The 461373-nt window shown below is 71.2% G+C and carries 395 protein-coding genes, 7 tRNA genes and 8 pseudogenes (2 of these 410 cut by a window edge); 146 read left to right on the top strand and 264 right to left on the bottom strand.

Features of this window, described 5'->3' with window-relative positions:
• The 12 genes and pseudogenes from ACQVFL_RS07070 to ACQVFL_RS07015 all read right to left on the bottom strand — a co-directional run.
• A protein-coding gene (locus ACQVFL_RS07070) for a ribonuclease HII (protein WP_396691718.1) crosses the window boundary here: on the bottom strand, positions 1-546 show its 5' portion. The gene continues 267 nt to the left of window position 1, outside the view; 546 of the gene's 813 nt are visible here — the first part of the coding sequence; it begins with the start codon at positions 544-546; its stop codon lies off the left edge, out of view.
• Entirely contained in the window at positions 540-1028 is a 489-nt protein-coding gene (locus ACQVFL_RS07065; RefSeq protein WP_396691719.1) for an NUDIX hydrolase, read from the bottom strand. The genes ACQVFL_RS07070 and ACQVFL_RS07065 overlap by 7 nt, the downstream gene beginning before the upstream one ends.
• Before the next feature lie 61 nt (positions 1029-1089).
• Positions 1090-1725 carry a signal peptidase I gene (gene lepB, locus ACQVFL_RS07060; RefSeq protein ID WP_396691720.1) on the bottom strand — a complete coding sequence of 212 codons (636 nt, stop codon included), beginning with the start codon at positions 1723-1725 and terminating at the stop codon, positions 1090-1092.
• A 9-nt stretch (positions 1726-1734) separates the two neighbouring features.
• A pseudogene (gene lepB, locus ACQVFL_RS07055) lies at positions 1735-2606 on the bottom strand (signal peptidase I).
• Positions 2607-2789: 183 nt separating this feature from the next.
• Positions 2790-3146, bottom strand: coding sequence for a 50S ribosomal protein L19 (gene rplS, locus ACQVFL_RS07050; RefSeq protein WP_117226724.1), 357 nt, complete (start codon positions 3144-3146; stop codon positions 2790-2792).
• 144 nt (positions 3147-3290) lie between these two features.
• Positions 3291-4064, bottom strand: a complete 774-nt coding sequence (gene trmD, locus ACQVFL_RS07045) for a tRNA (guanosine(37)-N1)-methyltransferase TrmD (RefSeq protein WP_431728985.1) — start codon at positions 4062-4064, stop codon at positions 3291-3293.
• Positions 4065-4080: 16 nt separating this feature from the next.
• Complete coding sequence (rimM, locus tag ACQVFL_RS07040; RefSeq protein ID WP_396691905.1) at positions 4081-4644, bottom strand: ribosome maturation factor RimM; 564 nt, start codon at positions 4642-4644, stop codon at positions 4081-4083.
• A 2-nt stretch (positions 4645-4646) separates the two neighbouring features.
• On the bottom strand, positions 4647-4880 hold the full coding sequence (locus ACQVFL_RS07035) for an RNA-binding protein (protein ID WP_117226727.1): 234 nt from the start codon (positions 4878-4880) through the stop codon (positions 4647-4649).
• 1 nt (position 4881) lies between these two features.
• Positions 4882-5331, bottom strand: coding sequence for a 30S ribosomal protein S16 (gene rpsP, locus ACQVFL_RS07030; protein ID WP_396691722.1), 450 nt, complete (start codon positions 5329-5331; stop codon positions 4882-4884).
• Between the two features lie 255 nt (positions 5332-5586).
• Positions 5587-6234 (bottom strand): DUF402 domain-containing protein, encoded by a 648-nt coding sequence (locus ACQVFL_RS07025; protein ID WP_396691723.1) that lies wholly within the window; start codon positions 6232-6234, stop codon positions 5587-5589.
• A gap of 16 nt (positions 6235-6250) precedes the next feature.
• Positions 6251-7657, bottom strand: coding sequence for a proline--tRNA ligase (gene proS / locus ACQVFL_RS07020; protein ID WP_431728984.1), 1407 nt, complete (start codon positions 7655-7657; stop codon positions 6251-6253).
• Positions 7658-7813: 156 nt separating this feature from the next.
• On the bottom strand, positions 7814-8893 hold the full coding sequence (locus ACQVFL_RS07015; RefSeq protein WP_396691727.1) for an amidohydrolase family protein: 1080 nt from the start codon (positions 8891-8893) through the stop codon (positions 7814-7816).
• A gap of 178 nt (positions 8894-9071) precedes the next feature.
• Between ACQVFL_RS07015 and ACQVFL_RS07010 the strand changes: the two genes are divergently transcribed.
• From ACQVFL_RS07010 to ACQVFL_RS06995, 4 genes are all read left to right on the top strand, one after another.
• On the top strand, positions 9072-9398 hold the full coding sequence (locus ACQVFL_RS07010) for a hypothetical protein (protein ID WP_396691728.1): 327 nt from the start codon (positions 9072-9074) through the stop codon (positions 9396-9398).
• Positions 9399-9461: 63 nt separating this feature from the next.
• The gene (locus ACQVFL_RS07005; RefSeq protein WP_431728983.1) at positions 9462-11570 is read left to right on the top strand and encodes an NB-ARC domain-containing protein; all 2109 of its coding nucleotides are present in this window, start codon (positions 9462-9464) and stop codon (positions 11568-11570) included.
• A complete protein-coding gene (locus tag ACQVFL_RS07000; RefSeq protein ID WP_431728982.1) occupies positions 11567-13348 on the top strand; it encodes a hypothetical protein in 1782 nt (593 codons plus the stop codon). Before ACQVFL_RS07005 ends, ACQVFL_RS07000 begins: the two co-directional genes overlap by 4 nt.
• Positions 13338-14696, top strand: a complete 1359-nt coding sequence (locus ACQVFL_RS06995; RefSeq protein ID WP_431728981.1) for a hypothetical protein — start codon at positions 13338-13340, stop codon at positions 14694-14696. The genes ACQVFL_RS07000 and ACQVFL_RS06995 overlap by 11 nt, the downstream gene beginning before the upstream one ends.
• Here the strand turns inward: ACQVFL_RS06995 and ffh are convergent.
• The 6 genes from ffh to ftsY form a co-directional block, all read right to left on the bottom strand.
• A complete protein-coding gene (gene ffh / locus ACQVFL_RS06990) occupies positions 14665-16209 on the bottom strand; it encodes a signal recognition particle protein (RefSeq protein WP_396691732.1) in 1545 nt (514 codons plus the stop codon). The two genes, ACQVFL_RS06995 and ffh, sit on opposite strands and share 32 nt — an antisense overlap.
• Positions 16210-16371: 162 nt before the next feature.
• Positions 16372-18792: a [protein-PII] uridylyltransferase gene (locus ACQVFL_RS06985; RefSeq protein WP_431728980.1), complete on the bottom strand. Its 2421-nt coding sequence runs from the start codon at positions 18790-18792 to the stop codon at positions 16372-16374.
• A gap of 10 nt (positions 18793-18802) precedes the next feature.
• The gene (locus ACQVFL_RS06980) at positions 18803-19141 is read right to left on the bottom strand and encodes a P-II family nitrogen regulator (RefSeq protein WP_176092961.1); all 339 of its coding nucleotides are present in this window, start codon (positions 19139-19141) and stop codon (positions 18803-18805) included.
• A gap of 25 nt (positions 19142-19166) precedes the next feature.
• On the bottom strand, positions 19167-20528 hold the full coding sequence (locus ACQVFL_RS06975; protein ID WP_396691734.1) for an ammonium transporter: 1362 nt from the start codon (positions 20526-20528) through the stop codon (positions 19167-19169).
• 180 nt (positions 20529-20708) lie between these two features.
• A complete protein-coding gene (locus ACQVFL_RS06970) occupies positions 20709-21572 on the bottom strand; it encodes an aminoglycoside phosphotransferase family protein (RefSeq protein WP_176092960.1) in 864 nt (287 codons plus the stop codon).
• A 6-nt stretch (positions 21573-21578) separates the two neighbouring features.
• Positions 21579-22766 carry a signal recognition particle-docking protein FtsY gene (gene ftsY / locus ACQVFL_RS06965; RefSeq protein WP_396691735.1) on the bottom strand — a complete coding sequence of 396 codons (1188 nt, stop codon included), beginning with the start codon at positions 22764-22766 and terminating at the stop codon, positions 21579-21581.
• A 150-nt stretch (positions 22767-22916) separates the two neighbouring features.
• On the opposite strand from ftsY, the gene ACQVFL_RS06960 reads away from it, so the two are divergent.
• The gene (locus ACQVFL_RS06960; RefSeq protein ID WP_396691736.1) at positions 22917-24623 is read left to right on the top strand and encodes an alkaline phosphatase D family protein; all 1707 of its coding nucleotides are present in this window, start codon (positions 22917-22919) and stop codon (positions 24621-24623) included.
• Positions 24624-24738: 115 nt separating this feature from the next.
• Here the strand turns inward: ACQVFL_RS06960 and ACQVFL_RS06955 are convergent, their stop codons facing one another.
• The 3 genes from ACQVFL_RS06955 to ACQVFL_RS06945 all read right to left on the bottom strand — a co-directional run bounded on the left by ACQVFL_RS06955 (position 24739) and on the right by ACQVFL_RS06945 (position 29371).
• Positions 24739-25359: an HAD family hydrolase gene (locus ACQVFL_RS06955; RefSeq protein WP_431728979.1), complete on the bottom strand. Its 621-nt coding sequence runs from the start codon at positions 25357-25359 to the stop codon at positions 24739-24741.
• Positions 25359-28973, bottom strand: a complete 3615-nt coding sequence (gene smc / locus ACQVFL_RS06950; RefSeq protein WP_431728978.1) for a chromosome segregation protein SMC — start codon at positions 28971-28973, stop codon at positions 25359-25361. Before smc ends, ACQVFL_RS06955 begins: the two co-directional genes overlap by 1 nt.
• A gap of 203 nt (positions 28974-29176) precedes the next feature.
• On the bottom strand, positions 29177-29371 hold the full coding sequence (locus tag ACQVFL_RS06945; RefSeq protein WP_092373577.1) for a hypothetical protein: 195 nt from the start codon (positions 29369-29371) through the stop codon (positions 29177-29179).
• A 370-nt stretch (positions 29372-29741) separates the two neighbouring features.
• On the opposite strand from ACQVFL_RS06945, the gene ACQVFL_RS06940 reads away from it, so the two are divergent.
• Together ACQVFL_RS06940 and ACQVFL_RS06935 are read left to right on the top strand one after the other, a co-directional pair.
• Positions 29742-31172, top strand: a complete 1431-nt coding sequence (locus ACQVFL_RS06940) for a CAP domain-containing protein (RefSeq protein ID WP_431728977.1) — start codon at positions 29742-29744, stop codon at positions 31170-31172.
• Between the two features lie 173 nt (positions 31173-31345).
• Positions 31346-32179: an endo alpha-1,4 polygalactosaminidase gene (locus ACQVFL_RS06935; RefSeq protein ID WP_431728976.1), complete on the top strand. Its 834-nt coding sequence runs from the start codon at positions 31346-31348 to the stop codon at positions 32177-32179.
• Positions 32180-32221: 42 nt separating this feature from the next.
• On the opposite strand, the gene mutM is transcribed toward ACQVFL_RS06935, so the two are convergent.
• The 8 genes from mutM to rsmD form a co-directional block, all read right to left on the bottom strand.
• Entirely contained in the window at positions 32222-33079 is an 858-nt protein-coding gene (mutM, locus tag ACQVFL_RS06930) for a bifunctional DNA-formamidopyrimidine glycosylase/DNA-(apurinic or apyrimidinic site) lyase (protein ID WP_396691742.1), read from the bottom strand.
• On the bottom strand, positions 33072-33893 hold the full coding sequence (gene rnc / locus ACQVFL_RS06925; RefSeq protein ID WP_396691743.1) for a ribonuclease III: 822 nt from the start codon (positions 33891-33893) through the stop codon (positions 33072-33074). Before rnc ends, mutM begins: the two co-directional genes overlap by 8 nt.
• Positions 33890-34843 (bottom strand): phosphate acyltransferase PlsX, encoded by a 954-nt coding sequence (locus ACQVFL_RS06920; protein WP_396691906.1) that lies wholly within the window; start codon positions 34841-34843, stop codon positions 33890-33892. The genes rnc and ACQVFL_RS06920 overlap by 4 nt, the downstream gene beginning before the upstream one ends.
• A gap of 129 nt (positions 34844-34972) precedes the next feature.
• Positions 34973-35146 carry a 50S ribosomal protein L32 gene (rpmF, locus tag ACQVFL_RS06915; protein ID WP_091435485.1) on the bottom strand — a complete coding sequence of 58 codons (174 nt, stop codon included), beginning with the start codon at positions 35144-35146 and terminating at the stop codon, positions 34973-34975.
• A gap of 5 nt (positions 35147-35151) precedes the next feature.
• Positions 35152-35715 (bottom strand): YceD family protein, encoded by a 564-nt coding sequence (locus tag ACQVFL_RS06910; RefSeq protein ID WP_396691744.1) that lies wholly within the window; start codon positions 35713-35715, stop codon positions 35152-35154.
• Between the two features lie 200 nt (positions 35716-35915).
• Complete coding sequence (locus ACQVFL_RS06905) at positions 35916-36413, bottom strand: hypothetical protein (protein WP_131054984.1); 498 nt, start codon at positions 36411-36413, stop codon at positions 35916-35918.
• Between the two features lie 202 nt (positions 36414-36615).
• Positions 36616-37098 carry a pantetheine-phosphate adenylyltransferase gene (coaD, locus tag ACQVFL_RS06900; protein WP_396691745.1) on the bottom strand — a complete coding sequence of 161 codons (483 nt, stop codon included), beginning with the start codon at positions 37096-37098 and terminating at the stop codon, positions 36616-36618.
• Positions 37095-37658 carry a 16S rRNA (guanine(966)-N(2))-methyltransferase RsmD gene (rsmD, locus tag ACQVFL_RS06895; RefSeq protein WP_396691746.1) on the bottom strand — a complete coding sequence of 188 codons (564 nt, stop codon included), beginning with the start codon at positions 37656-37658 and terminating at the stop codon, positions 37095-37097. The genes coaD and rsmD overlap by 4 nt, the downstream gene beginning before the upstream one ends.
• Before the next feature lie 339 nt (positions 37659-37997).
• Between rsmD and ACQVFL_RS06890 the strand changes: the two genes are divergently transcribed.
• Positions 37998-39500 carry a cell wall anchor protein gene (locus ACQVFL_RS06890; RefSeq protein WP_396691747.1) on the top strand — a complete coding sequence of 501 codons (1503 nt, stop codon included), beginning with the start codon at positions 37998-38000 and terminating at the stop codon, positions 39498-39500.
• Positions 39501-39747: 247 nt separating this feature from the next.
• Here ACQVFL_RS06890 and recG read toward each other — a convergent pair whose 3' ends face one another.
• Positions 39748-41958: an ATP-dependent DNA helicase RecG gene (gene recG / locus ACQVFL_RS06885; protein ID WP_431728975.1), complete on the bottom strand. Its 2211-nt coding sequence runs from the start codon at positions 41956-41958 to the stop codon at positions 39748-39750.
• The gene (locus ACQVFL_RS06880; RefSeq protein WP_431729783.1) at positions 41955-43661 is read right to left on the bottom strand and encodes a DAK2 domain-containing protein; all 1707 of its coding nucleotides are present in this window, start codon (positions 43659-43661) and stop codon (positions 41955-41957) included. The genes recG and ACQVFL_RS06880 overlap by 4 nt, the downstream gene beginning before the upstream one ends.
• A 296-nt stretch (positions 43662-43957) precedes the next feature.
• On the opposite strand from ACQVFL_RS06880, the gene rpmB reads away from it, so the two are divergent.
• Positions 43958-44149: a 50S ribosomal protein L28 gene (gene rpmB / locus ACQVFL_RS06875; RefSeq protein WP_093401721.1), complete on the top strand. Its 192-nt coding sequence runs from the start codon at positions 43958-43960 to the stop codon at positions 44147-44149.
• 152 nt (positions 44150-44301) lie between these two features.
• Here the strand turns inward: rpmB and ACQVFL_RS06870 are convergent, their stop codons facing one another.
• Both ACQVFL_RS06870 and ACQVFL_RS06865 read right to left on the bottom strand, forming a co-directional pair.
• Positions 44302-44769 (bottom strand): GNAT family N-acetyltransferase, encoded by a 468-nt coding sequence (locus ACQVFL_RS06870; protein WP_431728974.1) that lies wholly within the window; start codon positions 44767-44769, stop codon positions 44302-44304.
• A gap of 41 nt (positions 44770-44810) precedes the next feature.
• Positions 44811-45749 carry a thiamine-phosphate kinase gene (locus ACQVFL_RS06865; protein WP_396691751.1) on the bottom strand — a complete coding sequence of 313 codons (939 nt, stop codon included), beginning with the start codon at positions 45747-45749 and terminating at the stop codon, positions 44811-44813.
• A 166-nt stretch (positions 45750-45915) separates the two neighbouring features.
• Here ACQVFL_RS06865 and ACQVFL_RS06860 point away from each other — a divergent pair, with 166 nt between their 5' ends.
• Both ACQVFL_RS06860 and ACQVFL_RS06855 read left to right on the top strand, forming a co-directional pair.
• Positions 45916-46149, top strand: coding sequence for an Lrp/AsnC ligand binding domain-containing protein (locus ACQVFL_RS06860; protein ID WP_088646044.1), 234 nt, complete (start codon positions 45916-45918; stop codon positions 46147-46149).
• Positions 46150-46770 carry a DUF3515 domain-containing protein gene (locus ACQVFL_RS06855; RefSeq protein ID WP_431728973.1) on the top strand — a complete coding sequence of 207 codons (621 nt, stop codon included), beginning with the start codon at positions 46150-46152 and terminating at the stop codon, positions 46768-46770.
• A 56-nt stretch (positions 46771-46826) separates the two neighbouring features.
• Here ACQVFL_RS06855 and ACQVFL_RS06850 read toward each other — a convergent pair whose 3' ends face one another.
• Complete coding sequence (locus tag ACQVFL_RS06850) at positions 46827-47933, bottom strand: D-alanine--D-alanine ligase family protein (RefSeq protein ID WP_396691753.1); 1107 nt, start codon at positions 47931-47933, stop codon at positions 46827-46829.
• A gap of 145 nt (positions 47934-48078) precedes the next feature.
• Complete coding sequence (locus ACQVFL_RS06845) at positions 48079-48315, bottom strand: hypothetical protein (RefSeq protein ID WP_350693618.1); 237 nt, start codon at positions 48313-48315, stop codon at positions 48079-48081.
• Positions 48316-48590: 275 nt separating this feature from the next.
• Between ACQVFL_RS06845 and ACQVFL_RS06840 the strand changes: the two genes are divergently transcribed.
• From ACQVFL_RS06840 to ACQVFL_RS06830, 3 genes are all read left to right on the top strand, one after another.
• The gene (locus ACQVFL_RS06840; protein ID WP_396691754.1) at positions 48591-49436 is read left to right on the top strand and encodes a helix-turn-helix domain-containing protein; all 846 of its coding nucleotides are present in this window, start codon (positions 48591-48593) and stop codon (positions 49434-49436) included.
• Between the two features lie 4 nt (positions 49437-49440).
• A complete protein-coding gene (locus tag ACQVFL_RS06835; RefSeq protein ID WP_396691755.1) occupies positions 49441-49641 on the top strand; it encodes a DUF397 domain-containing protein in 201 nt (66 codons plus the stop codon).
• A gap of 162 nt (positions 49642-49803) precedes the next feature.
• Complete coding sequence (locus ACQVFL_RS06830) at positions 49804-50379, top strand: hypothetical protein (protein ID WP_431728972.1); 576 nt, start codon at positions 49804-49806, stop codon at positions 50377-50379.
• 36 nt (positions 50380-50415) lie between these two features.
• On the opposite strand, the gene ACQVFL_RS06825 is transcribed toward ACQVFL_RS06830, so the two are convergent.
• From ACQVFL_RS06825 to ACQVFL_RS06805, 5 genes are read right to left on the bottom strand one after another with little or no spacing between them, the layout of a single operon-like run.
• On the bottom strand, positions 50416-51468 hold the full coding sequence (locus ACQVFL_RS06825) for an ROK family protein (protein ID WP_396691757.1): 1053 nt from the start codon (positions 51466-51468) through the stop codon (positions 50416-50418).
• 38 nt (positions 51469-51506) lie between these two features.
• Positions 51507-52358, bottom strand: a complete 852-nt coding sequence (locus ACQVFL_RS06820) for a putative protein N(5)-glutamine methyltransferase (protein ID WP_396691758.1) — start codon at positions 52356-52358, stop codon at positions 51507-51509.
• Positions 52358-53515, bottom strand: coding sequence for a cystathionine gamma-lyase (locus ACQVFL_RS06815; RefSeq protein ID WP_431728971.1), 1158 nt, complete (start codon positions 53513-53515; stop codon positions 52358-52360). The genes ACQVFL_RS06820 and ACQVFL_RS06815 overlap by 1 nt, the downstream gene beginning before the upstream one ends.
• 5 nt (positions 53516-53520) lie before the next feature.
• A complete protein-coding gene (locus ACQVFL_RS06810; protein ID WP_396691760.1) occupies positions 53521-54519 on the bottom strand; it encodes an NAD(P)H-dependent glycerol-3-phosphate dehydrogenase in 999 nt (332 codons plus the stop codon).
• A gap of 46 nt (positions 54520-54565) precedes the next feature.
• Positions 54566-55297: a lysophospholipid acyltransferase family protein gene (locus ACQVFL_RS06805; RefSeq protein WP_396691761.1), complete on the bottom strand. Its 732-nt coding sequence runs from the start codon at positions 55295-55297 to the stop codon at positions 54566-54568.
• Between the two features lie 147 nt (positions 55298-55444).
• Between ACQVFL_RS06805 and cofC the strand changes: the two genes are divergently transcribed.
• From cofC to ACQVFL_RS06785, 4 genes are read left to right on the top strand one after another with little or no spacing between them, the layout of a single operon-like run.
• Complete coding sequence (gene cofC, locus ACQVFL_RS06800) at positions 55445-56056, top strand: 2-phospho-L-lactate guanylyltransferase (protein ID WP_396691907.1); 612 nt, start codon at positions 55445-55447, stop codon at positions 56054-56056.
• Between the two features lie 28 nt (positions 56057-56084).
• Positions 56085-56282 (top strand): cold-shock protein, encoded by a 198-nt coding sequence (locus ACQVFL_RS06795; RefSeq protein ID WP_396691762.1) that lies wholly within the window; start codon positions 56085-56087, stop codon positions 56280-56282.
• A 55-nt stretch (positions 56283-56337) separates the two neighbouring features.
• The gene (locus tag ACQVFL_RS06790; protein WP_396691763.1) at positions 56338-58629 is read left to right on the top strand and encodes an RNA degradosome polyphosphate kinase; all 2292 of its coding nucleotides are present in this window, start codon (positions 56338-56340) and stop codon (positions 58627-58629) included.
• Positions 58630-58682: 53 nt separating this feature from the next.
• Positions 58683-59561: an NUDIX hydrolase gene (locus ACQVFL_RS06785; protein WP_431728970.1), complete on the top strand. Its 879-nt coding sequence runs from the start codon at positions 58683-58685 to the stop codon at positions 59559-59561.
• Positions 59562-59573: 12 nt separating this feature from the next.
• On the opposite strand, the gene ACQVFL_RS06780 is transcribed toward ACQVFL_RS06785, so the two are convergent.
• The 4 genes from ACQVFL_RS06780 to leuC all read right to left on the bottom strand — a co-directional run bounded on the left by ACQVFL_RS06780 (position 59574) and on the right by leuC (position 64566).
• Entirely contained in the window at positions 59574-61523 is a 1950-nt protein-coding gene (locus ACQVFL_RS06780; protein WP_431728969.1) for an endonuclease/exonuclease/phosphatase family protein, read from the bottom strand.
• Between the two features lie 148 nt (positions 61524-61671).
• Positions 61672-62343, bottom strand: coding sequence for an HU family DNA-binding protein (locus ACQVFL_RS06775; RefSeq protein WP_431728968.1), 672 nt, complete (start codon positions 62341-62343; stop codon positions 61672-61674).
• A 173-nt stretch (positions 62344-62516) separates the two neighbouring features.
• Positions 62517-63104 (bottom strand): 3-isopropylmalate dehydratase small subunit, encoded by a 588-nt coding sequence (leuD, locus tag ACQVFL_RS06770; RefSeq protein WP_350693599.1) that lies wholly within the window; start codon positions 63102-63104, stop codon positions 62517-62519.
• A gap of 16 nt (positions 63105-63120) precedes the next feature.
• A complete protein-coding gene (gene leuC / locus ACQVFL_RS06765; protein WP_431728967.1) occupies positions 63121-64566 on the bottom strand; it encodes a 3-isopropylmalate dehydratase large subunit in 1446 nt (481 codons plus the stop codon).
• Between the two features lie 49 nt (positions 64567-64615).
• On the opposite strand from leuC, the gene ACQVFL_RS06760 reads away from it, so the two are divergent.
• The gene (locus ACQVFL_RS06760) at positions 64616-65302 is read left to right on the top strand and encodes an IclR family transcriptional regulator (protein WP_091671614.1); all 687 of its coding nucleotides are present in this window, start codon (positions 64616-64618) and stop codon (positions 65300-65302) included.
• Between the two features lie 152 nt (positions 65303-65454).
• Here ACQVFL_RS06760 and ACQVFL_RS06755 read toward each other — a convergent pair.
• The 4 genes from ACQVFL_RS06755 to ACQVFL_RS06740 all read right to left on the bottom strand — a co-directional run bounded on the left by ACQVFL_RS06755 (position 65455) and on the right by ACQVFL_RS06740 (position 67059).
• Positions 65455-65530: transfer RNA gene (locus ACQVFL_RS06755), tRNA-Glu, on the bottom strand.
• A gap of 348 nt (positions 65531-65878) precedes the next feature.
• Positions 65879-65951 (bottom strand) — tRNA-Glu (locus ACQVFL_RS06750).
• 136 nt (positions 65952-66087) lie between these two features.
• Positions 66088-66159, bottom strand: a tRNA-Gln gene (locus ACQVFL_RS06745).
• Positions 66160-66255: 96 nt separating this feature from the next.
• Positions 66256-67059 (bottom strand): fumarylacetoacetate hydrolase family protein, encoded by an 804-nt coding sequence (locus ACQVFL_RS06740; protein WP_396691768.1) that lies wholly within the window; start codon positions 67057-67059, stop codon positions 66256-66258.
• A 237-nt stretch (positions 67060-67296) separates the two neighbouring features.
• On the opposite strand from ACQVFL_RS06740, the gene ACQVFL_RS06735 reads away from it, so the two are divergent.
• Positions 67297-68580, top strand: a complete 1284-nt coding sequence (locus ACQVFL_RS06735; RefSeq protein WP_396691769.1) for a hypothetical protein — start codon at positions 67297-67299, stop codon at positions 68578-68580.
• Between the two features lie 33 nt (positions 68581-68613).
• The gene (locus ACQVFL_RS06730; RefSeq protein WP_431728966.1) at positions 68614-69480 is read left to right on the top strand and encodes a 3-methyladenine DNA glycosylase; all 867 of its coding nucleotides are present in this window, start codon (positions 68614-68616) and stop codon (positions 69478-69480) included.
• Between the two features lie 85 nt (positions 69481-69565).
• Here ACQVFL_RS06730 and arfB read toward each other — a convergent pair whose 3' ends face one another.
• From arfB to ACQVFL_RS06695, 7 genes are all read right to left on the bottom strand, one after another.
• Positions 69566-69991 (bottom strand): alternative ribosome rescue aminoacyl-tRNA hydrolase ArfB, encoded by a 426-nt coding sequence (gene arfB, locus ACQVFL_RS06725; protein WP_396691771.1) that lies wholly within the window; start codon positions 69989-69991, stop codon positions 69566-69568.
• Between the two features lie 24 nt (positions 69992-70015).
• On the bottom strand, positions 70016-70294 hold the full coding sequence (locus tag ACQVFL_RS06720; RefSeq protein ID WP_396691772.1) for a hypothetical protein: 279 nt from the start codon (positions 70292-70294) through the stop codon (positions 70016-70018).
• Between the two features lie 110 nt (positions 70295-70404).
• Positions 70405-71259, bottom strand: coding sequence for a S1C family serine protease (locus ACQVFL_RS06715; protein WP_431728965.1), 855 nt, complete (start codon positions 71257-71259; stop codon positions 70405-70407).
• A gap of 57 nt (positions 71260-71316) precedes the next feature.
• Positions 71317-72276, bottom strand: a complete 960-nt coding sequence (locus ACQVFL_RS06710) for a VWA domain-containing protein (protein ID WP_396691774.1) — start codon at positions 72274-72276, stop codon at positions 71317-71319.
• Positions 72273-73289: a DUF58 domain-containing protein gene (locus ACQVFL_RS06705; protein ID WP_396691775.1), complete on the bottom strand. Its 1017-nt coding sequence runs from the start codon at positions 73287-73289 to the stop codon at positions 72273-72275. Before ACQVFL_RS06705 ends, ACQVFL_RS06710 begins: the two co-directional genes overlap by 4 nt.
• The gene (locus tag ACQVFL_RS06700; protein WP_396691776.1) at positions 73289-74341 is read right to left on the bottom strand and encodes an AAA family ATPase; all 1053 of its coding nucleotides are present in this window, start codon (positions 74339-74341) and stop codon (positions 73289-73291) included. Before ACQVFL_RS06700 ends, ACQVFL_RS06705 begins: the two co-directional genes overlap by 1 nt.
• A gap of 185 nt (positions 74342-74526) precedes the next feature.
• Positions 74527-75021, bottom strand: coding sequence for a hypothetical protein (locus ACQVFL_RS06695; RefSeq protein ID WP_431728964.1), 495 nt, complete (start codon positions 75019-75021; stop codon positions 74527-74529).
• A 382-nt stretch (positions 75022-75403) separates the two neighbouring features.
• On the opposite strand from ACQVFL_RS06695, the gene ACQVFL_RS06690 reads away from it, so the two are divergent.
• Complete coding sequence (locus ACQVFL_RS06690) at positions 75404-76399, top strand: endonuclease/exonuclease/phosphatase family protein (protein WP_431728963.1); 996 nt, start codon at positions 75404-75406, stop codon at positions 76397-76399.
• Between the two features lie 69 nt (positions 76400-76468).
• Here the strand turns inward: ACQVFL_RS06690 and cimA are convergent, their stop codons facing one another.
• Positions 76469-78052 (bottom strand): citramalate synthase, encoded by a 1584-nt coding sequence (gene cimA / locus ACQVFL_RS06685; RefSeq protein ID WP_431728962.1) that lies wholly within the window; start codon positions 78050-78052, stop codon positions 76469-76471.
• A gap of 309 nt (positions 78053-78361) precedes the next feature.
• Between cimA and ACQVFL_RS06680 the strand changes: the two genes are divergently transcribed.
• Together ACQVFL_RS06680 and ACQVFL_RS06675 are read left to right on the top strand one after the other, a co-directional pair.
• The gene (locus ACQVFL_RS06680) at positions 78362-78874 is read left to right on the top strand and encodes a PRC-barrel domain containing protein (protein WP_431728961.1); all 513 of its coding nucleotides are present in this window, start codon (positions 78362-78364) and stop codon (positions 78872-78874) included.
• Positions 78875-78915: 41 nt separating this feature from the next.
• Positions 78916-79683, top strand: coding sequence for a tyrosine-protein phosphatase (locus tag ACQVFL_RS06675; RefSeq protein WP_396691908.1), 768 nt, complete (start codon positions 78916-78918; stop codon positions 79681-79683).
• Positions 79684-79812: 129 nt separating this feature from the next.
• Here the strand turns inward: ACQVFL_RS06675 and ACQVFL_RS06670 are convergent, their stop codons facing one another.
• Positions 79813-80910 carry a branched-chain amino acid aminotransferase gene (locus tag ACQVFL_RS06670; RefSeq protein ID WP_396691781.1) on the bottom strand — a complete coding sequence of 366 codons (1098 nt, stop codon included), beginning with the start codon at positions 80908-80910 and terminating at the stop codon, positions 79813-79815.
• A 242-nt stretch (positions 80911-81152) separates the two neighbouring features.
• Entirely contained in the window at positions 81153-82184 is a 1032-nt protein-coding gene (locus ACQVFL_RS06665; protein WP_431728960.1) for a 3-isopropylmalate dehydrogenase, read from the bottom strand.
• Between the two features lie 234 nt (positions 82185-82418).
• Between ACQVFL_RS06665 and ACQVFL_RS06660 the strand changes: the two genes are divergently transcribed.
• Positions 82419-83264: an FAD:protein FMN transferase gene (locus tag ACQVFL_RS06660; RefSeq protein WP_396691909.1), complete on the top strand. Its 846-nt coding sequence runs from the start codon at positions 82419-82421 to the stop codon at positions 83262-83264.
• 351 nt (positions 83265-83615) lie between these two features.
• Positions 83616-83975, top strand: coding sequence for a hypothetical protein (locus tag ACQVFL_RS06655; RefSeq protein ID WP_396691783.1), 360 nt, complete (start codon positions 83616-83618; stop codon positions 83973-83975).
• A gap of 103 nt (positions 83976-84078) precedes the next feature.
• Here the strand turns inward: ACQVFL_RS06655 and serA are convergent, their stop codons facing one another.
• The 5 genes from serA to ACQVFL_RS06630 all read right to left on the bottom strand — a co-directional run bounded on the left by serA (position 84079) and on the right by ACQVFL_RS06630 (position 92125).
• The gene (gene serA, locus ACQVFL_RS06650) at positions 84079-85677 is read right to left on the bottom strand and encodes a phosphoglycerate dehydrogenase (RefSeq protein ID WP_396691784.1); all 1599 of its coding nucleotides are present in this window, start codon (positions 85675-85677) and stop codon (positions 84079-84081) included.
• A gap of 294 nt (positions 85678-85971) precedes the next feature.
• Entirely contained in the window at positions 85972-86985 is a 1014-nt protein-coding gene (gene ilvC, locus ACQVFL_RS06645; protein WP_396691785.1) for a ketol-acid reductoisomerase, read from the bottom strand.
• 119 nt (positions 86986-87104) lie between these two features.
• Positions 87105-87620 carry an acetolactate synthase small subunit gene (ilvN, locus tag ACQVFL_RS06640; RefSeq protein WP_396691786.1) on the bottom strand — a complete coding sequence of 172 codons (516 nt, stop codon included), beginning with the start codon at positions 87618-87620 and terminating at the stop codon, positions 87105-87107.
• 46 nt (positions 87621-87666) lie between these two features.
• Positions 87667-89532, bottom strand: coding sequence for an acetolactate synthase large subunit (locus tag ACQVFL_RS06635; RefSeq protein ID WP_396691787.1), 1866 nt, complete (start codon positions 89530-89532; stop codon positions 87667-87669).
• A 232-nt stretch (positions 89533-89764) separates the two neighbouring features.
• Entirely contained in the window at positions 89765-92125 is a 2361-nt protein-coding gene (locus tag ACQVFL_RS06630; RefSeq protein WP_396691788.1) for a putative bifunctional diguanylate cyclase/phosphodiesterase, read from the bottom strand.
• Positions 92126-92235: 110 nt separating this feature from the next.
• On the opposite strand from ACQVFL_RS06630, the gene ilvD reads away from it, so the two are divergent.
• Complete coding sequence (gene ilvD, locus ACQVFL_RS06625; RefSeq protein WP_396691789.1) at positions 92236-94083, top strand: dihydroxy-acid dehydratase; 1848 nt, start codon at positions 92236-92238, stop codon at positions 94081-94083.
• Here the strand turns inward: ilvD and ACQVFL_RS06620 are convergent.
• From ACQVFL_RS06620 to ACQVFL_RS06600, 5 genes are all read right to left on the bottom strand, one after another.
• Positions 94062-95774, bottom strand: coding sequence for a SulP family inorganic anion transporter (locus ACQVFL_RS06620; protein WP_431728959.1), 1713 nt, complete (start codon positions 95772-95774; stop codon positions 94062-94064). The two genes, ilvD and ACQVFL_RS06620, sit on opposite strands and share 22 nt — an antisense overlap.
• Positions 95771-96109 (bottom strand): ArsR/SmtB family transcription factor, encoded by a 339-nt coding sequence (locus tag ACQVFL_RS06615; protein ID WP_396691791.1) that lies wholly within the window; start codon positions 96107-96109, stop codon positions 95771-95773. Before ACQVFL_RS06615 ends, ACQVFL_RS06620 begins: the two co-directional genes overlap by 4 nt.
• Positions 96110-96200: 91 nt before the next feature.
• Positions 96201-96620, bottom strand: a complete 420-nt coding sequence (locus ACQVFL_RS06610) for a VOC family protein (RefSeq protein WP_396691792.1) — start codon at positions 96618-96620, stop codon at positions 96201-96203.
• Positions 96621-96655: 35 nt separating this feature from the next.
• Positions 96656-97060 (bottom strand): helix-turn-helix domain-containing protein, encoded by a 405-nt coding sequence (locus ACQVFL_RS06605; RefSeq protein WP_431728958.1) that lies wholly within the window; start codon positions 97058-97060, stop codon positions 96656-96658.
• Between the two features lie 207 nt (positions 97061-97267).
• Positions 97268-99745, bottom strand: a complete 2478-nt coding sequence (locus tag ACQVFL_RS06600) for a glycoside hydrolase family 2 protein (protein WP_431728957.1) — start codon at positions 99743-99745, stop codon at positions 97268-97270.
• A gap of 325 nt (positions 99746-100070) precedes the next feature.
• On the opposite strand from ACQVFL_RS06600, the gene ACQVFL_RS06595 reads away from it, so the two are divergent.
• A complete protein-coding gene (locus ACQVFL_RS06595) occupies positions 100071-101093 on the top strand; it encodes a LacI family DNA-binding transcriptional regulator (protein ID WP_396691795.1) in 1023 nt (340 codons plus the stop codon).
• A 22-nt stretch (positions 101094-101115) separates the two neighbouring features.
• On the opposite strand, the gene ACQVFL_RS06590 is transcribed toward ACQVFL_RS06595, so the two are convergent.
• Positions 101116-103371, bottom strand: coding sequence for an EAL domain-containing protein (locus tag ACQVFL_RS06590; protein WP_396691796.1), 2256 nt, complete (start codon positions 103369-103371; stop codon positions 101116-101118).
• A gap of 197 nt (positions 103372-103568) precedes the next feature.
• On the opposite strand from ACQVFL_RS06590, the gene ACQVFL_RS06585 reads away from it, so the two are divergent.
• On the top strand, positions 103569-103946 hold the full coding sequence (locus tag ACQVFL_RS06585) for a PH domain-containing protein (protein WP_396691797.1): 378 nt from the start codon (positions 103569-103571) through the stop codon (positions 103944-103946).
• On the opposite strand, the gene ACQVFL_RS06580 is transcribed toward ACQVFL_RS06585, so the two are convergent.
• The gene (locus tag ACQVFL_RS06580) at positions 103940-104866 is read right to left on the bottom strand and encodes a 2-hydroxyacid dehydrogenase (RefSeq protein ID WP_431728956.1); all 927 of its coding nucleotides are present in this window, start codon (positions 104864-104866) and stop codon (positions 103940-103942) included. The two genes, ACQVFL_RS06585 and ACQVFL_RS06580, sit on opposite strands and share 7 nt — an antisense overlap.
• 94 nt (positions 104867-104960) lie before the next feature.
• On the opposite strand from ACQVFL_RS06580, the gene ACQVFL_RS06575 reads away from it, so the two are divergent.
• Positions 104961-106124 carry a PQQ-dependent sugar dehydrogenase gene (locus ACQVFL_RS06575; protein WP_431728955.1) on the top strand — a complete coding sequence of 388 codons (1164 nt, stop codon included), beginning with the start codon at positions 104961-104963 and terminating at the stop codon, positions 106122-106124.
• A 66-nt stretch (positions 106125-106190) separates the two neighbouring features.
• The gene (locus tag ACQVFL_RS06570) at positions 106191-107783 is read left to right on the top strand and encodes a metallophosphoesterase family protein (protein ID WP_431728954.1); all 1593 of its coding nucleotides are present in this window, start codon (positions 106191-106193) and stop codon (positions 107781-107783) included.
• A 606-nt stretch (positions 107784-108389) separates the two neighbouring features.
• Here ACQVFL_RS06570 and ACQVFL_RS06565 read toward each other — a convergent pair.
• The 12 genes from ACQVFL_RS06565 to ACQVFL_RS06510 all read right to left on the bottom strand — a co-directional run bounded on the left by ACQVFL_RS06565 (position 108390) and on the right by ACQVFL_RS06510 (position 125530).
• Positions 108390-110747, bottom strand: a complete 2358-nt coding sequence (locus tag ACQVFL_RS06565; RefSeq protein WP_431728953.1) for a transketolase-like TK C-terminal-containing protein — start codon at positions 110745-110747, stop codon at positions 108390-108392.
• Between the two features lie 128 nt (positions 110748-110875).
• A complete protein-coding gene (gene gatB, locus ACQVFL_RS06560; RefSeq protein WP_431728952.1) occupies positions 110876-112369 on the bottom strand; it encodes an Asp-tRNA(Asn)/Glu-tRNA(Gln) amidotransferase subunit GatB in 1494 nt (497 codons plus the stop codon).
• A gap of 97 nt (positions 112370-112466) precedes the next feature.
• Entirely contained in the window at positions 112467-113642 is a 1176-nt protein-coding gene (locus ACQVFL_RS06555; RefSeq protein ID WP_396691805.1) for a putative Ig domain-containing protein, read from the bottom strand.
• Positions 113643-113807: 165 nt separating this feature from the next.
• Positions 113808-115283 (bottom strand): Asp-tRNA(Asn)/Glu-tRNA(Gln) amidotransferase subunit GatA, encoded by a 1476-nt coding sequence (gatA, locus tag ACQVFL_RS06550; RefSeq protein WP_396691806.1) that lies wholly within the window; start codon positions 115281-115283, stop codon positions 113808-113810.
• 73 nt (positions 115284-115356) lie between these two features.
• On the bottom strand, positions 115357-115662 hold the full coding sequence (gene gatC, locus ACQVFL_RS06545) for an Asp-tRNA(Asn)/Glu-tRNA(Gln) amidotransferase subunit GatC (protein WP_088995614.1): 306 nt from the start codon (positions 115660-115662) through the stop codon (positions 115357-115359).
• A gap of 186 nt (positions 115663-115848) precedes the next feature.
• Entirely contained in the window at positions 115849-118311 is a 2463-nt protein-coding gene (locus ACQVFL_RS06540) for a putative bifunctional diguanylate cyclase/phosphodiesterase (RefSeq protein ID WP_431728951.1), read from the bottom strand.
• Positions 118312-118469: 158 nt separating this feature from the next.
• Entirely contained in the window at positions 118470-120605 is a 2136-nt protein-coding gene (gene ligA / locus ACQVFL_RS06535; protein ID WP_431728950.1) for an NAD-dependent DNA ligase LigA, read from the bottom strand.
• A 105-nt stretch (positions 120606-120710) separates the two neighbouring features.
• Entirely contained in the window at positions 120711-121715 is a 1005-nt protein-coding gene (locus tag ACQVFL_RS06530) for an ADP-ribosylglycohydrolase family protein (protein ID WP_396691809.1), read from the bottom strand.
• A 39-nt stretch (positions 121716-121754) separates the two neighbouring features.
• Positions 121755-122126: a VOC family protein gene (locus ACQVFL_RS06525; protein WP_396691810.1), complete on the bottom strand. Its 372-nt coding sequence runs from the start codon at positions 122124-122126 to the stop codon at positions 121755-121757.
• 36 nt (positions 122127-122162) lie between these two features.
• Positions 122163-123164 (bottom strand): methionine synthase, encoded by a 1002-nt coding sequence (locus ACQVFL_RS06520; RefSeq protein ID WP_431728949.1) that lies wholly within the window; start codon positions 123162-123164, stop codon positions 122163-122165.
• 16 nt (positions 123165-123180) lie between these two features.
• Entirely contained in the window at positions 123181-124254 is a 1074-nt protein-coding gene (gene mnmA / locus ACQVFL_RS06515) for a tRNA 2-thiouridine(34) synthase MnmA (RefSeq protein WP_396691812.1), read from the bottom strand.
• Between the two features lie 100 nt (positions 124255-124354).
• The gene (locus ACQVFL_RS06510) at positions 124355-125530 is read right to left on the bottom strand and encodes a cysteine desulfurase family protein (protein ID WP_396691813.1); all 1176 of its coding nucleotides are present in this window, start codon (positions 125528-125530) and stop codon (positions 124355-124357) included.
• Between the two features lie 336 nt (positions 125531-125866).
• On the opposite strand from ACQVFL_RS06510, the gene ACQVFL_RS06505 reads away from it, so the two are divergent.
• Positions 125867-126127, top strand: coding sequence for an anti-sigma factor (locus ACQVFL_RS06505; RefSeq protein ID WP_431728948.1), 261 nt, complete (start codon positions 125867-125869; stop codon positions 126125-126127).
• 101 nt (positions 126128-126228) lie between these two features.
• On the opposite strand, the gene ACQVFL_RS06500 is transcribed toward ACQVFL_RS06505, so the two are convergent.
• The 4 genes from ACQVFL_RS06500 to ACQVFL_RS06485 all read right to left on the bottom strand — a co-directional run bounded on the left by ACQVFL_RS06500 (position 126229) and on the right by ACQVFL_RS06485 (position 129379).
• Complete coding sequence (locus tag ACQVFL_RS06500; RefSeq protein WP_431728947.1) at positions 126229-127188, bottom strand: electron transfer flavoprotein subunit alpha/FixB family protein; 960 nt, start codon at positions 127186-127188, stop codon at positions 126229-126231.
• Between the two features lie 12 nt (positions 127189-127200).
• Positions 127201-127980, bottom strand: coding sequence for an electron transfer flavoprotein subunit beta/FixA family protein (locus ACQVFL_RS06495; protein WP_396691816.1), 780 nt, complete (start codon positions 127978-127980; stop codon positions 127201-127203).
• A gap of 191 nt (positions 127981-128171) precedes the next feature.
• The gene (locus ACQVFL_RS06490; RefSeq protein ID WP_396691817.1) at positions 128172-128585 is read right to left on the bottom strand and encodes a hypothetical protein; all 414 of its coding nucleotides are present in this window, start codon (positions 128583-128585) and stop codon (positions 128172-128174) included.
• Positions 128582-129379, bottom strand: coding sequence for a GNAT family N-acetyltransferase (locus ACQVFL_RS06485; protein WP_431728946.1), 798 nt, complete (start codon positions 129377-129379; stop codon positions 128582-128584). The genes ACQVFL_RS06490 and ACQVFL_RS06485 overlap by 4 nt, the downstream gene beginning before the upstream one ends.
• Before the next feature lie 40 nt (positions 129380-129419).
• Here ACQVFL_RS06485 and ACQVFL_RS06480 point away from each other — a divergent pair, with 40 nt between their 5' ends.
• The 3 genes from ACQVFL_RS06480 to ACQVFL_RS06470 are packed head-to-tail and all read left to right on the top strand — an operon-like array spanning position 129420 to position 130555.
• The gene (locus tag ACQVFL_RS06480; RefSeq protein ID WP_396691819.1) at positions 129420-129809 is read left to right on the top strand and encodes a YidH family protein; all 390 of its coding nucleotides are present in this window, start codon (positions 129420-129422) and stop codon (positions 129807-129809) included.
• Positions 129806-130108 carry a DUF202 domain-containing protein gene (locus ACQVFL_RS06475; RefSeq protein ID WP_396691820.1) on the top strand — a complete coding sequence of 101 codons (303 nt, stop codon included), beginning with the start codon at positions 129806-129808 and terminating at the stop codon, positions 130106-130108. The genes ACQVFL_RS06480 and ACQVFL_RS06475 overlap by 4 nt, the downstream gene beginning before the upstream one ends.
• A gap of 30 nt (positions 130109-130138) precedes the next feature.
• A complete protein-coding gene (locus tag ACQVFL_RS06470; protein WP_396691821.1) occupies positions 130139-130555 on the top strand; it encodes a PLD nuclease N-terminal domain-containing protein in 417 nt (138 codons plus the stop codon).
• A gap of 22 nt (positions 130556-130577) precedes the next feature.
• On the opposite strand, the gene ACQVFL_RS06465 is transcribed toward ACQVFL_RS06470, so the two are convergent.
• Together ACQVFL_RS06465 and ACQVFL_RS06460 are read right to left on the bottom strand one after the other, a co-directional pair.
• Positions 130578-132200 (bottom strand): acetolactate synthase, encoded by a 1623-nt coding sequence (locus tag ACQVFL_RS06465; protein WP_396691822.1) that lies wholly within the window; start codon positions 132198-132200, stop codon positions 130578-130580.
• Between the two features lie 68 nt (positions 132201-132268).
• Complete coding sequence (locus ACQVFL_RS06460; RefSeq protein WP_431728945.1) at positions 132269-133042, bottom strand: enoyl-CoA hydratase/isomerase family protein; 774 nt, start codon at positions 133040-133042, stop codon at positions 132269-132271.
• 100 nt (positions 133043-133142) lie between these two features.
• Here ACQVFL_RS06460 and ACQVFL_RS06455 point away from each other — a divergent pair, with 100 nt between their 5' ends.
• The 3 genes from ACQVFL_RS06455 to ACQVFL_RS06445 all read left to right on the top strand — a co-directional run bounded on the left by ACQVFL_RS06455 (position 133143) and on the right by ACQVFL_RS06445 (position 135004).
• A complete protein-coding gene (locus ACQVFL_RS06455; RefSeq protein WP_396691824.1) occupies positions 133143-133622 on the top strand; it encodes a DUF6232 family protein in 480 nt (159 codons plus the stop codon).
• A gap of 77 nt (positions 133623-133699) precedes the next feature.
• Positions 133700-134182: a DUF6232 family protein gene (locus ACQVFL_RS06450; RefSeq protein ID WP_396691825.1), complete on the top strand. Its 483-nt coding sequence runs from the start codon at positions 133700-133702 to the stop codon at positions 134180-134182.
• Positions 134183-134227: 45 nt separating this feature from the next.
• Positions 134228-135004 (top strand): hypothetical protein, encoded by a 777-nt coding sequence (locus tag ACQVFL_RS06445; protein WP_431728944.1) that lies wholly within the window; start codon positions 134228-134230, stop codon positions 135002-135004.
• A 17-nt stretch (positions 135005-135021) separates the two neighbouring features.
• Here ACQVFL_RS06445 and ACQVFL_RS06440 read toward each other — a convergent pair whose 3' ends face one another.
• Positions 135022-135477, bottom strand: coding sequence for a rhodanese-like domain-containing protein (locus ACQVFL_RS06440; protein ID WP_396691827.1), 456 nt, complete (start codon positions 135475-135477; stop codon positions 135022-135024).
• 71 nt (positions 135478-135548) lie between these two features.
• On the opposite strand from ACQVFL_RS06440, the gene ACQVFL_RS06435 reads away from it, so the two are divergent.
• On the top strand, positions 135549-136589 hold the full coding sequence (locus ACQVFL_RS06435) for a helix-turn-helix domain-containing protein (protein ID WP_431728943.1): 1041 nt from the start codon (positions 135549-135551) through the stop codon (positions 136587-136589).
• Here the strand turns inward: ACQVFL_RS06435 and ACQVFL_RS06430 are convergent.
• Together ACQVFL_RS06430 and ACQVFL_RS06425 are read right to left on the bottom strand one after the other, a co-directional pair.
• Complete coding sequence (locus tag ACQVFL_RS06430; protein ID WP_396691910.1) at positions 136571-137470, bottom strand: ribokinase; 900 nt, start codon at positions 137468-137470, stop codon at positions 136571-136573. The genes ACQVFL_RS06435 and ACQVFL_RS06430 overlap by 19 nt on opposite strands.
• A gap of 90 nt (positions 137471-137560) precedes the next feature.
• Entirely contained in the window at positions 137561-138403 is an 843-nt protein-coding gene (locus ACQVFL_RS06425; RefSeq protein ID WP_396691831.1) for an ABC transporter ATP-binding protein, read from the bottom strand.
• Positions 138404-138534: 131 nt separating this feature from the next.
• On the opposite strand from ACQVFL_RS06425, the gene ACQVFL_RS06420 reads away from it, so the two are divergent.
• Positions 138535-138678, top strand: a complete 144-nt coding sequence (locus ACQVFL_RS06420; RefSeq protein ID WP_396691832.1) for a hypothetical protein — start codon at positions 138535-138537, stop codon at positions 138676-138678.
• A 112-nt stretch (positions 138679-138790) separates the two neighbouring features.
• On the opposite strand, the gene ACQVFL_RS06415 is transcribed toward ACQVFL_RS06420, so the two are convergent.
• Positions 138791-139966, bottom strand: coding sequence for an ROK family transcriptional regulator (locus ACQVFL_RS06415; protein WP_431728942.1), 1176 nt, complete (start codon positions 139964-139966; stop codon positions 138791-138793).
• Between the two features lie 163 nt (positions 139967-140129).
• On the opposite strand from ACQVFL_RS06415, the gene ACQVFL_RS06410 reads away from it, so the two are divergent.
• Positions 140130-141602 carry a glycoside hydrolase family 3 protein gene (locus ACQVFL_RS06410; protein ID WP_431728941.1) on the top strand — a complete coding sequence of 491 codons (1473 nt, stop codon included), beginning with the start codon at positions 140130-140132 and terminating at the stop codon, positions 141600-141602.
• A 205-nt stretch (positions 141603-141807) separates the two neighbouring features.
• On the opposite strand, the gene ACQVFL_RS06405 is transcribed toward ACQVFL_RS06410, so the two are convergent.
• Positions 141808-142467, bottom strand: a complete 660-nt coding sequence (locus ACQVFL_RS06405) for a GNAT family N-acetyltransferase (protein ID WP_431729782.1) — start codon at positions 142465-142467, stop codon at positions 141808-141810.
• 213 nt (positions 142468-142680) lie between these two features.
• Complete coding sequence (locus tag ACQVFL_RS06400; RefSeq protein WP_431728940.1) at positions 142681-142803, bottom strand: hypothetical protein; 123 nt, start codon at positions 142801-142803, stop codon at positions 142681-142683.
• Between the two features lie 122 nt (positions 142804-142925).
• On the opposite strand from ACQVFL_RS06400, the gene ACQVFL_RS06395 reads away from it, so the two are divergent.
• A complete protein-coding gene (locus ACQVFL_RS06395; RefSeq protein ID WP_396691837.1) occupies positions 142926-143444 on the top strand; it encodes a hypothetical protein in 519 nt (172 codons plus the stop codon).
• A 4-nt stretch (positions 143445-143448) separates the two neighbouring features.
• On the opposite strand, the gene ACQVFL_RS06390 is transcribed toward ACQVFL_RS06395, so the two are convergent.
• Positions 143449-144174: a Clp protease N-terminal domain-containing protein gene (locus tag ACQVFL_RS06390; protein ID WP_396691838.1), complete on the bottom strand. Its 726-nt coding sequence runs from the start codon at positions 144172-144174 to the stop codon at positions 143449-143451.
• Between the two features lie 190 nt (positions 144175-144364).
• Between ACQVFL_RS06390 and ACQVFL_RS06385 the strand changes: the two genes are divergently transcribed.
• From ACQVFL_RS06385 to ACQVFL_RS06375, 3 genes are all read left to right on the top strand, one after another.
• On the top strand, positions 144365-145612 hold the full coding sequence (locus ACQVFL_RS06385; RefSeq protein ID WP_396691839.1) for a family 16 glycosylhydrolase: 1248 nt from the start codon (positions 144365-144367) through the stop codon (positions 145610-145612).
• A 121-nt stretch (positions 145613-145733) separates the two neighbouring features.
• Positions 145734-146480, top strand: coding sequence for a hypothetical protein (locus ACQVFL_RS06380; protein ID WP_396691840.1), 747 nt, complete (start codon positions 145734-145736; stop codon positions 146478-146480).
• A 133-nt stretch (positions 146481-146613) separates the two neighbouring features.
• Positions 146614-147441, top strand: coding sequence for a DUF72 domain-containing protein (locus tag ACQVFL_RS06375; protein WP_431729781.1), 828 nt, complete (start codon positions 146614-146616; stop codon positions 147439-147441).
• A 21-nt stretch (positions 147442-147462) separates the two neighbouring features.
• Here ACQVFL_RS06375 and ACQVFL_RS06370 read toward each other — a convergent pair whose 3' ends face one another.
• Entirely contained in the window at positions 147463-147978 is a 516-nt protein-coding gene (locus ACQVFL_RS06370) for a DNA mismatch repair protein MutL (protein WP_431729780.1), read from the bottom strand.
• A gap of 108 nt (positions 147979-148086) precedes the next feature.
• Between ACQVFL_RS06370 and ACQVFL_RS06365 the strand changes: the two genes are divergently transcribed.
• The 4 genes from ACQVFL_RS06365 (at position 148087) to ACQVFL_RS06350 (ending at position 151576) form a co-directional block, all read left to right on the top strand.
• Entirely contained in the window at positions 148087-148773 is a 687-nt protein-coding gene (locus ACQVFL_RS06365; RefSeq protein ID WP_396691841.1) for a response regulator transcription factor, read from the top strand.
• On the top strand, positions 148770-150080 hold the full coding sequence (locus ACQVFL_RS06360) for a sensor histidine kinase (RefSeq protein WP_431728939.1): 1311 nt from the start codon (positions 148770-148772) through the stop codon (positions 150078-150080). Before ACQVFL_RS06365 ends, ACQVFL_RS06360 begins: the two co-directional genes overlap by 4 nt.
• An 87-nt stretch (positions 150081-150167) precedes the next feature.
• Positions 150168-150986, top strand: coding sequence for a lytic polysaccharide monooxygenase (locus tag ACQVFL_RS06355; protein WP_431728938.1), 819 nt, complete (start codon positions 150168-150170; stop codon positions 150984-150986).
• Positions 150971-151576 carry a DUF305 domain-containing protein gene (locus ACQVFL_RS06350; protein ID WP_431728937.1) on the top strand — a complete coding sequence of 202 codons (606 nt, stop codon included), beginning with the start codon at positions 150971-150973 and terminating at the stop codon, positions 151574-151576. The genes ACQVFL_RS06355 and ACQVFL_RS06350 overlap by 16 nt, the downstream gene beginning before the upstream one ends.
• Positions 151577-151658: 82 nt before the next feature.
• Here ACQVFL_RS06350 and ACQVFL_RS06345 read toward each other — a convergent pair whose 3' ends face one another.
• From ACQVFL_RS06345 to ACQVFL_RS06330, 4 genes and pseudogenes are all read right to left on the bottom strand, one after another.
• Entirely contained in the window at positions 151659-152006 is a 348-nt protein-coding gene (locus ACQVFL_RS06345; RefSeq protein WP_396691845.1) for a beta/gamma crystallin domain-containing protein, read from the bottom strand.
• Between the two features lie 255 nt (positions 152007-152261).
• Positions 152262-152576, bottom strand: a pseudogene (locus ACQVFL_RS06340) (hypothetical protein); the annotation flags it as partial.
• A 177-nt stretch (positions 152577-152753) separates the two neighbouring features.
• Positions 152754-154373: a sigma-70 family RNA polymerase sigma factor gene (locus ACQVFL_RS06335; RefSeq protein ID WP_431728936.1), complete on the bottom strand. Its 1620-nt coding sequence runs from the start codon at positions 154371-154373 to the stop codon at positions 152754-152756.
• A gap of 112 nt (positions 154374-154485) precedes the next feature.
• The gene (locus ACQVFL_RS06330; RefSeq protein WP_431728935.1) at positions 154486-155421 is read right to left on the bottom strand and encodes an oxidoreductase; all 936 of its coding nucleotides are present in this window, start codon (positions 155419-155421) and stop codon (positions 154486-154488) included.
• 116 nt (positions 155422-155537) lie between these two features.
• Here ACQVFL_RS06330 and ACQVFL_RS06325 point away from each other — a divergent pair, with 116 nt between their 5' ends.
• Positions 155538-156086: an SMI1/KNR4 family protein gene (locus tag ACQVFL_RS06325; protein ID WP_431728934.1), complete on the top strand. Its 549-nt coding sequence runs from the start codon at positions 155538-155540 to the stop codon at positions 156084-156086.
• Between the two features lie 83 nt (positions 156087-156169).
• Here the strand turns inward: ACQVFL_RS06325 and ACQVFL_RS06320 are convergent, their stop codons facing one another.
• Complete coding sequence (locus ACQVFL_RS06320; protein ID WP_431728933.1) at positions 156170-157123, bottom strand: aldo/keto reductase; 954 nt, start codon at positions 157121-157123, stop codon at positions 156170-156172.
• Positions 157124-157251: 128 nt separating this feature from the next.
• Positions 157252-157815 carry a TetR/AcrR family transcriptional regulator gene (locus ACQVFL_RS06315; RefSeq protein ID WP_431728932.1) on the bottom strand — a complete coding sequence of 188 codons (564 nt, stop codon included), beginning with the start codon at positions 157813-157815 and terminating at the stop codon, positions 157252-157254.
• Between the two features lie 81 nt (positions 157816-157896).
• On the opposite strand from ACQVFL_RS06315, the gene ACQVFL_RS06310 reads away from it, so the two are divergent.
• Positions 157897-160284 (top strand): MMPL family transporter, encoded by a 2388-nt coding sequence (locus ACQVFL_RS06310; protein WP_431728931.1) that lies wholly within the window; start codon positions 157897-157899, stop codon positions 160282-160284.
• On the opposite strand, the gene ACQVFL_RS06305 is transcribed toward ACQVFL_RS06310, so the two are convergent.
• From ACQVFL_RS06305 to amcA (ACQVFL_RS06285), 5 genes and pseudogenes are all read right to left on the bottom strand, one after another.
• Positions 160250-160585: a hypothetical protein gene (locus ACQVFL_RS06305; RefSeq protein WP_431728930.1), complete on the bottom strand. Its 336-nt coding sequence runs from the start codon at positions 160583-160585 to the stop codon at positions 160250-160252. The genes ACQVFL_RS06310 and ACQVFL_RS06305 overlap by 35 nt on opposite strands.
• A gap of 68 nt (positions 160586-160653) precedes the next feature.
• A complete protein-coding gene (amcA, locus tag ACQVFL_RS06300) occupies positions 160654-161016 on the bottom strand; it encodes a multiple cyclophane-containing RiPP AmcA (RefSeq protein WP_431728929.1) in 363 nt (120 codons plus the stop codon).
• A gap of 117 nt (positions 161017-161133) precedes the next feature.
• Positions 161134-161490: a hypothetical protein gene (locus ACQVFL_RS06295; protein ID WP_431728928.1), complete on the bottom strand. Its 357-nt coding sequence runs from the start codon at positions 161488-161490 to the stop codon at positions 161134-161136.
• Between the two features lie 53 nt (positions 161491-161543).
• Positions 161544-161870: pseudogene (locus ACQVFL_RS06290) on the bottom strand (hypothetical protein); the annotation flags it as partial.
• Complete coding sequence (amcA, locus tag ACQVFL_RS06285; RefSeq protein ID WP_431728927.1) at positions 161867-162034, bottom strand: multiple cyclophane-containing RiPP AmcA; 168 nt, start codon at positions 162032-162034, stop codon at positions 161867-161869. The pseudogene ACQVFL_RS06290 and the gene amcA (ACQVFL_RS06285), both read right to left, overlap by 4 nt.
• 370 nt (positions 162035-162404) lie before the next feature.
• Here amcA (ACQVFL_RS06285) and ACQVFL_RS06280 point away from each other — a divergent pair, with 370 nt between their 5' ends.
• Positions 162405-163631, top strand: a complete 1227-nt coding sequence (locus tag ACQVFL_RS06280) for a helix-turn-helix domain-containing protein (RefSeq protein WP_350693427.1) — start codon at positions 162405-162407, stop codon at positions 163629-163631.
• A 6-nt stretch (positions 163632-163637) separates the two neighbouring features.
• Here ACQVFL_RS06280 and ACQVFL_RS06275 read toward each other — a convergent pair whose 3' ends face one another.
• The 3 genes from ACQVFL_RS06275 to ACQVFL_RS06265 all read right to left on the bottom strand — a co-directional run bounded on the left by ACQVFL_RS06275 (position 163638) and on the right by ACQVFL_RS06265 (position 166147).
• The gene (locus tag ACQVFL_RS06275; RefSeq protein ID WP_431728926.1) at positions 163638-164312 is read right to left on the bottom strand and encodes a YdcF family protein; all 675 of its coding nucleotides are present in this window, start codon (positions 164310-164312) and stop codon (positions 163638-163640) included.
• 22 nt (positions 164313-164334) lie between these two features.
• Complete coding sequence (locus ACQVFL_RS06270; protein ID WP_431728925.1) at positions 164335-164541, bottom strand: hypothetical protein; 207 nt, start codon at positions 164539-164541, stop codon at positions 164335-164337.
• 562 nt (positions 164542-165103) lie between these two features.
• Positions 165104-166147 carry a hypothetical protein gene (locus tag ACQVFL_RS06265; protein ID WP_431728924.1) on the bottom strand — a complete coding sequence of 348 codons (1044 nt, stop codon included), beginning with the start codon at positions 166145-166147 and terminating at the stop codon, positions 165104-165106.
• 785 nt (positions 166148-166932) lie between these two features.
• Here ACQVFL_RS06265 and ACQVFL_RS06260 point away from each other — a divergent pair.
• The 7 genes from ACQVFL_RS06260 (at position 166933) to ACQVFL_RS06230 (ending at position 174735) form a co-directional block, all read left to right on the top strand.
• The gene (locus ACQVFL_RS06260; RefSeq protein WP_431728923.1) at positions 166933-167418 is read left to right on the top strand and encodes a hypothetical protein; all 486 of its coding nucleotides are present in this window, start codon (positions 166933-166935) and stop codon (positions 167416-167418) included.
• 132 nt (positions 167419-167550) lie between these two features.
• Positions 167551-167751 (top strand): hypothetical protein, encoded by a 201-nt coding sequence (locus ACQVFL_RS06255; protein WP_431728922.1) that lies wholly within the window; start codon positions 167551-167553, stop codon positions 167749-167751.
• A complete protein-coding gene (locus tag ACQVFL_RS06250; RefSeq protein ID WP_431728921.1) occupies positions 167748-168320 on the top strand; it encodes a DUF429 domain-containing protein in 573 nt (190 codons plus the stop codon). Before ACQVFL_RS06255 ends, ACQVFL_RS06250 begins: the two co-directional genes overlap by 4 nt.
• Entirely contained in the window at positions 168317-169552 is a 1236-nt protein-coding gene (locus ACQVFL_RS06245) for a DUF6361 family protein (RefSeq protein WP_431728920.1), read from the top strand. Before ACQVFL_RS06250 ends, ACQVFL_RS06245 begins: the two co-directional genes overlap by 4 nt.
• Positions 169539-171290, top strand: coding sequence for a phospholipase D family protein (locus tag ACQVFL_RS06240; RefSeq protein WP_431728919.1), 1752 nt, complete (start codon positions 169539-169541; stop codon positions 171288-171290). Before ACQVFL_RS06245 ends, ACQVFL_RS06240 begins: the two co-directional genes overlap by 14 nt.
• Positions 171287-174382, top strand: coding sequence for a helicase C-terminal domain-containing protein (locus ACQVFL_RS06235; protein WP_431728918.1), 3096 nt, complete (start codon positions 171287-171289; stop codon positions 174380-174382). The genes ACQVFL_RS06240 and ACQVFL_RS06235 overlap by 4 nt, the downstream gene beginning before the upstream one ends.
• Positions 174379-174735 (top strand): DUF7669 domain-containing protein, encoded by a 357-nt coding sequence (locus tag ACQVFL_RS06230; RefSeq protein WP_431728917.1) that lies wholly within the window; start codon positions 174379-174381, stop codon positions 174733-174735. Before ACQVFL_RS06235 ends, ACQVFL_RS06230 begins: the two co-directional genes overlap by 4 nt.
• A gap of 343 nt (positions 174736-175078) precedes the next feature.
• Here ACQVFL_RS06230 and ACQVFL_RS06225 read toward each other — a convergent pair whose 3' ends face one another.
• The 9 genes and pseudogenes from ACQVFL_RS06225 to ACQVFL_RS06185 form a co-directional block, all read right to left on the bottom strand.
• The gene (locus ACQVFL_RS06225; protein WP_431729779.1) at positions 175079-176098 is read right to left on the bottom strand and encodes a ComEC/Rec2 family competence protein; all 1020 of its coding nucleotides are present in this window, start codon (positions 176096-176098) and stop codon (positions 175079-175081) included.
• Positions 176099-176136: 38 nt separating this feature from the next.
• A complete protein-coding gene (locus ACQVFL_RS06220) occupies positions 176137-176838 on the bottom strand; it encodes a hypothetical protein (RefSeq protein ID WP_431728916.1) in 702 nt (233 codons plus the stop codon).
• Positions 176839-176882: 44 nt separating this feature from the next.
• Positions 176883-178979, bottom strand: coding sequence for a sensor histidine kinase (locus tag ACQVFL_RS06215; RefSeq protein ID WP_431728915.1), 2097 nt, complete (start codon positions 178977-178979; stop codon positions 176883-176885).
• Between the two features lie 514 nt (positions 178980-179493).
• On the bottom strand, positions 179494-180438 hold the full coding sequence (locus ACQVFL_RS06210) for a BsuBI/PstI family type II restriction endonuclease (protein WP_431728914.1): 945 nt from the start codon (positions 180436-180438) through the stop codon (positions 179494-179496).
• A gap of 321 nt (positions 180439-180759) precedes the next feature.
• Positions 180760-181767, bottom strand: coding sequence for a BsuBI/PstI family type II restriction endonuclease (locus tag ACQVFL_RS06205; protein WP_431728913.1), 1008 nt, complete (start codon positions 181765-181767; stop codon positions 180760-180762).
• 15 nt (positions 181768-181782) lie between these two features.
• Positions 181783-183279: an Eco57I restriction-modification methylase domain-containing protein gene (locus ACQVFL_RS06200; RefSeq protein WP_431728912.1), complete on the bottom strand. Its 1497-nt coding sequence runs from the start codon at positions 183277-183279 to the stop codon at positions 181783-181785.
• Positions 183280-183826: 547 nt separating this feature from the next.
• Positions 183827-185298: pseudogene (locus ACQVFL_RS06195) on the bottom strand (tyrosine-type recombinase/integrase).
• Between the two features lie 312 nt (positions 185299-185610).
• Entirely contained in the window at positions 185611-186504 is an 894-nt protein-coding gene (locus ACQVFL_RS06190; RefSeq protein ID WP_431728911.1) for a DUF2637 domain-containing protein, read from the bottom strand.
• Positions 186505-186882: 378 nt separating this feature from the next.
• A complete protein-coding gene (locus tag ACQVFL_RS06185; protein ID WP_431728910.1) occupies positions 186883-187770 on the bottom strand; it encodes a replication-relaxation family protein in 888 nt (295 codons plus the stop codon).
• 1122 nt (positions 187771-188892) lie between these two features.
• Between ACQVFL_RS06185 and ACQVFL_RS06180 the strand changes: the two genes are divergently transcribed.
• Together ACQVFL_RS06180 and ACQVFL_RS06175 are read left to right on the top strand one after the other, a co-directional pair.
• Complete coding sequence (locus ACQVFL_RS06180; protein ID WP_431728909.1) at positions 188893-189549, top strand: HAD family hydrolase; 657 nt, start codon at positions 188893-188895, stop codon at positions 189547-189549.
• Between the two features lie 454 nt (positions 189550-190003).
• Positions 190004-190450: an NUDIX domain-containing protein gene (locus ACQVFL_RS06175; protein ID WP_431729778.1), complete on the top strand. Its 447-nt coding sequence runs from the start codon at positions 190004-190006 to the stop codon at positions 190448-190450.
• Here ACQVFL_RS06175 and ACQVFL_RS06170 read toward each other — a convergent pair.
• The 4 genes from ACQVFL_RS06170 to ACQVFL_RS06155 all read right to left on the bottom strand — a co-directional run bounded on the left by ACQVFL_RS06170 (position 190437) and on the right by ACQVFL_RS06155 (position 194281).
• Entirely contained in the window at positions 190437-191510 is a 1074-nt protein-coding gene (locus ACQVFL_RS06170; protein ID WP_431728908.1) for an SDR family NAD(P)-dependent oxidoreductase, read from the bottom strand. The genes ACQVFL_RS06175 and ACQVFL_RS06170 overlap by 14 nt on opposite strands.
• Positions 191507-192250, bottom strand: coding sequence for a hypothetical protein (locus ACQVFL_RS06165; protein ID WP_431728907.1), 744 nt, complete (start codon positions 192248-192250; stop codon positions 191507-191509). The genes ACQVFL_RS06170 and ACQVFL_RS06165 overlap by 4 nt, the downstream gene beginning before the upstream one ends.
• Positions 192250-193239, bottom strand: coding sequence for a biotin synthase BioB (locus ACQVFL_RS06160; protein ID WP_431728906.1), 990 nt, complete (start codon positions 193237-193239; stop codon positions 192250-192252). The genes ACQVFL_RS06165 and ACQVFL_RS06160 overlap by 1 nt, the downstream gene beginning before the upstream one ends.
• Positions 193240-193417: 178 nt before the next feature.
• Positions 193418-194281, bottom strand: coding sequence for a helix-turn-helix domain-containing protein (locus ACQVFL_RS06155; protein WP_431728905.1), 864 nt, complete (start codon positions 194279-194281; stop codon positions 193418-193420).
• Between the two features lie 752 nt (positions 194282-195033).
• Between ACQVFL_RS06155 and ACQVFL_RS06150 the strand changes: the two are divergent.
• The 4 genes and pseudogenes from ACQVFL_RS06150 to ACQVFL_RS06135 all read left to right on the top strand — a co-directional run.
• Positions 195034-195219, top strand: a pseudogene (locus ACQVFL_RS06150) (helix-turn-helix domain-containing protein); the annotation flags it as partial.
• Positions 195220-195341: 122 nt separating this feature from the next.
• Positions 195342-196124 carry a transposase family protein gene (locus tag ACQVFL_RS06145; RefSeq protein WP_431727345.1) on the top strand — a complete coding sequence of 261 codons (783 nt, stop codon included), beginning with the start codon at positions 195342-195344 and terminating at the stop codon, positions 196122-196124.
• Between the two features lie 55 nt (positions 196125-196179).
• The gene (locus ACQVFL_RS06140; protein WP_431728904.1) at positions 196180-196812 is read left to right on the top strand and encodes a DUF5753 domain-containing protein; all 633 of its coding nucleotides are present in this window, start codon (positions 196180-196182) and stop codon (positions 196810-196812) included.
• An 18-nt stretch (positions 196813-196830) separates the two neighbouring features.
• Entirely contained in the window at positions 196831-197037 is a 207-nt protein-coding gene (locus ACQVFL_RS06135; protein ID WP_431728903.1) for a DUF397 domain-containing protein, read from the top strand.
• 608 nt (positions 197038-197645) lie between these two features.
• Here the strand turns inward: ACQVFL_RS06135 and ACQVFL_RS06130 are convergent.
• The 4 genes from ACQVFL_RS06130 to ACQVFL_RS06115 all read right to left on the bottom strand — a co-directional run bounded on the left by ACQVFL_RS06130 (position 197646) and on the right by ACQVFL_RS06115 (position 203446).
• A complete protein-coding gene (locus ACQVFL_RS06130) occupies positions 197646-198428 on the bottom strand; it encodes a transposase family protein (RefSeq protein ID WP_431728902.1) in 783 nt (260 codons plus the stop codon).
• A 183-nt stretch (positions 198429-198611) separates the two neighbouring features.
• Complete coding sequence (locus ACQVFL_RS06125) at positions 198612-199310, bottom strand: DCL family protein (RefSeq protein WP_431728901.1); 699 nt, start codon at positions 199308-199310, stop codon at positions 198612-198614.
• 724 nt (positions 199311-200034) lie between these two features.
• Positions 200035-202035, bottom strand: a complete 2001-nt coding sequence (locus ACQVFL_RS06120; protein ID WP_431728900.1) for an exonuclease domain-containing protein — start codon at positions 202033-202035, stop codon at positions 200035-200037.
• A gap of 1 nt (position 202036) precedes the next feature.
• Positions 202037-203446 (bottom strand): DUF4041 domain-containing protein, encoded by a 1410-nt coding sequence (locus ACQVFL_RS06115; protein ID WP_431728899.1) that lies wholly within the window; start codon positions 203444-203446, stop codon positions 202037-202039.
• Positions 203447-203732: 286 nt separating this feature from the next.
• Between ACQVFL_RS06115 and ACQVFL_RS06110 the strand changes: the two are divergent.
• A pseudogene (locus tag ACQVFL_RS06110) lies at positions 203733-203858 on the top strand (IS110 family transposase); the annotation flags it as partial.
• Positions 203859-203969: 111 nt separating this feature from the next.
• Here the strand turns inward: ACQVFL_RS06110 and ACQVFL_RS06105 are convergent.
• The 10 genes from ACQVFL_RS06105 to ACQVFL_RS06060 form a co-directional block, all read right to left on the bottom strand.
• The gene (locus ACQVFL_RS06105; RefSeq protein ID WP_431728898.1) at positions 203970-204590 is read right to left on the bottom strand and encodes a transposase; all 621 of its coding nucleotides are present in this window, start codon (positions 204588-204590) and stop codon (positions 203970-203972) included.
• Positions 204554-204706 carry a winged helix-turn-helix domain-containing protein gene (locus tag ACQVFL_RS06100; RefSeq protein WP_431728897.1) on the bottom strand — a complete coding sequence of 51 codons (153 nt, stop codon included), beginning with the start codon at positions 204704-204706 and terminating at the stop codon, positions 204554-204556. Before ACQVFL_RS06100 ends, ACQVFL_RS06105 begins: the two co-directional genes overlap by 37 nt.
• A gap of 8 nt (positions 204707-204714) precedes the next feature.
• Complete coding sequence (locus tag ACQVFL_RS06095; RefSeq protein WP_431728896.1) at positions 204715-205020, bottom strand: helix-turn-helix domain-containing protein; 306 nt, start codon at positions 205018-205020, stop codon at positions 204715-204717.
• Between the two features lie 84 nt (positions 205021-205104).
• On the bottom strand, positions 205105-206250 hold the full coding sequence (locus ACQVFL_RS06090; RefSeq protein ID WP_431728895.1) for a TIGR02679 domain-containing protein: 1146 nt from the start codon (positions 206248-206250) through the stop codon (positions 205105-205107).
• Positions 206247-210566 (bottom strand): TIGR02680 family protein, encoded by a 4320-nt coding sequence (locus tag ACQVFL_RS06085; RefSeq protein ID WP_431728894.1) that lies wholly within the window; start codon positions 210564-210566, stop codon positions 206247-206249. The genes ACQVFL_RS06090 and ACQVFL_RS06085 overlap by 4 nt, the downstream gene beginning before the upstream one ends.
• Complete coding sequence (locus ACQVFL_RS06080; protein ID WP_431728893.1) at positions 210566-211756, bottom strand: TIGR02678 family protein; 1191 nt, start codon at positions 211754-211756, stop codon at positions 210566-210568. The genes ACQVFL_RS06085 and ACQVFL_RS06080 overlap by 1 nt, the downstream gene beginning before the upstream one ends.
• The gene (locus ACQVFL_RS06075; RefSeq protein ID WP_431728892.1) at positions 211753-213309 is read right to left on the bottom strand and encodes a DUF2397 domain-containing protein; all 1557 of its coding nucleotides are present in this window, start codon (positions 213307-213309) and stop codon (positions 211753-211755) included. Before ACQVFL_RS06075 ends, ACQVFL_RS06080 begins: the two co-directional genes overlap by 4 nt.
• Before the next feature lie 198 nt (positions 213310-213507).
• Positions 213508-213756 (bottom strand): DUF559 domain-containing protein, encoded by a 249-nt coding sequence (locus ACQVFL_RS06070; RefSeq protein ID WP_431728891.1) that lies wholly within the window; start codon positions 213754-213756, stop codon positions 213508-213510.
• Complete coding sequence (locus tag ACQVFL_RS06065) at positions 213729-214457, bottom strand: hypothetical protein (RefSeq protein ID WP_431728890.1); 729 nt, start codon at positions 214455-214457, stop codon at positions 213729-213731. The genes ACQVFL_RS06070 and ACQVFL_RS06065 overlap by 28 nt, the downstream gene beginning before the upstream one ends.
• 90 nt (positions 214458-214547) lie before the next feature.
• Positions 214548-216908, bottom strand: a complete 2361-nt coding sequence (locus tag ACQVFL_RS06060; RefSeq protein WP_431728889.1) for an AAA family ATPase — start codon at positions 216906-216908, stop codon at positions 214548-214550.
• An 813-nt stretch (positions 216909-217721) separates the two neighbouring features.
• Between ACQVFL_RS06060 and ACQVFL_RS06055 the strand changes: the two genes are divergently transcribed.
• The 3 genes from ACQVFL_RS06055 to ACQVFL_RS06045 all read left to right on the top strand — a co-directional run bounded on the left by ACQVFL_RS06055 (position 217722) and on the right by ACQVFL_RS06045 (position 219639).
• Entirely contained in the window at positions 217722-218180 is a 459-nt protein-coding gene (locus ACQVFL_RS06055) for a hypothetical protein (protein WP_431728888.1), read from the top strand.
• 243 nt (positions 218181-218423) lie between these two features.
• Entirely contained in the window at positions 218424-219059 is a 636-nt protein-coding gene (locus ACQVFL_RS06050) for a hypothetical protein (protein WP_431728887.1), read from the top strand.
• Complete coding sequence (locus ACQVFL_RS06045; protein WP_431728886.1) at positions 219052-219639, top strand: hypothetical protein; 588 nt, start codon at positions 219052-219054, stop codon at positions 219637-219639. Before ACQVFL_RS06050 ends, ACQVFL_RS06045 begins: the two co-directional genes overlap by 8 nt.
• Before the next feature lie 183 nt (positions 219640-219822).
• Here ACQVFL_RS06045 and ACQVFL_RS06040 read toward each other — a convergent pair whose 3' ends face one another.
• From ACQVFL_RS06040 to ACQVFL_RS06025, 4 genes are all read right to left on the bottom strand, one after another.
• Complete coding sequence (locus ACQVFL_RS06040; RefSeq protein WP_431728885.1) at positions 219823-221292, bottom strand: tyrosine-type recombinase/integrase; 1470 nt, start codon at positions 221290-221292, stop codon at positions 219823-219825.
• A complete protein-coding gene (locus ACQVFL_RS06035) occupies positions 221289-221687 on the bottom strand; it encodes a hypothetical protein (protein ID WP_431728884.1) in 399 nt (132 codons plus the stop codon). The genes ACQVFL_RS06040 and ACQVFL_RS06035 overlap by 4 nt, the downstream gene beginning before the upstream one ends.
• Complete coding sequence (locus ACQVFL_RS06030; protein ID WP_431728883.1) at positions 221684-222607, bottom strand: DUF2637 domain-containing protein; 924 nt, start codon at positions 222605-222607, stop codon at positions 221684-221686. Before ACQVFL_RS06030 ends, ACQVFL_RS06035 begins: the two co-directional genes overlap by 4 nt.
• A gap of 360 nt (positions 222608-222967) precedes the next feature.
• Positions 222968-223855 carry a replication-relaxation family protein gene (locus ACQVFL_RS06025; RefSeq protein ID WP_431728882.1) on the bottom strand — a complete coding sequence of 296 codons (888 nt, stop codon included), beginning with the start codon at positions 223853-223855 and terminating at the stop codon, positions 222968-222970.
• 1563 nt (positions 223856-225418) lie between these two features.
• On the opposite strand from ACQVFL_RS06025, the gene ACQVFL_RS06020 reads away from it, so the two are divergent.
• The gene (locus tag ACQVFL_RS06020) at positions 225419-226126 is read left to right on the top strand and encodes a hypothetical protein (RefSeq protein ID WP_431728881.1); all 708 of its coding nucleotides are present in this window, start codon (positions 225419-225421) and stop codon (positions 226124-226126) included.
• Between the two features lie 97 nt (positions 226127-226223).
• On the opposite strand, the gene ACQVFL_RS06015 is transcribed toward ACQVFL_RS06020, so the two are convergent.
• The 5 genes from ACQVFL_RS06015 to amcA (ACQVFL_RS05995) all read right to left on the bottom strand — a co-directional run bounded on the left by ACQVFL_RS06015 (position 226224) and on the right by amcA (ACQVFL_RS05995) (position 229664).
• Positions 226224-227111, bottom strand: a complete 888-nt coding sequence (locus tag ACQVFL_RS06015) for a DUF5677 domain-containing protein (RefSeq protein WP_431728880.1) — start codon at positions 227109-227111, stop codon at positions 226224-226226.
• A 243-nt stretch (positions 227112-227354) separates the two neighbouring features.
• Positions 227355-227948, bottom strand: a complete 594-nt coding sequence (locus ACQVFL_RS06010; protein WP_431728879.1) for a helix-turn-helix domain-containing protein — start codon at positions 227946-227948, stop codon at positions 227355-227357.
• Between the two features lie 83 nt (positions 227949-228031).
• Positions 228032-228589 (bottom strand): hypothetical protein, encoded by a 558-nt coding sequence (locus ACQVFL_RS06005; protein ID WP_431728878.1) that lies wholly within the window; start codon positions 228587-228589, stop codon positions 228032-228034.
• A gap of 151 nt (positions 228590-228740) precedes the next feature.
• On the bottom strand, positions 228741-229403 hold the full coding sequence (locus ACQVFL_RS06000) for a pentapeptide repeat-containing protein (RefSeq protein ID WP_431728877.1): 663 nt from the start codon (positions 229401-229403) through the stop codon (positions 228741-228743).
• A 75-nt stretch (positions 229404-229478) separates the two neighbouring features.
• Positions 229479-229664, bottom strand: coding sequence for a multiple cyclophane-containing RiPP AmcA (gene amcA, locus ACQVFL_RS05995; RefSeq protein WP_431728876.1), 186 nt, complete (start codon positions 229662-229664; stop codon positions 229479-229481).
• A 215-nt stretch (positions 229665-229879) separates the two neighbouring features.
• On the opposite strand from amcA (ACQVFL_RS05995), the gene ACQVFL_RS05990 reads away from it, so the two are divergent.
• Positions 229880-230377 carry an NUDIX domain-containing protein gene (locus ACQVFL_RS05990; protein ID WP_398694530.1) on the top strand — a complete coding sequence of 166 codons (498 nt, stop codon included), beginning with the start codon at positions 229880-229882 and terminating at the stop codon, positions 230375-230377.
• On the opposite strand, the gene ACQVFL_RS05985 is transcribed toward ACQVFL_RS05990, so the two are convergent.
• Positions 230341-231405: a Gfo/Idh/MocA family protein gene (locus ACQVFL_RS05985; protein WP_431728875.1), complete on the bottom strand. Its 1065-nt coding sequence runs from the start codon at positions 231403-231405 to the stop codon at positions 230341-230343. The genes ACQVFL_RS05990 and ACQVFL_RS05985 overlap by 37 nt on opposite strands.
• Positions 231402-232394, bottom strand: a complete 993-nt coding sequence (locus ACQVFL_RS05980) for a DegT/DnrJ/EryC1/StrS family aminotransferase (RefSeq protein ID WP_431729777.1) — start codon at positions 232392-232394, stop codon at positions 231402-231404. Before ACQVFL_RS05980 ends, ACQVFL_RS05985 begins: the two co-directional genes overlap by 4 nt.
• Here ACQVFL_RS05980 and ACQVFL_RS05975 point away from each other — a divergent pair.
• On the top strand, positions 232314-232544 hold the full coding sequence (locus ACQVFL_RS05975) for a hypothetical protein (protein WP_431729934.1): 231 nt from the start codon (positions 232314-232316) through the stop codon (positions 232542-232544). The genes ACQVFL_RS05980 and ACQVFL_RS05975 overlap by 81 nt on opposite strands.
• Here ACQVFL_RS05975 and murA read toward each other — a convergent pair.
• The 9 genes from murA to ACQVFL_RS05930 all read right to left on the bottom strand — a co-directional run bounded on the left by murA (position 232525) and on the right by ACQVFL_RS05930 (position 240254).
• Positions 232525-233796 (bottom strand): UDP-N-acetylglucosamine 1-carboxyvinyltransferase, encoded by a 1272-nt coding sequence (gene murA / locus ACQVFL_RS05970; protein ID WP_431728874.1) that lies wholly within the window; start codon positions 233794-233796, stop codon positions 232525-232527. The genes ACQVFL_RS05975 and murA overlap by 20 nt on opposite strands.
• Before the next feature lie 73 nt (positions 233797-233869).
• Positions 233870-234487, bottom strand: coding sequence for a DapH/DapD/GlmU-related protein (locus tag ACQVFL_RS05965; protein WP_431728873.1), 618 nt, complete (start codon positions 234485-234487; stop codon positions 233870-233872).
• A complete protein-coding gene (locus ACQVFL_RS05960; RefSeq protein ID WP_431728872.1) occupies positions 234484-234735 on the bottom strand; it encodes an acyl carrier protein in 252 nt (83 codons plus the stop codon). Before ACQVFL_RS05960 ends, ACQVFL_RS05965 begins: the two co-directional genes overlap by 4 nt.
• Positions 234732-236144: an NAD(P)/FAD-dependent oxidoreductase gene (locus tag ACQVFL_RS05955; protein WP_431728871.1), complete on the bottom strand. Its 1413-nt coding sequence runs from the start codon at positions 236142-236144 to the stop codon at positions 234732-234734. The genes ACQVFL_RS05960 and ACQVFL_RS05955 overlap by 4 nt, the downstream gene beginning before the upstream one ends.
• Position 236145: 1 nt before the next feature.
• Positions 236146-237009, bottom strand: coding sequence for a 50S ribosomal protein L11 methyltransferase (locus ACQVFL_RS05950; RefSeq protein ID WP_431728870.1), 864 nt, complete (start codon positions 237007-237009; stop codon positions 236146-236148).
• Positions 237006-237275, bottom strand: a complete 270-nt coding sequence (locus tag ACQVFL_RS05945) for a hypothetical protein (protein ID WP_431729776.1) — start codon at positions 237273-237275, stop codon at positions 237006-237008. The genes ACQVFL_RS05950 and ACQVFL_RS05945 overlap by 4 nt, the downstream gene beginning before the upstream one ends.
• A 116-nt stretch (positions 237276-237391) precedes the next feature.
• Positions 237392-237547, bottom strand: a complete 156-nt coding sequence (gene amcA / locus ACQVFL_RS05940; RefSeq protein ID WP_431729775.1) for a multiple cyclophane-containing RiPP AmcA — start codon at positions 237545-237547, stop codon at positions 237392-237394.
• Positions 237548-238000: 453 nt separating this feature from the next.
• Positions 238001-238885, bottom strand: coding sequence for a phosphotransferase (locus ACQVFL_RS05935; RefSeq protein ID WP_431728869.1), 885 nt, complete (start codon positions 238883-238885; stop codon positions 238001-238003).
• A gap of 7 nt (positions 238886-238892) precedes the next feature.
• Entirely contained in the window at positions 238893-240254 is a 1362-nt protein-coding gene (locus tag ACQVFL_RS05930; RefSeq protein ID WP_431729774.1) for a hypothetical protein, read from the bottom strand.
• Positions 240255-240482: 228 nt separating this feature from the next.
• Between ACQVFL_RS05930 and ACQVFL_RS05925 the strand changes: the two genes are divergently transcribed.
• Positions 240483-241022: a topology modulation protein gene (locus ACQVFL_RS05925; RefSeq protein ID WP_357934418.1), complete on the top strand. Its 540-nt coding sequence runs from the start codon at positions 240483-240485 to the stop codon at positions 241020-241022.
• A 128-nt stretch (positions 241023-241150) separates the two neighbouring features.
• Here the strand turns inward: ACQVFL_RS05925 and ACQVFL_RS05920 are convergent.
• A tRNA-Lys gene (locus ACQVFL_RS05920) sits at positions 241151-241226 on the bottom strand.
• 186 nt (positions 241227-241412) lie between these two features.
• Here ACQVFL_RS05920 and ACQVFL_RS05915 point away from each other — a divergent pair.
• Together ACQVFL_RS05915 and ACQVFL_RS05910 are read left to right on the top strand one after the other, a co-directional pair.
• Positions 241413-242657, top strand: a complete 1245-nt coding sequence (locus ACQVFL_RS05915) for an Ig-like domain-containing protein (RefSeq protein ID WP_431728868.1) — start codon at positions 241413-241415, stop codon at positions 242655-242657.
• 125 nt (positions 242658-242782) lie between these two features.
• Complete coding sequence (locus ACQVFL_RS05910; protein WP_396699669.1) at positions 242783-244057, top strand: L,D-transpeptidase; 1275 nt, start codon at positions 242783-242785, stop codon at positions 244055-244057.
• 133 nt (positions 244058-244190) lie between these two features.
• Here the strand turns inward: ACQVFL_RS05910 and ACQVFL_RS05905 are convergent.
• A tRNA-His gene (locus ACQVFL_RS05905) sits at positions 244191-244263 on the bottom strand.
• Positions 244264-244356: 93 nt separating this feature from the next.
• Positions 244357-244953: an oligoribonuclease gene (gene orn / locus ACQVFL_RS05900; RefSeq protein WP_396699671.1), complete on the bottom strand. Its 597-nt coding sequence runs from the start codon at positions 244951-244953 to the stop codon at positions 244357-244359.
• A 67-nt stretch (positions 244954-245020) separates the two neighbouring features.
• Here orn and ACQVFL_RS05895 point away from each other — a divergent pair, with 67 nt between their 5' ends.
• The gene (locus tag ACQVFL_RS05895; protein ID WP_431728867.1) at positions 245021-246316 is read left to right on the top strand and encodes a glycosyltransferase family 87 protein; all 1296 of its coding nucleotides are present in this window, start codon (positions 245021-245023) and stop codon (positions 246314-246316) included.
• Positions 246317-246455: 139 nt separating this feature from the next.
• Here ACQVFL_RS05895 and ACQVFL_RS05890 read toward each other — a convergent pair.
• From ACQVFL_RS05890 to ACQVFL_RS05880, 3 genes and pseudogenes are all read right to left on the bottom strand, one after another.
• Positions 246456-246824: pseudogene (locus tag ACQVFL_RS05890) on the bottom strand (hypothetical protein); the annotation flags it as partial.
• Between the two features lie 667 nt (positions 246825-247491).
• Complete coding sequence (locus ACQVFL_RS05885; protein ID WP_431728866.1) at positions 247492-248247, bottom strand: YcnI family copper-binding membrane protein; 756 nt, start codon at positions 248245-248247, stop codon at positions 247492-247494.
• Positions 248248-248262: 15 nt separating this feature from the next.
• Positions 248263-249927: a copper resistance CopC/CopD family protein gene (locus tag ACQVFL_RS05880; protein ID WP_396699677.1), complete on the bottom strand. Its 1665-nt coding sequence runs from the start codon at positions 249925-249927 to the stop codon at positions 248263-248265.
• Between the two features lie 204 nt (positions 249928-250131).
• Between ACQVFL_RS05880 and ACQVFL_RS05875 the strand changes: the two genes are divergently transcribed.
• The 4 genes and pseudogenes from ACQVFL_RS05875 (at position 250132) to ACQVFL_RS05860 (ending at position 253086) form a co-directional block, all read left to right on the top strand.
• Positions 250132-250725 carry a sigma-70 family RNA polymerase sigma factor gene (locus ACQVFL_RS05875; RefSeq protein ID WP_431728865.1) on the top strand — a complete coding sequence of 198 codons (594 nt, stop codon included), beginning with the start codon at positions 250132-250134 and terminating at the stop codon, positions 250723-250725.
• Positions 250722-251235, top strand: a pseudogene (locus tag ACQVFL_RS05870) (MauE/DoxX family redox-associated membrane protein). The gene ACQVFL_RS05875 and the pseudogene ACQVFL_RS05870 overlap by 4 nt, the downstream one beginning before the upstream one ends.
• Positions 251228-251944 (top strand): DsbA family protein, encoded by a 717-nt coding sequence (locus tag ACQVFL_RS05865; protein ID WP_431728864.1) that lies wholly within the window; start codon positions 251228-251230, stop codon positions 251942-251944. Before ACQVFL_RS05870 ends, ACQVFL_RS05865 begins: the two are co-directional and overlap by 8 nt.
• Positions 251941-253086: a hypothetical protein gene (locus ACQVFL_RS05860; RefSeq protein WP_431728863.1), complete on the top strand. Its 1146-nt coding sequence runs from the start codon at positions 251941-251943 to the stop codon at positions 253084-253086. The genes ACQVFL_RS05865 and ACQVFL_RS05860 overlap by 4 nt, the downstream gene beginning before the upstream one ends.
• Here the strand turns inward: ACQVFL_RS05860 and ACQVFL_RS05855 are convergent.
• The 4 genes from ACQVFL_RS05855 to ACQVFL_RS05840 are packed head-to-tail and all read right to left on the bottom strand — an operon-like array spanning position 253076 to position 255715.
• Positions 253076-253846 (bottom strand): energy-coupling factor ABC transporter ATP-binding protein, encoded by a 771-nt coding sequence (locus ACQVFL_RS05855; RefSeq protein ID WP_431728862.1) that lies wholly within the window; start codon positions 253844-253846, stop codon positions 253076-253078. The two genes, ACQVFL_RS05860 and ACQVFL_RS05855, sit on opposite strands and share 11 nt — an antisense overlap.
• Positions 253843-254607, bottom strand: a complete 765-nt coding sequence (gene cbiQ / locus ACQVFL_RS05850; protein ID WP_431728861.1) for a cobalt ECF transporter T component CbiQ — start codon at positions 254605-254607, stop codon at positions 253843-253845. The genes ACQVFL_RS05855 and cbiQ overlap by 4 nt, the downstream gene beginning before the upstream one ends.
• An 8-nt stretch (positions 254608-254615) precedes the next feature.
• Complete coding sequence (locus ACQVFL_RS05845; RefSeq protein WP_431728860.1) at positions 254616-255002, bottom strand: PDGLE domain-containing protein; 387 nt, start codon at positions 255000-255002, stop codon at positions 254616-254618.
• A complete protein-coding gene (locus ACQVFL_RS05840) occupies positions 254999-255715 on the bottom strand; it encodes an energy-coupling factor ABC transporter permease (protein ID WP_396699690.1) in 717 nt (238 codons plus the stop codon). Before ACQVFL_RS05840 ends, ACQVFL_RS05845 begins: the two co-directional genes overlap by 4 nt.
• Before the next feature lie 146 nt (positions 255716-255861).
• On the opposite strand from ACQVFL_RS05840, the gene bcp reads away from it, so the two are divergent.
• From bcp to ACQVFL_RS05825, 3 genes are all read left to right on the top strand, one after another.
• Positions 255862-256338, top strand: coding sequence for a thioredoxin-dependent thiol peroxidase (gene bcp / locus ACQVFL_RS05835; RefSeq protein ID WP_431728859.1), 477 nt, complete (start codon positions 255862-255864; stop codon positions 256336-256338).
• Positions 256339-256402: 64 nt separating this feature from the next.
• Positions 256403-256485: transfer RNA gene (locus tag ACQVFL_RS05830), tRNA-Leu, on the top strand.
• A 67-nt stretch (positions 256486-256552) separates the two neighbouring features.
• Complete coding sequence (locus ACQVFL_RS05825; protein WP_431728858.1) at positions 256553-257089, top strand: N-acetyltransferase family protein; 537 nt, start codon at positions 256553-256555, stop codon at positions 257087-257089.
• A 15-nt stretch (positions 257090-257104) separates the two neighbouring features.
• Here ACQVFL_RS05825 and ACQVFL_RS05820 read toward each other — a convergent pair whose 3' ends face one another.
• From ACQVFL_RS05820 to ACQVFL_RS05810, 3 genes are all read right to left on the bottom strand, one after another.
• Positions 257105-258112, bottom strand: a complete 1008-nt coding sequence (locus ACQVFL_RS05820) for an expansin EXLX1 family cellulose-binding protein (protein WP_431728857.1) — start codon at positions 258110-258112, stop codon at positions 257105-257107.
• 66 nt (positions 258113-258178) lie between these two features.
• Positions 258179-259021, bottom strand: coding sequence for an MOSC domain-containing protein (locus ACQVFL_RS05815; protein ID WP_431728856.1), 843 nt, complete (start codon positions 259019-259021; stop codon positions 258179-258181).
• 4 nt (positions 259022-259025) lie between these two features.
• The gene (locus ACQVFL_RS05810) at positions 259026-259859 is read right to left on the bottom strand and encodes an O-methyltransferase (RefSeq protein WP_396699699.1); all 834 of its coding nucleotides are present in this window, start codon (positions 259857-259859) and stop codon (positions 259026-259028) included.
• 114 nt (positions 259860-259973) lie between these two features.
• Between ACQVFL_RS05810 and ACQVFL_RS05805 the strand changes: the two genes are divergently transcribed.
• Entirely contained in the window at positions 259974-261041 is a 1068-nt protein-coding gene (locus ACQVFL_RS05805; RefSeq protein ID WP_396699701.1) for an LCP family protein, read from the top strand.
• Between the two features lie 48 nt (positions 261042-261089).
• Here the strand turns inward: ACQVFL_RS05805 and ACQVFL_RS05800 are convergent, their stop codons facing one another.
• Together ACQVFL_RS05800 and ACQVFL_RS05795 are read right to left on the bottom strand one after the other, a co-directional pair.
• Entirely contained in the window at positions 261090-262547 is a 1458-nt protein-coding gene (locus tag ACQVFL_RS05800) for a sugar transferase (protein ID WP_431729773.1), read from the bottom strand.
• Between the two features lie 180 nt (positions 262548-262727).
• The gene (locus tag ACQVFL_RS05795; RefSeq protein WP_431728855.1) at positions 262728-262904 is read right to left on the bottom strand and encodes a hypothetical protein; all 177 of its coding nucleotides are present in this window, start codon (positions 262902-262904) and stop codon (positions 262728-262730) included.
• Between the two features lie 78 nt (positions 262905-262982).
• Between ACQVFL_RS05795 and ACQVFL_RS05790 the strand changes: the two genes are divergently transcribed.
• From ACQVFL_RS05790 to ACQVFL_RS05765, 6 genes are all read left to right on the top strand, one after another.
• Complete coding sequence (locus ACQVFL_RS05790; protein WP_431728854.1) at positions 262983-264524, top strand: sugar transferase; 1542 nt, start codon at positions 262983-262985, stop codon at positions 264522-264524.
• A 144-nt stretch (positions 264525-264668) separates the two neighbouring features.
• On the top strand, positions 264669-265622 hold the full coding sequence (locus tag ACQVFL_RS05785; RefSeq protein ID WP_396697799.1) for a glycosyltransferase: 954 nt from the start codon (positions 264669-264671) through the stop codon (positions 265620-265622).
• Positions 265622-266686 (top strand): glycosyltransferase, encoded by a 1065-nt coding sequence (locus ACQVFL_RS05780; protein ID WP_396697802.1) that lies wholly within the window; start codon positions 265622-265624, stop codon positions 266684-266686. Before ACQVFL_RS05785 ends, ACQVFL_RS05780 begins: the two co-directional genes overlap by 1 nt.
• Positions 266683-268038, top strand: a complete 1356-nt coding sequence (locus tag ACQVFL_RS05775; protein WP_396697804.1) for a lipopolysaccharide biosynthesis protein — start codon at positions 266683-266685, stop codon at positions 268036-268038. The genes ACQVFL_RS05780 and ACQVFL_RS05775 overlap by 4 nt, the downstream gene beginning before the upstream one ends.
• Position 268039: 1 nt before the next feature.
• Positions 268040-269386, top strand: a complete 1347-nt coding sequence (locus ACQVFL_RS05770; RefSeq protein WP_431728853.1) for an O-antigen ligase family protein — start codon at positions 268040-268042, stop codon at positions 269384-269386.
• Positions 269387-269455: 69 nt separating this feature from the next.
• On the top strand, positions 269456-271570 hold the full coding sequence (locus tag ACQVFL_RS05765) for an acyltransferase family protein (RefSeq protein WP_431728852.1): 2115 nt from the start codon (positions 269456-269458) through the stop codon (positions 271568-271570).
• A 10-nt stretch (positions 271571-271580) separates the two neighbouring features.
• Here the strand turns inward: ACQVFL_RS05765 and ACQVFL_RS05760 are convergent, their stop codons facing one another.
• Positions 271581-273449, bottom strand: coding sequence for a S1 family peptidase (locus ACQVFL_RS05760; protein WP_396697809.1), 1869 nt, complete (start codon positions 273447-273449; stop codon positions 271581-271583).
• 164 nt (positions 273450-273613) lie between these two features.
• On the opposite strand from ACQVFL_RS05760, the gene ACQVFL_RS05755 reads away from it, so the two are divergent.
• From ACQVFL_RS05755 to hutH, 6 genes are read left to right on the top strand one after another with little or no spacing between them, the layout of a single operon-like run.
• Entirely contained in the window at positions 273614-274462 is an 849-nt protein-coding gene (locus ACQVFL_RS05755; RefSeq protein ID WP_396697811.1) for a MurR/RpiR family transcriptional regulator, read from the top strand.
• 14 nt (positions 274463-274476) lie between these two features.
• The gene (gene hutU, locus ACQVFL_RS05750; RefSeq protein WP_396697813.1) at positions 274477-276144 is read left to right on the top strand and encodes a urocanate hydratase; all 1668 of its coding nucleotides are present in this window, start codon (positions 274477-274479) and stop codon (positions 276142-276144) included.
• Between the two features lie 11 nt (positions 276145-276155).
• Entirely contained in the window at positions 276156-277403 is a 1248-nt protein-coding gene (locus ACQVFL_RS05745) for an allantoate amidohydrolase (protein ID WP_431728851.1), read from the top strand.
• Positions 277400-278764: a formimidoylglutamate deiminase gene (locus ACQVFL_RS05740; RefSeq protein WP_396697817.1), complete on the top strand. Its 1365-nt coding sequence runs from the start codon at positions 277400-277402 to the stop codon at positions 278762-278764. The genes ACQVFL_RS05745 and ACQVFL_RS05740 overlap by 4 nt, the downstream gene beginning before the upstream one ends.
• A complete protein-coding gene (gene hutI, locus ACQVFL_RS05735; protein ID WP_431728850.1) occupies positions 278754-279953 on the top strand; it encodes an imidazolonepropionase in 1200 nt (399 codons plus the stop codon). Before ACQVFL_RS05740 ends, hutI begins: the two co-directional genes overlap by 11 nt.
• Positions 279950-281485, top strand: a complete 1536-nt coding sequence (hutH, locus tag ACQVFL_RS05730; protein WP_396697821.1) for a histidine ammonia-lyase — start codon at positions 279950-279952, stop codon at positions 281483-281485. Before hutI ends, hutH begins: the two co-directional genes overlap by 4 nt.
• 36 nt (positions 281486-281521) lie before the next feature.
• Here the strand turns inward: hutH and rdgB are convergent, their stop codons facing one another.
• The 10 genes from rdgB to ACQVFL_RS05680 form a co-directional block, all read right to left on the bottom strand.
• Positions 281522-282139, bottom strand: a complete 618-nt coding sequence (gene rdgB / locus ACQVFL_RS05725; protein WP_396697823.1) for an RdgB/HAM1 family non-canonical purine NTP pyrophosphatase — start codon at positions 282137-282139, stop codon at positions 281522-281524.
• A gap of 66 nt (positions 282140-282205) precedes the next feature.
• On the bottom strand, positions 282206-282931 hold the full coding sequence (gene rph / locus ACQVFL_RS05720) for a ribonuclease PH (protein ID WP_396697825.1): 726 nt from the start codon (positions 282929-282931) through the stop codon (positions 282206-282208).
• A 55-nt stretch (positions 282932-282986) separates the two neighbouring features.
• On the bottom strand, positions 282987-283448 hold the full coding sequence (locus ACQVFL_RS05715) for a hypothetical protein (RefSeq protein ID WP_431728849.1): 462 nt from the start codon (positions 283446-283448) through the stop codon (positions 282987-282989).
• Between the two features lie 54 nt (positions 283449-283502).
• The gene (locus tag ACQVFL_RS05710) at positions 283503-284249 is read right to left on the bottom strand and encodes an MBL fold metallo-hydrolase (RefSeq protein WP_396697829.1); all 747 of its coding nucleotides are present in this window, start codon (positions 284247-284249) and stop codon (positions 283503-283505) included.
• A 260-nt stretch (positions 284250-284509) separates the two neighbouring features.
• On the bottom strand, positions 284510-285475 hold the full coding sequence (locus tag ACQVFL_RS05705) for a PLP-dependent cysteine synthase family protein (protein WP_396697831.1): 966 nt from the start codon (positions 285473-285475) through the stop codon (positions 284510-284512).
• Between the two features lie 10 nt (positions 285476-285485).
• A complete protein-coding gene (locus tag ACQVFL_RS05700) occupies positions 285486-285890 on the bottom strand; it encodes a MoaD/ThiS family protein (protein WP_396697833.1) in 405 nt (134 codons plus the stop codon).
• 62 nt (positions 285891-285952) lie between these two features.
• Positions 285953-286441 carry a M67 family metallopeptidase gene (locus ACQVFL_RS05695; RefSeq protein ID WP_309223777.1) on the bottom strand — a complete coding sequence of 163 codons (489 nt, stop codon included), beginning with the start codon at positions 286439-286441 and terminating at the stop codon, positions 285953-285955.
• Positions 286442-286495: 54 nt separating this feature from the next.
• Positions 286496-286996 (bottom strand): DUF2017 domain-containing protein, encoded by a 501-nt coding sequence (locus ACQVFL_RS05690; protein WP_396698037.1) that lies wholly within the window; start codon positions 286994-286996, stop codon positions 286496-286498.
• Positions 286997-286998: 2 nt separating this feature from the next.
• The gene (gene clpS / locus ACQVFL_RS05685) at positions 286999-287289 is read right to left on the bottom strand and encodes an ATP-dependent Clp protease adapter ClpS (RefSeq protein ID WP_396697835.1); all 291 of its coding nucleotides are present in this window, start codon (positions 287287-287289) and stop codon (positions 286999-287001) included.
• 157 nt (positions 287290-287446) lie between these two features.
• On the bottom strand, positions 287447-288943 hold the full coding sequence (locus ACQVFL_RS05680; protein WP_396697837.1) for a hypothetical protein: 1497 nt from the start codon (positions 288941-288943) through the stop codon (positions 287447-287449).
• A 200-nt stretch (positions 288944-289143) separates the two neighbouring features.
• On the opposite strand from ACQVFL_RS05680, the gene ACQVFL_RS05675 reads away from it, so the two are divergent.
• From ACQVFL_RS05675 to ACQVFL_RS05665, 3 genes are read left to right on the top strand one after another with little or no spacing between them, the layout of a single operon-like run.
• On the top strand, positions 289144-291825 hold the full coding sequence (locus ACQVFL_RS05675; protein WP_431728848.1) for a LuxR C-terminal-related transcriptional regulator: 2682 nt from the start codon (positions 289144-289146) through the stop codon (positions 291823-291825).
• Between the two features lie 16 nt (positions 291826-291841).
• Positions 291842-293128, top strand: a complete 1287-nt coding sequence (locus ACQVFL_RS05670; protein WP_396697841.1) for a nicotinate phosphoribosyltransferase — start codon at positions 291842-291844, stop codon at positions 293126-293128.
• A gap of 33 nt (positions 293129-293161) precedes the next feature.
• Positions 293162-293743: an isochorismatase family protein gene (locus tag ACQVFL_RS05665; RefSeq protein WP_431728847.1), complete on the top strand. Its 582-nt coding sequence runs from the start codon at positions 293162-293164 to the stop codon at positions 293741-293743.
• Positions 293744-293985: 242 nt separating this feature from the next.
• On the opposite strand, the gene ctaD is transcribed toward ACQVFL_RS05665, so the two are convergent.
• Together ctaD and ACQVFL_RS05655 are read right to left on the bottom strand one after the other, a co-directional pair.
• Positions 293986-295743 (bottom strand): aa3-type cytochrome oxidase subunit I, encoded by a 1758-nt coding sequence (gene ctaD, locus ACQVFL_RS05660; protein ID WP_396697845.1) that lies wholly within the window; start codon positions 295741-295743, stop codon positions 293986-293988.
• Between the two features lie 117 nt (positions 295744-295860).
• The gene (locus tag ACQVFL_RS05655; RefSeq protein WP_396697847.1) at positions 295861-296967 is read right to left on the bottom strand and encodes an FAD-dependent monooxygenase; all 1107 of its coding nucleotides are present in this window, start codon (positions 296965-296967) and stop codon (positions 295861-295863) included.
• A gap of 361 nt (positions 296968-297328) precedes the next feature.
• Here ACQVFL_RS05655 and ACQVFL_RS05650 point away from each other — a divergent pair, with 361 nt between their 5' ends.
• On the top strand, positions 297329-298450 hold the full coding sequence (locus ACQVFL_RS05650; RefSeq protein WP_431728846.1) for a GH12 family glycosyl hydrolase domain-containing protein: 1122 nt from the start codon (positions 297329-297331) through the stop codon (positions 298448-298450).
• Between the two features lie 2061 nt (positions 298451-300511).
• Here the strand turns inward: ACQVFL_RS05650 and ACQVFL_RS05645 are convergent.
• The 3 genes from ACQVFL_RS05645 to ACQVFL_RS05635 form a co-directional block, all read right to left on the bottom strand.
• A complete protein-coding gene (locus ACQVFL_RS05645; protein ID WP_431728845.1) occupies positions 300512-300814 on the bottom strand; it encodes a hypothetical protein in 303 nt (100 codons plus the stop codon).
• Positions 300814-307668: a polymorphic toxin-type HINT domain-containing protein gene (locus ACQVFL_RS05640; protein ID WP_431728844.1), complete on the bottom strand. Its 6855-nt coding sequence runs from the start codon at positions 307666-307668 to the stop codon at positions 300814-300816. The genes ACQVFL_RS05645 and ACQVFL_RS05640 overlap by 1 nt, the downstream gene beginning before the upstream one ends.
• A gap of 237 nt (positions 307669-307905) precedes the next feature.
• Positions 307906-311484: a LamG domain-containing protein gene (locus tag ACQVFL_RS05635; RefSeq protein ID WP_431729772.1), complete on the bottom strand. Its 3579-nt coding sequence runs from the start codon at positions 311482-311484 to the stop codon at positions 307906-307908.
• A 537-nt stretch (positions 311485-312021) separates the two neighbouring features.
• Between ACQVFL_RS05635 and ACQVFL_RS05630 the strand changes: the two genes are divergently transcribed.
• Positions 312022-312558, top strand: coding sequence for a GNAT family N-acetyltransferase (locus tag ACQVFL_RS05630; RefSeq protein ID WP_431728843.1), 537 nt, complete (start codon positions 312022-312024; stop codon positions 312556-312558).
• Positions 312559-312664: 106 nt separating this feature from the next.
• Here ACQVFL_RS05630 and ACQVFL_RS05625 read toward each other — a convergent pair whose 3' ends face one another.
• Positions 312665-313453, bottom strand: coding sequence for an aldo/keto reductase (locus ACQVFL_RS05625; RefSeq protein ID WP_396697857.1), 789 nt, complete (start codon positions 313451-313453; stop codon positions 312665-312667).
• Between the two features lie 78 nt (positions 313454-313531).
• Here ACQVFL_RS05625 and ACQVFL_RS05620 point away from each other — a divergent pair, with 78 nt between their 5' ends.
• Both ACQVFL_RS05620 and ACQVFL_RS05615 read left to right on the top strand, forming a co-directional pair.
• Positions 313532-314575 carry a DNA polymerase ligase N-terminal domain-containing protein gene (locus tag ACQVFL_RS05620; RefSeq protein WP_396697859.1) on the top strand — a complete coding sequence of 348 codons (1044 nt, stop codon included), beginning with the start codon at positions 313532-313534 and terminating at the stop codon, positions 314573-314575.
• A 10-nt stretch (positions 314576-314585) separates the two neighbouring features.
• A complete protein-coding gene (locus ACQVFL_RS05615) occupies positions 314586-315779 on the top strand; it encodes a threonine synthase (RefSeq protein WP_431728842.1) in 1194 nt (397 codons plus the stop codon).
• 13 nt (positions 315780-315792) lie between these two features.
• Here ACQVFL_RS05615 and ACQVFL_RS05610 read toward each other — a convergent pair whose 3' ends face one another.
• From ACQVFL_RS05610 to ACQVFL_RS05595, 4 genes are all read right to left on the bottom strand, one after another.
• Entirely contained in the window at positions 315793-317589 is a 1797-nt protein-coding gene (locus ACQVFL_RS05610; RefSeq protein WP_431728841.1) for a glycoside hydrolase family 15 protein, read from the bottom strand.
• Positions 317590-317656: 67 nt separating this feature from the next.
• Complete coding sequence (locus tag ACQVFL_RS05605) at positions 317657-318049, bottom strand: cupin domain-containing protein (RefSeq protein WP_396697867.1); 393 nt, start codon at positions 318047-318049, stop codon at positions 317657-317659.
• Positions 318050-318333: 284 nt separating this feature from the next.
• Positions 318334-318741: a hypothetical protein gene (locus tag ACQVFL_RS05600; protein ID WP_396697868.1), complete on the bottom strand. Its 408-nt coding sequence runs from the start codon at positions 318739-318741 to the stop codon at positions 318334-318336.
• Positions 318742-318951: 210 nt separating this feature from the next.
• Positions 318952-319440, bottom strand: a complete 489-nt coding sequence (locus ACQVFL_RS05595) for a septum formation initiator (RefSeq protein WP_431728840.1) — start codon at positions 319438-319440, stop codon at positions 318952-318954.
• A gap of 103 nt (positions 319441-319543) precedes the next feature.
• Here ACQVFL_RS05595 and ACQVFL_RS05590 point away from each other — a divergent pair, with 103 nt between their 5' ends.
• The 4 genes from ACQVFL_RS05590 (at position 319544) to ACQVFL_RS05575 (ending at position 323403) form a co-directional block, all read left to right on the top strand.
• Entirely contained in the window at positions 319544-320239 is a 696-nt protein-coding gene (locus ACQVFL_RS05590; protein ID WP_396697872.1) for a response regulator transcription factor, read from the top strand.
• Entirely contained in the window at positions 320236-321507 is a 1272-nt protein-coding gene (locus tag ACQVFL_RS05585; protein ID WP_431728839.1) for a sensor histidine kinase, read from the top strand. Before ACQVFL_RS05590 ends, ACQVFL_RS05585 begins: the two co-directional genes overlap by 4 nt.
• 91 nt (positions 321508-321598) lie before the next feature.
• A complete protein-coding gene (locus tag ACQVFL_RS05580; RefSeq protein WP_431728838.1) occupies positions 321599-322150 on the top strand; it encodes a PepSY domain-containing protein in 552 nt (183 codons plus the stop codon).
• A 179-nt stretch (positions 322151-322329) separates the two neighbouring features.
• Positions 322330-323403 (top strand): beta family protein, encoded by a 1074-nt coding sequence (locus ACQVFL_RS05575; protein WP_396698039.1) that lies wholly within the window; start codon positions 322330-322332, stop codon positions 323401-323403.
• An 8-nt stretch (positions 323404-323411) separates the two neighbouring features.
• Here ACQVFL_RS05575 and ACQVFL_RS05570 read toward each other — a convergent pair whose 3' ends face one another.
• The 5 genes from ACQVFL_RS05570 to ACQVFL_RS05550 form a co-directional block, all read right to left on the bottom strand.
• The gene (locus ACQVFL_RS05570; RefSeq protein WP_396697879.1) at positions 323412-323693 is read right to left on the bottom strand and encodes an adhesin; all 282 of its coding nucleotides are present in this window, start codon (positions 323691-323693) and stop codon (positions 323412-323414) included.
• 327 nt (positions 323694-324020) lie between these two features.
• Complete coding sequence (locus tag ACQVFL_RS05565) at positions 324021-324350, bottom strand: hypothetical protein (RefSeq protein ID WP_396697881.1); 330 nt, start codon at positions 324348-324350, stop codon at positions 324021-324023.
• A 104-nt stretch (positions 324351-324454) separates the two neighbouring features.
• Entirely contained in the window at positions 324455-324892 is a 438-nt protein-coding gene (locus ACQVFL_RS05560) for a nitroreductase family deazaflavin-dependent oxidoreductase (RefSeq protein ID WP_396697883.1), read from the bottom strand.
• 62 nt (positions 324893-324954) lie between these two features.
• Positions 324955-325905, bottom strand: coding sequence for a hypothetical protein (locus ACQVFL_RS05555; protein WP_431728837.1), 951 nt, complete (start codon positions 325903-325905; stop codon positions 324955-324957).
• Positions 325906-326036: 131 nt separating this feature from the next.
• The gene (locus ACQVFL_RS05550; RefSeq protein ID WP_396697887.1) at positions 326037-326633 is read right to left on the bottom strand and encodes a pentapeptide repeat-containing protein; all 597 of its coding nucleotides are present in this window, start codon (positions 326631-326633) and stop codon (positions 326037-326039) included.
• A 74-nt stretch (positions 326634-326707) separates the two neighbouring features.
• Between ACQVFL_RS05550 and ACQVFL_RS05545 the strand changes: the two genes are divergently transcribed.
• The 3 genes from ACQVFL_RS05545 to ACQVFL_RS05535 all read left to right on the top strand — a co-directional run bounded on the left by ACQVFL_RS05545 (position 326708) and on the right by ACQVFL_RS05535 (position 330198).
• Positions 326708-327940 carry a serine hydrolase domain-containing protein gene (locus ACQVFL_RS05545; RefSeq protein WP_396697889.1) on the top strand — a complete coding sequence of 411 codons (1233 nt, stop codon included), beginning with the start codon at positions 326708-326710 and terminating at the stop codon, positions 327938-327940.
• Between the two features lie 74 nt (positions 327941-328014).
• Positions 328015-328656, top strand: coding sequence for an NAD(P)-dependent oxidoreductase (locus ACQVFL_RS05540; RefSeq protein WP_396697891.1), 642 nt, complete (start codon positions 328015-328017; stop codon positions 328654-328656).
• A gap of 180 nt (positions 328657-328836) precedes the next feature.
• Positions 328837-330198 carry a M28 family peptidase gene (locus ACQVFL_RS05535; RefSeq protein WP_431728836.1) on the top strand — a complete coding sequence of 454 codons (1362 nt, stop codon included), beginning with the start codon at positions 328837-328839 and terminating at the stop codon, positions 330196-330198.
• A 55-nt stretch (positions 330199-330253) separates the two neighbouring features.
• Here ACQVFL_RS05535 and ACQVFL_RS05530 read toward each other — a convergent pair whose 3' ends face one another.
• Together ACQVFL_RS05530 and ACQVFL_RS05525 are read right to left on the bottom strand one after the other, a co-directional pair.
• Entirely contained in the window at positions 330254-330718 is a 465-nt protein-coding gene (locus tag ACQVFL_RS05530; RefSeq protein ID WP_396697895.1) for a PPOX class F420-dependent oxidoreductase, read from the bottom strand.
• 19 nt (positions 330719-330737) lie between these two features.
• Positions 330738-331367 carry a DUF6642 family protein gene (locus tag ACQVFL_RS05525; RefSeq protein WP_431728835.1) on the bottom strand — a complete coding sequence of 210 codons (630 nt, stop codon included), beginning with the start codon at positions 331365-331367 and terminating at the stop codon, positions 330738-330740.
• A gap of 303 nt (positions 331368-331670) precedes the next feature.
• Between ACQVFL_RS05525 and ACQVFL_RS05520 the strand changes: the two genes are divergently transcribed.
• Complete coding sequence (locus ACQVFL_RS05520) at positions 331671-332459, top strand: D-Ala-D-Ala carboxypeptidase family metallohydrolase (protein WP_396697899.1); 789 nt, start codon at positions 331671-331673, stop codon at positions 332457-332459.
• A gap of 76 nt (positions 332460-332535) precedes the next feature.
• Here ACQVFL_RS05520 and ACQVFL_RS05515 read toward each other — a convergent pair whose 3' ends face one another.
• The 3 genes from ACQVFL_RS05515 to ACQVFL_RS05505 all read right to left on the bottom strand — a co-directional run bounded on the left by ACQVFL_RS05515 (position 332536) and on the right by ACQVFL_RS05505 (position 335124).
• Positions 332536-333066 (bottom strand): hypothetical protein, encoded by a 531-nt coding sequence (locus ACQVFL_RS05515; RefSeq protein WP_396697901.1) that lies wholly within the window; start codon positions 333064-333066, stop codon positions 332536-332538.
• Between the two features lie 127 nt (positions 333067-333193).
• Positions 333194-333889, bottom strand: coding sequence for a response regulator (locus tag ACQVFL_RS05510; protein ID WP_396697903.1), 696 nt, complete (start codon positions 333887-333889; stop codon positions 333194-333196).
• On the bottom strand, positions 333886-335124 hold the full coding sequence (locus ACQVFL_RS05505; RefSeq protein WP_396697905.1) for a sensor histidine kinase: 1239 nt from the start codon (positions 335122-335124) through the stop codon (positions 333886-333888). The genes ACQVFL_RS05510 and ACQVFL_RS05505 overlap by 4 nt, the downstream gene beginning before the upstream one ends.
• Positions 335125-335257: 133 nt before the next feature.
• On the opposite strand from ACQVFL_RS05505, the gene ACQVFL_RS05500 reads away from it, so the two are divergent.
• Genes ACQVFL_RS05500 through ACQVFL_RS05490 form a run of 3 tightly spaced genes read left to right on the top strand, consistent with a single transcriptional unit; the run spans position 335258 to position 337673 of the window.
• The gene (locus tag ACQVFL_RS05500; protein ID WP_396697907.1) at positions 335258-336187 is read left to right on the top strand and encodes an ABC transporter ATP-binding protein; all 930 of its coding nucleotides are present in this window, start codon (positions 335258-335260) and stop codon (positions 336185-336187) included.
• Positions 336184-336975, top strand: coding sequence for an ABC transporter permease (locus tag ACQVFL_RS05495; protein WP_396697909.1), 792 nt, complete (start codon positions 336184-336186; stop codon positions 336973-336975). Before ACQVFL_RS05500 ends, ACQVFL_RS05495 begins: the two co-directional genes overlap by 4 nt.
• Positions 336972-337673 carry a YqeB family protein gene (locus ACQVFL_RS05490; protein WP_396697911.1) on the top strand — a complete coding sequence of 234 codons (702 nt, stop codon included), beginning with the start codon at positions 336972-336974 and terminating at the stop codon, positions 337671-337673. The genes ACQVFL_RS05495 and ACQVFL_RS05490 overlap by 4 nt, the downstream gene beginning before the upstream one ends.
• 45 nt (positions 337674-337718) lie before the next feature.
• Here ACQVFL_RS05490 and ACQVFL_RS05485 read toward each other — a convergent pair whose 3' ends face one another.
• The 8 genes from ACQVFL_RS05485 to ACQVFL_RS05450 all read right to left on the bottom strand — a co-directional run bounded on the left by ACQVFL_RS05485 (position 337719) and on the right by ACQVFL_RS05450 (position 345570).
• Entirely contained in the window at positions 337719-339353 is a 1635-nt protein-coding gene (locus tag ACQVFL_RS05485; RefSeq protein WP_431728834.1) for a M28 family metallopeptidase, read from the bottom strand.
• A gap of 124 nt (positions 339354-339477) precedes the next feature.
• Entirely contained in the window at positions 339478-340164 is a 687-nt protein-coding gene (locus ACQVFL_RS05480; protein ID WP_396697915.1) for a 4Fe-4S single cluster domain-containing protein, read from the bottom strand.
• Positions 340157-341134 carry a helix-hairpin-helix domain-containing protein gene (locus tag ACQVFL_RS05475; protein WP_431728833.1) on the bottom strand — a complete coding sequence of 326 codons (978 nt, stop codon included), beginning with the start codon at positions 341132-341134 and terminating at the stop codon, positions 340157-340159. Before ACQVFL_RS05475 ends, ACQVFL_RS05480 begins: the two co-directional genes overlap by 8 nt.
• Complete coding sequence (locus tag ACQVFL_RS05470) at positions 341118-341333, bottom strand: DUF2997 domain-containing protein (RefSeq protein WP_131054253.1); 216 nt, start codon at positions 341331-341333, stop codon at positions 341118-341120. The genes ACQVFL_RS05475 and ACQVFL_RS05470 overlap by 17 nt, the downstream gene beginning before the upstream one ends.
• Positions 341330-341785, bottom strand: coding sequence for a hypothetical protein (locus ACQVFL_RS05465; protein ID WP_431728832.1), 456 nt, complete (start codon positions 341783-341785; stop codon positions 341330-341332). Before ACQVFL_RS05465 ends, ACQVFL_RS05470 begins: the two co-directional genes overlap by 4 nt.
• A gap of 28 nt (positions 341786-341813) precedes the next feature.
• Positions 341814-343442, bottom strand: coding sequence for an AAA family ATPase (locus ACQVFL_RS05460; RefSeq protein ID WP_431728831.1), 1629 nt, complete (start codon positions 343440-343442; stop codon positions 341814-341816).
• A gap of 107 nt (positions 343443-343549) precedes the next feature.
• A complete protein-coding gene (locus ACQVFL_RS05455; RefSeq protein WP_431728830.1) occupies positions 343550-345022 on the bottom strand; it encodes a serine hydrolase domain-containing protein in 1473 nt (490 codons plus the stop codon).
• A gap of 44 nt (positions 345023-345066) precedes the next feature.
• The gene (locus tag ACQVFL_RS05450; RefSeq protein WP_396697924.1) at positions 345067-345570 is read right to left on the bottom strand and encodes an ArsR/SmtB family transcription factor; all 504 of its coding nucleotides are present in this window, start codon (positions 345568-345570) and stop codon (positions 345067-345069) included.
• 111 nt (positions 345571-345681) lie between these two features.
• Here ACQVFL_RS05450 and ACQVFL_RS05445 point away from each other — a divergent pair, with 111 nt between their 5' ends.
• From ACQVFL_RS05445 to ACQVFL_RS05425, 5 genes are all read left to right on the top strand, one after another.
• Entirely contained in the window at positions 345682-346602 is a 921-nt protein-coding gene (locus ACQVFL_RS05445) for a ParA family protein (RefSeq protein ID WP_396697926.1), read from the top strand.
• Positions 346599-346835: a Rho termination factor N-terminal domain-containing protein gene (locus ACQVFL_RS05440; protein WP_396697928.1), complete on the top strand. Its 237-nt coding sequence runs from the start codon at positions 346599-346601 to the stop codon at positions 346833-346835. Before ACQVFL_RS05445 ends, ACQVFL_RS05440 begins: the two co-directional genes overlap by 4 nt.
• 50 nt (positions 346836-346885) lie before the next feature.
• Positions 346886-347737 carry an aldo/keto reductase gene (locus tag ACQVFL_RS05435; RefSeq protein ID WP_396697929.1) on the top strand — a complete coding sequence of 284 codons (852 nt, stop codon included), beginning with the start codon at positions 346886-346888 and terminating at the stop codon, positions 347735-347737.
• Between the two features lie 150 nt (positions 347738-347887).
• A complete protein-coding gene (locus ACQVFL_RS05430; protein ID WP_396697931.1) occupies positions 347888-348901 on the top strand; it encodes an ATP-binding cassette domain-containing protein in 1014 nt (337 codons plus the stop codon).
• Complete coding sequence (locus ACQVFL_RS05425; RefSeq protein WP_431728829.1) at positions 348898-349755, top strand: ABC transporter permease; 858 nt, start codon at positions 348898-348900, stop codon at positions 349753-349755. Before ACQVFL_RS05430 ends, ACQVFL_RS05425 begins: the two co-directional genes overlap by 4 nt.
• 69 nt (positions 349756-349824) lie before the next feature.
• On the opposite strand, the gene ACQVFL_RS05420 is transcribed toward ACQVFL_RS05425, so the two are convergent.
• From ACQVFL_RS05420 to ACQVFL_RS05410, 3 genes are all read right to left on the bottom strand, one after another.
• Positions 349825-353076: an ATP-binding protein gene (locus ACQVFL_RS05420; RefSeq protein ID WP_431728828.1), complete on the bottom strand. Its 3252-nt coding sequence runs from the start codon at positions 353074-353076 to the stop codon at positions 349825-349827.
• A gap of 88 nt (positions 353077-353164) precedes the next feature.
• Positions 353165-354499, bottom strand: coding sequence for an AAA domain-containing protein (locus tag ACQVFL_RS05415; protein ID WP_396697937.1), 1335 nt, complete (start codon positions 354497-354499; stop codon positions 353165-353167).
• 194 nt (positions 354500-354693) lie between these two features.
• Positions 354694-356304 carry a DHA2 family efflux MFS transporter permease subunit gene (locus ACQVFL_RS05410; RefSeq protein ID WP_431728827.1) on the bottom strand — a complete coding sequence of 537 codons (1611 nt, stop codon included), beginning with the start codon at positions 356302-356304 and terminating at the stop codon, positions 354694-354696.
• A 280-nt stretch (positions 356305-356584) separates the two neighbouring features.
• On the opposite strand from ACQVFL_RS05410, the gene ACQVFL_RS05405 reads away from it, so the two are divergent.
• Positions 356585-356935 carry a PadR family transcriptional regulator gene (locus tag ACQVFL_RS05405; RefSeq protein ID WP_396697941.1) on the top strand — a complete coding sequence of 117 codons (351 nt, stop codon included), beginning with the start codon at positions 356585-356587 and terminating at the stop codon, positions 356933-356935.
• Entirely contained in the window at positions 356932-357951 is a 1020-nt protein-coding gene (locus tag ACQVFL_RS05400; protein ID WP_431728826.1) for a hypothetical protein, read from the top strand. The genes ACQVFL_RS05405 and ACQVFL_RS05400 overlap by 4 nt, the downstream gene beginning before the upstream one ends.
• Positions 357952-357996: 45 nt before the next feature.
• Here the strand turns inward: ACQVFL_RS05400 and ACQVFL_RS05395 are convergent, their stop codons facing one another.
• Positions 357997-358365: a globin gene (locus tag ACQVFL_RS05395; RefSeq protein ID WP_396697945.1), complete on the bottom strand. Its 369-nt coding sequence runs from the start codon at positions 358363-358365 to the stop codon at positions 357997-357999.
• Positions 358366-358795: 430 nt separating this feature from the next.
• Between ACQVFL_RS05395 and ACQVFL_RS05390 the strand changes: the two genes are divergently transcribed.
• The 4 genes from ACQVFL_RS05390 (at position 358796) to ACQVFL_RS05375 (ending at position 363213) form a co-directional block, all read left to right on the top strand.
• Entirely contained in the window at positions 358796-359293 is a 498-nt protein-coding gene (locus ACQVFL_RS05390; protein WP_431728825.1) for a macro domain-containing protein, read from the top strand.
• Positions 359290-362358, top strand: coding sequence for a DUF3427 domain-containing protein (locus tag ACQVFL_RS05385; protein WP_431728824.1), 3069 nt, complete (start codon positions 359290-359292; stop codon positions 362356-362358). Before ACQVFL_RS05390 ends, ACQVFL_RS05385 begins: the two co-directional genes overlap by 4 nt.
• 173 nt (positions 362359-362531) lie before the next feature.
• Entirely contained in the window at positions 362532-362723 is a 192-nt protein-coding gene (locus ACQVFL_RS05380) for a helix-turn-helix transcriptional regulator (RefSeq protein ID WP_431728823.1), read from the top strand.
• A complete protein-coding gene (locus ACQVFL_RS05375; protein WP_431728822.1) occupies positions 362713-363213 on the top strand; it encodes a hypothetical protein in 501 nt (166 codons plus the stop codon). The genes ACQVFL_RS05380 and ACQVFL_RS05375 overlap by 11 nt, the downstream gene beginning before the upstream one ends.
• Here ACQVFL_RS05375 and yidD read toward each other — a convergent pair.
• Positions 363197-363595 (bottom strand): membrane protein insertion efficiency factor YidD, encoded by a 399-nt coding sequence (yidD, locus tag ACQVFL_RS05370; protein ID WP_396697951.1) that lies wholly within the window; start codon positions 363593-363595, stop codon positions 363197-363199. The two genes, ACQVFL_RS05375 and yidD, sit on opposite strands and share 17 nt — an antisense overlap.
• Before the next feature lie 205 nt (positions 363596-363800).
• On the opposite strand from yidD, the gene ACQVFL_RS05365 reads away from it, so the two are divergent.
• Positions 363801-366008 (top strand): choice-of-anchor J domain-containing protein, encoded by a 2208-nt coding sequence (locus ACQVFL_RS05365; RefSeq protein ID WP_431728821.1) that lies wholly within the window; start codon positions 363801-363803, stop codon positions 366006-366008.
• A 110-nt stretch (positions 366009-366118) separates the two neighbouring features.
• Positions 366119-366556: a VOC family protein gene (locus ACQVFL_RS05360; RefSeq protein WP_431728820.1), complete on the top strand. Its 438-nt coding sequence runs from the start codon at positions 366119-366121 to the stop codon at positions 366554-366556.
• A 24-nt stretch (positions 366557-366580) separates the two neighbouring features.
• On the opposite strand, the gene ACQVFL_RS05355 is transcribed toward ACQVFL_RS05360, so the two are convergent.
• Complete coding sequence (locus tag ACQVFL_RS05355) at positions 366581-367810, bottom strand: multidrug effflux MFS transporter (RefSeq protein WP_396697957.1); 1230 nt, start codon at positions 367808-367810, stop codon at positions 366581-366583.
• A 79-nt stretch (positions 367811-367889) separates the two neighbouring features.
• Here ACQVFL_RS05355 and ACQVFL_RS05350 point away from each other — a divergent pair, with 79 nt between their 5' ends.
• A complete protein-coding gene (locus tag ACQVFL_RS05350) occupies positions 367890-368333 on the top strand; it encodes a MarR family winged helix-turn-helix transcriptional regulator (RefSeq protein WP_396697959.1) in 444 nt (147 codons plus the stop codon).
• A 59-nt stretch (positions 368334-368392) separates the two neighbouring features.
• On the opposite strand, the gene ACQVFL_RS05345 is transcribed toward ACQVFL_RS05350, so the two are convergent.
• Positions 368393-369499 (bottom strand): hypothetical protein, encoded by a 1107-nt coding sequence (locus tag ACQVFL_RS05345; RefSeq protein ID WP_431728819.1) that lies wholly within the window; start codon positions 369497-369499, stop codon positions 368393-368395.
• 280 nt (positions 369500-369779) lie between these two features.
• On the opposite strand from ACQVFL_RS05345, the gene ACQVFL_RS05340 reads away from it, so the two are divergent.
• The gene (locus tag ACQVFL_RS05340) at positions 369780-370007 is read left to right on the top strand and encodes a hypothetical protein (RefSeq protein WP_396697963.1); all 228 of its coding nucleotides are present in this window, start codon (positions 369780-369782) and stop codon (positions 370005-370007) included.
• Here ACQVFL_RS05340 and ACQVFL_RS05335 read toward each other — a convergent pair.
• From ACQVFL_RS05335 to ACQVFL_RS05315, 5 genes are all read right to left on the bottom strand, one after another.
• Positions 369985-370269, bottom strand: coding sequence for a putative quinol monooxygenase (locus ACQVFL_RS05335; protein ID WP_396697965.1), 285 nt, complete (start codon positions 370267-370269; stop codon positions 369985-369987). The two genes, ACQVFL_RS05340 and ACQVFL_RS05335, sit on opposite strands and share 23 nt — an antisense overlap.
• A gap of 88 nt (positions 370270-370357) precedes the next feature.
• Entirely contained in the window at positions 370358-371116 is a 759-nt protein-coding gene (locus ACQVFL_RS05330; protein ID WP_431728818.1) for a MerR family transcriptional regulator, read from the bottom strand.
• Between the two features lie 74 nt (positions 371117-371190).
• On the bottom strand, positions 371191-373479 hold the full coding sequence (locus tag ACQVFL_RS05325) for a putative bifunctional diguanylate cyclase/phosphodiesterase (RefSeq protein ID WP_396697969.1): 2289 nt from the start codon (positions 373477-373479) through the stop codon (positions 371191-371193).
• 234 nt (positions 373480-373713) lie between these two features.
• The gene (locus ACQVFL_RS05320; protein ID WP_431728817.1) at positions 373714-375210 is read right to left on the bottom strand and encodes a hypothetical protein; all 1497 of its coding nucleotides are present in this window, start codon (positions 375208-375210) and stop codon (positions 373714-373716) included.
• 40 nt (positions 375211-375250) lie between these two features.
• Positions 375251-376348, bottom strand: a complete 1098-nt coding sequence (locus tag ACQVFL_RS05315; protein WP_431728816.1) for a hypothetical protein — start codon at positions 376346-376348, stop codon at positions 375251-375253.
• Between the two features lie 267 nt (positions 376349-376615).
• On the opposite strand from ACQVFL_RS05315, the gene ACQVFL_RS05310 reads away from it, so the two are divergent.
• From ACQVFL_RS05310 to fxsT, 4 genes are all read left to right on the top strand, one after another.
• The gene (locus ACQVFL_RS05310; protein ID WP_396697975.1) at positions 376616-376897 is read left to right on the top strand and encodes a hypothetical protein; all 282 of its coding nucleotides are present in this window, start codon (positions 376616-376618) and stop codon (positions 376895-376897) included.
• Positions 376898-377047: 150 nt separating this feature from the next.
• The gene (locus ACQVFL_RS05305; RefSeq protein WP_396697977.1) at positions 377048-378547 is read left to right on the top strand and encodes an effector-associated domain 2-containing protein; all 1500 of its coding nucleotides are present in this window, start codon (positions 377048-377050) and stop codon (positions 378545-378547) included.
• Entirely contained in the window at positions 378544-379602 is a 1059-nt protein-coding gene (locus ACQVFL_RS05300) for a MoxR family ATPase (protein ID WP_396697979.1), read from the top strand. Before ACQVFL_RS05305 ends, ACQVFL_RS05300 begins: the two co-directional genes overlap by 4 nt.
• Positions 379599-383651, top strand: coding sequence for an FxSxx-COOH system tetratricopeptide repeat protein (gene fxsT, locus ACQVFL_RS05295; RefSeq protein WP_431728815.1), 4053 nt, complete (start codon positions 379599-379601; stop codon positions 383649-383651). The genes ACQVFL_RS05300 and fxsT overlap by 4 nt, the downstream gene beginning before the upstream one ends.
• A gap of 84 nt (positions 383652-383735) precedes the next feature.
• Here the strand turns inward: fxsT and ACQVFL_RS05290 are convergent, their stop codons facing one another.
• Complete coding sequence (locus tag ACQVFL_RS05290; RefSeq protein ID WP_431728814.1) at positions 383736-385589, bottom strand: HEXXH motif domain-containing protein; 1854 nt, start codon at positions 385587-385589, stop codon at positions 383736-383738.
• A 26-nt stretch (positions 385590-385615) separates the two neighbouring features.
• Positions 385616-385795 carry a hypothetical protein gene (locus ACQVFL_RS05285; RefSeq protein WP_117228938.1) on the bottom strand — a complete coding sequence of 60 codons (180 nt, stop codon included), beginning with the start codon at positions 385793-385795 and terminating at the stop codon, positions 385616-385618.
• A gap of 305 nt (positions 385796-386100) precedes the next feature.
• Here ACQVFL_RS05285 and ACQVFL_RS05280 point away from each other — a divergent pair, with 305 nt between their 5' ends.
• Positions 386101-387246 carry an alpha/beta fold hydrolase gene (locus ACQVFL_RS05280; RefSeq protein ID WP_431728813.1) on the top strand — a complete coding sequence of 382 codons (1146 nt, stop codon included), beginning with the start codon at positions 386101-386103 and terminating at the stop codon, positions 387244-387246.
• 35 nt (positions 387247-387281) lie between these two features.
• Here the strand turns inward: ACQVFL_RS05280 and ACQVFL_RS05275 are convergent, their stop codons facing one another.
• The 4 genes from ACQVFL_RS05275 to ACQVFL_RS05260 form a co-directional block, all read right to left on the bottom strand.
• A complete protein-coding gene (locus ACQVFL_RS05275; protein WP_396697987.1) occupies positions 387282-388133 on the bottom strand; it encodes an SRPBCC domain-containing protein in 852 nt (283 codons plus the stop codon).
• A complete protein-coding gene (locus ACQVFL_RS05270; protein ID WP_431728812.1) occupies positions 388126-388683 on the bottom strand; it encodes a helix-turn-helix domain-containing protein in 558 nt (185 codons plus the stop codon). Before ACQVFL_RS05270 ends, ACQVFL_RS05275 begins: the two co-directional genes overlap by 8 nt.
• Before the next feature lie 101 nt (positions 388684-388784).
• Complete coding sequence (locus ACQVFL_RS05265) at positions 388785-390128, bottom strand: class I SAM-dependent methyltransferase (RefSeq protein ID WP_396697990.1); 1344 nt, start codon at positions 390126-390128, stop codon at positions 388785-388787.
• A gap of 230 nt (positions 390129-390358) precedes the next feature.
• Positions 390359-391741 (bottom strand): FAD-binding oxidoreductase, encoded by a 1383-nt coding sequence (locus tag ACQVFL_RS05260; protein ID WP_431728811.1) that lies wholly within the window; start codon positions 391739-391741, stop codon positions 390359-390361.
• Between the two features lie 101 nt (positions 391742-391842).
• Between ACQVFL_RS05260 and ACQVFL_RS05255 the strand changes: the two genes are divergently transcribed.
• A complete protein-coding gene (locus tag ACQVFL_RS05255; RefSeq protein WP_431728810.1) occupies positions 391843-392541 on the top strand; it encodes an RICIN domain-containing protein in 699 nt (232 codons plus the stop codon).
• 7 nt (positions 392542-392548) lie between these two features.
• On the opposite strand, the gene ACQVFL_RS05250 is transcribed toward ACQVFL_RS05255, so the two are convergent.
• A complete protein-coding gene (locus tag ACQVFL_RS05250; RefSeq protein WP_431728809.1) occupies positions 392549-393850 on the bottom strand; it encodes an MFS transporter in 1302 nt (433 codons plus the stop codon).
• Between the two features lie 53 nt (positions 393851-393903).
• Here ACQVFL_RS05250 and ACQVFL_RS05245 point away from each other — a divergent pair, with 53 nt between their 5' ends.
• Entirely contained in the window at positions 393904-394896 is a 993-nt protein-coding gene (locus ACQVFL_RS05245) for a GlxA family transcriptional regulator (protein ID WP_396697998.1), read from the top strand.
• Between the two features lie 47 nt (positions 394897-394943).
• Here ACQVFL_RS05245 and ACQVFL_RS05240 read toward each other — a convergent pair whose 3' ends face one another.
• From ACQVFL_RS05240 to ACQVFL_RS05225, 4 genes are read right to left on the bottom strand one after another with little or no spacing between them, the layout of a single operon-like run.
• The gene (locus ACQVFL_RS05240) at positions 394944-395405 is read right to left on the bottom strand and encodes a hypothetical protein (protein ID WP_396698000.1); all 462 of its coding nucleotides are present in this window, start codon (positions 395403-395405) and stop codon (positions 394944-394946) included.
• A 10-nt stretch (positions 395406-395415) separates the two neighbouring features.
• Positions 395416-397368: a vWA domain-containing protein gene (locus ACQVFL_RS05235; protein WP_431728808.1), complete on the bottom strand. Its 1953-nt coding sequence runs from the start codon at positions 397366-397368 to the stop codon at positions 395416-395418.
• A gap of 2 nt (positions 397369-397370) precedes the next feature.
• Positions 397371-398888, bottom strand: a complete 1518-nt coding sequence (locus ACQVFL_RS05230) for a magnesium chelatase (RefSeq protein WP_431728807.1) — start codon at positions 398886-398888, stop codon at positions 397371-397373.
• A gap of 21 nt (positions 398889-398909) precedes the next feature.
• Positions 398910-399512 carry a TetR/AcrR family transcriptional regulator gene (locus tag ACQVFL_RS05225; protein ID WP_431728806.1) on the bottom strand — a complete coding sequence of 201 codons (603 nt, stop codon included), beginning with the start codon at positions 399510-399512 and terminating at the stop codon, positions 398910-398912.
• A gap of 83 nt (positions 399513-399595) precedes the next feature.
• On the opposite strand from ACQVFL_RS05225, the gene ACQVFL_RS05220 reads away from it, so the two are divergent.
• Complete coding sequence (locus ACQVFL_RS05220; RefSeq protein WP_431728805.1) at positions 399596-400051, top strand: GNAT family N-acetyltransferase; 456 nt, start codon at positions 399596-399598, stop codon at positions 400049-400051.
• Between the two features lie 43 nt (positions 400052-400094).
• Here ACQVFL_RS05220 and ACQVFL_RS05215 read toward each other — a convergent pair whose 3' ends face one another.
• The 6 genes from ACQVFL_RS05215 to ACQVFL_RS05190 all read right to left on the bottom strand — a co-directional run bounded on the left by ACQVFL_RS05215 (position 400095) and on the right by ACQVFL_RS05190 (position 406810).
• Positions 400095-401063 carry an aldo/keto reductase gene (locus tag ACQVFL_RS05215; protein ID WP_396698008.1) on the bottom strand — a complete coding sequence of 323 codons (969 nt, stop codon included), beginning with the start codon at positions 401061-401063 and terminating at the stop codon, positions 400095-400097.
• Positions 401064-401130: 67 nt separating this feature from the next.
• Complete coding sequence (locus ACQVFL_RS05210) at positions 401131-402042, bottom strand: lytic polysaccharide monooxygenase auxiliary activity family 9 protein (RefSeq protein WP_431728804.1); 912 nt, start codon at positions 402040-402042, stop codon at positions 401131-401133.
• A gap of 92 nt (positions 402043-402134) precedes the next feature.
• Positions 402135-403448 carry an aspartate aminotransferase family protein gene (locus ACQVFL_RS05205; protein WP_396698012.1) on the bottom strand — a complete coding sequence of 438 codons (1314 nt, stop codon included), beginning with the start codon at positions 403446-403448 and terminating at the stop codon, positions 402135-402137.
• 2 nt (positions 403449-403450) lie between these two features.
• A complete protein-coding gene (locus ACQVFL_RS05200; protein WP_396698014.1) occupies positions 403451-404416 on the bottom strand; it encodes an alpha-ketoacid dehydrogenase subunit beta in 966 nt (321 codons plus the stop codon).
• Positions 404413-405360 (bottom strand): thiamine pyrophosphate-dependent dehydrogenase E1 component subunit alpha, encoded by a 948-nt coding sequence (locus tag ACQVFL_RS05195; protein ID WP_396698016.1) that lies wholly within the window; start codon positions 405358-405360, stop codon positions 404413-404415. The genes ACQVFL_RS05200 and ACQVFL_RS05195 overlap by 4 nt, the downstream gene beginning before the upstream one ends.
• Before the next feature lie 91 nt (positions 405361-405451).
• Complete coding sequence (locus tag ACQVFL_RS05190) at positions 405452-406810, bottom strand: MFS transporter (RefSeq protein ID WP_431728803.1); 1359 nt, start codon at positions 406808-406810, stop codon at positions 405452-405454.
• A gap of 242 nt (positions 406811-407052) precedes the next feature.
• Here ACQVFL_RS05190 and ACQVFL_RS05185 point away from each other — a divergent pair, with 242 nt between their 5' ends.
• From ACQVFL_RS05185 to ACQVFL_RS05175, 3 genes are all read left to right on the top strand, one after another.
• Positions 407053-407823: a ferritin-like domain-containing protein gene (locus ACQVFL_RS05185; protein ID WP_431728802.1), complete on the top strand. Its 771-nt coding sequence runs from the start codon at positions 407053-407055 to the stop codon at positions 407821-407823.
• A 181-nt stretch (positions 407824-408004) separates the two neighbouring features.
• Positions 408005-409834 (top strand): RiPP maturation radical SAM C-methyltransferase, encoded by a 1830-nt coding sequence (locus ACQVFL_RS05180; RefSeq protein ID WP_396698020.1) that lies wholly within the window; start codon positions 408005-408007, stop codon positions 409832-409834.
• A 5-nt stretch (positions 409835-409839) separates the two neighbouring features.
• The gene (locus tag ACQVFL_RS05175) at positions 409840-410403 is read left to right on the top strand and encodes a DUF5825 family protein (RefSeq protein WP_396698022.1); all 564 of its coding nucleotides are present in this window, start codon (positions 409840-409842) and stop codon (positions 410401-410403) included.
• Here ACQVFL_RS05175 and ACQVFL_RS05170 read toward each other — a convergent pair whose 3' ends face one another.
• Positions 410404-411018, bottom strand: coding sequence for a helix-turn-helix transcriptional regulator (locus ACQVFL_RS05170; RefSeq protein ID WP_396698024.1), 615 nt, complete (start codon positions 411016-411018; stop codon positions 410404-410406).
• A gap of 581 nt (positions 411019-411599) precedes the next feature.
• Positions 411600-411740: a hypothetical protein gene (locus ACQVFL_RS05165; RefSeq protein WP_396698028.1), complete on the bottom strand. Its 141-nt coding sequence runs from the start codon at positions 411738-411740 to the stop codon at positions 411600-411602.
• 235 nt (positions 411741-411975) lie between these two features.
• Between ACQVFL_RS05165 and ACQVFL_RS05160 the strand changes: the two genes are divergently transcribed.
• Positions 411976-412956, top strand: coding sequence for a LuxR C-terminal-related transcriptional regulator (locus ACQVFL_RS05160; protein WP_396698030.1), 981 nt, complete (start codon positions 411976-411978; stop codon positions 412954-412956).
• 64 nt (positions 412957-413020) lie between these two features.
• Here ACQVFL_RS05160 and ACQVFL_RS05155 read toward each other — a convergent pair whose 3' ends face one another.
• From ACQVFL_RS05155 to ACQVFL_RS05080, 16 genes are all read right to left on the bottom strand, one after another.
• Complete coding sequence (locus ACQVFL_RS05155; RefSeq protein WP_396698032.1) at positions 413021-413449, bottom strand: hypothetical protein; 429 nt, start codon at positions 413447-413449, stop codon at positions 413021-413023.
• A 224-nt stretch (positions 413450-413673) separates the two neighbouring features.
• Positions 413674-414480, bottom strand: a complete 807-nt coding sequence (locus tag ACQVFL_RS05150; RefSeq protein ID WP_396698033.1) for an SDR family NAD(P)-dependent oxidoreductase — start codon at positions 414478-414480, stop codon at positions 413674-413676.
• 68 nt (positions 414481-414548) lie between these two features.
• Positions 414549-415568 (bottom strand): guanitoxin biosynthesis L-enduracididine beta-hydroxylase GntD, encoded by a 1020-nt coding sequence (gntD, locus tag ACQVFL_RS05145; protein ID WP_396696250.1) that lies wholly within the window; start codon positions 415566-415568, stop codon positions 414549-414551.
• Positions 415565-415792, bottom strand: a complete 228-nt coding sequence (locus ACQVFL_RS05140; protein WP_350698966.1) for an MbtH family protein — start codon at positions 415790-415792, stop codon at positions 415565-415567. The genes gntD and ACQVFL_RS05140 overlap by 4 nt, the downstream gene beginning before the upstream one ends.
• Before the next feature lies 1 nt (position 415793).
• Complete coding sequence (locus tag ACQVFL_RS05135; protein ID WP_396696247.1) at positions 415794-416834, bottom strand: class I SAM-dependent methyltransferase; 1041 nt, start codon at positions 416832-416834, stop codon at positions 415794-415796.
• Positions 416835-416845: 11 nt separating this feature from the next.
• The gene (locus ACQVFL_RS05130; RefSeq protein ID WP_431728801.1) at positions 416846-417592 is read right to left on the bottom strand and encodes a HalD/BesD family halogenase; all 747 of its coding nucleotides are present in this window, start codon (positions 417590-417592) and stop codon (positions 416846-416848) included.
• Positions 417593-417716: 124 nt separating this feature from the next.
• Positions 417717-418535, bottom strand: a complete 819-nt coding sequence (locus ACQVFL_RS05125) for an alpha/beta fold hydrolase (RefSeq protein ID WP_396696243.1) — start codon at positions 418533-418535, stop codon at positions 417717-417719.
• A gap of 24 nt (positions 418536-418559) precedes the next feature.
• Positions 418560-420500 (bottom strand): RiPP maturation radical SAM C-methyltransferase, encoded by a 1941-nt coding sequence (locus ACQVFL_RS05120; RefSeq protein ID WP_431728800.1) that lies wholly within the window; start codon positions 420498-420500, stop codon positions 418560-418562.
• Positions 420488-421030, bottom strand: coding sequence for a flavin reductase family protein (locus ACQVFL_RS05115; RefSeq protein ID WP_396696239.1), 543 nt, complete (start codon positions 421028-421030; stop codon positions 420488-420490). The genes ACQVFL_RS05120 and ACQVFL_RS05115 overlap by 13 nt, the downstream gene beginning before the upstream one ends.
• Positions 421030-422586: a tryptophan halogenase family protein gene (locus ACQVFL_RS05110; protein WP_431728799.1), complete on the bottom strand. Its 1557-nt coding sequence runs from the start codon at positions 422584-422586 to the stop codon at positions 421030-421032. Before ACQVFL_RS05110 ends, ACQVFL_RS05115 begins: the two co-directional genes overlap by 1 nt.
• Entirely contained in the window at positions 422583-422801 is a 219-nt protein-coding gene (locus ACQVFL_RS05105) for an MbtH family protein (RefSeq protein WP_431728798.1), read from the bottom strand. Before ACQVFL_RS05105 ends, ACQVFL_RS05110 begins: the two co-directional genes overlap by 4 nt.
• 12 nt (positions 422802-422813) lie before the next feature.
• Entirely contained in the window at positions 422814-433223 is a 10410-nt protein-coding gene (locus ACQVFL_RS05100) for an amino acid adenylation domain-containing protein (RefSeq protein WP_431728797.1), read from the bottom strand.
• A 35-nt stretch (positions 433224-433258) separates the two neighbouring features.
• Positions 433259-439879, bottom strand: a complete 6621-nt coding sequence (locus ACQVFL_RS05095; RefSeq protein ID WP_431728796.1) for an amino acid adenylation domain-containing protein — start codon at positions 439877-439879, stop codon at positions 433259-433261.
• On the bottom strand, positions 439866-444077 hold the full coding sequence (locus ACQVFL_RS05090) for an amino acid adenylation domain-containing protein (RefSeq protein WP_431728795.1): 4212 nt from the start codon (positions 444075-444077) through the stop codon (positions 439866-439868). Before ACQVFL_RS05090 ends, ACQVFL_RS05095 begins: the two co-directional genes overlap by 14 nt.
• Positions 444074-445855: a carbamoyltransferase family protein gene (locus ACQVFL_RS05085; RefSeq protein WP_431728794.1), complete on the bottom strand. Its 1782-nt coding sequence runs from the start codon at positions 445853-445855 to the stop codon at positions 444074-444076. Before ACQVFL_RS05085 ends, ACQVFL_RS05090 begins: the two co-directional genes overlap by 4 nt.
• The gene (locus ACQVFL_RS05080; protein ID WP_431728793.1) at positions 445852-447825 is read right to left on the bottom strand and encodes an amino acid adenylation domain-containing protein; all 1974 of its coding nucleotides are present in this window, start codon (positions 447823-447825) and stop codon (positions 445852-445854) included. The genes ACQVFL_RS05085 and ACQVFL_RS05080 overlap by 4 nt, the downstream gene beginning before the upstream one ends.
• A gap of 420 nt (positions 447826-448245) precedes the next feature.
• On the opposite strand from ACQVFL_RS05080, the gene ACQVFL_RS05075 reads away from it, so the two are divergent.
• The 4 genes from ACQVFL_RS05075 to ACQVFL_RS05060 all read left to right on the top strand — a co-directional run bounded on the left by ACQVFL_RS05075 (position 448246) and on the right by ACQVFL_RS05060 (position 452619).
• Positions 448246-449541, top strand: a complete 1296-nt coding sequence (locus ACQVFL_RS05075; RefSeq protein WP_431728792.1) for an MFS transporter — start codon at positions 448246-448248, stop codon at positions 449539-449541.
• A gap of 74 nt (positions 449542-449615) precedes the next feature.
• Positions 449616-450887 carry a cation:proton antiporter gene (locus tag ACQVFL_RS05070; protein ID WP_431728791.1) on the top strand — a complete coding sequence of 424 codons (1272 nt, stop codon included), beginning with the start codon at positions 449616-449618 and terminating at the stop codon, positions 450885-450887.
• Between the two features lie 167 nt (positions 450888-451054).
• A complete protein-coding gene (locus ACQVFL_RS05065; protein ID WP_431728790.1) occupies positions 451055-452089 on the top strand; it encodes a trypsin-like serine peptidase in 1035 nt (344 codons plus the stop codon).
• A gap of 131 nt (positions 452090-452220) precedes the next feature.
• On the top strand, positions 452221-452619 hold the full coding sequence (locus ACQVFL_RS05060) for a carboxypeptidase-like regulatory domain-containing protein (protein ID WP_431728789.1): 399 nt from the start codon (positions 452221-452223) through the stop codon (positions 452617-452619).
• A 30-nt stretch (positions 452620-452649) separates the two neighbouring features.
• Here the strand turns inward: ACQVFL_RS05060 and ACQVFL_RS05055 are convergent, their stop codons facing one another.
• From ACQVFL_RS05055 to ACQVFL_RS05035, 5 genes are all read right to left on the bottom strand, one after another.
• Positions 452650-454671: a sigma-70 family RNA polymerase sigma factor gene (locus tag ACQVFL_RS05055; RefSeq protein ID WP_431728788.1), complete on the bottom strand. Its 2022-nt coding sequence runs from the start codon at positions 454669-454671 to the stop codon at positions 452650-452652.
• Positions 454672-454843: 172 nt separating this feature from the next.
• The gene (gene xylB / locus ACQVFL_RS05050; RefSeq protein ID WP_431728787.1) at positions 454844-456241 is read right to left on the bottom strand and encodes a xylulokinase; all 1398 of its coding nucleotides are present in this window, start codon (positions 456239-456241) and stop codon (positions 454844-454846) included.
• Between the two features lie 195 nt (positions 456242-456436).
• A complete protein-coding gene (locus ACQVFL_RS05045) occupies positions 456437-457672 on the bottom strand; it encodes an RCC1 domain-containing protein (RefSeq protein WP_431728786.1) in 1236 nt (411 codons plus the stop codon).
• Between the two features lie 441 nt (positions 457673-458113).
• Positions 458114-458186: transfer RNA gene (locus tag ACQVFL_RS05040), tRNA-Ala, on the bottom strand.
• Positions 458187-458288: 102 nt separating this feature from the next.
• Entirely contained in the window at positions 458289-458879 is a 591-nt protein-coding gene (locus ACQVFL_RS05035; protein WP_131053527.1) for a YqgE/AlgH family protein, read from the bottom strand.
• A 271-nt stretch (positions 458880-459150) separates the two neighbouring features.
• Between ACQVFL_RS05035 and mdlC the strand changes: the two genes are divergently transcribed.
• The gene (gene mdlC, locus ACQVFL_RS05030) at positions 459151-460746 is read left to right on the top strand and encodes a benzoylformate decarboxylase (RefSeq protein ID WP_431728785.1); all 1596 of its coding nucleotides are present in this window, start codon (positions 459151-459153) and stop codon (positions 460744-460746) included.
• Between the two features lie 73 nt (positions 460747-460819).
• On the opposite strand, the gene ACQVFL_RS05025 is transcribed toward mdlC, so the two are convergent.
• Positions 460820-461373 carry the 3' portion of a hypothetical protein gene (locus tag ACQVFL_RS05025; RefSeq protein ID WP_431728784.1) on the bottom strand. The gene runs 415 nt beyond the window's last position, so only the last 554 of its 969 coding nucleotides appear in the window; its start codon lies off the right edge, out of view; it ends in the stop codon at positions 460820-460822.

Here is a 461373-nt window from a genome sequence, read left to right as displayed (position 1 = left end):
GTGTTCGGCGAAGCCGTAGCCGGGATGCACCGCGTCCAACTCCACCATGATCCGGTCCCGGGTGACCTTGGCCAGCACGCTCGCCGCCGCCACGCAGGCGGCCACCCGGTCGCCCTTCCACACCGCCAGGCCCGGCACGCCCAGACCGTCCACGCCGAACCCGTCGGTCAGCACGTACTCCGGGCGCACCGTCAGTGAGGCGAGCGCCCGCCGCATCGCGGCCAGGTTGCACACGTGCAGCCCCCGGGCGTCGACCTCCTCGGCCGGTACGACCACCACCGCGTACGCCAGGGCACGCGCGACGACCTCGTCGTACACCCGATCCCGGCTGGCCGGGGTGAGCAGCTTGGAGTCGGCCAACCCGTCGATCTCGCCGCGCCGCCCCTCGGGCAGGATCGCGGCGGCGGCCACCAGCGGCCCGGCGCAGGCGCCCCGACCGGCCTCGTCGGCACCGGCGACGTGTCGGAAGCCCCGTCGTTGCAGGGCGCGCTCCAGCGCGTAGAGACCGGCGTCGCGGCGCACCACGGTGCGGGGCGGGGTCAGCATGCCGCACCCGAGGTCCGGGCCGGGCCGTCGGCGAGCACCCGGGCCAGCACCTGCGGCAGGTCCTGCGGGTAGTACCGCTCGTCGGTGCCGGCCAGCTCCGCCGCCGACCACCAGCGATGGCCGTCCACGCTGCCTCGCTCGACCTCGTTGAAGCCCGCGGTGTCGACCTCGTGCGCCGCCACCCGGACGACGAAGAACCGCTGCTCCTGCCGATACCACACCCCGTCGAAGGTGAACTCGATCAGGTCGGCGTGGACGGGCTCGCCCATCTCGGTCACGGACAGCCGCAACCCGGTCTCCTCGGCCAACTCACGGGCGGCGCCCTCGGCGTAGGTCTCCCCGGGGTCGAGGCCACCACCGGCGGTGAACCACCAGCGGCCGTGCTCCGGTCGGGCCGGGTCGGCACCACGGAAGAGCAGCAACCTGCCCGCCGCGTCGACCAGGAGCACGCGGGCGGCGCGCCTCGGGGTGTAGACCGTCACCGCACCAGACTGCCAGACCCGGCCGACAACTCCCACGCCACCCGTTGCCGGGCGGCCGGGATCAGGGTTGCGGGATCGACTCGAACTGCTCGGGCACGGTCAGCAGGGTGGCCCGGTCGACCGGCCAGAAGATCGTGAAGGCCCGGCCCACCACGTCCTGCTCGGGAATGGTGGCCGTGTCGATGTTCTGCCCGGACTGTTGGTAGTGCTCCAGCGAGTCGCCGGAGGCGGAGCGGTGGTCACCCATCACCCAGAGTCGGCCCGGCGGCACCTGCACGTCGAACTCCTGGTCCGCCGGCTTGTCGCGCCGCCCGTCGAAGGAGAAGATGTACGGCTCGTCCAGCGGCGTACCGTTGATCACCAGCCGGTCCTGGTCGTCGCAGCAGACGATCCGGTCGCCGCCGACGCCGATCACGCGCTTGATGAAGTCCTCTCCCGCCGGGTTGCCGCTCCACTCGACCGGAGCCTTGAAGACGATCACCTCGCCGCGGTGCGGGGACCGGAAGTTGTACACCAGCTTGTTGACCAGCACCCGATCGTCGATCTTGAGCGTATTCTCCATCGACGGCGAGGGGATGAAGAAGGTCTGCAGTACGAAGGCACGTACCAGTACCGCGACCACGATCGCCACCCCCAGAAGGATGGGCAGTTCCTTCCAGAACGAGTGGCGCGACTTGTCGGTCTGCTCGTCAATCACGGAAGGAGCCTACGTTGCCGGGTCGAGGACCACCGTCCGGAACGCGCGAGAACGGTCAGCGTGGCCGCGATGGGGAGGATCAGGACGACGTCCCCCACGGGTGTGGGCCGGACCGGCGGCGCGGCACCGCCGGCCCCGGCGGGCGGGGCGACACCGGCGAACGTCTCCGGGATCGGCAGCGAGTGCCAGCGGTTCGACGGCCAGACCACCGCGAACGCCCGGCCCACCACGTTGTCGATCGGCACCGGGCCCTGGCAGCGCGCGTCCTGCGAGACCAGTCGATGGTCACCCAGCACGAAGATCTGCCCCGGCGGTACGACGATCTCCTCGAACCGCCGGGAGCGGCACTCCTCCGGGTTCGGCGGCAACTCCAGCGGCGAGTCCCGCAGCACGTACGCCGACTCGTCCAGCGGGGTGCCGTTGACGAGCACCCGGCCCTCGTCGTCGCAGCAGCTCACCCGGTCGCCGGGCAGCCCGATGACGCGCTTGATGAAGTCCTTCTCGCCGGGCCGGCCGAGGCCGACCAGATCACCGATGGTGCGGCCCAGCTTGTCGGCGAAACCGGTGGGCGGCTGTGTGTCGACCTGCGGCACCCACTGTTCGGTGCCACGGAAGACGACCACCTCGCCGCGTTCCGGGTCGCGCATGGTGTAGACGACCTTGTTGACCAGCACCCGGTCGTTGACCAGCAGCGTGTCCTCCATCGACCCGGAGGGGATGAAGAACGCCTGGAGCAGGAAGGTGCGGATCAGCACCGCGAGGCAGAACGCGACGACGAGCAGCAGCGGCAGCTCCTGCCAGAGCGGCATCTGCGGTCTGGTGCGCCGGGTGCGGCGTCGCCACGGATCGACCGCGCCGCTGTCGTCAAGCGCCTGTACCACGCCCACTCCCCGGTCCGCAGAAACGACTACCGCCCGGAAGTCTCGTCGAGACCTCCCGGGCGGCAGTGGCGTCCATCCGCCTGTCCGGCGGATCACCGCTTGGCTGCGCCCGTACCGACCAGGGTAGTGCGGTCTGGCCGGTACGGCATACGCGCAGCTCGGGCGGCGTGGCGTAGCGCGATGTCAGCTCGGCTGCTTCTCGCGCAGCTCCTTGATCTTGGCCTTCTTGCCCCGCAGCTCCCGCAGGTAGTAGAGCTTGGCGCGGCGCACGTCACCACGGACCACGACCTCGATCCGGTCGATCGCCGGGCTGTTGATCGGGTAGGTCCGCTCGACACCCACACCGAAGCTGAGCTTGCGGACGGTGAACGTCTCGCGCAGCCCGTCGCCCTGGCGGCGGATGACGACGCCCTGGAAGATCTGGACCCGGGACCGGTTGCCCTCGACGACCCGCGCATGCACCTTGACGGTGTCACCGGCACGGAAGTCGGGCAGGTCGGTGCGCTTCGACTGGGCGTCAAGGGCGTCCAGGATGTTCATCGTGGTGTCCTCGTGAGGCTCACGGCGCACCGTCACTCGGCGCGCGGATGGGTGATACTGATCCCCGGGTGGTGGCCGGCCGGAACCGACCCCGGTCGGGGATCCTCGCAGCCGTCCACGGCGTGGGCGACTGCGGCAACCCCCCTACTTTGCCACATCCGCCCCGGGCACCTGAAATCCGGCCCGGTCCAGCGCCGCGACGTCCCGCTTGTCGAGGCTGCCCGGGTCGATCGCGGCGAGCATGTCGGGACGACGCCGACCGGTCCGGGCCAGCGCCTGGTCCCGACGCCAACGGGCGATCCGGCCGTGGTCACCGGAGCGCAGGACCGCCGGCACCTCCAGATCGCGCCAGGTCGCCGGCTTGGTGTACATCGGCGCTTCCAGCAGCCCGTGCGCGTGCGACTCGTCGTCGAGCGAGCCGGCGTTGCCGAGTACGCCGGGCAGCAGGCGGGTCACCGCCTCCAGGATCACCAACACCGCGACCTCACCACCGAAGAGCACGTAGTCGCCGAGGCTGACCTCGGTGACCGGCATCCGGGTCGCGGCGTGGTCGAGCACCCGCTGATCGATGCCCTCGTACCGGCCGCAGGCGAACAGCAGGCGCGGCTCGGCGGCCAGCTCGTGCGCCAGCGCCTGGGTGAACGGCACCCCGGCCGGGGACGGCACCAGCAGGCGGGGCGCGGGCAGCTCCGGCGGGGCCAGCGCGTCCAGCGCGTCGCCCCACGGCTCGGGCCGCATCACCATGCCGGGACCACCGCCGTACGGGGTGTCGTCGACGGTGCGGTGCACGTCGTGCGTCCAGGTCCGCAGGTCGTGTACGGCCAGCCGCAGCGTGCCGTTGGTCCGGGCCCGGCCGACCAGTGACAGGTCCAGCGGGGCGAAGTACTCCGGGAAGATCGACACGATGTCGACGCGCATCAGGGTGCTCCCGGGTCTACAGGTCGAGCAGGCCGCCGGGCGGGTCGACCACCACACGACCACCGGCGAGATCGACCTCGGGGACGATCTCCTTGACGAACGGGATCAGCGCGGTACGCCCCTCGGGACGACGCAGCACCAGCAGGTCGGAGGCGGGAGCGTGGTCGATCCGCGCCACCTCGCCGAGGCGCTCGCCGTCCGGTGTGACCACGGCCAGGCCCACGAGCTGGTGATCGAGGAACTCCTCCGGGTCCTCCGGCGGGGCGACCCCGGCGCTGTCCACTCCGACCAGGGTGCCGCGCAACGCCTCCGCGACGTCGCGGTCCAGCACTCCCTCGAAGGCGACCAGCATCCGCCCCTGGTGCCAGCGGGCCGACTCCACGGTCAGCTCGTCGGGCACCTCGAACGGCACCCCGGGACCGGCGGGGGCCGCGCCTCGACCGTTCGCGGCGTTCGCCCCCGCCATGGTGGTCAACACCATGCCGGGGGCGAACCGCGTCTCGGGCTCGTCCGTCCGCACCTCCACGGTGACCTCACCACGGATGCCGTGCGGCTTGCCGATCCTGCCGACGATGAGCAGCATCAGTACGAGTCGACGATGTCGACGCGCACGCCGCGCCCACCGATGGAGCCGATCACCTGGCGCAGCGCCTTGGCGGTCCGGCCGGACCGCCCGATCACGGTGCCCAGGTCCTCGGGGTGCACGCGGACCTCGAGCCGCTTGCCCCGACGGGAGTCGACCATCCGGACGCGTACGTCCTCGGGGTGGTCGACGATGCCCTTGACCAGGTGCTCCAACGCCGGCCGCAGCGCCATGTCAGGCCTGCTCGCCGGACTCGGCGGCGGCCGGCTCCTCGGCCTTCGGGGCCTCGGCCTCGGCGGCCTTGGCGGCCTTCTTCGCCGGCTTGGCCGGCGTCTCGGCCAGACCGGCGGCGGCCTTCGCCTCGGCCTCGTACGCCGCCTTGCGGTCGGCCCGCTCGGGGGCGACCTTCAGCGGCGGCGGGGCCGGCAGGCCCTTGTACTTCTGCCAGTCACCGGTCAGCTCCAGCAGGCGCTGCACCGCCTCGCTCGGCTGGGCGCCGACGGACAGCCAGTACTGGACCCGCTCCGACTTGACCTCGATCACCGAAGGGTCTTCCTTCGGCTGGTAGATCCCGACGAACTCGATCGCCCGGCCGTCGCGCTTGGTGCGCGAGTCGGCGACGACGATGCGGTACTGCGGGTTGCGGATCTTGCCCATCCGCAGGAGCCGGATCTTTACGGCCACGGTTGTTTCGCTCCTGTTGCGATATCACCGGCCCGGTATGGGCGGTGTGCATGGGTGAACGCCGACCGGCACAGTGGGGTTGGGCCGGAGACCGCTCGGGTGGACTGGCGACGCGCCCGGGTTAGAGGGCGCCGGACACGCGCCGGATACCAGCCAGCCATTCTGCCAGATCGGTCCCGGATCCCTCACACCGGACCTGCCCTGCGACACCGACCGACATCCGAAGGTGACCCGGATCACACCCGACCGGCGGGGTCAGCGGGCCGGTGGGCGGTCCCAGCCGGGCGGCAACTCCGGCGGGACGGTCCACTCTGCCGGCGGGAGGAAGTCGCACCAGGTGCCGTCGAACGGGAACCCGCCCGCCTCTGCGGTCCGGACGGCCCGCTTGCCCTCGGCCCGGACCGCCGCCTCGTCCGACACCCAGTAGTGCTCCGGGAAGGCGAGCCGCTCGGTGAACTCGTCCTCGTCCTTCCACTCCCAGCTCAGGTCGGGACGCACCACCACGTCGAGATCCTGGTCCACGATGTCGACGCCGGCCAGGTCGCCGTCGTCCCAGCGGACCCCGTGTTCCTCCAGGTTGACGTACCAGTGGGCGAAGCACCCCTGCGCGTCCTGGAACCACCAGACCGAGTGGGCGGCGCCCGTCGGCAGGAACTTCAGCAGCGGCGGTCCCACCCACCGGCCGGTCGCCATCCGGTACGTCGAGACGACCCACTCGGCGAACGGGACGCCCCGCATGCCCACGCCGGCCTCGGTCACCTCGCTGGCCACCGCCGTGTCCCGGGCCAGCCAGAGGAGCAGGCCCCGGTCGTCGTCGCTGACCACGCGCATCGGGCGCACCCATCCGATCCGGCCCCGCCGGACGTTGCGGTGCACGATCAGGCGGCCCGGTTGGAATCTCACCGTCGCGACCGGCGCCTCAGTACGCGCGAGCCAGGATGGCGACCAGGTCGGGCTCGTCCTCGGTGTCCGGCACCGAGCCGTCGGCGCGGACCAGGCAGCGGACCGTGACACCCTGCCCGTTGGCCTTCGCCTCGCCCTCGACCCCGACCGCCGACCACGGCACCCGGGCCCAGCCGGTGCCCGCCGCCTCCAGCGCCTCGTCCAGGGTCGCCACCTCGACCGTGCGGGACTGACGGAAGGCCAGCGCCTGGTCGTGCAGGGACTGCTGGTCGGCCTCCAGGGCGGCGAGGACCGCACCGACCACGTCGGCCACCGGCGTGGGCGCCTTCGACCCGTCGGTCCGCCGCACCACGACCGCGTTGCCGGCGGCCAGGTCACGGGGACCGACCTCGACGCGTACCGGATAGCCGCGCAGCTCGGCGTCGACGGCCCGGCGGCCGAACGGGGTGTCGGTGCGGTCGTCGAGGGTGACCCGGACACCGGCGTCCCGCAGCGCGTCGCGGAGCTTGGTCGCCGCCGCGCCGACGCCGTCGCCGTCCTTGACCACCATCACGTACGCCTGCACCGGCGCCAGCTTCGGCGGCACCCGCAGCCCGTTGTCGTCGCCGTGGCACATGATCAGGCCGCCGAGCATCCGGGTGGAGGTGCCCCAGGAGGTGGTCCAGGCGTGTTCCCGGCCGCCCTCGGCGGAGGAGTAGCTGATGTCGAACGCCTTGGCGAAGTTCTGTCCCAGCTCGTGACTGGTGCCGAGCTGGAGCGCCTTGCCGTCGCCCATCATGCCTTCGCAGGTGTACGTGGCGGTCGCCCCGGCGAAGCGCTCACGGGCCGTCTTGAGCCCGACCACCACCGGGATGCCGAGCACGTTGACCATCAGGTCCTCGTACGCCTCGTGCAGGATCTGCCGGGCGTACGCGCGGGCGTCGGCGCGGGTGGCGTGCGCGGTGTGCCCCTCCTGCCACAGGAACTCGCTGGTACGCAGGAAGACCCGGGGCCGCAGTTCCCAGCGGACCACGTTGGCCCACTGGTTGAGCAGCAGCGGCAGGTCCCGGTACGAGTCGATCCACTTGGCCATGAACTCGCCGATCACCGTCTCGCTGGTGGGGCGCACCACGACCGGCTCGGCCAACTGCTTGCCGCCACCGTGGGTGACCACCGCCAGCTCCGGCGAGAAGCCCTCGACGTGCTCGGCCTCGCGCTTGAGGTAGCTCTCCGGGATGAACAGCGGGAAGTACGCGTTCTCCGCCCCGGCCGCCTTGATCCGGTCGTCCATCTCGGCCTGCATCCGCTCCCAGATGGCATAGCCGGCCGGTCGGATCACCATGGTCCCCCGCACCGGCCCGTTGTCGGCCAGCTTCGCCTTCGCGATGAGGTCCTGGTACCAGCGGGGAAAGTCCTCCGCCCGGGGAGTCAGCACACGCGCCATGACCGCACATCCTATGCGCCCCACCCGTCCCCTCCCCCGCTCCCACCCCACCCTCCCGAGTTGATCAAGAGGTTCGGGTCGCCGTCAGGCGCGGAACCCGACCCGAACTCCTTGATCGACCGCGAACTCGACCGCGACCGGGCGGGGTGGGGTGGGTCAGCGGAGGGGGTGGCCGCGGAGGATCAGGCGGGTGGGGGTACGCAGGGCGTTCAGGTCGCGGCGGGGGTCGTCGGGATAGACGGAGAGGTCGGCCAGGCCGCCCTCGACGAGGCCGGGGAAGCCCAGCCAGGCACGGGCACCCCAGGAGGCGGCGGCGAGCACGTCCGTACGGGACATGCCGGCCTGCTCGTGCAGCAGCAACATCTCCTCGACGGCGAGCCCGTGGTCGATCCCGCCGCCCGCGTCGGTGCCCACGTAGATCGGCACCCCCGCCTCGTAGGCGGCGCGCACCACCTGCGGGAAGCGGTCACGCAGGGCGAGCATGTGGTCGGCGTACCCGGGGAACTTGGGTCGGGCCTGGTCGGCGATGCCGCCGAAGGTCCGAATGTTGATCATCGTGGGGATCAGCGCGGTCCCCTGCCGGGCCATCAGGTCGATCAGGTCGAGGCTCAGCCCGGTGCCGTGCTCCACCGAGTCCACCCCGGCCCGCACCATGATCTCCACCGCGGACTCGCTGAAGGTGTGCACGGCGGCGCGGGCCCCGGCGGCGTGCGCGGCGGCCACCGCGGCGGTCATCGTCTCCGCGTCCCAGGCCGGGGCCAGGTCACCGACGCCCCGGTCGATCCAGTCGCCGACCAGCTTGACCCAGCCGTTGCCGGCGGCGGCCTGCGCGGTCACGGCGGCGGTGACCTCGGCCGCGTCGACCTCCAACCCGATGTCGCGCAGGTAGCGCCTGGGCGGCGCGACGTGCCGGCCCGCGCGGGCCAGGCGCGGCAGGTCGGGCTCGTCCTCCAGCTCCGGGTACGGGAACGGCGAACCGGCGTCCCGGATCGCGAGGACACCGGCGTCCCGGTCGGTACGGGCCAACGCGCGGGCGTGGTCGAGCGAGGCGATCGGCGTGCCGCCCCGGGCGATGCCGATGTGGCAGTGCGCGTCGACCAGACCGGGCAGCACGAAGCCGCCGTCGACGACCGTCTCGGCGCCGGGCACCGGTTCGAAGGTGACCCGGTCGCCGACCAACCACAGGTCGCGGACCTCGTCGTCGGGCAGGAGCACACCACGCACGTGCAGAGCCATGTGACAGTCCTACCCGATCACCACCTCCTCGCGGCCGTCAGGGCAGGTGGAGAGCCCGCAGAATTGTTTCTTCCGAGCGATGATCGGCACGAAAGAGGCTTTCTCGCGGTCACGTCGATCGGTAATCTTTGCCTCGCCGCACACGGGTGGGCCGTTCTTAGACGGTAGGAGTCGCGAAATGATCGAGGCCATCGTTTCCGCCGCACTACTCAAGATCGCAGAAGGGTCCGGGGCCGCGGTCGTCGACGCCATTCGGCAACGATTCCTGCGCAGAAACGAGCCGGACGAGGTCGTCGGGGCGCTGGAGCGGACCGCGGACCGGATCCCGTCCGCTGAGGACACCGCGCGACTGGTCGAGGTGCTCTCGGCGTACGCGGCCGAGGATCCCCGTCTCCTGGAGGCGCTCCGGCAGGTGTCGGTGTCGGGCGGGGCGGTCAACTCGGTCACCTCCAGCACGGTGGGCAAGCTCATCCAGGCCCAGCACGTCGGCGACGTCACCATGTGACCGGCGGACCCGATCGGAAGCTCCGATCTCCGCCAGGAATCCGTTGCCGGAAAGGGCGAAGACATGGTCCCCGCTGACGAGAACACACCACGCAACGTCGCCCGGGAACTCACTGCCAACCAGGTGCTCCAGGTGGGTACGTCCGGGGCGATCTACGTCCAGCAATCACGCTCGACGATGTGGTCGGCGGAAATTCCACGCATGCTTCCCGGTGGGATCGGAAGAATCGTCGGCCGGCACCATCTCCTCCAGGCGATGGACGAGGCGATGGGCGAACCGGGGTCACGCTCCTGCATGCTCTGGGGACTGGCCGGCTCGGGAAAGACCACGCTCGCCCTGGCCTGGGCGAGTTCGCGCATCGACAACTATCCCGACGGTCAGTTCTTCGTCGACATGCGGGCGTACTCCGGCACCCCCCGGATGGAGGCCCGCGACGCGGTACGCACCTTCCTGGCCACGCTCGGGATCACCCGGGGCGACCTGCCGGACAACGAGGACGAGTGGGGCAACGTGTTCCGGTCCGCCACCGCCGGCCGGCGCTGCCTCGTCATCGTCGACAACGTGGGCTCCTACGACCAGGTGCGCGACCTGGTCCCCGGGTACGGGTCGGGACTGGTGGTCACCAGCCGCCGCGCCATCCCGGAGATGAGCGTCCGGCACGAGGCCCGGGTGCTCAAGCTTCCGCTGCTGACCACGGAGGAGGGGGTGGAACTCCTCGCCGAGCGGGTCGGGTTCGTCCGGGTCGAGCAGGGCGACCGCAGCGCCCGCCGCATCGTCGAACTCCTGGAGGGACACCCGTTGGCGCTCGCCATCGTCTCGGCCAAGCTCGCCATCCACAGCAGTTGGACCGTACGCGACGCGATGCTGGGCATCGAGTCGGACCGCAACCCGCTGCGCTTCCTCGACGGGGCCGGGCTCGGCATCGAGGTGGGACGGGTGATCTCCTGGTCGGTCGAGGACCTGGACACACCGGCCCGGCGCGTCCTCTACGTCGCGTCGATGCTGCCGAGCACCGAGTGCTCGCTGTCGGTGCTCTCGTTGATCCTCGACCTGCCCCGGCGCGACTGCGACCGCCTGCTCCAGTCCCTCTGTCTGGCCTCCCTGGTCGACGAGATCGGCATCGGGCGCTACCGGATGCACGACATCATCAAGGCGTACCTGACCGAGACGCGCTCCCGGGTGATGAGCGACGAGGAACAGCAGGCGTACGCACGCCGGATCCGCGTCGTCCACCTGGCGCTCAGCTACGCCGCCGACCGGGCCATCGACCCGAACCGGCATCCGTCGCCGGTGGACCGGGAGACGGCCGACCTGGCCGACGCCGCCCGCTTCGACGTCACCGAGGCGCTGGCCTGGTTCGAGTCGCTGACACCGTCGCTGACCTTCCTCGTCGAGGAGGCGACGGCCGCCGGGGACTTCACGTTCGTCACCCGGTTCGCCCGCTCGGTGAACACGTTCCTGTACTGGCGACAGGACGTGACCAGGACACTCGCCGTCCAGGAGGCGGCGGTCGCCGCGTCGGTCGCCGGGGACCCGGCGATGGAGGCGTTCTCCCGGCGGGCTCTGGGCCGGGCCCTGGCCGACGTCGGGCGGCTGGCGGACGCGAAGGCGGAGTTGCGGGCCTCGATGGCGCTCGACGCCGCCCAGCACGACGACAGCGGGGTGGCCTCCGCCCAGCACGCCATGGCCGAACTCGCGCTGCGCTCCGGCGAGTACGTCGAGGCGCTGCGGTGGGGTCTGCGTGCGGCCCGGGAGTCGCGCCGGACGGGCAAGCCGGTACGCGAGGCGCGCGGCCTGTACGACGCCGCCCGCGCGCTCACCGAGACGGGTCACCACTGGTGGGCGCACGCCCTCGGGCTGCGCAGCCTGTCGATCTGCGAGGACGCGCAGAACGCCTACGGCCGGGCCCTGGCGCTGCGCCTGCTCGGGGACGTGGGCCTGCGCTCCGGCGACCTGGAGCAGGCCTGCACCTGGCTGGAGCGGGCATGGCGGGTGGAGGACTCGCTCGGCAACGTGCGGTCGGTGCGGACGATCCTGGCGCAGTTGGCGCACGCCTACGCCGAGCTCGGTGACGAGAGCGCCGGTGACGAGGTCAGACGGGCCCTGGCCCGCCTGGAGCGCCATCCCGACCTGACCCGGTCGACGCTCACGGTCGGGACGACCACGCCGTGAGCACCAGGTACGCGCCGCTCGTGTCGGCCGCCGAGTTGGCGCGCCCGCAGGCGTACCGCCAGTTGCGCCGGCCGGAGGTCGCCGAGGACTTCCGGCGCGCCGTCGAGGCGCTCGTCGGGCAGGCGTGTCGAGGCGAGGCGGACGGCGTGCGGCTGGCCGAGGCGTTCGTCGCCATGAGCCGCGACCTCGCCGGTGAGGGCGCGCTCAGCTTCGCCGGTCTGCTGTCCGCGTCCCGCTTCGCGGCGGCCCGCACCGCGTACGACGCGGAGATGAGCACCAGCGGCAGCCGGGGCACGCTGCACAACTATCTGAACGCGAGCCACTCGCGGCGGCTGCTCGACGATCCGCACTTCCGGGAGACGTTCGCCCACCCGCTGCTGGTCGCGCTCGTCGCCCACGCCCTCGGTGGACCGGTGAAGATCGTGGACCTGCGGGCCAAGGACACGCAGCCGCTCGACGTGGTCGCCCGGGACAACACCCTGCACATCGACAACAACCCGTTCATGGACGAGTTCAAGGTGATCGTGACCTGGACGCTGGGCACGGATCGCGGGCCCGCCGGGCAGGGGCTCACCTATCTGCCCCGGACCAACCGGCTCTTCCGGCAGTGTTCCGTCGACGCGGACGGTGCGGCGTCGAGTGACGAGGACAGTTGCATCTTCCCGTCCCGGGCCCGGGTCGACGAGGCGCTGGCCGCCCAGGCCCGGTTCTTCGACGACCGGCAGCCGCGCGTCGTCCACCTGGAGAACCTGACCGCGCCCTGTCACACGATCTTCGCCGCGAGCCGGGTGGTCCATCACCGCTACCGGACCTCGACCGGCGCGCCGCGCAGCGCGATCATGGCGTCCTTCCACCGGGTCGACGACGGGACCGACCAACTCGGCGTACCGGACCTGACCGGCTCGGAACTCGACCGGTTCCTGCTGGCGGGACCGGCCGGGTCGAGCTTCCTGGAGGTCCTCCGGGGCGAGGTCACCCGCATCGTGGCCGCTCTGCGCCTGTCGCTCACCCGCCCCGGCCTGGTGGTCGACACCGACCGTCGGCTGCTGACGGGTGAGGCCCTCCGCACCTGGTACGCCCGCCAGAGTGCGGGAGTCACGCTGAACCGGCTCCGCGAGGCCGACCTGGCCGGCGACGGCGCCGTGTCCGCCGACGAGCGCCTGGTGCGGCGGATGCGGTACGACCTCCAGGGCCCATTGAACATGCCGTTGTACGCGGACATGAGCGAGGAGATCCGCAAGCGCGCCCGGATCGTCATCCGGGAGATGGCACCGGAGCAGATCCACGACTGCCTGACGCGGTTGCGGGCCGACTGTGTCCGGCAGGGCGCACCCGCACCCGAGGACGACGACGCGGTGACGGAGCTGTGCCGCTGTCTCGGCGTCCTCGAAGCGGCCATGCCGCAGGCCGCGCCGTCCGGGCGCGTACACCCGGCCTGGGGGCCGACCGACGGGCGCCGGGTGGCCGACTCGCTGCACCGCTTCGTGCTGGACCTCGAACGCACCGCGCGACGGGTCGACGACCCGGACTCGCTGGTCACCGCTGCCGCGTTCGGCGCGCTCGGCGCCGCACTCGCCGCTGACCTGCTCGTGCTCGACGACGGCGCGCGTCAGGTCACGGCACGGCTGTACGCGCGGTATGCCGCTCTGGTCGCGCCGGAGTTCCTACGGGACGCCGACACAGCCGGACCGGCGGACCGGAACGCCGATGCGGCCAGGTCGGCGGATCGCGACACCGATGCGGCCGGACCGACGGATCGCGACACCGATGCGACCTGACCGGCGGCGACTCGACGGCTACCTGCGGCACGTCAACGAGGAGATGCAGACCGCCAAACTGGCCTCCGAGGTGTGGCTGCGCAGCGCTCCCGGTCATCTGGTCGCCGAGAACGACCGGTTCGTCCGGTCGCTCGTCCGCAGTGCCCTGCCGCGCGGCGGTCCGGGTCCGGATGCTCTCGGCCCGCTCCTGGACGACCCGGCGGCACTCCGGTCGTACTACTGGCAGCGGGTGACCCGGGCCAAGCCGATGGCGGTGCACTTCGGAGCGGCCGACCACGACGAGCTGGACGACTACTTCACCGTGTCCGCCGAGCGCAGCACCTTCGCCGCGATGGCGCGGGCCCGCGCCACGATCGCCCCCGACTCCCCCGCCGGTCACCTGCTCCGCGGCATCGACCGCCGGACCGAGCCGGGAACGTCGCCGGCCGAGTCGTGTCGGCAGGTGCTGCACCTGCTCTCGACGCACTGGCGGGATCTCGTCGGACAGTGCCGGGGCGGGCCGGACGGCGTATGCCCCGGGGTCGGCACCGTCCTGGCGGCGTTCGACGAGGCCCTCGCCTCCGGCCGCCTCAGGTCCCGTGGGCCGCGGTCCGGGCCCGACGCACCGCCCCCTGCCGACGCCCGAAGCGGCGACACCGACGCCCGCCGTCGCGACAGCGGCGTCCGACCGACCGACACCGACGCACGAACCAGCGACAGCGACGGCCGACCGACCCACGGCGATGCCCGCCTCACCGAGGCCGAGGTCGGGGAGCTGGCACGCCTCTACCTGCTCGGTCGGCTCTGCTTCTCCGACGAGGAGCTGCGCCTGGCACAGCGGCTGGCCCGCCGGCCCCGCCTCCAGTACGCGCTGCTCGCCACACATCTGCGGCTGGTGGCCGACGCGTCGGCGACGGCGGCCCGGCTGGTGGCCGCCTGGGGCACCACGCGTGTCCTGTTGCCCTTCACCGAGGCGTACGTCAACCGGACCGGCTACCGGTCCCCGGTGATCGACCTGTCGCCCAATCCGAAGCTCGTCACCGTGCTGTGCCACAACGTGCTGCCCGCCGTGGCGGGCGAACTCATCCACCGGGGGGCCGACGAGGACGCCCTCGACTCCGACGTGCTGGCCGCCGGCGTCGAGGCGGCGATCCGGCGCGGCGTGTTCAGCATCACGGTCGGCCTGTTCCACCGGACCGGTCCCCCGGACGCCGTACGGCTGTCCGGCTTCAGCCGGCGCGTCTGTCCCGCCGCCACACCGTTCGCGCGGCACTGCACGCAGTGGCTGCCGTCCTACTTCGACCGGTGGCCGGGCTCCCCGGCCCGGCCCGGTCGACCTAGGGCTTGTCCCGCTTACCCAGCTTGTTGAAGTCGATCTTCGGCAGCTTGAAGCCCGGCGGCAGGCCCTGGCCGGCGGCCAGGTCGTCCGGGCTCATCCCCGGCGGGAGCTGCGGCATGCCGCCCGGGAAACCACCCGGCATCCCGGCACCGCTGCGCGGCCGGTTGCCGCCCTTGGTGCCCTTGCGCTTGTTCTTCGGGCTCTTGGTCGCCTTGCGTCGGCCACCGCCGGGCAGGCCCATCATGCCGCCCATCTGCTTCATCATCTTCTGCGCGTCGGTGAAGCGGTTGAGCAACTGGTTGACGTCCATCACGGTGACGCCGGAGCCGTTGGCGATCCGGGCCCGCCGCGAGCCGTTGATGATCTTCGGGTTGGTGCGCTCGGCCGGGGTCATCGACCGGATGATCGCGGTGATCCGGTCGAAGTGCTTGTCGTCCAGCTCGGCGAGCTGGTCCTTGACCTGCCCCATGCCCGGCATCATGGCCAGCACGTTGGCGATCGGTCCCATCCGGCGCACCGCGATGAGCTGGTCGAGGAAGTCCTCCAGGGTGAACTGCTCGCCGCCCATCAGCTTGGCGGTCATCTTCTCCTTCTGATCGGTGTCGAAGGCCGCCTCGGCCTGCTCGATCAGAGTGAGGACGTCGCCCATGCCGAGGATCCGGCTGGCCATCCGGTCGGGGTGGAAGACGTCGAAGTCCTCCAGCTTCTCGCCGGTGGAGGCGAAAAGGATCGGCTGCCCGGTCACCTCGCGGACCGACAGCGCGGCACCACCACGGGCGTCGCCGTCGAGCTTGGACAGCACCACGCCGGTGATGCCGACGCCGTCCCGGAACGCCTCGGCGGTCCGCACCGCGTCCTGACCGACCATCGCGTCGATGACGAAGATGACCTCGTCCGGCTCGACCGCGTCCCGGATGTCCGCGGCCTGCTGCATCATCTCCGCGTCGATACCGAGGCGACCGGCGGTGTCGACGATGACCACGTCCCGGGCCGACCGCCGGGCGTGCTCGATGGAGGCCTTCGCCACCTGCACCGGGTCACCGACGCCGTTGCCGGGCTCCGGGGCGTACACCTCGACGCCCGCCCGGCCGCCGAGCACCTGGAGCTGCCCGACGGCGTTGGGGCGCTGGAGGTCGGCGGCGACCAGCAGCGGCTGGTGGCCCTGGGTCCGCAGCCAGCGGGCCAGCTTGCCGGCGAGGGTGGTCTTGCCGGAGCCCTGGAGACCGGCGAGCATGATCACCGTCGGCGGCTGCTTGGCGAACTGGAGCCGACGCCCCTCGCCGCCGAGGACCGCGACCAACTCCTCGTTGACGATCTTGATGATCTGCTGCGCCGGGTTGAGCGCCTGGGAGACCTCCGCCCCCCGTGCCCGCTCCTTGACGTTCGCGATGAAGCCCTTGACCACCGGCAGGGCGACGTCGGCCTCCAGCATCGCGAGACGGATCTCGCGCGCGGTCGCATCGATGTCGGCGTCGGTGAGGCGTCCCTTGCCGCGGAGCTTGGTGAAGATCCCGGAGAGGCGGTCACTCAAGGTGTCAAACACACGAACATCCCGTTTGTCAGTGTTCCGGCGAGCACGAGTGGGGCCGAATGAGCGCTCCGACCACCGCTAGCGTATCCGGCCACCGGTACCCCCGCTCCACGCCGCCTTGGATGTAAGGAGGGGACCCCTCCTATACACGAGGCGTTAGTAGGGTGCCCTTCCTTACACCGCGGCGAGCACGGCGCGTTCCAGGCGGTCGCGCTCGGCGTCGGAGGGCCACGAGCCGACGAGATAGAAGACGTCCACCACGTCCCCGCCCAGGGTGGCGATCCGGGCCGCCCGGACCTGCGCACCGGCCGCGTCCAGCGCGGTGGTCACCCGGTAGAGCAGGCCCGCCGCGTCGGCGGCGCGCAACTCCAGCAGCACGGCGTCGGTGGCGGCCTCCCGGTGCCAGACCACCCGGGGCTCGGCCCCGGTGCCCCGCCCGGCCCGGCCGCGCAGACGCTGTGTCACCGACACGTCGCCGCCGACCGCCCGGCGCAGGTCCGCGGTGAGCGCGACCGGATCCGGCGCCAACCCGTACCGCGGCTGCACCCGACACTCCACCAACGCCCGGCCGTCCACCGTCGACGCGTCGGCGGCGAGCACCTCCAGCCGGTGCAGCGCCAGGCAACCGGCCACCGTCGCGAGCAGGCCCCGCCGGTCCGCCGCGGCCACCGCCACCCGGTCCCCGGTCAGGTGTACGACCGGCAGCGGCCCCACCACCAGCGCCGGATCGGGTGCCGGGGGTTGCGGCACGGTGCCGGTGTCGAGCGTGGTCCGGACCCGGGCCACCAACTCGGCGACCAGCCGCCCCTTCCAGTCCGACCAGGCACCCGGTCCGGTGGCGGCGGCGTCCGCCCGCACCAGCGCGTACAGCAGGTCGAGGGTGGTCACGTCGCCGACCGCCTCGGCCACCCGGGAGATGGTCACCGGGTCGGCGAGGTCCCGCCGGGTGGCCACCTCGGGCAGCACCAGGTGCAGCCGGACGAGCGTGCCGATCAGTGCCGCCTCCGCCTCGGGCAGGCCGATCCGGGTGGCCATCGCCCGGGCGATCGGCGCGCCCACGGTCGAGTGGTCTGCGAAGGTGCCGGCGGGCTCGTGCCTGCCGGGCCGCCCGGCGGCACCTTCGCCTGGCAGGCCCTTGCCGATGTCGTGCAGGAACGCACCGAGCAGCAGCAGGTCCGGCCGGTCCACGTCGCGGGTGTGCCGGCTGGCCTCGTACGCGGTCTGCACCAGATGCCGGTCCAGGGTGAAGCGGTGCACCGGGTTGTGCTGGGGCAGGCTGCGCAGCCGGGTCCACTCCGGCAGCCAGCCCTCGGTCAGCCCGTACCGGTCGCAGGTCTCCCAGGCCGCGAGCAGGCCCGCGCCCGCGCCCAGCAGCGTGGTCAGCGCGGCGCGTGCCTCGACCGGCCACGGCGTCGGCAGCGGCGGGCAGTACGCGGCCAGCCACTCACAGGTGGCCCGGGCGATCGGCAGCCCGGTGACCGCCGCCGCGGCGGCCACCCGCAGCGAGAGGCTGGCGTCGGGGCGGGCACCGATGGCGGTGCGGGCCAACACCAGTTCCCCGTCGTGCTCGACCACGTCCCGGGCGACCGGCCGACGGAGCGGGCGACCGTCGGCACCTCGACGGCGACCGGAACGCAGCCGGTCGGCGGCGCGGAACGCGTCGTCGAGAGCATGGCTGACGGTGCGCGCGTCGCCGGCCACCCGGCGCAACAGGGCGTCGCCGTCACCCTCCTCGGCCTGCGCCCGCCGGTCCGGCCCGGGATCGGGCCGATCCGGGTGCGCCGCACCGTCGGCCCCAGTCGGGCGCGACTCGCTCTCGGCCGGCGCCGGCCGGAGCCCGAGCAGCGCGGCCACCCCGGCGCGTTCCTGGGCGAGCAGCCGGTCGACCCGACGACCGAGCTGCTGGTGCAGGGCGTCGCGGGTGTCCAGCAGGCGCAGGTGCGCGGCGTGGATGGCGGGCCGCAGCGCGTCGGTGATGCCGGCGAGCGCGATGGCCTTGAGGATGCCGACGTCGCGCAGGCCGCCGGCCGCCTCCTTGAGGTCGCCTTCGAGCAGGAACGCCAGCTCGCCGTGGGCCTGCCAGCGGGTCGCCGCGCTCTGGCGCAGCGGCGCCAGTTGGCGTACGGCGGTGCGGCGCCAGTGGTCGACGGCGCTGCTGACCAGCGTGTCGGCGAGTTCCGGGTCACCGGCGACCAGACGGGCGTCGAGCAGGCCCAGGGCCACCTTCACGTCGTCCTGGGCGACCGACAGCGCCTCGGCCACGGTGCGTACCGAGTGGTCCAACCGCAGCCCGGCGTCCCAGATCGGGTACCAGAGCGAGGCGGCGAGTTCGTCGACGCCGGGGACCCCGGCGTGCACCAGCACCAGGTCGAGGTCGCCGTACGGGGCGCACTGCCGTCGCCCCAGCCCGCCGACCGCGAGCAGCGCGACGCCCGGCCGGTCCGGCAGCAGCCGGGCCAGCCAGGCGTCGTACGCGTCGGCCCGGGCCCGGCGCGCGGCGGCGCCGATCCCGGCCGGTACGCCGACGACCTCGTCGACCGGGAGTGCCGTTGTGCCGTCGGTTCCCACGGCTGCCCTCCCGGTCGACGAGGTCATCGATGATGTTCTACAGGGCGTCGAGGCCGCGCTCGCCGGTGCGGACCCGGACGACCTCCTCGACACCGGTCACCCAGACCTTGCCGTCACCGATCTTGCCCGTCCGGGCGGCACCGACCACGGCGTCGACGATCTTGTCCACGTCGATCTCGTCGGTCAGCACCTCGACCCGGATCTTGGGCAGGAACTCGACCGTGTACTCGGCACCCCGGTAGACCTCGGTGTGGCCCTTCTGCCGTCCGTAGCCCTGGACCTCGCTCACGGTCAACCCGGCCACGCCCAGCGTGTGCAGGGCCTCCTTGACGGCGTCCAACTGGTGCGGCTTGATGACCGCGGTCACCAGCTTCATGTCCAACCCCTCCATTCCGAGAACGTTAGCCGGCGACCTTTTCGCTTACCGCTTCGGTGGGCTCACTCTTCGGCTTCGCCGAGGGGGTGAGGCCCGCGGCGGCGAACGCGCCGCCACCACCGGTGGAGCTGAACTCGTACGCGCTCTCCGCGTGCTCGGCGTTGTCGATGCCCTCGACCTCGGCCTCGGGGCTGAGCCGGAAGCCGATGGTCTTCTCGATCGCGAAGCCGATGATGTACGCCACCACGAACGAGTACGCCAGCACCGCGACCACACCGATCGCCTGCAGGCCGAGCAGCTTGATGCCGCCGCCGTAGAGCAGACCGTCGTTGCCCTCGCCGGCCAGCACCTCGATGGCCAGGAAGCCGATGAGCAGCGAGCCGATGATGCCGCCGACCATGTGCACGGCCACCACGTCGAGCGAGTCGTCGTACTTGAGCTTGTACTTCAGACCCACGGCGAGCGCGCAGACCGCACCGGCGATGAGGCCGAGGGCGATCGCGCCCAGCGGCTCCAGGAACGCGCAGGCGGGGGTGATGCCGACCAGGCCGGCGATCGCACCGGAGGCCGCGCCGAGCGTGGTCGGCTTGCCGTCGCGGAGCCACTCCACCACGATCCAGCCGAGCACCGCCGCGGCGGTGGCGACCTGCGTGTTGATCAGCGAGACGGCGGCGGCGCCGTCGGCGGCACCCGCCGAGCCGGCGTTGAAGCCGAACCAGCCGAACCAGAGCAGCGCCGCACCGAGCAGCACCATCGGCAGGTTGTGCGGCTTGAACTTGTCCTTGGGCCAGCCGACCCGTCGGCCGAGCACGAGTGCCAGCGCCAGGGCCGCGGCACCGGCGTTGATGTGCACCGCGGTGCCACCGGCGAAGTCGAGTACGCCCAGCTCGCCGATCCAACCGCCGCCCCACACCCAGTGCGCGACCGGGAAGTAGACCAGGGTGGCCCACAGGCCGGCGAAGAGCAGCCACGGGCCGAACTTGGCCCGGTCGGCGATCGCGCCGCTGATCAGGGCGACGGTGATCACCGCGAACATCAACTGGAAACCGGCGAACAGAAGGTCGGGAATGCCGCCCTCGGTGCCGCTCTCCAACATCCCGCGAAGACCCACGTAGGAGAGATCACCGGTGATCCCGCCAATGTCGTCGCCGAATGCGATGCTGTAGCCGTAGAACACCCACAACAGGCTGACCAGGCCGATCGCTCCGAAGCTCATCATCATCATGTTGAGCACGGACTTGGATCGCGTCATGCCGCCGTAGAACAGCGCCAGGCCGGGCGTCATGAGCAACACCAGCGCGGCAGAAGTCAAAATCCAGGCGGTGGCACCAGAATCTAGCTCCGGCACGCTGCCTCCTCTCGGGTTGTATTCCCTCCCTCCCGGCATCGCGCAGCATCGCCCGTACGCCGGTTGCGCGGAAGCCTGATTGTCGGCTGTTTCGCCCAGGGTCCCCGAGTGGTTTCCGAACCGTGACGGCTTGTTTCGTACGTGTGAAGAACGTCGGACGCCTCGGTGACACGGCGGGTGGCGGATCGGCCGTCCGGCGTACCCCGTTCCCCCGATGGATCAGCGCAGGGCGTACTCGAGGGCGTGCCGTTCGTAGTCGAGCAGCCGCAGGTCCCGCATCGGCCGACGGAGGTGGCCCTTGTGCACGATCCGTACGAAGGCGGGCTCCCCGGCGGCGGCCATCCGGCGGATGCCCTCCACGTGGTCCACGATCCGCTTGCGGATGGTCCGGATCAGCCGGTGCCGGTCCCGTGGGATCAACCCGTACGCGTCGGCGAACAGCCGCAGCCGACGCGGCCGGTCCGGGTGCTTCCAGCCGAGCGTGATCGAGTCCCGGTCCGAGAAGATCGGCACCCAGGTCCAGGCCGCGTACGCCACGTCGTAGATCCGCGCGCCGGGCGAGGCGAGGTCGAAGTCGATCAGCCCGAGGGTGCCGTCCGGCCGCCAGATCACGTTGTGCGGGGCGGCGTCGTGGTGGCAGATGACCTCGGTGTCCGGTGGCGGCGGGCCGAACGAGCGCCACACCGCCTGCGGGGGCGGGGCGAAGCCGTACTGCGCGTCGTGGAACATCCGCAACATGGTGGCGACGGTGACCAGTGCCTCGTCGGTGACCCAGTGCGGGGCCAGCGGGTACTCCCCGCACTCCCCCTCCAGGTACGACAGCACCTCACGGTTGCGCTCGTCCATGCCGAGGGCGCGGGGCGCGCCGGTGAACCCGACGTACTCCAGGTGACGCAGCAGGGCGTGCACCGCCGGTGTCCACGGGCCGGCGTTGCGCCGGACCGTGTCGCCCACCCGCACCACGGTGCTCACGTTCCCGCCGTGCAGCGGGATCTCCTGCGAAGTCACGTACGGTCTCCCGAGGCGCTGCGACGGGTGGCTCGGGTCGCGCCAGCCCGCGTACGCGCGATCGTCTCTGGTCACCCGAGGTTACGCGGTCGGACCGGAGGATTCGGCACCCAGCAACGCGTCGACGAACTGCGCCGGGTCGAACGGCGCCAGGTCGTCCGGCCCCTCGCCGAGCCCGACGAGCTTGACCGGGATGCCGAGCTTGCGCTGTACCGCGATCACGATGCCGCCCTTGGCGGTGCCGTCGAGCTTGGTGAGCACGACGCCGGTGACGTTGACCACCTCGGTGAAGACGCGGGCCTGCTCCAGACCGTTCTGGCCGGTGGTGGCGTCGAGCACCAGCAGTGTCTCGTCGATCGGGCCGTGCTTCTCCACCACCCGCTTGACCTTGCCCAGCTCGTCCATCAGGCCGACCTTGTTCTGCAGGCGGCCGGCGGTGTCCACGAGCACGGTGTCCACGCCGGTGTCGATGCCGCGCTTGACGGCGTCGAAGGCGACGCTGGCCGGGTCGGCCCCCTCCGGGCCGCGCACGGTCTCCGCGCCGACCCGGCCGGCCCAGGTCTCCAACTGGTCGGCGGCGGCGGCCCGGAACGTGTCGGCCGCGCCGAGCAGCACGGTACGCCCGTCGGCGATCAGCACCCGGGCGATCTTGCCGCAGGTGGTGGTCTTGCCGGCGCCGTTCACGCCGACCACCAGCAGCACCGCCGGCACGCCGTCGGCGGGCGTGGTGTGCAGGGCGCGGTCCAGCGCCGGGTCGAGCGCGTTGACCAGCTCGGTGGCGAGCAGGGTACGCAGCTCGGCGACCGACCGGGTGCCCAGCACCCGGGTCCGCTCCCGCAGCCGGTCGACGATCTCCCGGGTGGCGTCGACACCCACGTCGGCGGTGATCAGGCTGTCCTCGATCTCCTCCCAGACGTCCTCGTCCAGCCGGTCACGGCTGAGCAGGCCGAGCAGGCCCTTACCGAAGACGTTCTGTGAGCGCGACAGCCGGGAACGCAGCCGGACCAACCGCCCGGCGGTCGGCTCGGGCACCTCGACGGTCGGGGCCGGTGCCTCGACGACCGGTGGCTCCACCAGGACGCCGGTGGACAGATCCGACTCCGGGGCCTCGACCGGTGGTCCGGCCAGGTCCTCCTCGGCCCGGGTGTCGACCTCCGTACGCGGCAGCGGCGGCTCCGGCCGTCGGCGCAGCCGCGGCACGACCAGCCCGACTCCGGCGAGGATCAGCACGCCGAGCAGGGCGAGTGCGACGAGGAGGTAATCCATCATGCCGAAATCCTGTCAGATGCCCGCGACGGCGTCTCATCCACCGCTCCCCCGGTCGTCCGCTCCCGCAGCGGTAGGCTCGCCCAGCCAGCAATGCCACGGCCGCCGGCGGGGTAAGAAGAAGAGGTTTCCCCCTCACCTCGGAGGTTCGCCATGCCCACCGCCCGACTGCTCATCGGTCCGCTTCTCCGGCGGGTCGTCGGCACCCGGGCCACCGTGTGGGTCGAGACCACGGCCCCCGCGACGGTCACCGTCCGCACGCCGGGCGGGGCCTCCGGCACGGCCGCCACCTTCTCCGCGTACGAGCACCACTACGCGCTGGTGGTCGTGGAGGGGCTCACCCCGGACAGCGCCACCACCTACGAGGTGCTGATCGACGACGAGGTCGCCTGGCCGCCGCCGGAGGGCCGCTTCCCGCCCAGCGTGATCCGCACCCGCGCGGAGGACGACCGGGACCAGCCGGTACGGCTGCTCTTCGGGTCCTGCCGGGAGACCACCCAGCACGCGACCACCCGCAAGCTCCCGCCGGACGCGCTGGACGCGTACACCCGGCGGGTGCTGGCCGACCCGGACCCGGCGGCGCTGCCCGACCTGGTGGTGCTCCTCGGCGACCAGGTCTACGCCGACGAGACCTCGCCCACCATGAAACGGTTGCTGCGGCGTCGGCGGCGTCGGCCCAAGGACGCCCCCAGCGACCAGGTGGTCAGCTTCGACGAGTACACCAAGCTCTATCTGGAATCGTGGAGCGACCCGGAGATCCGCTGGCTGTTCTCCACCGTGCCGAGCGTGATGATCTTCGACGACCACGAGGTGATCGACGACTGGAACACCTCGGCGTCCTGGCGGGCGGACATGCGCGAGCAGCCCTGGTGGGCCGAGCGGATCGCCAGCGGACTGGCGTCGTACTGGGTCTACCAGCACCTGGGCAACCTGTCCCCGGACGAGATCGACGCCGATCCGGTCTACGCCAAGGTCCGCGCGTCCGAGGACGCCACCGAGGTGCTGCGCGAGTTCGGCGCGCGGGTCGACACCGAGGCCGACCTGTCGCACGACACCGAGCGCTGGAGCGCCGTGCAGTACCAGTGGAGCTACGCGCTCGACCTGGGCCGGACCCGGCTGGTGATGCTGGACAGCCGGTGCAGCCGGGTGCTGGTGCCCGGGCGCCGGACGATGCTGCCGGCCGCCGAGTGGGCCTGGTTCGTCGACCAGGCCCACGGCAGCTACGACCACCTGGTCGTCGGCACCTCGCTGCCGTGGCTGCTGCCGCCCGGCATCCACCACGTCGAGGCGTGGAACGAGAAGCTCGCCGACTCGTCCCGCCCGTGGGTCGCCGGGCTGGCCGAGAAGCTGCGCCGCGCCCTCGACCTAGAGCACTGGGGCGCGTTCCGGCGGTCCTTCGAGGGTCTCGCCGAGTTGTTCGCCCGCCTCGGCAGCGGCGCATCGGGCGGGCCCGACGACCGCAAGGGTGCCGGACCCGCGTACCCGGCTCCGGCCTCGATCAGCGTGCTCTCCGGCGACGTGCACCACTCGTACGTGGCCCGGGTCCGGTTCGCCGACCCGGACGTCCGCACGCCCGTACACCAGCTCACCTGCTCGCCGATCCACAACCAGGTGCCGGCCGGGATGCGCCCGGTGATGCGGATGGGCTGGGCGCGTGGTCCGGCCGGAGCGGCCCGCGCCCTGGCCCGTACGGCCGGGGTGCGCCGGTCCTTCGTGAAGTGGCGCAAGTTGGCCGGGCCGTACTTCGGCAACGCGGTGTCGACGTTGACCAACGCCGGTCGCGGGTCGGAGGTGGTGATCGAGGGCACCACCAGCGACGGCACCCTGCGCGAGGTGGCCCGGCAGCGGCTCACCCCCTGAAAGGAAGGGCCCCTGCCAACGCCTGCGGTAGCGGAAGGGCCCCTCCCAACACGTCACGACGCGGCGGCGTGCACGGCGGGCGACCGGGCGCCGGGCACCCGGCCGCAGGGCCCACTCAGGTGTCCAGCGCCGCCCGCAGGTAGCGCAGGTCCTCGGGGCCGCTCCACCGGTGCGCGGACAGGCCCGCCACCCGGGCGCCGCTGATCGCCCGGTCCTCGTCGTCGACGAAGAGCACCCGGCCCGGCGCGGTCTCCAGGGCCTCGCAGGCGGCCTGGAAATACTCGCGGGCCGGCTTGTGCACCCCCACCACCGAGGAGTTGACCACCACGTCCAGCTCGTCGGTCAGCCCCAACGTCGCCAGGTCGTCGTCGAGCAGGTCGGTGGCGTTGGTGGCGAGCCCGACCCGGATGCCCCGGCCCCGCACCTCGCGGACGAAGTCGAGCACCACCGGGTCCACCTCGCCCCGGTAGCGCTGCCACTGCTCCACGGCGGCCCGGGCCCGCTGCGGTCCGCCCGCCGAGTCGGCCAGCGCGCCGGCCACACTCGACACCCACTCGGCGTGGCTGACCCGGCCGGTCAGCACCGGTTGCAGCCCCTCCCAGTGCATGGCGATCTCACCGAGCACCCCCTCGGAGAGGCCGTACTCCCGCTCCACCCCGGCGGCCACCGCCGGATCGAAGCGCCGCAGTACGCCGTCGAAGTCCAGCAGGAGCGCCGTCGCGCGTTCCCGAGCCACTACCCGTTCTCCTCGCCGCGGCCATGCCGCTCGTCGTCGGTGTCGGCCCGGTTGAGCCGTTGACTGATCACCTGGGTGACCCCGCCACGCATTGTCACGCCGTACAGCGCGTCGGCGATCTCCATGGTCCGTTTCTGGTGCGTGATGACGATGAGCTGACTCTTCTCCCGCAACTGGGCCATCAGCGTGATCAGCCGACCCAGGTTGACGTCGTCGAGCGCCGCCTCGACCTCGTCCATGATGTAGAACGGGCTGGGCCGGGCGCGGAAGATCGCCACCAGCATCGCCACCGCGGTCAGCGACCGCTCGCCGCCGGAGAGCAGCGAGAGTCGCTTGATCTTCTTACCGGGTGGCCGGGCCTCGACCTCGACACCGGTGGTCAGCATGTCGTCCGGCTCGGTGAGGATCAGCCGGCCCTCGCCACCGGGGAACAGCACCTCGAAGACCTGCTCGAACTCGCGCGCGGTGTCGGCGAAGGCGCTGGCGAAGACCTCCAGGATGCGGTCGTCCACGTCCTTGACCACGGTGAGCAGGTCACGGCGGGTCGCCTTGAGGTCCTCCAACTGCTCGGAGAGGAACTTGTACCGCTCCTCCAGCGCGGCGAACTCCTCCAGCGCGAGCGGGTTGACCTTGCCGAGCAGGGTCAGTTCCCGTTCCGCCTTGGCGGCCCGCTTCTCCTGCGCCGGTCGCTCGTACCGCACCGGCTCGGGCACCGGCAGGCCGTCCCGTTCGGCGGCGGCCACCTCGGCCTCGGTCGGCGGCACCGGCTGCTCCGGCCCGTACTCGGCGATGAGGGTCTCCACGGTCAGGCCGAAGTCCTCGGCCGCCTTGGCCTCCAACTGCTCGATGCGCAGCCGCTGCTCGGCCCGCGCCACCTCGTCCCGGTGCACCTGGCTGGTCAGCCGCTCCAGTTCACCACCGAGCCGTTTCGCGGCGGCCCGCACCTCCTGTAGCTCCGCCTCGCGGGTGGCCCGTTCCCGCGCCACCGCGTCGCGGTGCTCCTCGGCCCGCGCGATGCTGCTGGTCAGCCGGGTCAGGGCCGCCCGGGCGCCGCCGGCCACCGCCCGGGCGATACCCGCACCCCGGGTACGCGCCGCCCGCCGCGCCGCCGCCCGCTCCCGCGCGGCCCGCTCGGCGGCGGCCTGCCGACGCAGCGAGTCGGCCCGCCCGGCGATCGAGGCCACCCGCTCCTCGGCGGTACGCACCGCGAGCCGGACCTCCATCTCGTTCTGCCGGGCCTGCGGGACCATCGCGGCGAGCTGGTCGCGTTCCTCGGTGGACGGTTCGGCGTCGATCGGGGTCGCCTCGGCCAGCCGCAGCCGCTCCTCCAACTCGGCCAGCGCGGTCAGGTCCCGTTCCCGGGCCGCCTCGGCACGTGACCGGGACTCGCCGAGCCGGTCGGTCTCCGCCTTCGCCGACCGGGCGGCGGCGCCGAGTTCGGCCAGACGTCGGGCGGCGGCGTTGCGGTGGCTCTCCGCCTCCCGCTTGGCGGCGGCGGCGTGCTGCACCACCTCCTTGGCGGCGGCGACCTCGGCTCGCGCCTGCACGAGTTGTTCACGCAGGTCGGCACTGCTCCGTTCGGCGGTGAGCCGGTTGGCCCGGGCCTCCTCGACCGCCGCCTGCACCTCGATGTAGCTGGGCGCCTTCGCCGAGCCGCCGGCCGCCGCGTACGCCCCGACGACGTCACCCTCCCGGGTGACCGCACGCAGCTCGGGGTTGACGGTGACCACCTCGGCCGCGGCGGCGAGGTCGTCGACCAGCACCACGTCGCGCAGCGCCCGGTGCACCGCCGGACGGATCTGTGCGTCGCAGTCCACCAGGTCGGGGGCCCAGTGGGCGCGGTCGGGCAGTTTGGGGCGCAACGTGTCGGCCGCACCGGACATCCCCGGCCCGGCGGGGCTGCCGACGAGCAGGCCGGCGCGCCCGGCGTCGGAGATCTTCAACAGGCGCATCGCCTCGACGGCCTCGTCGACCCCGCTGACCGCGACCGCGTCGGCGAGCCCGCCGAGCGCTGCGGCCAGCGCCGCCTCGTGGCCGGGGGCGACCGTGAGCAGGCCGGCGAGGCTGCCCAGCAGCCCGGGCACCTGGTCGGCGCGGGCCAGCAGCGCGCCGGCGCCGTCCTTGCGGCGCAGCCCCAGGGCGAGCGCCTCCTCCCGCGCCTTCCAGGTGGCGGCGTCCTTCTCGGCCGCCCGTTCGGCGTCGGCGAGCGACCGTACGGTGGCCTGTGCCTGCTCCTGGGCACCGACCGCCTCGGCGTGCCGGGTGTCCAGGTCGGCGTTGTCGCGGTCCGCCTCGGTGGACTGCTCGGCGACCGCGTCCAGGTCGGCCTGGGCACGCTCGGCGCGGGTCAGCGCGTCGGTGTGTGCGGCGGCGAGCCGTTCGATCTCCTCACCGGCGCTGGTGGTCCGGGCCCGGGCCGAGTTCACCTGCCCGGTGAGCCGGGCCAGCCCCTCCCGCCGATCGGCGATCGCCTTGGCCGCGGCGACCAGTTCCCGCTCCGCCGCAGCGAGTTGCCGCTCCAGCTCCTGGCGGTGCTCGACCGCCTCGGCGAGCCGGATCTGGTCGTCGGTGAGCGCGGCGCGCAGGTCCTCCTCCTGCTCGCGGATCCGCTCGGACTCGGCCTCCAACTGTTCCGGGTCGCGGCCGGGACGTTCGTCGTCCGGGGTCGCGCTGAGGTGTCGCAGCCGCTCCAGCGCGAGTTGCTCGATCGAGCGGAACCGCTCCTGGAGGGCGGAGAGCCTGTACCAGGTGTCCTGTGCGGCGGCCAGCAGCGGCGCGTCGGAGGCCAGCGCCTCCTCCAACTCGCCGAGGCGGGACTGCACCTCGGCGTGCTCCGCCTCCACCTGCTCGCGGCGGTGGCGCAGCGCCGTCTCGTCGGCGATCTCCTTGTCCAACGTGGTGCGCAGGGTGGCCAGGTCGTCGGCGAGCAGCCGCAGTCGCGCGTCCCGCAGGTTGGCCTGGATCACGGCGGCCCGCCGGGCCACCTCGGCCTGCCGCCCGAGCGGTTTGAGCTGGCGGCGCAGCTCGGCGGTGAGGTCGGTCAGCCGGTTCAGGTTGGTCTGCATCGCGTCGAGCTTGCGCAGCGCCTTCTCCTTGCGCTTGCGGTGCTTGAGGACGCCGGCCGCCTCCTCGATGAACGCCCGCCGGTCCTCCGGCTTGGCGTGCAGCATGCCGTCGAGCCGACCCTGGCCGACGATGATGTGCATCTCCCGGCCGATGCCGGAGTCGGAGAGCAGTTCCTGGATGTCGAGCAACCGGCAGGAGTCGCCGTTGATCTCGTACTCGCTCTCGCCGGAGCGGAACATCCGGCGGGTGATGGAGACCTCGGTGTACTCGATCGGCAGGGCACCGTCGGTGTTGTCGATGGTCAGCGTCACCTCGGCCCGGCCGAGCGGGGCCCGACCGGCGGTGCCGGCGAAGATGACGTCCTCCATCTTGCCGCCCCGCAGGGCCTTCGCGCCCTGCTCGCCGAGCACCCAGGCGATGGCGTCGACGACGTTGGACTTGCCGGAGCCGTTGGGGCCCACCACACAGGTGATCCCGGGCTCCAGCTTGAGCGTCGTCGCGGAGGCGAAGGATTTGAAGCCCTTCACCGTCAGGCTCTTGAGATGCACGTCCCGATCCTCGTCCGGTGGCCGCCGTACCGTCGCCCGGCTGCGCGGACCCTGGTAAACCCGCAGGGTAACCCGGCACCGGGTGGCCCACCCCACGCGACCCGCCTGCCGGCGTCCGGGGCCGGGCAGAGATGCGCGCCGGCACACATCGTGTCGGCGCGCTGCTGTGCGGTGGTGCTATTCGGTTGTGGCGACCAGGTGGGTCAGGTCAGTGCCGGCTCGGCCAGACGGAGCAGATCGTCCGCCTCCGCCGCCGCCGCCGCGAGCCGATCGTTCTCGGCACGCAGTCGGGTGACCTCGAACTCCAGTGACTGAACCCTGGAACGCAGTCGGGTGACCTCGTCGAGCAGACGCCGGTCGGGCGCCGCACCTACGTGGCCATAGAGGGCCTTCGCCATTTTGACTCCTTGATATGCGCTGCCGGAGAGGCCGGCCAACGCGCGCCCTGGTGTACGCGACTACCACTCCCACGAGATCTGGGCATGGCCGGGCGCGACTGGCGACACCTACATATTGAGCCGGGAGCCCCTGATTCGTCAAGTTCTCGCAGGCCGTAGATCATCTCTACGTCGGCCCGACCGATCACCGGCGGCTGCCACCAGGCGCGGACACGCTCTGTCCGGACGCCTCGACTCTACGCTCCGGTCCGGTGGATTACCTCACCCGGATGTACAGGGTCCTCTTAACTCTTCCTTAGCCGGATTGCTGCCCCCAGGGGCGACACGTAGCGTCACGACGGCCCGTACCCGACCCGTGGAGGCGACAGGCGTGCACGGCTGGAACGACTCGCGCGAGCCGGAGGCCCACCCTCGGCGGCCGGAAGCCCCGACCGAGGATCCGGCCTGGTTGACCGACCGGCCCGCACCGAGGTCTGCCTACCTGTTCGGTGACGAACCGGGAGGTTCGGCCGACCGGTGGTACGACGACCAGCCGACCGAGCAGTGGCGACCGGACGCCGCGCACTCCCTGCGGCGGGAGGAGACCGACTGGCGGGCCGGCCAGCACCAGGCCGTCGAGCCGGCGGCCGGGTACCACGACCCGACCGGCCGTGGCTGGACGCCGGACGGGCCCGGCGGGCAGAACATCCCCGGGTGGCCCGCACCGGCCGACCCCGAGCGGCCGGCCCGGCACGCCGCACCGGAGACCGATCACCACGGTGCCGACTGGGACACGCAGGTCCGGGGGTACGACGTCCCGGCCGGGCCCACCTCGGGCTACCCGACCGGCCCGGCCCCGGACCGCTACGACGGGTACGCCCCGACCGCCGGCCACGGCCGGTACGACACGGCCGGTGACCGGTACGACATGACCGTCGAGGGCGAGCACGGCCCGTACGCCGGCACCGGCGACCACGGCCGGTACGGCCTGCCGACGGAGCAGCGGGGCACCGCCGACCAGCCGCACGAACCGGCCGGCCCGGACGATCGCGGGGAGCGCCGCCGACTGCGGCGGCCCCTGGTGCTCGGCGGCGCCGCCGCGGCGGCCACCCTCGTGGTGAGCATCGGCGTCGCGGCCCTCGCGCTGCCCGGCGACGACGACACGACCGACCGCACCGCCGCCGACATCCCCGCCGCCACCGCACCGGCCGTGGCGGACGACCCGGTGGACCCGGTGCTGGACCCGAGCGACTCCCCGAGCCCCAGCCCGAGCCCGAGCGTCTCGCCGAGCAGCGCGTCACCGTCGCCGTCACCGAGCCGGGCCAGCAGCAGCCCCACCCCGGCGGCGTCACGGACCACCGCGCCCTCGCGGCAGAACACCGAGCGTCAGGGCAGCCAGAACCGGGCCAGTACGCCCAGCACCTCCCCCTCGGCGGGCACCGACTCGCAGGCGGCGGAGGTGGTACGGCTGGTCAACGTCGAGCGGGCCGAGGCCGGCTGCGGCGCGCTCAGCATCGACGACAAGCTGATGACCGCCGCCCAGCGGCACAGCCAGGACCAGGCCGACACCCGGAACATGTCGCACACCGGCAGTGACGGCAGCAACCCCGGAGACCGGATCGACCGCGTCGGCTACACCTGGCGGACCTACGGCGAGAACGTGGCGTGGAACCAGCGCACCCCGGCTGCGGTGATGGACGCCTGGATGAACAGCGACGGTCACCGGGCGAACATCCTCAACTGCGCCTTCACCGAGATCGGCGTCGGGGTGGCCGACGGCAACGGGCTGTACTGGACGCAGGTCTTCGCCGCGCCGCGCTGACCCGCGCCGCGCTGACCCGCGCCGCGCTGACCTACCCCGCGCTGACCCGACCCGCCGGTCCCGGCCGGACTGCGAGTCCTGATCGGGTCTGTCCTCGTTTGACCGGGTGAGGTACGCCGTCGCGTACCTCACCCGGGCGGTGTGACGCCGCCCCGCGAGGTGCGGAGACGGCGATGCGGATCGGGGCGGGCCGGACGCGGTGGGTACGCCGGTTGCTACCGGCCGGCCTGGCGCTCACGGTGCTCGCCGCCCCGGCCGCCTGCCGGCCTCCGCGCCCCCCGCCCGGCGCGCCCACGAGCTGGCCGGTGGCCTCGGCGCGCCACTGGCAGTGGCAGTGGCAACTGCGCGGCGAACTGGATGCGGAGGTCCCGGCGAACGTGTTCGTGCTCGATCCGGTCCGCACCACCTCGGCGCAGACCGCCGCGTTACGCGCCCGCGACAGCCGGCTGGTCTGCCAGGTGCACGTCGGGTCGGTGCACCCCGTCGATCCGGACGCCAGCCGCTACCCGGCCGAGGTACGCGGCACCACCTCCACCGGCACCGACCGCACCTGGCTGGACGTACGCCGGTGGGACGTGCTGCGTCCGGTGCTGGCCGACCGGTTCCGGCTGTGCCGTGGCAAGGGCTTCGGCGCGGTGCTGCTGGCCGACGCCGACGGGTACGCCCAGCGCTCCGGGTTCCCGCTGGACTTCGACCACCAGCTCCGGTTCAACCGTCAGGTGGCGGCGCTGGCCCGTACCCTCGACCTCTCCCCCGGCCTGCTCGGTGCCCTGCCGCAGGTCGCCGCGCTGGCACCCGAGCTCGACTTCGCAGTCGATGAGGAGTGCGTACGGCTGGCGCGGTGTGAGAAGCTGCTGCCCCTCGTCGACGCCGGCAAGCCGGTGTTCCACGTCGAGTACACCGGCGACACCGCGGACTTCTGCGTCACCAGCGTCGGCTACGGATTCGCCTCCATCCGCAAGAACCGCACCCTGGACGCCTGGCGACTGCCCTGCCCCGCGCCCTGACCCCGGCACCCTGAACCGACAACCCGTGCGGCTCCCCGACGGTCAGCCGCGCAGCGAGCCCCGGGGGCGCGGCTGACAGCGGGGGCAACTGTACGAGGAGCGGTTCATGAACGCCTCCCGCCGGATCGGCGCACCGCACCGGTGACAGGGCTGCCCCTCCCGGCCGTACGCGTTCAACGACCGGTCGAAGTAGCCGCTCTCGCCGTTGACGTTGACGTAGAGCGCGTCGAAGCTGGTGCCACCTGCGGTGATCGCCTCGGCGAGCACGTCCCGGACGTGGCCGAGCAGCCGCCGGGCGGCCGGTCCGGTGAGAGCGTCGGTGGGCCGGGCGCCGTGCAGGCCCGCCCGCCACAACGCCTCGTCGGCGTAGATGTTGCCCACACCGGAGATCAGCGTCTGGTCCAGCAGCGCGCGCTTCACCTCGGTACGCCGTCGCCGCAGCGCGGCCACGAACTCGTCGTCGGAGAACTCCGGGTCCATCGGATCCCGGGCGATGTGCGCTATCTCGGTCGGCAGGGCGGCACCGCCCTCGCTCACCGACAGACCGCCGAACGTCCGCTGGTCGACGAAGCGCAACTCCGGGCCGTCGTCGGTGAACCGGAACCGCACCCGCAGGTGCGCCTCGTCGGCGGTGCCCGCCGGTTGCAGCAGCAACTGCCCGGACATCCCGAGGTGCCCGATCACGGCGTCGCCGCTGTCCAGCGGGAGCCACAGGTACTTGCCCCGCCGCCGGACGTCGAGCACGGTCCGACCGGCCAGCACGTCGGCGAAGTGGACGCCGCCCGGCTGGTGCCGGCGGACCGCCCGGGGATGCCGTACCTCGACCACGTCGATCCGGCGGCCGATGACCCAGCGGGCCAGGCCCTGCCGGACCGTCTCCACCTCGGGCAGCTCAGGCACGGTGCGCCTGGACCTCGCCGACGGTCTCGGTCCGCCCGTCGACGGTCACCGCGTCCGGCTCGCCGGCCGGGTCGGTGGCCTCGTCCGGGCTCGACTCCGCCTCGGCGTCGGCGGTCAACATCCGCCAGGCGGACTCGGCCGCCCGTTGCTCGGCCTCCTTCTTGCTGCGCCCGTCGGCGCCGCCGTACCGGTTCCCGGCGACCACCACCCAGGCGGTGAAGGTCTTGAGGTGGTCCGGGCCGGTGCCCTCGATACGGTATTCCGGGACCCCGAGCCCGAGGGCTGCGGTCAACTCCTGGAGGCTGGTCTTCCAGTCCAGCGCGGCCCCCCGGCCGGCCGACTCGGCCATCAGCGGGTCGAACAGCCGGTGGATCACGATCGCGGCGGTGTCCAGGCCGTACTGGAGGTAGATCGCCCCGAGCAGCGCCTCCAGGGTGTCGGCGAGGATGCTCGCCTTGTCCCGACCGCCGGTGGTCTCCTCGCCCTTGCCCAGCAGCAGGTACGGGCCGAGGCCGTCCGGGCCCAGACCACGGGCCACCTCGGCGAGGGCGCGCATGTTCACCACGCTGGCCCGCAACTTGGCCAACTGCCCCTCGGGCAGGTCCGGATGGTTGTGGAACAGCGCAGTGGTGATCACCACGCCGAGCACCGAGTCGCCGAGGAACTCCAGCCGCTCGTTGGTGGGCAGACCACCGTTCTCGTACGCGTAGGAGCGGTGGGTGAGTGCGCGCTCCAGCAGGTCCGGGTCCAGCGTCACGCCGAAGGCGGCTTCCAGGTGGCCGACGGAGGGCCTCCGCCGCTTGTCGTTGCTCATGATGTGCGTACCTCGGTGTCGGTGGTGCGGTCGGTGCGGTGGCCGGCGAGCAGCGCGGCGACCCGGTCGGTGGCGTCGCGACGCCAGAGGTGGGCGGCCAGGGCGATGCCGGAGGAGATGTCGTCGGGGCGGGCGGCACCGTGGCAGACGACCACCGTCCCACCCACGCCGAGCAGGGCGGCCGCCCGGGGCGCACCCCCGCCGGGCGGCGGTCCACCAGCCATGGCGTACGCGCCCTCGATGGCTTTGAGCAGCACGTTACCGGTGAACCCGTCGGTGACCACCACATCGGCACGCGTGCCGACGCAGACGTCGTACCCCTCGACCATGCCGACGTAGCGGGCGTCGGCGGGCAGGGTCACGGTGCTGAGCACGGGATCGGTGAGCCGGCGGGCCCGGTCGCCCTTGCCCGCCTCGGTGCCCACCGAGAGCAGACCCACCCGGGGTGCGACGACGCCGTGGGCGGCACCGGCGTAGGCGGCGCCGAGCACGGCGTGCCGGACCAGCGTGGCCGGGCTGGGTTCCAGCGAACCGCCGACGTCGAGCAGCACCACCGGTCCGGAGACGGCGGGCAGGACGGCGGCGAGCGCCGGACGGCGGACCTCGGGCCACCGGCCCAGGCCCAGTGCGGCGGCGGCGACGGTCGCGCCGGTGGACCCGGCGGAGACCAGCGCGTCGGCCTGGCCGGCGCGCACGGCCGCGACGGCCGCCCGGACGGTGGAGTCGGTCCGCGCGGTGACCAGTTCGTCGGCCATGTCGACAGCGGTCCGCGCGGGCCGGACGGTGACCCGGGCGCGTTCGGCCGGGTCGAGGGCATGGATCAGCACGCCGGCCACCTCGGTCGGGCCGACGAGCAGCAGATGCAGGTGAGGGTCGGCGCGCACCGCCCGCAGAGCGCCGTCCACCACGACGGCGGGAGCGTCGTCCCCGCCGAGGAGGTCAACGGCGATCCGTGCGGTGCCCGGCTCCGTCGCGACGCCGGCCGGCGCGAGCCGGCCGGCGTCGGCGGGAGTACCGGGCGATCGCCGGGGTGTGCGCGTCGCCCGACCCGTGGTCGGAGACGTCACTCGGCGTCCAGGTCAGACCTCGAGGACCTGGCGGCCGTTGTAGGTGCCGCAGACGGAGCAGGCGGCGTGCGGCAGCTTCGCGGACTTGCACTGCGGGCAGGCCACGGTCGCGACCGCCGCGGCCTTCCAGTTCGCCCGGCGGGACCGGGTGTTGCTGCGCGACATCTTGCGCTTGGGGACGGCCACGGTTCTTACTCCTCTGTACGGGTCAGTTGCGACAGGCCCGCCCAACGCGGGTCGATCTGCTGGTGGCTGTGATCGGCCGGCAGATCGTCCAGGTGCACCCCACAGTCGGGGCACAGGCCCGGGCAGTCCTGGCGGCAGAGCGGGTTGGTCGGCAGCGCGAGCACCACCGCGTCCCGCACCGCCGGTTCCAGGTCGATCAGATCTCCCTGCATCCGGCCGACCTCGTCATCCTCGGTGGTGACGTCCGTGGTGCTGTTCTCGTACGCGTACAGCTCCTGGATCGTCACCGACACCGAGTCGTTGATCTCGCGCAGGCAGCGCCCGCACTCGCCCCGGACCGGACCGCTGACGGTCCCCGAGACGAGCACGCCCTCGGACACCGACTCCGTCCGCAGATCGAGGTCGAGGTCCGCGCCCTCCGGCACGCCGATCAACTCCACGCCGAGGTCCGCCGGTGCCGGGACCACCCGTTTGACGGTACGCAACGCACCAGGCCGGCGCGGTAGCTCCCTCGTGTCGAGGACCAGCGGCGACCTGGGGTCGAGTGAAATGGGTGAATTCTTGGGCATAGTCAGACTCCGGCCGGTGAGAGGCCGACAAACGAGGTTACCTGCACCGGCGGCCCACCGTCGAACCGGGGCCGGCCTGGGCTACCCCGGCGTCGGCGGGATGCCATCGGCGGCACCGGCCGGGACGGGCTGGCCGCCGGGCCGCGTCAGCGACAGGCTCGGCGGCGGTACGCCCGCACCGGCGGGTACCGACCGTGGGGTCAGAAGGGCAGTGGGCGCTCCGCCTCGTCACCGCCGAAGGTGCCGATCTCGCGCAGCGCGTGCATCTTGTCCCGGCCGCGTTCGATGGAGGCCAGCGCCCGGGTGAGGAACTGCTCGAAGTTGGCCAGGGCGGTGTCGACGTAGTCGTCGACCTCCTCGCGCAGGCGCTGCGCCTCGGCACGCGCCTCGGCGATGATCCGGGCACCCTCGTGCTCGGCGGAGACCGTGATCTCGTTCACCGAGACCAGGCGGGCGTGTTCCGCCTCACCCTCGCTGATGATCCGGTCCGCCTCCCGCTTGCCCGCCTCCATGATCTTGTCCCGCTCCTCCAGCAGGGCAGCGGCGCGACGCAGGTCGGCGGGCAGCTCGGCACGCAGCTCGTCCAGGGCCGCGATCATCTCGCCCCGATCGACCATGCAGTTGTTGCGCGACATGGGCACGGAGCGCGCCTGCTCCACCATGGCGATCATTTCGTCGATGCGGTCGAGCGGGTCCACCGGTACCTCACTCCTGTCGTTCGTCGGGCCGACCTACATCATGCGGGCTGCGGCCAAGTTCCCGCTTCATCCAATGATGTCGTCCCGGCACCCGCACGACACCCCACCCCCTCTCCCGGCGCGTCGCGCGCGACCCCGTCCGGCACCCGTGTCCCGGGTGGCGCGCGACGCCGAGGGCCGCCGGGTTCTCGGCGGGTACGCGTCAGGTCGGCGGGGTCAGGCGGGCCTTCAACGCCTCACGGACCAGGTCGGGGACGTGCGGGCTGACGTCGCCGCCCCACTTGGCCACGTCCTTGACCAGGCTGGAGGAGAGGAAGGAGTAGAGCGGGTTGGTCGGCATGAACAACGTCTCGACCCCGGCGAGGCCGATGTTCATCTGGGCCATCTGCAACTCGTAGTCGAAGTCGCTGACCGCCCGGATGCCCTTGATCAACACCGTCGCCCGCTGGGTCCGGCAGAAGTCCACCAGCAGCCCGCGGAACGACTCCACGCGCACGTTGTCGTAGGAGGCGGTCACCTCGCGGAGCATCTCGATCCGCTCCTCGACAGTGAACACGCCCGTTTTCGACTGGTTGATGAGCACACCGACGATCACCTCGTCGAACAGCCGGCTGGCCCGACCGATGATGTCGAGGTGACCGTTGGTGACCGGGTCGAACGAGCCGGGACACACCGCACGTCTCATGATCGGCGACCGTACCAAAGGGTGGTCTCGCCGTACCGGCGACTGCGCAGGCCAGTGACGCCCTCCACCCACTCGACCGGGTTGCCGCGACTGGAGCGCTCGACCACCAGCAGGGCGTCCGGCGCGAGCCAGCCGCCGTCGACCAGACCGGCGAGCATCGCGGTGACGCCGTCGTCCGGCAGCGCGTACGGCGGGTCGGCGAAGACCACGTCGTACGGGTCGCCCTCCGGCCCGCCGGCCAGCACGGTGGCGACCTTACCGGCGACCAGTCGCGCCGCGGGCCCGGCCCGCAGCACCGCGATGTTCTCCCGGATCACCCGCGCGGCACGCGCGTCCGACTCGACCAGCAACACGTGGGCGGCACCCCGGGACAGCGCCTCCAGGCCGACCGCGCCGGAACCGGCGTACAGGTCGGCGAAGCGCACCCCGTCCAGGTCGACCTCCGCCTGCACCGCGCTGAACAGCGCCTCCCGTACCCGGTCCGAGGTCGGCCGGGTGCCGGCACCCGGCGGCGCGGCGATCCGCCGGCCACCGAGGCTCCCGGCCACGATCCGGGTCACCCTTCGCTCCTGCTCATGCCCCTGACGCTACGCGAGGACGCGATGACCGTGGCGACGAGTACGCGGCTCTGGACACCCGTCGACCGTCCGATCCGGACGCGAACAGCCCTCGATCCATCACCCGCCGTATATCAATGATCTCGCATTCATAACATCATCCTTAGCCCCCGCTGAGGACTGTCCCGTTCCACACGATCTCGCTAGGGTCTGCCCCGGTGCCGGCCACATATCATCGCCGGCCATCGACACGGGTGGCACCTTCCTCCGGCGCGGCAGCCTCCGCCGGCGCCGTCCGTCCACCTGTGCCGACCCCGACGCTTCTTCACCCCGGGAGTACGCGTGATCCGACCCAAGCTGTCGCTCCGGCGACCGCTGGCTGTCCTGGCAGCCGCCCTCATCGGCATGACCGGAGCAGCGGCTGTGGCCACCCCGGCCGCCGCCCACCACACCACCATCACCGCCACCGCCGTCTGCGACCAGCTCAGTGGCGAGCGGGTGATCACGTGGAAGGTGGTCAACAGCGAGCGCAGGACCGCCGCCACCATCAAGAAGGTGACGGCCTCCCCCTCGACGAAGGTCCAGGTGCTCGTGCCGGGCGCCGAGGCCGTCGACCTGCAGGGCGTGGCGATCCCACGAGGCGGCTTCGTCGAGGCCGTGCAGCGGGTGCCGGGCGACACCGCGACCGCCGAGCTCGTCGTCGAGGGCCGCTGGGACAACCGGCGGGAGCAGACCAACAAGGGCAGCATCAACCTGGCCGCCGACGCTGCGTGCGCCCCCGCGCCCAAGTGCGTCGCCGCCAGCGACGCCAAGTACAGCCACACGTTCGACGGCCCCAAGGGCACCGCGACCGTGAAGCTGGAGGGCGACCTGCCGCTCTGCGGTGACGCGAAGCAGTACTTCACGCTGGTGTCGTACTTCGCGCCGCGCCCGCAGTTCGCCACCCCGCAGTACGTCTACGGCACGCCGGCCAGCGACTTCCTCGGCGGCACCCAGACCGAGATCGAACTGAACGTCGGTGTCCCGGAGTGCCACACCCAGGTCGACCTGATCTGGGGCGGCCTGGACGAGGTCATCGACCCGCTGGTCGAGAACGGCAAGCGCTACGGCAACAAGAAGCTCGGCGAGAAGGGTGCCCCCGGCAACCGCTCGTCCGGCCCGCCCGGCTGGTACAACGGCGGCAACAAGAACTGCACCACCCCGGCCTCCACCTTCGCCTCGTCCTGCGACGGCACGGTGACCGTCTCGCTGAGCAACGACGGTTCGCTCTCCCGCTACGCCGTCGAGTTCGAGGTACGCGGCGAGAACGGCTGGTCCAAGAAGGTCACCGTCGAGCCGGGCAAGGCCGACAACGAGACCGTGGTGCCCGCCGAGAACGCCGGCAAGATCGAGGTCCTCGTCGACGGTGCGGTCATCGAGGGCGGCACCTACACGTGGCAGCGCCCCGAGGACTGCCCGCTGCCGACCGTCACCACCGACGCCGACTGCGAGACCTTCGCGCTGACCGCCTCGAACCCGGAGGGTGGCGTGCCGGTCAAGGTGGAGTTCACCTACGGCGACAAGACCGAGACCCGGACCGTCGCGCCGGGCACCTCGGAGAAGGTCACCTTCAAGGCCGGTGACGAGGAGACCGCGCTGGTCGTCCTGCCCGAACTCGACCTGGAGCTCGAGGTCGTCTACGCCCCCGAGGACTGCGGCGGTGGCGGTGGCGGCGAGGAGCCCCCGGGCCTGCCGGTGACCGGTGCGGCGGCCGGCGGCATCGCCGCGGGCGCGATCGCCCTGCTGGCGGTCGGCGCGGTGCTGTTCGTGATGGCCCGGCGGCGTCGGATCCACTTCACCGCCTGAGCCGAGTCTGAGGGGCCCCTCCCGCGACTGAGGCGGGACCCCGACGAGGTGTGAGTCCCGAGGGCGCGTCGACCACCCGGTCGGCGCGCCCTCGGCGTAGGCGCCCCTGCCCGGTCCCGGCACACGTCGCGGCCCGGTGATGGTGCTCGATCCAGGATCGAGTGCTTTCCAGCCGCGCCGAGGCCACTCGATCCCTGATCGAGCGTGATCAGCGCAGGCGTGTGGCGCGGGCGTGCAGCGCGGGAGTTCAGCCCTTTTCGAGGTACTCGGCGCGGTCCTCGTCGACCAGGGCGGCGACCGACGCGGCCAGGGCCGGGTGCCGGGCCAGGTCGGGGTCCTCCTCGACCATCTCGATCGCCTCCGTCCGCGCGTCCCGGATCAGGTCCGCGTCACGCAGCAGCGACAACAGCCGCAGGTGCGAACGGCGGCCGGACTGCGTCGCGCCCAGCACATCGCCCTCCCGCCGCTGCTCCAGGTCGAGTTCCGCGAGCTTGAAACCGTCCGTGGTCGAGGCGACCGCGTCCAACCGCTCCCGGGCGCTGCTGCCCTCGGTCGCCTCGCTGACCAGCAGGCAGAGCCCGGGTGCGCTGCCCCGGCCCACCCGTCCCCGGAGCTGGTGCAACTGGGAGACGCCGAACCGGTCGGCGTCCAGCACCACCATCATCGTCGCGTTGGGCACGTTCACCCCGACCTCGACCACGGTCGTGGCCACCAGGACGTCCAGCTCCCCGGCGGCGAAGGACCGCATCACCGCGTCCTTCTCGTCGGCGGGCAGTCGACCGTGCAGGACGCCGATGCGTACCCCGTGCAGTGGTCCCTCGGCCAGCAGCGGGGCGACCTCGGTCACCGCCAGCGGCGGACGGCGGCCGTTGTCGTCCAGCTCCGGCGGCTCCTCCTCGCCGCCGGACTTCGCGTCCGCCTCCCCGATCCGCGGACACACCACGTACGCCTGATGCCCCTTGCCGACCTCCTCGCGCAGTCGACGCCAGGCCCGGTCGAGGAAGGCGGGCTTCTCGGCGGCCGGCACCACGTGCGAGGCGATCGGCGAGCGGCCCTGCGGAAGCTGGGACAGCGTGGAGATCTCCAGGTCGCCGTAGACCGTCATGGCCACCGTCCGAGGGATCGGCGTGGCGGTCATCACCAGCACGTGCGGCGGTTGGTCGGCCTTGGCCCGCAGCGCGTCCCGCTGCTCGACGCCGAACCGGTGCTGCTCGTCGACCACCACCAGGCCCAGGTCGGCGAAGTCGACACCCTCGTAGAGCAGGGCGTGGGTGCCGAGCACGATGCCCGCCGCCCCGCTGGCGACCTCGGCCAGCGCCCGCCGTCGCGCCGCCGCGCCCAGCGAGCCGGTGACCAGTTCCACCCGGGTGGCGTGCTCGGCGGCACCGAGCTGACCCGCCTGCGCCAGCGGGCCGAGCAGGTCGAGCATGCCCCGGTGGTGCTGGGCGGCGAGCACCTCCGTCGGGGCCAGCAGCGCGGCCTGTCCACCGGCGTCCACCACCTGGAGCATGGCCCGCAGCGCCACCACCGTCTTGCCGGAACCGACCTCGCCCTGCAACAGGCGGTGCATCGGGTGGTTCGTCGCCAGGTCGGCCGCGATCTCCACGCCGACGTCGCGCTGACCACCGGTGAGGTCGTACGGCAGCCGGGCGTCGAACGCGTCGAGCAGCCCGCCCTGCCGCGCCGGGCGGGACCGGGCCGGCCAGGCGGCGGCCTGCTGCTTGCGGCGTACCAGGGTCAACTGCACGGCGAACGCCTCGTCCCACTTCAACCGGCGTCGGGCCCGGTACAGGTCGTCGCGGCTGGACGGCCGGTGGATCTCCCGCAGGGCGGTGCCGAGGCCGATCAGGTTGCGGGTGGCCCGCACGGTGGCGGGCAGCGGGTCCTCCGGCGGCTCGACCGTGTCCAGCACCACCCGTACGCAGCGGGCGATCACCCAGGTCGGTACGGCGGCAGCCGCCGGGTAGACCGGGATCAGCGCACCGGCGAACTCCTCCACCTGCTCGTTGGCCGCGGCCTCCCCGTCGGTCTGGTCGCCGAGCAGCACGTACTCCGGTCCGTTGAGCTGCCGCTTGCCACGGAACTCGGTGACCTTGCCGGCGAACATGCCCCACCGCCCCGGGCGCAGCTCCCGTTCCCGCCACGCCTGGTTGCCGAAGAAGGTGAGGGTGAGCGTGCCGCCGGAACCGTCGCCGACAATCACCTCCAGCAGGTTGCCCCGGCGCTGGCGCATCGGACGGACCGCGGTGCGCTGCACCTGGGCCAGCACGGTGACCTGCTCGCCGACGTCGAGCGCGCGGATGTCGGTGTGCTCGCCGCGCTCGTCGTACCGGCGCGGGAAGTGGTAGAGCAGGTCCCCGGCGGTGTGCAGGTCGAGGTGACCGGCGAGCGCCTTGGCGGTCCGGTCACCGACGAGCTTCTTGAGCGGCGTGTCCACGGTGGACGCGTCCGAGGTCATTCGACACCTACCAACAGGGGAAAACGCGGCTGTCCGCCCGGATACGTGTGCACCTCCACGAAGGGCCACCGGCCGACGATGTGCGTACGCACCGCCTCGGCCAGCCCGTCCGGCGCGTCCGCGCCGACGAGCAGGGTGACCAGTTCGCCGCCGCCGCCGAGCATCCGGTCGACCAGGGCGACGCTGGTCTCCACCAGATCGGTGCCGATCAGGTGGACCTCTCCCTCGACCAGGGCGAGTACGTCACCGGCCCGGCACGGACCGGCGACGGTGAGCGCGTCCCGTCCGGCCCGGCACACCTCCGCGTGCCGGCAGGCCCCGGCGGCCTCGGCCATCGCGATCACGTCGTCCTCGAAGCGACGGGCCGGGTCACGGACGGCGAGCGCGGCGAGCGCCTGCACCGGCGACCGGGTGGGCACCACGCTGACCTTCACGCCCGACCGGTGCGCCCGGACGGCGACCTGGTTCGCCACCGCCTGCGCGTTCGGGTCGTTGGGCAGCACCACGACCCGCGCCGCCCCGGTCGCCCGGACCGCGTCGAGCAGTTCGCCGGTCGACGGGTTGCCGGGCACCACCACCGCCCCCTCCCCGGCCAGCAGCTCGGCGATGCCCGGTCCGGCGGCCACCACCACGGCACCCCGACCGTCCGGCGCCGGGCCCGGCGCGGCTGCCCGGACCGCGTCGTGCGCCGAGACCGGTTCGGCGGCCAGGGTCGCGCCGGGCACCGGAGTCGCGCCGGGCGCCGGGGTGTGGTCGAGGGCTGCGGCGGCGGCGGAGGCCGGGGTCGCCTCGGGGGCCCGTTGGTCGGCGAAGCGGGTCACCGAGATCTGATATGGGCGACCGGCCACCACGCCCGCCTCGATCGCCGCCCCGATGTCGTCGACGTGCACGTGCACCTGCCAGGTGCCACCGGTCGGGCTGCCGTCCCCCACCACCACCAGCGAGTCGCCGAGCGCGGCCAACTCGGCGCGCATCCGGCGGACCGCCTCGGGCTCGGCGTCGAGGAGGAACTGCACCTCGTAGGCGTACCCGGTGGACGTGCTCTCCCCTGCGGCGACCGACGGCACCGGCCGGGCGGTCGGCGTGCCCGCCACCGGGCGCTCCCCGGTGACCACCTCGACCAACGCGTCCAACAGCAGGCAGAGCCCCCGCCCACCGGCGTCGACCACTCCGGCGCGGGCCAGCGCCGGCAGTTGCTCGGGCGTACGCGCCAGGGCCGTCGCCGCGCCGGACGCGGCGGCCCGCGTCACCCGGGGCAGCTCGCCGTCGGCGGCCCGCTCGGCCGCGTCGGCGGCGGCGGACGCCACGGTCAGCAGGGTGCCCTCCGCCGGCCGGGCCACCGCCGCGTACGCCGCGTCGCTCGCCGCGCGCAGGGCGACGGCCAGTTCCCGGCCGCGCACCTCGGGGACGGGGCCCAGCGCGTCGGCGAGGCCGCGCAGGATCTGCGACAGGATCACGCCGGAGTTCCCCCGGGCCCCGAGCAGGGCGCCCCGGGCCAGCAACCGCAGGGCGTGCCCGTGCGCGGTCGAGGTGCCGTCCGCACCGGTGTCGAGGTCCATCGTCAGGGCCTGCTGGGCCGAGGTGAGGGTGAGCACCAGGTTGGTGCCGGTGTCACCGTCGGGCACCGGATAGACGTTCAGGTCGTCGATCTCCCGCTGGTGCCGCTTGAGCGTGGCCAGCCCGCTGGCACACCAGCGGCGCACGGCGGCGGCATCGAGGGTGTCCAGCACGGTGGAAGCCTACTGGCGTAGGCTGACAGTCGCCGGGCGTGTCACGTCGCGGTCGGGATCTCCGTGCCGACCCACCCGCACCGTCGGGCCGCCGCCCTGCGGGCGAGTCTGCCGGATCCCGGCCGGCCGCTCCCGACGCCGTCGAGGGCGGCCGACGGTGCCCGCCGGGGGCGATTGGGCAGCCCGATCAACCATCGGGTACCCTGGCCAGGTTGCCCGGGCAGCACCTGCCGGCGACCTCATGAACGTTTCAAACCCAGGAGTATCCCGTGGCTAGCGTGTGCGACGTCTGTGGCAAGGGACCGGGCTTCGGCCACAACGTGTCCCACTCGCACCGGCGGACCAACCGCCGCTGGAACCCGAACATCCAGTCGGTGCGTACCCCCGCCGGTGGCGGCACGACCAAGAAGCTGAAGGTCTGCACGTCCTGCATCAAGGCGGGCAAGGTCGCCCGCGCCTGACGCGGGATCACACTGTCGTTCGATGCCGGTGGGCCGATGGCCCACCGGCATCGTCGTGTCCGCGCCCGGAAGACGCGCGTCGCACGGTGTAAGGAAGGGTCCCCTGCTATACACCAGGCGTTAGCAGGGGACCCTTCCTTACAAAGCAACCGTCAGAGTGTGCGGCCGAACGACAGGCAGCCGGGCGCGTCGGCGTAGAACCCGAAGTTGGGAATCCGCTCGTAGCCGGCACCGGTGTACATCGCGATCGCCTCGGGCTGCCGGTCGCCGCACTCCAGGATGAGCCGCTTGCGGCCGTGCTCGCGGGCCGAGCGCTCGATGGCCGCGAGCACGGTCCGGGCCACCCCTCGACCACGGGCCTGCGGCGCGGTGTACATCCGCTTCAACTCGGCGGTGTCGCCCTGGTCGCCGTGGCTGCGCCAGCCGCCGCAGCCGACCGGCTGCCCGTCCAGGTGAGCGACCAGGAACGCCCCGGCCGGAGAGACGAACTCGGCGGGGTCGACCGGGGTCTCGTCGCCGCTGCCGCCGTACCGGGCGCCCAGGTCGGCCAGTGCGGCGGTGATCAACCGCTGCGCGACCGGGGAGTCGAAGGGCACCACGTGGATCTCGATCTGCTGCACAGGTAAAGGGTACGACCCCTCCTGCCCCTTACCGGGCGGGGTCACCGGAAGTGATCCCAGCCGCCCGGACCGTCGAACGGCCGCCCGTCCACGGTCACCCCGGAACCCTCCCCCACCAGGCCGACCACCCGCCACTCGGCGGGCAGCGCCGTGGTCGGCGGGAAGGTCGCCACCAGGGCGTGGTCGTCACCACCGGCCAGCAACCAGGCGTACGGGTCGACGCCGAGCGCCTGGGCGGCGTCCCGCATCTGCGGCGGCACCTCGAAGGCGTCCCGGGTGAGGTCGACACTCACCCCGCTGGCCCTCGCCACGTGCCCGAGGTCGGCGAGCAACCCGTCCGAGACGTCGATCATCGCGGTGGCGCCGAGCCGGGCGGCCTGCGGTCCGGCCGGATAGGGCACCTCCGGCCGCCGGTACGCCTCGACGAGCAGCCGGGGCGTCCGGAACCCTCGGGAGAGCACGGTGAACCCGGCCGCCGCGTACCCGGTGCGGCCGGCCAGGGCGACGACGTCCCCGGACCGCGCGCCGCCCCGGGTCACCGGGGCACGGCCGCCCAGGTCGCCGAGGGCGGTGACCGCGATGGTCAGGGTGGGGCTGGCCGACATGTCCCCGCCCACCACGCTGGCGCCGACCTCGGCCGCCTCGGCACCGAGCCCGTCGGCGAGCTGCTCGACCCAGCCGGTGTCCGCGTCGGCGGGTACGCAGAGCGCCACCAGCAGCGCGGTAGGGTCGGCGCCCATCGCCACCACATCCGCGAGGTTCGCCGCCGCCGCCCGGCGCCCGATGTCGTACGCGCCGGACCAGTCCCGGCGGAAGTGCCGCCCCTCCACCAGGACGTCCGTGGAGGCGACCACCCGGGCGTCGGGCGCGGCGACCACCGCCGCGTCGTCACCGGGGCCGAGCAGCACCGTGTCGCCGTACGACAGGCGGGAGGTCACCCGGTCGATCAGTCCGAACTCGCCGACACCCGCCACGCTCACGCCACTGCTCCGTCACGCCCCGTGCCGACACGGGACGTCGTCGCGTGGAGCCGCTCCGCTCGCTCGCTCACTGCTTCTCCTTGGCCACCGATAGGGATCACCCCTGGTCCGTAAGGTACTTTCTCCCTTCGGGCCGCTTGACGGCGGCGACGGAGGGAGGTCGAGCGTGGTACAGGCGTACATCCTCATCCAGACAGAGGTCGGTCGGGCACGTGACGTGGCCGGTCTCATCGCGGATCTCGCCGGTGTGGTCCGGGTCGACGCCGTCACCGGGCCGTACGACGTGGTCGTGCTCACCGAGGCCAACACCGTCGATGAGCTGGGCAAGCTCATCGTCAGCAATGTGCAGATGGTGCCGGGCATCACCCGCACCCTGACCTGTTCGGTGGTGCGACTGTAAGTGGACGAGACCACCGAGAAGGCGGCCGACGGCGACCGCGCCGAGGACGCGGAGAAGCCCGACCGGACCACCCGCTCCGCCGCGCTGATCGCCACCGCCGTGGCGCTGCCGGTGGCGTTGCTGGTGGGCGCGGTCGCCTGGGCCAACCTGCCGTCGAGTGAGCCGACCGCCGCGCCCACGGCGTCGCCGAGCACGGCCGATCCCCGGTCCACCGCCCCGGTCGAGATGGCCGCCCCGGAGCTGGCCGAACGACCGACCGTGGTGTGTCGTGCCCTGCTCTCACAGTTGCCGGACACCGTCCGTGACCTGCCGCAGCGGCCGGTATCGGCCGGTCCCGAGCAGAACGCCGCGTACGGCGACCCGGCGCTGACGGTGGCCTGCGGCGCCGACCGGCCCGCCCTGGCCCGCGACGCGCACCTCTACCTGGTCAACTCGGTCTGCTGGTATGCGGTGGAGGGCCCGGACGCGACGGAGCTGACCACGGTCGACCGGGAGACGGAGGTGACCCTGCGGGTGCCGCACTTCTACGGCGAGGCGTTGCAGTGGGCCGCCCCGATCTCCGAGACCGTCGTCGAGTCGATCCCGTCGGCCGACACGAAGCCCACCGGCTGCACCGCCTGACCCACCCGTCGGCGGCGGGCCGCCGACGGGGGCGGGCCCCGCCTCGCCGGTGGGACTCAGTACTGCCCGGGTCCCCGGGTGAGCGCGGTGCGGATCAGCCGGTCGACCAGCTTCGGGTACTCCAGGCCGGCCGCCGCCCACATCCGGGGGAACATCGACGTCGGCGTGAAGCCGGGCATCGTGTTGATCTCGTTGAGGTAGACGTCCAGTTCCGGGGTGACGAAGAAGTCGGCCCGGGCCAGTCCGGCGCAGTCCAGCGCGTCGAAGGCCCGGACGGCGTAGTCGCGCACCTCTCGGGTGACCCGGTCGGGCAGGTCGGCGGGGAGGTCGTACTCGCAGGCGGACTCCGCGTCGATGTACTTGGCCTCGAAGTCGTAGAACTCGTAGTCACCGACCACCCGCACCTCGGCGAGCACGGACGCCTCCGGCGTCCCGCCGGCCTCGCCCTCCAGCACGCCGCATTCGATCTCCCGACCGACGATGGCGCCCTCGACCAGCACCTTGTTGTCGATCTCGCGAGCGAAGGCGATCGCCGCCTCCAGGTCGGCCCAGTCGCTGACCTTGCTGACGCCGAACGACGATCCGGCCCGGGAGGGCTTGACGAAGACCGGCAGACCGAGCCGCTCCTTGTCCGCCTCGCTGAGCGTCATCCCGCTGCGCAGCACCGCGTACGGGACGACCGGGATGCCCTCGGCGGCGCAGAGCTTCTTGGTGAACTCCTTGTCCATGGCGGCGGCCGAGGCGAACACCTTCGCCCCGACGTACGGGATGCCGGCCATCTCCAGCATGCCCTGGATGGTGCCGTCCTCGCCGTAGGAGCCGTGCAGCACCGGGAAGACCACGTCCACATCGGCCAGCGCGCGGGTCCCCTCGGCCGGGTCGAGCACCAGCAGGCCGCTGCCGGTCGGGTCGGCGCGCAGCACGACGTCCACACCGGACGCGGCGGTGATCTCCGGCAGCCGACGCGCGGTGATCGCCATCTGGGCGGGGTCGCCGTTGGTCAGCACCCACTGCCCGGCCCGGGTGATGCCCACCGGCACCACCTCGAACTCGTCGGGGTCCAGCGCGGCGAGCACGCTCCCGGCGCTGACACAGGAGATGCCGTGTTCCGGACTGCGGCCGCCGAAGACGATCGCCACGCGGGTCTTGCCTGGGGTGGTCACTGCGGTCACCTTTCCGGGACGCACTGCTGGCGCTCTCCCGGATGACCTTACTGTGGGTGGCGGCGACGGGTGACCGATACCCGACGGGAACGCGGGATGGCCGCATTCGGTCAACGCATCATATACGGTGCGTTACCGGGCCAGGTCAACCGACCAGTTCCCGCTCGCCGAACGCGTGCCGCCGACCGATGGCGATCACCTTGACCCGCTGACGACCCGCGCGCACCATGCCCAGGGCCATGAACGCGCCGGCGATCCGGTCCGCCGCCTCCCGGCTGCTCGCCCCGACGACCTGACGTCGGCGCTCCGGGGCGACCCGCTCGTTGCGTCCGTCCATCTCGTACGGACGGACGTCGGTCAGGACTACCAGGAAACGTGTCATCGCCGGCCGCCGAGGCGCTCGGCGCACACCCGCTGACCAGTTCGCACGTCGATTCCCTTCCGGTGGCCGACAACTGGCGCGGCACGCGGCGGTCGGGTACGGGGGAATAACCCGACCGCCGCGCGCCCCATCCCCTCCGGTCGCTCACCACCACCGTCGCCACGACAACCGGCGGTGAGGACGCACTAACAGACTGACAGGTCCATGGGCGTGAATGCAACTCTCACCGACGTTCTCTCATGTACAGAGTCCCAAATACGTGCGACCATCAATGCATGGCACCGAAGACCGCTCGCGCTCGCCGGTTGGGCCTCGCGCTGCGCCACCACCGGGAAGCCGCCGGCCTCACGTTGGAGGCCGCGGCCGACGAGATCAACAGCACCCGGAGCACGCTCTCCCGCTACGAGAACGCGCAGACACTGGTCAGCCCCGCCACCGTGCGGGCGCTGCTCACCCTCTACGGCGTCAAGGCCGAGGACGTCGCCGCCGCGGTCGCGCTGGCCAAGGACGCGCGCAAGCCGGGCTGGTGGGTCTCGTACTCGTACCTGCTCGACCGGCGCACCATCGACTTCATCGCGTTGGAGGCCGAGGCCACCGGCATCGCCAACTTCGAGCCGTCGGTGATGCCGGGTCTGTTGCAGACCGCCGACTACATCCGCGCGGTGATGCGGGGCGGACCGCACACGCTCAGCGACAACGACGTCGAGGAGCGGGTCCACCTGCGGCTCGACCGGCAACAGCGGGTCTTCGAGCAGGATCCGCCGATCTTCGACGCGATTCTCGACGAGGCGGCGCTGCTACGCCCGGTCGGCGACGAGTCGGCCATGCAGGGGCAGCTCAACCATCTGCTCAAGATGAGCGATCTGCCGAACATCACGGTGCAGGTGATCCCACTGGTCGCCGGCTACCACCGGGGCACCCGAGGGTCGTTGCACATCCTCGAGTTCGCCGACCCGGAGGACCCGATCATCGCCTCGGTGGAGACCGTCGCCGGCCAGATGATCCTGGATCGGCCCGGTGACCTGCGCACCTGCACCAAGATCATGGAACACCTGCGGACCGTCGCGCTCAGCCCGGCGGACAGCCGCGACCTACTCCTGAAGACCCTGAAGGGACGGTAAGAGGATGACACCGACGACCAACACCGTGGTGGCCGTGGCCGGGTGGCGCAAGAGCAGCCACAGCGGCGACGAGGGAGCCTGCGTGGAGGTGGCGGTCGTGCCCGGGACGGTGGCCGTACGCGACTCCAAGGACCCGGACGGCCCGCTGCTGCACTTCCCGCCGACCGCCTGGACCGCCTTCGCCCAGTCGCCCCCGACCCGCTGAACCGGGTCCGCACCCCCTGAGCCGTACCACCACACCCAGGACCGCTGACCGGGCCGGTAAGGGCACCGCCGGCCCGGTCAGCCCCGGCTCGGATGCCCACGTCCTTCCCCGCCGGTGCTACCTTCACGGCCGACGTTGCCGCCCAGCAGCCAGGGGGTCCGTGTGGAGAGAAAGTACGGCGTCCTGATCGCCGTCGTCGTGGCGACGGCCAGTCTCGCCATCGTCGGTTCCCTCGTCGGTTACCACCTGGCCGATCCACGGTCGCCCTCGGTCGAGGCCGGGTCGGACCAGAGCCCGCAGAACGCGACGGACCGCAGCGGCACCCCGGCCCGGGACGCCGAGGACACCCCGCCGGACACCGACCGGCAGACGTACCGGCTGGACCGGCAGATCTACCAGGAGTCGTCGTTTCGCCTCACGCTGACCGGTGCCGAGATCTCCGACGGCACGATGCGGCTCACCTTCCGCTACCGCAACGACTCGCTGCTGCCGTGGCCGTTGACCTGCCCGAGCCGTGAAGACGACTTGAGCTCCTCGGCGTTGACGCTCGCCGACGGCCGCACCGTACGCCCCACCGACACCTGGTGTGCCGCGGAACGGGCCGGCGAGAACATCATCGTCGCACCGGGACAGTCGACCGACACGTGGGGCGTCTTCCCGGTCTCCCCCGCCCCCACCGAGCCTTTCTCGCTGAGCTGGTACGACTTCCCGGTCCTCGAAGGCGTCCGACTGGGCTGACCGCCGGCCGGGCTCTCGCCGACCAGCGGAGACGGGTCAGTCGCCGACCAGCGGCAGCGGTGCCGGCAGGTCCCGGGCCGCCTCCAGCGCGGCGAGCGCGACCCCCCGCGCACCGGCCATGTCCCGCTCCGGCACCAGCGCGAACGTGGCCAGTGCGGCCTGCTCCGCGCGGAGCGCGGTGTGCTCGCGTACCGCCGTGAGGAACCAGTCGCGGAACTCCGGAGCCGTCTCCACCACGCCACCACCGATGAAGTACGCGTGCGGATCGGTGAAGTTCGCCGCGATGGTGAACAGCGCGCCGAGCGCCCGCGCCTGCTGCGCGAAGATCTCCCGGGCCAGTTCGTCACCGCGTTCGCCGTACCCGCGTACCAGCTTGGCCGCCCGCGCCGGTGGCTCGTCGGCCAGCGGGTGCCCCGGGAAGCGCGTCAGCCAGTACGGCAACAGGTTGCGCCCGATCGCGGTCAGCGAGGCCACGCTCTCCACGTCACCGGCGAAACCACAGGCGCAGGTCGGCACCGGCTGCTCCGGTCCCAACACAGCGGTCAACGGGATCTGCACGTGCCCCAGCTCACCGGCCATCCCCGCCGCGCCGGACACCACCCGGCCGTTCTCCACCACGCCGCCGCCCAACCCGGTGCCGACGATCGCCGACACCGACGACCGTCGCATCGCGTCGGCACCGAAGTGCACGTGGTGGGCGTAGAGCGCGGCGGCGTTGCCGTCGTTGTGATAGACCACCGGCAGCCCGAGCCGCCGCGCCAACGCGCCGCGCACGTCGTACCCGCGCCAGGCCGGCTGGGAGAAGTTCGTCGACCCCTTCGACGAGATCACCCCGGTGGCGCTGGCCGGTCCCGGCGTGTCCAGCCCGACCGCCCGGACCGACTCGCGGGGCACCCCGGTCCGGTTCAGCACACCGTCGAAGGCCCGCGCCATCGCCGCCACCGCCGCCTCCGGCCCGGCCTGCACCTCGCTGGGCGTCTCCACCAACTCGTCCACCAGGAACCGCCCGTCGAGGGTCAGGACCGTGGTGTTGTTGCTCGTACCCCCGTTGTCGATCCCGACGACCACCGGCACCGCTGCGCCATCCACCCGAAACCCGCCTCCCGCCGTCCGAACCTGACGCGAGGTTAGTTCTCGGTCCGCCGGCCCGCCATGCCCACCGGGCCGTTCCCGCCCCGGTGCCCGGCACAGACCGGTCGGCAGGCGGTCATCGCGGTGGCCCCCAGATCGTCGTCACGGACCACCTCCGGCACCAGCCCCGCCCCGGTCAGCACCGCCCACAGCTCGTCCACCTGGTCCTCGCCCACCTCCACCACCAGGTGCCCACCGGGTGCGAGCCATCGCGAGGCGGAGGTGGCGACCCGGCGCAGCACCGCCAGGCCGTCCGTGCCGCCGTCCAGCGCCACCGGCGCCTCGTACCGACGGGACTCGGGCGGCAGCAACGGCAGCGCGGCCGTCGGCACGTACGGGGCGTTCGCCACCACCAGGTCCAGGGCACCTCGGCAGGCGGCCGGCAACGGCGCGAACAGGTCACCGCAGAGCACCGGCACCGCCAGGTCGGCCAGGTTCCGTCGGGCGCAGGCCACCGCCGCCGGATCCAGGTCGACCGCGGCCACCAGTCGGGGTGCGGCGAGCCGACCGGCCAACACCCGGGTCACCGCGCCGGAACCACAGCACAGCTCCACCACGGCCGCGCCCGGTCCGGTCACCGCCACGGCGGCCGAGACCAGCAGCGCGGTACGCGACCGGGGCACGAATACCCCCGGTCGTACGTCGATCCGCTGGCCGCAGAACTCCGCCCAGCCGAGCACGTACTCCAACGGTTCACCGGCGACCCGCCGGTCGACCAGCCCGGCCAGCGTCTCCGGGCCGTCGGCGCCCTCCACCAGCAGCCGGCTCTCGTCCTCGGCCCAGACACAACCCGCCTCCCGTAGCCGGCGCACCAGGGCATCGCGCTCGGCCGGGGAGACGGGCCCCATCAGGCTGCCGCGTCCAACGCGGCCGTCACGTCGGCGACCAGGTCGACGGTGTCCTCCACCCCGCAGGAGAGCCGGACGAAGCCGGGCGCGGTGTCGTCGCCCCACTGCGCCCGCCGGTCGGCGGTGGTGTGCAGGCCCCCGAACGAGGTCGCCGCCCCGACCAGCCGGGCCGCGTCGAGGAACCGGGCGACCCGGTCGGCGTCGGCCAGGTCGAAGGAGAGCACGCCCGGCATCCGTCGTAGTTGCCGCGACGCCACCGGGTACGCCGGATCGTCCGGCAGCCCCGGCCAGCGCACCCCCGACACGTCAGGCCGGGCCACGAGCAGCCCGGCCAGCGCCTGGGCGTTGGCCGTCTGCCGGGCCAGCCGCAGGTCGAGAGTGGCCAGCGACCGGTGGGCCAGCCAGGCGTCGAACGCCCCCGGCACCGCCCCGGTGACCGTCCGCCAGGCGGTGGCCTGCTCCAGCAGCGGTGCGGAGCGGGTGGCGAGGTAGCCGAGCAGCAGATCGGAGTGCCCGGTCAACGCCTTGGTGCCGGAGGCCACCACCAGGTCCGCGCCGAGGTCCAGCGGACGCTGACCGAGCGGCGTGGCGGTGGTGTTGTCCACCGCCAGCAGGGCGCCGGCCGCGTGCACCCGCTCGGCCAGGGCGGGCAGGTCCACCACGTCGAGCCCCGGGTTGGCCGGCGTCTCCACCAGCACCAGGCGTACCCCGGTGAAGTCCGGGTAGGGCCCGGCGGTCGGCGCGAACACCACCCGGACCCCGTTGCCGGCCAGCGTGTCGGTGGCGAAGGCGCGCACCGGGAAGTAGCCGTCGGCGGGCAGCACCACGGTGTCTCCGGCGCGCAGCACCGCGAGCAGCAGGCCGGTGATCGCCGCCTGGCCGCTGGCGAAGACCCGGCAGCCACCGCCCTCCAGTTCGCCGATCGCCGTCTCCAGCAGCCGGCGGGTCGGGTTGTCGGGCCGCCCGTAGCCGTTCGGCGCCGCCGCCGGTCCCTGCCGGGGATCCAGGTGGTACGGCGCGGCGAAGACCGGCCCGGGCAGGAAGGGCGCGCCGGGCGTCGGCTCGGGCAGTCCCGCGTGTACGCACCGGGTGCCGTCACCGGCCGACCCGAACGTCCCGGCGTACTCCTCGGGGGACAACGAACGCGTCTCGTCCACGCGACTCACTCCGGCTTGGTGGTGCGGCTCATCAGCGCCCGGACCGCGCGCCGCGGGTCGACGCCCTCGTGGCAGACCAGCTCGACCTGTTCGGTGATCGGCATCTCCACGCCGTGCGCACGGGCCAGGTCCCGGATCGCCAGCGCGCTCTTCACACCCTCGGCGGTCTGCCGGGTCGCCACCCGCGCCTCCTCCAGCGTCGCACCCCGACCCAGGTGCTCGCCGAAGGTGCGGTTGCGGGCCGACGGGGACGAGCAGGAGGCGACCAGGTCACCCATGCCAGCCAGGCCGGCGAAGGTGAGCGGGTCGGCACCGAGGGCCACCCCGAGCCGGGCCGTCTCGGCCAGTCCCCGGGTGACCAGCATCGCCCGGGTGTTGTGACCGAACCCCATGGCGGTGGCGATGCCGTACGCCAGCGCGATCACGTTCTTCACCGCCCCGCCCAGCTCACAGCCGACCACGTCGTCGTTGGTGTACGGCCGGAAGTACGGCGTGGTGATCGAGTGCTGCACCTGGGCGGCGCGGTCGGCGTCGGTGCCGGCGACCACGGTGGCGGCCGGCTGCTCGGCCGCGATCTCCGGGGCCAGGTTGGGCCCGGAGACCACCACCACGCGGTCCGCCGCCACCCCGGCGGTCTCCACGATGACCTCGCTCATCCGCTTGGTGGTGCCGAGCTCGATGCCCTTCATCAGCGAGACCAGGGTGGCGTCGGGGTGCAGGTGACCGACCCATTCGGCCAGGTTGCCGCGCAGCGTCTGCGACGGCACCGCCAGCACCACCATCTCGGCGCCCTCGATCGCCTCGGCGGCGTCACCGGTGCCGGTGACCCGCTGCGGCAGCACCATCCCGGGCAGGTACTCCGGATTGCACCGCTCGTCCCGCAGGACGTCGGCGATGGACTGCCGCCGCGCCCAGATCGTGACGTCCCGCCCGGCGTCACCGAGGATCTTGGCGAACGCCGTGCCCCACGACCCGGCCCCCAGCACCGCCACATGCCCGCTCATGCCGGCACTCCGCTCCGCTGCGTGCCGCCACGAGGCAGACGCTCGCTCATGACGTCGCCTCGGGGCGGTCGGTGTTGGCACGGGAGGCGCGCTGCCACAGCGGCGGAGGTGTGCCGCCCCGGATCTCGGCGAGCAGGTCCCGCACCCGCAGCATGATCACGTCGGTCATCTCCTCCAGCACCGCCCGGCTCGGCGCGGCCCCGGCCCAGCGGCTCAGGTCGACCGGTGGCCCGGCCACCACGGTCACCGGGATGCGGGGACGCGGGTTGAGCCGGGCCCGGCGCGGATCGAATATCTGCTCGGGCCCCCACATCGCCACCGGCACGACCGGGGCACCGGTGGTCAGCGCCAACCGGGCCGCGCCGGTCTTGCCCTTCATCGGCCACAGGTCCGGCTCCCGGCTGGTCGTACCCTCCGGGTAGATGATCACCGCCGCGCCCTCGTTCAGCGCCTTGACCAGGGCTTCCAGCGACTTGGCCGCGTCGACCGAGCCACGCTCCACCGGGATCTGGCGGCACCGGTGCAGGATCCAGCCGACCACCGGGACCTTGAAGACGCTCGCCTTGCCGAGGAACTGCGGCCACCGGCCGGCGTCGTAGACGAAGTGCGCCGACACCAGCGGATCGGCGTGCGAGATGTGGTTCGCCACGATGATCACCGGACCGTCCTGCGGCAGGTGCTCCATGCCCCGCCAGGTACGCCGGGTCCAGACGGTCATCACCGGCTTGACCAGCACCACGGCGAACCTCCGCCAGAACCCCAGCCTGCGCCGACCCACCGTGCCTCCTCGTGCCCACCCCGACCCGCCCACCGGAGAGATCCGGTGACGCCCGCAGCCGAAATCATGCCTGTTCGCCCCTGGTACGGCCAGTGAGGGTACCGCCGCCGGGCTGGCAGGATGACGGGTGTGAGTCAGCCCTGGAGCATGGTGGTGCCGGTCAAACGCCTGGTCGCCGCCAAGTCGCGGCTGCGTGGTGGGCTGCCCGGCGTACCCCACGAGGAGTTGGCGCTGGCGCTCGTCGCCGACACCCTCGACGCGGTGCGGGCCTGTCCCGACGTGGTCGAGGTGCTCGTGGTCACCGACGACGCCCGGGTCCGGGCCGAGGCGCTCGCGACCGGGGCGCGGGTGCTGGCGGACGTCGCGGACGCGGGGCTCAACGGCGCGTTCCGGCAGGGCGCGGCGCAGGTGTCCGGCCCGGTGGCCGGGATCACCGCCGACCTTCCGGCGCTGCGCCCGGCCGAACTGGCGGCGGCGCTGCGCGCGGCACGGGACGCTCCACCGGGCGTCCGCTGCTTCGTGGCCGACGCGCCGGGCACCGGCACCGTAATGCTGGCCGCGCCGGCCGGCGTACCCCTCGGGCCGTGTTTCGGGCCCGGCTCGGCCGTGGCCCACGCGGCGAGCGGTGCCCGACCGCTGGCCGGCGACTGGCCCAGCCTGCGGCGGGACGTGGACACCCCGGACGACCTGGCCGCCGCCGCCGCGCTCGGGCTCGGTCCGCGCACCGCGCGGCTGGCCGCCGACTGCCTCACCGGCTGAGCGCCCCCACCGGTGTACGGTGCTGGGCATGCAGGGCACGGTGGCGACCTTCGACGCGGCGACCCGCAGCGGACTGCTGCTGCTCGACGACGGCACGGAGCTGGCCTTCCCGGCCCGCGCCTTCGACGCCTCCGGACTGCGGCTGCTCCGACTCGGCCAGCGGGTCCGCGTCGAGACCGACCCCGCCGGGGACGTGATCCGCGTGACCCTGCCGACGATGTCCTGACGCAACCCAGCGGAAGTTCATTTTGCGTTAACCCGGATCGGGTGATTATGAGCAGGTGAGCACCCCTCGCGAAGGCAACGCCAGTCCCGCCGGCATCGACGATTACACCAGCCGCGACGCAGGTCGCTCCCGGGGATCCGACGGGCGCTTCCGCCGTACCCGGCGCCCGACCGACCCGGCTGGCACCGACCCGGCCGACGCCTCCACCGGGCTGGAGGAGGTTCTCGACCCGGTGTCCGAACCGGGCGAGACGGCCCCGTCCGGCCACGAGCCGCCGGCCCGGCCGCTGCCGGACGACCGGTTCCTCAACCGGGAGCTGTCCTGGCTCGACTTCAACGCCCGGGTCCTGGCGCTGGCCGAGGATCCGCGCACCCCGCTGCTGGAGCGGGCGAAGTTCCTGGCCATCTTCGCCAGCAACCTCGACGAGTTCTACATGGTGCGGGTGGCCGGGCTCAAACGCCGACTCTCCGCCGGCCTGCCGGTCCGCGGCGGCGACGGGATGCCGCTGCGTACCCAGTTGGCGCTCGTCGCCGAGAAGGCCGCCACCCTGGTCACCCGGCACGCCACCTGCTTCGTCGACGACGTGCTGCCCAAGCTGGCCGACGAGGACATCCGGATCCTGCGCTGGTCCGACCTGGGCGACACCGAGCGGGACCGGCTGCGCGCCTACTTCCGGGAGCAGATCTTCCCGGTGCTCACCCCGCTCGCGGTCGACCCGGCCCACCCGTTCCCGTACATCTCCGGCCGGTCGCTGAACCTGGCCGTGTCGGTCCGCGACCCGGACGGCGGGCCCGAGTTGTTCGCCCGGGTGAAGGTGCCCAACAACGTGCCCCGGTTCGTCCGCGTCGACCGGGACCGGCCCGGCGTGCGGATGGTGCCGGTGGAGGACGTCATCTCGGTGCACCTCGGCCAACTCTTCTCCGGCATGCAGGTGGTGGAGTGCCACCTGTTCCGGGTCACCCGCAACGCCGAGGTGGAGGTGGACGAGGACCGCGACGAGGACCTGCTCCAGGCGCTGGAACGGGAACTGGCCCGGCGCCGCTTCGGCCCGCCGGTCCGGCTGGAGGTGGCCGCCTCCATCTCCGACCACATGCTGGAGCTGCTCGTCCGGGAACTCGACATGGACGCCCAGGACGTGCTGCGGGTCCGGGGGCTGCTCGACCTCTCCGCGCTGTGGCAGTTGTACGGCGAGGCCGACCGGCCCGACCTGAAGGACCCGCCGTTCGTGCCGGCCACCCATCCCCGGCTCGCCGAGGGCGAGGTGCCGCGCAGCGTCTTCGCCACCCTGCGCGACGGCGACGTACTGGTGCACCACCCGTACCACTCCTTCGCCACCAGCGTGCAGCGCTTCGTGGAGCAGGCCGCCGCCGATCCGCAGGTGCTGGCCATCAAGCAGACGCTCTACCGCACCAGCGGCGACTCGCCGATCGTGGACGCGCTGGTCGACGCCGCCGAAGCGGGCAAGCAGGTGGTGGTGCTGGTCGAGTTGAAGGCGCGGTTCGACGAGGTGGCCAACATCGGCTGGGCCCGCACCCTGGAGCGGGCCGGCTGTCACGTGGTCTACGGCCTGGTCGGCCTCAAGACGCACTGCAAGACCGCGCTGGTGGTACGCCAGGAGGGCAACCAGATCCGCCGCTACTGCCACATCGGCACCGGCAACTACCACCCCAAGACGGCCCGGCTCTACGAGGACTTCGGCATGCTCACCGCCGACCCGGAGATCGGGGCCGACCTGACCGACCTGTTCAACGTGCTGACCGGCTACAGCCGGCAGACCGCGTACCGGCGGCTGCTGGTGGCGCCGCAGGGCATCCGTAGCGGCCTGATCGAACGCATCGAGCGGGAGATCGCCCACGTCCGGCTGGGCATGCCGGGACTCGTGCAGTTCAAGGTGAACGCGCTGGTCGACGAGGAGATCACCGACGCGTTGTACCGGGCCTCCCAGGCCGGCGTCCACGTCGACCTCATCATCCGGGGCATGTGCACGTTGCGGCCCGGCGTTCCGGGGCTGTCGGAGAACATCCGGGTCCGCTCGGTCCTCGGCCGGTTCCTGGAGCACTCCCGGGTCTTCCGGTTCGGCAACAACGGCGACGCCGAGTTCTGGATCGGCTCCGCCGACCTGATGCACCGCAACCTGGACCGGCGGGTCGAGGCACTGGTGCAGGTCAGCGACCCGGTGGCGCGGGCCGAGCTGGACCAGGTGCTCGGTGCCGCGATGAGCCCCGACATCGACGCGTTCGAGTTGGCCGCCGACGGGAGCTGGACCCGGCGTACCGACACGACCGACACTCCCCCGGCCCACCTCCAGGGGATGCTGCTGCGTCGGGTCGGTGGCACCGCCGGGTGAGCGGCACCGGAATAGGCTGAGCGGATGATCGAGGAGGAACGGCGACGGACCGGATGACCGACGTGATCGAGATCCGGGCGGCCGGCGGCGTGGTGTGGCGGCCCGGACCCCACGACGACGTCCAGGTCTGTCTGGTGCACCGCCCCCGGTACGGCGACTGGACGCTGCCCAAGGGCAAGTTGGAGCCGGGCGAGCATCCGTTGGAGGCGGCCGTACGGGAGGTCGCCGAGGAGGCGGACGTACGGGCCGCGCCCGAGGTGCGCCTGCCCTCGGTGCGGTACCGCAGCGAGGGCAGCCTCAAGGAGGTCGACTACTGGTCGATGCGGGCGATGGGCACCGGTGGCTTCCAGCCCGGCACCGAGGTCGACGCGGTGCGGTGGCTCGACGTGGACGACGCGGTGGCGCTGGCCAGCTACCCGCACGACGCGGAGGTGCTGGCCGCGTTCGCCGCCCTGCCCCGGGTCACCGCCACCATGGTGCTGGTCCGGCACGGCCACGCCGGTAAGCGATTGACCTGGTCCGGCCCGGACACCGCCCGGCCGCTCGACGACCGTGGCTGGTCGCAGGCGCGGGCGGTGGCGCCGCTGATCGCGCTGACCTGGCCGAGCCGACTGCTGTCGGCGTCACCGCGCCGCTGCGTACAGACCCTGGACCCGGCGGCCGAGACGCTGGACCTGCCGATCGAGATCAGCGGCGACCTGGACGAGCCCCTCGCCGGTCAGCAGCCCGACGAACGGGTGCTCGCCGCGGCGGCGCGGATGGCCGCGCTGGCCGCCTCCGGCGCGCGTACGGCGGTGTGCAGCCAGGGCAAGGTGATCCCGGGCGCGCTGGAACGTCTCGCCGGGCAGAACGGCGACTACGCCACCGACAAGGGCACCGGTTGGCTGCTCGCCTTCAGCGGCGACCGCCTCGTCGCCGCCGATCGGCTCTGACCCGCTGCGCCGTCAGCCCGCACCGCCGGGCAGGGTGAGGGTGACCGCGACCGGCAGGTGGTCACTGGCGGTGCCGGGTGTCGCGACGGCGTCCGAGGCGACCAGGTCGGGTGAGACGAAGACGTGGTCGATCTGCGCGCGCGGATCGTCGGCCGGGCTGGTCGGCACCGGACGGGCGGCGGCGAACGCGTCGACCAGACCGGCGTCGGTGAGCGCGGTGAAGGCCGGGTCGCCCGGCTCGGTGTTGAAGTCACCGGCGACCACCAACGGCAGGCCGTCGGCGTACCCGGTGGCGAACTCGGCGACGGCCCGGGCCTGCACCACCGGATCCGCGCCGGGCGGCGGTTGCAGGTGTGTGCTCACCACGGCCAGGCGTACGCCCTCGCTGAAGTCCACCGTGACGCCGAGCGCCTGCGCGCCGGTGGGTGCGCCCACGGCGGGCAGCGCCCGGGTCCGGGCCCGGTCCACCGGCCACCGGCTGAGCACCGCGTCGCCCCAGAGCGTGTCGGCGGCCGGCGCGAAGACGTAGGGCAGGCCCAGCCGGTCGGAGAAGAGATGCAGGGTGTCGTGGCCGCCGTTGAGCAGCCAGCCCCGGTCCACCTCGCTGAGCACCACCACGTCGGCTTCCCGGACCGCCCGCTCCAGGGCGGGCAGGTCGAACCGACCGTCCATGCCGAAGCCCATCCGGATGTTGTAGGCCACCACCCGGATCTGTTCCGGCGGGCCCGGCCGGTTGGTCGCCACCGGCCACGGCTCGTGCACCACGGCGGCGGCGAAGGCGGTCAGCGCGGCGAGCACGGCGATCGGCACCCTGGGCAGCCGGGCGAACGTGGTGGGCTCCCCGGCGGCCGGAGCAGCCGCTGGAGCGCCGAGATCCCCGGTGGCCGGTGCGGTGACCGGACCGGGCCGAAGACGGCCCTCCAGCGCGATCAGGCCGGTCAGCGCGGCCACCAGGGCCGGTAGCCACCCGTTGGGATAACCGAGGTCGTAGGCGGCGTAGTAGAGCACCGAGACGACCGCGAAGACGAGCATGCCGCCCACCGCCGCGTATCCCCGCCGGGTCGCGGACCGCGCCGACGGACCGGCGACGCCGTCGGCCAGCGCCAGGCAGCCGCCGAGACCGGTCGCGCTGAGCAGCACGGCGACGGTGAGCAGCGACGGCGGGCCGTACCCGAACAGCAGCGCTCCGACCAGCAGCAGAACCGGCCACACCAGCCGGGCACGTGGCCGGGACGGAGTCAGGGCGGCGAGCAGAAACACCGCCAACGCCACACCGAGCGGCGCGAACGCGAACAGCGGTGTCGAGGCGGTGCCCGGCGCACCGAACCAGTAGGACGTCGCGGTGCCCACCACCGCCGGCGACAGCGCCACCATGCCGGCCAGTACCGACGCCGGTCCGACGAGCAACCACGCCCGGCCGTCCGGCACCGGCCCGGCCACGGCGGAACGACGGGCGAGCTGGATCTCACCGGCGAGCAGCGCCACCACCATCACACCGCTGGCCGCCCAGGCCGCCCAACTCCCCCGCCAGGCAAGGTCGTACGTGCCGACCAGCACGTGCCCGAGCGCCGCGGCGGCCAGTCCGAGCGCCAGTCCGGGTACGGCACGCGCGCCCCGGGTCGCGGTCGCGGCGAGCCACACCAGACCGGCGAGCAGACCGACACCGGCGAGCCAGAGCTGCACGGCGCCGCCGGGGCCGGCGGTCAGGGCGAGCCGGGCGACGCCCAGCAGTGCCACGGCGACCACGCCGACGACGTGGCTGCCGACCAGCCGGACGAGCGGCGGCGCGGCGAGCGCCAACACGAACCAGCCGAGGGCGAACGCCCCGAGCAGCTCGGCCGGGGTCGACGCGGCCTGCCCGAAGATGGTGATGACCGACGGTAGGAAGACCCGCAGCACGTCGGTCAGGACGACGAGACCGAGGGCCAGGGTGGCGGTACCGAGATGGCGCTGACGCAGCACGATTCCTCTTTCGCCGAGAGGTGGTCCGGCGATTCTGGGCGTCGTGCCCCGCCCCGTCAACGTCCGCCGGATCCGGGCCTGGGGGCGGACCGGACGGACATGGCGAGGGCGCCCGCCGTGCGGCGGACGCCCTCGTCGTACGACCGGCTCAGCGCCGGGTCGCGCTCTTCCTGGCCGGCGCCTTCTTCGCCGGTGCCTTCTTGGCCGTCGCGGTCTTCTTGGCCGCGGTGGCCTTGGACGCCGTGGCGGTCTTCTTCGCCGGGGCGACCTTCTTCGTGGCGGTCGTCTTCTTGGCCGCGGCGGTGGTCTTGGTCGCCTTGGCCGCGGTCGTCTTCTTCGCCGCCGCCGTGGTCTTCGTGGCGGTCGTCTTCTTGGCCGCGGTGGCCTTCGCCGTGGTCGTCTTCTTGGCGGCGGTCGCCTTGGCACCCGTCGCCTTCGCCCCGGTCGCCTTCGCACCGGTCGCCTTCGCACCGGTCGCCTTCGCACCGGTGGTCTTGGCGGTGGCCGCGGCGGTCTTCTTCGCCGCCGCCGTGGCCTTCGGCACCTTGCCGTTGGCCACCATCTCCTTGAACCCGGCGCCCGGACGGAAGGTCGGCACCGAGGTCTTCTTGACCTTCACCGCCTCCCCGGTACGCGGGTTGCGGGCTGTTCGCGCGCCCCGTACGCGCTTCTCGAACGCTCCGAATCCGGTGATCGCCACCTTCTCGCCCTTGGTGACCGCCGCCTGGACCTCAGCGAGGACCGCGTCGAGCGCGGCCGTCGCCGTTTTCCGGTCCCCCAGGCGAACGGCGAGCGCCTCGATGAGCTCGGCCTTGTTCACTACTTCCTCCTGATTGTGCAACTGACTCGACGCGAGCCATTCTGCGCGCACGGTATGCCCTGTGCTGCCCGGACACAAACATTCGGTGGAAAAAAGCCCTTGTGTCGTAACGGATTCGCCCCCACCGGTGGCACCGGTGGGGGCGAAATCGGCGACGGAGCCGGGTGAACGGGCTAGGCGACGCGGGGCAGGAAGGGCGACCGGGTGCCCTCGAAGGCACTGATCTGCGCCTCGTGGCGAAGGGTGAGTCCAATGTCGTCCAAGCCCTCCATCAGCCGCCAGCGGCTGAAGTCGTCGAGGGGGAACGACCACGTGGAACCGCCCGCCTGGACCTGCCGGGCGGTGAGGTCGACGGTGATCGCGGCCTTCGGGTCGGACTCGACCAGGGCCCAGATCTCCTCGACGGCTTTCAATTCCAGCTCGACCGGGAGCAGACCCTCCTTGAGGGCGTTGCCGCGGAAGATGTCACCGAAGCGCGGCGAGATCACCGCCTGGAAGCCGAAGTCGCGCAAGGCCCACACGGCGTGCTCCCGCGACGACCCGGTACCGAACTCCGGACCGGCCACCAGAATCGAGGCACCCGAATATGATTCATCGTTGAGTACGAATCCCGGGTCCTCCCGCCACGCGCTGAACAACCCGTCGGCGAATCCGGTACGGGTCACCCGCTTGAGGTACACGGCCGGGATGATCTGATCCGTGTCCACGTCGGACCGACGCAGCGGCACGGCGGTGCCGGTGTGCACGGTGAACTTGTCCATCTGTCGCAGCCCTTCTCTACAGGTCGGCGGGGGCGGCCAGCCGACCGGCCACGGCGGTGGCGGCGGCGACGGGCGGGCTCACCAGGTGGGTACGCCCACCCCGGCCCTGCCGGCCCTCGAAGTTCCGGTTGGAGGTGGAGGCGGAACGCTGCCCCGGGGAGAGCGTGTCGGGGTTCATGCCCAGGCACATCGAGCAGCCGGCGAAGCGCCACTCGGCACCCGCGTCGGTGAAGACCTTGTCCAGCCCCTCGGACTCGGCGGCCTCACGTACGGCGGCGGAGCCCGGCACCACCAGCATGCGTACGCCGTCGGCGACCTGGTGGCCGCGCAGCACGTCGGCGGCGGCCCGCAGGTCCTCCAGCCGGCCGTTGGTGCAGGAGCCGACGAAGACCACGTCCACCGAGAGGTCCCGCAACGGCATACCGGGCCGCAGGTCCATGTACTCCAGGGCCCGACGGGCGGCGGCCCGCTCGGGCTCGGTGCCGAAGTCGTCCGGGTCCGGCACCGTCGCGCCGAGCGGAGCGCCCTGGCCCGGGTTGGTGCCCCAGGTCACGAACGGCGTGATCTCGGCCGCGTCCAGCGTCACCTCGGAGTCGAACGTCGCGCCCTCGTCGGTGGGCAGCGTCCGCCAGTACGCGACCGCGGCGTCCCAGTCCGCGCCGGCCGGCGCGTTCGGCCGCCCCTTGAGGTACGCGAAGGTGGTCTCGTCCGGCGCGATCATGCCGGCCTTGGCGCCCCACTCGATGGACATGTTGGCGATGGTCATCCGGCCCTCCATGGAGAGCGCCCGGATCGCCTCGCCCCGGTACTCCACGATGTGCCCGCGCCCGCCGCCGGTGCCCACCTTCGTGATGAGCGCGAGGACCAGGTCCTTGGCGGTGACGCCGGGCCCGAGCCGGCCGGTGACGGTGACCGCCATCGTCTTGGGCCGCGCCTGCGGCAACGTCTGGGTGGCCAGGACGTGTTCGACCTCACTGGTGCCGATGCCGAAGGCCAGCGCACCGAACGCGCCGTGGGTGGCGGTGTGCGAGTCGCCGCAGACGATCGTCATGCCGGGCTGGGTGAGCCCGAGCTGCGGCCCGATGACGTGCACGATGCCCTGGTTCTCGTCGCCCAGTGGGTGCAGCTTCACGCCGAACTCGGCGCAGTTGCGGCGCAGCGTCTCGATCTGCGTACGCGAGGTGGGGTCGGCGATGGTGAGCAGGTCACCACGCCGCTGCCGGAACGAGGGATCGGCGTACCCGGTCGGGGTGTTGTGATCCTCGGTCGCGAGCGTGAGGTCGGTACGGCGCACCTGGCGACCGGCGAGCCGCAGCCCGTCGAAGGCCTGCGGGCTGGTCACCTCGTGCAGCAGGTGCAGGTCGATGAAGAGCAGATCGGGCTCACCATCGGCGGACCGGACGACGTGCGCGTCCCAGACCTTCTCGGCCAGGGTCCTCGGCTCAGGAGTGACTCCCACCATCTGGACATCCTAAATTCTGGGAGGTAAATTTCGGCTTGTGGGACACAGTATGAGCGGTGTCGGCGTTCTCGACAAGGCGGTGGTCATCCTGGCCGCCTGTGTCGACGGCGCCAGCCTGGCCGAACTCGTTGAACGCACCAAGCTGCCCCGAGCCACCGCGCACCGGCTGGCACAGGCACTGGAGATCCACCGGATGCTGGTCCGGGACACCCAGGGCCGCTGGCGTCCCGGTCCACGTCTGGGCGAGCTGGCGAACGCCGCTCCGGACGTGCTGCTGACCGCCGCCGAGCCACTGCTGGCCGCCCTGCGCGACGCCACCGGTGAGAGCGCGCAGCTCTATCTGCGCCGGGCCGACGAACGGATCTGCGTGGCCGCCGCGGAACGCGCCAGCGGTCTGCGGGACACCGTCCCGGTGGGCTCGGTGCTGCCGATGACGGCCGGTTCGGCGGCGCAGATCCTGCTCGCCTGGGAGCCGCCCGAGGCGGTGATGCCGTTGCTGCCCCGGTCCAAGTTCACCGGCCGCACCCTCGCCGAGGTACGCCGCCGGGGCTGGGCGCAGAGCGTCGCCGAACGGGAGGCGGGCGTGGCGAGCGTCTCGGCGCCGATCCGCGACCGCACCGGCCGGGTCATCGCCTCGATCAGCATCTCCGGCCCCATCGAACGCCTCGGCCGCCGCCCCGGCGAACGCCACGCGATGGCGGTCGTCCGCGCCGGCCAACGCCTCTCCGGCCTCTAACCCCCACCCCACGACGATCGCGGTTGATCAAGGAGTTCTGGTCACCGACAAGACCCGATCGGGACGCGAACTTCTTGGTCAACTCACCGGGGCGGTGGGGGGGGTGGGATGGGTGAAGCCCGCCTCGCGAAGGGCGAGACGGGCTTCGGGTGTGGTAGCCCCGACCGGATTCGAACCGGCGCTACCGCCTTGAGAGGGCGGCGTCCTGGGCCGCTAGACGACGGGGCCAAGACTTTCCTGGTTCACCGCCCCTGCGGGCGGTGCGGCAGTAGTCTAGCGGCGTCCTCCGCAGTGCCGGAATCTGGGGTGGGACGAAGTCGTCGGGCCAGGCCGGGGCAGGTTTTCACCCGATCGGGTGAAGATCTGTCGCCGTCGACGCCCCGGGGGTCGGCACGGCGGCACCGGAGAGTCGGGCGCACCGGGCGGCGAGGCTGCCGACGAGGCCCGCCCCACCGGCGGCCAGCAGGCCAGTGCCAGCGCCCGTCGGCGACGCATCCCGGGAGCGCGGGCATCGACTGTCGGGACAGAGCGAAACGGCCCGACCCGCTGAGCGGGACGAGCCGTCACCTGAATCTGTAGCCCCGACCGGATTCGAACCGGCGCTACCGCCTTGAGAGGGCGGCGTCCTGGGCCGCTAGACGACGGGGCCAGAACACATTGCGACACCACCTCGCGGTGGTGCCGCCACACTCTAACAGAACCCGAGGCCGAGCCCCCTCGCGGAAGCATCGGCGCTGAACTCCACCAGAATCCAGCGACCTCGATTCTTGCGAATCGCGGCTGCGCTGGGGTACCAGGACTCGAACCTAGACTAACTGAACCAGAATCAGTCGGGCTGCCAATTACCCCATACCCCATCGGCCCCTTGCGGCGCCGGGAACAAACTCTACCCTCCCGGCACCGACAGGCCAAATCGACTTCCCCAAACCGCCCTTGAGCTGCACAAACGGCGATCAGGTCGCGGACACGACAGGGTTCGCCAACTCGCCGATCCCCTCGATCCGGACGGCCACCGTATCCCCCTCGATGAGCGGACTAACCCCCGCCGGGGTGCCGGTCAGGACGATGTCGCCGGGCAGCAGCGTCATCACGTGTGAGACGTACGACACCAGGGCCGGCACGTCGAAGACCATGTCCCGGGTACGGCCGAGCTGACGGACCTCCATCTCCTCCGGGTCGCGTCCCACCTCGCAGCGGATCTCCAGGTCGGTGACGTCGAGATCGGTGGTGATCCACGGGCCGATCGGGCAGAACGAGTCGAACCCCTTGGCCCGGGTCCACTGGCTGTCGGACCGCTGGAGGTCCCGCGCGGTGACGTCGTTTGCGCAGGTGTAGCCGAAGATCGCCCGTTCGGCGGCGGCCCGGTCGGCCCGACGGGCGCCCGGGGCGCCGATCACCACGGCCAGCTCCGCCTCGTGCTCGACCTGCTTGCTGAACTCGGGCAGCCGGATCGCGTCCCGGGGGCCGATGACGGAGGTGGAGGGCTTGAGGAAGAGCAGCGGCTCCTTCGGGACCTCGTTGCCGTGTTCGGCGGCGTGCTCGGCGTAGTTGCGGCCGACACAGACCACCTTGCTGGGCAGGATCGGTGAGAGCAGGCGGACGTCGGACAGCGCCCACCGGACACCGCTGAACGTGATCTGGCCGAACGGGTGTCCGGTGATCTCGGCGACGGTCAGCCCCTGCGGACCCGCCTCCGGTTCCCCCTCGACGACACCGAACGACATTCCCTTGGCATGAGCGAAACGAGCGATACGCACCAGCTCAATCTAGTCCGGTCGCAGACCGGCCCCGCCAGCGCAATCTGGTCCGGTCCCGGAGCGGACCGCCCGAGCCGATCCCGTCCGGTCCACGGACCGGCCCGTCCGGACCGACCCCGCCCGGGCGGTTCGGGCGGGGCAGCTTACCCGCGACGGTCGGTGTCGGGGTGGGAATCGTCGCTTCGTACCCGCACGACGTGCGCGCGCGCCTAGCGTCGGCTCCGGAGGTTCGTTCGTATGCCTGCATCGACACGACACCACAGCAAGCTCGCGGCGATCGTGCACTGCGTCGGTCTACTCACGGCGCTGCCGGTCCTGCCGGTGGCGACCGCCCCGGACGCTCCGGCGCCCGGACGGCCGTACGCGGCAGCCGCCACGCCCGAGCCCACCATGCCGTCGGCCCCGCCGGCGGTGCCCACACCGACCCGGGTCGCCTCACCGGCGGCCAAACCCGAGGTCAGCGTGGCGGTGAGACCGCAGAACACCGCCGCGCCCGGGTACCGCATCGAGGTCCGCAACCGGGGCGACTCGCCGGTCTCCACGACGGTACGCCAGGAGCTGCCGCAGGGCGCCACGGCGACGACGATCAGCGGCGGCGGCCGGGAGGTACGCCCCGACGGGTCGGCGGCGACCGAGGTGACCTGGCGTCTGAGCCTGCCGCCGCACAGCACCCGGACACTGGACACCACGCTGGCCACCACCTCCACGCAAGCCCCGCTGACCACGCCCGCCTGCGCCTTCGGCAGCGACGACCAGCAGCCGTACGACTGCGCGTCGGCCACCTGGACGTCGCCGGACGCACCGGCGGCCGGCGCGACGGAGTCGGGCTGGCGGCATCAGGCCCCTGCGCTGCTGGCCGGCGCGGTCGCGGTGCTGGTGCTCGGCGTCATCGGCTTCATCACCTGGCGTCGGCGTGAGCGGCCGGTCGCCGCCGCGCTGGCGTCGGACGGACCGGGGACGGTCTATCCGCGCCCGGCCACCCCACGGCCCCCGACCCGTCGCCGTACGCCACCGGTCTGGCTGGTGGTGCCGGTGGCCGCCACGGTGCTCATCGTCACGATCGGCGTGGCGGCGTGGACCGCCACCCGGCGGGTCGCCGCGATCGACACCGACAGCCAGCCGACCAGCGGCGCTTGGAAGGGCACCGGGATCAGTGGTGGGCTGGGCGTGCCGCTGCGCGAGGACGCGTTCGAGTTCACCGTCTACCGGATGGCCTGTGAGCCGGGCCGGGGCGCCCGCCAGTGCCAGGCGACCGTGGGGGTGCGCAACCTCACGCCGGAACACCAGAGCTGGCACGGCAAGTTGCAGCGGGCGTACCTGGCGGACGGCAACTGGGTCACCACCGACGAGCAGGCCACCCGGCGGGCCAACCGGGGGCGGGACGTCTTCGCCGAGCCGGTGGCGGCGGGCAGCCGGACGGTGCTGCCGCTGGTCTTCACGGTCGACGACGCGAAGGCGTTGCGACACCTGGAGCTGCGTAGCGGCGTCTTCTCCGCCGGCGTACGGGTGGACGTGCCCTGACCGGCGCGCGGGCGGCGGTCGTACCCTGGGACGATGACCGCCGCCCTCGCTCCCGTCGTGCTCGACGCGGCCGACTGGCAGGCCCGTCGCCGCGCCCACGAGGAACGGGTGGACGGCTGGCTGACCGGGCACCTGGAGCGACGCCGTCGGGGTGAGAAGCATCCGGTGGAGGACTTCCTCTTCACCTACTACTCGTGTCGACCGGCGCAGTTGCGCCGGTGGCAGCCGGGCGCGGGGGTGCTGTTGCGCGGGGCGGACCCGGCCGACTTCGGCCCGGACCACCGGGAGGTCGACGGCGCGCTCACCCTCGATGTCCAGGCCGTCCTGGCGCGTCGTGCCGAGTCGGTGCGCTGGATCGCCGCCCTGCTGACAGCGACCGCGGGACGCCCCGCCCACCTGGGTTGTTTCGGGATGCACGAGTGGGCGATGGTCTACCGGCAGACCCAGGAGGAGGTCCGGCACCGCGCCTGGCCGCTGCGGCTGAGCCCGGAACGCACCGCCGAGGTCGTCGAGGAGCGGGGTGTACGGTGCAGCCACTTCGACGCGTACCGGTTCTTCACCGCGCCGGCCCGTCCGCTCAACGTGCTCCGGCCGACCCGCGACACGCAGCACGAGCACGAGCAGCCGGGCTGCCTGCACGCCAACATGGACCTCTACAAGTGGGCGTACAAGCTCTCCCCGCTCGTGCCGTCGGAACTGGTCGCCGACGCGTTCGCGCTGGCCCGGGACATCCGCACGCTGGACATGCGGGCCTCGCCGTACGATCTGGCGGCGCTCGGCTACCCGCCGGTGCGGGTGGAGACGCCGGAGGGGCGGGCCGCGTACGCCGGGGCGCAGCGGGAGTTCGCCGAGCGGGCCGGGGTTCTCCGCGACCGGCTGCTGGCGGCGATCCCTGCCTGACGCTCCACTACGGACAGTCATCTCGCGGCCGGAAGCACCGTGCCACCCGCTCGCCGTCAACTCGTCCCGTGATGCGCGGGCCGCGTCACTCGCCGTCCACCCGGCGGTCGCGTTTGCGCTGCGAGCGGCGCTTCTTCTCGGCGAGCCGACGCTCCTTGGCGGCCCGCGACGGGCGGGTCGGCCGGCGCGGCGGGGGCGGCGGCGCGACCGCCTCGCGCAGCAGTGCGGCGAGCCGCTCCCGGGCCGCCTCGCGGTTGGCGAGCTGCGCCCGGTGCTCGCTGGCGGCGACGGTCAGCACGCCGTCGACCAGCCGGCCGGCGAGCCGCTCCAGTGCCCGCGCCCGCAACGACTCCGGCAGGCTGGGCGACCCGGCCAGGTCGAAACTCAGCTCGACCCGCGAGTCGGTGGTGTTGACCCCCTGACCGCCGGGCCCGGACGACCGGGAGAACCGCTCCCGCAGCTCGGCTGCGGGGACACTCCACCGGTCGGTCACCCGCAGTCCGTCGTCCACGCACCGAGGCTAACGCGTCGGGCGTCACTTCGGAGCGCTGCTCGGATTCGGCTCCGGCCGGTTCGACTCGTCGCCGCCGACCGCCGCGTACGCGACCGCACCGACCAGCAGCAGGGCGATCACGCCGACCTTCGTGGTGACCACCTTGATCAGCAGCCAGGCGGCGCGACGCGCGCCGGGCACGGTCTTCTTCGCCGCCTGGTAGTCGTTCCAGCCGCGCCGGGCCCGCGCGTACGACGACCCGACACCACTTCCGATGATGAGGCCCACCAGCAGGAGGACCGCGATGAGAGGACGCTCCACCCACGCCAGTATCCATACTCAGCGTAATATTTCCATTCTCCGATCACCGACCGCCAGAAATCCGACAGACCACGCATCCATTCGTAATTGGACAGTAGCCCTGAGTGACATCAGCCGCCCTTGCCGATGATCGTGTCGGCGGTCTGCTGCACCTGCTCGATCGGGATGGCGAACCCGATGCCGATCGAGCCGTTGCCGTCGATGGTGGCGATCGCGGTGTTCACCCCGACCACCTCACCCCGGGCGTTGACCAACGGGCCCCCGGAGTTGCCCGGGTTGATCGAGGCGTCGGTCTGCACCGCCCGGTGCCGGTTGTCGCCGAGCCGCACCTGGCGGTCCAGCGCGCTGACGATCCCCGCGGTGACCGTGCCCGGCAACCCCAGCGGCGAACCGACCGCCAGCACCGGCTCGCCCACCCGGGTCGATCCCGGCTTGGCCAACGGCAACGCCGTCAGCCCGGCGGACGACGGCACCCGGAGCACGGCGAGATCACTGCCCGGTTCCCGCCCCACCACCTCCGCCGCGAGCCGACGGCCGTCCGGCAGCTCGACGGTCACCTCGCCGCGCCCCTTGGCCAGGATGTGGTCGTTGGTGATGATGTGCTGCTCGGAGTCGACGGCGAACCCGGAGCCGGTCGCCGAGGCGCCGCCGGAGCCGCCCACCAGCACCGACACGACGCCGGGCACGGTCTTCTCGGCCGCGGTGACCAGCTCGGCCGGCACCGGCGCGGCGGAGGCCGCAGCCGGACCCGACACACCGTCACGACCGGCCACCCAGCCACCGGCCAACGCCCCCGACCCGGTGGACAGCGTGACCACCGCCAGCCCCGCCAGCAGCCGACGGCGCCAACTCCACTCCGCCCCGCCCCCACTCGGCCCGTCCGGCCCACCCCGCCCGTCCGGGCCGAGGTCCGGCGAGACGAACCACGGTCCGCGTGGCTCACCGAGTCCGGTCTGCACTGCCATTCGTACGCTCCTCACGTGTGGCGGCCGGGGTCGGTCCGGTCGGGTCGCCGGGTCGGGTCAGGGCAGGCGGGAGAACCACCGCATCGAGCCGTACGCCGCACCCATCGCGAACACCAGTCCGAGCCCGATGAACCGGGACGAGACGTCCTGCCGTACCTTGCGCCAGCCCACCGAGCTGCCGATGTCGTCGTAGACGGCCCGTAGCTCGTCGCTCGTCGCGGCCTCGTGGAAGACGCCCCCGGTCTGCTCGGCGACGGCCTGCAACGTCTCCCCGTCCACCGGCACCTGGATCGGTCGGCCGCCCCGGTCCACGAAGCCGCTCAGCGTGCCGAACGAGATCGTGTGCACCGGCACCTCGACCGCGACGGCGTCGGCGGCGGCCTCCATCGGGTCCATGCCCGAGGTGTTCGCGCCGTCGGAGAGCAGGATGATCCGGGCCGGTGGCGGCTGGGTGGCGGCGGCCTCGTCCAACGCCTTCACCGCCCCCAGCGAGGTGCTGATCGCCTCGCCGATCGCGGTGCCCTGCACGCCGGTCACCCCTTCGGCGAGACGCTCGATGCCGTCGTGCAGGGACTCTCGGTCGGTGCTCGGCGGCACCAGCACCGCCGCGCTGCCGGCGAAGGCCACCAACCCGACGTTGAACTCGTCCGGCAGGCCGTCGACGAACCGGCGGGCGGCGCTCTTGGCCGCGGTGAGCCGGTCCGGTTCCACGTCACCGGCGAGCATCGAGGTGGACACGTCCACCGCCACCATCACGGTGGCCCGCTCCCGGGGCACCCGCACCTCGGCCGTGGGGCGGGCGAAACCCACCACCAGCAGGGCCAGCATGGCCAGGAAGAGGCCCGCCGGCAGGTGCCGACGCCAGGTCGGGCGCTTCGGCGCGACCCGGTCGAGCAGCCGCAGGTTCGTGAAGCGGACCGCGTACCGGCTGCGTCGCCGTTGCGCCACCAGGTAGGCGAGCGCCAGGGCCAGCACGCCGAGCAGGAGCCAGAGCCGGAGCGGTGACTGCCAGATCATGCCGCACCTCGCCGGTTCGGTCCGGCACCGGCGGCGGCCAGCCGACGTTGCGCGTGGACGTGCCGCACGATGTCGGCCGCCCAGTCCCGGTCGGTGCGCAGGCTCAGGTGGGTCGCACCGGATCGGCGTACCGCGTCGCGGACCTGCTCGCGCTGGGCGGCGGCGGCGGTCGCGTACCGCTCGCGCAGCCGTCGGTCGCCGGTCCACACCTCGCGCCGCTCGCCGGTCTCCGGGTCGGCCAGGGTGATCAGGCCGACGTCCGGCAGCTCCAGCTCGCGCGGGTCGGTGATCTCCACCGCCAGCACCTGGTGCCGCACGGCCAGTTGACGCAGCGGGCGTTCCCAGGTGGCCGGCAGCCGGGGATCGTCGGGCAGGCCGTCGAGGAAGTCGGAGACCACCACCACCAGGCCACGCCGGTGGGCCACCCGGTGCACCCCCGCCACCGCGTCGGACAGGTCGGCCGCGCCCGGCGACAGCCCACCCGGCCCGTCGTGGCCGCCCACCCGGGGCTCGGCCAGCAGCCCGCGCAACAGCCCGAGCAGATGGGTACGCCCACCGCGCGGCGGCAGCCGACGCAGCCCGGAGGTGGTGAGCACCTGGGCGCCGAGCCGGTTGCCCGGGCCGGTGGTGAGGAACCCGACGGTGGCGACCGCAGCGACCGCCAGTTCCCGTTTGTCCAGCGCGGCGGTGCCGTACTCCATGCTGGGAGTGGCGTCCACCAGCAGCCAGGTGGTCAGTTCCCGGTCGGCGTCCACCTGCCGGACGTGCGGCACGGTGGTCCGGGCGGTCACCGACCAGTCCATCCGGCGTACCTCGTCCTCGCCGGGCCGGTACTCCCGGCTGCCGGCGGGTTCGCTTCCCGGGCCGGGCAGCAGGCCCCGGTGCTCGCCGTGCAGCATCCCGTCGAGACGGCGGGTGACGGTCAGCTCCAGCCGACGCAGCCGCTGGTCGGGAGTCAGGTCGGCGAGCACCGGATCAGCCGGTACGGGCACCGGCGCGGACCGGCGGGCCATCAGGCGGCGGCCAGGTCGGGGGTGTACTCGGGCTGGCCGGTGGCCGCCACCCGGGGCAGCGGGACCACCTCGATCAGGCGACGTACGACCGCCTCGGCGGTCACCCCGTCGGCGACCGCGTCGAAGGAGAGCACCAGCCGGTGCGAGAGCACGTCGCCCGCGAGTTCCCGGACGTCCTCGGGCAGCACGTACTCCCGGCCGCGCAGGAGCGCCTGGGCCCGCGCGGCGGCGACCAGGCCGAGCGTGGCGCGCGGGCTGGCGCCGTACGCCAGCAGCGGGGCGATCTCCGGCAGCCCGAACCGGATCGGGTCCCGGGTGGCGAGGATGAGCCGGACCACGTACTCGGCGATGGCGTGGTGCACGAAGACCTGCGCCGCCTGCCGCTGGTAGGCGCGCAACCGGTCCGGGTCGAGCACCGGGTGCGCCCGGGGGCGGTCGGCGCTCATCCGGTAGAGGATGGCCAGTTCGTCGGCACCGTCCGGGTAGTCGACCAGGATCTTCATCAGGAAGCGGTCACGCTGCGCCTCCGGGAGCTGGTAGACCCCCTCCGACTCGATCGGGTTCTGGGTGGCCAGCACGAGGAACGGCTCCGGCACCCGGTAGCTGCGTCCGCCGATCGACACCTGGCGCTCGGCCATCGCCTCCAGCAGCGCGGACTGCACCTTGGCCGGGGCCCGGTTGATCTCGTCCGCGAGGACCAGGTTGGCCATGATCGGCCCGAGTTCGACGTCGAAGCTCTCCTTCGACGCCCGGTAGATGCGGGTGCCGACGATGTCCGAGGGGACGAGGTCGGGGGTGAACTGGATCCGGGAGAAGCTGCCGCCGACGACCGTGGCGAGGGTCTGTGCGGCGAGGGTCTTGGCCACTCCCGGGACGCCCTCCAGGAGGCAGTGCCCGTCGGCGACCAGCGCGATGAGCAGGCGCTCGACGAGCCGGTCCTGCCCGACGATCACGCGTTTGACCTCGAAGAGCGTCTGGTCCAGCTCGGCAGCGCTCGCGTCCGGATCGACCGGGGTGGGCAGGCTGGCCATGGTGTCCGAGATGTCCGTCACGGTGCTTGCTTCCCGAACGGCGCCTCGGACAAACGTCGGAATTACCGGACGTAGTAGCACCAGACCAGCCCAGCGCTACCGCTACCACGTGGACCATCCCGGACCACCCGAAAGGGGTCGGTCGGCACACAACGGCACCGGCCCCCACCCGTCCGTTCGGGTGGGGGCCGGTGATCGGGCCACGCTCAGTGGTGCACGATCAGGAAGAACGGCAGGTCGACGGCGACACCGGCGGAGTTGCGCGTCTGGATGAACACCCCGTTCGGGGTGAGCAGCCGGGGTGCCACCGAGACCTCCCCGGCGGGCGGGATGCAGCAGGAGCCCGCTTGGCCGATCGTCGCCACGTAGATGCCCGTGGTGACGCTGCTGCCGAACTGCACCTCGTACTGGCCGACGCCGTACTTGATCACGACCCCGTCGCCGCGGGCCTTGGTGCCGTTGGCGTTGACCGCCGTCGCGTACCCGGAGGCGCTGGCGGCGGCGACCTCGCCCTTGGACAGCAGGGCCCGGGCGCTGTTCATCGAGGCGGTGGTGACCGCCGGCTGCTGCGCGGCGGCACGGGCGGTGGGCTGGTTGCCCGCCACGGTGGGCTTCGCCGCGGCGATACCACCGCCGGCGAGGGCCAGTGCCAGGGCCGCGATCGACACCGCGGCCGCTTTCCGTCGGAAAAATCTGGTCATGACAGGTCTCCCTTGGTGACCGTGGGGATACGCCGACCCGCGACACGCGGGGCGGATGTTGCCTATTTCCAAGTCGGGCCGCAATGGCTTCCGAAGGCCGGACGCGCCATTTTTTTCGATCCCGCAAACGGCTGCACTCGATGACCCACATGCACTCTGAGCTGGGAATATCTCCCCGATCGCAACCACCCGACCAGCAGGAACGTAACACCGGAAAATACTGCCGGTCAATAACCCTTCACCCTTTTCGGCGATGTCGGATCATCGCCACGAAATGTGAGAGACGCATTCACGAATCGGGCGTGAGAATTGTTCGGCGGGTCGCGTACGCACCGGATCTCGACCGACCGCCGATCGGCGGGCGACGGCTACCCTGCCTGCTGTGACGATCACTTTCGGCCGGTCTGCGGCGCTGTCCGGGCGTACCGTGCTCTGCTGGCTCGCCGTCGCCCCCGGGGCCGGATGGGCGGTGGTCCGGCTGGCCGGCCTGGACCGGGGACCGCTGGTGCAGATGCTGGCCTTCACGCCGTACGCGCTGCTCGGCAGCCTGATCCCGCTGGTGCTCGCGGTCGCGCTGCGGCGCCGCTGGCCGGCGGCGGTCGCGGCGGTGACCACGGTGGCGCTGCTCGCGGCGGTCGTCCCCCGCGCGCTGCCCGCGCCGCAGCCGACAGTCGACGGGCCGGAGCTCCGCGTACTCACCGCCAACCTGCTGGCCGGTGCCGCCGACCCACGGGCGGTGGTCGCGCTGGTCCGCGACGCGCGGGTGGACGTGCTGGTGGTGCAGGAGTTCACGCCGCAGGCCCGGACCGAAATGGATCGGCTGGGCCTGACCGACCTGCTCCCCCACCGGCAGCTCAACCCGATGGACGGCACCCCGGGATCCGGGCTCTACGCCCGTCACCCGATCGGCGACGGCGGGGTCCGGCAGCTCCGTGGCGGATGGAGCTTCACGCAGGCGTACGCGACGGTGGCGGTGCCCGGGGCGCCGACCGTCCGCGTCGAGTCGGTCCACCCGGCGGCCCCGTACGCGGTGGACCAGGTGCCCGGCTGGCGCGCTGACCTGGCGGCCCAACCGGCGGCCACCCCGGACGGACCGCTGGGCATCCTCGCCGGTGACTTCAACGCCACCCTCGACCACGGTCCGCTGCGTGCCCTGCTGCGCACCGGGTACGTCGACGCCGCCGCCTCGGTGGGCGCCGGACTCACCGGCACCTGGGGACCGTACGACGGCGACCCCATCCCCCCGGTCGTGATCGACCACGTGCTGGTCGACCGCCGGATCGCGGTACGCGCCGTGGAGGTGCACCCGCTACCCGGCAGCGACCACCGGATGGTCCTCGCCGACCTGCGCCTGCCCTCCGCACCGCACCGGATGTGAGGTAAGGAAGGGACCCCCTTAGTGCTCCAGGCGTTAGTAGGGGTCCCTTCCTTACCTCCGCGCCCGGTGCTATACGCGGGCCCGGTCGAGGCCGTACGTCAGCGCGTCGACCAGGGCGTGCCAGCTCGCCTCGACCACGTTCGGGTGCACGCCGACGGTCATCCAGCCGCCGCCCCGGCCGTCGGCGGTCTCCACCAGCACCCGGGTGACCGCGCCGGTGCCGTGGCTGCCCTCCAGGATGCGGACCTTGTAGTCGGCCAGCTCGAAGTTACGCAACTCCGGGTAGTGCCGCCCGAGGCCGACGCGCAGCGCCTCGTCGAGCGCGTTGACCGGGCCGTTGCCCTCGGCGGTGGCGATCACCCGCTCGCCGCGTACCCGGATCTTGACGGTCGCCTCGGAGACCACCGCGCCGTCCTCGCGGTGCTCGACCAGCACCCGGTACGACTCCAGCGCGAACGGCCGGGCCGGGGCCGCGTCCGGCAGTTCGGAGCGGACCAGCAACTCGAACGAGGCGTCGGCGGCCTCGAAGGACCAGCCACCGGCCTCCAGTTCCTTGACCCGGTTGGTGACCCGGGACAGCGTCTCCGGATGGCCGGCCAGATCCAGCCCCAGCTCACGACTCTTGAGCTCGATGCTGGCCCGGCCGGCCATCTCGGTGACCAGGATCCGCATGTCGTTGCCCACCACCGCGGGTTCGACGTGGTTGTAGAGCAGCGGATCCACCTTGATCGCACTCGCGTGCAGCCCCGCCTTGTGGGCGAAGGCGGCGGCCCCGGCGTACGCCTGGTGGGTGTCGGGGGCGATGTTGGCGATCTCGGCGATGGCGTGGGAGACCCGCACCATCTGCTCCAGGCAGCCCTCCGGTAGGACCGGCAGCCCGAGCTTGAGTTGGAGGTTCGCCGCGACGGCGAAGATGTCGGCGTTGCCCGGCCGCTCGCCGTACCCGTTGGCGGTGCCCTGCACGTGCCGGACGCCCGCCTCGACGGCGGCGATGGTGTTGGCCACCGCGCAGCCGGTGTCGTTCTGCGCGTGCATTCCGAGCACCTCGGGCGCGACACCGATCCGGTCGGTGAGGTCGGAGATGGCCGCGGTGACCCAGGAGGGCAGCATCCCGCCGTTGGTGTCGCAGAGCACGAACCGCTCCGCGCCGGCCGCCAGCGCCGTCTCCACCACCGACGCGGTGTACGCCGGGTCGTGGCGGTAGCCGTCGTAGAAGTGCTCGCCGTCGACGAAGACCCGCCGTCCCTCGGCGACCAGGTGCGTCACCGTGTCGTGGATCATCGCCAGGTTCTCCTTGGCGGTGGTCCGCAGCGCCCGCTCGACGTGCCGCAGGTCGGCCTTGGCGACCAGGGCGATCGCCGGGGTCTGCGCGTCGAGCAGGCCACGCACCTGCGGGTCGTCGGCGGCGACCGCCCCGGCCCGGCGGGTGGCTCCGAAGGCGACCAGCACCGCGTGTTTGAGATCGAGTTCGGTACGCGCCCGGCGGAAGAACTCGGTGTCCTTCGGCACCGCACCCGGCCACCCGCCCTCGATGAAGCCGACGCCGAACTCGTCGAGCAGCCGGGCCACCGCGAGCTTGTCGACCACCGAGTAGCTGACCCCCTCGCGCTGGGCACCGTCGCGCAGGGTCGTGTCGTAGACCTGGAACGTCATGGGGAGGATCCCTTCGTACAGGCACCGGCCGACGCAACAAAAAGACCCCCCGCGGATGCGGGAGGTCTGCGCGCTCGGCAGAGGGAAAGCCGGCGCGCTAGTTGCCAATAATGAGGGCGGTGCTGGTCACGGTGGGTACTCTGCCACTCTCGGACAGCCTGTGGGAGGGACAATCCACATACCGGGACGGGACATCGAGGTGGATTCCCCGCAGCGGGTGTAGAAGACGTCGCGCCGGGTACGTGTCTCCGGGACAGCGAACCCCTTCCTCCGAGGACGACTGGTCACAGTCGGGGCAGGAGAGATCCCATGGACAGGCTCAACCCGGACAGCACGCACGCCACGCCCGACCCGGGGCTGCACGGCACCCAGTCCGACCCGACGCTGCGCGCGGTGTCGAGCGAGGACGTCACCATCCAGGGCGACCAGGGCACGGTGCCCGGCGGTGCCCCCGCCGGCGCCTTCGACCCGTGGACCTACCGGGACGAGGCCGGAGTGGCCGGCGCCAACATGGTCGGCTACAAGGTCGAGGCCACCGACGGGTCGATCGGCAAGATCGACAGCAACAGCGCCGAGATCAACGCGAGCTACCTGGTGGTCGACACCGGGCCGTGGATCTTCGGCAAGAAGGTCATGCTGCCCGCCGGCACCGTCAACCACGTCGACCACGACGAGCAGAAGGTCTACGTCGACCGCGAGAAGGACCAGATCAAGGCCGCTCCCGAGTACGACGAGACGGCCACCGACCCGGCGTACCGGGACAAGCTCGGCGGCTACTACAACGACACGTACGCGGCCACTCCGCCCGGTCCGCTGCGCTGACGACTGCCCCGCGTGGGCGTACGGCCTGACGGCCGGTGGGCATCCGCCCGCCGGCCGTCTACCGTGACAGGGTGGACGCCATCGAGGTCAACCGCAGGATCCCGTTCACCACGACGTTCAACTTCCGGGACGTCGGCGGCTACCGGGGACACGACGGCCGCACCGTACGCACCGGCCGGCTCTACCGCTCCGACTCGCTGCACCGCATCGACGACGGCGACCGGGAGGCCTTCGCGGCGCTCGGTGTCCGCACCGTCATCGACCTGCGTCGACCGCACGAGGTCGAGCGGGACGGCCGGGTCCCCGACTTCGACGGGCTGACCTACCGCAACATCCACCCCGAGCACGCGGAGTGGGCCGGGCTGTACGAGTCCCACACCGACCTGGCCCGCTACCTCGCCGACCGGTACGCCGACCTGGCCCGGACCGGCACGGCCGGGGTGGCCGAGGCGATCGGCCTGATCGCGGACGCCGCCAACAGCCCGGTGGTGGTGCACTGCGTGGCCGGCAAGGACCGCACCGGCATCGTCTGCGGGCTGACCCTCGCCGTGCTCGGCGTCGACGACGAGGAGATCGCGTCGGACTACGCGCTGAGCACCGAGGCATCGCAACGGTTCGGCGAGTGGATCGCCGCCACCCTGCCGGACGCCGCGCCACTGCCGGCACCGTTCCTGTCCTCGCCGGCCGAGGCGATGCTGCTGTTCCTCAGCGAGATCCGGGCGGGTCACGGCTCGGTCGAGGACTACCTGCGGCACGCCGGGGTCACCGACGAACAGCTCGCCGCCCTGCGCACCCACCTGCTCGCCTGAGCGAGCGCACCCCGACGCCGCCGCCGCGCCCGTGGCGCTGCGGTATTCGGATGTAAGAAAGGGTCCCCTGCTATGCCGTAGGCGTTAGCAGGGGACCCTTCCTTGCATCTCAGAGCATCTCAGTGCGCCTCAGAGCACGCGGTGGACCCAACCGGCCGGGTCGACGCCCTTGCCGCGCTGGATGTCGACGAGCTGCTGACGCAGGCCCATGGTCACCGTGCCGGGCTCACCGCCGCCGACGGCGAACTCCCCGTCGGGGAACCGCACCACGCCGATCGGCGTGATCACCGCCGCCGTACCGCAGGCGAAGACCTCGCGCAGTCGACCGCTGGCGGCGTCGGCCCGCCACTCGTCGAAGGTCACCGGACGCTCCTCGACCCGGTGTCCGGCCGCCTCGGCGAGCATGATCACCGACTCCCGGGTGATGCCGGGCAGGATGGTGCCGGTCAGCGGCGGGGTGGCCACCGAGCCGTCGTCGTAGACGAAGAAGACGTTCATGCCGCCGAGTTCGTCGACGTACTTGCGCTCCACCGCGTCCAGGAAGACCACCTGGTCGCAGCCGTGCTCGATGGCCTGCGCCTGGGCGGCCAGCGAGGCGGCGTAGTTGCCGCCGCACTTGGCTGCGCCGGTGCCACCGGGACCGGCCCGGGTGTAGTCGGGCGAGACCCAGACCGTCACCGGCTTGACCCCGCCGGAGAAGTACGCCCCCACCGGCGAGGCGATCACCGAGTAGAGGTACTCGTTGGCTGGCCGGACACCGAGGAAGACCTCGCTGGCGAACATGAACGGCCGCAGGTAGAGGCTGCCGTCCTCGCCCTCCGGAATCCACTCGCGGTCGATCTCGATCAGCCGGTGCAACGAGTCGACGAAGGTCTCCTCGGGCAGCGTCGGCATCGCCATCCGGGTCGCCGAGACGTTGAACCGGGCCGCGTTGGCGTACGGGCGGAACATCGTCACCCCGCCGTCCGCGGCGCGGTACGCCTTCATCCCCTCGAAGATCTCCTGCGCGTAGTGCAGCACGGCGCTGGCCGGATCCATCGGGATCGGTGCCCGCGCCTCGACGCGGGCGTCGTACCAGCCCTTGCCCTCGGCGTAGCGGACAGTGATCATGTGGTCGGTGAACACCCGACCGAATCCGGGGTTGGCCAGCAGCGCGGCCCGATCGGCGGCGGATACCGGCGCGGGATTCGGACGGATCTCGAAGTCGAGCTTGTCACCACCGCTCATTGCGCTGACCTCCCTGGGGGACGACGACATGCGCCGACCGCATGCCGGAAAACTTTTGTGCCAGAAACTTACCCCGAACGGTCGTTCAGCGGGTAGGTCGACCGACGGATAGCAAGCCGACAACCGGTACGGAGCCCACAGAACGCGCTGATCGACGCGGGGCCGGGCCGAGGTCCGGGAATTCGCCCGGCGCGCACCTCGAACGCCTCGTCACCGGGATCACCGGGGACGCAGCGGCAACCTCAGGCGGCTACCTGGGCGGCGATCCGGTCGCCTACCTCGGCCGTACGCGGGGTTACGTCCGGGCCCCGGGCGGCCAGTTCCGCGCTGACCGCGGCGGTGATCCGGGCGGCGGCGTCGGCATGCCCGAGCTGGTCGAGCAGCAGGGCGCCGGAGAGCACGGCGGCGACCGGGTCGGCCACGCCACGGCCGGCGATGTCCGGCGCGGAGCCGTGCACCGGCTCGAACATCGACGGGTACGTCCCGTCCGGGTTGATGCTGCCGCTGGCGGCCAGGCCGATGCCGCCGGTGACCGCGGCGGCGATGTCGGTGAGGATGTCACCGAAGAGGTTGTCGGTGACCACCACGTCGTACCGCTGCGGCTGGGTGACCAGGAACATCGCGGCGGCGTCGACGTGCTGGTACTCGGTGGTGACGTCCGGGTGCTCGGCGGCCACCGCCTCGAAGGTGCGGGCCCACAACGATCCGGCGTGGGTGAGCACGTTGGTCTTGTGCACCAGCGTCACCTTGCGCCGCTCGCGCCGACGGGCGCGGGCGAAGGCGTCCCGGACCACCCGCTCCACCCCGTGCCGCGTGTTCAGGCTCTCCTCGGTGGCGATCTCCGCCGGGGTGCCCCGGTGCAGCGCGCCACCGGCACCGGCGTAGAGACCCTCGGTGCCCTCACGGACGACCACCAGGTCCACCTCGCCGGACTTGACGGTGGCCAGCGGGCTGGCCACGCCCGGCCACAGGCGCGACGGGCGGAGGTTGACGTACTGGTCGAAGGCGAAACGCAGCTTGAGCAACAGGCCCCGCTCCAGCACGCCGGGCGGGACGGTCGGGTCGCCGACCGCGCCGAGCAGGATCGCGTCGTGCTCGGCCAGCTCGGCCAGCACCGAGTCGGGCAGCACCTCGCCGGTGCGGTGGTAACGTGCCGCGCCGAGGTCGTACTCGGTCGCCTCGACGCCGGGCAGCACCGCGTCGATGACCTTGCGGGCCTCCGCGACCACCTCGGGTCCGATCCCGTCCCCGGCCACCACCGCGATCCGTGCCACCGTCAGCTCCTTCGCTCGTATCGGGTCGACCGTACGCTGCCGTCCCGCCTCCCGGTACGACTGTTCCACTTTTCGGGAAATCTCCGATCCTCGGGATATCTCCGACGCACAGCACCTTCCCAGGAGGCATTCATGGGGCGGTCATGTCCGCTGCCTACGGTGATCTCCAACGGGCCACCGGGTCCGGACGGTCGGCGTAACGGCGCGGCGGACGTCGAGGAGGGGGCGGACACGATGTGGACCGACGAGCAGCCAAGGACCCGCTGGATCGACCCGTCGGTCTTCCGCTACCGCCGGCCCGACCTGCGGCTGGGCACCCGCGACCCCAAGCCGGACCGCACCGGCACGGTGGCCGGTGACCGGATCGCCGTCACGCACACCGTCCGCACCTCGACCGCGGAGTACCGCCTGCTGCTGAACGCCCCCGAGTGGCTCGGCCGCCGAGGCGTCGGCGAAGCGCTGCGGGACGCCGTCGCCGAGCTACGCGCCATCGACCTGACCTACAGCCCGCACCGACCGGAGAGCCTGGTGTCCCGGCTGCGTCGGGGCGAGATCAGCGCCGAGTCGTACCCGCCGCTGGCGGAGCTGGTCGACCGGTGCGCCGCCATGCGGGCCGCCACGGACGGCTGGTTCGACGCGTGGGCGGTGCCCGGCGGATTCGACCCGGGCGGCCTGCTCGGCGGATGGGCGGTCGAGCGGGCGGCAGCCCGCCTGCGCGCCGCCGGCATCCACGACTACGCCGTGCTCGCCGGAGCCGACCTGGTGGTACGCGGCAACGCCGCGCACGGCGGGCCGTGGCGGATCGCGGTGCACCACCCGACCGACCGGCGCCGGGCACCGCTGGTGCTGGAGATGACGGCGGGCGCGATCGGCACCTCGGGGGTGACCGGAAGGCAGGGGCACGTGGTGGATCCGCACACCGGCGAGCCGGCCGACGAACTGGTCGCCGCCACGGTGGTCGGCCCGGACCTCTCGGTGGCCGACGCGTACGCCACCGCCCTGTACGCCGCCGGGTCGGCCGGACTCGCCTGGTTCCGCGCCGATTCGGACTACCACGCGTTGTCCGCCACCCGGCGCTGAGCGGCCGGGCAGGCCCCACATCGGCCCGGGGCGGGAGCGTCGAGTGTGGGCGACAGCAGCGATCGGCCTCCACGGCCGCGGCAACGACCGTGGAGGCCGGTCGGCGACGAATGCGCATGGCTCACGCAATCGAGGGGTGCGGGCCGGTCGGCCGGACGTCGACCTCGCCACCCGAAGACGGGCCGCTGCCACGAACTCGGCCGGTAACCGCCCCCGTACGCTATCGAATTGACGTGATTCGCGGCAAGGGCTCCACAGGGGAGCATCTGGAATGGTTCCAGCGGCACGCTGAACGCATTTGCAACCGGGCCGTTTTCGACAAGGTGCACATCGGATGGCACGCTGTCCGCCGTGAGTTTCGATCTGAGCGTGTGGGCCCTGCCGGACGGGGCGACGCCCGAGGACGTACGAGCGGCGGTGCAGCAGTGCCGGAACGGCCGGCACGGCGAACGCCAACCGGACCCACGGGTGGTGGCCTTCTACCGGGCGATCACCGCCAGCTACCCCGACCGGCCGAACGGCCGACCGACGCCCTGGGCGGCGATGCCGCTGCACGCGGCGGCCGACCACGTGGAGATGAACCTGGATCCGGGCTGCCCCGACCAGGTCCTGCTGGACATCGAGCGGCTGGCCGGCGAATACCGGCTGATGCTGTTCGACGCACAGGACGGCTCGGTCTACCCGCCGCCGGCCGTCCGGCTGCCCGGCTGACCGCGCCGCCCGGCCGCGCACCGACACCCGTCGGTCCCTTCGGGTGACGGTGACACGACGAGGGGCCCGGCCGACGGCCGGGCCCCTGTCGGTCGTGTGTGGACTACTCGTCGCGCAGGTCCGCCGCGCTGGCCGCGGTCGCGCCGATCGAGTCGGCGGCCGAGGTGAGCAGCTCGGCACCGAGCGCCTGGTCGACGGTGAGGGTCATCAGCGTCTCGCCGCCCGCCTCCCGACGGGCCACCTGCATCGCGGCGATGTTGATGCCGGCCTCGCCGAGCAGGGTGCCGACGGTGCCGACCACGCCCGGACGGTCGGCGTACCGGAGGAACAGCAGGATGCCCTCCGCACCGATCTCCACGTCGAAGCCGTCCACCTCGGTCAGCTTGATGACGTCCCGGGTGCCGGCGTGGGTCACCGTGCCGGAGACGCTCACCGTACGGCCGTCGGGCAGCGCGCCGCGGACGGTGACCAGGACCGGGTGCTCGACGGTTTCGGTCTGGGTGGTCAGCGACACCTCCACACCGCGCTGGGCGGCCAGGTGCGGCGCGTTGACGTAGGTGACCTGCTCCTCCACCACCGAGCTGAACAGACCCTTGGTGGCGGCGAGCTTGAGCACGGTGACGTCGTGGTCGACGATCTCGCCGCGCACCTCGACGGTGACGCTGGCGGCGATCCCCCCGGCGACCGCGGTGAAGGCCCGGCCGAGCTTCTCGGCCAGTGGCAGCAGCGGGCGTACGTCCTCGGCGACCACGCCGCCGGCCTGCACGTTGACCGCGTCCGGCACGAACTCGCCCTGCAGGGCCAGCTTGACGCTCTTGGCCACGGCCAGACCGGCCTTGTCCTGCGCCTCGGCGGTGGAGGCGCCCAGGTGCGGGGTGGCCACCACGTTGTCGAAGGCGAACAACGGCGAGGAGGTGCACGGCTCCTTCGCGTACACGTCCACCCCGGCGCCCGCGACCCGGCCCTCGGCCAGCGCGTCGGCCAGCGCCTGCTCGTCGACCAGGCCGCCCCGGGCGGCGTTGACGATCCGCACGCCCGGCTTGACGATGGACAGCTCCTTCTCACCGATCAGGCCCACGGTCTCCGGGGTCTTCGGCAGGTGGATGGAGATGAAGTCGCTCTCCCGCAGCAACTCCTCCAGCCCGACCAGACGTACGCCGAGCTGCGCGGCGCGAGCCGGCTGGATGTACGGGTCGTACGCGATCAGGCGGGTGCCGAAGGCGGCGATGCGCTGCGCGAACAGCACGCCGATGCGGCCCAGGCCGACGACGCCGACGGTCTTGCCCTGCATCTCCACGCCGGTGTACTTGGACCGCTTCCACTCCCCCGCCTTGAGCGCGGCGCTGGCGCTGGCGGTGTTCCGGGCGACCGCGAGCAGCAGCGCGACGGCCTGCTCGGCGGCGGAGACGATGTTGGAGGTGGGGGCGTTGACGACCATGACACCCCGCGCGGTGGCGGCGGGCACCTCGACGTTGTCCAGACCCACCCCGGCCCGGGCCACGACCTTGAGTCGCCCAGCGGCGGCGATCGCCTCGGCGTCGATCTGGGTGGCACTGCGGACGATCACGGCGTGGGCCTCGGAGAGCGCCGAGAGCAGGGCCGGGCGGTCGGTGCCGTCGACGTGCCGGACGTCGAAGTCGTGGGCGAGCACCTCGATGGCGGCGGGGGCGAGTTCTTCGGCGATCAGTACGACAGGAGTCATTGGTCCTCGTAGATGTCGTCAGAGCGGTCGGCCGGTGCGGGGACGCTTCGCTGCGCCCGGCGCGGGCGGGGCCATGGCCGTCAGGTGCCGCCTGGAGCACCTACCCGCGATCGTAGGGGGCGGGTAGGCCGGCGTGCCCCGGACTACGGGGTGAGTGCCCTCACAAACCGGACGTGACGTGCGTGTTAACGATCGTTAGCCACCTCGGTGAACAGCACGGCACCCGATCCCGACGTCGGGGAGAACGTCGGGACCGGGTGCCGTCGGTGAGAGTGCTCTCAGGTGGCCGAGATCTCAGGCCGTCTCGGTGATCGGCCGGTCGACCCAGCTCATCATGCCGCGCAGCTTGGCGCCGGTCTCCTCGATCGGGTGCGCCGCGCCCTCCGCCTGCCACTTGCCGAAGTTGGGGCGGCCGGCCTCGTCCTCGGCGACCCACTCGCGGGCGAACTCGCCGTTCTGGATCTCACCGAGGATCTTGCGCATCTCCTCCTTGACCCGGCCGTCGATGACCCGCGGGCCCCGGGACAGGTCGCCGTACTCGGCGGTGTCGGAGACGCTGTACCGCATCCGGGCGATACCGCCCTCGTACATCAGGTCGACGATGAGCTTCAGCTCGTGCAGGCACTCGAAGTAGGCCACCTCGGGGGCGTACCCGGCCTCGGTGAGCACCTCGAAACCGGTCTGCACCAGCGCCGCGGCACCGCCGCAGAGCACCGCCTGCTCACCGAAGAGGTCGGTCTCGGTCTCCTCCTTGAAGGAGGTCTTGATCGCGCCCGCCCGGGTGCCACCGATGCCCTTGGCGTACGACAGGGCCAGCGCGAGCGCGCTGCCGCTGGCGTCCTGCTCGACGGCGACCAGGCAGGGCACGCCCTTGCCGTCGGCGTACTGCCGGCGGACCAGGTGACCGGGGCCCTTCGGGGCGACCATCGCCACGTCCACCTCGGCCGGCGGCGTGATCAGGCCGTACCGGATGTTGAAGCCGTGCCCGAAGAACAGCGCCTTGCCGGCGCTGAGGTTCGGCGCGATCGACTCGGCGTAGATGTGCCGCTGCGCGGTGTCCGGCGCCAGCACCATGATCACGTCGGCCTCGGCAGCCGCCTCGGCCGGGGTGAGGACCCGCAGGCCCTGCTCCTCCGCCTTGGCCCGGCTCTTCGAGCCCTCCTTCAGACCGACCACCACGTCGACACCCGAGTCGCGCAGCGACAACGCGTGGGCGTGGCCCTGGCTGCCGTACCCGATCACGGCGACCTTCTTCGACTGGATCAGGCCCAGGTCGGCGTCGTCGTCGTAGTACACCTCAACGCTCATGACTTCCCTTTCGTACGGCGGCCGCAGTGGCCCGTCGTGGCTTCGTGGTTGCCGCGGCCGGAGGAGCCGGGCCGGCGGTTAGGTTCGGAGGGCCCGCGCGACGGGCCGACGGTCTCGGGTCAGGCGGCCCGCAGCGCGGGGCCGGCGGTGATGGCGCGCGAGCCGCGGCCGATCGCCACCAGACCCGACTGCACCATCTCCTTGATCCCGAAGGGTTCGAGGTCGCGCAGCAGCGCGTCGAGTTTGTCCGGCGTGCCGGTGGCCTCGACGGTGAGCGTGTCGGAGGCCACGTCGACCACCCGGGCCCGGAACAGGTTGACCGTCTCCAGGACCTGGGCGCGGGCGCTGCGGTCGGCGCGCACCTTCACCAGCAGCAGCTCGCGCGCCACCGACGTCGACGGGTCCAACTCGACGATCTTGAGCACGTTGACCAGCTTGTTGAGCTGCTTGGTGACCTGCTCCAGCGGGGACGACTCGGCGTTGACCACGATGGTGATCCGGGAGACGTCCGGGTTCTCGGTCTCACCGACGGCGAGACTGTCGATGTTGAACCCCCGCCGGGAGAACAGCCCGGAGACCCGGGCGAGCACGCCCGGCTTGTTCTCCACCAACACGGAGAGCGTGTGCATGGTCATGCCACGACCTCGCTGCGCTCGATGATTCGTTGGCTTCGCTCACTCATCAGATGTCATCCTCGTCGAAGGTCGGGCGGACGCCACGGGCGAACATGATCTCGTCGTTGCTGGTGCCGGCAGGGACCATCGGCCACACCATGGCGTCCTTGCCGACCACGAAGTCGATCACCACGGGCGCGTCGTTGATGGCCATCGCGGCCTCGATGGTCTTGTCGACGTCCTCGGCGTTCTCGCAGCGCAGCCCGATGCAGCCGAGCGCCTCGGCGAGCTTGACGAAGTCCGGGATGCGGTGCTTGTGGGTGCCGAGGTCGGTGTTGGAGTAGCGCTCGCCGTAGAACAGCGTCTGCCACTGGCGGACCATGCCGAGGTTGCCGTTGTTGATCACGGCGATCTTGACCGGGATGCCCTCCAGGGCGCAGGTGGCCAACTCCTGGTTGGTCATCTGGAAGCAGCCGTCGCCGTCGATCGCCCAGACCACCGTGTCCGGCATGCCGACCTTGGCTCCCATCGCCGCCGGCACCGCGTACCCCATGGTGCCGAGGCCGCCGGAGTTCAGCCAGGTCTGCGGCTTCTCGTACGAGATGAACTGGGATGCCCACATCTGGTGCTGGCCCACCCCGGCGACGTAGATCGCGTCCGGCCCGACGATCTCGCCCAGCCGCTTGATCACGTACTGCGGGGAGAGGGTGCCGTCGCCGGGCTCCTCGTAGCCCAGCGGGTACCGCTCACGCAGGTCGTCGAGCTGCGCCCACCAGTCGGTGATGTCGGTGCCACGGCCCGCCGCGCGCTCGGCGTTGACCGCCGCCAGCAGCTCGTCGATGACGTGCCGGGCGTCGCCGACGATCGGCACGTCCGCGTGCCGGTTCTTGCCGATCTCGGCCGGGTCGATGTCGGCGTGCACGACGGCGGCGTCCGGGGCGAACGAGTCCAGCTTGCCGGTGACCCGGTCGTCGAACCGGGCGCCCAGCGCCACGATCAGGTCGGCCTTCTGCAGGCCGTAGACCGCGGCGACGGTGCCGTGCATGCCGGGCATGCCGAGGTGCTGCCGGTGCGAGTCGGGGAAGGCGCCCAGCGCCATCAGCGTGGTGATCACCGGGATGCCGGTCAGCTCGGCCAGCTTGCGCAACCCCTCGGTGGCGCCGGCCTTGAGCACACCGCCGCCGACGTAGAGCACCGGGCGGCGGGCGTTGCTCATCAGCCGGGCCGCCTCCCGGATCTGCTTGCCGTGCGGGTGCAGGGTGGGCCGGTAGCCGGGCAGGTCCAGGGTGGGCGGCCAGGCGAAGGTGGTCGGCGCCTGGAGCACGTCCTTGGGGATGTCCACCAGCACCGGGCCGGGACGTCCGGTCGAGGCCAGGTGGAACGCCTCGGCCAGCACCCGGGGGATCTCGGTGGCGTTCTGCACCAGGAAGTTGTGCTTGGTCACCGGCAGCGTGATGCCCTGGATGTCCGCCTCCTGGAAGGCGTCCGTACCGATCGAGGGCCGCGCCACCTGACCGGTGATCGCCACCAGCGGCACCGAGTCCATGTACGCGTCGGCGATCGGGGTGACCAGGTTCGTCGCGCCCGGCCCGGAGGTGGCGATGCACACCCCGACCCGGCCGGTGGCCTGTGCGTAACCGGTCGCCGCGTGCCCGGCCCCCTGCTCGTGCCGGACCAGGATGTGCCGGACGGTCGAGTCGTAGAGCGGGTCGTACGCCGGAAGGATCGCGCCACCCGGGATGCCGAAGACGACGTCGACGCCGAGCGCCTCAAGGGAACGCACCAGCGAACCGGCACCCGAGACCTGGGCCTGGGCCTGGGTGGGGCGTACCGCCGGAGTGGGGGTGGCGGCGCGGGCGGCGTCGGTGGTCTCGGCGGCGCTACGGGCCCGCCGGGCGGAATGGGCGAGGGTCTCTGGCGTGGGTCTCGTCATGGCGGTTTGCCTTCGGCTGGAGTGGGTGGGGCTGCTCACGGGTGGACGCGGCGATCCGGCGGCGTCCGATGGGTTCGACGGCAAGAAAAAAGCCCACGTGCCAGATGCACGGGGCCAGCGCACTCTCGGTCAGGAGAGTGCGCTCAGGTAAGTACTCGCAGCGACCGGTTCGACGACATGGGCCAAGCCTGACGCATCTCACGCGATGAGTCAACTGATCCCACATATTGGTTCACGGATCTCGGCGCGTCCTGTCCGGCACGCCGCTCGCACCCGGCCCGACGTGCTCGGACGCTCCCTCGGGTGCGCGCGGAAGGGGTGCCGGGAAGGGGCGCGCGGGCGTCCCGTCCACCGGTACCGGACGGGCCGGACGGGCACCCGGCGACGTCGCCGCCTCCAGCATCGCCTCCAGGTGCTCGGCCGGTACGCCCCAGCCGAACAGCGCGCCCTGACCGAACCGGCAGCCGGCGGCGACCACCGCGGCCAGTTCCGTGGGGTTGGTCACGCCCTCGGCGATGACCTCCAGCCCGAGCTGGTGGCCCAACCGCATCACGATGTCGACCATCGGCGCGAAGGCCGGGCCGTCGCGCCCCACCGGCCGGACCGGCTCGTGCTCGGCGACCAGGCTGTGGTCGATCTTGAGGATGTCGATCGGGAGGCGACGCAACTGCCCCAGGGAGGAGTAGCCGGCGCCGAAGTCGTCCAGCGCGATCCGCACGCCGGTCAGGCGCAGCGCGGTCAGCCGTCGGATCAGCTCGTCCAGGTCGGTGGCGACCGCGTGTTCGGTGACCTCCAGCACCAGCCGCTGCGGCGGTACGCGGTGCGCGCGCAGCGCCTCGGTGACCTGCCCCACGTACTCGGCGGCGTGCAGCTCGCGCGGCGACACGTTGACCGACACCCAGACGTCGTGCCCCTCGGCCAGCCAGCGGGACAACTGGTAGCACGCCTGGTGCAGCACCCACGCGCCGAGCTTGGCGATCATCCCGCACTCCTCGGCGAGCGGGATGAACTCGTCCGGCCGGACGTTGCCCAGCTCCGGGTGCCGCCAGCGCAGCAGCGCCTCGGCACCGACCGGACGCACCGACGGCAACGAGGCCACCGGCTGGAAGACCAGTCGCAGCTCGTCGCGCTCGATCGCGCCGCGCAGCTCGTGCTCCAGCGTCCTCCGGCGACGCAGCAACCGGTCGTACGCGCCGTCGTAGCGCTCGATGCGGTTCTTGCCGCGCTGCTTGGCGTAGCGCAGGGCCGCGTCCGCGTGCCGCAGCAGCAGCTCGACGTCGGGTTCCTCGGCCCAGCCGGCCAGACCGATGCTGACCGAGAGGAAGACCGGCCCCTCGGACTGCTCGTAGGCGCCGCCGAGCACCCTGAGCAGCCGTTCGGCCACCACTCCCGCCTCGGCCGGGCCGCCGTGCACGAGCACCGCGAACTCGTCCCCGCCGAGCCGGGCGGCGAGGTCACCGGGGCGCAGGTTGCCGCGCAGCCGCCGGCCCACCTCGGCCAGGACCGCGTCACCGACGTCGTGACCGCGCATGTCGTTGACGTTCTTGAAGCCGTCCAGGTCGAGCCCGAGCAGGACGCAGGGCACCCGGGCCTCGGCGGACCGGTGCAGCGCCTGCGACAGGCCCCGCCGGTTGGCCAGCCCGGTGAGCGCGTCGGTGTGCGCGAGCTGGCGGAAGTGCGCCTCCCGCTCGGCGAGCCGCCGGGCGTAGGCCCGCACGTCGTGCAGGGTGAGGTACTGCCGGGCGACCAGGGCGAAGCCCTCGATGCTGCCGGCGACGATGGCCGAGCCGTCGAACCGGCCGTCCTGTAGGAGGTGGTACATCGCCGAGGCGGCCATCGCGACCATCGGCACCACGGCGTACTCGCTGTCGCGGCGGATCACGTCGACGGCGACCTGGTCGGGCGGGTCGATCCGACGTACCGCCAGGGCGGCGGCGAGCAGACCCAGGGCGAGCACCGCCGCACCGGTGAAGGTCACGCCCGGCCCGCCCTGGCAGAGCCCGGCCGCGATGGCCAGCCCGCCACCGGTGGCCACGGTGATCCCGCCGCCGAGCACCGCGAGGTGACTTCGGGGCGGCGGGGCGCGGAAGACCATGATCGCGGCCAACCCGGTGCTCAACGCCGCGCTGGCCGACGCGACCAGGATCGCCGGGCAGGACGTCGGGGTGGCCGCGCCGAGTAGTCGGGTCGGCTCGGAGAGCAGCACCCATCCCACGAACCAGAGCGCGGCGCCGACGATCACCCCGTCCAGGGCTAGCCGGGCGGCGGAACTCAGCGAGCCGGCGACCCCCGGCATCCGGAGCAGACCGGCGCCGAAGAGCAGACTGCTCGCCGCCGTGCCGAACGCGACCAGCGTGGCCCAGCCGGTGCGCTCCGCCTGCTCGTGTGCCCAGTGCCCGCCCACGGTGAGGGCCTCGGTCACCCCGAGCAGCAGGGTCAGCAGTGCGATCACGCCGCCCGCGGCCAGCAACGCGTACGCCGGACGGTGCGGGGCGGAGCGGCGGCGTACCGCCAGGGCGAACAGCACACCGGCCGTGAGGGCGACCAGCGCGCTCGACACCGCGACACCGATCATGGCCGGGGGTGTGTGCACCTCGTCAACTCTGCCGGATCGGCTTCCGCCGTGGGGATCGGGTGTGCATCTGTTGGGACACGGTCCGTGTGCCTGTCCGACACCGGGTTCGCGGTGCAAGACTGGTACGCATGCCTGAGCTGCGGTCGAAGACCTCCACGCACGGTCGGACGATGGCCGGCGCCCGGGCCCTGTGGCGGGCCACCGGGATGACCGACGACGATTTCGGCAAGCCGATCGTCGCCATCGCGAACAGTTTCACCCAGTTCGTGCCGGGCCACGTCCATCTCAAGGACCTCGGCGGGCTGGTCGCCGAGGCGGTGGCCGAGGCCGGCGGGGTGGGCCGGGAGTTCAACACGATCGCGGTCGACGACGGCATCGCCATGGGTCACGCCGGCATGCTCTACTCCCTGCCCAGCCGGGAGTTGATCGCCGACGCGGTGGAGTACATGGTCAACGCGCACTGCGCGGACGTCCTGGTCTGCATCTCCAACTGCGACAAGATCACCCCGGGCATGCTGCTGGCCGCACTGCGGCTGAACATCCCGACGGTCTTCGTCTCCGGCGGCCCGATGGAGGCCGGCAAGACGGTGGCGATCGAGGGCGTCGTCCACTCCAAGATCGACCTGATCGACGCGATGGTCGCCTCCTCCAACGAGGCCGTCACCGACGACCAGCTCGACGCCATCGAGCGCTCCGCCTGCCCGACCTGCGGCTCCTGCTCCGGCATGTTCACCGCGAACTCGATGAACTGCCTGACCGAGGCGATCGGGCTGGCGTTGCCGGGCAACGGCTCCACGCTCGCCACCCACGCCGCACGCCGGTCGCTCTTCGTCGAGGCCGGCCGCACCGCCGTGGAGATCGCCAAGCGGTGGTACGACCACGACGACGCCTCGGTGCTGCCGCGGGTCGTCGCCTCCCGGGCGGCGTTCGAGAACGCCGTCGCGCTGGACGTGGCGATGGGCGGCTCGACGAACACGATCCTGCACCTGCTGGCCGCCGCCCGCGAGGCCGAGCTGGACTTCACCGTCGCCGACATCGACGCGATCTCCCGTCGCGTGCCCTGCCTGGCCAAGGTCGCCCCGAACTCGCCGCAGTACCACATGGAGGACGTGCACCGGGCCGGTGGCATCCCGGCCATCCTGGGCGAACTCGACCGGGCCGGGCTGTTGCACCGGGACGTGCACGCGGTGCACTCCCCCTCGCTCGACCAGTGGCTGGCCGACTGGGACGTGCGCGGCGGCTCGGCCACCCCGGAGGCGATCGAGCTGTTCCACGCCGCGCCCGGTGGTGTGCGGACCACCGAGCCGTTCTCCACCACCAACCGCTGGTCGAGCCTGGACACCGACGCCGCGAACGGCTGCATCCACGACCGGGAGCACGCGTACTCCGCCGACGGCGGGCTGGCCATCCTGCACGGCAACCTCGCGCCGGACGGCTGCGTGGTGAAGACCGCCGGGGTGCCCGAGGAGTGCCTGACCTTCCGTGGTCCGGCGAAGGTCTACGAGTCGCAGGACGACGCGGTGACCGCCATCCTGGCCAAGGAGATCGTCGCCGGGGACGTCGTGGTGATCCGCTACGAGGGCCCCAAGGGCGGCCCGGGCATGCAGGAGATGCTCTACCCCACCTCGTTCCTCAAGGGGCGGGGGCTGGGTCGGGCCTGCGCGCTGCTCACCGACGGCCGGTTCTCCGGCGGCACCTCCGGGCTCTCCATCGGGCACGTCTCCCCCGAGGCCGCCTCCGGCGGGCTGATCGCGCTGGTGGAGCCCGGCGACGAGATCGTCATCGACATCCCGAACCGGTCGATCGACCTGAACGTGCCGGCCGACGTGCTGGAGGCCCGCCGGATCGCCCAGGAGAAGCGGGACCGCCCGTACACCCCGGTCGACCGGGAGCGTCCGGTCTCCGCCGCCCTGCGCGCGTACGCCTCGATGGCCACCTCGGCCAGCGACGGCGCCTACCGCCGCGTCCCGGAGTGACTGACCGGCACGAGGGTGCGGGCGTGGGCGATGGCGGCCGGTGTGTCCGGGAAGACGAGGCCGTCGCCGCGTAGTCGGGCGGCCACGCCGAGGGTGTCCAACACCTGGTCGTGACCGGGCACGATGCCGGATAGCAGCACCGTGATGCCCCGCCCCTCAAGCCGTTGGATCGCATCGCCGAGAACGTGCGCGCCGGTGGCGTCGATGGTGGAGACCCGTGACATCCGCAGGATGACCACTCGGACGTCGGCGACGTCGGAGAGGCGGAGCAGGAAGGTGTGCGCGGCGGCGAAGAAGAGCGGCCCGTCGAGCCGGTAGGCCACGATGTGCTCCGCGAGCAGTTCCTGTTCCTCGGCGGTGTGCTCACCGGGGTCGAGTGGGACCTGTTCCAGCCGGGCGCTGCGGGCGACCGCGCGCAGCGCCACGACGACGGCCACGCCGACGCCGACGGCCACGGCGGTGACCAGATCCCAGACGACGGTGACGACGAAGGTGAGCACCAGCACCAGGGCGTCGCCCCGGGTGGCGCGGGCCAGCGCCCACAGCGATGCGGCCTCGACCATCCGCACGGTGGTGGCCAGCAGCACACCGGCCAGGGCGGCGAGGGGGATGCGGCCGACCAGCGGCGCGGCGACCAGCACGATCAGGGCGAGGGCCACCGCGTGGGTGAGCGCGGCCAGCTTGGAGACCGCACCCGCGCGTACGTTGACGGCGGTACGCGCGATCGCCGCGGTGGCCGGAATGCCGCCGAACAGCGGGGCGGCCAGGTTCGCCAGGCCCTGCCCGAACAGTTCCCGATCCGGGTCGTGCCGCTGGCCGACCGTCATCCCGTCGGCGACGGTGGCCGACAGCAGGCTCTCCAGCGCGGCCAACGCCGCCACCGCCAGCGCGGCGGGCAGCAGGACGCCGACCGCGCCGAGGTCGAGGAAGTCCAGTGACGGCGCCGGCAGCCCCTGCGGCAGCGCGCCGATCCGGAGCAGGTCGACCGGAGCGAGTTCGGCGAGCAGCGTGGCGGCGGCCACCGCGACGAGCGAGAACGGCAGACCGGGCCGCCACCTCGCGCCGATCAGCATCACCGCGGCGACGCCGAGGGCCACCGCGAGGGTGGCCGGCCGAGGCGCCACGACGAAACGGGTGACCGCGTCGGCGGCCACCGCCCAGACCCGCTCACCGTGGACGTCGGTGACCCCGAGTGCGGCGGGGACCTGTTGCAGGGCGATGACCACGGCGATACCCGCGGTGAAGCCCTCGATCACCGGCACCGGCAGGTACCGGACGAACCGGCCGAGGCGGGCGAGAGCCAGGGCGAGCAGGATCAGCCCGGCCAGCGCACCGACCATGAGCACACCGGTGGCCCCGTACTGCTGCACGATCGGCACCAGCACCACCGTCATCGCGCCGGTCGGGCCGGACACCTGGAGGTTCGACCCACCGAAGACGGCCGCCACCGCACCGGCGACCACCGCGGTCACCAGGCCGGCCTCCGCGCCGAGCCCCGAGGTGACGCCGAAGGCGAGAGCCAACGGCAACGCGACCACGGCCACGGTGAGCCCTGCGACGAGGTCCCGGCGGGGCGCGCGACGGACCGCAGACCAGTCCGCCCGTCCGGGCAGCAGCTCGACGAGGCGACGCCCGCCGGCCGCCACGACCGAACGGATCGCGGCAGCCGGCGCGGCCGAAGGGCTACTCATCCCGCCGGTCCGCCGGCACGCAGTTCGTCGAGGAGCGCGTCCCGGTCGGTGAGGACCGCGCCGAGGATCCGGCGTCCGGCAGCCAGCAGGTCGGCGACGTCGGGCGTACTGAGCGCGTACATCACCAGGGCGCCGTCGCGGTGCGAGGTGACCATCCCGGCCCTGCGCAGCACGGCGAGCTGCTGGGAGAGGTTCGACGCCTCGACGTCGATGGCGGAGAGCAGGTCACGTACCGGCTTGGGACCGTCCTGGAGCAGTTCCAGGACCCGGATGCGGACGGGGTGCCCGAGGGTGCGGAACAGTTCGGCCTTCGCCTGGTACAGCGGCACGGACATGCCTCAGCCTCCTCCACGCCCCGTCGGCGCACTGAAGACTTTAGCACTTGAAGAGTTCTTCAAATAGACATGGGTGCTCCCGGCCCGCGCCTCACCCCTGGTCGAACATCTGCCCGATGCGGATCTTGTTGCCGAACGGGTCACGGATGCCGAAGTCGATCCCGTACGGCCGTTCCATCGGCTCGTCGGTGATGTCGACGCCCTTGCCGACGAGTTCCTCGTACGTCTTGTGGGCGTCGTCCGTCGTCATGAACAGGAAGCCGCCGGCCGCCCCCTTGGTGAGCAGTTCGCGGACCTGCTCGGCGGTGGCCGGGTCGAGACTCGGCGGGCCGGGCTTCTCCAGCAGGACCTCGCGCTGGCGGTCACCGGGGACGTTCACCGTGAGCCACCGCATGAAGCCCAGATCCTGGTCGGTGTGCACCTCCAGGCCGAGCTTGCCCACGTAGAAGTCGAGCGCCTCATCCTGGTCGAGGACATAGACCTGGGAGCGGCTGATTGCGTTCATCGTCATGCCCGGAACGCTAGTGCAACGCTCTGACCTGCTGCTTATCCAAAACTGCTCGGCCTCGTCCACGCCTTGGTGAAGCAGTCCGGCACCGGCGCGGTCGGTGCGGTGCGCCGCTTGCGGTAGTCGGTGGGCGACTCGCCGACGATCTGCCGGAAGGTACGACTGAACGTCCCGAGACTGCCGAACCCGACCGCGTGGCACACCTCGGTCACGTCCTGCGCGGTGTGCAGGAGGAGGTACATGGCCCGCTCCACCCGACGCCGTTGCAGGTAACGGTGCGGTGTCTCACCGAAGGTCGCCCGGAAGGTGCGGATGAAGTGCGCCTCGGAGACGTACGCGATCCTCGCCAGCGCCGGGATGTCCAGCGGCTGCGCGTACGCGCGGTCCATCGCGTCCCGGGCGCGCAGCATCGCCCGGTTCGTCTGCTCGACCGCCCTGCTCATCTGCTTCCCGTCTCCACTCGACACGATGTCACGGCAGGTCATCGCCGTCCACGTCATCGTTCGACGGCGAGCGCGTCATGGTCACCGAGGTTCGTCTCGCCATGCCGGGCGGACGTTAGAGATCATGGACAGTTTCCGTGGGATGGCGACGGTGCCGGATGCGTGCGCGGCACGTGTTAGAAGGGGACCCCTGCTCTACCGGAGGCGTTAACAAGGGCCCCTTCCTTCCAGGTCGTTCACGCAGCGGAGCACCGGGCGGCGGGTGAGGGCGGTCGCGTCCAGGGGGGCCGACGACCGCACCACGAACGTCGTCGACTCGCCGGGCAGCAGCGTCACCAGGGCCTCATCGACCTCGGCGGACGGGTCGAGCCGGTCGGGATAGATGGTCAGGTCGCGCAGGAGGGTGCGGGCGGTGACGCGTACCCGCTGGGTGCCGTCGACCTCTTCCACCACGGCGTCGAAGGACGCGGTCGGCCAGCGGATGTCGCGGTCCTCGGCGAAGAACCACAGCGCCCGGTCGGTGCCGGCGTCCGCGACGAGCAGTTCCTCCCGAACCTCGTCCGGCCGGGTCAGCTCCGCCGACAACGGCACGGTCACCGTCGCGTACGCGGGAACCTCCAGCTCCAGGGTGGTCTTGGCGTGCGGCTCGCCGGCCAGGGTGAGCCGGGTGACGGTGGTCGACGCGCGCCACGGTCGGTCGCCGTCGTTGACCGCGACCAGGGCCAGGCCACCGTCGCGGGGCTGGACGGTGAGCAGGCGGTCGGCGTAGGCCCGGCGCAAGGCGTACCAGAGGGGCTTGCGGCGACCGTCGCCGTCGACGGCGGCCCACGAGGTGACCGGCCAGCAGTCGTTGAGCTGCCAGACGATGGTGCCCATGCAGTAGCCCCGGTGGGAGCGGAAGTGCTCGACCCCGAGCTGGATGGCGCGGGCCTGGTTGAGCTGGGTCAGGTAGTGCCAGTCGTCGAAGTCGCGCGGCGCGGGCAGGTGGGCGTCCAGTCCTCGGCGGAGCTTGAGGTCGCCGTCGGTGGCCTTCTGATGGTGCGCCATGCCGGGTGAGTCGTGGGCCAGCGGCTCGTCGGACAGGGCCCGCCGCAGCGTGGCGTACGCGGGTGGGGCCTGGTAGCCGAACTCGGCGACGAACCGGGGCAGGTGCTCGCGGTACTTCGTGTAGTCGTCGGTGTTCCAGACGTCCCAGATGTGCGTGGTGCCGTACGCCGGGTCGTTGGGGTGGACGTCCTCGCGGCCGGAGTACGGGCTGCCGGGCCAGTACGGACGGGTCGGGTCCAGCTCGGCGACGATCCGGGGCAGCAGGTCCAGGTAGTAGCCGTGTCCCCAGGTGCGTCCGGCGAGCGGCTGCTGCCAGTCCCAGTCGTGCCAGCCCCAGATGTTCTCGTTGTTGCCGGTCCACAGCACCAGCGAGGGGTGCCCGGCCAGTCGGGTCACCTGTTCGGCGGCCTCGGCGGCCACCTCGGTGCGCAACGGTTCCTCCTCCGGGTATGCCGCGCAGGCGAAGAGGAAGTCCTGCTGCACCAGCAGGCCCCGCTCGTCGGCCAGGTCGTAGAAGTCGTCGGACTCGTACCGGCCGCCGCCCCAGACCCGCAGCAGGTTGACGTTGGCCGCCTCGGCCTGGTCGAAGCGGTGTGCCAGACGGTCCCGGCTGACCCGGTGGGGGAAGACGTCGTCGGGGATCCAGTTCACCCCGCGCACGAAGATCGGCAGGTCGTTGACGTGCAGCGTGAAGGGGGCGCCCTGCGTGTCGGGGGTGGTGTCCAGGCGTACCGAGCGGAAGCCGACGCGCCGGTGCCAGTCATCGAGGGTCGCACCGCCCGGCCCGCGCAACGTCACCGTCAGGTCGTAGCGGGGTTGACCGCCGTGGCCGCGCGGCCACCACAGCTCCGGCTCGTCGACGCTGACGGTCAGCACCGCCGACCGCTCCCCCGCCGGGATCGTCGCCTCGGTCGTCACACCGGCCACCTCGGCGTGCACGGTGACCGGCACGTCGGTGGCGCGTTCGACCTCGACGTGCAGCTCCACCCGGCCGGTACCGTCCTCGACGGTGACCAGCGGACGTACCCGCGCCAGCCGGGCGGTGGACCAGCCGTGCAGGCCGATCTCCTGCCAGATGCCGGCGGTGACCAGGGTCGGGCCCCAGTCCCAGCCGAAGTTGCAGGCCATCTTGCGGATGAACTGGAACGGCTCCGGGTACGCGTTGGGCCGGTCGCCGAGCCGGTCGCGCTGCGCCTCGGCGTACCGGTAGGCGGAGTCGAAGCGGACCACCAGGTTGTTGTCCTCCCCGCGCAGCAGCGAGGTCAGGTCGAAGCGGTACGCGCGGTGCATGTTCTCGGTGCGGCCGACCTCGACGCCGTTGAGCGTGATCGTGGCGACCGTGTCCAGCCCCGCGCAGACCAGGTCGAGCCGCTGGTGGTCGCCGTCGGGCCGGTCGAAGGTGGTCTCGTACACCCAGTCGGTACGACCGATCCAGGCCAGCGCGGTCTCGTTGTCGTCCAGGTACGGGTCGGGGATCAGCTCCGCCGCCAGCAGGTCGGTGTGCACGCAGCCGGGGACGGTGGCCGTCACCACCCGGCCGTCGACCTCCGGCGGCACCTGCGGGCCGGGCAGCGGACGCAGGGTCCAGCCGTCGTGCAACGGCAGGCGCTCCGGCCGGTTTCCCCGTACGTCGCTCAAGACTTCACCGCGCCTTCCATGTCGCCCCAGAAGTTGATCGTCAGGGTGATCTCACTGCTGGAGCTGCCGATGGTGCTGCGTCCGCCTGAACCGGATAAGCCAGGCCACCGTAAGGGCGCACCCTTACGGTGTCAACGGCCCGTTACGGACAGCGTCTTCCGGTGATCCGCCCGTCGACTGGATCGAACGAGTGACCGCGCCGGCGGGCCGAACGCGCCGCTGTCGGACCGACACCGGGACAGCAGCGGCCGACCGGTAGCGTTGGTGCCCGACGCCCGCGCCCCCGCCCGGCGGGCAGTCAGAGCGACCAGGAGGAAGTACGCCGGTGAAGCGGCCCACCATCGCGGACGTCGCCCGCCGGGCGGGGGTCTCCAAGGGCGCGGTGTCGTACGCGCTCAACGGGCAGCCGGGAGTCTCCGAGGCGACCCGGCAACGCATCCTCGCCATCGCCGCCGAGATCGGCTTCAGCCCGAGCAGCGCCGCCCGGGCACTGTCCGGCGCGACCGCCCGCGCGATCGGGCTGATCCTGGCCCGACCGGCGCAGACGCTCGGCATCGAGCCGTTCTTCATGGAGCTGATCAGCGGCGTCGAGGTGGAACTCTCCGCCCGCTCGTACGCGCTGACCCTCCAGGTGGTGGCCGACCAGGACGCCGAGATCGCGGTCTACCGGCGGTGGTGGGGCGAACGGCGGGTCGACGGCGTGCTCGTCTGCGACCTGCGCACCGACGACCGACGGGTGCCGGTGCTGGAGGAGTTGCGCCTGCCCGCCGTGGTGATCGGCGGCCCCACGGGCACCGGCAGGCTGACCAGCGTCTGGTCCGACGACGCGGCGGCGCTGGTGGAGACCGTGGAGTACCTGTACGCGTTGGGACACCGGCGGATCGCCCGGGTCGGCGGCCTGCCCGACCTGCTGCACACGGCGACCCGCACCCGGGCGTTCGGTGAGGTCTGCCAGCGCCTGGGGCTGGCCGAGGCGGTGACGGTCTCCTCCGACTACACCGGGGAGGAGGGCGCCCGGGCCACCCGCCGGCTGCTCAGCTCCCGGGTCCGGCCGACCGCGGTGATCTACGACAACGACGTGATGGCGATCGCCGGGCTCTCGGTGGCCCAGGAGATGGGGCTCACCGTCCCGGCCGAGCTGTCCATCGTGGCCTGGGACGACTCGCCACTGTGCCGGCTGGTGCACCCGCCGCTGACCGCGCTCGGCCGGGACATCCCCGCGTACGGCGCGCACGCCGCCCGACACCTGCTCCAGGCGATCGAGGGCGCGGCGGCGGTGGTCGTCGAGGACGAGACCGCGCACCTGACCCCGCGCGGCAGCACCGGCCCACCCCCGTCCCGCACATGAACCGGTTAAGCAACATCCATCGTCAACGCGACGTGGACGGGAACTCCTCGAAGTACGCCTCCACCCGTTCCGCAGTCGCCGGGCGGGCGAGCTCGAAGCCCTGGCCGTAGCGGCACCCGGCCCGCTGCGCCCCGTCGACCTGGTGGGCGGACTCCAGTCCCTCCGCGACCACCTCCAGCCCGAGCCGGTCGGCGACGGTGACCACCACATCCAGCAGCGGCCCGGCCTGGTCCCCGCTCGGGACCACCAGCTCCGGACCGACCTTGAGCAGGTCGATCGGGAGCCGCCGCAGTTGGGCCAGGGAGGCGTGCGCGGCCCGGAAGTCGTCCAGGGCGGTCCGGATGCCCATCGACCGCAGGCCGGCCAACCGGGCCACCACCGTCGACAGCTCGGCACCCACCCGGGGGTCGGACACCTCGACCACGAGCTGGTCCGGCCCCACCCCGTACGCGTCCAGCACCGCCGCCGTGCGGGGCACGAAGTCCGGCGAGGTCAGCTCCCGGGTGGTGACGTTGATCGACATCCAGAGCCGCCGACCGCCGCCGGACCAGTGCGCCAACTGCCGGCAGGCCCGGTCCAGCACCCAGACGCCCAGCTCGCCGACGATGTCGAGGTCCTCGGCGACCGGCAGTAACTCCGCCGGGAACACGGTGCCCAGCACCGGGCTGCGCCACCGCAGCAGCGCCTCGGTGCCGACCGGCGAGCGGTCCGCCAGATCGACCACCGGCTGGTAGACGAGGTCCAGCTCACCCCGGGCGACCGCGCCCGGCAACTCCCGTTCCAGGTCCAGCCGGCGGACCAGTTGCTCCTCCAGGTAGGCGTCGTACCACTCGACCCGCTCCCGACCGAGTTGGGCGGCCCGCCGCCGGGCCAGATCCGCCTGCCGCAGCATGTCCTCACCACGGCCGGGGGTGAGTTCGGCCAGCCCGACGCTCGGTCGCACCCGCAGCACCGCACCGGCCACCTCGTACGGGCGGCGCAGCTCGGCGATCAGGCGGCTGCCCAGCGCGTAGGCCAACAACGGCCCGGCGGCGGTGACCACCGCCAGTCCGCTGCCGGCCAGGTCGAACACCTCGTCGTCGGCGGTCACCACGGTCCGTGCCCGGCGGACCGCCTCGGCCGCCACGTCGTCGCGCAGCGCCACTGCGGGCAACTCGCTCAGGTGCAGGTCCACCACCAGCAGAGCACCGTGATCCGGCCAGTTCGCCAGCGCCCGCAGCAGACCGGCCCGGCCGTCCGGCCCCCGGCTCTCGGCGGTCACCGGCTCCGGTGCGGGCGGGGCCGGCTCCGGCGACGCCGGAAGGTTCTGCGCGCTGCGGACCAGTTCCCGTGCCACCAGCGGCGGCACCGCGGCGACCGCGAGCAGCACCGCCGTGTTGTCCAGCAGGAGACCGGCCTGCAACTGGTGGACCACGGCGAGCACGACGGCCGTGGCCGGGACCACCACCACCGGCCAGGCCCGGGCCGTGCGATTCTCCGGTTCGGCTCCCGCCCGCACCACCTGCCGCATGCCGGCCGCGACGAGCAGGGCCCCGGCCACCAGCGGGCCGACCGCCAACAGCGCCACCCGGCCGGCACCCGCCGGCAGCACCGTCAACAGCACCAGCGCGAACAGCACGGCCGACGCACCGGCCCGGCAACGATTGACACCACCCGCACGCTGGGCACCGGCCAGCACGAGCAGCACGTCGACCGCCAGCACGCCCGACGCCACCGACGCGACCAGCCGCACCGACGGTGCCGTGCCGGCGTAGGGCAACAGCAGCCAGGCGACGAGCACCAGCCAGACGCCGGGCGCGGCGGCGTCCAGCACCCGCAGCAGCCGGACCCGCCACGGAGGTCGCGGCGGCCGGGGCAGGCTCCACAGGCCGCTGACGAACAGGACGGTGGTGCCGAGGAGTCCGACCGTCGCGGCGGTCGGCCGCTGCCCCACGGAGACCAGCGGCAGGACCGCGGCGGTCAGACCGGCGGCCACCACGGCACCGTGCAGCAGGGCGGCGGCGCGACGGGGCCGGGCCGCACGACGACGGGCCAGCCTGCCGCCGTCGCTGGGCCCGGACGACACGTCGGTGCCGGTGGCGAGCCGGGACAGGCGGACGCCCGCCAGCGTGGACCCGGCCGCACCGGCGAGCGCCACCACCGCCAGGGCCGGCACCGCACCGGCCGCGCCGGCCACGACCAGCAGCACGACCGACGCGAGTACGCAGGACTCCGGCAGGAACGGTGAGCGGACGCCGGCACGGAACACGGCGGCTCGGAACACAGACGCGACGGGCACGACGGTCGCCTTCGTGAGGGGGCACTGGGGCGGTGCGGCGGTGCGTGGGCGGCGACAGGTGAGGTCCACCGCCCAACATCGATGAACGAGTCAGTTCAACGCGAGTGACGGCCAGTCGACAGTGAGTCCGGTCACGTGCCCCGCCGGCGGGGACGACCCGCTGCGGGCGGCGTCCGGCCTGGTGCGATCATCGGGACATGGCTCGCTCCGACACCACCCGGTTCCGGCACAACCAGGCCATCCTGGTGGCCGCGATCGTCGCCACCATCGGTGCCCTGCCGCTGGCCGGCGCCCGTTCCTACCTGCTGCCGGTGCTGCTGGTGCCGCTGGCGGTGGCGGTCTGGGCGTGGCGGGCCGGCACCGACGCCGACCTCGCCGGGCTGCGCCTGCGCGCGCTGGCCGGGCAGCGTCGGATCCCCTGGGACCAGGTGGCCGAGCTGGGTGCCGATCCTCAGGGCCGGGCGGTCGCCCGGCTCGACGACGGTGAGCAGCTCCTGCTGCCGGCCGTCCGCCGGGAGGACCTGCCCCGGCTGGTGGCCGCCGCCGGCCGGGGTGCGCCGGAGACGGCTCAGTAGCCGTCGACCACCACGTTCTCCGGCCGCTCACCGGCGGCGAATCGACGGATCTGCGCGCCGACCAGCCGGTAGGCCCGGGGCAGCAGTCCACGTACCGAGCCGGCCACGTGCGGGGTGATCAGCACGTTGGGCAGCCCCCACAGCGGGTGGTCGGCGGGCAGCGGCTCCGGGTCGGTGACGTCCAGCGCGGCGGAGATCCGACCGGTGGACAGCTCGGCGAGCAGGGCGTCGGTGCGAGCCACCGGCCCTCGCGCGGCGTTCACCAGCAGCGCGCCGTCCGGCATCGCGGCCAGGAACTTCTCGTCGACCAGGCCCCGGGTCCGATCGGTCAGCGGGACCAGCAGCACCACCACGTCGGCGTGCGGCAGCAGCTCGGGCAGCTCGTCGACGCCGTGCACCCCCTGCTCCGCGCGGGCCGTCCGGGTGACCAGCGTGAACTCCACCTCGAAGGGCGCGAGCCGGTCCCGTACGGCGGTGCCGATCGACCCGGCACCGACGATCAGGACCCGCTTGCCGGCCAGCTCGTCGGTGGGCGCCACCTCGTCGTACGCCCACCGCCGCTCGGCCTGGGCGCGGATCATCTCCGGGAAGGCCCGCAGTCGGGACAGGATCGCCGAGACCACCCACTCGGCGGTGGACGGGTCGTGCACACCCCGGGCGTCGCAGAGCATCACGCCGTCCGGCACCCGGCCGGCCCAGGCGTCCGCACCGGCCGAGAGCAGTTGCACCACGGCCAGGTCCGGCAGCTCGTGCGCGAACGGGACGGTCTCCCGGGTGGCGAGGAAGGGCGGCACCCAGAACCGGACACCCGCCACCGACGAGGGCGGTCTCGCCGGGTCCTCCATCGTCTCGACGGTGATCTGCGGCGGCAGCTCACCGAGCAGGGCGTGACCGGACTCGTGCGGGATCCATACCTTCACGCCAGCCGACGATAGACCCGTCGTCCGTACCGCCACCGGGGCGGGGGTCCGCCGACCTCCACGCCGACAGACACAGCGGGCTAGGCTCGGGCGGGTGAGCGCTCCCCCGTACTCTCCGGCCCGTCGGGTCCGCGGGTTCCTCGCGGCCTCCTGCACCGCGCTGCTGCTCGCGGCCTCCGGGTGCAGTCTCGGCGAACCGGAACCGGACCCGGCCGGCGAGCCGCCGAACCTGCCGACCCCGTCGGCCAGCGCCGCGGGCGGCGGCCAGGAGGTGGTCGCCACCGTGCTGGCCCAGGGCCTGCGGGTGCCGTGGGGCATCGCCTTCCTGCCCGACGGCGGGGCCCTGGTCACCGAGCGCGACAGCGGCCGGATCGTCCAGGTCGGCCCGGAGTCGAGCCCGGACGGGCTGAGGATCACCGAGCGGCAGACCGTCGACGACGTGGTCGCCTCCGGCGAGGGCGGCCTGCTGGGCATCGCCGTGTCGCCTCAGTTCGCGCAGGACAACACGGTCTTCGTCTACTACACCGCCGATCGGGACAACCGGATCGCCCGGATGCGGCTGGGCGAGAAGCCCACCCCGATCCTCACCGGCATCCCCAAGGCCGGGGTCCACAACGGGGGCGGCCTGGCCTTCGGCCCAGACGGGCAGCTCTACGCCAGCACCGGCGACGCCGGGGACACCGACCAGTCGCAGGACGTCAAGAAGCTCGGCGGCAAGATCCTGCGGATCACCACCGAGGGCGAGCCCGCCCCGGGCAACCCCTTCCCGAACTCCCCGGTCTGGTCCCTCGGCCACCGCAACGTGCAGGGCATCTCCTGGGTCGGCGACCGGATGTACGCGGTGGAGTTCGGCCAGAACACCTGGGACGAGATCAACCAGGTGACCAAGGGCAAGAACTACGGCTGGCCCGAGGTCGAGGGACGCGGCGGCGACAAGGAGTACGTCGACCCGATCGTGCAGTGGTCCACCGACGAGGCGTCCTGCTCCGGCCTGGCCGCCGGTGAGCGGCTGCTGGCCACCGCCTGCCTGCGCGGGCAGCGCCTCTGGCTGGTCGAGCTGACCGACACCGGCACCGTGCTCGGGCAGCCGCAGGCGCTGCTGACCGAAGAGTACGGGCGGCTACGGGCGATCGCCGCCGCGCCGGACGGCTCGTTCTGGGTGGGCACCTCGAACCACGACGGACGCGGCCGACCCGCACCCGAGGATGATCGCTTGTTGCGGCTTGTTTTCGCAGGTGGCGGCGCCGGGCGAAGCTGAGGCATTCTCGACACGCAGCACCTCGGGTTTGCCAAGATCCTCAGGCGGGCAGGTCAGAATCTCAGCATGGACGATCACGAGAACGAGAAGCCGCACCGCGATCGGGACGGGGACGACCCGACCGGTCGCCCGCGTCGCTTCGTCTCGCCACGGCGCGCCGCCGCCGGTTCGCCCCGCGCCGGGCGGCGCGGTGGGCTGCGCCGGTTGGGTGCCGGCCTGGCGCTGCTGGTCGTCACACTGACCGGGGTACTGCTCGGGGTCCTCGCCGGAGGGCACGTCAACACCGACATCGGCCCGTTCCAGGCCCGGCTGTCCGTTTCGCCGGCGGTCAACGGCAGCACCACCGTCGACATCCCACCGCTGGGCGCGCTGCTGCTGGACAGCCACGACGGGCCGACCCGGCTGACCGTGGAACTGGGCGCGTTGGACCAGGGCCGCACCGAGGCCCTGATCGACGACCCGGCAAGCATCAACCGGGCCACCCAGTCGGCCGTAGACGACGTCCAGGAGGGCGTACTGCGGCTCGGGCTGCGGACCGTCGGCGCGACCGTGCTGGCCACGCTGGTGCTGGCGCTGCTGGCGTTCCGGGACACCCGGCGGGCCGCCTGGGCGGGCGCGCTGGCACTGGCGATCAGCGCCGGCAGCCTGGGCACCGCCGCCGCCACCGTCCGGCCGCAGGCGATCGAGGAGCCCACGTACGAGGGGCTGCTGGTCAACGCCCCGGCGATCGTCGGTGACGTCCGCAAGATCGCCAACGACTACGGCCGGTACGCCGAACAGCTCCAGCGGCTCATCGGCAACGTCACCCAGCTCTACACCACCGTGTCGGCCCTGCCGGTGTACGAGCCGGAGCCCGGCACCACGCGGGTGCTGCACATCTCCGACATGCACCTCAACCCGGCCGCCTGGCAGCTCATCCGCACGGTGACCGAGCAGTTCGGCATCGACGTGGTGATCGACACCGGCGACATCACCGACTGGGGCAGCGAGCCGGAGGCCTCCTACGTCGGCTCGATCAGCCTGCTGGAGAAGCCCTACGTCTACATCCGCGGCAACCACGACTCGCCCCGGACCGCCGCGGCGGTGGCCCGGCAGCCGAACGCGATCGTGCTGGACAACACCACCGCGACGGTCGCCGGGCTGACCATCGCCGGCATCGGCGACCCGCGATTCACCCCGGACAAGAGCACCTCACCGGCGAGCGGTGGGCTCAACCAGCCCACCGCCGACGAGCTGATCGCCACCGGGGACAAGCTCGCCGCCACCATCCGCAGCTCCCCCCGACCGGTGAACATCGCGCTGGTGCACGACCCGGCCTCGGCCGGTCCGCTCTCCGGCACCTGCCCGCTGGTGCTCGCCGGGCACACCCACGACCGGCGGGTGAACACGCTGCCCGAGGTGCCGGGCGAGCAGCCGACGACGCTGATGGTGCAGGGCTCCACCGGCGGCGCCGGGCTGCGGGGACTGGAGGGCGAGGAGCCGACCCCGCTGGCGATGACCGTCCTCTACTTCGACCAGGACAAGCAACTCCAGGCGTACGACGACATCACCGTCGGCGGCACCGGCCAGGCGCAGGTGAACCTGGAGCGCACCGTGGTGCAGCCGCCGACGCCGCTGCTGACCCCGCCGATCACCCCCACCCCGACACCGACCCGCTGACGACTACCGCCGGAGAAAGCCCCCCGGCACGCTGAGGCAGGGACCCGGCTCGGGCGCGGGGCTCGATGGTGTCGTCCTCGGCTGCTGTCGAGCTGATCCGCGCATGCTGTCGCGGTTCTCGAACGGTCCGAGAAGCTTCTCTCGGCAGCGGCGGTGAAGAGGGACCGACCCGGCCGGTCGCTGACCGTCGTGAGCGACCTGTCCACGGCGACCCTGCGCGATCCGTCGCGAGGCGACCCGCCGACGGCGGCCTCTGCGATCCGTCGTAGGGCAACCTGTTCACGGCGGGCCTGCGCGATCCGCCGTGAGCGACCTGCCGACACAGCCTGCGCGATCCGTCGACGCTGTCAGCTCGAAAGGGCCCGAACCCCATACCGCGACCTACGCACGCACGCCTACCCCAGCCCGACATGGAGCGACAGATACAGGCACCGACCGGGCTCCGAACCGGCGACACGAGTCCGATTCCCGTCACTCGCTCCAGCGACCCGGGCGCAGGCCCAGGCCCAGGCCCAGGCTCAGGCTCAGGCCAGGCTCAGGCCCAGGGGCCAGCGCCAGCGCCAGCTCTGGCACCGGCACCGGCACCGGCACCGGCACCGGCCCAGCTCAGCGCAGGGCGAGCGCGGCCAGGGCGGCGTTGACGATGCTGCCCGGCAGCAGGTCGTGCAGCTCGTACAGCTCGGCGACGCTGCCGGACTGGCCGAACTCGTCCACGCCGAGCGGCACCGCCGGCGCACCGACCGCCGACCCGAGCCACGCCATCGCGTGCGAGGCGGCGTCGTGCACGCTGACCACCGGCACCCGGTCGGCGAAGGCGGACCGGAGCGCGCCCGGCACGCTGGGCACGGTGGCGGTGCGTACGCCCTGCCGCAGGGTGCGCTGCCACGCGCGGTAGAGGCGGTCCAGGCTGGTCACGTCCACCACGTGCGCGGCGACGCCCTCGTCGGCCAACTCGGCTGCGGCGGCGAGCACCTCGGGCAGCACCGCGCCCGAGGCGGCCAGTTGCACCGTCGGCGCGTCGGCCAGGTGCGGGTACGCCTGGTGGGCGTCGACCAGCCGGTACGCCCCGGCCAGCACCTGTCGGCGCAGCACCGCGTCACCGAGCCGGGCCCGGGCCGCCTCGAACGGCGCCTGGTCCAGCGGGCGGGTGCTGAGCCGGAAGTAGTACGCCCCGTCCTCGGTCGGCGCGGCGGTCGGCACCGGCTGCGGGGCACCCGCGATGTGCCCGAGCGCGTCGCAGAGCAGCCAGTCCAGGCCGACCGCGTACGCGGGCTCGACGAAGGTCACGCCGGGCAGCTCCAGCCCCACGCTGGCGGTGATGGTCGACTGGTGCGCGCCGCCCTCCGGGGCGAGCGTGATGCCGGACGGGGTGCCGGCGACCACGAACCGGGAACCGGAGTACGTGCCGTACAGGAACGCGTCCAGCCCGCGCAGCACGAACGGGTCGTAGACGGTGCCCACCGGCAGCAACGGCTGGCCGGACAGGTCCCAGGCGAGCCCGAGCTGGCCGAGCAGCAGGAACAGGTTCATCTCGGAGATGCCCAGCTCGATGTGCTGCCCCTCGGGGCTCTCCGTCCAGCGCAGCATCGACTCCGACGCCCAGGAGCGCTGGGCGGTCGGGGCGAACACCCCGGTCCGGTTGATGAACCCGGCCAGGTTGGTCGAGGTGGCCACGTCCGGCGCGGTGGTGACCAGGTACTTCCCCACCTGCTGATCACGGGCCAGGTCGACCAGCACCCGACCGAAGACCTCCTGGGTGGAGATCGGCTTGTTGGCGCGTACGTTCGTGGCCTGCGGGACGGTGACCCCGAGCGCACGCTCGCGGGGCGCGCGGGACAGCGCCTCCCGACGCTGCCCGGCCCGGATGCCGGCCGGGGACGCCGGGTCGAGGCGGTCCCACTCGGTGTCCCGGGTCAGGCCGTGCCCGGCCCGCAACGCGTCGACCTGCTCACCGGAGAGCAACGCCGAGTGGTTGCGCGGATTGCCGGCGATCGGCAGACCCCACCCCTTGACCGTGTACGCGAACACCACGCTCGGCCGGTCGGTCACCGCGTCGCACTGGGCGTACGCGTCGAGCAGCGCCGCCAGGTCGTGCCCGCCCAGGTCGGTGACGAGCGGGCCCAGGTCCTCGTCGGTGATGTCGGCGATGAACGCGGCGATGCCCTCGGGCGCGCCGTCCAGGAACTGCTCGCGCAGCGTCGGCCCGGTCAATCCGAACAGCGACTGGTACTGCTCGTTCGGCATCGCGTCGATCCAGTCGCGCAAACCCGCGCCGCCCGGCCGCTGGTACGCCTCGGCGAGCCGGCGACCGTACTTGACCTCGACCACGTGCCACCCGGCCGCCTCGAACTGGCCCCGCCACTGGTCGATGCGGACGCCGGGGACGACCCGGTCCAGCGACTGCCGGTTGAAGTCGACCACCCACATGACGTTGCCGAGACCGGTGGTGGCCGGGTCGGCGACCGCCTCCCAGATGTTGCCCTCGTCCAGTTCCGCGTCACCGATCAGCGCCACGAACCGGGAGTGCGGGCGCGCCCCGAAGTGCGCGTCGACGTACCGCCGGGTCACCGCCGCGAACAGCGGCGCGGCGGCGCCCAGGCCCACCGAGCCGGTGGAGAAGTCCACACCGTCCGGGTCCTTCGTCCGCGACGGGTACGACTGGAGTCCGCCCCGGGCGCGCAACGTGGTCAGGTACGACCGGTCCAGGTTGCCGAGCAGGTACTGGATGGCGTGGAACACCGGCGAGGCGTGCGGCTTGACCGCGACCCGGTCCTCGGCGTCGAGGTGCGCGAACCACAACGCGGTCATCGCGGTGACCAGGGAGGCGCTGGACGCCTGGTGCCCGCCGACCTTCACCCCGTCCCCGGTGCTGCGGTCGTGGTTGGCCGCGTCCACGATCCGGGTGGCGAGCCAGAGCACCCGGCGCTGGATGTCGTCGAGGACGTCGATGTCGTGCTGGTTCACGGTGCGCTCCAGGGGTCCGGCGCGTCGTCGTTGACGCCCGGTCGGGGGACGGGGGGGGTGGTGGTGCGGATGCAAGGAAGGGACCCTTCCTATACACCAGACGGTAAGAAGGGTCCCTTCCTTACACCTCAGGCGCCGAGGCGCTCCAGGATCAGCTCGCGGACGGTCTTGGCGTCGGCCTGCCCGCGCGTGGTCTTCATGACCGCGCCGACCAGCGCACCGGCCGCGGCGACCTTGCCGCTGCGTACCTTGTCGGCGACGTCGGGGTTGGCGGCGATCGCCTCGTCCACCGCGGCGGTCAGCGCACCGGTGTCGGAGACGACCTCCAGGTTCCGGTTGGTCATGATCTCGGTGGGCGAACCCTCGCCCGCGACCACGCCCTCCAGCACCGTCCGGGCCAGCTTGTCGTTGAGCTTGCCGGCGTCGACCAGACCCTGGAGTTCGGCGACCTGGGCCGGGGTGGCACCCACGTCGGCCAGCTCCACGCCGGTCTCGTTGGCCCGCCGGGACAGCTCGCCCAGCCACCACTTGCGGGCGGCGGCCGGGGTGGCACCGGCGGCGATGGTGGCCTCGATCAGCTCCACCGCACCGGCGTTGAGCACCGACTGCATGTCCGCCTCGGAGAGTCCCCACGCCTCCTGGAGCCGACGCCGGTGCAGCCGGGGCAGCTCCGGCAGCGCCGCCTTCAGCTCGGCCACCCAGGCGGTGTCCGGCGCGAGCGGCACCAGGTCCGGCTCGGGGAAGTAGCGGTAGTCGGTGGCGGTCTCCTTGGACCGGCCGGGGGTGGTGTCGCCGGTGTCCTCGTGGAAGTGCCGGGTCTCCTGGGTGATCCGTCCGCCCGCGTCCAGCACCGACGCCTGCCGCAGCATCTCCGAACGCACCGCCCGCTCGACCGAGCGCAGCGAGTTGACGTTCTTGGTCTCGGTGCGGGTGCCCCACTCCTCGCCGGGCAGGTTCAGCGACGTGTTCACGTCACACCGCAGCGAGCCCTCCTCCATCCGCACGTCGGAGACGCCGAGCGAGCGGAGCACGTCGCGCAGCTCGGTGACGTACGCCCGGGCGATCTCGGGGGCGAGCGCGCCGGTGCCGGGGATCGGCTTGGTCACGATCTCCACCAGCGGGATGCCGGCCCGGTTGTAGTCGACGAGCGACTCCGTCGCGCCGTGGATCCGGCCGGTGGCGCCACCGACGTGCAGCGTCTTGCCGGTGTCCTCCTCCAGGTGCACCCGCTCGATGCCGATCCGTACCGTCTCGCCGTTCACCTCGACGTCCAGGTAGCCGTCCACACAGAGCGGTTCGTCGTACTGGCTGATCTGGAAGTTCTTCGGCATGTCGGGGTAGAAGTAGTTCTTCCGGGCGAACCGGCACCACTGCGCGATGGAGCAGTTCAACGCCAGGCCGATCCGGATGGTCGCCTCGATGGCCGCCTTGTTGGCCACCGGCAGCGAGCCGGGCAGGCCCAGGCAGACCGGGCAGACCCGGGTGTTCGGCTCGCCGCCGAAGTCGGTCGGGCAACCGCAGAACATCTTCGTGTTCGTGCCCAGCTCGACGTGGGTCTCCAGGCCGATCACCGGCTCGAATCGCGCGACGACCTCGTCGTACGCGGGCAGCGTCGTGGTCATGAGAACTCCAGCTTTCGGGCGGTGGCCGGCCCGCGCCGGCATCCGGACACAACGCCGCCCAGCCTAGCCGCTCCGCCCGCCTGGCCTCGGTCGGGCGTCACCCCGCGGTGAACCCCTGCCGACGGCGGTACGCCACCACCAGCAGGATGCCGCCGATGCTGAACGCCACGACACCGAGGAGCATCAGCACCAGGGCCGAGTTCTCCCCGGTGACCGGCAGCCAGGCCCCGGTCGTCCGGGACGGCGACGGCGCGGCGGCGGTCGGCGTCGGGCTCTGCGACGGCGTGGTCGGGTACGCGGTCGGCTGTTCGGTGGGGGTCGGCGAGACCGACGGGGTGGCCGTCGGGTCCGGGTAGACGACCAGCGACACCTCCTCGGTGTCACTGGTGGCGGTGCCGGTGGCACGAACGGTGAAGTCGAAGGTGCCGGCGACGGTCGGGGTGCCGCCGAGCACGCCGTCCGCGTCGAGCACGAGCCCGTCCGGCAGCGCCCCGGCGGCCAGCCCGAACCGGATGTCGGAGTCACCCTCGGCGGTGAACCGGAACGAGTACGCCTGCCCGGCCGTGCCGCGCGGCGGCGCGGCCGAGGTGACCACGGCGGCCGGCGTGGCGATCACCAGCGTGACGTCCTGCTGCCCCTGGAAGCCGTTCGCGTCGGTCACCAGCAACGCGAAGCGGTAACGCCCGGCCTGACTCGGGGAACCCGCGAGGACACCGGCCGAGGAGAGCGACAGGCCCGGCGGCAGCGCACCCGACCCCAGCGCGACGGTGTGCCCGGCGGTGCCGCCGGACGCGGTGAACCGGTGCGTCGGATAGACCTGCCCGACGTACCAGGGCGACACCGGCTCCGGCGACGTCACGGTGACGACCGGCTGCACCACGACCACGGTCACCTGGTGGTCGGCGAACTCCCCGCTCGGCGATCCGGTGGCCCGGACGGTGAAGGCGAAGCGGGCGGCCACGGTGGGCGTACCGGTCAGGGTGCCGGACGAGGAGAGCGCCAGACCGGGCGGGATCGCACCGGCGACCAGCGCGAACCGGATCTCGTCGTCACCGGTGGCGGTGAAGGTGTGACCCGGGTACGGCTCGTGGGCGGTCACCCCGGACGGCGGCGGGTCGGAGGTGACGGAGATGGTGACGACCGCCGGATCCACGATCACCGGATCCGCGATCACCGGATCGACGGCGGCAGGTGCTGCGACGACGGGCGCGGCGCTGCCGAACAGCAGCATCGTGAGCACCGAGACAATCGTGATCGGCCGCAGCGTCTTCATCGCAGTTCCAGTCGGCTAGAAGCCCATGCTTGCGTTTCACCAGCGGCTCGGACTCTATCCAACCCGCGCACGTCACCATGCGTTATGAGTCCGAACGGTGACCTCGTGTCACCGGACGGGCCGGGCGACGCGCGGCGGGGCGGTGCGGAACCGCCCCGCACGGCGTCACAACGTCGGCGGCGTGAGAGTGCCGACCGCGCTCTCCAGCGCGGCGGCCACCCGGTACATCCGGTCGTCGGCCATCGTCGGGGCCATCACCTGCAACCCGACCGGCAACCCGTCGGAGAGGCCGCACGGCACCGAGATGCCGGGACCGCCGTACAGGTTGGTCGGGATGGTGAAGAGGTCGGCCAGGTACATCTGGTACGGGTCGGAGGTGCGCGCGCCCAGCGGGAACGCCACGAACGGCGTGGTCGGCGAGATCAGCGCGTCGACCCGCTCGAACGCGGCGGTGAAGTCGCGGGTGATCAGCGTACGGACCTTCTGCGCCTGCCCGTAGTACGCGTCGTAGTAACCCGACGACAGCGCGTACGTGCCGAGCATGATCCGCCGCTTGACCTCGGGGCCGAAGCCGGTCTCCCGGGTCAGCGACATGACCTCCTCCAGCGACCGGTTGCCGTCGTCGCCGATGCGCAGACCGAACCGCACGCCGTCGAAGCGGGCCAGGTTGGAGGAGCACTCACTCGGGGCGATCAGGTAGTAGGCCGGCAGCGCGTACGCGAAGTTCGGGCAGGACACCTCGACGATCTCCGCGCCCAGCTTGGTCAGCGCGTCGACGGCCTCGTTGAAGGCGGCCATCACACCCGGCTCGGCGCCCTCGCCGACGAACTCGGAGACGATGCCGAGGCGTACCCCGGTCAGGTCACCGGTCGCACCGAGCTTCGCGGCGGCCACCACGTCCGGCACCGGGGCCGGGATGGAGGTGGAGTCACGCGGGTCGTGGCCGCCGATCGCCTCGTGCAGCAGCGCGGCGTCGAGCACCGTACGCGCGCACGGGCCGGGCGTGTCCAGCGAGGAGGAGAACGCCACCAGGCCGTACCGGGAGGTGCCGCCGTAGGTCGGCTTCGCGCCGACGGTGCCGGTGACCGCGCCCGGCTGGCGGATCGAGCCGCCGGTGTCCGAGCCGATCGCCAGCGGCGCCTCGTACGCGGCCAGTGCCGCCGCGCTGCCGCCGCCGGAGCCGCCCGGGATACGCCCGGTGTCCCACGGGTTGCGGGTCGGCCCGTACGCCGAGTACTCCGTGGAGGAGCCCATCGCGAACTCGTCCATGTTGGTCTTGCCGAGCATCACCGTGCCGGCGGCACGCAGCCGCTCGACGATCGTCGAGTCGTACGGCGGGCGCCAGCCCTCCAGGATCTTCGAACCGACCGTGGTCGGCACGCCCCGGGTGGTCAGCACGTCCTTGACCGCGACCGGCACACCGGCCAGCGGACCCAGTTCCGCTCCGGCGGCCCGCCGGGCGTCCACCTCGCGGGCGGCGGCGAGCGCACCCTCGGTGTCGACGTGCAGGAAGGCGTGCACCCGGTCGTCGACGGCGGCGATCCGGTCCAGGTGCGCCTGGGTCACCTCGACCGCCGAGGTCTCACCGGAGGCGACCAGCCCGGCGATCTCGGTGGCGGTGAGTCTGGTCAGGTCGCTCATGACGCCACTCCGCTCGGCTGCGTAGTGTCATGAGGCACCACGCTGAGTTGATTGTTCGCTCGCTGAAGCTCGCTCACGATGCCACATCCTCGTCCAGGATCCGCGGAACGCGGAACCGCTGCTCCTCGGCGTCGGGCGCGCCGGACAGCGCCTCCTCGGGGGTCAGGCACGGCGTCACGACGTCCTCGCGGAGCACGTTGGTCAACGGCACCGAGTGCGAGGTCGGCGGGATGTCCGCGGCGGCGACCTCGCCCACCTGGGCGACCGCCTGGAGGATCACGTCGAGCTGGCCGGCGAAGGTGTCCAGCTCCTCCTCCGTCACGGCGAGCCGCGACAGTCGCGCCAGGTGCGCGACCTCCTCGCGGGAGATGGCGGCCATCGGTGCCCCCTTCGTGGCTGTCCTGCGTCTGCGTACGCCCACCGCGCGGCGTGCGACGCGACGCGCGGTGACCGGAGCGAGTCTATTGTTCCGCGCCCGGCCCGCCGCCCCCGGCTCCCCGGGGCGTCCGGACCGGGGAGCCGGGTACGCGCGGGGCGGGCGACGCGCGGCGGTCCCGCCCTGCGGTCACCGGGGGCTGCGGCGGGGTACGTCCGGCTCCTCGTGGCCACCGATCGGGCGCACCGGCCGGTACCGACCCAGCCAGGCGACCAGTTCCTCGGCCGGCATCGGCCGGGCGTAGAACCAGCCCTGCGCGGCGTCACACCCGGCCGCGTGCAGCATCCGCCAGGTCTTCTCGTCCTCCACGCCCTCGGCCACCACCCGCAGCCCGAGCGCCTTGCCCAGTTCGATCGTGGACCGGACGATCGCGGCGTCGTCGGAGTCCTCGGTCATCCCGAGGACGAAGGACCGGTCGACCTTCACCTCCGACAGCGGCAGCCGACGCAGGTGTTGCAGCGACGAGTAGCCGGTGCCGAAGTCGTCCAGCGCGATGCCGACCCCGATCCGGTGCAACCGGGTGATGGTGGTCAGCACCCGGCGGGGGTCGGCCATCAGCGCGCCCTCGGTGATCTCCAGTTGCAGCCGTTCCGGCGGCACGCCGTAGCGGGTCAACCGGTCGGCGATCTGGTCGGCGATCTCGCCGGTGTGCAGGTCCCGCACGCTGACGTTGAGCGCCGCCCGCAGGCCCAGACCGGCGGCCGACCACTTGGCCAACTGCTCGACCACGTCGTCCACCACCCGGCGGGTGAGCAGGCGCATCACGGCGCTCTGCTCGGCGACCCGGATCAGCTCCTCCGGGTCGACCATGCCCCGGCGGGGGTGCCGCCACCGCAGCAGCGCCTCGACCCCGACCACCTCGCCGGTGGCGATGGCGATCTGCGGCTGGTAGTACATGGTGATCTCGCCCGCGTCCCCGGCCGGATCGCCGCCGGACACCGCACCGGCGGCGGACGGGCCCTCGTCACCCGGCCGGTGCGCGCCGACCGGGCCGGACCAGGGCTCACCGGGGACCGCCGCCGGGTCGGCGGGCCGGACGGAACGGCGCAGGATCGGGTCGGCACCGGTGACGATCCGGGCGATCAGCTCGTCGTCGGACGCGACCACGGGAGGCCGGTGACGACGACGGAACCAGCGGCCAGCGCCGCGCTGCCGCACCACCGGGGTCGCGGTCAACGCGGCCCCGTCCCCGCCCCGCACCACCGGCGCGTCTCCCGACCCGCCGCCCGGTGCGTCGCCCGACCCGTGACCCGACCCGTCAGGCCCGGCGGGCCGGCCCGCCGTGCCCGCGTCCAGCACCCGGCGCAGGTCGGCCAGCAGGCCCAGCCGCTCGGCCGAGTTGTGATCGGACTCGGCGGTGTAGACGGCGACCGTGTCGTTGCGGTGCTTGGCGTCGTACATCGCCACGTCGGCGTGGCGCATCAGGGTGGCGAAGTCCTCGCCGTGCTCCGGGTACAGCGCGATGCCGATGGAGCCGCCGACGTCCAGCGGCAGCCCGTCCAGCGCCACCGGCTCGGCGAGGACCCGCACCACCTGGTCGGCCAGGGCGCGGGCCTGGGTGACGTCGTCCACCCCGGTCATCACGATGGCGAACTCGTCGCCGCCGAGGCGGACCACCAGGTCCGGCGCCGGCACCAGGTCGGTCAGCCGGGCGCTCACCTCGACCAACAGCCGGTCGCCGACGGCGTGCCCGAGCGCGTCGTTGACGTTCTTGAAGCGGTCCAGGTCGATCAGGAGCAGGGCCAGGCGGGCGCCGGGCTCACCCCGGGCGGCGCGCTCGGCGTGCCGGTGCACCTGCTCGTTGACCTCGCTGAGCAGTGCCTTGCGGTTGGGCAGCCCGGTCAACGGGTCGATGGCGGCGAGTTGGTGCTGTTCGACGGTGAGTCGGGCCATCCGGTAGACCGCGAACAACGGCACCAGCACCAGCGGCACCAGGGCGGCACTGGCCCGCGCAGCGGTGACCAGCACCGGCGCGAGCAGCAGCAGCGCCCCGGTGGAGAGCAGCTCGAACGGCAGGCCGTGCCGGGCGTTGGGCCACCACCGCTCGCCGAAGCGCAGCCGGACGGCCGTGGTCACCAGTCCGTAGTTGATCGCGAACCAGGCCACCCCGGCCCCGCCGATGGCGACGATGTCGGTCCACCCCAGACGGCCACCGTCGAAGATGCCGCCCGGCCCGAGTCGGGTGACGGCGTACGCGGCGGCCAGCGCGACGGCGTACTGCCCGGCGTTGAAGGCGACCCGCCAGGGGGCGTGCCGCATCCGGATCCCCGAGACCAGCACCGCGACCGCCTGCACCGCGACCGCCGGGCCGAGACCCCAGCCGAGCAGGATGGCGAAGGTGAAGCAGGTCGACGGGAAGACGGCGGACGAGGAGGGCCGCCGGCCGGGTGGCAGGAACGGACGCGCGTCGCAGGCGACGGCGAGCACGGCCATCGTCCAGAACGCCGCCGGCAGGTCCGGCAGCGTCCCGGCGAACGACACCAGCGGCCCGACGGTGAGGAGTACGGCCACGACCAGCACGAGGCCGACGAAGACCGCGAAGGGCGTGGTGCGCCCGGGCGGGACGAGGTTGCGCGGATCGGGCGGCTCCATCACACCTCCCGCTACGGGCCGCGACGCGTGGGTTCACGCGCCGTGTCCCAATGAAACGCCCCCGACGGCCGGAAACCAGGTACGACAGCCACGAATCGGTCGTAGTCGTAATTAAGTTGGTATCCGGGCGAGTGCCCGCAAGATCGGCACGTCTCGCGTCACTCGTCGACGCGGGCCACCGCGCGCGCCGCGTCCGCGCCGGAGTCGAGCAGCACCCGGAAGCCCTCCTCGTCGAGGATCGGCACCTTCAGCCCGGCCGCCTTGTCCGCCTTGGAGCCGGGGTTGTCGCCGACCACCACGAAACCGGTCTTCTTGGACACCGAGCCGCTGACCTTGCCGCCCCGGGACTGGATCGCCTCGGCGGCCTGGTCCCGCGAGTAGCCGGACAGGGTGCCGGTGACCACCACGGTCACCCCCTCCAGCGGTCGAGGCCCCTCCCCCTGCGCCTCCTCGGCCATCCGTACGCCCGCGTCGGCCCACTTGCGGATCACCTCGCGGTGCCAGTCGACGGCGAGCCACTCGCGGATGCTCACCGCGATGGTGGGGCCGACACCGTCGACGGAGGAGAGTTCCTCCTCGGAGGCGGCGTCGATCGCCTCGATCGACCGGAAGTGCCGGGCGAGCGCCTGCGCGGCGGTCGGCCCGACGTGCCGGATGGAGAGGGCCACCAACACCCGCCACAGCTCGCGTTCCTTGGCGACGGCGAGGTTGTCGAGCAGCTTGACGGCGTTGCTGCCGAGGCTGCCGTCCTTGTTGACGAAGAACGGCGAGCGGGCCAACTGCTCGGCGTCGAGCGAGAACAGGTCCCCCTCGTCGGTGATCACCTGGGCGTCCAGCAGCGCGGCGGCGCTCTTGTAGCCGAGCGCCTCGATGTCGAACACCTTGCGCCCGGCCAGGTGGTAGACCCGCTCGCGCAACTGCGCCGGGCAACTGCGCGAGTTGGGGCAGCGGATGTCGACGTCGCCCTCCTTCGCCGGGGCGAGCGGGGTGCCGCAGGCCGGGCAGACGGTGGGCATGACGAAGGCCCGGGCGTCGGGCGGACGCAGCTCGACCACCGGGCCGAGCACCTCGGGGATCACGTCGCCGGCCTTGCGGATCACCACCGTGTCGCCGATCAGCACCCCCTTGCGCTCCACCTCGCGCGCGTTGTGCAGGGTCGCGTACGCGACGGTGGAGCCGGCCACCTTCACCGGCTGGAGCAGCGCCCGGGGCGTGACCCGACCGGTCCGTCCGACCTCGACCTCGATGTCGAGCAGGGTGGTGTTGACCTCCTCGGGTGGATACTTGAAGGCGATCGCCCAGCGGGGTGCCCGGCTGGTCGAGCCGAGCCGGCCCTGGATCGGCACCGGGTCGACCTTGACCACCACGCCGTCGATCTCGTGCTCCACGTCGTGCCGGTGCGCGGCGTAGTGCGCGATGTAGTCCCGGACGCCGGTCAGGTCGGGCACCACCCGCCAGCGGTCGCTGGTCGGCAGCCCCCAGGCCCGCAACGCCGAGTACGACTCGGACTGGGTGGCCGGCTGGAAACCGTGCCGGGCACCGATGCCGTGCACCACCAGGCGCAGCGGCCGGGACGCGGTGATCCGTGGGTCCTTCTGGCGCAGGCTGCCGGCGGCGGCGTTGCGCGGGTTGGCGAACGGCGCCTTGCCCTGCTCGACCAGGCCCGCGTTCAGGTCGGCGAAGGCGGCGACCGGGAAGTAGATCTCGCCACGCACCTCGATCAGCTCGGGGACCGGCCCGAACTCCGCCGAGTCGGTCAGTCGGCCGGGCACGTCCCGGATGCTGCGCACGTTGGCGGTGACGTCCTCACCGGTGCGACCGTCGCCCCGGGTCGCCGCCCGCACCAGCCGGCCCGACTCGTAGGTGAGGTTGATCGCCAGCCCGTCGACCTTCAGCTCGCACAGGTAGGGCACCGGGCCGCCCGCGTCCCGCTCGACCCGCTCGGCCCACGCCGCCAACTCCTCGTCGGCGAACGCGTTGTCCAGCGACATCATCCGTTCGGCGTGCGCGACGGGGGCGAAGTCGGTGGAGAAGGTGCCGCCGACCCGCTGGGTCGGCGAGTCCGGCGTGCGCAGCGCCGGGAACTCCTCCTCCAGCGCCGCCAACTCCCGCAGCAGCCGGTCGAACTCGGCGTCCGAGACCGTCGGCGTGTCGAGCACGTAGTAGCGGTACTGGTGCTCGGTCAGCTCCTGGCTCAGCGTGGCGTGCCGGTCCCGTGCCTGCGGGGTGGGCTCGGCGCCGGCCGCCGCCTCCTGTGCCGCGCTGACCTGCTCGCCGATGGCTTCCTCGGACACCCCGCGACCTCCTGTGATGGCTACCCCGGCACGGTATCCGGCGGGTCGGACAGTTCGCCGACAACCCCACCGGTTCCCGCCGGTCAGCGCCGCCGCGCCGCCGGGTCAGCGCTGCCAGGCGGCAGCGAGGGCGGCGAGTTGGTCGGCGTACTCGATGCGACCGGCCCAGTCGGCGGGCCAGGCGGTGACCCCCACGGCGGCACCGACGAACGCCCCGGCGAGAGCGGCGATCGAGTCGGAGTCACCGGCGGTCCGGGCCCCCCGGGCCAGTGCCCCGACCGGGTCGTCGGGGTGCCGGACGGCGCAGTGCAGCGCGGTCGCCAACGCCTCCTCGGCGATCCAACCCTCACCGGTCCACCGGCACGGGTCACCGCCGTCGTCCGCTCCGGCGAGCGCCGCGTCGAGCCGGGACAGCGCACGCAGGCACTCGTCCCAGCCCAGGGCGGCGAACTCGGCGGGCGTCCGCGCGCCCGCGCGCTGCCACAGGTCACCGAGCCAGTCGCCCCGGTAGACCTCGCGCTGGTCCCGGGCGCGGGCGGTGAGCAGGCCGGGCAGGTCGGCCAGCGCCGCGCCGTCGACCAACAGCCGCACCGCGTACGCGGTCAGTTCGCTGGCCGCCAGCGCGGTCGGGTGTCCGTGGGTCAGCCCGGCCTGGAGCTGGGCCAGCCCGGCGAGGGTGTCGAGGTCGACGTCGAGCAGACCGACCGGGGTGACCCGCATGTTCGCCCCGCAGCCCTTCGACTCGACCTGGGTGGCCTGCTGCCACGGCAGCCCACGGGACAGCTCGCCGCAGGCCCGCAGGCAGGTCATCCCGGGCGCACGGTCGTTGTCCGGGCTGGCCGCCCAGGCCAGGAAGCGCTGCCGCAGCAGCGGCTCGACCGCGTCGGGGGTGTACGCGGGCGCGTCGTACAGCGCCCAGCCGACCGCGAGCGCCATCTGGGTGTCGTCGGTGACCAACGCCGGATCACCGACCAGGTCCCGGGGTCCGGTCGGGCCGTACCGGCGCTCGATCTCGGCCACGCTGAGGAACTCGGTGGGCTTGCCCAGGGCGTCACCGTAGGCGAGTCCGAGGAGCGAGCCGGCGGCCCACCCGCGCGAGGGGCTGATCATGGTGACGATCATGCCCGCTCGGGCGGGCCGGCGCGACGGTCAGACCTCCCAGCACAGGCAGAACGGGTGCCCGGCCGGGTCGGCGTAGACCCGGAATCCCTCGCCCTCCCCCGGCAGCCGCCGCGCGCCCAGCGCCAGCGCGGCCCGCTCGGCGACCTCGATGTCGTCGACGGTGACGTCGAGGTGTAACTGTTGCGGCCGTTCCGGGTCGGGCCAGGTCGGCGGACGCAGGTCGGGTGCCTGCTGGAAGGCGATCCGGGGCTGGTGGCCGGGATGCCCGCCCAGCACCACCCACTCGTCGCCGTCGCAGTCCTCCTCGATCAGCGGCAGGCCGAGCAGTTCGGCGTAGAAGGCGGCCAGGGCACGCGGGTCGGGGCAGTCGATCACGGTGGAACGCAGTCGTCCGATCATGCCCGGCATGCTGCCCCCGAGCAGCGTGCCGAAACCTCACTCCTCGACGATCCGCCGACCCGCGTCGCGACAGGCGGACAGCACCGCGCGGACGTACGCCGGGGTGGCGCCGGCCAGACCGCACGCGGGGGTGACCACCACCTGCTCGGCGAGTCGGCGACGCGGGAAGCCGAGCCGGTCCCAGACGGTGCGGACCCGGTCGGCGACCTGGGCCGAGGTCGGCGCGCGACCGGCCGGTGCGGTGGTCGGCGCGGCACCGGCGAACAGGCCCAGCCCGGCGTCGATCGCCTCGCCCAGCGCGTCCAGGTCGGTGACCAGGTCCAGGTCGAGGGCGACACCGACCGCGCCGGTGGACCGGATCAGATCCAGCGGTACGTCCGGAGCACAGCAGTGCACCACGGTCGGTACGCCGACCGCCTCGACCACCGTGCCCAGCAACGCCCGCGCGTCCTCCGGCAGCACCGCCCGGTAGGTGCCGAGGCCACTCTCGGTGGGCACCCGTCCGGCCAGGACCGCCGGCAGCGACGGCTCGTCCACCTGGAGCAGGACGGCGGCCCGGGGTACCCGGCGGGCCACCGCCGCGACGTGCGCGCGCAGTCCCTCGGCGAGCGAGCCGGCCAGGTCGCGCACCGCGCCGGGGTCGCGCACCATCCGGCCGCCGACCGGCAGTTCCAGCGAGGCGGCGAGGGTGAACGGACCGGGTGCCTGCACCTTGATCGGGCCGGCGTACTCCTCGGCCTGCTCGGCGAGTTGGTCGAGGTCGCGTTCCATCAGGTCCCGCGCGCGGCGCAGGTCCCGACCGGGGCGCAGGGCCACCCGCCAGCGGGCCGCGTACAACTCCACGGGCAACTCGACCAGCAGGCCGGCACCGCGCCCGATCAGGTCCGCGCCCGGGCCACGGGCCGGCAGCTCCGGCAGGTGGGGCAGGGCGGGCAGCTCGCCGAGGACGATCCGCTGCGCCTCGGCGACGTCGGTGCCGGGCAGCGATCCGATGCCGGTCGCCGCGCCGGCCGGCCAGGGCCAAACCTGATCACTCACGGCCGAAGGGTACCGGTCAGTCGGTGATCGTGGCGGAGCCGAGCACGATGTCACCGGCCGGGTCCGGTCGGTACGCGACGATCGCCTGGCCGGCGGCGACGCCCCGGACCGGCTGCCGCAGGTCGGCACGGAGCGCGTCGCCGTCCACGGTGACCTCGGCCGGCACCACGACGCCGTGCGCCCGCAACTGCACCTCGCAGTCGATCGGGCCGTCCGGGCGTGGGCCACCGGTCCAGACCGGACGGGTGGCCCGCACCTGCGCCACCTCCAGCGCCTCGGCCGGGCCGACGGTCACGGTGTTGGTGGTCGGCGTGATGGAGAGCACGTACCGGGGTCGGCCGTCCGGGGCCGGGCGGTCCAGGTGCAGGCCGCGTCGCTGGCCCACGGTGTACGCGTACGCACCGGCGTGCGTGCCCACCACCGCGCCGGTGCTGGCGTCGACCACGTCGCCGGGCGTCTCGCCGAGCCGCTGGGCCAGGAAGCCCCGGGTGTCGCCGTCGGCGATGAAGCAGATGTCGTGCGAGTCGGGCTTGTCGGCCACCGCCAGGCCCCGGTCGGCGGCCTCCTGCCGGACCTGTGCCTTGGTCGAGTCGCCGAGCGGGAAGATCGACCGGTCCAACTGCGCGCGGGTGAGCACCGCCAGCACGTACGACTGGTCCTTGGCCAGGTCGACGCTGCGCCGCAGCAGCCCGTCCGGGCCGAGCCGGGCGTGGTGGCCGGTGACCACGGCGTCGAAGCCCAGGGCCACCGCCCGGTCCAGCACCGCCGCGAACTTGATCTTCTCGTTGCAGCGCAGGCACGGGTTGGGGGTACGCCCGGCGGCGTACTCGGCCACGAAGTCGTCGACCACGTCGGCGTGGAACCGGTCGGCCATGTCCCACACGTAGAACGGGATGCCCAGCACGTCGGCGGCGCGGCGGGCGTCCCGGGAGTCCTCCAGGGTGCAGCAGCCCCGCGCTCCGGTGCGGTAGGTCTGCGGGTTGCGGGCCAGCGCCAGGTGCACGCCGGTGACGTCGTGACCGGCCTGCACCGCCCGTGCCGCCGCCACGGCGGAGTCCACCCCGCCGGACATCGCCGCCAACACCCTCACCCGGACCACGCTCCCTTCCCGCCGAGCCTATCTCCGTGCCGCCGGTCGGCGGTCGTCCCGGTCCGGCGTCGAAGCCGGTCCCACCGCCACGCGTGCTACGTCAGCGGGGCGTCCGCAGCGCCGCCGCCCGTCGGGCCCGCTCGACGGCCGCCGGCAGGGCGGCGATGAGCGCGTCGACCTCACCGGCGGTGCTGGTGTGACCGAGCGAGAAGCGCAGCGACGAGCGCGCCCGGTCGTCGTCGGCGCCCATCGCGAGCAGGACGTGCGAGGGCTGCGCCACTCCGGCGGAGCACGCCGAACCGGTCGAGCAGGCGATGCCCTGGGCGTCCAGCAGGAGCAACAGCGCGTCGCCCTCGCAGCCGGGGAAGGAGAAGTGTGCGTTGCCGGGCAGCCGGTCCGTCGGGTCGCCGTTGAAGACCACCTCGGGCACCGCCTGCCGTACCCGCTGGACCAGGTCGTCGCGGAGTGCGGCGACCCGGGTGGCGTACTCCTGCTGCCCCTTGACCGCCGCCTCGACGGCGACCGCGAAGGCGACGATGCCGGCGGTGTCCAGCGTGCCCGAGCGCACGTCACGCTCCTGACCGCCGCCGTGCAGCAGCGGCACCGCCGCGACGTCCCGGCCCAGCAGCAGCGCACCGATGCCGACCGGGCCGCCGAGCTTGTGGCCGGTCACGGTGAGCGCGGCGACGCCGCTGGCGGCGAAGTCGACCGGCACCTGGCCGACCGCCTGGATCGCGTCGGTGTGGAACGGGACGCCGTACTCGGCGGCGACCGCGGCCAGGTCGCCGACCCCCTGGACGGTACCGACCTCGTTGTTCGCCCACATGGCGGTGACCAGGGCCACCCGGTCGCCGTGCGCGGCCAGTTCGGCGCGCAGCGCGTCGGGGTGCAGCCGGCCGGTCCCGTCGACCGGCAACGAGCCCACCTCGGCGCCCTCGTGCGCGCCCAGCCAGTCCACCGCGTCGAGCACCGCGTGGTGCTCGACGGCGCTGGAGACCACTCGGGTCCGCCCACCGTCGGCGTCCCGGCGCGCCCAGAAGATGCCCTTGACCGCGAGGTTGTCGCTCTCCGTGCCACCTCCGGTGAAGATCACCTCGGACGGCCGGGCCCCCAGCGCGGCGGCCACCCGTTCCCGCGACTCCTCGACCCGCCGCCGGGCGAGCCGGCCGGACGCGTGCAGGGAGGACGCGTTGCCGACCTCGCGGGCGGTCGCGACGTACGCCTCCAGTGCCTCGTCGAGCATCGGAGTGGTCGCGGCATGATCCAGGTAAGCCATCACGGTTCAGCCTAACGACCGTGCCCGCCTCGGCCGCAGTCCGGAGTACCGGCCGCCGGGCTCACGCCGGAACCGCCGTCACCACGACGCGCGGCTCGCCGTCGGCACCGCTGACCGGTGCCGCACCTGGAGCACGATCGGCTGGTCTCTTCCGGCACTCGGCGAGAGCGAGGCGGAGGAGACCGACCGCACCCACCTCGACGGTTGCCCACACTGCCGGGGCGAGTGGGAGAACCTGCGCGACCGACCCGGCCCCACCGGCCCAGACGGTGGTGGCCAGCGCCCGGCTCGACGCGTACGGCAGCACGCCGGCTCGGGCCCGGGGGGGACGCGCGGGTGCTCGACAGCGGCGAGCTGCACCCGCATGTGGCGAATCTCCCGGCCGTGCCGGGGTACTACGAGGTCTGGCTCATCAACCCGAACACCATGGAGATGTTCTCGATCGGCGTGCTCGGCACCGGCAGCGAGGTGCTGCTGCCGCTACCGCCCAACGTCGACCTGGGGAAGTACTCTGTTGTCGACGTCTCCGCCGAACGGTTCGACAACGACACCGCCCACTCCGGGGACAGCCTGTTGAGGGGCTCTTTGACGGGCTGATCGGCGGGCCGGTTCAGCTCCCCGGCCCGCCGATCAGCTCCCTCGGCGCAGACGACGAAGCCGCCGCCCGGTGTTGCGGGCGGCGGCTTCGCGGTCACGCCTCACTTGCGCTTGCGGATCTCCTCGGCGGCCTGCGGGACGATCTTGAACAGGTCACCGACCACGCCGAAGTCGGCCAGCTCGAAGATGGGCGCCTCGCCGTCCTTGTTGACCGCGACGATCGTCTTCGAGGTCTGCATGCCGGCCCGGTGCTGGATCGCACCGGAGATGCCGAGCGCCACGTAGAGCTGCGGGGCGACGGTCTTGCCGGTCTGGCCGATCTGGAACTGGTGCGGGTAGTACCCGGAGTCGACGGCGGCCCGGGAGGCGCCGACCGCGCCGCCGAGCAGGTCGGCCAACTCCTCGACCAGCTTGAAGTTGTCGGCGTTGCCGACGCCGCGACCGCCGGAGACCACCACACCGGCCTCGGTGAGCTCGGGGCGCGAGCCCTTCTGCTCGGCCACCCGGTCCACGACCCTGGCCAGCTTGTCGGTGTCGCCGACGGTCACCGTGAGCTGCTCCACCGCCGGGGTGGCGGCGGCCGGGGCCGGGGTGACCGAGTTCGGCCGGACGGTGACCAGCGGCAGGCCACGGGTCACCTTGGAGGTGACCACGGTCGAGCCGGCGAAGGCCACCTGGGTGGCGGTGCCGTCGGCGGCCAGGCCCACCACGTCGGTCAGGATGCCGTTGTCCAGCTTGACCGCCAGCCGGGCGGCGATCTCCTTGCCCTCCTGCGAGGAGGCGAGCAGCACGGCGGCCGGCTGCACCCGCTTGACCAGGTCGGCGACCACGGTGGCCTTGGGCGCCACCAGGTAGCCGTCGATCTCCTCACCCTCGGCGGCGTAGATCTTCTCCGCGCCGTACTCGCCCAGCTTGCCGGCGAGCGCGTCGGCGGCACCGGCGCCGCCGAGCACCACCGCCGCCGGAGTGCCCAGCTCGCGCGCGAGGGTGAGCATCTCCAGGGTGACCTTCTTGACGCCGAACTCCCGAGTGGCTTCGACGACGACGAGAACCTCAGACATATCCCGCACCCCTCACACGAACTTCTCGGTGGCGAGGAACTCGACCAACTGGACGCCACCGGAGCCGTCGTCGGTGACCTTGACCCCACCGGAACGCGGCGGGCGCTTGCTGTGCTCCAGCACCGTGCTGGTCGCCCCGGCCAGGCCCACCTCGTCGGCGGCGACCCCCAGGTCGGCCAGGCCCAGCGTCTGCACCGGCTTCTTCTTGGCGGCCATGATGCCCTTGAACGACGGGTACCGCGGCTCGTTGATGGTGTCCCAGACGGAGACCACGGCCGGCGTCGAGGCGGTGACCACCTCGTAGCCCTCCTCGGTCTGGCGCTCGACGGTCAACGTGCCGCCGTCGACGGTGAGCTTGCGGGCGCCGGTCAGCGCCGCCACGCCCAGCCGCTCGGCCAGCATGTGCGGCAGCACCTGCACCCGGCCGTCGGTCGACTCGGCACCGCAGAGCACCAGGTCCGCGCCGAGCTGGCCGAGCGCCGCGGCCAGCACCTTCGAGGTGGCCACCGCGCAGGAGCCGTGCAGGGCGTCGTCCACCACGTGCACCGCCTTGTCCGGGCCCATCGACAGCGCCTTGCGGATCGACTCGGTCGCCCGGTCCGGACCCATGGTCAGGATCGTCACCTCGCCGCCGTGCGCCTCCTTGATCTTCAACGCCTCTTCGATGGCGTATTCGTCCATCTCGTTGATGACGTTGTTCGCCGAACCGCGGTCGACAGTGTTGTCGTCAGTACGCAGGTTGCGGTCCGCGCCCGAATCGGGCACCTGCTTGACGAGTACGACGATGTTCATCGCGCTTCGACGACCCTCCTGCTGTGGTGGTGTGCTCAATCGCCCCTGGTCTGGGGCGCAGCCTTGCGTGTCTGTTGCCGTCAGGTCAACTGTGGGCTGCTGTGCAGTTGCCCACGAGGCGATGTTACCTGTCGGTAGCATAGGCTTCCCCGCGCGACGGACGTGACGCAGCTCACCGGAGGAGGCGTCGGTCAGGACGACTCGCCCAGCACGTCCTTGATCCGACCGATCGCCTCGGCCTCGGCCGGACTGACCCCCTGATGGGCGCGGGCGGTCCGGTCCGCGGCGGTCAGCACCACCTCGCGGTAGACCCCGACGTCCTGCGGCGCCTTCTCGGCCAGGATGCCGACCGCCCGGCGCAGCGCCGGGAGCACCACCGACTCGATCTCCAGCGCCGAGTCGCGCGGCAGTTTCGGCAGCGGTCCGCTGGTCAGCGCCTCCTTCACCACCCCGCTGGCGTCGGAGATCGCCCCGGAGGCGGCGAAACTCTCCCGGAAGACCGCCAACAGGCCGGGCTCGGCGTTCGAGACCATGAGGACCGCGCCGAAGGCACCCGTCTTGAGGGTCAGCTTCTCCTCGTCCGTCAGCCGCTGCGTCATGATCACGGAGTGTAGACGTAGGGCGTGGTGGTGGTGACCACGACGAGCCCGAGCCGCTCCAACAGCGGACGACTCTCCACTGCGGCGTCGACCTGCAACAGCGTCCGATCGCGCTGACCGGCCGACCGGGCCCGGTAGGTGACCAGCGCCCGGTGGATCCCCCGCCGCCGCCACCGAGGCCGGGTCGAACCGCCCCAGAGCGTGGCGAAGGTGGTCTCCGCCGGATACCGCACCCAGCCCGCACTGACCAGCGTCTGGTCCGCCTCGGCCACCACCACGGTGATCGACTGCGGGTCGGCGTCGATCTCCCGGGCCAGACCATCGGCCAGGCCGGACAGGTCCTCGCCCCAGAGCTGCGTCTCCAACTCCGCGATCCGCTCCAGGTCCGCGCGGCCGGTCACCTCGCGCAGGCGTACGCCCTCCGGCACCACCGGCAACGCGGAGGCCAGCGGCGCGACCGGCCCGACCATGACGGACTCCTCCGCCTCCGGGGTGAACCCGGCCGCGCGCAGCCGCTGCGGCAGGTCGGTCGGCTCGTCGTGGCCGTGCAGCTTCCACTCCACCGGCTCGCCCCGCTCGACGGCGACCGCCACCTGCCGGGCGATCAACTCGTCCAGCTCGGCGCCGCCCAGACCGTCGAGATCGCGATAGGTCACCAGGCCCCGGCCGTCCAGACCGAGCACCCGGAACACCGGACCGTCCCGCTGGACCAGGACCCCGTCCGGCACCGGATCGGGCAGCCCCGGCCGCAGATGGGTGTCGTACGCCGTACGCAACGTGATCGCGTCAAGATCCGCCATGTTTCCAGTTATGCCCGACCGGAACCGGATAATCACCTGCGTGTGGCAGTTGATCAAGAATTGGTTCGACCCGCAGGAGATGCGGTCGGCGGGGCGCACCCCCGACTACCGCTTCTCGCTGGCCAACGAGCGGACCTTCCTGGCCTGGCTGCGTACCGGGCTGGCGCTGATCGCCGGTGGGCTCGCCTCCGCGCAGTTCCTGCCGGAGATGCCCGCGTCCCACCTGCGCGAGGTGATCTCGGTGGCGCTGCTGCTGCTCGGCGGGGTGGTCGCACTCCGGGCGGTGGACCACTGGGCGCGCAGCGAACGCGCCATCCGGCTCGGCCGGGAACTGCCCGCGTCCCGGTTCCCGGCGGTGCTCGCCCTGGTCGTCGCACTCGGCGCGCTGCTGCTCACGGTGGCGGTGCTGGTCGGCGCGGTGGGCCGATGAGCGCCGTCCGCGATCCCGGGCTGCAACCCGAGCGGACCCGGCTGGCCTGGCGGCGCACCGCGTTGGCGATGACCGTGGTGGTGCTGCTGGCCGTCCGGCTCGCCCTCACCGGCGGCCCCGTCGGGGCGCTGCCGGCCGCGCTGGCCGTGCTCGGCTGGGTGGCGGTGGTCACGCTCTGTTGGCGGCGGAGCAGCACCGTCGGCGCGGCTGCCGGCGGCGGCCGTACGCTCGCCCTGGTGGGGCTGGGGACGGCCGGATTCGCCCTGCTCGGCGTGTTGCTGGTGCTGCGCGGGGTGTGACCATCTCGTCCGGTAGGACATGATGGGTACATGGCCCGGCTGTACATCCTCCTCTTCGTGGTGCAGGTCGTCCTCGCCGTCTGCGCCCTGATCAGCTGCCTGTCCGCCGAGGAAGACGACATCCGTCACCTACCCCGGATCGCCTGGTTGCTGATGATCCTCTTCGCCCCGCTGATCGGCTCGATCGCCTGGTTCGTCGCCGGGCGCCAGCGCAAGGCCGACGGTGGCGGCATGTGGTCGACGGGCGCGCGACCGGCCGAGCGGGGGCCCCAGCGGCCACTCGCCCCGGACGACGATCCCGAGTTCCTGCGCTCGATCGAGGAACGGTCCCGCAAGGAGGACCAGGAACTCTTCCAGCGCTGGGAGGAGGACCTCCGTCGGCGCGAGGACGACCTGCGCCGACGCGAGGGCGACCCGCCGCGCGAGGAACCCCGCCCCGAGGTGTGACCGGCCGGGGCGGGGTCCGCGCTCAGGCCAGGTTCGAGGAGCGCGGGTACGCGTCGGCCGGGTCGGTGAGCACGTTGACCAGGTACGGCACTCCGGCGTCGAACGCCCGAGCCAGGGCAGGCCCGAGGTCGGCCGCCTTGGCGACCGTCTCCCCCGCACCGCCGAGCGCGCTCACCACGTGGTCGTACCTCAGCTCGGGCTGGAGGTCGGCGGCGACGTCGTAGCCGTACATGGCCCGCATCGGGTGCTTCTCCAGACCCCAGATGCCGTTGTTGCCGACCACGATCACCACCGGCAGCTTCTGCCGGACGAGGGACTCGACGTCCATCAGCGAGAACCCGGCCGCGCCGTCGCCCATCAGCACGCAGACCTGCCGGTCCGGGTGGGTGATCCGGGCCCCCATCGCGTAGCCCAGGCCGGTGCCGAGGCAGCCGTACGGGCCCGGGTCGAGCCAGGTGCCGGGCTGGGCCGGCTCCAGGTAGCGCCCGGCGTACGAGACGAAGTCGCCGCCGTCGCCGATGGTGACCGCGTCGCGGGCGAGGACCCTGCGCAGCTCCCCGTAGACCCGGGCGGGCCGGATCGGGTCCGTCTCGGCGGCCATCTCCTCGGCGTCGCGGGCCTTGGCGGCGTCCTCGGCGGTGCGCAACTGCGCCACCCAGTCACCGTGGTCGGCCCGCTCGCCGGTGTACTCGGCGAACGCGGTGAGCACCGCCCGCAGGTCACCGGCGGGAGCGACGGCCGTCTCGACGTGCGAGGCGCGCTGGCTCGGCGCGTCCACCACGTGCACCACCGTGGCGTCGCCGAAGTCGCCGAAGGAGAGCCGGAAGTCCAGCGGGGTGCCGACCACCACGACCACGTCGGCGCCGGAGAGGGCGACCCGGCGGGCCTTGGCGAAGGCCAGCGGATGCTCCGGCGGCAGCGCGCCCCGACCCATGCCGTTGGTGAAGACCGGCACGGTGAGCGCCTCGGCGGCGGCGCGCAGCGCGTCCACGGCGTCACCGGCGTACACGTCGGAACCGGCGACGATGACCGGGCGGGCCGCACCGGCGATCAGCCGCGCGGCGGCGGCCACCTCGTCGGGGTCGGCCTCGACCGCCTCGACGCCCGCCGCCGTGGGCAGCTCGGCGTCGCCCACCGAGAAGATCGCCTCCAGCGGGAAGTCGAGGAAGACCGGACCCCGGTGCGGGGTGAGCGCGGTGCGCAACGCGGCGGCGACCGCCCGGGGGATGTCGTCGGCGGTGAACACGGTCTCGGCGTGCTTGGTGACCGGGGCGACCAGCGGCAGGTGGTCCATCTCCTGGAGGCTGCCCGAGCCCCAGCGGAACTGCGGGGCCCGGCCACCCAGCACCAGCACCGGTGAGGCGTTGAAGTAGGCGCTGGTCAGCCCGGACACACCGTTGGTCACGCCCGGCCCGGCGGTGAGCACGGCCAGGCCGGGGCGACGCTGGAGCTTCGCCACCGCCTCGGCGGCGAAGACGGCGGACTGCTCGTGCCGTACGTCGTAGATCGGGAAGTCGGACTTGTACGCGGCGTCGTAGAGCGGGAACACGTGCCCGCCGGAGAGGGTGAACATCTCCCGCACCCCGTACGCGCGCAGCGCCGCGAGTGCGAGTTCCCCGCCGTGCCCCTCGATCCGCTCCGTCATTCCCGCTCCTTCTCGTCGGCCGACCGGAGTCACACGCTACTGGCCGGTAGCTGGAATGTGAACCATCTTCACCGGCCGGTGAAGTCCGGCTTCCGCTTCGCCACGAACGCCGCCATCCCCTCCCGCCGGTCGTCGGTGGCGAACAGCCCCGCGAAGAGCTGACTCTCCCAGGCCAGGGCCGAGTTCAGGTCCATGTCGAGGCCGCCGTCCACGGCGAGCTTCGCCGCCCGCAGCGCCTGCACCGGGCCGCGCAGGTACGGCTGCACCAGCGCCACCGCCGCGTCGTAGACCTCACCGGCCGGAGCGACCCGGTCGGCCAGACCGATCCGCAGCGCCTCGTCGGCGTCGACCATCCGGCCGGACATGATCAGATCCTTGGCCCGCGCCGGCCCGACCAGCCGCGCCAACCGCTGGGTGCCACCGGCACCGGGGATGATGCCGAGCTTGATCTCGGGCTGGCCGAGCCTGGCGTCCTCGGCCACCACCCGCCAGTCACAGGCCAGCGCCAGCTCGCAGCCGCCACCGAGGGCGTACCCGGTGATCGCGGCCACCACCGGCTTGGGGATCCGGGCGATCGCACCGAGCGCGCTGGACAGGTCGGCCGCCCGGTCGGCCATGTCCACATAGGACATGTCGGCCATCTCCTTGATGTCCGCGCCGGCCGCGAACACCTTCTCGCCGCCGTACACGATGACCGCGCGGACCTCGGGGTCGGTGGTGGCGGCCGACGCGGCGGCCCGCAACTCCTCCTGCACCTGGGTGTTGAGCGCGTTCATCGGTGGCCGGTCCAACCGGATGGTGCCGATGCCGTCCCTGGTCTCCAGCCGCACGAACTCACCCACGCTGGCCCTCACTTCCTCGTCGAAGTCGCCTGCCAACCTTACGGCGCACCTGGTCGGACACGTAGTCTGGCCGCCAGTCCCACCACCCGGAGTTCCCGCGATGGTCACGTACTACGACGACAGGTCCGTTCAGGTCACCTCCCGCGCCGTCACCGTCGACGGCGACTCATACCCGCTGACCGAGATCAGCGAGGTCTGGCACCACCGGGGCACCCTGTCCTGGCGGGTGCTGGCCGGGCGCGGCGCCCTCGGCGCGGCGATGGTCGTCCCGCTGGTCTTCGCCGTCATCGGCATCGTCATCGGAATCTGGCTCGACAAGTCCCCGACCGTCACCGTCGCCGTCATCGGCACCTCCGTGCTGATCGGCCTGGCCGCCGGACCCATCGCCGACCAGCTCTTCGAGTACTTCGACCGCTCGTACGCCCGGGGCAGCCGCCAGCGGGAGGTGTGGATCCGCTGGCGCGGACACCCGGTCCGGCTGCTCCAGACGCCGGACGCGCTGCGGTTCGGGCAGATCTACCGTGCCGTGCAACGGGCCATGGAGGCGACCGAACCGGCCCGGCCGCCCCGCCGTCGCTGACCGAGTTGACCTCCGGGTGACGGAGGCTGACCTCCGCGTGACAGACACGGGACGCCCGGAGGTGGTTAGGCTTAGTGATGGCGCTCTATTACCGGGACGACACGGTGCAGGTGACGTCGGAGTCGATCCGGGCCGCAGGACACGTCATCCCGATGGCCGAAGTGACCTACGTCTGGCACGCCAAGGGACAGACCACCCTCGCCGTACGGGGACGGGTGCTCGGCCGCGGCGTCCTGGTCCTGCTGCTGTCCCTGCCCCCGCTGGTCGGGCTGATCTGCGTGATCTCGCTGGCCTGGTCGGCCTCGGACCGGGGCGAGTGGATGCCCGCACTGATCGTCTTCGCCGCCTGCGTGGTCATCGCGCTGGCGTTGGTGCCGTTCCTGGAGATCCCGCTCGGCTGGCTGGACCGCTCCTACGAGCGCGGCAACCGGGTCAACGAGCTGTGGGTGCAGTACCGGGGCCAGGAGGTGATGGTGCTGCGTACCCCCGACGCGCTGCGGTTCGGGCAGATCTACCGGGCGGTGCAGCGCGCCGTCGAACAGCAGGGCGACCACTGGTGACCGGCCGCGCGGTGCCGCTGGCCGGCACGACGCACACTTGACTCCATGGCGATCCCTCTTCCCCGGCCGACCTCGGTCGTCGGTCTCACCCGTTCCGCCCTCGACCAGGCCGCGTCGTTCGCGGCGGTCCCGACCCGCGCGTTCGCGGTGCTCGACGGCGTGGAGGAGCTGCTGACCCGGATCAACGGCGTGGTCGACCGGATCGAGGGCGTGGTGGACCGGGTCGAACAGACCCTGGACCGCACCGACCAGATGCTCGCCGACGCCGACGGGGCCGTCCGCGAGGTGGCGGTGATCAGCGCGGCGGCCACCACCGCCGTCCGGCAGGCCACCGAGCTGACCACCACGGCGGCCGGGGTGATCGGCGAGGCCGAGCGGGTGTCGGCCGCTGCCGCCACGGTGGTGGCCAACGCCGACCGGGTGGCCCAGGCCGCCGAGGGCGCTGTCGACACCGCGACGTCGGTGGCCGGGCGCGCCGCCGGCACGGTGGGCGCGGCGGCCGAGGCGGCGGCGACCGCGGCCGAGCTGCTGGCCGCGTACGAGCCGGCGCTGCGCCGGGCCGCCCCGATGGCCAACCACTTCGTGGAGCAGCTCAGCGAGGAGGAGGTCACCGCCGCCGTACGCCTGGTCGACGAGCTGCCGAGGCTGCGTGAACACCTCACCTCGGACGTCCTGCCGATCCTCGCCACCCTGGACCGGGTCGGCCCGGACCTGCACGACCTGCTCGACGTCACCCGGGACCTCAAGCTCGCCGTGGCCGGCATCCCCGGCCTGGGCATGCTGCGTCGACGGGGCGAGAAGCTCAGCGACGACGCGGGCTGATCCCGCCCGGGTCCCGGTCAGCAGCCGCAGGCGGCCCGACGGGGCGCGGTCAGCTCGTCCACCGGCCGGCGCGTCACCCCGGTCCCGGTGACGACCGGCAGTCCCTCGCGGACCCAGTACTCGTAGCCGCCGCGCATCTCCTTCACCGGGTAGCCGAGCCGGGCGAACTCCAACGCCGCCCGGGTGGCGCCGTCGCAGCCGGGACCCCAGCAGTACGTCACCACCCGCGCCCCCGGCGGCACCGTCGCCACCGCCTCGGCGGCGATCCGGGCGGTGGGCAGGTGCACGGCCTCGGGCAGTCGGCCCTGCGCCCAGGCGTCGTCGTAGCGGGAGTCGACCACCACCAGGTCGGGCACCCCGGAGGTCAGGTCGGCGTACACGTCGGAGACGTCGGTCTCGTACCGCAGGCGGGCGAGGAAGTGGGTGACGGCGGCGTCCGGCGCGGCGGCCGGTACGGCGAAGGCACGGGTCATGGTCTCGATCCTCGACCGCTGACGGGACGACGACCAGTGGCGGTCACGCCGTACTGCGCTAACATCCCGCCATGGCTCCGGCGGACCGCACCGTCGCCGTGCTCGCGTACCCGGGGATGTCGGTCTTCGAGACCGGGATCGTCACCGAGGTCTTCGGGCTCCCCCGGCCCGAACTCGGCGTGCCCTGGTACACGCTGCGGCTCTGCGCCGAGCGTCCCGGCCCGGTGCCGCTGATCGGCGGCGCCGGTCTGCACAGCCCGTACAGCCTGGGCGATCTGGCCGCCGCCAAGACGGTGATCGTGCCCGGCGTGCCCGACGTGCACGGCACACCGTCGCCCGCACTGGTCGCCGCCCTGCGCCGGGCGCACCGGGCCGGCGCCCGGGTGGTCTCCCTCTGCTCCGGCGCGTTCGCGCTGGCCGGTGCCGGCCTGCTCGACGGGCGTCGGGCCACCACCCACTGGCGGTACGCCGACCTGCTGGCCCGCCGCTATCCCCAAGTGACGGTGGATCCCGACGTGCTGTACCTGGACGACGGGGACGTGCTGACCAGCGCGGGCAGTGCCGCCGGGCTGGACCTCTGTGTGCACCTGGTCCGCCTCGACCACGGGGTGGCGGTCGCGAACGCGGTGGCCCGACGGCTGGTGATCCCACCGCACCGCGACGGCGGTCAGGCGCAGTTCATCGAGGCGCCGGTGACCACCGGCCCGGACGACGACCGGATCGCCGGCAGCCTCGCCTGGGCGTCGGCCCACCTGAGCGAGCCGCTGACGGTGGCGCGGCTGGCCCGGCAGGCGCACATGTCACCCCGCACCTACCTGCGGCACTTCGCCCGGGCCACCGGCACCAGCCCGATCCGGTGGCTGATCGATCAGCGGATCCGGTCCAGCCTGGCGCTGTTGGAGACGAGCGACGCACCGGTCACCGAGATCGCCGCCGCCGTCGGATTCGACACGCCGGTCACCTACCGCCACCACTTCGCGCGGACGATGCGGACCTCGCCGTCGGCGTACCGCCGGGCGTTCCGCGCCGACGGCGACGCCACGACGACGCGCGCGACCGGCCCCGGCGACGGACGCCGCAACGGGCCTCCCGGTCAGGGTCCCGGGACGTAGAGCTGGTCGATCTCGACCCGGTGCGGCAGCGACACGCTCGCGCCGAGCCGACGGACGCAGGCCGCGCCCGCCGCCGCCGCCCAGCGGACCGCGTCGACCAGGTCCCGCCCCTCGCCCCAGGCCACCGCGAGTGCGGCGGTGAACGCGTCTCCGGCGGCCGTCGAGTCCACCGTGTCCACCGGCACGGCCGGCACGTGCACGGCGGTGCCCTCCCGGTCGCCGTACCAGGCGCCCTGCCCACCGAGGGTGAGCACCGCCCGGGGCACCAGGTCGAGCAACGCCCGTGGCTCGTCCCGGCCCCGCCCGGTGTACGTCTGCGCCTCGTTCTCGTTCACCACCAGCAGGTCCACGGCGGCCAGCAGCTCCGGCGGCAACGCGATGGCCGGCGCGGCGTTGAGCACCACCCGGGTGCCGGCGGCCCGGGCGGCCACCGCCGCCTCGGTCACCGTCTCCACCGGGGTCTCCAACTGTGCGACCAGCACGTCCGCATCACGTACGGCGGCCAGCTCGGCCTCGGTGAGCGCGCTCATCGAGGCGTTCGCGCCCGGCGTCACCAGGATCGCGTTCTCACCCTCGGCATTGACCATGACCAGGGCCACCCCGGAGGCGCCGTAGCTGGTGCGGAGCTGGCTCGCGTCGACCCCGGCGGCGGTGATCCGGCCCCGCAGGGTCACCCCGAAGGAGTCGGAGCCGATCGCGCCGAGGAAGGTGCAGGCGGCACCGGCGCGGGCGGCGGCGATGGCCTGGTTGGCCCCCTTGCCGCCGGGGACCATGACGAAGTCGGTGCCGAGCGTGGTCTCCCCCGGCCGGGGCAGGGTCGGCGCGGTGGCGACCAGGTCCATGTTCGCGCTGCCCACCACGACGATCCGGGTCTGGCGCACGGAAGCCTCCTGCGGCTGGATCGATGGCATGAAAGGAAGGGTCCCCTGCTATACCGCAGGCGTGAGAAAGGTGCCCTTCCTTTCACGCCGTCAGGCGGCGCGCGCGGTGTACCGCTCGCCGTGACGTTCGACCAGCAGCGGCAGGCCGAAGGTCTTGGTCAGGTTGTCGGCGGTGAGGGTGTGCTCCAGCAGGCCCTGGGCCATCACGGCACCGTCGCGCAGCAGCAGCGCGTGGGTGAAGCCGGGCGGGATCTCCTCCACGTGGTGCGTGACGAGCACCAGCGCCGGGGCGTCCGGGTCCTGGGCCAGCTCGGCGAGGCGGCCCACCAGGTCCTCCCGCCCGCCGAGGTCGAGCCCGGCCGCCGGTTCGTCCAGCAGCAGCAGCTCCGGGTCGGTCATCAGCGCCCGGGCGATCTGCACCCGCTTGCGCTCCCCGTCGGACAGGGTGCCGTACGTCCGGTCGGTCAGCGCTCCGACACCGAGCTGGTCGAGCAGCGCCCGGGCGCGGGACTCGTCGGTCGGGTCGTAGCTCTCCCGCCAGCGGCCCACCACCGACCAGGCCGCCGTCATCACCACGTCCACGGCCCGCTCGTCGGCGGGCAGGCGATCGGCGAGCGCGGCGGTGGTGAGCCCGATGCGGGTACGCAGCTCGGTCACGTCGGTACGGCCGATCCGCTCGCCCAGCACGTGCGCCGTCCCCGTGGTCGGGTGCAGCCGCCCGGCGGCGAGGTTGAGCAACGTGGTCTTGCCGGCACCGTTGGGGCCCAGCACCACCCAGCGTTCGTCCAACTCGACCCGCCAGTCCACATCGTGCAGCAGGGCGGTGCCGGACCGGCGTACGGCGACGCCGTCGAGGCTGACCACCAGATCCGCGTCCACGGGTGAGGGGGCGGGGGTGGCGCCACCGGCGCCAGGGATCAGGTCACCAGTCACCCGCCCATCCAACCACGCAGCAGCGGGCCGCCCCCACGGGCGTACGCGCCCGCCGTAGGGTGAGGCGCCGTGTCATTCCTCACCCCAGGGGCGGGTGCTGGGCGCCTCCGCCCCCCGAGCAGTCGCCGGAGGTGCGGTGGCGTACCGATCGCCCGGGTCGAGGACGTAACAGCGCCTGCACCAACCTGCTGTCCGGCTACTGCGACGGCCTGTACGTCCTGACCTGGCGGCCGGCGCTGGCCGTGCTGCTGTCGCTCACCGTCGGCTCACCGTGACGGCCTTCGTGCTGTTCCGACGCCGCGACCTGACCCGAGCACCGACCCGGAGGCGGCAACTCCTTGCCACCTTCGGGCCAATGCTGAAGAATTCCTTCACATGGACGGCTGCTCAGCCGACCGTGGAGCCGAAGACCTCGTCCCGGACGGCGTCCAGCGCGGTACGCAACGCGCCGTGCAGGATCGGCTCCTCGGTCAGCCCGGTGGACACCACCCGGGGACGGACCAGCGTGATGGCGGCCACCTCGTGCTGCACCCGCTCGGCCAACGCCGCCCCGCCCGCCTGACCGACCTCACCGGCGAGCACCACCAGCGGCGGGTCCAGCACCACACAGGTGCTCGCCACCCCCAGGGCCAGCCGCCGGGCCACCTCGTCGAGCATCGGCCCCCCGGCGGTGCCGTCGGCGATCGCGGCGCGGACCGCGTCGGCCGCCTCGGTGTCCGGGTAGCCGTGTTCACGGGCCAGCGCGCGGACCGCGTCGGCGCCGGCCACCTGCTGGAAGGCCGGCTTGGCCCGTCGGGAGACATCGCGCGGGATGGGCGCGCCGGGCACCGGCAGGTAGCCGATCTCGCCGGCCGCGCCGCTGCTGCCGTGGTGCAGCCGACCACCCAGCATGATCGCCAGACCGACACCGGCACCGACCCAGACCAGCACGAAGTCCGACAGGCCCTGGGCCGCGCCGGACTGCGCCTCGGCCACCGCGGCCAGGTTCACGTCGTTCTCGAAGACCACCGGGGTGTCGAGGTCGTCGCGGAGCGCGGCGAGCAGGCCACGGTGCCAGCGCGGCAGGTTGAACGCAAAGGTGATGTCGCCGGTGCCCGGGTCCACCAGGCCGGGGGTGCCGAGCACGATCCGCCGTACGCTCGACAGTTGCGCACCTGCACTGCCGGCCACCTGCACCACCGCGTTGTGCACCACACCGACCGGGTCGTCGGTGTCCTGGGTGGACTGTTCGACCCGGCCGATCACCGCGCCGGTGATGTCGGCACAGGCGGCCACCACCCGTTCCGGGCCGACGTCCACGCCGACCACGTACGCACTGCTCGGCCGCACCGCGTAGAGCTGGGCGTTGGGCCCCCGCCCGCCGGCCTGCTCACCCACCCGGGCGACCAGACCACGCTCCTCCAGCCGCTCCACGAGCTGGGAGGCGGTGACCTTGGACAGGCCGGTCAGCTCGCCGAGCCGAGCCCGGGTCAGCGGCCCCTGCTCCAGCAGCAGTTCCAGGGCCGCACGGTCGTTGAGGGCGCGCAACAGACGTGGGGTGCCGGGCAACCGGGTCGCACTCATGCCATGTCCTCATGCATTAGTAAACTTTGCTAACTATCTTGCTTTGGTAACAGTAAACCGACCTTGGAACGGGTAGCCGTAGCGTATCGGCCGGGTGGAGGCAGGGCTCTCGGCCGACCCGGTACGAGATCCGCACCGGCCGGCACCGAGAGGAGACACCCCCGTGGGGATCGATCCAGGACTCCGCCGACTGGCGCTGGGCACCCTGCTGGCCGCGTACCCGGGTCCGGTCCCGCCCGACTGGGCGGTCGAGTCGGTCGCCGAAGGTCTGGCCGGACACACCCTGTTCGGCACCAACGTCCACCGACCCGAGCAGGTGGCGAGCGCCACGGCGGCACTGCGGGACGGGCGGTCGGACGTACTGGTCGCCATCGACGAGGAGGGCGGCGACGTCACCCGGCTGGCACACGCCACCGGCAGCCCGTACCCGGGCAACGCGGCGCTCGGCGCGATCGACGACGTGTCCCTCACCCGCCGGGTCTACCACGCCATCGGCACCGAGTTGGCCACCCTGGGCATCACCGTCGACCTGGCCCCCACGGTCGACGTCAACAGCGCCGACGACAACCCGGTCATCGGCACCCGCTCGTTCGGCGCCGACCCGGTCCGGGTGGCCGCCCATTCGGCGGCGGCGACCACCGGACTCCAGGCCGCCGGGGTGGCCGCCTGCGCCAAGCACTTCCCCGGCCACGGCGCGACGATCGCCGACTCCCACCACGAACTACCCACCGTGGACGCGTCGCCGGATCTCCTGCGCCGACGCGACCTGCCACCGTTCGCCGCGGTGATCGCCGCCGGGGCGAAGGCGGTGATGACCGCGCACATCCGGGTCCCGGCACTCACCGGCGACCTGCCGGCCACCTTCAGCCGCGCCGTCCTGACCGACCTGCTCCGCGACGAGTACGGCTTCGACGGCGTCGTGATCACCGACGCGCTGGAGATGCGGGGCGCCACCCTGGCCGCCGGTGGCGTCGCACCCGGCGCGGTGCGCGCACTCGCCGCCGGCGCCGACCTGCTCTGCATCGGCGCCGCGGTCGACGCGGACCTGGTCGAGAGCGTCGCGGCCGAGATCGTCACCGCACTCGCTGACGGCCGGCTCGACCGTGCCCGGGTGGAGCAGGCCGCCGACCGCGTCGCCGCCCTCGCCGCCTGGACCCGCAGCGCGCGCCCCGGGAGCAGCGTCGTCCCCGACGGTCTGGGCTATGCCGCCGCACGTCGGGCGGTACGGGTGGAGGGCGTGCTGGCCGGGCTGGACACGCCACTGGTGGTCCAGTTGTACGCCCGCTCCACCGTCGCGCAGGGCCGGGTGCCGTGGGGGCTCGGCCCACACCTCGACGGCACCGAGGAGATCCGGGTGGTCGCCGCCGAGGCCGACCCGGAGGCCCTGCGCCGCCGCGCCGGCACCCGCCCGATCGTGCTGGTCGGCCGCCACCTGCACCGCCTGCCGGGGGGCCGGGAACTGGCCACCGCCCTGGCCGCCACGCACCCGGTGACGGTGGTCGAGATGGGGTGGCCGGCCGCCTGGCGACCGGCCGGCGTCCAGGCCTTCGTCACCACCTTCGGTGCGAGCCACGCCAACGGGCGGGCCGCCGCCGAGGCGCTGGGCCTGACCGGGCACCCCAAAACCACACGCTGAGTCACCCCGCCGCCGGTTCCACACCGAGGCGTCCGGCCAGGTCAAGTCCACTTCTCGACAGCACGGACCACGCGGTGGCTACTTGCCGACCACCACTCGGATACGTAGCGTGATCGCAGCGAGCCGCACGTGGGCCTGGGGGGAGGCTGCGGACCGTGGATCCGGCCCGGGATCCACGGTCCGCGCCCTGCCGTCAGGTCGACGGTCAGCCGGGATAGACGCCGTACGACCGCCAGCCCCGGTCGGGGAAGCCCGCCGCCTCCGCCACCCGGGCCGAGGCGGCGTTGTCCCGGGCGTGCAGATAGGTCGGCACCGCGCCGTCCGCGAGCACCCGACGCGCGGCCTGGGCCACCAGCCGCCGGGCCAACCCGCGCCCCCGGGCGGCCGGGACCGTGCCCACCGCCAGCTCGTGGCCGTGCCGGTCGTGCCGCTTGACGCCGACGCCGGCCAGGTAGCGGCCCCGGTCGTCGCGCACCACCAGGACCGGCCGGTCGAACAGGCGCAACCAGGACGGCAGCCCGGCGGAGCCGGGCGGCACCCACTCACCGACGTCGGGCAGGGGTGCGGGAGCGACGCTCCACCGGAAGACGTCGTCGTGCACCACCCAGCGCGGATGGCCGACCGCAGCCGGCAACGCGTGGGGCAGCGACTCCGGCCGACGGGCCAGTTCGCGGACCGCCGCGACCCGGTCCGGGGCCACCGAGAGCACGGTGCTGGCACCGGCGGTGACCGCGATGGCCGGCCGCAGCCGACCGTCCCAGGCCGGGCGGGCACGCCGGCCGGCACACACCACGTGCAGCCCGGGGCCCGCCGGCCACTGTCCGAGCCAGGTCGCCAGGTGCAGGTGGAGTCGCCGGTCGAGCATCGTCCACCTCCGCACCGTCGCTCCGGCTTCCGCCGATCACGGTACGTCGGCCGCCACGCGCGGCGGTACCGATCAGGTGACCAACGCCTCGTCCGGGAACCCGAGCCATCGACCAGCCGTCATATCCATTTCCATACATGGACAACTTTCTCTGGGACGGTGGGGGACATGCCGATTCAGCCGAACGATCGATCCGCGCAGGACACCAGACGGTCACGACGGTGCGCCGAACAGTTCCCGGGCCAGCCCTCGTACCGCGGCCACCGCGCCGACCTCGGCACACTCTCCTGGCACGACCTGAACGAGCTGCCGGCGGGCCGCTCTCCCCGTCGCCACCTCAACACCCTCTGAGGGCCCCGGCGCCCGGGGCGACCCGGCGAGCCAGCGCGTCCTTTCGCACACCTTTCGGGTAACGTCTGCTGGTCCTCCGACAGGTCACGACGGGAGCAACTGCGCACATGGGCAAGAAGACGATCCGCGTCTCCGACTTCAGCGGCACGGTGCTGGGTCCCGACGACGAGGCGGTCCGCGTCGTCGTCGTCGAGCACCCTGACCTGGTGGCCGGGCCTGTGCAGTTGGACGCGACGCCGGTGGAGGTGGAGACCATCGACGACGCCGCGCTGGACGTGGCGGTGGTCGAGATCCACGACCGGCACGGCAACGGCGAGCCGCGCCGGGTGGTGCTGACCGCGAGCGAGTTCGACGCGATGGCCACCGACATGCCGATGGCCCAACTGCTCAAGACCGCCGAGCGGGTACGCCCGCCGAAGGCGCGACGCGCCGCTGAGAAGATCGATTACGGCACCGTCGAGCATGCCGGGAAGCCGCACCGGGGGCGGGTCACCGAGGAGGAGGCCCGACTGGTGCGCGAGCACCTGGACGAGGTCAACAAGCGCCTCGCCGACGCCGGACTGCGCCAGATCGAGCCGGACGACCCGGAGCACGCGGCCCGGTACGGCTTCCCCACCGAGTCCTGATCCGCTACTCGTTCACCTGGAGCTTGGCCAGGGCCGCCGTGGTAGCCGTCTCCACGGCGGCCTTGTCCACGCCGAGGCCGGTGAGCACACCCTCGCCGTCCTCCTGCTCCAGCAGCGCCAGCAGGATGTGCTCGGTGCCCACGTAGTTGTGTCCCAGGCGCAGCGCCTCCCGGAAGGTCAGCTCCAGCGCCTTCTTCCCGGCCGCGTCGTACGGGATCAGGTCCGGGGACGCGCCCGTGGAGGGCGGCAGCGCGGCGGTGGCCGCCTCGCGTACCGCCTCGGCCGTGACGCCTCCGGCGGCCAGCACGTACATGGCCAGCGCCTCCGGCTCGGCGAGCAGGCCGAGCACCAGGTGCACCGGGCCGATCTCGGTGTTGCCGGCGGCACGGGCCTCGTTCTGCGAGGCCATCACGACGTTGCGGGCACGCGGGGTGAAGCGGTTGAACCCCTGCTGCGGGTCGATCGGCTCGGCGTCGCTCTTGGCCACGAAACGCTTCTGCGCGGCCTGCTTGGTCACCCCCATGCTGCGGCCGATCTCGGTCCAGGAGGCGCCCGAGCGGCGGGCCTGGTCCACGAAGTGACCGATGAGATGGTCGGCGACCTCGCCGATGTGGTCGGCGACCATGACCGCGTCGGTGAGCTGGTCGAGCGCGTCGGGGTGGGCCTGCTTGATGGCCTGGATCAGGTCGTCGAGCCGGACGGGGTTGTTCATCTGGACGGGATTCGTCATGCGTCAACCATAGGTTGACGGGCCATTGCCGTCAACCACTGGTTGACGATCACCGAGCGTCGCCCCACCCCATGATCGCTGTTAACAACCTTGACTAATTCTGTTGAAATAGACAGACTGCGATATGGAGAGCGCTCTCCCCTGCTCGCCGGGGCGCCAGCCTCATCCGCCCACCCCAAGGAGACCCATCGTGTCCACCATCTCCCGCAGGCTCCGACGGGGCGCCGCCGTCCTCGCCGCGGCCGTCGTCGCCAGCCTGCTCGTCGTACCCGTGACCGCCGCACCGGCCGCCGCCGCCATCGGCGGAATCACCTGGCAGGACGAGTTCAACGCCCCGGCCGGCACGCCGGTCGACCAGTCCAAGTGGCGCTTCGACATCGGCGGCCACGGCTGGGGCAACAACGAGCGGCAGTACTACACCAACAGCACCAGCAACGCGGTGCACGACGGGCAGGGCAACCTGGTCATCACCGCACGCCGGGAGAACCCGGCCAACTACCAGTGCCACTACGGTCGATGCGAGTACACCTCGGCCCGGCTGCTCACCGCCGCCACCTTCAGCCAGGCGTACGGCCGCTTCGAGGCCCGCATCAAGATCCCTCGCGGCCAGGGCATCTGGCCCGCCTTCTGGATGCTCGGCAACGACTTCGGCAACGTCGGCTGGCCGGCCTCCGGCGAGATCGACATCATGGAGAACATCGGTCGCGAGCCGAACACCGTGCACGGCACCGTCCACGGGCCGGGCTACTCCGGCGGCGGCGGGATCACCGGCAGCCGCGTCATCGGACAGCCGCTGGCCGACGCCTTCCACACCTACCGGGTCGACTGGGAACCGAACAGCATCCGCTGGTACCTCGACGGCCAGGAGTTCTTCCGCATCGACCCGAGCCGGCTCGGCGGCAACCGCTGGGTGTTCGACCACCCGTTCTTCATGATCCTGAACGTCGCGGTGGGCGGAAACTGGCCCGGCTACCCCGACGGCAGCACCCAGTTCCCGCAGCAGATGCTCATCGACTACGTCCGCGTCCACGGCTACGTCCCGGACGGCAACACCGGCACCACCCGGATCCGGGGCCAGCAGAGTGGACGGTGCATCGACATCCCCAGCGCCAACCCGTACGACGGGGCACCGTTGCAGATCTGGGACTGCAACACCACCGCCGCCCAGGCGTGGACCTTCGCCGCCGACGGCACCGTCCGCGCCATGGGCAAGTGCATGGACCCGGCCTGGGCCGGCACCGCCAACGGCACCGAGGTCAACCTGGTCACCTGCAACGGCAACCCGGCCCAACGGTTCACCCTCAGCCCCGCCGGTGACCTGGTGAACCTCAGCGCGAACCGGTGCGTCGACGTCCGGGAGAACAACCCGAACAACGGCGGACGGCTGCAACTCTGGGACTGCGCCGGCACCGCCAACCAGAAGTGGTCCCGCGTCTGAGCGCAGTTCCTGTGGGCTCACCGCCGTCGGCGGTGAGCCCACACGCCTTCCCAGCCGTAAGAGTCGGTGACGGGCCCGGCGGGTAGTAGCCCTCTGCGGGCACCGAGGTACGGGAGGCGACGTGGAGAACGCTCAAGCGGCCGACGGGCGACGGTTCTGGTGGTGGCTCGGCGGGGTGCTGCTGGTCCTGGTGGTGGTGCTGGTGTCCACCTGGACCTGGGTCACGGTGCGCGGTGACGGCCGGGCCGGACACGTCGTCACCGGCAGCGCCGACGACCTGCGGGAGGCCACCTTCGTCCTGCTCGACGGCGCCGACGTGGTCCGGCTGCGCACCGACGACCTCGGCGCGGACGCGTACCGGGTGTCGACGCCCCGCGACGCGGGTGTGCGGCCCGCCGTCTCCCTCACCGACGGCAGCGTGCTCACCAGCCTGCGCGGCACCGGCCAGGACGGGCCGGCCATCGTCGAGGTGGTGCTGCACCACTCCGTACGCTGGCATCTCCGGCTCGGCGGCGGCGCCAAGGAACAACACCTCGACCTGCGGAACGCCCAGCTCGGCGACGTCGAGTTCACCGCCGGGGCGAGCCGGATCGAGCTGACCCTGCCGCCGGCCGAGGGCACCCAACGCACCGTCCTGGGCGGCGGGGCGAACCAGGTCGTCGTCCGCCTGGCCGGTTCCGCCCCGGTGCGGGTACGCGCGGGCGGCGGTGCCGGCTCGGTCACCGTCGACGGGTCCACCCAGTCCGGCGTGGCCGGCGGCACGGTGCTGACGCCACCGGAGTGGGAGTCGGCCACCGACCGGTACGACATCGACGCCACCTCCGGCGTCTCCAGCCTGACCGTCGACCGCACCGACGCCGACGGCTGACGATCCGCCGGGGGCCGGGCACTCCCCGCCCGGTCACCGGCCCGCACCGACGGTCCGGATACCGTACGTCGGCGGCGTGGACGTCGTCGCAGGGGAGGTGGTCGCGGCCATGCGGCTGCACGTCGGGTGTGCGATGTGGACACACAAGTCCTGGCAGAGTCGGTTGCTGGCGCACCCGCTGCCGACCTCCGAACGGCTGCGCCACTACGCCGGGTGGTGCGACGCGGTCGAGGGCAACACGACGTTCTACGCCACCCCGACCCGGGACACGGTGGCCACCTGGGCGCAGCAGACCGGCCCGGACTTCCGGTTCGTGGTCAAACTGCCCAAGGTGGTGACGCACGAACGTCGGCTCACCGACGTCACCGAGCCGATGCGGGTCTTCCTGGACGCGATGGCACCGCTCGGCCCACGCGCACACGCCCTCTGGGTGCAGCTTCCCGGCTCGTTCGGCCCGGACGACGTACCCACGCTGGCCCGCTTCCTGCGCCGGCTGCCCGCCACCCACCGGGCCGCGGTGGAGGTCCGCCACCCCGCCTTCTTCACCGAGCCGCACGCGGTCCGGCTGCTGGAGACGGCGCTGGACGAGGCGGACGCCGAATGGGTCCCGTTCGACACCACCGCCTTCTTCGCCGACCCGCCGACCAGTGACGCCGAACGTGACGCCTGGACCAAGAAGCCACGAATGCCACTGCGCACCCGCGCGCTGACCGACCGGCCCATCGTGCGGTATCTCGGCCGCGACGACACCGACCGGACGGTCGAGGGCTGGCAGCGCTGGGTCGACGTCACCGTCGACTGGCTGCGCGAGGGCCGCTCCCCCACGATGTTCGTGCACACCCCCGACAACGCGGAGGCTCCCGTGCTCGCCCGCCGCTTCCACGACGAGGTCCGCGCCCGCGTGCCCGAGCTGGCACCGCTGCCCGAACCGATCCCGGTGGAGCCCACGACGCTCTTCTGACCCGCCGGTCGGCGGCCCGTGCTACGAGCCGACCTTGCTGACCTGCACGAACGGGCGGTCGTCCCACCAGATCGCGTGGATGATGAAGCTGCGTCCCGGCGCGTTGAAGTAGACCGCCATGTTGTCCGGCGAGTTCTGCACCTTCTGCACCGCGTACCCGTCCGCCGGGGTCGCCGTGACCAGCTCGACCACGCCCGTCGAGGTCATCCGGACGACGGCCTGGCCGCCCTCCACCCGGAACGAGCGGACGTAGCTGCGGACGCCGTCGTCGCCCACCGTCACCGTCCAACCGTCCTCGGTGGTCACGGTCGGGGCGGTGGTCCGGCTCGGGCTCGTCGTCGGGCGGCGGCTCTCCACCGGCTCCGGCGTGGCGCTCGGGGTGGGGGTCGGGCTCACGCTGGGTCGCGGTGCCGCCGGCGTCGACGGCGGTGCCGACGAGGGCAGTGGCGTCGGCGGTCCGGGCGTCTCCACCGCAGGCGGTGGGCTCAGCGCCTGGTCCTGGGCAACCGGCTCCCGCAACACGGGCAGGATCGCCATCGACGCGAGCACGATGCTCGACGCGGTGGCGACGCACCATCCCGTGATCGGCGCCCACCAGGAAGATCGCACGAGGACATCGTCTCATCTACCCATATGGTGTACGCCATGGCGATGATCCTGCTGGTCGAGGACGACCGCAACATCGCGGCCGCCCTCACCCGTGCACTGACCGACGCCGGTCACGTGGTACGGCCCGCCGGGCACGCCGCCGAGGCGCTGAGAATCGTCACCACCGAGCGACCGAACCTGGTCATCCTCGATCTCGGACTGCCCGACATCGACGGTGCCGACGCGCTGCGGATGATCCGTTCGGTCTCCGACGTACCGGTCATCGTGGCGACCGCGCGCCGCTCCGAGACCGACATCATCAGCCTGCTCGGTGCCGGTGCCGACGACTACGTGACCAAACCCTTCTCCGGTGGACACATCCTGGCCCGTATCGACGCGGTGCTGCGCCGGGCCCGGCCCACCGCGAACGAGACCCCACAGTCGATCAGCGTGGGCGAGCTGACCATCCGTCCCCGGCAACGCCTGGCCGAACTGCGCGGGCAACCGCTGCAACTGACCCGACGCGAGTTCGACGTCCTGGCGTACCTGGCCGAACGGGTCGGTCAGGTGGTCAGCCGTCGGGAGCTGATGAACGAGGTGTGGCACCAGGCGCAGATCGGTGAGGAACAGACCATCGACGTGCACATCTCCTGGCTGCGGCGCAAGCTCGGGGAGACGGCCGCCCGACCGCGTTTCCTGCGTACCGTGCGCGGGGTGGGCGTGATGATGGTCGACCCGCGATGAGGTGGGCGCTGAACCGGCTGGCCATCGCCATCACCTCGATGGTGGCACTGGCCTTCCTGGTGCCGCTGGCGATCGCCACCGGGCAGATCGCCCGGGACCGGGCCGTCAGCGAGGCCCGCCAGCAGGCCACCGCGCTGGTCACCGTGCTGGGCATGGACGCCGACCCGACGCTGCTCACCAACGCGGTGGCCAGCACCACGGCGGGCAGCGCGGGGCGGCTCGCCGTGCACCTGCCGGACAGCGCGCCGATCGGCAGCACCCACGTCACCGACGCGCAGGTACGCAGCGCCGCCGGGGACCGCCGCTCGGTGCTGGCCCCGGCCGGCGACGGTGTCGCGTACCTGCAACCCACCGTGCTCGCCGACGGCCGGACCGTGATCGTCGAGGTGTTCGTGCCGGAGACCGAACTGCGCCGGGGCGTACGGACCGCCTGGTTCGTGCTCGGCGGCCTGGCGATCGTCCTGGTGGCCGGTTCGACGCTGCTCGCCGACCGGCTCGGCGGGCGGCTGGTGCGCGCCACCCGGGACCTGTCCGCGTCGGCGCGGCGGCTCGGCGGTGGCGACCTGACCGCCCGGGCGGAGCCGGCCGGTCCGCGTGAACTCCAGGACGCGGCCCGGTCGTTCAACACGATGGCCGACGACCTCCGGCTGCTGATGAACCGGGAACGCGAGTTGGCCGCCGACCTCTCCCACCGGTTGCGGACGCCGTTGACCGCGCTGCGTCTCGACGCCGAGGCGATGCCGCCGGGCCCGATCGGCGAGCGGATGCGGCAGGCCTGCGACCTGCTCGACGAGGAGTTGGACTCGATCATCCGCGGGGTCCGGCGCGGCACCGACGGGCGGGACGGGCAGAGCGCCGACCTGGTCGAGGTGCTGGCCGACCGGTTGGCGTTCTGGTCGGTGCTGGCCGAGGACCAGGAGCGCCCGTGGGAGGTGACCGGCGGCGACGTGCCGGTGGTCCTGCCGATGCCGCGCAGCGAGCTGATCCTGGTGGTGGACGCGATGCTCGGCAACGTCTTCGCGCACACGCCGGACGGCACCGCCTTCCGGGTCAGCGTGTCGCCCGACGGCGTGGTGGTGGACGACGCCGGGCCGGGCATCGCCGACCCGACCCGGGCGGTGCAGCGGGGGGTGAGTGCCGCCGGATCCACCGGTCTGGGGCTCGACATCGTACGGCGCGCCGCCGAGACGTCGGGCGGTAAGTTGGTCGTCACCCGCAGTCCGCTCGGCGGCGCCCGGGTCGGCATCCTGCTCGGACCGGTCGACCACACTCCGGAGCGGCTCGGGAGCAGCCACCGGCTTTCATGATCCTTTCCGGAGCCGTTAAGGCTCCTTTATGGAACCGCGCATTAGCGTCCTCGCCGTCACAGCCGCAGCGAGCCGTACGGAGTTCAGATGCGCAGGAAGATCAGCTACCCACTGGTGGCCCTCGGCATGGTCGCCTCGTCACTGGCGGTCTCCTCGCCCGCCCAGGCCCACGGATACGTGTCCAACCCGCCCAGCCGGCAGGCACTCTGCGCGGCCGGGACGGTCACCGACTGCGGCCCGATCCAGTTCGAGCCGCAGAGCGTCGAGGCGCCCAAGGGCTCGCAGCGATGCGACGGCGGAGTGGCCCAGTGGTCCGTGCTCTCCGACGAGTCCCGCGACTGGCCGGCCCGGAACGTGGGCAACTCGGTGACGCTCACCTGGGTGCTGACCGCCCGACACCGGACCGCCGACTGGCAGTACTTCATCGACGGCAACCTGGTCGCCGAGATCGACGAGGGCAACGCCCAGCCGAACGCGACCGTGTCCCACACGATCGACCTGAGCAAGTTCCCGGGTCGGCAGCGGCTGCTCGCGGTCTGGAACATCGGCGACACCCCGATGGCCTTCTACAACTGCGTCGACCTGGTCGTCGGCGGCGGCGGGGCCGCGCCCGCACCCCGGCCGACCACCGCCGCGCCCACCACCGCACCGACCACGGCCGCGCCCACCACCGCACCCACCCGGCCCACCACCGCGCCGACCACCACCGCACCCACCAGCGCCGCACCCACCAGCGCAGCCCCGCCGCCGGCAGCCGGCGGTGACGCCTGGGCGGCCGGGGTCAGCTACCGCACCGGTGACGTGGTGACGTTCGAGGGCAAGCGGTACGAGTGCCGACAGGGCCACACCGCGATCAACAGTTGGGAGCCCTCGATCTACACCCTCGCGCTGTGGCTCCCGCTGTGAGGCGCCGACTGGTCGCGGCGGCCCTGGTCGTGCCGTTCCTGCTCGGCGCGTGCGGATCGCCCACCACGCAGCAGCCGCCCGCCGCGACGAGTGACACCACGGTCGCCGAGATCAAGGCCGGCGACGAGTACAACGACACCGACGTGATGTTCCTGCAGATGTTCGTGCACCACCAGCGGCAGGCCCTGCAGATGACCGCCACCGCGGTGCAGCGTGCCCAGGACCCGGAGCTGAAGACGTTGGCCCAGGCGGTGCAGGTCACCGAGTCCGACGAGCTGAAGATGATCGAGGGCTGGCTCAGGAGCTGGGGCAAGTCCACCGAGGTCGACACCGCGCCCAACCTGCACGCCCACCACGGTGGGCTGCCCGGCACCGGACCCGCCGAGATCGAGGCGTTGACGACGGTCAAGGACGCCGAGTTCGACACCGCGTTCCTGAACCTCTTCCTGGCCCACCAGCACAACGCGATGGAGCTGGCCAACCTGGTCCGCAACGGCGGCGAGAACGCCGAGACCAAGGCCTTCGGCGAGCGGGTCCGCGCCTCCCGGCAGGGCGGGATCCAGCAGATGCTGAGACTGATGAACGGGTAACCGCCGAGACGGGCACGTCAGCGGGGACGGCCGACGTGTCGGCCGTCCCCGCTGACGTACTACCGACGGCAACCGGCGGCCGTCACCAGATCCGCAGCTCGTACACCCGGACGGCGGCGAAGTTGAGGTAGCGCTGCTTCTCCAACGTCGTCGAGTGGTAGCGGCCGGCGTACTCGTAGTTGACCGTCACCTTGTTGTTGCCGGAGTTCACGCGGTGCACCTTGCCGATGTTCACCGCGACGGCTCCGGCGTTCGCGAAGCACTGGGTGGAGCCGATCCCGCTGCTGGTCTCATAGCTCACGGCGAGAAGATCGGTCCGCCCGGCACAGTCGACGCGGTTGATGGCGTACGCGGGATTTGCCGGCAGCGCGAAGGTCACCGCGACCGCGGCGAGAGCTCCGGCGGCGACCTTCTTCAGATTTACCCTCAAGGCGTGATCTCCTGATCGTGGGACGAGACAGGTCCGGACCGACCGCCGTACACCCCGGAACTCGGGTGGGCGGTGGCCCGGCACCTTCACGACGGACCGCGCCGGGGCGACGTTCATCTCTCGGTGACCGCGCGAACACCGGACTCGTCGCTACCCGAGCCGATCCTGCTCCTGTCGACCGCTCTCGTCCGCACGTTCGGCGCGATCGACCGGCATCGGTCGACTTCCCGTCGGTGGCCGGTCGCCGCGCCCGCCCGTCCGGGTCACCCGGTACCGCCGGTTCAGTCGGTTCGGCCAGCCCAGGAACCTGTCGAACATGTCGGCGGCGCTGCCGGTCTGACAGGGATCCAGCCGGTGCAGGTCGTCGATCGCCTCGTGCAGGCAACCCGCCAGATAGACGAAGAGATTGACCGGGGCACCCTCGTAGTCGGCCAACAGGGCGAGCTTGCCGCGGGTACACGGCCAGGGGTGACCGCAGTGGCGGCACAACCACAGTGGACGCATCGGCGGATGCTCGGCCGGCTCGGCCACGACCTGGTGCGGAGTCGGCGGCTGACGTTCTTCGGTCATGACCGTGGCCTCACCTGCATGCGACTCCCGCCGACTCGGACGAACGGCGTGCGGCGTACGACCGGCCGTGAGCCGCCGACGCCCCACGCAGTAGGAGGCCCGGCAGCCGGTCCGGCGTTACGAAAAGTGCGTCGCCGAAATCGTGCGTCGCCGGTCGCGCGAGTCCGGGCCCGGCGATCAGGCCCAGGGGGTACGGACCCGGAATGAACTCGCCCGCGCGAACGTCTCCGAACCGTCGGGAAAGTCGATCCAGAACCCGACGTCACGCTCGTGCACCACCAGGTGCGGGTAGTTGTGCGAGCGCATCGTCACCGAGGTGGCCGTCGCTCCTCGTTCGGGACAGAAGGTCGCATCCTCCCGGAACAGCGGGGTGCCCTCGTCCGGGTGCAGGCGCAGGCGCAGGCTCGCGTGCCGCAGGTAACGCCCGTCGGCACTGCGCAGGGTGACGCAGCCCGGATCGGCGAGCCCTCGGCTGACCGTGAAGGTGGCGCGTCGTCGGACCGGCGTACTGCTGGCCCCGGTCACCTCGTCGAGCCCGGCGAGGTCACCGTCGACGGTCAGGTACCGGCCCGGTGCCCGTACGGACTCGAACGACCAGGTGCCCAGCGGGATGGTGCCGGCCGGCACGGACGGGCGTACCGCCGTCGGTGCTGCGGCCGGGGTGCGGGCCGGGGTGGTGGCGGCCGGAGTCGGGGTGGGGCGCGGCGGGGCAGCCGACGACGTCACCGGCGCCGCCACGGCCGGCGGCGGCGCGGGCACGGGGTCCGGCCGTAGCGCGACGCCGACGGTGGTGCCGGCGATCAGCACGGCACCGGCCGCGACGCTCGCCACCGGATGCGCCACCACCGCCTGGGTGAGCATGCCCAGCACCGACCCGCCCTGCCCGGCGGCCACCCCGCCGCTGACCGCTGCCCCACCGGCGACCGCCGTTCCACCTGCCGCCGTAGTCCCGGCGACGGTGTGCGCCGCCAGGGCCGGAGTGCCCCCGGCCGCACCGGTCAGCAGGCCCTTGGCGACCAGCGCCGCGGTCAGTCCGGTCGGCACCGCCAGCGACGCGATGCCCAGCAGCAGCCGTTCGGCGGGGACGCGGTCCTCGGCACCGGCCCCGCAGTACCGACAGTCGCGGACGTGCCGGGCGATCCGCTTGCGCCACACCGGTGTGGGCCGCCCGTCCCAACCACGGACCGCCGTCGAGAGGTCCGGGCAGGGCGCACGGAGGGACAGCGCCGCGACGATGCTGCGGCCGGACTCCAGTTGCTCCCGCATCCGATGCAGGCGTACGCCGACGTGCGCGACGGTCAGGCCGGTCGCGGCGGCGACCTCGGCCCGGCTCAGCCGCCCGGCGCACTCCTGCCACCACAGCGCCAGCAACGGCCGGTACGCCGGGTCGAGCCACCGGGTCGCCTCGACCAGTTGCCGACGCTGGTCCGACACGTGCAGCCGCAGGATGGCCTCGCCCTCGACGTCACCACCACCGGGCAGGTGCTCCACCGTGGCGACCACGGCGAGCCGGTCGACCGCACCGCGGACCCGGTTCCGGTGCCCGGCGATCTGGTGCAGCGCGATCGCCACCAGCCACGAGCGGAAGCTCTCCGGCGCCCGCAGCGTCGGCAGGTCACGGACCACCCGGAGCAGCGTCTCCTGCACCACGTCGTCCACGTCCGGGTGCCCGCTCAACGCCCTGCCGACGAGGTTGTAGAGCAGCGGAAGGTGCGCCGAGACGAGCTGGTCGCGCGCCGACCGGTCCCCCGCCTGCGCGGCGACGACCAACGCGGCGTGGTCCGCAGTGATCGTCATACCGCACCGCCTCAGCCGTGTCGTACGGGCGGGTCCCGCCGGGCACGACGTCACACGATATCGACTGTCGCCGGTCCATGGCCGGTTTCACGAGGGCGGCGAGCCGCGCCTCTCAGTGCCCGGTACTTTCGACCGGGTCCACGGTGATCGGCACGCCGGTCAGCCGCTCGCTCTCCGTCCACAGCCGCGCCGCCACCGCGACGTCCAGCGCCCGCGCGCTGCGGCGGGCCCGCACCGGCGGACCGGAGTTCTCCATCCGGTGCGCCGGCCCCCAGTAACTGCCGCTCTCCGCCTCCGGGTCGGTCGCGGCCCGCAACGTCGGCAGCACCCCGTCGTCGAGCTTCATCGCCACGTACCGCCCGACGGCGTTGACGACGTCGACGAACCGGTCCCGCCCCTGGCCCGGGCCGGTGTACGTCCACCCCGGATGGGCCGCGGTCACCCGCACCGACGCACCCGCCCCGGTCAACCGGCGGTCCAACTCCAGCGCGAACAGCAACACGGCGAGCTTGCTCTGCGCGTACGCGGCGAACCGCCCGTAGCGCCGCCGCTCCCAGTTCAGATCGTCGAAGTCGATCCGCCCGGTGCGGTACGCGTTGCTGGCCACCACGACCACCCGCGACCCCTCGGTCGCCCGCAGCGCCGGAAGCAACCGACCGGTCAGCGCGAAGTGCCCGAGGTGGTTCACCCCGAACTGGGACTCGAAGCCCTGCCGGGTGCGCCGCAGCGGCGGATACATCACGCCCGCGTTGTTGACCAGCAGGTCCAGCCGGTCGTGCGCGGCCCGGTACGCGGCGGCGAACTCGGCCACCGAGTCGAGATCCGCCAGGTCCAGCCGGAGGAACCGCACCTCACCCGACGGGAACTCGGCCCGGAGCCGCGCCACGGCCGCCTCGCCCTTGCCCGGATCGCGGCTGGCGAGCACCACCCGCGCACCCCGGCCCACCAGCAGCCGGGCGGTCTCCAGCCCGAGGCCGGTGTTGGCGCCGGTCACGATCGCGGTACGTCCCCGCTGGTCGGGAACATCGTCGTACGTCCAGCGCCTCATCGGTCACCCCTTCGGCCCGCCGCCGACGACCGGCATCGCAGGCGTGACAAGGCTTACCGCCTCCCGCCGCTGCGTCAAGCGCGATCGTGTCGGTGGGCTGTGGCAGGGTCCCACCCGTGCACGACCACCACGCCCTGCTGGCCCGGATCACCGCTCGGATCCGTGCGGACGACATCGCCGACGACCTGCCGGTGCCCCTGCCTCCGGACGCCATCGCCCGCGCCGAGCAGCGGCTCGGCTTCCGCCTGCACCCGCTGCTCGCACAGCTCTACGGCGAGCTGGCCAACGGCGGTTTCGGCCCCGACTACCAACTCCTCGGCCTGGTCGACGGAGCCGACGGCGACCAGGCCGTCGACGTCTACCTCACCGCCCGCACCGACGCCGCCGGTACGGAGTGGGCCTGGCCCGAAGGCGTCCTGCCCATCCTCGACTGGGGCTGCGGCATGTACGCCTGTGTGGACTGTCGATCCGCCGACGGCACCGTGCTGCTCTTCGAACCCAACCCGGGCGACCCCGACGCCGCCTGGTTCGTCGACTCGCCGAGCCTGCACGCCTGGCTCACCCACTACGTCGAGGACACCGGCTGGTGGAACGCGGCGGAGGCGGGCGAGGACCCCGGCGAGATGCCCCTCTGGGACGAGGCCCGCGCCCGCGCCGCCGACTGAGCCGGGCAGGGGACGTCGCGCGTGTCCCCTGCCCGTCACGTTGCGTTCCTGCTCAGGCGGCCTCGTCCAGGCGTCAGCGCAGCTCAGGCAGCCTCGTCCATGCGTCGGCGCAGTTCGGTCGGCAACGTCAGGTCGGCCGCCGCGAGACACTCGTCGAGCTGCGCCACCGAGCTGACCCCGACGATCGGCACGATCGCCGGATCGCCACCGGTCAGCCAACTCAACACCACCTGGTTCGGGGTGACGCCCAACTCGGCCGCCGCCTCCCCCAGCACCCGCAACCGGCGCTCGGTGCCCGGGTGCGCGTAGTGCTCCGGCAACGGCTTGTCCGACCGGGTGTAGGTGCCCCACAACAGCGTGCTGTACGCGAACATGGTCAGATCGCGGCTGCGTACCAGGTCCAGCAGCTCGTCCCCGGCGTGCACGTGCCCACCCTCCGGCAGCACGGTCGCCGGACGCGGCAGCAGATACGAGTAGCGCTGCTGGACGACCGTGTACGGGGTCCAGCCCCGCGCCGAGGCCAACGCCCGCGTCTCGGCCAGCCGCCAGGCCGCGTGGTTGCTGGCGCCCAGTGTCCGTACCCTGCCCTCGGTCACCGCCTCGTGGAACGTGGCCAGCGTCTCCTCGTCGGAGGTCACGCGGTCCTCCCGGTGGGCATAGTAGACGTCGAGATGGTCGACGCCGAGCCGCTTCAGCGAGCCGGCGAGCTGCTCCCGGATCACCGACGCGCCGAGTCCCTCGGCCCCTCCGCCGGCCGCCAACCCGGAGCCGACCTTCGACGCCAGGACCAGATCGTCCCGGTTGCCCCGGCTGGCCAGCCAGCGACCCAGCACCGTCTCGCTCTCGCCGCCGGACCCACCGGGCACCCAGAACGAGTAGCAGTTCGCGGTGTCGATGGTGGTGCCACCGGCCTCGACGAACCGGTCCAGGATCGCGAACGAGGTCGCCTCGTCGATCACGGTCCCGAAGGACATCGCACCGAGACAGAGTTGGCTGACCTGGATTCCCGAGCCACCGGACAGTTCACGTCGTCTCATCGTTCCTCCAGAGATGGGCGGGATCCGCCGACCGGAGCCTGGGTACTGCGCCGGACCTCCACACGACCGCGCGTCGAGGTGGATTGTGACGCTACTGAACCGTGGCGGATCTCGAAGGGACCTGTCGGTCAAGTCTGTGGCGCCGCCGGGCGGGTGAGGCTGCGCCAGAGCCATCTTGCCGCGACGGCCGCATCGGGGAGTGGGTCGCGTCGGAGCCAGGCGGTGATGATGCCGATCGTCATGCCCGACAGTGCGGCGGCAAGGACGTCGCGGGGCAGGTCGTCCTCGTCGAGGGCGGTCGGCGCGTCGAGGCCGCTGGTGATCAGTTCCTCGATCCGCTCGCGGAGAGCTGCGGCGACGATCGAGGATCTGTTGCTCTGCAGGACCTGCCGGTAGACGGTCGCGTTGGCGGCGATGTGTTCGAGATAGAGCCTCATCTCGGGTGCGGTACCCGGGACGAGGGGGTCCCGCCTGGTGGTGTGGATTCCGGCGGAGGCCTGGTCGACGGCGCTCTTGAGTGCGGCCGTCAGGAGTTGTTCCTTGTCGTCGTAGTGCTGGTAGAAGGTGCTGCGGTTGATGCCCGCCCGGCCGGTGATGTCTCCGACGGCGATCTCGTCCAAGGGGCGTTCGCGGGCGAGGGCCAGTAGCGCTTCCTGCAGGCTCGTCCGTGTTCGCGCCACCCGTGGATCCATGGCTCGATCCTGTCACGTCCTTCTCGGCGGCGACTTAACCAACATATGTTGGATAACCAACGAGTGTTGGTTTACTGTCTGGTGGCCGGGCGGGCCACCTGCCCGGAGCCGCTGTCAGGGGAGGACTTCGTGGCAATACTTCTGCACCGTCTGGGGCGTTTCGGCGCTCGCCGGTCCGGGATGGTGATCGTCGGATGGCTGGCCGTGCTGGCACTCGCCGTCGGCGGGCTGGTGACCTTCGGAGGCTCGCTCGCCACCGGTTTCTCGATCCCGGGCACCCCGACCGAGAAGGTCAACGAACGGCTCGTCGAGGCGTTTCCCGAACTGACCGGCGCCACCGGCTCGGTGGTGTTCACCAGTGCCGAGGGGGCGTTCACCCCCGCTCAGCAGGCACGGATCGGCGAGGTGCTGGCGGGCATCGGGCAACGCGACGGCGTAGCCGCGGTCATCGACCCGTTCACCGCCGCGCAGCAGCGCGCCGAACAGTCCAGGCGGCTCGATGCCGGTCTCGCCGCCCTGGAGAGCGCCCCTCGGCCGTTGACGGCCGAACAAGAGACCCAACTCCGCCAGATGGAAGACGCCACCACGCTGAGCGGTGCCGCCTCGTCGATCCGGACGGTCAGCGAGGACCGAACCGTCGCGGTAGCCGCCGTCATGTTCCGCGACGGCATCTTCAACCTGTCACCGGAGCTGCAACGCGACATCGCCACGGCGCTGGACGAGGCGGATATCCCCGGAGTCGCGGTCGACTACTCCTCGACCATCGCCGCGACGGCCGGCAGCCCGTTCGGCATCGGCGAGGTGATCGGGCTCGCCGTGGCGCTGATCGTCCTGCTCATCCTGCTACGTGCGCTGATACCCGCCCTCACCCCGCTGCTGACCTCGATCGTGGGCGTCGGCGTCGGTGTGGTGGGATCGATGGCGTTCAGCGACGTCGTGGACATGACGTCGGGGACACCGATCCTCGGCGTCATGCTCGGACTCGCCGTCGGCATCGACTACTCCCTGTTCATCCTCGACCGGCACCGCCGTCAGGCCCGCGACGGCATGCCGGTGCACGAGTCGATCGGTGTCGCCAACGGCACGGCGGGAACGGCGGTCGTCTTCGCCGGCTCCACGGTGGTCGTCGCCCTGGTCGCCCTCGCGGTCACCGGCATCCCGTTCCTCGCGGTCATGGGCGCGGTCGCCGCGTTCTGCGTCATGGTGGCGGTCCTGGTGTCGATCACCCTCACCCCGGCACTGCTGGGCCTCATGGGCAAGCGCGTCCTGCCCGGACGGAGCCGGGCCACCGTCCGGCGACAGAAGCCGCCACAGCCCATGCGCACGGGACGGGCCGTCGCCGCGACGGTACTCGTCGTCGCCGTCCTGACGATCATCGCCGTACCCGTCATGTCCCTGCGTCTCGGCCTGCCGGACGGCTCCTCGGAACCTCCGGACAGCCCCCAGTACCGCGCATTCGTCAAGGTCGCTCAGGGCTTCGGCGAGGGAATCAACGGGCCACTGCTCGTCGTCGCGGAATCTCCCACGCCGGTCGCCGAAGCCGACCAGGTCGCCACCCAGGCCGAGATCGTCACGACGATCCTGCGACAGCCGAACGTCGTCGCCGCCGCACCCGTCGCGGTCGCCGCCGACGGCAAGACCTTCGCCTTCCAGGTCGTACCGGCCGAAGGACCGAACAGCACGACGACCGAACAACTCGTCAACGACCTCCGTGCCCTACCACCACTCGCGGCGGACATGACCATCGGCGTGGCCGGCCAGGCCTCCGGCAACATCGACATCTCCCGGAAGCTCGCCGACGCCCTACCGGTCTACCTGCTCGTCGTGATCGGGCTGTCACTCCTGATCATGATCGCGGTGTTCCGGTCCCTGCTCGTGCCCATCGTCGCCACCGCCGGGTACGTCCTCTCCCTCGGCGCCGCACTGGGCGCGGTGACTGCCATCTACCAGTGGGGTTGGCTGGCCGACCTGTTCGGCATGCACAGACCGGGGCCCGTGCTCAGCTTCGCGCCGATCGTCATCATGGGCATCCTGTTCGGCCTGGCCATGGACTACCAGATCTTCCTGGTCTCCGGCATGCGCGAAGCCTTCGTACACGGCCGACCCGCCCGACTCTCCGTCACCATCGGGCACCGCCGAGGACGCGTCGTCGTGACCGCCGCAGCCATCATCATGATCGCCGTCTTCGGTGGATTCGTCTTCTCCCACCTCACGATGATCCGGCCACTCGGCTTCGGCCTCGCGGCCGGAGTCCTCTTCGACGCCTTCGTCGTCCGGCTGGTCCTGGTCCCGGCACTGATGCATCTTCTCGGCGACCGCGCCTGGTGGCTGCCGGCCTGGCTCGACCGGGCACTGCCGAACGTCGACATCGAAGGATCAGCCCTGTCCCGGAGCGAATCCCTCAGTGCGGTGATGACTCCGATGTCGCGCACGCTCATGTCCTCGCCGGTGTCTGCGGATCGTCCGTAGGCGGGCGGCGGCTGCGGTGCCGGGTGGGCCAGCCGAGGAACCGGTCGAAGACATCGGCGGTGCCACCGGTGTCGTGGGGGTGGAGCTGACGCAGATCATCGATCGCGTCGTGCAGGCAACTGGCCAGGCAGAGAAAGAGGCTGACCGGGCTGTCCCGGTACCCCGCCAGGAGGGCGACCTTCGCTGCGCCGCACGGCCACGGCTGGCCGCACCGCCGACACAGCCAGAGCGGACGCATAGGCAGATGCGGCCGGGACGGCTCGACGCGGACTGCCTCGACCGGCCGCCCTGGCAGCGCCATCGGCCGTAACGGCGGTTGCTCCGATGGCGCGGGCGATCCAGCGCCGACGGGACGGTCTTCGTCGCTGTTCATCGCGGACCGCGCTTCCGTGCCTGCCGCTCGAACACAGTCCGCCAAACGTGTGTCAGCAGCGGCGGGTCGGCCGGTCCCGGCTGTACCGGCGGAGCCGATGTCGACCGGTCTCGCGGCAAATCGCCCAACTTCGCGTTGCGCGAGACGTACACACTCACCGCCGGCCCCCACTCGGACCCGCTGTTGGTTGGTGGTGGGCTTGCCGACCTGCCGGCGAGCCCACCACCATTGGCCAACGGCGGGGAACAGACCGTCGGTCGCCCGCCCACGCAGCCCCGATGGCGGTACGCGAACGAGGAGTCACCCGTACGGTCGACGGAGTGCCCGGCGCGAGCACTTGCCGGTGCATCGGGCCGCATTCCGACCTACCGCCGTGAGGCACGTCCATCTGGCTCTCCCTGAGGTGAGACAGAACCACCCCGATGCGGAGTCGTACGCGGACCATGCGGGAACGGTGTTCGGGAAGCTGTCGAGGTTCATGCCGCCTCCCCGTTCAGGTCACGGGCGTCGGCGACCCACACCGCCAGGTCGGCGAGCGTCGACCGCTGGCCGTCACCGCCGGGCACAGCCCACACCGCCTGCGCGGGACACAGGCCCACCGTGGCGGCGTGATCACGGGCTCCGGTAGCAACCGGCACCAGCGGCGACATCTCGGCCAGCAGGCGGCGTAGGTTGCGTTCCCGGGCGGCCGAGTGCAGCCAGAACAGCACCGGCCACACCCGCCCCAACGCGACGAACCAGTGCCGGTAGCCGAGCAGCTTGCCGGTCAGCACCGACAGCTGCTCACCACCGGTGTCGTACTCCACGAAGAACGGCACCCCGACACCCCGCACCGTCCACAGGCCGTAGCCGTCCGCACGGACGCGAGGCTGATAGCCTCGTTCCCGATCGCCGTGGCGGTGTTGGCTCGGTAGGCGTGGGTGCGGGCAGGCCACCCGAGGAACCGGTCAAACAGTGAGGCGGTACCACCCGCCTCATTGGGATTGAGCCGGTGCAGGTCATCGATCGCGTCGTGCAGGCAGCTGGCCAGGTAGAGAAACAGGCTCACCTGGCTGTCCCGGTACTCGGCCGCGAGGGCGAGCTTCGCCGCGCCGCACGGCCACGGCTGCCCGCACCGTCGGCAAAGCCACAGTGGCTGCATTGGCAGATGCTCCTGCCGGTATACGCCTGCACCATTCGCTCGGGCCGGGCCCTGGTCCCGGTCGCCGGTCATCGGCGGCCGGCTTCCCGGACCTGCTGCTCGAACAGTTGACGCCAGGCATGGGTGAGCAGCGGTGGATCAGCCGGGCGAGTCGTTTGTGGCGCAGCGCCCTCGGTGGTCAACGTCCTTCGCCAAAGGTGGTCGGCTTTCGCGTGACGTGAGACGTACACCGTCATGCCAGCACTTCCGTTCGAGACGGTGGGCGGTGGGCTCGCCGGGGGAAGGGCGAGCCCACCGCCGCCGCACGGCGGCCTCGGGCAGACCGCCGATCACTCACCCGCGCAGCCCCGATGGCGGTACGCAGGCGAGGAAGACTCCGATACGGTGCGCTCCAGGACAGTCCGAGCCGGCGATTCGATCCGCTCTTTGGTAGGCCGGTCATCGATTCCTCCATTCGCAGCTCTCTGCCAGGCGATCCAGGCCTAGGCATCGACATGCGACGGTGACCTGGGGTGCACTGAACGTAGGGGCGATCTGTAGAAGGGACCGGGAAAATTCGTACCGGGTCAGGCGGAAATCAGCGGGCAGGGTGATGGTGTGCGAGGAATGACGGACGACATGACGATCGGCCAGCGCGTCGCCTTCTATCGGCGGCGGCGAGGGCTTTCCCAGGAGGTGCTGGCCGGACTGGTCGGCAAGACCCAGGAGTGGCTACGCAAGGTCGAGACGAACCGCGCCGACCTGGACCGCCTCTCGGTGATTCGCGCAATCGCCAAGGCCCTCGATGTCTCTCTTGGGGACCTCATCGGCACACCGAGCTTGTTCGAGTGGTCCGACGACTCAGGGCGTGAAACCATTCCCGCGTTGCGCGCCGCGCTTCACGACTACCGGCACCTCGCGCCCGCTCTGGCCAGCCCCGCTGCTGTCGATGCGCCAGCCCTGCGTGAGATCGAGAACGACGTGGCCGAGATCTGGACCGCATACCAACATTCGCGATACGGCACCCTCGCTCGCCGGCTTCCGTACCTCATCCACGACTGCCTGACCGCCACTGAGGCCTACGACGGCGACGGCGGCCAGCGCGCACACGCGATGACCGCCTACGCCCACCAGCTCGCCGCGCTGTTCCTCACCAAGCTCGGCGAGGGCGACCTCGCCTGGACCGCGGCCAGCCGAGGACTGGCTGCCGCCAACGCCAGCCACGACCACGTCGTCATCGGCTCGCTCAGCCGCTCCGCCGCGCACTCCCTGGTCTCTATCGGCGAATACGCGCAGGCCCGAGGTCTCGCCGCCACCGCAGCACAGTTCCTCGAACCACGGCTGACCAAGCCCACACCAGAACTACTGTCGGTCTACGGCAGCCTGCACCTCGTGTGCGCGCTGGCCGCCGCCCGTGACGACGACCGCGCCTCCGCAGACACCCACATCGCCGAAGCCGACGCCGCAGCGACTCAGCTCGGCGCCGACGCCAACCACGTGTGGACCGCCTTCGGGCCGACCAATGTGTCGATCCACAAGACGACCGTGGCGATGGAACTCGGCGACGTGCAACGCGCCATCGCCATAGGTGCCCCACTCGATACCGGTGTCCTGCCCGTCGAGCGGCAGGTCCGCCACGCCATCGAGACCGCGCGAGCACTGGCGCGCTGGAACCGCATCGACGATGCCCTCGGCGCGCTGTTGGACGCGGAGGTCATCGGCCCAGACCAGGTGCGCTACCACCGGCTCTCCCGCGACCTTGTCCGCGACATCCTCATCCGCCCCCGGCCGCCTCGACTGGCCGTCGAACTCAGCGAACGGATGGGCGTCCGATCGGGTGGACCACGCTGGTAGCCGTCGTCAGACCAGCCGGCTCGTATAACCGGCCGCCACCAGTCGCTCGAAGGCGGCCCGGACCTCGTCCGGCACCTCCTGTGGGATCGCGAACCCGCGCTCGGCGTACACCTCGATCCTCTGGGTGTCGCCGACCAGCATCTCCACCACTCGCCGCGGGTCGCCGATGCTGTGTACGTAGTCGTCGAGTGCCAACGGGTTCGACGCGCAGACCACGTCGACCTCCGGCCACATCAGCCTGCATGTGGCGTACGCTCGACGCTGCTGGTAAGGCCGCGACATGATCAGCACTGACTGCACCGGGATACGCCGTTCGGCCAGCAGTTTCCGGGTGTACTCCAGGTTCTGAGCGGTGTTCGTCGCCCGTGGCTCCACGAGAATCGAATCCGCCGGTACGCCCTGCTCCATCGCGTATTCTCGGTAGTGCACAGCCTCGCCGCGAGGGAACCGCTCCACCGTCGTCGGCGCGTTCGCCCCGGTGAACACGATCCAGGGAAACAATCCCTGGTGGAACAGACGCGTCGCGATCACCGCGACACCAAGGTCATGGCTGCCCAGCCCGATCCCCACGTCACACGGCCTCAGCTCGTGGCCCATGTCGTGGTAGCGCCACAGCGTCTCCACATCGACACGGATCTCGTCGGGGATCGACTCGGCAGGCGCCGCCGGGCGCTGACTCATCAACAGGTACCAGGCCGGACCGTCACCGCAGCCCCTCGTCGGATCGGCCCAGTGCCGCCAGGCCCGCCCTCGCTACCTCCAGCGGCACGACAGCGGCGACCGGTTCATCCTGCTCGCTGAGGTAGACGACCTGCCCCTCACGAACACTCCGCAGCAGCTCAGGCAGCAGAGCCGAGATCGGGAGGTCATCCGGCGTGGCGTAGGTCCGGTCCGCACTGGGTTCCCTCATGCCGCCAGCGTAGGGGTTGTGAGGCGACGGGGCGACGCCGACTCCAAGCAAGGATGCTCTGGCCTAGCTGCGGTCGTCCCCGTCCAGCAGAATCGCCCGCACCGACCTACGCACGATCCGACGCACGACCGACCCTATCCACACCCGACGGAATCCCCTGGCGGGCTACACAGCCATTTGATCTTCGAGCCTGACCGCTGGCATCACACCGCGTCACACCGACGCCGACCCGGTCCAACGGCTCGCGAGCACCCGACGAGCCTCCGGCGGACACGAAAAAGGCCCCGACCGGCAGAGTTCTACCAGGTCAGGGCCTTGCTGCTGGTGCGCCGCCAGGGACTCGAACCCCGAACCCGCGGATTAAGAGATTGACCTTGGTCGAGCAATTCGGTCCAAGTCGGTCGCTGGATTCCATCTGTTCGCGTTCATGGCGGTGATTTCTCTAGACGGCGTCCCACTCAGTCCGCCCGTTGCGAGCCTGTCCCTAGCGCCCGAGCACCCAGGGAGCACCCACTGATGAACCAGTTCGTTGACGGGGAGGTCAGCGCCATGCGAGCGAGGTTCAAGGACTGGGGCTCACGAGTTCGGCAAGGCGGTCGGGCAACGCCCGGCGAGCCTGAGCGTTAGGCCGCACTGTTGTTGCGAAGGGCGGCTGGTTGTCAATCCACAGCAACGCGGAGAGATCAGCGGGCATGACCCATCGCGGCGGGTGGGCCAAGTTAATTTTTTGCGCGCCAATGAAAGCGTCACCGATGTTGAACTGGAAGCTAATCGTCGGCTCGCCCGCCATCAACCTGTCTACGTCGTCCAGGTCTACCCTGGTGAAGCGGTGAGCACCGGCGGCGACCACGAGGGGAACTTCGTAGCGGTCCGCCAGTTCCGCGTACTTGCGCACTTTGTCGTTGACCGCCCGCGTCAGCCGGGCGGCATCGACAGGACCAGCTACTCCACTCGGCGCTGCAAATTGTGCGAATAGTCCATTGTTTGAGGCAACCTGGCCGAAGCGATCAGCGAGCACGAGAAAGGTGTATCCGTAGGCGGTGACGCTGGAGGCCGATGGGGACTGCAGTAGGCGCCGGCGTACCTCTTGGGCGACCTTCTTAGCCGTGCCCGCGTCGGGCGCCTTGGGCGGCATGTTGCCGGCCTTCAGGACGAGCACGACACCGACAGGAATCTTCGCGATGCGTTGTTCAAGCGCCTTCCAGGCTCGTTGGCGCGCAAACGTCTCTCGCGGCGGCTGGTCGGTGTGAACCTCGACAAACATGACTGGGCTGCCGTCGGGCGATAGCACGGTCCAATCCGGAGTCAGGCCACCGTACTGGCGTTCGTACGCTACGAGGTACCCAGCCGACCGCAGCGCAGCGCCCGCCGCCAACTCCATCGTGACCGGCCAGAAGAACTCGTCCTTCCAGAGCCTGCCGGCTAGCTGCTCGGCGTCAGAGAAAGGAAGCAGGGCGAGCTGCTCGTCGTACCAGTCCCGCCAATGCTCAAAATCCGGCTCCACTGCGATGTCGAAGGTCAGCCGGCGGCGGTCAGGGGGCAGGCTGCCGAACTGTTGTCGGTGGCGGGCAACGAAATCCTGCCCGAAGAATTTTCCAGACGTCACAGTCTGATCATCAGCCTGGAGTCAAGCAGAATCGCGCTGAGAGACTTGTCCTGGGGCGGACGCCGTCAGGACGCACGCTGCGTCGCCTCCCGCCGACCTACCCGAAGTGGCTTCTGCCCCGGCTGGCAACGCCGCCTCAACCGTTTTGCGGCGGAGCTGACACCCGCGGTCGTGAGGATGCGGCCGAGGAACCGTTTCGCTGTTCGCGAGGATCGCCCCCGCCCGCGCAGCTGACAGACACGGCGTCGAGCGAGGGCCACGGCGCCGGCGAAAGAGGCGGGGAGAACGTTAGCGGTTGAGGTAGGCGGTCAGGCCGCCGAGTTCTTCGCTGGCGATGAAGACCGACCGTACGTGGGTGGCTTTCTCGACGTGCGCGGCGCAGTCCCACGCCGCGTCACCCCACGAATCGGCGACCTTGATCTCGGCCGGCGCGGTGCACCCGGGAGCGCCGCTGAACTGGCAGCGCTCGGGGTGCGGCGTGGCAGCCTGCGCGGCCGCCGCGGTGCGTATTCGGGCGGCCAGCTCTGCGGCGGCGGTGGCGCGCTACATCGATCCGGCCGGCGGGTAGGTCGCATCCTGGTGGTGGGTGGCAGCGGCGGGTCGACGATCACGGTCGCGAGTGCCCGGTTCTGGCGGCGGATCTCGGGTACGAACGGGGTCTCCCAGAGCCGGCGGCGACGGCTTGGGCCTCGGTCCAGCAGCGGTGGGGTCTGCCTGACCGTTGCGCCCTACGGGCAGGACGGCGGGGCGGTAGTTTGTCGGACGCGGTGGGCAGAATGGCGGCCATGACAGCCAAGGTTTGGATCTCACAGCAGCCGTCGCTGCGGTTCGTGCTCGGGAGCGAAGGGCCGTCCGGCTGGGACGAGGTCGGAGAGATCAACTCCAGTCGCGAGACGGACCTGTGGCGGCAGGTGCAGACGTACCTGGGATATCGCAGGGAGGGTCCTCGTCGCCGTCTGGACTTCTACATCGATGGCGACGAGGACCATCCGTGGGTGCTGGCTGCCCGATCGGCATCCGACCTGCGGTTCTGGCTGGCGATCGACGTGTTCGGAGACGGGAAGCGGTTCCTGGTCGCGCGCCGGCAGGCGAAGCTGGCCACGTTGGTGCGGCGGACGCCGGAGGCCCATCCGGGGTTGCTGGCGCGGCCAGTGTTCTTAGGGGTTCGCCTGACGGCAGGTGATGAGGGCCTCTTCGACGATGTAGGCCGTACAGTTGACGACCCCCGCCCGCCGGCCATCGAACCAGGGCCTGACCACCCGGGCTTTTGACGCGGGCAACACTCACATGGACAAGGCCCGCTCCGGCTCACCAAATCGGCAGGCGGGGCTTGACTGAACGTCCTGTAACGACGGTCGGTCGAGTCATGTCCCACCCGAGTGGGCGGCACCTAAAGTGGTGCGGTGCTGACCCTCGGCGTCGACCTCGCAGCGGCGGACAAGCGTACGGCGATGGCCTCGATCGAGTGGCTGCCGGACCGCGCGATGGTGCGGGACCTGGTCCTCGACGTGGGCGATGTCCCTATCGTCGAGGCAAGCCAGCACGCGGACAAGGTCGGGCTGGACTGCCGTTCGGCTGGCCCGAGTCTTTCGTCGCGCTCGTGACGGCCCATCGGTCCGGCCATGTCACCGTCGCCGAGGGCGACGGCGCTCAGTGGCGGCGCCGCCTGGCCTACCGGCTGACGGACGAGGTGGTACGCGGAGAAGCCGGCATCATCCCGCTCAGTGTGGCCGCAGACCGCATCGCTCATGCCGCCTTCCGTTGCGCCGGATTGCTGGCGATGCTGGCCGCCGCCGGACAGGACGTCGACCGGTGCGGCGCCGGCCGGATCGTCGAGGTGTACCCGGCTGCGGCTCTGTGCCGCTGGGGGTTGTCCTACCGCGGTTACAAGGGACGAGGTCAGAACGTGCAGCATGCCGACCTCGTGACCGCACTCTGCGGGGCCGCGCCCTGGCGGGAACTGGGCGCATTCGAGGCGCTGTGTCGGCGCAGCCATGACGCGTTCGACTCGGTCGTCGCGGCCCTGAACGCGCGTGCCGCAGCGATCGGCATGGCAACCCGACCAGACGACGAGCAGCGGGAGGTCGCACGTGTCGAGGGCTGGATCGCCCTGCCCACCGGCCCGCTCAGCGGCCTTGTCGCCGGTGCGGAAGCAGGCGAAAGGCGTTCATGACCTCAGGGCTGAGTTGGCTGGACAGTTCTCGCGACGACCAGCAACGCATGCGCGAGTTGCTCAAGCTCTTCAGCGACACGGAAAGCCGGGACGAGTTGGGCATCGGTCAGGTACGCGACGCGTTCAGCGACCTGCTGTTCCCCGGTACTTCGGTCCTGCAGAACCGGGCGCGGTACCTGTTGATCGTGCCCTGGTGCTTTCAGGAGGCGCAGCGGCGTGGGCTGCGCGGTGACCGCCTCGCCGCGCAGGTCGACCGCAACGAGCGGAAGGCGATCGCCGCTTTGCTTCGCGAAGAGGACACGGCGGGCGTGATCGGCCGACGGGCCGGAGTCGGGGTTCGCACCCTGCCATCGAACATCTACGCAGCAGCCCTGCTGAAGTACGGCATCCGCACCGGTAGCGATGACGACGCACCAGACCGACGACGGGCATCCCGGCTGACCGAAGCCGACGAACTGACCGAGCGGTCGAGCGGCAGCTGGCACCCGACCCTGCCAGGGGCACCGGCGAACTTCCCGAACGAGGTCGAGGGCGGGCTCAGGCTACGCCCGGACGAGGCCCGTTGGCTGCGCGAGAGGATCCTCGACGCGGCACCTGGCACCCTGTTGGCGTACCTGCTCGAGCCCGAGCATCGCCCGGGTTCGGACGGCGAGGCGCCGTGGGACGCGCCGATCGCGCTCACCGCGCCGGAGCCGATCGGCTCCCTGCTGCGGGATGCGCAGCGATTCTCGCTGGCGATGCACGGCGCGGCGCTGCTGTACAACCTGCTCGTCGCCGAGCGGTACGAGCAGGCGGGCCTGTCCGAGCACGAGGAACCGGCGGACCGGTACCGCGACAGGCTGTCGGAGTGGACCGATCGGGTGTCGGCGGAGCAGAGCCTCAAGGGCTGGGATCGGTCGGGGATGTGGACGCTGCTCGTCAAGAAGAATCCGCGGATCAGCACGAACGTCAAGGCACGGCAATTCATCGAGCGGTGGCTCGACGCGGTGACGAGCGGAGCTGCTGGCGACGCTGCCGTTGACCTGGCCCTGCGGGACCTCGTCGGCGAACGGGAACAGTCGGTGAAGAAGGGCCAGTCGCGGCTGATCAACGACAAGCTGTTGCGCACGTGGAGCGGCGCTTCGGGCAGCCGACGGCTGGTGTTCCGTTGGCCGCAGGTTCACCAGATCCTCACGGACATCCACGACGGCTGCGCTGCGGGTCCTTCGGAGGCTGCCGGTGTTCGCGCCTGACTCCCGCGCGCTGCTGCTCGACTCCTTGCGCCCGCCACCGGGCGCGCGGTTGTCCCGGGCCGTGGCGTTGACGTTCACCCTGGACCTGGAAAGTCTGTTGGTCGCACCGTTGGCGTTCGCCGCGCATGGCCTGCGGGAGTCGGCGGACCCGATCGCGGTCATGGAGGGTGTACGGCGCTGCGCGGACCGCATCGACGTGTTCTGTCAGGCGGGGCAGATCGTGGTGCCGTCAGGGGCGTCGGCGCTGTTGGCGTTCGTCGAGCCGATGGTGCACCAGGTGCACCGGCCCAAGCCGGGTCACCTGTTCCACCCGAAGCTGTGGGCGCTGCGGTTCATCGACGACACGACGGGACAGATGTCGCTGCGGCTGCTGGTGCTCAGCCGCAATCTGACCAAGGATCGCGGCTGGGACGTGTGCCTTCGGTTGGATGGCGTGCCCGGCACCCGCCCGAGGGCGGACAACCGGCCTCTGGCTGACCTTCTGCGGCATGCGGTGCGGCTGGCGGTCACGCCGCTACCGGCCGCCCGGCACGCGGCGATCGAGGCGCTGTGCGAGGACCTGCGGCGCGCCGATTGGGAACTACCTGAAGACGCCCGAAGCATGGTCTTCCACGCCCTCGGGGTGCCTGGTAGCCGCCCGCCGGATTTCGCGGGGACGCGTCACCTGGTTATATCGCCGTTCTGCACGCCGGGTGGCCTGAACCGGTGCGCGCCCAGCGGCATGCTGTCGGTGGTGAGCCGGCAGGAGGCGCTCGACCGTCTGCCCGAGGAGAGCCTGACAGGTGCCGAGGCGTTCGTGGTCAGCGCCTTGGCCGGTCTGCCCGCCGAGGAGGCGCCGCCGGGTCAGGAGGTGCTGCACGGTCTGCACGCGAAGGTGTACGTGGTGGAGAAGGGCCACCAGGCGCGGGTCCTGCTCGGCTCGGCGAACGCCACCGACGCGGCGTTCGGCGGCAACGTCGAGTTGCTGGTGGAGTTGGGCGGCAGCCGGAACCGGTGGGGGATCAACGCCCTCCTCGGGCCCGACGCGGGTTTCCGGGAGATCCTCGAACGGCACGAACGCCAGGACGTCACCGAGCCGGAACCCGACACCGGTTTGCTACGCGACCTCATCCGTGACATCGCCGCATTACCCATGTCAGCCACCGTCACGACCTCAGCCGTCGGGTACGAAATCCGGCTCGACTCGCAGGAATCCGTTCCTGAGGTGACGGGTGTACGGATCACCGTGCAGTTGCACACGCGCCGTGGTGAAGCGGTGTCGCTGGTTCCGGGGCAGCCGGTGTCCGCGGTGTTCGTCGGGCTCGCGCTGGCCGATATCACCCCTTTCGTCCTGGTGGTCGCCGAAGACCGTACGGGCCGGGAGCAGACCGTTGTTCTCGCCACCCTGATCGGTGACCCGGCCCATCGGCTTGACCACGTCCTCGCCCAGCAGATCGACACGCCGGAGAAGTTCCTGCGGTTCCTGTTGTTGATGCTCGGCCTCGGCACCGAGGCTGCCGCCGCCGTGAGCGGCGACGCCGGCGGGCAGGGCGTCTGGCGTACCGGCGGCACCGGCATCCTCGAACTGCTACTCAATGCTCTCGTGGACCGCCCGGAGCAGCTCGACGACCTGGCCCGGTTGGTCGCCCGTATCGAAGCCGACGGCGACAGCAGGCGGCTGCTGCCGCCCGGATTCACCGAGCTGTGGCGGGTCATCGACCAGGCACGGGACGTGAGCGCAGAGGAGATGGGCCGGTGAAGCGGTACGACGCAGGGCCGGTCATGGCCGGCCTGAAGGACTTCCAGCGCGCCACCGTCGCGCATATCGTCGACCGGTACTTCGGTGCCGACCCGACCCGCCGGTTCCTGGTCGCCGACGAGACCGGACTCGGCAAGAGCGTCGTCGCCCGGGGCGTCATCGCCCAGACCCTGCAACGGCTGCAGGACGACGACAGCGTGGAACGGGTCGACGTCATCTACGTCTGCTCCAACCAGGACGTCGCCCGGCAGAACATCGACCGGCTGCGGGTCACCGCCGACAAGACCGTCACCCTGTCCAGCCGGCTCACCCTGCTCGCCAAGCACGCACATCGGCTCAACGCGGCGACCGCCACCACCGGCAAGCCGATCAATCTGATCGCGTTCACCCCTGGCACCTCCTTCGACCAGGGCTGGCGGACCGGTGCCGTGGAGGAGCGGGCGCTGATCTTCCTGCTCCTCGAACAGGCCCACTCATGGGGCGGCTGGCGAACCCGAGCCGCGCTGCGCGCGTTGCAGGCGACCGTCGCCACCCCTGAACGCTTCGAGGAGCAGTGCGACAAGCTCTGGGAGCAGCTCGAAGGAGAGATCGACCCGACGATCGCCGAGGGGTTCCTGCGTCGTGCCCGCCACGGCGGCCTGCTCGACGAGTTCGACGCGCTACTCGACGGCATCGGTCGACGCCCCGCCCTGCCCGACGCGCTGCGGGAGAAGGCCCGCACACTCACCGGTGCTTTGCGAACGGCGCTGGCCACCGCCGGAGTCGAGGTCCTCGACCCGGACCTGGTCATCCTCGACGAGTTCCAGCGCTTCCGGGAGCTCCTCGACCCGGACGGTGGCGATAGCGCGGAACTCGCCCGGCACCTGTTCGACCATCGAGCCGCCCGAGTGCTGCTGCTGTCGGCCACCCCGTACAAACCGTTCACCTTCGCCGAGGAGGCTGGTGCCGGCGAGGACCACTACCGCGACTTCCGGCAGGTCCTGCGCTTCCTCACCGACGACGAGTGCTGGCACGCCGACGTGACGAAGACCTTCGAGGCGTACCGGGACGCCCTGGTCCGCGGCGAACCCTGCGGCGACCTACGCGACCGGCTGCGCGCCCTGTTGTTGCGGGTCATGTGCCGCACCGAACGGCCCGCGCTGGGCCAGGACGGGATGCTGAGCGAACACCTCGACCTGGCCGACGACCTCGACCCCCGTGACGTGCGCGGCTACGTGGCGATGCGCCGGGTCGCCGACGCCGTCGACGCACGGATGTCGGTTGAGTACTGGAAGTCCGCCCCCTACTTCCTGAACTTCCTCGACGGCTACCAACTCGGCGACAAGGTCCGAAAAGCGCTCGACGGCAAACCGGAACCCGACGTCACCGCGCTGCTGGCCACCGCGCAACTACTCGACGCCGACACGATCAACCGACGAGAACCCGTCGATCTCGGCAACGGCCGGCTACGGCGACTCGCCGCAGACACCGTCGACCGGGGCTGGTGGCGACTGCTGTGGCTGCCCCCGTCCCTGCCCTACCACACCCTCGACGAACCGTTTACCACCGCAGCGGCCGAAGGCATCACCAAGCGACTGTTGTTCTCCTCCTGGAACGCCACCCCCACCGCGGTGGCCGGACTACTCAGCTACGAAGCCGAACGCCGGCTCGGCGGCCACGGAAAGGAAAGCCGGCACCTCGACTACCGCACCGAACACAACCGCCCAGCAGCCATGAGCGCCCTGGCAATCTTCTGGCCCCATCCCGCCCTCGCCGCGCTGTGCGATCCGCTGGCCCTGGCCCGGCAGCGACCGGACGAGACCGCCCCGCTGGCCGTGTTCGAACGCGAGGTGCGGGAACGGCTACTCGCTCACGTCTCCACCGATACGGCGGTCGCCGAAGCGAGCCCGGCTGAGCCGTGGGAACTGGTCTTCCGGTGGCCCGGCGCCGACCCCGGCCCGGACGACGCCGCTGCCGCCCTGGGTACCACCGCCGACGAGCAGACAACGGCCACCGGCCTAGATCGGCACGTGGAGCGAGCTCGTGAACTGGCCAGCAACGCCCGCTACCCGGCAGCAGACCATCTCCACGGTCTGCTCGGCAGCGTCGCGGAGATCGGCATGCACGGGCCGGGCAACATCGCCTGGCGGGCCCTGTCCCGACTGATCCACCCCGACGACGCGGTCACCTCCGCAGGGCACTGGCGCGCCGCGGCGGTACTGGCCAACGGACTGCGGTCCCTGTTCAACCGGCCGGAATCCGCCCAACTGCTCGACAGCCTGTCGATGGGCCCGGTCTACTGGCAGGCGGTACTGCGCTACTGCGCCGCCGGCGATCTGCAAGCCGTCCTCGACGAGCACCTGCACACCCTGCGCAGCGGGGCCGCCGACATCCGCCTCGACGACGAGGAACTCTGCCGGCTGGCCGACGAGACACGGCAAGCAATCACCAGCCGACCATCGACGTACGAAGCCTTCGACCCGCGTCATCCCGAAGAGCGGATCAAACTGCCCGGCCGGTTCGCGCTGCGCTACGGCGGCCGCGGCGAAGAACAATCCCAGGCCGACCGCAAAGCAGTCGTACGGCGGGCCTTCAACAGCCCGTTCTGGCCGTTCGTTGTCGCCACGACCAGCGCCGGCCAGGAAGGCATCGACTTCCACCAGTGGTGCTCCGCCGTCGTGCACTGGAACACCCCCGCCAACCCCGTCGACTTCGAACAACGCGAGGGCCGAGTGCACCGCTTCGGCGGACACGCCGTACGCCGCAACGTCGCCGCCGCACACCGCGCCGCTGCCCTGCGCTCCCCCGGGCCGGACGTATGGAAGGCCCTGTACGACGCGGCACGAGCAAAATCCGGAGAACTCGGCGACTTCGCCCCGTACTGGGTGTTCCCCGGCCGGGCAAAGATCGAACGGCACGTCCTGCCGTACCCCCTCAGCCGCGACCAAGCGAAACTCGACCGGCTCAAATCCGACCTGGCAATGTACCGGCTGGCGTTCGGCCAACCCAGGCAGGAGGACCTGCTGAACTTGCTGCGACGGCGGGAGACCGGCGCGGCGGGCGTACCCGACATCCTGGATCTGCGACCGGCCCCTGAATGGAAGCGACAGTGACCGACCAGCCAGCCTCGCAGCTCATCCTCACCGCAGCGCGCCATCTCGCGAAACACAAGCTCGACTTCAGCCGAGCGGAGCTGATCGACGAGGTCCAACGGCGCGACCCCACGCGGCACCCACAGTCGCTAGGCCCGGTCATCCAAGGAATGACCCGGTATACCACCGGCGGCCCGCCGAGCCCGTGCGGGACGCCGCTCATTCGGGTCGGGCGCGGCCGGTACACGATCGCCGACAGCAGCCAATCGACTTTCGTCTTGACGCAGCCGATCAGCGCGATGTCGACCCGCATCTCGCCGGGCTCGGCCGGCTTCGAGTGCCCGTTTGGGAGCTGGGCCGGGATCGCTGGCTGAGTTGTAGGGTAAGAGGTCGACCACCCGGCGGCGGCCCGCGACCTTTACATATCGCCGCTGTACATCCGCCGGCGCGCCTACGCCGAACCTCGTCACCACCGGCCGCCTCGTCGAACCCGAGCATGTCGAAGGCGTGGCCGAGCGCGTCCCGCAGCTACCCCATCCTCGATGCCGTGACCGCAAAGCGCGCCGCTCCGCCGAAGTCAAGCTCAAGCTGCCCCCGGCCAGTCACTGCCGCGCCACTGCCTTGAGCACCTCAAGCTCCGCATCGTCATGCGTCGACCCGATGTGCACGACATCGCGACCCACGCCGCCCCGTCCGAGCCACAGTTGCGGCACGGCGTCAATTCAGAGTCGACGCGAGACGCGGAGCCGGTATCACCACGTCACATCGAGGTGTGGGTACAGAGCCCCGAATGAATTCAAGATGCCGAGCTGCGGACGGTTCATACACGATCGCCCCGTCCAAGTAGCGCACGACCACTGATCCTGAGCAGCAGCGGCCCTTCCCCGCCCCAGCCGACGGCCATGACTCCAATAGATGCCCCCTCCCTGCAGGAAGCTCGTCCGATGAGTGGCAATTCTTGCTGAGTTGGGTGCAGGCGACGCGTGCAGCGGGAGCTGCCTCCCGCACGCCCTCTAAAATCTGCGGCAATGGATTCGCGAACCTGCTTCTACCGAGTGAAAAGACCACCACTTCCGGTTGGACCGCGCTACATAGGTCCCGTGCGAAAGCTCGGTTGTCCCTGCCACCGGAGCCGCCATGATGCGGAAACACTAGGAGGGGAGCGCGCAGGTCAACACCCCGGCTAAGAAGGGACCTGAACCCTGCGTCATCTAGATCCCCTGGCAGCAGGGCGACAGGAGTCCCGTCAAATTGGACACGAATCACAGCCGACATGCGATTGCTAGTAATTGGTCCGAGTTTGTGTCGTGCAGGTGTCGGACCGATTCCAGCCATCACGATATCGGGGTGCAAGACATCAATGGAGACTCGGTCGAAGTCCAAGTCTCGGTCGACCCCAACGTTCAAGTTGCTGTGGTAGCGCAAGAGCCGCTGTTCATGACGTAGTGCAGCTTGGTGAAGGAGGTCTAAGTAGGTCTCGGTGTCCTGAATTGCTGTAGGACTACACCACAGGTTGTCGATCGTCACTGCCGGGTCTGCCAGCATCTTGGCCGCTCCACCAATATGATCCTGATCTGCATGCGAAAGAAGAAGATGGACTACCTGTTCGCAGCCGTTGCGGGTCAAAGCAGGGATGAGTTGTTTCGTTTGCGGAACGTCAATCAGTGCGGACCGGGCCCCATCCCGGACCACTGTGCAATTTCCGTGCCCTACGTCCAGGACCACGAGTTCTAGCATATCCGGACTGGAAGCTGGCTGCACCTTGTCATGCCCTTTCACTTCCAGCCCTCCGGAAGCCCGGGCGCGGGCCTAATATTCTTGAAGTACAGGTCTCCACCACTTTCCGCGTAGATATTCACCTCTGCAACGAAGCGAGTCCCCCTAAGAACGACGCCATCAATCGAAAGACCGTCGGTAACAATCGATGCTGGCATGTCAACGGCTTCATTCGGCCGCCATGCAGTCACTAAAACTTCAGCAACCGTGCCGCTAGGGCCGGCCCGAAGCCCCTTGACCCGAACCACGGCTTGGTAGGCACGACGCTCTTGGCTGAATTCACCGAGGCATTCCGCTCTCGCTTGCTCAAGGGCCCCACGAATCTTTGCTGGATCACCAACATCCGTCCCTCGGTTCAAGAGGCGAGGGATATCGGCGCGCCAGGCGCGAATCGAGGTGCTTTCGTCGCTATTGGCATAACTGGTCATGAGAACTGCCGGAATCTTTCGCTGATTGCTTCGTGCGACAAACTCGGCGCCGTAGTAAGGTATGCTCTTCTTCTTACCCAGGCGGTGGTCGCTAATCACTGCGCCAGCGACGGCGCGGACTTCCTCGATCAAGAAATCAACGCCCCGCGGGTCCGGTGGGACCCAGATCGGCTTGAGGTCGAGGTCTTCTAATGTCCAGACGACGGCGCGAAGGTTTGCCTCATCATCCTCCACCACGGCGATACGGTCTCCGGCGCGAAGTTCTGCGACCATCGCTGGCAAAAGGTGCTCCCTGCGGAATCATTGTTTCCTAAAAACTAGATACGCGAAATAACGCGAGGAATCTCGATGTTGAACTCCGCTCCTCCAAGCTCGCCTTCCGCCTTGCCGTTGACCCGGCCGCCCAGATCACGTGTCACGTCGCTGACGATTGTCAGGCCGAGGCCGGTCCCATCCTCCCGTGTTGTGACGCCAGGCAACCATATATCCCCAATAGCGACTTTCCCTGTGTCAATACCCGGCCCATTGTCGAGCACGCTTAGGATGACCAGGTCATCGGTCGTTTCTGTTCGAATCACGATCGTTCGCTGATCCGCGCCTCCGCTATGAGGGTGAAGAAACGCGTAGGTTGCGTTCGCCAGCAAGTTCGCGAGTATTGCCTCGATGGCTGAGACGCTTGCCTGAACAGGGGTCCCCATCTCGGAAAGCTGACGCTCGACCAAAATAGCTGCGCTGTCCAAATGTGGCTGAAAGATCGGTAGAAGACCATCGACCACATCGTTAACACTGACGATCTGAGGCTTACGCTTTCTGCGATGCAGTAATCGAAGGGGAATTTCAGCGAACGTCCTCAGAGACGTAGCGGCAGCCTGGATCGCACTAACCTGGTCGCCGAGCCGCCGGGGATAATCCTCGATCAAAGATGCACCACGGCGGGCGATCACGCCCGCTGCCTGTTCGATGAGATCTACCGGCTGCTTCGTCTCGTGGGCGAAGACCGCCGTCGTCGTGCCCACCGTGCTCAGGGTCCGATAGAGGACCAGATCACTTTCGACCGAGCTTACTTTCTCGTCGTAGGCCGATTTGAGATCGTCCGTTGCGGCACGGACCTCGGCTCGCTCGCGCGGAGGTAGCGACTGGATTGCGTTCTCAAGGCGAGTCAGTGCCGACCGCATTCGGTCTCGATTCTCCGCCTTCCGCTCAGCTTTACGCGCCTCACGAATTCGTAGGCGTTCATTGGCCGCCCAATCGAGTACGTTACGGCCAAATCGAGCGAGTTCCCGGAAGCTCGAAGTCTCGAGGAAGCCTGTCCGGTCGGTCTTAGGTATGAGTAGTTGAGCCTCGTCGACGACAGAGATTCGACCCAGGGCTGTGTTGGTGCCGGGGCGGAGTTCCGGGCTGCGAACCCGCCGCAGATTCATGTCAAGCCAGTCGTGACCCTCGTCCCCGTAGGGGTGAACGCGAAGCCCGCGGTGATAGAGGTGCACACCGCCGACTGCACGGAGCCACTTCTTTACCTCGGTCACCGTGCGCTTCGTGTTGCGCACGACAAAAGCCTCGTTACTCAACACAAAAGCCCAAAGCTCGAACGTGGCCGCTGGCGCGAGGTACGCCAGGGCGGGTTGCTGGCCTCGCTCCGCACCCGCCGAGCTGATCGCGAAGTGGTCGCCCGTCGCCACTTCTGATCCACGCCAGTCCACCAACTTCGCAGAGGCCTGCCCGTTATCGTCCAGTTCTGCTACAACCCGATACTCGGCTTCTTCAAAATAAGTAGTTCGCACGATTTTCTCGAGCATCCTAAATTCGGGTGCATCGAGGGTGGTTCGGAAGCCCTCTGGTCCGGGAAATGGTCCTGTCAGCAGAACAAACGCCCGGGCGAGGCGTTCAACGTCCTGCGAGTCGAACCCCGCATTTAGGTCAACAATCTCGATTTCCGTACCTGAAGGCTGCGTTGTGGGACGCCTATCCAGCGCCAGCGGAACGTCTTCGACCGCCTCGGCACCATCGAACGCGGTCCAGTCAATGCGGAGGATGTACTCGGTATGAGGCTGGGTCTTCGGGCGAGTAGTGAGCGTGACAGCGCGACCGAGCCGGAGGGCCGCTAGCCGGCCTAAGCCCTTCTCGCCGACCTTTCGTCGACCAGTACGACTGTGGGTGGCTTGAGCCTTGGACGACTTCCCGAGGAGGAGCCAGCCACTAATGATTTCGTCGCCCGTCATACCGTCGCCGTTATCAGCAACGGTTACACGCCCGCCTGCCACATCAACACCATCTAGCTCGACCGTACACATCGTCGCATCGGCGTCATAGGCGTTGCGCACTAACTCGACGACTCCGAGGTCAGGGTGCGGAACAAGTTCCTCGCCGAGCCGGCGCAAGATCTCGGGCGAGAAACGAAGGTTGACCTTGGTCATCTAACTGGCTCCCATGAGGACGTGTCTCTGCCTGCTAGCCAGCAGCGGGGGTTCCTTAGAGTAAGTCGGTGAGTGTGCCTTGTACAGGTCGGCAACTGTGTCGGGACCCCGACTCGGCGACTTTGAACAGATGAGAACTCGATTTCTGCGCCTCCGCACGGCCCACCGGCCCGGCCGAACACAAACTCGCCCTCCACTGCTCGAGGTGGGACTTCGCGATCCAGTTGATGAGGGATGCCCCGCCTGCTCGAGACCGGCGGCTTCAGACTGCAACTACACCCCTGATCGCGAGAGCCAACTTACGGAATTTCTGAATTCCATGCATGACACCATTTGCAATACGCCGCTCCACCATCAGCAATTTGTTTGCATTCAGGACATTTCCTCCTCACATACAGCTGACCACTATATACATATGTCCTACTCATGCACTGAGAGCAATAAACCGTATCGTCTTCCTCAAAGAGATATTCCGCTTTCCCGCACGAAGCGCATTTGATCACCTCTCCACTCGTCACATCGGGCATTGGGCTACTCTGGGCAACAACTTATGCCAGTGACTCCCCCCGATCTCCATAATCCAGACGAAGGTTCCGTTCGCGATGTTGTCATGCCGGCGCTGGCGTTCGGCGAATTTTCTAATACTCCTATAGGCGGTCGTGAAGCCAGCGATCTCTAGACCCTCCGCTGCGAAGGAGGTGGCGATCTCGTCCCGTCGTAAATAGTCGAGTTCACCGTCGTTCTCCACGCAGTCCACGACCCAGAAGCGCCGCGATACTGGATTGCGAAGGATGATATCTGGCCAACGAGAACCCAGGTTCAGTGGTATACCGAGGCGATGAACATCATCTCGGAAGGCCTCGCCAATACGGTCGCCATCCCGATCGTCGACGTATACCACCTCGTAGTCTGCAAGGAAGTTAGCGCAGTAGAGACTCACTGTCGTGGGAACAAGCCTCCCACCCTCGTTGGCGGCCCACGCAGCGGCCTCTGCCGTCTTCATTCGCGCTCTCCGTGAGTCCGTCCCCCTAATCCACTCTGAGAGCGCTGCTTCAAACTCCTCGCCTGTATCGCTGTGCAGAAGGGACCGAAACTCGTCGTCGAGCATGTACGAATCGTAAGGGCTCTTGGGTTTCCAGTAATATCGAATGAACTGACGCTGGCCGGGATCGGCTGTTCCTATTATCAGGATCCCGGCTTCGCGTAGGGGCAATTGGACATAATCCCGATTCTCGCGATCGGGAGTTGAGCGCCCTATTCGACGGGCCACTTCCTCTAGAAGCTTCCTGTTTGGCGCACCGTCCGAAAACTTGAAGCCCAGCTTCGCCATCGCTTTGATAGGGTTTGGCAAGTTCTCGTCATCCAAGGCGAGAATGGCCGCCTCGCGCTCCGGCGAATACTGGCCCAAGGCGGTTAAAACCCGGGCAATGCGCTGGCGCTTCTCGTCCTCATTGATCACCTGTTGAGTGTGCCGCTGACACAAGCCGTTGTCAGCAGAGTCGCACGGCGTGTCGACAGTGACGACGGCAAGAACATCGACGCTTGCCGGAAATAGCACGGTAACTAAAATTGACTGGACTGCCGCGCTAGCCCGATTTGCGGGGGGTTTGGCTAGCTCCTCCGCCAGATTGACTCGACAGCGAGTCGATCTCGTCCTACCGAGTTCACTCCGAAGCCGCCCTCACGCGCCCCTGCCGGAGCAGCTCCTATACCGGCCAGCTCCGGAGGGGCGCTCCGCCACCGCCTTCACCGAGGAGGCGACCGCGACGCCCTCGCAAGATCAGTTGACCTCTGGTCTTGGCTGTGCCTCGTAGGGCCCGAGGAAACGCTCGCCGTTGAAATGGATCAAGTGCGTAGGAGCGTCCCGGATCCACACGTCTGTCTCCCAGGCAATATCGACGGCGGCGGCCCGGAAGGTGGCTCTGTCCGGGAAGGCGGTCACGAACACCAAACCGGGGCGACAGCCGGCAAACAGCTTCCGCAGCTCATCGACTCGCTTTGCATCCATTGGGCCGACTGACTGGTATGCCTCGACGCAGACCAGCCAGTCCCGGTCGACGTCATGCAGAAGCACGTCGGGCATCTTGCCATGCGGGTCGACCTTGATGCCGAGGTCGGCGAGGTACGTCTCTTCGTTCACGACCCACTTGGCACCTGTGTCGCCCAGGTACACGACCTTGGCGCCCGGGGTGTAATAGGCCGCGAAGTCCTCTACTACCGCCGCGATCAGAGCGCTGTGCTTACCGGCGCTGAGCGTCACGTTGGACTCGTCCGGCAGCCGCACCGGCACCCGGTGCCTCTCCCGCTCGGCGGCCCACCGGTCCCGGAGCGACCCGAGTTCCTGCTCGAACCTGGCCCGAGCGGCAGGCCAATCCGGCGTGCCGAAAGTCCGAAGCGCGGCAAGCGCGATTTCCGTCGGCCGGTACGAATAGTCGCCGCTGTTCACCGCCCGGTCCGGCGCGTCGCTGTTGGCCTCAAGGATTCCCGCAGCCATGAGCTGGTGAACGCTGTCCTTGCGGACGCTTTCCCGACTGTTGGGGGCATATCGAGCTGGGTCCTTCCGCCCCTTCTTCACCCAGGGGTAGCGCGCCACCATCCAGTTCATGCTCTCAGTGATACCGAGTGTTTGCTGTCGCGCTGTTGCCCACGGCCTATCGGCGTCCAGGTCAAGCATGCTCAGAAGCACAAGAGCTGTGCGGACGTTCTGCTGCGGCGTAGGTAGCCCCAGCTGCTTCAACGCGCTTTGCGCCTCTCGAACACGGGCATTCTGCTCATCTTCCGCAGACACAGGGGTGCTCCAAGGTCACAGGTACAGGCCTGGCAACACATCATGCACGACTGGATCCACGGAGTCGCTATTGACCGGCTGCCCGATCCTCGATCCGATCAGGCGCAGCTGCTCCAGCGACGGGTACCGAAGGCTGCGCAGGTCGCCCGCATTAATCTGTGTGTGGCCGCTGAACAGGCGGACGAACTGGTCGACCGGCGCACTGTTCAAGAACGCCGCCAAACCGGCCGCGACCTGGGGATCCATGCCAGCCTTGTTCGCGTGGAAGACGTTCAAATGGTTCTCGATCGCGACGGTCGCGCCTGGTAGGTCCTCGGGCAGCAGCAGCGCTGCGCTGATCCGCCTTGGCTCCTCTTTGGCGCTGAACCTCTTCACCAGCACATACGCTCCTGATGGAAGCAGAAGTGGCGCGGTGTCGATGTTGTCGGCCAGGGCGTTCGGCTTGCGGCCCGTAGGCATCGGCCAACTGATCCGCCCGGCGCTCAAGTGCCCTGGATAGAGCAGCGGTACCGTGCCCACACCATTCTCAGCCCGCAGGTTGTCCCGAGTCCGGAAGTCTACTACGCGGCCCGTGCTTACCTTCAGCTCAAGATCGGCAAGCGAGGCGGGCAGCTCAGCCACCCTCTCAGCCAGCTTGAGGCCGGTGATGTCAGTCGTGATCCGGATGAATGACTTGGGATCGGTCGGGCTTACCACCTGCCCATATGGCACCTCATGCGAGATCGGGCGATCGGTGTACCCCTCGCTGGTCGAGATCCGTACGGCGCTCGGCACGTCTCCAACGACTGCCCGGAAGATCACGTTCTCTTGAAGAACCTCGCTGTCCGCGAACACGACGTTGCGCTTGCCGAAGACATGCAGGTTACGCAACGCAGCGGTACTCAGAAGCTCCTCCCGAAACTTCTGGAAGTAGGTGCCGTTTGCGAAGCTACGCGGGGTGATAGCAATAAGCTGACCGCCAGGTGCAAGCAGCCGCAACGCGAGCAGGACAAATGCCGTATAGAGGTTCGTCGTGGGCGCGCCTACGGAGTCCAGCACGGCACGCTCAGGGCTGTCGGCGCGGATCTTGCGGTATGGCGGATTCAAGATCGCCAGATCGAACTGCGGCTCTGCACCAGTCCGTAGCTGTTCGGAGGCCCAAACAAGGAAGTCGTCGGTGTACTGATCGAAAGTGACGGGGTGCGCATCGGCGCAATCCGCGAGTGTGGCAGCCAGCTCGGCGTTGACATTGGGATCAACCTCGAACGTCGTCAGGTGCAGCTTCAGATCAGGAGCTTCGCGGGCGGTTCGCGCGACTAGCGCCGCGGTGAGGGACCCCGTACCGGCACCCGCGTCGAGGCTGCGGATGCTCACCTTATCAGGAAACTCGGCGAGACCAACGATCAGGTCAGCGGCTGGCGCTGGCGTAAAGAACTGCCCGAGCTTGGCGCGCGTTACGTCGGTCAGCTGTGCACCGCACGTGAGCCGGCGTTGCTCCGCGCGCGCCATGAGGTCGTCGGGCGTGGTTGTCATGCGCTCAGTCTGCCTGCTCGTAGTAAAAGGATCGAGTCAGGGCTGGCAACGAGGTTGCGGTGTCTCGGGCTGCCACTGCCTGTCGGCGCTGCTCAGGGCAGCGAGAACATCGCCGCCGGGTTGCATGAAGCAGCTCGGGCACGACGGACGAGGTGCCGGCAGGCCGGGTCAAGGCGCAGAGTTCCTGAAAGCAGCTGGCTTCGACCGACGGGGCCAACGCTCGCGGCCAGTCGAACCGCGCCGCCAGCGGACGCCACGTCGGCAACCGACGGGTTCAGGGCCGGGCACGGATCCGGCACAACCGAGCGCGAGTAACGACGAGAGACGGCGGAAGTCGACGCAGGGTTTCAGCAGATTAGAAGCCGTGCCCGGATCCCGTGAAAGGTCAGGACACCGGGGCTCTACTTCCAGAGAAGATGTACGGGAGGGGGCTTGACATCCTCGGTAGCACGCTGCGGTGCCTCAGATCTATTGGCGCTGCCTGGATCAATGGGCAGACGCCAGCTGCGGGCGCTGATCCTGTGGCGGCGGGTGGGCAGCCTTCGGGCTATGCCGGCCTCGTCGTCCCACGTCGACGTGGGACGACGGCGGCAGTTGCTTCGGCTGCGGCGTGTGAGAGTTCGGGGAGGACGTCGCCGTAGAACTTGGCGGTGAAGTGTGGGCTGGAGTGGCGGAGTCGGTTGGAGATGACTTTCATCTGGACTCCGGCGGCGAGGCCCATGGTGGCGGCGCCGTGGCGGAGATCGTGGAGTCGGATGGGTGGTAGTCCGGCTTGGGTGGCGAGGTGGTGGAAGTGGTCGGTGACGTCGGCGGGGTGGAGCCGCTCACCGGTCGGGGTGGTGAAGACCAGTCCGGTCTTGGTCCAGGCGGCACCGGCGGCGAGGCGTTCGCGGTGTTGCCGGGCGCGGTGGGCGCGTAGGACCGCGACGGTTTCGGTGTCGAGGGCGACGGTTGCTTCGCTGTCGGTGGTTTTGGGGGTGTCGATGGCGGTGGCCCAGCCGTGTTGGACGAGTTGCCAGCGGACGGTGAGGGTGGCGGCGTCGAGGTCGAGGTCGTCCCAGTGCAGGCCGCAGGCTTCGCCTCGTCGCAGGCCGGTGAAGGTGATGAGGTGGTAGAGGGCGTAGAGCCGATCGTTCGCGTCGTGGGTGTGATCGAGGAATCTGCCCGTGTGTTCGGGTGTCCAGATCATGACGGGGCTCGGGGTCTTGCCGGTGTCGCGCCAGGTGCGGATGCGTTGGGCGGTCCAGACGGTGGGCTTGGGCGGTCGGGCTGTGGGTAGTTCGATCATGAGGGCGGGGTTGGTGTCGATGTAGCGGTGGCGGCGCATTGCGTCGTTGAGGGCCTTGCGCAGGGTGGCGTAGATGACGTGCATCGTTCTCGGGCCGACGATTCGCTGGTTCCTGACCTGGTCACGTTTAGCCGGGTCCCGGCTGGCACGCAGAGTGGCGATGGTGGTGTTGCGTTCGGCGATGGCGTCGTACATGGCGTCGATGTGGCCGGGGCGGAGTCGGTCGATGCGCAGGTGGCCGAGGTGCGGGATCAGGTACAGCCGGATGTGCCCTTCGTACGAGCGCAGCGTGCCGGCCTTGATGTTCTTCCGTCCGGCAAGCCAGTCCGTCAGATACGCCTCCATGGTGGGTAGCTCGGTGGGGGTGATGTCCAGGTGCAGCGCCCGCCGGATCTGATCCGGTGTGGGGATGGGCGCGCCGGACTTGACGGCGCGCTCGATGAGGTCGCCGGTCTTGATGGTGACGTGCGGGTCGGTGGGGTCGGGCACGGCCAGGGCGGCGCGGATGCGGTCGAGGATCGCGTCGGCGTCGGCCTGGGTGGTGTAGGGGCCGTGGCGGAGTGGGCGGCGGTGCCGTCGGCGCGGGCGGGGATCTCGATCTGCCAGTGCCAGTGGCCGTGGGTGCGGGACCAGCCGCCGCCGGGCCGACGAAGCTGGGGACAGGAACGTCCGAGTCGCCGGCCGGTGGTGGTGTCGCGGCAGCCGCAGCGTTTGAAGGTGGATCCCTTCATGGGTTGTCTCCTGGGTGCTCGGCGTGGTGCCGCCAGCGGTGTCGGTGGTAGTCCGCTGGTGGCGGGGTCGTTGCATCCACGCTCGTCACGGGGGCGGAATCAAGTCGCCGGCCGTCGTCGGGGGTCGGGGCGGTGTTGTCGAGGAGGAGGAGTCGGAGGAGGCCGGCGACGGGGACGATGATGCGGCTGCGGCGGTGGGCAGGGTGGTGGCGGCGCCGAGCGCGCGGATCCGCTCGACGGTCCACGGCGTACCGGCGGTTGGCGGGTGTGGGCTGGTCGTTGCGGTGTCGCGGGTTGAGGTGATGTTGGTGTTCACGGTGTCGGTTCTCCTGACTGCGGTTGACGCTGATGCGAGGCGAGTGAGGTGGTGGGCGTAGGAGCGGCGGGCGGTGCCGGTGGTGCGCTGTCATCGGTCTCTGTCTCGGCCTGACGGTCATGAGACGAGGACGCCGCAGGTTGGTCGGCTTTGAGGATCTTCAGCAGCTGCGATGCCCTGGTGTTGGACACGGTGTGCCCGGTCGAGCGCAGCGCCGCGGCCAGTGCGGCGCGGGTCAGCGGCTTGCCGTCGGCAGCACGCTGCTCCCGGACGCGTCTGGCGACGGCGAGCAGCTCGGCGGTGTCGGTGGGGTGGGCGGACGGTCCGCGTCGTGACGACCGGCGTCGCTGCACCGGTCCACCAGCACGGGGACCGTCCGGCTCGTGGTGATCGTGATGGTTGCCGGTGTCGTGGACGGTCCGCGCATTGGGTGGTCGGTCGGGATCCGGTGGGGTGGACCGGCCGTCGCGGTCCCCGTCCGGCTCGGCCAGGATGACGGTGGTGGACTGGTCCGCCGGCTCGGCGGTGGACGGGGCGGTGTCCGCGTGCGTGGGCGTGGATGCGGCGGTGTAGCCGAGGGCGATCTTGACCATGACGAGGAAGCCGAGAGCGGGCACGGCTGCGGCGATCCAGCCGATCGGTGACGGCTCGGCCTCCACGACCTGCGCCGCGAGAGACAACGTCACCGCGCAGGCCAGCACCGTCGCCGGGAACACCACCGACACGCCGGATCGTTTACGGCGGCGGAGTTCCAGGCCGGAGGCGACCGACATCAGTTCCAGCACGATCGCGTCCGCCCACGCCAGCCAACCCGGCTGGCCGTGAGCGGCGGCGACGTCGCGGACGTGGGTGAAGCTGGCCGCACCAGCAGCCCCACCGATAGCAAGCATGATTACGACCTGGACGACACCCTCGGCCCGGCTACGCCCCGAACTGGCATCCGGATCACCTGCTGCAGTCGTGGCGGACCACCTCCCCGGACCGGACCGCCCCCGGTCCCGGTCCCGGTCGCCAGAACGGGACGAGCGGACGGACGGCCCCGACACACCGGTCCGGGACCGTGAACAGACTGGTCCGGACGGGAATCGCGGACCGACCGGATGGGAGCCGGGACGATACCTCCGCCATCGCACTGTCAGGACGGTCCGGCTCTGTCACCGGTCTGTCAGCCGCCTCCGGTGAGACGCTGACAGACCGATGACAGAACCACCCCGATGCGGTGTCGTACGCGGACCGTGCGGTGACGGTGTTCGGGAAGCTGTCGAGGTTCATGCCGCCTCCCCGTTCAGGTCACGGGCGTCGGCGACCCACACCGCCAGGTCGGCGAGCGTCGACCGCTGGCCGTCACCGCCGGGCACAGCCCACACCGCCTGCGCGGGACACAGGCCCGCCGCGGCGGCGTGATCGCGGGCTCCGGTAGCAACCGGCACCAGCAGCGGCATATCGGCCAGCAGGCGGCGTAGGTTGCGTTCCCGGGCGGCCGAGTGCAGCCAGAACAGCACCGGCCACACCCGCCCCAACGCGACGAACCAGTGCCGGTAGCCGAGCAGCTTGCCGGTCAGCACCGACAGCTGCTCACCACCGGTGTCGTACTCCACGAAGAACGGCACCCCGACACCCCGCACCGTCCACAGGCCGTAGCCGTCCGGACGGACCCGAGGCTGATAGGCGCGCACCAGAGCAGGATCCTCCGGCCGCGTGAACACCCCCAAGCGTTGACACGTCGCCTCCGGCAACCACTCCCCCAGCCGGGTGTCCGGGTGGGTGCGGGCGTAGCCGGCGAGGTCGGTGAAGAAGCCGTTCACACCAAGCCGATGCGCCAAGGTGCGGCTCGACGTCCACCGGCGCCGCTCCACCCGGGCATGATCACGACGCGGTGGCCGCTCATCGCGGCCGGCGGCCACGACCTCCGCACCGAGCTGGTCGATGACGTAGTGATACGGGTACGAGCCACCGTCGGCGCGCTGCGGCCGGAACCGCGCCACCAGCCGCAGCCGATAGAGGGTGCGCAGCCGCCGCTGGCAGAAGTCCAGCGATGGGAACAGCGCCTGGGCGATTTGGAACGAGGTCAGTACACCGTGGTCGTACAGCCAGCCCAGCAGCACCCGATCACGGGTGGTCAACTGCGACTGCACACGCAGAACCGGATCATCCATCCACCATCACCTCCACTCCGATACGCATGTGGGCTCCCCAGGGGGAGAGACCCGAGACCAGGACGGGTCTGTCGCAGGACAACCAGCCAGTACTGACAGACGGATTGACCTGCGGTGTGAGCGGGAAAAAGGGGTCCGTTCGGGCGTCCGGCTGAAGACCGACCCCAACGGGGACGTCAACTCGGACCCCGGAACGGGGGTCAACACGGGATCTGTCACCGCCACCGGCAGAAGACCGGAACTCGGTGAGATGGCATGTACAGAGAACACGAAAGCTCCTTGATCGAAAAGAATGGTGGCGTCGACGGTCGCGACGCCGTAGGTGTGCGCCGCAACCACATGCGGGCACGGGAGACTGCGGCAAGGCGCACTGTGAAGTTGTCAATGAACACGCCGACCGACGCACCGGCCGACACGAGGACAGATCAGGGCAGCAACGACCGACACGACCACCAGTAAGGCGGTCGCGACAGCGGGAACAGCGGTAGCAGTTGCGGAGGGCAGGGCGGCACCGTGCCACGCCGGTAGCGGGCTCGACTCAGCCTGGGGCAGATACTCCGGGAGCCGTCGACACCACGACGGCCCGGCGGGGCGTCGACTCAACCCGCCGGAGAAAGATCCTTCATGCCGAACCCCCTGCCACTCGAACCCATCGACGGCCCGTCCACTCCCGAGCCTCGAACGACCGGCGACGCTTCCGAAGGAGCGCCACCAAACCGGCCGATCCGACCCGGCGGCAGACCGCCACGCGGCCGCGTTCGTACCAGTACGCCTCCGCCGGCAGCACCCTGTCAACCAGCATCACCGGCAATCGATCAAGACGTTTCCGGACCCAGCCGGACCCACTGGCACCCGCCAACCCGCACAGGGCCCCCAGCCGGACAAATTCCCTGCCGAAAAATCTTGGCCTACCTGTTCAGCCATTTCACCTTGTGAGACAGTCCTCTCGCTGACCGAGCAGGCCCGCGCAGGGGTCGCCGAGGTCCCCGTCGGCGAGTCGGACCCGCATGGCTTCCACAACCGGGTTGCACTCGGTGTGGCGACGGCTCAGCACTGGCCCACCGGGCGGCCCGGGTCGCGGTGCACGTTGATCCCGATGGGAGCACCGGACACAATCGCCGGGTGATCGCGAGCGTGTTCTTCGATGTGGGCGAGACCATCGTCGACGAGTCCCGGGAGTACGGCACCTGGGCGGACTGGCTCGGCGTGCCACGCCACACCTTCTCGGCCGTCTTCGGAGCGATCATCGCTCGCGGCCTGGACTACCGGGAAACGTTCCAGGTCTTCCGGCCAGGCTTCGACCTGACCGAGGAACGAAAGCGCCGCACGGCGGCGGGACAGCCCGAGTCCTTCACCGAGGAGAACCTCTATCCGGACGCTCGACCGTGTCTGGCCGCGCTACGCGAGTCCGGGCTACAGGTCGGCCTGGCCGGCAACCAGACGGCACGGGCGGAGACCATCCTGCGCGCCCTGGACCTACCGGTCGACGTCATCGGCACCTCCGACGGCTGGGGCGTGGAGAAGCCCTCCGCCGCATTCTTCGACCTAGTGATCGCCGAGGCGGGATGCCCAGCCGACCATGTGCTCTACGTCGGGGACCGACTGGACAACGACATCCGGCCCGCACAAGAGGCGGGTATCGCGACGGCCTTGATCCGCCGCGGCCCGTGGGGCTACATCCTCGGCAACAAGGCGATCAGCGACCGGTGCCTGTTCCAGCTCGACTCACTGGCCGAGCTGCCTGACCTCGTACGTAAGCACAACGAGTCGGCGCGTTAGCTGCCCAGCAGGGCGGCGTGGCTGGCGGTGAAAGTGGCGACGCGTTCATCCAGCAGTGAACGCCATGTCGGCTGCCGCCGAGCATGGGACGGACGGCTCGGACGCGGTCGAGACCGACGCCGTACCAGTCGTTGTGCAGGGCGTCGACGGCCTGGTTGAGGTAGTCGGCGGCCTTGTCGCCGTCCTGGCCGTGGGCAGTGGCGAGGCCGGCGAGTACGACACTGCGCTGCTTGGCGCCAGTGGCCGTAAGCGCGGCGAGTGCCTGGTTGAGCTGACCGGCGGCTTCGCTGTGGTCGCCGCCAGAGAGGGCTGCCTATCCCGCGAACGAGCGGAGCTCCCGCGCGCTGAACCTCCCTTTTTCAGCCATGTCTGGCAGCAGCAGGTCCGCGACGCTCTGGTTCGGGATGCTGCCGCACGTCAAGTTACGGTCGATTTTCGAGTTAGGCTGCGGTGCGTGACTGTGCGAGTAGATGCGCGAATCGCCGGTGTGATCTTGGTCGATCCGGAGGGCCGTTTGTTGTTGCAACTGCGCGACGGCAACACCCGGGTGGATCCGCACCGTTGGTGTCTGCCTGGTGGCAACGTCGATCCGGGTGAGGACCCGCTGACGGCCGCTAACCGGGAGTTGCTGGAGGAGACCGGCCTCAAGGTCGAGGAACTGCGCCTGTTCTGGCAGGGCATCGCTCCCTCGGCGAAGTTCCCCGGCGCGGTCGGCGAGTTCTCGATCTTCTACGCGCCGACCGACGCCGGGGACGAGGATGTGGTGTGCGGAGAAGGTGCCGCGATGCGGTTCGTCGACGGAACTGACGTGCGCGCCTTGGAGTTCGGGCGAGCCTACGGTGAGATTGTCCCGCGTTTCCTGGACTCCCCGCAGTACCGGGAGTTGGTCAGCGCCGGCTGATCCACGTCTCCCGGTTGACCTCGTACATCTCGGTCAGGATTGCCGGGATGTCGTAGTTGTACTTCCAGTTCGGGTAGTGATTGGCGAACTTCGCCGTGCTGCCGACCCACCAGATGTGGTCGCCGATCCGGTTGTCCTCGTGGTACTCGGTGATCATCTGCTGGCCGGTGATCTTCTCGGCGAGGGTGGTCGCCTCCATCAGGCTGACGTGGGAGTGCCGGCCGCCGCCCATGTTGTAGACCTCCCCTTGGCGCGGGGCGCGCAGGAACGCCTCGAACGCGGTGACGAGGTCGTGGGAGTGGATCGCGTCGCGGACCTGCTTGCCCTTGTACCCGAAGATTCGGTACGTGCGTTGCTCCATGGCGCAGCGCATCAGGTAGGCCAGGAACCCGTGTAGCTCGGCGGCTGCGTGCGCGGGGCCGGTCAGGGTGCCGCACCGGAAGGTGGCGGTGTTGAGGCCGAAGTAGCGGCCGTACTCCTGCACGGCGATGTCCGCCGCGACCTTGCCGACGCCGAAGATCGAGTGGAGGCACGAGTCGATGGGCATGGCTTCGGTGATCCCGTCGGCGTATTCGTGGCCGGGTTCGACCTCCCACCGGGTGTCCAGCTCGGTGAGGGGGAGCTGGTTGGGGCGGTCGCCGTAGACCTTGTTGGTGGAGGTGAAGATGAACGCCGCGTCGGGGCAGTGGTTGCGGGTGTGTTCGAGCATGTTGACGGTGCCGACGGCGTTGACGTCGAAGTCGGTCAGCGGTTCGCGTACCGACCAGTCGTGGCTTGGCTGCCCGGCCGCGTGCACCACCACGGCGATGTCCTTGCCGTAGCGGGCGAACACCTTGCCGAGGGTGTCGCGGTCGCGGATGTCGTGTTCCAGATGGGTGTACCGGTCTCCGAGTTCGTTGATCAGCTTGATGGCGTTGGGCAGGGTGGTGCCGTCCTTGCCGAAGAAGTACCGGCGCATGTCGTTGTCGATGCCCACGATGTCCAGGCCGAGGGCGGCGAAGTGACGGGCGGTCTCCGACCCGATGAGTCCGGCAGAGCCGGTCACGATGGCGACGCTCACGCGGTGGTGCTCCGTTCGTGAAGAGTGGTCCATGCCCGAATCTGCTGCCGGGCGTGGTCGAGGTCGGCCGGGGTGTTGATGTTGTGCCCGGCGGGGAGTCCGATCGGTGCGACGAGCGCGCCGCGCGGGATGCTCCAGGTGATGTAGTCGGCGATGCTGGTCGATCGGGCTGCGAAGCCGGGCGCGTCGGCGAGCATGCGTCGCGTCCAGTGCCACGCACCGAGCGGCACGAGGCCGGACGGCTGGGCTTTCCAGCTCACGACGGTGACCAGCCCGCTGTCATCGACCACGACCGCCGGTCCGTTCGGATTGGCGCTGGACGGTGCGACGCCCACGCACAGCTCAGCGTGCCGGCCGAGTTGGTCAGCGAGAATCAGGAAGTTCCGCAACGATCCTGGATGGGTGATGGTGTCTGCCTCGATCACGCTGAACCGTTCGCCGTAGCGGGCGCAGTCCACGACGTCGGGCAGGTAGCCGGTCGGCGGACCGATGCTGATCTCCACGGGCTGGACGTGGCCGGCCGCGAGCGCGGCGGCCTCCGCGTCGGGTTCGCGCAGGTGCAAGTACAGCCGTGAAGGGCGGACCGCCCGAAGCTCCTGCAGGATCCAGCCGAGGATCGGGCGGTCCCCGACCATCTCGATGGTCTTGTGTTTGCCTCGTGCTACCTCCTGAAGGCGGGTGCCGAGCCCGCGCGCGAGGATGACCACCGGATGGTCGACCGTCAGGACAGGAAGCGCCATCAGGGCCTCCCGGTCTCGGTCAGGAACACCGAGCCGCCTGGTGTCAGGTCAGCCTGGGCGATGACGTCCATGACGTACTCGTAGTCGGAGACCTTTCGGTCCTTGCCGTAGATCAGGTACTTGTCGCGGACATCGGCGGGGGTGGCGTTGAAGACGATGACGTTCGCTCCGGCGTCGAATCCGCGACGCTGGCCGCCTTCGACGCTGGCGCGCATGGCGCTGACCGAGGGGATCGTCCACTCGGGCTGGGCGAGTCGCATCGCGGCGAGCACGTTCAGGGTCAATTCGACGTCGCCGGCAGGAACGCCTGCCAAGGGGGTGTCCGGTGCAGGCACGAACGGTGCCGCCGACATCATGTGCACGCCCATGTCGCGGCACAGGACGATGTCCCGCGCGATGCTGTCCGGGCTTTGGCCGGGTAGGCCGATGATCATTCCCGAGCCGACGCGGTAACCGAGGTCCAGCAGGTCCGCCGTGCACGCGAGCCGCCGGTCAAGCGCCTCGTGCCGCATCCGTAGGTGCAGGTCCACATCCGATGTCTCGTGCTTGATGATGTAACTCGTCGCACCCTGCTCGCGCAGTCTGGCGTACTCGGCGCGGGTCTTGTTGCCCAGGTTCAGCAGCAGCTCCACCCGGCCGCCGTACAGCTCAGCGATGGTGGGTAGCGCGGCCCCGACCGACGTGGTGGTCTGCGGCACCTCGCCGCCCTGAAAACAGATCACATCGACGCCGAGAGCGTGTACGCCGATCGCCGTCTCGATCATCTCAGCCGGTGTCTGGTGGAACACGTCATTGGTTCGGGTGTTGGAGCGACGCATCGGGCAGAAGTCGCAGTCGACCCGGCACAGGTTCGTCACCTCGATAACCGCGCGTACGACAACCCGGTCGCCGTACACGCCGGCGCGGGCGGCACGGGCTTGCGTGAACAGTTCTTCTCGCTCGGATCCTTGCACCATCAGCATGGCGCGGATGTCGCGTTCGTCGAGCACGGGAATCTCCTCTTCATCGAGCGCGGTGGCACGAAAGGGAGGTGCAAAGGCCCGTCAACCCAGAAGCGGACGGACAGAGGGACGCCGCCAACGAAGCGTCACCCCGGAAGCCGGCCCAGGTGGTCGCTGGCCGGGCTGGCATGTGGTCGTTCTCGCCGCTACGGATCATGTGATCTGGTCATGCCCGCCTCCTTCCTCTTGTCGCCTCGGTCGTTGGCGGGTGCCAGCAGGCCGGACACGTATGGCCCGCCGGAGCGACGGGGATGGCGAGAGATGAACCGGCGTGCGCGGCTTGGCCGCCGAGAGCCCAGGAGGCGCTGTCGTCAGGCAAGTCGAGAAGCAGCCGAAAGCGAGCCTTGACGTCGGTGTGAGCCAGGGTGAGAACTTGGTCCAACGCCAACTGCGCCGCGCGCGTGGGTGGTGCCACGCGCTTGTGCTCCCATCCGTGGATCGTCGATGGGTCCACGCCGAGGTGTTCGGCGAATCCATCCACGCTCATCCGCAGCGCCTCGCGAAACGCACGAACCTCCCGCCCGGTCCATCGGCCGACGACGACCGGCCCGCAGCCCGCGCAGGCCGCCGGACCGGCTGCCTGCTCGGGGATGAGCGGGGCGGGAGGCAGCCCGAACTGCTGACGTTCCTGGTCGCGCGCGCGAGCTTTCTGTGCGTGGAGGCTCCGCACGAGCGCGTCCAGTTGATCGAACAGGGCCAACAGGGCGCCGCGTGCGCCAAGGGCGACGTCGGCGTTGTACCAGAAGATGCGGGTGGTGTTATCCCGACCGGCCTCGACGCCCGCGATCGCGCTTCGCGAGTAGCGGATGAGCTTGGCAAGATCGACCTGCCTCAACCCGACAGCATTGCGCCGCCGGGCCAAGTGCCGGCCGAGGTTCCTGCGCGCGTCGTCCAGGTGATCCCGGGTGATCGCACCGGCCGCGCCGAGACGGCGCTCGCCGCCGATACACAAAGGCTGTGCGGATCGGTCGCCGGCCCGCGTTTGAAAAGGGCGAACGCCGTAAAGCGGCCCGCTCGGCTCCGCCGCCACGGTTGACATCTCAACCTGCCGCTCGCGCCGACAGCCAACCGAAGCCGCCTCGCCCGGCACCCATCAACTCCGGCCGCGTGGCACCAGGCCGCCGCCGAGGTAGGCGGGCCGACAGCAGGAACACCTTGGCGGCTTCCTCGTTGACGCGGCAGGGGCCGAGTACCTTGCACTCCACACACAACCCGTCGCCACTGGACACCGCGTGCCGGTCCAATGTCGCCTGCGCTCGATCGAGCTGTTGACCGCCGTGGTAAGTCGTCGCCATGTCACACGTCCTTGCGTTTCCGATGGGACAGGCGCGCCGCGCGGCTCCGCGTGGGAGCTTGACAAGCGGCACCGCGCGGCACGCCCGGCCCGATTCACCCGCCACTACGGAGCCATCCGTCACGTAGAAGCGGGGAGCCATTCGACGTTCCCAGTGCTGGCCACGCTGCCGAGACGCATGCGCAGCGCACGTCATCACATCGATGGGTGCCCGATCGTGCTGATGTTGGCCACTGCGCGACATTCGAGCCGCAGGTAGACCTGAGCTGGGGTGGGGCGGCGCGGATCCGCACGAGTCGCGGGTCGCCGCTGCGACCGAGATCAAATCCAACCCCTCCCACCGCGTCGCTCCTTCGCCTATCCTGCGCTCGCCTGGAGTGAAAACGCAAGACTTGCGTTCGCAAGATTAGGGTTGGCTCGCCCTGTCACGATGGCGCGTTCACACGACCGGCAGACTTGAGAGAGGCCGGGAGCAAGGGGGATCGAAGTTGGCAACACGTCGTCAGCCACCAACCGTTCGGCTTCGACGCTTGGCCGGCGAGCTGCGCAGCCTCCGACAAGCTTCCGGCCTCACCCGCGAAGACGCGGCCGAGCAAACGAACATCAACAGCGCCACCCTGTACCGCATCGAGACGGCCAAGGCTCGCCCGCAGCGGCGCACGCTGCTGACACTGAGCCATTTTCATCGTGACGGTGCAGGTCGCGGGTGGTGCGGGAGGCCGGTGTCCAGGTAGGACGAGGCTCCCGGTAAGACAGCAATCGACCAAGATCAGATGCCCCAACCGGGAGCCTCGCTGTGCTGTCTTACCCTGCCGCGATTCCGTTGTCCACCCGCAGCCTGAACCACCTCGCCGCCCTCATCCGAACCCGCCGCCAGCAGCGACGGTCCCGGTGGCGACGCCTCGCCCCCGGCCGGCAAGCCCTGCTCGCCCTTGCCCACTTGCGCAACGGCGACACCCTGGCCCGCCTGGCCGTCGGATTCGAGATCGGCGTCACGACGGCCTGGCGTTATGTCCGCGAGGCCATCGACCTGCTCGCCGCGACCGCCGGCGACCTGGCCACGGCCATGACCAGGATCCGGCTGCTCGCCTACGCGATCCTCGACGGCACCCTGATCCCGATCGACCGGGTCGCCAACCAGAAGCCGTACTACTCCGGGAAGCACAAGCGTCACGGAGTGAACGTGCAGGTCATCGCCGACGCGGCCGGACGTCTCGTCTGGGCCTCGGCCGCGCTACCCGGCTCGACGCACGACCTGACCGCCGCCCGCGCCCACGGCATCATCGACGCCTTGACCAGCGCCGACGTGATGACCTTCGCGGACAAGGGCTATCAAGGCACCCACGGCAGCGTGCGCACCCCGTTCAAGCGGCGCCGCTTCCGGCCGAAGCTGTCATCCCGGCAGAGAGCCGTCAACCGGGCCCACGCGAAGATCCGCGCTCGAGGCGAACGCGCGATCGCCACCCTCAAGACCTGGAAAATCCTGATCAAGCTGCGCTGCTGCCCACGCCGAGCGACCGCGATCGTGCAAGCCATCCTCGCCCTGCACCACGTCGAAGCCGACCGCCACGCACGATGAAAATGGCTCACTGCTGGACAAGTACGGCATCACTGACCCCGCCCGCCGCGCGGCGTTGGTCGAGCTGTCCAAACAGGCATCGCAACTGGGGTGGCTCCAGGCGTACGAGAGCGAACTGCCCGAGGAGTACACGACCTACATCAGCTTCGAGAGCGAGGCGCGCAGCGTCCGCAACTACGAGTCACTGTTCGTGCCCGGCCTGCTCCAAACGCAGGGCTACACCCGCGCCGTGGTCACGGCCAGCCTGCCCTACGCCAGCGAAGACGAGATCCAACAGCGCGTCGAAACCCGCGCCCAGCGGCAGGCATCCATCACCAAGGACGATCCGCTCAAGCTCTGGGCCATCGTTGACGAGGCCGTGCTGCACCGTGAGGTTGGCGGCGTGGACGTCATGGTCGACCAGCTACGACACCTGCTCGACCTGACCGAACGGCCGCACATCACGCTCCAGGTGCTGCCCTACAAGGTCGGCGCACATCCGGGTATGCACGGCGCGTTCGCCGTGATGGACTTCCCGGACGCCGCCGACCCCGAACTCGTCTACATCGAGAACATGGCTGGCGCGCTGTACCTGGAGAAAGAGGCTGACATCCGGCGGTACGCCGAGATGTTCGACCAACTTCGAGCGGCTGCCCTGAACGTGGCCGATTCGCGGAAGCTCCTCGGCCGCTTGATCGACATACACTGACTGTGAGGGGAGGGAAAGGTGAACGCTCCAGATCTGGGTGCCGTGACGTGGCGGACGAGCACCCGCAGCGGCGCAAACGGCAACTGCGTGGAATTCGCTCAGCTCAACAACGCAGTTGCACTGCGTGACAGCAAAGACCCGTCGGGACCAGCATTGGTGTTCATGTCTCGAGAGTGGGTGGCCTTCATCGAGGGAGCCAAGGATCGGGAGTTCGATCGAGGCTAAACAGCGTGCCCGAGGGTATCGATCTTGGCATGGGTGCACGCTCGTGTGGCACCCACGGGGTGTCCGCCTCGGGGCACCCCTTCGGGTCTGCTGAATGCCCGCGCTCGCCCTTGAGAGCATCAAGCACCGGACACCAGACCCCCTCACCGAACCGGCCCGGACGTCCACCACCACTCCACCCGTCCAGCGGAAGCCGGAACCGTCCAACGGCTCCCGAGCACCCACCGAGCACCGGGCCACCGACGCGAAAACGAGAAAGGCCCTGACCTAGGGTGAAACCCCTGGTCAGAGCCTTGCTGCTGGTGCGCCGCCAGGGACTCGAACCCCGAACCCGCGGATTAAGAGACTGGTCTTGATCGAGTCGTTACGTCCCACCAAGTCGCGTGAGTCCACCTGTTCGCGGTTGTGGCTTGATTCAGTCGGGCCAACGTCCCAGTCAGTCCAACCGACCATGGCTCCGTCCACGGCGCCCGAGCACCCGTCGAGCACCAACGCCCGCCCGTGGATGGAGCTGCCATGGTGCATCACTCACTGCTTGCCGGGCTGCGAGGGCTGGGTACGGGCGGGTTGTGGTTCCTCGAAGATCCGGCACTCATACTGAGCTCTTTTCATCCTGGGTTTCGGCTGGTCTGGACGTGATGTAGGGCGAGGATGGCTTGGACGATCGCGGTGGCGCGTCGGGGGCAGCAGCGGAGTTTGGTCAGGACTTTCCAGCCTTTGAGGGTGGCGACGGCGCGTTCGCCGACGGCCCGGATCTTGGCGTGGTGGCGGTTGACGGTCTTCTGCCGGCGGGACAGTCGGGGCCGGTGACGGTGCCGCTTGAACGGGGTGCGGATGCTGCCGCCGGCGCCCTGGTACGCCTTGTCGGCGAAGGTCATCACGTTCGCTCTGTTCAGCGCCTCGATCAGGCCGTTGGTGCGGGCGGCGGTCAGGTCATGTGCCGCACCAGGCAGGGCAGGCGACGCCCAGATCAGACGTCCGGCGCAGTCGGCGATGACCTGGACGTTCACTCCGTGGCGCTTATGTTTCCCGGAGTAGTACGGCCGCTGATCCGCGATCCGGTCGATGGGGATGAGGGTGCCGTCGAGAATCGCGTACGCGAGCCGGCCGATGTGCCGGATGGCCGCGTTCAGGTCCTGGGCGTGTGCCGCGAGCAGGTCGATGGCTTCCCGGACGTATCGCCAGGCCGTGGTGACGCTGATCGCGAAGCCGCAGGCCAGACGAGCGATGGTGTCGCCGTTGCGGAGATGGGCCAGGGCGAGTAGGGCCTGCCGGTCGGCGTCGAGACGCCACCACCGACCTCGGCGGCGGGTGCGTTCGGCGCGGACGAGGTCGGCAAGGTGGTTCAGGGTGCGGCTGGACAGCGCGACCGCAGACGGGTAAGACAGCACAGCGAGGCTCCCGGTTGGGGCATCGGATCTTGGTCGACTGCTGTCTTACCGGGAGCCTCGTCCTATGTCGACACCTGCCTCCACCACACCCACCGTGACCAGGCCTGTCACGATGAAAATGGCTGACTGACCCAGCAACTGCTTGTACTGCATTTTGTCACGATTCTTGTAACGCTGCAAATGTCATGCCTGATCTTCGACGCCGCCCGTGGCGCGTCTTTGACCACGCCGCAGCAACGACAGGTTCGCCTGGATCGACACCACCCGCAGGTTGGCGCGCTCGGCATGAAAAGCACACCATGCTTCCCGCTGCCGGTCGTCAGCCATCTGGGTCCCGATGACCCCGTCGCCGCTGGCGACCTGCACCATGTCCCATCCGCCAACGTTCTCGGCGAAGGCTGCAGCAAGGTCCAAGAAGGTCGGTTGCGCGTGGTCGACGTGGGCCTCTTGCCGTGACCCGAGCGGGATACCGGTGAGGGCGCAGGTCGCCGTTCTCTGCTTGGCGAAGGCGCGTTCGACGACTGCGATGACCTGCGGGGCGATGGCTTGTCGCATTGCTTCGAGGGCCGAGTACCGCTGGCTGGTGGGGGTGATGCAGCGGATGAAGGAGAAGTCGGTTTCGGTACCGTCGACACGGACGAGGTAGAAGCTGGTTTGGCTGGGGTAGGCCGGGTTCTGTCGAACCTCGTACCTCAATACCCCGCATCCAATCTTGCCGACGGGGTCGTGGTGGCGGAGGAGAAGGTCGTCGAGGAACTGACGGTGGTCGGGGTCGGTGACGATGCTGCCCTGTGGGTAGCCGTAGAGGATTGATCGGCAGGCGTCTTCGGCGGCCTTCTTGGTTTTGAAGTGTCGGGCGCCGATGGTGAGGGGTTTCGCCATGGGGTCTCCTTGCGGTGGGCAGATGAAACAGCGTAGGGCGTTTGTAGCTGGTCGACGACTCGGTAAGATACGAGGATCGTTCATGTTTCTGCGATGTTGGCAGGTAGAGCCGCCGCGGCCATGACGCCGATTCGAACAACTCCACGCGTCAAGGCCACCTGCGCATAGACCGGAACACCATGTCTCGCAGGTGGGTCGGCAGCAGCCCAAGGGCGCGGACGTGGTCAGCGACGTGACCCCCATGCTCAACCGGCGAGCACACAATCGCCCCAGATCTGCCGGCGGGCCTGGACACGGCCATCGTGTTGAGTACCCGGTCGTCGCGGTTGCCGGGGTGCGTCCGGGCCTGGGGCGGTTTCATGCACACGGGTCGGAATTTCGTGCAAGGTGTCAGCCCGCTGCTGACAGGCGCGTGCCGCGCTCAGCAGTAGCCGCACGGCGGTCGGGCACCACCTTCTCGTCAGCATCCTTCAGCACGAAGATCGAGGTCATCGGTCGCTACTGCACTGACGCGGTGCCCGCGGTTTCTGCGCCGGTCTGGTCGTTGGTTTCAGCCTGCGGCGGCCAGGTAGGTGAGCAGGATTCTGGGCAGCGGGGTCGCGCATAAATGGTGGACGATCCGGCCCGGGTTGCGACCGGTCACGGCTCGGACTCGGCGGCCAACCGAGAGTTGGTGTCGCCGAAGGCAGGTGGGCGAGGATCAAGAGCGCTGGCCGGCTCGGGTTCAAGCGCTGCCATCGGGATGATTGCTGGGTGCAGTGGCGGTGCCCTGGCGCCGTCTGCGAAGGCGATCGAGGAGTCGGGCAGGCGTGGCCCCTGGAGCATGTGTCTGTCGGGCGAATCGTTCGAGCACGGCAACTTCGGCGGCGGGGTCGCCCAGCCGGGCGAAGATGATGGCGGCCCTTTCGTAGTACCAGGGAGCCACCCCGTATCCGTTTGTACGTGAGTCGTTTTCCACCGCGTCGATGCATCGGACGGTCAGGAGCAGTGCCGCGTGGACGTCGGTCTTCTGCGTCGTCATGATCTGGTCCGTGAGGCTGTGTGGCTGATGGCCGTCGACCAGGCCATCCGTCGTGGGTATACACCACAGCGGCAGGCCGGTGCTGTCCGACCACGTGCGGCCGTCCCCGGCGCTGACCTTCTCGGTCCAGTGTTGGCCGTCCCAGAAGCGATAGGTCCAACGCCCTGACGGGTCCAGGTACCAGCCAGCGATGACCTGCGGAATTCGTTGAGTGGGCACGGACGCCACAGCGACCGGAGTCGGCTCGATGCGGGGCTCGGTCGGTTCGACGCCCTCGACGGTTGTGGTGTCGGGCTGCTGCGATGGCGAGGAAGACGTGGCGACGGTCCCCAGCATGTCGTCGAGGGCCAGATCGGAGCGGATCGGTATGGAGAGTTCGCGTGCTCGCGCGACCTTCGTGGTGTCCTGGTCAGCGGTGGCGACAACGGCGGTGACGACGTTGCGGGTCAGGTTCAGCGCTACGACGAAGCCGGCCTGGGTGAGGCGGTCACGGACATCGGCAGCCACGGATGGGCTGCACCAGACGCGTTGTCCCTTCTGCTTGACGGCCAGGGTGTGGTCCGTGGTCTCTCCCCCTGGCGCGGTGAGGTCCGCGAAGTAGTCCGGTTCCCCGAGAAGTCGTGCGGCGGTAACGAGCTGTCGGTACTCGGTGCTGGTCAGGATGTCATCAGCGAGTGCGGCGTCCCGCAGTCCGTCGAGGTAGCGGTGGTGCAGGGCCCGTACCTGCTGGGCGCCCATGCCGGCCTGTCCGGCCAGTCGCGCCAGCACCTTGGCTTCGACTCCGGTCAGTTTGCCGTCGCTGAGCGCGCTTCCGACGGCAGAGAGGTACGCCTCGGTAGCGGCGGGCTCGGCGTCGCCGGTGGAGTAAGGCAGTTTCCCCAGCAGCGAATGGATCCAGCCGTCCGTACCCTTGCGTAGGCCGGTGACCCGGGTACGGGGTTGAGCGAGGCGCGGATACCGCGGCAGCGGGGCAGGGGCGGACGGGAACCGCAGGGCGGGCGCGTTCGCCAGGAGCCTGATGAGGAGCTGAGCGGTTGCCCGGGTGTCACCGAGAGCGGTGTGGGCGTCGTGCAACTCGATACCGCACACGGTGCAGCAGGAAACGAGCTGGAAGTTCGGCGCGGCCAGGACCTGTCGGGCCAGCCGCTGGGTGCACACCGCCGGCAGGGGGGAGGTGCTGATGCCGACCCGGGCGAACTCCTGCGCGATGAATCCCTCCTCGAAGCGGGCGTTGTGCGCCACCGCCACGGCACCGTCGAGCCTCGACAGGATCTCGCCCGCCGCGTCGGCGAACGTGGGCGCTCCGGACAGCATGTCCGCAGTGATGTGATGGATGAAGGTTGGTCCGGGGTCTCGGCCGGGGTCCACGAGGGTGGCCCACTCGTCGACCACCCGGCCTCCTTCGACGCGAACCAGGGCGATCTCCACAATCCGGTCGGACGTCGTCGACAACCCGGTCGTCTCCACGTCCACTACCACGAACGGCACCTCACCCAGGTCGACACCTGCACGTCCGCCCGCTGACCCGTAGGCGAACAGTCCGACCGACGACATACGAATCTCTCCATCTCGACTATCCCAGTTGATCATGGTGAAGGCGGCTGGCCGGCGACCGTTGCTGGTGACAGTTGTCAGAACGGCTGCGGACGCGACTAATCCGTTGACCCACCGGCTCAGCGGGTGCCCGCCGTCCAACCTCTGCATGTCATGTGATCGTGACCGGCTGTTCCTGGGCCTGGGTGAGGCTCTGCCGGTACTCGAGGGCTTCCGGGACCTCCTCGTACTGCAGCAGGCTTCCGGTCAACGCCAGCAGGTGTTCCTTGGCTTCCTCCGGCGTGGCGTAGAAGAACTCACGACGGTGGTTGACCAGGTTGACCCGCCGGTCAGCCAGCCGTGCGTGCATCTGCGCCTCAATACCGACAGCGTCGTCGGAGAAGAACAGGGCGTGCACATCGAAGTTGAAGGGGACCGAGGCGTCACTGAGTTCGCGCACCCGATCTAGCGGGTCCAGGCGACGGGTCATGCCGACCTTGACCATCTTCTCGCCGAACGCGCCAAGGTTGGAGATCACGTACACGTAGCCCGCCCGGACGTTGGCGGCCCGATGATCCACGTCCTGGATCGCGGTGTCGATCTGGGCCAACCGGTCCTGCATCTGGGCGGCCCCATCGGCATCGCCCTTGGCCTGCAAAGCGGCCAGGGCGTTGGCGTAGTGCTGGCGTTCCTTGTCGAGCCGGGTGCGTTCGCGTTCGATCTCCTGCTGCGCGCGTCGCTCCTCGCGCAGCCGGGCCTTCTCCTCCCGGTCCCGCTCCTTCTCCTCGGCCAACTTCTCCTGGTAATCGGCGGTGAGCTCCAACTCCTTGACCCGCAGGCGGTGGTACTCTCCGGCAATCCGGATCTGCATCGTCTTACCGAGCTTGGCAATGGTGACCGTCACCTTCCCCAGCCGGTCCACAGCCGAGTCGAGCTTGTACGGCTTCAACCCGCGCACGAGATTGTCTGCCTCGGCGTTGTAGGCACGGAGCATCAGCTTGGAGAAATCCCGGACCATGACCCGCCCCTCGGCGGCCGAGCCGTTGACCGTCCATCCGGTGGCGGCCTTGACCGCGCCCCCGTCTTTCTTGGTCATCGCCTTGATCTGGTCCTGAAGCCGGCTGAGCTGGCTCTGATAGGCGACCGCGTCCGACAGGGGATGTCGATACTGGTAGACACCGGCTTCCTGCAGCAGTGCCGTCTCCTCAGTAACCACAATCTGCTGCCGGAGCTCGCGCAGATGCCGATCGAGCTCGACCTTCCGCGCTTCGCCCTTGGCTGTCAGGTCGGCAACCTCACGGGTCAGCCGGTCTCGGTGCTGCTCCAACTCCATCGCTGACAGCACACCGAGCCGGGACATCTCCGCCCGTAAGCCCGTCCGCTCGACGCGCAACTGGTCCAGCTCGCTGCGGAGCTGCGCGTTCTCCACGGCCAGTTCGCGCGCCTTGCCCCGAGCACCGAACAAAGGAATGTCCGGACTCCCATTGCGCTGTGGCGGGACGACGGCAGGAGCGCCAGCGGCCTGCGCGGCGGCCGTAACGGGTGCCACCGGTGCCGGAGCCGGCAAGTCCGGAATCCACAACTGCCACCCCGACGGAGGAGGGCCCCAGGCAGGATCCGGAGTCCAACCCGTAGGCGGCATCCACCCAGCAGGCGGCGTCGGCCAGTTCGGCGGCGCGTTGAAGCGATATCCCATTGCTCTCCCCAGGCATCATGACTGCCCGACGAAAGTAGCGCCGTAGCCGCTGACCGGACATCGACGACTCAGATCAGCAGAGCAACCATCCAGCCAACCACGGATACCCGAGCGAGGACTTCAGTCTGGTTGCCGACAGAAATTGGCAGTTCACCACCGGCGTTCCTAAGAGGCCGAAGGCAAATGCCACAACGCCGCCCTCATCTACCTCGCCCGACACCGCTTCGACCTCCTGTTCGCCATGGTCTGCGACAAGATTCCCTACCAGCCCCGCCCGACCACGCCGATCGCTGCTTGACGAACCCCACGCGGATAGCCCAAGCCGTACCCCGATAGCAGCCGCTACAGCAGCGTGCCTTTCATCCTGAACTGGACACCTGGTCAAGTGCCTGCTACAGATCTTGAATGGTCAGGTTGTGTTGGGTTCGAGGGTCAGTCCGGTGTGAGCAAGGAAGCTGTCGAGCAGGTCGGTGCGGTACTGGATGCTCTTGAGCCGGTTCTTGATGATCGCGAGGAGGTGATCGACGCCAGTCACGGCGAGGTTGCCGATGCTGCGTTTGAGGTGGGACCACACCGCCTCGGTGGGGTTCAGGTCCGGGGCGTAGGCGGGTAGCCGGATCACGGTTAGCCAGTCCCGGGCGTCGATCATCTGCCGCATGGCGGCGGAGACGTGGGTGTTCAGGTTGTCCCAGACGCACACGATCGGGCCGCCGAGTTGCTGGTGGGCGGCGTCCAGCAGGGTGATGTAGTCGCGTTCGCTGAAGCTGCGGCGCTCGTTCTTGCGACCGCGATGGGTGATCGTGCGGTAGATGAACCGGGACCGCTGCCCGGGTCGGTAACAGGTCAGCCCGGCGATCGAGACGCGGCCGGAGCCCTTGCCCGATACCGGAACCACCGGGGTGTTCCCGCGTCGTCCCCAGGTGCGTGCCCTCGGTGGGCGCAGCGTTTGACCGGCCTCGTCCTCGAAGACCAGCCACGCCTGCCGCTGCGCCGCTACCGTTTTCCCGCCGGCCACGTCTCCCGCCGCCACGTGATGATCGCGGCCTCGTCCCGCTCCACCGCACGATGCGCAGGAACCTGCACCGACCAGCCCAACCGGTACAAGATGTTCGCCGTCCCGCGCAGCGTGTACCGGGTACGGAACATCCGAGCGATCAGGTCCGACACCCGCGCCAGGGGCCACCGCTGATCACTACCGAACCCGTACGCCGCCGGACGCTCATCCAGGGCATCGGCCAGCCGCCGCAACCGACCATAATCCAGACGGCACCGAGACCCACCAGCCCCTTCGACGCCAGAGCCCGCTCATCACCAGCCCGCCACCGCTTGCGCCAGCCGTCCACCGCGGTCTGCGACACCCGCAGCCGACGCGCGATCTCCGGCACCGACACATCCTCGGCGAACCACCCGGCCGCCTGCCGTCGTACCGCCTCACGCTTCGCCCGCCCCCGCGCGGACAACCCACCTCCATCGGGATACCTCATCCCACGGATCTACCCCAGCCCCAAGCCGTCACACAGACCACATCGGACGAACCTGACCATTCAAGATCTGTAGCGGTGCAGGGTTAGGTCGGCCAGCAGGTTCGGTAGCCTCGATTCCTCGTAGACGCCTTCTGCCTCGGCCAGCCATTCAACCGCGCCGGGCAGGCACAGGAGTTCCGAAAGGAACTGCTGCCCGGCCGTGTCACGGTCACAGGTCATCAGCAGACGGACTCCGGCGGCGGCCAGACCCTCCAGTAGCAGCCATGCCGCGATCGACGGGCGCCCGTACACGCAGATCAGCGGCAGAGCGTGGGGGCCTAGCCGTGCCGCTGCGGTTTCGACCACGACCGGGTTCTCGCACACCCGGACGGTGTGAAGGCCGGGTCCGGGTTCCCACGCGCGGCGCAGTGACCGGGCGGTCAGCCAGACTGGTTCACCGGTCGCGGCGGCTGCGGCGGTGATTGCCGCTGCGGCGGCGGAGCCTGCCAGAGGGAGGTTGAGGACGAGGACGGTCGCCGAGACTTCGTCGCAGCTGACGCCGACGCTCGCCCACAACTGTCGCCAAGCGTCGGCGCTCAACGCGGTACCGGCCGCGGCCGCAGCGGCGCCGAGGTCCGTGGTGTGTGCAGCGGCGAGCAGACGAGCGGCGAGCCGGCCGATGTCGGCGTCGCGGTCGAGATGGTGCGGATTGCCGAAAAGCGAGTTCGCGAGTTCCGGCAACGGACGATCCGCAGCGGGCAGGTGCTGCCAGAGCGTGGCTAGAGCCTGGGCGCGGCTGTCGGCCAGATCGAGGTTGGTGTGCTCGAGCCAGCGTCGGGTGCGCGCGAGTGCGACCGCATGCTCCGGGATGCCCGCACTGGTCAGGACGGCGTAGGCGTTGTCGAGATGGTCGCGGGCGGCTTGCCGAGCAAGTTCGCGCTTGGCGAGCCGGTCGTCGAGTGGACCGCCGAGCCGGACGAGGAGGTCTTCCAGGGTGTCGTCCAGGCCGTGCAGGGCTTTGCGTAGCCGGCCGAGGGTGACCGGAGCTCTGGAGGCTTCCCAGGCCATACCGAGGATCCGTCCAACCTGGTCGCGTTCAGCCACGTTAAGGGTGACCCGGAGGGTGACGCCGGGTCCGGTCTTGCCGTTCTCCAGTAACTCTCGGGCGGCGGTAAGGACTTTCGCCGGGCCGGAAAGAGAAGCCCAGCGGTCCGCGGCCGCGCTCACCGCATCTCCTGGCTGCCGGTGGCCGCGGCTTCGGCGGTGAGCGTGGAGAGTAGGTCCGGTCCGTCCTGTTCGGCTGGTCGCGGGGTGGCCAGCAGCGGCGCGGCGGTGTCGGCGACCGGCACGATCTGCAGGGTGTTCCCGGCCCACAGCATCAGGGACAAGTCGACGCCGGGCAGCGGCGCCGGTGCCCGCGTGATGGTCCAGATCGCGGCGGCGGGGACCTGGGCCGCGGCGACGAGGGCACCGGGGCCGGCGAGCAGGAAGTCGAGGTCGAAGTCGCACAGCATCCGCAGCATGATCGCCCGGTTGTTGGTGTCGACGCCTTCGAACGCTTCGTCGAGCCACAGCGGGCGGGGCCCCGCCGGGTTGTCGGAGTACAGGGCGACGAGGGTGGCCAGCAACGGCTGCATCAAGGTGACGACCTTGCCGCCGCCGGAGTCGACAGCGTGGACCTGTTTCGTCAGCGGTTTCCATTTCGGGTCGGGGGCGGCCCCAACCCGAAACTCGCACACGATGTCGAACCAATCACGGTAGTCGAGCAGGGTGGCGAGACGGTCGGTCCAGTCGTCGACGCTGGGCAGGCCGGATTCCTGAACCTGCTGGAGCCGTTCGATGAGGAAAGCCTGCAGTTGCTCCTGTGCAGCGTCGGATTCGAAGCTACCGGACTCCAGAGCGCGCAAGATCTTGTAGCCGGCCTGCTGTTCGTTGCGGGGATGCCGGCGCAGCCGAAGCGTGGTTCGGTTCGCTCCGGTCGGGTGCCGTTCGAGGACGTCGTTGACGGTGCTCAACAGGCTCAGGACACGCTTGAGACGGTCGCGCAGGTGGTTGATGAAGGTCGATGACAGAATCTGCGCGTACATCTGGTGCAGTTTCTCGTCGTGGGTGGCGGACAGCTTCGCGATCTGGTCGTCGAGGTGCGCGATCGCCGCGGCCGGGGTGAGTTGCTTGCCGGAGGCTTCCACCACCATGGTGATCTCCGGTAGTGGCCGGGCGTCGTCGGCTTCGGCGGCGTGCACGGCGCGGCCGCCTTTGGCTTCAAGGCTGGTCTGCAGCTCGGTGTAGGGGCCGGCGAACAGCCGGGCTGTCACCTGCCGGACCCGGTCCTCGCGTCCGGTGCGCGTCGCCGGCCAGTTCGCCGGCCGAAGGTTGGCGATCGCGGTGCGGGACTGCTGTAACGCGTCGTCGACGGTGCGCCCACACGGCTCGGGTAGGTTGCGGGCTGCGGCGAGCCCTGCGTCGACCGGAATCCACCAGCTGAAGGCGGCGGTGGCGCGATCCTGTTCGGCTATGGTCTGCTGCCGGCAGCGTTGTTCCCAGTCACTCTTCGCGGTCGCGGCGGCCCCGGCCAGGGCGAGACCGTCACGGTGGGAGTCGGCGATCGCCGATCTGAGAGCGTCGGCCTCACGATCGAGTTCGGCGGCCCGGTCGAACAACTCCTCGTCGCCGCGCCCGACAGCCTTCTCCGCCTCGGTGGCCCGCTCGTCGAGCAGTGCTGCCTCGGCCGTTGCCTTCCGTTTCGCCTCAACGCCGGCGTCAAGTTGGGCTTTGGACTCGGTGGTCTTCGATTCCGCTGCCACGCTGGCCTGCTCGGCGGTGTCGCGGCCCTGGACGGCGAGCCGGAGCTGGCCGGTCGCGGCTGCGGCATCGTCGAGCGCTGTGGTGACGGCGTCGAGGTGCTCGTCGGAGTTCGGCAGCCGGTGTTCGAGTGCATGGGTGGTCGCGTCCGCAGTTGCGGTCTCCCACACCTGGCGGGCGGCGTCGGCTTTGCCGGCCAGGGCCATGTGCTTGCGCTGGGCGGTGTCACGTTCGCGGTTGGCGGCCGTCAACGCCAATGCGGCGGCGACCGTGTTGCTGTCTGACGGTGCATGCTCTGCCGAGGCCCTCAGCGCGGCGATCTCATCGATCAGGGTGTCCGCGGCCTGGTTCGCGTCATCGGCTCGGGCGCGGTGCTGCTCGGCCAGCTCGCGCAGCTCGGTGATCCGGCGTTGCCGGGCGGCCGCGCGAGCGGCGGCCCCGATCAGTTCGGCGCCGTGTTCGGCCGGGCCTGCTTGTCCGGCGGCGGTCGGGGTCTGCCAGCGGCCGTCGACGGCAACCGCGACAGCGCTGGCGTGCGGCTGTCCGGCCGGGGTGAACCCAATCCCGTCGAGGATTGCCGTGATCGTCGCGGTCAGTGGGCCGCTGTCGCCGGCCGGGGCGAGCAACGTCGACAGCGCCGGCCCAGTCGCTGCGGGCAGGCTCGTGGCGACCACGTCCGTGCCGTCGCGGCCGGCGGTGTACACGCCGTCGACGGTGACCCATGCGTCGAGCAGGCCTGCGGCGGTCAAGGCGGCCTCAACCCGGTCCAGCACGTCCCGCTCGACCCCGTCGGCCGGGTCGACCAGCCGCCACAGTGGTGCCCCGTCGGCGGACGGAAACGGTGGCCGCGGACGGCGAGTCCAGCCAGCCGGAGCCGGCGGGATCGGGTCACCATGCATCGCCAGCTCGTCGGCTTCCCGGTCAGCGGCCGTCGCCGCGGACTGCTGCTGTTCGGCTTCGTTACGTAGCTGTGCGACTCGGGTGGTCCGCGGGTCGACGGCTGGGGTCAGCCAGTCCCGTATGAGTAGCTGTTGCAGCACCTGACGGGGGCTGGCGGCGATCGACTCCGTCGTGACCTGCTCGAGCCAGCGCTGCCGAAGGGCCTGCTCCGGTGCGGGTCCGGTAAGTGAGGCGGCCCACCGTTCCATGTCGTCGGACAACTGCTGTACCGCGTCGCTGAGCCTGCTGGCGGCGGACTCCGCATCGGCGTTACGGGTATCGAGGTCCGCTTCTGCGGCGCTCGCCAGGTCGTCGGCAGTGCGGTACTTTGCAGCCAGCCTGGCCGTCTCCCGCAGCAGGTTCCGAAGGGTGGCTACCGCAGTTCTGCGAGCGGCAACGGCCGCGTCCAACCGGGCAGTATCCGCGTCGACGGCCCACTGGGCCGCCAGGTCCCCGAGCATCGCCGTGCCGGCGGCGGTGACGGTGGCAGACACCGCCGCCTGGTAGCCAGTGCGGGCGGTCTCCAGGTCCGCTTGCGCCTTGGTCTGCTTGGCCAGCGCCTGCTCGTGCAGGCTGCCCAGCGTGACCAGCGCCGCCTTGGCCTCATTGGCGCGGGTGGCGGCTTGGTTGGCCGCGCGGCGGGCGAACGTCGCAGCTTCGGCCCGGCCGGTCGCGCTCTTGTACGCCGCAGACTCCAGCAGCTGCTGATGCGCTCCGCGATTACGCTCGGCGGCGTCGGTGAGCTGCTGGGTCTTGGTCGATTCAGCGTGGAGAGCCTGCCGGGCCTGATCCAGCGTCGCGGCGGCAACGTCCACGGCCGCCGACGCCGCGCTCAGCGCGGCGTCGGCTTCGACCAGGGCGTCGGCATGCTGGCGCAGCACGGCATCCGCCCACGGCCGCCACGCCTTGGTGACGTATTCCACGATCGCGGACCGGGCCTCCTCGGCGTCGGTACGGTCGGCACCGACCTGCTCGACCTGCTGCCAGCCAGAGGCGAGCCCTTCGATCTCGTCGCGGGCCAGCGGTGGCAATGCCGAGCGGATCTGGTTGGTGAACCAGTCCGGATTCAGTTTCTGCCCTAGATGCGGGGTCCGCAGGGTCTTGAGCAGCTCGAGCACGGTCGCGTACCGATCTTCATCGGTGAACCCGAACAGTGCGGTGGTCAGCTTGCGCCGGTAGTGCGTACCGGTGGGAAAGACCTGGACTCCGTCGATGCCGTCGAGGTGTTTCGGTTCGGTGACCGCCTGCCCGCTCACCAGGTCGAGGCCAGCGCGGACCCGGGCGGTGCCGTGGCAGATCATCCAGGTGCGGGTCAGCTGCGACACGCCCCGTTTGGCTTGCGCGTACAGCAGCGTGGTGAAGAACTCCGGGGTGCCTTCGTCACGGATCCGGCCGTACTCGACCCACGCCCAGCCGCGATGCGCGGTCGCGGAGTCGTCGCGGCGGTCCTGGTCATTGCCGGACGGCTCGACGTAGTACCGGAAGTCTTTGCCGGAGTCACCGAAGGTGTCGATGTTCTGCCGTTCGAGGTTGCCGGCGAGCATGATCAGCGTCGTCAACGTCATCAGCGTCGACTTGCCGGACTGGTTCGCGCCAACGAACTGGGCGCGGCCGTCAGCGAACACATACTCGGCGACGTCGAACTCCCACAAACCGATGACCCCGGCCCGCAGAATCTGCCACCGGCCGCGGACCGGATCCGGCAGCCGGCCGTGCGCTACGGCGTCGCGCCATCCGGCGAGCTGGGCATCGGACAGGTGCGGGCCCGGTGACGGTACGGTCAGGCCGGCGAGGGCGGTCATCAGGCCATCTCCACAACGGTCAGGTCAGCGGCAGACGAGGTGCGGCTGGTGGTTTCGGGATAGAGCACGTCCGGGTCGCGGTAGCGGGCGGCGGGCGGCAGAAGCACCCAGCCGCCGTCACCGTTGACCCGCAGCAGGCCGAGCTCGGTCAGGACCCGCTGCGCGTCGTCGAGGACGACCTGTGGGTCGGCTTTCTGCCGGTCGTTCATGTACGCACCCCGTGACCGGATCAGGTCGTCAATCAGCTCGTCGACCAGGACCCGGGTCAGGTGGACCGTGCCGTCGTCATGGCGGACGCCGTCGCGGCCGGCCTGGTCGGCGGCGAGCAGCGCGACCCAGTCCGCGGCTTTCGCCCGCGGCCAATCGGCGACCGTCGGCGGACGGCCGTCGCCGTCGTAGAGGACCAGCAGGATCCCTTCCTGCCGGGCCTCGATCGCACCGCCGGTCATCTGCGCCACATAGCCGGCGTATCGGGACCGGTGTCGGCGCAGCGTGTCCGCGTCGGGGGGATCGAGGTCGGCGTAGAGCACTGCCGGGGTTTCGACCAGGGCCCGCAGTAGCCGGATCGTGCGGGTCGCGTCCGCGTCCGCCGGCTCCGGCTGCAACGCGGCGGCGAGCACGTCCGGGCTGGTCATCAGCAGGAGCGCGTCCCGGTCGACTTCGTAGCCGGCGCCAGGGCCGGACCCGTCCTCAGTCCACTCCTCCAACATCCTCTCGTCGCTGGTCCGCCGATTCAGCACACCCCAGCGGGCCAGCAACGCCGCCGCGTCCCGCAACTGCCGGCGCTCGGACTTGATGTCCGGATCGTAGGGCGACACCTGCACGCCAGGGGCAGCGCACACGTCACGGACCATGTCGGATAACCGTTGCAAAGTGACCGTCCCGGACACTTCCTCGCAGCACGCCGCGATCAGGCACATCAGCGCCAGCAGCCGCCGAGACGGGGCGTCCGACGGCCGGGGCGGAATGGTCGCCGTTCCGCCGACCGGTACCCGGATCAGCCGGGCCGCCTGACCGACCCGCTGGATCCGGTACCCGAGCCGGCGCGCGGCCTCCGACAGCGGCTGCTGATGGCGAACCACCAGCCGGAACAACTCCCGGTTCGTAGCCGGGGTGATCATCGGCTGGGCGAGCAGGCCGACGAACGCATGCTGCGCCGCGACCTGCTGCGCCGACGTTCTGGCGCTCATCCGATGCTCCCGGTCGTGGTGGCGGAGATGTGCAAGATCAGATCCGGGTGCACGAGCCGGCCCGCCGGTGTGTGGATCACCGCGTCTACACCACCCGGAACCGGTTCGGTCCGCAACGACCAGCGGCCGTCCCCGGTTGTCGCGGTCCGCGTCCCGGACGTCGCTGATCTGCCCCGCAGCATCGCGGTCAGGAACTGCAGCAGCAGCGTGGTCTCCGCCTCCGAGATCGGCGGCCAGTCCGACAACCGCATCCCCGAGCGGGCCATGACCGCTGCCTCGGTCTGCGCCGCCAAGGACTGCTGCGCCACCGCGTTCGCCCGTGCGATTTTCCGGTTGCCGGTGTTGTCGGCCAGCCGCGCCGGCGCCCCAGTCGTGCCGCGCGGGCCCTGCTTACGCAGCCGGGCTTCGACCAGCACCGTGTCGGATTCCCACCATGACGACGCGGACGGGTTACCAGCCGGTGCCGGTGCCACCCCTGGCAGGTGCCGGGCCGCGTACAGGCCGGTCGCGTTGCACCACACCTGCCAGCCCGCCTCGTCATCGCCAGCGGCCTCGATCCGGGCCGCCAAAGCGAGCAGCTCGGCACGCCGCGACATGTGCCCACCGACTGCGGCTAGAGTCCGCTGCCCACGCAACAGCGGACCGATCGTGTCGCGCATCTGCCGCCGCAGCCGCCGGGCCTGACAGTCCGGGCCATCGAACCAGGAGCGCAGGGTCTCCAAGGTCTGCCGGTACGTCCCGACCAGGTCCACGATCGCCGGGTCGTCCGCGCTCGGCCCGAGCATGCGGGCCGCGACCGCCCGCCACACCCCGTCCGAGACCGCACCCAGTTCGTTCACCCCACGGGTGATCGTCTCCGAATGCACGTCGACGCCGGCACCCCACATGTCGACGTACCGGCGCAGGGTCTCCTGCACCACCGTGATTTTGTCGAGCGTCGGGGTGCCGGCCAGTGCGGACGCCAGCCGAGCCTGCCACCCGGCCGCGGCCCGCGCCATCGACTGGTGGGTATTCAAGATGATCGACCAGGCGTTCGCCGCCTCGCCCGGATCCGATTCGGCGAGATCACGCAGCTGCGTCAGGTTCGCGGTCAACACGCCAGGCGCCAGCGTGGCCGCGGCTGCCGTCGCGGCATCCTGCCCGAGACTCGTGACCGCCTGATGCAGCTGCGCAGCGATCTCGGTCAGCTGGTACCGGTCCAAGTTTCGGATGAAGTCCGCGTCCCGCAGCGCTCGGTCCTGGAACCGGTCGACGACACCCCACCGCTCCAGGCTTGTCATCCGCGCCGGCAGGTCGAACCCGGCTTCGTCGACCAGGGCGGGGTCCGCCCCCGAGGCGGCCAAGTGCGCCTTGATGAGGTCGGGAAGATCCGTGGCGGCGACACCGGTCAGAGTGTGCTGCTGCTGCGCGAGCAGCACATCGACAATCGCCCGGTACTGGGCGGCGTACCTGCCCGGTGTCAGATAGCTGGCCTGCAGTAGGCCGCCGGGCATCCCGCCCAACTGCCAGGCATCCGCGCCGAAGACATCCTCCTCCGGACCCGTTCGCCGCACCCGCGAACTCCTCTCAGCGCTGGACCATCTCCGTCTGCCCGAGCGCTTCACACGACAGCGCTGTCCCGCCCGGGCCACGCAGCATATGCGGACCGTCCGACACCTTGACCAGGCGGCATACCCCCGCGTGACCGGGCCGTCACCGATGCTGCCGCAGCGTTGACCCGTTCGTGGCCGACACCACGGCACACGGTTGGGCTACAGGCGAAGGTGATACCGCAGGAACAACTCAGTGATGAAGGCGCGGACCGTCGTGCTCGAGCTATGAGGATCGGCGGCGAGTTCTGCTGCGCCGAATCGGAAGACCTCGTAGCCAGCCAAGCGCAACCGCCGGTCCTCGGCCATCATCTCGGCGTACTTGCGAGGGCTAGGACGCCCTTCGTCATCGCAGTAATGCTGCTTGCCGTCGATCTCGATGACTACCCGCTGGTTCTGAGGTAGCAGCAAGAGGAAATCCATGCGTTGGCGTGGCAGTGGCCCGGGGGCCGTCGTTCCCGAGCGGTGTACGGGTCGTAGTGCAGGTAGACCTGAGGAATCAGCGCCGGGATCTTGTCGATCGGATGGGTGCCGTACAGCGCGCAGTACTCCTTGAAAAACAACTGCTCCGGCGGCGAGTTGGGGTCCAAGGCCTCCGCGAGCCGCGCGTATAGCAGACGCCCGGGATGAACCAGGTCGTCGGTCGGGCGACCCTGACTCTCGCTCCACCAGCGGACCAAAGCCGCCCAGCTGAGACCTTCGTTGGGTAGAACCCGGTCGTAAACCAGGCAGAATTGCGCGTTCTTGACGATCTCGACCTGATTGTTGACCGCATCGCGGAGCACGATTTCGGGCTTAGGTCCATTCGCCGCGAAGATCAGATTCTTGAAGTCGCCGGTCACGCCGCGAGTGCCGCACCGACGCATCAGCTCCTCAAGCTCCTCCGAGCGAAAGTCGTCGAGAACGCGCCCGCCCAGCACAACCAAGCGATGCAACTCCCACGACTTGATGCGTCGATGGACATACCACTTCTTACCATCATACGCCTCGCCCGGCTTACCGGACTCCAAGCCGTACCTTTCACACACCTCCGGTAGCTCCTGATGGTGAACCTGGTGCAACGTCTCGGCGATGGCAAGGACGAGATCTACCGGACGGACACGGTCGGTCATCGCAGCAGACTAGATCGGTCACCGCCCGAAACCAAGCCGCTCGGCAAAGGTCGACATGAGCACAGCCCTCACTCACCCCTCGGGCGTCGGCTATGCCTCTTGGACCTCGTTGATCTCGCGGTATACCAGCTTGTCGAGGGCGCCCCGGAAGCCGGGGAAGTCAGGGATCGGTTCGGTGGGCTCGTCGTCAAGGGTGAAGTCGCGGCGTACGCTACGGATCTGGCTCCTGAGATCCTCGGCGTCGATCGAGTTGTCGAGTCCGGTCTCGATATCGTCTAACAGCAGGAGAGCGGCCTCGCGGCTGGCCCAGGTGGGATGATCAAGTAGGAAGGAGCGCTTGAGCCGCTTGATCTTCGCGCTGGCCTTCTCTGTGGTGGCTTCCCGCAGTGCGCGCCGCTGGAGCCGTCGTAGTTCTCGGAAGAGGACACGGAAGTTGGCGTCCATGGTCTCCGCCGCTTGGGCGGGGGCCTCCTCGTAGCGGACGACGTCGAGCACGCTCCGGGCTAAGCCGACCTTGTCGAGGTGGAGGCCCTCGACCAGTCTTGCTGCCGCGCGTTCGAGCGCGTCGTGGGCGCCCTTGCAATCATCGAAGTTGACGTCTTTTGGTTTGAGCGCCTGGAGTTTCTGTGCCTGCTGGGGGTCGAGGAACTCGGCGGCGTAGCGCTTGACTGCGGCGATGCCGATAGGGACGGGGATAAGATCTTCGATGGCGATGACGCTGGCCGGGTTTGAGCTGGTGACGGTGTCGGCAGAAATATCTCCCAGTTGCAGGATGAACTCTGGGTCGATGACAGGCTTGCCGTTCGGGCCCTTCTTCAGGGACTTGACCGCCTGGTTTCCGGCGGTGTCGCTGTCAAGCAGGACGATGACTGCCGGGCGGTCGACATCACGGCCTCGGGCCAGGTACAGCATATACGGAATGTGCTGGGCTGATCCGGCGGGGACCAAGGTGAGTGTATTGAGGTCGAGGTTGTCCATGTCGGCGGTCTTCTGACGCCGGAGCCGGGCGGACATACCGGCAAGCAGGACCTGGTCGGAGGCTCCTTCCAGCATCAGGTTGCAGTTGCTGATGAACGTGGTCTCGGCGACGAAGCTCCCGAACGCCGAGCGCAGCGGCTCGTAGTGGTTGCGGGCGGCGTTGCGGACCACACGCGTGCCCTCGTCGCCTTCGCCTTTCTCCAGGACGCGGATGCGTTCGCCGTGGTTCTTGTCGATCAGGAACGGCGAATGGGTCACGTAGACCACCTGGCACGGTTGCCGGTCAGGGTCCTGCGGATTGGCGAAGTCCTCGAAGATGCGCAGCAGGTCCTGCTGACCGGTGCTCGACAGGTAGGCGTCCGGCTCGTCCATAAGCAGAATCTCCGGGTTGCCCGACTTGGGTGGCTCGTGGGCGAGGTACTGCACGAAGTAGCTCAGGAAGTACTTGAGTCCGCCGCTGCGTTCGTCGGCGGAGTACTCGGTGCCGGTGCGGTCACGGATGGTGAAGACCAAGTCTTGGTCGCGCAGGGTCAACAGCAGCTTGAACTCATGGTCCTGTGACCACCATTTCGGGAAGTTCAGCGATGCGGCCAAGGCCCGGTTCATCTGTTCCACGATGCCGTTGGCGAACCCGTCACGGCCGTCCTCGACGGCCTTGAGGAGCTCCTTGAAGGCGATGCGGTCGATCTTCGCGACCTTGAGGAGTAGGTCGTCGGCCAGAGCCAGTTGACGTTCGTGTTTCACGGTCTGGGTGTTCGCCGCCGTGAATGCGCTGACCAGATGGGGAGTGGCCGTTGGCACGGTGTCGGCGTTCCCGAACAGCGAGGCGGCGTTCTCCATGACCATGGTCAGGAACGCGTACCGCTCCTTGCGCGGGCCTGTCTGTATGGAGGTCTTGGCCTCGGCCAGGTACGTGATCGGCACGCTCTCGGGCAACGCAACTTTGGCATCGATCTCGAACGAGCGGGGCAGGACGGTGTCCAGGGTCTTCTTGTCCTTCACCGCGACCTGCTGCCAACCCTCCGCTTCCGGCAGGTAGAGGACGGGATCTTTGCCATTGAAGCGGAACAGCAGGAAGCTGTCGATGCTGTCGTGGAGGGTGCTGATCCTGCCGGCTTTCGCCACGGCGGCACGGTCGTCGTCGTCTAAGTGCTTGAACTCCAGGCCGAAGTCGGGGAAGGCCATCGACTTGTCGACGGCGAAGAACTGCGAGTAGCGGCAGAAGTCGCTGCGCTCGATTTCTAGGCCGGTGAGAGCGTGCTTGACAGCGGCCAGGAGCTGGCTCTTACCGGACTCGTTGGCGCCGACCACAGTGGTGATCCCGTCTTCCAACGAAACCCGGACGAACGGGTACTGCAGTTCGCGCGGCTCGAGAAGGTCCCAGGGGTCCGGAGAGAAGCCTTCATGCGCCTTGCGGAGGTAGTCGTAGTTGAACGAGCGGTAGAAGCGGATGTAGACAGCAGAGATGAACATCCATCTCCCCCTCTCAGCTCAGTGGAGGTTGCACGACGGTGCGCCATAGTACTGCCTGCGTACGACAGCATCGATTGGGTTCGCAGGCCGTGGACAGGCAGGGTTGGCCCCACCGCCGAACCGTGCGTCAATGCGCAATCGTGACGAGGCCATCCTCGTCAACGGCAACTACGACGTGCTCCAACGTGACAGCCAGATCACGCTGCGGCTGAACAGCGCGACCAGCACAGGGTTGCCGTGTCGGTCGGGCCTCGCTGTTGCTCGCGTAGTAGTGACTTCGCAAGATCATCGGTTCTTGCGGCCGGTGGGCCGCTTCCCAACGCCACCCTCGCTGCGGTTCAGCCATAACGGGGCGGCACTGGCCACCACAGAGACAACCATGCCGCTGACGAGACTGGCTCGCTCGATCGGCAAGCACAGCACCAGACCAAGCACACCCCCGGCCACCAGGGTGATGACCATTACATGCATAACGCTTGCGCGTCGGCGGGTAGGCGAGGGACGTCGGGGCATCGGTTCTCCTTACGCTCGCGAGTCCCTGCCGATCCGCATTCGGGCCAGAGGGGTCGGGACGCCGCACCTCTTCCGTGCTCCACGGCGTCAAGCACGGGCAACGTCTTCGTGACGCCGCACCACCATGCTGGCCTGCGGCTTGAGGTCCTATTCGTAGCGAGACGATGCTGCGCAGCGACTGCGACGAGGCGCTGCAAACGATGGCCGTACGGGTGCTGAAGCTAGACCTAGTGTGGATTCCCTAGAATTATCAAGACTTTGAGAAGGGATGTGCCAGTGCCCCCACGCTTGACCAAGCCCATGGATGTGCCTCAGCCACGTCAGCCGTTCGTCGACATGCTCTGGAGGTTCTACGTTGCGGCCCGTCGCCCCACAACAAGGCGGATCGCTGAGACGATCGAGGCGTGGGACGACGACCGGCGGCGCGGAACGGCCAACCACGAGACAGTGCGCCGGGCCCTGCGTGGTGAATCCGTAGGCGCGTGGCAGACAGTCGAGATGATTTTCCTAGCGTTATGTGAGATAGCCGATGTTGACCCGGAGGACACCGAGGACGACGACGTCGACCGCTGGAACCCGCCCTTGACCCACATCGAACGCTTTCACCGTTGCTGGAATGAGGCGGTAGACGAGGCGCCCATGCCGGACATCCCCCGAACTCGATCCGAGCGGGCGCAGCAGCGGGCCGCTGAACAGGCGAAGTTCGAGGCCCGAACTAACGCAAGGGACTCCTGGTCGACAAACGAGCCTCCCTTCTAGTTTTCCGATTCGTCGACTTCGAACGGGTGAGCGATTTTGGTAAAATATGCTGGTCTCTGATGCTTTGGTTGGGCGGCCACGGGCGTTGGCGGTTGGTCAGGTCGGCGAACCAGTGCTCGATGAGGTGAGAGTGCTGCTCGCGCTGGCGTGAAGCGTGCAGGAGGTCGTTACAGGCACCAGTTCGGGTAGCGAGGTGAGGCGAAGAAGGGCAACGGCGACGCTGATCCGCCGCTGGAGCCTGGGGTGCGCGACTCCACTGTTTCCGGTATCGCGTGGGGCACGGCGGTCGGGCATCCTGTGCGGATGCTCCTGGTTATGACCCCGCTATCGGGTTCCTCGGACTCTGGCTGGTTCCAGTGGATGCCCATGGCGTCAGCCGTCGTCGCAGTGTTCGCGCTGCTGGTTGCGCTGTCGAATCGCAACACTTCACGGCGCGCGTTGGCCCTTTCTTTGCAGCAGGAAGAGCGGCGAGGGGCCCGGTTGACCGTCACCCTTGATGACTCCGCATCATGGCGTTGTCGGGACGCGCCACGGTGGGTCGGCATGAAGATCCTCGCGGTCAACCCCACTGACCGTGATGCCGCCGTTCTCAGCGCTGATCTGCACATTGCCTACACCCTGCAGTCCGGTCATGCGATGACGGTCAAGGTTCGCCACGAGACCACCGGCGATGCGTTCCCGAGTGAGGTGGATGCTCTGGACCTGCCTGCGCGGCTGCAGGCCAACGGCGCGGTCGCCGGTTGGCTGACGTTCCGGCTACCTGCCAACTTGCTCCCCGCGGGCGCGGGGATTCATCGTTATGACGCTGTTCTGCAGGACAGCCGGGGTATCGCCGCGACGGTCAGCGCGTCCGTTCTACGAGAGGTGGGTCATGATTAGAAAGCGGACGACCAAGAAACGTCCGACGAGACGGAGCCTTGATCCTGCCGACATCGTGCCCGTCGTCGCAGACGGATCGATTGCCTGCCCGATCGCTGACGGCCGGATGGTGCCACTGGTCATCATAGATACCGCCACCCGGCCTGACCTTGATGAACTGGTACGACTACACGATCACCTGTCACCTGGTGATGTCACATACAGGTGGGGCCAGGTAGACCGCGACGACGATCAGGTAGCCCTCTCGCTACAGTTCACCCGGCCGATCGAGGTCCGCGCGACCCTGTTGTTCAGCATCGAGCACGAGGGCATCATCGTTGACGCCGCTCTCAACAGCCGGGCCCTCTACCTACAGCCGGGGCGGCCGGGCGACCGCCTGAAGCATGACCCACACCGACCGAAGATCCTCATCGAGACGCCCAACGACGATTTCCGGGACCGATGGGAAGATGTCGTGATCCAGCGCCTGACCAAGGTGATACGCCGCCAGAAGCGGATGCCACGCGCAGAAGCGCGTCAACTGGCCGCAGATTTGCTTGACCAGTCGCGCAGCCTGAGCCGGTTCCGGACGCCAGCGTAGACAGTATCCGCCTCTACGTAGACGGGGCGGCCGATCTCCTGACCACAGGGCACGCAGCCATCGGGGACGGCTCGGATGATCGACGGCTTCCTCTCTGACGAGGTCAAGGCGCTGATACTGCGTAGGGCCGGCCGGGAACTTCGCCGGCTGGCCCTACGCAGTATCAGGTGGTGAACTTGCGAACTATGCCGGCCTTGCGGTGCTACCGCGTCGGGGGACGATGGCGGCGGTTGCTTCGGCTGCGGCGTGTGAGAGTTCGGGGAGGACGTCGCCGTAGAAGGTGGCGGTGAAGTGTGGGCTGGAGTGGCGGAGTCGGTTGGAGATGACTTTCATGTGGACGCCGGCGGCGAGGCCCATGGTGGCGGCGCCGTGGCGGAGGTCGTGGAGTCGGATTGGTGGTAGTCCGGCTTGGGTGGCGAGGTGGTGGAAGTGGTCGGTGACGTCGGCGGGGTGGAGCCGCTCGCCGGTGGGGGTGGTGAAGACGAGTCCGGTCTTGGTCCAGGTGGTGCCGGCAGCGAGGCGTTCGCGGTTCTGTTGGGCGCGGTGGGTGCGGAGGACGGTGGTGGTTTCGGTGTCGAGGGCGATGGTGGCTTCGCTGTCGGTGGTTTTGGGGGTGTCGATGGTGGTGGCCCAGCCGTGTTGGACGAGTTGCCAGCGGACGGTGAGGGTTTTGGCGTCGAGGTCGAGGTCGTCCCAGTGCAGTCCGCAGGCTTCGCCTCGGCGGAGGCCGGTGAAGGTGATGAGGTGGTAGAGGGCGTAGAGGCGGTCGCCGGCGTCGTGGGTGTGGTCGAGGAATCGTCCGGTGTGTTCGGGGGTCCAGATCATGACGGGGCTGGGGGTTTTGCCGGTGTCGCGCCAGGTGCGGATGCGTTGGTCGGTCCAGATGGTGGGCTTGGGTGGTCGGGCGCGGGGTAGCTCGATCAGGAGGGCGGGGTTGATGTCGAGGTAGCGGTGGCGGCGCATGGCGTCGTTGAGGGCTTTGCGCAGGGTGGCGTGGATGACGTGCATGGTTCTGGGGCCGACGATCCGCTGGTTCTTGACCTGGTCGCGTTTCGCGGGGTCGCGGCTGGCGCGCAGGGTGGAGATGGTGGTGTTGCGTTCGGCGATGGCGTCGTACATGGCGTCGATGTGGCCGGGGCGGAGCCGGTCGATGCGCAGGTGGCCGAGGTGCGGGATGAGATACAGCCGGATGTGCCCTTCGTAGGAGCGCAGGGTGCCTGCCTTGATGTTCTTGCGCCCGGCGAGCCAGTCAGTCAGGTACGCCTCCATGGTGGGTAGCTCGGTGGGGGTGATGTCCAGGTGCAGCGCCCTGCGGATCTGGTCGGGGGTGGGGATGGGTGCGCCGTTCTTGACGGCGGTTTCGATGAGGTCACCGGTCTTGACGGTTACGTGCGGGTCGGTGGGGTCGGGGACGGCGAGGGCGGCGCGGATGCGGTCGAGGATGGTGTCGGCGTCGGTTTGGGTGGTGTAGGGGCCGTGGCGGAGTGGGCGGCGGGTGCCGTCGTTGCGGGCGGGGATTTCGATTTGCCAGTGCCAGTGTCCGTGGGTGCGCGACCAGCCGCCGCCGGGGCGGCGCAGATCGGGGCAGGAGCGTCCCAGGCGGCGGCCCGTGGTGTCGCGGCAGCCGCAGCGTTTGAAGATGGAGCCTTTCACGGGTTGTCTCCTGGGTGCTCGGCGTGGTGCCGCCAGCGGTGGCGTTGGTAGTCCGCTGGTGGCGGGGTTGTTGCATCCACGCTCGACACCGTCACGGGATCAAGTCGCCGGCCGTCGTGGGGGTTCGGGGCGGGGTTGTCGAGGAGGAGGAGTCGGAGGAGGCCGGTGACGGGGACGATGATGCGGGTGCCGGCGCGGATGAGTGGTGTGGGGAAGGTGTCGGTGGCGGCGAGGCGGTAGGCCTGGGACCGGCTGATACCGAGGACCGCCGCGGCGGTGGGGAGGGTGGTGGCGGCGCCGAGCGCGCGGATCCGCTCGACGGTCCACGGCACGTTGGTAGACGGGGATGGGCTGGTCGGTTGGGTGTCGCGGATGGGAGTGGTGTGGGCGTTCATGGTGTCGGGTCTCCTGACTGCGGTGGATGCGGTGCAGAGGTACGCGAGGTGGTAGGCGTGGCGGGTTCCGGTGCTGTCGGCGGGGTGCTGTGGCCGGCGGGTTCGGGAGTCTGCTGGCCGGTGGGTGGGGCTGGTGGGGGTTGGTCGGCTTTGAGGATCTTCAGTAGCTGGGATGCGCGAATGTTGGACACGGTGTGACCGGTGGCGCGCAGCGCGGTGGCCAGGGCGGCGCGGGTGAGCGGCCGGCCTTCGGCGGCGAGGTCCTCCTGGGCGCGCCTGGCGATGAGGAGCAGGACGTCGGTGTCGGTGGGGTGGGTGGACGGTCCGCGCCGCGACGGCCGATGCTGGCGGACCGGTCTCCCGGTCCGGGGGTGGTCCGGTCCGGTGTGCGGGTTGTCGTTGCTGGTGTCGTGGACGGTCCGCGCGGGCAGACGCCGGTCCCCGGTCGGCAGGGACGGCTGGGCCTCGGTACGGTCCGCCGGAAGCTGGCTTGCGGTGGCGATGGGCTGGTCCACTGGCCGGGTGGTGGACGGGTTCGTGCGGGCTGGTGTGGGTTGGGGTGGGGTGTTGGTGTAGCCGAGGGCGATCTTGACCATGACCAGGAACCCGAGCGCGGGCACGGCCGCAGCGGTCCAGCCGATCGGGGACGGCTCGGCCTCCACGACCTGCGCCGCGAGCGACAACGCCACCGCGCAGGCCAACACCGCCGCCGGAAACACCACCGACACCTGCGCCCGCTTACGGCGGCGCAGTTCCAGACCGGAAGCGATGGACATCAGCTCCAGCACGATCGCGTCCGCCCACGCCAACCACCCCGGCTGACCATGAGCGGCGGCCACGTTGTGGACGTGAGTGAAGCTGGCCGCACCAGCCGCCCCACCAATCGCCAACATGATCACGACCTGAACGAACCCCTCCACCGGGCTCCGTCCCGGACCAGCGTTCGGATCACCGGGTGCGGTCGTGGGCAACCACCTCCCCCGGCCGGACCACCAACACGCCCGGCCCGCCCGTACGTGCGGACCGGACCAGGGGGCGGACGGTCCCGGCGTGCCGGACCAGGACCGGGGATGGACCGGTCCGGGGCCGGTCCGCGGACCGGCCCCGCGGAGGCCGGGACGATACCTCCGTCCGCTCGCTGTCAGGGCTGGCCAGTGCTATCACCGGTCTGTCAGCAGCCTCCGGTGAGACGCTGACAGACCAGTGACAGAACGGGCCCGGGACCATCGCCGTCGCACACGCCGGCCGCACGATGAAGAGGTCCGGGGAGGTGTCGTCGGTCATGCCGCCTCCTCGGTCGGGTCCCGGTCGTCGAGGACCCACAGCGACAGGTCAGCCAGCGTGGACCGTCGCCCGTCACCGCCGGCCACCGCCCATACCGCCTCAGCAGGGCACAGGCCCGCCGTGGTGGCGTGGTCGCGGGCACCGGTAGCCACGGGCACCCGCAGAGGCGTCTCGGCCCACATCCGGCGCAGGTTGCGTTCCCGGGCGGCGGAATGCAGCCAGAACAACACCGGCCACGCCCGCCCCAACGCGGCGAACCACTCCCGGTAACCGACCAGCTTCCCGGTCAACACCGACAACGGCTCACCACCGGTGTCGTACTCCACGAAGAACGGCACCCCACTGCCGCCGGTAACCCACAGGCCGTAGCCGTCCGGACGTACCCGAGGTTGGTAGGCGCGCACCAGAGCCGGATCCTCCGGCCGGGTGAACACCCCCGACCGCTGGCACGCCGCCTCCGACAACCACTCCCCCAACCGAGCATCCGGATGGGTGCGGGCGTAGCCGGCGAGGTCGGTGAAGAAACCGTTCACCCCCAGGCGGTGCTCCAGGGTGCGGCTCGACGTCCAACGGCGCCGCTCCACCCGGGCATGATCACGCCGAGGCGGACGCTCATCACGACCAGCGGCCACGACCTCCGCGCCGAGCTGATCGATCACGTAGTGATACGGGTACGAGCCACCGTCAGCGCGCTGCGGACGGAACCGCGCCACCAACCGCAACCGGTACAACGTCCGCAACCGCCGCTGACAGAAATCCAGAGACGAAAACAGGGCATGCGCGAGCTGGAACGACGTCAACACCCCGTGGTCGTAGAGCCAGCCCAGCAGCACACGGTCACGGGCGGTCAGCTGGGACTGGACCCGAAGGACCGGATCATCCACCAGCCACCACCTCCCCTCCTGTAGGGAATGCCAGCCCCAGGGGGAGAGACCCGAAACCACGCAGGGTCTGTCGCAGGACAAGCCAACAGCGCTGACAGCCGACCTGACCAGCGATGTGAGACACGACAGGGGGTCCGTCGGGGCGTCCGGTTCAAGACTGACCTCAACACCGACACCAATCCGGACCCCGCAACGGGCACCGAAACGGAATCTGCCACAGCCACCGGCACCGAGCCGGAGCGCACAGAAACGAGATGAACCACGAACCCAACAACTCCTTGATCGAAAACAATAAGAATGCGCGACGACATCCACGACGCCGCAGGGACACGCAGCCACAGCCAGTGCGACGGACTACGGACAAGCGCACGGTGGGGTTACCAACCAACACGCCGACCGGGCATCCGGTCGACCCGAGAGCGGATGAGGACAGCAACGACCGACACGACCACCAGAAAGGCGGTCGCGGCAGCAAGAACGGCGGCAGCAGCTACGGAAGCAGGACGGCACACCCGCACCGGCAGGCGGCGCAACGCGGCAGGAGACGATTGCCCCGGGAGCCGTCGACATCACGGCCCGGTAGGGCGTCGACTCAACCCGCCGGAGAAAGACCCTTCATCGCGAACCCCCTACCACTCAAAACCAACGACGATCCGCCCACCCCGAGCCTCGAACGACCCGCGACGCTCCTCCATGGAACGCCGCCAGCCTGGCCGATTGGACCCGGCAGACAGACCGCCACGCGGTCATGTCCGTATCAGTACGCCTCCCCGGCAGCACCCTGTCAACCAACGCCACCAGCAGACGTTCACCACGTCTCCGGACCCAGCCGGACGCACCGACACCCACCAACCCGCACTGGACCCCAGCGGCACAAATCCACGCCCGAAACAAGCAGAAAAATCTTGACCAGCCGGATCTACTATCTCACATTGCGAGACAGGGCTCTCGCCGACAGACCAGCCAGAGCCACGGCGCCGCCTCCCAGTTGTCGACGACGCGCTGAGACAGTCCGCCGTTGACACCAGTAGCCGAAACCGCATGCCGGACAGCGACAGCAAGGACAGACCGGCGGACGTGCCCCGCCCCGACAGCACCCCACCTACAGCGCGAAGGCGCGCTCAGCCGACATTCCTTCGACCTCGACCTGATCGAGCACCACCTATCCGACACCTCCCACGCGCCGATGGCGAGATCCATGAGCAGGCGAAGTCACGCCCACCCGCCCTCTCATGCCGAATTGAGTGCGTCAACCAGCCAGCCGGTCGGCGGCCCCGGAGGCGCCCGGCGTTCGGCATCCCAGGCTCGCTAGTCTCGGCCGCGCAGATGCAGCTCGGCCGATGGGATGACTCCACCGGAGTTGTCCGCACCGATCCCCACCGGTGACCCGGCTGGCAGTGTCCAACTCCATCGGCATCCATAGCTGGCGCGTCCAGTGTGTGCCGGCCCATCTAATTCGTCCTAGAGCGGACGGCGGGGTTCGTGGAACCCGCTCCTGCGACATATCGTCGACCGGTTCCACCGGTATCGCTTCACGTGCCCGCCCCAGCTACTCTCCAAGCCATGAGCAACGTGGCCGGTGCGAAGGCAAACCGTGAGGAAGAGATCGCATTTCTGGCTTTAGAGCAGGTGCTCGGGGTCGACATCAAGCTCGCGGATGCTGGCGCTGGCGACAAGAAGCCTGACGGTTCTTGGGTGTACGTCGATGGCCGGGAGCGCCGGGGCATCGTTGAGGTCACCTCACCACCAGCCACAAGCCTGATGGGTGAATGGGCACGCGCGAAGAGGGCAGGGCAGCCCCAGACCGAGGGTGGATCGATCCCCTTGCGCTTGAACGAGCTGGCGCAGGTCTGTTCTGAGATGCTTGCGGAGGATTGGGCCCGCGAGAACTTCGACAAACTATTGGCTGAACCAGCCGATGAGCGGCACCTCTTCCTCTTGGCGCGGGGTCACAAGGAAGGTGGCCACTACTTCTACCGGCTGTCCGATTCTTATGACGACGGAACAATCGAGCACATCGCTGATATTGTCCTCCCACACGGCATCTCGGACGTCTGGTTCCGTGGTCGGGCACGGCGGGATAGTGACCAACCATTGGGCGTTTGGGAACTATGGTTGGCAAGGTTTCAAGCAGAGTCGGGGTGGCACCGCTACGTGGTGCGAATCGAGGAACGGCACCTGCCGTCCCCCAATCCAGGTATCGCTGACGATCGGGCTCCCGCAGATTGGCGAACTCCGAAGGATCGAGCTGTCAAGCTGGCCGGGAACTGAGGTCGGGCTTGATCGACTTTCGTTCGTTGGCTCGGAGGCGTGTGTTCACCCACTCGCCGGCTTGCCCGGCTCATGCGTTTCGCGACCTCAGGCTTCGTCAATTATTCTCAGCATGGCGCAGCGGGCCATTCGGCGTCAGGTTCCATTCGTGAGCGTGGACGAGCGGTACGCGCCCGAACTTTCCGAGGGCCTGGGCTGCGGCGAGAATCTGCTTCTCTACGATCTCGTCCTCTGACCCTTTAACTCCCGCATGTTCGAAGAACTTCTGGCAAGCGTCCGCGGTTTCGAGGAATAACAAGGGTAACTGGTAAAGCGCGAAGTTGGTCCGGTACTCGCGAAATTCTGGTTGCAGGGTTACCAGCTTTCCGCCTGGCTCGCCCCAACCGTTGCGCAAAACCTCGCCCATCGAGAAGTGCAGGGCCCGACTCGCGGCGGCATGCAAGTAGTCGTACAGGTCCTCATGGCCGGTCTGCTTTGCGACCCACCTCGCGCTCGGCAGCGGGCGCCCCGACCAATTGAACTGCTCCCGAATCTTCGCCAGCTCGGCGTTGACACGAGTTAGCTGCTGCTCCTGGGCGTCTAGAAACGTTACCGGGTACCATAGCTCCTGCATCCCAGCGTCACCGACGTAGGCACGTTGTGCGAGCAGTGAGCGGATAGCGTCGGACCGCCCCATGGCCATAAGTAAATTCTGGGCGTCCTGCTGCGGCAGATCCTTCACCCACAGCATCCAAAGCAACTCATCGAGCGCGGGCCGGACAAATCCGACTGCCAGATGACCTAGCCCGACCTTGGCCAGCACCACAGTGGCGTCAAGCGCTTCGAGTTGACGCCGAAGGATGTAGTTGACCGCAATGCGGCGAAGGTCGGGCCAGGCTGCATCCCAGGTCAGGTCGCCGATGATGAGCGCCTGTTTCGTCGCGGCGATCCACACCTCGGCAGCCGCCACCCGCGCTTCGACGTCGACGTTCTCATTGACAGCCACCGAGAAATAATGACATGTCCCTGCCTGCTCACACCGAAGCCCGTTCGCGGCCCATCCAACGAGCCGACGGTGGGGTCCTGGTAGCGCGGACTGAGCCGTTTTGCGAGATTGCCTTCTGCGGCATTATGAGACGGCAGTCCGACAAGCACTACTTTGCCGCCAACCGGGCGCGGTGGGGAAGCCTTGCTGTATCACGCGGCGTGGCGGTCGTGCCGTGCAGCCCGCACCAGATGTCCGGCTGGCTTACGTGTGGTGGTTCGGGGTGTCGAGGATCAGCAGGAACCGGGCTTTGGTGTTGCTGTCGGCGAGGGTGAGTGTTTCGTCCAGGGCGGCTTGTGTGGCCATCGTCGGTGGCGGTGTGGGCGTGTGGTGGTGTTCCCAGCCGGAGACCGACTCGGGTGCCACCCCGAGGTGGCGGGCGAAGTCGTGGACGGTCATCCGGAGGGCCTCGCGGAGCGCCCGGGTTTCGTGTCCGGTCCACCGGCCGACGACCACCGTCCCACACCCGCAGTCACCCGTCGCCGCGTGAGTGGCCCGGGTGGCGGTCCGGCCGGCGCGTCGCTGGCGTTCCTCGTCACGCGCCTGCGCCCGCTGGGTGTTGAAGTCCCGTACCAGTGCGGCCGTCTGGTCGAACGCCGCGAGCAGCGCCCCTTGTGCGTGAACCGCCCGGTCGGCGTCCTGCCAGAACCGGCGAACGCTGATGTCCCGGCCGATCTCGGCGTTGGCGACCGAGCTGCGGGAGTAACAGATGCTATTGGCGAGCTGCACCTGCGTCAGCCCCTGCTCGGCACGCCACGCGGCCAACCGCCGACCGAGGTCCCTGCGCGCCTCGGCCACCTGCTGCTGACTAATCCGGCCTGGAAAGCGCAGACCCGACGCATGTCGGCCGTCCGTGGGCGGCGGCGTGACCCGCACATTCGTCATCGGTACCGCCAGCCCGTAAGCCGGGACACCTGGCGAAGGCCGGCCGCAGGAGACGGCACACTGGGTCCAGCCGCGAGGCGGTCCCGCGCGACATCCGACGGTTCGATCATCACCTCGACGGGGCCCGCGAGGACCGCGACAGCGCCGGTCGTGACGTCGTGACGGACCAGCGCCGTGACAGTCTCGGCGTAAACGCTCACGGTCACCCGCACCGCCGCGCGGGCAATGATGACCGGACCGTCCGCCGATGCCGATACCGATACCGTGCGGCGTGGGTCGGCACCGGGAACCGGTGATGTCCGGCTACCTTCTGGTCCTGGTTCTCCCGGGTTCACTTCAGGATCCTGGGCGTGTCCCTGAATGATGAAGAACCCCAGGTCGGCGTTGGCCGCCATACCGAGGACTTCCCGCAGCGCCGTGCGATAAGGCTCGAACGGCCACCGATGCTCCCCTCGTTCGAGCTTGCCGATGTAGCGGGCGTCCACGGCGCTGCGGCAACCCGCGTGCGTGTGGGTGTGGGCGTTGACCGCGTCGGCCAACTCCTGTCGGGACATCGGCCGCCCAAAACCCCATGGAGACGGCAGCGCCGGCCGAGCCGCACGTAGCAGGTTGTTCGGCCCTGGGTGATAGGCCACGACGTCGTTCTCCCGATGTGTTCGTGTGCTCTCGTACCCGGCGACGGACCGGGGACGACGACCGGCTTCGTCAACGCTTGCGTACGGTCAGGTGGAGATCCTGAACGGCCAGGTGGGTGAGATCGGGTAGCTGACCCTCGTCGAGGGTGACCCCGTACAGGTTGCCGAGCCCGGTCTTCAGGTCGTGCAGGCCGTTGCCTCGCAGGTCAACGCCATGGAGGTGGCAGGAGTCGAGTTTTAGGCGGGCCAGTTGGCAGGACCGCAGGACGATGTTGGGGAGGCGGCAGGACGACCAGCTGGCATCGGTGAGGACGCAGTCCACGAAGGCCACGGCTCCGGCTGCGGTGACACGGGTGAGGGACGTGTAGTCGAAGCGGCATCCCTCGAACAGCACGTCCTTGAGCCGGATGTCGCTGAGCCTGGTGCCGGTGAACCGGGAGCCGGTGACGGCACAACGCTCGATGCTGACGCCGGACATGGTGGTGCCGGAGAAGTCGGTACGGGTGATCTCGCAGCCGAAGAGGGACCCACCCTCCCAACCGCTCTCGCTCACGTCGACACCGACGAGCCGGCTCCCACGCACCGTAACGCCGTCGAGGGTGACGCCACGCCAGGAGACGTTCTCGATGGTGGCGTCGCTGAAGTCGTCGGTCGGGTCGCTGATGATGTCGAGATCGTCAGGGTCGAGTTCCGGGAGCAGTATCCGGAGCTCGCCGACTGTCGTGGTCCGCATGTGGTCCTTTACCTGTTTTCGAGGGCGGTGCGAGACGGGCCGGCCGCCGCACCGCCGAGTGTCGGGGGCTCGCTGTCAGCGCTTCTTCTTGTTCCAGTTGTCCCAGCCGGGGCGGCTGTCAAATTTGCCACGTTTGTCCCAGGTGGGCCGGTTGTCGAACTTCGCGGCGTCGATCGACGCTACCGCCCGGGAGGGTGCGACACCGAGACTGTCGAGGTGGTGCGGCGGGGCGTTGACGAAGGCGGCGAGGGCGTCGGTCATGCTGGTCCTCAGGTCGGGGTGAGGTGGTCCGCGGTGGCGCGGACGAGGGCCTGTCGGGTGGTGCGGCAGAAGTTGGTCTCGCGGACGGTGAAGGGGGTCTGCTGCACCGATAGGTGCAGCAGACCCGTATCAGAGCGGGCCCAGTTGCTGCGGTTCGGGCATCCCTCCTTTGGTAACGCGCCATTCGTCAGGGGCGAGCCCGTAGGGTCTGTCGCGTGGCCGAGACACAGACCGAACCCGACCTCTCCTACATCGCCAGCGTGACGCGGGTCCGCGCTGCCGCCGGCGTGATCCTCCGGGACCAGGTCGGCCGGGTGCTGGTGGTCCACCCGACCTACAAGGACATGTGGGAAGTTCCCGGCGGAATGGTGGAGCCGGACGAGTCCCCGGCGGATGCTTGTGTACGCGAGATCCAGGAGGAACTGGGTCTTCCCGTGCCCACGGGAACGCTGCTCTGCGTCGACTGGGTACCGGCGAACCCACCCTGGGACGGCGGACTCATGTTCGTCTTCGACGGAGGCGTACTGACAGCGGACCAGATCACGGCGATACGACTGTGCCCGGACGAACTCGACCGGTTCGACTTCGTCGAGCCGGAACGCTTGGACGAGGTGTTGATCCCACGACTGGCTCGACGGGTTGCCGCAGCCGTCGCCGCGATCGGGCATGGCGGCGTCTACCTCGAAGATGGAGTCACCGTCTCAAGCAGGTAGTCGGCCGGGTTGAGCCGTGGACGCGGCGTTCGTGGCAGGTCAGGCGCAGCGGAGCTCCCGGTCGCCGCCGAGGTGAGGACGGCCTCGACAGCGGCGATGGTCGCGGCGGCCTGCCAGAGCGTCACGATCGGTGCCTCTCGACCGAGGATGGCGTCGCGGAAGGCTTCGTGTTCGCTGAGCAGGGGTTCGCGTTTCGGGATCGCGAATCGGGTCACGGCTCCTTCGGTGACGCCCCGGAATACCTCGACGGCGGCCCATTCGGTGGGCGCGGAGCCGTTGGCGTAGAAGGTCAGATCGCCGTGGACGGTGTCGGCGGCAAGGCAGCCGTGAGCGCCGGTGACTATGGTGATGCGCTCCTTCAGCGGGGATAGCCAGTTGACGACATGGCTGGTGAGGGTGCCGTCGCTGAGCTCGCCGAGGATGAGGACGAGATCTTCGGCGATCCGGCCGCTGCGGGCCATGGCTCGGGCGGTGACCTGGGTCAGCGGCATGCCGCTGACCCAGGTGGTGATGTCCAGGTCGTGGGTGGCGAGGTCGAGCACGACGCCGACATCCCGGATTCGCGGCGGGTAGGGCCCCTGGCGCCGGGTGGTGATCTGGTAAAGGTCGCCGAGAGCCCCGTCGGCGAGTCGGACCTGCATGGCTTCCAGTGCGGGGTTGTACCGCTCGGTGTGGCCGACGGCCCCGATCAGTCCGGCGGTGTCGAACGCTTGGGCGAGAGCCCGTGCGGTAGCCAGGTCCGGAGCGAGGGGCTTCTCGATCAGCGCCGATACACCTGCCTCGGCGAGTCGGTGTCCGATGGCCGCGTGGTGGGCGGTGGGCACCGCGACGACGCAGTAGTCGAGCCGATGCGTGAGAAGCTGCTCCAGCGTGGCTGAGAGGGTGATGCCCCTGGCGGCCCGATATCGGTCCCCGCCCGGGTCGGCAGCGGCGACGAGCTGGACGCCGGGAAGCTGGCCGAGGATGCGGGCGTGGTGGCGGCCCATCATGCCCAAGCCGACGAGTCCTGCTCGCAGTGGCGCGCTCATCGAATCACCTCCGCCACGATTCGAGCCAGATCGGGCGGCGTCAGGTACGGATGGACAGGCAGGGAGAGCACCTCAGCAGCAGCCTGCTCCGTATGCGGAAGGTCGGCGGGTTGGTCGTAGGCGGAGCTGCGGTGCAGGGGCGTCGGATAGTGGATTCCGGTCTCGATTAGGGCGTCGGCGAGCCGTTGCCGTACGGCGTCCCGGTTGCGGTGGCGGATGACGTACTGGTGGTAGACGTGGACGACGCCCGGCCGGACCGACGGGGTGACAACGCCGTCGAGTTGCTCGGTGAGCACGGCGGCATGCGCTTGTCTGCGGGCGGTCCACGGTGCCAGCGATCGGAGTTGAACGCGACCAACAGCGGCGGAGACGTCGGTCATCCGAGCGTTGAAACCGATCAGCTCGTACTCGTAGCGGGCCGACATGCCCTGGTTGCGCAGCAACCGTAGTCGTCTGGCCACCTGCTCGTCACCCGTGACCACCATGCCACCTTCGATGGCGTGCATGTTCTTGGTGGGATAGAAGCTGAAGGCTGCGGCGTGACCAAACGCCCCGGCCGAGGTGCCATCCAGTGCGGCACCGACGGCCTGGGCGGCGTCTTCGATGACGGCGAGGCCGTGGCGGGCGGCCAGGACGGTCAGGTGTTCCATCGCGGCTGGGTGGCCGAACAGGTGGACCGGGACGATGGCGGCGGTGCGGGGCGTGATGGCGGCGGCGGTCGCATCGGGGTCGAGGGTGAAGGTCTCCGGGTCGATGTCGGCGAAGACCGGCGCAGCGCCAGCGTGGGCAACGGCGTGTGCGGTAGCCCCGAAGGTGAATGCTGGCAGGATCACCTGATCTCCGGGCCCGATGCCGCAGGCGCGTAGCGCAAGGTGCAGAGCGGTGGAACCGGAGCTGACCGCCACACAATGCCGACCGGCGACGAGGCTTGCGAACTCGGCTTCGAACGCGGCGACCTCGGTGCCCTGAACGAGCTTTCGGCTTCGCAGGACGCGGACGGCGGCGGCGACCTCGGCGTCACCGACGTGCGGATGGGCGAGTGTGATCAGGCGCCCCATGGTCACCTCCTCGGTTCTTGCCAACGGCTCGGCATCGGCCCGCGTCGCGGGAAGCTGGTCCTCATGTCTCATCGCGGGTGATGTCAGCGCCGAGGGCGGTGAAACGGCTGGCCAGGTCCGCGTGGCCCCGATCGATCATCGCGCCGTTGCCGATGACCGTTTCGCCGTCGGCCACAAGTCCGGCCAGGACGAGCCCAATGCCGGTCCGCAGGTCTTGGGCGACGACCTCGGTACCGCGCAGTGGCTTACCGCCGTGCACGACGGCCTTCTCACCTTCTACGGTGAGGTCCGCGCCGAGCTTGCTCAGCTCACCAGCGAGGGCGTAGCGGGCGTCGTGGATGCGCTCACGGAAGTAGCTCGTTCCGGGCGCTTGGGTGGCGAGGGCCATCAGTGGGGGCTGCAGGTCGGTGGCTAACCCGGGGTGGGTGTCGGTGATGACGTTGATCGGATGCAGTTGACCGGGGCGGGTGACGTTGGTGACCGCCCCGGCGGCGTCGAGTTCGACGCCCATCTGGTGGAGCTTGTGGGCGGCGACTCCGAAGTGATCCAGCACCGCGCCACCGACGAGGTTGACCCTTCCACCGGTGATGGCCGCCGCGATGGCCAGCACGCCGGCGTCCATGCGGTCCGGCATGATCGTGTATTCCACGGCGTTTAGCTCGGCTACTCCGGTGACGACGATGCGACCGGTTCCCGCGCCGCGGATCTGGGCACCCATGGCCGTGAGCATCGCGACTACGTCGAGGACCTCGGGCTCCAGCGCGGCGTTCTCGATGACGGTCCGGCCCGGCGTGAGGGCTGCGGCCATGATGAGGTTCTCGGTGCCGGTGTGCGAGGGCGTGTCGAGGTAGAGGTCGGTGCCGCGCAGGTTGCCGGCCTTGATGTTGATGGTGCTGCCCTGTTCCTCGATGTGCGCGCCGAGGCGGGCCATGCCCCGGTAGTGGAAGTCGAGACCTCGGGTGCCGAGGGCACAGCCGCCGGCGCCCTCGAAGATCACCTCGCCGCGGCGGTGCAGCACCGGTGCGAGGAACAACACGCTGCCTCGGAACAGGCGGGTGAGATCGGCTGGCAGCCGTGAGCTGGTGATCTCGGTGGCGTCGATGACGAGCAGCCGGTCGGCCGGGTGGTACTCGACGTGAGCGCCCAGTAGCCGGGCGAGGTCGACGGCGCGCTGGACGTCGGTGATCGCGGGGACGTTGCGTAACACCGTTTGGCCGTGTCGGGCGAGCAACGCGGCACCGATCATGGGCAGAGCCGCATTCTTGGCGCCTTGGACGACGGCGGTGCCGTTGAGCGGCCCGGCAGGGCGAACGCGATAGCGAACTCTGTTCATCTGACGTTCCTTCAGCAGGAGTTGAGGTGGTTGAGCACGCACGGGCGGGACAGTCGCCGGTGGTGTGCGGCGGTCACGTGGCGAGGGACAAGCCGTTCGGCCCTCGGCGGTAGAACCGTCCGCAGGTGGGACAGGTGAGGTTGTCGTCGATGCGGTGGCCGCACCTGCAGGCCCAGCCGAGTTGCCGGGCCGGGTTGCCCATGACGAGGCCGTGGTCCGGCACGTCGTGTCCCACGACGGTGCCGATGCCGACCATGGCGTACCGGCCGACGGTGACGCCCGGGGCGATGACCGCGTTGGCGCCGACGGTGGCGCCGTAGCGGATCGTCACCGGTTCCCGCTGCCAGTCGTTGCGACCTTTCAAGTGACCGGCGGGGTTGATGGCTCGGGGTGCCGGGTCCTCCAGCAGATATACGCCGGGGGCAAGCATCACGCCGTCTTCCAGAGTCGCCCCGAACACTCCGCACCCATCCTGGATCTTGACCCGGTTTCCGATGATCGCTGCCGAGGCCACGTGAACGCCCTTGCCGAGTACGCAGTCCTCACCAACCCGGACGTCCGCGTCCACCTGGGCGTGGTGCCAGATCCTGGTTCGCGCGCCGACGTGGGCCTCGTCAGCGACCTCGGCCGACTCGGCGATGAAGGGCGCGTCCAACATGTGTCCGGCTGTCGGTGTTGGCAATCTGGTCATGCCGAACGCTCCGTGGGTCTCAGCAGCCGCTCAAGATCGTCCAGCGTCCTGACGCTGATCAGCTCGTCGTCGGGCAACGGACGGCCGGTTCGTTCCTCCAGTAGCACCGCGAGCGTGAGCCGGCCGAGCGAGTCCAGACCGAGATCGGACAGCCGGGTGGAGATGATGATGGTCTCGACGGCCCGGCCGCTGATCTCGGCAAGGATCTGCCGGGCTACGGTCTGCCAGCCCAGAGCATGCGTGCTCATCGGATCCGCCCGATGGCGTCGAGCAGCAGCGGCAGGCATTCGACCATCGGTGCACGCTGCCAAAGCCGGCGCATGGCGACTGCCCTGGTCGAGGTGCCGGCGGCGATCTCGTGCAACGCCGCCTCGAGGAACCTTTCCAGCATCTCGCGCGTGCCAGACGGAAGGCTGCCACCCGGTTGGCACAGCATGTCCACCAGCCCGCGGGTCCCACCGCTGATGAGGTCGTCGAGTGCCGGAAGGTGCATCGCACGCCGGGGGCTGTAGGGGTGGGCGGAGGCGGAGCTGGGAGCGGTGATCCCGTCGGCGACGATGCCGGCGGCGTGCGGGGCCAGCAGCACCCCGCACCGGTAGGTGCCCGTTGCGAGGTGGACCATCGGGTGTCCGGTGCGGCCGAACAGCGGCAGGTGATCGAGGGTGACCGGCCGGTGCCCGACCCGGACCTCGACCAACCCCGCCTCGCGAATGGTGGTGTTGAGCTCGGCGCTCGCGTCGTGGACCAGGGTGGCGATCTCGTCCAGGGTGGCGGGTTGGCCATAGTCGGGTTCGGTGGAGAGCCGGTTTGTCGCGCCCAGGTAGATCGTGCCGTCGCCGCGCGGGACCATGTGGCTGCCACAGGCGAAGCCCCGGTTCGGGGTTCGCACGGCAGCGGGTAGCGAGAAGGGGACGCGGGCAAGCAGCGACACGCCTCGCCCGGACCGCAGCGGAGGTGCGTCGACCTGCTCGGCGAGCGCAGGGGCGAGCAGCCCTGTCGTCCCGGCACCGGCGGCGAGCACCAGGTGAGCGGCCAGGACAGTGCTGCCGTCAGCCGCGTCGACGGCCAGATGCTCGCCGCGCTCGTTGACGGTGCTCACGATGGTGTTGAGCCATCGACAGCGAGGATTGGCGCTCAGCACCGTGGCCAGCGCCTCGACCAGGAGCGCGGGGTCCACGCTGGCCTCGTCCGGCAGCCATAGCGCCTCGTGCGCCCGCACCTGCGGTGCCAGCCCCGGCACGTCGGTCGGTGCGGCGAACTCGGCGCGGCACCCGTGGGTCTCGGCGGCCTTCGCGATGGCCCGGAGGTTCACGGTGTCGTCCGGCCCGTAGCCGTTACCGATCACCCACACGCCCGGGACAAGCCGTACCGCCTGCTTGCTGGCCGTGCCGACGCGGTCCAGCCAGGCTTCGTATCCGGTCCGGGCGGCCAACCGTTCGCCGACTTCGAGGCTGACCCGCTGGGGATCGTGGTCTGCCTCGACCTCGCTGAAGACGGTGAGCATCGCGCCGGCGGCCCGGGACGCCTGCCCCGCGTGGTCGCCCGTGCGAGGGCCGATCACGGTGACGTCGAGGTCCCGGCTGAGCAACTCGAACGCGGTGGCGAGCCCGAGCAGGCCGGAGCCGGCCACCACGACGTCGGTCACGAATTGGTTCATGTCACTCACCTGATCCGTTCAGGGAATCGATGCGGGTGGCGGCGAGGGTGTGCACCTCGAACCGGAGGCCACAGAACGCTGCCCGCTCAGCCGCCCGGAGCAGGTACAGCCGCGACAGCAGCACGTCACGGTGCGTCGCGTATCGGCGCAAGGGGATGTCCAGCTCACAGATCTGGACAGTGCGGTACTCGTATCCGTTGCGTCGCAGCGTCTGACGGGTGCAAGGGATGTCGGTCAGAGATGAGTGCGTCAGCAGCAGCGTCCCGCCCGGGGCGAGTAGTTCGTCGAGGCGGGCGAGCAGGACGTCGTACAACGCCCGCCCGTCACTGCCGCCGACAAGGGCCGTCTCGATGCCGTCGTCAGCGGCGTAGGCCGGATCGTGCGGAAAGTGTGGAGGGTTGCAGACCACCAGGTCCCACGGTTCGACGACTGCCAGCTCGGCGAGGTCCCCGACGATCGTGGCCACCTGGGCCTGCTGGATACCGTTGCGGGCCGCGTTGTCGCGGGTCACGTCCGCACACGCCGAGTTGATATCGAGCGCCGTCACGTGTGCCGCGCCAACCAAGGCCAGCGCCACTGTGTACAGGCCGGAGCCGCACCCGATGTCCAGCACGCGGGTACCTGCCACGGGCAGGTCGGGGTCGGCGTTCAGCGCGCTCAGCAGGGTGAGCCCCACGTCGGTCGGAAAGAGAACCGGCCCGTCGTCCGGCGTCTCGATCCGGGCCCGCCGGCCTCGCACCTCGAACTCGGCCGAGAGCATGCCGCTGCGGGCCGGCCTCGCCTGGCACAGTGCATTTGCCGCGCCTGCCGGGATCCTCACCCGGACCGTCTGCGACGGCGCATTGGTGACGTCAGCGCTGCTCATGAAGATTCCCCCTGATCAAGAGAGGCCCTGGTAACGATCGGATAGGAGCGGGCGGGCCAGCCGAGGAAGCGGTCGAAGACACTGGCCGTGCTGCTGGTGTCACTGGGATGTAGCTGGTGGAGATCGCCGATCGCGTCATACAGGCATCTGGCCAGATAGAGAAAGAGGCTCACCCGGCTGTCCCGGTACTCCCCCAGCAGGGCGATCTTCGCCGCGCCGCACGGCCATGGCTGGCCGCATGGGCGGCACAGCCACAGCGGCCGCATCGGCAAGTGCGGTCGGGGCGGCTCGTCATGGGCCGTCACCACCGATCGTCCTGGCAAAGGCAGGTGCTCCATCGGCACGGGCGGGGCGGCCCCCGGGAGGCAGTCTCCGTCGCTGCTCATCGAGGATCCCGCTCCCCCGCCTGCCGTTCGAACACGTTCCGCCAAACGTGCGTCAGGAGCGGCGGATCGGCCGGTCCCGTCCCTACCGGCGGAGAAGTTGTCGCCCGGTCTCGCGACAGGTCGGCGATCTCTACGTTGCGCGAGATGTACACGGTCACGGCCGGCCCCCGGTCGGATCTGCTACCTGAGTGCGGTGGGCTTGCCGAGCTGCCGGTAAGCCCACCGCAGTCGACCTACGGCTGGGAGCAGACCGCCGGCCACCCGTCCCCGCAGCCCTCGTGGCGGTGCGCGAACGGGGAGTCACCCGTACGGTCGACGGAGCGCCCGGCGCGAGCACTTGCCGGTGCATCGGGTCGCGTTCCGACCTGCCGCCGATCGGCACGTCCATCTGGATCTCCCTGGCATGACATTGCCGCTGGCCCGCCGGCGTGCCATGAGGGTCAGGATGATCCTGGACCATTCCGCCGACGTGTTCCTGACGTCCACGATCGCTGGCGGCGCTGGCCGGAGATAGACCCAGCGTGGTGGGCCACGATGGGCCTCACCGTGCCCGGCCTGGGTCAACGCGAAGAGGACAGGAGGTGCCGGCCCCTATGAGACTCGGCTCAGAGGATCTGCCAGCGGCGGAGTTCCGCGCCGTCGTCAACGAGACCCGCGATCCGGCGGTGCACCTCGTTGGCGGCCTCGGTTCCGGGTCGGGACTTGCGTGCGTTGGTGGCGATCATCTGCAGCTCGCGGAGCTGACACAGTTCCTCGAACCTAGGCCAGGATGTGGCATCCCAGCCGTAGGCGGCGGTGAAGCCAGCGAAGGCCTCGGGACCGGGTGGATCGAAGCGGCGGCAGTGGACAGCGACCGTGGCGATGTCCCACTCCGGAGGGCCGAGGGCGGCGCCGTCCCAGTCGGCCAGTACGGGCGTGCCGTCGAAGCGTCGGAGCGCGTTGCGGATCTGCGGATCTGACTGGATCATGCTCGTACTGTGGGGAAACCGCATCGCGTTCCAGCCGGCAGCCAGCGCCTCGAGCCGGCCCATCAGCAGATCCTGTTCCTTGCCGTTCAGGATCTCCGAACGGGCGACGGACCGCTCGATGCCATGGATCGGTCGCAGTACAGGCAGCGACACCGGCGGAGCGGGCAGGGCGTGCAGATCCCGGAGAAGCGTTCCGAGCTCGGAGACGGTGATGGGTTCGTCGTGTGCCGGGTCCAGTCGCTGCCAGACCGTTACGGCGTGCCCGCCCACCTGCAACGGCTGGGACAGGCCCGGGTGAAGGCCCACCGTGGGGAATCCTCGGGCCACCAGCCAGTTGACCACGGCCACCATTCCGCGCACCCGTTCCAGGCCATGGTCGCCGGGGGCGATCTTGACGACCACGTCGCCGACTGCGTAGACGGCGTTGGTGTGGTGCCGCAGCAGGATCGCGCTCGAGTCGGGGTAGCCGAGGAGACGACATACCTCGGCGAGCACCGGCCGGGTGCGCGCCTCGACGAACATGGGGCTCCTAGGGACCGGATACGGCTGTGGTCCCAAGACTACGGGCGCGCTCGCGGCACGCCCGTACGTAGTCCGTCAAGGCGGCGACCTCACTGCGCCGGTTCCCCTCGGGGATCGCCGAGACCACGTCGGTGGCTCTGGTCAGGATGATCTCCGTCCGCTGAGTCTCGGGCAGGTCCGCGACGGCATCGCGGGCAGTCACCGCCGCTTCGGTGGCCCGACGGTCCCGCACGAGGCACAGCGACCTGTCCAGGGCGATGAGCGCCACATCGATCGGTACGGTCGGGGCCACGCCGTACAGCCGAAACGCCTCGTCCTGGACCCGGTACGCCTCACCCGTGTCGCCGAGCCAGGTGTGCGCCCCGGAGAGGTAGAACAGCAGACGCTTCGCCGGAAACCGGAACGCCACATCAGTGTCCCCGTCGCCGGCCTGGTCGAACATCCGGCGCGCCTGGTCGATGGCCGATCGTGCCTGTTCGATGGCGCCAAGACGGGCCAGGGCCCGTGCTCGGCCCGCCGCCGCCAGCGCGCCCGCCGACGAGGCCGTCGAGGTGACGGCTAAGGCAGCCTCCGCCAGAGCGACGGTCTGGCCTGGATTCCCGAAGTAGTACGGCAGCATCGCCGCCTGCGCTCTCACCAGCACCCGAAGCGGAGCTTGCCCGCTGTCATCCGCCGCGTGGATCGCCGTGCCGTACCACCGTCGAGCCTCGGCCACATCCCCGAGCCGCATCAACGCGTCGGCGCACATCGTCGCCAGCAGCGCCGCCACCCCGGACAGCCGGGACTGGACCGCCGCCGGCTGCCGCCGAAGTGACAGAGCCTGAACCTCCCGGCAGTCGGCGACCAGCAACGACAGCATGACCTGGGGCGACGCCGAGGGGTAAACCCTCATGTGCTCGCCGACGGACTCCTCGACCAGTTCAAGCTGCCGAGGAGCAACACTTGCCGACGCCAGCGCCTCATCCAGTCCCAGCCGGAGTCTCGCCAGGCCGCTGACCTCCACGCCGGCCCCCGCACCGGCCGGTGGAAGGCCAGCCCCGCCACCTGCGGCCACGAGGTCAGGGCCCCAGGTAGCGGGGGTGTCCTCATCGCGGCCGAGGCCCATCGCAGGACGCGGGATGCTCAGTCCGACCGCGATGCGCTCCAGTACCTCGTAGGCCGTGACCTGACGGACGCCCTTGGCGATCTCGGCGGCACGGTTGGCCGAGATGTCCACGAGACCCGCAATCCTGCCGTAGGACACGCCCCGAGCGTGAAGGAAGCGAAAGATCGCCGTGACGTCCCGCCGCCGCAGGAACTCACCGATCGGGCGACCGTTCCAGACCCCCGAACTCCACCAGTCAGGATCCACCTGCAAACCCACGACCACCCCGATCGCACGACGACCCAGCTTGCCAGCACAGCGCATCGGCACCGTCACGACAAGTCAAAGACGGGTCGGCTCGACGGACTCACCACAGAGTCGAGGCATGCCGCGGCATCCGGAACCCCCACGATGGGACCCCACCATGTTCCGTAAAAGACCAACCCACGGGGCCCGAGCACCGCGACCTCACCCTTCCGCCGGAACGCACCCGCTCCCCCTACCGTGGAAGCCGTGGACCGGATCGCCATCATCGGCTGCGGCGGCAGCGGCAAATCCACCGTCGCCCGGGAACTCGCCCGCATCCTCGACATCCCGCTCACCCACCTGGACACGCTCTACTACGACGAGCACTGGACGCCGCTACCCACAGCCGAGTTCGCCGCCCAACAGGAGAAACTCGTCACCCGCGACCGCTGGATCATCGAGGGCAACTACGCCGCCACCCTGCCCATCCGCCTCGCCGCCGCCGACACCGTGATCTTCCTCGACCTACCCGCCGCCGCATGCCTGCGGGGCATCCTCCAACGCCGATGGCGCTACCGGGGCGGCCAACACCGAGCCGACGGCGTCTACGACCGGATCACCTGGAACTTCATCCGCTACATCCTCAGCTACCGGCGCACCATGCGACCCCGCATCCGCAGGCTGCTCCATGATCACGGGCCACACGTCCGGCTGATCACCCTCACCAGCCGACGCCACGCCAACCGGTTCATCGACCACACACGACGGGCAACAAGCCGGGAACCTGACCGAGGCCGTCCACGATGACCGCGCCACGTCCCGGCAAACGGCGACCGGTCCAACGGCTCCCGAGCACCCACCGAGACACCGGACCACCGGCAGAAACGCCAAAAGGCTCCGAACCAGGGTGAAACCCCAGGTCAGAGCCTTTTTGGTGGTGCGCCGCCAGGGACTCGAACCCCGAACCCGCGGATTAAGAGTCCGCTGCTCTGCCAGTTGAGCTAGCGGCGCTCGGTGGCAACGGGGAGAACCCTAGCACGGCCCCTGAGGCGGGTTCCAATCCGATACCCGGGTCCTCCCTTCGGTCGAGCTTTCCGGACATTCGGCAACAAGCACGCACAAGGCGTGGGACGGGTTCATGTTGGGCGGCACGGATGGGGCACGATGTGCGCCAGGTGCGCTAGGACAGGGGTGGGGATGGGCAGGTTCGCGCGGGCCGGGGCGTTGGTGGGCACCCTGGGCCTGGTGGCGTCGCTGGCATTGTCGGGTTGTCGCGAGGAGGGCTCGGCTGCCGAGTTCGTTCCGGGGCCGTCGAGCAGCGGGGCGGTGACGCCGGACACATCACCGTCGAGCGGGCCGCCGTTGGCGGTGAAGCCGGCCGACGGGGCGAAGAACCGGCCGGTGAGCCTGGAGATCGGTGCCGAGTTGCCGGACGGCGCGACGGTGTCGAAGGTCAGTCTGACCACGGCCAACGGCAAGGAGGTCAAGGGCAAGCTGCGTACCGACGGCTCGTCCTGGGTGCCGTCCGCGCCGTTGAAGTGGTCCACCGAGTACACGGCCACGGTGACCGCGAACCGGCCGGACGGTTCGGTCAGCGAGGGGACCAGCACGTTCACCACGATGGCGAAGCCCGGCTCGATGATCACCTCGGGGCTCTACCTCTTCGACGACCGGACGTACGGGGTGGCGATGCCGGTGGTGGCGGAGTTCCACCCGGGCATCCCGAAGAAGGACCGGGCCGCCGTGCAGAAGCGCATGTTCGTCCAGACCGACCCGCCGCAGCCGGGTGCCTGGCACTGGGTGAGCAACGGCACTCAGGCGTTCTACCGTGCCCCGGAGTACTGGAAGGCCGGCACGAAGCTGTCCGTACGGATCGCGTTGGCCGGCATTCCGCTGAGCAACGGCCGGTTCGGCAACGTCGACCGGACCGCCACCGCGAAGATCGGCTCGGCCTTCGAGATGAAGGTGGACAACGCCGACAAGCAGATGCGGGTGTACGAGGACGGCAAGCTGATCAAGACGCTGCCGGTGAGCCTGGGCAAGAAGAAGACCCCGTCGTCGAGCGGCACGCTGGTGGTGATGGAGAAGAAGGAGGCCACGGTCTTCGACACGATGGACGATCCCGATCCGGAGAACCGCTACGTCACCGACATCCAGTTCGCCCAGCGGCTCACCTGGGGTGGCGAGTACATCCACGCGGCACCCTGGTCGGAACACGTCCAGGGACGGCAGAATGTGTCACACGGTTGCGTGAACGTGTCCCTGGCGAACGCCCGCTGGCTCTTCGAACGGACCAAGGTCGGTGATCCGATCAGCATCAAGGGCACCGAACGGAAGCTGGCCGCCGGCAACGGTTGGACGGCGTGGGATCTGAGCTGGTCGGAGTTCGTCAAGGGCAGCGCGCTGCCGGTTCCGGACGGTGGCGCGGGTCCGGCCCTGTGACCGTGCCAGATATGTCACTATCCGGACATCCCGCTCCACGTGTTTCGGTTCACCTTCCGCAACGGGTACGTGTTCCGGTGCGTCTGTGATGTGGACGGGCAGCGGACCACGACTGTGAGGACACCATGCGAGTTCGGGACCAGCGCAACCGCCGGCGGGGGGTGCTCGCCGCGGGGATGCTCGCCGCGGTGATGGTGCTGACCTCCGCCTGCACCGGCGGCAAGGGCGGCGACAACGGGCCGGGCTGGCAGGACGGCGCCGACCAGCCGGCGCCGAAGGCGACGGTGAGCATCAGCGAGCCGGCCGCCGACGCGAAGGACGTTCCCGCCTCGACGGCGATCACGTTCGCCGCCGAGCAGTCCGAGAAGACCACTGTCGAGTTGGCCGACGCCGGTGGGGAGCCGGTCAAGGGCACCCTGGCGGCGGACGGCAGGAGCTGGCTTCCGGCCGCGGCGCTGACGTACGGCGAGTCGTACACCGCGACCGTCACCGCGACCGGCGACGACGGTGTCCCGGTGACCGCGACCAGCGCGTTCACCGTGATGAAGCAGCCGGGCAACCAGGTCCGGATCACCAGCTTCCTCGGCGACGACCAGACGGTCGGGGTCGCGATGCCGCTGATCGTGAAGTTCGGTCGGGAGATCCCGGAGAAGTACCGCGCCGACCTCCAGCGGCGGATGACGGTGAAGTCCACGCCCGCCCAGGAGGGCGTCTGGCACTGGGTCAGCCCGACCGAGGTCCGGTACCGGCCGAAGGAGTACTGGCAGGCCGGCAGCAAGGTCTCCTACCGGGTGCAGGCGGGCGGGCTGCCGCTGGGCGACGGCTGGTACGGCCGGGCCGACCTGTCGGTGGACATCACGGTGGGCCCGAAGCTGGTCATGACGGTGGACAACCGGACCAAGCGCATGGTCGTCACCCGCGACGGCGAGACGATCAAGACGATTCCGGTGAGCCTCGGCAAGAAGAGCACGCCCTCCTCCAGCGGCACGATGGTGGTGATGGAGAAGCTGCGCAAGACGGTCTTCGACACGTTCGAGGAGCTGGGCCCCGACGAGGGATACCGGACGAAGATCGACTACGCCCAGCGGCTGACCTGGGGTGGCGAGTTCATCCACGCCGCGCCCTGGTCCGAGGGGCAGCAGGGCACCACGAACGTCTCGCACGGCTGTGTGAACGTCTCGATGGCCAACGGCGCCTGGCTGTTCGAGAACACGAAGGTCGGCGACCCGATCGTGGTCAAGGGCACCGAGCGGAAGCTCCAGAACGGCAACGGCTGGACGGACTGGAACCTGAGCTGGGACGAGTACGTGAAGGGCAGTGCCCTGCCGTACGAGCCGGCGGAGGCGGACGCCACCGACCAGGAGGCCCCGTCGGGCGAGCCCGAAGCACCCACCACTTGAGGTTCGGCATCGGCGGCGGTCCCCCGTACGGGGGACCGCCGCCGTGGTCGTGGTGCCCCACCAACGCCCTAGAAAGACTCAGGCCCCGTCCGAGGACGGGGCCTGAGCTGCGGATACAAAGATCCAAAAGCCGGGTGACTGATGGGAATTGAACCCACGACAACCGGGACCACAACCCGGTGCTCTGCCAACTGAGCTACAGCCACCATGCCGCCGCGCCCGGACTCACCGCCCGTGCGGGTGCGGGGAAATCATACCCACACCACGACCGTTCGCGTCCAGCGGGTTGCCGGGGCCGCTCAGAGGTCGGCGGCGATGGCCTTCGCGCTCTCCACGTCCGGCCCGGGCAGCGGTACGAAGATGGTGCGGCGGTAGTACTCCAACTCGCGGATGCTCTCCCGGATGTCCGCCAGCGCCCGATGGGCGAGGCCCTTCTGCGGCTGGCCGAAGTACACCCGGGGGTACCACCGGCGGCACAGTTCCTTGATCGAGGAGACGTCGATCATGCGGTAGTGCAGGTGCGCGTCGAGGCGGGGCATGTCCCGGGCGATGAAGCCCCGGTCGGTGGCGATCGAGTTGCCGCAGAGCGGCGCGGTCCGGGGGTCCTTCACGTGGGTGGTGATGTAGTCGAGCACCCTGTCCTCGGCCTCGGCCAGGCTGACCGTGGAGCGACGGACCTCCTCGGTCAGCCCCGACTTGCCGTGCATCGTGCGGACGATCTCCGGCATGGCGTCGAGCGCCGCGTCGTCGGCGTGGATCACCACGTCCACGCCGTCGCCGAGCACACGCAGATCCGGGTCGGTGACCAGCGCCGCCACCTCGATCAGCTTGTCGCCGCCGAGGTCGAGCCCGGTCATCTCACAGTCGATCCAGACGAGAAGATCAGCCATCGGCACAGCCTACGCGCAGCCCACGCACCGTGGCTGCGCGCCGCCGGCCCGACCGACCGCTAGGGTCTTTCCCGTGCCCGCCGAACCTGCCACACCGTCCAGCGTCGACCTCGAAGACCCTGGTAGCCGCACCGCACGGCGGATCGTCGGAGCGCTGGCGCTCGCCTCGGTGCTACCGGTGCTCTACCTGCCGGGCACGGTGCACGACTTCTTCGACCTCAAGATCTACATGGCGGCGATGGACTGGTGGGCCGCCGGCAATCCGCTCTACGACTACGCCCAGCCGGACCGGGTGCAGGGCGAGCTGTTCTTCACCTATCCCCCGTTCGCCGCGCTGCTGCTGCTGCCGTTCTCCCTGCTGAAACTGGGCGTCACGGTGGCGATCTTCACGGGGTTGACCGTGCTCGGCGTGGTGGTCACCACGAAGTGGCTGCTCGACCCGGTGATCCGCCGACACCACCTGCCGTACGCGTTCACCCTGGCCGTGGGCGCGTTGCTGGTCCTCGGGGTGGAGAGCACCCGGGAGACGATCACCTTCGGACAGATCAACATGCTGCTGGTGGTGTTGATCCTCGCCGACCTGCTGTTCGCCGTACCCCGTGGCAGCCGGTGGGCGGGGGTGGGCATCGGGCTGGCCACGGCACTCAAGCTCTTTCCGGGCATCTTCATCGTCTATCTGCTGGCCACCCGCCGGTGGCGGGCGGCGGTGGTGGCGAGCGCGACCGCCGCCGGGGCGACTCTGCTCGCCGCCGCGGTGGCGCCCGGCGACTCGTGGCGCTTCTGGACGCACGAGCTGTGGGCGACCGACCGGGTCGGTCGTACCGACTACACCGGCAACCAGTCGCTGTTCGGGCTGCTGAGCCGGCTGACCGCGCCGGAGGAGCCGAGCCGGCTGATCTGGCTGCCCCTGGTCGCGGCCGTCGTCGGCTACGGCCTGTGGCGGGCGGTCCGCGCCACCCAGGCCGGTGACGCGCTCAGCGCACTGACACTGACCGGCCTGGTCGCCGCCCTGATCAGCCCGATCACCTGGACGCACCACATCTACTGGTTCGTCCCGGCGGTGATCATCCTGATCGACGCGACGCTGCGCACCGATCCGCGTACGCCGGAGGGGGCACGGCGACGACGCCGACTGGGCGGTCTCGCGCTCGGCACCTCGATGATCATCGTGTACGGCGTGGTGTCGTTCTACGACTGGGGTGTCACTCCGACGCCCACCCAGACGCCCTGGGAGTTCGTGTTCCGCAACGCGTACGTGCTGCTCTGTCTGGTGCTGCTGGTCGTGCTGCCGGTGCGTCCCCGGGTGGACCGGCCGGCGACCGAGTCACACGAAGCGGACACTCTTCCCGAGACGACCATTCACCGGTAATCTTCCCGTAGAGGCATCATCCTCCGATGGGCACCGATATCCCCCGGTGGTGGGCGGCCCTCCACGTCGGCAGCGCGGAGGGCCGCCCCACCCGTCCCGGCCCCGGCGCTGGCCGAGTCGTGGTCAGGACGGCGGGTGGTCAGGACGGCGGGGCGGGTGGACGCAGCGGGTGATGCGGGGCGGGCAGGTCGGCCAGGGTCTCCGGACGCGGCACCGGGGCGATCGCGGCCCGGGGCGCGGCGGCCACCGACACCAGTTGCCGCTCGGGCCTCGGACGCGGCGACGGCGGAGCGCCCAGGCCGCTGAGCGAGCTGACGCCCAACCGGCCGGCGAGCACCGGCACCTGATCGGGTTCGACCACGAAGACCACCTCGCGTGGGCGCACCGGGCGCAGCAGCACCAACGCCGCGAGGAGCACCAGCAGGATGCCACCGGCCAGCGAACCCCAGGTGGCCGGGGCGACCCAGCCGGCCCGCAGTTCGGCGCGCAGGTCCAGGGCCAGGTCGGCCCGACCGTCGGGGTGCATCAGCACCAGACTCAGGCGCTGACCGGCCAGTTCCCCGGGGCTCCATTCGAGGACACCGGTGCCCGCGCGCACCCAGAAGGTCTGTGCGGCCGGGGCCGCCGGCACGGTCGGCGGCGTGCCGGTCTCCGGCGTACGGTGCTCCAGCCGGACCGGCAGCGGCCCCCGGGCCAGCGCCGTCCGCTGCACCACGGCGTGCGGTGCCCCGGCCAGCCAGCGATTCGCCTCGTCGGCCGGGGCCAGCCCGACGAACGCCGGACCGTCCGCGGTACGCGCGTCCAGCCGCAGCCGCGCCTGCCCGAACCGACTGAACGGCACCTCCTGCCGCAACAGCGCGTCCAGGTCGGTCACCACCACCGCGTGCCCCGGTGTCCGCACGGTCTCGACCCGGGCGGTGAACCCCCCGCCCGGGTCCGCGTGACTGGTCAACAGGCCGAGCCCGGTGGCACCGAGCAGCGCGGTGGTGCCGGTGATCAGCAGCACCATGCCGGCCAACGCCCACACGAAACGCATCCGCCTTGTCCCCCTCCGTAGCGAGATACCCGGCCGACCTTACCTACGCCGAACGGCTGATCTGCGGATATCCACGGCACGGGGTGGGAAAGCGGACGGGCCCGCCGGGAACACCCGGCGGGCCCGCGACGCGGAGCGGTCAGGAGGCCGGGGTCGCCTCGCCGCCGCGGTCGGTCGGGTCGGCGGCCCGGCGGGTACGCGAGAACGCGAGCCCGCCCAACACCAGGCCGCCGACCCCGGCGACCAGCCCGGCGACGCCCAGCCCGACGGCCAGCCCGTCGCCGTCCTCGTCATCTTCGTCGGCCACCGCCTCGGGCGCGGGCGCCCCGGCCGGTCCCTCGGTCGGGCTGCCGGCGGCGGCGAGGGTGAGCACCGGTGCCGGGGCGGCGGGCTCCTCGCCGCCCGGCTGCGGCTCGTCGATCCAGCGCACCACCCCGTCGTCGGAGTAGGTCTGCAACGCCTTGAAGACCATCTGGTCGACCTCGGGCAGCGGGCCCATCGAGACCGGGAACTCCTGGAAGGTGCCCGGTGCGATCGCCGCGTCCCCGCCGGCCGTCCAGGTGATCTTCGAGATCACCTCGGTGATCTCACTGCCGTGCACCTGCACCGGCGGGTCGACCTGACGCTTCTCCACCGCCACCGTCCAGCCCGGCACCGGCATGGTGGACACCGAGCCGACCGGGGCGTTCTCCGGCAGGAAGATCTCCAGCTTGGTGGTCGACGCGGTGTCGCTCTCGTTCGGCACCCGGAACGTGAACCGGCCGTAGCCGCCCTGCTCGGCCTGCTCCGGGTCGACCGTGACGTGGGCCGACGCGGGCGTCGCGAAGCCGAAGACGGCGACGGCGCCGAGCGCCAGGGCGGCGGCGGCACCCACGGTACGCCGGTGACGGATCATCGGTATGGAACCTCTCTAGGCAACGGGCACGGTGGCGGTCACCGTGGCCTGGTCGATCTCGGTGGTCCGGGCGGTGACCCGCAGCTCCCACTCCCCCGGAGCCGGCAGCGTGATCTCGCCGGTCGCGTGGTTGTCGGTCAGCGGCAGCAGCGGGATGTCGATCGCCTCGATCCCGGCCGACGGCAGCGCGATGGTGGCCTTCCACTCCACGACCGGCTGCGGCCGGTTGTCCGGCGTGTACGCGTAGAAGTGCACGGAGTTGTTGCCCCGTCGGGCCGGGGACATCTCGATCTGCAACGAGTAGAGCGTGCTCTCCACCCGGGTGGTGAAGTAGCCGGCGTCGACGGCGGCGACGTCCGTCGAGGCGGTCCGCGCGGGAGTGGTCTGCACCAGCACGGCGGTGACGCCGAGCACGACGGCGGTGACTGCCAGCTCCGCCCAGACGGCCCGGCGTACCGGCGCGGGACGGCTGGCGGCGACCCGTTTGCGGATCAGGTTCCGCGAGTACGCGGCCAACACGATCACCACGGCGAACAGCCCGACCTTGGCCAGCACCAGACGGCCGTACGTGGTGTTGACCAGCGCTGTCGGCGTGGCCACCTCGATCAGCGCCTGGACGATGCCGGCGAGCAGCAGCGCGGAGACCGACAGGGCGGCCCAGCGCGACCAGATCGGCAGGATCGCGCCCAGTTCCCGCTCGTCCGCGCGGGGCAGCAGGAACGCCGCGAGCATCACCAGGCCGCCCAGCCAGACCGCCATGCTGCCCAGGTGCACCGCGTCCACGATCACCGACACCGCCGGGGCGGGCGAGGCCGCCGGGTGCCCGGACAGCGGCCAGGTGAGCAGCGCCGCACCGGCGAGCAGGCCGAGGATGATCAGGTCGGCCCGGCCGACCGGCCCGGCCAGCAGTGGCCGGAGCAGGAACGCCGCCGCCGCGAGCAGTCCCAGCCGGATCAGGTGGGCGGCGCCGAAGGTGCTGCCGAGCACCAGGCTGAGTCCCTCGCCGGTGATGTCCAACGGCCCGCCCCCGCTGGTGTACGGCACCTGCAACAACGCCACCGCGACGGTGGCCGCCGCCACCAGTCCCAGGCCGGTCCAGGCCAGGCGGGCCGGCCCCTGCCGGGAGAGCCGACGCGGCCAGAGCAGCGCGAGCACCAGGGCGGGACCGACGAGCAGCAGCAGACCGACGTACCCGACGAACTTCGCGGTCTTGATCGCGTTGGTGACCAGCGGGTCGGCCCGGCCGTCGTCGCCGCTGTCCACCGGCGGCTCCGACGGCGCACCGACGGAGTAGGTGAACGCACCGGAGACGGGGTGGCTGTCCGCCGAGATCACCCGGTAGGTCACCAGATAGGTGCCGTTGCCGCCGGAGGTGTCGACCGCGATGTTGACCACGCTGTCGGTGAAGGTCGGGTCGCCCCGGTCGACGCGGGATCCGTCCGGCGCGATGACCCGGATCCGGTCCGGCACCCGGCGGACCGGCTCGCTGAAGGTGAGCACCACCTCGGCCGGTGCCGCAGGTACCACGGCCGACGCGGCCGGGCTGCTGCTGGAGAGCACGGCGTGGGCGGCGGCCGGTCCGCTGGGAACGAGCAGCAGGGCGACGACGGTGACCAGCAGGCCGGCAGCGGCGGCCCAGCGGGTGGATCGGCGGCGAGGGACGGCAGTCATGACCCACATCGTCTCCGACCGGACCCCTTTCCGGCGAGTCGCGGCCATCGATTGACGGCTATCATCCGCGATCGTGCGCAGACGCGCAGGTACCCGGCCGAGGTCATGAGGGGGTAGTCGGTCGGGCCCCGGCGAAAGTTCCCGGCGTGGCGCAGCCCATGAAGGGCCGAAGGACCCTGCTGCCGACGGTGGGGCCGCGTAACCTGGGTTGTCGTGATCCCCGCCCCGCGCGACACCCGCGCCGCCGCCGACCTCGGCGGTGTCGACGCGCACGCCGGCCCGGACCCGGCCACCGGCTGGGCGCTCGCCGCCCGCGACGGCGACCCGGCCGCCCAGTCCGCCTTCGTCCGCGCCACCCAGGCCGAGGTGTGGCGGTTCACGGCGGCCCTGCTGGACCCGGACAGCGCGGACGATCTGACCCAGGAAACCTACCTGCGGGCCTTCCGGGCGCTCCCCGCCTTCGAGGGTCGCTCCAGCGCCCGCACCTGGCTGCTCGGCATCGCCCGGCGGGCCTGCGCCGACCATCTCCGGACGGTGGTCCGGCGGCGGCGTCTCGACCAGCGGCTCACCGCCCACGCGCACACCGACCGGTCGCACCCCGACCCGGCCGGGCAACTCGGCACGGCCGACCTGGTCAGTCGACTGCCCGCCGAGCGGCGCGGCGCGTTCGTGCTCACCCAGTTGCTCGGCCTGTCCTACGCCGAGGCGGCGACCGTGGAGGGTGTGCCGGTGGGCACCATCCGGTCCCGGGTCGCCCGGGCCCGCGCCGAACTCGTCGACGCGGTCGGTGAGGCGTTGGCCGGGTGAACGGGCCGGGCGCGACGGCGAGGTGGACGCGGTGGCGGCCCTGGCTCGGGCTCGCCCTCCGGCTCGGGCTGGCCGCCGTCTGGCTCTACGCCGGTGCCACCAAGGTCGGCGACCTGGCCGCCTCCGGCCGCAGCGTGCACGCGTACCAGGTGATGCCGTACGACCTGGCGGTGGTGATCGGTGCGGTGCTGCCCTTCGTCGAGCTGGCGCTGGGCGTACTGCTGCTGCTCGGGTTGGCCACCCGGCTCACCGCCGGGGTCTCGGTGGTCCTGCTGCTGCTCTTCGTCGCGGGCATCGCCTCGGCCTGGGCCCGTGGCCTGGCGATCGACTGCGGCTGCTTCGGCAGCGGCGGCGAGCTGCCGGCCGGGCAGCGCCCCAGCTACCTCCCGGAGATCCTCCGGGACGTGGCCTTCCTGGCGATGGCCGGGTTCCTGCTGGTCTGGCCCCGGACGGCCGTCTCGCTGGACGGCGTCCTGACGGGCGAACGGGGTGGAGGACGAGGATGAGTAGTCGCAAGGGACGCAAGGACGCGGCCCGGGTCGTCCGGGAACAGATGGCCCGGGAGCGGCGCCGCAAACGGACCCTGTGGATCTCGCTCGGCGCGGTGGTGGTGCTGGTCATCGCCGGGCTGATCGGATGGAGTGTCTGGTCGGGCCAGCGGTCCGGCGACTTCACCCCGCCACCGGGCGCCAACGACGCCGGCACCGGCGTGGTGGTCGGCTCCGGACCGGTCACCGTCGACGTGTACGAGGACTACCTCTGCCCGGCCTGCAAGCAGTTCGAGCAGACCAGCGGGCCCACCCTCGAGCAGCTCGTCGACGAGGGCAAGGTACGGGTGGTGTACCACCCGGTCGCCTACCTGAACCGCTTCTCCAGCACCCAGTACTCGACCCGGGCGTCCGCCGCCTCCGGGTGCGCCGCCGAGGGCGGCAGGTTCAGCGAGTTCGGCGCGGCGTTGTTCGAACGCCAGCCGCCGGAGGGCGGCGCCGGCCTCAGCGACGACCAGCTCGTCGACATCGGCGCCGAGGTCGGGCTGGACCGGAACGCCTTCGGCACCTGCGTCCGGGACGGCAGGTACAAGTCGTGGACCGCGCACCTCACCGAGCAGGCGGGCCGCGCCGACGTCACCGGCACGCCGACCGTCCTGGTCGACGGCCAGCCGGTGCAGCAGTGGACGCCGGAGAACATCACCGCCGCGGTGGAGGCGGCCGGAAAGTGATCCGAGTCGTCTGGGCCCGTACCGGGCTGTTGCCCATGGCGGCCCGTACCGGGCTGTTGCTCACCGGCGTGGCCGTCGCGCTCCTGGCCGGTGCCGCCCCGGCCGCCGCGCACGGCGCGGACGCGCCCGACGGCACCGACTACCGGGTGGCGGTCGGTGCGGTCGAGGGCCGACCGGACCTGCGGGTCCGGGTGGTCGAGGCGGGCGCGCGCCTGGAACTGACCAACACCGGTGACGGGCCGGTCGAGGTGATCGGCTACTCGGGCGAGCCCTACCTGCGGGTGGGACCGGACGGCGTGTTCGAGAACACCCGCTCACCGGCGACCTACCTGAACCGCACGATCCTCGCCGACACCCCGCTGCCCGACGAGGTCGATCCGGCCGCCGCACCGCAGTGGCGACGGATCGACACCGGCACCACCGCCCGCTGGCACGACCAGCGGGCGCTGTGGCGCGAGGCGGGTCCGCCCGCCCAGGTCCGCGCCGCCCCCGACCGCGAGCACCGGGTACGCGACTGGGTCGTACCGCTGCGCGACGCCGACGGCCGCGCCGAGATCCGGGGCACCCTGGACTGGGTACCGCCGCCGGACGCGTACCCCTGGTGGGTGGCGATCACGCTCGGCGCGCTCGCGGTGGGGGCGGCCGGGCTGCTGCCGGCCGCCTCGTCGCCCGGCGGGCGGGCGCGGACCGCTCTCGGCGCGCTGCTGGCGGTCGGCGGGGTGGCGGCGGTCGTGCTCGCCGTGGGTCGGGTGCTCGACGCCGGGGCAGAGGGGGTAGGCGCGGTGCTGACCGGGCTGCTGACCGGCCCGGTCTGGACCCTGCTGACCGGGCTCGGCGCGATCGTCGCCGGAGGCTGGGCGGTGACCCGGCGCGACGGCGTGGACTTCGTGCTGGCGCTGGCCGGGGCGTGCCTGGCCCTGTTCGCCGGGGTGGCCAACGCCGCCGTGCTGTCCCGCGCCGTCCCACCGGTGCCGTGGTCGGCCACCGTCACCCGGATCCTGGTCGTGGTGGTCCTCGTCGCCGGGGCCGGGGCACTCGCCGCCGCCGTGCTGCGCCTGCACGCCACCGGGCGGGCCATCGCGCCCGCCCACACCGAACCGTCCGACACCAGACCGGCCGACACCGCGCCGGTCACTCGGTGACCGGGTGCGGGACGGGGCGGAACGGATAGGGCAGTTCGAGCCGATGCCGCGCCAGCAGGTCCGAGTCGGCCAGGAGCGCCGGGGTGGGGCCGTCGGCGACGATCCGCCCGTCGTCCAGGATCACCGAACGGTCGCAGAGTTCGTAGGCGTACGGCAGGTCGTGGGTGACCATCAGCACCGTCACCGGCAGGGACCGCAGGATGCCGGCCAGTTCCCGCCGGGCCGCCGGGTCCAGGTTGGACGACGGTTCGTCGAGCACCAGGATCTCCGGACGCATGGCCAGCACGGTGGCCACCGCCACCCGGCGGCGCTGGCCGAACGAGAGATGGTGCGGGGCGCGGTCCCGGTGCGCCGACATGCCGACGGCGGCCAGCGCCTCGTCCACCCGCGCGGCGAGTTCCGCGCCGCGCAGCCCGAGGTTCGCCGGCCCGAAGGCCACGTCCTCGGCGACGGTGGGCAGGAAGAGCTGGTCGTCCGGGTCCTGGAAGACAATGCCGACCCGGCGACGGATCTCCGCCAGGACGGCCCGGTCCGGTCCGACCGCCAGGCCACCCACAACGACGCCGCCCTCGGTGGGCACCAGGATCCCGTTGAGGTGCAGCACCAGCGTGGTCTTGCCGGCGCCGTTCGGGCCGAGCAGGGCCACCCGTTCACCCCGGGCCACGGTCAGGTCGACGCCGCGCAGCGCGACGTGCCCGTCCGGGTAGGCGTACCGGACACCGTGCACGTGCAGGCTGGGCGCGGGCCCACCGGCGCTCACGTCAGCACGGCGGCGGTGGCCGCCACGGTGCCCGCCAGCACCGGGACCGTGGCCGCGAGCAGCCACTGACCGGGCGTCGCCGCACCCGCCCCGGACCACACCACCGGCATCCGGCCGGTGTACCCGCGCGAGCGCATCGCCAGGTACACCCGCTCCCCCCGCTCGAAGGCGCGCAGGAACAACGCACCGATCCCGACCGCGAACCCGCGTACCTGCCAGAGGAAACGCGGGTCGTCACCCCGGGAGATCCGGGCGATCCGCATCCGTCGGGCCTCACCCACCAGCACCTCCAGGTACCGCAGCATGAAGGTGGCGATCTGGGTGAGGATCTGCGGGCAGCGCAGCCGGTCCAACCCGACGATCAGGTCGCGGGTGGTGGTGGTCGCGGCCAGCAGCAGCGACGCCCACACGCCCAGGGTCCCCTTGGCGAGGATGTTCCCCGCGCCATACAGCCCGTCGACCGACAGGGCCAGCCCCAGCACGTCGACCCGCTCCCCGGTGCCGAGAAACGGCAGCGCGACCGCGAACAGCACGAACGGCAACTCGATCGTCGAACGCAGGAGCAGCCATCCGGCGGGCACCCGGGCGAGCGCGGCGACGGCGGCCACCAGCAGGGCGTACACCCCGGAGGCCCAGAGCGCCACGCGCGGCGTGGCGACCACGGCGACGGTGAACGCCACCATCGCCGCGATCTTGACCTCCGGCGGCAGCCGGTGCACCGGCGAGTCGCACTCCCGGTACAGCACGTGGGCGCTGGCCATCCCCGTTGCTACCCCCGGCCCGACGCGGTGACGTCGGTCCGGCCCGACTCGTCGTCCGGGCCGGGGCCACGACGACGGACCAGCCAGAACGCGCCACCGGCCACGGCGAAGGTGAGCAGTACGCCGAGCACGCCGGCCAGGCCGGTGGAGACGATCTCGTTGTCCAGCCCGGCGATGCCGTAGTCGGCCAGCGGGCCGCCGATCTCGTGCTCCTTCTCCTGCCGGGCCGGGCAGTCCCCGCCGACGATCTCGTCGTCGGCGTCGAAGACGCAGCCCTCCCGCAGCGACGAGTCCAGCCCGTCCGGATGGGCCGAGGCGACGTTGCTGACCAGCCCGGCCAACAGCAACGCGACGAGCAGACCGCCGACGAGGAAACTCCGGGACCGGGTGCTCATCGGACACCTCCGGTAGCCGGGACGGACCTCGACGCGGCCGGCGACAGGGCCCGCAGCGCGTACACCAGGTCGGGTCGGACCTTCGCCACGGTGACCACCGTGGTCGCCGTGATCAGCCCCTCGCCGACGCCGATGAGCAGGTGGGAGACGGCCATCGTGCCGGCCAGCCCGGCCAGGTTGCCGCCGAGGTCGGTGGTGCCGCCGAGCTGGTACTGGAGCACGAAGCCCATCGCCGCGACCACCACGCTCACCACCGAGGCGACGAAGGCCGCCACCGCCAGCCCGGTCGGCGTACGCGGCAGCACCCGCAGCAGTAGCGCGATCGTCAGGTACGCCACCGCGATGCCGATCACCGCCATGTTGGTGACGTTGAGCCCGAGCATCGCCACCCCGCCGTCGCCGAAGACCAGCGCCTGCACCGCCAGCACCACCGCCACGCAGAGCGCGCCGACCCAGGGGCCGACCAGCATGGCGGCGAGTGCGCCGCCGAGCAGGTGACCGCTGACTCCCCCGATGAGGATCGGGAAGTTGAGCATCTGCACGGCGAAGATGAACGCCGCCACCAGACCGGCCATCGGCGCGAGCCGGTCGTCCAGGTCCTGTCGTCCACGCCGGACGCAGAACGCCATCGCCGCCAGGGCCAGCACTCCGAAGACCGCCGCGACCGGACCGTTGATGATTCCGTTGGAGATGTGCATGGCCAGGGTTTCCACGTGACCTCCCACGTGACGGCGGGCCCACGCTCGCCGGCAGGGTGAGCGTATTTCCCGACATAGGCTGTTGCCAATACCTGGCAGGAGTGTGATCGCGGGTGCGGCGTGCCGGCCGGGTCGGCCCGCGACGGCGGTAGGGTCGTGCCATGACCGCACCCGCTCGCCTCGCCGCCGGTGACCCGGCACCCGAGTTCACCCTCCCCACCGACACCGGAGGGCAGCTCACCCTGGCCGACCTGCGCGGCCGCAAGGTCATCCTGTACGCCTACCCGGCCGCGATGACCCCCGGCTGCACCAAGCAGGCCTGCGACTTCCGTGACTCGCTCGCCTCGCTCCAGGCCGCTGGCTACGAGGTGATCGGCATCTCGCCGGACAAGCCGACGAAGCTGGCCACGTTCCGCGAGCGCGACGCGATCACCTTCCCGCTGGTCGCCGACGTCGACAAGTCGGTGCTGACCACGTACGGCGCGTACGGCGAGAAGCAGTCCTACGGCCGTACGGTGACCGGGGTGATCCGCTCGACGTTCGTGATCGACGAGAACGGCAAGATCGAGCGGGCGCTCTACAACGTCAAGGCCACCGGCCACGTCGCCAAGCTCCGCCGCGATCTCGGCCTGGACTGACACGGTCGTACCGCCCGCCGACTCGACACGGTCCCGGCGCGACGCTCTAGACTCGGTGGCGCTGGCGGGAGTGGCGTAATGGCAGCCGCGGTAGGTTTAGGTCCTATTGTCCGAAAGGACGTGGGGGTTCGAATCCCCCCTCCCGCACCGACCGGTCCGTCGCCTTGGTCACGATCGCAGGTGATCGGGGCGCGGGTCGATGACGATGGGCACCGTGAGTCTGCGCTTCGTCCTGGATCCCGAGCTGACCCCCGATCTGCGTACCCGGATCGTCGCGCTCTGGGTCGACGTCACCAACGCGGGCGGGGCGGTCGGCTTCGTCGCCCCGGTCACCGGCGACGAGGTCCGTACCATCGCCGACCCGACGCTGGCCGGGATCGCGGACGGGCCGGACCGCCTACTGCTGGGATACGACGGTGACCGGTTGGTCGCCATGGCGATCCTCACCGATCCCCGGTTCCACCTCAAGAGACACCTGAGGGTGCTCACCCGCGTGATGGTGCACCCGGACACGCAGGGGCACGGCGTCGGTGACGCGCTGATGCGCGAGGCCGAGCGGGTGGCCCGTGACCTGGGGCTGGCGGCCCTGCACGTCACGGTGCGCGACGGACTGAGACTGGACCGGTTCTATCGGCGACTCGGCTACCGCGAGGTGGGCCGCTGGCCCGCCGCGCTGCGCGTCGGCCCCGGCGACGACCGCGACGAGATCCTGATGTGGCTCGGGTTGACCGGCGGATCGGCCGGTCGCTGACGGACGAGCCGGACGTCAGGAACCGCAGCCCGGTGTGGTGGCGGCCACCGGTACGGGCGGCGGGGCGGCCGGGTCGCTGGTCGGCGCGGCCGGGCTCGCAGTCTCGGCCGGTGGGGTGGTCGAGGCGGACGGGGTCGGGCCGGGGGTGGCGCTGGCGCGCGGCTTCGGGCTGGCCGACGGTGACCGGGACGCGGTGGTCGTACCGCCCGTGGTGCCGCCGTACATCCGGACGGTGGAGCGCTGCACCTGGCCGGGCGCCATCCGGACGCCGGTGGCGGTCACCCGGTGTCCCCGGGTGTCGGTCACCCGCACCTGGTACGGCCCGGGGCCGGCACCGGAGTCGATCAGCCAGTAGTTGTAGCTCTCCCGGGTGGCCGCCCGCCAGTTCCCCGAGCCGCCCTGACGCACCTCGACCGAGCGCAGCGGGTTGCCGTGTCCGGCGACCAGCACGGCGAACCAGTACTGCGACGCGCCTTCCTTGATCCGGAAGGTGAGCGGACCGGCCAACGGCGGGTCCACCACGAGGCGGTAGCTGACGTTCACGATGCCCTGCACCGGGTCGGCGATCCGGGCGAACGCCTCCCGGGACAGGTCGATGTGGCCGGGTGCGCACTCCGGGCACTGATCCATGATCATGACGCGGACCTTGCCCTTCGGCCCGGTCACGTCGAGGTAGCCGCCGCAGGCCGCGCCGTCGGCGTACTCGCTGGGGCCGAGGGCGACGTAGAGACGGTCGGCGGGGGCGGACGGGTAGGAGCAGTTGCCGCCCTCGCCCTTGGAGTCGTAGAAGGTCGACTTTCCCTTGTTGAGGGTGCCGGCGGCGGGCGGGGCGAGCAGCGCGGCGGCGACCGGCGCGGCGGCTCGGGGCGGCGCGGCGCAGGCGGGTGCGGCGCCCGAGCGCAGCGCGAGGGTGAGGCCGAGGACCGTGGCGAGTGTCGCCACGGCCCCACCGGCCAGCCAGCGGCCCAGCTTCGGACGCCGGGTACGGGCTCGGTCGGCGGGGCCGTCGGTTCCGTCGGTCACGCGGACCGATGCTGCCGGACGGCCACCGGATCGGACAAGCCACCTAAGCCAAAGCTAAGACGAAGATCAGCGGGACCCGGGTGGCGTTGCTCGACCGGCCGGTTCCACCCGGTCACCGACCGTGAGTCGACCGAACTCCAGCGGTACGACGTTCAGCCCGAACAGCAACTGGCGGCCGATGTTGCGGTGCCGCGCGAGGGTGCGCAGCGGTTCCCGGCCGCGTACCCCGGTCTCCTGGTCGGTGGTGGTGACCAGGCAGCGGGCCGACGGGCCGGCGGCGCGGAAGGCGACCCCGCCGATCCGCAGCCCTCGGCCCTCCCAGTCGTCCTCCGCCCAGGCCGGGGCGCCGTCGACGACCAGGTTGGGCCGGAACCGGGCCATCGGCACCGGGTCCGCGCCCGCCGCGGTGAGCCATTCGCCGAGCGCAGCCAGCGACGCGGTGCTGGTCAGCAGCACCGGGTACGCGTCGGCGAAGCTGACCCGGTCGCCCGGGTCGTGCTTCTTGCGGCCCGGTTCGATGTGCCGGGCCGGCTCGGCCAGCCAGACCAACCGGACCGGTCGGTCCAGTACCGCACTGAGCCAGGCGTCGGCGGCCGGGCCGGCGGGAAGCGCGTCGACCCGCAACAACCGTCGGCGGAAGGTGCGTACCGGCACCGGGTCGACACCGACCGGCTCGGCGACGGGCAGGTCGGGCTGCCCGTCGGCGCGCAGCAGCAGCCCGTCGGGGCCGGGCCGGGCGTGCACCCGGACCAGCGCGGTGACCTCGCGCTGGGTGACGCCGACGCCCTCGGCGTCCACCACCATCCAGCGTCGGTCGCCGTCGAGGCCCCACGGTGCCACCCCGACCTCGGCGTGGCCGATCCGCTGACAGCCCTTGATCGGATAGGTGCTGATCTCGGTCAACCGCACCCGGTCACCATGCCACCCCGATGCCGTCGCCGGGGTACCAGTGGTCGGCGGGCGTCTCCCGGTAGGCGAGGAACCGGCGGCCGGTCCGCTCGGCGTGGTCGGCCAGCACGGTGGTGTGCGTGACGTTGTCGGTGAGCAGCATCGCCCCCGGCGCCAGCTTCGGCTCGACGGCGTCGAACTCGCGCTTCTCGTAGGCGCGGTTGTGGTCGCTGTCGTGCAGGAACAGGTCGACCGGCCGGTCGAGGGCGGCGATCGACTCGACGGAGTCGCCGACCACCAGGTCGATCACCTCCGACCAGGGCGCGACCCGGGCCAGGTAGCCGGCCTCCGGGTTGATGTCGATCGAGCTGACCCGGCCGGGGTGGCCCTCGGCGGCGTTGCGCAGCAGGGCGGCGGCGAGTACGCAACTGCCCAGGCCCTTGTCCACACCGGTCTCCACGATGTGCGCCGGTCTGCGGGCCCGGACGATCGCGTACCAGCCGATCCGGCGGGCGTACCGGACCTGCTTGTCGGCCAGCCCGCGACGGGCCGCACCGGCGGTGGCCGCGGCGATGTGCCGCCGCAGCGCGTCGTCCGACTCGATCTCCCTCAGATAGCCGCGCACCTGCTTGACCGGCAGGTCACAGACCACGCTGACGAACCAGGCGAGGTGGCTGCGACTGAGCTTGGTCAGCTCGTACGTGTAGTTGTGGTGCTCCCGCGAGGTCACCAACCAGCGGGCCGACGTACGGAGCACCCGGGCGTCATGACGGGCGACCGCGGCCAGTCGTTTCGGGAAGGCGGCAACGGGTGCGAGGCGGGTACGGGCGATGGCCCGACGCAGCTTGACGGCGTCCACGGCTGGGTTGTACCAGACTGACGGAAACCCGTGGGGGACGCGACGGAACGGCCAGGCGAAAGTCGGCACCGGGCGGGGATTCCCCGAGAACGTGAAATCAGTAGCATCTCCGCCATGTCGAGTGGAGAGCAGGCCGGGACCGTCCCCCCGGCGGAACACCTCGCGGCGGGGGGCACCGACGGGCCGCAGCCGGCGACCGCAGGCAGACCCCGCCGCAGATGGCTGCGGATCACGCTGATCAGCGTGCTGGTGCTGGCGTTGGTCGGTGTCGGCGGTGTGGTGGCCGCAGGCTTCTATCTCAAGTCGGTCGAGTCGGACATCGAGCGGGTCGACGCCTTCGACGGCGTACCCGCGGAGACCCGGCCCGAGGTGGTCGCCGGGGACGCGCTCAACATCCTGGTGCTGGGCAGCGACTCACGCGATCCGGAGAGCACCGGCGGTTCACGGACGGACACCATCATCCTGGCGCACCTGCCGAAGAACCGGTCCAGCGCCCAACTCATCTCCATCCCCCGCGACACCTGGGTCGCCGTGCCACGGTCCAAGGAGGGGCGCGGTGGCCGCGATGCGAAGATCAACGCCGCGTACGCCTGGGGCGGGGTGCCGCTGATGGTGCAGACCGTGGAGCAGTTCACCAAGGTCCGCGTCGACCACGTGGTGATGGTCGACTTCGCCGGATTCAAGGAGATCATCGACGCGCTCGGCGGGATCGAGGTGAACTCGGAGAAGCAGTTCACCTCGATCCATCCGCCGTTCCGCACCTTCCAGGCCGGCCCGCAGAAGATGGACGGCGAGACGGCTCTGGACTACTCCCGTCAGCGCAAGCAGTTCGCCGACGGCGACTTCTCCCGGATCCGGCACCAGCAGCAGGTGATCAAGGCGATCCTGGACAAGGCCACCTCCGGCGGTCTGCTCACCAACCCGGCCCGGCTGAACTCCTTCCTCCAGGCCACCTCCGGCTCACTCTCGATGGACAAGGACCTGTCCCTGGTCGACATGGCCACCGAGAACCGCAACCTGCGCGGCCGGAACCTCACGTTCGTGACCAGCCCGACCAAGGGCACCGGACGGGTCGGCTCGGAGAGCGTCGTGTTCGCCGACGACAAGCGGGTCGACACGTTCTATGCGGCGGTGCGCCGGGACGCCGTGCAGGACATCATCGACGGGGCCGACAAGAAGTGACCGGACGTGGTGCGGTGTCCCGCCCGGGGCACCGCACCACGCAGTCCCCTAGTACGCGCCGCGCCGGGCCAGCACCACCCGGACCGTACGCCAGAGGATGCCGAGGTCGTAGACCAGCGACCAGTTGTCGACGTAGTGCAGGTCCAGCCGGACGGCGTCCTCCCAGGTCAGGTCGGATCGGCCGGAGATCTGCCAGAGACCGGTGATGCCCGGACGGACCAGGAGCCGACGCCGGACGTCGCCCCGGTAGTCGTCGTCCTCGGTGGGCAACGGGCGCGGGCCCACCAGGGACATCTGCCCCACCAGCACGTTGATCAACTGCGGCAGCTCGTCCAGCGAGAGGGCACGCAGATGCCGACCGATCGGCGTGACCCGCGGATCGTTCTTGATTTTGAAAAGCAGACCGTCGCTCTCGTTGCGGTCCCGCAGCGCCTCCAGCCGCTGTTCGGCGTCGGTGTACATGGTGCGGAACTTCCACACCTTGAACGCCTTGCCCTGATGGCCGATCCGGCTCTGCCGGAACATCACCGGACCGGGGTCGGTCATCTTGATCGCCACCGCGATCCCGATCAGCAGCGGGCTCAGCAGGATCAGCCCGGCGAGCGCCGAGAGCCGGTCCATCACGCTCTTGGCCAGCAGGGACAGGCCGGAGATCGTCGGTTCCTCGACGTTCAGCAGCGGCAGGCCCTCGATCGGGCGGACGTGGATCCGAGGCCCGGTGATGTCGGTGACCTGCGGCACCACGACCAGGTCGAGGCCGGTGCCCTCCAACTGCCAGGCCAGCTTGCGCAGCTCGTACGACTCCAGGCTGGCCGGGCCACAGACCGCGATGGTGTCGGCGCCCAACTGCTGGACCAGCGGCACCAGATCCCACCCGACGTAGACCGGCACCGGTGCCTCCACCCGCTCACCGGCCTGCGGGAACCGGGGCAGGTGGATGGCGACCGGACGCAACCCGGCACCGGCGTTGCGGGTCACCACCTCGTGCACCGCCAGCGCGTCGGAGAGCCGACCCACCAGCAGCACCTTCTGCGAGGCCCGCTGACTGCTGCGGCGGATCCGGCGGAGCACCACCCGGGCCACGAACCGGACGAAGACGGTGTACACCAGCAGGCCGATGATGATCGCGGCGACGGTGGCCCGGGACAGGTCCTTCTTGAAGCCCAGGGCCAGGAACGAGACGGCGGCGGCCATCGCCACGTTGGCCCGCACCACCCGCTTGAGTTCCTCGGTGCCCCGGCCGAGCGCCCGCCGGTCGTACGCGCCGGCACCCGCGAGGATCGTCAACCACATCAGCGGCACGACCACGTTGGCCACCAGCGCGAAGGTGCTGACACCGAGCACCCGCTCGTCCCAGAAGCCGGCGTCCGCCTCCTCGAACACCCGCACGACCGTCTGGCTGGCGGCCCACGCGGCGAGGAAGTCGAGCGCGATCAGCCAGGCCATGTAACGCCGTCGCCACTTCGCCTTGGGCGCCACCGGGCGACCGAAGACCGACCGGGGCATACCGTTGGACGGAGGTGTGATCACCCCGAGGTCGGGGTCGAAGCGCGGGGCCGGTACCGGCCCCACCGTCTTGAGGAACTGGGTGTGCGCGGACACGACTTTCCTTTCACCAGCCTCGTCAGCCGTGACGATAACGAACGCCACGAGTGCCCAACCGTACGGTGCACGATGGACGAAGGTTCAGGGTGTCTCGGTGGGGGTCACGGTCGGCTCGGTCAGCCGGCCGAGCTCGTCGACGAGTGCCGCGTACGCCGGTTTGGGACGGAGATCCTCGTCGAACAGACAGGCCGCACCGTATCCCCGGTGGTAGCCGGAAAGTAGCTCATCTATTGGCCCACCGGGTCTGGCGGCTGTCACCAGGGCCCCCGTATCCTGCGTTCGCTCCGGTGGCTGCGACGCCAACGGCGGTCACTCCGCGGGGGAGAGGAACTGGACATGTCGAGGCAACCTGTCGTGGGCTGTCCGACCACGAACGTGCCCGACGACGTGGGGATGTCGATCCTGGACGAGCAGCCCCCGGCAGTGGATCCGGAGCACGAGGACCGCGCTCCGCAGGTGACCGAGACCCCGACCGCGTTCGCGGCGGAGAACACCGACCCGGGACCCGGTCTCGACGTGACCACGGTGCTGCCGTACGCAGGTTCCCGCGCTTCGGCCCGCACCCGTGCGCTGCGTGCCTGGATGTTGACCGCACCGGTCGACGTCGCCGCGCTGCTGTCGCCGCTCGCCGTCACGACGCAGCACTGGCGCGGCACCCTCGCGATGACTGTCCTGACGGTGGCCGTCTTCGCCGCCGGAGGGCTCTACCGCGCCCGCCGCCACGTGAGCATCCTCGACGAGTTGCCGAGCCTCTGCGGCCGACTGCTGGCCTCCTCGGCGATCGTCGTGATCATCGCGGCGCTGCGCCACGACTCCCCGCAGTACCTCGTCGGGTTCATCCGCGGCATGGCCGTCGCAGCCCTCCTGGTGCTGGCCGGTCGCCTGCTCACCCGGGAGATCGCCACCCTGGCCCGCCGTCGCCGATGGGTGGAGCACAACGCAATAATCATCGGCAGTGGACCCACCGCCGTGGAACTGGCCCGGTTGCTGCGTCGCTACCCCCGCTACGGTCTGCGGTTCGTCGGGCATGTCGACAGCCCGTCACCGGCGACCTCGTCCATGGTGCCCGTGATCGGGACGCTGGACCAGCTCGGGCACCTGGTCCGGCTGACCGAGTGCGAAGTACTGATCATCGCTGATCCGGACTGTCCCGAACTGGTACTGATGGAGATCCTCCGGCAGCCGGCGGTCGCCACCTGCGACCTGTGGGCGGCCCCTCGCCTCTGGGGCTCCCGGTCCCACGGCGACCACATCGGCGCCATACCGATCGTCAAGGTGGGCGACACCACCCTGTCCGGGCCGCGCTGGGCGCTCAAGCGCGCTTCCGACGTGCTCTTCGCCGGCTCGGCCCTGCTGTTGCTCAGCCCGCTGCTGCTGCTCTGCGCCTCGCTCGCCTTCGTCGACGGCGGACGCGGCGTCGTCTTCCGGCAGGAACGCGTCGGCCGGCACGGCCGGCCCTTCGACATCATCAAGTTCCGCACCATGCGGCCGTTGGACGAGCAGGAGTCGCAGACCAACTGGTCGATCGCGCACGACCGCCGGGTCTCTACGATCGGACGTTTCCTCCGGCGTACGTCGTTGGACGAACTGCCACAACTCTGGAACATCCTCAAGGGCGACATGAGTGTGGTCGGGCCGCGCCCGGAGCGCCCGTACTTCGTGGAGAAGTTCTCCGCCGAGTACCCCAGCTATGCCATGCGTCACCGGGTGCCGGTGGGCCTCACCGGCCTCGCCCAGGTCAGTGGCTTGCGAGGCGATACACCGATCTCCGATCGAGCCCGCTTCGACAACTACTACATCGAGAACTGGTCGCTGTGGCTGGACGCCAAGGTGCTCCTGCGGACCGTGGCCGAGGTGTTCCGCGGTGGTGGTCGCTGACCGATCTGTCATAGCCGTGCCGTCGCCGGACCGGACCGGCGACCTCATCACCTCGCCCCCGACCGGCGACGCCCGACCGACGTGCCCCTGAACCCACCGGCTCCGCCTCCGATGCGCGCAGCCGAACCGCTTGGAGATCTCCCGATGCCGGACGTTTCGGTAGTCATCCCGACGACGGGTCGACCCAGCCTCGCCGAGGCGGTCGCGACCGCCCGCGCGCAACAGGGTGTCTCGGTGCACGTGGTCGTCGTCTGCGATCTGGCCGAGATACCCGCCAACGTATCCGAGCTGCGTGGCCAGATCGACGATATCGTCTGCACCGGCGGAGGACGACGCGGCTCACACGCGCGCAACCTGGGCGTACGGCACGCCGCGCCGGACAGCCACGTGGCGTTCCTCGACGACGACGACGCGTGGTTGCCCGGCAAGCTCGCCGCCCAACTGCCCGTCCTGGAGCGGCTGGCCGGCGAGGGTTGGTCGCCGGTGGTGTCGTCGCGGACGCTGCAGCGCAAGGCGGGCGGCAGCCCGCTCCCCTCCGCCGTGCCGAGCACGCTGATCGCCGACGGCCAGCTACCGGAGGACTACCTTTTCCGTCGACGCCAACTCGGGGTGGCACGCCAGTCGCTGCCCACCTCGACGCTGCTCACCACCATGGCATTGGCCCTGCAATGCCCGTGGGACGAGTCGCTGCCCCGGCATCAGGACTGGGACTGGCTCGTCCGGGCGGCCCGACTGCCGGGTGCGAAGATCGTGCAGATCGAGGAGGCGACCGCCGTCTACACGGTGGGCAGCCCCGGCTCGATCTCGGCCGGTGCCGACTGGCGCACCTCCTGGTCCTGGGTCCAACGATGGGAGGGTGTCTGGGCACCGGAGACCTTCGCCGACTTCGTCACCGCACAGACCCTGCGGTACGCGCTCCAGGCCCGCGACCGCGAGGGCGTACGAGAGATGGTGCGTGCCATCCGTCGCAACTCCGTCCCGTCGGCGAGCAACACCGTTCTCGCGGCGCTCGGTCTCGTGCCGCGCGCCGCGCTCGAACGAGTGGCGATGCGCGGGTCCCGGGCCACCGGCGACGTGCCGACGGGTGGGCAGCAGTGATGCGTCTGCACTTCGTGCTCCCCCAACTGGAACCGCTGTACGGGATGGAACTCGCCGCCGCGCTGCTGATGCGGGGCCTGCGGGACCAGGGCGTCGAGGTGTCCGCGACCGCGTTGTCGGGGTCCGTCCCGGCCGCCCTGGGCGACCTGGCGGTCGACACGCTCGGGCTCGGCACCCGGATCACCCGCCTGATGGAGGCGGTCCCGCCGTTACGGCGCCGGTTGCAACGGCTCCCGGCGGACGCGCAGATCGTGGCGAGCGGTCTCTGGGGCAGCGTCCCGGTCGGTGCCGCACTGACCGGGACCGGTCGCGGCTACGTCGCCTGGGAACACTCGCTGCTGCCGGAGCGGCTGCGCATCGACGGCCGGGTCCGGATGCTCGCCCGGCTGGCCCGGGCCCGTGCGTTGCGGCCCCGACTCGTCGTCGCCGTCTCCGACGGTGTCGCGCGGACCGTCCGGCGACTCGCTCCCGAGCAGCGGGTGGTGACGGTCCCCAACCCGCTGCCGACCAAGCCGTTCGTCGGACCACGCGAGGTCGTGGACCGGACGCGGATCGGTCTGCTCACCACCGCCGCCTTCCGGCCCTACAAGAACCACTCCTGCGCGCTCGAAGCGCTCGCCCTGCTGCCCGCGAACTACCACCTGACGCTCGCCGGGGACGGAGAGGAGCGCGACCTGCTGCACGACACGGCGCGCCGGCTCGGGTTGCAGGACCGGACGACCTTCCTCGGCCGGGTCCCGACGGTGGCCCGGCTCCTCGCCGAGGCTGATGTGCTGGTTCACCCGTCCCGCGCCGAGACGTTCGGCTTCAGTCTGGTGGAGGCCGCCGAGGCGGGGTTGCCGGTGGCCGCGCTGCCCGTGCCCGCCCTGGACGAGATGATCCCGACCTTCGTTCCGGGCACGCTGGCGGCGGACACCTCGGCCGAGGCGCTCGCCGCCGCGATCGTGCGGTCGACCGGCGACGGGCGTCCAGGCGTCACGGACTTCGAGAAGGCGTGGCACGCCCGGCGCAGCGAGTTGGACCCGGCCGCGGTCGGTGGCCGGTGGGTGGAGGCGTTGACGTGACGGCGCTGCCCGAGGACGCCGCACGCCCGGGCGCCGACGAACGCCCACGATCCGAGCAGCGGACGCCGTTCCGCGTCGGGCGAGGCGACGGTTTCCTGCGCAAGTCCGGCACCTTCTTCACCGGCACACTGCTGCGCACCCTCGCCCAGGGTGCCCTCTTCGTGCTGCTGGCGCGGGAGATGCCGATCAGCACCTACGGCCTCTTCGTCGGGGTAACCGCTCTGGTCGCGGTGGTCTCGCCCTTCGCCTCGGCCGGCGCGCCGAGCCTGATCATGCAGAACTACGCGGACTCGCCGGGCGAGTGGTCCCGTCACCTCGTTCGTGGGCTGTTCCTGTCCACGGTCTTCGGCTGCGCGGCCACCGTCCTGGTCGCCGCTGCGGGGCTGGTCATCTGGGGCGCCGACGTCGGGCTGGTGGATCTGCTCTGTCTGGCCTTCGCCGATCTGGTCGCGTGGCGGCTCATCGAGGCCGTGGCGGCGTCGATCCAGGTACGCGGTCGGATCCTGCTCGCCGCGTTGATCCCGGCCCTGCTGCACGTCTGTCGGCTGGCGGGTGCCGTGGTGCTGGCCATAGCGGCGGAACCGATCACGTTGCACGACTGGGCGGTGACGTCCGTGGCGCTGTCCGTCGTCGTGTGCGTGCCGGTGATCCTGTACGGCCTGGTTGGCGGCGGCCGGCACGGGATCAGCGTCCGAGGTTCACTCGGGCAGGCCCGAACCGGGATGCTCTTCGCCGTCGGACTGTCGGCACAGTCGGTCTACAACGACGTCGACAAGGTCATGCTGTCGCGTCTGGGCACCCCCGAGAGCGCCGCCATCTATGCCGCGGCCTACCGGGTGGTCGATCTGGCGTACACCCCGGCACGGTCGATGAGCGCGATCGCCTACCCCCGGTTCTTCGAGGCGGGTCGGAACGGACCCCGGGCGGCCCTGCGGATGGCCCGGGGCCTGCTCCCGCGTTTCCTGGCGTTCAGCGTGCCGGTGAGCCTGCTGCTGGTCGCCTTCTCCTGGATGATGCCGCTGGTGTTCGGTGCCGACTTCGAGGCAGCCGTGCCGGCGCTCCAGGGACTGAGCGCACTGCTCGTGCTGAAGTCACTGCACTACCTCGCCGCAGACGCGTTGTCCGGAGCCCGGATGCAGGGGCGCCGGACGGTCTGCCAGATCGGCGTCGGCGTACTGAACGTTCTGCTCAACCTGTGGCTCATTCCGGCGTACGGCTGGCAGGGCGCCGTCTACTCCAGCCTGGCCTGTGACGCGCTGCTCGCCGTACTGCTCTGGGGATGTCTCGTCGTCGCGGTCCGCCGCGACCCGGCAGGCACGCCCGGTGCACCACGTCCCATGGAAAGGGTCTGAGGTGACCACACTCTTCGGTGTCCTGCTGAGCGCCGCCGGTCTCGCGGTGGCCGGCTGGCTGCTGTACGCGCGGAAGGCGGTCGCCGACAGCTTCGGCGACGCGTCGACCGCGGTCGCGCTCATCGGATTCGCGGTGCTCGCGAACGCCGCGCCCGTACTGGCCGGGGACCACTCGTCGGCGCTCATCGGCGTCCTGGTGTTCGCCCTGGTCGTCTGGCTGCTCGTGGTACGTCGTGGACGGCTGGCCGGTCCGCCCGAGATCTGGCGACGGATCTGTCTGGTGCTGGCCGGGGCAGTGCTCGTGTGGTGCGTCGGTGTCGACGTGCTGACCGGTGACGGCGTGTACGGGTCACGCCTGCCGGCGTACGCCGCCGCCGGTCTGCTGTTGGTGGCGGTCTGGTTGCTGGCGGCGGGCGCCCCGGTGAGCCTCGCCGCGATGGCCTACACCGGGCTGGCCGTCCTGGCTCTGCTCACCATTCCGACGGCCGTCTACGGGCAGGCGTGGCGGGCCTGCACCGAGGGGCAGTTGCAGAAGTGCTCGGTGGCGGGCGGGCTGTTCAAGAGTTTCTACGACTCCGAGAACTACATCGCCCTACTGACCTCGTTCACGCTGGTCGCCGCCGTCTGCGGGCTGCGCCGGGCCGAACGGTGGGCGGTGGTGGCGTTCTGCCTACTGGTCATCGTGGCGACCGGGTCCCGGACGAGCTACCTGGCGCTGGCCGCCGTCGGGATCTGGGTGCTCGGCGCATGGGTGCTCCAGTGGCGCCGGCCGTACCAGCACATCCACGTCGCCCTCTGCGTGTCGCTGGTCGTCGGTGCCGCCGCCGTGGCCACGTATCTGACCTGGAGCGCCTCCAAGAGCACCCTGAGCAACCGGGGGAACATCTGGATCCACGTGCGGGAGTACATCGCCGGTTCGGAGGGCACCGGGGTAGGCGTCTCCAAGTGGTACCACCTGCGGGACATCGGCGAGGCACCGCACCACTTCTTCCACTCGGGGTACGTGCTCGCCATCTTCGCTGGTGGCTTCGTCGCGCTGACGCTGTGGGGCCTGCTGCTGGCCACGCTCCTTCGCGCGCCCGTCGTCGACGGCCGCGCGTTCTCGGCCAAGGCACCGGTGGCGCTCTTCGTGATCTACTCGTTCACCGAGGTGGTCTGGAATCCACTCTCGGTCGACGGACTCACCTGGATCTTCGTCCTGATGGTGCTGACCGTGTCCGCGCTAGGATCGACCGACCCCGTCCCGGTCGACGTGACGGTCGACCATCGGCCGGGAGTGCTCGCCAGGCTCCGCCAGAGGACCGGCCGGCCCTCCTTCGGCCGCGCCCGCACCGAGGCGCGTGACTGACCGGGCACCGGACCGGTCTCCGCCCCGGTCCTCGCGGGCCGCACGTCCGCTGGTGTGAGGAAGGACCCGATGTCGTCAGGCTCCCTCACGGCGCCGGTTCGTCGCGCCGCCGCTGGGCGGCCGTCGGCGCCCGGGTCGGGTTTCCGCCCGGACATCCAGGGACTGCGCGCGTTCGCGGTCGTGGTGGTGATCCTCGAACACGTCGTCGGGTGGCCGGCCGGCGGGTTCGTCGGCGTCGACGTCTTCTTCGTCGTCTCCGGCTTCCTGATAACCGGCCTGCTGCTCGACGAGCACGATCGACGAGGGCGGATCTCCTTCGCCGACTTCTACCGGAGACGGGTCCGCCGCATCCTGCCGCTGGCGGTGCTCGTCCTGGTGAGCACGTACCTCGCGTCGTCGCTGCTGTTCCTCGGCGAGCGGGTCCGGGCGACGGCCTGGGACGCGCTCTGGGCCGGTCTCTTCGCGGCCAACTGGCGGTTCGCGTCCACCGGCACGGACTACTGGCAGACCGACGGACCGGTCTCACCGCTACGGCACTACTGGTCGCTCTCCGTCGAGGAGCAGTTCTACCTGGTCTGGCCGGTACTGCTGGTGGCGGTGCTCGGCCTGGCCGCCCGGCGGGGCCGGTACGGTAGCCGGTCCCGGTGGGCGGTCGGTGTGGTGCTGACGGCCGTGGTCGTCGCCTCCATCGCGTTCGCCCTGTGGGAGGTCGGCCAACGCCCGGCCGTCGCGTACTTCTCGACCCTCTCCCGCGCCTGGGAACTCGGGGTCGGGGCACTGCTCGCGGTGGCGGTGCCGCTGCTGGCGCGGATACCGGCTCCGGCCCGCCCGGCATACCAGTGGCTCGGGCTGACCGGCCTGGTCGTCTCGGTGCTCGTCATCACCGCGCAGTCGCCCTTCCCGGTCCCGGGCGCCTTCCTGGCGGTGATCTCGACGGCCCTGGTCATCGCCGGTGGCGTCGGCGGCCAGCGGTTGATGTTCCCGCTGACCAACCGGGCGGTCGGCTACGTCGGCGACATCTCCTACTCGCTGTACCTCTGGCACTTCCCGCTGCTCATCCTGATCGGCGCCGCCCTGCCGACCGGAGGACACGTCGTCGCGCTGCTCACAATCGGCGGCACGGCGGTGCTCTCGGTATTCTCCTACCATCTGGTGGAGAATCCGATCCGCCGGTCGTCCTGGTTGGAGCGCCGGCCTCAGGGTACGTCCCGGCAGCTCACCGGCGTGGCCCGGTTCCGCCGTGCCACCGGTCTGGTGGCGCTGGCCGGGGTGACGGTCACGGTGGGCACGGTCGCGGTCCGTACCTCGTCGTCGCCGCCGGTCGTACCGGAGGTGGCGGTGGTCGCCTCGCAGCGGGAACTGTCCCAGCAGATCGAGGCGGCACTCGGCGCATCCGACTGGCCGGTGCTCACCCCTCCGCCGGGCGAACTGGGCACTCTGGGCTTCACGCGGGGAGACGGCCAGGGTTGTGCGCCCTCGGTGCCGGACGGCAACGACTGCACCGTCACGCCGCGTCCCCGCAGGCTGGCAGTCGTCGTCGGGGACTCGATCGGCAGCGCCTGGCTGCCGTTGGTGCGGCGGGTACTGGAGCCGGACGGATGGCAGGTGCGGGACCTGACCTACGCCGGCTGCCCCTTCCTCGCCTCGGACACGGTGTCACCGACCGCGAGCATCACCAAAGCGTGCCCTGGTCACCGGCGGGCCGTACGCACGGTCATCGAGAACAGCCGGCCCGATCTGGTGATCGTCAGCAACGCCTACCGGCAGCGGTTCGCCGAAACCGGCGGGAACCCGTCACTGGCCGAATGGGAGCAGGCCACCCGTGACGCCAAGCAGAGGTGGCTCGCTCCGGCGAGCCGGGTGGTGGCCCTGCAACCACCGCCGCTGGGCCCTGACCCGAAGACCTGTATCACCCGGCTCTCCGCGCCCCGCGACTGCGTCTCGACGATTTCGGCGGAGTACCGGTCGTACGCCGAGGCCGACCGCCGGGTCTGGGGTGCGAAGGGATCCTGGTACGTCCCCACCACGGACTGGTTCTGTCTCTCCGGCCGCTGCCCCATCTTCATCGGCGGAGTCATCGTCCGACGCGACGGCAACCACGTCACGTCCGACTACGCTCGCCGACTGGCACCGCTGTTCGACGACGCGCTGACTCCGGTCCTCGGTCCGCCGTCGACCGACTAGCCCCTGAGCACTACCGTGCGTTCGGTCGCCGCCGCAACAGGACCAGGACCGCGATCCCACCCATCAGAGCGACTCCGGCCGCGACGAGCAGCGGTACCGCCCAGCCGGGCCGGGACCGCGTCTCGCCGCCGGCGGCGACGGACGCCTCCCGATACGCCTGCGCCAACGCGTTCGTCGGTGCCGCCTCGGCCGCCTCGGCGAACCGGGCGGCAGCCTCGGCCTCGTCGTCACCGAAGTATGCGTCCAGGGCGCTGCGGTAGAGCCGGTCCGGGGCGCCGAGAGCGTGTTCGACACCGGCGGCGTCGAGGAGTCCGGTCATCCGGGACACCGGGACCACGAGGCGGTTCGGCCGGTCGGGCTGCAACAGGTCGTTGTCGAGCATCCCGACCACCCGGCCCTGCCCGTCGACCACGATGCCGCCTCGGGACGAGGAGCCGATGTCCTCGTTGATGCGGTAGGTCGACGACTCGACGTCCAACTCGGTCACCTGCACCGGCTTGGCCAGGACCTGGTAGGCGGCGGAGCGGTAGTCGGTGTCGGTCGTACCGTAACCGAGGGCGTGCAACGCCGTCCCAGCGGTGACGGTGGCCGAGGTGTTCAGCTCGACGGCGGGCAGGTTCGCCTGGTCGAGCTTGACCAGCGCCAGGTTGCCCTCGTCGAGACCGAGCACACGGACCACCGCGCCGGGGATCGCCGCGCCGTCCTTGAGGTCACCCTTCGCCACGTTCAACTGTCCGTGCAGGGTCGCCGCCGGTGGCGTACCCGCCTCGGGTCCGGTGAAGACACTGCTCGCCAGTCGGGCCCGGACGAAGCCACGGACCTCGGCGGCCTTCAGCTCGCCGTCAGCCACGCGGGTGTCGGCCAACGAGCCGAGCGCGTGTTCGAGCAGGATGTCCGGTGTGGGCTGCACGCACTGCCCGTTGGTGAGCACGTGGCCGTCGTTGTTGACCACGACCCCGGTGCACCGACGGCTGAAGGTGAACGGCTCCGGGTGCAGCAGTGCGTCGTCCTGCCGGTTGCGGACAAAGCCGGTGAGGACGGCCTCCAGGAAGACCATCGACGGCGCCGCGGTGGCAAGGGTGCGCTCCTCCGCGCTGCGTGGCGTGGTCTCCGCCCACGGTTTGAGTCCTGGTGCGGGCGGAGTGGCGGTCGGGGCAGGGGCCGGCGTCGAAGGATCGACCCCGCCCGCCGAGATCGCCCAGACGCCTGCGCCGCCACCGGCGAAGGCGGCCAGGAGCAGCGCGGCGACCGCCACCAACAGGCCGGTCTGCCGCTTGGGCGGTGCGGAGGGCTGGATCCGGCGCGCCGGGGCGGTGAACGGATCGTGCTGCGGTGGGTCGTCGAGGGACGGACCGAGGCCCGGCGAGGTCGGCGCGCCGGAGACCGGATCGGCGTGAATCGGCTGCGCCGGCATGCCGGAGACCGGTTGCGGAGCAGCCGAGATCGGCTGTGGCGGACCGGAGACCGACTGCGGCGCACCGGAAGTCGGCTGCGGCGGCCCGGAGATCGGGTGGGGCGCACCGGACACCGGCGCGGGCGGACCCGACACCGGCGGCGGAGCGGGCGTGGTCACGGGCTGGTAGTCGACCCCCAGGGCCCGGAAGAGTTTCTCCGCGGCCGGTCCGGTCTCGGCGGGATAAGCCACCCAGGGCGCGGCGGCGGAGAAATCGGCGTAGGTGAAGGGCAGTCCGCCGGGTGACTGCGCCAGGTTGTTGACGATCCCGGCGAACGCCTCACGCCAGCCGGGAGAAGCGGCCACTGCGGCGTCGAGCACCGCCACCGTCACGAAGCGGCCCTGCCCGTCAATGGCCGCCCACGCTTTGCCGACCGGTGACCCGCCCAGCAGGTGGGTGTACCGGTAGGGGCCGTCCGGCTGCATGACAACTCCTCTAGTCGACCGCCGTGCGGATCCTATCGACCCGCCGCACCTCGCCCCGCCCGCCGGTCGTGGCCGTTCCTCGCCCGGCCCGAAGCCGCAGGTCACGACCGGGTACGGAAACGGAAGGGTTGCTTCGTGAAAGTTTTCATGCATAGAGTCAGCGAATGAATGACGGAGCCACCGTCGGGTCGACCGAGCGGATGGTCGGCCTCTTCGACGGGGTGCGGCTGACCCCGACGCAGCGGCGCATCGCGCACTGCCTGGTGCAGCACGCGCCCTCCGTCGGCTACCTCTCCGCCGCCGAGGTCGCCGAGATGGCCGGGGTCAGCCAGCCGTCGGTCACCCGGTTCGCGGTGGCGCTCGGCCACGACGGCTATCCGGCGCTGCGCCGTCGGTTACGCGAGCTGACCGCCGCCGCGCCCGGTCCGGACACCGCTGGCAACGAGCTGCAACAGGCCGTACGCGCCGAGATGGGCAACCTCGACCGGCTGGCCGGGCAGCTCGCCGACCGGGACCGGATCGCCGAGACCGGGCGGCTGCTGGCCGCCAGCCGACCGTTGCCCGTGCTCGGGCTGCGCGCCGCCGCGCCGCTGGCCGCGTACTTCGCGTACTTCGCCGCCAAGGTGCACCCGGACGTGCGGGTGCTCGACGACGGCGGCAGCCTGCTCACCGACCGGTTGGAACAGGCGGCCGAGGCCGGGGCCGGGGCGCTGCTGGCGTTCGTGCTGCCTCGTTATCCCCGGGAGACCCTGGACGCGCTGGGCGAGGCCCGGGCCGCCGGGCTGACCGTGGTGGCGATCACCGACTCGCCGGTCAGCCCGGCGACCGAGCACGCCGACGTGGTGTTGGCCGCGGCGGTCGGCGCGCAGCTCGTGTTCGACCTGCACACCGCTCCGATGACCCTGGCCATGGTGCTGCTCCAGGCGATCTGCGACGCCGCACCGGCCGAGACCCAGCGGCGGCTGGAGGCTTTCGAGGCCTCGGCCACCCGTCGTCAGTTGTTCCTCGGTTAGGAGGAGATCCGCACATGACGCAGTCCATCTCGACCGCGCCCGGACCCATTCGGGCCGCCCGCGGCACCGCGCGTACGGCGCGTGGCTGGCCGCAGGAGGCCGCGCTGCGGATGCTCATGAACAACCTCGACCCGGAGGTGGCCGAACGCCCCGACGACCTGGTCGTCTACGGCGGCACCGGGAAGGCCGCGCGGGACTGGCCGTCGTACCACGCCCTGGTGCGTACCCTGACCGACCTGCGCGACGACGAGACGATGCTGGTGCAGTCGGGTCGGCCGGTCGGGGTGCTGCGGACCCACGAGTGGGCGCCCCGGGTGCTGCTGGCCAACTCCAACCTGGTCGGTGACTGGGCGACCTGGCCGGAGTTCCGCCGCCTGGAACAGCTCGGCCTGACCATGTACGGCCAGATGACCGCCGGTTCGTGGATCTACATCGGCACCCAGGGCATCCTGCAGGGCACCTACGAGACCTTCGCGGCCGTCGCCGAGAAGCGGTTCGGCGGGACCCTCGCCGGCACGCTGACGCTCACCGGTGGATGCGGTGGGATGGGCGGCGCCCAGCCCCTGGCCGTCACCATGAACGGCGGCGTCTGCCTGGTCGTGGACGTCGACCGCACCCGGCTCGAACGGCGGGTGCACGACCGCTACCTGGACGAGATCGGCGACGACCTGGACGACGCGGTCGCACGGGTGCTGGCGGCGAAGCGGGACGGCCGGGCGCTCAGCGTCGGCGTCGTCGGCAACGCCGCCACGGTCTTTCCCGAGTTGCTGCGCCGGGGGGTGCCGATCGACGTGGTCACCGACCAGACCAGCGCCCACGATCCGCTGTCGTACCTGCCGGAGGGGGTGGAGCCGACCGACGCCCGGGACTACGCGGCGGCCGAGCCCGCCGAGTTCACCGACCGGGCGCGGGCGTCGATGGCGAAGCACGTCGAGGCGATGGTGGGCTTCCTGGACGCCGGTGCGGAGGTCTTCGACTACGGCAACTCGATCCGGGGCGAGGCGCAGCTCGGCGGGTACCCGCGCGCCTTCGACTTCCCCGGCTTCGTGCCGGCGTACATCCGGCCGTTGTTCTGCGAGGGCAAGGGGCCGTTCCGGTGGGCGGCGCTCTCCGGCGACCCGGCCGACATCGCGGCGACCGACCGGGCGATCCTGGAGCTGTTCCCGGAGAACGAGCCGCTGGCCCGCTGGATCCGGATGGCCGGTGAGCGGGTCGCCTTCCAGGGCCTGCCGGCGCGGATCTGCTGGCTCGGCTACGGCGAGCGGGACGTCGCGGGCGTGCGGTTCAACGAGATGGTCGCCGCCGGAGAGCTGAGCGCCCCGGTGGTGATCGGGCGGGACCACCTGGACTGCGGCAGCGTGGCGAGCCCCTACCGGGAGACCGAGGCGATGGCCGACGGCTCCGACGCGATCGCCGACTGGCCGCTGCTGAACGCGCTGGTCAACACCGCCAGCGGGGCATCCTGGGTGTCGATCCACCACGGTGGCGGGGTGGGCATCGGCCGGTCCCTGCACGCCGGGCAGGTCTGCGTGGCCGACGGCACCCCGCTGGCCGGGCAGAAGATCGAGCGGGTGCTCACCAACGATCCGGCGATGGGGGTGATCCGGCACGTCGACGCCGGCTACGACGCGGCCCGTGAGGTCGCCGCCCGGACCGGCGTCCACGTGCCGATGTCCGAGTGAGGAAGGGTCCCTTGCTAACGCATACGGTAGAGGACGGGTCCCTTCCTTTCAGGTTCCGGGAACTGTGGGACGAGATCGCGCCGGTCGGGCGGGACGCGGACAGCGGCGGCTACCTGCGGTACGCGCTCACCGCGCCGGAGCTGCGGCTGCGGGCGTGGTTCCGGGAGCAGGCCGACGCCCGGGGCATGCCGGTGGCGCAGGACGGCAACGGCAACCTGTTCGCCTGGTGGGGTGACCCGGACGCCGGTGGCGCGGTGCTGACCGGCAGCCACTTCGACTCGGTGCCGCACGGCGGCGCGTACGACGGGCCACTCGGCATCGTCAGCGCCTGGCTCGCCGTGGACGAGCTGCGGGTCGCCGGGGTCACCCCGGCCCGACCCCTGGTCGTCGCCGCCTTCGTCGAGGAGGAGGGGGCCCGCTTCGGCGTACCGTGCCTGGGCTCGCGGCTGCTCACCGGGCAGATCAGCGCCGACCGGGCGGGCGCGTTGCGGGACGCGGCCGGGGTGAGTTTCACCGAGGCGCTGGGACACCTCCCGGCGGGTGCCGATCCGGCGTTGCTGGGCCGGCTCGCGGCCTTCGTGGAGCTGCACGTCGAGCAGGGCCGCGCGCTGGTCGACCGGGACGCGCCGGTCGCGGTGGCCAGCGCCATCTGGCCGCACGGCCGCTGGCGCTTCGACGTCACCGGCGAGGGCAACCACGCCGGTACGACCCGGATGGCCGACCGCCGTGACCCCATGTTGACGTACGCGTTCACGGTGCTCGCCGCGAACAAGGAGGCCCGGCTGCGCGACGCGCACGCCACCGTGGGTCGGGTGACCGTGGAGCCCAACGCCACCAACGCGATCCCGTCCCGGGTGACCGGGTGGCTGGACGCCCGCGCCGCCGAGCCGGAGACGCTCGCCGGGCTGGTCGAGGCGGTACGCGCCAAGGCCACCGAACGGGCCCGGCGCGACGGCACCGAGGTGCGGATGACCGAGGAGTCGGCGACGCCGCTGGTCGCCTTCGACGGTGGGTTGGCCGACCGGCTGGCCGGGCTGCTGGCCGCGCCGGTGCTGCCGACCGGGGCCGGACACGACGCGGGGGTGCTGGCGGCGCACGTACCGACGGCGATGCTCTTCGTCCGCAACCCGACCGGGGTGTCGCACTCCCCCGCCGAGTCGGCCACCGACGCGGACTGCGCGGCCGGCGTGCGCGCCCTGGCCCGGGTGCTGGCGGAGCTGACGCAGGCGGGCCGGCCCGACGCGGAGGGTGCCGGATGACCGCCACCCGTTGGCTCGCCGAGTACGCCTGGCTGCCCGCCCACGCCGAGCCGACCCCGGACGTGCTGATCGAGACGGTCAACGGCCGGATCACCGGCGTGACGCCGTTGACGCCCGGCGGCGACCCGGACGCGGGCGTGGACGTGCTGGCCGACGCGGTGCGGCTGCCCGGGTTGACGCTGCCCGGGTCGGCGAACGCCCACTCGCACGCGTTCCACCGGGCGCTGCGCGGCCGGACCCACGGCGGGCGCGGCGACTTCTGGAGCTGGCGCGACCGGATGTACGCGGTGACCGGTCGCCTCGACCCGGACACGTACCTGGCGCTGGCCCGCGCGGTGTACGCCGAGATGGCGCTGGCCGGGGTCACCTGCGTGGGCGAGTTCCACTACCTGCACCACGCTCCGGGCGGCACCCCGTACGCCGACCCAAACGCGATGGGCGCGGCGCTGGTCGAGGCGGCGGCGCAGGCCGGGATCCGGTTGACCCTGCTGGACACCTGCTACCTGAGCGCCGGGGTGGACGGTGCGCCGTTGGTCGGGCCGCAGCAGCGTTTCGGCGACGGGGACGCCCGGCGGTGGGCGGAACGGGCCGCTGCGCTCACCACCGACCGGGACCGCGCCCGGGTCGGCGCGGCCGTGCACTCGGTCCGGGCCGTCCCGGCCGACCAGCTCGCCACCGTGGCCGACTGGGCCCGACAGCGGGACGCGCCGCTGCACGTGCACCTGTCGGAGCAGCCCGCCGAGAACGATGCCTGCCGGGCCGTGCACGGGCTGACGCCGACCGGGTTGTTGGCCGAGCACGGCGTGCTGGGACCGGCCACCACGGCGGTGCACGCCACCCACCCGACCAGCGCCGACCTGACGCTGCTCGGGGAGAGCCGGAGCGGGGTGTGTCTCTGCCCGACCACCGAACGCGACCTCGCCGACGGTCTCGGACCGGCCCGCCGGATGGCCGACGCGGGGATCCCGCTGAGCCTGGGCAGCGACAGTCACGCCGTGATCGACCCGTTCGAGGAGGCACGCGCGATGGAACTGGACGAGCGGCTGCGGACCCGTCGGCGCGGCCACTTCGCCCCCGCCGAGCTGCTCACCGCCGCCACCGAGGCCGGGCACGCGGCGCTGGGCTGGACCGACGCCGGTCGGCTCGCGGTGGGTGACCGCGCCGACCTGGTCACGGTGCGGCTGGACAGCGTCCGCACCGCCGGGGTGGCCCCGGCGGGCGTCTGGTTCGCGGCGAGCGCCGCCGACGTGACCCAGGTCGTGGTCGACGGCCGGGTGCTGGTCCGCGACGGGCGACACGTCCGCGTCGACGTCCCCCGCGAGCTGGCCACGGCCATCGTGGAGGTGACCGGTGCCCAGTGAGCCGAACGCGCGGGCGGGCAGCCTGCTGGTGGACAACATCGGCGAGCTGGTCACCAACGAGCCCGGCGCGGGCGAGGCCGGGCCGCTCGGCATCCGTCGCCGGGCCGCCCTGCTGGTCGAGGCGGGCGAGGTGGTCTGGGTCGGTCCGGCCGCCGACGCGCCGCCCGCGGACCGGCGGATCGACGCCGACGGGGCGGCGGTGTTGCCCGGCTTCGTGGACAGCCACGCGCACCTGGTCTTCGCCGGGGACCGGGCGACGGAGTTCGCGGCCCGGATGGCCGGGCAGCCGTACACCGGTGGGGGCATCCGCACCACCGTCGGCGCCACCCGGTCGGCCACCGACGGGCAGCTCCGCGCCACCGTGCGGCGGCTGCACGACGAGGCGTTGCGGCAGGGCACCACCACGATCGAGATCAAGAGTGGGTACGGCCTCACCGTCGCCGACGAGGCCCGCTCGGTGCGGATCGCCGCCGAGGTGACCAGGGAGACCACGTTCCTCGGTGCGCACGTGGTGCCGACCGAGTACGCCGACCGGCCCGACGAGTACGTGGGACTGGTCTGCGGGCCGATGCTGGCCGCCGCCGCGCCGTACGCCCGCTGGATCGACGTGTTCTGTGAACGGGGCGCGTTCGACGCCGACCACGCGCGGGCGATCCTGACCTGCGGGCAGGCGGCCGGGCTGGGTGTCCGGGTGCACGCCAACCAGCTCGGCCCCGGTCCGGGGGTACGCCTGGGCGTGGAACTCGGCGCGGCCAGTGTGGACCACTGCACGCACCTGGACGACGCCGACGTGGACGCGCTGGCGGCCACCGAGGGCGGCACCGTCGCCACGCTGCTGCCCGGCGCCGAGTTCTCCACCCGGTCGCCGTATCCCGACGCGCGTCGGCTGCTCGACGCCGGGGTCACCGTCGCCCTGGCCACCGACTGCAACCCCGGTTCGTCGTACACGTCGTCGATGCCGTTCTGCGTCGCCCTGGCCGTACGCGAGATGCGGATGACCCCGGCGGAGGCGGTGTGGGCGGCCACCGCCGGTGGCGCGCGGGCGTTGCGCCGCACCGACGTCGGGGTGCTGCGGCCCGGCGCCCGGGCCGACCTGACCATCCTCGACGCCCCGTCCCACCTGCACCTGGCCTACCGGCCGGGGGTTCCCCTGATCCGCCAGGTCCTGCGCAACGGAGTGCCACGATGACCGTCACCATCGAACCCACCGGGGTCTCCCCCGCCGACGTGCTCGCCGTGGCGCGCGGTGCCGCCGAGGTCGTCCTCGCCCCGGCCACACTGTCCACGATGGCCACCAGTCGGTCCATCGTGGACGGCATCGAGGCCGACGGCCGCCCGGTGTACGGCGTCTCCACCGGTTTCGGGGCGCTCGCCAACACGTTCGTCGCCCCCGAGCGGCGCGCCGAACTCCAGCACGCGCTGATCCGCTCGCACGCGGCGGGGGTGGGCGCGGCGATGCCCCGCGAGGTGGTGCGGGCGATGATGCTGCTGCGGGTCCGGTCGCTGGCGCTGGGCCACTCCGGGGTACGGCCGTTGGTCGCCGAGGCCCTGGTCGACCTGCTCAACCACGACGTGACGCCGTGGGTGCCGGAGCACGGCTCGTTGGGTGCCTCGGGTGACCTGGCGCCGCTGGCGCACTGCGCGCTGGTGCTGCTCGGCGAGGGCTGGGTGCTCGGTCCGGCCGGTGAGCGGCGGCCCGCCGCCGACGCGTTGCGGCAGGCCGGTCTCGCACCGGTGGAGTTGGCCGCCAAGGAGGGCCTGGCGCTGATCAACGGCACCGACGGCATGCTCGGCATGCTGCTGCTGGCCGTCCACGACGCGGCCCACCTGTTCACCATGGCCGACGTGACCGCCGCCCTGGCGATCGAGGCGATGCTCGGCTCGGAGCGGCCGTTCCGACCGGAGCTGCACGCCATCCGCCCGCATCCCGGGCAGGGCGTCTCGGCGGCGAACATCCACCGGCTGTTGCAGGACTCGGCGGTGATGGACTCGCACCGCGACGACCTGGCCCACGCGGTGCAGGACGCCTACTCGATGCGCTGCGCGCCCCAGGTCGCCGGAGCGGCCCGGGACACTCTGGACTTCGTCCGGACGGTCGCCGGCCGGGAACTGCTGTCCGTGGTGGACAACCCGGTGGTGCTGCCGGACGGGCGGGTCGAGTCGACCGGGAACTTCCACGGCGCACCGCTGGGCTTCGCGGCGGACTACCTGGCCATCGCCGCGTCCGAGGTGGGCGCGATCTCGGAACGCCGGGTGGACCGGCTGCTCGACGTGACCCGCTCCCGGGACCTGCCGGCCTTCCTCTCCCCCGACGCGGGCGTCAACTCCGGGCTGATGATCGCCCAGTACACCGCAGCCGGGATCGTGGCGGAGAACCGGCGGCTGGCCGCACCCGCCTCGGTGGACTCGCTGCCCACCAGCGGCATGCAGGAGGACCACGTCTCGATGGGCTGGGCGGCGACCAAGAAGCTGCGGACCGTGCTGGACAACCTGACCAGCCTGCTCGCGGTGGAGCTGCTCGCCGCCGTACGCGGACTCCAGCTCCGCGCCCCGCTGACGCCGTCCCCGGCCGGACGGGCGGCGATCGCCGCCCTCGGCGCCGTCGCCGGTCCACCCGGCCCGGACGTCTTCCTCGCTCCGCTGATGGAGGCGGCCCGGGCCGTGATCTCCGGCCCCGACCTGCGCACCGCCATCGAGGCCGAACTCGGCCCCCTCCCCTGACGGCGCAGCCGATCCGCACCAAGATCCGGGGGTGGGTCAGGTGGTCGCGGGGAGCACCTTCGCCACCAGGGTGGCCAGTTCGCGCAGGGCCTTGCCCCGGTGGCTGACCGCGTCCTTCTCCTGTGGAGTCAGCTCCGCGTTGGTGCGGTCCTGACCGTCGCCCAGGAAGATCGGGTCGTAGCCGAAACCACCCTCACCGCGCGGGGCACGCAGCACCCGGCCCACCTGGCGGCCGTCCACCAGGTGCTCCTTGCCGCCGGGCAGCACCAACGCGATCGTGCAGACGAAGGACCCGCCCCGGTGCTCGTCCGGCACGTCGGCGATCTGGTCCAGCACGAGCTGGAGGTTCGCCTGGTCGTCGCCGTGCCGCCCGGCCCAGCGGGCGCTGAACACGCCCGGCATGCCGTTGAGCGCGTCCACGGCCAGCCCGGAGTCGTCGGCGACGGTGGGCAGACCGGTACGCCGGCAGCCCTCCCGCGCCTTGATCAGCGCGTTTTCACCGAAGGTCAGCCCGGTCTCCGGCAACTCCGGGTACGCCTCGACGTCGTCGAGGCCGACCAGGGCGACCCGGTGCGCGCCGAGCGCCCCGTCGAGGATCCGCTGCAACTCGACGAGCTTCTTCTGGTTCCGGGTGGCGAGCAGGACCTTGTTCATCGAGTCACCTTTCCTTTGCTCGCGACTGCGGGGCTCGCAAACTCACCGGTCGATCGCTCGCGAACCTCACAGGAGGGCCTTGCGCTGGGCTTCGGCCAGGTCCAGACAGCCGGCGACGGCCAGGTCGAGCAGCGCGTCCAGTTGCTCGCGGGCGAAGACGCCGGCCTCACCGGTGCCCTGCACCTCGACGAAGTCCCCGGTGCCGGTGCAGACCACGTTCATGTCCACCTCGGCGGCCACGTCCTCGTCATAGCACAGGTCCAGGCGCGGCTCGCCGGACACCACACCGACGCTGACCGCCGCCACCGACCGGTGCATCACCTTCTCCGGCTTGCCGGCCAGGGCCTTGCGGTCGGCGAGCCAGCTCACCGCGTCGTGCAGCGCCACGTACGCGCCGGTGATCGCGGCGGTGCGGGTGCCGCCGTCGGCCTGCAGGACGTCGCAGTCGAGCACGATCGAGTTCTCGCCGAGGGCCTTGAGGTCGATGGCGGCACGCAGGCTCCGGCCGATCAGCCGGGAGATCTCGTGGGTACGCCCACCGACCCGCCCCTTGACGCTCTCCCGGTCGGACCGGGTGTTGGTGGCCCGGGGCAGCATCGCGTACTCGGCGGTGACCCAGCCCAGCCCGGAGCCCCGGCGCCAGCGGGGCACGCCCTCGGTGACGCTCGCCGTGCAGAGCACCCGGGTCGCGCCGAACTCCACCAGCACGGAGCCCTCCGGGTGGCTGCTCCAGCCACGGGTCAGCGTCACCGGTCGGAGTCGGTCGGGCTCCCGCCCGTCAGGTCGCGCCATGCCTGCACCCTATGCGGTGCCCCGATCGGAGTGTCCCCGGGTGCCGTCGGGCGGCTCAGGCGTGCCCACCGAGGACCAGGGTCACCGCCACGTACCCGTCCACGGACCGCCTGCCGGGCGCCGACCGCTCGCCCACCGGAAGGTCGACGCGGTCGAACCCGGTGGGCACGCCGGCCGTCTCGACCATCTCCTCCCGCTGTTCCTGGAGTTGGCGTGGCTTGTACCAGCGGTGGTAGGTGAGCACGCCGCAGCAGCAGAGCATGAGCAGCAACGCGCCGACACCGAGCAGGAGCCCCACCACCAGGCCGGTGCGGGGCCGCCTGCGTGGTGCCGGTGCCGGCGGGAACGGTCCCGGACGCGGCGGATGGGCGTACGGTCCGGGCGGCGGTGGCCAGACGCCCGGCGACTGTGGCGCGAACGTCGGCGGGTACGGCCCGGCGGGTGGCCGGCCCGGCGCGGGGGATGCCGGTCGGTCGGCGGGGCGCGGGTCGGGTGGGCCGGCGGAGGGGTCGCTCACCCGCGCGATCCTAGAGTCCGACCGACACCCCCGCTGCCCGCTCCCGGGGCAGGCTCAGATGTCGTAGCTGGCGCCCGGCCGGACCACGTCCAGCGGGCCGCTGTACGCCGACGCCGCCGACGTCACGGTGTGCGCCTCGCTACCCCAGGCGGCCACCAGGTGGGTCAGCAGCAGCCGCCCCACGTTGGCCTTGGCCGCCGCCTCGCCCGCCTCCCGGCCGGTGAGGTGCAGGTCGGGTGGATTGTCCACGCCGTCCAGATAGCTGGCCTCGCAGAGGAAGGCGTCGGCGTTCTGGGCCAGCCGCAGCAACGCCTCACAGGGGGCGGTGTCCGAGGAGTAGCAGAGCGTCCGGCCGCCGTGCTCCAGCCGCACGCCGTACGTCTCGACCGGATGCAGCACCCGGTCGACGGTGACGGTGAACGGGCCGATCGGGAACGTGCCGGGTTCCAGCGCGTAGAACTGGTACACGTCCTCGACCGTGCTGTCCTCCTGCCCGTACGCGGTGGCGAGCCGGTCCGGAGCACCGGCCGGGGCGTACACCGGGAGCGGCGGGTACGGGCCGTCCGGGGCGTAGCGCCGCACCACCACGTACGACGCGGCGTCGAGGATGTGGTCACAGTGCAGGTGCGTCAGGAGGATGGCGTCCGGGGCGTGCAGCCCGGCGTAACGCTGGAGGGTGGACAACGAGCCCGGGCCGAAGTCCACCAGGAGCCGGAAGTCCTCGGCCTCGACCAGATAGGCCGAGCAGGGGGACTCGGGTCCGGGGAAGCTGCCCGCACAGCCCAGGACGGTCAGTCGCATCGAGTTGTCTCGCTGTCACGATAGGTAGCGATCGAGCCGGTCGCCGCTCCGGAGATGATCAATACCGACGCGTACGCCACGCTGCGCAGCCTACGCCCGCCCACCTGGAGGCAAGAATGATCCGCTGGAAGTTGTCACCAACGTGACACCCGTTCCGCCCATCCGATCGAGGCCGGGTTACCGGACCGGCCGATCCGGAGCGTCCGACGCGACGAGGGCCACCGGCACCACGCCGATGACCCTCGTCGATGTCGCTGGGCTCAGGCCCAGAGCTGCCCGTCCAGGGCGTCCTCCGCGTCGGCGAGCGTGCCGCCGTACGCCCCGGTGCTGAGGTACTTCCAGCCGCCGTCGCTGACCACGAACGCCACGTCGGCACGGCGGCCGTCGCGCACCGCCTCGTGTGCCATCGCCAGAGCGGCGTGCAGCACCGCCCCGGTGGAGAAGCCGACGAAGAGTCCCTCCACCTCCACCAACTGCCGGGTACGCAGCACCGCGTCGCGGGTGCCGACGGAGAACCGCCGGTTGAGCACGGTCGCGTCGTAGAGCTCCGGGACGTACCCCTCGTCGATGTTGCGCAGGCCGTAGACCAGCTCGCCGTAGCGCGGCTCGGCCGCGACGATCTGGATGCCCTCGACCTTCTCGCGCAGGTAGCGCCCGGTCCCCATCAACGTGCCGGTGGTACCCAGCCCGGCCACGAAATGGGTGATCGTGGGCAGGTCGTGCAGCAGCTCGGGACCGGTCGTCTCGTAGTGCGCCCGGGCGTTCGCCTCGTTGCCGTACTGGAACAGCATGACCCAGTCCGGATGCTCGGCGGCGATCTGCTTCGCGGTCGCCACCGCCTGGTTGGAGCCGCCCGCCGCCGGCGAGAAGATGATTTCCGCACCGTACATCCGGAGCAGTTGGATCCGCTCGGTGGAGACGTTCTCCGGCATCACGCAGACCAGCCGGTAGCCGCGCAGCTTCGCCACCATGGCCAGCGAGATGCCGGTGTTCCCGCTGGTCGGCTCAAGAATCGTGTCGCCGGGCCGGAGTCGGCCGGCCTCCTCTGCCGCCCGCACCATGAACAGCGCGGCCCGGTCCTTGACGCTGCCGGTCGGGTTGCGGTCCTCAAGCTTGGCCCACAGCCGCACCGGCGGTGCCCCGTCGGGCACCGTCGGCGACAGTCGGGGCAACCCCACCAGGGGCGTGCCGCCACAGGCGTCCAGCAGGCTGTCGTACCGCGTCATCGCGGCCGCCTCAGCTCGTGGCGACGGGCGCGCGACGCCCGGCGCGGGGCACAGTGCCCCCGGCGACGACGCTGTGCTGGCTGATCGCCGCAGCGGCGGCACTGTGCTGGCTGATCGCCGCGGCAGCGGCGAAGCCGAACGCGCCACCGGCCACGGCGGGCAGGATGGTGACGCTGTCGCCGTCGTTCAGCTTGGCGTCCAGCGCGCCCAGGAAACGGACGTCCTCGTCGTTGACGTAGACGTTGACGAAGCGGTGCAGCGCACCGGCCTCGGTGACCAGCCGGCCCCGCAGCCCGGCGTGCCGGGAGTCCAGGTCGGTGAGCAGGTCGTCCAGCGTGTCACCGCTGCCCTCGACGACCTTCACGCCGCCGGTGTAGCTGCGCAGGATGGTGGGGATGCGAACCTCGATGGCCATGTTGTCGTACTCCTCGATCGGGTGTCTCGGTGACGGGAAAGGTGCGCGGGTGCTGACGGGAATCAGCGGCCCGAACACTCGTAGTCGACCGTCGCCGGGCTCTGCCCGAACATGTACGACTGCACGGCGTGCGGATCCACCCCGGCGTCGAGGATCCGCACCGGCTCCTCGGTGACCACCCCGTCCACGATCCGGAAGGAGCGGATCTCCTCCGTGTCGGGTTCACGGGTGGAGACGAGCAGATAGTGGGCGCCGGGCTCACCGGCGAAGGAGATGTCCGTCCGCGAGGGATACGCCTCGGTGGCGGTGTGCGAGTGGTAGATCACGATCGGTTCCTCGTCGCGGTCGTCCATCTCGCGCCACACCCGCAGGTGCTCCATCGAGTCGAACTCGTAGAACGTCATCGAGCGGGCGGCGTTCTCCATGGGGATGTGCCGGGTCGGGGTGTCGCTGCCGACCGGGCCAGCGACCACGCCGCAGGCCTCGTCGGGGTGGTCCCGACGGGCGTGGGCGACGATCGCGTCGACGATCGACCGGTCGATGCTCAGCACGACGCCAAGACTAGCGCCCAGCGCCCCAAGACCGCGAGGTCGCGCCGGTCACAGTCACTCGATCAAGGCGTTGAGCAGGGACTCCTGGAGATAGCCGAGATACGCGTAGACCGAAAGCTGGAACACCCGGCTGGAGGACGGATCCTCGGCGACCGCATCGTCCAGTTCTGCCCCCAGATCGGTGCCGTCCTTGATCTCCAGCCGTACGCCCATCGCCAACCGGGCGTCGTTCAGTGCCCGCAGCCACGCCTCGGCCGCCTCGGCGTCCAGGCGTACCTCCTCGCCGCCGTCACCGTCGTCGGGCAGCGCGGCCAGGATCGCGCCGGCCTGGTCGATCTTGGCCGTCTTCAGGTCACCCTCGGTGTAGCGGCGGAACTCCGCCGTCCCCGCCCCGTCGTCGGGATAGACCTCGGGGAAGAGTCGGCACACCACCGGGTCGGAGTGGTCGAACCCGTCGGTCAACAGCCCGACCACCTCGGAGGCGACCTTGCGCAGGACGCGCACCTCGTCGACGGCGAACGTGGCGACGTACCGGTCGCCCCGGCGGCGGAACATGCTCACGAGCGCTCCACCGTCGCCCACAGCCCGTACGCGTGCAGTTGTGAGGCGTGGTGCTCCATGCGCTCGCGGGCGCCGCTGGAGACCACCGCCTTGCCCTTGTGGTGCACGTCCAGCATCAACTGCTCGGCCTTCTCCCGGCTGTACCCGAAGAGCTTCTGGAAGACCCAGGTCACGTACGTCATGAGGTTGACCGGGTCGTCCCACACGATCGTCACCCACGGCCGATCGGAGGCCGGCACCTCATCGGTGTCCGGGGTCTGCGCCGGTGCAACCTGCGGAGCCGCCATGCCTCCCATCGTGCCACCGGATCGGCGGAACCGAGGAACCGGAACGCCGGACCGGTCGGGATCGCCACCGACCGCCGCACGATGACCACGGCCGGTCGTCCTGAGCGCGCACCCGGGCACCCCGGTGGCGGGGCCGCCGGGGTGCGCCGCGTGCCGGTCAGGCGAGCAGGATGCCGTGTTCGGCTGCATCGGACAGCACCATGCCGAGCGAGAGGCCGACCGCCTCGAACCGCCGGGCGATCTCCCGGGACAACTCCAGCTCGATCTCCCGCAGCGCCCGCTGCGACCAGGCCCGCGCGGCGCTCTGGTCGGCGTTGGCGGGCGTACGCCAGTGTTGCCAGCAGCCACCGGCCAGGGACACCGCGACCGGCGGCAGGATCTCGGTCCGCGGCACGGTGGGGTACGCCGCCAGCCCGTCGATCGCGGCGGAGCCGGTCAACGACGCCACCCCGGCGGTGCTGGTGACCAACAGCACCCGCTCCAACTCCGGGCCGGTGACGTGGTCGGACATCCCCCAGCGGACCGCCTTGGTGATCCGGCGACGCACACCTTCCGGCAGCGGCGCGCCGAAGAGCCGGCCTGCGACGTCCTCGACCAGTTCCCGCACCGCGTGGTCGCACTGCACGGTGGCCAGCAGGGACAACGCCTCCAGCTCCCGGTCGAGCAACCGCGGCAGACCGGCGCAGCCGGTGCCGAAGACGATCTCCTGGACCACCCGCAGGTGCAGCTTGGCCAGTTCCAGCGCCAGATGCTGACGAATGCGCCGGCCTTCGGACCGCACCTGCCGGTCGAGTCGTTCGGACCACTCGCCCGCCTCCGGCAGCACCGGCACCCGGCCGTGCAGGCCGGGCACGTCCGGCGGGTCGAGGCTGGAACGTTCCAGTTCCTCGTCGGAGGCCCACCCGACGAGTGCCCGCCGCAGATCCAGCGCGTCGCCCTCGACGATCGGGAACCAACGGGCCGTCGCCAGGCCGGGTACGGCGGCGAGCAGCGTGGCCCGCTGCGCCTCGACGATGACCGTGATCGGATCGACCGCCGCACCGGCGGGCGCCTCGGCCGGTTCCGCCGACGCCCAACCGCTCGCGCCCGGCGTGACCGCGAAGAAGACCTGTACCGGGCTGTCCACCACCTCGGCGAGCAGGTGCAGCTCGGCGGCGCTGAACGACTGGTCCGCCGCGATCACGAACAGCAGCGCGCCGGCCCGACCGGCGGCGTCGAGCACCACCCCGGCACCGGCCCGCCCGAGCGACGCGATGTCCGGCGTGTTCACGAGGCGGTACCGCTTGAGCAGCGGATCGGTCAGGCTCAGCTCGACCCGGCGGGGCGGCCGGGCCAGCGCCGGCCCGACCTCCGGCAGGTCCGTCCGGTACGAGAACGGCGCCCGGTAGCCGGGCACGTAGGCGGACCGGCTCGCCTCGGTCGCGTGCCGCACCACCAACCAGCTCCCGGCCGGCACGGTGAACATCGCGGCATCGAGGTCCAGCAGGGCGGCCAGCACGTCAGCCCGGCCGGCACCGGCCGGTCCCACGGCGACCACTCCGAGGGGTTCACGCGGATCGACGGTCACGCCGAGCCGATCGGGGAACGGGCGACGACCCGGCGGTCCGGTGGCATCGTCGGGGGTACCGAGGTCGTGGAGAGGGCCCGGCTTCATCAGGCGGCGGCCTCCGAGGCTGGGCGGCCGGCGGAGCCGGTCGCGGTGAGCATCCGGGGACGCACCCGGATTTCGGAAGAGTACGGGCGCGGACGTCGGGAATGGGACAAACGAAAGTACTCTTGGGTAACTCCGCGACTACTCAACTTCATCCGCTCGGGCTACCGGCCGGGGCACAGTTCCATCGATATGCTGCGCGAATGAGTCGGTGGAAGTTCGTGGGCCGCACGGCGGAACTCGACCGTCTGCACGCGGCGGTGACCGGCGCCCAGGGCCGGCGAGGCATATTCTTCGCTGGAACCCCGGGTATCGGCAAGAGCCGTCTGCTCCGGGAAGGTGTCGACGCGCTTCCCGTCGAGGAGTACGCGGTCTGGTGGATCGCGGCCAGCGCCACCACCCAGGCGGTGCAGTTCGGCGGCCTGGTGCAGGTCCTACCCGTCGAACAACCACAGGGGCTCTCCCCGGCCGGCATCCTGCGCTGGGCCGTGGACGTGTTGCAGCAGCAGGCCGCTGGCCGGCGGATCGTGCTCGCCGTCGACGACGCCCACCTGCTCGACCCGCCGTCGGCCGCGCTCGTGCACCTGGTCGCCCGGTCCGAGAACGCCTCCGTGGTGGGCACCCTGCGCGACGGCGAGCAGATCCCGCTGCCGATCCGGGCACTGTGGACGGACGGGCTGGTGGACCACGCCGAGGTGAGCCCGCTGCCACCGGCCGAGACCGCCCGACTGCTCCGGGAGATCCTGGGCTGCCAGGTCGACCACGCCTCGTCGGAGCGGCTCGGCCGACTCAGCTCCGGCAACCCCCTGCTGCTGCGCGAACTGGTGCACGCCGTCACCAACAGCGGCGAGTCCACCACGAAGTACGGCGTCTGGACCTGGACCGGCCGGCTGGAGCTGGCCCCCAACCTGACCGAGCTGATCGACATCCGGATCACCCAGCTCACGCCCGGCGTGCGCACGGTCGTCGAGCTGGTCGCGTTCGGCGAACCGCTGGGCCTGCGACTGCTCTACCGGGCGGCGGAACAGGCCGATGTGGAGACCGCCGAGGAGCGGGGCCTGATCACGGTGGCCCCCTCCGACCGGCGGGTCGACGTACGCCTGGCCCACCCGCTCTACGGCGAGGTGGTACGCCGGCAGTGCCCGGTCAGCCGGACCCGCCGGTTGCAGGCGCACCTCGCCGAACTGTTGGAGGGGGTCGGCAAGCGACGCCGTGAGGACCTGCTGCGGGTCGCCGTGTGGCGACTGGACTCCGGCACCGCGCAGGACCCGGCGATGCTCGTCGACGCGGCCGGTCAGGCGTTCGCACGCTACGACGTACCGCTGGCGACCCGGCTGGCGCGGGCCGCGCTCGACGCCGACGGCGGCTTCGACGCGGCCGAGTTGCTGGCCACCATCCTGATGTTCGCCGACCGCCCGGCCGAGGCGCTCGGCGTGCTCGACGCCGTCGCCACCGACACCGGTGACGAGGAACGGCTCAGTCGGTGGCTCACGGTCCGCGGCATGGTCAGCTACTGGGGACTCAGTCAGCATTCGACGGTGGAGGAGATCGCCAAGCGCGGCGGCGACCTCAAGGACCACGCTGCCCAGGCCCGGGTACGCGCCTTCGAGTCGATCATGCGGCTGCACCGGCTGGACGCACCGACCGCGCTGCGGCTCGCCCAGAACGTGCTGGACCGCCCGGCGGCCAGCATCGCCGCGCGGGAACTGGCCCGGTGCGCCATCGCCCACCTCCAGGCGGTACAGGGGCAACTGTGCCGCAGCGCCACCGCGGTCGACCTGGTGCAGGCGAAGGTGGCCAGTTGGCGGTCGGACATGCCGTACCTGCAACTCGCCGTCGAGCTGGCCCGGGGCACCCGGCTGGCGCTCTCCGGCGACCTGTCCGGCATCGACGCGCTGGTCGCCGACGAGTTCGCCGACCTGGCCGACGCGGGCGACTTCCGGCTGGGCAGCGGCTACCTGTCGATCCTGCGCGCGTACGCGGCCCGGCTGCGCGGGCGCAGCGACGCGGCGTTGCAGGCCGCGCTCGGCGCCTGCGCGGTGCTGGCGACCAGCCGGGTCTATGCCGGCCTCGCCCAGGCCGAACGCGCGCAGGCCGCCGCGTTGCGCGGCGACGCCCGACAGGCGGCCGAGGCGATGGCCGAGGCGGACCGCATCCACGCACCGAGCATGGCGGTGCTGTACCCGTGGCTGGAGCAGGCCCGGGCGGCGACGCTCGCGGCCGGTGGTGACCTGGCCGGCGCGACGGCCCACCTGCACGGGCTGGTCGACCGGCTGCGGGTGGACGGCTTCGCCGGACACGAGACCCTGGTGTTGCACGACCTGGTCCGCCTCGGCGAGGCCGCCGCGCCGACCGGCCCGATCTGCTCCGACGGCAGCCGCCGCACGGTCGCCCAGCGGCTGACGGAGCTGTCCGAGCAGGTCGACGGCGACCTGCCTCCGCTGCTGGCCCGACACGCCCGCGCCGCGGCGGATAGCTCACCCGACCAACTGCTCGCCGCCGCCGACGGCTTCCTGGACCTGGGGCTGGCGCTGCCGGCCGCGGAGGCCGCCGCCGAGGCGGTGCACCTGCTGCGCCGACGTCGTTCGCCGCAGCTCGCCAGCGCCGGCGAACGGCTCGCGGTGATGCTCGGCTGCTGTGACATGGTGCACACCCCGGCACTGCGCGCGGCCACCCCGACGCTCAGCGACCGGGAGTGGCAGGTGGCCCGGCTGGCGGCACACGGCGAGACCAGCCGCGCCATCGCTGAGCAGCTCTTTCTCTCCGCGCGGACGGTGGAGAACCACCTCCAGCGGATATACACCAAGCTCGGGGTGACCGGGCGGGCCGAACTCCGCTCGGCGCTGCGGACCATCCCGGGGCACGACGGCACGACGACCGCCTGAACCCTAGGCTGGGGTGGTGCACAGCCTCAGTCCCGCTCTGCTGACGGACCACTACGAGCTGACCATGGTCAGCGCCGCCCTGCGCGACGGTACGGCGGACCGCCGCTGCGTCTTCGAGGCGTTCAGTCGGCGGCTGCCGATCGGCCGACGGTACGGCGTGGTCGCCGGCACCGCCCGGCTGGTGGAGATGATCCGCGAGTTCCGCTTCGACCCGGCCGACCTGGACTTCCTGCGCCGCACCGGCGTGGTCGACGAGCAGGGCGCCGCCTGGCTCGCCGACTACCGGTTCACCGGCGACATCGACGGATACCCCGAGGGCGACCTGTTCTTCCCCGGCTCGCCGATCCTCACCGTCTCCGGCGGCTTCGCCGAGTGCGTGGTGCTGGAGACGCTGGTGCTGTCGGTGCTCAACCACGACTGCGCGGTGGCCGCCGCCGCGGCCCGGATGGTGACCGCCGCCCGGGGCCGGGCCCTGATCGAGATGGGCTCCCGGCGGGCGCACGAGGAGGCCGCCGTCGCCGCGGCTCGCGCCGCGTACCTGGCCGGGTTCCGGTTCACCTCCAACCTCGCCGCGGGTCAGCGGTACGGCATCCCCACCGCGGGCACCGCCGCGCACGCGTTCACCCTGCTGCACGACGACGAGCGGGCCGCCTTCGCCTCGCAGGTCGCCACGCTGGGCAAGGAGACCACGCTGCTGGTCGACACCTACGACATCAGCCAGGGCATCCGTAACGCGATCGAGGTGGCCGGGCCGGAGCTGCGGGCGGTCCGGATCGACTCCGGCGACCTGGCCGTGATCGCGCAGCAGTCCCGGGAACTGCTCGACTCGCTCGGCGCCACCGAGACGAAGATCATCGTCTCCGGCGACCTCGACGAGTACGCGATCGCCTCGCTGGCCGCCGAACCGGTGGACATGTACGGCGCCGGCACCGCCGTGGTCACCGGCTCCGGCGCACCCACCGCCGGGCTGGTCTACAAGCTGGTCGAGGTCGAGGGGCGGCCGGTCGTCAAGCGCTCCGAGCACAAGGCCACCATCGGCGGGCGCAAGGTCGCGGTCCGCCGGCACAAGCCCACCGGCACCGCCACCGAGGAGATCGTCGTCCCGCAGGGCGTGCCGGACCGCCGCCCCAACGACCGGCTGCTGCAACGGTCGTACGTGGCCGACGGCGAGCCGGTGACGCTGCCGACGCTCGACGAGTCACGCGAACACCTGCGCCAGTGCCTGATCTCCATCCCGTGGGAGGGTCTCAAGCTCTCCGCGGGCGACCCTGCCGTCCCGGTCACGGTCGTACCGGCCGGATGACCCTCGTACCCGCCGAGTGAAAGGAGCGCGTCGATGCGCAACGCGCTGATCATCGTCGACGTGCAGAAGGACTTCTGCGAGGGCGGTTCGCTGGCCGTCGCGGGCGGAGCCGGTGTCGCCGCCGGGATCTCCCGGCTGCTGGCCACCGAGCCGGACCGCTGGGACCACGTGGTGGCGACGAAGGACTACCACGTCGACCCCGGCAACCACTTCGCCGACGCACCGGACTACGTCAGCACCTGGCCCCGGCACTGCGTCGTCGGCACGCCAGGGTCCGAGTTCCACCCCGAGTTGGCCACCGACCGGATCGAGGCCGTCTTCCACAAGGGCGAGTACGCCGCCGCGTACTCCGGTTTCGAGGGGCAGGCCCCCGACGGCGCGGGACTGGCCGACTGGCTGCGCCGACGCGGGGTCGACCGGGTCGACGTGGTCGGTATCGCCACCGACCACTGCGTCCGCGCGACCGCCCTGGACGCCGCCCGCGAGGGCTTCGCCACCACCGTGCTGCTGGACCTGACCGCCGCCGTCGCACCGGACACCACCGACGTCGCGCTGCGCGCCTTCGACGGAGCCGGCATCACCGTGCACGGCGCCCCTGTGATCCCCGACGCCTGACCCCCTACCCCCTCTCCCCCCACCGCCCCGCCCCTAGCCCCTGCCCCGGCTCCGGTTGATCATGGAGTTGTGGCAGGGGCACAAGGTGCATCCGGGGCCTACCGGCGACCACATCTCCATGATCGACGTGGCCGGCGTGGCCTGAGGGACGGCCAGGGGCGGCGGCCAGAGGGCGGGCGGGAAGGGCGACGGGCACCGACCCCGGGTGTGGGGTGGCGCCCGTCGTGGTGTGTGCGGTGGTGTCAGCGGCGATCGAGGTCGCTGGAGGTGTCCTCCTGGTAGCTGGCACCGCCGTCGGACTCGCTGGTGAGCGGCTTGGAGCCGCCCTCGGGCGGGCCGGCCAGGCTCTGCCCGGCGGCCAACTCCGGGAACTTGGCGTCGAAGGCGGGACGCTCGGAGCGGATTCGCGGCATCCGGTCGAAGTTGCGCAGCGGCGGCGGGGAGGTGGTCGCCCACTCCAGCGAGTTGCCGTGGCCCCACGGGTCGTCGACCTCGACCACCGGACCGGCCTTGTACGCCTTCCAGCAGTTGTAGATGAACGGCAGCGTGGAGATACCGGTGATGAACGCGCCGATCGTGGAGATCATGTTCAGCGTGGTGAAGCCGTCGATGGCCTGGTAGTCGGCGTAACGCCGGGGCATGCCCTCGTTGCCGAGCCAGTGCTGCACCAGGAACGTGGTGTGGAAACCGATCATGGTCAACCAGAAGTGAATCTTGCCGAGCCGCTCGTCCAGCATCCGGCCGAACATCTTCGGGAACCAGAAGTAGATGCCGGCGAACACCGCGAACACGATCGTGCCGAAGAGCACGTAGTGGAAGTGCGCCACCACGAAGTACGAGTCGTGCATGTGGAAGTCGAGCGGCGGAGCGGCCAGCAGCACCCCGGTCAGACCACCGAACAGGAAGGTGACCAGGAATCCGACCGACCAGAGCATCGGCGTCTCGAAGCTGATCTGGCCGCGCCACATGGTGCCGATCCAGTTGAAGAACTTCATACCGGTCGGCACGGCGATCAGGTAGCTCAAAAAGCTGAAGAACGGCAGCAGCACCTGGCCGGTGGCGAACATGTGGTGCGCCCACACGCTCATCGACAGGCCGGCGATGGCGATGGTGGCGGCGACCAGACCCTTGTAGCCGAAGATCGGCTTGCGGGAGAAGACCGGGATGATCTCGCTGATGATGCCGAAGAACGGCAGCGCGATGATGTAGACCTCGGGGTGCCCGAAGAACCAGAACAGGTGCTGCCACAGCATCGGGCCGCCGGTGTCCGGGCTGTAGACGTGGGCGCCGAGGATGCGGTCGGCGGCAAGCGCGAAGAGCGCGGCGGCCAACAACGGGAAGACCAGGATCACCAGGAGGCTGGTGACCAGCATGTTCCAGGTGAAGATCGGCATCCGGAACATGGTCATGCCGGGCGCGCGCAGGGTCAGGATCGTGGTGATCAGGTTGACCGCGCCGAGGATGGTGCCCAGACCGGAGATGGCCAGACCGACCACCCACATGTTGGCGCCGACACCGGGGGCGTGCTCGGTGGTGCTCAGCGGGGTGTAGGCCGTCCAGCCGAAGTCGGCCGCGCCACCCGGGGTGAGGAAACCGGCGGTGGCCATGGTGCCACCGAACAGGTACAGCCAGTACGCGAAGCTGTTCAGCCGCGGGAACGAGACGTCCGGCGCGCCGATCTGGATCGGCACGATGTAGTTGCCGAAGGCGAACACGATCGGCGTCGCGAAGAACAGCAACATGATCGTGCCGTGCATGGTGAACAGTTGGTTGTACTGCTCGGGCGAGAGGAACTGGAGCCCGGGCCGGGCCAGCTCGGCCCGCATGATCAGGGCCATCAGACCACCGATCATGAAGAACACGAACGCGGTGACCATGTACATGATCCCGATTTGCTTCGCGTCCGTGGACCGCAACAGCCGCGCGATGGCCGACCCCTTGACCGGCTCCCGGACCGGCCAGGGCCGGGTCACGACCGGCTTCGGTGCGACGGTGGTCACGAGGGGCCTCCGGTTCCTGGGTTGTCCCGCTCGGCACGCGTGTCTCTGCGGGCCGTCATCCGCAAGGAGGATAGTCCCCGGCAGGTGAGAGCGCCGCGTGGGGTCACCGGGCGTGGATCACAGCGGGCCGAGGAGCAACCGGTAATGCTCGCCGAAGATGCGGTCGCCGCGTCCGCGCAGCAGCGGGTCGCGGAGCGCCGGCGGCACGTCGCGGGTCCGGTTGCGGTCCCGGGTCCGGTCCCGCACCCACCGGGTACGCGGCCGGCGGCGGCTCTCGTACGCGGTCAGCGCCGCCTCGACGCTCCCGGCGGCGCGCAGCGACTCGGCGAGCACCACCGCGTCCTCAAGGGCCATCGCGGCACCCTGGGACAGCGTCGGCGCGGTGGCGTGCGCGGCGTCACCGACCAGCAGTACCCGGCCCCGGTGCCAACGCCCGAGTTCGACCTCGTCGGTGACGCTGGCGTGCACCGTGCCGAGCGCGTCGAGCACCTCGGGCACCGGTCCGCCGTAGTCGCCGAACAGCTCGCGCAGCCGGGCCCTCGGGTCGGCCGGCGGGGCGGTGCCGGCCTCGTCGGCGTAGCAGTGCAGCCGACCGGCCCCGATCGGCACCACCAGGATCCCGCTGCGTTGACCGAGCAGCGCGGTCCAGTCCCGCACCGTCGGCCCGTCCCGCACCACGCTCCGGTAGACCACCTGACCGGCGGGACGGGGCGGGCCGCCGAGCGCGGCCAGCGCCCGGATCGAGGAACGCGGGCCGTCGGCACCGATGACCAGGTCGTACTCGGTCTGGGTGCCGTCGACGAAGGTGACGCCGACGGTGTTGGTCAGCAGGTCGATGGTGCGGACCTCGGCGCCGTGCCGGACCGCGCCACCGGCGCCGCTGAGCAGGACCCGGTGCAGGTCGGCACGGGGCATGGCCCGGCACTCGCCGACGCCGGCCCAGAGCGTGTCGAGGTCGACCTCGCACAGCGGCACACCGCCCGCGTCCAGGAAGCGCTGGCGGTGGATGAGCTGCCCGTAGGGGCGTACCGGGTCGTCGAGGTCGAGTCGGCGCAGCGCGCGGGCGGCGTTGCCCGGCAGATAGAGACCGGCGTCGGCGAGTTCGCCCGGCGGCGCCTTGTCGGTCACGTCGGGCCGGAAGCCCGCCAGGCGCAGCGCCCGGGCCACGGCCAGACCGGCGATGCCCGCGCCGACGACGAGAATGCGCAGGGGGGAGCTACGCATGGGGTTGTACGCCTCCGGAGGGGTCGGCACGCGTTGGAGGCAAGACACTACTCGGCGCAATCGGTGCACGCCAGAGGCAATTAGCCCACGACGGACATCCCTCGGCGCAGGCGCATCTCCCGACGGCGCTGCCCACCGCCCGGCTGGAGGGTCTACGGGCGCCCGATCGGCGCGTACGTGACACACGTCATAATTCACCTCAATCACCCCGGCCAGTTGCGCCCGTTGTTTCATGTATGTAAATGTGACGATGAGCACATGGGAGCGCTCCCGGAGCCCACCCACCCCCGGCGGCGAGCACCCCCACCGCTCCACTCGCACACCGTCCCGGCGTCCCTGACGCCGCAGCGCAAGGAGCATCATGAGACGTATCCTGCGGGCCATCACGGCCGTCGGCCTGCTCGCCGCCGGCTCCACCGTCGCCGTGGCCCTCGGCGGCACCGCCTCCGCCGACACCCTGATCTGCGAGCAGTACGGCAGCACGGTGATCCAGAACCGGTACGTGGTGCAGAACAACCGCTGGGGCACCACCGCCCAGCAGTGCATCAACGTGACCAGCAGCGGATTCGAGATCACCACCCAGAACGGCAGCAGCCCGACCAACGGTGCCCCCACCGCGTACCCGTCGGTCTTCGTCGGCTGCCACTACACCAACTGCTCCCCCGGCACCAACCTGCCCATCCAGGTCAGCCAGATCAGCAGCGCGACCAGCAGCATCAACTACCGGTACGTCAGCGGGGCCACCTACAACGCCTCGTACGACATCTGGCTCGACCCGTCGCCCAAGCGCGACGGCGTGAACCAGATGGAGATCATGATCTGGCTCAACCGGCAGGGCTCCATCCAGCCCATCGGCTCCCCCGTCGGCAACGCGAACATCGACGGCCGGAACTGGGAGGTCTGGCGCGGCAGCAACGGCTCCAACAACGTCATCTCGTACCTGTCGCCGTCTGCCATCAGCAGCGCGAACCTCAACCTGCTGGCCTTCATCAACGACACCCGCAACCGGGGGGCGATCACCAACTCCTGGTACCTGACCAGCATCCAGGCCGGCTTCGAGCCCTGGCAGGGCGGCACCGGCCTGGCCGTCACCAACTTCTCGGCCGCGGTCAACGGCGGTGGCACCAACCCGCCGCCCACCACCACCCCGCCGCCCTCGGGCAGCGGCGCGTGCGCGGTCAAGTACACCGCCAACTCGTGGAACAACGGCTTCACCGCCGACGTGCAGATCACCAACACCGGGTTGAGCACCGTCAACGGCTGGACGCTGGCGTACTCACTGCCCGCCGGACAGCAGATCACCAGTTCCTGGAACGCCACGGTGAGCCAGAGCGGATCCTCGGTGACCGCCCGGAACATCAACTGGAACGGCACGCTCGCGCCCGGGGCCACGGCCAGCTTCGGCTACCAGGGCTCACTGAGCGGGTCGTACTCCTCCCCCACCAACTTCACCCTCAACGGCGCCACCTGCTCCCGCTCCTAACCTGATGCAAGGAAGGGTCCCCTCCTAACGCCTCGTGCATAGGAGGGGACCCTTCCTAACATCCAGCCCACCTGAGTCACTCTGCCACCTCGGTCGGGCCTGCAGAACTGGCTGCCCCGACACGCAAGCAGAACCATCGGTGACTATCGAGGTCTAAGGTTCGGTGACGGCAACCGCGACGGCAACCCCAGCGAACGACGACGACCCGGCCCGGTCGCTGACTACGCACGGTTACCGACCCGAACGCGCGCCTTTCCTGGCCGCCCCGGCCATTTATGGCCGCCGCCTGTTCGATTACCGGCAATGATGTGATATTGAGCTTCGCCGTCAATCCGATGCCGGCCCACAGCACCGCAATTGTGAACCAGAACCGGGGTGCTGTCGGCGATCACATAGTACGTGTGGAGCGGCTACGACCATCGCGGCAGCAGCACGGTATGGATCGCGGCCCCGAGCTGGGAGATGATCAACTCTACTGACCGCCACGCATCGATGAACATCGATTTTGACAGCAGCCGTGACAGCAACCGGAGCATACGTGCACGCGCAGCAGCGCTTCCGATCCAGCCCGGCCCGAGGACCCGAGGGGTCAGCGGCTGCCGGTGGTGGTCAAGCGGACGACGGTGTCGATGCGGCGTCGGCGGCGCTGGTGTCGATCTGGTCGAGGGCGTGGCGGGCGGCGTCGTGGTCGAGGTGCGGGCGCAGCCTTCGGCGAGCCACTCCCCGTGACGCCCGCCGCGATGACATCGATGCATCTACATTTGTACTATATATCTGACATCAACCGGGACGCACAACTACAACCTTCAAGCGCACGACGGAGTGACGCCATCACCCAACGCGATAGCACCACTCCGTCGCGAGACACCTATCCAGTTATGGGCGCCGCACGTCGAGCTGGGCTTCCATTACTTCATCGACCCACCCACCGGAAACGCACACGACGGTGGCCGAGTCATCCGATTCACCTTTCGATGAAGGCGGCGCCGAAGAGGTCGCATCAGCCCCATTCTGACCTAATCCCCGAGGAACCATAGATAGAAATTGGAGCCGTTTTCGACCTGCCGACAAAGCGCCTCTATGTCTGACGCAGTTTCCCCACCCAGGACGTCGCGCACAGATTGACTTGCCACCTCCATCCTAAGCATTTCTGCCTGTCGCTCATTGAATATGGTGTCCGCATATGGGAGCAGTCCACCGAGACAGGGGAACTTCTCTCGATCGATCTGTGCTAGAGCCTCTGACCAGCGGATACCCCGGAGTAGAACCCCGCGCCACGATCTCACCCCCTTCAGAGCGCACCTGCATGTTTATCATCAGAGCACCTCAGTATGGGTGGACACTTTCCACCTCACCATTCTTAACCCACACTGCCACTGAATGTAGGTCATTCCCGTCCGCGTCATAACCAATCGGGTGCCGACTCTTAATGTTCAGGACGTGCCGGTGTGCGGCACCGGTACCGAGGTTCATGTCATCCATCGGCTTCCTCATCGCCAGCTTCGCCCAGTTGCGAATGTGATCCGGCGTAACTCAGTCCTCGAACTTAGATTTCTCGGCCCACTTCCAGGCATCGAAGCAGTAAGCCAGCCGGACCAAGGCCCTCGACCAAGATCCGACTGGCTCAAAACTGCTCTACAGGATCAAGCACCCGGCTACGCCGGACCGCGCGCACGCGCTACGGTCTACGGCCCCGCGCGCACGACCATCAACACCGGGCCGCTACCCAGGAGTACGGCAAACCCGCCAACCGAGGCCGCGACGATCCCTTCACCGATCACCCTCGGCAAGTGGCCCCGGGGATCGACGCCGCGCCGCTACGCGGCACGCCACCGAAGATCCACCCATCCACCCTGAACCGGCAAGAACTCATCGAAATATGTCGATGCAGCCGCTCGCGTGACGGCACCCGTGACGGCAACCCGAGTGGACACCGGCAGACTTTGACATCCCTCCGCTACGGGGCGTGATCACCAGGCCCGCGTTCCATGACACTTCACGAATCAGGAAACGACTGTCGATATGCCGCCAGGTGCCCAGGGTCGCCTTGTCGCAGAATCGCTACCCGACTGCCTCATCGCCAATTGCCCGCAAGACGTCTGCCAGCCATACGAGCCCGTAGCCTAGCGCCTCAGATCGCCCTTCAAGCATCTCCCGAAGGTTATCCCAGGACTCGGAAACCTGCCCAATCGTGAACTCATTCGGCTCTTTATAGACGTCGTACCGGTCGGCGGCCGGTATCGACCAAAAGTAGTCCCGAGAGGTTGCCAACCGCCCGTCACCGCTCTTGGCGATATGAGCCATGAGCAGCTCGAACACTCGCCGCAGCTCATCCACCTTCACCTGAACAACTGGTTCCGACATCAGCACATACCGCCAAGTGACTTTAGGTTGTCCACCTGCTTCTGGAAGCCCCCGATTTCTTTCTCAAGGTGGTTGATTCGGCCATTGATGATACGCTGTCTGACCTCGTCGTTCGGCGCATTCTTCAACAACCCTTGGTTGTCATAGGCCCACGGGTCAGCCCTGTAGGCGTCGAGCTTTGCCTGGTGCTCAGCGATCCTCGCCTCAAGTGACCTGATGGACTTCAACTGCTCCGGCGTGAGCTCTCCACCGTCGTTGTGGACGAGCACCGGTGTGGTGCCGGCCAGCACATAGTACGTGTGGATGCCCGCGACGGTCAGATTGTAGGCCTGGCCCGGTGCAGTGGTGCGCGGATCGAGGCCAACGACAGCGATCGTCTCGCCGGAGGCGGTGCGCAGGTGGTCGCCCCGGTCTAGGTCTTGGCTGTCCTGCCACTCCCGGTCGGTCTCGTTCCAGAACGGATGGTCGTCGGTGGTCGCGAGGGAGCCGCCCTCGACCTTGAGGTCGACCAACTGGTCTTCATGCACCCAGACATGGGTGACCTCACGCGGCCCGTCCTCCCCGGTCTCGGGGTCGGTTGCCAGCACCATGTCGCCGACCTTGATGTTCCTGATCGGCTTGGTGCTGCCGTCAGCCATCAACACTTCGGTGTCACCACTGAAACTCTTCAGCCCGCAAGCGATGAGTTGGTTCAACGGATTGTGGTGGCTGGCCTGGGCGAGGTCGACGAGTTCGTCGCCGAGTTTGAGAGCTCCCTTCCCCTTGCCTACTGGGATTAATCCCACGGCCGTCCACGCGCACCCGCTCACCTCGCCACCCAGGCATGCCCGAGCGTCGTTGTAGCCGGAGAGTTCAAGCCCCAGGTTGAGAAGGAAACCGTGCGCAGCGGAACTCTCCTCCGCTCGGATCTTGTCGCACAGGGCTTTGTCGTTGATGCAGATGGTCCGCCGCAACACGTCGATCTGCTGAGATTCTTGCAATTGGTTGAAGGTTAGGCCCCTGCGCCAACCATTCCAGCACGTGTCGAATTCGTCGCACCCGTACTTGTTGATGACCTGTTCGATGGTGACCTGGTTACCGCCGCCTCGCCCTGAGTTGCCGCCGCCACCCTGGTTGCCGCCGCCTGGTCTGCCACCGCCTCCAGGGTTGCCGCCTCCAGGGTTGCCGCCTCCTGGCCTGCCACCACCGGGGCTGCCTCCGCCCGGCGGGCTTCCCCAGTTCGGATTCGGGTTACACGACGGGCTGTCTACACACTGGCCGCCCCCGGGGTCGAGGCCAGACGGGTCGGACAGGCTGATCGGGCTGTTGTTGGCGTAGGAGTACCCGTGATGCTGCTGTGGGCTGGCCAGGTCCATCACCGGGTCGACCGAGACGAACCGGCCGAGTGACGGGTCGTAGTGGCGCGCGCCGATACTGGTCAAACCGGTGGGATCGATGTCGCCGCCGACGAAGCCCTTCTGATTCGGCCATACCGGGCTCGTCCTGAGCGCACCGTACGGAAGCTGCCGCCGGATCGTCGCCTGCTGGGTGCTGGCTGCCACCACCGCGTGCTGGGTTCCCTGGTGGTCGACATAGAGCCAGGTCAGGCCTGCTGCGGTACGCATGGCACAGACCTGTCCGCTGAAGCTGTAGTAGCGCGTTCCGGTCAGTCCACCGCCGGAGTCACGCCGTAGTTCCTGGCCCGGCAGATAGAGAGTGGTGCCAGTGGCGTCCCGACGGATCCATCGTGCGCCGTCGGCGTCATGGATGTTGGTCGCCACCGTGTTGCCCGCCACGCTGACGGAACTGAGTCGTCCTTCGGCGTCCCAGGCCAGGGTTTGCGAACCGCCGCCCGCCGGGCAGGTGTTCGCCCCGGTCGACGTGGGCCGGCAGACGGTATTGCCGGCGTTGTCGTAGGCGTAGCGGGTGACGACGTCCGCAGCACCGGTGATCTTGGTGGTCACCGCGGTCACGGCGTGTGGCCGCGTCGCATTCGTGCCTCCGGTGGGCAGCGTGTAGTCCCGGGTGATCTCGCTCGTGAGGTTCCGAGCGACCTCCTTCGTACGGTTACCGACCGCGTCGATCGTCCAGTCGAACCAGTACGGCGCAGGTCCTCCGAGGTTGGCGAGCGACGGTACGGCCTTACAGTTCACACCGTCCTTCGGTGTCCAAGCGTTGATCAGCCGGCCCAACGGGTCTTCGTTGAAGCATTGGGTGTCGGCTGACCCGGCCCCCGGAGCATCCGCGATCGAAGTGACGTTGCCGGCGGGCAAATAGTCGTAGCGACGGTCGGACACCGTGCCCGTGGCGGACTCCGGTTTGACGGAGACTCGTTTGATGCGACGGGTCGCCTCGTCGTAGTAGCGGGCGTCCTCGACGTAAAGGCTGTTCGTGGTCTTCCGAGTGGTGACGTTCGGCTCGCCGTAGACCGTGTAGGTCTGCGACGCGACATAGTGGCCGACACCGATCCCAGTTGTATTCAACTGCGTGGGAAGTCCGGTGACCTGGTCGTAGACGGTCGTTACGGTTTCGTTGGTCAGACCGCCGCCTTCGGGGTACGTCATCGTCGTCGGACTGCCCTCGTAGGGCGAGTATCCATAGCCGAAGCTCCATGTCTTCGCCAGTCCGTCGCCCTCGACGGCGGGGACCACGTAGTTCACATTGGTGGGCTGGTACCGGCTGTTGAAGCCGCCGACCATCCACTTGTAGATGTTGGCCGACCCTGCCGGTTCGTAGCGGTACGCCTCGGTGAGCTTGCCCTTCGCGCCGACGGTCGAGCCGGTGTACAGCCGGTCGTACTTCCACTGCGCCCGTAGCGCTCCGGTGGCCGAGTCGTCACGCAGGGCCGTCTTCCGGCCGAGCACATCGTAGACGTACCAGAGTTCCTCGCCCCTCGGATCGCGAACCTTCTCCAACTCGTTGAAGTCGTTGTACGAGTTGACGGTCGCACCCCGGTCGGGATCGACGGTCTCGACCTGCCGTCCTCTGACGTCGTATCGGTAGGTCCACTGGTTGCCGACGTCATCGGCGACCTTGGTCAGTTGGTCCTTCCCGTTGTACGTGTACCAGGTCGATTGGAAGGGACCGCTCACACCGGCTGCGGTGGTGTGCTGACGCAGCTCGACCGTACGACCCTGGACGTCGACGACACTGGTGGTGGCGGTGCCCCCTTCCGGTGGTGTGATCCGGGTCAGGTTGCCCTCGTAGGACCGTGTGGTCCGCCACTTCTCGACCAGGCTGTCGACGTCGTTACCAGCCAACAGGATCTCGGCGGTCGGCCGGCCTGCGTTGTCATAAACGGTCGTGTTGACGGCTGGCACCGACCACTCTGGCTCAAACCAAAGCGCCCCAGAGGGGCTGCCCGGCTCGACGTGCGGCCGATAGCTGCTGCTCGGCCGTCCGACGCGGTCATAGATGGTGTCCGTCACCACCCGTCCGCCGCCGACGCCCGCCATCTGGGTCTGGCGCGGCCGCAGCAGTGAATCCAGGATCTGGTACGAGGTCAGGTAACCGCCACCGGCGTTCAGAACCTTCGACTGCACGTACGGGTAGGAGCCACGATTCGACGCGAAGTGGTAGGTGTACTCGGCTGACGGCGAGTTCTCGTGACCTGTGTAGCTCCAGCCGAGTCGCCACACCTTCGACACCCGGCCCAGAGCGTCGTACACGATCTTCGTTTGACCGTTGTTCTGGTCCGTGCTGACGTCGGTGGAGCCCCAGTAGGGGTTCGGCTGCGTGCTCTCGGTCCAGTTGAACGGTGCTGGCCGTGTGGTCGCGACCTTGGTGACCGGACCACCCGAAGCGGGCGTGTACGCGGTGGTGACGACGTTACCCTTGAGATCGGTCGTGCTGGCGACCCGACCGAAGGCGTCGAACGTGCTCTGCGCAGTGGTCTGCCAGACCGTCCCGGCGGCAGCGCTCCAGTCCTTCAGCGCCTCCGAGCGCGTCACGTTGCCGTAGATCGGTTTGTCGTCGGGGTTGTCGGCCCCGTCGTAGTAGTTGCGGGTGTCGGACAAGATGTGGTCCTGGCTGGTGGGCGCCCGACCACAGGTGAGGGTCGTTGTCGTCGTCTGCTTGACGGTCCCGGTCAGGTTACGGTCGAGGTCACGGTTGTAGCGGTAGGTGGTGCACTTCTCGTCGCCCGTCCGGCCGACGTCACCGTCGGACTGAGTCCAGTCCACGGTGCCGTACGTGTCGTCGTAGCTCCATTCGGTCCGAGTCGTACGCCACCCGGCCGCACCGTCGACGCCCAGAGCCGTCGCGCTGTAGGAGACCCGGGTGTTGGTGTAGTGGGCCATGACGGTGTCCCCGTTGATGGTCCGTGATGCGGTGGGCGTGGACCGCCAGGGAACGTTGACGATCTTGCTGACCGGCTTCGACTCGCTGCCGTTGTAGACGGTTTCCTCACGCACCATCCCGGCGAACTGGTCATGGTCATGGACGGTTTCACTTCCCAGTGAAGCGGGCACCGTCACCGTGCGAGTACCCCCGGAGGGTGCAGCCCGGTCGGCGTGCATCCCTCGCAGGTAGGTGGCGACGTTCAGGGTCTGGGCACCGGTGACGTCACCAACCCGGGTCTTGACCGTCGCATAGCCACGAAACTGGTCCCAGGTCTTACGCTTCGGCTTGGTCAACCCGTCGTCGTCGGCATAGTGCCAGGCAGGGCCACCGACGTACTCGTAGTAGGTGAACACCGGTGGTGCCTGGCGTCCGGTCACATCCGTCGGGAGATCCGACTCGGACACGGACTTCACACGGTGTTTGTGCCACCACTCAGTCACCATTCTCTCGCCCGCTGGATCATCGGGGTCGATCACCCGCACGGGATAACAGCGCATGGTGTTGGAGTGTTCGTCGGTCGGCACATTTCCGGAACTGCACTGGGGAAGATCCCACTCGACATCGATCCTGGCACCGGCCTCGGTGATGATGAAATCGATGCGCTGCCAATTGTTGCTGGTGTTGTTCTGGGTACGGACCCGGTTGGGCAATGAGGTCGGCGTGAAGGTCACTGCCGGCATGGTGACCGTCCCACCGACGTGACCCGCGTGAACGATCTGGTCCAACCACAGTCCCGAATGTTCCGAGCCGTCGCCGGCTGACGGATACGAGTGACCGAGGGTCCACGAGTCGACCGCCTGCCAGGCGGGAACCGCCTTCGTGGTGTCCCAGACCTGTGTGGTGATCTTTGAAAGCCGTTTGGTCGACCAGAACGTCGGCGACCACTTGCGGTCACAGTTGTTACCGGTGCACTCCTGGTCCCAGGGAGTATCTGGCCAGTTGGCAGCGTCCTTCGTGCCACAGGAGGACCCGCTACAGCGGTCAGCCACAGTGAAGAGGACCTGCGCCTTCGGCGCGACCGAGCGGTCGCTCGCTCCTCGGTCCCAGGTGCCGTAGTCGATTCGGGTCAGTCGGCCACCACGATCGTACGAGACGGCGTCGGTTGCGGTCAGGTTCCGGCCGTACTTGTTCGTGTCCTTGGCGTACCAGTACGAGATCGTGTTGCCATGTGGATCCACCACGTAGTCGAGATTCCATCGCCACGCCTGGGAGCAGAACGAACTGGTGAAGGAGCCGGAGTTGTAGCACGGTTCGTTGGGATTGTTTCCCGCCACCGGCACGGACCAGGTCGAATTGGTCGTTGAGGACTGCCCTGGCGGACTATGCAGTCCGAAGAAGTACTGGGTGCCGTCGGTCGTGGTGACCTTCCAGTACTCTCCGTTGTCGTCGCCGTTACCGCCGCCGGTCAGCTTCTCGATCTTCGCGCCGTCTTCGTTGCGAGAGTGCCAACCCTTGCCGGCCTCGTGAACGAGTTCGCCCCCCTTACCGTTGAGGCTGAGGACGGCGTTGTCCGTGCGCCAACAGAGGTCACCCGTCTTGCGACCGTTGTTGCCTCCAGTCATGTCGTCACTGCACGGGACGTAACGACGCTCGATGTGTCCCGGCCAGAGATCGAACCCTTCGCCGAGCCACGAGGGCTGGTTGTTGGTCACCTCCGATCGACCATCGACGCTGGTCGAGGAGTACGAGATGCCCAACGAGGGCGAGAGGTCCCCGATGGCCGGTGGAACCCGCATCGGATAGCTCCATGAGAAGTCACCCGAGTTGCCGCCGGCGCTCCAGGTCGCTGATGAGGACAGCGGGCTGGCGCCGAAATCACCACTCGGTCCCGAAGCATCAGCGGCGAGTGCCACCAGCGTGCCGGGTGCGTCGGCTTCTTGAGCGAGACGTCCGAACCTCGGCCCGGATGCCAGAGCCTCGATCGGCACCTCAGCGGTCACCCGCGATGCGGTTGTCTCGTTCACCGAGTGCAGGGGCTCGGCGGAACAGTCCGGCGCCCCCGGAACGGTCAGCGCACACTCAGGCAGTTGCCACAGCCGCAGCCTGGAGGCCCAGTCTGCGCCATATGCCCAGCGGAAGCCGGAGTAGTCGACAGCCAGCCTGGCGGTACCCGACGACCCGCCATCGGTCGTCGCTACGCGCAGGACCACTCCGTCGCGCCATTCGGAAGGCACGGTCGTGCGGTCGATCACCTCGACGTCGATCCGTTCGAGTTGCTCTCCGGCTGGACCCTCGGCGCGGCCGATGTGGACTGGGAGAGAGTCGGCCTTGACCGTTCCGCCGGCCGCTCGCGCGGTATCCGGCAGCATCACCCGCGTCCTGCCGGCTGCCGGCCAGTCCGGCTTCGGGGGCGGGACTCTCCTCGGCGGCTCGTACGGCCAGGCTCTGGTCCGCAGTTCGCCGCCATCGTCGTCGAGCTTCTCGACCTGGGGCGGCAACTTCTCCGCTCCTTGAGGCGCCTGCGCCGCAGACGTCCCTGGGAATCCCACCACCGTGCTGCTGACCATCACGACCGCCAGCAGCCCATGCAGCACGCGTCGGCTGGTGGTGTGCGGGCTCGATCGTCGGCCCTGGAGCAGGTGTGCGCTCGAATCAGATTTCACAATGGCCTCCAGCGGGCGAGGGTGCGCTAGACCGATGGGAATTCGTTCATGCCGCGGCCGTCCGGCAACGGTTGATCCCAAACGCCGGAGAACCAAATAGAGAAGGACTCGAAAGACGTTGGCCCTACGTCTGCCCCAACGGTCGTACGTGGGCAGACGTCGCCCCCGTCACGAACTCGATACTTCGACCGCCTCAGCGGCGTAGATCGCACTTACCTGTGCATCCGTCATTGCGCCCTGGTAGACACTGATGTCATCTACCGCGCCATACAGGGGATCCCAGCCGTTGAAGCTCTGGCCGACCGCCAACGGACCCGTAGCCTGCCAGGGTTGCCAGCTGGACGATAGGGAGGTGGTGTTCTTCAGTTCCCCGTCTGCGTACATCCGCATCTGCCGACGTCCGACGTCGAGGACTGCGACCACGTGATGCCAACTGTCGGCGGCGGCCTGGGCGGGAGCGTTGGCGAAGTTCGCCCCACTGCCGTTGTCCGGCGTGCCTGAGGTGTTAAGGATCTTGAATCGCCACACACCGCCGTTGTCGGTGCTGTAGTAGAGGTAGAAGCCGGCGGTGCCGATTCCGTCCTGGACCAAGAGGACCTGGTTCACATCCGTACGGTCGAGGTTGGCCCATATGGAGACGGTGAACGACTGGTCGGTCCGCAGCACCGGCGTGTTGGCCCAGACGGTCTTCTCGTTGCCGTCCCCGTCAACGGTCACACCGGTCTTGTAGGCGCTCCGACCGAACTCGCGGGTGACCTCCCAGGGCTCGGCGTTCTCCTCAGGGAAGTAGAAGCCATCAAGGCGAAGCCCGTTGTCGCGGTTACCGGCACCAATCTCGGCCCCTCGTTGTAAAGCCAGCCAGCGGCCGAAGCCAGTACCGTCCATTGCGTCGCAGGTATCCGGGAGGTCCTGCAGATAGCAGGACCGGGCGACGCCGAAGTCCCAGCGACCGACCAGGACCGGCGCCAGGAAACCCGGCTCGTCCACGCCGCCCGCGAAGGGGTCGTCCTTCATGGCGCCGAGAAAGTCCTGTTCCAACAAGACCCGATCGAAGATCTGCACGTCCGCGATCTCGCCCTTGAAGAAGTGCTGGTTGGCACTGTTCGAGCGGCTTCGCCCCACAACGAGAGCGCCGGTAGCGGTGTAACCGCCACCACGGCTTGTGAGCCATGCCGCAGACGGGGTCACCGTGGAGACAAGCTTGCCATCGACGTAGAGCTTCACTTGGCGCTCGACCTCATCCCACACCCCCGCGACGTGAGTCCAACGCTGTATCGCCGTAGGGACGGTAGACGTGGCATCGACCAGGATTCCGCCGTCCTTGTCAGGGACTCGCATCCGGAATCGGTCGGCCGCGCAGTCGTATTCGAGCACGAAACCGCTGCTGATCGTCCCGTCAGCAGAGATCGCCGACAGGCTCGCGCAGCCCTGGTAGGAATCAACTTTTAACCAGGCCGCGACGCTGAAGGATCCTGCCGTGTTCACCGCCGGCTGGGAGGTGATCGCCTGGGTGGAGGTGCCGTTGAACGTAGCGACCTGCCCACCGACCAGACGACTCCCCTCCGTCCAGGTGAGGTTGCTGGGGCTCAGAGGAGTGTTCAGGCTGAGCGCGGGCTGTCTGTCCTCCAGTGCCTGTGGCTGTGTCTGCCCGGGGTAGGTCTCCAAGCCCCAGTGCGCCACCGGCGGACTGGGGCGGGCCACGACGATGTCGTGGCTGCCAGAACCCTCGTTCAAAGTGACGTCGACCGCCGAGACGAACAGGGTGTTCTGCCCGTACTTGGGAACGGTCAGGGTGACGGTGGCACTCTTCGGGCTACCGCTGGCCGCCACGACCGTGGTGGGACCGGTCCAGCCGTACTTGAACTGAGTGACATCGGTGTGGGACGAGGTGATCCGGACGGTCACGGGTGTACCCGGCCCCGAAGGAGGTGTCAGCACCGACACTTCGACCGGCGGCCGCGTCGTGTCGACCTTGAACTGACACCATCCGCTCCACTCGCTCGTGCGGTTGTACGGCGCCGGGTCGGTGGTACGGAGGCGGAACGCATACGTCTTGTCCTTCACGACGCTCACCTGAGTCGTGATGCCCAGACCACCGGCCGTCGCGGAGGCCCGATTGGGTGGTGTCCGACGCGTCGGGGAGGTGTCCGTCACGCTGCCCATTCCGCTGGCCGGCACCTCGATCCATTCATAGGTGCCAGTGAGGGTCTGGCCGGCATCCGCGTCGGGGTACACCGCCCCGAAGGTCGGCGTCAGCGTGCCGATGGAGATCACTCCGGAGGTGGGGCAGGCAACTCGCGCAACCTGCAGGCCAGTCGGCTTCCCCGGTTTCGAGTCGTAGTCGACGACCAGCTTCGCCTTGCCGGGTGCGAACTTCTTCCAGCGGCCCTGCGCGCTCTCATCGGTGCCGTCCGCGTCGCGTGCGCTAAAACCGACCGTGATCGAGTTCCACTCGTCGTCTGCTGCGGTTCTCACTTGAGTGAGGAAGGTACCGGACTCGAAGTTCATCGGCATATCGGCTTGCGGTGAGTCGCTGCAACCACTGCCCTTGTTGGCATGTCCCGAGGCGGCAGCAAGGTGCGATTTCAACGCCATGGACGAGAAGGAAGCCTTCATGGTGGCGTTGATCACCGGCGTGAGGTACATGTTGACGCGCGTGCTGTCACAGGACCACGAATGTTCCAACGTCATCCTGACATAGGCAGCATGGATGTACTTCTTCTTCAGCGACACCTTGCCGTTGGTGGTGGGAAACTGGAAGTACGAACGGAAGCGCACGTCAGTGCACGGACCCTCGGGGCTGTAACCCACCCGCGCCGTGGAGTAGTCCGTGTTGGTGCAGTTGTTGCTGGTGCCATAGGCCCATTTCGTCCGAGCGACGTCCCAAGCTGGATCGACGAAGATCGGAAATGTGGCCTCGCTGGAGTCGAGCAGCTCGGCGTCCGGCAGTAGGCGCAGGTGGCCGTCCTCCGTCACCTCGGTCTCCACCGGGGCGATACGAGCACCGTCACCCGCCGTCGTCGCGTCAGAGCTCGCCATTCGGGCTTCCGTGGAAGCAGGCGCCACACCTGACGGCAACGACGAGTCCCACATGATGGCAGGTTCGGTTTGGGCGAAGATCGTGCCGTCGACTGTCGCCTGCAGCTCACCGCCGGGCAACCGGCTGATCGAGGCGTCGCCGGCCCGCCGCAGGGTGATGGCACGGACCGCTGGATCGGCGGCGGCCTGCCTGGTCTTGAGAACCAGCACATGCGTGAAGCCGGTCCGGGTGGCCCGGAGAACCAGATCGGTATCGCCGAAGACGTCGACGTACGTAGCTGAGTCGCCTGAGATCCTCGGTGTGGGCAAACGGCCTGGCCAGGAGAAGCTCAGTGACTTGCCACCCCGGCGCAGTTCTACCATCGGCCGATCACCACCTCCGGAGAAGGCGACGTCGGCCACTGAGGCCACCGGACGGACCTGTCCGTCCGCACCGATCCTCAAGGTGAGATCCACATCGGTCCACGATCCGTCGTCACGGCGGGTACGTTGCGGCTCCACCGCAGACTCGAACTGAAGTCGCCCGTCCGGCTGCGCTACCACCTGGACGTACTCGCTGCGGGAGGGCTCGACCGCAACCGGCTGTTCGCAGGCGGCCGCCGTCGCGATCGCTGCCCGCTCGGAGTCTTCGGTGGCACCGCACGAGGGCGCCGCCGGGGACGGTACGGCGGTCAGCACGACCGCCCCAACCGACACCGTCGCCACCATCACCACGCCTGTGGCGACTCCTCCCAGCAGCCGTCTACGGAAGACTCCACCCTCGAGCCGTCCGGCAGACGACACGGACGAAACAGGGCTCTTGCCACGGTGAGAGAGAAATCCGGGCAGGTGCCAGCGAGCTACCAACATGTGATCCCCCGTGACCAACATCGATGATCAGCGAAAAGATATGAGGGACTTTCGAGGCCGTCAATGAGTCGTTCAGGGGGTTGCGCGCAGTCAAGATGTCACCTACGGAGCGCATCCGCTTGCCGGTCCAGCAGCAGCCATGGAGTCGTCCGAGTACGAGGACAGGTCCCACCTCCGAACTGCGGTCTGCCCACCGGCGGTGCCGTTGGCGATGGTGGCGGTCCACGGGGTGCTGCCCGACGCCCCGGGGCCACGAGGCAAGTGCGCATTTCACTGAGATCGTCGAACGACGATTCGAGCTGGTCTGGGGGTACCCTTCGCGCGAAGTCCTGGGAACCTCGTCGGCCGCCGTGATTGCCGAGATCGCCGCGGGCCCGCACACTGGCGGAGCCGACGATGGGAGGCCGGGTGTCCGCGCAGGTACGCCTCGACGGCGACGGGCTCGTGCTGCGCCCGTGGGCCGACCGCGACCTCGGCCAGCTCGTCGTGATCTTCGATCATCCGGAGATGGCCCATCGGCTACCGGTGGCCACGCCCTTCGACCGATCTGCGGCCGAGGCGTACCTGGCGAAGGCGCGGGCCTCCCGCGACCGGCTGTTACTGGCGGTCACCGGCGCCGACGACCTGGCCCGGGGCGAGGTGGTGCTCAACCTGGTCACCGGCGGCATCGGGTACGCGGTCGGGCCGCCCTATCGGGGCGAGCGGTTGGCCGCCCGGGCGCTGCGACTGCTGAGCGCGTACGCCGAGGCGACCCCGGGGCTGCCCCCGACGTACCTGGAGATCGAGGCGGACAACGCGGGCAGCATGGCCACCGCCCGAGCGGTCGGTTACCGGCCGACCGGGGGCGAGCCGGTCGTGGTCGACGAGGGCCGGCGCCGGCTCGTGCTGCACCGCTGGGAACGCGGCGCGGACCGCTCGCCCGCCGCGTGTTAGGAGGGGTCCCCTGCTATGCACGAGGCGTTAAGAAGGTGCCCTTCCTTTCACCCCGACCAGCGCGACCAGCGCGACCAGCGCGACCGGCGCGAGCGAGCAGCGCGGGTCAGGTGGTGCCGAGCGCGTCGATGTCGCGCATCTCCTCGGCGTTGAGGGAGAAGCCGAACACGTCGGCGTTGACCCGGATCCGGTCCGGGGTCACCGACTTGGGGATCGCCACGATCTCGTGGTCGAGGTGCCAGCGCAGCACCACCTGGGCGGGCGAGACGTTGTGCGCGCCGGCGATCCGGGTCAGCACCGGGTCCGACAGGTCACTGCTCTTGAACGGGCTGTAGCCCTCCAGCACCACGCCCCGGTCGCGGTGTTCGGCGTGCCGCTGCCGGTCGTACAGCCGGGGGCTCCACTTGATCTGGTTCACCGCCGGGTTCTCCTCCGTGGCCTGGATCAGCTCGTCGATCTGCGGGGTGCTGAAGTTGCTCACGCCGACCGCGCGGGCCAGGTCCGCGTCCCGGGCGGCGAGCATCTCCCGCCAGGTCGGGATCAGGTCACCGGGGTCGCTCGGCGGCCAGTGCAGCAGCCACAGGTCGACGTAGTCGACGCCGAGCGCGCGCAGGCTCTCCTCGATCGTCTCGCGTTCCCGGCCGACCTGGTCGGGCGGCAGCTTGGTGGTGATGAAGACGTCCTCGCGACGCAGCCCGCTCTCCCGGACCGCCCGGCCGACCTCCGCCTCGTTGCCGTACATGGTGGCGGTGTCGATGTGCCGGTAGCCCGCGTCCAGCGCGGCGAGCACCGCCTTGTAGCCGGTCTCGCCGGTGGCCTGCCAGGTGCCGAAGCCGAGCAGGGGGATCCGGACGTCACCGGGAAGGACGGCGGTGGGCTGGTCGACGTGGTCCATACCGACCGTTCTACCCCTGATCGTTGCCGCCATTCCCGGACCTGGGCACGTCGGCCCGGTTTGCCGGAGAATGTCATCGTGGCTGACCGGCTGGAGGAGTACCGGCGCAGGCGGGACGCGGCGCGTACCCCGGAACCGGTGCCGGCGACCGGGACCGGCCGGACCGGCGCGGACGGGGCCCGCTTCGTCATCCAGCAGCACCACGCCCGCAGCCTGCACTGGGACCTGCGGCTGGAGCACGACGGGGTGCTGGCCTCCTGGGCGGTGCCGCGCGGGCTGCCCCGCGAGCCGGGCCGCAACCATCTCGCCGTGCACACCGAGGACCACCCGATGGAGTACCTGGACTTCGCCGGTGAGATCCCGGCCGGCGAGTACGGCGGCGGCCGGATGATCATCCACGACCGGGGCACCTACCGCTGCGAGAAGTGGCAGGAGCGCGAGGTGGTGGTGGAGTTGCGCGGGCAGCGCACCACGGGGCGGTACGTACTGTTCGCCGCCGGTGGCCGCGACGGGCGGGACTGGATGGTGCGGCGCACCGATCCGCCGCCGCCCGGCTGGACGAGCATGCCCGAGCAGGTCGCGCCGATGCGCCCCACACCGGCCCGCCGACTCCCCGCCGACCAGGCCGCCTGGGGGTACGAGCTGCGCTGGGACGGGGTACGCGCGACGGCGTACGTCTCGGGCGGGCGGTTGCGGCTGCTCGCCGAGGACGGTTCGGAGATCACCGGCGCGTATCCCTGGCTGCGCCCGATGGCCGAGGCGATGGCACCGACCGAGGCGGTGCTCGACGGCGTCCTGGTCCGCATCGACCGGGCCGGTCGGGTCCGACCCGCCCGGGGTGGCCGGAGCACCACCGACGCCCAGTACCTGCTGGTCGACCTGCTCTGGCTGGAGGGTGTGAGCAGCGTCGACCTGCCCTATCCGCAGCGCCGGGAGTTGCTCGACGGTCTGGCGCTGGCCGGGCCGCACTGGCAGACTCCGCCGTGGTTCCCCGGCACCGGCGCCGAGGCCCTGCGTACCGCCCGTGAGCAGGGGTTGCCCGGGGTCGTGGCGAAGCGGCTGGACGCCGGCTACGAGCCCGGACGACGCAGCCCGGCGTGGCGCAGCGTCGACGCGAGCTGAGGGGACCATCGTGCACCTGACCCACCTGGAGTGCCCGCGCTGCGGCACCGAGCACGACGCGCACGTACCACAGAACCTCTGCGTGTGCGGCTCGCCGCTGCTGGCCCGCTACGACCTGGCGGCGGTGCGGCGGACGGTCGAGCCGGAACGGTTCGGGCTGCGCCCGGCCGACCTGTGGCGTTACCGGGAGCTGCTGCCGGTGGCGGATCCGACGTACGTGACCACGCTCGGTGAGGGCTGGACGCCGATGCTGCGCGCCCCGGCGTACGGCGCGGAGATCGGTGTGGACGACCTGCTGGTCAAGGACGAGGGGTTGACCCCGACCGGCTCGTTCAAGGCGCGCGGGGCCGCGGTGGGGGTGAGCCGGGCGCGGGAGTTGGGGGTGCGACGGATCGCCATGCCGACCAACGGCAACGCGGGCGCCGCCTGGGCCACCTATGCGGCCCGCGCCGGAATGGGCGCGACGATCGTCATGCCACTGTCCGCGCCGACCATCTGCCGCCGCGAGTGCGTGGCCGCCGGTGCGGACCTGCGCCTGGTCGACGGGTTGATCGGCGACGCTGGGCGGCAGGTCGCCGGGCTCGTCGCGGCCTCGGCCGGTTCGATCTTCGACGCCGGTACGCTGCGCGAGCCCTACCGGCTCGAAGGCAAGAAGACGATGGGGTACGAGATCGTCGAGCAGTTGGGCTGGCAGGTGCCCGACGTGATCATCTACCCGACCGGCGGCGGAGTGGGGCTGATCGGCATCCACAAGGCGCTCGGTGAGCTGCGCGAGCTGGGCTGGGTGGAGGACAGGCTGCCCCGGCTGGTGGCGGTGCAGTCCACCGGCTGCGCGCCGATCGTGCGCGCGTTCGCGGCCGGCGAGGACCGGGCGCAGCCGTGGGCGGACGCGCACACGGTGGCGTTCGGCATCACCGTGCCCGCGCCGCTCGGCGACGAGCTGATCCTGACCGCGTTGCGCGCCACCGCCGGGACCGCGATCGCGGTCGACGACGCCGAGATCCTCGCCGACCTGCGGGACTTCGCGGCTCGTGAGGGGCTGCTGCTCTGCCCGGAGGGGGCGGCCTGTCTGACCGCCGCCCGCAGGTTGCGCGCCGGTGGCTGGATCCGCGCGGGCGAGCGGGTGGTGGTGCTCAACACCGGGTCTGGCTTGAAGTACCCGGAGACGGTGGACGTGAGCGGCGTACCGCTGCTGCCCGCCTGACGTCTCCGGACGGTCACTGCGCGGCCGGGTCGGTCAGCCGCCAGGCGGCGTTGACCAGGCCGATGTGCGACAACGCCTGCGGGGTGTTGCCGAGCTGCGCCCCGGTGGTCAGGTCGATCTGTTCGCTGAGCAGTCCGACGTCGTTGGCGTGCCCGGCCACCTGCTCGAACAGCCGGGCGGCCCGGTCCTGCTCACCGGCCAGCACCAGGCACTCCACCAGCCAGAACGAGCAGAGCAGGAAGCCCGCCGGGTCGGTGTCCCAGCGGCGGACCAGGCCGCCCTCGCCGCCGAGTTCCCGTTCCACGGCGGCGATGGTCGCGCGCATCCGGGGGTCGGTCGCCGGCAGGAAGCCCACCACCGGCAGGTACAGCACCGCGGCGTCCAGTTCGGGCGAGCCGAACGCGCCGGTGAAGACGCCCCGCTCCCGGCTGAAGCCGTCGCGGAGCACGGTGGCCCGGATCTCGTCCCGGACGCCCGCCCAGCGCCGGGGGTCGGCCCGCTCACCGAGGTGGGGTGCCAGCCGTACCGCCTTGTCCAGCGCCACCCAGCAGAGCGCCTTCGACGCCACGTAGTGCCGGTCGGTGTCCCGGGTCTCCCACATGCCCCGGTCCGGCAGGTGCCAGGTGGCGGCCACCTGTTCGGTCAGGCCGAGCACCATCTCCCGCACCTCGGTGCCGAACGACTCGCCGAGGTGGTCGCGCAGACGCCACACCGCCGACACCATCTCGCCGGGCACGTCGAGTTGGCGCTGCCGCCAGGCGTCGTTGCCGATCCGCACGGGGGAGCTGCCCGCGTAGCCGGCCAGGCCGGGGCAGTGGTGCTCGGTGACGTCCCGCTCGCCCTCCAGGCCGAACAGCACCGGCACCGGTTCGGCGCCGATCCGACCGATCGAGCGGGCCGCCCAGTCGAACAGCCGGGACGTCTCGGTGGGGCAGGCCGCCACCCAGAGCGCACGCATCGTCATCGCGAAGTCGCGGAGCCAGGAGAAGCGGTAGTCGTAGTTGCGGTCACCGCCGATCCGCTCCGGCAACGACGTGGTCGGTGCCGCGACGACCGCGCCACTGCGGGCGTACGTGAGGCCGGTGAGCACCGTCGAACTGTGCCGGACCACGTCCGGGTATCGACCGTCGTAGTGGTGCGTGTCGCGGAAGGAGCGCCAGGTGCGTACGGTGTCCGCCAGCCGCCGGACCGGGTCCAGCGCGGGCGGCCTCGCGCCGTAGGTCGGGGCGTACGCGACCTCGAAGCCGAGCACCTGCCCCTCGTCGATCTCGAAGACGTGCCGCACCCGGTCGTGGTCGGCGGTCAGCCGCATCCCGGCGCCGCGCAGCGTCAGCTCGACCGGCCCGGCGACGGCCCGCACCCCGCCGTCGTCCAGTTCGTGCAGGTAGGGCGTGAGCAGGCTGTACTCCGGTCGGGGCCGGAAGTCGAGCGCCATCCGTACCCGGCCGGAGAGCCCTTCCACGACGCGCAGCAGCACGGCCGGCGACCGCAGGCCGAGTTCGTGGCCCCGGGCACCGGCCTCGGCGGCGAGCGCGTCGGTGACGGCGACGCGGCCTTCCGGGGTCTGGTGCACGGTCCGTAGCACCAGGGTGTCCGGTCGGTAGGCCCGCTGCACCCGGTGCCCGGCGCTCCCGGCGGCGACCGGCGCGAGCCGCCAGTGACCGCCGTCGGCGTCGAGCAGCCGCGCGAAGACGGCGGGCGAGTCGAACCGGTTCGGGCACCACCAGTCGACCGAGCCGTCCCGCCCGACCAGCGCGCCCGATCGGCAGTCGGAGAGGAACGCGTAGTCGGCGATCGGCGGCTGCACCATCCGGTACGCGTACCCGGATCCTCGACCACATCACGCCGGCCCGCAGGCCCCGGGCCGGCGGGACGGGTCAGGAGGTCGGCGGCTCGTCCTCGCCGGCGGCCTCGGCCGCGTCGGCCTCCTCCTTGGTCTTGTGCACCGCCTGGTCGGCGTGCTCCGGCGGCCCGTAGACGGTGTAGAGCACCAGCGGGTTCGGTCCGGTGTTGACGAAGTTGTGCTTCGTCCCGGCCGGCACCACCACGAGGTCACCCTGGACGACCTCGCGCTTCTCGCCGGCCACCCGGGCCTCGCCGGTGCCGCTGACGAAGGTGAGGATCTGGTCGATGTCCTCGTGGACCTCCTCGCCGATCTCACCGCCCGCCGGAATCGTCATGATCACCAGTTGGGTCTGCTTCCCGGTCCACAGCACGCGCCGGAAGTCCGGGCTCTTCTCGGCGACCGTGGCGATAGTGAAGTGCTCCATGCCCGGCACATACCCCGTTGCGACCCGCTCCACGCCGGGACTTGCAGATAGTGGAATTGCGCACGATCCGAGGGTTTGCCGGCACGCGGAACGGGGATCGACACGACCAGCCGGCACTGGTCGGCCATGCCAGGTCCCCGCCGACGTACCGCCGTACGGGCTGCGGTGGCGGGAGACGGCTGAGCGCGGCGACGTTCGGGTCCTCGGGGATCGAACGGCGCCGTGCGCTCGTGTCCGGGTCCCGTTCGGTGCCCGTCCGTGCGGCCGGGCCGGGACGGCTCGCACTAGGCCAGGACGGCCAGGTGGAACGGCCGGTCGGCGAAGGCCCCGGCGCTGTCGAAGGTGGTCACGAAGACCGCGTTCGGGATGCCGGTACGCCCGGCGACGGCGATCTGACCGGACGGCGCCAGCCCCGCGCTGCCCGACAGCCCGACCGTGCCGACACATCCGGCGGCGGTCACGTCCTGGTCGAAGACCACCTGGTACATCCCGGTGCTCAACCGGTCGGCGGTCGCGGCGCCCACCCCCCGGACCAGGTCACCGTTCGCGCTGACCACGGCGAACAGCACTCTCGCGGTGGACGGCATGCCGGCGCCGCCGCAGGTGGTGTGCGCGGCTTCGGCGCGGGCCGTGGACTCCTCCTCCGGCGCTGGCTGGGCCGCCCGCCTGCTCCTGACTCTCGCGCTGGACATCGTTCTCCTCTCCAGCCGGCCGGGCGGCCGAGGCGTGTTGAGTTGATTAGGGCGGCTAAGAAGGATCAGCACCGATCAGCACCCTTTGTGCATCGAACGTATGTCGCGTTCCCCGTCGACAGCCACACGACAGGCTGTCCGATCATGGACAGTCGACATCTCGATCATGCCTCTGACCTGCGGCGGAACTTCCGCCAGTAGGGTGTGTCGTCAGTCGTCCGGGTCCAGCACCGGTACGCCACCGGCGCACCGCACCGACAGTTCGTGCTCGCCGCTCGGACCGACGAACTTCACCTCGGCGTCGTCGTCCGGGCCCCGGTCCACGTCCTCGACCGAGTAGCCCTGCTTCGGCGACCAGGACGCCAGCCACACCCCGCCCGGCACGCACTCGGCCACCACGCTGCCGCCCTGGTTGGAGAAGCTGCGCCGGTGCGGCGCATCAGGCGTGGGACTCGTCGACGCGGTCGGGCTCGCCGGAGCCGCGGCCGTCGGCTCCGACGGGCCGGGCGTACCGGTCGTCGGTGTGGTCGTGCGGGGCGGCGCGGCCAGCTCGCGGGCGACCTCCTCCTGGCTGCGGACGCCGCCCGGCGTGCCGGTGAGGCTCTCCCCCACCAGCCGGATGGCGGCGACTCCGATCAGCGTGGCGACCACCGCGGTGGCCAGCCACCCGGCGACGGCGAGGAGCGTACGACGTCCCATCACCCGACTATCCCTGATCGCAGGTTGGGGCGACCTTCGGGGAAGGCTAAGGGAGGGTTAACGGACGCCGCCGTCGCGCCGGGGCGCATATACCCTGCCTGCTGTGGCCCGCCTGCTGCTCATCGAGGACGACCTGACCATCCGCAACCCGCTGGTGCGGGCGCTGCGCGAACGGGGACACGCGGTGGCGGCGGCGTCCACCGCGATGGCCGGGCTCCGCGACGCGCTCGACGACCGCCCCGATCTGGTCGTGCTCGACCTCGGGCTGCCCGACCTGGACGGCCGCGAGCTGCTCCGGATGCTGCGCGCGGTCAGCGCGGTGCCGGTCATCGTCGCCACCGCCCGCGACGACGAGACGGAGATCGTCCGGGTCCTCGACGCCGGGGCCGACGACTACGTGATCAAGCCGTTCACCGCCGCCCAGCTCGACGCGCGGGTCCGCGCGGTGCTGCGACGCGGGCCGGGCGGACCGGCCGAGGAGGATCCGACCGTGGTCGTCGGCGGGCTGCGGATCGACCCCCGGGCGCGTCAGGTCAGCCTGGACGGCGTGTCGGTCGATCTGACGCCGCGCGAGTTCGACCTGCTGCGGCACCTGGCCGGCCGGGTCGGCGAGGTGGTGACCAAGCGCGAGCTGCTCACCGAGGTGTGGCAGATCCCGTACGGCGGAGCGGACAAGACCGTGGACGTGCACCTGTCCTGGCTGCGCCGCAAACTCGGCGAGAGCGCCCAGCAGCCTCGCTACCTGCACACCGTACGCGGGGTGGGGGTCCGGCTGGTGGCACCCGAGGCACAGCGGTGAGGGCGCGACTGGCGCTGCTGGTCGCCGCCGTCAGCGTGCTCATCGTGATCGCCTTCTTGGTGCCCCTGGCGCTGCTGCTGCGGACCTCCGCCGAGGACCGGGCGACCGCACGGGCCACCGCCGACGCGCAGGGTCTCGCCCCGGTGGTCGGCACCGCCGACTCCGAGACCGTCCGGCTGACCGTCGACCAACTCGTCCAGAACGGTCGACCGGTCAGCGTCTTCCTGCCCGACGGTGACCAACTCGGCGCACCGGCCCCGCGTACGCCCGCCGTCGAGCTGGCCGCCCGGGGGCAGAGCCTGACCGCCGAGACACCGCAGGGCCGCGAGGTGGTGATCGCGGTGCAGGGCCGTACGGACGGCACCGCGGTGATCCGTACCTTCGTGCCCAACGCCGAGCTGACCCGTGGCGTGGACCGGGCCTGGCTGGTGCTGTCCCTGCTCGGCCTGCTGCTGGTGCTGATCGGTCTGGCCGTGGCCGACCGGCTGGCCCGCACCCTGGTCCGCCCGATCAGCGAGCTGTCGGCGGTGTCGCACCGGCTGGCCAACGCCGAACTGGATGCTCGGGTCGAGCCGTCCGGGCCGGCGGAGCTACGCGAGGTGGGCGGCGCGCTCAACCACCTGGCCGGGCGGATCCAGGAACTGCTGCTCCAGGAACGCGAGCAGGTGGCCGACCTGTCCCACCGGTTGCGGACCCCGCTGACCGCGCTGCGGCTGGAGGCCGAGTCGCTGGCCGACCCGCAGGACGCCGCCCGGATCGCCGGTGCGGTGGACGGGCTGGAACGGGCGGTGACCGGGCTGATCCGGCAGGCCCGCTGGCGTACGCCCGCCGAGGGCGCAGCGGTCACCGACGCGGTGGCGACGGTGACCGAGCGGGTGGCCTTCTGGTCCGTGCTGGCCGAGGACACCGGACGGGCGGTCGACCTCGACCTGACACCGGGCCCGCTGCCGGTCGGCGTCCCCGCCGACGAGTTGGCGGCGGCGGTGGACGCCCTGCTCGGCAACGTCTTCGCGCACACCCCCGACGGCACCGCCTTCGCCGTACGGCTCACGCCCGACGGCGGCCAGGTGGTGTTGACGGTGGCCGACGAGGGCCCCGGCATCGCCGCCGAGTCGGTCCGGCGCGGAGCCAGCCAGGCCGGGTCGACCGGACTGGGGCTGGACATCGCCCGCCGGGCCGTTCAGGCCAGCGGTGGCCGACTGGAGTTGGGCGAACGTCCCGGCGGCGGGGCCGAGGTGGTGCTCCGCCTCGGCACGCCGAAGGTCTGAACGGCCTTAACCCGGCCTTAGCATTCGGACAGCGCGCCGCTATCCCACCACGACCGATGCTGTGTGCATCAACCGATGAGAGGTGGCACCAATGAAGCGCAACCCCCTGATCCTGGCGTCGGTCGGCGGCGCCGCGGCGGTCCTCGCGGCGGCCGGGATCTTCCTGGGCGTCACGGCGGCCGACAACGACCGCACGCGGCAGACCACGCTGACCGCGGCGACCGCCGCGCCGGAGGAGACGGCCCCGGCCGCTCCCGACGCGGTCACGCCGCCGGCCGACCCCGGTACGGTCGCGCCGCCGAGCGACCCCGGCAGCGTGGCCCCGCCGACCGACCCGAGCACGGCCGCCCCGCCGGCCGGCACCTCGCCGGACGCCGCCGACAAGGTCAGCCGTGAGCGGGCCGGTGAGATCGCCCTGGCACACGTGGGCGGGGGTCGGATCACCGAGGTCGATCGGGACCGGGAGAACAAGCGTCCGGTCTGGGAGGTCGAGATCGTCAACGGCGACGTCGAGCACGAGGTCGACGTCGACCGGGAGACCGGCCAGGTGCTCAAGGCCGAGCAGGAGCGGTACGACGGCGACGACGACGACCGCGACGACGATGACGATGACGATGACGATGACGACCGGGACGACGACTGACCGGTCGACAGCGGGCCGGTGACGGCCGATGGACACCCCGGAGCGGCACCCGCCGCCCGGGGTGTCGCGCTGTCGGTGCCCCGGGCACCCCGCGATGACAGTCGCGGAGCTGACAGCGATCCGCCGAATTTCCGGCTGCATGGCCTGTGAGCTGGGTAATCACCTGGCTACATTTAATTATGGTGCCCGCCCACCGGGGCTGGGCGACGGAACCGGTCTACCGTCCCGTCCTCGCCGCACGGCGGGGGGAACTGGACGCGCTCGGCCACCTCGACGACGCCCTCGCCCCACTGATCGCCCCGATCCTGCACGTGTCCGAACTCGACAGATCCATCGTGGAAGCCGTCAGCCGGTTCCCGCCGGGGCTGGTCCCGGCCGTCGACGTCGGCGCCCTGCCCGACCCGGCCGGTGCCGAGCCGCTGCGCTGGGGCGTACCGCTGGTGCCGGTGATCGGGCTGACCGACGGTGAGCAGCGGCTCGCGGCACACGGCGTGACCGCGCGGGCGTACTGCGGCCGGGCCGTGGTGCGACTGCGGATCCGACTGGACCGGGCCGGACCGGACGCCGCCACCACCGCGCTGGAGCGGATCTGGCGGTACGCGCGACTGGCCCCCGAACAGTGCGACCTGATTCTCGACTGCGCTGACGTGTGCTGCCCGGCGGACGTCCGCACCACCGAACCCCGGGTACGCCGGGCCTGGGACTGGGCCCGCCGACACGCCTGGCGCTCGGTCGGCGTGGTGGCCGGTGGGATGCCGCCGGCACTGGCACGGCTGCCCACCGACGAGCCGGTCCGGCTGGACCGCTGGGACTGGCTGCTCTGGCGGCGGCTGGCGGACCTCGGAGTGGGATTCGGTGACTACGGGGTCGGCTCCGCCGCGCCCGGCGGGGAGCCGGTGGACCGGCTGCCGACCGTCCGCTACACCGACGCGGACGTCTGGTGGCTCTACCGGTGGTCGCGTCGGGGCCGGCGCGGCGACGAGCGGGTCGCCGACCTGTGCCGCGAACTGGTGTCCGCGCCGCACTGGCCGGCGACGGGCGCCGGCTTCTCCTGGGGCGACCACGAGATCGTGCGTCGGGCGCGGCGGGTCGCCGGAGCCGGGTCGGCGACCAACTGGGTGGCCTGGAGCACGTCACACCACCTGGCCCACGTGCTGGCCGCGCTGGGACACACCAGCGGTGGTGGGGTCCGGCACCCGGGGATCGTTCCACCCCCGAGGGCCCGTGGTGGGGAGAGCCGGCGCGCGGGTTGAGCCGACGGCTACTGCTTGTCGGTGAACCCGAACTGGATCACGCCCTCGTCGTCGACGGTCGCATCGACCGCCGCGTCTCCGAGCAGGTCGGCGGCGTCGGAGTCGAGGAAGATCCGGGCGCCCTGGTTGTCGACCACCTGGTCCCCCTCGACCGGGGCGGCGACCAGCTCGACGGTGAGCGATCCGGCGGTGGTGTCCGCGGCGATGCGTACCCCACCGCCCTCGGCCACGTCCTGCTGGTTGGCGAGGTCACGGATCACCAGGACGGCGTTGTCGGTCATCGTGAGCATGGCGGGACTCCTCGTGGGTTCTCGACTCCCGGTGCCGGACGCACACTGCCGGCCAGTCCGTGGGCGGGACCGGCAGTCGGCCCGCGCACCGGGTACGGATTCGGCGGCCTTCCCAGGCCGACCACACCCGGCGCGGCTCGCCGGGCGACGGTCGCCCACCGCCGCATCGGGGCAGCTCAAGGCCCCTCCACTGCCCACGGTGCCCGCTGACGGGAGATCCGTCAAGTAGGCGTTCGTCGATGCACTCTCCCGGCGTGAAAGCCTCGGAAACGGGTACCCCACGAGGTTTACTGATGTAAGGAGGGGACCCCTCCTATACACCAGGCGTTAGGAAGGTGCCCTTCCTTGCATCCGGGGCGCGGGGATGGGCGCGGTGGGATCGCCGCGTTCGATGAGGGCGGCGATCTCGGAGTCGCGCAGGCCGCGCAGCGCCAGGACGCGGGTGCCCCAGCGGTGCAGACGACACGGGTGCGGGCTGGCGTCGTTGCGGCAGACCGTGCCCCCGGACCATCGGCGGGGCGCGTGCACCACGACGGCGCGGACGGCGAACTGGGCATCCTCGGCGGTCACGTACGGCGGCAGCGGGATCTCCCGCAACGCCGTTCCGGCCGGCTCGCCGGTGGGCGGGGACGGACGGAGGGTACTGCTGCTGCTCATCGGCCTGGCCTCCACACAGGACAGTCGAACTCGGACAGCAGGACGGTACGGTCCGGTGGAGGCAGCCCGACGGACAAACTGCCCGACGGCGGGTACGGCTGCCGTCAGACGCGTTCCAGCAGCACCACCGGGATGTCCCGGTCGGTCTTGGTCTGGTAGTCGTCGTAGGCCGGCCAGATGGCGGCCATCCCCGGCCACAGCCGTTCCTTCTCCTCGGGCGTGGCGGTGCGGGCCCGCGCGGTGAACCGCTCGGCCGCGACCTGCACCTGGGCCTCCGGGTCCGCGAGGAGGTTCAGATACCAGGCCGGGTGCCTCGGCGCGCCGCCCTGGGAGGCGACCACCACGTACGCGTCGCCGTCCCGCCCGTAGATCAACGCGGTCCGCCGCAGGGCGCCGCTGCGCCGGCCCCGGGTGGTCAGCAGCAACGTGAACACGCCCGGCTGCCACTCGTGCCCCTCGGCACCGTCGGTCTCGACGTACCGGTCGATGTGGTCGGCCACCCAGTCGGTGGGGCTGTCCACTACCTGCTCGCCCGTGGTCATCGGTCCTCCTCGATCATGATCGGTCACCGACCACGCTACCGAAGAACCGGGCCGCCGGCAGGTCAGCGCAGGGTGGCGGCCTGGAGACCGACGTTGCCGCAGTGCGGCGTGAACGCCTCCTCCACCGTCCAGGTGAGCAGGACGCGGGTGCCCTGCGGCGCCTGGAACCGGACCGCCACGCCCGAGGAGAGGCTGGTGTGTCGCTCCTCCAGGTGCAGCGTCCGGCGTGGTCCGCCGTCACCCACCCGCACGTCGAGGCGACCCCGGGCCATCCAGACGCCGAGATAGACGGTGGCGGTACGCGGCCGGCCGTCGGACACCACGGCGAGCCGGAAGCCGTTGCCGGCACCGCAGGTGTAGACCCCGTCCGCGACGTCGCCGGCCGAGTCCACCGGCGCGCCGTCGCGCCACCGGAACAGTTCCTGGTTGCCGTCCCAGGTCCGCCGGTCGCCCCGGCCGCCCAGGTCCCGCAGGTCGGCGGAGCCGCCGCGCTTGCGGACCGGGCTGGTGGCACCGGCCAGGCCCCAGTGCAGCCAGTCGCGGACGCCCGCCTCGGTCAGGTCCACTGTCGCGGGGATGTCGGACCGGCTGACCGTGAGCGTCGGTGACGGGGCCGACGGGGTGGGCGTGGGCGCCACGGTGGCACTCGGCGAGGGGCTCGGGCTGCGGTCCCTCGGCCGCAGACCCGGCACGGCCTCGGCGGTGGCGCTGCCGCTGGGCAGCGCCGGACGCCCGACCACCGCCGGCAGGCCGTCCGGGTCCGGCTGGTCGTCCGGGGCCGGCTCCGACCACCAGTGGACGTAGCCGACGAGGGCCAGCAGGCCGGCGAGGGCGGCGACGGCCTCCACCGTGGTACGCCGACGTCGGCGGGCACGGACGAGCCTGCGGGCGGCGGCCCGGGTCGTCCCCTCGACCGGCGATGGCGCGGACCGGGTCGATTCCGCGCGGCGGCGGTCCGACCGGGTGCGGCGCGACACCGGCTCGACCGGCCGCGCGGGCTTCTCCTCCGCCACCGACTCTCCACTTCTGCCGGACCGGATCCGCGCCGGCACGCTCGACCCGGACGCGGGGCCGTCTCACATTCGCATCACCGACACCCGTCGCGCTAGTGCGGGTGTCGTGTCCGGTTCGTCGCCCGGACGACTCAGCCGAGGACCTGGAAACCGAGGGCACGGACCATCGTGACGGCCTGCACCGCGTCGACGATCGCGCCGGAGCGCTGCACCGCGGTCGGATCCAGCCCGGAGAGGTCACTGCCGCGCAGGTCCGCACCGGACAGCCGGGCCCCACGCCACTGCACGTCGGACAGGTCGCCGCCGCTCACGGTCGCCCCGGTCAGATCGGCGCCGGACAGGTCGGTCTCCCGCATGCGTACGCCGGTGAGGCGCGCGCCGCGCAGGTCGGCACCGGCGAGCGTGACGAACGACCAGTCGCCGCCGTCGACGGTCAGCGGACGCAGGTCGCACCGGTCGAAGCTGCTGCCGACCAGCTTGCAGCCGGTGAACTCCGCCTCGAACAGGTTGCAGCGGGTGAACACGCACCGGGTGAAGGCCGAGTCGACGTGCCGGGAGACGTTGAACAGCACGTCGCCGAAGGTGCAGGCGTCGAAGACGGCACCCCGGCTGGTGGCCTCGGTCAGGTCGACCCGGTGGAAGGTGCACCCGACGTAGTGCCGGTCGATCAGCTCCTCGGCGTACCAGTCCTCGTCGTGGAAGGTGACGCCCTCGATCGGCTCCGGCATGAGGCGGAGCGTAACCAGTGACACCGACAACCTTCCGTTTCCCGGCACCCGTACCGGCCGGTAGGTTCGATCGGATGAGCACGCTACCCCGCATCGAGCCGGCCGAGGTCGGTCTCGACCCGGCCCGGCTGGCCCGGATCGACGCGCACTTCGGCCGGTACGTCGACGACGGTCGGCTCGCCGGGTTCCAGGTCCTCGTCGCCCGGCGCGGCGAGATCGCGCACAGCACGACGTACGGGCTGCGGGACCGGGAGGCCGGTACGCCGGTCGAGGCGGACACGCTCTGGCGGATCTACTCGATGAGCAAGCCGATCACCTCGGTGGCGGCGATGCTGCTCTGGGAGGAGGGCCGCTTCGAACTGACCGACGAGATCGGGCGCTGGCTGCCCGAGTTCGCCGACATGCGGGTCTATTCGAAGGGTTCGACGCTGAAGCCGTACACCGTGCCGGCGATCGAGCCGATCCGGGTCTGGCACCTGCTCACCCACACCTCCGGGCTCACCTACGGCTTCATGCAGACCTCGGTGGTCGACGGCCTCTACCGGGCCGCCGGGTACGACCTGTACCCGCCGTCGGACGTGGACCTGGCGCAGGCCTGCACGGTCTTCGGTGAGCTGCCGCTGCTGTTCCAGCCCGGCACCGCCTGGGGCTACTCGGTCGCCACCGACGTGCTCGGCCGACTGGTCGAGGTGGTCTCCGGGCAGAGCCTGGACACCTTCCTGCACGAGCGGGTCCTGCGTCCGCTGGGCATGACCGACACCCGCTGGCACGTGACGGGGGCCGACGCCGAGCGGCTGGCCGCGCTCTACGTGCCGGACCCGGCAACCGGTCGGGCGGTCCGCCACGACCGGCTCGGCGACCTGGCGTACGCGAAGCCGGCGCTGCTCTCCGGCGGCGGTGGTCTGATCTCGTCGGCCGCCGACTACCACCGGTTCACCCAGATGCTGCTGCGCGGCGGCGAACTCGACGGGGTACGCCTGCTCGGCCCGCGTACGGTGCGCCTGATGACCCGCAACCACCTGCCCGGCGGCGCGGACCTGGGCACGCTGTCCACCGGCGGGTTCGCCGAGACCACGCTGGACGGCATCGGGTTCGGCCTCGGCTTCGCGGTGGTCGACGACCCGGTGCCGAGTCGGCTGCCGAGCAGCGTCGGCGAGTACTACTGGGGCGGGGTGGCCAGCACCGCGTTCTGGGTCGACCCGTCGGAGCAGCTCACCGCCCTGCTCTTCACCCAGCTCATGCCGTCGAGCACCTGGCCGTTGCGCGCGCAGCTCCGGCAGCTCGTCTACTCCGCACTGCTGGACTGAGGGACGGTCGCACCGCTGGCGGAAGGATCGCCGTTCCGCCGACGTGCGCCGGGGCGGGTCCATAGCCTGGGGTGGTGAGCAACATCGTCGTGTTCGGGGCGGGCGGCACCGCGGGTTCGCGGATCGTCGTCGAGGCGTTCGAGCGGGGACACCGGGTGGTGGCCGCGGTACGCCGACCGGAGGCCGTCTCGTACCTGCCGCCGGGCGTCCGGGTGGTCACCGGCGACGCCACCAGCGAGCGCAGCGTACGGGAGGTGGCGCCGGACGCGGACGCGCTGGTGGTGGCGATCGGCGGCGGTGACCGTACGCTGTGGCCCGATGCGGCGAGGACTCTGCTCGACGTGCTGAGCGGGATGCCGGCCGCACCCCGGGTGATCCACGTCGGTGGCGGGTCCACCCTGCTCACGCCGAGCGGACGCCGGTTGCTCGACGAGCCGGACTTCCCCGCCGAGTACCGGGAGGCCGCGCTCGGCCAGGCCGACGCGCTGGACGTCTACCGGTCCGCCGCCGACGGGGTCACCTGGACCTACCTGTCCCCGCCGCCGTTGGAGTTCCATCCCGGCGAGCGCACCGGCCACTACCGCACCGGGACCGACCAGCCAGTGACCGACGACGATGGCCGCAGCGCGCTCAGCTACGAGGATCTGGCGGTCGCGGTGGTCGACGAAATCGAAAGCCCACGTTTCCGGAATATGCGTTTCACTGCCGCGTACTAATTCCTCGATCTTGAGAACGAGCAGCTAGCGGGTTAGATTCGAGCCGCAGTGACCCGGGGTGTTCACCCCTGACTCCCGGGTCCGTACCTCGAATCAGGAGGCTTGCTCTTGTCATCCCTCGACGACGCCGTGACACCCTCACACGAATCGTCCCGCTCCACTGTGTTCAACCGTCGGCGCATGCTGACCGTCGCGCTCGGTGGCGCCGCCACCGTGGCGCTCCCGGCACCGGCCTGGGCCGCCGACGACACGCGGCCGGGCGCGCACCGCCCGCCCAAGCTCACCCCCCAGGACCGCAAGGTCATCGCCCAGCTCTCCCCCCGCCGGGCGCTGGAGCACCTGAAGGTCCTCTCCGAGGACATCGGCCCGCGTATCGGCGGCACCGAGTCCGAGCGCCGGGCCGCGAACTACCTGGCGGGCCAGTTCGACAAGCTGCGGTACGACACCACGCTGCAACCGTTCCCGGTGGCCGACAAGTTCCTCGCCCAGCTCAGCTCCCCCGCCGGCCTGCCCACCGACCTGAACTGGCAGGTCGGGGCCAGTGCCCACGCCGCGTTGGACACCTCGGTCACTGCCGCGGTCATCGACGTGCGGGCCGGTACGGCCGCCGACTTCACCGCCGACGTCGCGGGCAGGATCGTGCTGGTGGACTACGTCGCCGCCCAGCGCGAGGCGCTGGCGGCCCGGGCGGTGGCGGCCGGTGCGGCCGGTGTGGTGTTCCTTCCGGCCGACCTGGTCGAGCCGCGCCGGGCGTCGGCGTTCTCGCCCACCCTGCCCGGCTCCGCCGCCGCGCCGCTGGGCATCCCGGTGGTCGGCGTCGCCCAGGCACAGAAGCACCGGCTGCGGGCGCTGCTCGCCTCGGGACCGCTCACCCTCACCATCGCCACCACCGCGCATCGCGGCCTGACCTCGTACAACGTGCTGGCCGAACGGCGTGGACGGTCCGGGGCCAACGGCCCGGTGGTCATGGTCAGCGCGCACTACGACTCGGTGATCGGCGCGCCGGGGGCCAACGACGACGGCTCCGGCACCGTGCTCTGCCTGGAGCTGGCCCGGGTGCTCAAGGCGATCCCGATCAACGCCACCGTCCGGTTCGGCCTCTGGGGCTCGGAGGAGCAGGGCCTGATCGGGTCGCGCTACTACGTGCGGGAGCTGCCGCAGGTGGAGCGGGACCGCATCCTCGCCGTCTACCAGAACGACATGGTCGCCACGAGCTGGGACCCGGCGACGCGCTACTGGTTGCTCTCCTTCACCGGCGAGGCCAACCGGGCCACCGACGAGGTCTCCGCCGCGGCACTGCGGCTCGGCTACCAGCCGCAGATCTCCCCGGTCACCCAGCGCGGCGCCAGCGACCACCAGTCGTTCCAGGAGGTCGGCATCGCCAGCGCGAACTTCTCCTGGCGGGGTGAGGAGTCTCCGGCGCTGCTGGAGCCGCCGTACCACAGCCCGGAGGACACCATCGCCAAGAACATCAGCCTGGAGCGGTTGCAGGTGTCAATGGAGCTGATCGGCTGCGCGACGTACGCGACGGCCGGACACTGACACCCACCACCGGGGCGGGCGGGGCGCGGCGGGAGCCGTACCCCGCCCGTCGGCGTCAGTCGGCCAGACGGGCCGGGAAGCCGCCGGTGGCGATCGGCCCCCACGAGGTGATGGTCACCCGGATCAGCGACTTGCCCTGCCGCACCATCGCCTCCCGGTACTCGTCCCAGTCCGGGTGCTCCCCGGAGATGCTGCGGAAGTACTCCACCAGCGGCTCCAGCGCGTCGGGCAGGTCGAGGACCTCGGCGGTGCCGTCGAGCTGCACCCACGGTCCGTTCCAGTCGTCGGAGAGCACGCACGCCGAGACCCGGGGGTCGCGGCGGATGTTGGCGACCTTCGCGCGTTCCGGATAGGTGGAGATCACCAGTCGGCCGGCGGCGTCCACCCCGGCGCTGACCGGCGAGGACTGTGGGCGGCCGTCGGGGCGGGTGGTCATCAGCACCACCCGGTGCCGGGGGCGGACGAAGTCGAGCAGGTCGTCGCGGTCGACGCGGGTGTTGCGAGCGATCGTGCGTGGCATCGTTCGTTTGTACCAGCCGTCAGCCGATCCGGCCCGCGGACGGCTGGCGGGGCACCCGGGTACGGACCGAGGGCCGCCAGGCGCGGCCGTTGGCGTAGATCACCCGGAAGCCCAGGTACGACGCGAGCGGCGCCCAGTGTGCCGAGCCCATCCGCAGCTCGGCGGCGTTGTGCCGTCGGCCGTTGGCCAGCACGTCGAGCAGGACGGTCTCGAACGCCGCCGACTCGACCCAGTCGACCTCGCGGGTGAACCCGCAGATCAACGCCGCGCCGGTCACCTCGAGGAACTCCCGCAGCACGGATTCGGGGGCGCGCAGCACCGAACAACTGCCGAAGTAGAGCCGGCGGCCCTCGCAGCGCCCGGCCATCAGCTCCATCACCTCGGTCAGCTCGACCGACTGCCAGTCGGTCAGGCACAGCCGGTTCGGCTCGCCGTGCATCGCGAAGAAGCCCAGCCGGTGGTCGGCGTACTGCTTGAGCAGCCAACGGTCGACGAAGTAGAACAGCTCGTCCCGGGTGGCCGCGTCCTTGTGGATGAAGCGGACCTTGCCCAGCCGTTCGAGCAGTTCGAGGGTGGGCAGCACGGATCCCCGCTCGTTGAGGTCCCGGTGCCACTGGCCCTCGACGCAGAAGATGCCTCCGCGTGCCACGCCCGCCTCCCCGTCGTCGCCCGCGCTGAGGTTACCGGGCCACCTCGGCCCGGCGACATCACCCGTCCTGCGGTCCGCTGCGACTTTCCGTACCGGGACGGCGGCTTTGCGGCGTGGCCGACGTGAATGCCCGTTTCCCGGAATCGGATTAATTCCGGGTCAACCGGCAAGTACGCATCATCCCGAGAGGAATTCGCGTTAACCGTCACCAACCGGCTGTCGAGGTGCGAGTGTGGATTCACGGGACGGCGATCCACGTCCCGGAATGCCACCCCATTCGCTCTCCTAGCAGGAGGACTCTCTGTGCGCGCACATCTGATGAAGCGGGCTGTCCTCGCCCTCGCTCTGGCCGTGCCGGGTGCCGCGATCGCCTCGGCGGTCGCCGCGCCGCCGGCCCACGCCGACGGCTGCTACACCTGGAACCGCACCCTGTCCCGGGGCAGCTCGGGCGGCGACGTCCGCGAGCTGCAACTGCGGATCGCCGGTTGGGCGGGCAACAACAACGTGGTGGAACTCGACGGCCAGTACGGCCCGAAGACCGCTGCCGCGGTACGCCGTTTCCAGTCCGCGTACGGCCTGCGCTCCGACGGGGTGGCCGGGCCGCAGACATTCGCGAAGCTGTACCAGATCCAGGACAACGACTGCACCCCGCGCCACTTCACCTGGAACGAGATGGACGACGGCTGTGGCCGGGGCGGCTGGACCGGTGGTCCGCTGACCACCGCGCAGACCCGGCAGAACGCCCTGCGCACGATGTGGAAGCTGGAGGCGCTGCGCAAGGGCCTCGGCGACCAGCCACTGAAGGTGACCAGCGGATTCCGCAGCCGCACCTGCAACAGCCAGGTGGGTGGGGCCTCGAACAGCCAGCACCTCTACGGCAACGCGGCCGACCTCGTCTCCGACAACCACTCGCTGTGCCAGATCGCGCGCGCCGCGCGCAACCACGGCTTCAGCGGCATCATCGGCCCCGGCGTGAGCGGCCACAACTCGCACGTGCACGTGGACTCACGCCGCGAGAACAACCGCGACGGGAGCACGAACAACACGTACTGGGCGGCACCCGACTGTGGGATCACACCCGGCTACCGCTGATTCGCGACGCCGGCCCGGGCGTGGGCGGGGGGATGCCCGTACCGCCCCCGGGCCGGCGTCGTACCGGCGAGCCCGCTCAGCTCGCCCGCGGCCAGCGCGGCGCGGTGGCGGGGGGTGCCACCGGCCGGCCGGGGGTCCGGACACCGGCGCGGGCGGCCGGTGCGGCCACCCTCGGCACCGGGCCCCGCGCCGGGTAACCGGCGGGGTTCGTCCGCGGCGGATACCCGGCCGCGCCCGCACGCATCTGGTGACCGGTGGACCGGTCGGCGCCCGCCGGGCGGGCGGCCGGGGGACGGCCCTGTTGCGGCCCGTTCACCAGGAACGGGAACGGTACGTGGACGAACGGATTCCCGTGCCGGATGAGCGCATCGAGCTGTCGTTCGTTGAGCCCGTGGTCGAGCAGTACCTTCCGGCCCCAGCGATGCAGCCGGCAGGGGAACCTCGCGCCGTCGTTGCGGCAGAGCGCCCCGGTGGGCCATTCCTCCGCCGCGTGTACCACTACCGCCCGTACCGCCAGGCGGACATCCTCGGGGGTCAACGGCGTCGGGACCGGCAACTCGCCCAGGATCTGATCGATGGGATCCGTCGACTGACCATCAACTCGCACGGCAGGCCTCCCGCAGTTCGGTGGCGATGCGCCTGAGCACCGCACCTCGCCCATTGATACGGCCGGGCGAGCGGGAAAGTTCAAACCTCCTCGGCCCGCCGTTAACCGAGAGTGCCGGACGGCCCGATCAGACCAGCCCGGCGTCGTGCACGAGGAGCGCGACCTGCACCCGGTTGTTGAGACCGAGCCGGGTCAGCAGCCGCGACACGTACGCCTTGACGGTCGCGACGCTCATGAACAGCTCGGTGGCGATCTCGGCGTTGGTCCGCCCCTGGCCGATGGCCATCGCCACCGCGCGTTCCCGGTCGGTGAGACCGCCGAGCAGTCGGGTGGCACGTTCCTGTCGGGGATCGGTGGCGGTACCCACCGTGACGTGCGTGATGAGGGTCCGGGTGACCGTCGGTGACAGGGTCGCCTCCCCGGCCGCCACCCGACGTACCGCCTGCACGATCTCGGCGGGCGGGGTGTCCTTCAGCAGGAACCCGCCGGCACCGGCCCGCAGCGCCCGCAGCACGTGCTCGTCGGCGTCGAAGGTGGTCAGCACGAGCACCTCCGGCGGCTGGGGCAGCGCCCGCAGCGACTCGGTGGCGGCCAGCCCGTCCACCCTCGGCATCCGGATGTCCATCAGCACCACGTCCGGCCGGCAGGTGGCGACCGCCTGGACCACCTCGCCGCCGTCGGTCGCCTCGCCGACCACCTCCAGGTCGGGGGCACCGCCGAGGATCATCGACAGCCCGGCGCGGACCAGCGCGTCGTCGTCCACGATCAGGACGCGGATCGGACCCGGATCGGTCACCGGCGGTGCCTGCTGCGGTTCGGTCACGACGCCGGCCAGGGCAGCCAGGCCGCGAGCCGGAAGTCGCCGCTGTCGTCACGACCGTGCTCCAACCGCCCACCCGCCAGGGTGACCCGTTCGGCGACCCCGACCAGCCCGGTGCCGGTACCCGGGATCGACGGCACGGCCTCGCCCACCGGCCACCGGTTGCGGATCTCCACGGCCAGCCCGTCACCGGGCGCCCCGCTGAGCCCGACCGTGACGGCCGCACCCTCGGCGTGCTTGCGAGCGTTGGTCAGCCCCTCCTGCACGATCCGGTAGACGCTGCGCCCCAGCCCGGCGGGCAGCCGCTCCGGGTCGCTGACCCGGTCCCACAGGTCCACCCGGATGCCGGCGGCCCGGGACTCGGCGACGAGCGCGGGCAGGTCGTCGAGGGTGGGCTGCGGACGTTCCGGCTCGGCGGTGAGCGAGGTGTCGGCCCGCAGCACGCCGATCACCTCACGTAGATCCTGCAGGGCGGCGTGCGCGCTGCCTCGGATCACCCCGGCGGCCCGGGAGACCTCCTCCGGGGTGGCGTCGGGCCGGAACTCCAACGCTCCGGCGTGCAGGCTGAGCAGGGAGATCCGGTGGGCCAGCACGTCGTGCATCTCGCGGGCGATGCGGGTGCGCTCCACCTGCTGGGCCTGGGCCACCCGGAGCTGCTGCTCGGCCTCCGCCCGTTCGGCGCGTTCCCGCAGCGACACCACCAGTTGCCGACGCGCCCGCACGAACATCGCCCAGGCCATCACCAGCAGGGTGATCACCAGGCCCCAGATGGTGGCGAGCCAGTAGCTGCTGTGCGGGTCGGGTCGGAACAGGGCGAAGAACATGTTGCAGACCAGCCCGGCCGAGGTGACCGCCAGCGCCACCGCGGTCCGCCGGTGCAGCACCACGGTGAAGTAGATGATCAGCAACGCGGCGATGGAGGTGATCGAGACCATGGTCAGCGGCAACGTCACCAGCACCAGCCCGAGCGGCCAGCGGCGGCGGAGCCACAGCGCCACCGTGCAGGCGAGCCCGAGGACCGCGTCCGCGACGATCATCCAGGAGTACGGCAGCCGCTCGGCGAAGGTCGGGGTCGGCGAGGCGGCGTCGACGGTGGCCAGCACCACCCAGCCGAGCGAGACCAGGAAGCAGGTGCTGTCGATCAGCCAGTCCCGCATGGTGCGCCGGGGGCGGCGGTCGGTCGCGCCGAGCGCCCCGGGCAACAACCACGGGTGCTCGGGGACGGCAGGGCTGGTCACAGCCGTAATGGTAGGCAGTCGCCGAGGGCTCGGACCAGCTACCAAAGTCGGCCCTCAGGGGTCGACCTTGGTCTAGCCGGTGCCGACCGGTGGCCGCTGCGGACAGCCGGGTGGCCTCGGCAGCCTGATCGGCATGATTGTCGTAGACCAGCTCACCAAACGGTACGGACGGCACACCGCCGTCGAGGACGTGTCGTTCCGCTGCGAACCGGGCACGGTCACCGGCTTCCTCGGGCCCAACGGGGCCGGCAAGTCGACCACGATGCGGATGCTCTGCGGGCTGAGCACACCGACCTCCGGCACCGCCACCGTCGCCGGACACCCCTACCACCGGCTGCCCAACCCGGGTCGCGTCGTCGGTGTCCTGCTGGACGCCTCCGCCCAGCACGTCGGGCGCAGCGGCCGGGAGGCGTTGGCGGTGGCGGCGGCGACGATGGGCGTGGACCGTCACGCCGTGGGCCAGGTGCTCGACCGGGTGGGCCTGGGCGAGGTCGCGGCCCGGCGGCGGGTGGGCGCGTACTCGCTGGGGATGCGTCAGCGGCTCGGCCTGGCGCACGCGCTGCTGGGCGACCCCCGGGTGCTGGTCCTGGACGAGCCGGCCAACGGCCTCGACCCGGAGGGCATCTTCTGGATGCGCGGCCTGCTGCGCGACTTCGCCGACCGGGGCGGCACCGTGCTGCTCTCCTCCCACCTGCTGCGCGAGGTCGAGGCGGTCGCGGACCGGCTGGTGGTGATCGGGGGCGGCCGGATCGTGGCGCAGGGCGACAAGCAGGAGTTGCTGGCCGACGGCGGCACGCTGGTGCGCTCCCGCGACCGGATCGCGCTGCGGGCCGCGCTGGAGCGCGCCGGCCTGCCGGTCAGCGAGAGCACCGACGGGCTGGTGGTCCGCGCCGACGCCGACGTGGTCGGCGAGGCCGCGCTGGTGGCCGGCGTCGCCCTCACCGAGCTGCGGCCCGCCGGGAGCGGTGGCCTGGAGCAGCTCTTCCTCACCCTCACCGCGACCGGCGCCGCACCGAGCGCCACGACCAGCGCCACCGAGCCGATCAGGGAGTCCGTCCGATGACCACCACCACCGCCGCCCCCGAGGCACTCCGGCCGGTCAGCCGGGCGGCCGAACGGGCACCGTCCCTGGCCCGGCTGACCCGGGTGGAGCTGCGCAAGCTCGTCGACACCCGGGCCGGTCGTTGGCTGTTGATCACCATCGCGCTGGTCGCCGCCCTGATCGCCGGCATCCAACTGGTGTACGCCGAGGACGCCGAGCAGACCTTCGTCGACTTCTTCATCCCGTCGCTGCTGCCGATCGGGCTGCTGCTGCCGGTGCTGGGCATCCTGTCGATCACCAGCGAATGGTCGCAGCGGACCGCGTTGACCACCTTCGCCCTGGTGCCCCGCCGGGCCCGGGTGATCACCGCCAAGCTCGTCGCGGTGGTGCTGGCCGCCCTGGCGTCGGTGCTGGTCAGCCTCGCCGTGTCCGCCGTGGCGAACTTGATCGCGAACGCCACCGGCGGTGCCGGGACCTGGCGGATCGAGGGGGCGCTGATCCTGCACGCCGTCGTGTTCCTGGTGTCCACCGTGCTGATGGGTGCCGCGTTCGGCCTGCTGTTCCTGCACACGCCGCTGGCCATCGTCTCCTACCTGGTGCTGCCGAACGTCTGGATGATCCTCGGCGGGTTGATCCGGCCGCTGAACCGCAGCGCCGAGTGGTTGGACACCGGGCGCACCATGGGCCCGCTGTTCACCAACGAGGTGACCGCCGGGCAGTGGGCCCGGCTGGCGGTCTCGCTGCTGGTGTGGCTGGCCGTGCCGCTGGCCGTCGGGTTGGTGCGGACGATGCGTCGGGAGGTGGCGTGACGGCGTACGGCACGCCGACCGTGGTCAGCGGGGGTCGCCTGGAGACGCTGCTGCTCTGGGTCGGGTTCCCGCTGGCCGGTGGTGCCGCAGGGGCGGGGCTGGCGGCCGGGGCGGGCTGGATCGCCAGCCTGTCCTGGGCCCCCGCGCAAGGGCTGTTCCGCCTGCTCGACGGCATGCCCGACCAGCAGGCACTGGCGGCCGGGGCGGCGGTCGGCGTCCTGGCCGGGCTGGTGTTCGGTGCCGTCGCAGCCGCCGATCGGGTCGCCGTCGAGGTGGCCGTGGACCGGGTACGCGTGCGGCACGGCGGCAAGGAGCGGGAGTTCGCACGGCGCGACGTCCGGATGGCCCACCTGGACGGCAAGGAACTGGTGCTGCTCGGCCCGGACGACGAGGAACTCCTCCGGCGGCGCTCCGACCTTCCCGCCGCCGACCTGGCCGGGGCGTTCCGGGAACACGGCTGGCCCTGGGCGGACGATGACCCGCACCGGGCCGCGTACCGGCTCTGGGTGCCCGAGCTGCCCGGGTTGCCGCCGGGCGCGGACGCGCTGCTGAAGGCCCGGCAGCGGGCCCTGGACGACGACCGGGGCGACGAGGCCGGTGAGTTGCGGACCGAGCTGACCCGGTACGGCGTGGTGGTCCGGGACGAGGGCAGGCGACAGCACTGGCGGCTCTCCCGGTCGGCCGCGCCGCCGGAGTGAGCCGGTCCGGGCCGGGCCCCACGGGGGAGCCCGGCCCGGTCGACGTCACCGCCAGGAGTGCCCGTGCGGGTGACCGTGCTTGGGGCCGTGCCCCTTGCCCTTGCCCTTGCCCTTCCCCTTGCCGGGAGCCTTGCCCGGTACGCCGTTCACGGCCGAGGTGTCGTACGCGAACGTGATCACCGAGGCGGCGATCGCGTCGGAGTTGACGTCCAGCGCGTGCACGTTGACGTTGCCCCGAAGCTTGTACTTCTTGTTCAGGGCCCGGTACAACACCGGGTCGGCACCGTCGGCGACCGGCGTCAGACTGTCACACGCCTGGTGGTAGCAGGGGTCGTACGCCTCCCCGGCCAGCCCGCCGAAGAGGGCGGCCTCCTCGGCCGTCTTGATGCCCTCGGCACCGGTGAAGAGGCCACCGGCCGGGATGTCGACGGCGATGAACGCCCCGTAGTCCGAGCGACCGGTGAAGTCGGACGGCATGGTCGGCAGCTTGCGGGAGGCGAAGAACCGCTCGAACACCTGCTCGATCTGCGCCGACCCCTCCGGTCCCGGTCCGGCGCCCTGCTGCGCCGAGTCGTCACCGTCGTAGACCCCGAACACGTAGTTCGGCGAGCCGATCATGTCGAAGTTGAGGTAGAGGGCGATGTCGCCGACCTGCTGCTCGGTCAGACTGTCCACGTAGTACTGCGAGCCGACCAGGCCCGCCTCCTCCGCACCCCACCAGGCGAACCGGACCGCGTTGGCCGGCTTGACCTTCGCCATCTGGAGGGCCACCTCCAGCAGCGCGGCACTGCCGGTGCCGTTGTCGTTGTAACCCGGTCCGGCCGGGTCCGAGTCGAGGTGCGCGCCGGCCATGACGACGTTGTCGGTGCGGCCGTGCCGGGTCTGCGCGAAGACGTTCTCGGTGCTGCGGACCTCCGAGGTGGTGTCGGCCTCGATGCGCAGGACCAGCCCCGCCGTCGCCGCGAACTGCGCCCCGGCCTCGTACGAGACGCTGACGGCCGGGATGCCGACCGGTGCACCGAGGGTGCCGGCGAACAGGTCGTAGCGGTCCGGGTTGGCCTCCGGCGTACCGTTGCCCTGGTTCATCACGATCGCGCCGACCGCACCGGCCGCCTCGGCGTTGGCCACCTTGTCGCCGAACCCGCAGGTGCCGCGCTGCATCAGAGCGATCTTCCCGACCACGTCGACGGTGGCGAAGTCGCTGGCCTCGCAGCCGGACGTGGAGGCGCGCGGCGGCGTCAGGTTGAGGTCCACCGCGACGACCTGGCCCTGGCCCACCCCGTCGCCGGAGTAGTCCATCAGCTCGTAGTCGACGCCCTCGGCGTAGTCGGTCGCGTTCGGCGCCACCTGGGCGAAAGAGGAGCCGAACTCCTCATAGAAAGCGAAGTCGAACTGCTGGCGGGTGACCTGGTAGCCGGCCTTCTTGAGCAGCTTCGCCACGTAGTCGGCGCTCGCGTCGTAGCCCGGCGTACCGGAGGCGCGCGTGCCGTCGTTGGCGTCGGCGATGGCCTGGAACCGGTCGAGGTGTTTGATGACGCCCTTGACCGTCACCGCCTTGGTCAGCTTCTTGACCGTGTTGTTGTTCGGGCTCGCCGTCGCCGGTCCTACCAGCGCCACCGTGCCCACCAGGGTGCCCGCCGCGATGGCGGCGATCACCCTCCTGCCGGAGAAAGGCACCACGATGTGCCACGTCCTTCCTCTTCGGTAATCCGGCTCCCCGACCCCCGTGTGCCGGATGTTGCGGCCATCCTGATACACATCGATGACAACGGCAACGGGACTGTTCGGCCACCTCAGGCCGCCGTCAGGCCCGGTCGGGCCAGCCGATCACGCCGTGTCGTCCCGGCTGCGGACGGCTCACCGAGGCCAGCAGTTCGTCGAGGGCGTCCGCCTCGGCCCACCCGTTCACCGCGATCCGCCCGCTGGTGTCCACAGTGATCTCAACCCGGTCCGGGCTGGCCGACACCTCGTCGAGCAGGTCCGGAAAAGCGTCGCTGAGCAGCACGAACTCCTGGTTGGTGGAGCCCACCCAGGGGCGCCGCCGGTCGATCCGGTCGGCCTCGAAGGGCCCGGCGACCAGCAGGTCGGTCACGGCCAACAGGGCGGCGACGTCGTCCCGGCCGCCGTCCGCCGCCGCGCGCAGACGCGCGTACGTGTAGCCGCTGAACGTCATCACCGAGCGGCCCTCGGCGCGTACCCCGGCGGCCACCTCGGCGAGCGGAGCCGCCTGGTCGAAGGGCTCGCCGCCGAGCAGGGTCAGCCCCTCGGTCGGTGCGTCGAGCACGCGCCGCACCAGGTCGGCGGGGTCCACCTCGTCGCCGCCCCGGAAGCTCCACAGGTGCGGGTTGAAGCAGCCGACGCAGCGCACCGCGCAGCCCTGGACCCAGAGGGCGGTCCGCAGCCCCGGGCCCTCGGCGCGGGTGGCGGCCAGGAACCGGGCCAGCGCGACGGTCGCCGCCGCGCGCGGCGGAGCCGGACCGCGCTCAGACATCCAGGACGCGACCGGACGGCGGGTACCCCGGCCGATGGCCGCCGGGCGGCGTGCAGGTGAGACGGTGACGCAGCCGGGCGTACTCGTGCGGGGCCAGGTGGGCGGCGGCGGTGAACTCGGCGAGCCCGCCGAAGCCGCCCCGACGGTCCCGCGCGTCGACGACCTGCCGCGCCCGTCCCGGGTCGAAGCCGGGCAGCGCCGCGAACTCCTCCCACCCGGCGGTGTTGACGTCGAGCGGTCCGGGCACGCCGCCGTGGTCGACGGTCGTCGCCCCCGACCGCTGCCCCGGCAACGGCGGCGGGTGGTCGGCCAGTGCGGACGGATGGTCCGGCAGCGGCGGCGGGAGTTCCAGCGACGGCTGTGCCGCCGTGTCCGGCGGATACGCACCAGAAGCCGGCGGGTGCGCCGGTGACACCGGCGGCTGTGTGGCCGTGGACGGCGCGTACGGCGGCGAGACCGGCTGGTATGCCGCAGTGGGCGGGAAGACCTGGCCGGGCGGTGCGCTCCAGCCGCCCTGCGGCGGGTAGGCGGTCGGGGCGGGAGCCCCGGGCGGGGGTGCCAGCGTGCCGGGCGGGTACGCACCCTGCTGCTCGGCGTACCAGGGGCGGAAGCCGGCCCGCCAGCGCAGCCAGGCCGGGTTGATCACGAGGGCGTGCACGATGCTGGTCACCCAGATCGCCAGGACGCCCCCGACCGCCCAGTCGGTGACCGTCTCACCCAGTTCGCCGACCAGGATGAAGGCGGTCCAGCCGAGCACCAGGTAGGCGATGCCGGAGATCCACCACGCCGCCCGCCGCGCCTTCAGCCCGACGAAGAGGAACCCGAAGCCGCCGAGGCAGCTCATGCCGACGATCGGCAGCAGCAGCCACCAACTGTGCAGCATCCGCCACTTCCAACTCGCGGCCGGGTTCGCCGCCTGTGCCGCCGGTACGCCCTGCTGCGTCCAGCCCGGGTCAGGCGCGGTCGACATCTCGGTCCTCCTGTCGTACGACGTCCCGGGTTCGCGCGTGGTCGGCGGTGTAGGCGCTGCTGACCGTCCGGGCGGCCAGCAGGTCCTCCAGCACCGCGACGTAGTCCAGGCAGCGGTCGCCCAGGATGCCCCTGGTCTCGGCGCTGACCACACCCTCGCTGCTCACGGTGACCACGAGTCGTGGCTGTTCGGCGGTCACGACCGGGCTTCCTGCACGGCGAAGACCAGGCGGACCGCGTCGTCCTCGGTGACCTGTTCGGACTCCAGCCGGAGCCCGGCGGCCGGTGCCTGCTGCCGCAGCCGTTCCAACACCGCCCGCTGGACCTGCCGGCCGTACGCGACGTCGACCGCGCGGACCACCTCCACGGCCCTCGGCTCGTCGATGTCGCCGGTGAAGTGCGCCGACCAGATGCCGGCCTCGTCCCGCTGGAAGCTCGCCCGGACACCGGCCCAGTCCGCGGTGATCGAGTCCGGCGCGACGGCGACCACGGCAGCGGTGTCGTGCAGTGCGGCGGCGAGCAGGTTCTCGTCGCGCATCCGGGTCTGCACCTCGCAGACGATCCGGCCCTCCTGTTCGGAACGGGAGGTGACGCCGTGGGCGGCGGCCACCGCGGCGACGGCGAGGGGTAGCAGCACCAGCGAGATGCTCACCGCAGGCTCCTTCCGGTCGGCTCGGCCATCAGAACTCGACCGCCCGTCCACCGCGCTGGATCGGCGCGGTGTGCCGGGCACTCCGGTCGGTGGGCGCGCCGCTGTCCCAGTCCTCGGCGGCGGTGGCGGCCACCGCGCGGGCGTCGGCCCAGGCGCGGATGGCGTCGATGCGTTCGGCCTGGGTGACGCTGAGCGGGACCATACCGACCACCGCCTGGGCCAGGTCGTCGCGGAGCAGCGGGCGGCGTTCGCCGAACGCGTCGAAGAGCCCGGCGACGACGGCCTGCTCGATCTCGGCACCGGAGTAGCCCTCGCTGAGGTCGGCGAGCTCGGCGAGCAGCGACTCGTCGAGCGCGAGCCCACCGGCGACGGCCGGGTTGCGCAGCCGTCGGGCGAGGTGGACCCGCCAGATGGCGGCCCGTTCGGCCCGGGTCGGCAGGTCGACGAAGAAGATCTCGTCGAAGCGCCCCTTGCGCAGCAGTTCCGGCGGCAGTTTCTCGATGTCGTTGGCGGTGGCGATGACGAAGACGGGCCGGTTCTTCTCCTGCATCCAGGTGAGGAAGGAACCGAAGACCCGGGTGGAGGTGCCGGAGTCGCCGCCGCCCCCGGCGAAGCCCTTCTCGATCTCGTCCACCCAGAGCACGCAGGGTGCGGTCGCCTCGGCCGTCCGGATGGCGGTGCGCATGTTCTGCTCACTGCTGCCGACCAGCCCGGCGAAGACCCGGCCCACGTCCAGCCGCAGCAGCGGCAGCTCCCAGGCCGCCGCGATCGCCTTCGCGGTCAACGACTTGCCGCAGCCGGGCACGCCGGTGATCAGGACGCCCCGGGGCGCGGGCAGGCCGTACGCCGCCGCCTCGGCCAGCCAGGAGCCGTCCCGCTTGGCCAGCCACCGCTTCAGGTTCTCCAGACCGCCGACGTCGGCGAGGTTCACGTCCGCCTCGACGAACTCCAGCAGCCCGGACTTGCGTACGGTCTGTCGCTTCTCCTCGTGCACCACGTCCAGGTCGCGACCGTCCAGCACACCGTCGTTGACCATCGCCCGGGCGAAGGCGTTCTCCGCCTCGTGCAGGGTCAGCCCGAGGGCGGCCTTGGCGAACCGCTCGCGCCCCAACTCGTCGAGGGCGATCTGGATCCGGCCGTCGGCGGAGTTGGCGTGGATGATCGCCTCCAGCACCTGCCGGATCTCCGTCTCGCTGGGCAGCGGGAAGTCGACGATCGTGACGTCCTTCTCCAACTCGACCGGGATGCGCAGCACCGGCGAGACCAGGATCAGGGTGCGCGGCACCGCGCCGGACTTGAACGCCGCCGCCAGGTCCCGCAGCCGGCGGACCACCCCGGCGTTACCGGGCCGCTCGCCGTCGCCGTGCGAGGAGTGCAGATCCTTGAAGATCACCACGCTCGGCTGGTCGATCCGCAGTGCGGCGTCCAGGGCGTCGGCCGGCTCGTTGGTGCCGGTCCGCCAGACGCCGTCCGGCTGCACCAGACCGGTGGTCAGCGACCAGGTCCACACCGCACGCGGGGTACGCACCAGCGCCGCGTCGTGGGCCACGGCCGCGACCTCGGCGACGGCGCGCTGTTCCTCGGCGGACTCGATGTACAGGATCGGGAACCGCGCCTTGAGCATCTGCGACAGCGCATCCCGGAACGACAGTGCCATCCTCGCCTCCCCAGCCGGCCTGGACTGGGCGGACTTTAACAGCTTTGATCAAGCTCGAAGCGGAGCGGTTGAACGCCGCCGAGCTGCGCATCGACCGCCGGCCATGCTCAGCCGAACACGACGACCGTCACCACCGCCGCCGCGACCAGCGAGGCGACCGTCACCACGACCCGCCGCCACGGCACGGCGGCCCGGTTCGTCGGCAGCCCACGCCAGCGGTACACGACCAACGCCGCCCCGGCGGCACTCAACGCCGGACCGACCGCCCAGAGCCAGCCGGGCACCGCCGACCAGTCACCGAGCGCACGCCCCAGCGCGGGGTAGACCACCGCCCAGGCCCCGGCGGAGAGCACGGTCAACCGGTCCAGCGCCGGGCGGTGAGCGACACCGAGCAGCGACAGCCCGCCGATGACGGTGAACAGCAGGGCGACACCGGCCCCGGCCCAGACCGGCAGCGCCGGGGCGGGACTGCCGGCCTGATCCGGCGGTACGCCGAGCAGCCGCAGCCCGATCGGCTCCACCCGCTTGTCGGTGTTGCCCAGCACCACCACCCCTCGCCCGGTGACCCGGTCGAACCCGACGTACGAGGAGAAGCCGCCGGTGGCACCGTTGTGCCAGGTGATCTCCTGGTCGCCGTAGCGGGTGGTGAACCACCCGTACCCGATGCGGGTGCGCTCGTCGTCGTCGAAGCGCGGGTCGCGCGCGTCGGCCCCGGGCGCGGTACCGGCGGCGGTGGCCGCGACCAGCCGGGCCAGATCCTCGGCGGTGGACCAGTAGCCGATGCCGGCGGAGGCGTACCCGGTGCCGGTCCACGGGTCCGCGACCCGTCCGTTGCCACGGGTACCCTGCGCGTGCCCGGCCGGCAGGGCACCGGGATCGGCGGCGTGGACGGTCGCGGTCAGGCCCAGCGGGGTGAGCAGTTCCCGGTCGACCAGCGCGGGGAAGCCGAGTCCGGCCTCGGCGGCGAGCGCCTGCCCGAGCACCGCGGAACCGAGATTGGAGTAGCCGACGCTCCCCCGGCCGTCGCCGGGCGCGTGCGCGTCGGCGGCGGCCCGGACCCGGTCGGTGTCCAGTCCGGCGTACGGGTTGCCGGCGGCGACGTTGGCCCGGAGCATCCGGACCCATGCGCCCACCGAGCCGAGGTCGAGCCGGGGCAGGCCGGACCGGTGGCTGGCCAGCTCGGCGAGGGTGACCTCGCGGGCCGGACCGTCCACCGCCGGCCAGACGGCGCCGAGGGTGTCCTCGGGCCGTACCGCGCCGGCCTCGGCCCGCCGGGACAGCAGCATCCCGGTGAACACCTTCGACACCGAGCCGATCTCGAACGGGGTGCCGGGTTCGACCGGCGCGCCGTCCCGGTCACGGTCGCCGAGGCCGGCGGTGCGGACCTGGCCGTCGTCGATCAGCGCGACGGCGAGACCGCGGTATCCGTCCGGGTCGGCCACCGCGGCGCGGGCCGAGGCGGCGAGGCCGGCGTCACCGGTGGTCGACGCGGTCAGCCGTGGTTCCCGGGGTTGCGCGGCGAGGCCGGCGAGACCCGCGATGATCCCGGCGACCAGCGCGACGGCGGTCGGCTTACGCATGGGGGTGGTCCTTCCGTGCGGGGTGGTCGGCGGTCCGGGGGTGGTCAGCGGTGGGCGGCGCTGAGGACGGCCAGCAGCGGCACCACCCGTTCGGCCGGGACGGCGTACCGGCCGCGCCCGGTGCTGTGCAGCCAGCCCGCCGCGGTGAGCTGGCGCAGGTGGTGGTGCAGTTGGCCGGTGGTGCCGAGCTCCTCGATGTCGGCCAGCTCGGCGGTGCTCTGCCGGCCGGTGAGGATCTCCCGCAGCAGGCGCAGCCGCACCGGGTGGCCCAGGGCGGCGAGGATGCCGGGCAGCTCGGCCCAGTCACCGGCGAGCAGGTCGTCCACCTCTCGGCCGTACTGCCAGTCGTAGGACCGCCCGGCGGCCCGGACGGTGCCGGTGTAGAGCACGGCGCCAGCGCTCTCGGCGGGCAGGCGCTGCTTGAGTCCGTCGAGAGCCCAGAAGGCGCCCTCCGCCGGGGTGGCCGCCTCGGTCGGCACACCGAGCCGCTCGACAAGTGCCGCGACCTGCGCCTCCAGCGCCGCCAGCCGCTCCTCCACATCCGCCATGGCTCGATAATACGAACATACGTAGTTACGTGCTACACGGAAAAGTCGCGCGGATGATCGAATTCACCCAGGGTGGCCGACTACCGTTCCCAGGTCTGGGGAGGTACGTCGATGTACGTGGTGTCCGTAATCAACTACAAGGGTGGGGTCGGCAAGACCACGGTGACCGCCAACCTCGGGGCCGAACTGGCCAACCGAGGGCTGAAGGTGCTGCTCATCGACCTCGACCCGCAAGCCAGCCTGACCTTCGGCTTCTACGACCCGGACGACTGGCGGGAGCGGCTGCGCGACTCCCGGACCATCAAGCGGTGGTACGACGGCCTCCGCGAGGGCGACACCGCCATCACCCTGGGTGACCTTGTGGTCTCCCCCGGTCCGGCGAACAGCCGGCTCTCCGGAGCCGGGCGACTCGACCTGATCGCCTCGCACCTGCAACTGGTCGACATCGACCTGGCCCTGGCCCGCAGCGTCGCCGGTGGCGAGGAGTACGACGCCGAGCTGTTCCGGGTACGCGGCTCGCTCGCCGAGGGGCTGCTCGCGGACGGGCTGGAGCCGTACGACATGGTGCTGATCGACTGTCCGCCGAACTTCAACGTGGTCACCCAGTCCGCCATCATCGCCAGCGACCATCTGGTGATCCCGGCCAAGGCCGACTACCTGTCCACCCTCGGCATCGACTATCTGCACGGCAACGTGCGGGAACTGGTCGACCAGTACAACGCCGACGCCCGGCGGTTCGCCACCGTACGCCGACACCAGAAGGTCGCCCCCGGCGTGGCCGGCGTGGTCTTCACGATGATCCAGTTGCTCGCACAGCGGCCGATCGCCACCCACCAGGGCTACATGGACCAGGTCCGCAACCTGGGGCTGCCGGTCTTCCCGACGGCGCTGCGGGAGAACGTCACCCTCTATGCCACGAACACCCCGCGCGGGGTGCCGGTGGTGCTGCGCGACCGGGTCACCGTGCCCGCCGTCCGCGCGGAACTGCGCCAGCTCGCCACCGAGTTCCTCGACCACCTGCAACCCGCGTGAGGGCGACGGAGGCCACCGACCCGGCGCGGTCGATCGTCCGACTGGCGGCCATGACCAGCCGCGCCGACGGTACGACGTTCCTGTCCGAGCGGTCGGCACGCGAGTTGCGGGAGTTGGCCGCGCAGATCGGGCTGCGCGGCCTCGGCGGGCTGCGCAAGGCGGAACTCGTCGAGCGGATCGTGGATGCCACCATCGGCTACCGCCTGAACTCCACCGCCCTGCGCCGACTCTGAGGCCGGACGCGGCGCGTGAGAAGAGGCCGGTCAGCGGGTATGTCGATCCCATGGCAAGCACGATTCCGGACATTTCCCTCAACGACGGCAACTCGATCCCGCAACTGGGGTTCGGGGTGTTCCAGATCGCCCCGAAGGACACCGCCGACGCGGTCCGCACCGCACTGGACGTCGGCTACCGGCACATCGACACCGCCGAGATGTACGGCAACGAGGCCGAGGTCGGCCAGGGCATACGCACCGCCGGGGTGGCCCGGGAGGACGTCTTCGTCACCAGCAAGCTGAGCAACGCCTGCCACCGCCCCGACGACGCGCGCACCGCGTTCCAGGCGACGCTCGACGCGCTGCGGACCGACTACATCGACCTCTTCCTCATCCACTGGCCGCTGCCGACCCGCTACGACGGCGACTTCGTCTCCACCTGGAAGGTGCTGGAGGAGTTCCGCGCCGACGGTCGGGCCAAGTCGATCGGCGTGTCCAACTTCCAGGTGCCGCACCTGGAACGGCTGGCCGCCGAGACCGAGGTGGTGCCGGCGGTGAACCAGATCGAGGCGCACCCGTACTTCCCCAACGACGAGGTGCGCGAGTACGGCGCCAAGAACGGCATCGTCACCCAGGCGTGGTCGCCGATCGCCCAGGGCGCGGTGCTCGGTGACCCGACCATCGCCGACATCGCCGAGCAGGTCGGCCGGACGCCGGCCCAGGTGGTGCTGCGCTGGCACGTCCAGCGGGGCGACGTGATCTTCCCGAAGTCGACCACCCCGAAGCGGATCGAGGAGAACGTCGACATCTTCGACTTCGAGCTGGACGACGCCACCATGGAACGCATCACGCTGCTGGGCCGGGGCGAGGCCGGTCGGCAGGGCGCCCATCCGGACACCTTCGACTACATCCCGTCCTGACCCCCGGGGCTCCGCCACCCCGAGGTACCGACCACAGCCGCCGCTAGATCCGATCTAGCGGCGGCTGTCCGTCGTCTCGCGCCTGAACCACGACGACGTCGTTGTAGCAGGCGGACGGCGACGGGACGAACGGAAGGAAGCACCGAGATCATGACTAGACGCACCACCGGCCTCGCCATCGAGGCCGAGGGCCTGACCCGGTCGTTCGGTGAGACGCGGGCGCTCGCCGGACTCGACCTCCAGGTGCCCGCAGGTGCCGTGTACGGGGTGCTCGGGCCGAACGGCGCCGGGAAGACCACCGCGGTCCGGGTCCTGGCGACGTTGCTGCGGCCGGACGGCGGGCGGGCCCGGGTCTTCGGGCACGACGTGGTCACCGAGGCCGACGCGGTCCGCGCCCGGGTCAGCCTGACCGGCCAGTACGCCTCGGTGGACGAGGACCTGACCGGCACCGAGAACCTGGTCCTGCTGGGCCGGCTGCTCGGTCTGCGCAAGCCGGCCGCGCGGGAGCGGGCCGAACGGTTGCTGGCCGCGTTCGGGCTGACCGAGGCGGCCGGGCGACAGGTCAAGAAGTACTCCGGTGGTATGCGCCGCCGCATCGACATCGCGGCGAGCATCCTCAGCACCCCGGATCTGCTCTTCCTCGACGAACCCACGACCGGGCTGGACCCGCGCAGCCGCAACCAGGTGTGGGAGATCGTCCGGGCGGTGGTGGCACACGGCACCACGGTGCTGCTGACCACGCAGTACCTGGACGAGGCCGACCAGTTGGCCGGACGGATCGCGGTGGTCGACCACGGCCGGGTGATCGCGGAGGGCACCCCGGGCGAACTCAAGTCCTCGGTCGGCTCCGGCACCGTGCACCTGCGGCTGCGGGAGGCGGACCAGCGGCCCGAGGCGCGGCGGCTGCTGGAGGCCACGCTCGGCGTGGCGGTGCAACTCGACGGCGACCCGGTGGCGATCACCGCGCGGGTCGGCGAGGCCGGCAGCGACCTCGACGCCAGCGCACAGGCCGCCCGGGCACTCGGCGAGCTGTCCCGCGCCGGGATCGTGGTGGACGACTTCTCGCTCGGTCAGCCGAGCCTGGACGAGGTCTTCCTGGCTCTCACCGACCGTCCCGCCGAGCCGACCGCCGAACGCGACGACGAGTTGGAGGCAGCCCGATGAGCAGCGACACCGCCACCTCGACCGGACCGTCGCCGTCGGTCTACGTACCCTCCTCGGAGGCGTTGGCGACGGTGCTCGCACCGGCGGCACGCCCACCACGCCCGAGTCCGCTCGCGGCATCGCTGACCTTCAGTTGGCGCGCCCTGTTGAAGATCAAGCACGTGCCGGAGCAGCTCTTCGACGTCACCATGTTCCCGATCATCATGGTGCTGATGTTCACGTACCTGTTCGGCGGCGCGCTCGCCGGAGATCCACGTGACTACCTGCAGTTCTTCCTGCCGGGCATCATGGTGACCAGCGTCGTGATGATCACCATGTACACCGCCGTCGGGCTGAACACCGACATCGAGAAGGGCATCTTCGACCGCTTCCGGACGCTGCCGGTCTGGCGGCCGGCCGCCCTGGTCGGCATGATCTTCGGGGACGTGCTGCGCTACGTCCTCGCCGCCACGGTGATCCTCACCCTGGGACTGGTGCTCGGTTTCCGTCCCGAGGGCGGTCCACTCGGCGTGCTGGCCGGGGTCGGCCTGCTGGTGGTCTTCTCGTTCGCGTTCTCCTGGGTCTGGACGCTGTTCGGGCTGATCATGCGCAACGAGAAGTCGGTGATGGGCGTCAGCATGATGGTGCTGTTCCCGCTGACCTTCCTGAGCAACGTCTTCGTCGAACCGTCCACCATGCCCGGCTGGCTCCAGGCGTTCGTCAAGGCGAACCCGATCACCCACCTGGTGTCCTCGGTGCGGGCCGCGATGGCCGGCACCACGGACACGTCGGCCATGATGTGGACCCTCGGCTGGAGCGTGCTGTTCGTGGTGGTCTTCGGCAGCCTCACGATGTACCGCTACAACCGCCGCTGACCCTCGACCACCGCGGCCCGGTTCCGAGCAGCGCCCCCGCCTGAGAGGGTGCGCCCGGGACCGGGCCGGTCACAGTCGCCAGGGCAGCGGCGCGGCGGGGAGATAGTGGCAGGCGGCACCGGTGGAGACGGTCGCGCGCAGGTACGCGGCCAGCGGCGGATGCCGTTCGTCGAGCCGACGCAACGTGTCCCTGATCCGTGCGGTGACCGTCTTGCGGGCCCGCTCCGCCTCGTCACCCAGCCGGCGGGTCCGTCCGGCCAGCCCGGCGGCCGACCGCAACTGCGCGATCAACGCGCCACGTTCGGCGTCCAGCGCGGCCACCTTCGACGTGTCGCCCCGGCCGGCTGCCCGGTCGATCTCGTCGTCGAGGCGGGTCAGGTGACTCCGGTAGCGGTTCCTCGCCTCCTCGTCGAGCACCTCGTCGCCGCCCATGCGCCGGGCCGCCACCAGATCCGGGCCGGCCGCCGGGTCCAGCAGCTCGACGGCGGACACGTCGACCCCGGGTCGGCCGAGCAGCAGCCGCAGGTCGTGCAGCCCCTTGGCGTCCGGCAGGTGCACGGTGACGCCCTGGTAGGTGAGCCGCCAGACCGCCCCGTCGCGGCGGAACTCGTACTCCGGAGTCGGTGGCGTCGGGTCCGGCGGCGTGGGCGCCGTCCGGGGCGCCGGGGTCTCCTCGGGGAGTCGGGCGAGCACCTGTGGCAGGCCGAGCCCGCGAGCCTCGTTCCGGGCCGTCGCGCGGATCGCCTCGGCGGTGACGACGTCCCCGGAGAACCCGCGGGCGACCAGAGCGTCGGCGAGCGCCACCCGGGCGAAGAGGGACCACGGCCGGGCGCCCATCCGCTCGGCGGCGTCGCGGGCGGCGGTGAACCGGGTGACCGCGTCGTCCCACCGCCGGTCGGCGGCGTCGACCACACCCAGCCAGTGCTCCACCGGGCCGCTGAGGTCACAGCCGAACAGCGAGACCAGCCACTGACCCTGGTACGGCAGCAGCGCCGCTCGCGCCTCGGCACAGCGCCCCGGTTCAGCGACCGTGGCCTGGGCACGCAGTCGCAGCCAGAGCGGCGCCACCGGACCGGAGTACGCGGCCCCGGCGGCCTCGATCTCGGCGGCGATCCGGGCGGCGGTGCGGTGGTCGCCGCGTTCGGCGGCGGTGATGCCCCGCAGCAGCGTCCGGTACGGGTGTCCGCCGTCGCTCAGCCGGTCCAGCAGGTCGTCCGCCGCGTCGAGGTCGCCGCGCAGCGACAGGTACGACCAGCGCAGGTGATGGCCGAGGAAGCTGTGGTCGGCGTGCTCCCACTCGTCGAGGTCGCCCAGCTCGAAGTAGCAGGTCTCGGCCGCGGCGAAGTCGCCACGGAAGGCGCTGGTGATACCGGCGTCGATGGCCGCCGCCATCTGGTGACGGGGTCTGCCGGTCTGCCGGGCCTCGGTCACGAACGCGTTCAGCTCGTCCTGGTAGCGCGGATCGCCGAGTTCGAGCAACGCCACCCAGCGCAGCGAGGTGGCCCACAGCTCGGTCTCCCGGTCGCCGCCCCGGCGGGCCACCTCCCGGATCTCGGCGGTGATGGCGACCCGGTCGGCCGCGGTGCCCGGCCCCCAGGTGGCGTCGTGCCGGGCCCAGAGGCTGAAGGCGAGCGCGTCGTCGTCGTGCACCCGGCGGGCCAGGGCCTCGGTGGCGGTGATCAGGTCGGCTTCCAGCCGACGGAGCGGGGCCACGTCGGCGGGCTCGCCGACCATCCGCCGGTACGCCTCGCGGACCAGCCCCTCGGCGTCGACGGCGATCCGGGCGTTGGTCTGGCGGTGCCGGTACACGTTGAGCGCGAACCGGGCCAGCAGCGCCGGATCGTCGGTGCTCAGCGCCAGGGCGGCGGTGTCGGCGAGGATCTGGTCGGCCTCGTCCCGGCCACCGGTGTGAAAGAGACGGTCGGTCAACTCGATCATGATCTTGACGCGTTGGGAGGGGTCCGTCGCCACCGTCGCCGCCCGACGCAGGTGCACGGCCGACTCCTCCAACGCCAACCGGCAGGCCGCGTCCCGGGCGGCGGCGAGCAGCAGTTCCGCCCGCCGGTACGCCTCCAGGTGCGCGTCGGCGAGCCAGGCGTGCCGGGCCAGGTCGGCCGGGATCAGACGCTCGGCGAGCGCGGCGTGCGCGTCGACGGCACGGACGACGGCGGCGTGCCGCACCCGGCGCTCCGCGTCGGCGAGGCCGTCGTACAGGGTCTCCCGGACCAGGTCGTGCGCGAAGGTGTACCGGCCGTCGCCGCCGGAGAGCACCAACCGTGCGGCCACCGCCACGTCCAACAGGGCGTCGAGCCGGGCCGCCGGCAGACCGGCGCTCGCCGCCAGGACGGCCGCGTGGAACTCCCGCCCGAGAACCGCGGCGACGGTCAGCACGTCGACCACCTCGGCCGGCAGCCGGTCGAGCCGCCGCCGCACCACCTCGCGTACGCCGGGCGGGATGCCGGCCAGTTGCCCGTCGGAGTGCCACAGCCGGGCGGTCTGCTCCACGAAGAAGGGGTTGCCGCCGGTCCGCCGGTACACGTCGTCGACACAGTGCGGATCCGGCTCCCGACCGGCGGTACGGGTCATCAACGCGCCGACCTCGTCCCGGGACAGCCCGGTGAGGACGATCGGGGTGGCCTTGGCCACCAGCGACATCAGCAGCGGCCGCAACGGGTGGTCCTCCGCCTCCACCTCCGCGTCCCGGTACGTGCCGACCAGCAGCAGCCGCTCGAACCAGGTGTGCTGGGCGGCGAACCGCAGCAGCCGCACCGAGGCCGCGTCGGACCAGTGCAGGTCGTCCAGGACCACCAGCACCGGCCGGCGCTGGGAGACGGCGACCAGGGCGGCGGTGACCGAGTCGTAGAGCGCGAACGCCTCCCGGTCGGCCGCGTCACCGTCAGCGGGCCCGATCCCCGGTGGCAGCAGCCCGTCCCCGCCCGGGGTGGCCGGCGTCATCAGCGACGAGCCGTGCGACCTCGGCGCGGCACTCACCTCGCCGAGCAGCAGCCGCAATGCCGGCTCGGCCGACTCCCGGGCCACCGCCCAGTCCTCCGGCGACCGGCGCAGACCGCGCAGCACCTGCACCCACGGCCAGTAGCCGGGCGCGCTGGCCGAATCCCAGCAGGCCGCCCCGAGCACCAGCGCGCCCTGCCGACGGGCCTCGTCGGCGGCGGACGTGACCAGGGTGCTCTTGCCGATCCCCGGCTCGCCGGTGACCAGGACCAGCCCGCCGTGACTGGCGGCGGCCCGGTCGACCTCGGCGCGCAGCAGACCGGCGGGATGGTCCCGTCCGATCATCACGCCGCTGGGCCGCGCCCTCATGGCACCCGACGGTAGCCGACACGACCGACAGACCCGCACCGGTCGGCGACGCCGGACGGGACCGGCCGCCCGGTCGGGGCGCCCGAGGTCACGCGTCCGGGCCCACCGGCCCGAGCGCCGCCAGGTGGGCGAGGACGGCCTGGTTGGCCTCCCAGCCGTCGGGGAACTTCACCGGTACGTCCAGTTGCGGCGCCTCGGTCGACGGGTGGGCGTCCAGCAGCTCGCCGATGCCCGCCCGCGCCACCACCACACACGCCTGCCGGTGCCGGGAGGCGAGCACACAGAGTCGCCCCGACTCCAGGTGGAAGGCGGTCGCGTCGCGGCGTCCGGAGAGCGGGTGCAGCACGATCGTCATGTCGTACTCGCGCCCCTGGAGCCGGTTGGCGGTGTCCACGGTGACGCCCGCCCCGGCCTCGCCGAGCAGCGACCGGATCACCGCGACCTGGTCGCGGTGCGCGGCACCGACGGCGATCCGGTCCGCCGTCACCGGCGCGCCGGCGGGCGACTGCTCGCAGATCGCGACCGCCCCGCGCCGCAGTACCCGCAGGGCGAGCGCGGCGCAGGCGGCGGCGGCCTCCACGTCGGTCCGCAGGGTGTGCCGGGCCGGCAGTTCGTAGAGCGCCCAACCGTCGGCGGCGGCCAGCTCCACCGCCCGGTCGACGGCGTCACCCGGCCCCGGCTCGGTGAGGTGCAGCGCCCGCTGGGTGGCGACCGTGCCGGCCCGGAACTCGGTGAAGGGGTAGAACGCGCGCGACACGACCGGGGCGGCCGAGGCGGGCAGCCGCCAGGACACCGGTAGCCGGTGCACCGGCAACTGCGGGTTGTGCCGCAGCAGCACGGCCACCGCCGACTGCATCGGATCCCAGGTCAACCCCGCCCACCGGCCGGTCTCGATCGTGGAGAACGGATCGAGCTGCCCGGGATCGCCCACGAACAACGCGCGTTCGAACCTGCCGGCCACGCGCAGCAACGCGTCCGAGCGCATCTGGTACGCCTCGTCCACGATCGCCCACGGCCACGAGCCCTCGGCGACCGTGGCCCACTTGGCGGCCGTACCGATGACCACGGCCGAGGCGGCGAGGTCGGTGACCTTCGCGGCGATCCGAACCTGCTCGTGCGCGCGCACCCGTTCGGACGGGCGGTAGTCCCCGGCGGAGAGCCGACCGACCCGCAACTCGGGAGCCTTCCGGGCGAGCCGGTCGATCAGGTCGTCGACCTGCTCGTTGGTCTGCGCGATGATCATCAGTGGCTCGCCGGTGCCGGCAAGCTCGACGGCGGCCCGCACCACGAGCGTGGACTTGCCCGCCCCGGGCGGCGAGTCGACCACCACGCCCCGATGCTCGCCGGACCGCAGGTCCGCCAACACGGTCGTGATCACCCGTTCCGCCTCGATGCCCGGCGGCACCGCCAACTGCGGCAGCATCGTCCCCACCCCCATTCGGCGTCCCGCGACCCTACCGCCGTACACACCACCCCCCGGCGCGCCGCACCTCGACCGCCGGGGTTGACCACCCAAGAATGTGCTCGATCCGGGATCGAGTGGCGTCACGAGCGCGACGAAACCACTCGATCCTGGATCGAGCGTGATCTTGCGCGGCAGGCAGTGCGGGCGCGGGCTCAGTGCACGATGACCGGGGCGCGGGGTGCCTCGCCCGGCTGCTCCCCCGGCTGGTCGTCGAGCAGGTGCGACCGTTCGCGCCGCCTCGGCAGGAACGCGGCCGGGATGAACGTCGCCGCCACCAGGGCGAACGCGACCCAGAAGGTGGTCGCGAAGGAGTTGGCGGCGAAGTCGAGTCCGCGCTCGATGATCGACGGGTCGGGCAACTGCTCGGCGAGTTCCGGCCGCTGCTGGGCGGCGACGGCCAACCCTGCCTCGGTAACCGGCTCGCCGTTCGGGCCGGTCAGGCCGGGGATCGGATGGGACTTGTTGAACTCGTTGGTGAGGATCACCGACATCACCGCCGCGCCGACCGAGCCGCCGATCTGCTGGAGGATGTTCACCAGCGTGGAGCCCCGTGCGACCTCGTGCCCGGTCAGCGTCTTCAACGCCGAGGTCATGATCGGCATCATCGTGCCGCCCATGCCCAGGCCCATCACGAACAGCGAGCCGCAGAGCAGCACGTACGAGGTGTCCGCGTCGAGCTGGGTGAAGGTGAAGAACCCGGCGAGGATCAGCACGAGCGCGAACGGCACCGTCCGGCCGACCGGCACCTTGTCGGCGAGCATGCCGGCGATCGGCATGGTGACCATGGCACCGAGGCCCTGCGGTGCCATCAGCAGACCGGCGTGCAGCGTCGACTCGCCGCGCACCTGGAGGAAGTAGCTGGGAAAGAGCAGACCGGCGCCCATGAACGCGATGATGAAGACGAACATCGTCACCGCCGCGATCGTCAACCGGCGGTTGCGGAACAGTCGCAGGTCCAGCAGCGGGTGCTGGGGCTTGAAGGAGTAGAACACGAACGCCACCACCAGCACGGCGCCGACCAGCATCGGACCCCAGACCTCCGGCTCGGCGAAGGTGCCGGTCTCGGGCAGCGTGGAGACGCCGTAGAGGAACAGGGCCAGACCGGGCGAGAGCATCAGCATGCCGACGAAGTCGAAGGACTGGGATGGCTGGGCGGCGTCCTTCGGCAGGGCGAGCTGCGCGTAGATCAGCGCGACCACACCGATCGGCAGGTTGATCAGGAAGATCCAGTGCCAGCTCGCCACGTCGATCAGCCAGCCGCCGAGGATCGGGCCGCTGATCGGGCCGAGCAGCATCGGGATGCCGAGCACGGCCATCAACCGGCCGATCCGGTTCGGGCCGGCAGCCCGCGTCATGATCGCCATGCCGATCGGCATGAGCATGCCGCCGCCGAGGCCCTGGAGCACCCGGTACCCGATCAACTGCCCGATGGTGTCGGCGGTGGCGCAGAGGCCGGACCCGATGGTGAACAGCGCCAACGCGATCATGTAGAGGCGCTTGGTGCCGAACCGGTCGGCGGCCCATCCGCTGAGCGGGATGACCGTGGCCAGCGCCAGCGTGTAGCCGGTCATCGTCCACGCGACGCGGGCGTACGAGGCGTCGAACTCGCTCTGGAACGTCGGCAGCGCGACGCTCACCACCGTCACGTCGAGGATCGACATGATCGCACCGAGCACGACGACGCCGGCCACCTTGAGCACCGCGGCGTCGAGTTTGTCCGATGTCGGGACAGGTTGCGATGCCGCGACAGATTGCTGTGCCACGAGGGTCTCCTGTTGTCGGATCTGGCCGAAGGACGAGTGGTGGTGGCCGACGCGGTGCCGGCGGAAGACCGGCCCGACGTGCGGAGGAGGCGATGCCCGCAGCGCACATTAGCCCCCAACCCCGACACTCCGCCGCCCGTTTAGCGGCCGGCAGACCGGTGTTCCTCGTCACCGTCCGCTTCCACGGCCACTTGCCGGAGACGACTAGTCTGAGATAGAACTAGTCAAGGATCGGAAATACCTCGTCGATGCAACTAGTCCGAAGGCGGTGCTACCAACGATGGGTGCCACAGTCGACCCGGCGACAGGTTGGCTCCGCGCGAGCCTGGGGCTGGCCGTCCTGGCCGTCCTCACCGAGGGCGAGCGCCACGGCTACGCCCTGGCGCAACGGCTGGCCGACCACGGCTTCGGCGCGGTTCGCGGTGGTGCGCTCTATCCGGTGCTGGGCCGACTGGAGGCCGACGGGGCGGTGCGCTCGGACTGGCTGCCCGGCGACCGCGGCCCCGGACGCAAGGCCTACTCGATCACCACGGCGGGCCGGCAACGGCTGGCGGCGGAGCGCGCCCGCTGGGGCGAGTTCACCACGGCGTTCGACCGACTCCTGACCGCAACCCGAGAGGACACGAAATGACGGAGCCGTTCGAGCGTTGGGAGTTGCCGACCCGACTCGCCCTCAGCGACCAGGGCGTCGGCCACCACCTGGCGAACCCGATCATCGCGGACGTCCGCACCCACTGCGAACTCAGCGGCCAGAGCCCGTACGACGCCTTCGGCGACCCGGAGGAGTTCGCCCTGACCGCGGCGGCCGAGCAGCCGGCGCACCTGCGACAGAACGTGGACCGTAACGGCATGCTCCCGGCCGACTACCTGACCGGCTCGGTCTTCGCCCTGGTCCTGCTGGGCCTGGGCGCCATGATCTTCTACGCGATCCTGGAACGGACCCTCACCTTCACCACCACACCCGCCGGGCTGGCCGGTCTGATCATGGCCTGCCTCGCCTTCACCGCCTGCGCCGTCCCCGACGCCCTGCGCGCCGCCGGGCGCCCACGACTGGCCACCTGGTCGTTCGCGCTGGTCGGCCTCTTCGTCGGGCTGGGCGCGTCGTGCTTCGTACTCCTGCCCAAGGAGCCGGCCGCCCGCGTCCCCGTGCTCGGCATCGTCGTGGTCGCGCTGCTCCTGCTCTGGCTGATGACCCGGCGACCGGCCACGCCGAAGCAGCCGGTCGACTACGTCCCGCCCACCCCGCGCACCGCACCCGACGACGACCCCGACGCCTGGTACCGCCGCCTGTCCGGCCTGCTGGTCGGCCGTTACGACCTTCCGCCCGAGCGCGCCACCGACCTGGCCCGCGAGGCCCGCGACCACCTCACCGCCGCCGGTGGCACCCCCACCGCCGAGTTCGGCCCGGTCGAGGAGTACGCCCGCGACCTCGCCGAACACGAGCCGCAGCGACGCGTACCCTTCTGGCGCACCACCTGGGCGGAGCTGATCGCCACCCTGGTCGCCGTCCAGCTCAGCGTCGCCGCCTTCTTCGCCTGGACCGACGAGGGTCACGTCTGGGCCGCGTACGGCGTCGCCCTGCCCGGCACCCTGATCGCCGCAGTGATCGCGATCCGCCTGGCCCTGCGCCTGTTCAGGCGCGGCTGACCCGGCCCGACGCCCTCTCGTCACCCGCGGCGAGAGGGCGTCGCCCTACCCGCGCTCCGCGCCCACGACGCGCTGCACGGCAATGATCGTGTCCGTCGGCAGGTCGAGTCGCCACAGCACCGCCGCCAGGTAGTCGAGCACGCGCCAGTGCTGCTCCGGGGTCAGGCCCAGCCGCCGCCACACCCCGCCGACCGACCCGATCGCCCTGCCCGGACCACCCAGGGCCGGGGTGAGCTGGGCCGCGAGATGGGTGGCGAGCCGCCGTCGGTCGATCCCCAGCAGGTACGGCGCCAGCTCCGCGTCGGCCGCCACCAGACGCATCCAGCGGTGCACCACCCCACGTACCCCGGCCGGCCCGAGCCAGTCGATCGCATTGCGCGAGCAGGCCACCAACTCCGTCGTCCGCATGACCATCAGTACGGACCGTCCCGGTTGATCAGTTCACCCGTCGCACCCCGACCGTCCGATGAGCACAGTGCGACCGGACCCGTGGGTGACCAACTCGGGTTCGGGGCCTGTCGAGCTGACGGCATCGACGGATCGCAGGAACCAGCACAGTGAACGGCGGACCATGATCCGATCGACCTCCTCCTCATCCCCCCGGGTCTCAGTGAAGATCGCGCTCGATCCGGGATCGAGTGGCTATCGTCCGGTTCTGATGCCACTCGATCCCGGATCGAGCGTGATCTTGCGGTGGGGGGCGAGAGAATCCGGCGCGAGTGACTGACGCCGCGCCCCGCCCGACGAACCGTGAGCTGGTGCAGTCCTACCCCCTCACGGCCGCCCTCCGCCCATACGTCAGGCCCTCCTGGTACAACGGGTTCAAGCGGGAGGAGGTGGGTTTATGATCACCTTGAGTCATGGGGATCTGCTGGCCGCCGAGGTCGATGCGGTGGTCAACGCCGTGAACACGGTCGGAGTGATGGGCAAGGGCATCGCTCTCCAGTTCAAGCGCGCCTACCCGGCCAACTACGCCGCCTACCGAGCGGCATGCGCGAAGAACGAGGTCCACCTGGGTCGGATGTTCGTTCACGATGCGGCCCGTCCCGGCCCCCGCAGATACGTGATCAACTTCCCCACCAAGGGCCACTGGCGCGCCGCCTCTAAGCTCTCCGACGTCCACGCGGGCCTCGCTGACCTCGGTCGGGTGGTGCGCGAACGACAGATCACCTCGATCGCGGTGCCCGCGCTGGGCTGCGGCCACGGCGGACTTGCCTGGGCCGAGGTCCACCCGGCCATCGAGCGAGCCTTCGCCGAGCTTCCCGACGTGCGAGTGCTGCTCTTCGCTCCCGATAGGCAGCGAGAGACAACAGCCCCGAGAATTGGCAGGATCACCGGGTGACTGACCTTGAGCGGGGCGTCTACGAGCACGTCGTCACCCGTGAACTCGCCGACCGGCTCCGACGCGTCGATCCTGCACTGATCCAGCACGGGAAGCTCGACCCGGCAGACGCCCCGGATGCCCTGGCTCGCCACATCGCCACCCTGACGCACCGCGCCCTGCACGCCGTCGGCGGTGGTGACGACAAGCTTCACCGTCAGGTCGAGTTGGCGAACCGCATCGCGGACGCCATCGCCACTCTCAGCCCGCAGGCAGCCACCATCGGTGACCAGGTCACCGACGCCAAGCACCTGCTGCACGCCATCGCCGCACCACCGACCCCGCCGGCCGCGCCCGACTTTCCGCAGCGGCCCACCACTCCGCTCTCCACCGGCGCGCTGCTGGTCAACGGTCGGCACCAGCCGCGTATCGGCCACGAGGTCACCCACGAGATGGCCTCGGCAGTGCAGGTGGACCTGCTCTGCGCGTTCATCAAGTGGCACGGTCTACTCCAGGTGCAGGGGGCGATCCGTGAGCTGATCGGCCGTGGCGGTCGACTGCGGGTGATCACCACGACGTATCTCGGCGCGACCGACCAGCGTGCCCTGGACCGGCTCGCCGAGCTGGGTGCCGAGATCAAGGTGTCCTACGAGACCCGGACGACCCGCCTGCATGCGAAGGCGTGGCTGTTCCGTCGCCACAACCGCATGACCACCGCGTACGTCGGCTCCTCGAACCTGTCGAGGACCGCGCTGATGGACGGCGTGGAGTGGAACGTCCGGATCTCGAACGTCGAGCAGCCGTACGTCATCGACACGTTCACCGCGACGTTCGAGGACTACTGGCACGATCCCGCGTTCGAAGATTACGACCCGGGCCAGGATGCGGAGCGGCTACGCACGGCGCTGCGTGGGGAGCGTCGCGACGAGGCACCGACCGAGATCGCCAACCTGGACGTGCGGCCGTACCCGTACCAGTCGGAGGTCCTGGCCGACCTCGACGCCGAGCGCAGGGTCCATGGTCGCTGGCGGAATCTGGTGGTGATGGCAACCGGCACGGGCAAGACGGTGGTCGCGGCGCTCGACTACCGTCGGCTGCACCGGGAGAAGGCCGTCGACTCGCTGCTCTTCGTGGCGCATCAGGAGCAGATCCTGCGGCAGAGCCTGGCGACGTTCCGGCAGGTGATGGGGGACGGCAGCTTCGGCGAGACGCTCGTCGGGGGCCGCGAGCCGCAGAACTGGCGGTACGTCTTCGCCTCCATTCAGTCGCTGCACCGGCGGGAGATCGCCCCCGAGGCGTACGACATGGTGATCGTCGACGAGTTCCATCACGCGGAGGCACCGACGTACGCCCGGTTGTTGGAGCGGCTGCGTCCGCGAGTACTCCTGGGATTGACGGCGACGCCCGACCGCAGTGACGGCGGCGACGTGCGGCGGTGGTTCGATGGCCGCGCCGCCGTGGAGCTGCATCTGTGGGAGGCGCTGGAACGGCAGTTGTTGGCGCCGTTCCAGTATTTCGGCCTGCACGACGATGTGGACCTGTCGCAGTTGGGGTGGAAGCGCGGGCAGGGGTACGACCCGGCGGAGTTGGACGGCGTCTACACCGGCAACGATGCGCGGGCACGGATGGTGTTGCGGGCGGTACGTGACACCGTGGACGTCGCGCGGATGCGGGCGCTGGGGTTCTGCGTGAGCATCGGGCACGCCGATTTCATGGCGGACTGGTGCAGTCGGCACGGTGTGCCGTCGGCGGCGGTGACCTCCCGGACCGTTCCCGCCGAGCGCCAGGCTCTGATCAGAGGCTTGCGGGATGGCGCGGTCAGGGTGCTGTTCACCGTCGACCTGTTCAACGAGGGGGTCGACCTGCCGATGGTGGACACGATCCTGATGCTGCGGCCCACCGAGAGCGCCACGATCTTCCTTCAGCAGCTCGGCCGTGGACTGCGCCTGGACGACGACAAGCCCTGCCTGACCGTGCTCGACTTCATCGGTGGGCAACACGCCAACTTCCGCTTCGACCTGCGCTGGCGGGCGCTGACCGGGGTCAGCCGCCGCGCCATCACCGAAGCGGTACGCGACGACTTCCCGTCTCTGCCGAGCGGCTGCCACATCCAGCTCGACCGGGTGGCCAAGGACATCGTGCTGCGCAACCTGCGCTCGGCACTGCCCACGTCGAAGCCCGGCCTGCTGGCCGAGTTGCGCCAGCTCGGGGACGTGCGCCTGGCCGAGTTCCTGCACGAGGTGGGTGTGGAGATCGAAGACGTCTACCGGTCGGCGAGCATCGGCGGGTGGACCGGGCTGCGGCGGCTCGCCGAGATGGAGACCTCGCCGGGCGGACCGGACGACCGCGAGCTGGGCCGGGCGATCGGGCGGATGCTGCACCTGGACGACCCGGACCGGCTCGACCTGTTGGCCCGGGTGGCCGCCGGTGAGCGGCCCGAGGCCGGACAGCTCTGGGACATGCTGCACTTCGACCTCTGGGGGCCGAACGCCCCGCTGACCGAGCGCGAGGAACGGCTGTCCCGCCTCTGGTCCGAGCCGACGCGTTGTGCCGAGCTACGCCAGGTCGCCGAGGTCCTGCGCGAACGCATCCACCGGGTCACCGTGCCGGTCGACGGGCTGCCGCTGCGGGTACACGCCCGATACAGCCGCAACGAGGCGTGCGCCGCCTTCGGCATGCCGAACCCGGGCTCGCTGCGCGAAGGCGTGAAGTGGCTTCCGGACGCCCAGGCCGACCTCTTCTTCGTCACACTGATCAAGTCGGCGCAGCACTACTCCCCCACCACCATGTACGCCGACCGGGCCGTCACCGAGTCGCTGTTCCAGTGGGAGTCGCAGAGCACCACCTCGTCCGCCTCACCGACCGGGCAGCGCTACGTCCACCACGCCGCACGCGGCTCCACGGTGCACCTGTTCGTGCGGGAGACCCGGGTGCCGGACCGCGACCTGGGTGCACCTGCCTACCTGTACGCCGGGCCGATGACCTACCAGCAGCACACCGGCGACCGCCCGATGCGCATCATGTGGCAACTGGAACACCCGCTTCCCGCCGACGTGTACGCCTCCGCCCGCACCATCGCCGCCTGACCAGAAGAGCGTGGCGGTGTAGCTGTTCGACACGCCGGGCCCGCAACAGTTGCACTGCCACGATCCCGGCCACCCGCATGTCGCACGCCGCCCTGTAGACAAGCACGCTTGACACCGAGTCCGATGTCAAGCATCCTTGACGTGACAAGGTCGCTTGACATCGGAGGTGTTGGTTGCGGAACGATCTCCGCGAGCTTCGGCAGGCTGCCGGGCTGTCCCAGCGGGAACTGGCCGAGGCCCTGAACGTCTCCCGGCAGACGGTCAACTCGATCGAGACCGGCCGCTACGACCCGTCCCTACCACTCGCGATCGCCATCGCCCGTCACTTCCACCGCCCCGTAGAGGAGATCTTCCATGTCGACTGAGGGTCGCGGCACGCCAGCGGACCACCACACACCTGAGGGTCACGGCGCACCTGAGGGCCACCGTACGACCGACGGTCGCAGCATCCTGCGGAAGCTGTCGGTCGCCGCCATCCTGACGGCGGTCGCTGCGCTGATCGTCGCCGTGGGGCTGCTGCTGCGGGAGCACGGCCCCGGCAACATGGGTGTCGGGTTCCTCCAGGGAGCGGCGGTCGGACTGCTCGCCTTCCTGCTGATGGTGTGGCGGCTGAGCAAGCGGCCGGACCGCGTCACCACGTTCGAGCGGGCCTGGTCGCAGACCGGGGACGAGCGCGACGACGCCGTGCTGACCCGCGCCCTGGCCGTGCTGGGTCTGGCCGCGTTCCCGCTCACCTCGGTGGCGGCCGTCGCCGTCGCACTCGGCGCCGAGCCGAGCATGGTGTTCGCGCTGCTGCTCTTCGCCGAGATCGTCGTCGGCGGGGTCGCCTTCGCCGTGATCAACCGCCGGAGCTGACCGGGCCGACGCCCCGGGAAGCGCGCGGAGAGTCGGGCACCGGGTCGTGGGTGCCGGGTGGCGTGTGCGCGGTGCAGCGTCGCAGCCGGTCCGCGGCCATCCGACCACCGACCGCCAGGCCGTACCGTTCGACGGCCGTCAGGCCGTACGCGCTGCAGGTGGGCGTGAAGCGGCACCGCCCCGGCCAGCGGGGGGACAGCCACCGGCGGTAGCCGAGGATCGCCACCCGCCCGGAGCGGTCGGCCAGGGGCGCCGGGACCACCCGGGCGGACGCCGAGCCGAGCGTCAACAGAATGGTGAACAGGGAACAGTCGCAGGCATAGCATCCCGGCTCCACGCAGGATCGATCCTTGCGCTGCCGACGCCCGGCCGTCTTGGTCATGGCGAAATCATGATCCCGCCGCGCCACCCGATCGCATCGGGGATGCGCACGCGACAACGAGGCCGATCATCGACTTCGATCCTGTCAAGGCTTGATTGATCGATGCACTTGTGCAAAGGATACGAGGACGCTCGATCAGCGCGCGTAGATCCATAACCCCTGGTCACCCAGGGTTGAGTGGGTCTGTCGGCTATGAGGAGGTTCTGTGGCTCGACGCCGCTTTGCGGGGATAGCAGCCTGCGCCATCGTCCTACCATTCTTCGTCGTCGCCCAGTCGGCGGCGGCCAGCCCGAGCACGACGGCGGCCCAGCCCGCTCCGGCTCCGGCGACCGGGATCGCGAGCGACGTCCGCGACCTCACCAGGAAGGACTTCACCTTCAACGGCAAGCCGGTCGAGGTGCCCCGGCAGTACCAGCCGCAGGCGCAGCGCCGGTCGGCGCAGGCCGCCGAGACGCCGCCGGTGGGTACGGTGCGACAGTGGCTCGCGCTCGACGACTACCAGGGCGTGATCTACCTCAAGGACTACACGCTGCGGGGTGTGGGCGACAACATCGAGGTCTGGGTCGCCAACGACACGGAGTTCCCGGAGGGTGACTGCCGCCGACAGATCGCGAACTCGACGGTGGTCACCGACGCGCAGGTGAATCGCCTGGTCGACGAGTTCGACAGCAACATGTATCCGAAGTCGACGGCCGCGTTCAGCACGCCGCCGGACCGTGACGGCAGCAACGCCCAGATCGACGGCGACTACACCGGTGCCGGCAACCGGACGGTGACGCTCGTCGACAACGTCCGGGACGACAACTTCTACGATTTCCCGGCCGCGCCGACGTACATCGCCGGGTTCTTCTTCTCGCTCTTCAACGAGTTGCTCGACCGCAACATCATGACGATCGACGCGTTCGACTGGGCGCACCGGACGGGCGTCGCCCCGCCGAACGAGCCGACCGACGACCTGTGCACCAGCCGGCCGGCGCGCCCGAACCTGTACGAGTCGACGTTCATCCACGAGTGGCAGCACCTGGCGCACTACTACACCGACCCGTTCGAGAGCATCCTGATCAACGAGGGGCTCTCCGACTTCGCCCAGACGCTCGGCGGCTATGCCGACGCCTCGGCCCGGGTCGACCAGCCGGGCGCGGACAGCCACATCTACTGCTTCCAGGGCTTCGGCACGGTGCAGACGGCCTACAACACGAATCCCCGGGACTGCGGCGGGCCGGAGAACTCGCTGAACCTGTGGGACGAGGGCGGTAACCCGAACGCGGTACTCGCCGACTACGGCAACGCGTACTCGTTGATGTTGTTCCTCTACGACCGGTACGGCCTGGACTTCATCTCCCGGCTGCACCGCGACGGTGACACCCAGGGGCTGGCCAGCATCAAGGCGGCGCTCGCCGCCGAGGGGGTGACGGACCTCTACGGCGTGATCCACGACTACCAGACGATGAACCTGGTGGACCGGATCGTCGGCAACTCGAAGCTCGGTGTGATGCTCGGCCGTGACAAGCGCAAGGTCACCTCGGCCAGCCTGAACGCCACGGTGAACCTGGCCAACCCGGCCACGCACGCGACGCCGGGCGCGGCACCGAACGGTGCCGACTACGTCCAGTTGCGCAAGGCCAACGGCAAGCCGCTGGGCCGCGGCGAGCTGCGGTCGATCAGCTTCAAGGGCGCCAAGACCCTGCCGGCGGTGCCGCTGGCCTGGACGACGGTGACCAACGACCCGGACCGTCCGGGCAACCCGGTGCTGTGGTCCGGCAACGGCAACAGCACCGACGCCGCCGCCGTGACGCCGGTGAGCGTGCCGGTCGGCAACCCGACGCTGACCTTCCTGGCCAAGTACGGTGCCGAGGCCGGCTACGACTACGGCTACGTCAGCGTCTCGACCGACGGTGGCAAGAGCTACACCGCGATCGAGGGTGACAAGACCGTCCCCGGGCCGCTCGGGCCGTCGCTGAACGGCACCACGAGCGGCTTCGAGCCGCACTCGTTCGACCTGTCGGCGTACGCAGGGCAGGACGTCCTGTTGAGCTTCCGCTACGTCAGTGACGGTGGGGTCAACGAGGGCGGTCTGCTGGTCGACGACATCACGGTCGGCGGCACGTCGGTCAGCGACGGGTCGAACCTGGACGCCTTCGCCTCGCCGTCGGAGATCTTCCCGACGCCGGTCGCGAACTGGAACGTCCGCTTCGTCGGCTACGACGAGAAGCTCCGGACGGCCGTGCAGTTCGAGGTCGACGGCAAGACCAGCTTCACCCTCGGGGTGGTGCAGACGGCACTGCTCACCGCCTTCCCCACGGTGGTCGCCATCGTCGCCTACGACGAGCCGACCGAGCAGGTCACGCAGTACGCGCCGTACCAGTTGACGGTGAACAAGGTCGTGCAGCCCGGCGGCGCGCCGCTGAGCTGACCGACCTTTGACGAGGACTCCCGGTGCCGTGGTCGCGGCACCGGGAGTTCTGCGTTCCGTCGCACCTGCGGCAGGCGGCGAGGCGACCCGGGCCGGGTTAGATTGCCCGGATGGAGCAGCGTCTCAGCCTGATCACCCTGGGCGTCACCGACCTGGCCCGGTCCCGGGCCTTCTACGGGCGGCTCGGCTGGCGGGGCCAGGAGGTGGAGCGGACGGTGTTCATCCAGGCCGGCGGGATCGCCGTGGTGCTCTGGGCCCGCGAGTCGCTGGCCGAGGACGCCGGTGTGCAGGCGCGCCCCGCCGGTGGCTTCGGCGGGATCGGGCTGGCGCACAACGTCCGCGAACGCGACGAGGTGGACCGGGTGATGGCCGTCGCCGCCGAGGCGGGCGCGGTCGTCACCCGACCGGCCCGCGAGACGTCCTACGGCGGGTACGCCGGCTACTTCGCCGACCCGGACGGCCACCTCTGGGAGATCGCCTGGAACCCGGGCTTCCCGATCGCCGCCGACGGCACGATCACGGTGCCGGACTTCGGGCCACCACGATGACCATGCGCCGCGTCTGCTCCCCGGTCAGCGGCGGGTGCGGGCCAGGGTGAGTACGACGAGCAGCGAACCGGCCGCCGCGCAACTGACCACCACGGCCATCGGCACCGCGCTGCCCTCGCCACCGAGCCCGACCAGCGGTGCGGCGCCGGACGCGATCAGGGCCTGGAGGCTGCCGAGCAGGGCGGCGGCGGTGCCGGCGTACGCGGAGTGTCGTTCGAGGGCGAGGGCGGTGCCGTTGGGCATCACCATGCCGAGCGACCCGAGGAAGAGGAAGAGGGCGACGACGACCAGCGGCAGGGCGCCGAGCAGTGCCCCGACGAGCAGGCCGAGCGCGGAGAGCAGGCCGAGGCCCAGCCCGCCGATCAGCAACGGACGGGGGTCGTGGCGGTCCAGCAGCCGGGCGTTGAGCTGGCCGACGGCGACGAAGGCCAGGGCGTTGATCCCGAACAGCAGACTGAACGCACCGGCCGAGAGCCCGAAGACGTCCTGGAGGACGAACGAGGAGCCGGAGAGGTAGGCGAACAGGCCGGCGAAGGCGAGGCCCTGGGTCAACGCGTACCCGAGGAAGACGCGGTCGGTGAGCACGGCGCGCCCGGCGGCGGCGGTCGCGGCCAGGCCACCGGTGTTGCGGCGGGCGGCGGGCAGCGTCTCCGGCAGCCGCCACGTGACGGCGGCGGCGAGCAGCACGCCGGTCAGCGCCAGGGCGAGGAAGATCGTCTGCCAGCCGCCGACGCCCAGCACCAGACTGCCGAGCGCCGGGGCCACCATCGGGGCGATGCCGAAGATCAGTACGAGTCGGGAGAAGTACTTCGCGGCGGCGCGTCCGCTGTAGAGGTCGCGGACGACGGCGCGGGCGACGACGGTGCCCATGCCCCCGGCGAAGCCCTGGGCGAAGCGGAGCGCGGCGAGCGTCTCCGCCGACGGCGCGAACGCGCAGGCCAGCGACATCACCACGTACGCGCCGACACCGATCAGCACCGGCAGTCGACGCCCCCAGCGGTCGCTGAGCGGACCGGTGACGAGTTGCCCGAGGGCCATGCCGACCAGGCAGGTGGTCAGGGAGAGCTGGATCTGCGCCTGGCTGGCGGACAGGTCACGGGCCATCTCGGGGAACGCCGGCAGATAGGTGTCCAGCGACAGCGGCCCGATCGCGGTGAGCGCGCCGAGCAGCACCAGTAACCCGACGGCGGCCCGACCGGTGGGGGCGGCGACCCGCTCCGGCTGCCCGACTGTCGGCGCGGCGGTCTGCGGCATCATTGCCCCCTCGGCGGTCGGTTGCGCCGGGCTACGATAGCTCTGTTTACAGAGCCATTCCCGTGGAGAGGGCCGTTCTGTGACGGAAGAGACGCTCGGGCAGCTCAGTGACGCCCTGGGCGACCTGCACCGGGTACTGCGCCGGACGGTCACCCAGCGGACCGGCCGGGCCGCCCTACCGGACACGCAGGTCGAGGTGCTGCGACTGGTGCAGCGGCAACCGGGGATCAGCGTCCGGGAGGCCGCCCAGCGGCTCGGCATCGCTCCGAACACGGTGAGCACCCTGGTCGGCGAGTTGACCACGGCCGGCCTGTTGCACCGCGAACGGGATCCGGACGACCGGCGGACGGTCCGGCTGACGTTGACCGACGTGGTGTGGGAGCGGATCGCCGCCGCCGGACAACACCGGCGGGACCTGCTCGCCGCCGCGCTGGCCGGGCTGGACGCCGCCGACCGGGAACTGCTGCTCGCCGCCGCACCGGCTCTGTCCCGCCTGGCCGACCTCGCCGCCGCGCAGCGCTGAGCCGACCGACGAGACCGGCGGGTCGTGGGCGGACCCGCGCCCACGACCCGCCGGAGGTCTCAGCCCCAGACGGTACGGCGGACACCGCCGTGCGTGCCGCACGCGCGCGGGCTGCCACCGGCCAGGCTGACCTTGCCGTCCGCGCACTGCACCAGGTAGCCCCGGCCCTTCCAGAACCCGGGTACGCAGTCGAAGTGCTCGCAGACGTCACGGGCCGGCTCGCTGATCCGCTCGCCGCCGCAGAAGTCGTACCCCATCGGGTTGACCGGGGCGCCGCAGCGCCGCTCCGGGGTGGGGGCGTCCCGTCCCGGCTTGGCCGAGCCGGGACGGGGTGCTTTGGACACGCCGGTGGCGGCGACCGGTGCCGCAGTGGCAGCGACCGCCGTGTCCGTGCCGTCCGGGTCCGGGCCGGAGTTCGCCAACGCCACCGGCACCATCACGACCAGCGCGGCGGCGACCACGGCGGTACGTCGACCACCGGGAATCAGCGCCGACAGCCGGGCCTGACCGGGAGTGGCGATGCCCGGCCGGGACGGGCGCAGCCGGGCGTGCTCGGCGATCAGCTCGTCGAGTTGCGCGATCACCGTGGCCCGCTGCTCGATCGCGTCGGCGAACGCCAGGCTGAGCACGAAGCGGAAGTCGGGTGCCGCGTCGGGGGGTAGCAGCACCCCGGAGCCGCGTCGGCGGTCCAGCACCTGGATCAGGGTGACCGGTGCGTGCGGGTCGTGGGCCAGCCCGGTCATCCGCGCGTACGCCCAGTCCCGGCGGCCCCGCCCGCCGAGCAGCACGAGCCGACGGCTGGTGATCACCGCCATGCCGGCGTCGGTGGCGCGCACGCCTTCGGGGAGCCGTTGGCGCAACCGGCCGACCTGCGGGGCCACGGTCAGGTCGGGCGCGGGCAGGACGGCGTTGTGCCGCACCTCCACCAGTTGGGCGGCGGGTACCACCCGCAGCACCACCTCGTCGGCGTCCAGTTCGAGCGGGAGGCCGTGACCCGCCCCGGTGGATCCGTGACACTGCTCCGCGAGCGCCCGCAGACGACGCAGATCGTCGCCGCACCGCCGCCACTCCCCCTCGGCGCTGCGGAACGTCCGCAGCCGGCGCTCGTTCTGCCGGCGCGCCCACCGGTACCGCCATGTCGAACCCGTCGAATCAGTCCTTGCCACGCCGACTCCTTCGCCGCGCAGGCCACCAACCGCAGGCCACCTAAGTGGGGTGTCACAGTGTTAACGACCTCGGGAACCACCATGGACACGGCCAAGAGCGGGTGAATTACCCGATCGGTGGACTAATAAGGACAAGATGGCGGTTTCGCGACGTGGCCGTACGGCGTCGTGCGGGTCGCTGTGACGCCACCGGCGACGGTGACGCCAATCAATCGAGTGGACGCCCGTCCGCCCCGGACCCGGCGACCCCGGGGTCCGGTCCTACGCCAGGGAACGCGAGATGAGCCCCGCACCACCGCGCCGCAGGGACAGACACGTGGTCGACCGGCTGCTCGACGGCGATCCGGTCGCCCTGCGCCGGGCCGGCCGACTCGCCGCGCCGCTGCGCGCGGCCCGCGCCCCGGCCCGGCGCGACGAACTGGCGGGAGAGCAGGCGGCGGTGGCGGCCTTCCGCGCCGCCGCCCGCCGCCCGTCCGCTGCCCCGCTCAGGGGGACTCGACGGAGTTGATCCGGAACTTGTGCACCTCGGCACCGACGATGGCGACCTGCTGGTCCGGCTCCGGGCCGGCGCCACGGAAGTCCAACAACTGGTCGTCGGACTCCCAGCGCTCGTAGACGTTGATCCGTCCCGGCTCGACCACGTCCGGGCTGATCGAGAAGTCGACGCAGCCGGGCGCCGAGCGGGCCGCCCGGACTATCTCCGCACAGGTGGCCAGGTAGTCGTCCCGCTCGGCCGGATCGACGTAGAGCGTGCCGGCGACGATCAACAACGGTGCCTCCGGAGATCATGAGGGTCGAACGATGTCAGTCATCCTCCCCCGGCCCGCCGGATTCCGCCCGGCAAACCCCACCCCCGCCTCAGGCCCGGGTGATCGCGTTCGCGTGGATCGCCTCGGCCAGGTACGCGGTCAGTCCCGGTGCGATCGCCTCGTAGTGGGCCGTGAACCGCTCGTCGGCCAGGTACATGTCGGCCAGCCCGGTGTGGATCTCGTACGAGCACTCGTAGAACGACTGGCTGATCTGCCGGCGGTGTTCCTCGGCCAACTCCCGCGCGGCCGGGCCGTCCGCCGGTGCACCGGACTCCATCAGCGCGACGATCCGCCGCCCCCAGTCCTCGCTCTCGGCCTTGATCCGCAGCCAGTCCTCCTTGGTGTAGCGCGACACGCGCCGGTTCGACTCCCGGTACGCCTCGGTGCCGCCCCAACGCTGTTCCGCCTCCTCGGCGTGCGCCTCCGGGTCGAAGTCCCCGAACACCTCGAACCGCTCCTGCGGGGTCAGTCTGATGTCCAACTTGCTCGCCTCCATCGCGAACTCGATCGCCGCGACCATCTCCTGCAGGCGCTTGATGCGTACGGTCAGCAGCTCGTGCTGCCGACGCAGGTGCGCCTCCGGGTCGCTCGCCGGGTCGTCGAGGATCGCGGCGATCTCTTCCAGCGGGAACCCCAGCTCGCGGTAGTAGCGGACCACCTGCAACCGCTCCAGGTCGGCCTCGGAGTAGCTGCGGTAGCCCGCGCCGCTGCGCCCGCTCGGCGACAGCAACCCGATCTCGTCGTAGTGGTGCAGCGTCCGGACCGTCACTCCGGCCAGCCGGGCCACCTCGCCCACGCGGTACGCCACGGTTCCCTCCCTTCCTGGGAACCACGCTCCCGCCTGCCGTTACGTGAGGGTCAAGTGCGATTCTGCGACACCGCTCAGGCGGGGCGGACCGGCCCGGCCAGAACGGTCCGCAACTCGGCCAGCGCCGCCGGACGGCCGTAGCGGTAGCCCTGCCCCTGAACACAGCCGATGGCGGCCACCGCGTCGTGCTGCCGCTCGGTCTCCACCCCCTCGGCCACCACGCCCAGATCGAACGCGTCGGCCAATCGGGTGACCATCTCCACGGTCGCGTACGCCCGCGCGTCGTCGGAGATCCGGGAGACGAACGAGCGGTCGATCTTGAGTTCGGTGGCCGGGATGCGGTGCAGGTAGCTCAGCGAGGAATATCCGGTGCCGAAGTCGTCGATGGCGATCCGGATGCCGAGTTCGCGCAGTTGCCCGAGCCGGTCGAGCACCGCGTCGCTGCCCTCGATCAGCGCCGACTCGGTCAGCTCCAGGGTCAGCGCCCGGGGTGCCAGACCCGCCCCGGCGGTGGCCTCGGTGACCGTGGCGATCAGATCCGGGCGGCGCAGGTGCGCGGCGGCGATGTTCACCGCCACCGTCGCGCTGGGGCCCCGGTCCTGCCAGGTGGCCGCCGCCCGGCACGCCTCCTTGATCACCCACCGGTCGATCGGCAGGATCAGCCCGGTCTCCTCGGCCAACGGCAGGAACCGGGCCGGACTGAGCACCCCCAGTCGGGGATGCCGCCAGCGCACCAGCGCCTCGGCACTGCGGACCGCCCCGGTGGCCAGGTCGACGATCGGCTGGAACTCCAGGTGCAGTTGCTCCTCGTCGACGGCCCGCCGCAGGTCGGCGATCAACTCGGCCCGGCTCACCGCCGACTCCCGTAGCGCCGGTGTGCTCCGCCGGTATGCCGACTTGCCCGCCGCCTTCGCCGCGTACATCGCGATGTCGGCGTCGCGCAGCAGGTCGGTGTAGGAGATGTGCTGTGGCCCGTACTCGGCGATGCCGATGCTGGCCGACGGGTGCACGCCGACCAGTTCCTCGCCGGGCGACGGTTGCAGCGCGGCCAGCAACCGTTCCGCGAGGCGTTCCGGCTCGGCGGGCGGACTGCCGGTGACCAGGACGGCGAACTCGTCACCGCCGATCCGGGCGATCATCCCGTCGTCGCCGACCGCCCGCCGCATCCGTCGGGACAGCCCGGTCAGCAACGTGTCACCGGTGGTGTGCCCGAACCTGTCGTTGACCTGCTTGAACCCGTCCAAATCCAGCAGGAGTACGGCGACCCGGTTCGTGCCGAGCAGCGCCGCGCGCAGCCGACGGGTGAACGCCAACCGGTTGGGCAGCCCGGTGAGCTGGTCCTTGTAGGCGAGCTGCCGCAGCCGACCGACCAGCCGCAGGTTCTCGTTGGCGGCCAGCCCCTGCCGCAGGGCGAGCGTGGCCAGCAGCGCCAGCAGCGCGACGAAGATCGGTTGCGGGATGTAGCCGTCGGGTCGGCTGGCCCACACCACCGCCACGATCGCCCCGCCCACCGGCAGGTACGGCAGCGCCACCCGCCACCAGGGCGGCAGGGGCGACTCGACCGCCTCGTCGGGATCGGCCCGGTAGCGGGGTGGCCCGAGCCGGGTGGCCACCGCGATCAGCAGGTAGCTCACCGGCCAGAGCACGTCGACCAGTCGGCCCGGCTGGTAGGTGCCGGCAGCCACCAGTGACACGTACGCGGCGTCGCCGACCGCGCGGACGGTCAGGCTCGCGCCGAGCACCGTCAGCACCGACCACACCGGTCGGCTCGGGCCGATCACCGCGACCAGGATGGTCAACTGCATCAGGTCGAACATCGGATAGAGCAGCCCGGCGGTGCGCAGCGGCTCGTCGAGATCCGCCATCGCGACGTTGCGGAAGATCAGCATCCAGCCGACCGGGATCAGCGCCAGCCCGACGATCACGCCGTCGAGCAGCGTCCGGACCCGACCCACCGTGGTCTGCGGGGCGGTCACCGAGCACAGCAGGGCCGCGGTCCCGGTGACCAGACCCGCGACGAAGAGCAGCCCGACCGGCAGCATGTGCGGCAGGTCCTCGCCGACCAGCCGCAAGGCCGTCCACAGTGCCCGTCCGGCCATCGCCAGTGCCATGGTCGCCGCCAGCAGCAGCCAGAACCGTCGTACCGCCGGCTGTCGGCGGGCGGCACCCAGGCAGGCCGCCCCGGCCAGACCCGCCGTGGTCAGTGCGCCGAGGTCGCTGACCAGTGCACCGGCGGGCAGCTTCAGCAGCAGCCAGACCGCCTCGACGAGCACCACCAGACCGGCGGCGATCAGCCCCGCCCAGCCGACCCGGTCCCGCCCGGGCCACCGCGCGGCAGCCCGCCCGACGTCCTCTCGCGACACAGCGTTCGCTCCGGCTCTCTCTCGTACGTGCACGTGCACCCTCGACGGCGAGGACCGGTCCCGGCAAACCCCGAAAGCGTAGCCACGCGGACGAGCGCCCCGCCAGAGCCGCGCGGACGCCAGTCGGCAACCTGACGGCCCATCCGTACATCCACGAACATCTTCACGCACGCCGGGGTGGCGTGAAAGGAAGGGACCCTTTCTAACGCCTCGTGTATAGAAAGGGTCCCTTCCTTACATCTCGGCGGCGTCCGGGGCGACCGGCGGGTCGTAGGTGGGCGGACCGCCGTGGGTCCACGGGGTCTCCTCGACGGTCGGAAACGTGCCGCTGGGCACGTACGCCTCGCTGAGGGTGGTGTAGCAGAGCCGCTGCCCCACCTCGGGCACGCTGCCGGGGCTGGCGGTCAGCCCTCGGCCCATCCCGCCGGAGAGTTCCAGCACCACCTCGGTCTTTCCGTCGGCGGTCGGGGTCACGTGGACGACCCGGGCCTTCTGTCCCGGCCGGGCCGGGTTGTACAGGTTCGCGCCGGCCGGCACCAGCACCGGTTCGGTGGTCACCAGTTGGAGGCGCGGGCGCAGCACCGGCCGGCGTCCGGTGTCGTCCACCCGCGTCGGGTCGGCCAGCACCACCTCGCCGACGAACGCCTCACCGGTCAGCCGGTACTCCGCCATCACCAGCGGGTCGTCGTAGGCGCGCTGCACGGCGTAGCTCGCGGCGGCCCGTTCCAGCCGGTGCAGCCGGGTGGCGGCGGCCACCGCGCCGTCGCGGCTGGGCTGCGGCGCGCCACCCTCGTCGACGTGCGCGGCGTGCGCGGTGAAGGCGTCCCGGTCGCCTGTCCACCGGCCCGCCACCCGGGCGCCGGGCGGCAGCGCACGCAGCAGCCCCAGGCCGCGCCACATCAGGTCCCAGGTGGGCGTGAGCTGGTCGCGCAGCAGCCTCTCCAGCTCCGCGTACGCGTCGGCGCGAGCCGGGGCGTCCGTGTCGGCCTCGGCGTACGCCTCGATGGCCGGGGCCAGCAGTCGGTTGTCGAAGTCGGGGTCGGTGGCCGGTCCGGCGGGCGGGCACACGGCGGGGTCCTCGGCTCGGGCCGCCGCCTCGGCACCGGTCAGGCCGGACGGCGGGTCGATCCAGCCGAGCAGCGCCGGCAGATGCAGGTCCTCCACCGCGCTCTGCCCGGTCGCCCAGTGCAGGCTCAGCGCCGAACTCAACGCGAGCAGCGTCGACGAGCCCGGATGCTCCGCGCGTTCGGCGAGGAAGGTCAGCCATCGGCCGAGCAGCGGCACCGACGGGTGCACCGGGTGATCGCCGTCGATGCGGCGGAACCGGGTGGCGCGACCGAGCAGCCGCAGGAACGTGACGCCCGCCGGATTCGGCACGACCAGTTGCGGGGCGTCGAGGTACCGCTGTCGGACGTCCTTGCCCCGGTCCACCGCGACCGTCTCGGAGCCGAGGCGGTGCGTGTCGATGTAGGGCAGCAGGATGTCGGCCAGCGCGGCGGCGAACCCGAACCGCTGGTCGCGGTTACGGGGCTGCGGCACGACGAGCAGGTGGCCCCGCCCCGGTGCGGTGCCGACCATCGCCGCCAGCGGGGCGTTCGCCTCGCCCGCCATGGTCAGCGGCACCAGCACCAACGGCCGGGCCGACAGGTGCACGTGCCGGACGGTGGCGACCGGCTGGGCCACCCCGGCGGCCACCGCCTGCGCCGCCGCGAGCGCGCGCAGCGTACTCATGCCGGTGCTCCGGCGGACGCGGCCCGGCCGCGCGCCGGGCTCACGCCGACCCGGCCAGGGCGTCGGCGCGCAGTCGGGCGGCGGTTCGCAGCAGCGCGGCGGCCTGTTCCTGCTCCGGATCGGCGGCGGGTTCGCCGGCGGCGAGCGCCAGGACCCGGTCGACGTCCTCGATGCCGCCGAGCGCCTCCCGCACCGGACGACCCAGCGCACCGGTGTGCCCGTCCGCCTCGTGCCGACAGAAGTACGCCAGCTCGCAGCTCGCCAGGCAGTCGGGGGCGTAGCGGGCCGGCACCTGACCCAGCGAGGCGAGCAGCGCCGACGGGTCGGCGCCCGGGTCGGCGGTGAAGTCGGCCGGTACGTCGTCGAGCAGCGTGTCCAGCCGGTCCATCCGGTCGAGTTGGCGGCGTACCACGAGCAGTTGCTTGCGCACGTCGAGCAGGTGCGCCACGGGTTGGTTGGTGAAGTCGCGCGGGCAGACCAGCACCACCTCGTGCGACACCGACTCCGGCGGCCGACCGGCGGCGACGAGCAGGTCCCGCAGCGCCAGCACGTACACCGCGGACTGGATCGCGGCGGCGGCCAGCTTCGCCGGGTCGGCCTGGCCGTCGATCACCGGGAAGGACTTGACCTCGACCACGTGGAACCGGCCACCGAGTCGGGCGGCCACCAGGTCCGGCTCCAGGTGGACCCGCTGACCGGCGACATCCAGGGCGAGCATCGGGTGGTCGAAGAACGCGGCCGAGTCGTCGGGGCCGTCCGGCACGGTGGTCAGGAGCGCGGCCGAGCGCCGCTGGCGGGCCGCCATGTCGTCGCCGTCACCGAGCGCCGTCCACCGCGCCGAGGTCGGCACCGGTACGCCCAACCGCTCGGCGACCAGCCGCAGCAACTCGGCGCCGTCGTCGGCCTTCACCTGCGCCTCGAACGCGTTCCCCCGGGTGATGGCGAACCGGGACTGCCCGAACCGGGCGGGGAAACCGATCCGCTCGGCCAGCAGGGGCTTGTCCACCCCGGCCCCGTCCAGCACGGCACGCCGGGTGCAGCCCGGGTTGCCGGTCAGCGCGGCGATCGTCCGGGCGTTGTGCCGACGCGGGGGGATGCCGCCGCGGATCGCGGCCAGTCGCTGCTCGCTGCTCGTCACGACAGGCCACGATAGCCGCGCCGACGCACTGGCCCGGCCGACCCGCCAGGACCGGACGGGACCGTCGCGCTACGTGGTGTTTGCGACACTGTCAGCGGTATCGAGGCGTCGCGATCCGAGGAGCCCCACGTCGTGTTCTCCGATCTGTACGCAACTTCCGCGCAGGTACTTCCGGTATTGATGCTCGCCTTACTCTGGGAGTCCCGATTCCTGGAGCGAATTCAGACGCAACCGCGACGGCCGCGCAGTGAGGACCCGGTGCACGGCGTGCGGTTCTGGACCAAACGACGGGTCGGCCTCTATGCCGGTTTCGTGGCGACCACGAGCGTGCTCGGCACGGCTCTCGCGGTCCTGGTGCTGGCCGGCGCACTGCCGGACGTACCGACGCTGCGGGTGCTCGTCTGCGGGTGCATCCTGCTGGCGTTGGCCACGCTGCTGACCCGTACGCTGATCGACATCGCGCAGGCCACCGCCCCGACGACACCGATCCCGGCGGGCGTTCCGGAACCCCGCCCGGCCGCCGATGTCGGAAAGGAGACAGCGGAGTAGCCGCCGCGGGATCGTCTACTTCGGACATCGGTGACCTATCGCCTGCGATACCGGCTCCGTCCGGAAAACAAAGGGTCACTCGACCCTTGCGTCGGCCGGTAACCTGACCTTTACCGAACAGTCGGAAACGTTCGACAGACCGGATGGTCCATGACCCATCTTCCACTGCCGGGCGATAATCAGCGCCGCCGCATCGAGAGGGAGCTGGTCGACATGCTCGCCGCGATGCCGCTGGTGGGGCATGCGGATAGTCGCCGGCAATTGGTGCAGCGTCTGCGCCGGGAACTGCACCACGGCGACCGGCTCGACGACGTGGCCAACCCTCGCGGGCAGAGCCTGGAGATCGCGGGCGCCTGTCTCGGCGAGCCGCCCGAGATGGAGACGCTGGTCGAGCTGGTGCGTCTGTTCGATCCCGCCGCCGACGAACTGCCCACCCTGGAACGGCTGCGCTACGAGGCGGACGCGATCGGCGTGCTCGCCGACAGCGACTGGGCCGAGTTGCGGACCGCCCTGCTGGCCGTCCGGTTGGCCCCGCTGACGCGACTGTTGCAGCGGGCCAGTGAACACAAGCTCGCCAGCCTGCCGACGTGGTGCGCCAACGCGTGGGACGTCTTCGTCTACCTCACCGGCCAGAACGCCCCGCCCCGCGGACTGCCGCCGGGGATGCTGTTCCTCGCCCTGCTGGAGAAGGAGGTGGACACCGGGACGGCCACGCTGATCCGTCGGCGCAACCAGCGGGAGGCCACGGCACTCGACCTCACCGAGGAGCTGGACCGGCGTCGGGCCCTGGTCAACGCCGGGGGCGAGGCGACGACCCGGTATGCGTACCTGGTCATCCAGATCGAGAACGACCTGGAGCCGGGCAGCGAGCGGTACACGGTGTCGCACTACCGGCAGTGGCACGGCGGCGGCGAGTGGAACTCGAAGCTGCGCGGGCGCATCCCCGAGGTCGCCTACGACGACCTGGAGTCCACCGTGGAACGGATCGTCCACGAGATGGAGGTCGAGTGGGCGGACCGCCCGGCCGAGGTGGCGGTGGAGCTGGTGCTCCCGATCGAGCTGCTCAACGAGGACGTGCCCTGGTGGCGCAAGGAGCGGGCCAGCCAGTACCTCGACCAGAAGGTGCTGGCCATGGACTACCCGGTCGTGGTGCGCAGCCTGGACCGGTTGCGGACCACCTCCTGGCGTCGCGCCTGGCGACTGCGTTGGGACCGGCTCCAGGCCGAGCCGTGGAACAGCGGGCTCTATCGCAGCGTGCCGGACGGCCCCGGCTACCTGACCCGGATGGAGGCAGAGCTGAACTCCGACCCGAGTCTGGCCACGGTGGTGCTCAGCGCACCACCCACGACCGACGCCGAGGCGACCGTCAAAGAGATCATGACCGCGCTGCGGGCCGGTCTGCCCGTGGTGGTCTGGCACCGCACCGCGCCGACCGACACCGACTTCTGGGACGAGATCCGGTCGATGACCGCGCGCGCCGGTGTGGTGCGCCTGCCGGAGTCGGCCAAACGGTCCCGGCTGTCGGCGTTGCAGGCCCCGGCCGCCGAGCAGGACCGCCACCACGGCCGACACCTCGTCGTCCTCTGGGACGACCCGTACCGCACGCCGGAACTGGACACGCCCCACGGCACCCCGGAGGTGACCGGATGACGGACCCGACCAGCTCGCCGGAGACCACCGGGTCGACCGGCTGGCGCATCTACACCGGCACCGGACGCGCCGTCGAGGACGCCGAGCGTGACCTGCGGTGGCCGGCACCGCCGCGCTGGCGGGCCTTCGACGGCGGTCCGGACGAGCCGGCACCGCCCCAGGAGGACCCGGAGCTGGTCCGCCGGTTGGGCGAGCCGATCGTCTCCCACCTGGTCGACGAGTACGAGGTCGACGTGGTCAACGCCGCCCTGCACCTGCGGCGACCGCTGCTGGTGACCGGACGCCCGGGGACCGGTCGGTCCAGCCTGGCCTACCGGATCGCCCGGGAGCTGCGGCTCGGCCGGGTGCTGCGCTGGCCGGTCACCACCCAGGTGGGCCTGCGCCACGGGTTGTACGACTACGACGCCGTCGGGCTGGTCCAGGCCACCGGCCAGGCGGCGGCGCAGGGCGGCGACGCGCCACCGCCGCAGGTCGGCGACTACGTACGCCTCGGGCCGCTCGGCACCGCCCTGCTGCCGTACCGGCTGCCCCGGGTGCTGTTGATCGACGAGCTGGACCAGAGCGACATCGACCTGCCGCAGCAGTTGCGCAGCGTCTTCGAGGACGGCGGGTTCGAGATCCCGGAGCTGGTCCGGGTCGCCGGCCGGGCGCCGGAGGCGGTGGTGCACACCGCCGACCCGGGGCGGACCGCCACCGTACGCGGCGGCCGGGTGACCTGCCACGAGTTCCCGCTGGTGGTGATGACGTGCAGCGAGGACCGCGACTTCCCGGCCGCGTTCCTGCGGCACTGCCTGCGCCTGCGCCTGCCCGAGGCGGGCGAGGCCGGGCTCGCCTCGATGGTCGCCGCGCACTTCCCGGACGGCGCGGAGGGGTCCGCCGAGCTGATCCAGGAATACCTCTCCCGGCGTGGCGAGTGGGATCCACCGGCGGTGGACCAACTGCTCGACGCCGTACACCTGCGTACCTCCGGCGCGTTCGCCCCACGGGACCGGGGTGAGTGGCGGCGGCTGATCGAGGCACTGTGGCGCCGGCTGCCGCCGGACGGCACCGAGTGACCGGTCCCGGCGGTGGGCTCACCCGCGCCGAACTGGCCGACTCGATCTGGCTGGCCGCCCGGCTCGGGCCCGGCGCCGGGCTCGCCGGGCCACCCGGCACCGCGCTGACCACCGACCCGTCCCGCCCGGACAGCGGCCCACCGCTGTCGGAGGTCCTGCACCCGTTCCGGCAGTTGGTTCCGGGGCGCGAGCGGTACGAGTTCGACGAGGAGGCCACCGCCGAGCATCTCGCGGCGGGAGTGGCCTGGCCGGTCCTGCGCCGGACGCCGCGCGCCGGCTGGGACGCGGTGGTGGTCGTCGACGACCACCTGTCGATGGCCGTCTGGTCCGGCCGGATCCGCAGTTTCGTCAAACTGCTGCGCCGACACGTCGCCTTCCACGACGTACGGGTCTGCCGGTTGGTCACCGACGTCACGGACCCGGCCGGGGTGGTGCTGCGCGGACGGCGCGGCGGACCGGTCACCGGCCCGTCCACGGCGTTGCCGCCGGTCGGTCGCCGCCGTCTGGTCCTGGTACTCAGCGACGGGGCCGGTCCGGCCTGGCACTCCGGCGCGGTCCTGCCGCACCTGCACGAGTGGGCGGGCCGACAGCCGGTGGCGCTGGTGCACCTGCTGCCCCAGCAGATGTGGCACCGCACCGGCGTGCAGCCGCTGCGCCTGCGGCTGCGGGCCGCCGCGCCGGCGGCGGCCAACTCGCGGTGGGAGTGGCGGCACCACAACACTCTCCAGGCGCTGCTCGCGCAGGAGCCTGCACCGGCCGGCGACCGGGTGCCGGTGCCGGTGGTGGAGTTGCGACCGCGCTGGCTCGGGGCGTGGGTCGAGTTGCTCGCCTGCCGCGCGCCACGATGGATCGACATGCCCGCCCTGCTCGCCACCGACCGGGCGGGCCCGCACCGTGCCGTCGCACCCACCGGTGGGCCCGGCGCCGCCCGGCGGGTACGTGAGTTCATCTCGTGGGCCTCGCCGGAGGCGCTGCGGCTGGCCACCCACCTGGCCGCAGCACCGCTGGACCGGTCGGCCGTCCGGGTGGTGCAGCGGATGCTGCTGCCCCGGTCCACCACCCTGCACCTGGCCGAGGTGCTGACCAGTGCGCTGGTGCGGACCGTCGGCACCGGCGACGACCGCACCTTCGAGTTCCTTCCCGGCGTACGGGCCGAGTTGCTGGCAGCCGGCCGCCGCGCCGACACCGTACGGGTCTGGCAGCTCCTGTCGGCCCGGCTCGGGCGGTTCCGCCCCGCGATCGCGCACTGGGGACGGGTGCTGGACGACCCGACGAGTGTCGAGATTCCGACCGTGACCCCGGCCGACGTCGCGCTGGTCCGGATCGAGCAGGACGTGCTGCGGGCGCTGTCCGGGCGGTATCTCCCCCGGGCGCGACGACTCGGCGAGGCGCTGGCCGCGGTCGACCCGGACGGCGGTGCCGACCCGGTCGTCAGGACTCCCGTACCTGCCGATCGGGATGCGATGATAGCTGTCGGCGCTGATGCCGACGCAGACCGTAGCGTAGGTACCGAAGGAGCCGGCTTGACGTCCAGCACTCCCGCAGGCGCCACCGCCCCGACCCGCACCCCGGCCGTCTGGGGCAACATCCCGCCGCGGAACCCGAACTTCACCGGCCGCAAGGAACCGCTCGCCCAGCTCCACCGGCAGGTACGCGGCGGCACCACGGCGGTCCTGCCGCACGCCCTGCACGGGATGGGCGGCGTCGGCAAGTCCCATCTGGCCGTCGAGTACGTCTACCAGCACCAGGGCGAGTACGACCTGATCTGGTGGATCCCGGCCGAACGGCCCACCCAGATCAACGCCTCCATCGTGGAACTCGCCGCGCGGATGAACCTCGCCTCCGGGCCGGACATCGGCAGCGCCCGCGTCGCCGTCCAGGAGGCCCTGCGGATCGGTCGGCCGTACCCTCGCTGGCTGCTCGTCTTCGACAACGCCGAGAGCCCCGAGGCGCTGGTGCCGTACCTGCCCACCGGCGGGTCCGGCGACATCATCATCACCTCACGGAATCCGGGCTGGGCCAACGTCGCCCGTACGCTGGAGGTCGACGTCTTCCCCCGGGAGGAGAGCATCGAGCTGCTGCGCCGCCGGGGTCCGGAGCTGACCTCCGAGCAGGCGGACCGGCTCGCCGAGGCGCTCGGTGACCTGCCGCTCGCGTTGGAGCAGGCGGCGGCGTGGCGGGCCGAGACCGGCATGCCGGCCGAGGAGTACCTGCGGCTGTTCGAGGAGAAGCGCATCGAGCTGCTCGAACAGGCACCACCGATGGACTACCAACTGCCCGTCGCCGCCGCGTGGAACGTGTCGCTGGATCGACTCGTCGTCTCCAATCCGGCCGCCTTCCGGCTGTTGCAGGTCTGTTCGTTCCTCGCTCCGGAGCCCATCCCCCGCACCCTGTTCAGCGGCGCGCAGAACGACGACATCCACCCGGAGCTGAACGCCGCGCTGCGCGACCCGATGCGACTCAACCGCGCGATCCGCGACATCAACCGGTACGCGTTGGCCCGGGTCATCCACCGGACCAACTCGATCCAGATGCACCGGCTGATCCAGGCCGTCCTCATCGACCGGATGGCCGGACCGGACCGGGAGACCGTCCGCAACAGCGCACACCTGCTGCTCGCCTCCGGTGACCGCAACGACCCCGACTCGCCGGCGAACTGGGGCAGCTACGCCGAGCTGTACCCGCACGTGATGGCCTCCGACGCGGTCCACTCCCACCAGCCGTGGGTGCAGCAACTGGTCTTCAACGAGGCCCGCTACCTCTACTGGTGGGGCGATTTCACGGCGTCCCTGGAACTGGCCGAGCAGGCGTGGCGGGCCTGGAGCAGCAGCCTGGGCGAGGACGCGCCGATGACGCTCACCATCGGCCACTGGCTCGGCTTCATGCTCTACCGCCTGGGTCGGCACCGCGAGGCGGCCCAGCACAATGCCCGCATCCTGGAGCTCTACCAACGCAGCACCGACGAGGACACCGAGGAGTTGCTGCGCGCCATCGGCCAGGTGGCGGCCGACCTGCGGGCGTCCGGGGACTTCCGACGCGCCCTGGAGATGGACGAGGATCTCTACCGGCGGCACATCCAGGCGCTCGGCGAGGACGACCCGAACACGCTCAACGCGGCGCACAACCTGGCCGTCAGCCTCCGCCTGACCGGAGACATCCGGCGCGCGTACGAGGTCGACCGGGAGACGTACGCCCACCGGGTCCTGCTCTTCGGCGAGGACCACGCGCAGACGCTGGAGTCGCACCTCAACCTCATCATCGACCGTCGCGAACTCGGCGAGTACCTCCCCGCCCGGGTCGAGATGCAGAACGTCGTGGACCGGCTGCCCCGGGTCTGGGGCTCGGCGCAGACCCAGACGTTGACCGCGCGACGGCGACTGGCCTCCGCGATCCGCAAGGCCGGCGACCACCGCGCGGCCCTGGCACTGTCCCAGGAGGTACGCGACGGCTTCGCGGCCCGCTTCGGCGAGCACCACCCGGACACCCTGCTGGCCGCCTTCGGTCTGGCCGTCGACCTGCGCGCCACGGGTGATCTGGACGCCGCCGCCACGCTCACCGCCGAACTCGTCACCTGGTATCGGGAACTCTTCGACTCCGACCACCCGTACACGGTGGCGACGCAGCTCAACGGCGCGATCGTGGACCGGCTGCGGGGCAACGTGGCGCGGGCCCGCAGCACCAACGAGCAGGGGCTGGCGGTGCTGACCCGACGGCTCGGCCCGGATCACCCGCTGGCGCTGGCCGCGTTGATCAACCTCGGCAACGACCTCTACCACCTCGGCGAGCACGCCGCCGCGTACGACCTCGACCAACGCACCGCCGCCCGGTGCGCCGCGGTGTTCGGGCCGGACCATCCCACCACGCTGATCTGCCTCGGCAATCTCGCCCAGGATCTCGTCTCGCTCGGGCGGGAGGAGGATGCGGCCGGCCTGCACGCCGAGATCACCCAGAAGTTCGCCACGGTGCTCGGCGAGCAGCACCCCGCCACCGTGGCCGGCACCGACCTGACCATCCGGGGCGACTGCGACCTGGACCCGATGCCGTTGTAGCGCCGCCGTCGGGAGTCCCGTCGCCGTCCGGCGCAGAGCCGGGGTGCCTGACCTCGGAGAGGCCGCCACCCCGGCACCCGGCTCTCAGGCCGTGTCGACGCCGATCCAGGCGGCCAGTTCCAGCGGCTCCGGCACCGGCGTGCCCTGGTCGCGCAACCCGAGGTAGACCGCGCGGACCAGTTCCGGCCGGTCCCGCAACGCGTCGGCGGCCGGTCCCGGATAGAGGGCGGCGACGGTCAGGCCGAGACCGGCCCACGCGGCCGGTGAGCCCGGCTCGGTCGACAGTGCACCCAGGTAGCCCGCCTGGGCGTGGGCCGTCTCGCCGCAGACGTGGGCCAGTTCGGCCGGTCCCGCGCCGGAGACCCGCGCGCCGACCGCCGACGGGTCGGTGCGGAGCCGGTCGAAGCCCTCCGGGTCGGTGATCCGCCACAACTCCAGCACCGCCCGGGTGTCCAGGCGGCGGGCGGTGGCGTCCGCCGCCACGGTCGGCGCGACATCGGTTGCGGTGGGCACCGGCTGTCCCGCGATCCACGCCGCGACCAGGGCCGACACCACCTCCGGGGCGGGCGTCAGGTGGTGCGTGCGCCAACGCGCCCGGTGGTCGGCCACCGCCGCCCGAGCCGCCGCGAGCGGGTCCGCCGGCACCGGCTCGTCCTGCCAGCTCACGGCGGTGGTGGTCAGGCCCGCCACCAGGTGCCGTCCCACGTCGGTGAGCTGCGGCAGTTCGCGCATCATCCGCAGGGTGGCCCACACCTGCTCCCGCCAGCGGGCGAACTCGAAGTGCGCCAGCCCGGCCGTGGTACCGGTCGCCACCTGCCGGTACGCCCGCCAGAACTCGACGATCCCGACGAAGGCGTACACCCCCTGGATCAGCCCGCCGAGCGGGCGGGGGTCGTCGCGCCACGGCGCGTACAGCCGGTGCGGCGGCTCACCGTTCACCAGCGGGGCCAGGTGCAGCAGTCCGCCGAGCTTGATGTGCTGGAACTCGTGGACCAGCGTGACCGCCAGTTCGGGGGCGTCCTCCGGCTCGGAGACGATCATGCTGCCGAAGGCGTCCCCCGCCGAGGCGCTCATGGTCCGGAACCGTTCGGCGGCCGGTTGGGGCACCACCGAGGTCAGGCCACGGGCGATCGGCAGCGCCAGGTCGGGGCAGGCCCGCACCAGCAGCGCCCACGCCTGGTCGAGCAGTTCCCGCCACCGCTGGACGTCGGCGGCGATGTCCAGGTGCGGCGCGGTCGGCGTACGCAGGTTGCGGTAGGGGTCGATGAAGTCGAGCGTGACCTCCAGGGTGTGCCCGCCCGCCGTGGATCGGACGGTCGGCAACGGCACCCAGCCGTCGGTGCCGGCGCCGTTCGCGTCGAACTCGATGACCGTGCCGGCCACGGTCAACGTCGCCCGCCCGTCCCCGCCGACGACCTCCGCCTCATCCCACTCGTGGGCCTTCGGGACCTGGGCACCACCGAGCGTCGGCAGGACGACGAAGCCGTCCCGCACCGGCACCCGCATGGTGAAGTCGCATCCGGTACGGACGGCAGCGGCCACCGCCAGCGCGTGCAGATACCCGAGGTCCACCCAGAGCGGACCGGTGGCGGAGACCGTGGTGCCCCGCATCCGGCGCAGCGCGTACCCGGCCCAGGTGCCGACCTGCGGATGCAGGATCAGCTTCTCCACGGCCTCGCGGTCGCGTCGCTGCGCGGCGACGAGCAGCCGCCATGCCTCGGCGACCGGCGGCAGCGGGCCGGTGGCGTCGGGTACGGCAGCGGCGGCGTCCAGGACCGCCCGCAGTTGGATCTTGCGCCAACTGCTCTCGGCGGCGAGCAGTTCGGCGATGGTGTCGGCGTCAGCGGACCCGGTGGCCAGGGCCCCGAAGTGGCGCGGTTCCAGACGATGGCGCGCGGGTCGACCGACCGGCTCCGCCGCCAGATGTTGAGCGGTCACAACTTCTCCAAGGAAGGCCGGCCCCGTCAGTCGAGACGCTGGGGATTGTAGCCACTGGTGATACTTTCGGGATCGTCGACACGACGGAGGAGTCGCCGCATGATCGGGCCGAGAATCTCCTGGTCATAGTCGACCAGGAGATCAAGAGAGACATCCGCGAGATCGACGAGTTCCGAGTCGACCTCGACAGCGAACGGTTGATTCACCGGCATACCATTACCACACTCCGCACCCGATGACGGTAATGGACGCGGCAGAACAAGCATTCGTCGGTGAATAGACCGATAGCACCCGGGATGTCGCCGCCGCCACCCCTTCACGATGGACGACGTCGCAGGTCAGCGCGGTCCTCCACGGTCCGGTCAGGTCATCTGCGCACGTCAGACCACCGCCGCCTCTCCCTCTCACGATCACCGGTCGTGTCGATATCGGCAGCGGAGCGCGAAATGCGCTGCTCACCACAATGGACCGTGCTCCGCATGCGGTGGCGCAGTGGTGTTAGCGTGACGTCGTGTCCGGAACAGCCGTCGTGTTCGTACACGGTTTCTTGTCCTCGGCCGACACCTGGGCGGAATTCACCCGACTGGTTGCCCAGGACGATGCCCTGACCGGCCTTCACGTGCACACCTTCGGGTACGAATCGCCGTTGGTCTCGCTCAATCCGCTGCGCCGGATACCGCACCTCGACGACATCGCCGACGACCTGCGTACCTATCTCGCCCAGGACCTGGCCGACCACTCCCGCCTCGCGCTCGTCTCACACAGCCAGGGCGGGCTGGTGGTCCAGCGGGCGCTGGCCCGGATGCTCGCCGACAACCCGGGCGAACTCGACCGCCTCCGCCTGGTGCTCATGTACGCCTGCCCGAACGCCGGTTCGGACCTGGCCCTGCCGCTGCGCCGCACCTTCCTGCGCCGACACCCCCAGGAGGCGGACCTGCGCCCGTTGCGCGCCGCCGTCCTCGACGCCCAACGGGTGGTGCTCCGCCAGATCGTCCACGCGCCGCAGCCGACCATCCGGGTCAAGGTCTACGCCGGCGCCAGCGACGGCGTGGTCCCGCCCGCCTCGGCCCGCAGCGTCTTCCCGGACGCCGGTGTACTCCCCGGCGACCACTTCTCCATCATCCAGCCCGACTCGCACGAACACCGCTCCTACGTGGTGCTGCGGCGCGCTCTGCTCGCCCTCGACGATCCCGCGTCCTCGACCGGGGCCAGCCCGGATACGCCGGCTCCAGTCGTGCTCCCGAGTTCGTCACCGCCCGACGCCACCACAGCCGACGCCACCGTCACGCCGTCCGCGACCGGCGGCCCGGCCGCCACCGGCCACTCGGATTCGCCGGTACGGGTGGTCGGCCCGACGGCGGAGCCGACCGGTGCGGAATACGCGGAACTCGTCCGGCTGCTGCTCGACCTGCCACACATCCACGATCCGTCGTTCCGTCAGCAGCTCTACTCGCTACTGCCCGGACCCGTCCAGGAGCAGTTGCCGCGCAGTCCGGTGGCCCGGCTGGAGCTGATCGGCATGCTGAGCACGCTGTGGCGCTACCGCCACCTGGACGGCTGGCAGGCCCTCGACTCCGCTCTCACCGCGCTCGTCCCCGACCACCCGGCCACCATCGCCCTGCTCGCCCGACTCGACGCACTCGCCCGCTCGGGGTGATCCGGCATCCACGGCCCTGCTCATCGCTCAGCCGGTCATCCGACCGTGGACTCCTCGGGAAGCCAGATCGGCTGCCAGTTCGGCATCTCGTGGAAGCGCCGGAGTTCGCCCAACCCGCTGACCGAGCCGGACCAGGCGGCGTAGGGCGGGTTCTGCTCGTCGAAGCCGCTCTGCACGAAGGTGAGCTTCGTCTTCCCCTCGGACTCGGCCAGCTCCCAGGTGGTGACGCCGGGCGCTCCCCAGTCGACGGACATCCGTCGGCCGGGCTCCAGGTCGACCACCTTGGCGGCGAAGCCGTGTTCGAAGCCTCCCATGGCATACCGGCCGCCGGTCCAGGGTTCGATGCCGATCGGGTAGCCGAACCAGGCGCTGGCCTGCTCGGAGTCGGTCAGTGACTCCCAGACCTTGTCGGCCGGGGCGGCGATGACCATCTCGCCACGGAAGTCGGTGCCGGTGAAGTCCGTCTTCGGCAGCAGCGGGTCGCCGGTCAGGTGGGCTTCGAGGTTGGCGATCGCCAGGCTCCAGTAGGTCTGTAGTACGCCCCGGATGCTGGTGCCGTTGATCACGTCGTTAAAGTCGAAGTGGGTCTGCGACAGCTTCAGCACGGTGGCGTCCGGTCCGTCGGGCCTCAGCGTGATCTCGGTGGTGGTCTCCACGCCGTCGAGCAGCCAGGCGAAACGCAGCCGCTCGTCGTCGACGTGCAGTAAGCGCTGGTGCGGTGCGTCGCCTTCGGGTGTGTAGCGGCCCCAGAACTCGTACCGGTGCGGCAGCTCGACCTCGGCGTGCTCGGCGAGCCAGACGCGCAGCTCGGCCGGGTCGGTCAGGGCCTGGCGCACCCGCGCGATCGGGGCGTCGAGGCGGGCGGCGATGATCATCGGTTCAGTCATGGTCGGTTCCCTTCGGATAGCAGGCCACGGCGAGTTTGAAGGCGTCTCCCTCGGCGCCGCCGTAGCGGGTGAACAGGTTTTGTAGCGCGGACTGCAGGTCGTGTAGGAACTCCTGCCGACGCTCGGCCGGCACCCGGATCTCCCCGGAGACGCCGATGGAGGGCAGCTCCTGCGTGGTGCGGTCCAGCGCGGCGACGTCGGCCTGGACCTCCTCCATCAGGTCGAGCAGGTAGCCCAGGCTCAGCTCGTCGCGGGCGCGACGCAGTCCGATCCGGCCGACCAGACGGGGCGAGAGCCAGTACGACCGGGCGACCGCGCGGTAGATGCCCTCGGTGATGCCCCGGACCCGGCGCTGGTCGACCTGCTCGACCAGCCCGGCCGCAACGAGCTGCTTGACGTGGTAGTAGACGCGTTGCGGGGTCTGCTCCAGCCGGGCGGCCACCTCGGTGCAGGTGCGTGGCTCGGCCAACTGCCGCAGGATCTCGACGCGTTGCGGCTTGAGCAGAACCTCGGCCTGCTCGATCTGCTCCAGGTACAGGACGTCTCTCATGGCAAAAATCAGCTTGTACGTACAAATCTTCTTTGTCAATCGATCCGGGGAAAGCCGCGCCGATCGATCCGGCGCGGCTTTCCGCCGACGAGGTCAGCGGGTCAGGGCAGCCAGTCCGGTCGCAACGGGTAGCCGTTGACCGCGTCCGGGCCGTTGCGGGTGGCCAGAACCTGGTGCAACTGGATGCCGTTGCGCTCGAACGCCAGCCGGGAACCGGCCATGTAGAGCCCCCACACCCGGGCCGTACCGCCACCCACCTCGGCGACGCAGAAGTCCCAGTGCTCCACCAGGTTGCGGCACCACGCCGCCAGCGTCAGCGCGTAGTGCCGCCGCAGGTTCTCCTCGTGGTGCACCTCCAGCCCGACGTCGTGCAGCTCACTGATCACCCGCCCCGGACCGGCCAACTCGCCGTCCGGGAAGACGTACCGGTCGATGAAGGCGCCCGAGCGGTGCGGCGCCCGGTTGTCGGCCCGGGTGATGCAGTGGTTGAGCAGACGGCCCTCCGGGCGCAGCCGGTCCCGCAGGAAACCGAAGTAGGCCGGGTAGTTGCGCACCCCGATGTGCTCGGTCAGCCCGATCGAGGAGACCGCGTCGAACTCCCGCCGGGGCGCGTCGCGGTAGTCCATGTGCCGCACCTCGGCCAGCCCGGTCAGTCCCTCGCGCGCGATCGCCGCCTGCGCCCACTGCGCCTGGGCGTGCGACAGCGTCACCCCGAGGGCCTTGACGCCGTACTCGCGGGCCGCGTGCCGGACCATGCCGCCCCAGCCGCAGCCCACGTCCAGCAACCGCATGCCCGGACGCAGCGCCAGCTTGCCGGCGACCAGGTCGTACTTGCTCGCCTGGGCCTGCTCCAGCGTGTCGTCGGGACTGCGGAAGACCGCGCAGGTGTACGTCATCGACGGCCCGAGCACCTTCTCGTAGAAGGCGTTGGACACGTCGTAGTGGTGGGAGATCGCACTGCTGTCCCGCACCCGGGAGTGCCGCAGGCCGCCCACGATCCGCTTCCAGCGGGGCAGCGCCTCCTGTGGCGGCGCCGGTGGCGGCAGCAGCCGCTCCCAGCCCAGCCCGCGCACCAACGCCAGTCCCTCGGCCACCGTCGGAGTGCGTACCCGCAGCTCGTCCTTGAGCACCCGCAACGCCTCGTACGGGTCGCCCGGGTGCACCCCCTCCAGCGCCAGGTCCCCGCTCACGTACGCCCGTGCCATGCCCAGGTCGCCCGGCGCGGTGAGCAGGTACGACAGGCCCCGCTCGGATCGGATCGACAGGGTGATCCCGGCGTCGGCCGGACCGAGTCGACTGCCGTCGTACCCGGTGACCCGGACCGGCAGCGGGCCTGCGGTGAGGGCCCGGACCACGTCCGCGACACTCGGACCACGTCGGCCGCTCCCGGCCGGTGGGGTGGCGGGAACACCGGCCGCCCCCTGCTCTCGATCGATAAGGCTCATGCCGGCACTCCGCTCCGCTCCGTGCCGCCACGAGACACACTGAGCCTGATGACTCGCTCGCTAAGCTCGCTCATGCCGGCACTCCGCTCCGCTCCGTGCCGACATGAGACTCCATCGCACTGAACCTCATGACTCGCTCGCTACGCTCGCTCATGCCGGCACTCCACTTCGCTCCGTGCCGACATGAGACTCATTCGCACTGAACCTCATGACTCGCTCGCTACGCTCGCTCATGCGCGCGCTACCGCCTTTTCGTACAGTCCGGTGAGCCGATGTTCCGGGTCGTACCGGTCCCGCACGGCGCGCCACGTATCGCCGCCGTAGAGCCGGTCGAACGAATCCCGGTCGTAGTACGCGTCGGAGTAGAGCGACTTGTGCCCGCCCGACTCCGACACCGCGCGCTCGATCTCCCGGTTGACGTCGCCGTCGGCGGCGCTCTCGGCGATCGGCACGCTCCCCCAGAACCCGATGTTGACGTAGTCCTGCCCCGGCCGGAGCGGATACAGCGGCCAGGACCGCGCGGATCCCCCACCCGACGGCTCACGCAGCCGCAGCGGGCACAGCCACACCGGGGTCATCCCGACCCGGCGGGCGAACCAGTGCAGGAAGTCGGCGGTGCGGTCCAGCGGGATCTCCACGTCCTGCACCACGCGTTCCCGGGCCGGCTGGCCGCGCCAGCGGTCGATCCGGGCGGCCACCTGGTGCCGGTGTTCCAGCCGCACGATGCGGTGGTAGACGTCGCTGCGCCGCCAGCGGGCCGGCCACAGCCGCCGGACCAGCGGATGCTGCGCGCCGAACGCCGCCGAGCACCAGAACCAGTCGGTGTCCCAGCGCCACAGGTAGTCGTGGACGGTCAGCGTGTCGTGCGGCAGTCGGCGCAGCGACCGGTAGTAGATGCCCTGGCCGGTGTAGTCGGAGACCCGGCCCGGCTCGTCGGTGAAACGGGCCAGCACCAGGTACGCCTCGTCGGGGCTGAACATCACCCCGTCCATCGCGTCGACGGCCTCCCCCGCCCAGGCACGGCCGGCGGTGATCTCCGCGATCGCCTCGGTCAACGCGGTCAGGTCGGTGAACCGCACGTTGCGCAGCGCCACGTGCCCCCGGACCGGTTGCAGCTCGATACGCAGCCGGGTGGCGTAGCCGAGGCTGCCCAGCGAGTTGGGGAACGCGGCGAAGAGGTCCGCGTGTGCGCCCTCCGGCCGGGCGGTGACCAGCTCGCCCGCCCCGGTGAAGACGTCCATCTCGGTCACCGACTCGTGCGGCAGGCCGTTGCGGAACGAGGTCGACTCGATGCCCAGCCCGGTGACCGCCCCACCCAGGGTGATGGTGCGGAGCTGCGGCACCACCAGCGGCATCAGGGCGTGCCGCAGGGTCGCCTCGACCAGCCGCTCGTAGGTGCACATGCCCTGCACGTCGGCGGTGCGGGCGGCCGGGTCGACGCTGAGCACGCCGCCGAGCCCGCTGACGTCCAGGCCCGTCGCGCGCGGGGCGTCGCGCGGCCGGAACAGGTTGGAGGTCCGTTTGGCCAGCCGCACCGGCCGGCCCGGTGGCACCGCAGCGTACGACCGTCGAAGCTGAGCCACCGCCACGTCATGATCACGCAAAGCGTGCATGTGGTCACTTTACGCGTCAGCGGCGCCGTCGGCGGGCCGTCCACGCGAGAGTTACCGCACCCTCGATGGCGTACCGGCGCGGGGTGGGCCAGGATGCCGGCATGTCGGAAACCGATGGATCGGGCACCGTCTACGGCACCCGCCGTTCCGGACCGCCCCGGGATCCGGTGCTGGTGGTGGCCGGTGCGGTCGGGCTGGTCGGCGTACTGGCCGGGGTGCTGTTCGCCACCGGCCTGCTCGGCGGCGGCGACGAACCGGCACCGACCCCGGTCGCCGCCGGCCCGACGTCGGCGGCACCGAGCCCGAGCGAGAGCTTCGCGCCGCCGACCGTGCCGAGTCCCGAGCCGACACCCACCCCGTCGCCCACGCCCACCGAGGCCGACCCGAACACCGGGCCGAAGGTGGTCCGGGGCGTCGGCTCCGGCCTCTGCATCGGGCTCGACGGTGACGGCGAGCGGGCGGTGGCGAAGCTGGCCGGCTGCACCGGTGGGCCGGAGCAGCAGTGGGTGGTCAACCCGTTCGGCCCGGACACGGTGACGCTGACCAACGCCGCCCACAACCAGTGCCTCGACGTGGAGGGGCGCAGCGGCGACGACGGCGCCCGGTTGCAGCAGTTCGGCTGCCACGGCGAGGACAACCAGCAGTGGCGTCTCCAGCCGGCCGGCGACGGCGCCGTGCTGGTGGTGGCCGTGCACAGCGGCAAGTGCGCCCAGGTCCGCGACGGTGGGAGCGAGGCCGGGAACGACGTCGTCCAGGCACCGTGCGACGGCAGTCCGGCGCAGCGCTGGTCGTTGCAGTGACCGGCGGTCAGTCCCGGTAGCTCCAGGCACGGGGTGCGGTGGCGACCGGGAGCGGATCGGTGACCGCCGGTCCCCGGCGGCGGACCAGCATCACCGACAGCACCGCCGCGCCCACCGACAGCGCCCCGGCCACGTACCAGGCCAGCGTGTACGTGCCGAGTTGGTCCCGGACCAGGCCCGCGCCGGTGGCCGCGACCGCCGCGCCGAGCTGGTGCGAGGCGAAGACCCAGCCGAAGACGACCGCGCCCGAGGTGCCGAAGTACTCCCGGCACAGGGCCACCGTCGGCGGCACGGTGGCGACCCAGTCCAGCCCGTAGAAGATGACGAAGACCAGCATGCTCGGCTCGGTGGTGGCCGCGAACAGGCCGGGCAGCACCAGCAGCGATCCACCCCGCAGCGCGTAGTACGCGCCGAGCAGCAGGCGGGGGTCGTACCGGTCGGTGAGCCAGCCGGAGGCGACCGTACCGACGATGTCGAAGAGACCGACCAGCGCCAGCAGCCCGGCGGCCGTGGTCTGCGGCATGCCGTGGTCGTGCGCGGCGGGCACGAAGTGCGTGCCGACCAGGCCGTTGGTGGTCGCGCCGCAGATCGCGAACCCGGCGGCCAGCAGCCAGAACGGCCGGGTCCGGGCGGCCCGGATCAACGCGCCGACCGCGCGCGCGGCGGCCCCACCGGCCGGGGCGACGGGGGCGACGACCTCGCTGCCTCCGTACGGGGGCAGCCCGAGGTCCGCCGGGTGCTCGCGGAGCAGCCAGAGCACCAGCGGGACGACCAGCAGCGCCGCCCCGGTGACGACGAGTGCCGCCGCACGCCACCCGTACGCCCCGACCAGGACGGCCAGCAGCGGCAGGAAGACCAGTTGGCCGGCGGCCCCACCGGCGGTGAGCACCCCGGTGACCAGACCTCGGCGGCCGACGAACCAGCGGCCGGTGACGGTGGCGACGAAGGCCAGCGCCATCGACCCGGTGCCCAGCCCGACCAGCACGCCCCAGCAGAGGACGAGTTGCCAGCTCGCGGTCATGAAGACGGTCAGTCCGCTGCCGGCGGCCACCAGGGCCAGCGCGACGGCCACCACCCGGCGGATGCCGAAGCGGTCCATCAAGGCCGCGGCGAACGGCGCGGTCAGGCCGTAGAGCAGCAGGTTCACCGACACGGCGGCGGAGATGGTGGCCAGGGGCCAGCCGAACTCGGCGTGCAGCGGGTGCAGGAGCACCGACGGGGTGGCCCGGAACCCGGCGGCGCCGACCAGCGCCACGAAGGCGACGGCCGCCACGATCCAGGCCGGGTGCAGGCGGAAGGGACGATTCACCAGGCGAGTCTGCGGCGCGACGGACCGAAGGGACGAGTGGCCCGGAGGTCATGATGCGCAACAATCGGGCCATGCCTGCGCATCGCATCGCGGTCCTCGCCGTCGACGACGTGGTCGGCCTCGACCTCGGCACTCCCGCCCAGGTGTTCAGCACGGCGCGCGACGCCGACGACCGGCACTACTACGCCGTCGACACCTGCACCGCCGGTGGCCGTCCGGTCCGCAGCACCGCCGGGTTCCGGGTGCTGCCCGACCACGGGCTGGAGCTGCTGGACCGGGCCGACACGGTGATCGTGCCGGGGGTGCACGGCGAGGCGACGCTGCGCCTCGGCGTGATCGAACCCGTGGTGCTCGACGCGTTGTGCGCCGCGTACCACCGGGGTGCCCGGATCATGTCGATCTGCACCGGCGCGTTCGTGCTTGCCGCCGCCGGGCTGCTCGACGGTCGCCGGGCCACCACCCACTGGGCGTACGCCGACCGCTTCCGTCGCCTGCACCCCCGCGTCGACCTCGACCCCGAGGTGCTCTTCGTCGCCGACGACCGGCTGCTCACCTCGGCCGGGGTCGCCGCCGGGATCGACCTGTGCCTGCACGTGGTCCGTACCGACCACGGCAGCGCGGTGGCCAACCGCTCCGCGCGGCGCTGTGTGATGCCACCGTGGCGCGACGGCGGGCAGGCCCAATACATCGAACGCCCGGTGCCGCAGACGACCGACACCAGCACCGCCGCCGCCCGCGAGTGGGCCCGGCAGCGCCTGCACGAGCCGGTGAGCCTGCGCGACCTGGCCGAGCAGGCCCGGATGAGCGTGCGTACCTTCACCCGCCGGTTCCGCGCCGAGACCGGGCTCAGCCCGACCCAGTGGCTGCTGCACGAACGCACCGACCACGCGCGGCTGCTGCTGGAGAGCACCGACCTGACCGTCGACCAGATCGCCCACCGCAGCGGCTTCGGCACCACCGCCGCCCTGCGCCAGCAACTGCACCTGCGCATCGGCGTCGCGCCGTCCGCGTACCGCCGTACATTCAAAGGAAGGGCACCCGGTTAACGCCTGCGGTAGAGCAGGGGTCCCCTGCTAACAGATTCCCCGAGGCGTCAGGAGCGCAGTGCCCGCAGCTCGGTCAGGTGTCGGGGCAGGTGCACACGGGTGTGCAGGTCGATGACGCGCCCCCAGGGCAACGGCTCGTCGACGACGAGGTCGAAGCCCTCGCGCAGGTGCGTCTCCACCGGCGTGTCGGCCCCCGCGCCGAGCCGGGCCACCAGGGCGACCAGGCGATCGCTGCTGAGGCGGAGCCGATCGGCCAGCCCGGCCAGGCCACCGGCCTCGGCGACCAGCGCGTCCAGTTCCGGCCGGTGGACCTCGTCCAGCTCGTAGAAGGCGTACGGGGAGCCGGCGAGCACCGCCTCGGTCGCCTCGCTCATCAGCTCGTCGCTGGTCACCACGTGCGCCACGATCTGTTCGGCGCGGTAGGAACCGGTCGGCGGCGGCCCGAACCCGCCCGCGTCGACCTCGGCCAGCAGCGCGTCGTACGCCTGCCGCAACCCGTCGACCTCCACCCGGCCGAGCCTAGCGGCGACCGCGTCGTGACCGCAGGTAGTCGCTGACCACGTACTCCCCGAGGTCCTCGGTGTCCGGGGTGAAGACCCGGCCGCCGCTGCGCCGGGCCACCGCGTCGACGAAGCGGCGCAGCCCCGGGTCGTCACCGAGCATGAACAGGTTGAGCGTCGCGCCGTACCGGCCGAGCCGGTCCACCTCCCGGATGGTCGCCTCGACGGTCGCCGGCAACGACGGCCAGTGGAACAGTGCCTCGCCGTCGGCCGGGTCCAGGTGGGCGGTCGGCTCACCGTCGGTCACCACCAGCACCACCGGTTCGGCGTCCGGGTGGCGGCGCAGGTGCCGACCGGCGAGCCGCAGGGCGTGTTGCAGGTTGGTGCCCTGGGTCATGTCCGGCTCGACGGCGGCCAACTCCTGCTGCGTCAGCGTCGCCGCCCGCCGACCGAACCCGATGATCTGGAGCGCATCCTGCGGGAACCGGGTCGCCATCAGGTGGGCCAGGGCCAGGCCGGTCTGCTTCATCGGACCCCAGCGGCCCTGCGAGATCATCGAGTACGACAGGTCCACGCAGAGCGCCACCGCCGCCGAGGCCCGTCGCTCGGTCTCGACCACCTCGAAGTCCTCGACGGCCAACTGCACCGGCACTCCGGGACCGACCCGACGTACCGCCCGGGTCAGCGTCCGCACCACGTCGATGGGCTGCTCGTCGCCGTACGCCCATGGCCGGGAGGCGCCGGTGACCTCGCCGGCTGCTCCGGCCGACCGCAGGTCGTGCTCTCCCCGCGGACCGGCGGTCAACGCGGCGAAGACCTGCCGCAACGCGGTGCCGCCCAGGCGGCGCAGCGCCTTCGGGCTGAGCGTCAGCCCCTCCGCGTCGCGGGTCACCCAGCCCTGCCGGCGCAGCTCCCGCTCCAGTTCCCGGAGCCGGCGTACGTCGTCGGCGGCGTCCCGGCCGAGCGTACGGGCCACCGACTCGACGTCGATGTCGTCCAGCGTCGCGCCCGGGTACTCCTGACCCAACTGGTCCAGCAGGTCGTCCAGCTCGGCGATCTCGTCCAGCGCTCCGGTCGCCTCGCCATAGCCGAGCGGCTGCTCGCCCCGCATCCGCTCGCCCCGGCCCCAGCGCAGGTCGGGGCGGAGCGCCCGCAGATTGCCCTCCAGGTCGGCCAACTCCCCGGCCAGCCGGTCGCCGAGCGACTGACGCATCAGGTCGGCGAGTTCCTCCCGCTGCCGGTCGGAGAGCGAGTTCATCAGCCGCCGCCCGGCCGCCGCCCGCCGGGCCAGCAGGTCGATCAGCTCGTCGACGTCGGCCGGCCGTTCCGGGAAGAAGTCGCCGTGCCGGCGCATGAACTCGGCGAACGCGTCGGTGGTGTCCTCGGCGCGCGCATGCCGGGCGAGCAGAGCGTTCAGGTCCCGCATCATCTCGGCCAGCCGCTCCTGCACGGCCGGATCGGCGGCCATCTGGGCCGAGGAGCGCAGCCCGGCGAAACGCTGCCCGAGCACGTCGTCCCGCAACCCGTCGAGGATCCGCTGGTAGGTCTGCCGGGCCTCCTCGCTGGCCCACCGGTAGTCGGAGAGTTCCCGCACCGCCTGGGCGGTGGATCGGGGCAGGCGGTCCAGCATCGCCTCGGCGAACCGGGCCGCCTCGTCCGGGCGGCCGGACAACTCGTCGCGCTCGGCGGCCAGCGCCTGGTCCAGCAGGGCCTGGGCCCGGGTCACCGCGCCGTCCAGGTCACCCCGGCGCAGCGCCTCGCGCCGGAGCCGCCGGGCGCGGGCGGTCAACGCGTCCAGCCCGCCCCGCTCCTGCGGGCCCCGGCGCAGCAGCTCGCGCAGCGCCTCCCGCAGGCTGCCGCCGGCCAGCACCTCCTGGCCGACCTGGTCCACCGCGGCCTGCACGTCGTACGGCGGTGCCAGCGGATCGGGGCCGCCCCGCCACTGCCCGTACCGGAACCGGTTGCCGGCCATGGTCAGTCCCGGCCGCCGTACCGGGTCCGCCCCGAGTCGGTCACGTCCTTGCCCAGCCGGCGGCTCAGGTGCAGACCCTCCAGCACGAACTCGACCGCCGCAGCGGCCTGCCCGGGGCTGGGCGCGTCGCCGACACCGAGCCGGTCGAGCACCTTGGCCAGCCCCGGCACGGTGCCCACCTGGCGCAGCAGGTCGGCCGCCGACACCAGTTCCCCGGTCTCGATGGTCTCGCCCTCCTCGACCAGCGTGGTGAACCCGGACAGGTCCAGCCCGGCGAGGCGGGCCCGGAACGTGTCGGCGGTGGCGGTACGCAGCAGGTGGCCGAGGATCTCGGCCTCGCGCCCCTCCTCGCCGCTCTCGAACTCCACCTTGCCGCGCAGGGTGGAGGTCACCGAGACGGCGTCGCCCACTCGCGCCACCGCATCGGGAGAAAGGAAGGGCCCCCTACTAACGTCTACGGTAGAGAAAGGGTCCCCTCCTTTCACCTCACCCGGCAGGGCCGACGGCGACGCGGCCAGCAGGCCGGATCGGCGTAGGGCGGCGGCGGCCACCGTCTCGGCGGCGGCGACGGCGAACCGGGCGGAGACGCCGGAGCGCGGGTCGACCGAGGGCGACTCGCGGACCGCGCGGGCGAACCGGGCGAGCACCTCCAGCACGTGCTCCGGCACCTCGGCGACCAGGTCGGCCTCCTGCCGGATCAGCTCCAGCTCACGCTCCAGGTCGGTCGGGTAGTGGGTACGGACCTCGGCGCCGAACCGGTCCTTGAGCGGGGTGATGATCCGCCCCCGGTTGGTGTAGTCCTCCGGGTTGGCGCTGGCCACCAGCAGCAGGTCCAGCGGGAGCCGGAGCTGGTAGCCACGGACCTGGATGTCCCGCTCCTCCAGCACGTTGAGCAGCGCCACCTGGATGCGTTCGGCCAGGTCGGGCAGTTCGTTGACGGCGAAGATGCCCCGGTTGGTCCGGGGCACCAACCCGAAGTGGATCGTCTCGGGGTCGCCGAGCGTACGGCCCTGGGCCAGCCGGATCGGGTCCACGTCACCGATCAGGTCACCGACGCTGGTGTCCGGGGTGGCGAGCTTCTCGCCGTACCGCATCGAGCGGTGCAGCCAGCCGATCGGCAGGTCGTCGCCGGACTCGGCGACCAGCGTCCGGGACGCCGGGGTGACCGGGTGCAGCGGGTGCTCGTTGAGCACCGACCCGGGAATCACCGGGGTCCACTCGTCCAGCAGGCTCACCAGGGACCGGATGAGTCGGGTCTTGCCCTGGCCCCGTTCGCCGAGGAGCACCATGTCGTGCCCGGCCAGCAGCGCCCGCTCCACCTCCGGCAGCACCGTGTCGTCGTACCCGACGATGCCGGGGAAGCGGGGCGTGCCGCTGCGCATCCGGGCCAGCAGGTTGTCCCGCAGCTCCTGCTTGACGCTGCGGGACCGGTGGCCGGCGGCGCGCAGCGCGCCGAGCGTGCCGGGCAGGTCGGCCGGCGGGACCGGGGTCATCGAGGTCGGTGCAGTCACCCGCCCCACGCTAGCGCGCTCGGATGGCTTTCAGCTCGCCCCGTCGGATCCCCGGCTCAGCCGGGCGAGCGCGGCATCGATGGCGATCCGCTGCGACTCCTCGGCGTAGGTCTGCTGATCGACCGCCGCCAGCGCGTTGAGCCCTTCGACCAGTGCGACCAGGCTGATCGCGGTGTCCGCGCAGGCGACCGGCGGCCAGTCCGGGCGGACCTCGGCGACCAGGCCGCCGATCCGGTCCAGGAACCGCCGGTTGTAGGCGCGGTGCAGGTCGGCGAGGACCGGGTCGGCCAGCGCGGCGGCGAGGAAGCCGACCCACACCCGCGCCTCCTCGCGCTTCTCCTCGGTCGGCGAGGCGGCCTGCCACAGCACGGCCCGCAGCGCCTCCCGGGGCGAGTCGGCGGCGGCCTGGGCGGCGTCGGCGCGCTGTCCGGTACGCCGGTGCAACAGCTCCCGGGCGTGCACCAGCAACGCCTGCTTGTCGGCGAAGGTGTGCAGCACCATGCCGGTGGTGCAGCCGGCCTGTTCGGCGACCGCGCGCAGGGTGAGGCCGGGCAGACCGCGCTCGGCCAGCACCGACCAGGTGGCCGCCGAGAGGCGGTGCTGCTGGTCCGCCAGGTCCCGCCGTCTGGGCATCCGTCCCCTCCCCCGGTCGCGGTCCTACACCGTAACGTACGTTACGGTAACGCTTGTTACGGAACGCGGGAGAGGGAACGAGAATGATCTCCATCGAGCACGAGCCGTGGGACTCGACCGACGCGACCCGCCTGCGCACGGCGCAGCGGGCCGAACTCGACGCCCGCTACGGCAGCGACAACCACGAACCGGGGACGCCGCCGAGCGCTGAGACGATCAGCGTCTTCCTCGTCGCCCGCGACGCGACCGGCGCCGCCGTCGGCTGCGGCGGACTGCGCCTGCTCGGGCCCGGCTCGGCCGAGATCAAACGGATGTACGTCGTCCCGCCGGCCCGGGGCACCGGCGTGGCCGTCGCCGTCCTGCGCGCCCTGGAGGACGCGGCCCGCCAGGCCGGAGTACGCACCCTGCTGCTGGAGACCGGCACCGCCCAGCCCGACGCGCAGCGCTTCTACGAACGCGAGGGCTACCGGCGCGTCGACAACTTCGGCCCGTACCGGGACGCGCCGCTCTCCGTCTGCTACGCCCGCGACCTGCCCTGACGCACCGCCGCCGCGCCAGCGGCGGGCACCGGGGACGCGGCGGTCAACGGCCGACGCGAGCCCTGATCATGCGTGGCACGGCGGCCAGGCCGGTCAACGGGCGGAACGCCCGGGCCGCGTTGACCAGGGCGGCGTACTCGTCGTCGGTCAGGTCGATCTCGGCGGCGGCGGCGTTGCGCTCCATCTGCTCCACGCTGGACGCCCCGGGAATCGCCACCACGTTCGGGTGCCGCAGCACGTACGCCAGGGCGATCTGGCTCGGCGTGGCGTCGTGGGCGGCGGCCACCTGACGCAGCGTCTCGATCAGGGCGGTGCCCCGGGCCAGGTTCTCCGGCAGGAAGTACGGGTTGGCCCGGCGGATCGCGCCGACCGGTGGGTGGTGTGCGTCGTACCGCCCGGAGAGGAAGCCCTGGGCCAGCGGGCTGTACGCGATGACGACCCGGCCCGCCTGCGCCGCGTACGGCAACAGGTCCTGCTCCGGCTTGCGGTCCACCATGCTGTAGCGGACCTGGTTGCTCAGCACCCGCCGACCCAGCACGGTCTCGGCCACCTGCCAGCGGCGCAGGCTGTAGTTGCTCACCCCGACCTCACCGACCAGGCCGACGTCCTGCAACGCGCGCATGCCCCGCATGGTGGTGCCGTCGGCGACGAGCGGGTTGGGCGAGTGCACCTGGTACAGGTCGATGCTGCTGACGCCGAGCCGGGCCGCCGAGGCGACCGCCCGCTGCTGCACCACCGCCGCCACCGGCAGCACCGGGAAGATCTTGGTGGCCACGGTGACCTTGTCCCGGTCGGCGGCCAGCGCCGCGCCGAGGATCCGCTCGCTGCGACCGAGGCCGTAGATCTCGGCGGTGTCGAAGACGGTCACCCCCAACTCGACCGCGCGCCGGACGATGTCCGCCGCCAACCGTTCGTAGTCGGGGCCGTAGCCCCACTCCCGCGAGCCGAACTGCCAAGTGCCGAGGCCGATCTTGGACAGGGGCTTCGGGGTGTCGAGCTGCACGTAGCGCATGGGATCGACCGTACCCGCCGCGTCGTGCCCCGGCCGCCGGTCCGGCGGGCGAGGCCGCACCCGACGGTCACCAGGGGCGCGGGTTGGCCCGGTGGTTGCGGACCGTGCAGGCGGGTCCCTTCGGTGGCCCGCCGCGCGAGCCGCGCAGCCGCAGGGCGATCGACACGAGCAGCAACGTGACCAGCAGGCCGCCCGCGACCAGCGGCCAGCGCCGGCCGTCCAGGTAGGTGACCGCGGCGACCGGTACGTTGTCGGCGACCTCGGTGGTCGCGTCGGCACCGACGCCCGGCAGCCCGTCCTCGGTCTCCGGGGTGCCACCGGCCGTGCCGACCGGCGTGGTGCCCGGACGGAGCGCGTCGACCGCCACCACGTCCACGTCGGAGCAGGAGTAGTAGGTGTCGGCGGTGTCCGAGTGCTGCCAGACCGTGTAGATCACGTGTCGACCGCTGCGGTCCGCCGGCAGCCGCCCGGACATCAGGTACGTCCCGTCCCGCAGCGGTGGGTCGGTGATCCGCAGGAAGGGCAGCCGGTCCAGGTCCGCCCAGGTCAACCTCTTCGACGGGGTATAGCCCTGGCGGGTCAGGTAGATCCGGAACGTGCCCTGGTGCGCCGAGGTGGCGCGGTACTGGAAGGCGAACTCCGCCCCGGCGGTCAGTGGCGTCGCCGGCCAGTCGGTGCGCGGCAGATCCAGCCCCCGGTACGCGGACAGGCCGCCGCTGCACAGCTCCCCGTCGGGGATCACGTCCCGGTCCCGGCCGTCGACGCCGTACACCCGGATGTTGTCCCACTCGCGCAGCGCGGCACCCTCCCGCACCGCCGCGAGGCAGGCGGACGTGCCCACGTGCGGCCCGTCCGGCGCGCACGCGGCCGAGCGGCTGGCCGGGTACGTCGGGGCACCCTGTGCGGCGGCGGGCAGCGCACCGGCCGTCGTCCCGACGAGAGCGACCAACGCGACGACGACAACTCGACGTACGGCCATGTTCTCGACCTCCCACGCACCAGTACGGGCCACAGGCGTCGACAGTTCGATCTCTGCGGCCCGGATCTGGCGGGTCGGCCGGACGGCCGGCGTCAGGAGCGGTACGCGGCCACCGCCTTGGCGAACCGTTCCACCAGTTCGCGGCAGTCGTCGGTGGAGACGGTCAGGTGCGGCAGCAGCGGCATCACGCCGCCCGCGTAGCTGGTCAGCAGCCCGTGCTCGCGACACACCCCGCGCAGGTCGTGGACGTCGCGCAGCGACCAGAGTTCGCCGTCGGCGTCGCGCAGCTCGACGCCGAGCATCATGCCGACGCCGCGCACCGCGCCGATGCGGGGATCCGCCTGCGACGCGGCGTCCAGCATCTCGACCAGTTCGGCGCCGCGTCGGCGCACCGCGGGGAGGAAGCCGTCGGCGGTGAGGATGTCGAGCACCGCCAGGCCGGCCGCCGCCCCGATCGGGTGCCCGTCGGTGGTCGATCCGTTGGGGAAGCCGAGCCGCACCGGCGGGTCGGCGAGGGCCTGGTAGATGTCGCTCGCCACGACCAGCGCGGCGAGCGGGAAGTAGCCGGCGCTCAGACCCTTGCCGAGGACCAGCATGTCGGGCACCTCGGCGAGCCGCTCGACGTAGGTCATCGCGGCGACCCGTCCGGCGCCGGTGGTCACCTCGTCGGCGATGGTGTGGATGCCCCGGCGACGACACTCGACGATCAGCGTCTCCAGGTAGTGCTCCGGCGCGGGCCGGAACGAGGTGCCGGAGACCGGTTCGAACATCACCGCGGTCACCCGGTCCACCCCGACCGACTCGATGGCGTCGAGGACCGGGCGTACGCACTCGCCGGTGCACGCGTCCGGGTCGCAGGTCACCGGCGGCGGGGTCGACACGTGCACCACGTGCCCGTCGATCGGGGCGGAGTAGTCGTGCAGGATCGGCTCGTCGGTCAGCGCGGTGGCCAGCGGTCCGGTGCCGTGGTACGCGTCGTGCAGCGCGATGACGGTGTGCCGGTCCGTCTCGCCGGTCATCCGGCGGTAGAACCGGGACAGCATCGCCGCCGCCTCGGTCATCTGGCTGCCGGTGTTGCCGAAGCGTACGTGTCGCAGCGGCTGCGGCAGCAGCGCCACGAGCGCGGCGGCGTAGTCGACGGTGACCTGCGGCGGGTGTTCGTAGCGCATCACGGTGCCGCTGGGCAGCACGTCGAGCTGGCGGGTCATCGCCTGCTTCACCGACTCGCAGGAGTAGCCCAGCGTGACGTTCCACATCGACGATCGGGCGTCCAGGTACCGCCGTCCGGCGGCGTCCTCCAGGTGGCTGCCGGCACCGCTGACCAGGAACAGGTCCGGTCCGTTCTCCCGCAGGTGCGGCCCCATCGGCGTGAGGCCGTGCCAGAGCGCGTACTCGCTGTTCGTCATGGTCATCTCCGCGGGGTGAGGGGGGCCGAGGTGTCGAGTGCCGCGCGGACGATGCGGTCCGCGTCGGGTAGCAGGCCGTCGAGCAGCGCCGGGCTCACCGGCGCGGGCACCGGGACGCCGGTGAGCAGCTCGACGTGCTCGGGGCGGGCGGTGCCGGTGCGTACCAGGTGGTAGGCCAGGTCGGTCAGGACGGACCCGGCGCGGGGTTGCTCGTCGACCAGGATCACCGGCCGGTCGGGCACCACCATCGCGGCGACCCCGTCCCTGTCCAGGGGGGCCGCCGTCCGCAGGTCGACCACCCGGGCCTGGACGCCGTGCTCCGCCAGCCGCCGCGCGGCCAGCAGGCTCTCGATGACCGTGTTGCCGATGCCGACCAGGGTGAGGTCGTCACCGGGCCGGGCCAGACCGGCGACGCCGAACGGCAGCGGGTCCGCGGACGGCTCGGGCTCGGGCAGGTCGGTCCAGGTGGGGGCGAACAGGCGCGGTGACTCCAGCAGGACGACCGGGTCGGGGTGGCGCAGCGCGGTCCGCAGCAGGCCGCCGACCGCGTTCGGTGAGCCGGGTACGGCGACGACCAGGCCGGGGATCTGGCTCAGCATGCCGTACGGCACGTGTTCGTGCTGCGCACCGAGGTGCTCGCCGCCCTGGGTGACGCCCCGGATCACCAACGGCACCGAGAACTGGCCGTCGCTCATGTACCGCCACGTGGTGACCTGGTTGACCAGTTGGTCGAACGCGCTGAACAGGAACGCCACCCGGTTGACGCTGAACAGCACCCGCCGACCCACCAGGGCCATGCCCAGGGCCATGCCGAGCATCGCGTTCTCCGCGATCGGCATCCGGACCATCCGCTCGGGGCCGTACTGCGCGACCAGGTCCTCCTGCTGGAAGGTGCTGAAGTGGCTCAGGGTCGGCTGCTCGGTGAACGCCTCGCGGACCGCCTCGCCGATCGGGTGGCGGCGGCTCATCGGCCCGCCCCGATCAGGTCGGCGGTGACGGTCACGCCGGTGGTCGCGGTCGCCGGATCCGGGTCCCCGGCGGCCAGCGCCGCCCGCAGCAGCGCGTCGACCTCGGCGGCCACCTCGGCGTGCAGGGAGGTCAGGTCGGCCGTGAGTCGTCCGGCGGCGACGGTCAGCGGGTCGCGGTCGGCCCACCGTCGCCGTTCCTCCTCCGGCCGGTACTGCGGCGGCGGGTGCTGCCCGAGCTGGGTGTGGAAGTCCCGCAGGTAGGTGTGCGCGACGATCACCTGAGGTCCGGTGCCGGCCCGGCAGGCCGCCAGCGCGGTGTCGGCCGCGTCGTGCACCGCCTCGACGTCGTTGCCGTCGACCTCGACGTACGGCAGCTTCAGCCCGGCGGCGAGTTCGACCGGGCTCAGGTGGCGGACCAGGGCACTGGCCGTCTGGTCCTGCCAGCCGTTGTCCTCGCAGACCACCAGCAGCGGCAGCCGCTGGGCGGCGGCGATGGTGAGCGTCTCGTACGCGCCACCGGCTCCGAGCGCTCCGTCACCGCAGAAGACCAGCACGGCACGCCCGTCCCCGTCGAGCCGGGCGGCCATCGCGGCACCGGCCGCGATCGGGATCTGAGCGGCGACGATCGACGTCGAGCCGAGCAGACGGTGCGCCCGGTCGGCCAGATGCATCGAGCCGGACTTGCCACCGCAGAGGCCGCCACCGCGACCGAGGACCTCGCGCATCACCCGCTCGGGCGGACAGCCGGCGGCGAGCGCGTGACCGTGGCAGCGGTAGAAGCTGACCACCCACTCGGCGGGATCCCGGGCGCCCAGCACACCGACGGCGACCGCCTCCTGGCCGGTGTACGGGTGGATCGCGCCGGGCACCAGGCCCTGCTCCGCGCACCGCAGCAGGCTTTCCTCGAACAGTCGGATGGTGAGCATGTCACGGTAGGCGGACAACAGGTCCATGGTGCTTCCCGTCGTTGGCTTCTCAGCGAGTGCGGTCCCGGGCGGAGATCGCAGAACGCGGTGCGCCATACGTGATGCCGGTTCAACTTTCGGGTCGACGAGGTGCGGCGTCAACGCCTGGCCCCGAGGATGGCGCGATGCTGCCAACCTGGTCGTCGCCCTCTGACCCGTCGATTGGCGAGATCGTGCCATCTTCCGGGCCGGGCAGGTCGGTGCCGGTGGGGCGCAGGCTGCTCACGCAGCCGCCGAGCAGCGCGGCGGAGGCGAACAGGATCAACGTGGGCACCAGTCCCCACCACTGCGCCAGGGCTCCGCCGAGCAGCGCGCCGACCGGGATCGCGAAGGTCGTCGCGGCCCGCCCGAGCGCGATCACCCGACCCAGTTGGTGGGCGGGGACGAGGGACTGCTGGAGCGTGGTGGTCGCGATGAACCAGACGGTGGCGCAGAACGAGAAGATCGCCTCGTAGACCACGAGCGTGACGAAGGGCGGGGCGACGGTGGCGGCCGGGATCAGGAACAGCGCGGCACCGGCCAGCGGGGCGAACACCGGCACCACCCGGGTCATGCCGAGCCGACGGATCACCCGGCCGGCCACCGTGACGGCCAGCATGGACACCACGCTGCTGACCACGTAGGTGATCCCGATCAGCCCCGGTGACAGGTGCAGGTGCTGGTAGGCGTAGACGAGATAGAGCGCGCCGAGCGCCGAGCCACCGAAGTTGAGGGCCGCCGCGGTCACCGCCACCCGGACCAGCACCGGGCGTCGGCGCATCGCCGCCACGCCCTCACGCAACTGGTCGAGCATGCTGCCCGCCGGGCCGTCGGCGGTGGCGGCGGGACCGGTGCGGGCGCCGATCCGCAGCCGGGCGTACGCGACCACGCTGAGCAGCCGGGCCAGCGCGTCGACACCCATCGCGGCGGCGGCACCGGCCACCTGGATCAGCCATCCGGCCAGGGCGGGCCCGGCCACCTGCCCGACCGACCGGGCCCCGGCCATCGCCGAGTTCGCCTGGACCAGCCGCTCCGTCGGCACCATCCGCGGTATCGCGGCCTGGAGGCCGATCGTGACCAGGGCACCGAGTCCTCCGGCGACGACCGCGACCACGGCCAGCATCGGGATGGAGAGCACCCCCAGCAGGCCGGCGACCGGCACCGTGGCCACCACCGCCGCATAGCCGAGACTCCCGCCGACGAGCAGACGACGCGGCGACCGGGCCCGGTCGACGACGACCCCGAGCATCGGGGACGCGAGCGCGTGCGTACCGAATTCGATCGCGAACAGCGCGCTGGCGACCAGCGGTGACGCTCCCAGGTGGAGGATCGCCAGCGTGGGCAGCGCCAGCGCGGTGATCTCGGTGCCGACCACACCGGCCCCGTGCGCCGCGACCAACGGGCCGAGCCCCTCCACCCGACGCCGCAGCCGCCCCAGTCCCGCAAACATCAGCGCAGGGTATGCCGCCCGAGTGGCATCTCCGTGCCACCGCCGGACGGGAACCTTGACCATGGTGCACACCGCCGTTACCGTTTCGCCAAGCTCCGGGCGGAGAAGTGGCTGGTAGCACCGGCCGCAGGTAGGACACGAGGCACCTGGCCGGTCCCCGACCGAACCCACGGGTTCGCCGCCGGACCGCCCTGCCGGACGTGGCGCCGAGATCCCTTCCCCTGTCGGTAGTGGAGCTGGCCATGGTCCTCATTCGTCACGATGAACTCGACAACGACGCCGTCGCGTACCGCGTCTTCGGGGTGACCCGGGACAAGAAGGCGTGGCGGGCGAGCGACATCATCGGCGACGGACTGCGCCGCAAGGACTGGGACCGCACCGAGATCGCCTGGCGGGCCGCCTCGCGCGGGTACTACGCCGAGCAGGCCGGTCTGGTCGCCGCCGCCACGCTGGCGGCGAGCACCGAGGACGCGCCGTTCCGCTTCAGCCTGGCCCTGGCCACGGCGGACGAGGCCCGCCACGCGGACGCCTTCTACCAGTACGCTCGCGCGATCGGCGGCGACGTCGAACCGGACGCGCAGGAGGCGATGGAGCCACTCGACGAGATGCTGCTGAGTCTGCCGCACATGGGCCGGGCACTCGTGCACACCATCCTCGAAGGACTCGCCTCGGACGAGTTCATCCTGTTCGGCGAGATCTTCGCCGGTGATCCGCTGGCCCGCCTCTACGAGGCGGTGCGGACCGACGAGATCCAGCACATCGCCATCGGTCTGAACTATCTCTCCCGGGTCTCCGCCACCCCGGCCGGCGCCGAACTCTGGCGCGAGCACGGCCAGGAGTGGCACGACATCGGCTTCGACGTCACGGCGCTGAACAGTATCGCGACGTCCTGTGCCAGATTGACCGGCCGCGACCCCGAGAAGGTGCGGTCCTGGTTCGTCCGGCGGCACCGGGCCCGACTGCGGGCCGCCGGTCTGTCCTTTCTCGACCTCGAAGGAGGTGAACGGAAATGAAGATCAAGAAGGTGGCGATCAAGAAGGTCACGCACGGCTCCTGCAAGTACGCCGTCATCCTGTGACCGGCAGGTGAGTGATCCCGGTGGTCCGGGTGGGGGTGACCCACCCGGACCACCGGCAGCCTGCGGTGCCCCACCCGTTCGTGCCACCCGCGCCGGATCTTCCGAAAGACGAGACGATGACCATCTGCCTCGCGGCCATGCCGTGGCAGTCCCTGGACTGCCCGTCGCTGCCCATCGGACTACTCAAGGCCGTCACCGTCGCCGCCGGCCGACCGGAACCACTGAGCTACCACGGCGGCATCCGCTGGGCCGAGTACCTGCTCGACGCCAGCGACGGCGAGCTGGGGCCGCCGGAGTACACCGAGGTCGCGGAGGAGGGCCTGTTCCACGGGCTCGGCGACTGGGTGTTCGCCGGGGTGCTGCGCGGTGACGACGCGTTCGGCGTCGCGGAGCTGCGCCGGTACGCCGAGGAGCACGGTCTCGACATCGACCGGGTCACCCGGATGCGCGAGTACGCCGCCGGTTTCGTCGACGCGGCGGCCCGGGAGATCCTCGCCACCGAGCCCACCCTCGTCGGCTTCACCACGACGTTCATGCAGAACGCGCCGAGCCTCGCCACCGCCAAGCGGATCAAGGAACTGGCCCCGCACGTGCCCATCGTGCTCGGCGGCGGCAACTGCGACGGGATGATGGGCGCGGCGATCCACGAGAACTTCCCGTTCGTCGACTACGTCGTACGCGGCGAGGGCGAGATCGCCTTCCCCGCCCTGCTCGACGCGTTGGACGGCCGCATCGGCCTGGCCGCCGTACCCGGGCTGTGCTGGCGGGACGAGGACGGACGGCACGACAACCCGCAGGGCAAGCTGATCCCGCCGGCCCTGATGCCGGTGCCGGACTACGACGACTGGTTCGCCCTCATCGCCGAGTCACCGGTCGGCGAGTACGTCGAGCCGAAGCTGGTGCTGGAGAGCGCCCGGGGCTGCTGGTGGGGCGAGAAGCACCACTGCACCTTCTGCGGCCTGAACGGCACCGGCATGCAGTTCCGCGCCAAGGCGCCGGAGACGGTCATCGAGGAGCTGACCTCGCTGGTGCGTCGGCACCAGACGCTGGACGCCATCATGGTCGACAACATCATCGACAACCGCTACTACCGGGACCTGCTGCCGAGCGTGGCCGCGCTGGACTGGGACCTGCGCATCCACTACGAGGTCAAGTCCAACCTGCGCCCGGACGAGATCACCGTGCTGCGGCAGGCCGGCGTCACCCACGTGCAGCCGGGCATCGAGTCGCTGGTCAGCCCGGTGCTCAAGCTGATGGACAAGGGCGTCACCGGGGTACGCAACGTACGGACGCTGCGCGACTGCGAGGCCGCCTCGCTGACCGTCTCCTGGAGCTGGCTCTACGGCTTCCCGACCGAGTCCACCGCCGACTACGAGGCGGTCCTGCGGCAACTGCCGGCGCTGGTGCACCTGCAACCGCCCGCCGGTGCGGCGCGGATCCTGCTGGAGCGCTTCAGCCCGTACTTCGAGAACCCGCTGCTGGGGTTCCCCAACCGCCGGCCCGCCAAGATGTACGACCACGTCTACGCGCTCGCGCCGGAACGGCTGACCGACATGGTCTATCTGTTCGACACCGATCCGGCCGGACTCTCCGAGACCGACGCCGAGGGGCTGCACAAGCTGATCGGGATCTGGATCGACGCGTACCCGTCCAGCTCGCTGCGGATCCTGCACGCCGACGACGAGGAGATCGTGATCGAGGACCGGCGGGTCGGCTGGCCGGAGCAGGACCACCGGATCAGCGGGGCCGGGTTCGTGGCCGCGTACCGGGAGCTGGAGAACGGGCGTACCGCGAAGGCCCTGGCCGCCCGGGTCGCCGAGTACGGCCTGACCGACGAGGAGTTGCAGGACTGGTTGGGGAAGCTGGCCGGGGACGGACTGCTCTTCACCGAGCAGGGCCACTGGATCACCCTGGCGACCCCCACCGAACCGTTGAAGGTGAGCTGATTCCCATGACGACGGCGACGAGCTCGGTGATCGACTTCGACGCGCTGCGGACGGACCCGTCGGCGTACAGCCTGCTCGCGGTCGAACTGCCCGAGCCGTTGCGGTTCGGACAGTCCCCGGCGCAGGATCTCGACCTGTTGCGGCTGCTCCGCGCGGTCACCAGCCACGCGGTGCGGCTGCGGTGGACGCTGCGTGGTCGCCCGTCGTTCCCGCTGCACACCTACTCGCACCTGCTGCCACCGTGCCTGGGCGTGGAGTTGGACGACGTGACCCACACGGTGGCCTGGGCGCGGGACTACCGGTACGGGTCGTTCTACTACCGCCGGGGCCCGGGAATCGTCACGATCAAGGACGTCCGGCCCGGCCAGCCGGCCTCCCGGATGGTCATCGAGGACGGCGCCGACCGGTTCGAGCATCTCGCCGAGTCGGCGGACGGCCGCCCGGAGGCCGACGACGCGGAGCTGGTCGCTGACGCGGTCGAGGCAGGTCTGGCCGTCGAAGCCGACGGTCGTACGCTCGTACTCCCGTTCCGGATGCGGCACTGGCCGGTGCCATACCTGGCGGTCTGATCAGACCAGGCCGCGTCGCGCGGCATGGACACCGGCCTGGAATCGGGTGTTGGCGTCGAGCCGGTGCATCATGTCGGACACCCGTCGGGCGAAGGTCCGTCGACTCATGTGCAGCGTCGCCGCCGCCTGGTCGTCGGTGAGGCCCTCGCCGAGCGCGCGGATCAGCTCCTCGCCCTCGTCGACCCGGGCGCCCGTGGTCCGGGCGACCCGGGTGCGCTGCACCGCGGTGTCCCACATCAGGCCGAACACCGTCGCCATCGAGTCACCCATCACCACGCTGCGGATCCGCGTCAGCCGACCGTTGCACGGGTTGACCGGATCCTGGTGCGGCAGATAGACCACGGCCCGATCCCGCACCACGAGGAAGTACGGCAGGTCCACCGGGGCCGGTAGGGCGATCCCCTCCCGCGCGAGGGCCGCCACCGGCTCGGCCAACGGCTCCCGACCCGGTGTGAAGAGCAGACGGACCGTCAGGTTGCGGGCCCGCAGCTCGCCGAACACCTCCGCCGGCAGCGGCATCTGACCGGGTATGGGTGCCACGACCAGGAGTTCGTTCCGGGTCAGATCGGTCAGCTCGGCACTGAGAAGCAGGGCGCTGATGTCGGCGCTGAGCACACGCCGATCCTGATAGGCGGCCCGCTGCACGAGGTTTCTGTCAGTGATGGTGGAACGGACGGGTATTGAACTTGGGCTATCGTATATCACCTTATATGCCCATCGATAACGGCACGCGTCACCGACCGGCCAATGGCCGGCACGGTCCTGCTACATTTCCACCGGACCACGGAGAGTCAGCATTAGACGCTCCGCGCCCCATTCAGAGCGGGTGTCGGTCGCCGCTCGACCGGACGATGATCACAGCTCCCACTGCCGGATCACTTCCCAGCCGTCGAGTCGCGCGGCGGCCCGCACACAAAGATCGGCCAGACTGAGTTCGGCGGATCTCATGTCACAGATAGCGACATAGGCCCCTATCCACATCAACCCCGCTCGTTCTATTACCTTGACGTGTTCGACTCGATCGCCATCCACACGACAGCCGAGAATCAGGTCCCTCAGCCGTTCGGGCGTCAGCGGCGTCCGCGCCGTCGTCACCGGTATGAGCGTTACGGCTGACAGCTGCACGTTTCCATCCAATGTGTCGTAGACATCCCCCCGCCAACGCGCCCCCATGCTCAGCGAACGGCATCCGCGACCTAGCGCAGCGGCATTCCCCAGGAGAACCCGGCGGTCGGGCCGTCGTACTTGTTGAGGGGAACGCGTTCGCCGAGCAGCGGAGCGGAGACGCCGACCACGAGCGCGAGGGCGGCAAGGGCGATCTTCAGGCGACGAGACATACAGTCACTTTCCTTCCCGAATCAGGCAACCTGCCTAACGGTTTCCCCCATTGCACCGTCGGCCACGTCAGTCTCTTGCGACGCCGGGATACGGTCAACAAGATCCAAGTGACGGGATCGCGCCAGGCGGGATCCCGTCAGGGTGGCAGGATCTTGCCAGCCGTCTTTGCCATCTGACAATCTCTTTCCCGGCACGCCACCGGTCGGGCACGGAGCACTAGTGGGAGGGAGCAGAGTGTTCAGCACCCTGGGCATATCGACCACCGCAGAGGCCGTTTACATGACCATGTTGCGGCAGTCGACCTGGGGGGTCGCCGAGATCGCCGAGTCCTTGCGGATCGACACGCGGAAGGTGCACGACGCGCTCGACGAGCTGATCGAACTCGCCCTGGTCCGCGAGTCGCCGGTCAGCCCCGGCAAGATCACGCCGACCAGCCCCAAGGTCGGCCTCGCGGCGCTGCTCGCCCGCGCCAAGGCGGACATCGCCCAACAGCAGTACGAGATCGAGGCGACCCAGGCGGCCATCGACGCGCTCTCCGAGGCACACCACGTCGACCAGCCGGACCAGCAGGACCAACTGATCCAGATCGTGCAGCTCGACTCGGTGCGCCAGCGACTCCAGCAACTCGCCCGGCTGACCCAGGTGGAGTGCCTCTCGTTCAACCCGGGCGGGGCGCACCGGCCGGACGCGATGGCCGCCAGCAAGCCGGTCAACCAGGAGGCCCTGGAGCGGGGCGTCACCATCAAGTCGATCTATCAGGAGAGCTTCCGCAACGACCCGGACACGCTGGCCTACGCCCGCTGGTTCAACAGCCTCGGCGGCGAGACCCGCTGCCTGCCGGTGGTGCTGTTCCAGATGATCATCGTGGACCGCCGGATCGCGCTGCTGCCGGTCGACCCCACCGACGCCCGGAAGGGCGCCATCGAGATCCACAACCCAGGGATCACCGCCGCCCTCAGCACCCTGTTCGATCACGCCTGGTCCACCGCGACACCGTTCGGCGCCGCCGCGAGCGCCGACGAGAACGGGCTGGAACCGACCGAGCGGCAGTTGCTCCAACTGCTCGGTGACGGCTACACCGACGAGGCCACCGCCCGCAAGCTCGGCCTGTCGGTCCGCACCGTGCAACGGATGATGTCCGACCTGACCACCCGGCTGGGTGCGGAGAGCCGCTTCCAGGCCGGCGCCAACGCGGTGCGGCAACGCTGGCTGTGATCCGGTCCGCGCCCCGCCCCGGGAGGTCCCGCGGTGCGGTGCCACGGGGCGGGGACGCGGCGGGTCACACCGACGGCTCGCAGATCAGCCAGTCGCCGTCCTCGCGCAGCATCGACACCAGCCGCGCCTGCGTGGTGCCGTCGGCATAGCTGACGCTGACCCCGACCGTGCCGGTGGTCTTCCACGGCAGACCGTTGACCCGCAGCTCACCGGTCATCTCGTGGGAACTGGGCAGCCGCGCCTCGGCCGCCGAGGTGAACGCCTCCCGGGACTGGTCGGCGCGCACCTCGGCACACAGCGACCCGTACGCGTCGTCGAAGCGTCGCTCCTCCAACGCGCGGTAGTAGTCGTCCACCACGTCCTTGGCGACACCACCACTGCGTGCCGTCAGGAACACGGCCGAACCCGCCCCGGCGAGCACCAGCAACACGACCGCACCGACCACCACCATCAACACCGTCTTCCTGGTCTGCTCCGACTCCTGCTTCCTCATGCCGGCACTCCGCTCCGCGTCGTTCCCTGCTTCCTCATGCCGGCACTCCGCTCCGCGTCGTTCCCTGCTTCCTCATGCCGGCACTCCGCTCCGCGTCGTTCCCTGCTTCCTCATGCCGGCACTCCGCTCCGCGTCGTTCCCTGCTTCCTCATGCCGGCACTCCGCTCCGCGTCGTTCCCTGCTTCCTCATGCCGGCACTCCGCTCCGCGTCGTTCCCTGCTTCCTCATGCCGGCACTCCGCTCCGCGTCGTCCCCTGCCGGGGCGCGTCTGCCTCGATGATCTGCTCACTCCGTTCGCTCGTGTCGGCACCGAACACGGCGGTGGTCGCCCCGGCGGTCTCCGCGCCGTCGATGACCAGTTCCTGCCCGGTGAGGAAGCTCGCCTCCGGGGAGGCGAGGTAGTGGAACGCCGCCGCGATCTCGTCCGGTGACGCGTGCCGTCCGGCGGGGATCTTCGCGTTCACCTCGTCGAGCATGGCCGGCGTGTACTCGGCCAGTTGCATCGGCGTCAGCACCGCACCCGGGCTGACACAGGCCACCCGGATCCACGGGCTCAGCTCCAGGGCGAACGTGCGGCACAGTGCCACGATGCCGGCCTTGGTCGCGTTGTAGTCGGCGTAGAGCGGATAACCCCGCGCGCCGTTGACCGAGGCGGTGGCCAGCAGCACGCCGGCCCGTCGCCGCACCATCACCCGGGCCGCCGCCTGCCACAGCCCGAGTACACCCAGCAGGTTGACGTCGACGACGCGTCGGGCGTCGGCCTCGGTCAACTCCAGCACCCCGTGTCGCACGCTGATACCGGCGTTGGCGATCACCACGTCGATCGGCGCGGTCTCGGCGACCTGCGCGACCGCGTCGCGGACCGCCGACCAGTCCGCGACGTCGGTCTCGATCCACGTGACCGCCGGGTTCTGCGGATCGGCGGAGGGCCGCACGTCCAGGTTGAACACCCGGTCCCCGCCCGCGGCGAACCGTTGGGCCGTGGCCCAGCCGATGCCGCTGGAGGCACCGGAGATGATTACCGTCCGCATCGAACTCTCCCAGTTCTCGTGTGGGTCGTGGTGGGCGCGGTGGCCGCGCCCACCACCGGTGATCCCGGTCAGACCAGCACCCGGCTACCCGCCGGCACCCCGCTGCCCGACCGCAGGTTGCGGCTGACCGTCAACTTCTTGAGCCACCGATCGGTCCCGTCGTACCGGGCCCGGAACGACTTGCGGCCGTGCACCGCCTGGTAGTTGTCGACGATGAGCAGCGTGCCGCGCTCCACCACCACGTCGTGCTGGTGCGCGAGCAACTGCGAGTGCAGGGCGTCCAGCGCCCGCCGGGCGACCGCGTCGTCGTCACCGCCCACGCACCGCATGAAGGGCAGATCGATCCGCAGGTACGGCCGGGACGGATCGCCGAACAGCACGGCGACCGGCTCGGGGTCGTCCCGCATCCGCTCGACCGACCTGAGGGCCGGATGGTCCGGCTGGCTCAGGGTGAGCTGCCGGATGTGCTCGTCGTCGGGGAGGATGTGGTAGCGCGGCTGCCGCAGCACCTCGACGTCGGCCGGGTCCAGGTCCAACTCCCGGACCGACGCCACCGTGGTGGCCACCTTGTCCTCGTTGCGGACCCCGAACAGCAGCAGATAGTCGCAGCGGCTCGGGTGGAAGGCGTCCTCGGTGTGGAACTCCAGCAACGCCTCGCTGCCGTGGCCGTTCTGCCGCGCCTCGTCGCCCGCGATCGGCACGATGTTCTGGACGAGCCGGCCGCCCTGGAGCGTGGTCCAGGTGAACGGATCCCCCAGCGCCATGCCGCACAGCGCCATGAACACCTCGACCTCGGTGACGTGGCCGCCCCGCCGCTCGGCGTCCCAGTGCGTCGGCGTCGGCCCGACCTGCCGGTCGTCGACCGGGAAGCCGAGCACCGAGCAGGCCGCCGCCGGCTCGCCGTGCCGGAACTCGTCCAGGAACTCCCACAGACCGGCCGGCAGGTGCCGCACCGCGGAGCGGTGGCGGTCGTAGAAGTCCGGCTGCCGAGGATCCACGTCACCGGTCGACCGGACGGTCTCGACGATCGCGCGCAACGCCGTCAGGTCGGCGTCACTGAGCTGGTATCGGGGCCAGTCGGTGGTCACCGGGACGCTCCGGAGTCCGCCGCCATCGCCCGGGCCAGACTCGCCGGCCGCATGTCCGTCCAGGTGACCTCGACGAAGGCCAGGCAGTCGTCACGCCCGGCCGGGCCGTGTGCCACCGTCCAGCCGTCGGGCACCGGGTTCGACTCGGGCCACAGGGAGTACTGCGCTTCGGCGTTGACCAGCACCAGGTATGTGCCGTCAGGCCGGTCGAACGGGTTGGACATCTCAGGCGCTCCTGGGGGCCGACGGGACCAACTCGAAGAGGATCCCGGACGGAGGCGCGGCCACGTGACGCTCGCGGACCAGGTCCCACCCGGCCGCCTCGAACGCCTCCAACCACTCCTCCCGACTGGGGATGTAGACGCCCATCAGGGCGTGGATCAACTCGAAGCCGAGGGTGAAGATGGTGGTCGTCTCCGGGCTCGCCGGCCCCGGGGTGCGGACCACGTCGCAGAGCAGCAGTCGCTTGACGTTCGGGAACGCCCGACGCAGGTTGGCCAGCCCGTCGACACAGCGCTGCATCGGCCAGAAGTCGTGGCCCATGAAGACGCAGGTCACCACCTCCACGTCGGCGAAGACCTCGGTGGGCTCCAGGGTCAGCACGTCGCCTTGGACGATGTGGACCCGACCCTCCAGACCCGCGTCGGCCACCGACTTCTCGGCCAGTTCCACCGAACCCCGGGCGATGTCGACGCCGACCGCGCTGACCGACGGGTCCCGCTCGGCGATCCGGATCAGGCGCTGCCCGGAACCGCAGCCGAGGTCGGCGATCGCGGCGAAGTCGAGCCCGGTGACGATCTCGTCGAAGAGCGGCTCCACCTCGCTGTCGCCGATCAGGCGGGAGCCGATCGCCACGGCCCGCATGTCGCGGTGGTAGAAGTCGCCCACCCGCTGCTCGGGCGCGGCCACGTCCGGGGCGATGGAGAACAGCTCGCCACACCCCTTGACCACCCAGTAGAAGTAGCCCCGGGCGGCGTAGACGTCGGCGAAGCCCGGCCCGACGGTGTACCGGTCCCCGTCGGGCTCGACCACCTTCGCCCAGACCAGCGTGTCCAGCAGCCGACGGACCACGCCGTGGTCGAGGCGGTTGCCGGCGGCCGTGGCCACGTCCGTGCCGCCCTCGGCGTGCAACAGGTCGAGCAGGCCGATCTGGTGGCTGGCGGAGATCGCCGAAGTGACCACGTAGGACGAGAAGAGGCTCGCGGCTGCTCCGACCGTGTACGAGGGAGCGTCCACCGAATATGTCTCGACGATGGTGTCGGTCATTTGTTCCTCCTTTAGCGGATCTGCGGCGCCGCCGGAGACGACTCAGCCCACAACGCGTCCATCGTCTCGTGTGAGATGTGTCGATCCAGATCGGTGGTGGCGGCGTAACCCATGTTGATGATCGTCCGTACTCCCCCGGTGATCGGATAGACCCTGTGCAAGGTGGTGTCGGTGCGCATCAGATAGAGGTCACCGGGCACGAAGGAGGCCGAATAGGTCGGCCCGGCCAGAAACGCCCGGTGGATCTCCGGATTCTCCTTGTTCCACGTCGTCCCCGGCACGCACTGCACGAAGCCGCCGTGCTCGACCGCCGGGCACTCGATGATCCAGACCAGCGCGAAGGCGTAGTCGTCCCAGTGCCAGCCGTGCGTGTCGCCGCTCTCCTCGAGCCGGGTGATGACGTACTGCTCCGGCTCGTACGGGCAGGGCAGCACCGCCTCGCCGGCCACCTTGGACAGCAGCGCGAGCAGGGCCTGCGACTCGTACACCGCCGGAATGACCGTGCTGCGCTCGGCCACCTCGTCCCGTCGCACGTTGCGCATCCGGCGCAGTGTGTTGCCGGTGGCCGCGAACCGCAGGTCACGGCGGACCCCGGCCTCGCCGACCAGGTTCAACACCTCGGTCGCGACGGTTTCCTTCAATTCCTGCGGAACGATGAAGGACACTTTTGTGAAACCGTACTTCGCGAGGTGCTCACGTGCCTCGGTCAACTCTGCCGAGCTGACCTCGTGCGCCGCGAGTCTCGCGAGGGGATCCACCACAGAAGCTTCCACAGTTACCTCCTATTCGCTTCTCTTACGCCGTTTTCGCCCATGTCCGGGCCACCGATCGCGGCGCGGACAGCGCACTTTTCATCGCGTCGAACATGCGGCATGAACACGGTCACCCCACGGCTGACCGGAAGAACTCGACGAGCAGGGCGTTGACGGCGTCCGGCCGCTCCAGATAGCCGAAGTGCCCGCAGCGGGCGACCTCGCTGAACCGGGCGCCGGGGATCGCCTCGGCCACCTCCCGACCCAGATGCGGCGGCGTCACCAGATCGTCGGCGAAGCCGACCACCAGAGTGCCGTCCGGCGGCGGTGTGACGGCCCGGTACGCGTCGAGCCGGTCCGCCATCCGCTCCAGTTCGGTCTGGGCCTCGGCCACCTCGAGGGAGGGTGGGAAGAACTCCATCAGGTCCAGCCAGGAGCGGGCCTGCTTCTCGTCGTTGAGCGTGTGCGGGGACAGGCTCTGGATCAGCCGCCACACGGCGTACGCCTGCGGCGGCAGCTTCGCCTCCCCCAGCGCGATGGCCGCCTCCGCGGTGGCGAGCGCGCCCCGGAAGGTGTCGGTCCGGCCCCGCGTCGCCATCAGCACCGCCTGCTGCACCAGCTCCGGCCGGGTGACCATCACCTCCTGCACCACGTGCGCGCCCATCGACGTGCCGACCAGCCGGGCCCGACCGCCGCAGAGGCGCTCGACCAGGGCGACGACGTCGCCGACGAGATCCTCCACGGTCGGCTTGGCCGTGCCCGGCGGCAGCGGCGCGACCCCACGGTTGTCGAAGGTCACGACCCGGTGCCCGGCGGCCACCAGCGCCGGCACCTGGTGCAGTTGCCACACGCTGCCCGGGCTGCCGGTCCCCATCACCAGGACGACCGGCTCCCCGGTGCCACGCTCGGCGTAGCTGATCTTCGTGCCGTTGGCCACGACGAGTGGCATGACTGGCTCCTTCGAGATCCTGGGTCAGGCCACCGGAAGGGACAGGTTCCGGGCCGGTCGGGTCGGCGTCAGCGGCAGTGACCGGGTCCCGCCGACCACGGTGCGGCGCGGGCGGGGCATCGGGTCGACGTCGCTGTCGGAGACGCAGACACTCATCACCCGGTGCCCCTCGAAGAAGAGCAGCCCGCGTTCCCGCAGTCCGGCCAGCCGCTTCTCCAGCACGTCGGCCAGATGCGGCAGCTCGCCACCCAGCTTGTCCACCCGGACCGGCTTGTCCAGGTGCAGCAGCAGCTCGGTGTCGACGTCGTCGATCGGGTACACCAGCTCGGCACCCGAGCGGGTGTCCCGGACGGTGGTGCCACCGTCGGTCCGGGTCAGGGTCAGCGCCGGGCCGCTGCCCGCCGCCCACGCCGTGTTCCACTGCCCGACCCGCTCGCGCAGCGGACGCAGCCAGGTCGCCGACGAGATCATGTAGTCGGAGACGTTCTGGTCGGCGAAGTAGTAGGCCACGTCGCGCAGCCCGTCGCGGTCGAACGGGTACGTCAGCCGGTAGTGGTCCACCGGTTCCAGGTCGAGCCCGTACTCGGCGGCGTTGTTGAAGTACGGGCTGAACCGGTCGAACCGCACCGGGAAGCAGCCCTGCGGCGGCGGCAGGTGGGACAGCAGCGGCAGGTCCTCGACGTAGCGCCGGTAGGTCTCCTCGGCCTCGCCGGGGAACCCGATCAGCAGGTTCCAGACCGGGCTGATCCCGAGCCGCAGGCAGTTCTTCAGGAACTGGATGTTCTGGAACGACGACGTGCCCTTGCGCATCAGCTTGAGCGTCGGTGTCGCCATCGCCTCGATGCCCGGCTGGATCTCGTTCACCCCGGCGCGTTCCAGCACCGTCATGTCCTCGATGTCCAGGCCGACCTTCACCTCGTAGAAGATCGAGATGCCCTCGGGCGGGTCGAGCTTCGGGAACACCTCGGTGAGGTAGTCCATCGGCATGATGTTGTCCGTGCAGCAGTACTTCTTGGCCCACGGCGCGTGCGAGAACAGCCAGTCGAACTGCTTGAGCGCGTTCTCCGGTCGCATCGCCCGGTAGGCCATGGTCTGCCCGTTGAGGCCGCAGAACGTGCAGTGCGCCCGCTCGCCCCACCAGCAGCCCCGCGAGGTCTCGAAGAACAGCATCGGCTCCGCCGCGGCGGCCGGAAGCTGCACCATCTGGTCGAACGACTCACGGAACTCGGTGTAGTCCGGGTCGAAGTAGTCGTCGATGTCGGCGTTGGGGCCGATCCCCTTGCGGTAGCGGCTCTCCATCTGGTTGCGCCGGGTGACGACGCCACGGATCCGGTGCGCCCGCTCCAGGTCGTCGTCGAGCACGCTGCGCAGGAACTCGGGGAACGTGACCAGCGCCGGCCCGGAGAAGACGAAGTCGAGCTGCGGGCAGTTCTGCGCCAACGCCGCGCCCATCGGCGCCTCGCAGTTGGCGCCGCCGATCAGCGTGGTCACCGCCGGGTTGCGGTCCTTGACCATCCGGGCCGCCGCGAGACTGGGCAGGTTCTGGGTGAACATCGAGCTGAAGCCAAGCAGGTCCGCCTCGTCGAGCCGGTACTTCTCCACCATCGAGCGCAGGAAGTCCGGGAGACCCTCGCGGCGACGCAGCACGGTACGCCGCAGGTCGGCCTTAGCCGGGCCGGTGAAGTAGCGGCTGAAGTACTCGTCGACGTTGTCCGGCAGCTCCGGGAAGGCGAGTTGCCGGAACATCCAGTCCCCCACCCCGGCGACGTGGAAGTCCATGTCCCCGGCGATGGCGTCGTACTCCTGGGCGCCGAAGTAGCGGACGAAGTCGTGGTTGATGTAGCAGACCCGTACGTCGAATTCGTCCGGGAAGTCCCGGCGGACCAACGCGGAGAGCTGGCTGAGCGCGAACGACGGTCGACGCCGGTCGGCGAAGGGCATGTTGACGAGGACTAGCTGGCGCACGTGGACCCTTCCACGATCGAGGGCTGCCACCGCGAGTACTGGCGCAACCCGTACAGCAGTGGGGTGTCGGCGGTGTACTGGACGTCGGAGACCTGCCCGACCACCAGCGCGTGGTCACCGACGACCCGGACGTCGGAGAGGGCGCAGGCGGCGAACCCGCAGGCGTCCTCCACCAGCCACGGCAGCCGGTCGTCGCCCCGGGGCTGCCAGACCACCTGGTGGAAGCGGTCCGCCTGGCCGGTCGCGAAGACCTCGGCCGCCCGTTGGCCCCGGGCGTGCAGCAGGTTGACCGCGAACCGCCCCCGGTCCTCGATGGCGGCCAGCGTGCGGCTGCCCACCTTGAGGCTGACCAGCAGGGTCGGCGGCTCCAGCGTGACGCTCATCAGCGACGAGCAGGTCAGTCCCCACGGCGCACCCTCGCCGTCGACGCTGGTCACCACCGCCACCCCGGTCGGGAAGCCGCTCATGAAGGTGCGGCAGCCATCGGCCAGCGACGGCTGCGACCCGGGACGCATCGGTACGACCGTCATCACCCCTCCGCCGCCGGTTGGATGGTGCTGAGGTACTCGTAGGCGCTGGGCAGGGTCTTCACCAGCCGCTCGGCGTCGGCCCGGATACTGGCCAGCTCGGCCGACGCGCGGGTGGGGTCGATGTGCGCCAGGGCCGGCCGGGGACTCTTCGGCGCCAGACCCATGCCGAGGCAGATGGTGATCCACGAGTAGACCTCGAACCCGTGGTAGTACGGGTAGATGGTGCTCTCGTCGAGCAGCCGCACCGCCGCGGTCTCCAGCCGCTCGGCAAGCCCGTCCGGGATGGCGCGGACCTTGGTCTCCCGCCAGTAGTCGGTGTCCTGCCGGGGCGAGGCGACGTAGTGCAGGACCAGGAACTCCTTGACCCCGTCGATGACCCGGGCGACCTTGTCGTTGTAGCCGCGGATCAGCGTCTCGTCCCAGGTGTTGTCCGGGAAGTGCTTCACCAACTGCTCGATGGCGTGCTGGATGAAGAAGATGCCGGTGGACTCCAGCGGCTCGACGAAGCCACTGGACAGGCCGACCGCGACGCAGTTGTTCACCCAGGAGCGCTCGTTGCGACCGATCCGCATCCGGATGTGGTTGGCCTCCAGCTCGTCCTGCCCGGGGGCGGCGAACTCGCGCAGCGTGCGCTCGGCCTCCTCCGGCTCGCAGAACTGGTCGGAGTAGACGTAGCCGGTGCCGATCCGGCCGTACAGCGGGATGGTCCAGATCCAGCCGGCGTCCTTGGCGGTGGCCCTGGTGTACGGCGCGATCCCGTGCTCGGCCATGTCCCGGGGCACCCGCAGCGCCACCGCGCGGTTGTTCGGCAGCACGTCGGTGAAGGAGACGAACTTCTCCTTCAACGTCTGGTTGATCAGCAGGCCCCGGAAGCCGGTGCAGTCCACGAAGAGGTCACCGGTGACGTCGCCCTGGTTGCGGGTGGAGACGTGGGTGATCCAGCCCCGCTCGTCCTGCCCGACGCCGACCACGTCGTCGACCACGTGCCGGACGCCCTGCGCGACACCGAGCTTGGTCAGGTAGCGGGCCATCAGCGCGGCGTCGAAGTGGTAGGCGTACGGGAACTGCGCCCGTTGCTCGTCCAGGGTGGACCGGCCCAGCTCACCGTCGAGGCTGGCGGTGAAGAGGGTCCCGTCGAGCATCCGGGGCGAGCGCTCCGCCTCGCACAGGTACGGCGTGATGAACGAGCCCCGGTCGAAGCTCTCGGTCGGGTCGCCGAGGGCCAGGTTCCACTCGGCGGCGGTGAACCCGTCGGAGGTCCGCAGCCGCTCGAACGGGTGGAAGAAGTGGCTGCCGTCGCCGCGCCAGTTGTCGTACTTGATGGCCAGCTTGTAGGAGCCGCTGCACTGCGGCATCCAGTCCCGCTCGTCCAGACCCAGGTAGTCGAAGAAGTGCCGGATGGTGCTGAACGTCGCCTCGCCGACGCCGATCGTGCCGACCGCCGCCGACTCGACGAGGGTCACCGAGATCCGGTCCTGGAAGGCGGTCTTGAGGTAGGTGGCGGTCATCCAGCCGGCGGTCCCACCACCGACGATGACAACGTTACGGATCATCATGCCTGCGCTCCCTGGATCGCTTCCCGAACGGTCCGCACGCTGCGCGGCCGCATGTCCTTCCACACCCGGTCGATGTGGTCGAGGCACTCCTGCCGGGTGCCGCCGGTGCCCTCGTCCTGCCAGCCCGGCGGGTTCGGCCGGTCCGACCACCACACCGAGTACTGCTCCTCGTGGTTGACCACGACCTTGAAACGGACGTCATCCGGCTGCGTCATCGGTGGTTCCTCTCATGTCGTGGTGATCTCGTGGTCGCGGGCGTGCCGCAACCGGTCGGCCAACGCCGGGCCGATGGTGTCCAGTGCCGGTGCCTGCGTCATCCGGTCGTGCTCGCAGTCGACCGGCAGCACGTCGACCCGGCCGTCGACGTACGCCTGCCAGACCGTGGCCGGGTCGAGGCGGTCGTCCCAGGTCTGCGTGGCCACGAACAACTGCACGTCGCCGTGGAAGCGCCGGGGCGTGAACGCGTCCATCAGGCGGGCGTTGTTCAGCACCACCCCGGTCAGCGCCGCCACGGTCTTGGCGTCGAGCAGCTCGTCGCCCGGATCGGGCCGGTCCCCGTCGTCGGCGCCGTCGGTGGCCGAACCCGGTCGGCCGAGGGCGTCGAAGAGGAGCGCGCGGGCTTCCGCCGCGGTCTCCACCCGGACGTCCTCCACGTCCATCGCCGGGTAGCTGTCGATCAGCGTGAGCACCGCGACCCGCTCGCCGTCGGCCTGTAGGCGGGTCGCCATGGCGTGCGCTACCAGACCGCCGAAGGACCAGCCGAGCAGGTGGTAGGGGCCGTGCGGCTGGACCCGCCGGATCTCGGCGAGGTAGTCGGCGGCCATCTCCTCGACGCTGCCGGCCAGCACCTCGCCGCCGTCCGCGCCGCGCGCCTGCAACCCGTAGATCGGCCGGTCGATGCCCGCCTGCCGCAGCAGCCCGGAGTAGCACCAGCTCAGACCGCCGACCGGGTGTACGCAGAAGAGCGGCTCACCGGCACCGTGCACGCGCATCGGCATCAGCACGTCGAACGGGTCGGCGGTCACCCCGGACTCGACGGCAGCGGCGAGACCGGCCACGGTCGGGTTCTCGAACAGCGCCCGGATGGTCAGCTCCACGCCCAGCGCGGCGCGGACCCGGGACACCAGGCGGGTGGCCAGCAGCGAGTGGCCGCCCAGGTCGAAGAAGCCGTCGTCGACACCGACCGAGTCCAGGCCCAGCACCTCGGCGAACAGGGCGGAGAGCACCGTCTCGCGGGGGCCCACCGGCCCCCGGCCACCGGCGCCGCCGGTCGACTCCGGGACGGGCAGCGCCGTGCGGTCCAGCTTGCCGTTCGGGGTCAGCGGCAGCGAGTCCATCGGCACCAGCGCCGAGGGCACCATGAAGCCGGGCAGTTGTTCCCCGGCCTGCGCCCGCAGCGCGGCCAGGTCGACCTGTCCACCGGCGACCGGGCAGACGTAGGCGACCAGTCGCTGGTCGCCGGGGCGGTCCTCGCGTACCACCACGGCGACCTGGCCGACGGCGGGGTCGGCGGCCAGGACGGCCTCGATCTCGCCGAGTTCCACCCGGAACCCGCGCACCTTCACCTGGTCGTCGGCGCGCCCGACGAAGCTGAGGTTGCCGTCGAGTCCCCACCGCACCACGTCACCGGTGCGGTACATGCGCGAACCGGGCGGGCCGAACGGGTCGGCGACGAACCGGGTCGCGGTGAGCCCGGCCCGTCCCCAGTAGCCCCGGCCCAGCCCGGCGCCGGCCACGTACAGCTCACCGGCCGCGCCCGGGGCCACCATCCGCAGCGCCTCGTCCAGCACGTACAGCCGGGAGTTGAGGATCGGCTTGCCGATCAGCGGCACGTCCCCGTCCGCGACCCGGTACGCCGCGGTGTCGTTGGAGCACTCGGTCTGGCCGTAGAAGTTGTAGCTGGCCGTGTCCGGGGTGGCCCGCATCGCGTTCCACAGCGTCTCGGTGACGGCCTCGCCGCCGACCATCAGCACGGTCGGGTGGTGCCGGCCGTCGGCGAACATGCCGGCCGCGACGAGTTGCTGCATGAACGACGGCGTCAGGTCCACGAACCCGATCCGATGCCGGTCGATGTAGTCGACGAACGCCTCCGCGTCCCGGCGGACGAAGTCGTTGATGACGTGCAGCTCGTGCCCGTCGAGCATCCAGAGCAGCGAGTCCCACGAGGTGTCGAACGTCAGCGGCGCGGTGAAGCCGATCCGCAGTCGGCCGCCCCCGGCCGCCGCCACCTCGGGGCGGAAGAACGTGTTGCGGTGGCTCCAGTACAGGTTCACCATGCCCCGGTGCTCGATGACGACCGCCTTCGGTCGGCCCGTCGAGCCGGAGGTGTAGATGACGTACGCGGGGTTCTCCGGTCGCAGCGGCACGAGGCGCTCCGGGTCGGCCAGTTCCGCGTCGGAGAGCGCGGCCAGCTCGGTGCGGACCGCCTCGTCGTCGAGCTGCACCACGGGAGTGGTCAGCGGGGGCAGCGCCGCGAGTCCGGCGGCGGTGCCGAGCACGACCACCGGTGCGGCGTCGGCCAGCATGAACGCCAGCCGGTCCGCCGGATGCTCCAGGTCCAGCGGCAGGTACGCGCCACCGGCCTTGAGCACCGCGAACAGCGCCACGACCATCTCCACCGACCTCGGTACGGCCAGCGCGACCACCCGCTCCGGGCCGACCCCCCGGTCCACCAGCAACCGGGCCAACCGGTTGGCCCGCCCGTCCAGCTCGGCGAAGGTCATCCGGTGCTCGTCGTGGACCACCGCCACCTCGTCACCGGTGGCCGCCACCTGCTCGGCGAGCAGGTCGATCAGCCGTACCGGCGGCGCGGGCCGGACCGGGCCCATCCAGTCCTCGGTGAGCGCTCGACGCTCCTGCGCCGACATCACCTCCAGCTCGCTGACCGGCAGGTGCGGGTCGACGGCGGCGGCGGAGAGCAGACGCGCCAGGCGCTCGGCCAGGGCGGTCACCGACGGTTCGTCGAACAGGTCGGTCGAGTACTCCAGGTAGCCGCGCAGTCCCGCCGGGGAACCGTCCGGGCCGTAGTCCTCGAAGACGTCGAGCGTCAGGTCGTACTCGGACACACCGTGCCGGACCGCCTCGTGGCTGACCTGCAACCCGGCGAAGTCGAACGCCGCCGAGGCGTTGTTCTGGAAGGCCAGCAGCACCTGGAACAGCGGGAACCGGGCCAGCGAACGGGTCGGGCTGACCGCCTCCACGACCCGTTCGAAGGGCACGTCCTGGTGGTCGTAGGCGGCCAGGTCGGTGTCGCGTACCCGGTCGAGCAGCTCCACGAAGGTCGGGTCGCCGCCGACGTCGGTGCGCAGCACCAGCGTGTTGACGAAGTAGCCGACCATCGCCTCCAGCGCCGGGTCGCTCCGGCCCGCCGACGGGGTGCCGATCGGGATGTCGGGGCCCGCGCCCATCCGGGACAGCAGCGCGGCGAGCCCGGCCTGCACCACCATGAACAGGCTCAGCCGCCGGTCACGGGCCAGGCGCAACAGCCCGTCGTGCTGGTCGGCGTCGAGCCGCAGGGCGACGGTGTCCCCCGCGTAACTCGCCACCGGCGGGCGGGGCCGGTCGGTGGGCAGCGACAACTCCTCCGGCGAACCGGCCAGGTTGGCCCGCCAGTAGTCGAGCTGCCGGTTGACCTCGCTGTCCCGGTCGCCGTCGTCGCCGAGGATCTCCCGCTGCCAGACCGCGTAGTCGGCGTACTGCACCGGCAGCGGCGACCACTGTGGTGCCTTGCCCTGCCGCCGCAGCGAGTAGGCGTCGGCCAGGTCCCGGCTCAGCGGTGCCAGCGACGCCCCGTCGACCGCGATGTGGTGCATGACCAGCAGCAGCACGTGCAGTTCCGGATCGATCCGGAACAACTGGGCCCGCAGCGGGATCTGCGCGGCGAGGTCGAACCCCTGCGCGGTGGCCGAGGCCAGCGCGTCGGCGAGGTCCGCCTCGGCGACGTCCCGCACCGGCATCGGCGGTCGGGTCGGCGGCAGGACCGTCTGGAAGGGCACCCCGCCCTCCTCGCCGAACACGGTACGCAGCGGCTCGTGCCGCGCCACCAGGTCGGCGACGGCGGCGGCGAGCGCCTCGGCGTCGAGCGGGCCGGACAGCCGCAACGCGATCGGCGTGTTGCGGGCACCGGTGTCGGTGCCGTCCATCCGGTCCAGGAACCACAGGCGCTGCTGGCCGAAGGAGAGCGGGATGCGCTCGCCGCGCGGCACCGGGCGGACCGCCGGTCGGGCGGTCACCGTGGGGTCGATGGCCTTGGCGAGGGTGGCCACCGTCGGGTTCTCGAACAACGCCCGGATGGTCAGCTCCACCCCCAGCACCGACCGCACCCGGGAGACCAGGCGGGTGGCCAGCAGCGAGTGCCCGCCCAGGTCGAAGAAGCCGTCGTCCACGCCGACCCGGTCGACGCCGAGCACCTCGGCGAACAGCCCGCACAGCACCGACTCGCGGGGACCGACCGGCCGGCGTCCGCCACCGACGTCGCGGGTCGGTGCCGGCAACGCGGCCCGGTCCAGCTTGCCGTTGGGCGTCAGCGGCAACGCCGACAGCTTCACGATCGCCGACGGCACCATGAAGCCGGGCAGCCGCTCGGCCGCCGATGCCCGCAGCTCCTCCACGTCGACCCGGGCGCCGTCCGCCGCGCAGACGTAACCCACCAGCCGCTGGTCGCCAGGCCGGTCCTCGCGGACCACCACCGCCACCTGGCCCACCCCGGGGCCCGCCGCCAGCACCGCCTCGATCTCGCCCAGTTCCACCCGGAACCCGCGCACCTTGACCTGCTCGTCGGCGCGGCCGAGGAAGCTCAACCCGCCGTCCGGCCGCCACCGCACCAGGTCACCGGTGCGGTACATGCGCGACCCGGCCGGTCCGTACGGGTCGGCGAGGAACCGCGAGGCGGTCAGTCCGGGCCGTCCCCGGTAGCCACGGGCCAGCCCGGGACCGGCCACGTACAGTTCGCCGGCCGCCCCCGGTGCCACCAGGCGCAGCCCCTCGTCCAGCACGTAGACCCGGGCGCCCTGGATGGTGCGACCGATGTCGGCGCGGACCGACTGCGGGTCGGGCGGGCTGTCCGCGCCGTACACCCGGGAGCTGACGTCGATGGTGGCCTCGGTCGGCCCGTACGCGATGACCATGCGACGCCCGGTCGACCAGTACGCGGCCACGTCGGGCGGGCAGCCCTCGCCACCGGTGATGATCGTGCGCAGGTGCGGCAGTTCCCGTTGCGGCACGGTGGCCAGCACCGACGGCGGGATGTGCGCGTGACTGATCCGCTGCTCGGCCAGGTAGGCGTGGAGTTCCTCGCCCGCGACGGTGGTCGGCGACACCACGAGGCAGCCGCCGGTCAGCAGCGCCATCGACACCTCCGCCACCATCACGTCGAAGCTCGGTGACACCAGTTGCGACACCCGCGCGCCGGGTCGGGCGTCGTGCCGGACGATCTGGTTGGCCAACAGTCCGGCCAGACCGGCGTGGGTCACCTCGACGCCCTTGGGCCGACCGGTGGAGCCCGAGGTGTAGATGAGGTACGCCGCGTCGGCGACCCGCAGCGGGCTGAGCCGGTCGCTGTCGGACAGGTTCGCCGGGGCCGCCGCCAGGTCGATCTCCTCCAGCACCACCGTCGCGGACGCCGCCGCCACGGGTGGCACGGCCAGCCCGGCCCGGGTGGTCAGCACCACCGTGGGCGCGCTGTCGTCGAGCAGGAAGGCGAGCCGCTCGGCGGGGTACGTGAGGTCCACCGCCAGGTAGGCCGCGCCGGTCTTGGCGACCGCGACGATGGCGACGATCAGGTCGATCGAGCGGGGCAGCGCGAGCGCGACGGTCCGCTCCGGGCCGACCCCCCGGGCGACGAGGGCCCGCGCCAGCCGGTTGGCCCGCTCGTTCAGCTCGGTGTAGCGCAGCGTGCGCCCGTCCGCCTCGACAGCGGGGGCCGACGGAGTGGCCGCGACCTGTGCCTCGAACAGTTCCGGCAGGGTCAGGGTGGACGGCGCACCGGCGCTGCCCGCCCAGGTGGTGAGCAGATCCCGCCGTTCCCGCTCGGCCAGGATCTCCACCGCGCAGACCGGCGCCGTCGGCTCCGCCACCAGGTTGTCCAGCAGCCGGACCAGCCGGTCGGCCAGCAGCTCGACGGTGGTGTGGTCGAACAGGTCGGTGGCGAAGTAGACCTCACCGGTGAGCCGGTCGTCGACCAGGTGCATCATCAGCGCCAGGTCGAACTGGAGCGACGAGAGCGCCAGATCCTGCGTCCGCACCTCGACGTCGGCCAGCCCGGTGGGCTCGTCCTCGGCACCGGCCAGCGTGAACATCACCTGGAACAGCGGCGACATGCTCTGGTCCCGGACCGGGTTGAGTCGCTCCACCACCTGGTCGAAAGGCACCTCGGCGTGGCTGAGCGCGCCGAGCACCGTGCCGCGTACCCGTTCCAGCAGCTCGGCGAAGGTCGGGCCGTGCGGGCTGTCGCCCAGCTCGGTGCGGACCACGACGCTGTTGACCAGGAAGCCGACCACGTCGGCGAGTTCGGGGTGGTCGCGGCCGGTGACCGGGGTACCCACGGCGATGTCGCGCTGGCCGCTGACCCGGGCCAGGAGCACCTGGAAGGCGGTCAGCAGCACCATGAACGGCGTGACGCCCCGCGCCGCGGACAGGTCCCGCAGCCGCCGGACGGTCTCCGCCGGCACCTCCAGCCGGACCCGGTCGGCGGCGAAGCTGGGCGTCGCCGGGCGCGGCCGGTCCAGCGGCAGCCGCAGCACCGGCAGGTCGGCGAGTTGCCCCTGCCAGTAGTCGAGCGCCTCCTCGTACCGGCCGCTGTCCCGCCGCTCCCGCTGCCACCAGGCGAAGTCGGCGTAGTGCAGGGTCACCGGGTCGAGGTCCGGCGCGGTGCCGGTCCGCCGGGCCCGGTAGCACTCGGTCACCTCACGCCAGACGACCTGGTGGGACCAGCCGTCGTAGGCGATGTGGTGCAGCACCACCAGCAGCACGTGGTCGTGGTCGCCGACCCGCAGCAGGAAGCCGCGCAGCACCGGGCCGGTGCCGAGGTCGAAGGAGCGGGCCCACTCGTCGTGCAGGACCCGGGTGATCAGGTCGTCGGCGAGGCCGGTGACCGGGACCACGGGCAGCTCGACCCGGTACGGGGCGTCGACCACCTGCACCGGGCCGTCGTCGGTGGCGACGTAGCGGGTCCGCAGGATCTCGTGCCGGGCGACCACGTCGCCGAGCGCACCGGCCAGGGCGTCCACGTCGAGCGCGCCGTGCAGCCGTACCGCGACCGGCATGTTGTACGCCGGTGACTCCGGCGCGTACTGCCAGAGGAAGTAGAGCCGCTCCTGCGCGTACGACAGCGGCATCCCGTCGGACAGGCGGGGCACCGGTATCGGGGCCGGGCCGGCGATGTGCACGGTGGTGGCGAGCCGGGCGGCCATCGAGGCGACCGTGGGGGCGTCGAACACCGCCTGCACCGGCAGTTCGATCCCGAGGGCCTGCCGCAGACCGAAGACGACCCGGGTGGCCAGCAGCGAGTGCCCGCCGATCTCGAAGAAGTCGTCGTGCACGCCGATCGGCCCGGTGCGGCCCAGCACCTGCTGCCACACCTGCGCCACGGCCCGTTCGGTGTCGTCGCGCGGGGCGACCCGGTCCACCGTGCCGTCCTCGGGTGTGACCGCCGGCAGCCGGGCCTTGTCCACCTTGCCGCTGAGCGTGCGGGGCAGCCGGTCGATCGGCACGAACGCCGAGACCCGCAACTGCGCCGGCAGGCGCTCGTCCAGGTACGCCCGCAGGTCACCGCCGGTGGGCGCGGTGCCGGTCGCGGCCACCACGTAGGCCACCAGCCGGTGGTGGGAGACCCCGTCCCGGACCGCCACCACGCACGCCTCGCTGACCGCGTGGTGCCCGCGCAGCACCGCCTCGATCTCGCCCGGCTCGACCCGGTGACCCCGGATCTGCACCTGGTCGTCGCTGCGGCCGATGAACTCCACGACCCCGTCGGCGAGCCACCGGCCCCGGTCACCGGTGCGGTAGAGCCGGCTGCCGCTGTCGCTGCCGTACGGGTCGGGCAGGAAGCGGTCGGCGGTCAGACCGGGCCGGTTCAGGTAGCCCCGGGTCACCCCGTGGCCGCCGACGTACAGGTCACCGACCACGCCGATCGGGACCGGACGTAGCCGCTCGTCGAGCACGTACACGGCGGTGTTGGCCACCGGGGAGCCCACCGGCACGATGCCGGAGGCGGTGCTCACCCCGGGCCGGGCCGGGAACATGGTGCTGTCGATCGACGTCTCGGTGGCGCCCCAGGCGTTGACGATCCGGACGCCGTCCGGCAGCACGGCCAGCGCGGCGGCGTAGTCGGTGACCGCGAAGCTGTCCGCACCGACCATCAGCAGCTTGACCTCCGGCAGCCGTCGGCCGCTCTCGGTGAGGTGCGCGGTGATCGCGGTCAGCACGGCGGGCACCGTGTCGAAGGCGTCGACGTGCTCGGCCGCCAACGCGTCGACCAGCGCCTGCGGGTCCCGGGCCAGCGAGCGGGGACCGAGCACCAGGCAGCTACCGAAGGCCAGGCTCCGAACCACGTCACCGACGAAGACGTCGAAGGCGGAGCTGGCGATCGTCATCCAGCGGCGCAGCGGTCCGGGATCCCAGGTGGTCCAGGCCGCGCGCAGGTTCGCCGTGCCGCCCCGGGTGACCATCACGCCCTTCGGCGTACCGGTCGAACCGGAGGTGTAGATCACGTACGCGAGGGCGGACGGCGGCGCGGTGCGGGGTGGCCGGGCGGCCGAGGTGTCGGCGAGCGTGGCCGGGTCGTCGAGCCGGACCAGCCGCCACGGACCGGCGGGCAGGTCGGCTGCGGTGCTGGCGTCGCAGAGCACCACGGTCGGCGTGGCGTCGTCGAGCAGCACGGCGATGCGGGCGGCGGGCTGCTCCGGGTCCACCGGCAGGAACGCGGCGTCGGCCTTGAGCACGGCCAGCGGCGCGACCACGGTGTCGTGACCTCGTCCGACACAGATCGCCACCCGGTCGTCGATGCCGACGCCGAGCCCGCGCAGCAGGTTCGCGATCCGGTTCGCGCGGTCCTCGACGCCTGCGTAGTCGAGCGTAAGCCCGTCCCAGACCAGCGCGGGCGCGTCCGGGGTGGTGTCCGCGTACGCCTCGAAATGCTGCTCGACGGAGATCGACGGCGAGTAGCTGAGCCGGGTGCTGTTCCAGTCCCGCACCAGGCGACGCTCGTGGCTGGTGGAGAGGCGGTAGTCGCCGATCGGCCGGTCCGGTGCCTCGGCGATGCCGGTGAGCAACTGTTCCAGGTGCTCCACGATCCGCTCGGCCGCGTCGGCGTCGAAGAGGTCCACGCTGTACTCGAGTTCACCGGTCAGCCCCTCCGGGCTCTCCCGCAGGCCGAGCGTGAGGTCGACCTGCGCGCCCTGGGCCGCCCCCGAGTACGGCTGCACGTCCACGTCGCCCAGGTCCCAGGCGTCGTTGGCACCGGCCGCGTCGCCGTCGGTGGTGAACATGACCTGGAACAGCGGGGTGGCGCTGGCGTCCCGGGCCGGGTTGATCCGCTCGACGACCTGGTCGAACGGCACGTCCTGGTGGGCCAGGCCGTCGAGCACCACGCCCCGGACCCGGGTCAGCAGCTCGGTGAAGGTGGGGTCGCCGGAGAGGTCACCGCGCAGCACGACGGTGTTGGCGAAGAAGCCGACCAGCCCGGCGACGGCGTCGGAGTCCCGGCCGGCGACGGGCGTACCGACGGCGATGTCCGGCTGACCGGAGAGCCGGGAGAGCAGCACCTGAAAGGCGGCGAGCAGCACGACGAACGGGGTGCAGCCGGTGCTCCGGCCGAGTTCCCGCAGCCCGTCGGCGACCGACGCGGGCAGCCGGACCGGCACCCGGTCACCGGCGAAGGTGGGGGTGGTCGGACGGGGCCGGGCGACCGGCAGGTCCAGCACCGGCACCTCGGTCAGTTGCTCCTGCCAGTGCCGCAGGCCGGGCTCGTACCCGCCGTCGGCCTGACGGCGCCGCTGCCACCAGGCGACGTCGGCGGCCTGCACCGGCAGCGCGGGCAGCCGCTCGACCGCCGCCGCACCGTCCCGGTAGACGGCGGACAGTTCCCGCCACATGATCGGCAGGGACCAACCGTCGCAGGCGATGTGGTGCATCACCAGCAGCAGCACGTGCTCCTCGGGCGCCCGCCGGAACAGCGTGGCCCGCAGCACCGGCCCCTCGGCCAGGTCGAACGGCCGCAGCGTCTCCGCGTCGATCAGCTCACGCAGCATCGCCTCCGCCCCGGCCGGTACGTCGACCACCGGCAGCGGCACCGGGGCCGCCTCGTCGACCACCTGCTCCGGGCCCTGCGCACCGTCGACGTAGCGGGTCCGCAGCACCTCGTGCCGGGCCACCACCGCCGACAGCGCGGTGCCCAGCGCCGCCACGTCCACCGGGCCGGTCAGGCGTACCGCCACCGGCGCGTGATACGCCGCCGAGGCCGGTGCCAGCCGCCACAGGAAGTAGAGCCGTTCCTGGGCGAACGACAGCGGCAGTGCCTCGTCGCGCGGGGCGCGGGGGATCCCGGTGGGACGCGCGTCGCCGCGGCCCAGCCGCTCCAGCAGCAGCCGACGGCGCTCCGGGGAGAGCTGGGCGAGCCGCTCGGCGAGGGTGTCAGACATGGAGGTCCCTTCGGAACTGGGCCGTCGGTGGCCGGCTAGGAGTTCGCCAGGAGCGCCCGGACGTCCTCGTCGGACATCGACTCGACGCTGTCCAGCGCCTCGGCGAGGAGGTCGTCCTGTTCGCCGAGCGCCTCGTTGATGGCCTTGGCCAGGTCCTCGACGTACGGCGCCTCAAGGATCCGGCGCAGTTCCAGGTCCACCCCGAACGTGGTGCGGATGCGGAACGCCACCTGCACCGCCTGGAGCGAGTGCCCACCGAGGGCGAAGAAGTTGTCGCCGATGCCGACCCGCTCGACGCCGAGGATGTCGGCCCAGACAGCGGCCACCTCCCGCTCCAGGGCGTCGCGCGGCGCCACGTGGGCACCTGCGGCCTCCGGCCGCTCGGGGTCGGGCTCCGGCAGCGCCGTCCGGTTGATCTTTCCGTTCGGGGTCAGCGGCAGCGCGCCCATCACCACGAACGCGGACGGCACCTCGTACTCCGGCAGGCGCTCGGCCATGAACTCGCGCAACCCGGCCACGTCCACCGTCGCGCCGGCCGCCGGCTCCGCGTAGCCGACCAGGCGCACCGGGCCGGTGCCGGACCGCAGCGCCAGCACCACCCCGGAGGCCACCGTCGGGTGCGCCACCAGCACCGCCTCGACCTCGCCCAGCTCGACCCGGAACCCCCGGACCTTGACCTGGTGGTCGGCGCGGCCGACGAACTCCAACGTCCCGTCGGCACGCCAGGACACCACGTCGCCGGTGCGGTACAGCCGGGCACCGGGTACGCCGGAGAAGGCGTCCGGCACGAACCGGTCGGCGGTCAGCCCCGGCCGGTTCCAGTAGCACCAGGCCACACCCGGGCCGCCCAGCCACAGCTCGCCGGGAACCCCGACGCCGACCGGACGGCCCCACTCGTCCACCACGTACGTGGTGGTGTTGGTGATCGCCGCACCGATCGCGCCGGAGCTGGCCGGGACCTCGGCCAGCGGGTTGCAGGTCGAGATGCTGGTGACCTCGGTCGGGCCGTAGATGTTGTTCATCCGGGCCCCGCCCGCCCGCACCGCGGCGTCGATCGCACCGAGGTTGATCCGCTCGCCGCCGATGTAGACCTGCTTGAGCGTGGTGAAGGCGTCCGGGATCTCGTTGACCGTGGAGTTGAACAGCGCGGTGACGATCGCGACGGCGGTGACCTGCTCGCGGCGCAGCAGCTCGACGAAGCGCGGCGGCGAGAGCGCCACGTCGGTGGGGACCACCACCACCCGACCACCGTTGAGCAGCGGTCCCCAGACCTCGAACAGCAGCGGGTCGAAGGAGGCGTTGGAGACCTGACCGACGGCGCGCAGCTCCTCGGGCCGGATCAGGTCGGTGTCCCGGACCAGGCGGACGATGCCACGGTGCGGCACGACCGCGCCCTTGGGCCGACCGGTCGAGCCGGAGGTGTAGATGAGCGACGCAGCGTCCTCGGTGACCGTGCCGACCGCGGTGGCGGCGGCCCGGCCGGGCGACGGGGTCGGCACGTCGGTGATGTCGACCGTCTCGCGGCCGGTCAGCGGGAGTTGGTCGAGCAGGTCCCGGTGCCCGACCACCACCCGTACGTCGGTGTCGGTCAGCATGAACTCCAGCCGCTGTGCCGGGTAGTCCGGGTCCAGCGGGACGTACGCGCCACCGGCCCGCAGCACACCGAGCATGCCCACCACGAGGTCGGCGGAGCGCCGGCAGCACAGGCCGACCAACGAACCCCGGCCCACGCCGGACTCCGCCAACCGGGCCGCCAGCGCGTCGGCGCGGGCCAGCAGCGACGCGTACGACACCGACACCTCGCCGTCGACCACCGCGACCGCGTCCGGCGTCGACTGCGCCCAGCCCGCGACCAGCGCGTCCACGGTCAGCTCCGGAGACTGCTCCCGGGCGGTGCGGTTCCACCCGTCGACCTGGGCACGTTCGGCGGGCGAGGTGAGGTCCACCTCGACCAGCGACCGGTCCGGGTCGGCCACGATGGAGCGCAGCGCGGCCAGGTAGTAGCCGCGTACCCGCCGGATCTGCTCCGGCGAGAACTCGGTGGTGTGGTAGTCGAGCCCCATCAACAGGCCGCTGGCGCCCGGGTCGCGCAGGAAGCCGCAGACGAACGGGTAGTTGGTCGGCTCGACCCGCATGGTGGTGAACGAGTTGATCTTCGGGTCGACGATCCGGACGTCCCGGTCGGCCAGACCCCGCATGACGTGGAAGTGGTTGTAGACGAAGTGCGACTCGTAGAGCGACTCCCCGCCGGCCAGGCGCTGGATCTCCGCCATCGGGAAGCGGCGGTGCGGCAGCAGCTCGTTCTCCTCGTCGAGCATCGCCCGGATCAGGTCGGCCCAGGTGCCGCCGGCCACGGTCGCCGTCACCGGCAACGAGTTGAGGAAGAGACCCCGCGACTCGGTGCCGTCGAGCACCTCCAGGCGGCCGTTGAAGGCCATCCCGGTGGACACCTCACGGCTGCCGGTCAGGTGGGCCAGCACCCGCATGTGCGCGGCGAGCAGCACGCTCTTCAGCGGTACGCCGACACCGGCGGCCACCCGCTCCAACCCGGCGCAGAGGTCGTCCGGGATCTTCGTCTCCAGCCACCGATAGAAGTCGGAGTGTCCGGGCGGCAGTTCCCACTCCAGCAGCGGCTGCTCGTCCGGGGCGGGCTCCGCCTGCGGCAGCGGTTCCACCTCGGCGCCCTGCGGCCAGCGCGGCAGCCGGAGCCGGTTGGCCTGCCGGACCCGCGCCGACCAGAACTCCCGCTCCTGCGCCGAGGCGAGCGCCTCCCGCTCGGCCTCGACGAACTCCCGGTAGGTCGAGGCGGGCTTCGGGTCGGCGCTGCTCGACGGATCCCGCATCAGCTCCATGTAGCGCTGGAGGATCTCGGTGATCGAGGAGTGCAGGCTCCAGCCGTCGAGGATGGCGTGGTGCTCGACCAGGGTCCACTCGAACGACTCCGCGCTGCGCCAGTGGAAGACGAAGCGCCACAGCGGCGGCCGGGCCAGGTCGAACGGGACCTCGCGCAGTCCCTCGATCACCTCGACGATGCGGCGGTCCTGCTCCTGCTCGGCCAGCTCGCGGACGTCGTACACCTCGACCGGCAGGTCCGCCTCGCGGTGCACCACCTGGAGCATCTCGCTGTACTCGCTGAGGTGGAACGAGGTCCGCAGGATGTCGTGCCGGTCGACGATCTGCCCGATGGCCCGCCGGATCAGCGCCTCGTCGAACGGCGCGCGGACGTGGAAGCTGTCGACGTTCTGGTACAGCCGACGACCCTCGTCGGCCTCCATGTGGAAGATCATCCCGGCCTGGAGCACCGCCATCGGGTACGCGTCCACCGCGTCCTCGGGCAGCCGCTCCCGGTCCGCCTCGGAGATCAGCGCGAAGGGCCGCCGCTCGGCGGCGGGGGCCTGCGCGGTGGTGACCTCCCCGGCCAGCGCGGCGATGGTGGTGCGCTGGAACAGTTGCTGCAACGAGAAGTCGAGCCCCTTGGCGCGGGCCAGGCCGATCACCTGCACGCTGCGGATCGAGTCGCCGCCGAGGTGGAAGAAGTTGTCCTCCACGCTGACCTGGTCGAGTTCCAGGACGGTCGCCCAGATCTCGGCGAGCGCCTGCTCGGTCTCGTTGCGGGGCGCCACGTACGGTCGGGCCAACGCCGGACGGTCGACGCCCGGTTCCGGCAGCCGACGCCGGTCGATCTTGCCGTTGGCGGTCAGCGGGAAGGCGTCGAGCACCGTCACCACGGACGGGATCATGTGGCTGGGCAGCGTCGGTTCGAGGAACTCGTGCACCTCGGGGACGGTCAGGTCGCCGTCGGCGACCAGGTAGGCGACCAGCCGCCGTTCGGTGCCCGGCTCGCCGTGCGCGATCACCAGGCAGGCGCTCACCGCGGGGTGGGCCAGCAGCGCGGCCTCCACCTCGGCCGGCTCGATCCGGAAGCCCCGGATCTTGACCTGGTGGTCGAGGCGGCCCAGGTACTCCAGCGTGCCGTCGGCACGCCAGGTGGCCAGGTCGCCGCTGCGGTAGCGCCGGCCGCCCGGAATCTCCGGGTCGGCGACGAACCGCTGCGCGGTCAGCGCCGGCCGACGCCAGTAGCCGTGCGCCACGCCGTCCCCGCCGACATAGAGCTCACCGGGTACGCCGATCGGGGCGGGTCGGCCGTGCTCGTCCAGCACGTGCAGGCTCAGGTCGGCCACCTGCCGCCCGATCGGGCTGTGCCGTTCGGCCAGCAGATCGGCGGTGAGCAGGCAGTACGTGGTGTGCACCGTGGTCTCGGTGATGCCGTACATGTTGACCATCTCGGGACTGGTCTCCGGGTGCCGGGTCCACCAGCGACGCACCGCGTCGGGGTCCAGCGCCTCACCCGCGAAGATCACCACCCGGACGGCCAGCTCCGCCCGACGCCGCTCGTCGACGGCCTCGAACTGCCGGAACGCCCCCGGCGTCTGGCTGAGCACGGTGACCCCGGCGCGTTCCACCAGTTCGTAGAAGGCCTCCGGGTCGCGGCTCTCCCAGTAGCGCACCACCGCCAGCGTCGCGCCGTGGGTCAGCGCACCCCACGCCTCGAAGACGGAGACGTCGAACGAGGCGGAGTGGAAGAGGCTGAACACGTCCTGCGGGCCGAACTGGAACTGCTCCTCGGTGGCCGCGAACAGCCGCAGCACGCTGCGGTGCGAGACCATGACCGCCTTCGGCAGCCCGGTCGAACCGGAGGTGTAGATGAGGTACGCCGGGTCGTCGACCGCCGGGGGCACGAGGTCCGGGGCGGCGGCGGTGTCGGCGCGTACCGCCTGCTCGATCGCCACGGTGCGGACGTCCTCGGGCAGCGTCAGGTCGGCCGGGATCGCGTCGCGCTGCGCCACCACGACCCGCAGGCCGCTGTCGCGCACGATGAAGTCGAGCCGGTCGGCCGGGTAGTTGGGATCCAGCGGCACGTAGGCCGCGCCCGCCCGCAGCGCGCCGAGCATCCCGACCACCAGGTCGGTCGAGCGGCGGCAGCAGACACCCACCATGTCGCCCCGGCCGACACCGGCCCGCCGCAGGGTGGCGGCCACCGCGTCGGCGGCGGCCAGCAGGTCCGCGTACGTCGTGCGGGTCTCGCCGTCGAGCACCGCGACGTGGTCGGGGCGCTGCCGCGCGTGCCGGGCGACCAGGTCGCCGATGGGCGCGTCGACGGGGAAGGTCCGGGTGATGCCCGACCAGCCCTCGATCGTGTCGCGCTCCTGATCCGGCAGACCGCAGACCTCGGCGACGGACCGGTCCGCGTCGGCGACCAACCGCTGCACCAACGTGAACCACTGCGCGGCGAAGCGGTCCATGGTGGAGGCGTCGAAGAGGTCGGTGGCGTACTCCAGCTCCACCCGCATGCCGTCCGCGCCGGTGTCGTAGACCAGCAGGGTGAGGTCGAACTTGGCGGTACCGGTGTCGATGCCGACCGGGGCGGCGGTGACGTCGTCGCCGAGCCGCCACCCGGCGGGGTCCTGACGTTGCAGCACGAACTGCACCTGCACCAGGGGCGACCAGGCCAGCTCGCGCTCCGGCGCAAGCGCCTCCACCAGGGCCGCGAACGGCACGTCCTGGTGGTCCTGCGCGTCGGCCGAGGCGGTCCGGACCCGGCCGACCAGGTCGGCGAAGGTCGGCGCGCCGGACGTGTCCACTCGCACCGCGAGGGTGTTGACGAAGAACCCGACCAGGTCGTCCACCTCCGGCACCGGCCGACCGGCGACCGGCGTGGCCACCACCACGTCGGTACGGCGCGACCAGCGCCCGAGCAGCAGCGCGAAGCTGGCGAAGAGGACGTCGAAGACGGTGCTGGACCGCTGCCGGGCCAGCGACCGGACGGCCTCGGCCACCTCGGGCGACAGCTCGGCGTGCCGGGTGCGTCCGGCGTAGCTCTGCACCGGGCGGCGGACCCGGTCGGCGGGCAGCTCCAGCACCGGCGGCAGGTCGTCGAGCTGCTGCCGCCACCACTCGACGCCGTCGGACAGACGCTCACCGACGAGCTGGTCCCGCTGCCAGGCGGCGAAGTCGCCGTAGCCGAGAATCCGGTCCCGGGCCGGGGGCCGGGCACCGGCGACCAACGCCCGGTACGCCTCGGCGAGTTCACCGAGCAGGATCTCCAGCGACTGCCCGTCACAGGCGACGTGGTGGATCGACAGCCAGAGCAGCCACCGGTCGTCGGCGTGCCGGATCAGACCGGCGCGCAGCAGCGGCGCCCGCGACAGGTCGAACGGTTCGGCGACGGCGGTCCGCGCCGCGTCCAGCGCCGCCGCCTCGGCTCCCGTCCCGGCGGTACGCAGGTCGTCGACCCGCCACGACACCGGCGTGCCCGCCTCGGCCCGGAGCAGCCGGGGCCGACCCACCTCGGTGTCGATGGCGGTCCGCAGCGACTCGTGCCGGTCGACCAGGAGCTGCACCGCCGCGCCCAGCGCGTCGGGGTCCACCGCGCCGGTCAGCGCGAAGGCGACCGGCACGTTGTAGAGCGGCAGTCCGGGCCGCCAGCGGTCGAGGAACCACAGGCGTTCCTGCCCCGGCGACAGCACCGTCGGCTCGCCGGTGGCGGCGATGACCGGCCGGGCGGCGGTGTCGGTGATCCCCGCCTGCGCGAGCAGGTGGTCGATGAGGTCGTCCTCGGTCGGCCCCAGCGACCCGGCGGAATCAGTGGTCGTCACCAGTGTTCTCCTTCGTTGCGGACGCGGTGCCGAGTCGTGCGGCGCGTTCGGTGGGGCTGAGTCGGCGGACCTGCATGACGACGGCGGCGATCTGGTCGAGCCGGCCGGCGTCGGGTCCCTCGACGCGCAGGCGTCGGGCCAGATCGGCGACGGTGGGTTGTTCGACGAGATGGCGTACGGAGACCGGGGTGCGCAGCGTGCGCTCCAACCGTCCACAGACCTGCACGGCGTGCAGCGAGTGCCCGCCGAGGCCGAAGAAGTTGTCGTCGAGGCCGATCCCGGCGACGTCGAGCACCTCGCCCCAGACCTCGGCGATGATCTGTTCGAGCGGATCGACCGGTGCCCGGAAGGCGACCTGGTCGGCCCGTTGGTCGGTGTCCGGATCGGGCAGCGCCGTCCGATCGATCTTGCCGTTCGGGGTGATCGGCAGCGTGTCCATCACCACGAACGCCGACGGCACCGCGTACTCCGGCAGCCGTTCGGTCAGGAACTCGCGCAGCTCCGCCACGCTGACCGGGGCGCCCGCCACCGGCTCCACGTAGCCGACGAGCCGCACCGGGGCACCCTCGGACCGGACCGCGACCACCACCGCCGAGGCCACCGCCGGGTACCCCAGCAGCGCCGTCTCGACCTCGCCCAGCTCGACCCGGAACCCCCGCACCTTCACCTGGTGGTCGGCGCGGCCGACGAACTCCAACGACCCGTCGGGGCGGCGGAACACCACGTCCCCGGTCCGATAGAGCCGGGCACCCGGCACACCGGAGAAGCCGTCCGGCACGAACCGGTCGGCGGTCAGCCCCGGCCGCTCCCAGTACCCCCAGGCGACCCCCGGACCGCCCAGCCACAGCTCCCCGGGTACGCCGACACCGGCCAGCCGCCCCGCGTCGTCCACCACGTAGGCCCAGGTGTTCGCGATCGCCGTGCCGATGGCTCCCGTGCTGGTGGGTCGCGCGGTCAGGCGGGTGTAGGTGGCGAAGGTGGTCACCTCGGTCGGGCCGTAGATGTTGTGCAGCCGCGCCGGACCCTGTCCACCCTCGACGACCCGACCCACCGTCCCCGGGTCGAGGCTCTCGCCGCCGAAGTAGAGCTGGTCCACGTCGGCGAAGGCGTCGGGCACGGTGTTGACGGTGGCGTTGAACAACGCGGTGGTGATGAAGACCGTGGTCACCGCCCGGGTACGCAGCAGGGCGGCGAGACCCGACGGGGAGAGGACCGTCTCGGTCGGCACGATCACCACCCGCCCGCCGTTGGCCAGCGCACCCCACACCTCGAAGGTGATGGCGTCGAAGCTGGCGTTGGCGAGCTGGGCGAGGACGGTCCGTGGGGTCAGCTCGACGTAGTCGGTCCCACCCACCAGGCGGGTGATGCCGCGATGCGGCACCACCACGCCCTTCGGGTCGCCGGTCGAGCCGGAGGTGTAGATGACGTAGGCGGCGTCGTCGCCACCGCGTACCGACCGGTCCGGCTCGGCACCGGCGATCGGGGCGAGATCACCGGCGGCCTCCGGCAGGGTCACGGCGTGCCGGTCACCGAGCGGGAGCTGGTCGAGCAGATCCCGATGCCCGACCACCACCCGCGCGTCCGTGTCCGCCAGCATGAAACCCAACCGCTGCGCCGGATGGTCCGGGTCCAACGGCACGTACGCGCCACCGGCCCGCAACACCGCCACCATCCCCACCACGAGATCGGCCGACCGCCGACAACAGAGCCCCACCAGGGAGCCGCGGCCCACCCCCAGTCCGGTCAACCGCGCCGCCAAGGCGTCGGCCCGGGACACCAACGACCGGTACGACACCGACACGTCCCCGTCCACCACCGCCACCGCGTCCGGCGACACCCGGGCCCACTCGGCCACCAGCGCGTCCACGGTCGACTCGGCGGGATAGTCGCGGGCCTGCCCGGCCCAGTCCAGGAGTCGGCGCTCCTCCTCGGCGGGCAGCGCGGACACCGACGTGATCGGGGCGTCGACGTCGGCGAGCAGCCGCTCCAGCAGCACCGTCCACTGTGTGGCGAAGCGGTCGGCGGTGGACTCGTCGAAGAGGTCGGTCGCGTACTCGACCTCCACCCCGAGGTCCGGCCCGCCGGTGTCGACCACCGCCAAGGTGAGGTCGAACTTCGCGGTGCCGGTGTCCACCGAGTCGAGTTCGGCGACCAGGCCGTCGGACTCCCAGCGGCCCCGGGCGTGCTGGTTCATCCCGAAGGCCACCTGGGCGAGCGGGGCCCGGCTCTGGTCCCGGTCCGGGTCGAGCGCGTCCACCAGGGCGGCGAACGGGATCTGCTGGTGCGCCTGGGCGGCGGCGGAGACGGCGCGTACCCGGTCGACCAGGTCCAGGAAGGTGGGCGCGCCGCTCAGGTCGGCGCGCAGCACGACGGTGTTGACGAAGAAGCCGACCACGTCGTCGAGTTCGGGCAGCGGGCGCCCGGCGGCCGGGGTGGCCACCACCACGTCGGTCCGGCCCGACCAGCGGCCGACCAGCAGCAGGTACGCGGTCACCAGCAGGTCGAAGACGGTGACCGAGTGGGTCCGGGCAGCGGCCCGCAGCGCCGCCACGGTCGAGGGGCGCAGCCGGTGCCGCAGGGTGGCCCCGACGTGGGTCGCCACCGCCGGGCGACGGCGGTCGGCGGGCAGTTCCAGCAGGCTCGGTGCGTCGGCCAGCCGCTGCCGCCACCAGGCGACCTCGTCGGCGATCACCTGCGGCGTCAGCACCGCACGCTGCCAGGCGGCGAAGTCGACGTACGTGGGTGCTCGAAAGGAGGGGGCCCTTTCCATACACGAGGCGTTAGTGGGGGGCCCTTCCTTACCGAAGATCTGGGCGAGCAGGATGTCCAGCGACCAGCCGTCGCAGGCGGCATGGTGGACGGAGAGCCAGCAGAACCACTCGTCGTCGGCGATCCGGACCAGCCCACCCCGCAACAGCGGGGCCTGCGCCAGGTCGAACGGTCGGGCGACCCCGGCGGCGGCCAGTCGCCGCCCCTCCGGCTCGCCTCCGGCGCGGGCGTCCGCCACCGTCCAGTCGATCTCGGTCCGGTCGGCGGTGCGGGCGACCGGACGGCCGTCGACCGTCGCCAGCGCCGTGCGCAGCGCCGGGTGGGCGGCCACCACCGCCCGGACGGTGTCGTGCAGCCGCTCGGGGTCGACCGGGCCGGTCAGCCGCACCAGCACCGGGACGTTGTAGAGGGCCGAGCCGTCCCGCAGCCGGTCCAGGTACCAGAGCCGCTCCTGCCCGAACGACACCACCGGGTCACCGGTGTGCGCGGTGAGAGCGGGCAGTACGGCCGCCGGCTCACCGGCGTCGACGAGCGCGGCGAAGTCGGCGAGGACCGGGTGGGCGAAGAGCTGGTCCACGCTGAGCGCCACCCCGCGCTCGGCCGTCGTCCGGGCGACGACCTTGGCGGCCAGCAGGGAGTGCCCGCCGAGGGCGAAGAAGTTGTCGTCGGCGCCGACCCGGTCCAGGTGCAGCACGTCGGCCCAGACGGCGGCGAGCAGCCGCTCGGTCGGGGTGGCGGGCTCGATCGGCTCGCCGGTGGGCAGGCTCTCCACGGCCGCCGCCACGGCGTCCGCCGTACCCGCGGCGGGCAGCCGTCCGGTGCCCGCCACCAGCTCGGTCAGGATCCCGTCGAGTCGGTCCAGGTGGGCGGCGACGCTCACCGGGCCGTACCGGTCCTCGTCGTGGTCGCAGCGCAGCACGAGCCGCCCGTCGCGGGCGGTGAACTCCAGGACGGCGTCGCACCAGACGGTCTCGTGTTCGAGTTCGGCGACCTGATCGGCGTCGAGTCCGTCACCGAGCGCGCCGAGCGGCACCACGGCGATCCGTGCCTCGCCGTCGCCCGCCGGACGCGCCGTCGGCAGCGCCGTGGCGGCGCGCTCGGCCAGCCGCCGCAACGGTAGTTCCGGTTCGACCGCGCAGTGCAGCGCGCGCAGGGCGACGCCGTCGGTGGGGTCGGCGACGATCACGCCGACCACCGCCGTCGTCGCGGCGGTCCGGCCCCGGTCACCGGCCACCAGGGCCTGCGTCGCGGCGGCGAGCACCGCCGCCGGGGTGCTGCCGAGGTCGACGGCGAGGGCGGTCAGGTCCGCCTCGGTGACGTCGAGCGCCCGGCTGGCCTCGCCGCGACGGAACGACAGGCCGGGCATCACCTCGTCGTCGGCGGCGAGGGTCGCGGCCACCAGCGGGGCGCGGCTGACCTCGACGGTCATGGCCGGTCCGTCCCGGCGTCCGGCGGGGTGACCGTGTACGCCCCGATGACCAGGCGGGACAGGCCGCCGCGCAGCATGGTGTCGACGGCGATCTCCGGAGTCCGCACGATGGGCTGCCCGCGCAGGTTGAAGGAGGTGTTCAGCAGCACCGGGATGCCGGTCCGGTCGGCGAACGCGGTCAGCAGCTCCCAGAGCAGCGGATTGCCCTCGCGGGTGACGACCTGCACCCGGGCGGTGCCGTCGAAGTGGGTGACCGCGCCCAGCGAGTCCCGGTGCTCCGACCGCGTGCGGGTGGTGAACAGCATGTGCCGGAAGCGTTCCTCGTCGCCCGGCTCGATCTCGAAGTACGTCGACGCCGCCTCTTCGGTGACCACCGGCGCGAAGGGACGGAAGTCCTCCCGGCGCTTGATCAGCGCGTTGATGTGGTCGCGCATCCGCGCGTCCCGCGGGTCCGCGAGGATGCTGCGGTTGCCCAGCGCCCGGGGGCCGAACTCCATGCCGCCCTGGAACCACGAGACGACCTCACCGGCCTCCAGCGCCTCGGCGGTCTCGGCGAGCAGCCGCGCCCGCTCCGGTACGTGCCGGACCACCACGTCGGTCCGGCCACCGACAGCCGCGCCGATCTCCTCGTCGGTGTACGAGGTGCCCCAGTACGGCATGGACATCGCCGGGATCCGCGTCGCGGGCTCCTGCTGGGCCTGCGCGTAGAGGGCCGCGCCGACGGCCGAGCCGTCGTCGCCCGCGCCCGGCGGGATGAAGATGCGCTCGAACAGTCGGCTGCGGGCGATCACCCCGTTGGCGGAGCAGTTCAGCGCGACGCCACCGGCGTAGCAGAGGTCGCGTAGCCCGGTCTCGCGCCGGAAGTGCCGCAGCACGTGCACCAGGCAGAGTTCCACCACCGCCTGGAGGGCGGCGGCGACGTCCCGGTGCCGCTGCTCGACCGGGGTGCCCGGCTGCCGGGGCGGGCCGAAGCGCTCGACGAGCAGGGCCAGCACGCCCCGGTGCGTCTCCCGCTCCCGCAGGTCCCGGTCGGCGGCCAGCGCGGACACCGTGAACGTGCCGCCGTCGAGCAGCTTGACCAGCTTCGACATCTCGGCGAAGTGGGTTCGCCGGTCCCCGAAGGCGGCCAGGCCCATCACCTTGTACTCGTCCATCATCATGTCGAAGCCGAGGTACATGGTGAAGACGCCGTAGAGCGTGCCGATCGAGTGCAGCGCCGGGATGCGGTGCAGGATCTCCAGCTTGCCGCCGGTGCCCGCCGCCACGGTCAGGCTCTCCGTCTCCCCCATCCCGTCCACGACCAGGACCAGCGCCTCGTCGTACCCGCTGGGGTAGTAGGCGCTCGCGGCGTGGGCGAGATGGTGCGGTACCGGCACGAGCTTGGCGGCCCAGTCCACGCTCGGGAACTCCCGCCGCAGCCAGGTCACCTGCACGTCGGGGTCGTAGACCTCGGCGTACCGGGCGGCCAGGTAGGGATCGGACAGGTCCAGGTCGGCGGCGCGGTGGGCGAAACCGTGTGCGACGACGTCGATCTCGTCGGGGGTCACGCCGGTACGTCGGAGCGCGTCGCGGATCGCGTGCGCCGGGAAACTGCCGGTCGCCTTCTCGGCGGTGTACCGCTCCTCGGCCGCCGCGGCCCGCACCACACCGTCCACGACGAGTGCCGCCGCCGAGTCCAGGCCCTGCACGACCCGGTACTCGCGGGCGTCGAGGTCGGGCAGCTCGCGGCGTTTGAAGTCGACGCTGTTGTGCAGCCCGCTGATGCCCAGAACCTTCATGATGGCGTCTCCTCGGAGCCGGCCCGACGGTGGATGTGTGCCGTCGCCGCCTCCCGCAACGCCCGCCGGTCGACCTTCTGGCTGGGCGTGAGGGGCAGCTCCGGTAGCGCGACGATCCGTTGCGGCAGCAACGCGGTGGGCAGCGACGCCGCCAGGTGCTCGCGGAGAGCCGCGTCGGTGACCGCCGGACCGTCCCCGCCACTGCGCACGTACAGCACGAGCCGCTGGTCGTCCTCGGCGGCGGCGACCACCACCGCCGCCGCCTGGGTCACCGCCGGATGGCGCTCGGCGTACGTCTCGATCTCTTCGAGCTCGATCCGGTGTCCCCGGATCTTGACCTGGTTGTCGGCGCGCCCGTGGTACGACAGCGTGCCGTCCGGACGCCAGGCGCACAGGTCACCGGTGCGGTACTCGTCGTGCCGGAACACCGCGCCGGTGCGCTCGGGGTCGCCGAGGTATCCGACGGCGAGCTGCGGACCGCCGACGTGCAGTTCACCGACCTGCCCGACCGGCACCGGTCGCCCGTCCCGGCTCCGGACCACGGCGACGGTGCCGGGCAGTGGCGCGCCGATCGGCACCGGGTCGGGCACCGGCCGGTCGAGCCGGTGGGCGGTGCACCAGATGGTGGCCTCGGTCGGGCCGTAGACGTTCCACACGGTGGCCCCGGTCCCCACCAGACGGTCGGCCAGGTCGGTGGTGACCGCCTCGCCGCCGCAGAGCAGCGTCCGCCCGGCCAGGTCGCCCGAGAGGTGCGGCAGGATCAGCCGCCAACCCGACGGGGTGGCCTGGATCAGGTCGGGCCGGGCCTCGGAGAGGTACCCGCCCAGTCGGGCCGGGTCCCGGCGCGTCGCGTCGTCGACCAGCAGCAGCCGACCGCCGGTGGCCAGCGGCAGGAAGAGTTCGAGCAGCGAGATGTCGAAGGTCAGCGCCGTCGTGCCGGCCACCGTCGGGGTGCCGGGTGTCAGCAGGTCGGCGAAGGTGACGACGCAGTGCGCCAGCGCCGCGTGCGACACCCCGACCACCTTGGGACGGCCGGTCGAGCCGGAGGTCGACATCGCGTACGCGAGGTCGTCACCGCTCGGCGGGTCACCGGCGGGAAGCGGGTCACCGGCGGGAAGCGGGTCACCGGCGGGAAGCGGGTCACCGGCGGGCGCGTCGTCCGGTGGCGGCACCACCCGGCAACCCGGCCGGGTCACCGCCTGCGGGTCGGCCAGCACCGCGAACCGCGCGTCCGCGGTGTCGAGCAGGGTGTCCAGCCGGGCACGCGGATGCGCGGGGTCGACGGGCAGGAACGCGGCCCGCAGCGACCACACGGCCAGCAGGGTGACCACCAGCTCGGCCCGGCGGGGCAACCCGACCGCGACCACGTCGCCGGGTGCCACGCCCGCCGCGCGCAGGACGTGCGCGTACCGGTCGGCCGACGCGACGAGCTCGGCGTAGCTGACGCTGCGGGTCGCGTCCTCGATCGCGGTGGCCTGCGGGCGGGCGTGCGCCTGGGCGCGGACCAGGGCCGGCACGCTCTCGCCGGGGGCACGGCCCGGGCGGTGGGCCGCGGCGACGATCCGCAGGTCCTCGTCGCCGCAGAGGTCGAGCGCCCCGACCGGTACGTCGTCCGCCGCCGCGAGGACGCGCTCGACGCGCCCGGCCAGCAGCGCCGCGTCGGCCGAGGGGGTGACGTCCGCTCCGGTGACCAGGATGTGCGGCCCGTCGCCGTGGTCTACCCGGATCGCGGTGTCGGCGCCGAGGCGCGCCATCTGCTTGCCGACGACGGCGTCGAGGACGGACCGGCGGGCCCGCCACGGCGCCGACACGGTCACCGACCGCCCGGTCGCCGGGTCGGTCAGCTCGCCGGTGACGGTCGGCGCGGCACCGGCGTGCGCGAGCACCAGCAGACTGGCCGCCACCGTCTCGACATTGACCGACGCACTCGCTCCAGCGGCGTTTCCCGAAGCCACCAGCGATCGCGTCATCGCGCACTCCCTAATACCGGCGGGGGCAGAGAAAAGCAATTCATCGCGCCGCCGTCCACCCCATTCGTGCTGGACGAGTGATCCTCGAATTACTGTCCGTGTCCGGCAATTGGATCGGGTCCCGCCGGGTTACGAGGCAGCACGCTAGGAGTGACCGGATCGGGGTGTCAACGGCCGCAGCCGGGCGGAACCAATCGGACATGTCACCGAGGATTGGTGCAGATACCCCGGTTACCTCGTCATCTTCGGGCCGTTTTTGCCTAATTCCGGAGCGCACCCGCCAACGAGCCGGCCGACGGCACGCTGGCAGAACTGTGCCAAGTGGAAACGGATCCGTCCCCTCAACTGGTCTTTTGTGTGACCCTTGGGGGCAGCCTTTAGGCCGCACCCGCGTCGGCGCCCTTTATCAAGGAGAAGGACATGTCACGGATTCTTGCCACGCGACGGATGCGGCTTTACCTATTGGCGGACACGGCGTCGAACCTCGGCGACTTCGCGTTGTTCCTCGCCATGACGATCTGGGTCAAGACGATAAGTGGGAGCACCTCGGCCGCCGCCCTGGTGATGTTCTCCTTCGCCGCCGGCAGCCTTCTCCTGCCCGCCGCCGGGCTGCTCTCCGACCGGGTACGCCGCCGCCCGCTGCTCATCGGCGCGAACCTCGCCCTCGCCGCCGTCGTCCTGCTGCTGCTCCTGGTCGGCGGTGCCCACCACGTCTGGCTCGTCTACGTGGTGATGTTCGCCTATGGCGCGCTGGGCAGCGTGACCGGTCCGGCACAGCTCGCCCTGCTGCCGTCCCTCATCCCCAAGGACCTGTTGGGCGACGCCAACGGGCTGATCCAGTCGGTCCGTGGTCTGATCCGGGTCTTCGCGCCGGTGGTCGGCGCGGGCCTGTTCGCCTGGCTCGGCCCGGAGGCGGTCATCCTCATCGACGCCGCCCTGTTCGTGCTGGCCGCCGGGGCACTGCTGGCGATCAAGGTGAACGAGGCGAAGCCGGTGCCGTCCGGCGAGCCCTGGCGCACCGAGATCACCGCCGGACTGCGCTTCATCGGCCGTACCGTGACGTTGCGCCAGCTCGTCATCTCCTGCGGACTGGCCATGCTCGTGCTGGGCTTCTTCGAGGCGATCGGGCTGGCCGTGGTCACCTCCGGGCTGGACCGTGAGCCGACGTTCCTCGGCGTACTCGGTGCGGCGCAGGCGATCGGGACCATCATCGGCGGTGTCTCTGCGGGTGCGGTGCTGCGCCGGACCAGCGAGAGCATGACCGTGATCATCGGCCTGGCGATGGTCGCCCTCTCCAGCATGCTGCTGATGGTCCAGATGACGCCGCTGGTGATCGCCGCGATGGCCCTGCTCGGGCTCTGCGTCCCGTGGCTGGTCGTCGGTGCCACCACCGCCCTGCAACGCCGTACGCCGGAACACCTGCTCGGCCGGGCGTCGGCGGCCTTCGAGTTCGCGGTGACCGTGCCGCAGACCATGTCGATCGCCGTCGGCGCGGCCCTCATCGCCCTGCTCGACTACCGGCTGCTGCTGGGCATCGTGGCCGCCGCCGTCACCGTCTCCGCCGTCTATCTGGTCACCCGGCCCGAGCAGCCCACCGAACCCGGCGAGCAGACCGGCGACGCACAGCCGACCGGCGAGCAGGCAGGCGACGCGCAGGCCGGTGAGGTGCTGACCGCCGCCGCCAAGCCGGTCGTGACGCCGACCTCGGACCGCTAGGCACCGCCCACCCTCGCCCGGACCGCCGTCTCTCGGCGCCTGACAACCCACCGTTCTCACCAGGAGACAGGCCCATGTCTTCGCATCAGGTCCCGACACTCCTCCTCGCGTTGGCACTGATCTCGCTGCTCGCCTTCGGGGCGGGCGCGGTGGCACGGCGACTGCGGCAACCTCCCGTCATCGGCGAGGTGCTGGTGGGCATCCTGCTCGGCCCGACCCTGTTCAACGGCCTGATCTCCGACACCCTCTTCCCGACCGACATCCGGCCGTTCCTGACCGCCCTGGCGACGATCGGTGTCGTGCTGTTCATGTTCACCGTCGGTGCCGAGCTGAACGCCGGTCTGCTGCGGGGCCGTCGGATGGTGGCCGGCACGGTCGCCGCCGGCTCCATCGCCCTGCCGTTCGGGCTCGGTGCGCTGCTGGCCCTCTACCTGTTCCCCCGGCACCCCACCGACAGCAAGCCGGGATTCGTGCTCTTCATGGGTGCGGCAATGTCGGTGACCGCGTTCCCCGTGCTGGCCCGCATCCTGATCGACCGGGGCCTGAGCCGCACCTGGCTGGGCAGCGTGGCGCTGGCCTGCGCCGCCATCGACGACGTGCTCGCCTGGACCCTGCTCGCCGTCGTGGTCGCGGTCGCCGGGGCCGGCACCGGGTCCGTCTGGGTGCTGTTGTTCGTCCCGTACGTGTTGGCCATGTTCCTCGTCGTCCGGCCGCTGCTGCGTCGGCTGCTGGCCGAGCGTGACGAGGGCGGTCCACCCCGACCGGCAGCGCTGGTGATCACCCTGGTCGGGCTGCTGCTGTCAGCGGCGTTCACCGACTGGATCGGGCTGCACTTCATCTTCGGCGCCTTCCTGTTCGGCGTGGTGATGCCCCGCTCCGTCCTGCCCGAACAGGGCGTCACCGCCCAGGTCAGCGAGCGCATCACACACCTCAACAGCATGCTGCTGCTGCCGATCTTCTTCGTGGTCGCCGGGCTGAAGGTCAACCTGTCCACCATGGACGTCAGTGACGCGATCGAGCTGGCGCTCATCCTGGCGGTCGCGGTGGGCGGCAAGTTCGTCGGTGCCTTCGCCGCCGCCCGCCTCGGCGGGGTGGCCCCACGACCGGCGGGCGCACTCGCCGTCCTGATGAACACGCGCGGCCTGACCGAGCTGATCATCCTCGCCGTCGGCCTGGAACTCGGCATGCTCGACGGCCAGCTCTACTCGTCGATGGTCGTGATGGCGCTCGTGACGACCGCGATGGCCGGTCCGCTGCTGCAACTGCTCTACCCGATGCCGAGCGGCCGGGACACGGCACCGCCGCACGCTCCGGACCTGGAACCGGCGGGCACCTCCGGCCGGTAGCGCGAGGGCACACCGTGACGGAGCGCCACGCGACACGCCGCTACGGTGTGCCCTCTGTCCGAAACCGAACGTAACGGTGTCGACGGACAGACAGAGACGAGTCTGGATCATCCGGACCGATATAGCTTCCCCATCGACAGCGTCACCGTTCGATGAGGAGGGCCCACGTGACCCGCACACCGTCCATCACCGCCCGACTGCGGATCATGCTCGCGGTCGGCCTGACCGCCGTGCTGGCGTCGGTGGTCGCCGCCGCGCCGGCCGCCGCGGCACCCACCACCACCGCCCGGTCGCACGGCGCCGTCGCCGACTCCGGGGCCGTACCCACCCTCGCCACCCTGCCCAGCAGCGTGCAGCGGGGCATCGACGGCTCCCGGGGCGCCGGCAGCGCCGGTGCCGCCGGCACCGGGGCCGTCCAGCCCGGGCTCCGGTTCGACGCCGGAGGCCAGGCGCTGAAGACGGGCGGAGCCTCGGCCGGTGTGTTCAGCGTGATCGGCACCGACAACCGGGTCCGCGTCGACCCGACCACGGTCTTCCCGTCCCGGGCGATCGTGCAGATCGTGCGGACCACCGGCGGCTCCACCTGGGGATGCACCGGCTGGCTGTACGGGCCCAGCATCGTGGCCACCGCCGGGCACTGCGTGCACCCGGGCGGCGGTGCCGACGGCGGTGGCGGCAACGGCTTCTACCCGCGCGGCGACTTCCAGATCATCCCCGGCCGCAACGGGGCCTCGACCCCGTACGGCACCTGCACCGCGACCCAGCTCCTCTCGGTCACCGGCTGGACCCAGAGCGGCAACGAGACCAACGACTACGGCGCTATCCGGCTCAACTGCTCCGCCGGCAACACCACCGGCTGGTTCGGCTTCTGGTGGCAGGGCGCCACGCTGACCGGCACCGCCAGCACGGTCAGCGGCTACCCGTGCGACAAGACGTTCGGGCAGCAGTGGCGGCACGCCGGGCAGACCATCCAGGTCACCCACGACCAGCAGCTCTTCTACCAGAACGACACCTTCGGCTGCCAGAGCGGCAGCCCGGTCTACCAGACCCGGGCGGCCGGCAGCTCGTTCTGCACCGGTGAGTGCGTGATGGCCATCCACGCGTACGGCGTGCACGGCTCCGCACCGCACTCGACCAACAACCACGGCACCCGGATCACCGAGTCGGTGTTCAACAACCTGATCACCTGGCGAAACGGCTGACCGGAATCGGACGTGGGGTGGGGGTGAACGCCTCCACCCCACGGAACCGACGGCCACTCCGGCACGTCCCAGTAACTGTCCGTCACCAGAAGCGAGGAGACAGTTATGTGCGAGCGAAGCGGGGTTCCGGCGTGACCAGGGGGCGCCTCGGGGCGCTCGCCCTGCTGGTGGCCGCGCCGCTGCTGATCGGGGCCGGTCTGCTGGCGTGGCACGGCGACCGGTCGGTTTCGGACGACGGGCCGGCACCGCCGCCACCCAGTAGCGACACCACCGGCATCGTGACCGGCACCGCCGCCACCGCCACCGGTGACCCGGTGCAGGGCGCCGCCGTGCTGGTCGAGCCGCTCGACGAGCCGGCACCGGCGATCGGTGAGATCGGCGTCCTCACCGGCGACACCGGGCGGTACGAGTGGCGCCTGCCACCCGGCCGGTACGAGATCGTGGTGGACACCGGCGAGCGGACGAGCGAGCCGCAGACCACCACCGTCACGGCCGGCGTGGTCACCACCCTCGACTTCGTCCTGCGCTGACCGCACCGCCACCCGGCCGGGCCGGTGTGGTCAGCGGGCCGCCCGGAAGGCCCGCCCCACCTCGGTGGCCTGGCCACCGGGACGGAACAGGCCGGTCTGGTCCTTGTCGCTGGCGGGCAGCCCGAACCAGGCGTACCGGTGCAGCCACGGCAGCCCGCGCAGCATCCGGGTCGCCTCGGTGAGGAAGGCCGCCTGCTGTGCCTGGGTCGGGAAGCGGACCCCGTTCGAGAAGTCGATCAGCGCGAACTCGGTGAGCCAGATCGGCAGCCCGTACCGGTCGTGCACCGCCTGGAGGTAGGAGCGGAGCTGGCTCACCGCGTTGGCGGTGCGGAAGTCGCCGCCGTACCAGTGCAGGGCGATGAAGTCGACCCGAAGACCGCGTTCCCGCACACCGGCCATGAAGCGGTCGAGCCACTCCCCGGGCCGGTCCCCACCCCAGGCCACCGCCGGGCTGCCCAGCGGCAGGCCGGTCGACTCCAATTGCGGCCACAGGTCCAGCGCCCGCTCCACGCTCATGTTCGCCTGGCCGTTCAGGTCCGGCTCGTTGAACCCGAGCAGGTACTTCCCGTTCTGCCGGGCCTGCCGCAGGTTGGCGGCGGTGACGCTGTCCGCGCCCCAGATCATCGGCACGAACTCGCCGCCGCGTGGGGTGGTCACGCCCGGGTGCGCGACGCTCCAGGTGTAGTACCAACTCGCCCCGGAGTCGGCGAGCGCCCGGTCGACCCCGTCGAACGTCCAGACACCGACACCCTTCTTCGTCGAGGTGGCGGCGGGCGGCGGCGCGGCCGGGCGTACCGCGGTGGGGGTCGGACGGGACGACGGGCCCGCCGACGGCGACGTGCCGGCGGCCGGGGTGGTCGGTGTCGCCGACGGCGTGGCGGAGGAGTCCGGGGAGGCCGACGGTGAGGTCGCCTCGAACGGCGCTGCCGCCACCGGCGGTGGTGGTGCCGCCGGTGCGGACGTGGGGCTGGTCCGTTGCGCGACCGCGATGGCCCCGACGGCGAGGACGGCCACCGCGACGGCGGCGGCGGCCGGCCCGACGACCTTCGCCGCGCCGGCCGGCAGGAGACCGGCCAGCCCGCGCGGACGGGCCGCGTGCACACCCCCGGGCGCACCGCCGCCGGTCTGCACGACGGCGGTGCGCCCGAACGCCTCGACCGCCGTGGGATCCGAGGTCGGAGCGTGGGGGTTCACCGCGCCGGCCCGTGGGGTGACCGGCGCGACGTTCGGGGTGAGGGCGGGTGCCAGCGGCAGATGGGCCAGCACGTGCTCGGCGGTGCCGGGCGGGACGGGCAGCAGCGGGAGCCCGGCGAGCAGCCGGTCGACCGGGAACAGCTCGCCGCCGGAGCCACCGCACCGACCGCACTCGCGGACGTGGCGGGCCAGACGCTTGCGCCACAGCGGGTGGGGTCGGCCGTCCCAGCCCCGGGTCAGGTCCTGCATCCCGGGGCAGTCGGTGGTCCGCAGCGCGTGCACCACGCTCCGAGCCGACTCCAGGTGCTCCTTCATCCGCTGCACCCGGACCGCCGCGTGGGCCGGAGTGAGACCGAGGGCGGCGGCCAGCTCGGTGCGGTCCAGGTCGCCGGTCGACTCCAACCACCAGAGCGCCAGCAACGTCTGGTCGTCGGGGTCCAGCCAACGGGTCGCCTCGGCGACCTCCCGCCGCTGGTCGGTCAGACCGAGCCGGAGGATCGTCAGCCCGGCGAAGTCCGCCGCCGGGTCCGGGACGCCGTACGCGACGTCGAGGTCCGAGGTGTGCTCCTGCGCGGTCCGGCGGCGTTGTTCGCGATCGCGCACCTGGCGGACCGCGATGGCGATCAGCCACGACCGGTAGGCGGTCGGGTCCCGCAGCTCGGTCAGGTACCGCACGACGCGCAGCAGCGTCTCCTGGACCACGTCGTCGACGTCGGCGTGGCCCCGCAACGCCCGGCCGACCACGTTGTAGACCAGCGGCAGGGAGGCCGCGAGCAGGGCGTCGAGCGCCTGTGGTTCGCCCGCACGGGCGGCGATCACCAGACTCGCGTCCGCGCCACCCCGGTCTCCGACCCGCATACCCGCCACTCCTCCACGTGATCGCACCGCCACCGCACTCCGGGCGGACGAGACATCCGGCCGTTGCCTCCCCTCAGGAGACGGCGAGGCCGGGACGAGATAACAGTTTCCGCGAACATCGTCGCCACGGCCACGGCCGGTGAGTCCTACCCGTCGCTGCGCGCCGTCGGTGTCACGTCAGCAGCGGTAGTGCCCGGTGGCGGACGTCGACGTAGCGCTCGTACACCTCGGGGGTGTCGGCGGCGGTGACCTCCTCGGCCTCTACCGGCCACGGCGGCGGCTCGGCGCCGCCGGACAGCGCCCAGGCCGCCTGTCGCGCCGCGCCGAGCGCCACGTACTCGGCAGGGCGCGGCACGCTCACCGGCGCGCCGAACAATCCCGCCGCGACCGCCCGCACCGCGCGGGACTGGGCCGCGCCGCCGATCAGCAAGACCCGGTCGACCGGGACTTGCTGGGCACGGAGCGCGTGGAGGGCGTCGGCGATTCCGCCGAGCGTGCCCTCCACCGCGGCCCGCGCCAGGTTCGCCGCCGACGTGTTCGCCCGTGTCAGGCCGGCGAGCAGACCGCGCGCATCGGGCAGGTTGGGGGTACGTTCCCCGTCCAGGTACGGCAGCAGGGTCAATCCGCCCGCGCCAGGTTGCGCCGAGAGCGCCAGCTCGTCCAACTCGGCCAGTGACCGGCCCAGCAGGTCGGCGACCGTGACCAGCACCCGGGCCGCGTTGAGAGTGCACACCAGCGGCAGGAACCGGCCGGTGGCGTCGGCGTACCCGGCCACCAGCCCGCTCGCGTCGGCGGTCGGTACGTCACTGAGTCCGTACACGCACCCCGAGGTGCCCAGCGAGACCACCACGTCACCCGGCCGCAGGCCGACGCCGAGCGCCCCGCCCATCGTGTCACCGGTGCCGGCCGAGAGCAGCGCGCCGGAGGCGGTCTCCCCGACCACCTCGGCCGGCCCGGCGACCCGGGGCAGCGCCACGTCCCGACCGAAGGCGAGCCGCACCAGATCCTGCCGGTACGCGCCCGCGGCCGGTGACCAGTAGCCGGTTCCGGACGCCTCACCCCGGTCGGTCGTCGGCTCCCCGCCGTCCACGCGCAGCCGGTGGGTGAGCCAGTCGTGCGGCAGCAGCACCGTGCTGGTGCGGGCCGCGCGCTCCGGCTCGGCGCGGGAGAACCAGCGCAGCTTGGTGACCGTGAAGCTGGCCACCGGCACCAGCCCGACCGCGTCGGCCCACGCCTTCGGTCCACCGAACTCGCCGGTCAGGTCGACGGCGGCGCGCGCCGAGCGGGTGTCGTTCCAGAGAATGGCGGGCCGCACCACCTCGTCGGCCTCGTCGAGACAGACCATGCCCTGCTGCTGTCCGCCGACGCCGATCGCAGCCACACCGTCCAGCAGACCGGCGCTGGCCTGCTCGTACGCGGTCCACCACAACCGTGGATCGATCTCGGTGCCGTCGGGGTGTGGGGCGCGGCCCGCGCGGAGCACCTCGCCGGTCTCCGCGTCGCAGACCACGAACTTGGTCGACTGGGTTGACGAATCGACGCCGGCGACGAGGGTCCTGGCGCCACTCATGGCGATGCCTCCGTAGCTCGGTGAGACCCGACTTTACGTCCGACACCCGGATTAGTTCAATGGCCTTACAGAATTCGGCGTCGCGGCGGCGGCGCCTAGCGGACGATCCAGCCGAGGGTGCGGTGCTGTCGGTCCGTGCCGCCGCCCACGCGGCAGCGGCGGGAACCGACAGCACCGCTGGATCGCCGGTGGCGGTCAGCCCGCCAGGGCCGCCTGCACCGGGGTCGACCGGTGCGTGGTGGTGCCGTCGCCGACCTGCCCGAACGAGTTGTCGCCCCAGCACCACAGGCTGTCATCGGTGCGCACCGCGCAGGCGTGATAGGACACGCCCAGGCTGTCCGCCCAGGTGGTGGCGCTACCGACCCGGGTCGGGGTCGACCGGTGGGTGGTGGTGCCGTCGCCGACCTGCCCGGACGAGTTCTTGCCCCAGCACCACAGGCTGCCGTCGGTGCGCGTCGCGCACGACGAGTCGATGCTCGCCTCGACCCGCACCCAGGTGGTGGTGGTGCCGACCTGGAGTGGGGTGGTCTGGGAGCCGACGCCGCCGCCCACCTGGCCGTACCCGTTCTCGCCCCAACACCACAGCGTCCCGTCGGTGCGGACCGCGCAGGTGTGCACGTACCCGGCCGTCACGCCGGCCCACGTCGTCGCGGTGCCCACCTGCGTGGGCGTCGTCCGATACTCCCGGATGCCGAGACCGAGCTGCCCGTCCGAGCTGCTGCCCCAGCACCACAGGGTCCGGTCGGTGCGCGTGGCGCAGGTGTGCGCGTACCCGGTCGCGACGCTCGCCCAGGTGGTCGCCGTGCCGACCTGCACCGGGGCGGTCGCCAGAAAGGGAGTCGGACCGGTGCCGAGCTGACCGTGGCGGTTCTCGCCCCAGCACCACAGGGTGCCGGTGGTCTGGACGGCGCAGGTGTGATTGGCGGCGGCGCTGACTCCGGCCCAGGTGGTCCCGTCGCCGCCCCGGACAGGGCTGTTCCGTTTCGTGGTCGTTCCGTCGCCGAGTTGCCCGTTGTGGTTGCTGCCCCAGCACCACAGCGTTCCCTCCGTGCGGACCGCGCAGGTGGTGTTGATGCTGGCGTCGACGCTCACCCAGGTGGTGGCGTCGCCGATACGGACCGGGGTGGTCCGTTCCGTGTTGGTCCCGTCGCCGAGCTGGCCGTAGAAGTTGTTGCCCCAGCACCAGAGCGCTCCTTCGGAGCGGATGGCACAGGTGTGCAGGTCGCCCGCGGCGACCCGGGACACCGTCGCGGCAACGGCAACCGAGGCGTTCGGTGTGCCCCGGTCGGCGGAGCTGACGCCCGCCGTCGCCGCACCCGCCGTCAACCCGACGGCCAGCACGGTGATCCCGACGGAGGCCGCTGCCGCGACGGCGGCCCCGGCCGCCCGCCGCCAACGCATCCGCAGCCGCCCCTCCCGATGGTCGTTCATGCGCTGTCTCCCTACACATCGTCGGTCTCGTCCGTGGAGGCGGCGCTGCCCCGATGGGTCACCAGCGACCCATCACTTCATATCGACGAAACCCTACATTGACGAGTGTCAGTACCTTGCTCTCGGGTCCACCCCGGCGGGGACCTGTGTCGAAGCCGGTTGCCGCCAACCGTCGAGGGCCGGCACGGTCGAGCGTCACGATCGGCCGACCAATGAGACGGGGAAGGAGAAGCGGCAGCGGTGAAGGGGGCGGCGAACTGCGGCGGGCGACCGAAGGCCGCGCCCCCCGTCCGTCCACACGCCCGTCACCGGACCAGTGGCGACGGCCACTCATCGGCTCTGCGGACCGTACGGCCCATCCTGGGATCGAACGGGGATCAAATGATCAAGGGCTCGTCCACCACTGCTCGGTGAACAAGCCCTTGACCTGCTACTTAAGGGTGGAGCCGAGGGGACTCGAACCCCTGACCCCCACACTGCCAGTGTGGTGCGCTACCAGCTGCGCCACGGCCCCTTGCTGTCGCGCCCGGTCACCCGGGCACTGGAAGAACTATACACACGGCCGTCGGCATGGTCATCTCGCGGGGTCCCCCGCGAGACGGCGTCGCGGGCGGGCTCAGTTCAGTGCCACGTCCGGTGGGAAGTGCGCCACCGCGGCCATCATGCCGCCCTGCCGGCGCAGCACCATCGGCCACAGGTCGTCCGGGCGGTCGACGAACGCGTCACCGGGCAGCGCGTCCAGCACGAACCAGGAGCCGTCCTCGATCTCCTGCTCCAACTGCCCCGCGCCCCAGCCCGCGTACCCGGCGAAGACCCGGATGCTCTCCACGCTCTCCCGCAGCCGCTGCGGGTCGACCGAGAGGTCGAGGGTGCCGACCGCTCCGGAGACCTGGTGGAAGCCCTTGAGTCGACGGACCGGCTGCCGCATCCGGGCCAGGCAGATCGCCGAGTCGGGCTGCACCGGGCCGCCCTCGAACAACACGGCCGGGTGGCGGGCCAGGTCACCCCAGTCGCGCAGCACGTCGGCCACCGCCACCTCGGTCGCCCGGTTGAGCACCACGCCGAGCGCGCCGCCGGGTTCGTGCGCGACCAACAACACGACTGTGCGGTCGAAGTTCGGGTCCTTCAGCGCCGGCGTCGCCACCATCAGCTTGCCCGCCATCGACTCCGTCGCCCGTCCGCCGATCGCCTGCCCCTCTCCCTGCATCACCGCACCCGTCAACCGTGTACCGGACGGCGGAAGCGATCACACATCGGGACGGCGGTCCCGATCGGCACCATCCCCGCTGTCTTTGCCATGCCTGGCACCATAGCCTGCGTCCACGGCGGTCGCGAAGGTCTGATCGTCGGGTGATCGACACCGGTGCCGGCAGGGCGGGACCAAACCGGGCCGAGCGCCGGGGCAGCGAGCGGAACGGGCCGCCGGGCAGACGCGAAAAGCCCTGGACAACCCGGTCGCCCGGATAGATTCGAAGGCGATGACAACGGTCCGGGACACCACCTACGAGCTGCTCCGCGCCCTCGGCATGACCACCGTCTTCGGCAACCCCGGTTCCACCGAGGAACCCTTCCTCCAGGACTTCCCCGACGACTTCCACTACGTGCTGGCCCTCCAGGAGGCGTCGGCGGTGGGCATGGCCGACGGGTACGCACAGGCCACCGGTGCACCGGCCCACGTCAACCTGCACACCGCGCCGGGCACCGGCAACGCCATGGGCAACATCGTCACCGCCTGGCACAACAAGACCCCGCTGATCGTCACCGCCGGCCAGCAGACCCGGGAGATGCTGCTGCTCGAACCCCGGCTCGCCGCCCGACACCCCACCGAGTTGCCCCAGCCGTACGTCAAGTGGGCCCACGAACCGGTCCGCGCGCAGGACGTACCGGCGGCGCTGATGCGCGCGTACGCCACCGCCGTCCAACCGCCCACCGGGCCGGTCTTCCTCTCCCTGCCGCTGGACGACTGGGCCCAGCCCGCCGATCCGCCGCCCCAGGCCCGGACGGTGGCCACCCGGTTCGCTCCCGACCCGCACCGGCTCGCCGAGTTCGCCACGGCGCTGGCGGACAGCCGGTCACCGGTGATCGTGCTCGGCGCGGCGGTGGACCGTGCCGGGGCGTGGGAGCACGCCGTCACCCTGGCGGAGCGGCTGGCCGCCCCGGTCTGGACGGCACCCGCACCGGAACGGACCGCATTCCCCGAGGACCACCCGCACTTCCAGGGTGTGCTGCCCTTCGCGATCGCCCCGCTGGCCGAGCGCCTCCGCGGGCACGACACGGTGCTGGTGGTCGGCGCCCCGGTGTTCCGCTACTACCCGCACGTACCGGGCGAGACGCTGCCCGACGGCGTCCGTCTGCTGCACGTCACCGACGACCCGGAGGAGGCGGCCCGGGCTCCGGTCGGTGACAGCCTGCTCGGCGACGCCGGGCTCGCCCTCGCCGCGCTGGCCGACCGGGTGCCGCCCACCGACCGGCCCGCGCCGCCGGTCCGCGCCGAGTCCCCGGCGATGACGGACGGCGTCCCGCTCAGTGCCGACGCCCTCTTCGCCGCGTTGGCCGCACACTGGCCCGAGGACGGGGTGCTGGTGCAGGAGTCCCCGTCGAACCTGGCCGCGCTCCGGCGGCGGCTGCGGTTCACCCGACCCGGGTCGTACTTCACCATGGCCAGCGGCGGGCTCGGTTACGGGCTGCCGGCGGCGGTCGGCATCGCGCTGGCGCAACATGACACCGGCCGACACCGGCCGGTGGTCGCGGTGATCGGCGACGGCTCGTTCCACTACTCCGTGCAGGCGCTGTGGACCGCCGCCCAACTGCGGCTGCCGCTGGCCGTGGTGGTGCCGGTGAACCAGCAGTACGCCATCCTGAAGGCGTTCGCCGACCTCAAGCAGACACCCGGCGTACCCGGACTGGACCTGCCCGGACTGGACATCGCCGCGATCGCGCGCGGCTACGGCTGCGCCGCCGCCGTGGTCGACACCCCGGACGCACTCGGCGCGGCCCTCGGCACCGCGCTGCGCGCCGACGGCCCGACCGTGCTGCCCGTCCCCATCCGCACCGACATCCCCCCGATCCTCTGACGTCGGTGTCGTAAGGAGGGGTCCCCTGCTATGCACACGGCGTTAGCAGGGGACCCCTCCTTACACACACCCGTCAGCCGGCGGCGACGCGGAGCGGGGAACCGCTGAGCACGTCCAGGACGGGGCGCGCGCCCAGCGGAGCCTTCAGCGTCACCTCGGCCGGGTGCAGGTTGAGCATCTCGTCGCAGCCGCCGGTCGGCGGCACGACCGTGCCGCCCACCACGATCACGTGGTCCCGTTCCCAGACCAGCGGGGTGATCTCGGTGTCGCAGCTACCCACCCCGAGCCGGTAGCGAAGCGTCGCCCCCTCGATCGCCTCGATGTCCTGCGCGCCCACCAGGCCCGGCTCCGGCGGCCCGGACGGCGGCACCGGTGCCGGCGGGGTGGCGACGGCCTCGGCCGCGACCGCGACCCGGGCCACCACCGCGCCGATCTCCGGCACGGTGAACAGCCACGCCGGCACCTGCGCCGCTCCCCGGGTGGTGTGCACCGGCGCGGTGCCCAGTTCGACCCTGGTCACGGTGAGCGCGACACAGTCACCCTGCGGCCGGCTGCCGACCGCGCCGTCCGGTCCCCCACCCGGCGCGGGCGCCGGTGGGATGGCGGGGTCCGTCGGACCCGGACAGG

Source organism: Verrucosispora sp. TAA-831, assembly GCF_050780145.1.
Taxonomy (GTDB): domain Bacteria; phylum Actinomycetota; class Actinomycetes; order Mycobacteriales; family Micromonosporaceae; genus Micromonospora.
The sequence above is the reverse complement of the archived record's forward strand: the minus strand, read 5'-3'. Positions and strand labels throughout refer to the sequence as shown.

Bases quoted from the DNA above. Each gene is read 5' to 3' on its own strand.
- rplS (WP_117226724.1), bottom strand. From the start codon at position 3,146: ATGAACATCCTGGACGCCCTTGACGCCCAGTCGAAGCGCACCGACCTG.
- trmD (WP_431728985.1), bottom strand. From the start codon at position 4,064: ATGCGCGTCGACATCGTGTCGATCTTCCCGGAGTACTTCGCCCCGCTG.
- ACQVFL_RS07035 (WP_117226727.1), bottom strand. From the start codon at position 4,880: ATGGCGCTGCGGCCGGCGTTGGAGCACCTGGTCAAGGGCATCGTCGAC.
- proS (WP_431728984.1), bottom strand. From the start codon at position 7,657: ATGGCGCGTGTGCTGACTCCCCGGGCGGAGGACTTTCCCCGCTGGTAC.
- ACQVFL_RS07015 (WP_396691727.1), bottom strand. From the start codon at position 8,893: ATGGCTCTGCACGTGCGTGGTGTGCTCCTGCCCGACGACGAGGTCCGC.
- ACQVFL_RS07010 (WP_396691728.1), top strand. From the start codon at position 9,072: ATGATCGAGGCCATCGTTTCCGCCGCACTACTCAAGATCGCAGAAGGG.
- ACQVFL_RS07005 (WP_431728983.1), top strand. From the start codon at position 9,462: ATGGTCCCCGCTGACGAGAACACACCACGCAACGTCGCCCGGGAACTC.
- ACQVFL_RS06995 (WP_431728981.1), top strand. From the start codon at position 13,338: ATGCGACCTGACCGGCGGCGACTCGACGGCTACCTGCGGCACGTCAAC.
- ACQVFL_RS06985 (WP_431728980.1), bottom strand. From the start codon at position 18,792: ATGACCTCGTCGACCGGGAGGGCAGCCGTGGGAACCGACGGCACAACG.
- ACQVFL_RS06980 (WP_176092961.1), bottom strand. From the start codon at position 19,141: ATGAAGCTGGTGACCGCGGTCATCAAGCCGCACCAGTTGGACGCCGTC.
- ACQVFL_RS06975 (WP_396691734.1), bottom strand. From the start codon at position 20,528: ATGCCGGGAGGGAGGGAATACAACCCGAGAGGAGGCAGCGTGCCGGAG.
- ftsY (WP_396691735.1), bottom strand. From the start codon at position 22,766: ATGATGGATTACCTCCTCGTCGCACTCGCCCTGCTCGGCGTGCTGATC.
- ACQVFL_RS06960 (WP_396691736.1), top strand. From the start codon at position 22,917: ATGCCCACCGCCCGACTGCTCATCGGTCCGCTTCTCCGGCGGGTCGTC.
- ACQVFL_RS06945 (WP_092373577.1), bottom strand. From the start codon at position 29,371: ATGGCGAAGGCCCTCTATGGCCACGTAGGTGCGGCGCCCGACCGGCGT.
- ACQVFL_RS06935 (WP_431728976.1), top strand. From the start codon at position 31,346: ATGCGGATCGGGGCGGGCCGGACGCGGTGGGTACGCCGGTTGCTACCG.
- rnc (WP_396691743.1), bottom strand. From the start codon at position 33,893: ATGAGCAACGACAAGCGGCGGAGGCCCTCCGTCGGCCACCTGGAAGCC.
- ACQVFL_RS06910 (WP_396691744.1), bottom strand. From the start codon at position 35,715: ATGCCCAAGAATTCACCCATTTCACTCGACCCCAGGTCGCCGCTGGTC.
- coaD (WP_396691745.1), bottom strand. From the start codon at position 37,098: ATGAGACGTGCGGTGTGTCCCGGCTCGTTCGACCCGGTCACCAACGGT.
- recG (WP_431728975.1), bottom strand. From the start codon at position 41,958: ATGACCTCGGACGCGTCCACCGTGGACACGCCGCTCAAGAAGCTCGTC.
- ACQVFL_RS06845 (WP_350693618.1), bottom strand. From the start codon at position 48,315: ATGACACGTTTCCTGGTAGTCCTGACCGACGTCCGTCCGTACGAGATG.
- ACQVFL_RS06840 (WP_396691754.1), top strand. From the start codon at position 48,591: ATGGCACCGAAGACCGCTCGCGCTCGCCGGTTGGGCCTCGCGCTGCGC.
- ACQVFL_RS06835 (WP_396691755.1), top strand. From the start codon at position 49,441: ATGACACCGACGACCAACACCGTGGTGGCCGTGGCCGGGTGGCGCAAG.
- ACQVFL_RS06820 (WP_396691758.1), bottom strand. From the start codon at position 52,358: ATGGGGCCCGTCTCCCCGGCCGAGCGCGATGCCCTGGTGCGCCGGCTA.
- ACQVFL_RS06810 (WP_396691760.1), bottom strand. From the start codon at position 54,519: ATGAGCGGGCATGTGGCGGTGCTGGGGGCCGGGTCGTGGGGCACGGCG.
- cofC (WP_396691907.1), top strand. From the start codon at position 55,445: ATGGTGGTGCCGGTCAAACGCCTGGTCGCCGCCAAGTCGCGGCTGCGT.
- ACQVFL_RS06795 (WP_396691762.1), top strand. From the start codon at position 56,085: ATGCAGGGCACGGTGGCGACCTTCGACGCGGCGACCCGCAGCGGACTG.
- ACQVFL_RS06785 (WP_431728970.1), top strand. From the start codon at position 58,683: ATGACCGACGTGATCGAGATCCGGGCGGCCGGCGGCGTGGTGTGGCGG.
- leuD (WP_350693599.1), bottom strand. From the start codon at position 63,104: ATGGACAAGTTCACCGTGCACACCGGCACCGCCGTGCCGCTGCGTCGG.
- leuC (WP_431728967.1), bottom strand. From the start codon at position 64,566: ATGGTGGGAGTCACTCCTGAGCCGAGGACCCTGGCCGAGAAGGTCTGG.
- ACQVFL_RS06760 (WP_091671614.1), top strand. From the start codon at position 64,616: ATGAGCGGTGTCGGCGTTCTCGACAAGGCGGTGGTCATCCTGGCCGCC.
- ACQVFL_RS06735 (WP_396691769.1), top strand. From the start codon at position 67,297: ATGCCTGCATCGACACGACACCACAGCAAGCTCGCGGCGATCGTGCAC.
- ACQVFL_RS06730 (WP_431728966.1), top strand. From the start codon at position 68,614: ATGACCGCCGCCCTCGCTCCCGTCGTGCTCGACGCGGCCGACTGGCAG.
- ACQVFL_RS06715 (WP_431728965.1), bottom strand. From the start codon at position 71,259: ATGGCAGTGCAGACCGGACTCGGTGAGCCACGCGGACCGTGGTTCGTC.
- ACQVFL_RS06710 (WP_396691774.1), bottom strand. From the start codon at position 72,276: ATGATCTGGCAGTCACCGCTCCGGCTCTGGCTCCTGCTCGGCGTGCTG.
- ACQVFL_RS06705 (WP_396691775.1), bottom strand. From the start codon at position 73,289: ATGGCCCGCCGGTCCGCGCCGGTGCCCGTACCGGCTGATCCGGTGCTC.
- ACQVFL_RS06695 (WP_431728964.1), bottom strand. From the start codon at position 75,021: ATGACCAGATTTTTCCGACGGAAAGCGGCCGCGGTGTCGATCGCGGCC.
- cimA (WP_431728962.1), bottom strand. From the start codon at position 78,052: ATGACGTTCCAGGTCTACGACACGACCCTGCGCGACGGTGCCCAGCGC.
- ACQVFL_RS06680 (WP_431728961.1), top strand. From the start codon at position 78,362: ATGGACAGGCTCAACCCGGACAGCACGCACGCCACGCCCGACCCGGGG.
- ACQVFL_RS06670 (WP_396691781.1), bottom strand. From the start codon at position 80,910: ATGAGCGGTGGTGACAAGCTCGACTTCGAGATCCGTCCGAATCCCGCG.
- ACQVFL_RS06660 (WP_396691909.1), top strand. From the start codon at position 82,419: ATGTGGACCGACGAGCAGCCAAGGACCCGCTGGATCGACCCGTCGGTC.
- serA (WP_396691784.1), bottom strand. From the start codon at position 85,677: ATGACTCCTGTCGTACTGATCGCCGAAGAACTCGCCCCCGCCGCCATC.
- ilvC (WP_396691785.1), bottom strand. From the start codon at position 86,985: ATGAGCGTTGAGGTGTACTACGACGACGACGCCGACCTGGGCCTGATC.
- ilvN (WP_396691786.1), bottom strand. From the start codon at position 87,620: ATGACCATGCACACGCTCTCCGTGTTGGTGGAGAACAAGCCGGGCGTG.
- ACQVFL_RS06635 (WP_396691787.1), bottom strand. From the start codon at position 89,532: ATGACGAGACCCACGCCAGAGACCCTCGCCCATTCCGCCCGGCGGGCC.
- ilvD (WP_396691789.1), top strand. From the start codon at position 92,236: ATGCCTGAGCTGCGGTCGAAGACCTCCACGCACGGTCGGACGATGGCC.
- ACQVFL_RS06620 (WP_431728959.1), bottom strand. From the start codon at position 95,774: ATGAGTAGCCCTTCGGCCGCGCCGGCTGCCGCGATCCGTTCGGTCGTG.
- ACQVFL_RS06615 (WP_396691791.1), bottom strand. From the start codon at position 96,109: ATGTCCGTGCCGCTGTACCAGGCGAAGGCCGAACTGTTCCGCACCCTC.
- ACQVFL_RS06610 (WP_396691792.1), bottom strand. From the start codon at position 96,620: ATGACGATGAACGCAATCAGCCGCTCCCAGGTCTATGTCCTCGACCAG.
- ACQVFL_RS06605 (WP_431728958.1), bottom strand. From the start codon at position 97,060: ATGAGCAGGGCGGTCGAGCAGACGAACCGGGCGATGCTGCGCGCCCGG.
- ACQVFL_RS06585 (WP_396691797.1), top strand. From the start codon at position 103,569: ATGGCTCGCTCCGACACCACCCGGTTCCGGCACAACCAGGCCATCCTG.
- ACQVFL_RS06570 (WP_431728954.1), top strand. From the start codon at position 106,191: ATGGACGATCACGAGAACGAGAAGCCGCACCGCGATCGGGACGGGGAC.
- gatB (WP_431728952.1), bottom strand. From the start codon at position 112,369: ATGACCACGACGCTGCCCGCGTACGACGAGGTCGTCGCGCGATTCGAG.
- ACQVFL_RS06555 (WP_396691805.1), bottom strand. From the start codon at position 113,642: ATGAAGACGCTGCGGCCGATCACGATTGTCTCGGTGCTCACGATGCTG.
- gatA (WP_396691806.1), bottom strand. From the start codon at position 115,283: ATGAGCGACCTGACCAGACTCACCGCCACCGAGATCGCCGGGCTGGTC.
- gatC (WP_088995614.1), bottom strand. From the start codon at position 115,662: ATGGCCGCCATCTCCCGCGAGGAGGTCGCGCACCTGGCGCGACTGTCG.
- ACQVFL_RS06540 (WP_431728951.1), bottom strand. From the start codon at position 118,311: ATGGAGCCGCCCGATCCGCGCAACCTCGTCCCGCCCGGGCGCACCACG.
- ACQVFL_RS06530 (WP_396691809.1), bottom strand. From the start codon at position 121,715: ATGATCAGCCCCTCGCGCGGGTGGGCCGCCGGCTCGCTCCTCGGACTC.
- ACQVFL_RS06525 (WP_396691810.1), bottom strand. From the start codon at position 122,126: ATGATCGGACGACTGCGTTCCACCGTGATCGACTGCCCCGACCCGCGT.
- ACQVFL_RS06510 (WP_396691813.1), bottom strand. From the start codon at position 125,530: ATGGCTTACCTGGATCATGCCGCGACCACTCCGATGCTCGACGAGGCA.
- ACQVFL_RS06500 (WP_431728947.1), bottom strand. From the start codon at position 127,188: ATGTCTGAGGTTCTCGTCGTCGTCGAAGCCACTCGGGAGTTCGGCGTC.
- ACQVFL_RS06495 (WP_396691816.1), bottom strand. From the start codon at position 127,980: ATGAACATCGTCGTACTCGTCAAGCAGGTGCCCGATTCGGGCGCGGAC.
- ACQVFL_RS06485 (WP_431728946.1), bottom strand. From the start codon at position 129,379: ATGGCGGATCTTGACGCGATCACGTTGCGTACGGCGTACGACACCCAT.
- ACQVFL_RS06475 (WP_396691820.1), top strand. From the start codon at position 129,806: ATGAGCGCCGTCCGCGATCCCGGGCTGCAACCCGAGCGGACCCGGCTG.
- ACQVFL_RS06470 (WP_396691821.1), top strand. From the start codon at position 130,139: ATGGCCCGGCTGTACATCCTCCTCTTCGTGGTGCAGGTCGTCCTCGCC.
- ACQVFL_RS06465 (WP_396691822.1), bottom strand. From the start codon at position 132,200: ATGACGGAGCGGATCGAGGGGCACGGCGGGGAACTCGCACTCGCGGCG.
- ACQVFL_RS06455 (WP_396691824.1), top strand. From the start codon at position 133,143: ATGGTCACGTACTACGACGACAGGTCCGTTCAGGTCACCTCCCGCGCC.
- ACQVFL_RS06450 (WP_396691825.1), top strand. From the start codon at position 133,700: ATGGCGCTCTATTACCGGGACGACACGGTGCAGGTGACGTCGGAGTCG.
- ACQVFL_RS06445 (WP_431728944.1), top strand. From the start codon at position 134,228: ATGGCGATCCCTCTTCCCCGGCCGACCTCGGTCGTCGGTCTCACCCGT.
- ACQVFL_RS06440 (WP_396691827.1), bottom strand. From the start codon at position 135,477: ATGACCCGTGCCTTCGCCGTACCGGCCGCCGCGCCGGACGCCGCCGTC.
- ACQVFL_RS06435 (WP_431728943.1), top strand. From the start codon at position 135,549: ATGGCTCCGGCGGACCGCACCGTCGCCGTGCTCGCGTACCCGGGGATG.
- ACQVFL_RS06415 (WP_431728942.1), bottom strand. From the start codon at position 139,966: ATGAGTGCGACCCGGTTGCCCGGCACCCCACGTCTGTTGCGCGCCCTC.
- ACQVFL_RS06405 (WP_431729782.1), bottom strand. From the start codon at position 142,467: ATGCTCGACCGGCGACTCCACCTGCACCTGGCGACCTGGCTCGGACAG.
- ACQVFL_RS06395 (WP_396691837.1), top strand. From the start codon at position 142,926: ATGGGCAAGAAGACGATCCGCGTCTCCGACTTCAGCGGCACGGTGCTG.
- ACQVFL_RS06390 (WP_396691838.1), bottom strand. From the start codon at position 144,174: ATGACGAATCCCGTCCAGATGAACAACCCCGTCCGGCTCGACGACCTG.
- ACQVFL_RS06375 (WP_431729781.1), top strand. From the start codon at position 146,614: ATGTGGACACACAAGTCCTGGCAGAGTCGGTTGCTGGCGCACCCGCTG.
- ACQVFL_RS06370 (WP_431729780.1), bottom strand. From the start codon at position 147,978: ATGGCGATCCTGCCCGTGTTGCGGGAGCCGGTTGCCCAGGACCAGGCG.
- ACQVFL_RS06365 (WP_396691841.1), top strand. From the start codon at position 148,087: ATGGCGATGATCCTGCTGGTCGAGGACGACCGCAACATCGCGGCCGCC.
- ACQVFL_RS06360 (WP_431728939.1), top strand. From the start codon at position 148,770: ATGAGGTGGGCGCTGAACCGGCTGGCCATCGCCATCACCTCGATGGTG.
- ACQVFL_RS06355 (WP_431728938.1), top strand. From the start codon at position 150,168: ATGCGCAGGAAGATCAGCTACCCACTGGTGGCCCTCGGCATGGTCGCC.
- ACQVFL_RS06335 (WP_431728936.1), bottom strand. From the start codon at position 154,373: ATGACGATCACTGCGGACCACGCCGCGTTGGTCGTCGCCGCGCAGGCG.
- ACQVFL_RS06330 (WP_431728935.1), bottom strand. From the start codon at position 155,421: ATGAGGCGCTGGACGTACGACGATGTTCCCGACCAGCGGGGACGTACC.
- ACQVFL_RS06320 (WP_431728933.1), bottom strand. From the start codon at position 157,123: ATGAGACGACGTGAACTGTCCGGTGGCTCGGGAATCCAGGTCAGCCAA.
- ACQVFL_RS06315 (WP_431728932.1), bottom strand. From the start codon at position 157,815: ATGGATCCACGGGTGGCGCGAACACGGACGAGCCTGCAGGAAGCGCTA.
- ACQVFL_RS06305 (WP_431728930.1), bottom strand. From the start codon at position 160,585: ATGGCGCTGCCAGGGCGGCCGGTCGAGGCAGTCCGCGTCGAGCCGTCC.
- amcA (WP_431728929.1), bottom strand. From the start codon at position 161,016: ATGCGGCCCGATGCACCGGCAAGTGCTCGCGCCGGGCACTCCGTCGAC.
- amcA (WP_431728927.1), bottom strand. From the start codon at position 162,034: ATGACGGTGTACGTCTCACGTCACGCGAAAGCCGACCACCTTTGGCGA.
- ACQVFL_RS06280 (WP_350693427.1), top strand. From the start codon at position 162,405: ATGACGGACGACATGACGATCGGCCAGCGCGTCGCCTTCTATCGGCGG.
- ACQVFL_RS06275 (WP_431728926.1), bottom strand. From the start codon at position 164,312: ATGAGTCAGCGCCCGGCGGCGCCTGCCGAGTCGATCCCCGACGAGATC.
- ACQVFL_RS06270 (WP_431728925.1), bottom strand. From the start codon at position 164,541: ATGAGGGAACCCAGTGCGGACCGGACCTACGCCACGCCGGATGACCTC.
- ACQVFL_RS06260 (WP_431728923.1), top strand. From the start codon at position 166,933: ATGACAGCCAAGGTTTGGATCTCACAGCAGCCGTCGCTGCGGTTCGTG.
- ACQVFL_RS06245 (WP_431728920.1), top strand. From the start codon at position 168,317: ATGACCTCAGGGCTGAGTTGGCTGGACAGTTCTCGCGACGACCAGCAA.
- ACQVFL_RS06225 (WP_431729779.1), bottom strand. From the start codon at position 176,098: ATGCTAGAACTCGTGGTCCTGGACGTAGGGCACGGAAATTGCACAGTG.
- ACQVFL_RS06220 (WP_431728916.1), bottom strand. From the start codon at position 176,838: ATGGTCGCAGAACTTCGCGCCGGAGACCGTATCGCCGTGGTGGAGGAT.
- ACQVFL_RS06215 (WP_431728915.1), bottom strand. From the start codon at position 178,979: ATGACCAAGGTCAACCTTCGTTTCTCGCCCGAGATCTTGCGCCGGCTC.
- ACQVFL_RS06200 (WP_431728912.1), bottom strand. From the start codon at position 183,279: ATGACAACCACGCCCGACGACCTCATGGCGCGCGCGGAGCAACGCCGG.
- ACQVFL_RS06190 (WP_431728911.1), bottom strand. From the start codon at position 186,504: ATGCTTGCTATCGGTGGGGCTGCTGGTGCGGCCAGCTTCACCCACGTC.
- ACQVFL_RS06185 (WP_431728910.1), bottom strand. From the start codon at position 187,770: ATGGATGATCCGGTTCTGCGTGTGCAGTCGCAGTTGACCACCCGTGAT.
- ACQVFL_RS06165 (WP_431728907.1), bottom strand. From the start codon at position 192,250: ATGGCGCTTCCTGTCCTGACGGTCGACCATCCGGTGGTCATCCTCGCG.
- ACQVFL_RS06125 (WP_431728901.1), bottom strand. From the start codon at position 199,310: ATGGCGAAACCCCTCACCATCGGCGCCCGACACTTCAAAACCAAGAAG.
- ACQVFL_RS06120 (WP_431728900.1), bottom strand. From the start codon at position 202,035: ATGCAGAGGTTGGACGGCGGGCACCCGCTGAGCCGGTGGGTCAACGGA.
- ACQVFL_RS06100 (WP_431728897.1), bottom strand. From the start codon at position 204,706: ATGTTCCGTACCCGGTACACGCTGCGCGGGACGGCGAACATCTTGTAC.
- ACQVFL_RS06085 (WP_431728894.1), bottom strand. From the start codon at position 210,566: ATGACCGCCCTCGCCGGCCTGACCGTACCGTCACCGGGCCCGCACCTG.
- ACQVFL_RS06080 (WP_431728893.1), bottom strand. From the start codon at position 211,756: ATGAGCGCCAGAACGTCGGCGCAGCAGGTCGCGGCGCAGCATGCGTTC.
- ACQVFL_RS06065 (WP_431728890.1), bottom strand. From the start codon at position 214,457: ATGACCGACCGTGTCCGTCCGGTAGATCTCGTCCTTGCCATCGCCGAG.
- ACQVFL_RS06060 (WP_431728889.1), bottom strand. From the start codon at position 216,908: ATGTTCATCTCTGCTGTCTACATCCGCTTCTACCGCTCGTTCAACTAC.
- ACQVFL_RS06055 (WP_431728888.1), top strand. From the start codon at position 217,722: ATGGATGTGCCTCAGCCACGTCAGCCGTTCGTCGACATGCTCTGGAGG.
- ACQVFL_RS06045 (WP_431728886.1), top strand. From the start codon at position 219,052: ATGATTAGAAAGCGGACGACCAAGAAACGTCCGACGAGACGGAGCCTT.
- ACQVFL_RS06035 (WP_431728884.1), bottom strand. From the start codon at position 221,687: ATGAACGCCCACACCACTCCCATCCGCGACACCCAACCGACCAGCCCA.
- ACQVFL_RS06020 (WP_431728881.1), top strand. From the start codon at position 225,419: ATGAGCAACGTGGCCGGTGCGAAGGCAAACCGTGAGGAAGAGATCGCA.
- ACQVFL_RS06005 (WP_431728878.1), bottom strand. From the start codon at position 228,589: ATGTCCCGACAGGAGTTGGCCGACGCGGTCAACGCCCACACCCACACG.
- ACQVFL_RS06000 (WP_431728877.1), bottom strand. From the start codon at position 229,403: ATGCGGACCACGACAGTCGGCGAGCTCCGGATACTGCTCCCGGAACTC.
- amcA (WP_431728876.1), bottom strand. From the start codon at position 229,664: ATGACCGACGCCCTCGCCGCCTTCGTCAACGCCCCGCCGCACCACCTC.
- ACQVFL_RS05985 (WP_431728875.1), bottom strand. From the start codon at position 231,405: ATGAGCGCGCCACTGCGAGCAGGACTCGTCGGCTTGGGCATGATGGGC.
- ACQVFL_RS05975 (WP_431729934.1), top strand. From the start codon at position 232,314: ATGCCGACCGGCGACGAGGCTTGCGAACTCGGCTTCGAACGCGGCGAC.
- murA (WP_431728874.1), bottom strand. From the start codon at position 233,796: ATGAACAGAGTTCGCTATCGCGTTCGCCCTGCCGGGCCGCTCAACGGC.
- ACQVFL_RS05965 (WP_431728873.1), bottom strand. From the start codon at position 234,487: ATGACCAGATTGCCAACACCGACAGCCGGACACATGTTGGACGCGCCC.
- ACQVFL_RS05960 (WP_431728872.1), bottom strand. From the start codon at position 234,735: ATGAGCACGCATGCTCTGGGCTGGCAGACCGTAGCCCGGCAGATCCTT.
- ACQVFL_RS05955 (WP_431728871.1), bottom strand. From the start codon at position 236,144: ATGAACCAATTCGTGACCGACGTCGTGGTGGCCGGCTCCGGCCTGCTC.
- ACQVFL_RS05950 (WP_431728870.1), bottom strand. From the start codon at position 237,009: ATGAGCAGCGCTGACGTCACCAATGCGCCGTCGCAGACGGTCCGGGTG.
- ACQVFL_RS05945 (WP_431729776.1), bottom strand. From the start codon at position 237,275: ATGCGGCCGCTGTGGCTGTGCCGCCCATGCGGCCAGCCATGGCCGTGC.
- ACQVFL_RS05935 (WP_431728869.1), bottom strand. From the start codon at position 238,885: ATGTTCGTCGAGGCGCGCACCCGGCCGGTGCTCGCCGAGGTATGTCGT.
- ACQVFL_RS05915 (WP_431728868.1), top strand. From the start codon at position 241,413: ATGGGCAGGTTCGCGCGGGCCGGGGCGTTGGTGGGCACCCTGGGCCTG.
- ACQVFL_RS05910 (WP_396699669.1), top strand. From the start codon at position 242,783: ATGCGAGTTCGGGACCAGCGCAACCGCCGGCGGGGGGTGCTCGCCGCG.
- ACQVFL_RS05885 (WP_431728866.1), bottom strand. From the start codon at position 248,247: ATGATCCGTCACCGGCGTACCGTGGGTGCCGCCGCCGCCCTGGCGCTC.
- ACQVFL_RS05880 (WP_396699677.1), bottom strand. From the start codon at position 249,927: ATGTGGGTCATGACTGCCGTCCCTCGCCGCCGATCCACCCGCTGGGCC.
- ACQVFL_RS05865 (WP_431728864.1), top strand. From the start codon at position 251,228: ATGAGTAGTCGCAAGGGACGCAAGGACGCGGCCCGGGTCGTCCGGGAA.
- cbiQ (WP_431728861.1), bottom strand. From the start codon at position 254,607: ATGGCCAGCGCCCACGTGCTGTACCGGGAGTGCGACTCGCCGGTGCAC.
- ACQVFL_RS05845 (WP_431728860.1), bottom strand. From the start codon at position 255,002: ATGAGCACCCGGTCCCGGAGTTTCCTCGTCGGCGGTCTGCTCGTCGCG.
- bcp (WP_431728859.1), top strand. From the start codon at position 255,862: ATGACCGCACCCGCTCGCCTCGCCGCCGGTGACCCGGCACCCGAGTTC.
- ACQVFL_RS05805 (WP_396699701.1), top strand. From the start codon at position 259,974: ATGTCGAGTGGAGAGCAGGCCGGGACCGTCCCCCCGGCGGAACACCTC.
- ACQVFL_RS05800 (WP_431729773.1), bottom strand. From the start codon at position 262,547: ATGCCCCGGTCGGTCTTCGGTCGCCCGGTGGCGCCCAAGGCGAAGTGG.
- ACQVFL_RS05790 (WP_431728854.1), top strand. From the start codon at position 262,983: ATGTCGAGGCAACCTGTCGTGGGCTGTCCGACCACGAACGTGCCCGAC.
- ACQVFL_RS05785 (WP_396697799.1), top strand. From the start codon at position 264,669: ATGCCGGACGTTTCGGTAGTCATCCCGACGACGGGTCGACCCAGCCTC.
- ACQVFL_RS05780 (WP_396697802.1), top strand. From the start codon at position 265,622: ATGCGTCTGCACTTCGTGCTCCCCCAACTGGAACCGCTGTACGGGATG.
- ACQVFL_RS05765 (WP_431728852.1), top strand. From the start codon at position 269,456: ATGTCGTCAGGCTCCCTCACGGCGCCGGTTCGTCGCGCCGCCGCTGGG.
- ACQVFL_RS05760 (WP_396697809.1), bottom strand. From the start codon at position 273,449: ATGCAGCCGGACGGCCCCTACCGGTACACCCACCTGCTGGGCGGGTCA.
- ACQVFL_RS05755 (WP_396697811.1), top strand. From the start codon at position 273,614: ATGAATGACGGAGCCACCGTCGGGTCGACCGAGCGGATGGTCGGCCTC.
- hutU (WP_396697813.1), top strand. From the start codon at position 274,477: ATGACGCAGTCCATCTCGACCGCGCCCGGACCCATTCGGGCCGCCCGC.
- ACQVFL_RS05740 (WP_396697817.1), top strand. From the start codon at position 277,400: ATGACCGCCACCCGTTGGCTCGCCGAGTACGCCTGGCTGCCCGCCCAC.
- hutH (WP_396697821.1), top strand. From the start codon at position 279,950: ATGACCGTCACCATCGAACCCACCGGGGTCTCCCCCGCCGACGTGCTC.
- rdgB (WP_396697823.1), bottom strand. From the start codon at position 282,139: ATGAACAAGGTCCTGCTCGCCACCCGGAACCAGAAGAAGCTCGTCGAG.
- rph (WP_396697825.1), bottom strand. From the start codon at position 282,931: ATGGCGCGACCTGACGGGCGGGAGCCCGACCGACTCCGACCGGTGACG.
- ACQVFL_RS05710 (WP_396697829.1), bottom strand. From the start codon at position 284,249: ATGCGACTGACCGTCCTGGGCTGTGCGGGCAGCTTCCCCGGACCCGAG.
- ACQVFL_RS05705 (WP_396697831.1), bottom strand. From the start codon at position 285,475: ATGACGCGGTACGACAGCCTGCTGGACGCCTGTGGCGGCACGCCCCTG.
- ACQVFL_RS05700 (WP_396697833.1), bottom strand. From the start codon at position 285,890: ATGGCCATCGAGGTTCGCATCCCCACCATCCTGCGCAGCTACACCGGC.
- ACQVFL_RS05690 (WP_396698037.1), bottom strand. From the start codon at position 286,996: ATGTTCCGCCGCCGGGGCGACCGGTACGTCGCCACGTTCGCCGTCGAC.
- clpS (WP_396697835.1), bottom strand. From the start codon at position 287,289: ATGGCGGCTCCGCAGGTTGCACCGGCGCAGACCCCGGACACCGATGAG.
- ACQVFL_RS05680 (WP_396697837.1), bottom strand. From the start codon at position 288,943: ATGAAGCCGGGCCCTCTCCACGACCTCGGTACCCCCGACGATGCCACC.
- ACQVFL_RS05675 (WP_431728848.1), top strand. From the start codon at position 289,144: ATGAGTCGGTGGAAGTTCGTGGGCCGCACGGCGGAACTCGACCGTCTG.
- ACQVFL_RS05665 (WP_431728847.1), top strand. From the start codon at position 293,162: ATGCGCAACGCGCTGATCATCGTCGACGTGCAGAAGGACTTCTGCGAG.
- ACQVFL_RS05655 (WP_396697847.1), bottom strand. From the start codon at position 296,967: ATGCGTAGCTCCCCCCTGCGCATTCTCGTCGTCGGCGCGGGCATCGCC.
- ACQVFL_RS05650 (WP_431728846.1), top strand. From the start codon at position 297,329: ATGAGACGTATCCTGCGGGCCATCACGGCCGTCGGCCTGCTCGCCGCC.
- ACQVFL_RS05645 (WP_431728845.1), bottom strand. From the start codon at position 300,814: ATGTCGGAACCAGTTGTTCAGGTGAAGGTGGATGAGCTGCGGCGAGTG.
- ACQVFL_RS05635 (WP_431729772.1), bottom strand. From the start codon at position 311,484: ATGGTGGCGACGGTGTCGGTTGGGGCGGTCGTGCTGACCGCCGTACCG.
- ACQVFL_RS05630 (WP_431728843.1), top strand. From the start codon at position 312,022: ATGGGAGGCCGGGTGTCCGCGCAGGTACGCCTCGACGGCGACGGGCTC.
- ACQVFL_RS05625 (WP_396697857.1), bottom strand. From the start codon at position 313,453: ATGGACCACGTCGACCAGCCCACCGCCGTCCTTCCCGGTGACGTCCGG.
- ACQVFL_RS05610 (WP_431728841.1), bottom strand. From the start codon at position 317,589: ATGGTGCAGCCGCCGATCGCCGACTACGCGTTCCTCTCCGACTGCCGA.
- ACQVFL_RS05605 (WP_396697867.1), bottom strand. From the start codon at position 318,049: ATGGAGCACTTCACTATCGCCACGGTCGCCGAGAAGAGCCCGGACTTC.
- ACQVFL_RS05600 (WP_396697868.1), bottom strand. From the start codon at position 318,741: ATGTCCAGCGCGAGAGTCAGGAGCAGGCGGGCGGCCCAGCCAGCGCCG.
- ACQVFL_RS05595 (WP_431728840.1), bottom strand. From the start codon at position 319,440: ATGGGACGTCGTACGCTCCTCGCCGTCGCCGGGTGGCTGGCCACCGCG.
- ACQVFL_RS05580 (WP_431728838.1), top strand. From the start codon at position 321,599: ATGAAGCGCAACCCCCTGATCCTGGCGTCGGTCGGCGGCGCCGCGGCG.
- ACQVFL_RS05575 (WP_396698039.1), top strand. From the start codon at position 322,330: ATGGTGCCCGCCCACCGGGGCTGGGCGACGGAACCGGTCTACCGTCCC.
- ACQVFL_RS05570 (WP_396697879.1), bottom strand. From the start codon at position 323,693: ATGCTCACGATGACCGACAACGCCGTCCTGGTGATCCGTGACCTCGCC.
- ACQVFL_RS05565 (WP_396697881.1), bottom strand. From the start codon at position 324,350: ATGAGCAGCAGCAGTACCCTCCGTCCGTCCCCGCCCACCGGCGAGCCG.
- ACQVFL_RS05560 (WP_396697883.1), bottom strand. From the start codon at position 324,892: ATGACCACGGGCGAGCAGGTAGTGGACAGCCCCACCGACTGGGTGGCC.
- ACQVFL_RS05550 (WP_396697887.1), bottom strand. From the start codon at position 326,633: ATGCCGGAGCCGATCGAGGGCGTCACCTTCCACGACGAGGACTGGTAC.
- ACQVFL_RS05545 (WP_396697889.1), top strand. From the start codon at position 326,708: ATGAGCACGCTACCCCGCATCGAGCCGGCCGAGGTCGGTCTCGACCCG.
- ACQVFL_RS05535 (WP_431728836.1), top strand. From the start codon at position 328,837: ATGCTGACCGTCGCGCTCGGTGGCGCCGCCACCGTGGCGCTCCCGGCA.
- ACQVFL_RS05530 (WP_396697895.1), bottom strand. From the start codon at position 330,718: ATGCCACGCACGATCGCTCGCAACACCCGCGTCGACCGCGACGACCTG.
- ACQVFL_RS05500 (WP_396697907.1), top strand. From the start codon at position 335,258: ATGATTGTCGTAGACCAGCTCACCAAACGGTACGGACGGCACACCGCC.
- ACQVFL_RS05495 (WP_396697909.1), top strand. From the start codon at position 336,184: ATGACCACCACCACCGCCGCCCCCGAGGCACTCCGGCCGGTCAGCCGG.
- ACQVFL_RS05480 (WP_396697915.1), bottom strand. From the start codon at position 340,164: ATGTCTGAGCGCGGTCCGGCTCCGCCGCGCGCGGCGGCGACCGTCGCG.
- ACQVFL_RS05475 (WP_431728833.1), bottom strand. From the start codon at position 341,134: ATGTCGACCGCGCCTGACCCGGGCTGGACGCAGCAGGGCGTACCGGCG.
- ACQVFL_RS05460 (WP_431728831.1), bottom strand. From the start codon at position 343,442: ATGGCACTGTCGTTCCGGGATGCGCTGTCGCAGATGCTCAAGGCGCGG.
- ACQVFL_RS05455 (WP_431728830.1), bottom strand. From the start codon at position 345,022: ATGCGTAAGCCGACCGCCGTCGCGCTGGTCGCCGGGATCATCGCGGGT.
- ACQVFL_RS05450 (WP_396697924.1), bottom strand. From the start codon at position 345,570: ATGGCGGATGTGGAGGAGCGGCTGGCGGCGCTGGAGGCGCAGGTCGCG.
- ACQVFL_RS05445 (WP_396697926.1), top strand. From the start codon at position 345,682: ATGTACGTGGTGTCCGTAATCAACTACAAGGGTGGGGTCGGCAAGACC.
- ACQVFL_RS05435 (WP_396697929.1), top strand. From the start codon at position 346,886: ATGGCAAGCACGATTCCGGACATTTCCCTCAACGACGGCAACTCGATC.
- ACQVFL_RS05430 (WP_396697931.1), top strand. From the start codon at position 347,888: ATGACTAGACGCACCACCGGCCTCGCCATCGAGGCCGAGGGCCTGACC.
- ACQVFL_RS05425 (WP_431728829.1), top strand. From the start codon at position 348,898: ATGAGCAGCGACACCGCCACCTCGACCGGACCGTCGCCGTCGGTCTAC.
- ACQVFL_RS05420 (WP_431728828.1), bottom strand. From the start codon at position 353,076: ATGAGGGCGCGGCCCAGCGGCGTGATGATCGGACGGGACCATCCCGCC.
- ACQVFL_RS05415 (WP_396697937.1), bottom strand. From the start codon at position 354,499: ATGCTGCCGCAGTTGGCGGTGCCGCCGGGCATCGAGGCGGAACGGGTG.
- ACQVFL_RS05405 (WP_396697941.1), top strand. From the start codon at position 356,585: ATGGGTGCCACAGTCGACCCGGCGACAGGTTGGCTCCGCGCGAGCCTG.
- ACQVFL_RS05400 (WP_431728826.1), top strand. From the start codon at position 356,932: ATGACGGAGCCGTTCGAGCGTTGGGAGTTGCCGACCCGACTCGCCCTC.
- ACQVFL_RS05395 (WP_396697945.1), bottom strand. From the start codon at position 358,365: ATGGTCATGCGGACGACGGAGTTGGTGGCCTGCTCGCGCAATGCGATC.
- ACQVFL_RS05390 (WP_431728825.1), top strand. From the start codon at position 358,796: ATGATCACCTTGAGTCATGGGGATCTGCTGGCCGCCGAGGTCGATGCG.
- ACQVFL_RS05375 (WP_431728822.1), top strand. From the start codon at position 362,713: ATGTCGACTGAGGGTCGCGGCACGCCAGCGGACCACCACACACCTGAG.
- yidD (WP_396697951.1), bottom strand. From the start codon at position 363,595: ATGACCAAGACGGCCGGGCGTCGGCAGCGCAAGGATCGATCCTGCGTG.
- ACQVFL_RS05360 (WP_431728820.1), top strand. From the start codon at position 366,119: ATGGAGCAGCGTCTCAGCCTGATCACCCTGGGCGTCACCGACCTGGCC.
- ACQVFL_RS05355 (WP_396697957.1), bottom strand. From the start codon at position 367,810: ATGCCGCAGACCGCCGCGCCGACAGTCGGGCAGCCGGAGCGGGTCGCC.
- ACQVFL_RS05340 (WP_396697963.1), top strand. From the start codon at position 369,780: ATGAGCCCCGCACCACCGCGCCGCAGGGACAGACACGTGGTCGACCGG.
- ACQVFL_RS05320 (WP_431728817.1), bottom strand. From the start codon at position 375,210: ATGAGTACGCTGCGCGCGCTCGCGGCGGCGCAGGCGGTGGCCGCCGGG.
- ACQVFL_RS05305 (WP_396697977.1), top strand. From the start codon at position 377,048: ATGACCCATCTTCCACTGCCGGGCGATAATCAGCGCCGCCGCATCGAG.
- ACQVFL_RS05300 (WP_396697979.1), top strand. From the start codon at position 378,544: ATGACGGACCCGACCAGCTCGCCGGAGACCACCGGGTCGACCGGCTGG.
- ACQVFL_RS05275 (WP_396697987.1), bottom strand. From the start codon at position 388,133: ATGACTGAACCGATGATCATCGCCGCCCGCCTCGACGCCCCGATCGCG.
- ACQVFL_RS05270 (WP_431728812.1), bottom strand. From the start codon at position 388,683: ATGAGAGACGTCCTGTACCTGGAGCAGATCGAGCAGGCCGAGGTTCTG.
- ACQVFL_RS05265 (WP_396697990.1), bottom strand. From the start codon at position 390,128: ATGAGCCTTATCGATCGAGAGCAGGGGGCGGCCGGTGTTCCCGCCACC.
- ACQVFL_RS05260 (WP_431728811.1), bottom strand. From the start codon at position 391,741: ATGCACGCTTTGCGTGATCATGACGTGGCGGTGGCTCAGCTTCGACGG.
- ACQVFL_RS05255 (WP_431728810.1), top strand. From the start codon at position 391,843: ATGTCGGAAACCGATGGATCGGGCACCGTCTACGGCACCCGCCGTTCC.
- ACQVFL_RS05245 (WP_396697998.1), top strand. From the start codon at position 393,904: ATGCGCAACAATCGGGCCATGCCTGCGCATCGCATCGCGGTCCTCGCC.
- ACQVFL_RS05235 (WP_431728808.1), bottom strand. From the start codon at position 397,368: ATGGCCGGCAACCGGTTCCGGTACGGGCAGTGGCGGGGCGGCCCCGAT.
- ACQVFL_RS05225 (WP_431728806.1), bottom strand. From the start codon at position 399,512: ATGCCCAGACGGCGGGACCTGGCGGACCAGCAGCACCGCCTCTCGGCG.
- ACQVFL_RS05220 (WP_431728805.1), top strand. From the start codon at position 399,596: ATGATCTCCATCGAGCACGAGCCGTGGGACTCGACCGACGCGACCCGC.
- ACQVFL_RS05215 (WP_396698008.1), bottom strand. From the start codon at position 401,063: ATGCGCTACGTGCAGCTCGACACCCCGAAGCCCCTGTCCAAGATCGGC.
- ACQVFL_RS05210 (WP_431728804.1), bottom strand. From the start codon at position 402,042: ATGGCCGTACGTCGAGTTGTCGTCGTCGCGTTGGTCGCTCTCGTCGGG.
- ACQVFL_RS05205 (WP_396698012.1), bottom strand. From the start codon at position 403,448: ATGACGAACAGCGAGTACGCGCTCTGGCACGGCCTCACGCCGATGGGG.
- ACQVFL_RS05200 (WP_396698014.1), bottom strand. From the start codon at position 404,416: ATGAGCCGCCGCCACCCGATCGGCGAGGCGGTCCGCGAGGCGTTCACC.
- ACQVFL_RS05190 (WP_431728803.1), bottom strand. From the start codon at position 406,810: ATGTTTGCGGGACTGGGGCGGCTGCGGCGTCGGGTGGAGGGGCTCGGC.
- ACQVFL_RS05185 (WP_431728802.1), top strand. From the start codon at position 407,053: ATGGTCCTCATTCGTCACGATGAACTCGACAACGACGCCGTCGCGTAC.
- ACQVFL_RS05180 (WP_396698020.1), top strand. From the start codon at position 408,005: ATGACCATCTGCCTCGCGGCCATGCCGTGGCAGTCCCTGGACTGCCCG.
- ACQVFL_RS05175 (WP_396698022.1), top strand. From the start codon at position 409,840: ATGACGACGGCGACGAGCTCGGTGATCGACTTCGACGCGCTGCGGACG.
- ACQVFL_RS05165 (WP_396698028.1), bottom strand. From the start codon at position 411,740: ATGTCTCGTCGCCTGAAGATCGCCCTTGCCGCCCTCGCGCTCGTGGTC.
- ACQVFL_RS05155 (WP_396698032.1), bottom strand. From the start codon at position 413,449: ATGAGGAAGCAGGAGTCGGAGCAGACCAGGAAGACGGTGTTGATGGTG.
- ACQVFL_RS05150 (WP_396698033.1), bottom strand. From the start codon at position 414,480: ATGCGGACGGTAATCATCTCCGGTGCCTCCAGCGGCATCGGCTGGGCC.
- ACQVFL_RS05140 (WP_350698966.1), bottom strand. From the start codon at position 415,792: ATGTCCAACCCGTTCGACCGGCCTGACGGCACATACCTGGTGCTGGTC.
- ACQVFL_RS05135 (WP_396696247.1), bottom strand. From the start codon at position 416,834: ATGACCGACACCATCGTCGAGACATATTCGGTGGACGCTCCCTCGTAC.
- ACQVFL_RS05125 (WP_396696243.1), bottom strand. From the start codon at position 418,535: ATGCCACTCGTCGTGGCCAACGGCACGAAGATCAGCTACGCCGAGCGT.
- ACQVFL_RS05115 (WP_396696239.1), bottom strand. From the start codon at position 421,030: ATGACGGTCGTACCGATGCGTCCCGGGTCGCAGCCGTCGCTGGCCGAT.
- ACQVFL_RS05110 (WP_431728799.1), bottom strand. From the start codon at position 422,586: ATGATGATCCGTAACGTTGTCATCGTCGGTGGTGGGACCGCCGGCTGG.
- ACQVFL_RS05105 (WP_431728798.1), bottom strand. From the start codon at position 422,801: ATGACGCAGCCGGATGACGTCCGTTTCAAGGTCGTGGTCAACCACGAG.
- ACQVFL_RS05100 (WP_431728797.1), bottom strand. From the start codon at position 433,223: ATGTCTGACACCCTCGCCGAGCGGCTCGCCCAGCTCTCCCCGGAGCGC.
- ACQVFL_RS05090 (WP_431728795.1), bottom strand. From the start codon at position 444,077: ATGACCGTCGAGGTCAGCCGCGCCCCGCTGGTGGCCGCGACCCTCGCC.
- ACQVFL_RS05085 (WP_431728794.1), bottom strand. From the start codon at position 445,855: ATGAAGGTTCTGGGCATCAGCGGGCTGCACAACAGCGTCGACTTCAAA.
- ACQVFL_RS05080 (WP_431728793.1), bottom strand. From the start codon at position 447,825: ATGACGCGATCGCTGGTGGCTTCGGGAAACGCCGCTGGAGCGAGTGCG.
- ACQVFL_RS05075 (WP_431728792.1), top strand. From the start codon at position 448,246: ATGTCACGGATTCTTGCCACGCGACGGATGCGGCTTTACCTATTGGCG.
- ACQVFL_RS05070 (WP_431728791.1), top strand. From the start codon at position 449,616: ATGTCTTCGCATCAGGTCCCGACACTCCTCCTCGCGTTGGCACTGATC.
- ACQVFL_RS05055 (WP_431728788.1), bottom strand. From the start codon at position 454,671: ATGCGGGTCGGAGACCGGGGTGGCGCGGACGCGAGTCTGGTGATCGCC.
- xylB (WP_431728787.1), bottom strand. From the start codon at position 456,241: ATGAGTGGCGCCAGGACCCTCGTCGCCGGCGTCGATTCGTCAACCCAG.
- ACQVFL_RS05045 (WP_431728786.1), bottom strand. From the start codon at position 457,672: ATGAACGACCATCGGGAGGGGCGGCTGCGGATGCGTTGGCGGCGGGCG.
- ACQVFL_RS05035 (WP_131053527.1), bottom strand. From the start codon at position 458,879: ATGCAGGGAGAGGGGCAGGCGATCGGCGGACGGGCGACGGAGTCGATG.
- mdlC (WP_431728785.1), top strand. From the start codon at position 459,151: ATGACAACGGTCCGGGACACCACCTACGAGCTGCTCCGCGCCCTCGGC.